Origin of the sequence: Mycobacterium pseudoshottsii JCM 15466 (genome assembly GCF_003584745.1) — a bacterium.
GTDB lineage: Bacteria > Actinomycetota > Actinomycetes > Mycobacteriales > Mycobacteriaceae > Mycobacterium > Mycobacterium marinum.
Genome location: NZ_AP018410.1, coordinates 1,555,645 through 2,017,017, shown reverse-complemented (window position 1 = coordinate 2,017,017; position 461,373 = coordinate 1,555,645). Strand labels below are relative to the sequence as shown.

Here is a 461,373-nt window from a genome sequence, read left to right as displayed (position 1 = left end):
GGCGGCGATGCCGGACTGCTTGGTGGCCCGGGCGGCAATGGCGGAGCCGGCGGCTTCAGCCACGGGGGTTTCGCCGGTGGCGGCGGATCCGGCGGCAACGCCGGGCTGCTGTTCGGCAGCGGGGCGGCGGTGGGGACGGCGGATTCGCACCCGTTGGTGTCGGCGGCGTAGGCGGGGCCGGCGGCAACGGCGGTGACGCCGGACTGCTGTTCTCGGCGGGCGGGGCCGGGGGCTTCGGCGGGTTCGGCAGCGGGACCGGAGGGGCCGGCGGCGCGGGCGGAAGCGCGAGACTGGTTGGCTTTGGCGGGGCCGGTGGCGGCGGCGGACTCGGCGGAGTCGGTGACGCGGGTGCCGGAGGGCCGGCGGCGTCGGCGGAGGGCTGCTCGGCAACGGCGGAGCCGGCGGCGAGGGCGGGGAAGGCGACGGCGCCGGCGGGGTCGGCGGCAACGCGGCGTTCATCGGGACCGGCGGCAACGGCGGCAACGGCGGAACACCCACCGGCAGCGGAGGCCACGGCGGCTCCGGCGAGCTACTGGGTCAAGACGGGCTCAACGGGTTGCCCTAGCCAGGGCACCCTGCGCTGCGGCCGCACGTAACACATCGGAAACAACCGGCAAGCAAGACAATCCGTTTATCAGCCCAGTCCTCACAACCGCACTGCGGCACTGGCAGGTTCGGCCACGACGCCCTAAAGCCATTTCACCCCAGAACTTTTCACAGCAAACCGGCGACCAACCGAGATCGCCGCGCCGCCCATCACCTGCCCCTATTACCGCCAATTCTAGGCATCCCGTTATGGAAATAGGAATCCCAAAAGCCAATTTGCGATACGGTAAATATCGCCAGGCGCGTCGACATCGATTGGGCGCAAACCGAATTCGATTCTATTTTGAGGGATAACAATGTCGTTCGTAATTGCGGTACCCGATTTTATTGGCTCGGCAGCAACAGAATTGACTGGCATCGGCTCGACACTGAGCGCCGCCAATGCCGCTGCGGCTATCCCTACAACCGAGATCCTGGCCGCCGCCGAAGACGAGATATCAACCGCAATTGCGGCGCTGTTTGCCGGTCACGCCCAGGCCTATCAAGCGGCCAGTGCCCAAGCGGCGGAGTTTGGGAACCGGTTTGTGCAGGCCCTGACCTCCGGGGCCGGCGCCTATTCCAGCGCCGAGGCCGCCAGCGCGGCGTCAATCGCCGACCCCCTCCTGGCCGCAATCAACGCCCCCGCTTTGGCCTTGACCGGACGCCCACTGATCGGCAACGGAGCCAACGGGACCCCGGGCACCGGTGCCGATGGGGCGGCTGGCTGCTCGGCAATGGCGGCGCCGGCGGCTCTGGCGCGGCGGGATCCGGGCAGAACGGCGGGGCCGGCGGCGCGGCCGGACTGTTCGGGTCCGGGGGTGCCGGCGGTACCGGCGGCAGCTCATCGACCGGCAACGGCGGCGCCGGCGGGGCCGGGGGCTTGTTGTTGGGCAACGCCGGGACCGGCGGGGCCGGCGGGTACAGCAATTTCTTAACCGGATCGGGCGGTGTCGGTGGCACCGGCGGCACCGGCGGGTTGTTTGGCGCCGGCGGGCTCGGCGGGGCCGGCGGCGCCTCAGGGATGGATACCGGTGGGGATGGTGGAGCCGGTGGAGCCGGTGGGCTGCTTGCGGGGCTATTCGGCTCCGGCGGCGGCAACGGCGGTAACGGCGGATTCGGCTCGGTCAATGGCGGAGCAGGCGGGGACGGCGGGGACGGCGGGGCGCTGGCCGGCCCGGGCGGAAGCGGCGGGTCGGGCGCATTCGGCGGCACCCTTGGCGGGGACGGCGGGGCCGGCGGCGCAGCCGGCTTGTTGTTCGGGCCGGGCGGGTCCGGCGGTGCCGGCGGAGCCACCTTTAGCGGCACCGGGGGGTTGGTGGCGCCGGCGGTCATGCGGGGTTGTTCGGTGATGGCGGGGCCGGTGCAGTCGGCGGCTTCAGCTCCGTGGACGGCGGGGCCGGCGGCGCCGGCGGCGACGCCGGCTGGTTTGGCAACGGCGGAATCGGCGGCGCCGGCGGGGCGGGCTATTTCAGCTCCGGGGGTGTCGGCGGCGGCGGTACCGGTGGGGTGCTGTTCGGCAACGGAGGTGCCGGTGGCAACGGCGGGGCCGGCGGCGCCGGCGTACTGATCGGCAACGGCGGCAACGCCGGTATCGGCGGCGCTGGTGTGACCGTCGGCGGCACCGGCGTGGGCGGGACCAGCGGGCTGCTCTTGGGTCTGGACGGCTTCAACGCGCCGGCCAGCGCTTCGCCGATACACGCCCTGCAGCAACAGGCGCTGACCGCGATCAACGGGCCGATCCAGACACTGACCGGACGGCCGCTAGTCGGCAACGGCACCCCCGCTGCGGCGGGTAGCGGTGCCGATGGAGCCGCCGGCGGCTGGCTGCTCGGCGACGGCGGCGCCGGCGGATCCGCTCCACTGTTCACGGCCGAAGACGGAGGTGCGGGCGGAGCCGCCGGGCTGTGGGGCACCGGCGGCAGCGGCGGTGCCGGTGGCACCTCGACGGGAGGCCTGGGCGGCGCCGGCGGTGAGGGCGGGGCCGGCGGATTTCTGGCGGGTACTGGCGGGGCCGGTGGCGCCGGCGGGTTCTCACCAGCGACCGGTACCGGAGCCGGAGGGGTAGGCGGGGCAGGTGGAGCCGGGGGCCTGTTCGGCGGGGGCGGGGCGGCGGGGTAGGCGGGGGCAGCCTCGCCGGGCCCGGTGGGGGCGGCGGGGCCGGCGGCGCGGGCGGGCTGCTCAGCGGCCTGGTCGGCGCCGGAGGCGGCGCCGGAGGTCACGGCGGGCCCGGGGATACCGACGGCGGCGACGGTGGCGCTGGAGGCAATGGCGGGTTGCTCGGCGGCGCCGGCGGCGCTGGCGGCACCGGCGGCTACAGCGACGATGCTCCTTCGAGCAACGGTGGAGCCGGCGGCAACGCCGGACTGCTGTTCGGCAACGGCGGGCACGGCGGGGGCGGCGGAGCCTCCCGCGGCTTTGCTGGTACCGGCGGCGCCGGCGGCAACGCCGCGTTGCTGTTCGGCAGCGGCGGATTCGGCGGGTTCGGCGGGTTCGGATCCGGCGGCGGGTCCGGAGGCAACGGCGGCAACGCAGGTCTATTCGGCAGTGGTGGTGACGGCGGAGCCGGTGGATTCGGAGTGTTCGTCGATGGCGGCTCCGGCGGATCCGGCGGTAGCGGCGGACCGCTCTTGGGCACCGGAGGCTCCGGCGGCGCCGGCGGAGAGTGCGACTTGGGCGGATTCGGGGACGGCGGGGACGGCGGGGACGGTGGCGGTGCGATGCCGATCAGCAACGGCGGCAACGGCGCTGCCGGTGCAACTGCGGGCACCGACGGCAAGGGCGGAGCCGGCGGTACCGGCGGCACCCTGCTAGGCGAAGACGGGCTCAACGGGTTGCCCTGAGCCCACACCCGCTCTCCCCCGAACCGCAGATGGTGCGCATCTGGGTCGTGTAGCAAATGATTCGCAACTATTTCTGCAAATCGATTGCATCAATGTGGTTGCAGTAGTTACCTTCTAGATACAGGGAGTCTCCGCCAACCCTAAGGGGACGCACATGGCCTGTGCTCTGTGCTGCCGGCAGCCATCGTCGCGCTTGATTCGAAAGACTATTGCACCGGACAAATCGGCACCTTGTTTCCTGACCTGCAGTAGCGCACGGCTAGAAGAGCAGTGCTCGATGCCTGCCGAACGCGTCGGCTGATACGCGTCGTCACATCGGCTTGGGTCGGCCTCAAGCCGCGGGCACCACCGCGCCGGTACCGGATTCGATGACGATCCGATCTGATAGACGTTGGTGGGGAGGCATTTCCGGCATCCCAGCCATGGATCAACGCACAATCGACACAACGATCGGACCAGCTTCTCCCCCAACCACGGGCGGAGCAATTCACTGAAGTCGACGGCCGTAATCTACCCATCCGGTCCCGGTATCGCGCTCGACATCGAAAATGGTTTCACTGAGCCATATTTCATGCTCGTATGCTGTTTTTCAATCGTGCGCCGCTGCGCGCCCAAACACGGACACCTTTACCGGGGCCGGGCTCGATTCCGAAAGAGAAGCCCATGTCATCTGCCCGAACGATACCCCAAATATGCTCCGCGGCAGCGGATAACGCCAAATACCTTGGTCCGAGGCGGTCGGTCGGTGCGGACTGCCATCCCACCAACGAAGCCACCAACGTAATCATCGCCGGTTGAGCCGTGGGTACAACCATGGACTACGCAGCGCTTCCGCCCGAAGTCAACTCGGCACGCATGTACACCGGCCCCGGCTCGGGCCCGATGCTGGCCGCCGCACTGGCCTGGGATGGCCTTTCTACCGAGTTATCCTCGGCCACAGCCGATTACAGTTCAGCATTGGCCGCCATGACGAGCGGGCCGTGGCGGGGGCCCGCATCGACCTCGATGGCCTCCGCCGCCGCCCCCTACATCGCCTGGATGGCGGGCACCGCGACACAGGCCCTGCAGGCTTCACTGCAGGCCAAGGCCGCCGCCGCGGCCTACGAAACCGCATTCGCCATGACCGTGCCACCGCCGATGATCGCGGCCAACCGCGCGCTGTCGGCCTCATTGGTCGCCACCAACCTACTCGGCCAAAACACGCCGGCCATCGCCGCCGCCGAGGCCGCCTACGGCGAGATGTGGGCCCAAGATGCGGCCGCCATGTACGGCTATGCCGCGTGCTGCGCGACGGCAACGCAGTTGACCCCGTTCGCCGACCCACCACCGACCACCAGCCCCGAGGCCGGCCTGATCGCCCAGGCCGCGACCACAAGTAGCGCCCAAAGCCAGGCATCGCTGTCGCAGGTAATGTCAACGGTGCCGACCGCCCTGCAGGGGCTGGCCTCGCCGTCAGCGTCCGGCGTGACCATCACCGATGTCGCGGGCGCGCTGGGGCTGGGTGCCCCACAACTGGACCGCATTCAAAGTTGGCTCGGTTTACAGGGCATCGACCTGACGACCCCGAGCGGGCTGCTCGCATTCTTCAACGGGACCGACGGATCGCCGCTGGGCACAGCCGTCAACGCAATAACCACGAACGCGATCGGCTCCGGCTTCTACACGCCCGGCAACTTCTTTGGCACCATGTGTGACTTCTTCGGGCTATCCAGTTTCTCGGCCATGGACGCTGCCGAGGACGCCGCCATCGCCGCCAGCAGCGGCCTCGGCGGGGCCGCACCCGGTCTCGGCGGATTCGGCGGGTTGGGCACCGCCGTGTCGGCGGGGGTGGGAAATGCGGCCTCGATCGGGTCATTGTCGGTGCCCCCGACCTGGGCGGCAACCTCGCCGGTCGGCGCCGCAGTGGCGACCTTGCCATCCGTTGCCGCCGGCGCACCCCTGACCGCACACGGCCCGGCGAGCATGCTCGGCGGGCTGCCATTGAGCGGCTTTGGCGGACGCGGTTTCAGCGAGGTCCCCCGCTACGGGTTCAAGCCGACAGTGGTCATGCACCCGCCAGCGGCGGGTTGACCGGACTCCCTGCCAATCCGGTTCACGGCCATGCTCGGCACCGGCGCGAAAGCCGTTTCATGCCTTACCACCTCAGCTGAGCGCGGTCGCTGGTACCGTTGAATCACTGTGTTTCTGCGGGGCCCCAACAAGCCGACGCGATGGCAGTCAGCCATCGCTGTGGTGGCCGGGCTTTGCCTATTCGCCGCCGTCATCGGATGCTGGGCATTGCGCTCTGGGGTGGCGGCCGCCACTCCGTCGCATCCGGCCGCAACAGCATCCGCCGCCGGCCTCAGCCGAGCCGACATCGACAAACCGTCCGTGCGCAGCACCGGGCACCAACGCTCGTCATCCACAGGTCACAGCCCCTGCAAAAGCGCTGGGTTGAAACGGGATCGGCCGCCGACGTGGTCGCGCTCGGCACCGCCGCAGTGGTGGCTATCCACACCTGCCTCACTGACCACGGCGGGCCACCCGCTCAGGGCACTGCGTGCGCGCGCCCCGCTGGCAGCTGCCGCCGGGCGGGCATATCTCAACCAGCTCTGCGTCGCTCGCTGCTGATCGGCTAGCACCAGGCTCGTTGTGCGGCCATTCCAAGGCTGACACGGAGCCGGCGAAACCTACACCCGGTCAGCAATCTCGCTGACCCGTGCGACTTGCCATGCCCTAAACGGCTCACCCAAACATGTCCAGAAGAAGTGCATGTTCTGTCGCGCCACAAACTAATTCGTCATGCCCGCGGCGACAGACACGCCAACGCACCAAGCCAGCCAGCCGGCGCAAGACCCGAGGAAATAGCAATGGACTATGCAGCTTTACCACCCGAAATCAACTCCGCTCGCATGTATGCCGGGCCAGGATCGACATCCATGCAGACCGCGGCAACAGCCTGGGACGCGTTGGCCACCGAGCTCTATTCGGCGGCCAGTTGCTATAGCTCCATCACCGCGGGACTGGCCGGCAAGTGGCAGGGCCCGGCCGCTACCGCGATGGCCCAAGCCGCCGCGCCCTACGCGGCGTGGCTCAGCACCACCGCGGCCCAGGCAGAGCTAGCCTCAGCCCAGGCAAGAGCGGCCGTCAGTGCCCACGCCGGCGCGTTCGCGGCGACAGTGCCGCCACCGGTGATCGCCGCCAACCGTGCCCATCTGGCAGCGTTGATCGCGACCAACCTACTAGGTCAGAACAGCCCGGCGATCGCGACAACCGAGGCCAACTACGAACAGATGTGGGCTCAGGATGCGGCAGCGATGTATGGCTACGCGGGTGCTTGCGCGAGCGCCACACGGCTGACGCCATTTACTTCACCGCCGCCGATCACCGACCCGGTCGGGTTGGCCAGACAAGGTGTTGCCGCCACGCAATCGACCGGCGCATCGGCGGCTGCGCCAAGCCTCGAGGCCGTACTGGCGGCATCTCAGGTGATCACAACGCTGCCCGGGACCCTGGCTGGGCTCGCCACCGCACCCATCATGACATCCCTGAATAGCGCCTTCACGTCGTTGTCAACGTCGCTTTCGAAGCTGAGCTCACTGGCCGTGCCGCTGAACTTCGCCATGTACGCGCTGAACTTTCTCGATAAGGGGATCGGATTTACCAAAGCCGCAACCGGTTCGCTCACTGCCGCGGCCACAGGTGCGGTCAAGGCGGTCGAATCCGGGGCGCAATCGCTGGGATCGGTTTCGCTGGGAATCACGGGTAGCGGTGCGGCACTGAGCGCCCCAATGGGCCGCGGCATGACGGTAGGGGCGTTGTCGGTTCCGCATTCTTGGATCACGGCGCCAGCCACAAGTGCCGTCGCCGCGAACCTGCCGAGCAGTTTGTCCTCGGTCGGCACCCTAGACAGCGGCACCGCAGGTATGCCGTTCATGCCGTTGACCGGCATGGCCGGGCGCAGCGCCAACGGCCCTGCCGCCTCCCGGTTCGAGCTGCGCTCAACGGTGGTACCCCGTTCCCCGGCCGCCGGATGACCCAAACGATGACGGGATGCTGTTGGGGCCCACGCCGCATCGGGCCCCGATCACGTGCCCGTGCTCAGTTACCCAGCTGAAAATGCCATTCCTCTAACCAATCTCAAAGGTTTCTTCCAGCCCCCAACAATGCTGGCGCTGTATGTTTGCGCCACTGTGACCTTCCCATGCGCGGCTTCTCCCCGACGATGGCAACGCGCCGTCGTCGTTGTTGTCGTCGCGGTAGGTCTTTTTGCCGCCGTCATCGCGGGCTGGGCACTGCGGTCCGGGCTTTCCGCCGCGGCACTACTGCAACCCGCAGCATGGTCGCAGGCGATCCCCGATATCGGCCACCTGCAGCTCGCTCACGGCCCACAACCCGTGAACCATAGCGATCAAGACGCTCCTCCCGCGCATCAGAAACCCTTCAGAAACGCTTGGATGACGCGGGATCGGCCGCCAAGCCGGGCCCACCTTGGGCCACTTTCGGCCTGGTCGCCGACGAGTGGTTGGGTAACCCGGGGCTAGCAATCCCAGCTGATCCACGTGCACCCGCCCGGTCCACCGGCGGCGACTGCCGCTGACCGAGATATCTTGACCGAGTTCTGCGTCGCTCGGCGCTGATCGTTCCCGACGGTTGTGCTGCAGCACAACCGGTTACAGGTGATTGCCAACCACGCGCTTTCAACGCGTCTGCGCTGGTTGCATGACGCCGTTCTTCGTTCTTCGATGCGGTAACCCCTTCGCGGGATGCCATCGAATGCCAACGATCCCGAGCACATCGATAACGGGACAACAGCGGAATCAACCCGTCCCCCAGCACTTTAGGAATTGATCATGTCTTTGCGGCCCACTCCTGCCATCCCCCGAACATTTGTCGCGCGGAAGAGGCCGAAGAGATAGCCATGGACTTCGGAAAGTTGCCACCGGAGGTCAACTCCGGCCGAGCCCGTCCGGGCTCCCTGCAGGCCACCGCGGTGGCGTTGCGCGGGTTGACCGCCGGGATGCGCCAGATTGGGGCGGAATGTAGTTCGATCGCCGCCGGGCTCACCAGCGGGTGGCGCGGGCCGGCGGCGGTGCCGGTGATGCGGGTCATTGCGCCGCACTGGGCATTGCTCACCGCCCTGGCCCGCCATGCCAGTCAGACCGCGGTTCAGGCCGAAACTGCCGCGCAAGCCTACGAACAGGCAGCAGCAAAGATGACATCGGCACAGCTGATCGCGCCCAACCGCATGATGAGAAAGTGGTTGTCGGCGAACAACTTTCTGGGCCAGGCCAGCCCGGTGATCGCCGAGCTCGAAGCCGAGTACGACCGGGTGTGGGTGCACTGCGCCGACGCCGTGCACGACTTCGCCGGCGCCCTGGCTATCTCACCGAGGTCGACGCCGTTGACCTCCCAACTCGTCGCCATCGGGTTCACGAAGCTGGCCCACCGTGGTTCGCCCGTTGCCTGCGGGACAGCCGCCATGGATAGCCTCGCGATCATGACTACCGGCACTCAGGTGGTTTCATCAATTCCGCGAGCGCTCAAGGCCCTGTCTGCGCCCTATGCGTCATTGGGTGCCGCGATCTCCCCGGCGGCTTTGTCGCTGTCAAGACTGAGTTCGGTTGTCCTACGGTCAAATCTCGCGGCCCGCACGCTACATGTCCTGGAAACGGCTACCGCCTCGGGCCTAGCACGAACCACCGTCGCAGACAGTGGCGGTAGCCAGCTTTTGGTCGACGTTGATCACGCAACGTCGATCGGAGCGTTGTCGGTGCCGCAGGCGTGGATAACAGCGATTGCCGCCAGCCCCGTCGTCTCGGTGCTACAACGCACCGGATGGATCTGCGAACCAATCGGTGACGCCGTCGGCAGTGAGCCGCCGGGGTAGCGCCCACACTAGGGCGCAGCCAGGTCGGCGGAGGCGAGTGCGGCGTCCAATCGGGAGGGCCGATCCGCTCACCCGCTCCTGCGCGACCGGGCGGCATCAACCACCGCCGAGAACAGACGCAGATCCTCCAATGACTCCTCGGGATGCCACTGCACGGCCAACACGAAGTTCTCCCCCGGCAGCTCCAGCGCCTCGACCACGCCGTCGACATCAAAGGCGCTGACCACCAAGCCTTCGCCCACCTCGGCGACGGCCTGGTGGTGGTAGCAACGCACCTGCGCGGACTCCCCGATCAAGGTCGCCAACCGGGTCCCGGGCACGGTACGCACCGGCAGCGAGGAAAACACCGCGTTGCCTGCCCGGTGTCCGTTGTGCCCGAGCACATCGGGCAGGTGCTGGTGCAGCGTCCCACCGAATGCGACGTTGAGAACTTGAGCGCCGCGGCAGATACCGAGCACCGGTAGCCCCCGTTGCAGCGCACCACGCAGTAGCGCGAACTCCCAGCTGTCCCGGATCGGTGCCGGCTCGTCGGTGGCCGGATGCGCCTGTTGGCCGTAGGCAGCGGGGTCGACATCCTTACCTCCGGTGATGACCAGGGCATCGAGGCTGTCGAGCACTCTGTTGGCAGCATCGGCATCGGCCCGCTGCGGAGGCAGCAGCACGGCGATGCCACCAGCCATGGTGACACCGTCGAAATAGCTGGCGGGCAGAAAACTTGCGCTGACATCCCAGACACCAGTCTTGGCCTGGTCCAGATATGTGGTCATCCCCACGATCGGTCCCGGTCCAGCGGCGTTCAAGACCACCCGTCCTCTCCCCATCATGCTGGAGCATCCGCATCGCCCAGCGTGGTGTCATGCCGAATATTTCAACGGAAACGGTTGTGGCACAAGACTAGACATCCCCGGCCCGCTCGCGGAAGGCCAGGTTGGCGGCACCTACCAACCGCTGGTGCGCAGCACGATCTCGGTGGCCAGCTGGGCCGTCGACTCCTGCGCGTTGCGTCGGCCCAGCAGCTCAACCACCCGATACTCGGCGTAGACCAACTGCTGGCTGTTACGGGCCGCTTCCCGCACGGCCGCCGAAGTCACCAGCACGGTGGTGGCGATCTCGACGGGCGGACACGAGTCATCGCGAACGACGCCCTCGGAATCGGCGATCGCCGGATGGCCACGGTCAATTGCGACCAAGCCGGCGAACCTGCCCAACCTCGTCGCCGCCAGTTCCCAGGCGAGTTCGGCGCCCTCCCGATCGCCGACCACCACCGCCCACTTGATACCCAGGGCATCGAGGATGCCAACCACGGATTTTGACGTCAGCCGCGGGTCGGCGCCCACCACCACCGTTCGAAGTGAGGCGGTATGCAGCCGCTCGCACACCGCGTCATACGCGGTGACGGCGCGTTGATCGGCACCAAGAATGACGACGACGACGCCATTTGCGGGACCGGCCACTGCCACTTGGACCGGGAATCCGTCGAGCGTGGTCATCATCGAGGGCACCTACGCAAGTTACCGCCAATCGACCAGAGCGTGCCACGAGTTCATCCAGTCGCAGTCCCGCGACACCTCGAGCTTCCTGCGGCTAACCACCCGGTAACGGGTCAACCGCCGACGCCACCGAGCATGGCGAGCAAACGCAAAATCGCACCGGCACGCGGACGGCTACGCGAGTTTGCGTCTGCTCGCGTGTGGAGAGCTCATGGCAACGTGAGAATCTCGGCACCGGTATCGGTGACCAGCAGCGCGTGTTCGAACTGCGCGGTCCACTTGCGGTCCTTGGTGACCACCGTCCAGTCGTCATCCCAGATCTCGTAGTCCAACGTGCCCAGGTTGATCATCGGCTCGATGGTGAATGTCATCCCGGTCTGCATGATCGTCTCCACCGCAGGCTGGTCGTAATGCAATACAACCAGCCCGTTGTGGAAGGTGGTACCGATGCCGTGGCCGGTGAAGTCGCGAACCACGTTGTAGCCAAAGCGATTTGCATACGCCTCGATCACTCGCCCGATGACCGACAACGCCCGTCCGGGTTTGACGGCGTTGATCGCCCGCATCGTCGCTTCCCGGGTGCGCTCCACCAGCAGCCGGTGCTCCTCGGAGACGTCGCCGGCCAGGAAGGTCGCGTTGGTATCGCCATGCACCCCGTCGAAGTAAGCCGTGACATCGATGTTGACGATGTCACCGTCGGCGATCACCGTCGAGTCGGGGATTCCGTGGCAGATCACCTCGTTGAGCGAGGTACAGCACGACTTGGGGAAGCCCTTGTACTCCAGCGTCGACGGGTAGGCGCCGTTGTCGACCATGTACTCGTGGGCGATCCGGTCCAGCTCGTCGGTCGTGACCCCGGGTGCGACCGCTTTGCCCGCCTCGACCAGTGCGCCGGCCGCGATCCGCCCGGCCACGCGCATCTTCTCGATGACCTCAGGCGTCTGCACCCATGGCTCGGTCCCTTCGCGGGCCGTCGGCTTGCCGACATACTCCGGGCGCGCGATCCACTTGGGCACCGAGCGCATCGGCGAGAGGACTCCGGGGGAAAGCGCGGTGCGAGCAGGCATCCCGCTAGCTTAGTCGCGCCTGGCCGGTGACTCGCACCTCACCGGGAGCGCCCGGCCCGCCGTCACATCCCGCCCCGATGGTCGCTGCCTGGACGAACCGCTGGTTACACCTGATGGCGGCGCAGCAAGGCCCGGCGCGGACCCCGGATCACCACGGAGCCGCACACCACCTGGCCCGTCACCACGACATGCGGTGTGCCTTCACCAGGGGCATCCTTGCGACGGTCGCTGGCACTGCCCACGTAAACCTCGACGTCGTCGATGGAGGCGCTGGCCCCCTCGGGCAGTCTGAGCTCGAGTGAGCCGAACCTCATGTCGAGTTCGATCACCACCACGGGTCCCGCGAAACGCGCCTTGGTCAGGTCGAGTTCGATCGAGCCCAGCCGGCGAACCAACGCCAGGCGAGTCGGGACCATCCATTCGCCATGGCGCTTCAGCGACCCGGCCCAGCCACGCAATTCGACCCGGTCAGCCGCGGATGTGACGATGGCACCCGGCCCGGGCAGGTCACAGACCAGCCCGTCCAGTTCGTTCTGGGTGCGCGCAAACGACACCCGAGACGAACGCTGCTCGAATTCATTGATGTCGATCAACCCGAGCGCCACCGCGTTGTGTAAACGGCGCATCGTGCCGTTCCTGTCGGCGTCGGAGACCCGCAACGCCACCATCTCTGCACCGGAATCCGTCATGGCCTTTTCCTGATGTCCCTCGCTAACGGCGATCATCCGCCTCTCCTGGCAACTTACCGCGGTTGCGGGATCGGTGGCGACGCCGCGGGCCCAGCCAGGCGCCCACAGCGGCTAGGTCAGGTACCCGGGCGGCATCAGCTCGAACATCATCTTGGTCATCCGCACGGCGTATTCCGAGCTGCCACCGCCGACAATCAGCGAGGCGAACGCCAGGTCACCGCGGTATCCGGCGAACCAGGAATGCGACCCGCCCGGGAATTCGGCTTCACCGGTCTTGCCGAAGACCTCGCCGCACCCGGCGATCTCTTTGGCGGTGCCGTTGGTCACCACCAGGCGCATCATGGGGCGCAGCGCGTCCACCATCTTCGGGCTGATCGGCGCGCCCTCACCCGTCACCTGCGTGGGCCGACCGACGATGAGCTGCGGAACCGGTGTCCTGCCCGCGGCCACGGTGGCCGCCACCAGCGCCATCCCGAAGGGGCTGGCCAGCACCTTGCCCTGGCCGAACCCGTCCTCGGTGCGCTCTGCCAGGTCCACCGTCGGAGGCACCGAACCGGTGACCGTGGTGAGGCCCTCCACTCGATAGTCGAGCCCGATGCCGTAGCGAATGGCCGCCTGCGTCAACCCGCGCGGGGGCATCTTGCTGCTCAGTTCCGCGAAGGTGGTGTTGCACGAACTGGCGAACGCGCGTGATAGCGGCACTACGCCGAGATCGAAGCCGCCGTAATTGGGGATCGTGCGATGGCCGATGTCGAGTTCGCCGGGGCAGCCGAGCATGGTGTTGGGGGTGGCCATATCGCGCTCGACGGCCGCACCGGCGGTAACGACCTTGAAGGTCGACCCGGGTGGATACAGGCCGGTGGTGGCAACCGGGCCGTCGGCGTCGGCGGCGGCATTCTGCGCCACCGCCAGAATCTCTCCGGTCGAAGGCTTGATCACCACGATCATCGCCTTGCCGCCCCTGGCGTCCACCGCGCGCTGCGCGGCGTTCTGCACGGCCCGATCCAACGTGATGGTGACCGACGGCGCCGGTGACGGTGCCACCTCATGCAGCACCGCCACGTCCACACCGTTCTGGTTGACGCTGACCACCCGCCAGCCCGCCTCGCCCTCCAGCTCGTCGACCACGGCTTTCTTCACCTCGGTCATGACGACTCCGGCGAAATGATCGTCGGTCGGCAACATCTCGGGCTGAGGCGTGATCACCACACCGGGCAGGTGGCCGATCGCTTCGGCGACCCGACCGCTGTCGTCAGGACGCAGGGTGACCCCCAAGTCCAGCGGGTGCGGCAACGAACTGGCCTGCTCGGCGAGCAGCTGCGGGTCGTTGAGCGTGTCGTTGAAGGGGTGCAGGGCATCAACCGCGGCGTGGGCGGTCCCGATCAGGTTGCGGCCGGCCTCGACGGCATCCAGAGCGTAGTGATACACGTAGCCCGGCACGAGCACGTCGGTGCCGCCGAGCTCGTTGACCGACGCCCGCCGGGGCAGGTCGGCGCGCAGGGAAAACGTCTGGTGCTCCCCCAGCTTGGGATGCAAGCCGGTGGATACCCAGCGGACCGCCCAGCGCCCCTCATCGCGGGCCATCTTCAACTGGCCGTCATAGGTCCACGTCCGATTCTTGGGAAGGTGCCAGGTGAAGCGGTAGACGACGGTGCCCGTGTCCTCGGCATACTTCGAGCTGAGGATCTGCGCGTCCAGGTGGGTCGCCTGCAGACCCGCCCACGCGGCGTTGAGCGCTTCCCGGGCTTCGTTGGGGTTGTCGCTGAGCTGGGCCGCGGTCGCGGTATCGCCAACGGCGAGCGCGGCGAAGAATTTCGCGGCAGCCGGCCCCGGGCCCTCGGGGCGGGGCGTGCAGCCTGGCAGCGCCATGCAGCAGACCAACAAAAGGGCTGCGCCAGCTGAGGCCAATGTTGCTCTAGTTACCATCGTTACTGATGTTAAGAACAGTGACGCCAAGGAGGGCGTAGACACACCGAGACCCAACCGTTATGTCGGATCTGGTTGACGCTACGAAGGGGTTTGGTGCAGGAGGCTGCTCAGTCGAGCAGCACTGTGGCGAAGGTGCCGACTTCCTTGAAGCCGACGCGCGTGTAGGCGGCGCGGGCGACCGTGTTGAAGTTGTTCACGTACAGGCTGGCGATGCGCCCGCTGCCGACGGTCACCGCGGCAAGCGTGGCGGTTCCCGCGGTACCCAAACCCAGGCCGCGCCGCTCCGGATGAACCCAAACCCCCTGGATCTGCCCGACGGCCGGAGACTGCGACCCCACCTCGGCCTTGAAAATCACCTCACCGTGCTCGAACCGGGCCCACGCCCGCCCGGCCGCGATGAGGCTGGCGACCCGGCGGCGATAACCCCGGCCGCCGTCTCCGAGGCGAGGATCGATGCCCACCTCACCGATGAACATGTCCACGGCGGCCACCAGGTAGGCGTCCAACTCCTCGGGTCGGACCTGGCGTACCTCCGGGTCGATCGCGCAACTGGGGTGGGTGTTGATGGCCATGAGCGGCTGGTGGTCACGCACATCGCGGGCCGGCCCCCAGGCCGACTCCAGGCGCTGCCACATCGGCAGCACCAGATCGGCCCGGCCCACCAGCGACGAACACCGCCGCGCGGTGCTCTTCGCCTCATCGGCGAACGCGTTCAAATCGATCAATTCACCGCGCAGCGGGATCAGGTTGGCGCCGGCGAAGCACAACGACTCATCCACTCCGTCGCGCGTCCACAGTTCCCCGCCAAGCGAATTGGGCTCGATTCCGTAGTCGGCCACCCGCGCGGCGACCATGCACGATTCAACCGGATTCTCGTCGAGCACTCGCCACAATGCGGCAACGTCACGCACCACAGACACCCGTCGTTCGCCGACAAGGCGCATGATGAGCGGAGCCGACATCTCAGATCTCTCTGTGGTGCGAACTGAGGCCAGACAATTCACTGCCCCCTATCAGCTTACGGTCACAATAGGCGCACCGCTTGATGTCGTGCCCGGATCCTCAGTTCCCATTTCTGCGGCGATGCGCATCGCCTCCTCGATCAGGGTCTCGACGATCTGCGCTTCGGGCACCGTCTTGATCACTTCGCCCCGCACAAAGATCTGGCCCTTGCCGTTGCCCGAGGCCACTCCCAGGTCAGCCTCACGCGCTTCACCAGGACCGTTGACGACGCACCCCATCACGGCCACCCGCAACGGAACGTCAAGACCGTCCAAGCCGGCGGTGACCTCGTTGGCCAGCGTGTAGACGTCAACCTGAGCGCGTCCGCAGGACGGACAGGACACGATCTCAAGGGACCGTGGTCGCAGATTCAGCGACTCGAGAATCTGGTTGCCGACCTTGACTTCCTCCACGGGTGGGGCCGACAACGACACCCGGATGGTGTCACCGATGCCACGGGAGAGCAGCGCACCGAAAGCGACCGCGGACTTGATGGTGCCCTGAAAGGCCGGACCGGCCTCGGTGACCCCCAGGTGCAGCGGATAGTCACATTGGGCCGCCAACTGCTCGTAGGCGGCGACCATGATCACCGGGTCGTTGTGCTTGACGCTGATTTTGATGTTGCCGAAACCATGCTCTTCGAACAACGACGCTTCCCACAGGGCAGACTCGACCAGCGCTTCGGGCGTGGCCTTGCCGTACTTCTGCATGAACCGCTTGTCCAGCGAGCCCGCGTTGACCCCGATGCGAATCGGAATGCCAACCGCCCCGGCCGCCTTGGCGACCTCCCCCACCCGGCCGTCGAACTCCTTGATGTTGCCCGGATTCACCCGCACGGCAGCGCAACCGGCATCGATGGCGGCAAAGATGTACTTCGGCTGGAAGTGGATGTCGGCGACCACCGGAATCTGGCTGTGCCGGGCTATCTCGGCCAGCGCGTCAGCGTCCTCTTGGCGGGGGCAAGCCACCCGGACGATGTCGCAGCCCGCCGCGGTCAGCTCGGCGATCTGCTGCAGCGTGGCATTGACGTCGTGGGTCTTGGTGGTGCACATCGATTGCACCGAGACCGGGTAATCGCTGCCGACTCCGACATCGCGGACCATCAGCTGACACGTGGTGCGGCGGGGCGAAAGCGTGGGCGCCGGAGGCTGCGGGATGCCCAGGCCAGTGGTCACTGTGACCCCTTCTTTCTGGTTCTTATTGGAACAACCTGATCGGGTTGACCAAGTCGGCGGTGACGGTCAACAGCATGTATCCGACCACGAAAACCAGCACCACATAGGTCGCTGGCATCAGCTTGAGATAGTTCACCGGCGCCGCGGCCACCTTGCCGCGGGCCGCGCGGATCATGTTGCGAATCTTCTCGAACACCGCGACGGCGATATGGCCGCCGTCGAACGGCAACAGGGGCAGCAGGTTGATGGCCCCGAGGATGAGATTCAACTGGGCCAGGAAGAACCAGAAGGCCACCCACAGCCCGTGGTCGACGGTGTCGCCGCCGATGATGCTGGCGCCGACCACGCTGATCGGCGTCTGCGGGTCACGCTGGCCGCCCCCGATGGCGTGGACCAGCGCGCCGACCTTGGTCGGGATGGCCACCAGCACCCTGCCCACTTCGACCGTTAGGTCACCGGTGAAGGCGAACGTGGCGGGCAGCGCCGACAGAATCCCGTATTGCGTCGGCCCGGACTGGGCCGCACCCACCCCGATAGCGCCGACAGTCGCGGGCTCGAGTTGATTGCCCTGCTCGTTGGGAACCCAGCGGCGGGTGGATTCGATGACCACGTTGGCCGTCACCGTGGTTCCGTCGCGTTCGACGACGATCGGCGCGCTGCCGTGCAGCTTGCGAATGGCCGTCGCCATCTCGTCGAAGGTGGAGACCGCGGTGTCACCGACCTTGACGACGACGTCACCGGCGCGCAGTCCGGCTAGCGCCGCGGGCCCCGGCCCGGTGCACTGCTCCAGTTTTCCTTGAGCCGTTTCCGGTGCGACACAGCCGGTTTCGCCAATGATCGCCTGGGTGGGCGGGTGCAGGTTCGGCAGCCCCCAGACCACTGCGATGCCATAGATCAGCACCAGGCAGATAACGAAGTTCATGCCAGGCCCGGCGAACAGGACCGCCACCCGCTTCCAGGTCGCCTGTTTGTACATCGCCCGGTCATGTTCGTCGGGCTCGAGATCCTCCACCGGGGTCATGCCGGCGATGTCACAGAAGCCACCCGCCGGAATGGCCTTGACCCCGTACTCGGTTTCGCCTCGGCGCGTCGACCACAAGGTGGGACCGAAGCCGACGAAATAGCGCCGCACCTTCATTCCGGTCGCACGCGCTACCCACATGTGGCCGCACTCGTGCAGCGCCACCGATATCAAGATGGCGAGTGCGAAGAGCACAATGCCGACAACGAACATCATCAGCCTCTATCGACCTTTCTCAAGCCAGTCCGGAGACCTTCTCGCATGCGCCGGCCGGGCTTGCTTTGGCGATCGCACGCTGTGCCCGCTGCCGCGCCCAACGCTGCGCGTCAAGTACGTCATCCACGTTAGCGGGTGAAACGGCCCATTGGTCGGCAGCGTGCAGCACGTCGGCGATAGTTCCCACGATGGCGGGGAAATTGATCCGGCCGGCGAGGAAGGCCGCTGCCGCTTCTTCGTTGGCCGCGTTGTACACCGCGGTCATGCACCCGCCGGTCTCGCCGGCATGGCGAGCCAGCTCGACGGCGGGAAACACCTCGTCGTCCAGCGGCTCGAACTCCCACGTCTGAGCCTGACTGAAATCGCAATAACGGGCCGCACCCGGCACCCGGCGCGGCCAGCCCAACGCCAGCGAGATCGGCAATTTCATGTCCGGGGGGCTGGCCTGGGCGATGGTCGAACCGTCGACGAAGGTGACCATGGAATGCACGATCGACTGCGGATGCACGACGACCTCGATGCGCTCGTACGGGATGCCGAACAGTAGGTGGGTTTCGATGAGCTCGAGTCCCTTGTTGACCAGTGAGGCCGAGTTCAGCGTATTCATCGGGCCCATTGACCAGGTCGGATGGGCACCGGCCTGCTCCGGGGTGACCTCCTGAAGGTCGGCCGCCGACCACCCCCGAAACGGCCCACCCGAGGCGGTCAACACTAGTTTGGCGACTTCGTCGGGGGTGCCTGCTCGCAAGCACTGAGCCAGCGCGGAATGCTCGGAGTCGACCGGCACGATCTGACCGGGTTGCGCGGCCTGCAGTACCAGTGGACCGCCGGCAACCAGCGATTCCTTGTTGGCCAAGGCCAGCCTGGCCCCGGATGCCAGCGCGGCCAGCGTCGGGCGCAGGCCCAATGCGCCGACGAGCGCGTTGAGGACGACGTCGGCCTCGGTCTCCTCCACCAGCCGGGTGACAGCGTCGGGCCCCTGGTACGCAATGTCGCCGGCCAGTTGCGCCGCCCGCTCGTCGGCGATCGCAATCTCCGTTACGCCGGTCTCGGCGCGCTGTCGCAGCAGCGTGTCCAGATTGCTGCCCCCGGCAGCCAGCCCGACGACCTCGAAACGGTCCGGATTGGCGGCGATGACTTCCAGCGCCTGGGTGCCGATCGAACCCGTGCTGCCCAGCACTAGCACGCGCAAGCGGCCGTCGGCGGACCCGTCGGTGGCAGTAGTCACTCCATCATTGTGCCCCGACCGACCCCAATGCGGCCCGGCCAGCCCGCCGCTTCGACTAGCCATCCAGGACCTCCGCAGTTTCGAATAGTGAACATGGTCACGCTTGCACTCGTCGGCTTCGTCGGAGGTCTGATCACCGGGATCTCGCCGTGCATCCTGCCGGTGCTGCCGGTGGTCTTCTTCTCCGGCGCCCACGGCGGCGCCACGGTGGCCACCACACAGACGGGGGTTAGTACGCCGGACCCGAAGGCCGCGCGTGTCCAGACACGCCCCTATCGGGTGATCGCCGGCCTGGTGCTCAGCTTCTGTCTGGTGACCCTGACGGGTTCGGCGCTGCTGTCGTTGCTGCATCTGCGCCAGGACACCATCCGCTGGGTCGCGCTGGCCGCGCTGGTGGCGATCGGCTTGGGCTTGATCTTTCCGCGACTCGAACAGTGGCTGCAGCGGCCGTTTTCCCGCATCCCGCACAACTCGATCAGTGCTGGCGGCACCGGTTTCGGGCTCGGGTTGGCGCTGGGCGTGCTCTATGTTCCCTGCGCCGGCCCGGTGCTCACCGCCATCATCCTGGCCGGCGCCACCTCGAGAATCGGGCTCAACACCGTCGTGCTCACCTGCGCATTCGCCCTCGGAACCGCCTTGCCACTGCTGTTCTTCGCCCCGGCCGGGCGCGAGACGGCAGGACGGGTGAGCGCGTTTCGTCGGCGCCAGCGCGAGATCCGGATTGGGGCCGGAGTCGTGACGATTCTGCTGGCAGTGGCCCTGGTGCTCAATCTGCCCGCGACTCTGCAACGGGCCATCCCCGACTACACCAGTGCGCTACAGGGCCTACCGGAGCAGGTGGGCGGCCCCAACCAAATCGGCACCAACCTGGGCGGCATCGGCGGTCTTGTGACTGACCAAAACGCGCAGCTCTCCAACTGCACCAACGGCGCCGCCCAACCGCAAGACTGTGGCAGCGCACCCGACATCACGGGAATCAGCGGCTGGCTCAACACCCCTGAGCACCAACCGATCCGGTTGAGTTCGCTGCGAGGCCGCGTGGTGCTGGTCGACTTCTGGGCGTATTCATGCATCAACTGCCAACGCGCCATCCCCCACGTCGTCGGCTGGTACCGGGCCTACAAAGACAGCGGCCTGGAAGTGATCGGCGTGCACACACCCGAGTACGCGTTCGAAAAGGTGCCGGAAAATGTTGCGGCCGGCGCCGCGGATCTGAACATCACCTACCCGATCGCGCTGGACAACAACTATTCGACCTGGACGAACTACCGCAACGCATACTGGCCCGCCGAGTATCTGATCGATGCCAGTGGCACCGTTCGGCACATCAAGTTCGGCGAGGGTGACTACGACGGCACGGAGAACCTGATCAGACGGCTACTCACCGACGCCAATCCGGGCGCCAAACTGCCGGCACCCGTGGACGCCGCCGACACCACACCCGCGCTGAGCCTGACCCCCGAGACATATTTCGGCGTGGGCAAAGCGGTCAACTTCGCCGGCAGCGGCTACGACCAGGGTTCGGCGACGTTCAGCTATCCGCTCGCGCTGCCCCCAGACACCTTCGCCCTGCAAGGCCCCTGGTCCCTGGACCACCAGCGGGCCACGGCCGACGGCGACGACTGCCGCATCAAGCTGAACTACCTCGCCAAGAACGTCTATCTGGTGGTCGGTGGCACCGGAACCCTCACCGTGACCGGAGCCGGCAAGTCGACGACGCTGCGGATCGGCGGGGCACCCACCTCGCATCAAATCATCGCCGGCGACCAAGTGCAGCGAACCACGATAGAAGTGCATCCCAGCAAAGGATTGCAGGTGTATTCATTCACCTACGGATGAATTATTTTTCCCACAACACCGATCCAAAACCGCTGCGGCTCCGAATAACAGTCAGAGATCCACCCGACAACAAAGGAGCCATAGGCAATGAAGTTCCACAACCCAGCAATTGCAGCAACCGGTCTCGCGGCAGCCGCTGCGGTAGGCCTGGCGGGCTGGCCACCGCTCCGAGCGCGATGGCCAGCCCGCCAGACACACTGGTCGGCCCCGGATGCAGTGCCTACGCACAGCAAGTGCCGACCGGGCCAGGGTCGGTAGCCGGCATGGCGGCCGAACCGGTCGCGGTGGCGGCGTCGAACAACCCGATGCTCACCACGCTGACCTCGGCGTTGTCCGGCAAGCTCAACCCGCAGGTGAACCTGGTCGACACCCTCAACGGCGGCCAATTCACAGTCTTCGCCCCGACCGATGCCGCGTTCGGCAAGATCGACGCCGCAACGATCGACTCGTTGAAAACCGATGCGCCGCTGCTGAAAAAGATCCTCACCTATCACGTGGTCCCCGGGCAGTTGAGTCCGTCGCAGGTGGTCGGCATCCACGGCACCGTCGAGGGCGCCTCGCTGACCGTCACCGGTTCTGGCAATGACCTACAGGTCGGTGACGCGGCCGTGGTCTGCGGCGGAGTGCAAACCGCCAACGCCGTGGTGTACATGATCGACACCGTGCTGATGCCGCCCAGCTAGCCAGCTAGGCATCACCGGCAGTGGCGACGCATTTCGCTACGGCGATTCCTCCGGACGGGTAGCACAAAGGTGATGACCCCGGTCTGCGCTTCGGGCAGATGTGCCAGAATGATCGGGTTCGATCCGAAGACGTGCAGTAGCCAATCCCATCCGGAGGAATCGCTGTGGCCAGTACTGAGGTGGAGCCTTTCACCGGCGTCGATATCGCCGAGGTGCCGTCCGCACGCTGGGGATGGAGCCGGATCAATTACCGCACCTGGCACATCACCGGCGCGTGCATCTTTGTGTTCCTGCTGGCGATGCTGCGCGGCAACCACGTCGGCCATGTCGAAGACTGGTTCCTCATCGGGTTCGCTGTACTGACGCTGGCCGTCCTGGTTCGTGACCTGTGGGGCCGCCGGCGCGGCTGGCTCCGATAGCGGTTTCCCGACCAACTCGGCGCGCGCCGCTTAGCGACGGGCCCGCCGATACCAACTAACGCTGAACGCACCGGCCACCAGCAACGTCAGCACCACCACCCACGGCCAGATACCGTGCTGGTGGACCCAGCCGGCCAACTCACCTTGGATGCGGCCGGCCGCACCGATCACCCGATCTTGGGGATCGACCAGTAGACCAGAGGTCAACCGCACCTCGTAGTAGCCGTAGTAGCCGACGTAGAGCCCAACCACCGCCAGCAACCCACCGCTGATCCGGTTGACCAGCGGCAGCACCCGCCGCAACCGGTCGGCCAGTGCCGAGCTGGCGGTCGCGGCGGCAATGGCGAGTGCGCCGACCACCATGGTCAGGCCCGCGATGTAGGCCAGGTAGATTGCCACCGCCCCCAGGATCGAACCGCCCCGCAGGCCCGCCCCGGTTACCGCGATAAACGGCCCGATGGTGCAGGACAACGAGGCGACGGCATAGCTGACGCCGTAGCCGTACATGGAACCCAAGCGGGCCGTTGGCGCCCATCGCGGACCAAACCCGCTAGGGGTCAGCGCGGCCAACTCACGCCCCGACAGCAGCCACACCCCAAGGCCGAAAAGCAGCACACCAATCAACACAGTCAGGTAGGGCAGGTATCGCTGCACCGTGGAAGCTGCCGAGATGGTCAAAGCGCCAAAGGCACCGAAGACCGTAAGGAAACCGAGCGCCATCCCGATGGTGGCGGCGATGGCTCGGCCGACCGCGCCGATCGGAGAGGCAGCCTCCCCCGACTCGCCGCCATGCTGCCCGCGCACCACCAACAGCAGGTATGCGGGCAGCATCGCGAATCCGCATGGGTTTAGCGCGGCCACCGATCCGGCGGCGAATGCCAGCGCGACCAGGGCCGAATTCATCGGGGTCGGGGAATCAGGACGTCAGCGCGGCGACCCGGTCGGCCAGTTCCTGCTGGGACATGGCCGAGGTGGGGTTGTTGACGAAGGTCGAGAAACCGTCGGCCCGATAGAACACCCAGGCCGGCTGCCAGGGCACGTTGTAGCGCGCCCAGATCGCGCCGTCGGCGTCGTTGATGTTGGTGAAGTTCAGCCCGTATTTGGAGACGAAGCCCTGCATCGCACCCACGTCCGAATGCGCGGCGATGCCGACGAATGTTACCCCGGGGTTGGCGGCCGCCACCTGGCTGGCGGCGGGGCCCTCGGCGTTGCAGAACGGGCACCACGGCGTCCAGAACCACAACACCGCCGGCTTACCCTGCAGGCTGGCCCCGTTGAAGGGCGCGCCGCCCAGCGTCGTCGCGGTGAAATCGAGACGATCGTCGGCGGCGCGGGCGCGCGGCGCGGCGATCACGCCGAGCGTCAGGACAAGCGCGACCATGCTGGCCATCAGGACCGCGGCAAACCAACGATTGCGGGGCGTAGGGCGAACAGTCATAGCAGACCTCACTTACTGGTGTTTGCCTTGATGACGTAATACCCACTGACGCGGTTCATCGCACCCGCTGCAGCTACCCGCCTTCGGCGGCCAGCTGTCCGCAGGCCCAGCCCCAATCGCCCACGCTCCAGCTACCCGCCTTCGGCGGCCAGCTGTCCGCAGGCGGCGCTGATCTCGCGGCCGCGAGTATCCCGTACGGTGCACGAAACCCCTTGTGCACGAACTCGTTTGACAAACTCCCGCTCCATCGGCTTGGGACTCGCATCCCAATCGCTGCCCGGTGTCGGGTTGAGCGGGATCAGGTTGACATGGACCAACGGACCCAGCGCGCCATGCAGTCGTTTACCCAGCAGATCAGCCCGCCAAGGTTGGTCATTGACCTCACGGATCAGCGCATACTCGACGGAGACCCGACGACCGGTCACCTCTGCGTAGTAATGCGCGGCCTCGAGAGCTTCGCTGATCTTCCACCGGTTGTTGACCGGCACCAACGTGTCGCGCAGTTCGTCGTCGGGCGCATGCAATGACAGCGCCAGCGTGACGCCGAGGCGTTCATCGGCAAGCTTGCGGATCGCGGGCGCCAAACCCACCGTCGAGACCGTCACCGATCGGGCCGAGATGCCAAAACCCGTCGGCGGCGGTTCGGTGATGCGACGCACCGCCGCCAGCACCCGGGCGTAATTGGCCAGCGGCTCCCCCATGCCCATGAACACGACATTCGACAACCGGTCACCGAACTCGTCGCGCAACGCCGCGGCCCCGGCCCGCACCTGTTCGACGATCTCTGCAGTCGACAGATTGCGGGTCAGGCCGCCCTGCCCGGTCGCGCAGAACGGACACGCCATCCCACAGCCCGCTTGCGAGGAGATGCACACCGTATTGCGCTGCGGGTAGCGCATGAGCACCGATTCGACGGTGACACCATCGGTGGCGCGCCATAGCGTCTTTCGCGTCTGGCCCGCGTCACAGGTGACCTCTCGCGCCGCGGTCAGCAGGTTCGGGAACATCGTTTCGGCGATCTGGTCACGCACCGCCGCCGGCAGGTCGGTCATCTGACGGGGATCGGCGATCAGCCGACCGTAGTACTGGTGTGCCAGCTGCTTGGCCCTGAAAGGCGGCAGGCCGAGCGCGGCCACCGCCGACGCGCGGCCCTCCGCGTCGAAATCGGCAAGGTGCCGCGGCGGCTTCCCGCGACGCGGCTCCTCAAACATCAACTCTTGGGCCATGTGCTCCAGTTTGACATCCGTGCCGCGGCCGCAGCCGGGATTGCGAACCAACCGCGGCTTTCTGCACCCTCATCGTGGTTCGACCGGCACACGGCCCACCGCGCGGGGGTCAGGGGCTTGCGGGGGCGCCGCCGGTCCCGCCGACGCCGGGCGGACCGGCGTAGCCGGGTGGAGGAGGTTGGCCTGGGCCACCGTTGTAGCCGGGAATGCGTTGTCCGTCAATGGTGCTGGTGCCGCCGCGGCCGCCGGCACCGCCGTAGCCCCCCGTAGCGCCGTTACCGGTGCCGCCGGTGCCGCCGTCCCCGCCGTAGCCGCCGACCCCGGCGGTGCCGAGGCCGCCGATACCGCCGATCCCACCGGTGCCGGAGGTGCCGGCAAAGGTGCTTCTACCGCCGGTCCCGCCTCGGCCGCCGTCGCCGCCGGTGACCCCGGCGCCACCGATCCCGCCGGTCCCGCCGTCGCCGCTGGCAGCGGCATAGTTATTGGCATCCGCGGCACCGGCCATGCCTCCGGTCCCGCCGGCGCCACCGACCCCGCCGGTGCCGTAGGTGCTGGAGCCGCCAACACCACCGGTGCCGCCGACCCCGCCGGCCCCGGAGTAGGTAAAGACGACGTTGTGATCGAGGGTGCCGCCGCTGCCACCGGCACCACCAGTCCCGCCATTGCCAGCGACGCCGCCGACTGTGTTGGAGTAGCCGCCTTCGCCGCCATCGCCGCCGGCGCCACCAACGCCGGGGACCACTTCCAGGATTGCGGCGGTTTGGCCGACCTCGCCGGCGGCGCCGCCATTCCCACCGCTGCCACCGTCGCCGCTGTTGGTACGACCGGCGCCACCGATGCCACCGGTACCACCGCGGCCCCCGTTGCCGGCCGTTGTGCTGCCGGCCGCCCCGTTACCTCCGTTACCGCCGCTGCCCCCGTCGCCACCGATGAGACCATCGCCGCCGCCACCGCCTTCTCCGCCGCCACCACCGGCGCCACCGCTGGCCGCGGAATTTGTACTGAACCCGGTGCCCCCGTTGCCGCCATTGCCGCCGTCGCCGCCGCTGCCACCGACACCGCCGACAGAACCGTAACCACCGGCACCGCCGTTACCTCCGTGGCCGCCGTCGCCGGTCGCGGTGCGGCCACCGAGCCCGTCTCCCCCGCTGCCGCCGGTGCCACCGACCCCTCGAATGCCCGCGGCGCCTCCGGCGGCTCTAGTGCCGTCGCCGTTGAGGCCGCCGGTGCCGCCGTTGCCACCGGCACCACCATCTCCTCCAGCCCGCTGGTTGTACCCGGCTTTGCCGTTGCCGCCGTCGCCGCCGTACCCCCCGGTGCCTCCTTGGCCGCCGTCGCCTCCGTGGCCGCCGGCACCATCGTGGAATCCGGTTGCATGGGCCTTTCCGCCGTTGCCGCCGTCGCCGCCGGCGCCGCCAGCAGACCCGAGACCGCCCGCACCGCCGTTCAGGCCGTTTGCGTCCACCTGCGACTCACCGTGCGCGCCCATACCACCCGCGCCACCGGTTCCCCCGTCCCGCCGTCCCGCCGTCCCGCCGTCCCCACCGTTACCGCCGAGGACTCCTCCGGCACCTCCCACGCCGCCGGCACCGCCATGCCCACCAGGACCACCGCCAGACCCGCTCAGGCTTTGGCTTCCGTCGCCGCCGGTCCCGCCGTCGCCGCCGTTACCGCCATTGCCGTAGGCCCCGCCGTTGCCGCCCCGCCCACCGGCTCCGCCGAAATCGCCCGGTGGGTTAGAGAGGTTGCCGGCGCTACCGTCGCCGCCGTCGCCGCCGTCACCGCCGTCGCCGCCGCTGGTGGGGCTGTACCCGCCTAGTCCACTCAATCCGTTGGTCGAGCCGGCACCGCCTTTACCGCCGGCACCGCCGACACCCGGGTCACCGCCATTGCCGCCGTCGCCGCCGGCGCCACCGGTTGTCGCGGCTCCGTTTCCGCCCCGGCCGCCGTCGCCGGCCAGCCCGCCGGCGCCACCGGCGCCACCGGACCCACCAGCACCGCGGGTGCCATCGGAGTAGCCGGCCGCTTGTGCGTGACCGGCTGCTCCTCCGTCGCCCCCGGCACCGCCGTCGCCCCCGGTACCGCCGTGGCCGCCGTCACCACCGCGGCCACCGTTGTGGGTGCCGTTATCCCCGGCGGCACCGGCCGCGCCGGATCCGCCGGCACCACCATCACCACCGGACCCGCCGTCGCCACCGTCGCCCCCGTGACCGGCCAGGGCCCCACCGTTGCCACCGGCCCCGCCCGCGCCGCCCACACTGCCGGCGCCGCCGTCGGTGCCTGAGCCCCCCGGAGCAATCGCGGTCAGCCCGCGTTCTCCATTGACGCCGTCACCGCCGTCGCCGCCGTGCCCGCCGTTGCCGTAGAGCCCGCCGTTACCGCCGGCACCGCCGGCACCGCCGGCGATATCGACCGCGCCTTTGCCGCCATCACCGCCGGCACCGCCGTTGCCGCCGTTAGTCGGGCTATGCCCGCCAAGGCCGGTGAGTCCGGTGGTCGAGCCGACACCGCCTTTACCGCCGACCCCGCCGGCGCCGGTGTTACCGCCGTGGCCGCCGTCCCCGCCGGCCCCACCGAACCCGACCGCGCCGTCTCCACCGCGGCCGCCGTCGCCGGCTAGCCCGCCGGACCCGCCGTCACCGCCACGGCCACCGTTGGGATCCGCGGCGCTGCCCTGATCCCCGGCACTACCCGTCGCGCCGGACCCGCCGAAACCACCATCACCGCCGGCCCCGCCGGCACCACCATCACCGCCGTGACCAGCCAGGGTTCCGCCCAGCCCGCCGGACCCGCCAGCACCACCAGCGCTGCCAGCCCCACCGCTGGTACCCGAGCCCCCCGGTGTGGTCGCGGTCGACCCCTGCGATCCGGTAACACCGTCGCCACCGGCACCGCCGTCACCGCCATCGCCATACGTTCCGCCGTCACCACCGGCCCCGCCGGTCCCACCGGCGATATCGATCGCACCCCTGCCCCCCTCGCCGCCGGCACCGCCGTTGCCGCCGCTGGTCGGGGTTGCTCCGGAAAGGCCGTGCAATCCGGTGCTCCCGCCGGTACCACCGGCACCGCCGGACCCGCCAGTACCGGAGTCGCCGCCGTGGCCACCGTCGCCGCCATCGCCGCCCAATCCGACCGCGCCATCACCACCGCGGCCGCCGTCGGTGTAGCCGGCCGCCAATGCCTGACCACCGGCGCCACCGTTACCACCGGCGCCACCGTCGTGGCCGGCGGTACCCGAGTCGCCCGCAGTGATCGCGGTCAAGCCCCGCGATCCGGCGATCCCGTTGCCGCCAGCCCCGCCCGCACCACCATTGCCGTAGAGACCGCCGTTGCCGCCAGCCCCGCCGGTTCCGCCCAGCACCGCGCTGTCCGCCCCCCGGCCTCCGGCACCGCCATTACCGCTCAGCAGGCGGGCACCTTCGCTGCCATGAGCGCCCGCGATCGAGCCGGCCCCGCCGGCGCCGCCAGCACCACCCACACCGGGGGTGCCGCCATCACCGCCGGCACCACCGGTACCGCTGCCACCACCGGCAAACGTGCCCGTGGCCCCCACACCACCATCACCGGCCAGCCCACCGGCCCCACCGGCACCGCCGGCCCCGCCGGCACCCTGGCCGCCGAAGAAGCTGATCAACCCGCCCGCACCCCCGGCGCCGCCGGTCCCCCGGCCCCGCCGGTACCCCCGTCGCCGCCGGCACCGGCCAGCCAGCCGCCCCGCCCCCCAACGCCCCCATCACCGGCACGGCCGCCATCACCACCGGTCTGGCCCGCACCCCCGGTGCTACCGCCATCACCGGCACCACCGCCACCCCCGGCCCCACCGTGGCCGATCAGCCCCGCCGCACCACCGGCCCCGCCGGTACCGCCGGCGCCACCACCGCCGACCTCACCACCCACCCCGCCGGCACCACCGTCGCCGCCGCCGCCATAGACCAGCCCGCCCTGCCCGCCGCCGCCACCGGCACCGGCACCGGCACCGCCATCGAGACCCATGCCCTGCCCGCCGGCACCGCCGGCCCCGCCCGCACCCCACAACCACGCTCGACCCGCCGCAGCACCAACACCACCGCTAAGCGCACCCACCCCGCCGGCACCACCGTCGCCGCCGCCGCCATAGACCAGCCCGCCCTGCCCGCCGCCGCCACCGGCACCGGCACCGCCATCGAGACCCATGCCCTGCCCGCCGGCACCGCCGGCCCCGCCCGCACCCCACAACCACGCTCGACCCGCCGCAGCACCAACACCACCGCTAAGCGCACCCACCCCGCCCGCACCGCCGGCCCCCGAGGCGCCGCTGAGCCCGCCCGCACCACCGGCCCCGCCTCGCCCGATCAACCCCGCCGAACCACCCGCCCCACCGCTTTGACCCACCCCGCCCGAACCCCCATTACCCCGTTACCCCACAACAAACCCCCCCGCCCCACCGGCTTGCCCCGTCCCGGCCGCCCCATCAGCGCCATCACCGATCAACGGCCGCCCCCACAACGCCACCGCCGGCCCGTTCACCGCCCCCCACACGCCCCGCTCAATCACCCCTAGCGGCGACAACGTCCCCACCGCAGCCGCCTCAGCCCCCGCAGCCCCGGCCCCCAACGCCCGCGCGAACCGCTGCTCAAACTCCGCCCACTGCCCACACACCGCCTGATACTCGCGACCAAACCCCCCAAACAACGCCGCAATCGCCACCGACACCTCATCACCGGCAGCCGCCGTCACCGACGTCGTCGCCCCCGCCGCCGCCGCATTAGCCGCACCCACCACCGACCCAATCCCGGCCACATCGGTTGCCGCCGCCGCCACCCACTCCGGAACCACACTCACAAACGACACAACACCCACCGCCCATCCACCCAAAGGCCAACAGAGTTCGACCCGGACCCAACCGGTCCAAACACGCTATATCCGCAGGTCAGCGATGCATCTGTAGAAAAATCAGATCGTCAAAAGTTGAGTAGAGATCACGACATGCCAGGCTCGCGGCAATCTCACCTCGATTACGCGAACTGCAGTTCCGTCTGCCGGGAGCGACTCGTTGCGTCTCACAATTGCGAAATGCAAATCCGCCAGAAATGAGCTCTCTGGCGGATGGAACGCATTTGGAAGGCATGGATCTACCGAAGATGCGTTACGCCTCAAGCAGCTGCCGCATCTTCTCCGAGCCGGACCCGGCTGTCACATCGGGGCTGACTGACTCTGTCAGGTCAACAGTGACATCACGATCCAGGCCGCCACCGCTGACGGCAGAACGCCGTCGAGCCGATCCATCAAACCTCCGTGGCCGGGTAGCAGCCGCCCCATGTCTTTGATGCCGAGGTCACGCTTGACTTGCGACTCCACCAAGTCACCCAGCGTGGTGGTGAGCACGAACAGCACCCCGAGCAGCGCACCCACCCAGGGGGGTTCATGCGCCAGGAATGTCGCCGTGATAGTCGTTGCAACGATCCCGCAGAACAGCGAACCGGCAAAACCTTCCCAGGACTTCTTGGGGCTGATTGTGGGGACCATCGGATGCTTACCGAAAAGCACACCCACGGTGTATCCCCCGACATCGGACGCGATGATCGCGATCATCACGCAGAACACCCATCCGGTGCCGTTAGGCGGGTAGACCAGCATCGCGGCGAAGGAACCGAATAGCACAACCCAAACGGCCAGAAAAACGGTGGTCGAGGTATCGCGCAAATAGGTTCCCGACGCGGGCACCCCGTCGCTGCCAGCACCGTCGTGCGGCAGGTTGTCCTGCATGAACAGCCGCCAGAACATGCAAACCACGATCATGGCCCCGACCCCGGCTAGCACACCGCGAACGCCGTATGGCCAGCTCAGCCAGACGGTTAGCTGTCCACCGATCAGCAGCGGAACAACCGGAATCAGATACCCGGCTTCACGTAGCCGCCGCACCACCTCGTGGGTAGCGACGACCATCGCAAACGCACAGATCGCGACCCAACCGCGCGGCGCGAACACCAACGTCGCAACCAGGAACAAACCAATGCTGAGGCCCACCGCGATGGCCGCGGGCAGGTCGCGCCCAGCTCGTGATGCTTTTTTCGGCGGCTCTTGCACCGGCTCGTCGGCCGGGGTGCCGGTGGTGGCGTCGGTGTTGGCCACGGACCTAAACGGACTCAGCTGCTGAGAGGTCGTTAGACCTCCAGCAGCTCGCCTTCCTTATGCTTGACCAGCTCATCGATCTGCGCGACGTACTGGTGGGTGCTCTTGTCGAGGTCCTTTTCCGCACGGGCGACCTCATCCTCGCCCGCCTCGCCGTCCTTGCGGATGCGGTGCAGTTCTTCCATCGCCTTGCGCCGAATGTTACGCACCGAGACCCGGGCTTCCTCGCCCTTGTGTTTGGCCTGCTTGACCAGGTCGCGCCGACGTTCCTCGGTGAGCTGCGGTACGGCCACTCGGATGATGGTGCCGTCGTTGGTGGGATTCACCCCGAGGTCGGAATTGCGAATTGCCGTCTCAATCGCATGCAACTGATTGGCTTCATACGGCTTGATGACCACCATTCGCGCCTCGGGGACATTGATGCTGGCCAGCTGAGTGATAGGGGTATGGGTGCCGTAGTAGTCGATAACAATCCGGGAGAACATTCCGGGGTTCGCGCGGCCGGTGCGGATTGTCGCCATGTCTTCACGGGCTACCGATACGGCCTTCTCCATTTTCTCTTCTGCATCGAAGAGAGCCTCATCGATCATTGCGCCGCTCCTCCTCATCGCTGCGCCCTGCATCGTCGCAAGCGCGGATCATTGAGTCTTCCTCTTAGGTGGTGACCAGCGTTCCGATTTTCTCACCAGCGACCGCACGGGCGATATTGCCATTGGTCAACAGGTTGAACACCAGAATCGGCATGCCATTGTCCATGCACAGACTGAATGCGGTGGCATCGGCGACCCGCAACCCTCGGTCGATGACCTCCCGATGACTGATCACGGCGAGCAGCTCGGCGTGCGGATTCACTCGCGGATCCTCGGCAAACACCCCGTCGACCGCTTTGGCCATCAGAACCACCTCGGCCCCGATCTCGAGTGCGCGCTGCGCCGCCGTCGTGTCCGTCGAGAAGTAAGGCAACCCCATGCCGGCGCCGAAGATCACCACTCGCCCCTTCTCCAGGTGGCGAACGGCGCGCAACGGCAGGTATGGCTCAGCCACCTGGCCCATGGTGATCGCGGTCTGAACTCGGGTAGCTATGCCCTCTTTTTCAAGAAAGTCCTGCAACGCGAGACTGTTCATGACGGTGCCGAGCATTCCCATGTAGTCCGACCGGGTCCGCTCCATACCGCGCTGCTGAAGCTGGGCGCCGCGGAAGAAGTTGCCGCCGCCGATCACGACCGCCACCTGTACGCCACCGCGCACCACTTCGGCGATCTGCCGGGCCACCTGTGCCACCACGTCGGGATCCAGGCCCACCTGACCGCCGCCGAACATTTCGCCACCCAGCTTGAGCAATACTCGCTTGTATTGCGACACCGACCCCGAAACAGGAGCTGCCGGTACGCCGTTGGCGCTTGCCGGCTCCGGCTTCGGAGCCGCCCCACCGGCGACGTCGGACTCCGTCATGAATCTCCTCGCATGAGAGTGCCATCCCGGCAACCACCCGGAACGGCCTCTCATATCCTGCCTCATCGCACTGCTCCGGGGTAGCCGGGGTGTCCGCTCATATCCAACGGCACCAAAAGCGTGCCCGGTGTCAGGTCGCGGACACCGGCGCAGCGATGTTTGAACGGCCGGGGCCCCGGGAATCCGCCATCGAGCGCGGGCCGTTGACCCCAACCGCGGCGCCCCGCTGGGGACCAAGCAGGCTTGTTGGAAAGGTGGGCCCGGTCCGGACACGGATCGGGCCCACCTACTTGTTCTGGACTGTCGTGCATGCCACCGGCACGAGGGGGCGGAATTAGTTGCGGCCGAAAAGGGGTACCCAGTGCTGCCGTGAGACATCTCCCCGGGAGATGCATGCGGACCGGGGTGGCCGGAACCCCGCGAGGGGTTGAGAGATGTTTTTTGAGAGTCCTCTTGCTCAGCAATGCCGCTGACTTCGAATCGACTCTGCCGACGTTGAAGTCGTTCGCATCGGTAATACAACACGCGCGGCTAGACGCTGCCGACCCACCGGATTGGGCCGGCCCAGATGTCGCGATGATCGACGCGCGCTCCGACCTGACAACTGCCCGCAGCGCCTGCCGACGGCTGACCGCCAACGCGCAGTCTGTTGCGGTGGTTGCAGTTGTCGCCGCGGCCGACTTCGTCGACATCGACATCGATTGGCACTTCGACGACGTCTTGCTGGCGGCGGCCGGCGCGGCCGAGCTGCGGGCCCGGCTGCGGCTGGCGGTCATGCGTCGCCGCCGGGCCCGCAAAGGCGCCCTGGAATTCGGCGACCTCGCCATTCACCCGGACAGTTGCACGGTCACCGTGGCCGGCGAAGCCTTAGGCCTGACACTCACCGAATTTCGGCTGTTCCACTTTCTCGTCCGCCACGCCGGACAAGCCTTCACCCGCACGCGGCTCATGCATGAAGTCTGGGGCTACGACTGCAACGGACGGGCCCGCACCGTCGACGTTCATGTGCGGCGACTGCGCGCCAAGCTGGGAGCAGACCACGAATCGATGGTCGATACCGTGCGGGGCGTGGGCTATATGGCGGTAACGCCACCGCCGCCCCGATGGACCGCCCGACAACCCGTACTCAGCCCGGGTTCGGGGCCAGAGCCGCAAGACATTTCGGTGCCGACCGAACAGGTCCTCGTCCGCTGATCACCCGAACAGGGGCAGAGCGCGCTTGCGCGCCAACGCGTCCATCCCGTGTTGGATGCTGTCCTCAACCTGGTGGTAGATGTCGTCGATGTACGCGTCGTCATCGGTGCGGTCGGGATCGTGGTCAAGATCGATCGCGGGCATAAACCGGGTGCGGATCTTGGCCGGCAACGGCAGCTGGGGCAGGGCAGCTGGCGCAATCCCCCATGGCAGTGAGATTGCCAGCGGGAACACCTTCAAGCGCAGCAGCCGGTCAAGTTGTAGCACCCGCGACAGACGGTCCCCACGGATCAGAACCGGCATCGCGTCCGCCCCGCCGACGGTCGCAATCGGCACGATCGGGACTCCGGCACGAATCGCCATCTTCACGAATCCCTTGCGCCCGGCCAGGTTGGCACAGTCGCGCTCGGTCCACGGACGCAATGAATCCACCTCGCCGCCCGGCCACAACGCCACGTCGCGGCCCTCGGCCAACGCCGTGGCGATCGCGTCCGGAGCGGCGGGGAGCACTCCCATAGACCGGAAGTAGCGCCCAATACCCGGAATCGCCATCAGCGCATCGTGAGCCGTACCGTGCAGCGGACGCTGCGGACCGAACCGCCGCCACCACTGCAGTCCCACCGTCCACGCATCCCAGACAAAGGGAGCACCCGAGTGAATGCCGATCAGCAGTGCCGGCGAATCCGGGATGTTTTCCCAGCCGTCGATCTCCATGCGAAACCAGTAGTCGACCAACAGATTCCAGAAAAACTTCTGCCGCTGCAGGGTGGCCTCGTCTTGGCCATCTAGGTCCCACCGCCCCGCTCGTTGCGCCACCCAACCGCTGAGTCCGCCGTCGCGGCGCTCACGCTTGTCATCCATCGCCACTCTCGCCCGCTCGGCATGGCGCTGAGCTTGTCGCCGTAGCGGTTCCGGCCAGGGGTCGGTTGCACTCGTGTCGGTTGCGCTCATGGCGAAGGAGTACCCGTTTGCCAGACCCACGACTCAGCCAATCGAACGGATTTCGGCGGCACAAACAACCCTCCCCGCGCCAGATGACGCGGGGAGGATGTCGGCTAGCGGTGCGCAATCAGACGTTACTGGTCCAGATGAGAACGTCTTGCACGCCGTCGTTGTACACAACGCCATTAGGCGGTGGGCCGGTCACATCGAAGTACAGGACGCCACTTTGGCTGTTGCCCTGCAGGATCGGTGCGGGATTGAGGCCACCGGGTGCCGGGACTTCGTTGACCACTCCGTAGGTGTCACCGTTGGCCGCGCGGGCGTTGAAGCTCGACACCAGCGGGGTGATCGTTCCGGTCACGGACCGAGCCGTGACGTCGGCCGAGTAAAGCTGTCCCTGAGGTAGGTAGCCCGCAATGGTGACATCGCTGAGCTGCAGGTTACCGACCGTGTAGGAGGTGACCATGGGCCCGTCGACGAGCCGTTCGCTGGTCCCGAAGCCTTGAATAGTCGGTGGCGCGGCCAACGCTGACGCTGCGCCGAAAACGCTTGCCGCCGCAATGGCCGCGGCCCCCACAGCCGTCTTCATGGTGGTAGCAATGAACTCCACGGTTATCCCCTCTCTCTCGTGTCGTTCAAACAGTCCGCCCCGCCATGGGGACCAACCCAGGGCTCCGGCGTTGTTGATTAGCAGGCTTGTGAGCTGGGGAATTGTGGATTGAGGAGGTCTAGGCGGCGGTTGGCGGTCAAAGCGGTGATCCGGCAGGCTTCGGCGATGTTGTCGGCGCCGTTGAGGCGGTGCAGATTGATCGCGGTGTTGCGTAGCGTTGCTAGGACCTGTGCGCCGTTTCCGGTATGTGCCCTTTGACGGTCTTCGTCGAAGGTGACGTCGCGTATCCAGTGCAGGCTGTTCTCGATTCCCCAGTGTTGACGCATCCAGGTCATGATCGCGGTAGGGCGGGCGTGCTCGAACGGCAGGCTGCAGATGGCATAGACCACCTCCACGCTGCGCTGGTCGGTGGCGGTGATCAAGCGTTCACGAGTGATCCGGATGATTTGTTTTGCGTAGGGGAAGCCGATTCCTCGTGCAGCGGTGATGATTTGCGGGGTGCGGGTCTCGACACGGCCGTGGCCGCGGGAGTCGTCGGTAGCGGCTGTGGGCACCTCGGCCCAGGGCAGCGCGGTGATACGCGCAAATATTTTGGCTTGGTTGGACTTGACGATCATCAGGTAGTGCGACTTCAAGGTGGCGCAGATCAACTTCGCGGTGACGACCTGGGTATGCATCGCATCCACGGTGACCAGCCACCGCAAGCTACCCGGCAGCAGCGTGAGCAGGGCACGTACGCAGGGAATTTCATTGCTTTTCTCGGCGACAGCGAGTTGACCGAGCACCAATCGGGCACGGTGGGCGAACACCGACACGAGATGCGTGGCTGTCGCTTTGGCGCGTAAAGCACCACGCAGCATCTTGCCGTCCAACGCGATCGGCACCAATCCACTGGGGTCGCTGCTGGCCACGTGTGCAGTGAAGTAACTGCCCATCCTGGCGTTGAGGTCGGCGGGGTCTAGCCGAGACAAAACAGCGCGGAAGGTCTTCTCACTGGGCCGCCGGAACCGGACCCCTAATTGGGCCAACACATCATCGGGAGCGGTGGCCGCCCATGCGGCAAAACCAGCATAGCCGCGCATCCCCGCGGCAGTGGCCAGAACCGCGATCGCCAACAAAGCCACCAGCGAATACCTCCGACCGCGTGGGTCCCTCAGGTCTGGCACCGAGGCCAACACATCGAGAAACTCCGATCCGATGAACTCGCTGCGCTCACCAGGACTCCAGCGGTCGAACACCTCTGGAACCGACGACACACGCAATACTGAAACGGTAGGCACGGGCAACTCCAGACCAACGACGAACAGTAACCAACTCGATCGTTCTCCAGATAGCCCGTGCCTACACTCCGGCCCCAATAGCGCGGCACCAAAGATCATCAACCCAGCTCACAAGCCTGCTAATCGACAACGCCGGAGCCCTGGTGGGCGAGGCCGTCGGGCGCGCGGTGCGCACGTCGCTGATCTTCTCGGCGTTCGTGCTGGTGATGATCTCGCTGGCGGTGTACGGGCAATCCGGCAATTTCAACTTGGCGGGATAGCACCATGGATGACCGCAAGGAAGGCCTGCACCCCGCGTGGCACACGCTGATCCTGGTGCTGCTCTTCGTTGCGGCGATGTGGGTGACCTACGCACTTTTCATGGGCTCGCTGCGGTCGGTCGTGCCGGTCACGTTGACCTCCGAGCGCTCCGGCCTGGTGATGGAGACCAACGCCAAGGTCAAATTGCGCGGCGTGCAGGTCGGGCGGGTCGCTTCGATTGTCGACGGCGGAAAGGGCGCGACGCCGGTGGCCCTCACGCTCGAGATTGATTCCGACCAGATTCGCTACATCCCGGCGAATGTCCAGGCCGAGATTCGGGCCACCACCGTGTTCGGCGCCAAGTTCGTCGATTTGATCTACCCCGAAGACCCCAGCCCGCAACGGTTGAAGGCCGGCCAGGTGCTCATGTCGCGCAGTGTGACCAGCGAGGCCAACACCGTGTTCCAGAACCTGGTGGCGGTGCTGGATCAGATCGACCCGGCCAAGCTCAATGCCGCGCTTTCCGCGCTTGCCGAGGGCCTACGCGGTCAAGGTCCGCTCATCGGACAAGCGACCACCGATGCCAACCAGGTCCTGCTCGAGCTGAATCCGCGCTACGAAACCGTGACCGCCGACCTGCGGGCCGTCAAGGACTTCAACGACACCTTCAGCGCTGCGGCGCAGGACATTCTGGACACGCTCAACGCGCTGAGCACGACCAGCACCACCATCACCAGCCACTCCACCCAGTTGGACGCATTGCTGCTGGCCACCATCGGACTTTCCAACACCGGTATCAGCCTGCTGGCACCCAATCAGGCGAACCTGATCAAAGCCATCAACGCACTCGAGCCCACGACGAACCTGCTCTACAAGTACAGCCCGGAGTACACCTGTCTGTTGGAGGGCGCAAAGTACTTGCTGGACCACGGGGGCTACGAAGCACCCGGCGGCAATGGGCGGTCACTGGTACTCGATGCGGCCCTGGCGCTCGGTGATGACCCCTACCGTTTTCCGGACAACCTGCCCATCATCGGCGCCAAGGGCGGGCCTGGCGGCAAACCGGGCTGCGGCTCGTTGCCGATCGTCGACAACAACTGGCCGGGGCGCAACCTCGTCACCAACACCGGCTTTGGCACGGGAATGGACTGGCGCCCCAACCCCGGCATCGGATTCCCGGGCTGGGCCAACTACTTCCCGGTCACCCGCGGAACGCCCGAACCACCGAGCATCCGCAACCTCTTCGGTGGACCTGCGCCAGGACCGATCCCCTATCCGGGGGCCCCGCCCTACGGCGCGGAGCTGTACGCGCCAGACGGTACCCCGCTGTGGCCGGGGCTACCGCCGGCGCCGCCACCGGGCGCCCCCAGGGAATCGGGACCCACGCCGGGCTCCGAGCCCTTCGTGGTCCCCGCGCCCGCGCAGGCACAGCCCACCCCGCTGCCGCCGGCTCCACTGCCACAGGAGGTCGCTCCGTCACCATGAACACCTGGTACCGACCTCCCCTCAGCCGGCCCTCGACCGACCTTTCGGCCGACCGCTGGGCCAACGAAGGTGACCGCGCATGAGAGCCCGGCTCATCCGTGATGCGATCCGACTGGGCACCTTCTTGCTGGTCTGCTTCTTGGGCCTCATCGGCTTGTTCGCGGTCTTCGGGCAGCTGCGCTTCGGCGAGAAAACCAGCACCTACAAAACCGAGTTCAGCAATGTGACCGGACTGGAGCAAAACGACTTCGTGCGCATCGCCGGTGTCGAGGTCGGACAAGTCAAAAAGGTTGCGATTCAGCCCGACACAACGGCGCTGGTCGAGTTCACGGCCGATAGTTCGGTGGTGCTGACCCAGGGCAGCCGGGCCGTGATCCGCTATGACGACCTGATCGGTGGCCGATACCTGGCACTCGAGGAAGGCGCCGGCAGCCCCAAACAGCTCAAGCCCGGTGACACGATTCCCATGACACACACCTCGCCCGCCCTGGACTTGGATGCGTTGATTGGCGGGTTCCGTCCGCTGCTGAAGGCGCTGGATCCCGACCAGGTCAATGCCCTGTCCGGCCAGTTGATTCGGGCGCTGCAGGGCGAAGGCGCGACGATCAACTCGTTTCTTGCCCAGACCGCCGCGTTGACGACGACGCTGGCCGATCGCGATCAGCTGATCGGGGATGTCATCATCAATCTGAACGTCGTGTTGGGTTCGCTCGGCGACCAAAACAAGCAATTCGCCAAAGCGGTCGACGCACTCGCCGAACTCATGGAAGGCCTGCAGGCCCGCAAGGAAGACATCACCAAGGGCGTGGCTTACACCAATGCCGCCGCCTCGAGCATCGCGGACCTGTTGTCGCAGGCACGCCCGCCACTGGCCAAGACCGTCCAGGAGACGGATCGCGCATCGGCAATTGTCTTGGCAGACCACGAATACTTCGACAATCTGATCAACACGCTGCCAGATGCCTATCAAGCGCTGTCGCGCCAAGGCATCTACGGTGACTTCTTCAGTTTCTATCTCTGCGATGTCGTGCTCAAGCTCAACGGCAGGGGTGGCCAGCCGGTGTACGTCAAGGTCGCCGGTCAGCCCACCGGGAGGTGCGCACCGCGGTGAAATCCTTCGCTGAACGCAACCAGATCGTCGTCGGTGCAGTGGGATTGGCGATCACCATCGGCATCGTGGTCGAATCGCTGCAGTACGACAAGCTGCCGTTCTTCCAATCCGGCAAGCAGTATTCCGCCTACTTCGCTGATGCGGGTGGGCTGACAACCGGCGTGCGCGTGCAAGTTTCGGGATTCCGGGTGGGTGAGGTCTCGTCCATCGAGTTGGACGGACCGCGGGTGCTGGTCAAGTTCACTGTCGACAAGCACATCCGCCTCGGCGACCATACCGAGGCGGCGATCAAGACGCGGGGCCTGCTGGGCACGAAGATGCTCGAGGTCATCTCCCGCGGGGACGGCCAGCTGCAGGGCACGATTCCGCTCGACCGCACCCGGTCGCCGTACCAACTACCCGACGCGCTGGGTGACCTGGCCACCACGATCAGCGGCCTGAACACCAACCAGCTATCGGACTCGCTGCGGGTACTGGCGGACACCTTTTCCGACACCCCGCCACAACTACGCGTCGCGATCGAGGGAGTGGCACGCTTCTCGCAGACCCTCGACGAGCGCGACGCGCAGCTGCGCGGTCTGCTCACCAACGCCAACAAGGCCACGACCGTGCTGGCCGAGCGCAGCAACCAAGTCGTCAGCCTGATCGCCAACACCAACGCGCTGCTGGCCGAGCTGACAACCCAACGCGCCGCCCTGGATCACATCTCCGGCAACATCGCCGCACTCGGTCAACAACTGCATGGGTTGATCGCGGAGAACGAGGCGACGATGCGACCCGCGCTCGACAAACTCAACGGCGTACTGACCATCCTGGACAACCGCAAGGAACGGCTGCAGAAGGCGATCAAGCTGCTCGACGACTACACGATGTCGCTGGGTGAATCGGTGTCCTCCGGTCCGTTCTTCAAGACCTACGTCGCCAACCTGGCGCCGGGACAATTCGTGCAGCCATTCATCGACGCGGCATTCTCCGACCTCGGCCTGGATCCCAATGTGCTGCTCCCGTCGCAACGCACCGACCCGCCGATCGGCCAGCCGGGCACACCGCCGCTGCCGTTGCCCTTCCCGCGGACGGGCCAAGGCGGCGAACCACATCTGAAGCTTCCCGACGCGATCACCGGCAACCCCGATGACCCGCAGTATCCCTACCGCGAGCCGCTGCCCGCCCCACCCCCGGGCGGGCCACCACCGGGGCCGCCCGCGCCGGCGCCTCCCGAGTTGGCTTCCATCCCGCAGCCAACGCCGTCATCGGTATTGGTGCCCGCGCCGGGCGAGGTCTCAGCACCCCAGACCGCGGGGGCCGGACGATGATCCGGCGCACCAAGACCTGGCTGGCCGTGCTGTTGGTCGGACTATTGGCCGCTGGAGTGGTGGTGCTGCTGCGAACCACCGAAGTGGTCAACCGCACCAATGTCGTCGCGTACTTCGAGAACAGCAACGGCGTCTTCACCGGGGATGAAGTTCGCATCCTTGGTGTGCCCGTCGGCAAGATCACCTCGATCGAACCGCAGCCCGAGTCGGTCAAGGTCTCATTCTGGTACGACAGCAAGTACATAGTGCCGGCGGACGCGAAAGCCGCGATCCTGTCGCCGACCCTGGTGACCTCACGGGCGATTCAGCTCACCCCCGCCTACACCGGCGGGCCCGCGATGTCCGACAACGCGGTCATTCCACGGCAGCGCACCGCCGTTCCGGTCGAGTGGGACGACGTCCGTGCGCAATTGGCGAAGCTGACCAAGGAGTTGCAGCCGACCGAGCCCGGCGGCGTCAGCCCCCTGGGGTCGGTGATCAATACCGCGGCAGACAACCTCCGCGGCGAGGGCGCCAACATCCGCGACACGGTGATCAAGTTGTCTCAGGCCTTTTCTGCCCTCGGCGACCACAGCACGGACATCTTCTCGACCGTGAAGAATCTCGCGATTCTGGTGTCGGCGCTGCAGGACAGCACCAACTTGATGCGCCAGCTGAACCAGAACCTGGCGACGGTGACCGGCCTGCTGGCCAACGACCCGAACGAGGTCGCCAACGCCGTTCGCAACCTCGGCGACACGGTCGGTGAGGTGCAGCGATTTGTGGCCGACAATCGCGAAGCGCTGGGCGCCACATCGGACAAGCTGGCGGGGGTCAGCCAGGCTTTGAACGATAGCCTCGACGACGTCAAACAGTTCCTGCACGTGGCACCCAACACCTTGCAGAACTATGTGAACATCTGGCAGCCGGCCCAGGGCGCGGTGAGTGCCGTGCCGATGCTCAACAACTTCGCCAATCCGATTTCCTTCCTGTGCGGCGCCATTCAGGCCGCATCGCGACTGGGCTATGAACAGTCCGCGAAGCTATGCGTGCAATACCTGGCACCGATAATCAAGAACCGTCAGTACAACTTCCTGCCCTTTGGCCAGAACCTCTTCGTCGGCGCCAGTGCGCGACCCAATGAGCTGACCTACAGCGAAGACTGGCTACGCCCGGATTACATTCCACCGCAAGCCATTCCGCCGCAGCAAGCACCGCCGGCCGCGGCGCCTCCGGCGCAAGCACCGCCGCCCGCCGTGGGCCTCCCGCTGCCGGCCGAAGCGCCCGCCACACCCGACCCGGCTGCCGGCCTTCGCGGGATCATGGTGCCCCAAGGGGTGGGCTCATGATGCGGGCCGGGTGGACCACGCGGATACGCATCGCGGCGGGAATCGCCGCCCTAGCGGTAGCCGTATCGGGCTGCAGTGGCTGGCGCGGCCTGAACTCGCTTCCGCTGCCAGGTGTTCAGGGCGGCGGACCCGGCTCGTTCACCATCCAGGCTCAGATGCCCGACGTCGACAACATCGAGCCGAATTCGCGCGTCCGGGTGGGTGACGTCAATGTCGGTACCGTCACCAAGATCGAGCGCCAGGGCTGGCATGCGCTGGTCACGATGAAACTCAACGGCAATGTCGAGCTGCCGGCAAATGCCACCGCCACACTCGGTCAGACCAGCTTGCTGGGGTCGCTGCATATCGAGCTGGCACCGCCTACCGACGTGCCGCCTGAGGGCAACCTACGCGAGGGCTCGTTGATCCCGTTGTCCTCATCGAAGGCATATCCGAGCACCGAACAGGCACTCGCCGCAACGGCGATGCTGCTCAATGGCGGCGGGATCGGGGACATCTACGACATCACCGAAGCCCTGAGCACCGCCTTCACCGGACGCGAGAACGACTTGCGCAGCCTGATCGAGCAGCTCGACGAGGCCATCGGACACCTCGACGACCAAAAAGGCGACATCATCGCCGCTGCCGAGAGCCTGAACAACCTGATGGCTCAGCTCGCCGCACAAAGGCCGGTACTGGACAAGGCGTTGCGGACGATTCCGGATGCACTCGCCGTGCTCAAGAACGAGCGCGAGAACCTGGCCGATGCACTCACCCAGCTGGGCAGGTTCAGCGCGCTGGCCGCCGACTCGGTCAACCAGACCAAGGACGCGCTTGTGCAAGAGCTCAAAGATCTTGGGCCGACGCTGGAGTCACTGGCCAACGCGGGTCCGGCGCTAACGCGCGCGCTGAGCTTCCTACCCACCTACCCATTTCCCAAGGAGACGCTGACCAACTGGATGCGCGGCGACTACGCCAACCTGACCCTCATCATCGATATGACGTTGAGCCGTATCGACGCCGGATTCTTCACCGGAACGCGATGGGAAGGCGACTTGACCGAGCTCGAGCTGCAGTGGGGCCGCACCATCGGGCAGATGCCCAGCCCCTACACCGTGGGTAACCCGTTGATCGTTCCGTACCGATGGGACCAGGGGCCGTGACATGCGTCTGACTCGGCAGATCTTCATCCAGATGGCGATCTTCGCCATCGTGGCCACCACCGCGCTGTTGATCATGGTCTTCGGGTACATGCGAGTGCCGGCCATGGTCGGCATCGGGCAGTACCGCGTGACCGTCGAGCTGCCCGAGGCAGGCGGCCTCTACCCGCGCAGCAACGTCACCTATCGCGGCGTCGAGGTCGGCACCGTCAAGAGCGTCCACTTGACCAACACGGGTGTGGCCGCGGTCCTGTCGCTGAACTCCGATGTCAAGATTCCCGCCGATGTGGAGGCCGAGGTGCACAGCGTGTCCTCGGTCGGCGAGCAGTACGTTCAGCTGCTTCCGCGTAGCGGCCAAGGTCCGTCGTTGAAGGACGGCGACGTGATCCCGAGTAGCCGCACCCGCGTTCCAACCGATATCAACACGATCCTGGACGAAACCAGCCGCGGCCTGCAGGCGATCCCCCGCGAGAACCTGAAGACGGTTGTCGACGAGGCGGCCGTCGCCGTCGGCGGACTGGGGCCCGAGCTTCGGCGGTTGATCACCGGGAGCAGCAAGCTGGCCATCGACGCCCGCGCGAACCTGGACGAGCTGACCCTGTTGATCGACCAGTCCAAGCCGGTGTTGGACACCCAGACCGACACCGCGGGCGCCATCCGCTCGTGGGCGTCGAATCTGGCCAGCATCACCGACCAGCTGCAGCGCCAGGACTCGTCGTTGGCCGGGTTGCTGGATCAGGGTCCCGGGGCAGCCGATGAGGTGCGCGCGCTGTTCAACCGACTACGCCCCACACTGCCGATCGTGCTGGCCAACCTGGTCAGCGTCGGCGAGGTGGCCGTCGCCTACCACCCGAGTCTCGAGCAACTGCTGGTGCTGTTTCCTCAGGGAACTGCCGTAACGCAGGCCGTCGGCGTTGCCAAGCGCAACACCATCCAGGACTACAAGGGCGACTATCTGGTCTTCAACCTGAACCTGAACCTGCCGCCGCCGTGCACCACCGGCTTCCTGCCGGCCCAGCAGCAGCGGGTACCCACCTTCGAGGACTACCCGAACCGTGCGCCGGGTGACCTGTACTGCCGAGTGCCACAGGATGCGCCCTTCAACGTCCGCGGCGCACGAAATCTGCCTTGCGTGACCGTGCCAGGAAAGCGCGCGCCGACGGCGAAGCTGTGCGAGAGCAACGAGGTCTACGTGCCGCTCAACGACGGCTACAACTGGAAGGGGGATCCGAACTCCACGCTGTCCGGGCAACCGATTCCGCAACTGCCCCCGGAGCCGCCGCTCGAACAGAGCGCCCCGCCGGGTCCGGCACCGCCAGCCCCGATTGCCGCCGCCGAGTACGACCCGGCAACCGGCACCTATATGGGCCCCGACGGACACCTGTACACGCAAGCTAATCTGGGCCAGACCGTCCCAGAGGAGCAAACATGGCAGACGATGTTGCTGCCCCCGAAGAAATGAGTGATTCCACGACTCTCGAGGAGCAACCGGAGCCTGCCGAGGTCGTTGAGCCCGAAGGCGAATCCGGCCAAGCAGGCGTGCCCGAGGCCCAGCCGCGCAACGAAGACCAAGACGAGACCGCGGACGAGACCCAGGAAGACGCCGACGCGGATCCCGAGGCGGGCGAAGACGACGCGCAAGCCAGCGACGGCGAGCAGGAGTCGCCCAAGCCAGCGCCCTCAAAGGTGCGGCTGGCGATCGTGGTGGGGCTGGCCGCGGTGGTGGCCATGGCGGCGTTGGCGAGTTGGTTCGGGTTCCACGCCTACCAATCGCATCAGGCCGACCAACAGCGCAAGCTCTATGTTCAGGTCGCCAGACAGGGCGCGATCAACCTCACCACCATCGACTGGGAGCATGTCGACGCCGATATCGAGCGCATCCTCAACTCGGCCACCGGCACTTTCTACGACGACTTCCAACGCCGATCCAAGCCGTTCATCCAGGTCGTTCAGCATTTCCAGTCGAAATCCGCGGGAACGATCACCGCCGCCGCACTGGAGTCGGAGTCCGACGACGCGGCACAGGTCCTGGTGGCGGTGAGCGTCAAGACGACGACGGCCGCAGCGCCCGAACAACGGCCTCGTGCGTGGCGCATGCGCATCACCGTGCAGCAGGTCGGCGACGAGGCCAAGGTAGCCAACGTGGAGTTCGTGCCGTAACCCGCTCAACGGGTGCGGCTCCGTCAGGGTGATGCCGCGAAGCTAGTGCATGCCCGAGGGGCGAACCGGCTGCACCCCGGTTAGCGCCGGCCCGAGGAAGCGCGCCGCCAACGCCATGAACGCCTCCGGATCGCCGGTGGCTTCGAACAATCGAGTGGCCGGCGGCGCATCGTGCGGGCGCAGTATGTCCCGCTCGGTCAGCACCCGCAGGACCTCCTTGGCGGTCTCCTCGGCGCTGGAGACCAGCGTGACGTTGTCCCCCATCACCAGTTGTATCAACCCGGACAGCAACGGATAGTGCGTGCAGCCGAGTACCAGGGTGTCGACCCCGGAACGCTGTAGCGGCTCCAGATAGCCCTCCGCCAATCCCAGCACCTGACGACCGCTCGTCACGCCCCGCTCGACGAAATCGACGAACCGTGGGCAAGCCACCGCCGTGATCTCGGTGTCGCGCGCGGCGGCAAACGCATCCTGGTAGGCGTGCGAGGTGATGGTCGCGCGGGTGCCGATCACCCCGATGCGACCGTTGCGGGTGGTGGCCACTGCACGGCGTACCGCCGGCAGGATCACTTCGACGACGGGCACGTCGTATCGCTCCCGGGCATCGCGCAGACACGCTGCCGATGCCGTGTTACAGGCAATCACCAGCGCCTTGACGCCCCGGCCGACCAGGTCGTCACCGATGGCCAGGGCATGTGCGCGAACCTCGGGGATGGTCAGCGGACCGTACGGGCCGTTGCCGGTATCGCCCACGTAGACGATGTCTTCGTCGGGCAGTTGGTCGATGATGGCCCGTGCGACCGTCAGTCCGCCGACGCCGGAATCAAAGATTCCGACGGGCGCCAGCGGCGAGCTCATGTCTTCGGGCTTGACGGCCGTTCACCGGCCTTTTTCAGCTCCCGAGCCTTGCGTTCCGGAGCGGACAAGAAATACGCCGCCACGACGCCGGCGAGCGCACCGCACAGATGGCCCTGCCAGGAGACGCCACCGCACACTCCCAGCCGCGGCAACGCGCCGAGCAGGATGCCGCCGTAGAAGAACAACACCGCCAGACCGATGATGATGTCCCACACCTTGCGGACGAACAATCCGAAGACCAACAGAAAAGCCAGCCAGCCGAAGATCAGACCCGAGGCACCGATGTGATCGGTGGGCCCGCAGCTGCTGCCGACGTTGCCGATCAGCCAAGTGCCAAACCCGCCGAGGATCCACACGATCGCGGTGGCCCAGACGAACCGGGCCAACCCGGCCAGCGTCATCAGAAAACCCAGCACCAGCAGCGGAACCGTGTTGGCCATCAGGTGCGCCCAGTTGGCGTGCAGCAGCGGCGCGAAGATGATCCGCCAGAGGCCATCGGTTTGCAGCGGTCTGATGCCGTTGAGGTCCAGGGAATGCCGAGTCAGCTGGTCGATCAATTCAACGAGATACAGCAGTGCGACAAAGGTCAGAATTGTCGCTCCGCCGGTCACCCAGCGCGGCCGCTCCTCGGGCTGCGTCGCTGGCGTGCGCGGATGTCTAGCCATACGCGCCGCTCCTCCTCGTCGCTTAGTGCCCTTGCAGAGCATTCCGGCCTCATCCAGGCTACCTGCGTAGACCCAGGTGGACAGATACTCCCACCCACCGTCGGAGCGCCGCCTGCAGCACCGCGCCGGTGGCGATGCCCGCCAAACAGCAGCGAGTCGTATCGCACCGTGGTCTGCGATTCATCCACCTGCCACGGCCGGCAGGATGGTGACCGTGTCACCGTCGGCGATCGCGGTGTCCAAGCCGCCGGAGAACCGCACGTCCTCGTCATTGACGTAGATGTTCACGAACCGGTGCAACTTGCCGTTGTCGATCAGCCGCTCAGCGATACCCGAGTAGTTCGCTTCGAGGTCGTCGATGACCGCCCCCAGGGTGTCACCGCTGGCCGTGACGCGCTTTTGGCCACCGGTCTGCGGTCGCAGGATGGTCGGGATGGACACGGTGACGCTCATGACGGCCTCTCCAGGGACAGTTCAATACCGCCCGACGACATTGACGGGTTCTTCGGTCACAGCACCAGCGATGATCCGATAGCTGCGCAACTCATCGCGGTCGGGATCGCGCGTGCAGACCAGAACATAATGCGCCGCCGGCTCGGCGGCCAGATCGATATCAGTGCGGCTCGGGTAGGCGTCGGTGGCCGTGTGCGAGTGGTAGATCACAACCGGCACCTCGCCGGCGCCTTCCATCTCTTGCCACACCGCAAGCTGTTCGCCCGAGTCGAAACGGTAGAAGGTCGGCGAGCGCTCGGCGTTGGTCATCGGAATGTGCCGGTGGGGACGGTCGGATCCCTGCGGCCCGGCCAGCACTCCGCACGCCTCGTCGGGATGATCGCGGCGCGCATGGGCGAGGATCGCATCGACCAGGTCGGCACGGACCACCAACACCTCAGCGGCTTTCTGTTCCCGATGTTTGCAACGCTCCGGGCAACACATCGCGGTAGCTCGGTATTCCGGCAACGGACTCCGCGGCAATCACACCGACCAGCACCGCCTGGGCCAGGCAATCAGCCGCGGCGGCCCCCACCGCGGTGAGAAGCCCGGTCTCGGGAGACAACGCGGCGGGAATGGCGGGATCAGGGGGTACCTGCACCGCGCCGGTGGCCAGCGCGAAAACGGTGTCCCCGTCCAACGGTGTGTGCGCGGGACGAATCGTGCGGGCCAACCCGTCCTGGGCGGCGATCGCCACCCGCTGGCAACCCGCCGGACTCAGCGCGGCATCCGTGGCGACCACCGCAATGGTGGTGTTCAGCGGCCGATCTTGGGGCGCGTCTTGCGGATCCAGCGGAGAAGGCAGCCGGGCGAGCTCATCGAGCTGATCGGCCGGTGGCCGGGTGAGACCGAACTCGCCGGAAAGTTCCGCCATCCACGGCAGGCCGGTGGCCGGATCCACGACATTGCCGACGGAGTTCACCACCACCACGGCACCGACTGTCACACCGGAGGGCAGCTTGACCGACGCGGTCCCCACGCCACCCTTGAGGACGCCGGCGCGCGCCCCCACGCCCGCGCCAACTGTCCCGACCGCCAGCGACGCAGTGGCGCCCGGGTCCTGATCGCTGACCGCCGCGTCACAGGCCAAGTAGCCGAATTCGGCGGTGGGACGCTGCCCCCACCCGCCGACGAGCAGATCGAAAATTACTGCGCCCGGAACGATCGGCACCACACCGGTGCCCATCGCCACACCGCGCTGATGTTCCTCCAACCAGCGCATGACACCGTCAGCGGCCGCCAGACCGTAGGCGCTGCCACCTGCCAATAGCACCGCGTCCACGAAGCGCACGCTGTTGACCGGGTCCAGTAAATCGGTCTCACGGGTTCCGGGCGCGCCACCGCGACAGTCGACCGCACCAACAGTTCCGGGCGGCGCCAGCACCACCGTGACACCCGATGCCCAACCGGCGCCGAGGGACGCGTCCGGATCCAGCCTTTGGTAATGCCCGACGCGGATGCCCCCGATGTCGGTGATGGAGCTCATCCAGCCGACTTCCCCATCAGGACCAGCACCAGATATTCCTGCAAAACGGTCAGCCACTGATAGACGTCGTAGTGGGCGGCCAGCGGATGGTCGGCGGGCAAGCGCTCGGGTCCGCGGGGGCCAACATCAAGCAGGACTCCCAGCGTCAGGCGCAGGTCGTTGACCGCGGCGACCCAGGCGTTGGCGCCGTCTTCCGTCAGCTCGAAGCGGCCCCCCTTCTCCGGAACCGTGTCCAATAGCTGCTGCGCGGTAGCGCGTTTGGCGTCGATGATGTCGGGCTCATGCAAGCTGCGCAACGCGGCATTGAGTGTCTCGGAGCTGTCGAGGGTCATTGGGTCGGTCTCGCCGGGTTTGTAGAAATCCGGCAGCAGCCGGCGCAGCGTCGGATCGCCCGGGCGCTGCGCATGGCCGGTCCGGATGCCGGTGATCTCCTCGAGTTCATCCGACGGCGCGGTGGATTCACGCTCATCCAACAAGCCGATCATCGCGCCGACCAAGTTTTTGAGCAGGGTCGCTTCGTGCGGAGCCAAGGACGACCGAAACCGAGGACCGTTGCGGGTTTCAACGCGCTTCCATTTGCGCACAGTGGATCCGGATACCCTCGAATCTCACCGGTCCTGCTGCATCGTCGCCCACAAACCGGCGGCGTGCAGTTTGGACACGTCGACTTCCATGGCCTCTCGGCTACCCGCTGACACCACAGCCCTACCTTCGTTGTGCACCTGCAACATCAATTTAGTGGCATGCGGTTCGCTGTAACCGAACAACTTTTGGAACACATAGGTCACATAGGTCATCAGGTTGACCGGATCGTCCCACACGATTGTCACCCACGGGCTAGCCGTGGCGTCTCGCGACGCAGGCTCCTGCTGCCCGACCGAGCCGGGCTTAGCAGGGGCTGAGGCAACAACCATAGCCCTAGGATAGCGAGCCCCTCCCGTGGATACCGACTCCCCAACCGAACCGATACGGTGGCGGTGTGAACCACTCGGTCCTGGCTGGGCTGCTGACCGACAAGTACGAGATGACCATGCTGGCGGCCGCGCTGCGCGACGGCACCGCCGAGCGCCGGACGTCCTGGGAGGTCTTCGCCCGTCGGCTGCCCGCCGGCCGCAGATACGGGGTGGTGGCCGGGACCGGCCGCCTCCTGGAACTCTTGCCCCGGTTCGGCTTCGACGACCAAGCATGCGAGTTGCTGGCTCAATTCCTGGATCCAGACACCGTGGCTTACCTGCGCGACTTCCGGTTCAGCGGCGACATCGACGGCTATGCCGAAGGCGAGCTTTACTTCCCCGGGTCCCCCGTGCTCTCGGTACACGGCAGCTTCGCCGAATGCGTGCTGCTGGAGACTCTGGTGCTGTCGATCTTGAATCACGACTCAGCGATCGCCTCGGCCGCGGCCCGGATGGTCAGTGCCGCCGGCGATCGCCCCTTGATCGAAATGGGTTCGCGACGCACCCACGAGTGCGCCGCGGTCGCTGCCGCCCGAGCCGCATACATTGCCGGGTGCACCGGCTCCTCCAATCTGGAAGCCCGGCAACTCTACGGCGTCCCCGCCGAGGGCACCGCCGCGCACGCGTTCACCATGGTGCATATCAACCAGGACCGCACACCGGCCTTGGCCGAGCTGGCCGCGTTCCGGGCCCAGATCGACGCGCTCGGGCCGGACACCACGCTGCTCGTCGATACCTATGACGTGACGACCGGGGTGGCCAACGCCGTGGCCGCCGCGGGTACGGCTCTGGGCGCGGTCCGCATCGACTCCGGCGAGCTGGGTGTACTCGCCCGGCAGGCGCGCCAGCAACTCGACGCCTTGGGGGCCACCGAAACCCAAATCATGCTCTCGGGCGATCTGGACGAGTTCTCCATCGCCGCGCTGCGCGCGGAGCCGGTCGATCGCTACGGCGTCGGCACCTCGCTGGTCACCGGCTCGGGCGCACCAACGGCGAGCATGGTTTACAAACTTGTTGAGGTCGAAGGCATTCCGGTGCAGAAGCGCAGCAGCCAGAAGGAATCCCGCGGTGGTCGCAAGGAGGCGCTGCGGCTGGCGCGACCGACGGGAACCGTCACCGAGGAGATCGTGCACCCGGCCGGTCGACCGCCGGCCACCACGGGGCTACACCGGGTGTTGACGACACCGCTGGTTCGCAGCGGAAAGCCGATGGTCACCACCGATCCAGCTACTCTCGCCGCAGCCCGAAAGCTGGTGGCGTCTGGGCTACGCAGCTTGCCTTGGGAGGGACTGAAATTGGCACCCGGCGAACCCGCCATCCCGACCCAGACCATCTCGGCCTGAGAGCCGGCTTGACCACGAGGGAGCAACCACGTCCCGTGCCCGAGTCTGCGTCCGTTCCCGAGCTGCTGGCGATTGCCGTGGCCGCAGTGGGTGGCAGCGAACGTCCCGGCCAGGTGGAGATGGCCGACGCTGTTGCGCGGTCATTCCAGTCCGGCGAGCACTTGGTTGTTCAGGCCGGCACCGGCACCGGCAAATCGCTGGCGTACCTGATTCCGGCGGTTGTGCGCGCGCTCGACGACAACGCACCCGTGGTGGTGTCTACCGCAACAATTGCGCTGCAGCGCCAGCTCGTCGATCGCGACCTACCCCGGCTGGCCGACGCACTCGCCGATGCACTCCCCCGCCAACCGCGGTTCGCGCTGCTCAAGGGGCGACGAAACTATCTATGTCTGAATAAGATCCACAGCGATGGCTCGACCAGCGATCCGGAAGCCGACGATCAGCCGCAAGAGGAACTCTTCAACCCGATGGCCGCCACCGCACTGGGCCGCGACGTGGCACGACTGACCGAATGGGCGTCCACCACCGACACCGGTGACCGCGACGACCTCAAGCCTGGGGTCGCTGAACGGTCCTGGCCCCAGGTCAGCGTCTCGGCGCGGGAATGCATCGGCGTGGCCCGCTGTCCCTACGGATCCGAGTGTTTCTCGGAACGTGCGCGCAGCCGCGCCGGTGGCGCCGACATCGTCGTCACCAACCACGCGTTGCTGGCCATCGATGCTGTCGCGGAATCGACAGTGCTGCCGGAACATTCGCTACTGGTCGTCGACGAGGCGCACGAGTTGACCGACCGGGTGACCTCGGTGGCCACCGCGGAACTGACCTCAGCCGCCCTCAGCGCGGCGACGCGGCGCATCGCGCGTCTGGTGAGTCCGGAGCTGACCCAGCGGTTGGATGCGGCATCGACCACCTTCGCCTCGGCCATTCACGACGGGACGCCCGGCCGCATCGACCACCTCGACGATGAGTTGGCGACCTACCTGACCGCGCTGCGCGATGCCGCCGCCGCGGCCCGCTCGGCGATCTCCGGCACCAGCGACGCCGCGGCCGCATCAGCGCGCGCCGAATCCGCCGCGGCGTTGGCCGACATCTCTGATACCGCGTCACGAATCCTGACCTCATTCACGCCGCCCATCCCCGACCGCACCGATGTGGTCTGGCTCGAACACGAGGAAAACCGGGGTTCGCCGCGGGCCGTACTGCGGGTAGCACCGCTGTCGGTGGCCGGGCTGCTGGCCGCCACGGTGTTCTCCCGATCGACGACGGTGTTGACCTCGGCAACGCTGACGGTGGGCGGAAGCTTCGATGCCATGGCCACGGCCTGGGGCCTGACCGAACCTAGGACCGACCCCAAAAGCGAAGCGGCCGAACAACGCACGCCGTGGCGTGGCCTCGACGTCGGATCACCGTTTCACCACGCCAAGTCGGGAATCCTCTATGTGGCCGCCCACCTCCCACCGCCCGGCCGGGAGGGAGCGGCTGCGGCCGAGCAGCTGACCGAAATCGCCGAGCTCATCACCGCGGCCGGTGGGCGCACCCTGGGCCTGTTCTCCTCGATGCGGGCGGCCCGCGCCGCAGCGGAAGCCATGCGGGAGCGGCTCTCGACACCGGTGCTGTGCCAGGGCGACGACAGCACCTCCGCACTTGTCGAGCAGTTCGCCGACGACGCCGCCACCTCGTTGTTCGGCACGTTGTCGCTGTGGCAGGGCGTCGACGTGCCCGGACCATCGTTGTCCCTGGTGCTGATCGACCGCATCCCATTTCCGCGCCCGGACGACCCGTTGCTCAGTGCCCGGCAACGGGCGGTGGCGGCCCGGGGCGGCAATGGTTTCATGGCCGTCGCGGCCAACCACGCGGCGCTGCTGCTGGCGCAGGGGGCGGGACGGCTGTTACGCCGCGTCACCGACCGGGGCGTGGTCGCAGTTCTGGACTCGCGGATGGCGACCGCCCGGTATGGGAGCTATCTGCGCGACTCGCTACCCCCGTTCTGGCAGACCACCAATGGCACCCAGGTTCGCCAGGCACTGCAGCGATTGGCCGAACTCGACGAGACCTAGCGGGTAGCGAGGGTGACCAGCCCGAGTTCGTTGCTGGCGGCCAGCATCGGATGGCGCGGAAGCACGCGCACCGTGTATCCCAGAGCACCCGCCATCGGCAGCGGGGTCGTCGTTGAGAAGACCTGGTTGCCCGCGTCGGCGTGACCGGCATAAGACATCTCGACGGTGACCGGGTCAACCAGAACATCGCCGGCGTCGACTCTGCCCAGCACCGCTTGCACCGTCACTTCATCGGGCGCCAGCCCGGCCAGTTGCACGATCGCGGTAAGAGTCAGCTTCGATCCCAGCAATGGGGTGTCGGGCAGCCCCGTGCTGTCGACGTCGGTGATCTCGATGCTGGGCCAGGCCGCTTCCACACGTCGGCGGTAGGCGGCCAACTCGCGGGCCGCCTGGTACTCGGTGCCGTCCTCGGCGGTGGCGATGGTCTTGCGCCGCGATTGTGCCGCTGGTGCGTAATACCGCTCCGTGTAGTCGCGCACCATCCGCGACGCCAGCACCTTCGGGCCAAGTGTCTGCAAGGTGTGGCGCACCATCTCGATCCAGCGCGGCGGCACCCCCCGTTCGTCGCGCTCGTAGAACTTTGGCGCCACCGAATGCTCCAGCAGGTCGTAGAGTGCGCTGGCCTCCAGGTCGTCGCGTCGTTCCGGATCGGCCACCCCATCCGCAGACGGTATTTCCCAACCATTTTCGCCGTCGTACCATTCGTCCCACCAGCCGTCGCGAATGGACAGATTCAGCCCACCGTTGAGCGCACTCTTCATTCCTGAAGTGCCACAGGCTTCCAGCGGTCGCAGCGGATTGTTCAGCCAAATGTCGCAACCCCAGTACAGGAATCGGGCCATCGACATGTCGTAGTTGGGCAGGAAAGCGATGCGGTGCCGCACCTCTGGCCGGTCGGCAAAACGCACCACTTGCTGGATCAGCGCCTTGCCGCCGTCATCGGCCGGATGCGATTTTCCGGCAACAATCAGCTGTATCGGCCGTTGCGGATCCAGCAAGAGCTTTTCCAACCGATCCGAATCACGCAACATCAACGTCAGACGCTTATACGTCGGGACTCGGCGGGCAAAACCTACGGTCAACACATCAGGATCGAATGCCGTTGGTATCCAACCCAGTTCGGCCTCGGATGCACCTCGCTCCAGCCGTGACTGCCGCAGCCGCGCCCGCACGTCCTCCACCAGCAACGATCGCAGTTGGGAACGGATCCACCACAGATGGCCGGGGTCCACCTGATTCAGTCGTAGCCACACGGCGGGCATGCTGAACGAGTCCGAGCCGGCCAGTTCGCGACCGAGTTCCAGCCACTGGGGGGCCGCCCAGGTGCGCGCGTGCACACCGTTGGTGATCGATCCGATCGGCACGTCGTCATGATCGAATCCCGGCCACAACTCGTTGAACATGGCCCGGCTCACCCTGCCGTGCAACAGCGAGACGCCATTGGCGCGCTGCGCTAGGCGCAGGCCCATGTGGGCCATGTTGAACTTGGTGGGATCGTCTTCTGCGCCCAGGGCAAGGATGCGCTCGGTGGGCACCCCGGGCAGCAACGTGGGCTCGTCATCGGCGAAATAGCGCTGCACCATCTCCACCGGGAACCGGTCGATACCGGCGGGTACGGGCGTGTGCGTGGTGAACACCGTGCTGGAGCGCACCACCGTCAACGCGGTGTCGAAGTCCAGTCCCGCGTCGGTGATCAGCTCACGGATCCGCTCGGCGCCGAGGAATCCGGCGTGCCCCTCGTTCATGTGGAACACCTCGGGGGCGGGCAGGCCCTGGATTGCGGTGAATGCCCGAATGGCCCGAATCCCGCCGATGCCGGCCAGGATCTCCTGCTTGATGCGGTGTTCCTGATCGCCACCGTAGAGCCGGTCGGTGACGCTGCGTAGGTCGTGTTCGTTTTCTGGAACATCGGAGTCGAGCAGCAGCAGCGGAACCCGACCGACCTGCGCCACCCAGATCTGGGCCCGCAGCCGAGCCGAATCCGGCAACGTCAGCTCGACCAGCACTGGGTCGCCGTTGGCGTTGGTGAGCAGGCGCAACGGCAGGCCTTGCGGGTCCAGCGATGGATAGGTTTCCTGCTGCCAGCCGTCTGCGGTCAGCGACTGCCGAAAGTAGCCGGAACGGTAATATAGACCGACCGCGATCAGCGGCAACCCCAGATCGGAGGCGGCCTTGAGGTGGTCACCAGCCAGAATCCCCAGTCCGCCGGAGTAGTTGGGCAACACCTCGGCGACGCCGAATTCCATCGAGAAGTAGGCGATGCCGGTGGGCATCGCAACGCCGTCGGCCTCCTGCTGCTGGTACCACAGCGGACGGTTGAGGTAGTCGTTGAGATCGGCGGCAAGCGCGTCGAGTCGCCCCAGGAACTCTTCGTCGAGCGCCAGTTCATCGAGCCGCGCGGGCTTGACCGCGCCCAGCACCGCCACCGGGTCGTGGCCACAGCTGGTCCACAGCGCCGGATCGATGCTCGCGAACAGGTCTTGCGTCGGCTTTTCCCACGACCACCGCAGGTTCGTCGAAAGCTGGTAGAGCGCGGCCAGACGGTCGGGCAGATGCGTGCGGACGGTAAAGCGGCGAAGGGCTTTCACGCGAATAAACATTACTGAGGATTTCTAGGTGCGCACGGCTAGAGATCGACTGCTTGGGCCCCTCCGGTGTGGTCTGACACTAGGGTGGGTATGGGGCGCTAGGAGACGAGCAGACAGCGACACACGAAGAAACCCCGGCGACATCTGCTGGTAATCGTCCGGGGTGGTGAGCCAGGAACGGAGTGATCGGTGCCCGGTCGTGTCGAGATCGATAACGTCCAGCCCGTCGTCTCATGTGGCACATACCCCGCCAAAGCGGTGATCGGTGAGGTGATTCCGGTTAGCGCGTCGGTATGGCGGGAAGGTCACGAGGCGGTGGCCGCGACGCTGGTGGTGCGCTATTTGGGAGCGTGCTATCCGCAAGTCGCGGATGTACGAAGGATCCAGGCGGCTGCGGCCGCGGAAGCGGAGCTGAGCACCAGGCCGGCCGAACAACAGCGGGTCAAGCCATTGCTGTTTCCGATGACCATGGGCGAAGAGCCCTTCGTCTTCCACGGTCAGTTCACCCCCGACAGCGTCGGGCTGTGGACGTTTCGCGTCGACGGCTGGGGTGACCCGATTCACAGCTGGCGGCACGGGCTGGTGGCCAAACTCGACGCCGGGCAGGGCGAGAGCGAGCTGTCCAACGACCTGCTGGTCGGCGCGGCGCTGCTGGAGCGCGCCGCGACCGGGGTGCCGCGCGCACAACGCTGGCCGCTGATGGAGGCCGCGGCAGCATTGCAGGCCCCGGGCGATCCGGTGACTCGCTCGGCCCTGGCGCTGACGCCCGAGATCGACGAAGTGCTCGAGCTGTATCCGCTGCGGGATCTGGTCACCCGCGGCAAGCAGCTCGGAGTCTGGGTCGATCGGCCCGTGGCGCGCTTCGGGGCCTGGTATGAGATGTTCCCCCGCTCGACCGGTGGTTGGGACGACGAGGGCAAGCCGGTGCACGGGACCTTCGCCACCGCGACGGCACAACTCCCCCGCATCGCGGGCATGGGATTCGACGTGGTCTACCTTCCGCCGATTCACCCGATCGGCAAGGTGCACCGCAAGGGCCCCAACAACAACCCCACCGCCGTACCCGGGGATGTCGGATCTCCGTGGGCGATCGGCAGCGACGAGGGTGGTCACGACGCGGTCCATCCGGACCTGGGCACCATCGACGACTTTGATGAGTTCGTGGCAACGGCGCGCGATCTGGGCATGGAGGTCGCCCTGGATCTCGCGCTGCAGTGCGCTCCGGATCACCCATGGGCGCGTGAACACCGCAACTGGTTCACGGAGTTGCCGGACGGCACCATCGCCTACGCGGAGAATCCGCCGAAGAAGTACCAGGACATCTATCCGCTCAACTTCGACAACGACCCTGCCGGGCTCTACGCCGAAGTCTTGCGGGTGGTGCAATATTGGATCGACCATGGGGTCAAGTTCTTTCGAGTTGACAACCCGCACACCAAGCCGCCCAATTTCTGGGCTTGGCTGATCGGCCAGATCAAGGCCGTCGACCCCGACGTCCTGTTCCTGTCCGAGGCGTTCACGCCGCCGGCCCGTCAGTACGGACTGGCCAAGCTCGGCTTCACCCAGTCCTACAGCTATTTCACCTGGCGGACCGCCAAGTGGGAGCTCACCGAATTCGGCAACGACATAGCCAAGCTCGCCGACTTCCGACGGCCCAACCTCTTCGTCAACACCCCCGACATCCTGCACGCCGTGCTGCAGCACCATGGCCCAGGCATGTTCGCCATCCGCGCGGTGCTGGCCGCCACCATGGGTCCCGCTTGGGGCGTGTACTCGGGCTATGAGTTGTTCGAGCACCGCGCCGTGCGCGAGGGCAGCGAGGAGTACCTGGACTCGGAGAAGTATGAACTGCGTCCTCGTGACTTCGCGGGTGCTCTCGCCGAGGGCAGATCACTGGAACCGTTCATCACACAGCTCAACGCGATTCGGCGACTGCATCCGGCACTGCAGCAGTTGCGCACGATCTACTTCCACCATGTCGACAATGACGCGTTGCTGGCCTACAGCAAGTTCGACCCGGCCACCGGCGACTGCGTTCTGGTGGTCGTGACGCTGAATGCCTTCACGCCCGAGGTGGCCACACTGTCGTTGGACATGCACGCATTGGGCATGGAGCCCTACGACCGGTTCTGGGTACGTGACGAAGTAACCGGCGAGGAATATCAGTGGGGGCAAACCAATTACATTCGCATCGATCCGGGCCGAGCGGTTGCCCACATCATCAACATGCCACTTATACCGGAACAATCTCGAATCACATTGCTACGCAGGAGGTGAGGGGCAGTGAGCAGAACCGACCAACTCGCCGGGACGCACCTGGCGCCCGAACCCAACGACTTGGCGCGCCTAGTCGCCGGTTCACACCACAATCCGCATGGCGTCCTGGGCGCCCACGAGTACGGCGACCACACTGTCATCCGTGCGTTTCGGCCGCACGCGGCAGAAGTGATCGCCATAGTCGGTGACGACCGGTTTCCGATGCAGCACATCGAGTCTGGCTTGTTCGCCGTCGCGCTGCCCTTTGTCGACCTCATCGACTACCGACTGCAAGTCAGCTATGAGAACTCGGAGCCGTTCACGGTTGCCGACGCGTACCGCTTCCTGCCCACCCTGGGCGAGGTGGACCTGCACCTGTTCGCCGAGGGCCGCCATGAGCGACTCTGGGAGGCGCTCGGCGCCCACCCCCGCTCGTTCACCACAGCCGACGGCGTGGTCCACGGGGTGTCCTTCGCGGTGTGGGCTCCCAACGCCGAGGGGGTCAGCCTGATCGGCGACTTCAACGGATGGAGCGGCAGTGAGGCTCCCATGCGGGTGTTGGGTTCCTCGGGGGTGTGGGAATTATTCTGGCCCGACTTCCCCGCCGACGGGCTCTACAAGTTCCGGGTACACGGAGCCGACGGTGTGGTCTCGGAGCGGGCCGACCCGTTCGCCTTCGGCACCGAAGTACCGCCCCAGACGGCATCGCGGGTAACCGTAAGCGACTACAGCTGGGGCGACGGCGACTGGATGACCGAGCGTGCACAACGCAATCCGGTATTCGAGCCGATGAGCACCTACGAGGTCCACCTAGGTTCGTGGCGACCCGGCCTCAGCTATCGCCAGCTCGCCACGGAGCTGACGGATTACGTTGTGGCACATAAGTTCACTCACGTAGAGCTACTCCCCGTTGCAGAGCATCCGTTCGCCGGGTCGTGGGGATACCAGGTCACGTCCTACTACGCGCCGACATCCAGGTTCGGCACCCCCGACGACTTCCAAGCCTTGGTCGATGCACTGCACCAAGCAGGCATCGGGGTCATCGTGGACTGGGTGCCCGCGCACTTCCCCAAGGATGCATGGGCCCTAGGGCGGTTCGACGGGACACCGCTCTACGAACACTCGGACCCCAAAAGGGGTGAGCAACTAGACTGGGGAACTTACGTTTTCGACTTCGGCCGGCCTGAGGTGCGCAACTTCCTGGTGGCCAACGCGTTGTACTGGATCGAGCAGTTCCACATCGATGGCCTGCGGGTGGACGCGGTGGCGTCGATGCTGTATCTGGACTACTCCCGCCCGCAGGACGGCTGGACACCGAACATCTACGGAGGGCGAGAGAACCTGGAGGCGGTGCAGTTCCTGCAGGAAATGAATGCCACAGCGCACAAGGCAGCGCCGGGCATCGTCACCATTGCCGAGGAGTCCACCTCGTGGCCCGGGGTGACTCGACCAACTAGCATTGGCGGCCTGGGCTTCTCGATGAAATGGAACATGGGCTGGATGCACGACACGCTCGACTACGTCAGCCGCGATCCCATCTATCGCAGCTACCACCATCACGAGATGACGTTCTCGATGCTGTACGCGTTCAGCGAGAACTACGTGCTGCCGCTGAGTCACGATGAGGTGGTCCACGGCAAAGGCACGTTATGGGGCCGGATGCCGGGTAGCAATCACACCAAGGCCGCCGGCTTGCGGAGCCTGCTCGCCTACCAATGGGCCCACCCCGGCAAGCAACTGCTGTTCATGGGACAGGAGTTCGGTCAGCGCGCCGAGTGGTCCGAACAGCGCGGCCTGGACTGGTTCCAACTCGACGAGAATGGCTTCTCTAATGGCGTTTTGCGCTTGGTCCGCGACATCAACGAGATCTACTGCGACCATTGCGCATTGTGGAGTCAGGACACCACCCCCGAGGGCTATTCCTGGATCGACGCCAACGACTCCGCGAACAATGTCTTGAGCTTCCTGCGGCATGGCAGCGACGGCTCGGTGATGGCCTGCATATTCAACTTCGCGGGTTCAGAACACAGCGACTATCGCCTCGGCCTGCCGATCGCCGGTCGTTGGCGTGAGGTGCTCAATACCGACGCAACGATCTACAACGGCTCAGGAGTCGGTAATTTCGGCGGCGTTGATGCCACCGCGGAGCCATGGCACGGCCGTCCGGCATCCGCGGTGCTGGTGCTGCCGCCCTCGTCGGCGCTGTGGCTGGAACCCGCCTAGCCGCGATCGACGCCGGCGCCACCGCCACCCGCCCGGCATCAGCGGGGCGGTTGATGCTGCCGGCCGTCAGTAGAGCGCGCTGGCCAGGCTGCGCCGGCCCGCGATCACCTCGGGGTCGGCAGGGTCAAAGAGCTCGAACAGCTCGATCAGCCGAGTGCGCACCCTGGCGCGTTCGTCACCGGAGGTGCGTCGTACCAACGCAACCAGACGTTCGAATGCCCCGGTGACGTCCTGACTGAGGACTTGCACGTCGGCGGCCGCAAACGCCGCATCGACATCATCCGGAGCGGCGTCGGCAACAAGGACGGCATCGGGCCGCTGAGCGGTTGCCCGCGAAAGGAAGTCGATCTGACGAATGGCCGCCTTCGCTTCGACGCTGTTTGGATTGGCGTCCAGCACCGCCTGATACGACCCTCTTGCGGCGTCGAAGTCGCCTTCCTCGAGTTCCGCGCGGGCCTGGGCCACAGTTGGATCGACTTCCTCGGCATCCTCCGAACCCGCTACACCGCTTAGCTTTCCGTCGGTCGCCGACAGCAGAGAATCCACCCAGAGGCGCAGTTGCTCGGCAGGCTGGGGCCCCTGAAAGCTCGAAATCGGCTGCGCCGCAGCCAAAGCCACCACCGTTGGCACCGCTTGCACACCGAATATCTGAGCGACTCGAGGCACCACGTCGACGTTGACCGCGGCAAGCCGCCACTTGCCCATATCGGCGGCGGCAAGGCCGGACAGCGTGTCGACCAGTTCGACGCACACATCGCTGCGCGGTGACCACAGCACCACCACAACGGGCACTTCGTCGGACCGGCCAATCACCTCGTCTTCGAAGTTGGCCTCGGTGACCTCAACCACACCAGGCTGATCCGCGGGCGCCTTGCCGGAAGCGCCGCCTGCCGCGGTGTCTTGTTGGGCTCGTTGCTTGAGACCGGAAAGATCGACCGCACCTGCCAAGGCCGGCCCGATCGGAGGTCGGGGACGCGTCACGTGATCAAGTCTGTCACGCCGCGTCGGCTACCGATCCACCCGGTCGCGGCGGTCTCACGACTGGCCAATTGAGTGCCCTGAATACGCCCACGGCGCCTGGGCCGCGGAATTATGACCAATCTCACACCACCCCTTGCCGGCTCGCATCCAGCAACCTCGGCGAGCCCTCGGGAGGGCCTATCCGGCGCGCAGAATCAGGGCGTCGCCCTGCCCTCCGCCACCACACAGCGCGGCGACCCCGTAGCCCGAACCGCGCCGTGCCAGCTCCAGCGCAACGTGCAGCGTGATGCGGACCCCCGACATACCGATCGGGTGCCCGAAGGCGATCGCACCACCGTTGACGTTGACGATCTCCGGATCGAGTCCAAGTTCCTTGGTCGAGGCCAAGGCAACGGCGGCGAATGCCTCGTTGATCTCCACCACATCGAGCTGGTCGGCCGTGATGCCCTCTTTGTCCAGGGCCTTCTTGATCGCGTTGGCCGGCTGCGACTGCAGCGTCGAGTCCGGGCCCGCCGCCACACCGTGCGCAGCGATCTCGACCAGCCAAGTCAGCCCCAATTCCTGGGCCTTTTCCTTGCTCATCACCACGACCGCGGCCGCACCGTCGGAAATCTGCGATGATGAGCCTGCGGTGACGGTGCCGTCCTTGCGAAACGCCGGCTTGAGGCCCGCCAGGGAATCGGCGGTGGTGTTGGCCCGGATTCCTTCGTCTTCGCTGAACTGCAGCGGATCGCCCTTGCGCTGAGGCACACTCACCGGCACCACTTCATCGGCGAAGACGCCATCTTTCCAGGCAGCTGCCGCTTTTTGATGCGACGCGGCCGAGTATTCGTCTTGCTGGCGCCGGGTGAAACCGTCCACGTCGTTGCGTTGCTCGGTGAGAGCGCCCATGGGCTGATCGGTGAAGGCGTCGTGCAGTCCGTCGTAGGCCATGTGGTCCAGCACGGTGACATCGCCGTATTTGTAGCCGGGCCTGCTATCCATCAGCAGATGAGGCGCCTTGGTCATGGATTCCTGACCACCGGCGACCACCACTTCGAACTCCCCGGCCCGAATGAGCTGGTCCGCCAGCGCGATGGCGTCGATGCCGGACAGACACATCTTGTTGATCGTCAGCGCGGGTACGTCCCAGCCGATGCCCGCCGCGACCGCGGCCTGCCGCGCGGGCATCTGTCCCGCGCCCGCCGTGAGCACCTGGCCCATGATCACGTACTCGACCAGTGAGGCCGGCACATTCCCCTTCTCCAAGGCTGCCTTGATGGCGATCGCGCCCAGGTCGCTCGCGCTGAAATCCTTCAGCGAACCCATCAACCGACCGATCGGTGTCCGGGCTCCAGCAACGATCACCGACGTCGTCATGACTACCTCCTAAGCGCAACGGAACGGCCGATCCGGCCAACCCGAAGAAGCAGATTCTCCGCTATGAGGTTACCGTTGTGTTATGACGACCGATCAAGTTGACGCCCGTCAGATTCTGGAAACCTCACTGGTGACCGGGCTCGATCACGTCGGCATCGCCGTCGCCGATCTAGATGCGGCCATCGAGTGGTACCACGACCACTTGGGGCTGATTCTAGTCCACGAGGAAGTCAACGACGACCAGGGAATCCGTGAGGCGATGCTGGCGGTGCCCAGCGCCCTCGAGACGACCCAAATCCAGTTGATGGCGCCGATCGACGAGTCGTCAGTGATCGCGAAGTTCCTGCAGAAGCGGGGTCCGGGCATCCAGCAGTTCGCCTGCCGGGTACGCAATCTCGAGAAACTGAGCGAGCAGCTGCGGGCTCAGGGCATCCGTTTGGTCTACGAGACCCCTCGACGGGGCACCGCGGATTCGCGGATCAACTTCATCCACCCGAAGGACGCGGGTGGCGTCCTCATCGAACTGGTGGAGCCGGCCCGCAGGGTCTAAGACCACTTACGCGTCGGACTGCGAGTTGCGCGGCTTGCCCAGCACGACGTGTGCCAGTGCCGCCGGTCGTCCGCCGCTCCCGGTAGCTCAATCGGCCATACCACCACATGTGCAGTGCCCGAACGGATTTCGTGGTCGCACCCCGGACACCGATAGGTCTTGACGGCGCGGGCCGCCGCAATTGGGCGCACTTCGTAGTCGTAGCCGTCCGGCCCTGCCTCCACCCGGCGCAACATCGGTGAGAAGGACATCGGCCGCTGCCGGCGTGGGGATCCGCGGCGCCGAGCCATCCGGCCAGTCTAATCGCGGCGCTCAGAACAGCCGGTACTCGTCACTGTCCATCCCACGCATCTTGTCGTAATCCAATGTCACACAACAGATACCCCGGTCGGTGGCCAGAGTGCGGGCCTGTGGCTTGATCTGTTGAGCCGCGAACACGCCTTTCACCGGTGCCAGCACGCTGTCACGGTTGAGCAACTCGAGATAGCGGGTGAGCTGCTCCACACCGTCGATTTCACCGCGGCGCTTGATCTCCACCGCAACCGCTCCTCCGCTTTCATCGCGGCACAACAGGTCCACCGGCCCGATCGCGGTCATGTACTCCCGCCGGACCAGCGTGTACCCCTCCCCCAGCAGCTGAACATGCTCGGCGAGCAGCACCTGCAGGTGGGCCTCCACACCGTCCTTCACCAATCCGGGATCGACCCCCAGCTCGTGGCTGGAGTCGTGCTCGATTTCTTCGACGGAGATGCGCAGCTGTTCGCCACCTTTGTTGGTCACCACCCACACCGGTGAGTCGCCGCCGGGCTCTTCGGTCAACCAGCAGGGCGGACTCATCCAGTTCAACGGCTTATAGGCACGGTCGTCGGCATGCACGCTGACCGAACCATCGGCCTTGAACAACAGCAACCTGCGCGCGGACGGCAGATGTGCGGTGAGGCGGCCAACGTAGTCGACGGTGCATTGAGCAATGACTAGACGCACCCGAATCACCTTAGAGCGTGCCCGACAAATTAGGCTGACGCCACCATGCCGTCGACGAAGACCGGCCGAGACGGGCAGCAAGAAAGGCGCCAAGAGTGGCGCCAAGAAGGGCGTTGCGCAGCGCCTGGGGCGGGTGCTCGAAAGGGTGACCCGTCAAAGCGGGCGGCTGCCGGAGACACCGGCGTACGGCTCATGGCTGCTCGGTCGGGTCTCGGAGAGCCAACAACGCCGACGGATACGCATCCAAACGATCCTGACGGTCATGGTCGTGGTCGCGAATCTGCTCGGGATCGCGGTGTCCATCCTGCTGGTGACCGTCGCAATCCCATCACCGAGCGTTTTCACCGAAGCACCGTGGTGGATCACGTTCGTGGTGGTGCCGTCCTACATCGTGGTTGCGCTGGCGCTGGGAACGTATTGGATCACCCGACGGACGGTGCTTGCCCTGCGATGGGCGATCGAGGAACGCCAGCCGACGCCGGAGGACGAGCGCAACACATTCCTGGCCGCGTGGCGAGTGGCCGTCGTCGACCTGATTCTGTGGGGATCCGGAGCGGTCCTGCTGACGACTCTGTATGGCATGGCCAACACCATGTTCATCCCACGGTTTCTGTTCGCCGTGACATTCTGCGGGGTGCTGGTCGCCACCGGCAGCTATCTGCTCACCGAGTTTGCCTTGCGTCCGGTCGCGGCTCAGGCGTTGGCGGCGGGGCCGCCGCCACGGCGATTGTCCTCGGGCATCATGGGCCGAACCATGATGGTGTGGCTGCTTGGTTCGGGAGTTCCGGTGGTCGGCATCGCCCTGGTAGCCATCTTCCAGATTGCGTTGCGCAACCTGTCGGAGACCCAGTTCGCGGTCGGGGTACTCATCGTGTCGATGGCAACGCTGATCTTCGGTTTCATCCTGATGTGGATCATGTCGTGGCTGACCGCGACACCGGTGCGCGTGGTCCGTGCGGCCCTCAATCGGGTGGCCAACGGCGACCTGCAGCGGGATCTGGTGGTCTTCGACGGGACAGAGCTCGGCGAGCTACAACGCGGTTTCAACACGATGGTCGACGGCCTGCGCGAGCGTGAACGAGTGCGCGACCTGTTTGGCCGCCACTTCGGGCGCGAGGTGGCGATCGCCGCCGAACGGGAACGGCCCAAACTCGGCGGCGAAGAACGCCACGTCGCCGTGGTCTTCATCGACATCGTCGGCTCCACCAAATTGGTCACCAGCCAGCCGCCGGCCGATGTCGTCGCGCTGCTCAACCGGTTTTTCGCCGTGGTCGTCGACGAGGTGGATCGCCATCGCGGGCTGGTCAACAAATTCGCCGGTGACGCATCGCTGGCGATCTTCGGAGCGCCCAACCACCTCGAGCGACCCGAGGATCAGGCCCTGGCCGCGGCGCGAACCATCGCCGCACGGCTGGCCAGCGAAGTACCCGAATGCCAGGCGGGCATCGGCGTGGCGGCAGGACAGGTGGTGGCCGGCAACGTCGGTTCCAAGGAGCGCTTCGAGTACACGGTGATCGGCGATCCCGTCAACGAGGCCGCCCGCCTGTGCGAGCTCGCCAAAGACCACCCGGGCCGGTTGCTGGCGTCAGGGGCCGCACTCGACGGCGCCAGCCACGACGAACGTGCGCTCTGGTCTGTCGGCAAGACCGTGACACTACGCGGCCACGACCAACCCACCCGCCTGGCCGCACCCATCTGAAACCCATGGCGCTGGCATCCCACGCCACTTCCCGACAGGGATCCCATCAGCTCGAATGTGCTGACTGGCCAGCGGAACGCGACACACGGCGTCGGGATCATCTTCGGCCGGATACCTCGCTCAAGGAATTAGGCTGGCGCCACCATGGTGTCCACAACAGCAGTGGGGCAGCGCTTACGCCGAGTATTCGTGCAGGTAATCGACCAAGGTGACCAACTAACCGAGCCGCCCGCTTACGGCTCCTGGTTACTGGGGCAGGTGTTGGAAAACCAGCGCAGCCGGCGGATACGCATCCAAGTCATTCTGACCAGCGTCATCGTATTCGCGAATTTGGTCGGAATTGGCGTCGTCCTGTTGATAGCGATCGTCGCCATTCCGGCACCGAACGTGTTCACCGACGCACCGTGGTGGGTCACGTTCGTGGTGGCGCCAGCCTACATCGTGGTTGCGCTGGTGCTGGGGACGTATTGGATTACCCGACGAACCGTTCAGACGCTGCGCTGGGCGCTCGAGGAACGTCCGCCCAGCCACGCTGATGCGCGCAGCACTTTCCGAGTGCCGCGGCAAGTCGCGCTCGCCACCGCCACCTTGTGGGGCGTCGGGGCGGTGGCGTCGACGATCCTCTACGGCCTGGCCAACCCGTTGTTCATCCCGCGCTTTCTCTTCATGGTGAGCATTTGCGGGGTTCTCGTCGCCACCGGCGCCTATCTGCTCACCGAGTTCGCACTGCGTCCGGTCGCGGCGCAGGCGCTGGAGGCGGCCCCACCGCCGCAACGCTTCGCACCGGGAATCATGGGCCGAACGATGATGGTGTGGCTGCTCGGATCGGGCGGGCCTCTCGTCGGCATCAACCTGATGGCGATCTCCGAGTTGGTGAAGGGGAGCCTGACCAAGGTCCAGTTCGCTATCGGTGTAGTCATCGTGTCGACGGGCACATTGATCTTCGGCTTCATCCTGATGTGGATCATGTCGTGGCTGACCGCGACACCGGTGCGCGTGGTCCGTGCGGCCCTCAATCGGGTGGCCAACGGCGACCTGCAGCGGGATCTGGTGGTCTTCGACGGGACAGAGCTCGGCGAGCTACAACGCGGTTTCAACACGATGGTCGACGGCCTGCGCGAGCGTGAACGAGTGCGCGACCTGTTTGGCCGCCACTTCGGGCGCGAGGTGGCGATCGCCGCCGAACGGGAACGGCCCAAACTCGGCGGCGAAGAACGCCACGTCGCCGTGGTCTTCATCGACATCGTCGGCTCCACCAAATTGGTCACCAGCCAGCCGCCGGCCGATGTCGTCGCGCTGCTCAACCGGTTTTTCGCCGTGGTCGTCGACGAGGTGGATCGCCATCGCGGGCTGGTCAACAAATTCGCCGGTGACGCATCGCTGGCGATCTTCGGAGCGCCCAACCACCTCGAGCGACCCGAGGATCAGGCCCTGGCCGCGGCGCGAACCATCGCCGCACGGCTGGCCAGCGAAGTACCCGAATGCCAGGCGGGCATCGGCGTGGCGGCAGGACAGGTGGTGGCCGGCAACGTCGGTTCCAAGGAGCGCTTCGAGTACACGGTGATCGGCGAACCCGTCAACGAGGCCGCCCGCCTGTGCGAGCTCGCCAAAGACCACCCGGGCCGGTTGCTGGCGTCAGGGGCCGCACCCGACGGCGCCAGCCACGACGAACGTGCGCTCTGGTCTGTCGGCAAGACCGTGACACTTCGCGGCCACGACCAACCCACCCGCCTGGCCGCACCCATCTGAAACCTGGCCGCGCTGGGAGTCCAGTTCCATACGACCACCCCGACTCCCTGTCCACACCGAGACGGACCCGGCGATGTGGCGAATAAATTCCTGCCTCAAACAGCCGTCAAGGAACTAGGCTTGCGCCACCATGGTCGCCACAAACACGGTAGTCCAGCGCTTGCGTCGAGCGTTGGAGAAGATTACCCAGCAGAGCGACCAGCTAACAGAAAACTATGCGTACGGCTCCCGGCTGCTCGGACAGTTGACGGAGACTCCACAACGCCGGCGAGTCCGCATCCAGCTCATGCTGACCTCATCCATCATGGTCGCGAGCCTGGTCGCGATAGGTGTCGCGTTGCTGCTGGTGTTCGTGGCCATCCCAGAGCCCAACGTCATTACCGAGGCGCCGAGATGGCTCACCTTCGGCGTCGGAGCCGGATATGACGTGACGGCATTTGTGGTCGGAAGCTTCTGGATTACCTCCAACACCGTTCGGGCCCTGCGTTGGTACATCGAGGGCCGCCCGCCCAACCGCGCCGAGAGTCGTGAAACCTTCCTGGTTCCGTCCCGAATCGCGGCTGTCCACCTGTTCTTGTGGGGACTGGGGACGTTGTTGTTCACCACCCTCTACGGCCTGATCGACATCCGCTTTATCCCGAAATATCTCTTCTCGGTCAGCTTTTGCGGAATCTTGGTGGCCACCGGCAGCTACCTACTCACCGAGTTCGCCTTGCGGCCGCTGACCGCTCAAGCTCTTGAAACAGGCCCCCCACCCCGACGGATCGTCTCGGGCATCATGGGGCGAACCATCCTGATCTGGCTGCTCGGTTCGGGCGTGCCGGTCGTGGGCATCGCTTTACTGGCGGTGTTCGAAATCGCGTTGTTGCACCTCAGCGAGGTGGAATTCGCCGTGGGCGTATTGATTGCGTCCAGTGCAACCCTGGTCTTCGGGTTGTTGCTGATCGCGATCTCGGCGTGGCTGACGGCTACCCCGGTACGGGTCGTGCGCGCCGCACTCAAGCGCGTCGAACGAGGGGACCTACGGGGAGATGTTGTGGTCTTCGATGGCAGCGAACTCGGCGAGCTGCAGAGCGGCTTCAACTCCATGGTCGAGGGGCTGCGTGAGCGCGAACGCGTCCGCGACCTTTTCGGCCGCCACGTCGGACGCGAAGTTGCCGCGGCCGCGGAACGAAAGCCGCCGCAGCTGGGCGGCGAAGAGCGTTATGTTGCGGTTGTTTTCGTCGATATCATCGGCTCGACACAACTGGTGAGCAACCGGCCAGCCACAGACGTGGTGCAGTTGCTCAACCGATTTTTCGCGGTGATCGTCGATGAGGTGGAGCGTCACCGCGGCCTGGTCAACAAATTCGAAGGTGACGCCTCCCTGGCTATCTTCGGTGCGCCAAATCCACTCGAGTGCCCCGAAGTCGCGGCATTGAGCGCCGCACGGGCCATCGCCGGGCGACTCTGCACCGAGGTGCCGGAGTGCCGGGCGGGCATCGGCGTGGCCGCAGGACAAGTGGTCGCCGGCAATGTCGGCGCCAATGAGCGGTTTGAATACACCGTGATCGATGGACCGGTGAACGAGGCGGCCCGGCTGTGTGAACTGGCCAAATCGTATTCCGCCCGCCTAGTGGCATCCTCGGAAACGGTAGCCGGCGCGACCGAAACCGAACGTGCCCATTGGAATTTGGCGGAGACGGTGACACTTCGCGGCCGCGACCGGCCGACCCGCCTGGCCATCCCCGCCAGCAGCCCACGCCCATAGCCGTCGCCGGAGACCGCTGTCAGCTCACTTTGATGTCGTTTTTCCGCCAGTCATGACGCTGCGCAGGTGTAATCCTCTAAGGGTGCACGAAGACTTCGAACGCTGCTATCGGGCGGTCCAATCCAAGGACGCCCGGTTTGACGGCTGGTTCGTGACCGCGGTGCTGACCACCCGGATCTACTGCCGGCCGAGTTGCCCCGTTCGCCCACCGTTCGCCCGCAACGTGCGGTTTCTTCCAACAGCCGCGGCAGCTCAACGTGAGGGCTTCCGGGCCTGCAAACGTTGCCGCCCTGACGCGTCACCGGGTTCGCCGGAATGGAACATGCGCGGCGACATCGTCGCCAGGGCGATGCGGTTGGTTGCCGACGGCACCGTGGACCGCGAAGGTGTCACCGGGCTTGCCGCGCGTCTGGGCTACACCACACGCCAGCTGGAACGCCTGCTGCAGGCTGAGGTCGGCGCCGGCCCCCTCGCGCTGGCCCGCGCCCAACGGATGCAGACCGCACGGGTGCTGATCGAGACCACCGATCTGCCCTTCGGCGACGTGGCGTTTGCGGCCGGGTTCTCCAGTATCCGGCAGTTCAATGACACCATCCGCCTGGTTTGCGACAGCACACCAACGGCGTTGCGTCGACACGCTGCCGCGCGGTTCGGCGCACCCGCCACCTCGCCGGGAACGGTATCCCTGCGCCTGCCGGTGCGAACCCCCTTTGCCTACCAGGGTGTCTTCGGCCACCTCGCCGCCGGGGCCGTGCCGGGTTGTGAGGAGGTCCGTGATGGTGCCTATCGACGCACGCTGCGACTGTCGTCCGGCAATGGCATCGTCACGCTGACACCCGCGCCCGACCACGTCCGGTGTCTACTGGTGCTCGACGATTTCCGCGACCTCGCGGCCGCCACGGCCAGATGCCGGCGCCTGCTCGATCTTGATGCCGACCCGGAGGCTGTTGTGGAGGCCCTCAGTGGCGACCCCGCTCTGAGCCCGGTAGTGGCCACGGCACCTGGGCAGCGCATACCCCGCACCGTGGACGAGGCAGAACTCGCCGTGCGCGCCGTGCTCGCACAACAGGTGTCGACCAAGGCTGCGCGTACCCACGCGGCCCGCCTGGTCACCGCCTACGGCCGACCCATCCACGATCAAGGCGGAACCTTGACTCATACCTTCCCGTCGGTGCAGGACCTGGCCGAAACCGACCCAATCCATCTGGCCGTCCCCAAGACCCGACAGCACACCTTGAGCATGATGGTCGACGCCATCGCCGACCGAAGGGTGAACCTGGACGCCGGATGCGACTGGACTCGGGCGCGAGAGCAGCTGCTCGATATCCCCGGAGTCGGCCCGTGGACCGCGGAAGTCATTGCCATGCGCGGGCTGGGCGACCCGGACGCGTTTCCGGTCGCAGACCTTGGCGTCCGGCTGGCCGCGAAACAGTTGGGCCTGCCCCAGCGTCAACCGGATCTACTGGACCGCAGTGCGCGCTGGCGTCCCTGGCGTTCGTATGCAACCCAACACCTTTGGACCACACTCGAGCATTCGGTAAACGATTGGCCACCACGGGAGGTTGCATGACTCACTACCGCATCATTGATAGCCCAATAGGACCGCTGACCCTGGCCGGGCATGACGGCGTGTTGACCAATCTGCGGATGGTCGACCAGACCTACGAACCTAGCCGCGTCGGGTGGGAAGTTGATGATGAGGCGTTCGCCGATGCGGTGAGCCAGCTCGACGCCTATTTCGCTGGTGAGCGTTTCGACTTCGATCTGGCGTTAGACCTGCGTGGGACCGAGTTCCAGCGACGCGTCTGGGTGGAACTGCTGACAATTCCCTACGGCGAAACCCGTTCGTATGGCGAAATTGCGGAGCGGATTGGTGCGCGGGGTGCGGCTCGTGCGGTTGGGCTGGCCAATGGCCGTAATCCGGTAGCGGTGATTGTTCCGTGCCATCGTGTGATTGGTGCCAGTGGGGGGCTTACTGGCTATGGGGGTGGCCTTGATCGGAAGCAGGCGTTGTTGGAGTTGGAGAGGGCGTGTGTGCCGGCGGATCTGACTGTGCGGGCGGATCTGACGTTATTCGATTGTTGACATGCAAAAACACCCCCAGAGTATGGGGGTGTTTTTGTGTATGTTCGGCGGTGTCCTACTTTTCCACCCGAGCTGGGCAGTATCATCGGCGCTGACAGGCTTAGCTTCCGGGTTCGGAATGGGACCGGGCGTTTCCCTGTCGCTGTGGCCGCCGTAACTCTATTTAAATTTGTACTGATGGGGGGTGTGGTGTTCTTCGACAGTAATTGTCCAAGAACATGGATATGTGGTTGCGAGGCGTTTTTGTGTTGGTAAGTTTTCGGCCGGTTAGTGCCAGTTCCCTTCACACATTACTGTGCTTCCAGGTCTGACCTATCGAACCCGTGGTCTGCGGGGGGCCTTATCCCACCAAGTGGGTGAGAAACCTGATCTTGGAGAAGGTTTCCCGCTTAGATGCTTTCAGCGGTTATCCTTTCCGAACGTGGCTATCCAGCGGTGCCCCTGGTGGGACAACTGGTGTACCAGAGGTTCGTCCGTCCCGGTCCTCTCGTACTAGGGACAGGTTTCCTCAAGTTTCTGACGCGCGCGGCGGATAGAGACCGAACTGTCTCACGACGTTCTAAACCCAGCTCGCGTGCCGCTTTAATGGGCGAACAGCCCAACCCTTGGGACCTGCTCCAGCCCCAGGATGCGACGAGCCGACATCGAGGTGCCAAACCATCCCGTCGATATGGACTCTTGGGGAAGATCAGCCTGTTATCCCCGGGGTACCTTTTATCCGTTGAGCGACACCCCTTCCACTCAGAGGTGCCGGATCACTAGTCCCGACTTTCGTCCCTGCTTGACTTGTAGGTCTCGCAGTCAAGCTCCCTTGTGCACTTACACTCGTCACCTGATTGCCGTCCAGGTTGAGGGAACCTTTGGGCGCCTCCGTTACATTTTAGGAGGCAACCGCCCCAGTTAAACTACCCGCCAGGCACTGTCCGTGAACCCGGTTCAGGGTTCGACGTTAGGTGTCCAATACGATCAGAGTGGTATTTCAACAATGACTCCGCCCCAACTGGCGTTGGAGTTTCACAGTCTCCCACCTATCCTACACAAACCGAACCGAACGCCAATACCAAGTTGTAGTGAAGGTCCCGGGGTCTTTTCGTCCTGCCGCGCGTAACGAGCATCTTTACTCGTAGTGCAATTTCGCCGAGTCTATGGTTGAGACAGTTGGGAAGTCGTTACGCCATTCGTGCAGGTCGGAACTTACCCGACAAGGAATTTCGCTACCTTAGGATGGTTATAGTTACCACCGCCGTTTACTGGGGCTTAAATTCTCCGCTTCACCCTTACGAATTAACGGGTCCTCTTAACCTTCCAGCACCGGGCAGGCGTCAGTCCGTATACATCGTCTTGCGACTTCGCACGGACCTGTGTTTTTAGTAAACAGTCGCTCCCCACTGGTTTCTGCGACCGAATCCCGCTCCCACCGCAAGGGTGTTCACGGTATTCCGGTCCCCCTTCTCCCGAAGTTACGGGGGCATTTTGCCGAGTTCCTTAACCATAGTTATCTCGTACGCCTTGGTATTCTCTACCTGACCACCTGTGTTGGTTTGGGGTACGGGCCGTGTGTGTGCTCGCTAGAGGCTTTTCTTGGCAGCAGAGGATGACCGAATTCGCCTCAATCGGCTATGCATCACCTCTCAGGATTAATGAGCGACGGATTTGCCTATCGCTCTCCCTACGGGCTTGCCCCAGTATTACCACTGACTGGTACGGCTGCCTTCCTGCGTCACCCCGTCGCTTGACTACTACCAACGAAGGTTCCACGCAGCCCCGGAACTCCACGCCCCCGAAGAGGAATGATCGATCCGGTTTTGGGTGGTTAGTACCGCTGATTCATCACGGGCGCGCACACACGGGTACGGGAATATCAACCCGTTGTCCATCGACTACGCCTGTCGGCCTCGCCTTAGGTCCCGACTCACCCTGGGCGGACTGGCCTGGCCCAGGAACCCTTGGTCTTTCGGCGGGCAAGGTTCTCACTTGCCTTATCGCTACTCATGCCTGCATTCTCACTCCCCCATCCTCCACCACCGGTTACCCGGCAGCTTCGCTGAATGAGGGACGCTCCCCTACCCAACCTTGCGGTTGTCGCGGCTTCGGCGGTGTGCTTGAGCCCCGCTACATTATCGGCGCACAATCACTTGACCAGTGAGCTATTACGCACTCTTTCAAGGGTGGCTGCTTCTAAGCCAACCTCCTGGTTGTCTCTGCGACTGCACATCCTTTTCCACTTAGCACACGCTTTGGGGCCTTAGCCGGCGATCTGGGCTGTTTCCCTCTCGACGTACGGAGCTTATCCCCCGCCGTCTCACTGCCACGCTTCACACCACGGCATTCGGAGTTTGGCTGACGTCAGTAACCTAGTAGGGCCCATCGGCCATCCAGTAGCTCTACCTCCGTGGTGAAACACGCAACGCTGCACCTAAATGCATTTCGGGGAGAACCAGCTATCACGGAGTTTGATTGGCCTTTCACCCCTACCCACAGCTCATCCCCTCAGTCTTCAACCTAAGTGGGTTCGGGCCTCCACGCGGTCTTACCCACGCTTCACCCTGGCCATGGGTAGATCACTCCGCTTCGGGTCCAGAACATGCCACTACACCCCTTACGGGGATACGCCCTATTCAGACTCGCTTTCGCTGCGGCTACCCCACTCGGGTTAACCTCGCGACATGTCCCTGACTCGCAGGCTCATTCTTCAAAAGGCACGCCATCACCCCACGAAGAGGCTCTGACGGATTGTAGGCGCACGGTTTCAGGTACTCTTTCACTCCCCTCCCGGGGTACTTTTCACCATTCCCTCACGGTACTAATCCGCTATCGGTCATCGAGTAGTATTTAGGCTTACCGGGTGGTCCCGGCAGATTCACAGCAGATTCCACGGGCCCGCTGCTACTCGGGAGTTGATACTAGGCAGGTGCCGGGTTTTCACGTACCGGGCTCTCACCGTCTACGGCAGACCATCCCAGGCCATTTCCGTTAACTGCGACACTTTCTGACTGCCTCTCAGCCAGGTAGAGCTGAGACACATCATTCCCACAACCCCGCACACACAACCCCTACCCGGTTAAACATGCGTGCGGTTTAGCCATTTTCCGCGTTCGCTCGCCACTACTTACGGAATCACAATTGTTTTCTTTTCCTACGGGTACTGAGATGTTTCACTTCCCCGCGTTCCCCCCCGCACCCTATATATTCAAGTGCGGGTAACACGACATCACTCGTGCTGGGTTTCCCCATTCGGAAATCCTCGGATCCACGCTAGGTTGACAGCTCCCCGAGGCATATCGCAGCCTCCCACGTCCTTCATCGGCTCTCGATGCCAAGGCATCCACCATGCGCCCTTAGACACTTATAAACACAAAAACCAAAGAATAAAATTGCACAACAGAACACGCCACCAAAAGGCAGCGCATCCAATTGATGCTCGCAACCACTATCCAATTCTCAAACACCACACCCCACCACCAAGATGGTGGGACAACATCCCGAAACCAACAGAGATGTTGCCTCAGGACCCAATAGTGTGTCTGGCTTGCTTGTTGTTGTGCACCCGGCTTCCGTCCACTGCAGACGAGAACCCCTCACGGCTTACACCCCATCAATTGGAGTGTTTCTCGTGGTGCTCCTTAGAAAGGAGGTGATCCAGCCGCACCTTCCGGTACGGCTACCTTGTTACGACTTCGTCCCAATCGCCGATCCCACCTTCGACAGCTCCCTCCCAAAGGGTTAGGCCACTGGCTTCGGGTGTTACCGACTTTCATGACGTGACGGGCGGTGTGTACAAGGCCCGGGAACGTATTCACCGCAGCGTTGCTGATCTGCGATTACTAGCGACTCCGACTTCACGGGGTCGAGTTGCAGACCCCGATCCGAACTGAGACCGGCTTTAAAGGATTCGCTTAACCTCGCGGCATCGCAGCCCTTTGTACCGGCCATTGTAGCATGTGTGAAGCCCTGGGCATAAGGGGCATGATGACTTGACGTCATCCCCACCTTCCTCCGAGTTGACCCCGGCAGTCTCTCACGAGTCCCCACCATTACGTGCTGGCAACATGAGACAAGGGTTGCGCTCGTTGCGGGACTTAACCCAACATCTCACGACACGAGCTGACGACAGCCATGCACCACCTGCACACAGGCCACAAGGGAACGCCTATCTCTAGACGAGTCCTGTGCATGTCAAACCCAGGTAAGGTTCTTCGCGTCGCATCGAATTAATCCACATGCTCCGCCGCTTGTGCGGGCCCCCGTCAATTCCTTTGAGTTTTAGCCTTGCGGCCGTACTCCCCAGGCGGGGTACTTAATGCGTTAGCTACGGCACGGATCCCAAGGAAGGAAACCCACACCTAGTACCCACCGTTTACGGCGTGGACTACCAGGGTATCTAATCCTGTTCGCTCCCCACGCTTTCGCTCCTCAGCGTCAGTTACTGCCCAGAGACCCGCCTTCGCCACCGGTGTTCCTCCTGATATCTGCGCATTCCACCGCTACACCAGGAATTCCAGTCTCCCCTGCAGTACTCTAGTCTGCCCGTATCGCCCGCACGCTCACAGTTAAGCCGTGAGATTTCACGAACAACGCGACAAACCACCTACGAGCTCTTTACGCCCAGTAATTCCGGACAACGCTCGCACCCTACGTATTACCGCGGCTGCTGGCACGTAGTTGGCCGGTGCTTCTTCTCCATCTACCGTCAATCCGAGAAAACCCGAACCTTCGTCGATGGTGAAAGAGGTTTACAACCCGAAGGCCGTCATCCCCCACGCGGCGTCGCTGCATCAGGCTTGCGCCCATTGTGCAATATTCCCCACTGCTGCCTCCCGTAGGAGTCTGGGCCGTATCTCAGTCCCAGTGTGGCCGGACACCCTCTCAGGCCGGCTACCCGTCGTCGCCTTGGTAGGCCGTTACCCCACCAACAAGCTGATAGGCCGCGGGCCCATCCCACACCGCAAAAGCTTTCCACCACAGGACATGAATCCCGTGGTCCTATCCGGTATTAGACCCAGTTTCCCAGGCTTATCCCGAAGTGCAGGGCAGATCGCCCACGTGTTACTCACCCGTTCGCCACTCGAGTGTCTCCGAAGAGACCTTTCCGTTCGACTTGCATGTGTTAAGCACGCCGCCAGCGTTCGTCCTGAGCCAGGATCAAACTCTCCAAACAAAAACCCCTCGATAACGAGGTGAATTCACAATCAGAGATACCTCACAAGACGCCAATCAACTGGCATCTAAACAACTGGCATCTAAACAACTGGCATCTAAAAAAACGACTACGCCCTCACACGGGAGTGATAAGGTGTAGTCAAAAAAACAACAACAAAACATAACACCAAACACACTATTGAGTTCTCAAACAACATTTCTTACTTGCACTCGCCCCTCTTCGGGGCAACCCTGCTAGCTTAATACAGATCCGGCGGAAAAGTCAAACTCGGATTTTCGATCTTCTCAGTGAAGTCCGTGCCTTCGAGCTTGGCCTTGGCTACTGTACCCGCTCAATCTCCGCTCCCAAAATCCCCAGGTACTCGACGAAAAGTGGGTAGCCACGGTCGATGTGGAACACGTCGTGAACCTCGGTATCGCCGTCAGCGACCAAGCCCGCCAACACCAAACCGGCGCCGGCGCGGATGTCGGAACACCAGACTGGAGCGCTCGACAACTGAGGCAGACCACGCACCACGGCATGGTGTCCGTCGGTGCGGGCATCCGCTCCCAGCCTGATCATCTCTTCGACGAATCGGAACCTGGCCTCGAACACGTTCTCGGTGATCATCGACGTGCCGTCGGCGATCGACGCCAGTGCGATCGCCATTGGCTGCAAATCGGTCGGAAACCCCGGAAACGGCAAGGTCGCGACATTGACAGCCTTGGGCCGCTCGTACTGCACGATGCGAAAACTGTCGTCGGTCTGCGTAACGGTGGCACCGGCGTCGTACAACTTGTGCAAAACCAGCTGCAGATGCGATGGATCGATACCCGTCACGGTGATGTCGCCACGGGTCATCGCCGCAGCGATACCCCAGGTAGCGGCGACGATGCGGTCGCCAATCACGCGGTGCTCGGTCGGGTGTAGCCGGGGAACGCCGGTAATCGTCATCGTCGGCGAGCCGGCACCCTCGATCTGCGCCCCCATCTGATTGAGCATCGTGCACAGGTCAACCACATCGGGCTCGCGCGCCGCATTGTGGATGGTCGTCACGCCCTCGGCGACCACCGCGGCCATCAAGATGTTCTCGGTAGCCCCGACCGAGGGGAATTCCAGCTGAATCTCCGCGCCGCGCAGGGTGTCTGCCTGGGCCACCACACACCCATGCTCGATATTGCACTGCGCCCCCAGTTGACGCAGGCCAGCCTGGTGCATGTCCAACGGCCGGGACCCGATCGCATCTCCGCCCGGCAGCGCAACCTTGGCCCGTTTACATCGTCCAACCAGGGGTCCGAGTACACATACGGAAGCCCGAAACTGCCGCACCGCCGCGAAGTCTGCGTCGTATTTCGGCTCGTCGGGCGAGGTAATGCGGGCCACATCTCCGTCGAGTTCGACGGTGGCGCCGAGCCCGCGCAACACCTCTGCCATCAGCGGCACATCGAGGATGTCGGGGCAGTTGGTGATTGTGCTGGTTCCCTCGGCCAGCAGCGTCGCTGCCATGAGCTTGAGCACACTGTTTTTAGCGCCCCCAACAGCGACTTCGCCTGACAACCGGTTCCCACCGGTGACCACGAATCGCTCCGCCACCCGCGTCAGTCTAGTGAAGCGCTATCAGCTTGTCAGTCAACCAGGTAAGTCATCCGGGTACCGTTTGATCATGGCGATCCATCTGACCCGTATCTACACCCGGACCGGCGACGACGGAACGACAGGATTGAGTGACTTCTCCAGGGTTTCCAAGAACGATCCGCGCCTGGTGGCCTACGCAGACTGTGACGAAGCCAACTCCGCGATCGGCGTCGCAGTCGCGATGGGCAGCCCCGATCCACAACTCGCCGACGTGTTGCGGCAGCTCCAAAACGACTTGTTCGACGCCGGCGCGGACCTGTCTACACCGCTGAAACGCTCCCAAGACCAGCCAGAGCACGCTGCGCTGCGCATCACCGAGTCCTACATCGAACGGCTCGAGGGCTGGTGTGACAAATATAACGAGACCCTGCCCGCCTTGAATTCCTTTGTGCTGCCGGGTGGTTCGCCTTTGTCCGCACTGCTGCACGTCGCCCGGACAGTCGCACGGCGGGCCGAGAGGTCAGCCTGGGCCGCTGTCGAAGCGGACCCCGAAGGCGTCAGTGCGCTGCCCGCGAAATATCTGAACCGGCTCTCGGATCTGCTGTTTATTCTGGCGCGAGCCGCCAACCCGGACGGCGACGTGCTGTGGCGACCGGGCGGCAACAGGCCCAGCGCCGGATAGATCAGAAGCTAAGCGCTCCAACAGGAACTGCCGACCGGTGCGTCGAGCAGCCACTGTTCGGGCCGCTACTCACCGCGCGAACGAGAGCCGTCAGCGGCTCCGCTTTTGGGCACGAGGCGAAGGACGAGACTCGAGCCAAGACAGAAATGCGGTCAACGCACCCTGATCGAGCGCGAGTTCGGAGCCGGGTCTGCGGTCCTGGGTGCTGTCGCGCAGTTCGAGAACCACGATCTTGTCGGTCATGATGTCGTACTCGTCGCCGCGGGGTCCCCGCCGAGCGATGATCTCGACACCTCGTCGGCTGAGCCGCCGATCCGGCCATAAGCGCAAACTCGACAAGCGGTAGAACCGCGCCTCGCCGCCGTGGTAGCGGATGACGCCGTGACGCCACCCGTGTCCTCCGATAGCCGGGATATCACGCATTATCCCGGCGGTGCCGCCCTGGCGCAGCTTCCATAACCGGTAGCTCAGGGCAAGCACCGCCATACCCAACAGGACAACCAGCACGACCATGCCAACCATGGGCGCGCTCACCAGGCTGTTAGTCGATCGCGCCGACGGCGCGCAATCTAGCGCGACCCCTGGCGGCGGTACGGGGATCGTCGGATTCGGAGTCCTGCCTGGCCACAGCCTCATCGATCTCGGACTCGAACTCCGCGGATTCAGCCAGAATGCTGACCCCGGCGTCGGTCACCGACATGAAGCCACCGTCCACTGCGATCCGCAGATCCTTGTCGCCATCGCGTTCAACGCGCACCATCGCGTCGTCGACCAACTGGGCCACCAACGGGATATGGTTCGGCAGAATTCCGATCTCACCGACGGTAGTGCGGGTGAAAAGAAACGTTCCCGCGCCCGACCAGATCTTCCGATCAACAGCAACGATCTCGACGTTCAATTCGGCCATGTCACACCACCTTTCGACTTAGCAGGAGACCAGCCACTACAGTTTGGCGCCGAGGCTCTCGGCCTTCTTAGCCAAGTCGTCGAGCCCACCGATGAGGAAGAACGCCTGCTCGGGCACGTGGTCGAACTCGCCCTTGCACAACCGGTCAAACGCTTCGATGGTCTCCTTGACCGGCACCGTCGAACCCGGCTGACCAGTGAACTGCTCGGCCGCCATCATGTTCTGGGACAGGAACCGCTCGATCCGGCGGGCCCGGTTGACCAGCTGCTTGTCCTCTTCGGACAGCTCGTCGATACCCAGAATCGCGATGATGTCCTGAAGGTCCTTGTAGCGCTGCAGGATTCGGATGACTTCCTGCGCCACCCGATAGTGCTCGTCACCAACCACACCGGGGTCCAGGATGGTCGAGCTGGATGCCAGCGGGTCCACCGCGGGGAAGATGCCCTTGGAGAACACCGCACGCGAGAGCTCGGTGGTGGCGTCCAGGTGCGCGAACGTGGTGGCCGGCGCCGGGTCGGTGTAGTCGTCAGCGGGCACATAGACGGCCTGCATCGACGTAATCGAGCGTCCCCGCGTCGAAGTGATTCGCTCCTGCAGCTCGCCCATCTCGTCAGCCAGCGTGGGCTGGTACCCCACGGCTGACGGCATGCGGCCCAGCAGTGTGGACACCTCCGAGCCGGCCTGGGTGAACCGGAAGATGTTGTCGATGAACAGCAGCACGTCCTGGCCGGCCTCATCGCGGAACCACTCCGCCATGGTCAGCGCGGACAGCGCAACCCGCATACGGGTGCCGGGCGGCTCGTCCATCTGGCCGAACACCAGCGCGGTGTCCTTGAGCACGTTGGCTTCCTGGAGCTCGACCCACAGGTCGTTGCCCTCACGGGTGCGCTCCCCCACGCCGGCGAACACCGAAGTACCACCGAAGTTGCGGGCGATACGGTTGATCATCTCCTGGATCAGCACCGTCTTGCCCACGCCGGCACCACCGAACAGCGCGATCTTGCCACCACGCACATACGGAGTCAGCAGGTCGACGACCTTCAGGCCGGTCTCCAGCATCTCGGTGCGGGGCTCGAGGTCCTCGAAGGCCGGCGGCTTGCGGTGAATCGACCAGTGCTCGAAGTCTTCTCCGTAGCCGGGTTCGTCCAAGCAGTCCCCGAGCGCGTTGAAAACGTGCCCCTTGACGCTTTCACCAACCGGAACCGAGATCGGCCGCCCCGTGTCAGTGACCTCCGTACCACGGACCAGGCCGTCGGTGGGCTGCAACGAAATCGTGCGCACCAAGCTGTCGCCGAGGTGCTGCGCCACCTCCAACGTGAGGGTCTTCGCGAGCGACCCGAAGTCGATCTTTGCGTGCAGAGCGTTGAACAGCTCGGGAACGGACCCGCGGGGGAACTCGACGTCGACGACGGGCCCGGTGACCCGCACCACGCGGCCGCTGGTCTCTGAACTTGCAGACTTGTCAGTCTTTTCGGCTGTAACAGTCATATCTTTCCGCTTCCTCGTGGGCCTGTCTAGCGAGCGTCCGCCAGCGCGTTTGCGCCACCGACGATTTCGCTAATCTCCTGGGTGATCTGGGCCTGGCGCTCCCGGTTTGCCATCAGTGTCAGCGCCTTGATCAGGTCGTCGGCGTTATCGGTCGCCGACTTCATCGCCCGCTGACGCGACGCTAGCTCCGACGCCGCGGATTCGAGCATTGCCGCATACACGCGGGTAGTCAGATACCTCGGCAAAAGAGACTCGAACAGCGTGGTCCCATCCGGTTCAAATGAGTACAGCGTCCGCGGGCCGGTTTCCTCGACATATTCCACGACCATGGGCGCCATCCGGCGGGCCTCCGTCGACTGCGACAACATCGATTTGAACTCGGTAAACACAATGTGCAGTTCGTCGACGCTCTGCTCGTTGTTGGTCTGCAGGTCCTCGCCTTCGCCAGCACCCAGCATGAACGCATCTACCAGGGTGGAAGCGATCTCCGCGGCGTTCTCGTACTTGGGCTGCTCGGAGAAACCCGTCCACGATTGGGCGATGTCCCAATTGCGGAAGGTGTAGTACGCCAACGCCTTGCGGCCCACAACATAGAGAACCGGTTGCTTGCCCTCGTCACGCAGCAGCGAGAAGAGCTCCTCGGACCGCCGGAAGACATTGGCGTTGTACGCACCGCAAAGACCGCGGTCAGACGACACCACCAAGACCCCCGCCCGCTTCGGCTGGGGATGCTCGACCAGCAACGGATGTTCCAGAGCGGCGTCGGCGGCCAAAGTGGTGAGCATCTGTGTGATCTGGTCGGCGTAAGGCCGGGCGGACTCGAGTCGAGCCTGCGCCCTGGCGATGCGCGACGTCGCGATCAGCTCCTGAGCCTTGGTGATCTTCTTGATCGATCCGGCCGAGCGGATCCGTCCACGCAGTTCGCGAAGTGTGGCAGCCATCTCATATACCTACGTGTGCTATTTCTTCTTCTGCGGCGCGGGCTTCTTGACCTTCACCGATTCTTTGCCCAGATCTTCCTCATCCATGGCCTCGACATGCTCGTCGGGGACCACCGATTCACCAGTGGACGACGCGAAGCCCTTCTTGAAGTGGTTGATCACCTTGGTCAGGGCTTCCTCGGTCTCCTCAGTGAGCTTCTGCGTGTCGCGAATGGTGCTCAGCAGGTTCTCTTCGGAGGCCCGAATGTGATCCAGCAGTTCGGTTTCGAAGCGCCGGACGTCCTCGACGGGCACCGAGTCCAGGTGACCGCCGGTACCCAGGAAGATGGAGATGACCTGCTCTTCGACCGGCATCGGCTGGTACTGCGGCTGCTTGAGCAGCTCCACCAGCCGGGCGCCGCGGTCCAGCTGCGCCTTCGACGTGGCGTCCAGGTCGGAAGCGAAAGCGGCGAAGGCTTCCAGCTCACGGTACTGCGACAGATCCAGACGGAGGCTTCCCGCCACCTCTTTCATTGCCTTGATCTGGGCCGCACCACCGACGCGGGACACCGAGACACCGACGTTGATGGCCGGGCGAACGCCCTGGTTGAACAGGTCGGTCTCGAGGAAGCACTGGCCGTCGGTGATCGAAATGACGTTGGTGGGGATGTAGGCCGAAATGTCGTTGGCCTTGGTCTCGATGATCGGAAGACCGGTCAACGAGCCGCCACCGAGTTCGTCGGACAGCTTCGCGCAGCGCTCCAGGAGCCGCGAGTGCAGATAGAACACGTCGCCCGGATATGCCTCACGGCCAGGCGGACGGCGCAGCAGCAGCGAGATCGCCCGGTATGCCTCAGCCTGCTTGGTCAGGTCGTCGAAGACGATCAGGACGTGCTTACAGTCGTACATCCAGTGCTGAGCGACAGCCGAACCAGTGTATGGGGCAAGCCATTTGAAGCCGGCGGAGTCGGACGCGGGCGCCGCGACGATGGTCGTGTAGTCCATCGCGCCGCCCTCTTCCAGGGCGCGCCGCACCGAAGCGATCGTGGTGCCCTTCTGCCCGACGGCCACGTATACGCAGCGCACCTGCTTCTTGGGATCACCGATCTCCCAGTTCTGGCGCTGGTTGAGGATGGTGTCGACGCAGACCGCGGTCTTGCCGGTCTTGCGGTCGCCGATGATCAGCTGGCGCTGACCGCGGCCGATCGGGGTCATGGCGTCGATCGCCTTGATACCGGTCTGCAGCGGCTCCTTGACGCTTTGACGCTGGACCACCGACGGCGCCTGCAGCTCGAGGGCGCGCCGCGTCTCGGCCTCGATGTCTCCGCGGCCATCAATCGGCTGACCGAGCGGGTTGATCACCCGGCCCAAGAACGCGTCGCCGACGGGAACCGACAAGACTTCGCCGGTGCGCTTGACCTGCTGGCCTTCTTCGATGTTTTCGAAGTTACCCAGGATCACCGCGCCAACACTGTGTTCGTCGAGGTTGAGGGCCACGCCGAGCACACCGCCGGGGAACTCGAGCAGCTCCTGAGTCATCACGGACGGTAAACCTTCGACGTGCGCGATACCGTCCCCGGCGTCGACAACGGTGCCGACTTCCTCCCGGGAGGTATCCGAGGTGAAGGAGCCTACGTACTCTTCGATCGCGCTCTGAATGTCATTAGCGGAGATTGTCAACTCGGCCATGGCTGCTGTCTTCCTACTTTTGGGTTGTGCTGGCTAGTTCGTGTTCAGTCGGGCTTCGTCATCAATCAGGCAACTGAGCCTCGGCAGCGGTCAAACGCGACGAGAGCGTTCCGTCGATCACTTCGTCACCCACGGCAATCGACAGACCCCCCAACAAGGTGGGATCCGTTTGAAGCTGCACAGTCACGGGGTGACCGTAGATGCGACTCAGCACCTCAGTAACGCGGGTGCGCTGTGCATCGCTGAGCTCGGCGGCCGCGCTGACTTGTGCGACAACCTCCCCGCGGCGGGCCACGGCCACCTCGGCCAGCAGCAGCGCCGCGTCCTCGGCCGGCTGACCTCGCAGGAGTTCGACCGTCTGAGACAGCAATGCGACGGCAATCGGATTGACGCTGCCCGCGCTGTCGAGGACTTTGCGCAGCAATCCAACTCGGCCCTCGGCCGGAACCACATAGTCGCCGAGCAGGATGGAAAGGCGCGGTTGCGCGTCCAAGATGCGGGAGAACCGGAACAGCTGGTCCTCGACCTCGTCGACCTGTCCGTCACGCTGGGCGACTTCCAGTAGGGCCTGCCGAGACACGTGCTCGATCGCGTCGATCAGATCCGAGCTTGCCGACCACCGCTCCGTGACGGCGGCTCGCAGGATATCCAGCGCGGGATTGCCGACCTGGCCGGATATCAGCCGCTCCAACAGCCGAATCCTGGGTGCTGCGTCTTCGGCGGGCACCGTGAGGTAGCGGGTGACGATGACTTCGCGTTGGAGAAGTTGGGCTACCGACACGAGGTCGCTGGCGAGAGCCGAAAGCGCCGCATTGTCCAGGCCCTTGGCCAAACCGGCGAACTTGTCGACCAAGCTGCCCAGCGCCCGCCGGCTGGCCCACCGCATCTTGGCCGCCACCGGACGCTCGACTTCCGCCGCTGCCGGCGCCATCGCGTCGAGCTCGTCGAGGAAGCGGTCGACCGTGGCCGCCTGCTGCCCTGGGTCGGAAACGTGGTTGCGCACCAATTCGCTTGCCTGGCGGACTGATTCGTGGCCCAGCTCCAATCGCAGCTGACGGGTCAGCTGAGTCCGGAGCAGCTCGACCTGACGAGACCCTTGGACCTTGATCCGTTCGGCTTCGACACCCGCCTGGGTCTGCATCTGCGCCGTGATGCGCTTGGCATCTTCCTTGGCCTCTGCGACGACCTGCACCGCCTCCGCCTTGGCGGCCTCCACCGCCTTACTGTGCGCGGTGGTCGACTCCGTGAGCCGCACGGCGGCGGTAGCCGCGTCTGCCAATTGCTGGCGAACCGTGTCCTGGCGCGCTGCCATCATGCGCCGCACCGGCGGCACCACGTAACGCCACACCAGAAAAACGATGGCCGCGAAACCAACCAGCTGTCCGATGAATGTCGACATGGTTTGCTACCCCGCCGCGGCTGGGGTAGTCACGTCGACACCGACGATCCGGTTGGCCAGCGTCGCCGACATCGCTCCCACGTTGGCACGCAAATCCAGTTCCACAGCGTCCCTCTCGCGCTTCAGTTGCTCGTTGGCCTGCTGCAATGTCGATGCCACTTCCTGTTCAGCGTGGGCACGCGCATCCTCGACGACCTTACGACCCTCGGCCCGGGCGTTGTCGCGATAGGACGACGCCTGTACCCGACCCTCGGCCATGGCTTTCTCGTAGTCGGCCTGGGCGGCCGCGAACTGCTCGGCCGATTTCTTGTTGTCGGCCAGCGTCTTGGCAACCATCGCGTCGCGTTCACGCAACACCTTCAGGATCGGCGGTACGACAAATGTGCCGATGACCGCAAGCACCACCAAGAAAATGGCCAGCACGAAGAAAAACGTCCCGTTGGGAACGAGGAAGTTGTTTGTGCCGCCTTCCTCTGCTGCCTGGCCCGCAGCCAGGACAATAGAGTTCACGTCATCCATTACTACCCATCACAACCATTTCAACGGTTACAGCTGCCGAATTACTTAACGGGCGTGGCGAAGACGAACAGCGCCATAAACGCCAGGTTGATAAAGTAGGCGGCCTCAACCAGACCGACGGTGATGAAGAACGGCGTGAACAGCCGTCCCTGCGCCTCAGGTTGGCGGGCAACGCCGGAGATCAGAGCGTTACCGGCGATACCGTCACCGATACCGGCGCCGATCGCGCCACCAGCCATGATCAGTCCACCGCCGATGAGGGCGCCGGCAACGATAGTGGGGTCCATTACTTTATCCTCCTTGATAACTCTGGTAGCGGTTTACCAGGTTCCAGTACTGGTATTGGGTCGGGATTTTCTAGGCAGTTTCTCGCAGTTTTAGTGGTGGTCCTCTTCTAGCTCCATCGCTTGGCTGAAGTACAAGATCGTCAGCAGCGCGAAAATGAAGGCCTGAATCGCGCCGACGAACAAGTCGAAGGACTTCCAGATCGCATTCGGCGCCCACATGATGTAGGGCGGGAAGAGCGCGATGAGCGCGACCAAAATGCCGCCGGCAAAGATATTGCCGAAAAGACGCAGCGACAGCGAGATCGGCTTGGCGATTTCTTCGACGAGGTTGATCGGCGCCAGGATTGCCACGTGCCCCTTGAGCAGCTTGATGGGGTGGCCGACAATGCCGCGACGCCAGATACCGGCCGCGTGGTAGCAGACGAAGACGAACAGCGCCAGCGCCAGCACGTAGTTGATGTCTGCGGCGGCGGGCTTGAGCAACTCGGTGGCCTGCCCGTGTTCGTCGGTGTACTGCACCGGGAGGACCGACAGCCAGTTCGAGATCAAGATGAAGACGAAGATGGTCACCGCGAGCGGCAGCACGAAGGGCGCGATCCGCATCCCGATTGCGCTTTCTATCTGGCCGCGCATCTGGATGGTGATCGCTTCGAAGAACAGCTGCACCCCACCGGGCACCGCGGTCGAGGTGACCTTCGAGCGCAGGTAGAACGCCAACGCGAGCACGATGAGCGCGGCGATCGCCGTCGACAGCACCGTGTCGGTGTTGACGGTCATGCCCAGCCAGGTCGCGGTGTGGTGCTCGCCGACCTCAATCTGGGCGGCCAGGATCGACTCAGTCATCGCTGGCGGTACTCCCTTCCGATCCCTTGAAAACGCCACTATCCGAGCCGACGGGCTGGTTCTGCGCATCGTCGGCCGCAAAGTCCCCGGTACGCAGCTTCTTCCAGACCGGCAGTGCCGTGGATGCCACCAGCAGCAGCTGGAAGAGCGCCAACCCGAACACCACGCCAAGTCCGGCCGGCCGGAAAATATACGCGATGATCAGCGCCATGATGGTAATGACCGCGACTCGAGAGGCCGAGTTGAGGGCCATCGACCTTTTCAGCGGGTGGTCCCGGCCGGTGATCGACTCCACCGAACGCCGGACCAACAGGGCGTTGAGCAAACCGAGCAGCAGCCCGATGCCAAGAAACACTCCGACCATCAGGTGACCGAAGAGTCCGGCGACCACAGTGGCAACCGCGGTGAGTCCAAGGCTGATCACCAATAGACGAACCGGACGGAAAGCAACAGAGGGAAACACCAACGGCGCGTCCTGCGCTGGTGTTGTCACTGCAGCACCTCAATCCCCGGTTAGTGGAGCGGAAACCGCCCGATCGACTGATCGGTGGCCCGCCGAGCGTATCGCAACGGTTGGGCTGGTTTCACCCAAGGGGTAGCTCCCTGTGTCCGTCGTTAACTGGCGCGGTCGGATAGGCATCCGCCGGGCCGGGGGCCGGCAACCCACGAGGTTTATTTCGGGGCTCTACCAGGACCGTACCACAAGGTAGATGCCACTACTACCGCCTGTCGTAGACGTGCCCTAGTCCGGGTCGTAGTAGTCGTCGCGACGACGCAGCAACGGGATCGCTGTCACAACCCCGGCGACGACCAGTGCGCCGAGCATCACCGCCGCGGTGTGGCGAGGGTCCACGAAGATCGTGCTGGCCGCCCCGAAGGCGACGATGCCCACCCATAGGTAGATGAGCAGCACGACCCGGCGATGCGAATGGCCGATCTGCAGCAAGCGGTGGTGAAGATGCATCTTGTCGGGGCTGAATGCGCTTCGTCCGGCGCGGGTGCGGCGCACGATTGCCAGTAACAGGTCCAGCATCGGCACGAACATCACCGCCACTACCAGCAAGAACGGCGATAGCAGGGCAAACACGTCCCGGGCCCCATAGGCGTTCTGGGAGATGGGCCCCGCGGCGGTGGTGGAGGCCGCGGCCAGCATCAACCCGACCAGCATCGAACCGGAATCGCCCATGAAGATCTTGGCTCGGTGGAAATTGTGCGGCAAGAACCCGAGACAGGCCCCTGCGAGCACCACCGAGATCACCGCCGGCGGATAGAACAGTACGTCGCCGCCATGGTCACGAAGCAACCCCACCGAGAAGGTGCAGATCGCCAAGGCCGTGATGAGGCCCAGCCCAGCCGCCAGCCCATCGAGTCCGTCGACGAAGTTCATGGCGTTGACGATGGACACGGTCAACGCGAGGGTGAGCAAAATGGACGAGGCTTGGTCCAAGACGATGGTCCCGACACCACCCAGCGGGATGTAGAGCACGCTCCAGGCGACGCCCATGGTGACCAGCACGCTAGCTGCGGTGATCTGACCGGCAAACTTCGTCAGGGCATCCAGACCCCACCTGTCATCGATCAGACCGATACCCATGATCACCGCACCCGCGACGAGCACCGCGGGCATGCCGGTCGAATAGACGAACCCGCGGGTGAGGGCGGGAAGTTGGGAGGCGAGAAAGACCGCGGCGAGCACCCCGAGGAACATCGCCAGCCCACCCATGCGAGGGGTGGGTGTCACGTGGACGTCGCGTTCGCGCGGGTAAGCGACCGCGCCCAGGCGAGTCGCCAAGACGCGAACCGGCCCGGTCGCGAAATACGTGATGATCGCTGCGGTTAACCCGACGAGCGCAAGCTCACGCAGCGGGACACCGGCGCTGCGAACCGAAAGGGCGAGCAAGCCGTCGGCAACGCTGGACACCACGAGACCCTACTTCACCAACCTGAGAACCCGAATAGCCGCGCCCGGCCGCAGCGCCCAGCGGCAGCCACCACGACGGTGCTATGCGGTCAGCGTTGTCGCGTCCACTCCGAGCACGTCAGCGATCCGCTCGGCGCTGACCGGTCCCGGACGCAGGATGCGCGGGGCCCCGGTGAGGTCGACGATCGTCGAGGCGGCCTGCTGCGCCGCGGGACCACCATCCAGGTAGACGTCGACCAGATCGCCGAACTGATTACGTGCATCCGCGACGTCGACCGCCGGCGGCTGCCCCGAGACGTTGGCGCTGGAAACCGCCATGGGGCCCACCTGGCGCAACAACTCGATGGCCACCGGGTGCAACGGCATGCGCAGCATCACGGTGCCGTGCGCGTTGCCGAGGTCCCACTGCAGGGACGGCGCTTGCACCACAACCAGGCTCAAGGCGCCCGGCCAGAATGCACGGATCAGTTCACGCGCTCCAGCGGGCATCGAGAAAACCAGCCCCTCGATGGTGTGCCAGGAGCCCACCAGCACGCCCACCGGCATATCGCGCCCGCGCCCCTTGGCCGACAGCAGCGCGTTCACCGCGGCACTGTCGAATGCGTCGGCACCGATCCCATAGACGGTGTCCGTCGGCATGACGACCAGCCGACCGGCTTTGAGCGCCCCTGCCGCAGAAGCGATCCCGTTGGAACGCTGGTCGGGGTCGGCGCAGTCGAACACCTCACTCATGGGCGCTGGCCCTCCTTCGCATTCGCTTCGCCCCGCATCCTCACCGCAGCCGTCACCGAACCAGCCTCTTGACGGCGGTCACGAACCTTGACCGTCCGGCCAGATCTTGCCGAGCCACGATGTCCTCGAAAACGCCTGCGCTTTCGATACATTCAACGGTCTGCCGCGCGGTGGTGTCGTCGTGTTCGACGGCGAACCGCCCACCGGGACGCAACCAACGGCCGGCCAGCCGTACGACGTGGGGTATCACCGCCATCCCGTTCGGCCCTCCAAACAGCGCACGATGCGGATCATGCTGTGCTACTTCAGGTTCCAGAACAGCGCCGTCGGGAATGTATGGCGGGTTGGTCACCACGAGGTCGACCTGTCCATCGAGTTCGGGCATCAGCCCCGGGGTGGTGACATCGGCTCGCACCAGTTCCACCTTGGTGCCCACGGAATTGCGGTGTGCATACTCGAGCGCAGCGGCCGAATCGTCGACGCCAAGAATCCGCGCCGTGGGCCAACGGTTGGCCAACGCGACTGCCAACGCGCCGGATCCGGTACACAGGTCAACAACGACGGGGTCTTCGGAAAGCTGTTGTGCACCAGCCCATTCCAACACTGCCTCGGTCTCTGGGCGCGGCACGAAGACACCCGGACCGACCTGCAACTCCACCGGCCCAAACTGCACCGTGCCGATGAGATGCTGCAACGGCACCCTGCGTGATCGGGCGGTCACCATGTCTTGGTACTGACCGAGAGCATCGGAATCAAGCGGATCGTCAGGCAGGTACAGCAGACCGCGGTCGGTGCCGGTCAGGTGAGCGGCCAACCATTCGGCATCACCACGTGCAGAGTCGATCCCGGCTTCGGCAAGAAGCGCCGCAGCGGAGTCGATCGCGTGGCGCAGCGAGGTCATGACTGCTGCAGCCGGGCCTGTTTGTCAGCGGCAGCCAGTGCGTCGAATAGAGCGTCCAGATCGCCATCGAGGACCTGGTCGAGGTTGTGGGACTTGTAGCCGATTCGGTGATCGGTGATCCGGTTCTCGGGGAAGTTGTAGGTGCGGATGCGTTCGCTACGGTCCACGGTTCGTATCTGGCTGGCCCGATCCGCCGAGGCGTCAGCCATCGCCCGCTCTTCGGCGATCGCCTGCAGACGAGCCCCGAGCACCCGCATGGCACGGATCTTGTTCTGCAGCTGTGAGCGTTCGTTTTGGCAGGTGACCACGATCCCGGTGGGCAGGTGGGTAATCCGCACCGCGGAGTCGGTGGTGTTGACCCCCTGGCCGCCCTTGCCCGACGACCGGTAGACGTCGATGCGCAGGTCCGACTCGTCGATCTGCACCTCGCCGACTTCCTCGGGCTCGGGGTAGACAAGTACGCCGGCCGCCGAGGTATGCACGCGACCTTGAGATTCGGTTACCGGGACCCGCTGCACCCGGTGCACCCCGCCCTCGAACTTCATCCGCGACCACACGCCGTCGGCCGTGTCGCCCTTGCTGGCGATGGCCAGCGTCGCGTCCTTGTAGCCGCCCAGATCCGAGGTGGTCTCCCCGAGCACCGTCACGGTCCAGCCGTGCCGTTCGGCATAGCGGATATACATTCTGGCCAGGTCGGCAGCGAATAGCGCCGATTCTTCGCCACCCTCGCCAGACTTGACTTCGAGCACGATGTCGTCGGCGTCATGCGGGTCCCGCGGCGCCAACATGTCGGTGAGCTGCGAGTCCAGTTCGGCGACCCGGGCCTCCAGTTCGGCGGCTTCGGCGGCAAACGACTCGTCGGTGGCCGCCAATTCGTGCGCGGTCTCCAGATCTTCGCGCGCGGCTACCAGCTTGCGGTAGGTGGCCACGATCGGCGCCAAGCGGGCAAACCGACGTCCGGCTTTGCGCGCCTCGTCGGGCCTGCTGTGCAGTTCTGGATCCGCCAACGCGCGCTCAAGGTCTGCGTGTTCGGCGAGCAGGACGTCAATCGTCTGCACCGGCGCTGCCATCTCACACCTCCTGCCAGCTCTTACCGCAAACACGAACCGACGCCCGGCCTGTGCTGCTCATGCACAGTTCGGGCGTCGGTAATCCAGCTACTTGTCGGCCGCCGCCTGGTCCTTGTCGGCTCCGGCCTTGCGCTTGCCGTAGCGACGCTCGAAGCGGGCAACCCGACCACCGCTGTCGAGGATCTTCTGCTTGCCGGTGTAGAACGGATGGCACTGCGAGCAAACCTCGGCCACGATACGGCCGCCCTGCTTGGTGCTCCGCGTCTGGAACGTGTTTCCGCACCCGCAGACCACGGTGGTCTCCTCGTAGGTGGGATGAATGTCAGATTTCATGCTGTCCTCTTCGATCGTCGGCCGCTCGTGGCCTCCGGTGCTCCCCGATGTTCAAGCGGCGGTCAGGCTTAACTCAAGAACCTGAGGCGGTTCTGGGTGGTCGAGCCTCGATTATGCCAGGTCAACCACCATCACCCCAAACACCGAGATTTGCGCGGGCATTCCCTGGCACCCGCAGCCGGTGTATTGCTCTAGTCGTTGTCCATATTCCCTGGTGTGGTCTTGGAGACCTGCACGAGGAACTCGTAGTTGTTCTTGGTCTTACGCAGCTGCGACATCAGCAGGTCGATGGCCTGGTGGGAATCCAGGCCGGACAGCACGCGACGCAGCTTGTGGACGATGGCGAACTCATCAGGTGAGAGCAGCAGCTCATCTTTACGGGTACCCGACGGGTTCACGTCGACCGCGGGGAAAACGCGCCGCTCGGCGATCTTGCGGTCCAGCTTGAGCTCGGCGTTACCGGTGCCCTTGAACTCTTCGAAGATGACGGTGTCACCGGTGGAGCCGGTCTCGACCATCGCGGTCGCGATGATGGTCAGCGAGCCGCCCTCTTCGATGTTGCGTGCCGCACCCAGGAATCGCTTGGGCGGGTACAGCGCGGTGGAGTCGACACCGCCGGAGAGAATCCGGCCCGATGCCGGCGACGCGTTGTTGTAGGCACGTCCCAACCGGGTGATGGAGTCCAGCAGCACCACGACGTCTTTGCCCTGCTCCACGAGGCGCTTGGCTCGCTCGATGGCCAGCTCCGCGACCGATGTGTGGTCGGATGGCGGACGGTCGAACGTTGAGGCGATGACCTCACCCTTGACCGAACGCGTCATGTCGGTGACCTCCTCGGGCCGCTCGTCGACGAGCACGACCATGAGGTGGCATTCCGGATTGTTCTTGGTAATGGCGTTGGCGATGTCCTGCAGGATCGTCGTCTTACCGGCCTTGGGGGGCGAGACGATCAGCGCGCGCTGGCCCTTGCCAATCGGCATGATCAGATCGATGACCCGCGTGGTCAGCCGCTCTGTGGTGGTTTCCAAGCGAAGACGCTGGTTGGGATAGAGCGGCGTCAGTTTGCCGAATTCGGGCCGCTTCTTGGCGTCCTCGACCGATCCCCCATTGACGCTGTCCAAACGCACCAGCGGGTTGAATTTTTGTCGTTGGTTAGGCTGCTCGCCTTCACGCGGAACCCGAACGGCGCCGGTGACCGCGTCGCCGCGGCGCAGGCCGTTCTTGCGCACCATGTTCATCGACACGTAGACGTCGTGCGGGCCGGCAAGGTAGCCGGAGGTACGGACAAAGGCGTAGTTGTCGAGCACGTCAAGAATGCCGGCGACCGGCTGGACGACGTCATCCTCACGCAACTCGGCGTCGGAACCGTCACCCGAGCGCTCCCCACGACGCCGGCGGTCGCGGAATCGGCGTCCTCGCCGGCCCTGCCGCCCTTCGCCATCGTCTTCGCCGCGCGATTGCTGGCCACCCGAGCCCTGCTGGCCGGCGCCTTGGTCACCGCCCGACTCCGCTGCTCCCCCGTCAGTCTTGGCGTCTTCTTGAGCCTTTTCCGGCGCCTTCTGATTGTTGTCGGCATCGCCGCCGGCGGCCCGCTTCCCGCGTTTATCTGGGCTTTCGCCAGCCGAGTCGGCGCCGTCACGTGACGACGTTCCCGAGTCACGCGAGGATCTGCGCCGCTCGCGGCGCACCGTGTCGCCGGATGAGGCGTTTTGCTCCTGTTGAGGAGCGTCTTTGGTGGCCTCGTTGACCGCTGGGGCCTCGGTACTCGCCGAGGACTTCTGTTCGCCGGAATCTGGGGTCGGCTCGGCGGCCGCGGGCGTGCCGTTGGCGCGGTCCCGAAATTCTTGGATCGCGGCGATCAGCTCGTTCTTACGCATGCCCGACGTCCCCTTGACACCAACTTGGTTGGCCAGCGCGCGCAGTTCGGGCAGCACCATGGTGGCCAGCGCGCCGGTCGGCGCAGCAGTATTGAGGTCGGAACTGTCTTTTGTCACGGAATCCGACTTCTTATCAGCGTCGGTGCTTTCGCCAGCCGTGATGAGGTCCGTATCAGTCACGGAATTCCTTTCTTTCCCCCGCTTGATTACGTCATACGAGGGTTCGTTGCATTCAGCCAAATAGCCGAGTGCGCCCAATCATCGACTCCCCAACGGTGGTCGCCAGGATCTGCGGCGAATACGGCGAACCTCGTCCCCGAGAAGAATTGGTGGTGTCCTAGCTGCAAGGCAGTATGTGTGCAGAAGCAGATGCTGCGATTGCTGGACGGCTCCGAGGATAGCCCGCTTCCTGGCCGGAAGCAAGCAAACCCCCCGCAGGTTGTCAATCAGTCGCTGAATGCCACTCCGGGCTTCCACCGGACCCTGTCACCCGCGGTCATCGCGGTAATTGTGAATCCATTTGCGGCGCCGTACTCGACCGCTTCCGGCGGCAAGTCCGGGTTGGTGGTCAACGCAATCAGCGCCGGTCCAGCCCCAGAAAGAGTCGCTGCCACTTTATGACGCCGCAACAGCTGCAAATATTCCGCCGAGGCCGGCATTGCCGAGGCACGCTGGGGCTGATGGAGGACGTCTTCGGTGGCCGCCATCAACAAATCGGGCCGTTGGGTGAGGGCAACCACGAGCAATGCGGCGCGGCTGATGTTGAATCGCGCATCGTCATGGCTGACCAAGTCAGGCAGCAGCACCCGAGTCTCCGCGGTCGAGGAGCGCACCTCGGGAATCGCCGAGAACAAGTGAATATCGGGGTGAAGATCTAGCTGCACGGCCGAGTAGTCGGCACGGTCACCGCAACGCTCAATCCAAGAAACCACCGCACCGCCGAGCACAGCGGCCGCGGCGTTGTCGGGGTGGCCTTCAAATTCCGAAGACAGCTGGATCAGCTGCTGGTCGCTCAATGGCACCCAACCAGCTTGTGAGACAAGGCCGTTGACGGCAGCGAGGCCACCAACTACCGCCGACGCGGACGACCCGAGACCACGGGAATGCGGAATATCGTTGCGGCAGCGCACAATTAGGCCAGCCGCGGAAACGCCCACGGCTCGCAGCCCGTGCTGGATGGCGCGCACAACCAAGTGTTCAGAGTTGAGCGGAACCTGGCCGGCCCCCTCGCCTTCGACCACCACTTCCAACCCGGAATCGGTTGTCTCAAGCACGATTTCGTCATAGAGACTCAATGCGAGGCCGAGACTGTCGAACCCCGGGCCGAGGTTGGCACTTGATGCCGCTACGACGGCACTCGCCACCAGACCCGAGGGCAATACCTGTGTCACCGACAGGCCTCAGCAAACTGCGCTGCGCCCGGCTGCGCCGCGCTGGCGATCACCACTACGCCAACCCCAGCTTCTCAACCACCGCGACTGGGTCAACGGGTACCGGAGACACCTTCGGCATGTCTTTGAGCGCGGTGTCGGGGTCCTTCAGGCCGTTGCCGGTGACCGTGCACACCACGGTTGACCCGCGGGCCACCCACCCGTCGTCGATGGCCTTGAGCAGACCGGCGATGCTGGCCGCCGAGGCGGGCTCGACGAACACCCCCTCGGCGCGCGCGACCAGGTGATAGGCGGCAAGGATTTCCTCATCAGTCGCCGCCAGGAAGCGCCCCTTGGACTGCTGCTGCGCCTCCACGGCCGACGTCCACGACGCCGGCGAGCCAATGCGAATCGCGGTGGCGATGGTCTCCGGGTGGTTCACCGGTTCGCCGAGAACCAACGGCGCCGCACCCGCGGCTTGGGTGCCCAACATGCGAGGCAACTTCTCGATAATGCCGTCTCGGTGATACTCGGTGTATCCCTTCCAGTACGCGGTGATGTTGCCCGCGTTACCGACTGGAAGTGCGTGCACATCCGGTGCGACGCCAAGCGCGTCGACGATCTCGAACGCCGCGGTCTTCTGGCCCTCGATACGCACCGGGTTCACGGAGTTGACCAATGAGATGGTCGGGAAGTCGGCAGCCATCTTGCGCGCCAGTTCCAGACAGTCGTCGAAGTTGCCGTCAATCTGGATGATCTTGGCCCCGTGCATGACCGCCTGAGCCAGCTTGCCCATCGCAATCTTGCCCTGCGGGATCAGCACCGCACAGGTGATTCCAGCACGGGCGGCGTAAGCCGCCGCCGACGCCGACGTGTTCCCGGTCGATGCGCACAACACGGCCTGTTGCCCACGCGCCAGCGCGTCGGTCACCGCCATGGTCATGCCCCGGTCCTTGAAGGATCCGGTGGGGTTGAGGCCCTCGACCTTGAGGTGGATCGTGCACCCGGTCTGCTTGGAGAGCCGGGGAGCCGCGATCAGCGGAGTACCGCCCTCGAGCAGGGTGACAGGAGCCCAGTCATCGGCCACCGGGAGGCGGTCCCGGTACGCCGCGATCAAACCGGGCCAGGGCTTGTGGACCGCGGTCGGCGAGGCGCTCACAGGTCGTTGCCTTCCAGTCGCAGCACGCTGGCCACATTTTCGACGACGTCCAAGTCCGCAAGCGCTTCAACGGTTTCCGAAAGTGCGGCATCGGTAGCCAGGTGGGTGACCACCACGATCCGGGCCCCGATGCGTTGGCCGTCTTGGTCCACGACCCCTTCTTGACGCACCTCGGCGATGCTTACGTCGCGCTTGGCGAACTCGGCCGCTACCGCCGACAACACACCCGCCTTATCGGCGACATTCATGCTGACGTAATAGCGCGTAGAGATGAAACCCATTGGTGCCACCGGTAGTTGAGCATATTTGGATTCGCGTGGGCCACGGCTGCCGAGGACCCGGTTGCGCGCGGCCATCACCAGGTCGCCGGTCACCGCCGAGGCGGTTGGCGCCCCACCGGCGCCCTGACCGTAGAACATCAATCGCCCAGCGGCCTCGGCCTCGACCACCACGGCATTGAACGCACCATTGACCGTGGCCAACGGGTGCGACAGCGGCACCAACGCCGGATACACCCGGGCCGAGACCCGTTGCTGACCTTCGTCAGTGGTGAGGCGCTCACAAATCGACAGCAGCTTGATGGTGCAGCCCAGAGCGCGGGCCGAGGCGAAGTCCGCGGGCGTGATCTTGGTGATGCCCTCGCGGTAGACGTCATCCGCGGTCACCCGGGTATGGAACGCGATCGAGGCCAGGATCGCAGCTTTGGCCGCGGCATCAAAGCCCTCGACATCTGCGGTGGGATCGGCTTCGGCATAGCCGAGCGCGCCCGCATCGGCCAGCGCTTTCGCGTAGTCGGCCCCGGTGCTGTCCATTTCGGACAGGATGTAGTTGGTGGTGCCGTTGACGATGCCGGCCACCCGCAACACCGTGTCGCCGGCCAGCGACTGGGTCAACGGACGGATGACGGGAATGGCGCCGGCCACCGCGGCTTCGAAATAGAGATCGACATGTGCGCTTTCGGCCGCCTGCGCCAGTTCACCAGTAGAGGTGGACAGCAACGCCTTGTTGGCGGTCACGACGGATTTGCCGTGCTCGAGCGCGGTCAGGATCGCCTTGCGTGACGGCTCCACCGGACCCATCACTTCGACGACGATGTCGACGTCCTCACGCGAAACGAGCTTCTCAATGTCGTCGGTCAGTAGGTCGATGGGTACACCGCGGTCGTCCGCAACTCGACGCACTCCGACGCCGCGCAGCACCAGTGGGGCGCCGACACGGGCCGCGAGATCATCAGCGCTTTCCTCGATGATGCGGACAACTTCACTACCAACGTTGCCCAATCCGAGCACCGCTACACCGACCGGCTTTACGTCACCGGACACGGGTTACCTCACCTCCAGACTCAAAAGATCATCAACCGTCTCGCGGCGCAGGACCAGACGCGCCTTACCCGCGCGCACCGCCACCACCGCGGGACGGCCAATCATGTTGTAACGACTCGACAGCGAATAGCAGTAGGCACCGGTCGCAGCCACGGCCACCAAGTCGCCCGGCTGCAGGTCGTCGGGCACCCACGTGTCACGCACGATGATATCGCCACTTTCGCAGTGTTTTCCGACCACGCGAGCCAGCATCGCCGGCGCATCACTGACGCGCGAGACCAACCGGACGTCGTACTGAGCGTCATAGAGCGCGGTGCGGATGTTGTCACTCATGCCGCCATCCACGCTGACGTAGCGCCGGTTCGCCGTGGCGCTCACGTCAACGTCCTTGACCGTGCCGACTTCGTACAGCGTGATGGTGCCCGGTCCGGCGATGGCACGTCCGGGCTCGACCACCAACCTGGGCGCGGGCAGGCCCACGGCCGCCGACTCATTGCTCACGATCGCGCCCAGCTTGTCGGCCAACTCCCCTACCGGCGGCGGGGCGTCGGATGACAGATACGAGATACCCAGGCCGCCGCCAAGATCGACCGTCGCAAGCTGCGCGGTCTTTTCCGAACCGAATTCAGCGACCACCTCGCGCAGCAGGCCGATGACACGGTGGGCGGCCAGTTCAAAACCATCCACATCGAAGATCTGGGAACCGATGTGGCTGTGCAGTCCGACCAGCCGCAAGTGGTCGGTCGCAAAGACCCGGCGCACCGCTGCCATCGCCGCGCCGCTGGAGATCGAGAGCCCGAACTTCTGGTCTTCGTGCGCGGTGGAGATGAACTCGTGGGTGTGCGCCTCGACCCCGACGGTGAGACGCACAAAGACGTCCTGGACGATGCCCGCCTCACCCGCGATGGCGTCGAGACGCTCGATCTCGATCATCGAGTCCAGCACGATGTGACCGACGCCGGCTTTGACCGCGGTCGTCAACTCTGCGACCGACTTGTTGTTGCCGTGCAGGGTAATCCGCTCCGGCGGAAAATTGGCGTGCAGTGCGACTGCCAACTCTCCACCGGTGGATACGTCGATCGAGAGTCCCTCTTCGTTCACCCAGCGCGCGATCTCGCTGCACAGGAAGGCCTTGGCCGCGTAGTTGACGTTGTGGCCACCGCCGAATGCCGCCGCGATCTCTTGGCACCGCGAGCGAAAGTCGTCTTCATCGATGACAAACAGCGGCGTCCCGTATTCCCGGGCCAGCTCGGTAAGCGGTACCCCGGCAATCCGGGCACAACCCTGTTCATCACGGGCTGTGTTACGCGGCCAGACATTCGGCGCCAGGTACAACAGCTCTTCGGCAGACTGCGGCCGCTGCGGGCTTTCCGGGTGGCGGCTCTCTTCGGCGTGCCGAGGGCCGGCTGGGTGGACGTTCACATTCTCTCCGGGGCAGTCACTCCGAGAATTCCCAGACCGTTGGCGATGGCTTGCCGCGTGGCCTGACACAGGGCCAAGCGCGCGGTATGCAGCTGCGTGGGCTCCTCGTCTCCCTGCGGCAAGACCCGGCAGGAATCGTAGAACCGGTGGTAGTCACCGGCCAGGTCCTCCAGGTAGCGGCACACCCGGTGCGGCTCCCGCAGTGAGGCAGCGGCCTTGAGCATCCGCGGGAAATCGCCGAGGGTGCGCAGCAGCACGCCCTCCTTCTCGTGGCTGAGCAGCTCGAGATGGTCGGTGTCCGGGATCAACCCGAGTTCGGCCGCGTTGCGGGCCAGCGCCGAGAGCCGGGCATGCGCGTACTGCACGTAGTAGACCGGGTTCTCATTCGACGCCGAGGACCACAGCGCCAGGTCGATGTCGATGGGAGTGTCCACCGAGGAGCGGATCAGGCTGTAGCGCGCCGCGTCCACGCCGATCGCCTCGACCAGATCGTCGAGGGTGATCACGGTGCCGGCGCGCTTGCTCATCCGGACCGGCTGACCGTCACGGACCAGGTTGACCATCTGTCCGATCAGCACTTCGACGGTGGCCGGATCCTCGCCGAAGGCAGCTGCGGCGGCCTTGAGCCGGGCGATGTAGCCGTGGTGATCGGCGCCGAGCATGTAGATGCACAGATCGAAGCCACGTTCCCGCTTGTCCAGGTAATACGCGAGGTCACCGGCGATATAGGCCGGCTTGCCGTCACTCTTGATCACGACACGGTCCTTGTCGTCACCAAAAGAACTGCTGCGCAACCACGTTGCGCCATCTTTTTCGTAGATGTTGCCGGTCTCACGCAGCCGCGCGACGGCCTGATCAACCCGCCCCGTGCTGTGCATCGAGTCTTCGTGGGTATAGACGTCGAAATCCGTGCCGAACTCGTGCAGGGACTCTTTGATGTGGCTGAACATCAGGTCGACGCCGATCTCACGGAACGTCTCGTGCATCTGGGCGTCGGGCAGGCTCAGCGCGTCGGGCGCCTTTTGCAGCACCCGCGCGGCGATGTCGTTGATGTAGGTACCCGCGTAGCCATCGTCGGGAGTCGGCTCACCCTTGGCGGCAGCAATCAGGGAGTTGGCGAATCGGTCGATCTGGGCGCCGTGGTCGTTGAAATAGTATTCGCGCACCACGTCGGCGCCCTGCGTGGACAGCAGCCGGCCCAGGGCGTCGCCAACCGCGGCCCAGCGGGTCCCCCCGATGTGGATGGGTCCGGTCGGGTTGGCCGAAACAAATTCCAGGTTGACCTTGTGCGCGGCCATCAGCTCGGAGTGCCCGAAGCCCGAACCGGCGTCGATGATCGCGTTGACGATCTTGGCCTGCGCCGAGGTCTCGAGGCGCAGGTTGATGAAGCCCGGTCCGGCCACCTCGGCAGAGGCGATGCCGTCGGCCTTCGTCAGCGCCTCGGCGATCCATCCGGCCAGCTCACGAGGGTTAGCACCGACCTTCTTGGCGAGTTGCAGGGCCACATTGCTGGCGTAGTCGCCGTGCTCGGGATTGCGCGGCCGCTCCACCACGACGGTCTGAGGCAGAGCAGACGTGTCGAGGGCATGTTCGCTCAACACCGCGGTAGCGGTGGTTTTGAGCAGCTCAGCCAGGTCGGCGGGGGTCACGATCGTCCATCGTATGGTCTGAGGTGCTCGCACCCCGAATCCATAGCGGTGGCAACGCAGTCACCGCGATGCGCTAGTCTGGCGGAGCTTGTTCATGCCCTATGGCGCAGCGCGAAGCAATATGCAGTCGATGCGCCCCCGTAGCTCAGGGGATAGAGCGTCTGCCTCCGGAGCAGAAGGCCGCAGGTTCGAATCCTGCCGGGGGCACCACGGGCTTAGGCAACTAGAAGCCGTTTTCGGCCGCCCGCCTAAACATCGAGCGCCCCGGCGTGCACTTCGGAATCCAATCCGTCTGGTTTCAGCAAGTGCAGCACTGGCGGAAGGCTCCAATGACGCACAACACCACCACCCCGACCGAGGCGCACACCGCGCTCAACAACGCTCTGCAGCACCGACGGCACGCGAGCCGTTGCGCCGCCCTGGTGTGCTCGGTGTCCGGCGGCTACGACTTGGCCTACCGGACGAGTACGGAGCCGTCCTCGCGGCCGCTGCGACACGCGAAAGACCGCCAACCTGCGGGAAGAGTGCTGTGGCCCGCCGCGGATGGGCAGCGTTCACCGGAGCCGCAATCGCGGGCGCGGCGTGGGTGCTGCTGCACGCTGACCCGGTCGCGTTCAACCCGGCCGTCGTCGGCTGGCCCCGCAGACTGGGCGCTACTCGGCGTTGCCGGATCAGGAGCAGGATTGATCAACTGTGCCACCAAATAGCACCACATACCTCGTCATCGCAGTCGCGGTCGTCGCCGCATGCCTAGCCGGCGCCATCGCAGGGTTCACCCGACTTCGGCCAGGCGTGCTGCACGCGCGTCGCTACGTCGCAATCATGGGTTTTGCCTGGCTTCTACTGGCTGTCAGTGCAATCGCCAACGCAATACGGGGATCGCTGTGGGGGACCGTTGGCAGCCTTGTGCTACTGGTCCTAATCCCCACAGCGGTGTACTCGAAGCTACGTAACAATTCCCCAAGCTAGAGCAGGTCACCAGCGCCAGAAGGCCATCCCGACCGGCGACCGCACCCGAGAGCACTTTGTTGCCGCAGCCGGTGCGCACCGGGCGCCACCCTGACATTCGACGACACAGAAGCCGTCTCGAGACATCAGCACGCGCCGGGCTAGATAAACACGTACGGACGCCCATTCACCAGCGAATAGAGTCCGACAAACGCAATCAGCAAGAAAAATAGGGCACTGGACGCCACCTGAGCCAACGCGGTTGCCACATACTGGCCGCCGTACCGCCACAACAGATCCCAAGCCGATTTCACGCCCGCCGACAGGCCGGACAAAGCGTTGGAGACGGCGGTTCCCGCGGCGACCACGACAAGATGCGGGTTATCGAACAAAGCCTGCAACGAGACGGCGTTGGCGGCCTCCGCGCTGGCATACCCACCGGCGCTGGCGTTCACCTGCGCGGCAAACCGATCGTGAAAAGCCACCGCTTGGCTGGCCACCTTCTGATAGTCCTCGGCATGCCCGGAGAACAGGTGCGCGATGCCGGCCGACACTTCGTCGGCGGCCGCGGGCAGCAACTCGACCGTCGAGGCGGCCGCAGCCGCATGCGCCTCGCCCAGCAACACGCCAATCTTCGCGTAATCGTTGGCCGCGGCCGCCACCAGTTCCGGGGCCACCATTACATCTGACATATCGGCCCTCCCACCCAATCGTGGTTTGATCCATCGGCCAGGGGCCAGTATCACACCAAGCCGGCAGCCCAGCAGGCCCTTGCAGCAAACTTTTCTGCCCGATGACAGGCCAGCACCTCGGACCGGGTGTGGCCCTCGACGATGACGGCAGCGACAACCAGGAGAGCATTCGACACCCACCGGCAGTCACGCAATGACCCGATTCGGATGTCTTGAGGCACGCCATTCGCACCATGCGTGGCATGACCGCCATCACCCCTGATAGTGAAATCCGTAGGGCCTGATGCAGCGAGCGGGCGACGTGCGTGATTCGATCAGGGCGCTGTGCCAGCGGCGCGCAGGCATTCGGCTCCGACAGTGCGGTCCCCACCCGCCCCGTCCGATCAGCCCATTAGTACCCCCAACGTAGGGCCTTCGGACCCTCGTTAGGCCTGACCACGGATGCGTAGCATCGGCTCATCCGCGAGGCACACCGCGCCTCTTCCCGGCTTGAGGACCCGATCATGACAACGACACCAACCGAGTCCGCCTCCCCCGTCGAAGCACCCGCGATCGACAACCTACGCACCGCCGAAATCGACGCCATTGTTGATACCGCCGCTGAGGCGGCCCGCGCCTTCCGCAAGCTTGACCAGCAGCAGGTCGACGCGATCGTCGAGGCGATGGTGCGGGCCGGGGTGCGCGCGGCCGGCGAACTGGCCGGTGTGGCGATCGAGGAGACGGGCTTCGGCGTCTTCGAGGACAAGGTTGTCAAGAACTATGTGGCCACCGAATTCCTGCACGACTATCTGCGCGGCAAGAAATCGGTGGGCGTCATCGACGAGGACGTCGAGCACAACATCGTCTATGTGGCCGAACCGATCGGGGTGGTGCTCGGCATTACCCCGGTGACCAACCCGACCTCGACGGTGTTGTTCAAGGCGATCGTGGCCGCAAAGACCCGCAACGCCATTCTTTTCCGACCGTCACCGTATGCGGTGCGCTGCTGCGAACAAAGCATCGAGATCCTGCGCACCGCGGCCGAAGCGGCCGGGATGCCTCCCGGGGCGCTGCAGGTCATCCCCGATGCCGCTCACGAGGTGACGCACTACTTGTTCAAACACCCGAAGGTCGACTTCATCTGGGTGACCGGCGGGCCAAAGATCGTCGCGTTGGCGAACTCGGCAGGAAAGCCGGGGCTCAGTGTCGGTCCTGGGAATGCGCCGATCTACATTCACAAGACCGCAGACCTCAAGGGCGCGGTGGTCGACATACTCATCTCGAAAACGTTTGACTCATCGGTCATCTGCCCGGCCGAGCAGACCTGCATCATCGACGACGAGATCTACGACGAGATGATCGCCGAGTTCGAGCGGATGGGGGCCCAGTTGCTCACCGCCGACCAGGCGAAGGCGGTGGCCGAGTTCGCGTTTGGTTGTGGCGACAAGGTCTCCCTCGATGCGGTCGGGCAGAAGGCGCCAGAACTGGCCGCCCGGGCCGGATTCAGCGTGCCTCCCACGGTGAAAGTGCTGCTGGCGCAGTTGCCGTCGGACTTGGACGAACTCGCCGCCCACCCACTGGTGCAGGAGAAGCTGATGCCGGTGCTCGGGGTGGTGCGCGCGCGCAGTGTGCAGCACGGCATCGACGCCGCCGTCTTGGTCACCGAGCACGGCGGGTTGGGCCATACCTCGGCGATCTACGCCAACGACGACGACGTCATCGAGGCATACGGGTTGGCGGTTCGCACCGGCCGCATCCTGGTCAACGCGCCAACCGCGGTCGGAGCGCTCGGCGGGGTCTACAACAATCTGACACCCACGTTCTCGCTGGGCTGTGGCACCTGGGGCGGATCGAGCACCACCGAGAACGTCAACTATCGCCAGTTGCTCAACATCAAGACGGTGTCGCGGCGGCGCACGCCGCCGCAATGGTTCCGCGTGCCGTCCAACACCTACTTCAACGAAGGGGCACTGGACAATCTGCGCGAGCTCGACTGCGAGACCGTCGTGGTGGTAACCGACGCACTGACCGAGGAGCGCTGCGTGGCAAGTTGCGCGCCCAGCACGTGCAGGTGTTCAGCGAAGTGACACCCGAGCCCGACGAGACGACCATCCGCCGCGGTGTCGCGCTCATGCAGCGGGTGCAGCCCGATCTGCTGATCGCCATCGGCGGCGGTTCGGTGCTCGACGCCGGCAAGGCGATGCGGCTGTTCTACGAGCACCCGGAGAAAAGCCTCGACGCTTTGACGATGCCCTTCCTCGACCCGCGCAAGCGGGTGGCTGACTATCCGACCGACCGTCATCGCATCCAACTCGTTGCTGTCCCAACGACATCGGGCACTGGGTCGGAAGTTTCGCCGGCGGCGGTGTTGACCGTTGGCGGGAAGAAGGAGACGCTCGTCGACTACAGCTTGGTCCCCGACCTGGCGATCGTGGACCCGGTGCTGACCTCGTCAATGCCGCAGAAGCTGACCGCGGACACCGGCATCGACGCGCTGACCCACGCGCGAGGCGATCGTGTCGATCTTCGCCTCGCCCTACACGGATGCGTTGTGCGCCCAGACGGTACGGCTGATCTTCGATGCCCTGCCCAGGGCGTACGACGATCCCGACGATCTGTCCGCCCGAACGAGCATGTCCAATGCGGCGACGCTTGCCGGCCTGGCCTTCTCGAATGCCTTCGTCGGGACCAATCATGCCCTCGCCCACGCCGTTGGTGCGAAATTCTCGGTCCCCCATGGCCGGGCGAACGGCATCTTCCTGCCGCACGTGCTGCGCTACAACGCAAGTCTGCCTACCAAGTTCATGCCCGCGCCTGGATATTCGGCGTACATCGCACCGGATAAATACGCGCAACTCGGCCAGCTGGTGTTTGGTGGCCATCTTCCCGACGACAGCCGCCAGCGATTGTTCGCAGGGGTCGACGATCTGCTGGACCGACTGGACATGCCGAGATCGCTGCGGGAATTCGGGGTTGACGAGCAGGGATTCCTGGCCGCGCTGCCGACGCTGGCGATGACCGCGTTCGAGGACCTCAGCAACCGCACCAACCCGCGGATGCCGCTGGTCAGCGAGATCACCGATTTGCTTCGGCTGGGCTACTACGGTGACACCGGCGTTGGGGAGCCGGCCCTGGCGCCGATCAAGCCCGGGGATGTTGATGGACGGTCCGTTTAGGCGGCGCCAATGATTCGTCATTGGCCACCGGTTCGCCGCGCAGGTTCAAACTCCACGAGATCTTCGGAGTCACCCGCAGATACGGCTGATCACCGGCTACCACCTCGGCGGTGCCGTACACACGCAGAAACCGGGGACTCCAGGGCTGCGTGGACACCAAATCGTCGATGACCAATGCGATCTTGTTGTTGCCGTCCAAGACGTTGTGGTGGCGCCGTGTCTTCGATGGCTCAAAGCCGCCGATGTTGATGTAGGTCCCATCGAACTCGAAACCGACCGGGACGACATCGGGTTGACCGTCATCGTCGACCGTCGCGATCCTGGCCAGCGGCTGGCTCTTCATGAATGCGACCTCATCATCACTGAAACTCATCGAAATGCCTTTCTGGACAGTGCAGAAATTACTTGGCCCGGAAAAGATCAACGGTCATGGCGCCACTAAGAGAGGCGGTTCGCGATGGTACCGTCATGGACGAACCACGGCCTGATCCGATAGGTCCTGGCTCCGCTGGTGTGCATGGGATCGGCGTCAGCGATCGCCTGGGCCTCGACCACCGAGCCGGCGCGGTAGATCAGCAATCCGTCGCCTTCGAAGTAATCGCCGCCGTCGGTCCACAACGGGCCGGCGGCAAAGAGCACGCCACGGTCTTCCAACTCCCGCAGGTAGCCGAGGTGATCCTCGATATACACTTGCACGGCGTCCAATCCCTGCGCCACCGAGGTGACCACGTAAAGCGTCAACCCAACCGGGCGGCCGAAATCCTGGATGACTTTGCGCGATTCGAGTCGGTCAGGCACGGTCGGCTCCATCTTGGCGTTCGCGCACGTCGAGGACGAAGGCGCGCACGGCCGCGCCAATCGCGTCCGGGGAGTCCTCTTGCAGGAAGTGACGGCCGGCGACCTTTACTTCGCGCTGGTTGGGCCACGAGCGCGCGAAGTCGAGCTCGCTGCCCCCTTCATGCAGGATTGCGCCCGGCTCCGCGACTATGAGAAGTTTCGGAATGTCGCTGCGCGATAAGAAGTCTGCATACTCCTGTACCATCGCCTGCACGTCAGCCGGCTCACCCTCGACCGGGATCTCACGGGCCCAGAGCAGCGTGGGGATGCGGCTCTGGGGCGTGGGGTAGGGCTTGCGATAGACGGCCATCTCCTCCTCGGTCAGCTGGCGTTGCACACCTCCAGGCACCACCTTCTCCACAAAGACGTTCTCCGCCAGAGCCATCCGCTCGCCCTGTTCGGTGCGCAGCGCCCGCATCAGGGGCTCATAGTCGGTGAAGCCCGCCCAGGTCCTGGGCTGCACGAGCGCATCCATGTAAGCGATACCGGCAATCTGCTCCGGATAGCGCAGCGCGCGGTAGAAACCCAGCGCCGAACCCCAGTCGTGCACCACCAACACCACGTTCTCGGTAATCCCGACGGCCTCGAACCACGCGTCGAGGTACCGGACATGGTCGGCGAACCGGTAGGAGAAGGTCGGAGAGGTGCCGGAGGCCCCCATGCCGATCAGGTCCGGCGCCAGGCATCGACCCACGTCGCTGAGATGCGGGATCACGTTGCGCCACAGGTAGGACGAAGTCGGGTTGCCGTGTAAGAAGACAATGGGATCGCCCTGCCCCACGTCGATATAGCTCATCGCGCTGTCGAGCACGTCGACCCGTTTCATCGGCCCGGTGACCGCTTCCCGAGGGGCTCCCCCGCTGCCCTGGCCGGCAGTCACGACTGCAGCTCCGACGACTGGGCGGGCAACACTGGAAGGTGCAACCGCGACGAGGAACGGATGGTGTTGCGGCTGCTGGTGCCGACACTGGCGTGCCGGAAGCTCATGATGGCCGGAGTTGCCGGGTCCTGGTCGTCGCTGGTGAGGATCAGCCGAATGCGGCAGCCGGCCTTGAACCGTCGAGCGTTGGCCACCAAAGGTATCCGGTAGACGACATCCTCACCGATGGGTACGGCCTCCATTTCGCGGCACGGCAGGATAGGCGCGCCGCGCCGGCTGGCCTTCTCATCGACGCGGCGCATGCTGGCCCGAAGCCACCCGGCTGTGACGTCGGATACGGTGCCGTCTCGGGCAACTTCGTGCAGCGTCGCGATCCACGCGGTGTCCATTGCGGTAGCCGCGGCAACGAGACGCAGTTCGATATCGCCGACTACATCAAGGTCCCGGGTAAGCGGCGCACTGGTCCAGGTGAGCATCGAGGGCGGATCGATCGCGCTGGCGGCGGCCCGATTCAAACCACCGCCGAGGACCAGGTACTCACGAGCGCCCGGCTCACCCTCGTCATCGCCGAGTTGCCCGTCAGCGCGCAGCGCAAATTCCCGGTAGACAACGCCGGGCGGCGGCCACGTCTCGGTGGTCCGCCATCCCTCGGCGCCGGGCAACACGTAGCGGATGGCCGGCCCGGCCAGGATCCCGGTGTCACGGCTCTTGAGCCAATGGTCAAACCACGCCAACGCCTCGAGATGAAGACTCTCCCACGGCCAGGTCAAGCCGAACTCGCCGAGCATCCCCATCCGGGTAGAGGGCCCGTCCGCCAACGCTTTCCACGCCGCGAAGGTAGACGGAAGGTGCAACGGGACGTTCTGCCAATCGCAACCCAGATATACCGGCACATCGATCCGGTCCAGCAGAGGATTGAGATCGCGTTCGTCCCACCACTCATCGCGGGTGGGATGCTCGACCGCCGCCGAGAGCCACAACTGGTCCCACGGGCGCGGATTGTGGTGAATCTTGGTCAATTGACGCAGCATGGTCAGGGCGGCTTCGCCGTTCATGGTCGCAAACTTCTGATGCAGCCGTGGGGTGTTGAGGACCCGCCGGACCAGCCCGACCAGCTTGCCCCGCCACAGCGCGTCGCTTCGTTCCGACGTAATACCCACCATCGTCAGAAACGGACTGACGAACGACGAGCTGAACAGGCCGTGGTGCACGGCAGCCTCGTAGAGGTCAGTGGTCGCCGCCACTGGGAAGATGGCCTTCAGATGCGGTGGCCGCTCCACGGCCGCCTCCAGCTGCGTCATGGCGAAGTAGCTGATGCCGATCATCCCCACGTTGCCGTCACACCAGGGCTGCGCGGCCGCCCACTCCACCAGATCGTGCATGTCACGGCGTTCGGTGGCGTCGAAGAACCCGAAGGTACCCCCCGAACCCCCGGTACCACGCACGTTCGCGATCACGTGGACATAGCCCCGAGGCACCCAGAAATCGGTGACGCCGGCCTCGATGAACCCCATCGGGGCACCGAGATCTTGGATTTGCCGCGGATACGGCGAGACGGCGATCAAGGCGGGAAAACGGCCCTGCGCATCGGGCCGGTGCACATCGGCCAGCCACACGGTGCCATCCCGCACCGGGATCGCAACATTGTTCTCCTGCATCGTGTTGCATTGCGGCTCACTAAGATTGGCGTATTCACGGCCGGTTGTCTGCGGCCCGTTGAGTTGCCGCTCACCCTTGCCCAAGCCGGATGCTTTTTCTAACCGACGAGCACTGCTCTGCACGGCCATGAGGCCTCCCGCCCTGCGGCTTTAGTTTCATCGCTCGTTGAGACTATGACCGCAGTACTTGCGGGATAATTTCAACGCAAGTGGTAACTTTGTTTGTCGTCGGCCGGCACTGCCGCGCCGTGGGCAGGGGCAGATTCACGATGGGTGGCAGACGGGTGAAGCCGGGTCCGCGCGACGAGAAGGGCGTACTCGCCGCCCAGATCCTTTCCGTAGCTCGGGATTCCTTCGCTGAAAACGGTTCGGCTGGAACCACTGTCCGCTCGGTTGCGCGGACCGCCGACGTCGACCCTTCGCTGATCTATCACTATTTCGGTTCAAAGGAAGGGCTGCTCGACGCAGCGACCACGCCACCGCAACGGTGGCTCGACACGGTCGCCGAGACATGGACCACCCCGAAGGCCGACCTGGGCCGCCGGCTCTTGCAGACCCTCCTGGATAGCTGGGCAGACGACGAGATCGGCCCGTCACTGCGGGCCATTTTGTTGACGGCTGCGCATGAGGACGCCACCCGCCTGAAGTTGCGACGCATTGTCGAGAGTTCTTTGATCGGAGTGTCGCAGCTCGACACCGACGAAGATGACCGCCTCACGCGAAGCGGGCTGATCGCCAGTCAATTGATCGGCCTGGCCATGACCCGGTACGTCTGGCAGATCGAGCCAATCGCGTCAATGAGCGATTCCGAAGTCCTCGCGGCGATAACGCCGAACCTGCAGCGCTATATCGACGGCGACCTGCATCCCACGAAGAAGTCGCCCGCCCAACGTCCTCGACGCACACGCAGACCGTGAGTCGCGCGACTAGATCAAAGCCACTTGCCCGGTAAGCACCTGGGTCACCGCCTCGATCATGGCCACAAGAAGCGTGGCGGCGACAGCGCTGAGCAAAATGAAGCCCAGCAGGGCGGGATACAGACTCTCGGGAGCCGAGGTGAGCAGTCCCATCAGCACCGTGCCGGTGACTCGGACTATCTGGGCCTCCACGGCGGTCCCGAACGAACGCACCATCGTCTTCAACCCGTCCAACAGTGAGGCCAGCGCCGCATCAATGCCGAAATACGAGGTCGCGCTCGCCGTAAGGTTCTGAACGAACTGCTCATGAAATGCGGCCGCCTGCCCGGCCAGCGTCTGATAGTCCTGGGCGTGGGCGGAGAACAGTTGCGCGATCCCCACCGACACCTCGTCGCCGGCGGCGGGCAGCACCGCAGCGGTTGGGGCCGCCGCCAGGTGCGCCGCACTCAGTGTCGAACCGATAGTCGCCAAATCCGTTGCCGCCGCGGCCATCAACTCCGGCTCTGCTATCACAAACGACATTCCGACCTCCCGGCAAACCAGACAGCCCAGCCATGGGCCGCCGATCCGTCACCGAAATCGTAGGCCGGATTTCGACCACAACGTGGGAAAATCGAATTTCACCTGACCCGCACGAACGCAAGATTGAATTTCAGTCGTATTGATGTTGCGCGTCAAAGCCCTCGGCCAACGCGGTGCGAAACGCCACCACCGCCGGGTGGGCGGTGCGTGATGTACGGGTCAACGTAAACAACTGGCGTTTCGGCGAAGCGGGCAACGGGGCAAGCCGCACCCCGCGCATCCGGTCTTGGCCGAGCAGGGCGGGCAAGATGGCAACCGCGAGCCCTGCCTGCACCATCTGCAGATGCACCAGCAGATCCACTCCGTCGAAGCGCACATCCGGTTCGAAACCGGCGGCGCGACACACGCTGCGCGCCCACCGGCCGGGCACAGTGGGTTCTGGGTCCAGGGCCCACGACGCGTATTCCAGGTCGGACAGCGTCGTCGCGTCGCTCCAGGGCCCGATCCTTGGCATCGCGAGAAACAGCTCGTCAGTTCGCAGGTCCACGCGATCCAGACTCGGGCTCGGCGGCAGCGGCCCGCCCGGATACTCCTCCCCCAGCACCACATCGAAGGTGCCGGCCAGCAGACCCGAAATCGCCCCATCAGCCTCGCGCTGCGCGACTTCGACGCGCAGGTCGGGGTAATCGCGAGCCAGCGCATCAAGCACCCTGGGCAGCAGTGAGAGCAGCAACGTCTGAAATGCCGCGACCCGCAACCGACCGGCTACCCGCCCTTGGCTGGCTGCCAGCAGGGCCTCGGCCCGCTCCAAGGTAGCGATCGCCAACCTGGTGTGCTCGACGAGCGCCTCACCCGCATCGGTCAGCCGCACGCCCCGGCCCACGGGTTCGATCAGGGCCATCCCGCATTCGCGCTCGAGCTGCGCCAGCTGCTGTGAGACCGCCGATGGACTGTATGAAAGCGCCTTCGCCACCGCGGCCAGCGTGCCCCGTCGCTGCAGTTCGTGCAGCACGACCACCCGCTGCAAATTCAACATCCGCCGACCCCATATTCATCACATTTGCTTACTAGATTAGATCAGAATCATTCGTTGGACTATTCAATCTGGGCCTGACAGGCTCATTGCATGGCGTCACGCACACCGTTGCCCGTTCTCATGATCCTGGGATCGTGCATTTCACTACAGCTGGGGCGCGGCGATCGCGACGCCGCTGCTGGCGCACTTCGGCGCCGGGCTCACCACCGGCGTGCGACTGTTGTTTGCCGCCACCTTGCTGATGGCAATCCACCGGCCCCGCGCGTTCGGCTGGGACCGACAACAGTGGAGATCAGCAGCGCTGTTTGCGGTGGCATTGGCGGGCATGAACGGCTTCTTCTTTGCCGCGATCGCCCGCATCCCGCTCGGTGTCGCAGTCACCATCGAGTTCGCTGGACCGCTGATGCTCGCGGCGGCATTCTCCCGCCGCCCACGCGACCTCGGCTGCGTGATGGCGGCCGCGGCCGCCATCGTGGTCCTCGGTTGGGACGGCTCGAAATCCGCAGCGCTGAGTCCCGATCTGGCGGGCGTAGCCTTCGCCCTCGTCGCGGCATGCTTCTGGGCGCTCTACATCTTGGCCGGCAAACGCATCACCGGTCAGCAAACGGGTCACGGAGCCCTTTCCGTCAGCAAGTTCATTGCAGCCATTGTGGTGCTGCCCTTCGGGATACCCGCCGTACCCACATTGACCGGGCAACCAGAGAAGCTGATCCCCCTGCTGGGGGTCGCGGTGCTGTCGTCGATGCTTCCGTACTCGTTGGAATTCGCGGCGATGCGCCGCTTCAGCGCCCACACATTCGGCGTGCTGCTCAGTCTCGAACCCGTGGTCGCCGGGCTCGCAGGCTGGATATTGCTGGGCCAGACGCTCAGCTGGGTCCGGGGGCTGGCGATGGTTGTGGTTGTCGCCGCATCCATCATCTGCACCCTCAGCCAGCCATCGCCCGCCTCGGAGCCATCTTCCGCGAAGGAACGGACCCCAACACGCGATCGAGCGCAAGGCAGCGCTGTGGGCCGCCCGCTCGCCCGGGTTCGCAACGGGCTTCAAACGGCACAGCGCCGCGAGCCCGTGGCCGGGCGAGAGGGTGTTCCGTCGCCTGCCGCCGAATGGCTGGACGCCGATGTATCCCTAGGAGATTCGGGGCGCTTTGGTGACAAGATCGCCCGAATAAGCCACCGCGCCAACCCAGTCGACGGCGGCCGCGGCGAGAAGGCACCCATTCGGTCGGCGGCCCAGGTTGGACCCCACTTCGGTGCAACCGGCTCAGCCACTAATCATTCGGCCACAGATGTGCCACGTTGGGCAGATGAGCACCATTCGCCTGCTACCCACGTCACGTCTCAAAGCATTCTCCGACGGCGTGTACGCCATCGTCATCACCCTGCTCGTCCTGGACCTGAAGGTGCCGGAATCCAGCAATGACCTTGGCGGGGCGCTGCTGCGGTCCTGGCCGGCCTTTCTCGCCTATCTGGTCAGCTTCGTGTTCATCGGCAGCTCGTGGCTCGCGCACACCAGATTGACCGTTGCGCTGGTGACCGCGGACGAGGTGTTCAACACGATGAACTTGTTGTTGCTGCTCCTGGTCACATTCCTGCCATTCAGCTCCGCCCTGATGTCCCACTATCTCGTCGGACCGGGGCAGCGGCTGGCGGTCGGTTTGTTCGGCGTGAACGTGACGCTGGCGACAGCGGCAAGCGCCGTCCTGGCCAGCTACGGCCGCTACAAGAGCGAGCTGTCCAGCGCGAAGGATCGCGCGACGCTGGCCGAAATTGCCCAGTCGCGTTGGATGTTCAGCGCACTGATGGGTCTATCGGTAGTGGTGGTGCTGCTGCTGCCGAGCGTGGCCGTGGCGTTTTACCTCTTGCTCTCGGCGCTGATGCTGATGCGCCCGCTGCGCATCTTGACGCTCGGCGGCCGACGGCAGGACGATACCGGCGAAAACGGTGCCTAGGCCCCGGCGTCCGGGTCACTGCCATCGCCGCCGTGAGCGGTCCTGGCTGGGCTGGTCGATGGACCCGTCATCATCGACGCGGTAGGGACATCCTCTCGCCGCAACGGCCAAAATGCCACGTTCAGACGCACCTGAATAAACTAAGCTGACGCCACCATGTTGGCCAATGAGACAGTGTGGACTAGGCGGACTCGGTGGTGAAGACGGTGACGCGTCACGACGGCTCGTTATTGGAAAGCCCGGCCTACGGTTCCTGGCTGCTCGGGGATCTGAACGAAAGCCAGCGCGACCGTCGGATCCGCATCCAAGGCATGTTGACCGCTGTCATTGCGGCCACCAACGTCATTGGAATCTGCGTCGGATTGGTACTGGCGACCGTGGCCGCGCCGGCACCACACGTGTTGTCAGACGCCCCCTTGTGGATCACCTTCGCGGTCATGCCGGCCTACGTCGTGATTGCATTTGCCCTTGGCGGCTATTGGATTACCCGGCGAACCACGCAAATGTTGCGCTGGGCAATCGAGAGACGAGAACCCAGCCCCACCGACCAGCGCAATACGCTACTGGCCCCATTTCGGTTTGCCATCTTTCATCTCCTGGTGTGGGGAACCTTCACCATCCTGCTGACCGCCCTCTACGGCATGGCCAACAGCATGTTCATCCCGAGATTCCTTTTCGCACTGAGCTTTTGCGGTCTTGGTGTCACCACCGCCAGCTATATGTTCACCGAGTTCGCGCTACGCCCGGTGGCAGCCATGGCGTTAGCGGCAGGCCCACCGCTGCTACGTTGGGCCCCGGGGATCAGGGGTCGAACGATAGTCGTCTGGCTCACCGGTTCGGGCGTACCGCTGATTGGCATGGCCCTGGTGGTGATCTTCGATGAATCACTATGGCAAATAAGCCAAGCCGAGTTTTCGATATCGGTCGTGATCGTATCGTCGGCAATGCTGGCGCTTGGCTTGCTGCTGATGTGGATCCTGTCCTGGCTCACCACGACACCGGTCAAGGTGGTGTGCGCGGCACTCAAGCGCGTCGAGATGGGCGATCTGCCGGGCGATTTGGTGGTGTTCGACGGAACCGAACTTGGCCAGCTGCAGCGCGGTTTCAACGCCATGGTCGCCGGGCTGCGCGAGCGTGAACGGGTACGCGATCTGTTCGGCAGGCACGTCGGGCGGGAAGTCGCTGCCGCTGCCGAACGCGAACGCCCCAAGCTGGGCGGGGAGGATCGCCACATCGCGGTCGTCTTCATCGATATCGTCGGCTCCACGCGGCTGGTGACCACTCAGCCTCCCGCCGAAGTGGTCAAACTACTCAACCGGTTCTTCGCGATCGTGGTCGATGAAGTGGACCGCCACCGCGGCCTGGTGAACAAGTTCCTGGGTGACGCCGCACTGGCGATCTTCGGCGCCCCGAACCGTCTCGAGCAGCCAGAAGACCAGGCGCTGGCCGCCGCGCGTGCCATCGCCCGCCGGCTGGCCGCCGAAGTTCCCGAATGCCAGGCCGGGATCGGGGTGGCGGCAGGTCAAGCCGTCGCCGGCAATGTCGGCGCCAACGAGCGGTTCGAGTACACAGCGATCGGCGAGCCGGTGAACGAGGCGGCCCGACTCTGTGAACTGGCCAAATCGTTCCCCGGCCGGCTACTGGCATCGGCGGAAACACTTGCCGGAGCCAGCGAAAGCGTCAGCGCCCAATGGTGTTTGGGCGACTCGACGCTGCTGCGTGGACTCGGCCAGCCCACGCGGTTAGCGACGCCGATCGAAACCGCCGAGCTAGACGAGTAGTCGCGCTCAGCGACCACGCCCCGATTCCAGCATTACGGGCTCATCCTGCCTGTCCACCCGATGTCTCGATCTCGACAAGAAGTTATTGAGGATTCGTAAAGACGCCGCGCTGATTCTGAGGTCAAGCCAAAGAGCTAACCAATCAAATCAGCAAAGGAGTCCAAAATGTTCACTCGCCGCTTCGCCGCCTCCCTGGCCGGAACCACCCTGACCGCTGCCAGCCTGGGCCTGGCCGCACTCGGCTTCGCCGCCACCGCCACCGCCACCGCAGGCTCAACCGACGACGCCTTCCTGGCCCAGATCCAAGCCGACGGGATCACACCGCCCAGCGCGGCACGCGCCATCAGCGACGCACACGCCGTCTGCACCGCGCTCGACGAAGGCAACTCACCCACCACGGTCATCAACGCGGTCGCCGAGTCGACCGGTCTGAGCTCCAAGGGCGCCAAGACGTTCGCGATTGACGCCGCTTCGGCATACTGCCCCGAATACGTCACCTCGAGCTAGCAACAACCACAGTGTGGGGACCCCGGACGACGGGTCCCCACATTCGTCTGCGCCGTCGACCGCAATCCCAACCTCCACCCGCCCAGCGAGCCGGCCGTCACCGTGGGCCGTGCCCCGATTCCAGACCGGGGCACTTTCGCGAAACGAACTGCCGGTGCGCCCCCTCGCTTGCGGCCATATGACTCCGGCAAACCTTCCACGTGAGCTATCGGACGGGTGCATGCTGGATCGGTGAGCGCAAATAGCCTGATCAGCCGCCGCAAAGCGATACTGGACTACCTGCAGGACACGGTCTGGGTGCTACCGCTAGTCGGCGTGGTGGCCGGCCTGGGATCCGGCGCCATCCTGTCCCTGATTCCCGTCAAGCCTGACTCACTGATCGACAAGTTGATGTTCCAGGGCACGGCCGGCGATGCCCGCGGCGTACTGATCGTGGTGTCCGCCACGATGATTACCACCACCGGAATCGTCTTCTCGCTGACGGTCCTGTCGCTGCAGATCGCATCGAGCCAATTTTCGGTGCGGTTGCTGCGCACCTTCCTGCGGGACATGCCCAACCAAATGGTGCTGGCAATCTTCGCCTGCACCTTCGCCTACAGCACCGGCGGGCTGCACACCGTCGGCCAGCACGCCGACGGGAGCGCGTTCCTTCCCAAGGTCGCGGTCACCGGGTCACTGGCGCTGGCATTCCTCAGTATCGGGGCGCTGATCTACTTCCTGCACCACCTCATGCATTCGATCCAGCTGGACACGATCATGGACAACGTCGGGCAGCGAACACTGGGGCTGATTGACGACTTGTATCCCCGCCCGGACACCCCGGATCGGCGAAGGGAAACACCGCCAACCCCTCCCGCTGAGGCGGTTGCACTGCTGGCCCCGCAATCGGGCTATCTGCAGATCGTCGACACCCACGACATTGTGGCGGCCGCGGCGGCCAGTGGGCACACGGTGCTGCTGGTCACTTTCGTCGGCGACTACGTCACCGCCGGGGGCCTGTTGGGTTGGTGCTGGCGCCGCAGCAGCCCGCCGAGCCCGGCGGGGTCGAACTTTCAGCAGGACTGCCTGCGCCACCTGCACATCGGCTACGAACGCACCCTGCAACAGGACGTTCGGTTTGGCCTGCGCCAGCTGGTTGACATCGCGCTGCGAGCCCTGTCTCCAGCGGTCAACGACCCGTACACGGCAATTCAAGTCGTGCATCACCTTTCGGCCGTGGAGTCGGTGCTGGCGTCCCGTGCGCTGCGAGACACGGTGCGCCGCGATCGCGCCGGGGAGCTGCTGCTGTGGCTGGCCAGACCGGATTTTGCCGCCTATCTGCACGTCGGATGTTCTCAGATCCGCCGCTACGGGGTGCGTGAACCGCTGGTGCTGACGGCGCTGCTACAGCTGTTGAGCGCCGTCGCCCAAAACTGCGCGGACCCCGCGCGCCGGGCCGCCGTGCAGACCCAGATCGCCCTGGTGGTGCGGGCGGCCCAACGTGAATTCGCCGACGAATCCGACCGGGCCATGGTGCTCGGCGCAGCCGCCCGGGCAACCGAGGTCGTCGACAGACCTGGGACCTTAGCGCCGCCGTCCTCCGCGTTCGGCCAAGTGGCCGCCGCTCGGGCGGCAGCGTCGACGGTCGCGCCAGCCAACGCAGCGTCGTTGGCCAGAGACCCCAGAGACCTGGGCCGCCACAGCGCGGTGCCTCCGGCCGGCCGCTCCTAGGCTGACCAACCCCCGATCGGATCAGCGGGGGATCTTGGCGCTACCCAACCGGCGCCCAGTCGCTCCACGAGTTGCCGGAGTCGAGCGCGACCAACGATGACCGGTCCACGTTGACGATCTCGCGGAAATGGTCTTGCCACCCCCACCACGCGCTGACGAAGAACACATGATCAAACCAGCTGAGCTGGTAATCGGGGGGAATCACTTCGCCCTTGTTCTCCGGGGCAAACACCGCGATGGCCAACAGCCCCAGGATGGCAGTTTTCGGTAGCTGGATCTTCCCGTCACTGGCGACCCGTAGTGCCGCACTCCCGTTCACGTACGGAGATACTTCGAACCCGGTAGCCGATTCCTCATCGTGTCCGTGCAACCAACGGTGAATCCCGTACAGGACGTCCGCGATGTCAGGGCGCATCTCGGGCGTCAGGTCCGATCTCACCGCAACCGGAAAGCGCGTATTTTCCAGGTCGAGCCCGGGGGTGGCCATCACACCGTAAATGTCGACCGCATCTCGGATCACCCGCCGAAAGCGCGTGCCGGCGCCGAGCGAGGGATAGCGCTTCCTGCTGGTGTCATCCACGGCGTTACATGCGTGAAGCATCGCCACATCCCACATTTTGCGGTCCCACTGTTCGAGCGACTGCTTGACTGATGCACCGACGGTCATGCCGAAAAGGGTATCGGCCGCCGGCAGTTACCCCGATATTGCACCCACCCCACGCCCATTACCGTGTCGCCGCTGATGGCGAATCACTGCCCACACCGATGGGCAGCGACGTCCTCACGATCCAGCGGGAAGCGCCGCTACCGGCATTTGCACCGTGCCCTGGCAGGGGCCGCCGACAATGTCGGTGTGCCAGGTGCCGCGCAGCGACCCGTCCGGCTGAGGCGCGTAATAGGCCCACGACCTCGCCGGTGCCCACACTTTGGCAGCGCCTTCACCCATGTAGCAGTCCCATTGAAAGTCGAAGCGTTCCACCCACTTGGCCCCATCCCAGAAGTAGCGGGACGGCTGGGGCAAGGTCGGATTCTTCGGGGTAGGCCCGTTGGTGGCGGTGGCAACGCACTGTTCGGCCGAACAAGCGGTGACAAAGACGTAGTCGGCGCTAAACGTTGGTTCCATCTGGCTGGCGGCCATGCTGGTGCCGGCTTTTTGTTCGGCGTAGCGCACGAGCGAGTATTTCCCGTTCCACATGGGCATGGCGGCGTGTGCCGGAGTCGACGGTGGCGCGAACATCGCGGCCGCGATGCCGCCGAGCACCCCTAACACCTGAAGGCGAAGCCTCGATCGCGCACGCATCGTGTCCATGGTGCGGCTTGCAGGACGCGGTGCGATCTCAGCGGGGACACGATCGTGTGCAACAACTACGGCCGGATGGGTGGGGCACGCACGCGACAACTCCGATCGCGTTGGCGCAACGAGGTTGCGCTGCCAGCCCGCCAGACGCCGGCGGCAGGACTATCCCCGATGCAGCAGGAACATGCCGTAGGCGGCGATCGACTGGGAGTCGACGATCCCTCCGGTGCGGATCATCTGCTCGACTTCGTCGCGCGCAAACCACGCACTGCGCATGTCCTGTTCTTCGTGCTCGCGCTCCGACTCCCCCTCGGTTATTCCGGTAGCCAGGAACACCCAACCGCGCTGGCTGGTCAGTCCCGGGGCGGTATCGAGCTGACCGAGCGACACAAACGACGCCGCTCGTAGTCCGGTCTCCTCGCGCAGTTCGCGCGCCGCCAGCTCGGCCGGCTCGACGTCGGACAAGTCGGGAGCGGTCCCTTGCGGAAACTCCCACCGCCGCGCACCGACGGGATAGCGGAACTGCTCGACCAATCGGAATCGGTTCCCGTCGTGCGCGATCACAAGCGCATAGGCCGGTTTGTCCACCACGCCGTAGATGCCGGGACTGCCGTCCGGGCGGCGAATGTCGTCCTCACGGAGCACCATCCAGCGGTTGCGGTAGATCTCCCGGGAAGCGACGGGTTCGATGAAGGGCACACAGCCAGTATCACTACCGACACTCGTGGCGCCGGCAACCGCATCGGGTGGGCCCCAGGCGGGGTCGAGGACACACCATTGTCGCCGATCCGGCGGCGCCGGCAAACCCGTTGCGCCCGTCTCTCGGCGACGGTTGCGGTTGCGCAAACCGTGCGGGCTGGTTGAAATCTGTACGGTGCGCATAAGTGAGCGCGAACAGCGAACACCAACAAAGGTGGGTGTACCTATGCCGAACGATCCCGGACCACGGCGAGACCTGTGAGCATGCGGCGTCACATCATCGTCAGCGGCGACGACGCGCTAGCGAACACCATTGTCGAGGAGCTGAACAGCGCCGGCGTCACCATCCTCAAGCTGGCCAGCGACGAGCTCAATGACGCCCAGCTCGCTCAGGCCATCGCGGTCATCTGCGCCGGCGACGACGACGCGCGAAACCTCGAAATCGCATTGTTGGCAAGAAGAGCCGACCCGCACGTACGAGTGGTGGCCCGACTGGCCAACGATGTGCTGCGTGAGGCGATGGCCGCTGACAACGGTCCGGGAGCGATCCTTGACGTTGCCGACCTTGCCGCGCCATCGGTCGTCGAGGCGTGTCTGGCCCGCACCGTGCACCCGTTCGAGGCCGCCGGCATCGAGTTCGTCGTCTGGCGCGCGGAGGCGCCGCGGGATGCGACCCTGCGCGAGATCTACGGCGATCTGGCCCCGGTGGCGGTGGTCCGGGGAAAAAACTCGCCCACCCCCGGTGAGGTGTTGACCTGCCCGGGGCGCGACCTGCGGGTCCATGCCGGCGACGAGACGGCGATGGTCGGCACCGCCGAAGACTTGGCCGCCCGCGGCATCAAGGTTCCCCGACCGACCTCGACGCGTTTTCGTCTGCTGCGGCTTCGGCAGATCTCCGATGCGGCACGCGCGCTGCGCAACGACGTCAACCCGATGTTCTTCAAGGCTTTGGCCGCGATGACGACGCTGCTGACCGTATCGACGACCTTGTTGCGCTTTGCCTACCGCCACCCTCCGGGGATGACGTGGCTCGATGCGCTGTACTTCAGCACCGAGACCATCGCGACGGTGGGCTATGGCGACTTCAGCTTCTCCCACCAGCACCCCTGGCTGCGAGTATTCAGCATTACGTTGATGTTCGCCGGTGTGACCACCACCGCCATCCTGGTCGCATTCATCGCCGACCTGCTGCTGTCGCGCCGCTTCACCCGCTCGGCGGGCCGGCGGCGGGTACGCCAGCTGCGCAACCACGTGATCGTCGTCGGACTGGGTTCATTCGGCATCCGGGTGGTCAGGGATCTGATCGCCGCCGGTTACGACGTCGCGGTCATTGAGCTCGACGAGAACAGCCGCTTTCTGGAGTCGGCGGCCGAGCTGGACGTGCCCGTCATCTTCGGCGACGCGACGCTGCCGCAAACGCTGGAATCGGCTTGCATCGCCCACGCCCGCGCGATGGCGCTACTGACGCAAGACGACATGGTCAATATCGAGACCGGGATCGTGCTGCGGGAAATGTTGGGCGCGGTGAAAGCCAATCGTCGCGATATCCCGCTTGTCCTGCGCGTCTATGACCGTGAGCTGGGAGGCGCGGTTGCCCAGCGGTTTGACTTCGAGAGCGTGCGCTCCACTGTCGAATTGGCCGCGCCTGGTTCATTGGCGCCGCGATGGGGTTGCAGGTGCTGGGCACGTTCTCGGTAGGACAAAGCTCATTCATGGTGGGCGGGATGCACGCGTCAGCGCAAAGCGAACTCGATGGTCTGTCAATGCGTGAGCTTGTCACCGGAACCCGCGTCATTGCGATCACCCGCCCCGACGAGCCGCCACAGTTACATCCGCGCCGCGACACCCGGCTGCGGGCCGGAGACACCGCCTATCTCGTCGGCCCGTATCGCGAACTGTTGGCGACGTTGCGCAAGGGACAGCCTCCCCAGCAGCCCGCCAGCGGCGATGGGCACTGGCCAGAAGTGGCGACGGTCGACAACGTTGGCCCGCTGGACCGGCCGAACTGAACCGGCTCTCACCCCGATGCGCCGGTAGCGCCGGGAGTACCGGACAGCGTTCCGCCGGCCCCGCCAACCCCGCCGTCGCCGGGCGGCGCGCTGTTGCCGCCGGGCGCCCCGGCTCCACCGTCGCCGCCGTTGCCGATCAGCCTGGCATCGCCACCGCGCCCGCCGGACCCGCCAGTGCCACCGATCGTCCCGAATCCGTTCCCGCCGGATCCGCCGGCACCGCCGCCGCCGCCGTCGCCATAGAGCCACCCTCCGGTACCACCCGCCCCGCCATCGCCGCCGGACCCACCTGGCCCCACGAAACTGCTGAGGTGTAACCCGCCGTCGCCACCAGCACCTCCCGCACCGCCGGCACCCACCAGCAGGCCGCCCGCGCCTCCGCCGCCGCCGTTGCCGCCAGCCTCACCCAAGATGCCCAACCCGGCCCCGCCGTTCCCGCCGGCGCCGCCGGCGCCCACCAGTCCGGCTGCCCCGCCGCCACCACCAGCTCCGCCGGCGCCGCCCACCCCGCCGTCCCCACCGAATCCGCCGGTCCCGCCGTCGCCATAGAGCAGCCCACCGTGGCCTCCGGCGCCGCCAGCGCCACCGGCGAAGTGCGAACTGGCAGGACCGCTTGTCGCACCCGCACCACCGGTCCCGCCAGATCCGCCGGCGCCGAGCAGCCCGGCGTCCCCGCCTGCGCCACCGGCTCCGCCGTTGCCGCCTTTGGCGAACCCGCCGTCACCACCCGTGCCGCCACTGCCGTACAACCAGCCGCCATGGCCACCATGGCCACCGGCTCCACCGGGACCGAGACCGGTGGCGGCTCCTCCGAAGCCGCCGTTGCCACCGGCACCGAACAACCAGCCCCCGTTGCCTCCGGCACCCCCGGCCGCACCGCCGCCGCCGGCGCCACCGGAGCCGCCGTTGCCGATCAGCCCGGCGTCCCCGCCGGCACCCCCGGCCACCCCGGTGTTTGTGCCCGCCGCACCGCTACCGCCGTTGCCGTACAGCAGTCCCCCAGCCCCGCCGCCTTGCCCGGGTGCCGTCCCATCGGCGCCGTCGCCGATCAGAGGACGTCCCAGTAGCGCCTGGGTGGGCGCATTGAGCACGCCAAGCAGGTCTTGCTCGAGGGTTTGCAGTGGCGAGGCGTTGGCCGCATCGGCGGCCGCATAGGCGCCGCCGGAAAGGTTCAGCGCCCGCACGAACTGGGTATGAAACGTGCTCGCCGCGGTGCTGAGCGCCTGATAGGCCTGCGCATGGCCGGCGAACAACGCCGCGATTGCCGTGGACACGTCATCTGCGCCGGCGGCCAGTATCCCCGTCGTCGGGAGCGCCGCGGCCACGTTGGCAACGCTGAGAGCCGCACCGATGCTGTCCAATTCCGTTGCCGCCAGCGCTAACTCGTCCGGTACAGCAATGAAATAAGACATTGCTAGCCTCCTGGCTGCGCCGCCGCGAGCAACAACAGCGTATCGCCGCGCACCCGCGACAGCCAGGGTCTACCTGACGTGTTCGCCGACCCAGGACTCAGGCCGCACCGAACCTCGTCACCACATCGATTGCCCGACGAAGTTGCTCGACGTCCGAGGACGTCGGGATGAGCTGGACTTCGTCGGTGCCGATCTCTTCGAACCGTCGCAGCACGGCAAGCAGCTCGTCTTCGCTGCCCGCCCAGCCCGTCGTGGGCGCCATCGCATCGACGTACTCGGCCGGGATCCAATTCATGTAGCGCCGCAGATGCCGATGCACCTGTGCGCGCGCGTCGGCCTGCGGCCCGAAAGCGAACCAGAACGACGTCGCCAGGTGCGGCTTGGGCTTGCCCGCCTGCGCCCACGCGGCCCGCGCGACGTCGAATAGCTCATTTTGCTTGGCGACGTCGAGGTCCAGGGTGGTACCCGCTAGACCGTCGGCCCAGGGTGCGGCGCTGCGCAGGGTCTTGGGCCCGATGGCGCCGACCAGCAGTGGCGGGCCTCCCGGCTGGACCGGTAGGGGTCCGACGGGCCGCACCGACTCGCTGATCTGCTCACCCGCCCACACCCGCTTCATGACTGCCACCCGCGTTGCCATTCCGCCCATCGTCTGGGTCTTGGGGTCGGCCCCGACGGCGAGGTAGTCCTCACGCCTACCTCCCACCCCGATTCCCACGGTCAACCTCCCACCGCTCAACATGTCGCCGGTGGCCAGCGCTTTGGCCAGCATGACCGGGTCATGCAACTGCGGCACAATAACGGTCGTCACCAACCGCACCCGATCGGTCCAGGCGGCCAATGCCCCGAGCAGGGTCGAGCTGTCGGGGTTGTCGAATGCGATCCGCTCGCCCCAGCACAGCGCGGAGAACGGGCCTTCGTCGACGGCACGCGCCCAGGTCTTCAGCACATTCGCGTCCAGATCGGGCTCCATTACCGGCATCGTCATAGCTATCTGCACAATCGCGATTCTGGCAGCATGGGGCGGATTGGTGTATCGAGCACATCAATCGGGCACGTCCGGCTCACCGTTACCGACATCGAGCGATCGCGGCGGTTTTACGAGAGCGTCTTCGAGTGGCCCGTGCTGATCGAGCTTCCCGCGAACGCCGACGAGGCAACACGGCGCCAGCTGGCGTTTCTGTACGGCGGGGTGATCTACGACCTCGGCGGGGCACTACTGGGGTTGCGCCCGGTCGCCAATGACAGCTTCAACGAGAATCGAGTCGGCCTGGACCACATCGCCTTCCGAGTGGGCAGCATCGACGAACTAAATAGTGCGGCAGCGCATCTGGATGATCTCGGCATTGCGCACGAGCCCGTCAAGGACATTGGTCCGTCCTACATCCTGGAGTTCCGCGATCCCGACAACATCGCTCTGGAACTCACCGCACCCAAGTAGCCGGCCGGGCGGCTTGCGAGCGTGCGCGAAATGTCAGCGTTAACGGCGTGTCGAGGTGCCGACACGCACGCTCGGCACGGACAGGGGTAACGATGGCCATCAGCTTCAACCACACCATTGTCGCGTCACACGACAAGCGAAAATCCGCGGAGTTTCTGGCAGAGCTGTTGGGTCTGCCGAGTCCAGTGACATTCGGCCCCTTCCTGGTGGTCGCGCTCGAGCACGACGCCAGCCTCGACTTCGCGGATGTGCCCGAGGACGTGGAGATTCACCCCCAGCACTATGCGTTCCTCGTCTCCGAGCAGGAATTCACTGAGATCTACGGCAAGATCTCCTCGCGCGGCTTGCCGCACTGGGCAGACCCGGGTGCCCGACGTCCCGGCGAAATCAACCACCGCGATGGGGGTCGTGGGGTGTATTTCCCCGACCCGGCCGGGCACTCGATGGAGATCCTCACCCGACCGTACGGCTCAGGCTCCTAGTCGCCGCTGCGCGCCGAGCCGTGCCGCTCGAACTCCTGCGCCCGGTAGGCGTCGGCGAGTTTCGCGACGTGTCCGGGCAGCGCCCCCGTGGCGACATCGGCCAGCGTCGTCTCTTCCAACACTGATCGCATGCTGGCGCGCAGGGCCCGCCAGACATCGGTCAGCGCCGTGGTGGGCCCGGAGTAGGGCAGGTCGCCCAGCCCGATGTCACGAACGCTGGCCAGGGGCCCGTCGATGCAGCGCAGCACGTCGGCGATGCTGATGTCGGTCCCGGGACGCGCCAGTTCATAGCCACCGTCGCGCCCGCGGTGGCTGCGTACCAGGCGGTCGGTCCGCAGGTTGGTCAGGATGTCGACGAGGAACTGCGGCGGTATGCCTTGAGCCTGCGCCAGGTCCTCGGTCTTGATCACCGTCCCGCTGTCGGCTGTCGCAAGTTGGACCATCGCGCGCACCGCATATTCCGCTTTGGCCGACATCCGCATGCTCAGGATTGTGCCATCCGCCCCCGGTTACCAGACGCGACGCCAGATGTTGCTGCAAAGAGCCGGGGAATCCGGCCCGCCGAGGCGACCGAACTAGGGCCGCAGCTCGAGCAAGTCGATGACGTCTTGCGCTTGCTGGTCGAGGCTACGTGACGGCGTGAGGCGCAGGTCAGGATGCTTCGGGCGCTGGTAGGGGCTGTCTATCCCGGTGAAATGGGTGATCTCACCCGCACGCGCCTTCGCATACAGACCTTTGGGATCGCGCCGCTCGCAGTCGGCCAGCGGGGTGTCACAGAACACCTCGACGAAGTCGAATCCGGCGTCGGTGTGCACCTTACGAGCTAACTCACGATGCTCGGCCAGCGGGCTGATCGCCGGAACCAAGACGACATGACCACAATCTGCGAGCAGCACCGCGACATGGGCCAGCCGACGCAGGTTCTCCGCGCGATCGGCCATGCTGAAGCCCAAGTCCGCGTTCAATCCGTGTCGTAGGTTGTCGCCGTCCAGGACGTACGCGGCGACGCCTTCTTCTAGCAGCTTGCGCTCGACAAGCATGGCCACCGACGACTTGCCGGCACCCGACAGGCCGGTGAGCCAGACGGTCCTGCCCCGCGGCCGCTCCGTCGTGGTGACCAGCGACTGGTGGCGCACCGTGTTCGGACTCGATGTGTGGGTCGAGACGTCGCGCAACACCATGCCCGCCGCGACCGTACCGTTGGTGTCCGGGTCAATGAGAATGAAAGAACCCGTGCTCGAGTTTCGGGTGTATTCGTCGAGCAACAGCGGCACCTGGGTACGCAGCGAAATGCGACCAAGTTCGTTGAGCTTCAGTGCAGTTGCCGTCTTGTCGCGATGCAGGGTGTTGACATCAAGCCGGTAGTCCAGCGCGGTGACCCTTGCGCGGGTGGTCCGGGTTGTGTGCTTGATGACGTAGTCACGCCCTGGCTCCAACACCCCCGAATCCGCCATCCAACACACGGTTGCGTCGAAGTCCTGCGCGACTCTGGGCTGGTTGTTGGTTCGGGCAATCATGTCGCCACGCGAGATGTCGATCTCGTCGGCCAGGCTCAGCGAGACGGCCATCGGCGGAAATGCTTCCGGCACCGGACCGTTGGGGCCATCGATCGCGATGATCCGGGTCGCCTTGCCGATCGGCAGGACAACGACCTCATCCCCTGGGCGCATCACCCCACTGGCGACGGTGCCCGCGTAGCTGCGATGGTCCTGGTGCTCCAAGGTGTGCGGCCGGATGACGTACTGAACCGGGAATCGCACGTCAACCAGGTTGCGGTCACCGGCGATGTAGACCTCTTCGAGATGGGACAGCAGTGAGGGCCCTTCGTACCACGGCGTCTGGTCCGATTTGGTCACCACGTTGTCGCCATGCAACGCCGACATCGGGATGGAGGTGACGTCTTGCACATCCAGGCGGGCGGCAAAGGCGTGGAACTCGTCGCGAATCGCCTCGAATTTTGCCTTGTCCCAACCGATCAAGTCCATTTTGTTGACGGCGAGGACAAGGTGACGAATGCCCAGCAGCGATGCCAGGAAGGCGTGCCGGCGTGATTGTTCCAGCAGGCCGTGCCGGGCATCGACCAACACGATCACCAGCTGCGCGGTGGACGCACCGGTAACCATGTTGCGGGTGTACTGGATGTGCCCTGGGGTGTCGGCGATGATGAATTTCCGCTTCGGAGTAGCGAAATAGCGGTAGGCGACATCGATGGTGATGCCCTGCTCACGCTCGGCCCGCAGGCCATCGGTGACCAGCGCGAGGTCGGTGTATTCGTGACCACGTTCCTTTGAGGTCTGTTCCACCGAGGCCCACTGGTCTTCCATCACGGCCTTGGAGTCATACAGCAGGCGCCCGATCAGCGTGGACTTACCGTCGTCGACGGAGCCGGCGGTTGCCAGGCGCAACAGCGTGGTGGATGCGGACATCAGAAATACCCCTGCCGTTTGCGGTCTTCCATTCCAGACTCGGAAATGCGGTCGTCGGCCCTGGTCGCCCCCCGCTCGGTGAGCCGCGCCACGGCGGTCTCCGCGATGACCTCCGCAACGGTTGCGGCCTCCGATTCCACACATCCGGTGCACGTCACGTCCCCGACGGTGCGGAACCTCACCGTCGCCTCGAACACCGGCTCGTCCGCGCCGGGCTGCATGTGCCGATCGACGGCCAACAGCATGCCGTCTCGCTTGAACACCTTGCGCCGATGCGCAAAGTAGATCGACGGCAGCGTGATGTGCTCGGCGCCGATGTAGGACCAGATGTCGAACTCGGTCCAGTTGGACAGCGGGAACACCCGGATGTGCTCGCCTTTGTGGTGGCGTCCGTTGTAGAGATTCCACAGCTCCGGCCGCTGCGCCTTGGGGTCCCACTGGCCGAACTCGTCGCGGAAACTGAACACCCGCTCCTTCGCGCGCGCCTTCTCCTCATCGCGGCGGGCACCCCCGAACGCCGCGTCGAACCGGTTCTCCCGGATGGCACGCAGCAGCGTCACGGTCTGCATCGGGTTGCGCGACGGGAAGGTCTCGACGACCCGGCCGGCGTCGATGTCGTCCTGCACCGATGCCACCACCAACCGCACTCCTGACGCTGCGACCAGCTCGTCGCGGGTCGCGATGACCTCGTCAAAGTTATGGCCGGTATCCACGTGCATCACCGGGAACGGCAGCCGCCCAGGACGAAACGCCTTGATGGCCAGGTGCAGCATCACGATGGAGTCCTTGCCGCCGGAAAACAGCAGCACCGGACGTTCGAACTCGGCGGCCACCTCACGAATGATGTGCATCGCCTCGGCTTCCAGCGAGCGCAGATGACTCAATTCGTACTGGCCGACGGCGGGGCCCGTTGTTACACCACTGGTGGTCATGGCTTCACCTAACATGCAGAATCAGAAACTCAATACCTTATAATTCTGGTAGGACTGACCATATTTATTGCTATTGTTACCTATGGAACCAGTCCTGCCCTGCCGCTGTCAATGAAACTATTGGGAAGCGCGCGGGCAGCTTTGGGAACTTCTTTTCCAGCCGTCGTCGATACGCCAGCATGGACGGATGTCCAATGCTTCAGGTTCGGCCGACAATGCCAGCGGTCGCGACGTCATCGCGCAGTTTCTGCCGCAGTCGCCGTTCGTCACGAAACTGGGAATCGTCGCAGATCACCTCGGTGCCGATGAGGTGCGGCTTCGGCTGCCGTGGCAGGGCTCCGGCGTTGTTGATTAGCAGGCTTGTGAGCTGGGGGATTGTGGATTGAGGAGGTCTAGGCGGCGGTTGGCGGTCAAAGCGGTGATCCGGCAGGCTTCGGCGATGTTGTCGGCGCCGTTGAGGCGGTGCAGATTGATCGCGGTGTTGCGTAGCGTTGCTAGGACCTGTGCGCCGTTTCCGGTATGTGCCCTTTGACGGTCTTCGTCGAAGGTGACGTCGCGTATCCAGTGCAGGCTGTTCTCGATTCCCCAGTGTTGACGCATCCAGGTCATGATCGCGGTAGGGCGGGCGTGCTCGAACGGCAGGCTGCAGATGGCATAGACCACCTCCACGCTGCGCTGGTCGGTGGCGGTGATCAAGCGTTCACGAGTGATCCGGATGATTTGTTTTGCGTAGGGGAAGCCGATTCCTCGTGCAGCGGTGATGATTTGCAGGGTGCGGGTCTCGACACGGCCGTGGCCGCGGGAGTCGTCGGTAGCGGCTGCGGGCACCTCGGCCCAGGGCAGCGCGGTGATACGCGCAAATATTTTGGCTTGGTTGGACTTGACGATCATCAGGTAGTGCGACTTCAAGGTGGCGCAGATCAACTTCGCGGTGACGACCTGGGTATGCATCGCATCCACGGTGACCAGCCACCGCAAGCTACCCGGCAGCAGCGTGAGCAGGGCACGTACGCAGGGAATTTCATTGCTTTTCTCGGCGACAGCGAGTTGACCGAGCACCAATCGGGCACGGTGGGCGAACACCGACACGAGATGCGTGGCTGTCGCTTTGGCGCGTAAAGCACCACGCAGCATCTTGCCGTCCAACGCGATCGGCACCAATCCACTGGGGTCGCTGCTGGCCACGTGTGCAGTGAAGTAACTGCCCATCCTGGCGTTGAGGTCGGCGGGGTCTAGCCGAGACAAAACAGCGCGGAAGGTCTTCTCACTGGGCCGCCGGAACCGGACCCCTAATTGGGCCAACACATCATCGGGAGCGGTGGCCGCCCATGTGGCAAAACCAGCATAGCCGCGCATCCCCGCGGCAGTGGCCAGAACCGCGATCGCCAACAAAGCCATCAGCGAATACCTCCGACCGCGTGGGCCCCTCGGGTCTGGCACCGAGGCCAACACATCGAGAAACTCCGATCCGATGAGCTCGCTGCGCTCACCAGGACTCCAGCAGTCGAACACCTCTGGAACCGACGACACAGGCAATACTGAAACGGTAGGCACGGGCAACTCCAGACCAACGACGAACAGTAACCAACTCGATCGTTCTCCAGATAGCCCGTGCCTACACTCCGGCCCCAATAGCGCGGCACCAAAGATCATCAACCCAGCTCACAAGCCTGCTAATCAACAACGCCGGAGCCCTGGGCTGCCGTGGGACCCGTCCAACGTCACGATCGGCGACATGGTGCACGGCGGGGCCATCGCTACCCTTGCCGACCTGACGGTCATGGCCGCCGCTTGGTGCAGCGGGCAGGCGCCGCCCGAGCTGCGCGGCGTCACGGTGTCGCTGGCGCTGGACTTCATGGCGCCGGCACGGGCCACAGACGTGATCGGGGTGGGCCGGGTGCTGCGACGTGGGCGCTCCTTGGTCAACTGCGAGGCCGAGATCGTCGACCCCGAAGGCACGCTGCTCGCCAAGGCCCTGGCGACCTACAAGGTGGGTTGATGTCGCGCTAGAGCGTGACCTCGTTGAGCTTGCCGGTGGCGACGTCGAAAACAAAGCCGCGCAATGAGACGTGCTTGGTGACAAACGGGCTGTTCTCGATGCGGCGCAGCGACTGCTTGACGTCCTCCGCCGCATCCGGGAACGCCTCGGCCGCCCACGGGGGTTTGACTCCGGTCTCGTCCTGGATTCCACGCTTGAAGTCGTCATCGGTGAAAGTGAGCATACCGCAGTCGGTGTGGTGAATCAGCACGACTTCTCGGGTCCCCAGTAGCCGCTGACTGATCGCCAATGAGCGAATGGCGTCGTCGGTGGCCACGCCCCCTGCGTTGCGAATGACGTGCGCTTCGCCTTCGTTGATGCCGAGCAGGCGATAAACGTCCAGGCGCGCATCCATGCAGGCCAAGATCGCAATGTGTTTACTCGGCGGCATCGGCAGCGGACCTTCGAAGCCACTCGCGTAATCCGCGTTGTTAGCCAGGTAGTCGTCGGTAACCGTCACGCACGTCTCCTTATATGTCCCGGCAGAAAATTTGCTACACAAAGCGAAGCCGCGCAGGAGTTTAACAACCGAATGCCCGAATTTCACCGGTGAAAATCAGCAGGATCGCAAAGCGATCGACCCACCCCCGGCGTTGCCGTACCGGCCGCCGCCCGCATCACACGAACCCGTCCCACCGAAATTGAGCGGCAACGCGTGCAGTTGCTGCAAACGCCAAAATCAGCGAGGACCGTCGACATCGGGGGCCGTCTGGTCGGCATTGTCAGCGGCGCTACACACCCGCTTCTCGCTACCCTGTCCCAATGCAACACGGTGGATGGGCATGACACGATTTCTGGCGCGCCGGTTGCTCAACTACGTTGTGCTCCTCGCGCTGGCCTCGTTCTTGACCTACTGCCTGACCTCGCTGGCCTTCTCGCCGCTGGAAAGCCTGATGCAGCGCAGCCCGCGCCCACCTCAAGCGGTGATCGACGCGAAGGCCGCCGAGCTCGGATTGAACAAGCCGATACCGGTGCGCTACGCCCACTGGGTCACCCATGCCGTTCGCGGCGACTTCGGTGTCACCATCAGCGGTCAGCCGGTCTCCGCGGAACTGGGCCGCCGCATCGGAACCAGCTTGCGGCTGCTGCTCATCGGATCGGTAGTCGGCACCGCGCTCGGCGTGGCGATCGGCGCATGGGGTGCCATCCGCCAATACCGGTTCAGTGACCGGGTGATCACCATGCTGGCATTGCTGGTGCTGAGCACCCCGACCTTCGTCGTGGCCAACCTGCTGATTCTGGGCGCACTGCGGGTGAATTGGGCGCTGGGATTTCAGCTGTTCGACTACACCGGCGAGACCTCACCGGGCGTGGACGGTGGAACCTGGGCAGCATTCGGTGACCGCCTGAAACATTTGGTCCTGCCATCGTTGACGCTGGCGTTGGGCGCCGCGGCGGGCTACAGCCGATACCAGCGCAATGCGATGCTCGACGTGCTGGGCCAGGACTTCATTCGCACCGCCCGCGCCAAGGGCCTCACCCGCCGGCGCGCGCTCATCAAACATGGGCTGCGAACCGCACTGATTCCGATGGCAACGCTGTTCGCCTACGGGGTTGCCGGACTGGTCACCGGCGCGGTGTTTGTCGAAAAGATCTTCGGCTGGCACGGCATGGGTGAATGGGCGGTCCGGGGCATCGCGACCCAGGACACCAACATCGTCGCAGCGATCACGGTGTTCTCCGGGGCCGTGGTCTTGCTGGCCGGCCTGCTCTCCGACATCTTCTATGCGGCGCTCGACCCGAGGGTCCGGGTTTCATGACCGATCAAGCCACGCAAGTCGAGTTCACCTCACGCCGCACGCTGGTGCTGCGCCGGTTCCTGCGTAACCGGGCCGCGGTGGCATCGCTGGCGGTGCTGGTGGTGCTGTTCGTGGGGTGCTATGCGCTGCCCTCGGTGCTGCCCTACTCCTACGAGGACCTCGATTTCGACGCGCTGCTACAGCCACCGAGCACCCGTCATTGGCTGGGCACCAATGCGCTAGGTCAGGACTTGCTCGCGCAGACGTTGCGGGGCATGCAGAAATCCATGCTCATCGGCGTCTTTGTGGCGGTGATCTCCACCGGAATCGCCGCCACCGTCGGTGCCGTCTCCGGCTATTTCGGCGGGTGGCGAGACCGAGCCCTGATGTGGTTGGTGGACCTGCTGTTGGTGGTGCCCAGCTTCATCCTGATTGCGATCGTCACTCCGCGTACCAAGAACTCGACCAACATGATGTTCCTGGTGCTGCTGCTGGCCGGATTCGGCTGGATGATCAGCTCCCGCATGGTGCGTGGCATGACCATGAGCCTGCGCGAGCGCGAGTTCATCAGAGCGGCAAGGTATATGGGCGTTTCCAGCCGGCGGATCATCACCGGCCACGTGATACCCAATGTGGCGTCGATTCTGATCATCGACGCGGCACTCAATGTCGCGGCCGCCATCCTGGCCGAAACAGGCTTGAGCTTCCTCGGTTTCGGCATCCAGCCACCGGACGTGTCGTTGGGCACCCTGATCGCCGATGGCACCCAGTCGGCAACCACGTTCCCGTGGGTGTTCCTGTTCCCGGCCGGGGTCCTGGTGTTGATTCTGGTCTGCGCCAACCTGACCGGTGATGGCTTGCGCGACGCACTGGACCCGGCCAGCAAGACGCTGCGAAGTGGTGACCGATGAACCCGCTGCTCGAGGTGACCGATCTGGCCGTCACCTTCCCCACCGAGAACGATCCGGTCACCGCCGTGCGCGGCATCAGCTACCAGGTAGCCCCCGGCGAAGTGGTCGCGATGGTGGGCGAATCCGGATCGGGCAAGTCCGCGGCGGCCATGGCCGTAGTCGGTCTGCTACCCGAGTACGCCAAGGTCCGTGGCTCGGTCCGGTTGCAGGGCACCGAGCTACTGGGGCTGGCCGACGACGCGATGTCGCGGTTCCGCGGCAAGGTGATCGGCACCGTGTTCCAGGATCCGATGTCCGCTTTGACCCCGGTCTACACCGTCGGCGATCAAATCGCCGAAACCATCGAGATACATCAGCCCACTTTCAGCAGGAAGGCGGCGCGGCGGCGTGCGGTGGAGCTGCTTGAACTGGTTGGTATCGCACAACCCGAGCGACGCGCCCGCGCGTTTCCGCATGAGCTTTCCGGCGGTGAACGCCAACGGGTAGTCATCGCCATCGCCATCGCCAACGATCCCGATCTGTTGATCTGTGACGAACCCACCACCGCTCTGGACGTGACCGTGCAGGCCCAGATCCTCGACGTGCTCAAGACGGCTCGGGATGTGACCGGGGCCGGAGTGCTCATCATCACCCACGACCTGGGTGTGGTTGCCGAGTTCGCCGATCGAGCGCTGGTCATGTACGCCGGGCGAGTTGTGGAAAAGGCTACGGTCAACGACCTCTACCACAATCGCCGAATGCCTTACACCATCGGACTATTGGGTTCAGTCCCCAGGCTCGATGCCCCGCAGGACACCCGATTGGTGCCAATCCCGGGTGCCCCTCCGTCGCTCGCCGGCCTCGATCGGGGCTGCCCGTTCGCACCCCGCTGTCCCTTGGTCATCGATGAATGCCGCTCCGACGAACCCGAGTTGATCGAGGTCGGCCAGAATCACCGGGCTGCCTGCATTCGCACCGATCAGGTGAACGGGCGCAGCGCCGCCGACATCTATGGCGTGCAGACCGAGGCCACCGAGCCGGCGCCCGCCGACTCATCGGTGGTCGTCCGGGTCAGCGACCTGGTCAAGACATATCCGCTGACCAAGGGCGTGCTGCTGCGGCGATCGATCGGCGAGGTGCGCGCGGTCGACGGCGTGAGTTTCGAACTCCGCCAGGGCCACACGTTGGGCATCGTGGGTGAGTCTGGATCAGGAAAATCCACTACCTTGCATCAGATTTTGGAGCTCGCCGCGCCACAATCGGGATCGATCGAAGTTCTGGGCACCGATGTCACCACTTTGACCGCGTCGAGTCGCAGAGCGCTGCGACGCGATATCCAGGTGGTCTTTCAAGATCCGGTCGCCTCACTGGACCCGCGGCTGCCGATCTCCGATTTGTTGGCCGAACCACTGCAAGCCAACGGCTTCAACAAGACCGATACCCAGGACCGGGTTGCCGAACTGCTTGACATCGTCGGGCTGCGTCGTAGCGATGCCAGCCGCTATCCCGCCGAATTCTCCGGCGGACAGAAGCAACGGGTCGGTATCGCACGAGCGCTGGCGCTGCAACCCAAGATTCTGGCGCTCGACGAACCGGTGTCCGCCCTCGACGTCTCGATCCAGGCCGGAATCATCAACCTGCTCCTGGACCTGCAAGCGCGGTTCAAACTGTCGTACCTGTTTGTCTCCCATGACCTCTCAGTGGTCAAACACCTCGCCCATTCCGTGGTCGTCATGTTTGCCGGCAGCATCGTCGAGCAGGGCAACAGCCAGGAGGTTTTCGGCAATCCGCAACACGAGTACACACAGCGTCTGCTGGGCGCGGTGCCACAACCGATTCCGGGCAATGCTGACTAACGCAGATCGGCATGACGGCGTCCAGCCCGGGCCTGGCGCGAGGTCGCGGCGGCCGACTCGCCCCTGGGCACGGCGTCGAATCCGGTGTGCCGGTGCCGCATTGCTCACCGTGACGCTCCTGCTTGCCGGCTGTTCGGCCAGCACCCAACTCCCCGCCGCGACCAGCGGGTCCACCGCGGTCGGCAGCAGCAGCGATATCAACCCGCAAGATCCCGCCACCCTCGAAGACGGTGGTGACCTGAGGCTCTCGCTCACCGACTTCCCACCCAATTTCAATATCTTGCATATCGACGGCAACTCGGCGGAGGTTGCGGCGATGGTCAAAGCCACTCTGCCGCGGGCCTTCATCATCGGTCCAGACGGTTCGACGACGGTCGACCACGACTACTTCACCAGCGTCGAACTCACCAAGACCAACCCGCAAGTGATCACCTACACCATCAATCCCAAAGCATTCTGGTCTGATGGCACGCCGATCACCTGGCGTGACATCGCGAGTCAGATCCACGCGACCAGCGGCGCGGACAACAGATTCGAAATCGCCTCGAGCGGGGGCTCCGACCGTGTCGCGTCAGTGACCCCGGGAGTCGATGATCGTCAAGCCATGGTGACGTTTGCCAAACCCTACGCGGAGTGGCGTGGGATGTTTGCCGGCAACGGGATGCTGCTGCCCAGCAGCATGACCGCCACGCCCGAGGCGTTCAACAAGGGACAACTCACCGGACCCGGCCCCTCCGCAGGCCCGTTCATCGTCACCTCACTGGACCGCAGCGCACAGCGAATCGTATTGACTCGCAACCCTAAATGGTGGGGAAAGAAGCCGCGCCTGGACAGCATCACCTACCTGGTTCTCGATGACGCCGCGCGGATACCTGCCCTGCAGAACTTCACCATCGACGCGACCGGGATCGGTTCACTCGATCAACTCACCATCGCCGAGCGCACCAAGGGGATCTCGATCCGGCGCGCGCCGGCTCCCAGTTGGAGCCATTTCACCCTCAACGGTGCCCCGGGAGCGGTCCTCGCCGACCCGGCGCTGCGGTTGGCCGTCTGCAAGGGGATCGACCGCCGGACGATAGCCAAAGTGGCACTATACGGCCTGACCAATGATCCGGCGCCGTTGAACAATCATGTTTTCGTCGCCGGGCAGGAGGGCTATCAGGACAACAGCAGTCCCTACGATCCGGAGCAGGCCAAGCGGGAGCTCGACGCCCTGGGCTGGAAGCTCAACGGCAAGTTCCGGGAGAAAGACGGCCATCAGCTCGTCGTCCGCTTGCTGTTCTACGAAGCTCAGAGCAGTCGCCAATTCGCGCAGGTCGCTCAGTACAGCCTGGCCCAGATCGGCGTCAAACTCGAACTGCAATCGAGGTCGGGCAGTGGCTTTTTCAGTAACTACGTCAATGTCGGGGCCTTCGACATTGCGCTGTTCGGCTGGGTCGGCGACGCTTTCCCCCTCTCCTCGCTCACCCAGATCTACATGTCCGACGGGGAAAGCAACTTTGGGAAGATCGGCAGCCCACAGATCGATGCGGCGATCGAGCGGACGCTGCAGGAGCTGGATCCGGCCAAGGCCCTCGCGCTGGCCAATGAGGTGGATAAGCTCATCTGGGCCGAGGGGTTCAGCCTGCCATTGACCCAATCACCGGGAACGATTGCCGTCCTCAGCACGCTGGCAAATTTTGGCGCCAGGGGCCTCGCCGATCTGGATTACACCGCGATCGGATTCATGCGGAGCTGACCCGGCGATGCAGCAGCGGCGCCGGTAGCGCGTGCTCCGCCATAGCCGCCAGTTCGATCGCTTTCCACAAGGCGCGGATCGGCAGCCGCGCCGGCATTGCGTCCAGCTCCGCCCCTCGACCGGTGAGCGCTCCGAACTCCCCCCGACATACCGCCCCGGCAATGGCCAGGGCCGCGGGCTCACGGAAGTCAAGGGCGCTGTGCGCCATGGTCGGTAGCTCTATCAGCACCGCGTTGGGCAGCAATGATGCGATATGTTCGGCGACCATGGCCGGGGTAGTGAGATCGTGCCCGCCCGAAACAACCACGGTTGGCCAGCCGAATCTGGGCATCTCGGCCACCAAGTCGTACGGCTCGGACTCGAACTGATCTGTCGCCGCAATAGTTTCGCGAATCGCCTGAGCGGGATCGAGCGGTAGGCCGTCGGGCTCGGCCGCGTAGTCCAGTTCGCGGAACGCGATGCGACCGACCAGGTCCATCTCGTAGCGGTACGGCACCTTGCGTGCATACATGGCAGAGAACCGGAAAAGCACGTGCCACAAGATCATCCGGCCGCACAGCAGGAGATCCAATTGGCGTTCCAGAAGCCGCGCTCCGCCGTACCCGTAAACCGCCGCTGCGACCTTGGATGCGCGGGCCGTCATCACCCCGGCATCGACCAGCTGCCGAACCTTGGCCGCCAGCGCAGCGGTCTCCGGGCTATCCCCGTCGAGTAGCCGCCTACGAATGGTCTCGCGCGCAAGCGCAATGTCATCGCGAGACAGCAACGGCGAATCGAGAATCATCGACCGTACCCGGGCCGGGTGACGGACGCCGACTCCAGCGGCAATGTAGGTGCCGTATGACGTGCCGTAGATGACAGCCGAGTCGACATGGGCGTCATCGAGCACCGCGGCAATATCGTCGACGACCTGATCGATTGTGAAAGCTTCTGGCGGTAGGTCGGCTCCGGAGTCATCGTGGCGCGACATCCCCACTCCGCGGTGCTCGATCATGATGACATCCAGACCGGCAGCGGCGGCACGCCGGCGCAACCCCTTGTACACCAGCATCGACGCCACTCCCGGCCCGCCCGGGATGATGACCAGCGGATGCGCCGACTTTCGGCCGGCGCGCACGTAGTACAGATCAAACTCGCTGTCGTTGCCCGGCGACACCGGCCGGCGCACCGGCCGCACACCCGGCATTCCCGCGAGTTTCTCGTGCGCCCGGCGCCGTTTGTCGCTCATCGTCATCGGCGTCGGCCCATCATGGGCAGTATTCTGCCCAGACGGGCTGTCGTCGGCAGCTCAAGGGGCCGCCGGTTGGGCCCCTAGAGCCCGGCTCAATTGCGGATCAGGTCGGCAGCCTTGGCGCCTATCAGCACCGATGGGGCATGAGTGTGTCCACGCACCGTGCTCGGCATCACCGACGCGTCGGCGACGCGCAGGCCGTCGACCCCGCGCACCCGTAACTGCGAATCCACCACGCTCGCCTCGTCGCTGCCCATCCGACAGGTACCCAAGGGGTGATACAGGGTGTGCGAACAGGTGGTGAGGGCCAACTCGAGGGTTGCTTCATCGAGCTCGCTGCTGTTGTGCGGCCGCGCCACCGGCCCCAGCAGGCCGCGGAGCGCGGGCGCCTGGGCGATACGTGCGCAGATCCGCAGGCCTTCCATCATCGCGACACGGTCCACACCGCCGGGGTCGGACAGGTAGCGGGCTTCGATGATCGGCTTGGCATGGGGATCGGCAGACCGAAGCGTGATCTGACCCCGGCTCTGTGGGGCAACCAAGATCGGCCCGAAAACCACGCCGTGGCCCGGCGGGTGCGCGGGCAGTCCTTCGTCGTAGAACGGTGCCGGCGCGAAGATCAGCTCCAGGTCGGGTAGGTCCAGACCCGGCCGGCTGCGGACGAATCCGTATGCTTCGCCGACGTTGGAGGTCAGCATGCCCCGGCGCCGCAACAGATAGTTGATCAGCCGCATGGGCTTTTCGGCGGCGGCCAGACTGTCCCCGGCAACGTCGAAGCCCAGCGGCGTGATGAGGTGGTCCAGTAGATTCTGGCCCACTTCTGGCGCGTGGTAGACGGTTTCGATTCCGTGATCGGCGAGATGACTACGGTCTCCGATGCCCGAGAGCATCAGCAGCTGCGGGCTGTTGACCGCGCCGCCGCAGAGCACGACCTCCCGGCGGGCATGCACCGTGCAGTGTTGCCCCTCGCGCTGGTACTCGACGCCAGTCGCCCGGGTACCGTGGATGACGATTCGGGTCGCCGTCGCACCGGTGAGGATGCTCAGGTTCCTGCGCCCCATCGCCGGTCTGAGATACGCGTCGACGGTGCTCCACCGGGAGCCGCGGCGCTGAGTGACGATCGTTTCGCAAAAACCTTCCGGCTCTGCGGAATTCGGCTGCACCGGCGGGAACCCACAGTCGCGTGTGGCGGCCAGCCAGGCCGCAGTCAGCGGACTCGGACTCCGTTGACGGGAGATCTGTAGCGGACCCGTCACACCGCTGTCGTCACCATTGACGAAGTGCCAGGCGGCAGTGACGTCTTCAATCTGGCGGAAGTAGCCGAGCAGCTCGCCGTAGGACCAGTGCGAGCCGGCGAGCCGAGCCCATTCGTCATAGTCGGCGGCAAAGCCGCGCACCCACATCATCGCGTTCATCGAGGACGAGCCGCCGAGCACCTTGCCCCGGGGCCAGTAGATCTCGCGCCCGCCCAGCTGCGGCTCCGGTTCGGTCGTGTAATCCCAGTCGACTTCGCTGCGGAACAGCTTGGGAAACGCCGCCGGAATCCCGATGAAGCGATTCTTGTCGCTCGGCCCGGCCTCGAGCGCCACCACCGAGGTGCCCGAATCGGCGCTAAGCCGATTGACCACCGCCGCCCCAGCTGAGCCCGTACCGACCACTACGTAATCGCACTCAATGTCCACCGCTCATCCCCGTTTTGGGATCAGTGTATGACGCGGGGCGGCCCGATCACTAAAGATTCAGATCGATCCGGTGCGCGCCGGCGACACCGTCGTATCGGTCAGGGCTGCACGTCAGCACGATCACCTGACCATGGGTTCCCACGGTATCGAACACTCCCCCCATCTTGGCCAGGCGGTCTGGATCGGTGAATCCCAGCGCATCGTCTACCACCACCGGAACGGTGTCCTCCTTGGCCACCAGCGCCGCGCCCGCAAACCGGGCCAATATGCCGAGCTGCTCTTTGGCGCCGCCGGACAACGACTCGTAAGGCACCGTGACATCGTCGAGAGTCCGGCTGCGGATCCGTAGATCGCTAGCGACATCGACCTCGAACGTGGGCCCGAACACCGGGCGCCCGAGTCGCTGTAGCTCCATTCGATAGGGCTCGACGTAGCGCTGCCGGGTGGTATCGCGATGCCGTGTCATCACCGATCGCAACAGCTGGGCGGCTCTGGCGCGGCGTCCGATGCGGGCGTGCTGACTAGCGGCATGCTCACGTTCGGTCTCTGCCGCATCAAGCTTGCTCTGCCGACCTTCGCTGCCGAACACCGAGAGTTCGACGCTGATGTCGCGCAGCGCGGCGACAACGGCATCGTGGCGCTCATCCAGTGACTGCGCGATCTCGGCGGCTTCCCGTGCTTCGGCGGCTACCGCCTCGGGCTCGGCCGCGTCCAGCACTTCGGTCAGTTCGGCGAGTCGACGCTGCGACGCCTGCAGCACGTGCAGATCGGCATCGGCCGCCGACGCGAGGTCGGCATCGCTAACCGCGGCCCGCGCGGTGGCCAGCCGCGAGGTGGCCGCTTCGACTTCGGCCCGCCCGTTTTCCAGCCTGCTCTGCAAAACCGTGGCCGAAGTAGAGGTTTCGGCGAGACGCCGGCTTGCCGCGAGAGCGAGCTTGCGCTGATCCTCGCACTGCTTGCCGGCCGTTATCCGGGCGGCCTCGGCCGCCTCGAGTTCGGCACGGGCAGCCGTGGCATCGGTCGCAAACAGATCGGGCTCAGCGGGCTGGCTGGCCTGCAGCTGTGCAAGCCGGCAGCGGAGTTGGTCTACCTGCTCGTCACCACACAGCCCGGCCAGGGTGGCGTTCAACTGGTCGCGGCGCCCCAACAGTTCGCGGCGGCGCTGTTCGACCGATCGGGCCTCCGCCAAGGTTGCCACGCCGCCCGCGGCCAATGCCACCGCAAGTTCTTCTTGTGCTGCAACATATTTGGCCTGCGCCTCCAGCGCGGTCGCCCCCTGGGTGATCCGCGCCGTCAGGACCCCGGGGACCTCGACCTCCGCGGGGCCGGTGGCCGTCATCGACCAACTCGAACCCGCCGACAACTGCACCCGTTGACCGCCAACCACCAGCTCGATATCGGCGGCCGCAGTGAACTCCACCGCCGCGGAAATCAACGCGAGTTGCCCGTCCACCCGATCCACGCTCGCCGCAGCGGATTCGATTCGTTTCAGCAGCGCCTCGGTAAGTGTCACCTCGGATAGCTGGGCGCAGACCCGGTCATGGTCACACTGGACCTCTCCGATCCTGGCCAGTCGGGCGCTCAACCGTTGCGCCTGTTCGCGGTCGGCGATCTGGTCGAGAGAGCGCCGGGCGGCTTCGGCACGGCGTTGAACCGCCGTCAGGCTAGCCGTGGCTTCCTCGACCGCGACGTCGCACCGCTGCGCATCGGCGCTCGCCATCGCCCGCTGGTCGGCGGCGTGCTGCGCATCGATTTGCAGGGCCTCGAGCGCCTTGGCGCGACTGTCGATTTCCTCGCACAGGGCACGCCGTTCAGCATGAGCGGCCGCCGAAGCCGAGCTGGTTGCGGCCTTCGCAGCGGTGACGAGCTTGGCCTCATGCGCTTCTGCCTTCAGCCCCGCGACCTTGTCGGCGGCCTGCCGCGCAGCCGCCAGCCGGGAACCGGCTGCAGCCAACTTCGGCGCCAATTCGGCTGCCTGCCTAGTTAGTTCACCATGGCGACTGATGCGCTCGTCGACCTCGGATACCGCCGCGGCGCACTCCGCTACCGCAGTCTCGGCTCCGCTCAGCCGAGCGAGGGTTGCCGCCCATTCGCCGGTGGGACGTCCGGTTGGGGTGAAGTAGCGCGAATACTCGGCATCGATGCGTTCAATCAGCACTGGCTCGGCACCCGAGAGCGCCACGTCGGTGGCCGAATGGGCGGCGGCAATATCGAGCGCGCGGGAAAGCGCATCACAGCTGGACAGATCCACCGCCGTGGTCGACGCGGCCTGCAGCACCCGCTGGGCACGCCACAACTCGGTGTCCACCGTCTCCGCCAAGATCGCCCGGACCCGCTCATGGGCTTCGTCGCCGGTCAACTGTTCGCGACGAGGCGCCAGCACCGTCAGCTGTGTTTCACACTTCTTGTGAAAACGCTTCCGGTAGACGAAACGGTAAGGACCACTGCTTATTTCGGCAGTGACCTCGGATCCGACGTCGGCATTGGTCGGTTTGACCTGCTTGATTTCCTTTTTCGCCGAGCGATCCTTGAATTCCAGTAGGAGATCCAAAGCCTCGATCATCGAGGACTTTCCAATCTCGTTGGCGCCGCACACAACCACCACACCGTGGTCTGGAAACTCGATCTCCCGATGCGCGATCCCGCGGTAGTTGGTCAGTACCAGCCGGTGCAACTTCATGCCGCGCCCCGATCTGTGAGCCGCAGCAGCAGAGCCAACGCCGCCTGAGCATCGACTGCGGATCCGTCGGCACCCGAACGAGCGGTTGCGACCAACTCGTCAACGGCGGCCGCAGCGAAACCGCCGATGCCGAGGTCGCTGAACTCACCATCCGCCGGAATCACGGCCAGGTCGGTGTGGCGTTCCCACAGGCCCAGCCAGGCGAACAACCGCGCATACCTGTCCAGGCACGCATCCAGCGCGGCACGGTCGGTGACGGTCAACGAACCGGTCAGGGCCAACCGCACCACGGTGCGGTCCTTGTCGGTCATCAGATCCAGATTCAGATCGAGGTCGGCAATGTCACGGCTGGTGTCCACTTCCCGGCGCAGCGTGACAAACCGCCAGCAGCCGACCCGCCTGGCTGTCACCGAGACCGGGCGGCACGGGTCGGTTTCGTCAATGTCGACGACGAGGACGTGGCCGGGGTCAGATTCGACGTCGTCGAAGTTGGTGACTTCCGGCGATCCCGAGTACCACACCCTGCCGCTGCCACCAACCTGAGTCAGCGAATGCTTGTCCCCGAGCGCCACATAATGCAACATTCCTCGCGCCACCGAGTCCTCGAGCCCAGCGAGCCGGATCAGCGAGGGCTTGCCGGGATCCGGGTCCAGCGCATCGATTCCCCCGTGGGCGACCAGCACTCGGGTGCCAGCCCCTTCGGACAGTCCCGCCAACACGTCGGCGACAAGATCGGTGGTGGGAGCCTTGGACCGCCACGGAGCGGCGACAAGCTCCACTCCCGGACGCACTTGGTGACTACCGCAGCGATCGAGAACGACAACGTTGTCCGGACATTCAGTACGAAACAGTGCGCCGGTGTATACCGAAGAAGCGTCCAGCGGGTCGTGATTGCCCGGAAGCAGGTAGACCGGAACACCGATGGCGCGCATGGCCTCCAAGGACTGGCTGATGACCTGGGGCGTGAGCTGATTGTGTTCGAAGACGTCACCGGCCACAACCACGAACTCGGCACCCACCTCGGCAGCCAGCGCCCCCAGACCGGCCACCGCATCGCGGCGCGCCGCCGAATAGCGCGGCTGCGCGTCACCGGCGAGAAAGTGGCGGGTCATGCCCAGCTGCCAGTCGGCGGTGTGCAGGAATCGCATCCTGGTGACCTCCTAGCGAAAAAGCGTGTCTATCAGGGCAACGCGAGTGTAGGTCTGGGCACCGACAAGACGCGGGACCTCGCCCGGCAGGTTCGGCTCGCAAGCGGTCGGCACGGGATCGAGGACCCACGCCGCCCGCCGTAGTCGAACATCCATTCGCATCGCGGGCAGCGCAGAGCGGGTCGCCATCTGGTGCGCGGCGAAGTGCGCACGGTGTTCGCCACCGAGCTGATGATTCGCACGCGCGTCGGTGCCGCCAACCCGGTTGGCCTTAGGGTGGGCCGAATGAGTGACCGGCACACGCTGTTGTTGATGCGGCATGCGAAATCCCAATATCCGCCTGGTGTGGCTGACCATGAGCGACCGTTGGCACCGCGCGGGCGTCGCGAGGCCGGATTGGCCGGAGACTGGCTGCGCGGCAATGCGCCAGCCGTCGACGAGGTGTTGTGCTCCACCGCGATCCGTACCCAAGAGACGCTGGCACGCAGCGGTATCGATGCACCGGTGCACTATTCCCGGCGGCTCTATGGCGCCGTGCCCGGCACGCTGATCGGCGAGATCAACCGGATTGGCGAGGACGTCGCGACCCTGCTCGTCGTCGGGCATGAGCCAACGATGTCCGAGGTGGCACTGGGCCTCGCCGGCGCCACCGGCACCGACGCTGCCGCCGCCGAACGGCTCTCGGCGAAATTCCCGACGTCGGCGATTGCGGTGCTGCAGGTGGCCGGCCGCTGGGAAGATCTCGAACTCGGTGGCGCTGCCCTCATCACGTTCCACGTGCCGCGCTAGCGAACCGTCGCCCGACGCGGACACCCGGGGGTAGCACCCATCCCCGGGTGTCCCGCCAGTCAGGAGTTGGTGGCCAGCGTCAGCTCCATCAGCTTGATGGCCTGCGAGCAGGCATCGATACCGGGGGCCTGAGGATTGACCCACCAGCCGACAACTCCGGCGGCGTCGCTTGCCACGCCGCATGCGCCGTTGGGGTCATTGGGTCGCATCACAATCGAGTCGACGCCCTGAATGGTGCGACTCTCGACCTGATACTTCAGTCCCTCGGCCACCTTGCGTTCGTTGCTCAAGCTGCCCTGCTCGAACCAGTACCGGGTGATGTCGATCAGCCCGGCCGGGTTGGCCGCCCGCCAGCGGCAGATCGCGCCGACGAACGTGCTCTGAATGTCGAGCGGATCGGCGCCCACCGTCTTGGCCAGGATGTCGGTGGTCAGCACTTCACATTCTTTGAGCAGGTTGGGGTACTGCTGCTCGGAATTGTTGTTGCGTGGGACCCCACCCCCGCCCGCTTTGATGGCGTTGCCCGAAATCGACCTCGAGCAGCCGGTTATCGACACCAGCACCGCCAGCAGCACGGCCGCCGCGCGCAGGCCTGCACCATTACCGCGCCGAGATCCACGACGCATCCCACCGCTCATTTCGAGTTCGCAATCGACTGACGAGTGAGTTCCCTGGCGACGTCACACGGCAGCGGGAATGGCTTCTGGTTGAAGCTCACCGACCATTCGATGAAGTCGTCCTGGAACTGGATCCCTACCTCACACAACGAGTCGCCCAGGGTGGGCTCGTTGCCGATGGCGATGAAGCCGCTGTGGCCGTCGATGTTGATGTCCTCGACACTCGCGCGGGAGAGCTCCTCGGTCTTGCGCTCACGACCGATTGGACTGCCGCGGTACCAGGAGAAGGAGAAGTGCGGGCCCATGATGCCGCCGCCCGCCAACCACTGGCACCCCACCGAGTTCTGAGCCGTGTTGATCAGGCCACTGATCCTGGTCAACTGTGTCACTGTCTGGTCGCTGACACCGCCGCACTGCGGAAAGAACGGTCCGTGACGGCCCTCGGAGCTGCCCGGGGTCGACGAAGCCGTCGCACCGGGATTGTTGTCACCGGAATTGGAGCACCCTGCAACTGCGGGACTCAGAGCCATCAATGCCGCCGCAGCCAGGGCCAGCGTCGTCAAATTACGCCGCACCGCTTACCTCTCTACTGCTGGTCACAGCATGCACTGTAGCCGCAGCCCCGCGGGTCAACCACCGACACGCCACCTGATCAGGCATTTCGTCCTGGCCGATGCGGCCGGCCCCAGCACCGGGCCGACACGGTATGCGACAGTTACCCCATGCTCCTGGCACTGCTGCGCCAGTACATCCGGCCGTACCGTCGGCTGGTCGCCGCGCTGATGGCGCTGCAGCTGATCAGCACCCTGGCCTCGCTGTACCTGCCCACGGTCAACGCCGCGATCATCGATGACGGAGTCGCCAAGGGCGATACCAACACCATCATCCGGCTGGGTGTGGTGATGCTCGGCGTGACCGGACTACAGGTGCTGTGCGCGGTGGGTGCCGTCTACTTCGGAGCCCGCACCAGGACCGGCTTCGGCCGCGACCTGCGCGCCGCGATGTTCGAGCATGTGATCACCTTTTCCGAACGCGAGACGGCCAGATTCGGCGCGTCGACGCTGTTGACCCGCAGCACCAACGACGTCCGCCAGATTGTGTTCCTGGTGCAGACGACTGCCACCGTGCTGGTGGCCGCGCCGATAATGAGCATCGGCGGCATCATCATGGCGGTTCATCAAGAGGCCGCGCTGACCTGGCTGCTGCTGGTCAGCGTTCCGATCTTGGCGCTGGCGAACTACTGGATCATGACCCACATGCTGCCGTTGTTTCGCAGCATGCAGGCGTTGATCGACGGCATCAACCGGGTGCTGCGCGACCAGCTGTCCGGCGTCCGGGTGGTTCGCGCGTTCACTCGGGAGCCCTTCGAGCGGGACAGGTTCGCCCAGGCGAACACCGCGTTGGCGAGCACCGCGTTGCGGGCCGGCAATTGGCAGGCGCTGATGCTGCCGGTGACCACGCTGACGATCAACGTGTCCAGCGTCGCGGTGATCTGGTTCGGTGGCCTGCTGATCGACCAAGGCCGGATGCAGGTCGGCTCGCTGAGCGCATTTCTGTCGTACTTCGCCCAGATTCTGATGGCGGTGCTGATGGCAACGATGACCTTGGTGGTGCTGCCGCGAGCCGCCGTGTGCGCGGAGCGCATCACCGAGGTGCTCTCGACTCCCGCCGCACTGAACAACCCGCAACACCCCAGATTCCCCGCTGCCGGCATCACCGGCGCGGTCCGGTTGGAAAACATCACCTTCAGCTATCCCGGCGCCGACTGCCCGGTGCTGCAAGACATCTCCTTGTCGGCACCGCCGGGAGCCACCACCGCGATTGTCGGCAGCACCGGTTCGGGCAAGTCGACGCTGATATCGCTGATCTGCCGGCTCTACGACGTTACCGGCGGCACCGTGCTGCTGGACGGGATTGATGTCCGCGACTACCAGACCGAGCGGTTGTGGGCGGCGATCGGGCTGGTGCCCCAGCGCGGTTACCTGTTCTCCGGCACCGTCGCCGACAACCTGCGCTACGGCAAATCCGACGCAACCGACGAAGAGATGTGGGAGGCGCTGCGGGTCGCGGCCGCAGAGGAATTCGTCCGGGCGCACGGCCTGCAGATGCGTGTCGCGCAGGGCGGGATCAACTTCTCCGGTGGGCAGCGTCAACGACTCGCGATCGCCCGGGCGATCATCGGCCGACCCGCGGTCTATCTGTTCGACGACGCATTCTCCGCCCTTGATGTGCACACCGATGCGCAGGTCCGCGCATCGCTGCGAGAACTTGCCACAAAGTCGACCATTATTATTGTCACACAACGCGTTTCGACTGCCGCACAGGCCGATCAAGTGATCGTGATCGACGATGGCAGAGTTGTCGGGGCGGGCACTCACGATTCCCTGCTGATCGATTGCCCCACCTATGCCGAATTTGCCGTCTCGCAGTCGGTGACCGCCGACATCAGGGGCGTCTCGTGACCGCGGCACTCAACCAGCGACCCCGAGGCGGCGCCCCGGCGCCAACCCGATCGCGCGACTTCTGGGGTTCGGCGACGCGGCTGGTGAAACGGCTCGCCCCACAACGACGGCGCAGTCTTGCGGTGATCGCCCTGGGCATCGTCGGCACCGCGATCGGGGTGGCCGTTCCCCGAATCCTCGGCCACGCCACCGATCTGCTGTTCAACGGCGTGATCGGACGCCAGTTGCCCGCCGGAATCACCAAGGCGCAAGCGATTGCCGGCGCCCGGGCCCGCGGTGACAATACCTTCGCCGAACTGTTGTCGGGAATGAAGGTAACCCCCGGCCAAGGCGTGGACTTCGGTGCGGTGGTACGAACCCTCGCACTGGCGTTGGCCCTGTATCTCATTGCTTCCCTGCTAATTTGGGGGCAAGCCCGGTTGCTCAACGTCACCGTGCAGCGCACCGTGGCAGCGTTGCGCGCCGACGTCGAGCACAAGCTGCACCGGCTGCCACTGTCCTACTTCGACGGACGTCAGCGTGGCGAACTGCTGAGCCGGGTCACCAACGACATCGACAACATTCAGTCGTCGCTATCGATGACGATCAGCCAGCTGGTGACCGCGATCCTGACCGTGGTCGCGGTGCTGTCGATGATGGTGTGGATCTCGCCGCTGCTGGCACTGATCACCCTGCTGGCCGTGCCGTTGTCGTTGCTGGTGACGCGAGCGATCACCCGACGTTCACAACGGCTGTTCGTTGCGCATTGGACCAGTACCGGACGCCTCAACGCACACATCGAAGAGACCTACAGCGGCTTCACGGTCGTCAAGACCTTCGGCCACCAGGCCGCAGCACGCGAGCAGTTTCACAACCTCAACGATGACGTCTACCAGGCCAGTTTCGGCGCCCAACTGCTCTCTGGCCTGGTGCAGCCGGCGACCACGTTCATTGGCAACCTGGGCTATGTAGCGGTCGCGGTGATGGGGGGCCTGCAGGTGGCCACCGGTCAAATCACATTGGGCAGCGTGCAGGCGTTCATTCAATATGTCCGGCAATTCAACACACCGGTGTCGCAGGTGGCGGCCATGTACAACAGCCTGCAGTCCGGTGTGGCCAGCGCAGAGCGGGTGTTCGAGCTGCTCGACGAACCCGAAGAAGCCGCCGACCCCGCGTCGGCGCTGCAACCGCCGGTCAGCCGGACCGGCCGCGCCCCGACCCTGACCGGTCGCGTGGAGTTCGAGCGGGTGAACTTTGCCTATCACCCGGGCCATCCGGTGATCCACGACTTGTCACTGGTGGCCGAACCGGGCAGCACGGTGGCGATCGTCGGACCGACAGGTGCCGGCAAGACCACGCTGGTCAACCTGCTGATGCGGTTCTATGAGGTCGATTCCGGCCTCATCCTGGTCGACGGAATCGACATCACCACGGTGAGCCGGCGGTCACTGCGGTCGCACATCGGCATGGTGCTCCAGGACACCTGGTTGTTCGACGGGACGATCTCGGAGAACATCGCTTACGGGCGTCCGGAGGCCAGCCCGGACGACATCATCCAAGCCGCCAAAGCGGCCTACGTCGACCGGTTCGTCCACATGCTGCCGGCCGGCTATCAGACCCGGATCAGCGGAGACGGCAGCAACATCAGCGCCGGCGAGAAGCAACTGATCACCATCGCCCGCGCATTTCTTGCCCGCCCGCAGTTGTTAATCCTGGACGAGGCCACCAGTTCGGTCGACACCCGCACCGAGCTGCTCATCGCACGGGCAACCGCCGAACTTCGCCGGGATCGAACCAGCTTCATCATCGCCCATCGCCTTTCGACGATTCGTGACGCCGACCAGATTCTGGTGGTGCAGGCGGGCCAGATCGTCGAACACGGCACCCACGCGGAGCTGCTGGCCAACCGGGGCGCCTACTACGCCATGACGCGGGCCTAGAACGATTCTGGCGATGCAGCCCCGCTGGCGGTGGTGGCGCCAAAGCGCGCGGTAACCGTACCGGGTCAGCCCGCTGCGCCGTCGGCGCCGGTACCGCCCTGCACGCCGTTATGGCCGCTGATGCCGTTGTAGGTTGTCCCGACGCCTGGATCGCCACCCACGCCACCGTCGCCACCGACAGCGCCGGCGCCGCCCGCACCGCCAGTCCCACCGATGCCGTTGGTACCCGAGTGACCGATCAACCACCCGCCAGTGCCACCGGCACCGCCGGTGCCGAACCCTCCGCCGGAGCCGCCGTCGCCCCCGGTTCCGCCGTCCGTGGCATCGCCGCCAGAGCCGCCGGCCCCGGTGCCAGACGAACTGCCGTCACCGCCAACTCCGCCATTCCCACCGGTACCACCGACTCCGCCGTCGCCACCCGCACCGCCGTCGCCGCCATTTCCGAACAGCAGCCCGCCGGCACCGCCGCTGCCGCCAACCCCGCCAACCCCGCCGGTCCCGCCGTCGCCGCCGGTGCCCGCAATGCCGCCGTCGCCGCCAATATTGGCGTCGGCCACGCCACCGTCAGTCGAGCCGGCGGAACCACCAACCCCGCCGGTCCCCCGGCGCCCCCGGTGGCGCCGATGCCGCCGGTGCCCCCGGTGCCCCCGGTGCCCCCGGTACCGCCGATGCCGCCGTCGCCGACCAATATCCCGCCACGACCACCGTTACCCCCGCCGCCGCCGCCGGTCCCGCCGGTGCCACCGGAAGCGCCGCTGGCCCCATTGCCGCCGGTCCCGCCAATACCCGCATAGGCGCTGCCGCTGGAAGTGACGGCAGGCCCGCCCAGTCCTCCATCGCCGCCCGAAGCTCCAGGAGCCCCGCCGTTGCCGCCGGTCCCGCCGAAACCTCCATAGGCGTCACCGCTGCCGTCATTGATGGCGAACCCGCCGACCCCACCGGTGCCTCCGGTCACCCCCGAGCCCCCATCGGCACCGCTGCCACCGTTACCGCCGTTGGCATCGCCAATCGAGGTTGTAACGTTGTTGCCCCACGCGCCGGGGCCTGCTGTGTCGTTAGAGGTGTTCACGCCGTCCGCGCCGGCCAGGCCGGTGCCGCCTTGCCCGCCGCTGCCGCCGTTGCCGAACAGGTAGGCGTTGCCACCGTTGCCCCCTTGCCCGGGGTCGCCGCCACCGATACCCGCCGCGGCCGCACCACCCTGCCCGCCCGCACCGCCGTCGCCGTAGAGCCACCCACCGTTGCCGCCTGCACCCCCGGCCGCACCGCTACCGCCGATCCCACCGGCCCCGCCCTGGCCGAACAGCCAGCCACCGTTGCCACCGGCACCCCGGCCGCGCCAAGCCCCCCCGGCCCCACCTGTTCCGCCGGCGCCGATCAACCCCGCGCTTCCACCGGTACCGCCGATCTGGCCGAACGCTCCGGAGCCGCCGTCGCCCCCATTGCCGTACAAGATCCCGCCGTCGCCTCCACTCTGTCCAGTCCCCGCCACCCCATCGTCGCCGTTGCCGATCAACGGGCGCCCCAACAGCGCCTGGGCGGGCGCATTGACCACGTCGAGCACTGCCTGCAACGGCGAGGCGTTGGCGACCTCCGCGCTTGCATACTTCCCCGCAGCCGCGTCAAGGGCGGTTACCAACTGGTCGTGAAACGCCGCCACTTGGGCGCCGAGCGCTTGATAGGCCTGGGCATGTCCGGAAAACACTGCGGCGACCGCCGCCGACACCTCATCGGCACCCGCGGCCAGCGCGCCCATGGTCGGCACCGCGGCGGCGACGTTAGCCTGACTGATCGCCGAGCCGATGCTTGCTAGATCCCTGCCCGCCACCGCCAATACCTCTGGCGAGACGACGACAAACGACATCACAACCCTCCCACCTGCTCGTGTTCACCCCAGCAGCCACGCTGTCTTCTTCGCACGATGCGTCGAGGCGAATCGTACCGTCTTCCTACGCAACATATGTCGCATTTTGGTTAACTTGTCATCGCTACACAAAAGGTGAAAAGCATTCACGTTCAGCAACATTGGCCACGAAAGCCATCCAGGCTGTGACCAGCAGATACTTCGCACTCCAACCGCTAAACTCGAAAACCACTCGCATTGCGCCACACTGACCGCCAACCGCAGTCGACACCGTAGACAGCCCAATTTCGCCGCCTAGCCATCAAACGCGAAAATTGCTCGCATAGAGCCACACTGACGTCCACTATCGTCCACGCCGAAGCCAGACTAACTGTGCCGAGCACCGCAACTTTCACGGTCGGACACAACGCCTACCACCAGAATTCGGTTGCTCTCCTTGCTTATAGATCCATCAGGGCATTTGCCGGGAGGAACCACGCAGGAGCGGCCGCGAAATCGTGATCCAGGTCAACGGTGCAGCGCTACAGCCCAATGCCGGCAACGGGAGCGGCATATGGCCAATGGCGCGGATCGAGCTCGCGCGGGCTAGCCACGATGCCGGCGCGCAGCCGCCGCGACGCCACCACTGGAGTGCGCCAAGAAGTTGTTGAGAATCCTTGGAGCGGCCGGCCCGATGCTGGGGTCATCCAGCCAGGGAAACCAGAGCAAAGGACCTCAGCAATGTTCTCAACCCGCATCACCGCAGCCGTCACCACCGCAATCGGCGCAGCCGCCGTCGGGCTAGCCATCGCGACCGCAGGCAGCGCTGCGGCCAGCACCGACGACGCCGCCTTCATCTCACAGATGGAGTCGGTCGGGGTCACCTTCTCCTCACCTCAGGCGGCCGACCGGGAAGGTCACCAGGTCTGCCAGGAATTGGCCAGCGGCAAGACGGGCACCGACATCGCCGAGGAAATCCTCAGCCAGACCGACCTGACCTCCAAGCAAGCGGCCTACTTCGTGGTCTACGCCATCAAGGACTACTGCCCGCAGTACGCCAGCCAGCTCGCCTAGCCCTTCGCCAACCACGCGGGGATCCCGGCCCGGGATCCCCGCTTCGGCCTGCTATCGGCGAGTTCAATTATGCAACAGTGCTTTTCAAACCAATCTCAGTGTGCCGATCATCGCCAAGGCGGGTTGGCGGACGGGCGCCAAGAACTTGCCAAGAACTTATTTAGAATCCGCCAAGGCGCCGGCCTCAAGGTGAAATCACCAACGGAAAATCACCGACAGAGGATCGCCACCATGTTCTCACCGCGCATCACCGCAGCCATCACCACCGCAATCGGCCTCGCCATCGCCGGCGCCGGCGCCGCGAACGCCAGCACCGGTGACGAGACCTTCATCGCCCAGATGAAGGGAGTCGGCGTCACCTTCTCCTCAACTCAGTCGGCCGTGCGCCAGGGCCACCAGGTCTGCCAGGAATTGGCCAACGGAAAGACGGGCACCGACATCGCCGAGGAGATCCTCAGCCAGACCAACCTGACCACCAAGCAAGCGGCCTACTTCGTCGTGGACGCTACCAAGGTCTACTGCCCCGAATACGCCAGCCAGCTGACCTAGGACCAACCGACCGGGCGTGCGGGGATCCTGATTTCCGGATCCCCGCATCCGTCGTTTCCGGTCCGAAAGCGGAGCTTGGGGACTTGCCGGCGGATCCGCAATCCCAGTGCCCGCAAGGATCTGCACCCAAAACTTTCACACCCACTCGGGCCCTTCGAGTTCGGTGATGGATTGTTGACTGTGCCGCTCACAGATTGCTAAGCAGGACAATGCCGTGGGCCAACATAAGGAGAATTCCGATGAAGCATCCGCCTCGTTCCGTTGTCGCCACCGCCGTCACACTGGCAGTCGTGCTCGCGATCGGGGGCTGCTCGAGCAACGGTGGTTCCGGCGGACCCGGGACGGCCACCGGCACCACCGTCACCACCAGTAGCGCCGAGGCGGCCACCATCCTCAAGCAGGCCGCCGAGGCCATGCGCAAGGTCACCGGAATGCATGTGAACCTCACGGTGGACGGCGACGTGCCGAACTTGCGCGTGACCAAGCTCGAGGGCGACATTTCCAACTCACCGCAGACCGTGGCCACCGGAAGCGCGACGATGCTCGTCGGCAACAAACAAGAGGACGCGAAGTTCGTCTATGTCGACGGTCATCTGTATTCGGACCTGGGACAGCCCGGCACATATACCGATTTCGGTGACGGGGCATCCATCTACAACGTTTCGGTGTTGCTTGACCCCAACCAGGGGTTGGCCAACCTGCTGGCCAACCTCAAGGAAGCATCCGTCACCGGCAGCGAGCAGGTGAACGGTGTAGCCACCACCAAGATCACCGGGAACTCGGCCGCGGACGACATCGCCACGCTTGCCGGCTCGCGGCTTACCTCCGCGGACGTCACCACGGTGCCCACCACCGTCTGGATAGCTACCGACGGGTCCTCTCACCTGGTGCAGATCAAGATCCTGCCGACCCCGGCCACATCGGTGACGCTGACCATGTCCGACTGGGGCAAGCAGGTCACCGCAACCAAGCCGGTCTAGCCATTGTCGTGAGCGCAGTTCATCGCAGTTCATCGCAAGCCGTTGAAACCGCCGGAGCACCGGCACTTGGAAAGGACTCACCAATGACGACGATCTCCCGTCGGCGGCGGTTAGCGGTGGCCGTCGCCAGTGTGGCTACCGCCACGGCAACTACCCTGACGCTCGCACCCGTCGCTGATGCCGCCGACCAATACGGCGCGATCGCCTACTCCGGCGACGGCTCCTGGGGACGAGCGTCGCACTACCCGACCCGAGCGGCCGCCGAAGCAACCGCCGTCAAACTATGTGGCTACTCCGACTGCAAAGTGCTCACCACCTTCACCGCCTGTGGGGCGGTGGCTGCCGACGGCAAGACTTTCGAAGGCGGTGTCGGGCCCACCCTGAGCGCCGCGATGAAAGACGCGCTGAGCAAGCTCGGGGGCGGCTACATCGACACCTGGGCATGCAACTGAACCTGCCCGACCCATGCGATGACCACCGTCGACCGGCGGGCAGCAGATCACCCCAAGAATTCGTGGAGATAACAAAAAGGCCTACATAAGAACCTTTTCTCAACGCCCACTCCGCACCCGCGGAACTGAGAAAAGGACAGACGATGAAGATCAACAAGATCGCCACCGCCCTCAAGACAGCCACCTTCGCGATCGCCGCCGGTGCCGTTGCACTGGGACTGGCCAGCCCGGCCGGTGCAGCGTCCGGCACGATGTACGGCGACCCAGCGGCTGCCGCCAAGTACTGGCGCTACCAGAAATACGACGACTGCCTCATCATGGCCGTCGCCGACGTGGTCGGTCAGGTGACCGGCAAGGAGCCCTCGGAGCAGGCCATAATCAAGGTGGCCCAGACGACCCCCAGCGCCGTGCACCCCGGGTCGATCTACACCAAGCCGGCCGACACCAAGAACCCGAACTCGGGCCAGGGCACCAGCCAGGCCGACATCGCGACGTTGCTGGCGCACTACGGCATCGACGCTGTTCTTACCGACCTGGACAACGCCCCGAGCAACGGAGTCCTCACCGGCATGGAGGCCCTCGAGCACCACCTGGGCAACGGTCGCGCGGTGATCGTCAGTGTCAACGCCGAAATGATCTGGGGCGTGACCATCGACAACAAGGACGAGGCCGGCAACCCGGTTTCTGACCACGCGGTGGTCGTGACCGTTGTCGACACCGCCAACGGGGTCGTGCACCTCAACGACAGCGGCAGCGACGAGGGGCGCGACGAGCAGGTCCCGATGGCCCTGTTCATGCAGGCATGGGCCACCAGCCAAGACTTCATGGCCGTGACCACCCAAGCCAGCAATTGACCATCGATCACCACCGCGGGCGGCCCACCCGGTGCACACGCACCGGACCGGCCGCCCGCACGGGCATGTTCGCAAGCACACCAAGACAATTCGCATGCAATACCAGTGATCGTCTTGGCAGCGCGGGCATTTCAACGGCCATCGTGGTAACCATCTGCGGCCAGAACCAACGGCCGACACCGATGCCGGACGGCCCCGACACCTCGCCGACGTGCCGGGATCCCCGGTTCTCACCGCATCGGCGAACTTGGTACCACAATAACCAGTAACGACAAACCAGTAATGACACCCGACTGCTAGGGATGCGAACGCGAGTGAAGCCGCGGAGGACCCGGAATGGCTGGTAGCGCAATGGTGGACAAACGTCTCGAATTCGGTCTACTCGGACCGTTGGAGATGACTATCGACGGCGAGCTGGTGCCGCTGGGCACACCCAAGCAGCGCGCGGTTCTGGCCATGCTGGTGATCAACCGCAACCGGCCGGTCGGGGTCGACTCACTGATCACCGCCCTGTGGGAGGAGTGGCCGCCGGCGGGGGCGCGGGCCAGCATTCACTCCTACGTGTCCAATCTGCGCAAGCTTCTCAGCGGCACCGGGATCGATCCACGGGCCATGCTGGCCGCCGCCCCGCCGGGCTACCGGCTCAGCATCCCGGATAGCACGTGCGATCTGGGGAGGTTCATCGCCGAGAAGACCGCCGGCGTGCATGCGGCCGCAGCCGGCAAATTCGAGCAGGCCAGCCAGCACTTGTCGAGGGAGTTGGCCCAATGGCGTGGACCCGTACTCGACGACCTGCGAGACTTTCAGTTCGTCGACGCGTTCGCCACCGCACTGGTCGAGGATAAGATCCTTGCCCATACCGCGAAGGCGGAAGCCGAAATCGCCTGCGGCCGGGCGGCCGCGGTGATCACCGAACTTGAAGCGCTGACCGCCGAGCATCCCTACCGCGAGCCGCTGTGGACGCAGTTGATCACCGCCTACTACCTCACCGATCGCCAATCCGACGCACTAGGTGCCTATCGCCGGGTAAAGACGACCCTCGCCGAAGACCTCGGCATCGATCCCGGCCCGACCCTGCGGGCCCTCAATGAACGAATCCTGCGTCAGGAACCACTCGACGCCAAGATGAACGCCAAGTCCACCGCCGTTGGCACAGTCACGGTGCTCGACCAGCGCACAATGGTGTCGGGCCAGCAGGCCGTCGCCTACTTGCACACCATCGCGTCGGGTCACGACTACCCGATTCGGACCGCGGCAACCCGAATCGGGCGGCTCAGCGACAACGACATCGTCCTGGACAGCGCGAACGTCAGCCGCCACCACGCCGTCATCATCGACACCGGAACCAACTACATCATCAACGACCTACGGTCATCCAACGGAGTGCATGTACAGCACCAGCGGATCAGCGGCGCCGTCACGCTCAACGATGGCGACCACATCCGTATCTGCGACCACGAATTCACCTTCCAGCTCACCGCGCGAAACCCCCGGTGAGCCAGCTCATCCAACCGGGTTGTTTAGCAATGCTTTTCGGCGCGCAACGCTTGCTCGACGGGCTGGCCTGCGACGCAATCCGAGATCGCGACAAGGCTTTTGGCCAAAGCCATCTCCGTCTCCGCGGCCGTTCCGGCCGGCCGCACCAGCCCGGCTGCCCCACTGACGCCGTCCCACCTTTTGACCGCGACCGGTCGGCACCCGCGAACCCGGGCGATGTGGCCTTTCATGCGAGCCGACTAGCGAGGGCTTACCGTCAATGGTTGCTGGGCCGGTGATTGGACTCGGGACGACACGTCGGGCCTGTTGATAAAGTCGCCAGGATTCGGGTTGGGTTGAGGAGGTCAGCGATGGGCGAGGCGCCAGACTCGCGTGTGGGGTCGATGTTCGGCCCTTACCACCTCAAACGGCTCCTGGGCCGGGGTGGCATGGGCGAGGTCTACGAGGCCGAGCACACCGTCAAAGAGTGGACAGTGGCGGTCAAGCTGATGACCACCGAATTCAGCAAAGACCCGGTGTTTCGCGAGCGGATGAAACGCGAAGCGCGCATCGCCGGACGTTTGCAGGAACCCCACGTGGTGCCGATCCACGACTACGGCGAAATCGACGGGCAGATGTTCCTGGAGATGCGCCTGATCGAGGGCACCGACCTGGACAGCATCCTCAAGCGCTTCGGCCCCCTGACCCCGCCACGTGCGGTGGCCATCATCACCCAGATCGCCTCGGCGCTGGACGCCGCGCACGCCGACGGGGTCATGCACCGCGATGTCAAACCGCCCAACATCCTGATCACCCGCGACGATTTCGCCTACCTGGTCGACTTCGGGATCGCCAGCGCCACCGGCGACGAGAAACTGACCCAGTTGGGCACCGCGGTGGGCACCTGGAAATACATGGCGCCCGAGCGGTTCGCCAACGAAGAGGTCACCTACCGCGCCGACATCTATGCGCTGGCATGTGTGCTGTTCGAGTGCCTTACCGGATCCCCGCCCTACCGGTCAGACAGCGCAGGCACGCTGGTCACCGCCCACTTGATGGATCCTGTCCCGCAAGTAAGCACGGTGCGCCCGGGGATCCCCAAGGCCTTCGACGCGGTAATCGCCCGCGGCATGGCAAAAAAGCCCGAAGAACGCTATGCGAGCGCCGGGGATCTAGCCCGCGCCGCCCATGACGCACTCAGCAACCCCGATCAGGACCACGCGGCCGACATCCTGCGGCGCAGTCGGGAATCCACGCTGCCCGGCACCGCCGCGATCACCCCCCAACCGCCGACCATGCCCGCCGTCACCCCGCCACCGGCCATGCCGTATGCCGATCCGGCCAGTTCGGGGCCGTTGCCTCAGTCCGCACCGACCGGGCAGCCCGGGTGGGCGCCCGCGAGCGGTCCCATCCCGGCCGCACACCAACCGGCCCAAGTCCCGCAGTACTACCAAAGCGGCAGCTGGGCAAGCACGCCGCCAGGCACGCCACCGCAACAACCCGTCGGGCCGACGCCGTGGAACCAGCCACCACCCAAACGCAATCCCTGGCCGATCGTTGCCGGCGTTGCCGCACTGGTGTTTGTCCTCATCGTTGGCGGGATCGGCGTCTGGCTGGTGACCAATTCCGACTCCACCCCCAAAGCGGGCCCCGGCACTACGGGCAGCACCACCACTACTTCCCCCAAACCGGAGACCACCAGCCCCGAGACGACGACCACCCCGGCCGGTGACCCTCAGGCCCGGTTGCTGAGTTACCTGCCGTCGGGCTACGCCAGTGGTGTCTGCACCGCAACCACGCCCAAACCCAACAGCGTTTGGACGGGGGCGGTGGCGATGTACAACTGTGGGCAGAACACCAACGATGGCGGACCAAGTCGCGCTGTTTATGGGCTGTTCCCGAGTCTGGAAGCACTCAAGCAGGCCTTCAACGACGACATTGCCGCGGTGGATCTGGACAATTGTCCGGGCGAGGGCCCGTCTCCCGACGGGTGGCACTATGACCGGACACCGGACGTGACGGCCGGAATGATCGCCTGCGGGACCTACAAGAACCACCCGAACGTGATCTGGAGCAACGACGACAAGCTGATGCTCAGCGACGCCTTCGGAGACCCGGCCACCCTCGACGAACTCCACACCTGGTGGGCGAAGTACGGGTGAACCACTCCTCGCCGGTGCGCCGATCGGCGCTGCGGTCGCCGGGTGGCGTTCCGGAACAGACGGCCGTGCCCCACTAGTGGGGCAGGCGACCGCCGAGCATCCTCGTGGCTTGCGCCGCGGCGCTTAGCACGTCGGCGAGCGACCCTTGGGCCCGCTGCGGGGCAGCCGGAAGCTGGGTCCGCTGATCATCGAACACCGGCGCGGACAGTCCGGCGGCACCTTCGTCACGCTTACCGGCGGTAAACGAGAAACCGCTCCGGCAGGTCTGCCAGGTTCGCCGCCAGTCGGTGCACGGTAGACGCGGGAAAGCCGGTGCGAGAATGGATTTCGGCGAGAGTCAGTGCCGGCTCGGCAGGGGTCAATGCATCGAGAACCCCGCGGACCTTCGACCTATACTCCCGCCGCAGAAACCCGGTGACCGTAGCAGCCAAGCGCTGTCTCGCGGAATGCGACCGCCGACGAAGGCAGACATCTGTCCGCGATCCACCCGATCGCGATGGGCCTGACCAGTTGCGCATCATCAATCGCGATTTCGATGATGTCAGCGGGCCTTGCCGTCGCCTGCGGCAGCACCCCGACCCCGAGATTCGCTCCGATCAAGCCACGCAGCGTCCCGACGTCGGTCCCTTCGAACGCCGGGGTCGGATCTATGCCGTGGCGGGCGCACGCCGCATCAACGATGCGACGCAAAGTGTGGTCACGGTCGAGCACCACGAACGGATAGGCGGCCAGTTCAGGAAATCTGATCAGCCGGCGACCGGCGAGTGGATGATCGGTGCTGACCACCGCATAAAGTTGCTGAGTGAATAGCGTCTGCCAGGCTATCTCGCCGTAGCCTTCGAAGGCGGCCGGAAAACTCAAGCTCACATCGGTAACACCGCTGACCAGGTCGCTGAGCACACCTTGACCGGAACGTTGATGCAGTTCGAACCGCGCCTGCGGAAACCGGCTGTGATGCAAGCGAATCAGATGCGGCACCGTCTGCATCCCCAGGGAGTGAAGAAAGCCCAGTGCTACCGTCCCGCCGCTGACACCGGCGAGCTCACGCACGTTGTCGATTGCCGAAGAGACGCTGCGTTGGGCCAGCCGGCTGCCCACCAGTAGAGCCTGTCCATATCGATTGAGCTCGTTGGTGCGGCCTCGCCGGGTGAACAGTTGCACGCCGATCTCAGCCTCGAGCAGCGTGATGGCACGACTCACCGCAGACTGCGACACCAAGAGCTGCTCGGAGGCGCCCCGAAGCGTGCCGCATTCCGCAACGGCCTGAAAGTAGCGCAATTGATAGAGCTCCACCGGCCCAGGATACTTGCGCAAAACTGAACAGTTCTTCGAAACCTTGCGCTAGACGCAAACCTGGTTGGTTCCTAGCGTGGTCGTAGACCCCGAGGAGACCACAAGATGAAACCCATTCCGCGCAGTTTGTTGTTCACACCGGCAACCAAAACCCAGCACTACCTGGCCGCGGCAGCGGTGCATGCCGAGGCACTCATCCTCGATCTCGAGGACTCGGTGGCCCCCCGCGACAAGGCGCAGGCTCGCCGGGACGCGCTGAATTTTCTTTGCACCACAACGCCGGCCAAGACGATGGCGGCCATCCGGGTCAATGCACCCGATACCCTGGATGGCTGGCGGGACCTCACCGCGTTGCTCGACTCTGCGGCCGACCCAGATTTTCTGATGCTCCCAAAGGTGCAGTCCGCGGCCGAGATCGGCCTGGTCAAACGCCTGCTTCGGCAGTCACAGAAGACAACTCGACTCATCGCGACCGCCGAAACCGCTGTTGTGGCGGCAAATCCGGACTGCGCGCTCGACCCGCGCCTGGTCGACGCAGTCATCTTCGGCAGCGCCGACATGGCAGCCGACCTAGGCGCAGAACCGTCCGCCGCCATTGTGCGACATGCTCGCAGCACCATCCTCAGCCACGCCGCCGCCGCAAAGATACCGGTCATCGATGCCCCGTTCTTCGACATCGACGACATACCCGGACTGCGCCAGGCCGTCCGCGAGGCCGTCGCAGAAGGATTCGCCGGGAAGGCGGCAATCCATCCCGATCACGTAGCGCTCATCAATTCCGGATTTCTTCCCGGTCAATCCGAAATCAATTGGGCACGCGAGGTATTGAAGTCTGCTCACGCAGGCGCCGGGTCCGTTGGCGGTCGAATGGTGGACGAGGCGATGGCCCGCCGCGCGCGCGGCATCCTTGCCAGAGCTCAGGGTGTGAACGAGGAGGAACCATGCATGAGCTGATTTCGGCCTATCGGGAAGTCGCGCCCGGCGTGTACCGGGAAACCGCGGGCTTGTACTACGATGATTTCGTCGTCGGCGACACTTTCGAGCATCGACCAGGCCGAACGATCACCGACACCGACAACATCTGGATGACCCTGCTGACCATGAATACCCAGCCCGTGCATTTCGATGCACGCTATGCGGCAGCTACCGAGTGGCAGAAGATGCTTGTCGATTCCACGTTGACCATCGCGATGCTGACGGGGATGAGTGTTCGGACCGTCAGCGCCAAGGTAGTTGCCAATCTGGGGTGGGACAACGTTCGCGCCTGCCACCCCGTTTTCGCAGGCGACACGCTTTACGCCAGCTCCACCGTGCTCGCCAAACGCGAGTCGAAAAGTCGTCCGAGCCAAGGCATTGTGTCGGTTCAAACCCAAGGGACCAACCAGGACGGAGTCGTCGTGATGACCTTTGAACGCACCATGCTGATCTACAAACGTGCCGGTTCACCCGCGGGTGAGGCGAACTACTGATGGAAAATTGCGTAGCAGTCAAGGACCACGCCGCCCTATACCGCGCCAAGCTAGCCGATCCCGACACCGCCATACTGGCGGTCACCTCTGGATCGGCGGTGGCAGTCGGCCAAGCCGCCTGCCAGCCACCAGCGCTGCTCCAGGCTCTCGCGGCCCGCGCCGAACGCCGCGAGATCGATCGCGTCCGGCTCTTCTACTACCACGCCGAGCGGCCGATGGCCGATACCGTACTGCGTTACGAATTGATGGGGCGGTTCCTGCCCAACTCGATGTTCCTGCAAGCCGCCGAGCGAGACTTGATCGCCCATGGCGAACACGACGGACGCAAAGTTGTGCAGTTCATTCCGAATTCGTTCAGCAATGCGGTACGGCTATTCACCGAAACCATCTCTGTCGATACAACTATCGTGACGGTCTCCCCGATGGATGAGCAAGGCTACTTCACGTTCGGAACCAACAACGACTACACCAGTTCGGTGGCACGGCAGGCCCGCCACCTCATCGTCGAGGTGAACCCCAACATGCCACGAGTCTTCGGACACTCGATGCTGCACGTCGATGAGGTCGACGCCATCGTCGAAAACGACGCCCCCTTACCCGAGCTGCCGCAACGCCCCATCAGCGAGCTCGATCGGGTCATCGCAACCCATGTTGCCGCGCTAGTGCCCGAGCAAGCCTGCCTGCAGATCGGCGTGGGTGGACTGCCTCAAGCGGTATGCGAACAGCTAAGAGACCGTAGCGATCTTGGTATCCACTCCGAGGTATTCACCCCTGCGCTGGCCGACCTGGTGCGCCGAGGAGTTGTCACCGGGCGACACAAGGCGATCAATCGGGGCGCAGCCGTCTTCACTTTCGCACTCGGCGATCGCAAGACCTACGAATTCATGGACAACAACCCCAAGTTGGAGAGCTACCCCGTCGACTATGTCAACGATCCTGCGGTGATCGCCCGCAACGACAACGTTGTCTCGGTGAACTCGACGATCGAGATGGACCTAACCGGCGCGTGCAACTCCGAGCATGTCAATGGGCACCAGTTCACCGGCGCGGGCGGTCAACTGGACTTCGTGCGTGGTGCCTATGCCTCGCGCGGGGGCAAGTCGATCATCGCATTCGCATCGACCACCCGCGGCGGGACGATCAGCAAGATCGTTCCGCGACTTTCCGGACCCGTAACCACGCCGCGCAACGAAACACACTATGTGGCTACCGAGTTCGGAACCGTCAATCTGAAGGGCCTGTCGAGTTCCGCCCGCGCCGAGGCGCTGATCGGGCTCGCGCATCCCGACTACCGACCGTGGCTAGCCGAGTGCGCACAACACATGCACCTCATCTAGAAGGGAACCTTGCACCGATGATGAACAACGACAGCCCGGACAGTCAGCTTGATGAGGACGAGGCGATGCTGGTGGCTACTGTGCGGGCCTTCATCGACCGCGACGTGCGGCCCAGCGTGCGCGAGGTCGAACACGCCAACACCTACCCGCAGGCCTGGATCGAGCAGATGAAACGCATCGGCATCTACGGCCTGGCCATCGGGGAAGCCTACGGCGGATCGCCGGTGTCGATGCCGTGCTACGTCCAGGTCACCCAGGAGCTGGCCCGCGGATGGATGAGCCTGGCCGGCGCCATGGGCGGACACACCGTGGTGGCCAAACTGCTGATGCTCTTTGGCACCGACGAACAAAAATCCACCTACCTGCCAGCCATGGCCACCGGCGAGCTGCGCGCCACCATGGCCCTGACCGAACCCGGCGGCGGTTCCGACCTCCAAAACATGTCCACCACCGCGATGGCTGACGGACCCGACCAGCTGCTGATCACCGGCGCCAAGACCTGGATCAGCAACGCCCGCCGCAGCGGGCTGATCGCCCTGCTGTGCAAGACCGATCCCCACGCCACACCCCGCCACCACGGCATCTCGATCGTGCTCGTGGAACCGGGCCCCGGCCTGAAGATCTCAGCCGACCTGCCCAAACTGGGATACAAGGGCGTGGAAGCCTGCGAACTGTCCTTCGACAACTACCGGGCACCGACCTCCGCGATATTGGGAGGCCAACCCGGTCAAGGGTTTTCACAGATGATGAAAGGACTCGAAACCGGCCGCATCCAGGTCGCCGCCCGCGCCCTGGGCGTGGCCAGCGCAGCACTCGACGACGCCCTGGCCTACGCCCAGCAACGCCACAGCTTCGGCCAACCGATCTGGAAACACCAAGCCATCGGAAACTACTTGGCCGACATGGCAACCAAACTCACCGCCGCCCGCCAACTCACCCACTACGCCGCCCAACGCTACGACAGCGGCCAGCGATGCGACATGGAGGCCGGCATGGCCAAACTCTTCGCCTCCGAAACCGCCATGGAAATCGCGCTCAACGCCGTCCGAATCCACGGCGGCTACGGCTATTCCACCGAATACGACGTCGAACGCTACTTCCGCGACGCACCCCTGATGATCGTCGGCGAAGGCACCAACGAAATCCAGCGCAACGTGATCGCCAGACAACTGATAGCCCGCGGCGGAATCTAACCGCCGCCGGGCGTCGTCAGCGGCCCGTTGTTCATCGCGCCCAGTGTTGGGCTTCCCGAGGTGAGTCGACCAGCACGGCGTCGAGTCCGACCTTCTTGGCGAGCTGGTAGTCGTCGGCAGTCTTGACGGCGAAGCCCATGACGTTCATCGGGGATCCCGACTTGAAGCACTCGACGGCGGCCGGGTCCCATAGCTGCGCGTCTACCTTTGAGGTCCCAACACCCAACGTGAATTCTTCGGTGATCGTGATGCTCCGGTGCAACTCAAAGCCGGCCCACTTGCCAGGATCCGGCGCTGGGTCACAGTGATGGTTCAGCGCCATGTCGAGAAGTCGCTGGCGGGTGATGTCACGGCTTTCGGCGACTCGCAGATGCTGCTGAGCCGCTGCCTCGGTGATGGTCGCATCGGTGGAGTAGACGGTCGCCCGTTCCGCCGCACCGGTCTGGTTCAGCACCCGCGCGACCGCCGATACCACCGGCTGTGCGGGAGTCTGCTTGAGATCCAGAAACAGCGCGATATCGGGCGGGACCGCGGAGATTGCCTGTTCGAGCGTGGGTATCGGCGTAGGCCGCTGCCGGTAGGGATAGCCGTCGACGCCCGGCTCGGTGAAATTCCAGCCCGCGTTGAGCTGCTGTAACTGCCCGGCGGTCTTGGAATTCACTGGTCCCGCTCCGTCGGTCAACGTCGCCAGATCACTCGGCCGGTACAACACCGCCACCCCATCCTCGCTGGCCTGCACGGTCAGCCACACACCGTCGACACCGGATGAAACCGCGTTCGTTATCGCTAGCAGGGTGTTTTCCGGGAAGTCGGCCGCGCCCGCGCGATGGGCGATGATCATCGGCCCGGAAGCCGCAGTGGACGGCGCCGCCCCTGCCACGCAGCAAGCGCCTCCCAGCACGGCAACCGCCGCGACCGCACCCAAAATTGCCGATCTCATTCGTCGATTCCCTTCACGAGTCCCCGCCCTACAGCGCCACACCGCTGCGCAGCGAGGGTCAACCATGCGCGGTCATTGTGACCAAAGTAACTGCCCGACAGCGCATCTGCCCGGACCGGACTGCTCTTCGAGCCATACCCTAGCTGCCGGATGGAAACGGTGACACGGTCCGCTCCCGCAATGGGTTTGGGTTCAGTGCTGGGATCGCAGTGCGATGCGTGTTTGGGTTTGGGCCACCCCTGCGGCGGCTTTCAGCCTCCGCAGGAGGCGATCTAGGTCGGCGGTATCGCGAACCCGGATGTGCAGGAGGTAGTCATAAGGCCCGGTTACGTGGACAGCGTCGCTGATGGCGGGGTCCTTGGCCGCCCATGCCAGAAACTGGTCGCCGTCCTGTTCTGATCGAAGACGCACGTCGACGAATGCCTCGATTCCTCAGCTCGGAGCCTTTTCTGCGGCGAGCACTGCCCGGTAGCCGAGGATGACGCCGGTGGTCTCTAGCCGTCGGACTCTTGCCCCGACGGCGTTCGTGCTCAGTCCGATGGCGCGCCCCATGGCACTGAAAGATGCTCTGCCATCCTGGGCCAAGATGTCGACAATTTCACTGTCAATGTCGTCCATACTGAGAATTTACTGGCTGAGCTGAGACATTTGTCATCGCAAGGTTGGACTCGGCGCGATAGTGGGTAGCCATGTCAGCTGTTGCGGGGATTGCCTCGGCGTTCGGAGTCGGACTGGCCGCCGGGCTTGGCGTCGCGGTGCCGTTAGGCGCGATTGGCGTGCTGCTGCTGCGAGAGGGAGTCGAGCGAGGAGTTCGTCGCGCCGCGGTGGCGGCGGCCGCGGTGTCGTGTGTCGATGTGATGTATTGCGCCGCAGCGATGCTGGTCGGACGTTTTGCGGGGCCGGCGGTCGAAGGCTTGGGCTCCTGGCCCGAAGTCATCGGCGCACTCCTGCTGGTTGTGGTGGCCGCGGCGGGAATCGCACGAGGGTTGCGGCGTTGCGAGCCGGCGACTCAGCACTGGCAATCACCGCGCTCTAGCGATCGATTCGCGTTCTTTTTTGGCCTGACCGCGATCAACCCCGTGACGTTGGTCTATTTCACCGCGATAGCCGCCACGCTGGAACAGTCGCTGGGGGGCAGCGCCGCGATCGCCGTTGTCACCGGCGTCGGGCTGGCGTCACTGCTGTGGCAGTTGTTGCTGGTCTGGATCGGTGCGGTCGTTGGCGCTGGTAGCACTGCCCGCACCCGGCGCCTGACCATCCTGGTTGATAACGTCGTCGTCGGCGCCCTCGGGGTAGTCATGCTGGCCCCCGCGGCCCGGTGATGCCTCACCGGCCGGCGCCACACGGACAAACCGACCGACGATGTCCACTGATGTCCACGGACGAATCGTCAAACGCCAGTGAGCCGTTGGTCCGGCCCGCCATCAGCGTCCAGGTAGTTCGACAGTTCGACGAGGTTATTGTCGGGGTCGCGCACATACACACTGATGATCGGCCCACAGGCGCCGGTTCGCTGTACCGGCCCGTCCACGATCGGCACTCCCGCCGCGTGCAGTTGCGCCGCGACCGCGTCCATCGGATCCTCCACGATCAGACAGAGATCGGCGCTTCCGGGGGTGGGACGCTGGGCTTTCGGCTCGAACTCGGCGCCCCGCTGGTGCAGGTTGATCTTCGACCAGCCAAATCGCAGCGCTCTACGCCCGCCGCCAAACGTTTCCTGCTCCATGGCCAGCACCCGCGTGTAAAACCTGATGGTGGCGTCGATGTCGGCAACCGTGAGCACTAGGTGGTCGAGGCGGTGAATCTTCATGGCTTCCCTATCCGTCTGTGCCGACTGTTACTCGGCGGGCCCCGAGGGGGGACGGGACACGGCGCACGGAGCACGGCTGGCGGCGCGGTGCGGGTGCGATGTGACGGCCCAACTCGAGGGCGCGCCTAGCACCCGGTGCAACGCCGACGATGTCGCCCGCAATCGGCCCTGTCGACCACATTGGGTAATGCAACCCACAGTATGGCAACGGACTCCTCCGGCCACCCGCCCGTCTGGCCGGCATGTCCGGCACGCTCCCGGCATCGTTTGGGCACCGGGTAGCCCGCAGAGGCCGCGAACTCACCCGCCAGCGAGCCACGTCCGGCCCGGAGCAAAGCTGCACCCCAACCCTTTTCGGCACGACGACGCGGCGCAGCGGCGACAGCCCGGATGGGTTTGCTGCATTCATATCATTCACGCATACATCGCTAGCAGCTCTCAGGATCTGTGTCCCATGGCAACATTTGCCTGCGAGTCACGCCGCACCGCCCAATGTGATCTTGATCGCTGATCTTCTTGCCAGCAGCGACGGTAACTGCACCTGGGTGAAACCCAGGCCTCGCGCGAGGCCCGCAAGGCCGGGACTCCATTGCGGTCCAGCACGTCGCAAACCCGTCTCACCATGCAGAACTGCCGCAATGGCTTGGTAGCAAACCGCCACGGATATCGGGCACCTCGGCACGTCCACTCCAAAGCCTTTCGAGTTTCCGGTTGCTCGCGGAGCCCGCTAAACGCGAACCACAGCTGCGGCAATTCGCAATGGTATTCGCCGCGATAATTCGCGACATTTATACACCAGAGATCGATAATAGTTAATAGTTCGATGCCGTTAATAGTGTGCCGCGAAGCTCTGTCGACCCAAATACCGAGACGGACGTCAGCCGCGGACACTTTCCCCATCCCCAAAGGTATTGCGGACCATTTCGGCATCGGCCGAGTCGCCCAGCGCACGCGACGCCCGGGTAACTGGGACGATCGTACAGCGCAACTCCGCCACCGGCCGCTAGCGTGACGCCGAGGCGGCTCGGCCGAGGACGCTTCCCCAGGCCGATGCGCCGGCCCCACGAACGCACGCTGGCCGTGAAGCCGCCGCGAGAAGCGGCCCCACCAGCGCCTAAATCAACTCTATAGCAACATATCTCGCACGCGCGACGCCCGTATCTGATGCATCGACTCGAGGCGGATACCGATTCCGATACGCCCGCCAATGCCCCGCGGAGCGGTTGCCAGCGCCCGGGTCCAGCAACCCGACACGACACTCAGCAAAGTCACAGCAAAGCACCTGGCAACCGAAGCCCATCGAGTCAATCACCAAGCCGAGGACGACGCCAGCTTCAGGATCGTCAACAAAAAAATCGTTGACATCTGCCGGAATCAGGATTACCAAGAAAGGCCAAGCCTGTAATTCAATCCGCGCATGCGGTGTGCGCGGAATCGACAACCGTTGGGCAGGTAGTAGCCATGAGCAGAGCCTTCATCATCGATCCCACGATTAGCGCGATCAACGGTTTGCACGCTCTCCTTGGGATTGGATTGCCCGAAGACGGCGGCATCATCGACTCCGCACTGTCGTTCTTTGGCAAAACCCTAGATGACCTAGGGTCGGCGTTCCCCGGCGATGGTTGGCTGGGTTCGGCCGCCGATCACTACTCCGGCAAGAACCGCAAGCACGTCAATTTCTTCAAAGAGCTGGCGGAGCTGGATCGTGAGCTTCAGAAGCTGATCGCCGATCAGGCCAGCGCGGTCAAGACAACGCGCGAGATCCTCGAGGACGCGAAGAAAGGCCTCGAGTTCGTCCGTCCGGTCGCCGTGGGCCTGACCTACATCCCGATTGTCGGGTGGGCCATGTCGGCCGCGTTCCAGGCACCGGTGTGCGCGGCGGCGATGGCCGTCGTCGGCGGAGCGCTTGCCTATCTGGTCGTGAAAACCCTGATCAACTCGATGAAGTTGGTCAGCCTGCTGGCCCAACTCGCCAAGTTGTTGGCGGAGGCCGTGGCGGACGTCGTTTCGGACGTGGTCGACATCATCAAGGGCATCCTCGAAGAGGTGTGGGAATTCTTGACCCACCCGTTCGAATTCCTCAAGGACCTGCTGAACAAGCTCGTCTCCTGGGCTTCCTCACTGCTGTCGCAATGGGGATCAAAACTGCAGTCCTTCTTTGGCGGCATCCCCGGCTTGAGCGGTATGGGCGGCGGCTTGTCCCAATTGACCAGCTTCTTCAGCTCAGCCGGGGCAGCCGGTTCGGCCGGGTCGGTCGGCGCGGCGGATTCGGCCAGCCTGGTCAGCTCGGCCGGCTTGCCCGGCGGGCTCGGCCTTGGCGGCGGGTCCGGCTTCGGCTCCATGCCCAACGTGGCCCAGCTGCGTTCGGCCGCGACACGCCAGGATCCGCGTCTGACCAGCGAGGGCCCAACCCGAGTCTCCAGCGAACCGGTCGGCGAACATGCGCAAGCGGCTTCCGCGCAGGGGGGCCAGGGCATGGGCGGGATGCATCCCGCGTCGGCCGGATCGAAAGGCGCGACCAGCAAGAAGTACTCGGAAGGCGCCGCGGCGGGCACCGAAGATGCCGAACGCGCGCCAGTTGAAGTTGGGGTGGGTGCCGCTGCGCGGATCGCGGAGCGACGCGCCGGCTAGCCCCACCTGACCAGCCGAATCGACCGCGCAAAGCAACGCTAGACGGAAGGGATACCACCAATGACGGAGAACCTGAAAGTGCAGCCCGAGCTCCTCGGTGTGCTGGCGTCGCACCACGACAATGCGGCGGCCAGCGCCACCTCCGGGACCGAAGTCACCTCTGGGCTAAGCGAATCGGTGACGGTCACTCACGGTTCGTACTGCTCGCAGTTCAACACCACGTTGAAGATGTATGAAAGTACCCGTTCCGCCCTTGGCTCCTCGCTCAATAGCGCCGGTATCGACCTCGCCAAGAATTTGCGTACGGCGGCACGCGCATACACCGAGGCCGACGACACGTGGAGCAAGGCGCTCGGATCGTTATTCAGCTGAACAGCTTCGGTGCGTGCGTCGCGCTGCGGCGTACGCACGGGGCAGCTTTTCGATTTGGCCGACGCGTGCGCGCGAAGCCAACTTTGCCATGCTCGACACCAAGGTCAGAAGGGACGCGGTGGTGAACTTGCCCGGAAACGACTTCGACAGCGATGATTTCGATGCCGTAGATCTCTGGGACCCAGACGGAAAGCAGCGGTGGACAGCCGACCCGATTGTCGGCTTCGCCGGGGCAGGGGCCCAGGACAGCGAAGCCAGCGCGGATGACTCCCCCGCACCACAGGAGCAACCGGAAGAAGACGAGATCGCAGTATTCACCGTAACGAATCCTCAAGGAAGCGTAGCGGTTTCGGCGTTGATGGACGGCCGGACCGAAGATATAGAGCTGTCGAAGAAGGTGGCACGGATGAGCGAGTCGCAGCTCGCCTCCGAGATCCTGGTGCTGGCAGACTTGGCTCGCCAGAAGGCGCAGGCGGCGCAATATGCCTTCATCCTCAACAAGCTCACGCACGCCGCGGACGGAGATCAACAACGCGTCCAACAGTTGCAGGACTTCGTTGGCAACACGTGGAGCTTGCCATCGCCGGAGGAAGCGGCCGCCGCGGAGGCTGAGGTGTTCGCGACCCGCTACGGCGACGACCGCTCCGCCCACGACAGCGCCAGCGAGCAATGTGGTTTCGCCTGACCAACGAGGTTGACCGCCGCAACGGGTGCGTACCCGCTCGCTGACCCGCGCACGGCGAACTCGAGCCCGCATGGTTGCCCCGACCGAGTAGCCACCACGACCCGACACAATCCTGACACCCGTTTCCTGGGTCCAACGTTGATAGTGTCGGCTGGGTCGCGGTTGGTTTGGAGGGTCAACGATGAGCGAGGCGCCCAGTGCGCGCGCAGGGTCGATGTTCGGCCCCTACCGCCTCATCCGCCCTCTGGGCCGTGGCGGGATGGGTCAGGTCTACGAGGCCGAGCACACCGTCAAAGGGTGGGCCGTCGCGGTCAAGTTGATGCCGGATACCTTCAGCAGCGATCCGGTGTTTCGGGAGCGCATGAAGCGCGAAGCCCGCATCACCGGCCGGTTGCAGGAACCCCACGTGGTGCCGATCCACGACTACGGCGAAATCGATGGACAGATGTTCCTGGAGATGCGCCTGATCGAGGGCACCAACCTGGACAGTTTGCTCAAGCGCTTCGGCCCCCTGACCCCGCCACGCGCGGTAGCGATCATCACCCAGATCGCCTCGGCACTGGACGCCGCGCATGCCGGCGAGGTGATGCACCGCGATGTCAAACCGCCCAACATCCTGATCACCCGCGACGATTTCGCCTATCTGGTCGACTTCGGCATCGCCAACGCGGCCACCGACGAGAAACTCACCCAGATGGGCACCGCGGTAGGCACCTGGAAATACATGGCCCCCGAACGGTTTACCAATGACAGGTTCACCCACCACGCCGACATCTACGCGCTGGCATGCGTGTTGCACGAATCCCTGACCGGGTCTGCGCCCTACCAGTCCAACAACGCCGGGTTGTTGATCAGCGCCCACATGATGGAGCCCATCCCCAAGCCCAGCGCGGTCCACCCGGAAATCCCCAAGGCCTTCGATGCGGTGATCGCGCGCGGCATGGCCAAGAAACCCGCAGACCGCTACGCCAGCGCCGGGGACCTGGCCCCCGCCGCCCACCAGGCGCTCAGCACCCCCGATCAGAACCAGGCAGAGACCATATTGCGGCGCAGCCAGCAATCCACCCTGCCAGGCCAGGTCGTCGAGCAACCTACCCTCGAACACCGGCGGGAGCCCCGTTGCGGGCCGGCCAACCCCCAGCACAGCTCTGGCCCAATGCCCGCCTACAGCTCCGAACCGATCCCCAGGTCGGGGCCCTCAGGGCCGACCCACCCGCCGTCGGGTCCCATCGGCCAGCCGGCCTGGTCCCCCGGCGCGCATCCCGCTGCCCCGGCACACTCCCCCGTTGCGCCCCCGCCCTGGGATGGCGGCATGTCCCCCGGCGCGGCGCCACGCGCGCTGGCGCCGCAACAGCTTGGCGGTACGCCGGTATGGAATCCAGGTGTCCCACAGCGGCCGCCGCGTGCTCGCAATCCCTGGGCGATTGTCTCCGGCGTCGCCGTAGCAATCCTGGTCATGATCCTCGTCGCGATCGCCATCTGGGCGGCCACCCACGATGACAACCCGCAACCAACCGGACAACGAACCACCTCCACCACGGCACGAACCACAACCGGCAGCACGGCCACAACCACACCCGCACCGTCGACCACATCGCGGCGCCCCGACGCCCAAACCCGCTTGATGGGCCTGCCGCCGTCGGGCTACCCCGCGGGTGCGTGCACGCCCGAGACGCGGCCGATGCCGGGCGCAGTGGCATCGGTGAAGTGCAAGAAGAACACCGATGCCGACGGGCCTACCGTGGCCGCCTACGGGCTGTACGCCAACCTTTCGGCGCTCAAGAACGCATTCACCGCGTTCATCGGAACCTTTTCGATCCTCACCTGCCCCGATGGAAAGGCGTCACCAGGAACGTGGTGGCACACGCAGGACCCCAACACCGTCCTCGGCCAGGTCGCCTGCGGCATCTACAAGGGTGCCGAACCGCAGGTGATGTGGAGCAACGAGCGAACGCTGGTATTCGCACTCGTCGCCGCAAAACCGCCCGGACCCAACCTCGACCAGCTCTACGACTGGTGGTCCTCACACTCATGAACAACCACGACAATCGGAGCTGGGTAGACGCACCGGAGGCGATGCATGCACGACAGGATCGGTGACGCGACGACGAATCCGCCCCGCCTGGAACTCCGGGCCGCCGGACGCACCTGGCATGCCACACCAAACCGGGCCTGGACCATCGGTCGGGCCGCCGAAGCCGATATCCGCCTGGACAATCCACGGGTCTCGCGACTGCACGCGGTCCTCGAGCCGACGCCGGCGGGATGGGTGCTGGTCAACCGCAGCCGCAACGGATCGTTCGTCGGCGGCACGCCGGTGCAGCGCGTGCCGATCCACCAGCCCGTCACGGTGCTGCTGGGGTCCGCGTCTTCCGGACAGGCGATCGAGCTCCACCCCGCGATCCAGGCGCCCGAGGCGCAGCCCGGGCGCAACGTCGCCGCTGCGCCAGACCCGCTGGACGGAACGACAGTCGCCCGGGCGCCGACCACGGTGCACGCCATCGACCAGCTCGTCGTCACGATCGGCCGCGGAGCGGACAACAACGTGTTGTTGAACGACCTGCTGGTGTCTCGGCGCCATGCCGTGTTGCGGCGCTCCGGTGACCAATGGGAGCTGGTCGACAACCACAGCGCCAACGGGACCTACGTCAACGGCAACCGCATTACCCGCGCGCTGATCGGGCCCAACGACATTGTCGGCATCGGGCACCAGCTGATGCACCTCTCCGGTGACCGGTTGGTGGAGTACGTCGACACCGGCGACGTCTCCTATGAAGCGTCCAACCTGCGGGTGGTAACCAAGAAGGGTCGGGTGTTGCTGTCCGACGTGAGCTTCGTGCTGCCACAGCGCAGCCTGTTGGCCGTGGTGGGGCCAAGTGGCGCGGGCAAATCCACGCTGCTGGGCGCCCTAACCGGATTCCACCCGGCGACCAGCGGCACAGTGCGATACGACGAACGCGACCTCTACGACAACTACGCGGAGCTGCGACACCGCATCGGATTCGTTCCCCAAGACGACATCCTGCACATCCCACTGACGGTGCGGCGGGCGCTGAATTATGCGGCGCAACTTAGGTTTCCCCAAGACGTCTCCGCTGAGGAGCGCCGACAGCGCATCGAAGAAGTCCTGGCCGAGCTCGGGCTCACGACGCAGGCCGACCAGCGCATCGACAGCCTGTCGGGGGGCCAGCGCAAGCGCACCAGCGTCGCACTGGAGTTGCTGACCAAACCGTCGCTGCTGTTTCTGGACGAGCCCACCTCAGGGCTGGATCCCGGCTATGAGAAGTCGGTCATGCAGACCCTGCGCTCCCTAGCCGATGATGGTCGCTCCGTGGTGGTGGTCACCCATAACATCGCCCATCTCAACATGTGCGACCGGTTGCTGATCCTGGCTCCTGGCGGACGTCTGGCCTATTTCGGTCCGCCGCAGCAAGCCTTGAGCTACTTCAACTGCACAGACTTCGCCGACCTTTTCACCCTTCTCGAGCAGGACAAAGCCACCGACTGGACGGCCCGGTTCAATGCCTCACCCCTGCGCGCGGCGCTGACCCCGCACCCGGCCCAACGCCCGGCGCACCCCGCCGCCGCGCGCACCACCAAGCCGGTCGCACAGCAAAGCGCGTTCGCGCAATTCGCGATCCTGTGCCGGCGATACGTGGCGGTCATCGCTGCCGACCGTCAGTATGCGGTGTTCCTGCTGGTCCTGCCGTTGCTGCTGAGCCTGTTCGCCCATGCCGTGCCCGGCAAGGCCGGGCTCTCGCTGGCCAAGGCGATCGAGCTGCGGTCGACCCAGCCCGCGCAGTTGCTGGTGTTGCTGATCATCGGCGGCGCGCTCATGGGCTGCGCCGCGTCGATCCGCGAAATCGTCAAGGAGCAGGCAATATATCGCCGCGAACATGGCATCGGCATGTCCGGCGGCGCCTACCTGGCCTCCAAGCTGGTTGTCCTCACCGCGCTGACCACCGCGCAGGGCCTGATCCTCGGGTTCCTGGGCCCGGCGTTTCTACCCGCGCCCGACCAGTCCATCGTCATGCCCTGGCCGACGGTCGAAGTGGCCGTGGCGGTCGTCGCGGTCACCGTCGTGTCGATGATGATCGGCCTGCTGATTTCGGCGATGATCGGCAACGCCGATCGGGGCATGCCGCTGCTGGTGCTCGTGGTGATGGCCCAGCTGGTGCTGTGCGGCGGAATGTTCGGCGTCAAGGGCCGGATCCCGCTGGAGCAGTTGGCGTGGCTGTCGCCGTCGCGCTGGGCCTACGCGATGGCCGCTTCCACCGTCGACCTCAACGACCTGCGTCGCGCCGCGGGCGGCGACCAGGATCCGTTGTGGGATTACAAGGTCAGCAGCTGGCTGATCGCGGCCGGCGCGTGTGTGGTGCAGGCGGCGGTACTGGTGACCCTGATCGCCTGGCGACTCAGGCAGCTCGATCCGCAACGAAAAGCCCGCAGGTGAAACCGGGCTGTCTCAGACGTGCTTCACGACGAATGGGACTGCGCACACGGCCAGCGGCCCGCACGACAGTTGCAGCGACAACAGCCGATACCCGACGTTGTAGACAACGTATGACCAACCGCGCCCGCCAATGCCACCCCACCGCAGCGACAGCATCGTCTTTCCTTCCAATAGCGGGTCCGCCGACAGGGTCGGCGGGGTTCGGCGTTCGGGAAAGCATGTGCCGCAGCGCTTGCCGCATTATTGACGGATCCTTGCCGGCCCATCGGTCAGCCGAGGCCAGGGATTTTGGGCGCGGCGCTGCCCGTCTTGCGCGGGTCGAACGGTCGCCGCTCGCCGCCGGCGGCTTCCCCCTTGGTGATTTGCGAGTGACGCCGCCGTTCCCAGGAAATTGGTAGGGTCGCGACATTGCGAGTTGATTGGGAGGATCAACGATGAGCGACGCGCAGGGCTCGCGAGTGGGGTCCACGTTCGGGCCCTACCGCCTGACGCGGCTGCTGGGCCGTGGCGGGATGGGCGAAGTCTACGAGGCCGAGCACACCGTCAAAGAGTGGACCGTCGCGGTCAAGTTGATGTCGGAAACCTTCAGCAAGGACCCGGTGTTTCGGGAGCGCATGAAGCGCGAAGCCCGCATCACCGGCCGGTTGCAGGAACCTCACGTGGTGCCGATCCACGACTACGGCGAAATCGACGGGCAGATGTACCTGGAGATGCGCCTGATCGAGGGCACCGATCTGGACAATTTGCTCAAGCGCTTTGGCCCCCTGACCCCGCCACGCGCGGTAGCGATCATCACCCAGGTTGCCTCCGCGCTGGACGCGGCCCACGCCGCGGGCGTGATGCATCGCGATGTGAAACCGCAAAACATCCTGGTTACCCGCGAGGATTTTGCCTACCTGGTCGACTTCGGCATCGCCAGCGCCACCACCGACGAGAAGCTGACCCAACTGGGCACCGCGGTGGGAACCTGGAAATACATGGCGCCTGAACGGTTTTCCAACGACGAAGTCACCTACCGCGCCGACATCTATGCTTTGGCGTGCGTGCTGCACGAGTGCTTGACCGGGAGCCCGCCCTATCGCGCCGACAGCGCCAGCATGCTGGTCACCGCGCACATGATGGATCCCATCCCGCAGCCCAGCACCGTCCGCGCCGGCATCCCCAAGGCCTTCGACACGGTGATCGCGCGCGGCATGGCTAAACAGCCCGGGGACCGTTACGCCAGCGCGGGGGATCTGGCGCTGGCCGCCCACGAGGCGCTGAACAACCCCGATCAGGATCACGCCGCCGACATCCTGCGCCGGAGCCAGGAAGCAACCCTGCCCGGCCCTCCCGACCCCGCCGCTCCCCCGACCATGCCGGCCACCGCGGCCACTCCTCCGGCGCGGCCCGGCCCGGCGGCCACCCCGCCGCGACCTGCGCCCACGCCGCAACAACCGCCCTACTACCCGGCCGCCGCAGCTCCGGCTGCCGGCTCGCCCCCTTCAGGCCCCTCGGCGGTCGCCGGGCCGCCCCGCGGCGTGGCGCCGTCCGGACCCGCGGGGACCGTCCGGGCCGATACCCCGGCCCCCGGCCCCCGGCGGCCGGCCAGCCCGGCTGGCAGCAGGCGAGCGGCCCCATCCCCGCGAGCCAGCCCACCCCCAGCCCGCCGTACTACCAGGGAGCCGGTTGGGGCGGAGCACCGCCGCCCGGCCAACCCGCCGGCCCATCGACCTGGAATCAGGGCCCGCAGGGTCCGGGACCGCGCGGCCGCAACCCATGGCCGATCGTGGCCGCCGTGGCGATCGTGCTGGTTCTCATCGTCGGTGGAATTGGTGTCTGGATGATCACCCAACCGCCCAAGCCCTCGCCGCCGCCCAAACCGATAGCCGAGGACCGGCTGAGCTCTCTGCTGCTGAGCCCCGCCGAAGTCAACTCCGTGATGGGGGCATCCAATATCCAACCCGGTAAACCCATCACCTCGATGGATGCGTCACCGGTGACGCTGTCGCTGCCGGAATGCCAAGGCGCCCTGTATACCAGCCAAGACCCGGTCTACTCGGGCACCGGATACACGGCTATCAGCGGCCTGGTGGCCTCGGAACCCGGCGACAACAACGACCACTAGGTCAATCAGGCCGTGGTGTCGTTTCCCTCGGCCGCCAAAGCCAGCTCGTTTGTGGAGACCATGGCGGGCAAGTGGAAGAACTGTGCCGGTAAGACGGTGACGGTGACGAACAAATCCAAGACCTACCGATGGACGTTCGCCCAGGTTGTTGGTAGCCCGCCTCGGATCACCATGCTCGAAACCCAGGAAGGCGCCGAAGGCTGGGAGTGCCAGCGCGCGATGAGCGTGGCCAACAACGTGATCGTCGACATCAACTCGTGCGGCTACCACATCACCGACCAGGGCGGTGCACTCGCCGACAAGATCGTCGACAAGATCCACAAGGAAACCAAGTACTGAGCTTTGGGCGGTCAGGCCTGCAGATCAGGCCCCTGCGCGCGCAGGTCATCGACCGCTGACATCGCGGTCCGCAGCTTGTCCAGCCACTCCTCGGTGTGCTCACCGACCAGCTTGACCGACCACGCGAGAGCATCGGCGCGGGACCGGGCGACGCCGGCGTCGACAAGCGTGTCCAACACCTGGCGTTCCGGCTGCTTCAGGCGCGTCATCACCGGAACCGCGATGTGGGTGAACAGGATTCGCTCCGTGCCGGCGTCGGAGACAACGTCGACGCCCCAGGACACCTTGCGCGCGTAGCGCTCCTGTGCCTCGTCGGCGATATTCATCCGTTCGGCCCGGGTCTCTTCGCGGAATCGCGAGGCTCGCCCTTCTGAATGCGCCTTGCTCTGCTCCGATCCGGAATTCTCGGGTGCCCCCAACGTGCCGATCACAGTGATCTCCTCCCGGTCCACAACGACGGCGGGGGCGCCCTCGAACCAGTCCTCCGGAAGCCGTCCAGCAAACCAATCGGCGGCATCGCTGGCGTCAGGTTGTTGGGCTTGCTGCCAGCCGCCGGAGCGCCCGTGCCGGCGCCCGTGCATGTGATGATGTGCTTTCATGATTATATGATTATATGATTATATAGTTACAAGTGAAAGCAATCGTTGTTCGCCGGCGGCGAACCCCCAACGGACCACCGCCGCCTCGCAAATGTTGCACCCAACAGCACAAAAACCGTTGCTATCAGCGGTTCATGGTTGTATTTTTGTTAGCGAAGCAGACCCGGAACAGACCGAACTCAAGTGCCGGAGAATGGGGTGGAATCCGGCCGCGTAAGCGCCGCGTAAGACGGACCAAACGCCCCCGGGAGTCGCTCCGGGCCTGCCCATATGACGTCGAGTCAACCTCAGCCCACCGCTAACGGCCCTCTGTTGCGGTGTCGGCCGCAAGGTCCGCAAGGTTTCGCCGGACCCGGAACAGCTTGGTTTCGTTCTTGATTCCCTTCAGACGCCGCGGCCCGGCAAATGACCACTCGAATCCAGCACCGGCGGCCGTGTCACGAACGGCGTCACACACCGAATCCGCGGCCAGCACCGTGCCGGGTCTCGCGACCCCGGTGATCCGGCTCGCCGCGTTCACCGGGCTGCCGAACCAGTCGCCGGCCCGGCTCACCGCCCGACCACACGCAACCCCGGCCCGCAGCCGAGGGAAGGCATCGTCGGTGTCGACGACCTCGACCAGATTCAGCACCGTGTCCAACAGCGGCGCCGGATCCGGACAGACCAGCATCACGGCGTCGCCGATCGTCTTGATGAACCGCACCGGCGGGGCGGTCAGTTCCCGAGCCAGATCGGCCAGCCGGCCGGCGAGCTGGCCCAACTCCTCGGCCGATACCACCTCACCCAGCTTGGTGAAGCCGACCAGGTCGGCGAAAGCGACGCTGACCTCACGTGCACCTGGCAACGGCTTGCCGGCCGCCCGCTCACCGGCGTTGACGGCTTCGGTCTCCATCATGTGCCGCAGCTGCATGAACAGCATCTCCTGGATCATCGGCCCCAGCAATGGCGCGATCTGACTCACCAGCGCCTTCGACCCCTTCGCGATGTCCAGTTCGGTGGCTCCCGGGTGCATGATCGCCTCCAACGCCGTGTAGCGCATGACTTCGGCCGCGCGGGAGAGGCCCTCGGCGAGCACGCGCACCACAAGCACGATCTGATCTGGGTTCAGCCCCAACTCAATGAACCGCTGCGTGTATGCGGCGGCTTCGCCGTCTGCGCGCATGTAGACGACGGCGTCCGGGTCATCCACTCTCGCCAAGCCGACCGCACGCTGTACGCGCTGCAGCAGATCCAGGTCGATGCCGTAGGTTTCGCTGATCTCGCGGCTGGACACGTAGGTGCCGTCATCGCCGATGACGTGGCGAGTGGCCAGCAGCAGCGGCGGGTTGGTCGTGCGGATCTCAGCTGCGGTGATGCCCTGGCCGAACAGCCAGTCGATCAGCTCGGCACGTTCCGCGCGGGCGGCACCCTCGAGTCCTTCGAGTAGATCGTCGGTGTTCTGGCCGGCCGGCTCGGGTGCCCGGTCCACGCAGTCCTCCACGACGTCAACGTATAACGCCGCGACGCCACCGGGCGCGCTGATGCCCGCCCCGCGGCACGACACCGCCCCGGGGCCGGCCGGCGGCGGTAACATCCGATCATGCCGTTGCCCCCCGGCTCCGCTTTTGCCGGATACACCATCGTGGGATTGCTCGGCTCCGGCGCAATGGGCGAGGTATACCTTGCGCAACACCCCCGATTACCCCGCCGTGATGCGCTAAAGGTGCTGCCCCCCGACGTATCCGCGGACACCGCGTTCCGCGAGCGATTCCAGCGCGAAGCGGATCTGGCCGCCACCCTGTTCCACCCACACATCGTCGGCGTGCACGACCGCGGCGAGTTCAACGGCCAGCTGTGGATCTCGATGGATTACATCGAGGGAACGGACGCCGCCGCGCTAATCCGCAGCCAGTATCCGGCCGGCATGCCCGTCGCCGAGGTGGTCGCCGTCGTGACCGCCGTGGCCGGAGCGCTCGATTACGCCCACCAGCGCGGCTTGCTGCATCGCGATGTCAAACCCGCCAATATCCTGCTCACCGGGCCGGACAACGCCGGGGGGCCGCGAATCTTCTTGGCGGACTTCGGGATAGCCCGCCAGCTTGACGACATCAGCGGAATCACCGCAACAAACCTGACGGTAGGCACGGCCGCGTACGCTGCGCCCGAGCAGTTGACGGGCGCCGACGTCGACGGCCGCGCCGACCAGTACGCGCTGGCCGCCACCGCATTTCACCTTCTCACGGGGGCCCCGCCATACCAGCATGCCAATTCGGTCGCGGTGATCAGCCAGCATCTCACCGCACCACCACCGGCGTTGGGCGATCGGCGCCCCGAGCTTGCGCCGTTGGACCGAGTGTTCGCCGCCGCGCTGGCCAAACAGCCCAACGAACGCTATTGGCGATGCGCCGATTTTGCCCAGGCGCTATCTCAAGTCGCGTCACCCCAGGGCGCGGCCGCAGCGGTTTCGCCGTCGGATCCCACCTTGCCCGCCGCCATCTCCGTGCCTCCCGAATACGCTGCCGCCACCCAAGCCGCCCCCGCACCGATGCCGTGGTACCCGACGGCGCCGGCACCGGCGCGGCCACGGCGCCAGGTCAGCACGATTGTGGTTCCAGTGGTTGTGGCCCTGCTGCTGGTATCTGCCGTCGCGTTCGCCGTCACCCAGGTGTTACGGCCGGACCCGCGGCAGACAACCGCGGCCCCGGCCGAGGCGCCCCAGTGGCAGCCCTACGTCGACCATGCCAAACAGTTCGCGATCTCCTTGACGAGCGTCAACCCGCAGACCATCGATGCCGACATCCAACGCATCCTGGACGGGTCAACCGGAGCATTTCACAGCGATTTTGCCGACAAGAGCGCCCAATTCAAGCAGTCAATAGTGGACGCGGGCTCGGCGACCCAAGGCAAGGCCACCGGCGCAGGCCTGGAGTCCATCAGCGGCACCACCGCCCACGTAGTTGTGTCGGTGACCTCGAACATCACCAAAAGTACCGGCGTACAACAAGAGCCACGGCAGTGGAGGTTGCGAATCCAGATCGAGAAGATCGACGACGCCTATCTGGCGTCGCGGGTGGAGTTCGTCACGTGACCCAGCATGGAGCACCGCGGGCCGCCTGGTGGGTGGTCGTCCTCGCGCTCACCGCCGCGACGATGATGGCCGCAGCACTGGGCGGCTGGCAGATGCTGGCCAAGAACCGGCAATTGCCGCCCGTCGCCGGCCCAGCACTGGTCGCCGACCAACCCGCGGCCCGAGAAGCCGTCCTGAAGGTCGCCAAAACCAATGTGGCCAAGATCCTGACGTACACACCTCAGAACGTGGAAAAGGTCGCGAGCGCCGCCGAACGGCTGTTGACCGGCGAATTCCTGTCCTATTACCGGCAATTCACCGGCCAGACAGTGGTCCCCACGGCCCGGCGCGAGGGCATCAGCACCACTGCGACCGTGAGCGGTGCCGGAGTCGAGTCCCTGACCAGCCAGCGGGCCTCGATCTTGGCGTTCGTCGACCAATCCACCACCACTCGGGACCAACCGTCTCCGAAAAGGGCTACCAGCTCCGTTCGGGTCGGCCTGACCAAGGTGCAGGGCACCTGGCTGATCGACTCCTTCAAACCGACCTAACCGCACCCCGCTGTCACGACACCGGAGGTCGCCGATCGGCCCACGGTCGGGCGGCTTCGATCTGCGCGGACAACGACAGCAGTGTCGCCTCGTCGTAGGGCTTGCCCACCAGCTGTATCGAGATCGGCATGCCGTCGTCGTCGAAGTCCCACGGGACGACGGCGGCGGGCTGGCCGGTCAGATTCCAGACCTGCAGATACGGAACCCGCTGCGCTACCAGAAGCAGCGTCGACACCGCGCCCCGGCGCTGGTAGGCGCCGATTCGGGACGGACCGTTGGCAGTGCCGGGAGTGATGACGACGTCGACGTCGTCGAAAATCGACTGGATCCGTTTGTTCAGCGCGGCCTCGGCGGCTCGCAGGGCCGCCATCCGGCGGTCCGAGAAGAACGAACCCATCCGCGCGATGGCACGGGTGCGCGCTTCGAGACGATGCGGGTGGGCCAGCGCGTCCGCGTCGTCGCTGATACCGCGAAGGTAGCGGGGCAGGTAATTGGCGTAGAGGGCGGCCGGATAGTCGGGGTCGCGGTTGATCACCTCATGGCCCAGCTCACGCAACAACCCACCGGCCCGATACACGGCCGCCACCTCGGCCTGGCCGACCCGGACCGGAAGCGGCGTAGGAATCTTTGTGCTCAGGGCAATTCGCAGTCGGCCGGGCTCGCGCTGAGCAGCGTCGGCAAACTCGGCGTCGGGACCCGGCACTGTTGTCGTCGCGTCCAGCAGCAGCGCAGCGTCGAGCACCGAACGCGCTATCGGCCCGTTCACGCTCAATCCGTACCAGGCACCGTCGTGGGGCTCTAGCGAGATCCGATCCCGCTGGGTCTTCAAACCGAACACACCACACCAGGTCGACGGGATGCGGATTGATCCGCCGCCATCGGATCCGAAGGCCACCGGCGCCAGTCCCGCGGCGACCGCGGCGGCGCTGCCCCCGCTGCTGCCCCCAGGTGTGCGAGCGGGGTTCCACGGATTGCGGGTGGCCCCGAAGGTCAGCGACTCGGTGTAGGGCATCATCATCAGCTCGGGCACATTGGTCTTGCCGATGATGACCGCACCCGCTGCCCGCAACCGCCGCACCATTTCCGCGTCGGAGCCCGCCGGCGCGCCATGCCCGCGCTGCCGTAGGTCGTCACCTCACCGGCGACGTCGACGTCGTCTTTGATCGCGATCGGAACACCGAGCAGCGGAAGCCTTTCCCCGGCGTCGAGGCGCTGTTGGGCGACCTCGGCCTCCTCGCGCGCGGCGTCGTAGCGCACCACCCGGTAGGCCCGCAGCTCGCTGTCGAGGCGTTCGATCCGTTCCAGGTAGACCTCGAGCAGCATGGGCGCGGTGACTTCACCGTCAGCGAGCATCCGGGCCTGGGCGGCTGCTCCGGCGAAGGCAAGATCGGACGGGTCCACTGCCGCAGCGTATCCCGCTGCACCAACCGGCAAATCGGCCATCCCCGACCGGCTCGGCGGGGGCCAGGCCCGGCCCCCGCCACCGGAGCAGTACCGTGGCGACATGTCCTGCGTGTTCTGCGCGATCGCTGCCGGCGAAGCTCCGGCCATCCGGATCTACGAAGACGACAACTGTCTGGCCATCCTGGACATTCGGCCGTTCACCCGCGGACACACCCTGGTGCTGCCCAAGAAACACACCGTGGATCTGACCGACACTCCGCCGGAAACCCTGGCTCAGATGGCCACCATCGGACAGCGGATCGCAAAGGCGGCCCGGGCCACCGAGCTGGCCGATGCAACCAATATCGGCATCAATGACGGCAGTGCGGCGTTCCAGACGGTGTTCCACATCCATCTGCACGTGCTACCGCGGCGCGACGGGGGCAAGCTATCGGTCGCCAAGGGCCTACTGTTGCGCCGCGACAACGATCGGGAAGCCACCGGCCGAATCCTGCGCGACGCGCTGGCCCGCATCGAGGCCAGTCAGTAAGACTGGCCTCATGAGCAATCTCACGCCGTTCGAGCAATACGTGGGCATCCCCATCCTGCGTCTGCACGACACGATCTACCGCAAGACCAACGGCCGAATCGGCCATCGCATCCCGGGTGTGCCGCCCAGCCTGCTGCTGCACACCGTCGGCGCCAAGACCGGCCAGGCGCGCACCACGTCGCTGACGTATGCGCGTGACGGCGACTCGTATTTGATCGTCGCCTCCAACGGCGGTGACGAGCGCTATCCGGGCTGGTACCACAACCTGCGTAAGCGTCCCGATTGTGAAATCAACGTCGGCCCGAAACGAATCGCGGTGACCGCGCGGCGGGTCACCCCCGACGATGCGGACTACCAGCGGATGTGGCAGCTGGTCAACAAGAACAACGCCAACCGCTATGACAGCTACCAGCGGCGGACGTCACGGCCCATCCCCATCTTCGCGTTGACACCGGCGGCGTAGGGCTGCGGCTAGAACAGTTCCTTGGCCAGTAGCTCACACGTCGCCACCCGCGCCGGTGCCGTGGCCGGGTCGGTGCCGCGATGCGCGGAGGCAACGGGGTGGACCATGACCTCATCAACACCGAACCGCTGACCCAGAGCGCGCACCTGCTCGGCGGCCTCCTCAGGTGAGCCGACGACAGCCCGCTCGAGTCCGCTGTCCACGATGCGTTGCTGCTCGGGGGTCAACCTGGCGTCCTGGGCTTCTTCGACGAGCTGCACGGCCCCGAGCGGCTGGCCGGTGCGCAGCCGCGCCATCATGTGCAGATTGGGCATCATCAATGCGGTCGCTTCCTCGCGGGTATCGGCCACCGCGGCATTGACGGTCAGGAAGGTCACCGGCCGGGCTGCCAGCGCACTGGGGACGAAGCGGGATCGGTACAACTCGAGCGCCTCTTCGGTGCCCTTGCCGGAGAAGTGATGCGCGAACACGTAGGGCAGCCCCTTTGCCGCGGCCAGCCGCGCCGAATACATCGATGACCCCAATAACCACAGTCGCGGCTGGGTGAGCGCCGCCGACGTGGCCTTGAGGATGTAGTCACCGGATTGCAGCGGTACGCGCACGCCCCGCGCACTCATCAGTGCGACCACATCGTCGAGGTAGTCGGGAAAACTCTCGATATCGCGTTCCTGTTGCGCCGGTGAGCGGCCACCGCGCAGAGCGTAGGACGTGACCGGGTCCGAGCCGGGTGCGCGGCCGATGCCCAGATCGATACGACCGGGGGCGGCCGCCTCCAGCAGAGCGAACTGCTCGGCCACCGCCAGCGGCGCGTGGTTGGGCAGCATCACCCCGCCCGATCCCAGGCGCAGGTGCGTGGTCTGCGCGGCCAAGTAGGCGATCAGGACCGGCGGGCTGGTGGCGCCCACCGATGCCATGTTGTGGTGCTCGGCAACCCAGTAGCGTGTAAAGCCGAGGCGCTCGGCAGTCTGTGCCAGCGACACGGTGGCTGCCAGCGCATCCCGGGTCGACTGATCGGTGCGCACCGGGACGAGATCGAGAACGGAAAGACGCACGCTGCCCACAACGCCTACGGCAGCCCGAACCTTCCCACCGATCCGATCAGCCCTGCCGGTAGTCCTCGAGCTCCAACGAGTTGACGATGCGTTCGAACGCTTCCTCGGGTATCGGCTCTCCGCCGGGGATGTTGTCGGTGACCAGCCATTGATTGCGCTCGACGAAGCCGCTGAATTCGGCATGGTAGTTCGCGAAACCGCGCTGGTAGTCGTTTCCGGCGGCGGCCAGCTCACCGGCCAGGATGTAGGCGCCCAACACGGCGACACTGGTCCCTTGGCCCGACAGCGGCGAGCAGCAATAGGCGGCGTCGCCGACGAGCGCCACCCTGCCCTTCGCCCAGCTATCCATGACGATCTGGGCCATTTCATCGAAGTAGAAGTCCGGTGCGCTGCGCATGTAGTGGAGCAGCTGCGCACGTACCCAGCCGTCCTCGATCATCCGCCGTTCCAGCTCGGCGAATTGAGCCTCGGTATCGCGTTAGTCGATCTGCAGCTCGGTGTCCATGAAGCCCAGCGCCGCGCGAGCCTCGGAGTTGTCGCGGGCGCTGTAGACCCCGGCCATGGTGTTGTCGCCGTAGTGCCACTTCTGCCAGTAGTCCAATTCCAGGAAGTTGGGCACGGTGAAGATCGCCGCGTAGGTGCCCAACCGCTTGATGAACTGCTCCTCCTGGCCGAACACCTTGCGGCGCACATTCGAATGCAGACCGTCGGCTCCGATCAGGAAGTCGAAGGTGCGGGTGCCGGACCGGACGAAGGTCACCTCGACGGCCGCGCCGTCATCCTGCAATGTGGCAATGCTGTCGTCGAAGATGAACTCGGTCGTCGATTGGATTGTGCCGTAGAGCAATTCGATGAGATCGTCCCGCAGCAGCTCGATGTTGGGGCTGTCGATGGGACCGCCGGTGGGGGTCGACTCGGTATCCCGGGAGAGCTCGTTTCCGCCCCGGTCGACCACCGAAGCTCCCCGGATGCCGGTCTTTCGGTCCCGGGCGGCGTCCAATATCCCCATCCGATCCAGCACAGTCAGCGCCGGGCCTCGGACGTCAATCGCTTGGCCGCCAGGCCGCAGCCCAGGGTGGCGCTCCACGATTGTGGCCGAGTAGCCTTGTTGTTCAAGCCAATATGCCGTCGTCAAGCCAGCCACGCTGGCTCCGGAAATCAGAACTTTTTGCACCCCGACCATTTTCTACCCAATCCCGCCAAGTTTCTTGGCATCGCGGAACACGTCATCGAGCATCGCCGGAGTCAACCTACCCGTGAACATGTTCTGTTGGCTCGGGTGGTAGCACCCGAGCAACTGCACACCCGACCCCAGCTCAGCCACGACACCGTGGCCGAAGCGGGGCCTGGGGGCACCCAGCGACCCAGGCAATCCCAGCGCGATCTTCCACGCAAATCCGCCCAGCGCAACGATCACGCGGACATCGTGGGACACCAGCCGCCATTCGGCGTCGAGCCAGGGCGCGCAGGTCTTTCGTTCGGCCGGTGTCGGGGCATTGGCCGGGGGTGCGCAACGCACCGGTGCGACGATGCGGATCCGTTCGGCCCGCAAGCCGTCGGCGGCGTCGACGCTGGTCGGTTGGCTGACCAGGCCGGCACGGTGCAACGCCGCGTACAGCTGATCACCGGACCGGTCGCCGGTGAACATCCGCCCGGTCCGGTTGGCGCCGTGAGCGGCAGGCGCCAGGCCCACGATCAACAGCCATGGCCGCTCCGATCCCCAGCCCGGCACCGGGCGTCCCCAATACGGTTGGTCGGCGAAGGCGCGCCGTTTGGCCACCGCGACCTCTTCACGCCAGGTCACCAGTCGTGGGCAGGCCCGGCACACACTTATCGCAGCGTCGAGTTCGGCGATCGAGCCCGCCCGGCCGGCCAGTTCGGCGACACGCGCCGCCTCGGCCGCGACCGGGGTCTGCGATGACGCCGGATCCCCCGGCCAGCCGGTGCCGGGACGAACCGGCGACCCGAACGGCTGGCCCGTCCTCGGATGGGTAAGCACACGATCATCCTGCATGGCGCCATCGGTCGCCGCGATAATTCGGTGGCTCCGATGGTGGATCGCCGCTAGATTCAGCCGCGATATCCATGAGAAACAGCACCGCGATATCCATGAGAAACAGCAGCCGAGGCCCGGCATTCCTGATCCTTTTCGCCACCTTGGCGGCCTGCGCCGGCAATGGCATTTCGATAGTCGCGTTCCCGTGGCTGGTGCTCGAGCGCGAAGGCAGCTCGGGGCAAGCGTCCATCGTGGCCGGAGCGATCACCCTGCCGCTGCTGTTCTCCACGTTGGTCGCCGGCACCGCCGTCGATTACTTCGGACGCCGGCCGGTATCCATGGTTTCCGACGCCCTGTCCGGGTCGGCCGTGGCCATCGTTCCGTTGATCGCGTGGGCGTTTGGCGACGACGCGGTCAGCGTCGCGGTGCTGGCAGCGCTGGGCGCCTGCTCGGCCACCTTCGATCCGGCCGGGATCACCGCCCGGCAGTCGATGCTGCCCGAGGCCGCCGCCCGTGCGGGGTGGTCACTGGATCGGATCAACAGCAGCTACGAGGCGATCCTCAACCTCGCGTTTGTCGTGGGCCCCGGGATCGGCGGCCTGATGATCGCCACCGTCGGCGGGATTACCACGATGTGGATCACCGCCGGGGCATTCGGGTTGTCCCTCCTCGCCATTGGCGCGTTGCGGCTCGAGGGAGCGGGCAGACCGCACCACGAGACACGACCCGACGGGCTGGTTTCCGGCGTCACGCAGGGACTGCGTTTTGTGTGGAACCTGCGGGTGTTGCGGGCGCTGGCGCTGATCGACCTCACCGTGACGGCACTGTATCTGCCGATGGAAAGCGTGCTGTTCCCGACGTACTTCAGCGACCGCCAACAGCCCGCACAGCTGGGTTCGGTCCTGGTGGCGCTGTCGCTGGGCAGCCTGGTCGGCGCGCTGGGCTACGGGATGCTGTCGAACTACGTGTCGCGGCGAACGATCATGCTGACCGCGGTGCTGACCCTGGGTGCCGCGACAACCGGCATCGCGCTGCTGCCCCCGTTACCGGTCATCCTGGTGTTGTGCGCACTGATCGGCGTGGTCTATGGCCCCATCCAACCGATCTACAACTACGTGATGCAGACCAGGGCGCCGCACTATCTCCGTGGCCGGGTGGTCGGCGTGATGACGTCGCTGGCTTATGCCGCCGGCCCGTTGGGCTTGCTGCTGGCGGGTCCGGTGGCGGACGCGGCCGGGCTGAAGGTGGCTTTCTTCGCCTTGGCACTGCCCATCGCCATCACCAGGCTGATGTGTATCCGACCGCCGTCGCTGCGCGAATTGGATCACGCGCCCACCCAGGACATCAGCGAGACATCGCTGCTGTAGCCGCGCTCGCTGACCCCGCGGGCCGCAGGCCCCGTAGGATCGGGCCGTGAGTGCCTCGTGAACGCGGATGTGCTGGCCAGCCTGATCGCCGGCTTGCCCGACGGCATGGTGGTCACCGATCCCACCGTCACCGAGGGCTACCGACAGGACCGTGCCCTTGACCCGTCGGCGGGCAAGCCGCTGGCCGTGGTCCGGCCACGATGCACCGAAGAGGTGCAGACCATCCTGCGGTGGGCCGGCGCGAACCGCGTTGCCATGGTGACCCGCGGAGCCGGTTCCGGGTTGTCGGGCGGGGCCACCGCCCTGGACGGCGGAATCGTGCTGTCCACCGAGAAGATGCGCGATATCACGATCGACCCGGTCACCCGCACCGCGGTCTGTCAGCCCGGCCTGTTCAACGCCGAGGTGAAGAAGGCCGCCGCCGAACACGGACTGTGGTATCCGCCGGATCCGTCGTCGTTCGAAATCTGCAGCATCGGGGGCAACATCGCCACCAATGCGGGCGGATTGTGCTGTGTGAAGTACGGCGTCACCACTGACTACGTGCTGGGCATGCAGGTCGTGCTCGCCGATGGCACCGCGGTGCGGTTGGGCGGTCCGCGGCTCAAGGATGTCGCCGGGCTGAGCCTGACAAAACTGTTCGTCGGCAGCGAGGGCACCCTGGGCGTCATCACGGAGGTGACGCTGCGCCTGCTTCCCGCGCAAAACGCGGCCGCCGTCGTGGTGGCCAGCTTCGCGTCGGTGGAATCCGCGGTGGACGCGGTGCTCGGTGTTTCCGCGCGGATTCGTCCCTCGATGCTCGAATTCATGGATTCGGTGGCGATCAACGCGGTAGAGGACACGCTGCGCATGGACCTGGATCGCGGTGCCGCGGCGATGTTGGTGGCCAGCTCCGACGAGCGCGGACAGGCCGGCCGCGACGATGCCGAACTGATGGCCGCGGTATTTGCCGAACATGGTGCAACAGAAGTGTTTTCCACTACCGACCCCGACGAGGGCGAGGCGTTCGTCGCGGCCCGCCGCTTCTGCATCCCGGCGGTAGAGGCCAAGGGATCCCTGTTGCTCGAAGATGTCGGCGTGCCGCTACCCAATCTGGGCAAGCTGGTCACCGGAATCGCCCGGATCGCGCAGGAGCGCGACCTGATGATCTCGGTGATCGCGCATGCGGGTGACGGCAATACGCACCCCTTGCTCGTCTACGACCCCTCCGACGCCGCCATGGCCGAACGCGCACAGCTCGCCTATGGCGAAATCATGGATCTTGCGGTCGGCCTGGGCGGAACGATCACGGGCGAACACGGCGTGGGCCGGTTGAAGCGGCCGTGGCTGGAAGGCTATCTCGGGCCCGACGTGATGGACCTCAACCGCCGCATCAAACAGGCGTTGGACCCCCTGGACATCCTCAACCCCGGTAGCGGGATCTAGATCTCTGCGTTCTGCACTCGGCACTCGACGCGGGTGCGGGCGCTCGACGCGGGTGCGGCATCGAGTGTGCCGTCACGGCCTTGAGCGTGCGCTCAGGTCGGGAATCTCGGGCAGGTTGCGCCCGGACTGCACGGTGGAAGCCAAGGATGCACACCGGCTATGCGCAGGTGTTGACATCTATACAACTCTGTCGTACCAATAAGACATGTCAGTGGATGTGTCTCACCGCGCGCCTGTTGCGTTCCAGTTGGCCACCGCCGCAACCTGGCCGGATCCCTGGCCGATGTACCGGGCGCTGCGAGACCAGGATCCGGTGCACCACGTCATCCCGACCCACCAGCCCGACCAGGACTACTACGTGCTGTCGCGCCACGCCGACGTGTGGGCAGCGGCCCGCGACCACCAGACCTTCTCCTCGGCGCAGGGCTTGACCGTCAACTATGGCGATCTGGAAATGATTGGGCTGCAAGATAACCCGCCCATGGCCATGCAGGATCCACCAGCCCATACCGAGTTCCGGAAGTTGGTGTCACGCGGTTTCACCCCGCGCCAGGTCGAAGCGGTGGAGCCCAAGGTGCGCGATTTCGTCGTCGAGCGAATCGAGCGGCTGCGCGCCCAGGGGGGCGGCGACATCGTCACCGACCTGTTCAAGCCCTTGCCGTCGATGGTGGTCGCACACTATCTCGGGGTACCCGAACAGGACCGGGCACAGTTCGATGGGTGGACCCAGGCCATCGTCGCGGCCAACACCGCCGAGGGCGGCATCGCGGGCGCGTTGGCCACGGCCGGCGATGCGGTCGGGTCGATGATGGCCTACTTCACCTCGCTGATCGAGCGCCGCCGCGCCAAACCCGAGGACGACACGATTTCTCACCTGGTGGCCGCCGGAGTCGGCGCGGACGGCGACATCGCGGGCACGCTGTCGATCCTGGCGTTCACATTCACCATGATCACCGGCGGCAATGACACCGTTACCGGAATGCTCGGCGGCTCCATGCCCTTGCTCCACCGGCGACCCGACCAACGCCGGCTTCTGACCGACAATCCAGAGCTCATCACCGATGCGGTCGAGGAACTGCTGCGGCTCACCTCGCCGGTGCAGGGCCTGGCCCGCACCGTCACCCACGACGTGACGATCGGGAATGTCACCATCCCCGCCGGTCGCCGAGCGCTGCTGCTCTACGGTTCGGCCAACCGGGATGAGCGCCAATACGGTCCTGATGCCGGCGAACTCGATGTACGGCGCTGCCCGCGCAACATCCTGACGTTCAGCCATGGCGCGCACCACTGCCTGGGCGCGGCCGCGGCCCGGATGCAGTCCCGGGTCGCGCTGACCGAACTATTGGCGCGCTGCCCGGACTTCGAGGTCGACGAGTCACGCATCGTGTGGTCCGGCGGCAGCTACGTCCGGCGCCCGCTGTCGCTGCCGTTTGAAGTGAGGTCTTGATGAGCCGAACCGACTGGCTGGCAGCGCACCGCAGCGAGGTCGCCGCCGACTGGCTGGCAGCGCACCGCAGCGAGGTCGCCGCCGACCGGATACTCGACGCCGCCGAGCGGCTCTATACCAAGCACGACCCGGCTTCGATCGGGATGAACGAAATCGCCAGGGCGGCAGGCTGTTCCCGGGCCACCCTGTATCGATACTTCGAGAGTCGTGAGGCGCTCAGAACCGCCTACGTGCACCGCGAGACGCTCCGGCTGGGGCGCGAGATCATGCAGCAGATCGGCGACATCGATGATCCACGCGATCAGCTGATCACCAGCATCACCGCCACCTTGCGAATGGTCCGCCAGCGGCCGGCCCTGGCGGCGTGGTTCGCCTCCACCCGACCACCGATCGGCGGTGAGTTGGCCGGACAATCCGAGGTGATCGCGGGACTGGCCGCCGCATTCCTGCAGTCTTTGGGCCCCGAAGCCCCCGCCGCGGTGGAGCGCCGGGCTCGTTGGACCGTGCGGGTGATCGTCTCGCTGTTGATGTTCCCCGGCCAGGACGAAGCCGACGAGCGGGCGATGCTCGAGGAATTCGTCGCTCCGGTTGTAACACCGTTTCCCACCCGCCGTTAGGCCACCAACGCCCATGATCTGGGCATGCCCCCGGTGGCCGGCGTACGCCTGGGCCGTCCCGACGAGGGAATCGGGGACCGAGTTGTCCATCGGGTGACAGTCGGCCAAGTCTCTTGGGCGAGAACAGAGCCGCGCCGCCAGTGGCTGATCGGACTGATCCGCGAAGTGCACGTCGCCTTCCGTGGCACGTGTCGGTCCTGATGACCCAGGCTGGCATCTGCGGCCTGCCTGACCCGGTGCGCCTCAACGGCTGCAGGGATTGGCCACCGCCGATGATCTGGTCAACCGCAAGTTCCACCGGCTTCGGCCAAATGAGTTGTGGGTTAACGACATCACCCAACCCTGCACCTGAGAAGGAGGGCTGTTCTGCTGTGCAGTCCTCAACGCCTTCAGCTGCAACGAAACTCGACCTGTGGGATGGCTGGGAAGTGCCTGATAGCGGCGCTGGGCCGCTGGGAGTGAGGTTATCTTGCCGAAACGCCTGGGGGCGATGAGAACTTGATGGGAGACGGGCGATGGCGTATTTGACGGTATTCCCTGACATGTTGGCGGGCGCGGCAGGTGATTTGGTCGGTATCGGCTCACAACTGGCGGCGGCGAACACCGCGACTATTGGCCCTACCACCACGGTGCTGGCTGCTGGTGCTGACGAGGTGTCAGCGGCGATCGCGGCGGTGTTTTCTGGTCATGGGCAGGCCTATCAGGTGCTGAGCGCCCAGGTCGCGGCGTTTCATCAGCGGTTCGTAGAGGCGCTAAACGCTGGAGCGCAGTCCTACGTCGGAGCCGAAGCGGCCAATGCCACGCCACTGCAGACCCTGGAGCAAGACGCACTGGGCATCATCAATGCACCGACTGGGGCTCTGGTGGGCCGCCCGCTGATTGGAAACGGCGCCAATGACACCGCGGCGAACCCCAACGGTGGTGACGGTGGCCTGTTATATGGCAACGGCGGTAACGGGTTCGCGCAGACCGGGAACAACAATGTCGCTGGCGGCGATGGCGGTAATGCCGGGCTGATCGGCAACGGCGGAGCCGGCGGTGGCGGCGGGACGGCCTTCGCTGGCGGCAATGGCGGTCACGGTGGCCTGCTGTACGGCAACGGCGGGGCCGGTGGGATCGGCGGGGACGGGACCGGCAACGGTTTCGGCAGTCTTAGTGGCGGCGGTAACGGCGGCAGTGGCGGCGGCGCTGGACTGTGGGGCGTCGGTGGCGCCGGTGGCAATGGCGGCGCCGGTGGAAGCCCCACAGTCCCCGGGCACGCCGGCGGCAACGGCGGCAACGGCGGCATCGGCGGCGCAGGCGGTGTGTTCGGCAACGGCGGAGCCGGCGGTATCGGAGGTACCGGAGGTACCGGAGGTACCGGCGGCAACGGCGGTATCGGCGGCAACGGCGCTGCTGGAGGCGAGGGAAGGTTGTGGGGGACGGCGGCGTCGGCGGGAATGGTGCGGTCGGCGGTAACAGTGGTGGCGGGTTCGGTGTCATGAACGACGGTGGCTCTGGCGGCCATGGCGGCGACGCCCGCCTGTTCGGGAACGGGGGCAACGGCGGGGCAGGCGCGGTCGGGGGTGCCGGCGGCAACGGCGCCGATGGCGGCATCGGCGGTCAGTTCTTTGGCAACGGCGGTGATGGTGGGGCCGGAGGCATTGGCACTGCGGGACTAGCCGGGTCCGGGGGTACGGGTGGCAGCGCCGTGGGTCTGGTGGGCAACGGTGGGACCGGAGGGGCCGGAGGCCTTGGTCCCATCGGTGGGTCCGGCGGCAACGGCGGCGGCGGTGGCGTAATTGGCAACGGCGGCAACGGCGGTGCGGGTGGCGCGGCGAGCGCCACTGTGGGAACACCCGCGCCAGGCGTCGGCGGGAATGGCGGTGCAGCAGGGCTTTTCGGAGATGGCGGTAACGGCGGGGCCGGGGCTCCTGGCTTGTCTGGGCTCGGCGGGGCCGGCGGCAGGGGCGGATACCTGATTGGAAGCGGGGGTAACGGCGGTGCCGGTGGCGGGGATGGCGGCTACTTGTCCGGAAATGGCGGCAACGGCGGCGACGGCGTCATTGTTGGAAATGGATCGGCTGGCGGCGCGGGCGGCAACGCACTCGGGTTGTTTGGCCACGGTGGCGCAGGTGGAGCCGGTGGCTATGACGTCACCACCCAGGCGGGTTTGACCGGCGGGAATGGCGGAGTCGGCGGCAAGTTGATCGGGGACGGTGGTCTCGGCGGCGACGGCGGCATTGGTCTGGCCGGCACCGGAGGCAACGGCGGCAACGGTGGTGATGCTGTTGGTGTCATCGGCAACGGTGGGGTGGGCGGGGCCGGCGGAGTCGGTGCTTTCGGCAGCGGTGGCACTGGCGGCAACGGCGGCGCAGGCGGTGCAGTCGGTAACGGCGGTGCTGGTGGCGACGCCGGTAGCAGCGGTAACTTGAGTCCGGCTGGCGGCGGTAAGGGCGGCAACGCAAAACTGGTGGGCAACGGCGGTGATGGCGGAGCTGGCGTCTTTGGCGGGCTCGGCGGCGACGGCGGCACGGGTGGTCAGCTTTTCGGCAATATGGGCTTGAACGGACCCGCGTAGCCTGACAAGACACACCTACGGTCGTTCGTTGGCCGTTGCCCATCCTTGTCGCATCAGCAGCGCTGGCGCTTGTTGGTCCGTCCTTTTCCCGAGCTACCAGCCAGAGTTCAATGATCGTGATCATTTGCCTGCGGCCACACCGGTCGACGAAAGCTACGAAGCCGCCGCACGCCACTTCTCACCGAACCGGCTCAATCCCGACATTCTGACGGCCGCAACGATCCGCACCAACACCAGATCACGAAACATGCTGTCGCCCTTGGCTACTGACTCGAATTCCAGAGGCCGATCGCCCTCCCCCACCATGCGCTCGTCTGCGACGACGGGATCTGCAACGCGCCTGCCCCCAGAATGACCGGACACAGTCACCGGCACGGAACAGCCTGTCAACATATTTCGTCCAAATCGCTGACGAACTCACCTAGCGGCGAGATCTTGTGACTGATCGGCCACCGTCAGGCGGCCGTCAGAAGTGCAATATCGTCACGGAGGTGCAAGACGACATGTCAGCGGTATACCGGAAGCCGTTCCCGCTCAGCGCATCTCACATTGCATCTGCGCCCGGGAGCCGGATAGCCGACGATCAGGCAGCCGGAAAATGCGGCCACTCAATTGGGTCCGTACGGTAAGGATTAGCGATGACCTATCCCATGTTTCCTCCGGAAATCAATTCGGCGCTCATCGAGGCCGGCCCGGGATCGGCGCCAATGCTGGGAGCGGCGGCGGCGTGGTGCGGGTTAGCCAGCGAGTTGCGCGCGGCGGCGGAGTCCTTCGCATCGATCACGTCAGACCTGGCCAGCGGGGCATGGCAAGGCCCCGCTGCGACCGCGATGACACAGGCTGCCGCACCGTATGCCGCGTGGCTTTGCACCGCGGCCGCCCAGTCCGAGAGCGCTGCCAGTCAGGCGGGCGCGGTGGCGACGGCATTCGAGGCGGCCCGTACCGCCATAGTGTCCCCGGTCATCATCAACGCCAATCGCGCGCTAACCGCCCTGCTGGCCAATACGAACTTCTTCGGTTTGAACTTTCCCGCGATCGCGGCCGCCGAAGGTCTTTATGAGGAGATGTGGGCCCAGGATGTCGCGGTGATGAGCGGCTACCACGCCACCGTGTCGGAGATATGGTCACAGCTGTCGCAGTGGCCCCCGCTTCAGCAACTGCTGCGCCTGCTGCCCGGTTGCAAAGCGCCGTCTTCGTCGGGCGGTTCCCCGTCGCCGACACCGAACCCCAACCCTGATCCATCACCCACACCTGACCCGACGCCGACACCGACACCTGACCCGACCCCGACACCCACGCCCGAGCCGACCCCAGCGCCCGCACCCGAGCCCGCGCCTGAACCGACACCGGTCGAACCTGCGCCGGTGACGGTGCTACCCACGATGTAGTCGGCAGTGCTTGACGTTGCGCCGGTGATCCGCTGACCCACCAGACCCGCCACTTGATTTCGGGTGAGCTGGCCCGCCGTCGCGATGGGTCTACTCGGACCTGACCCGGGTAAAGCGGTGTAGCACCCAGGCCAGCGGGATCGTGATGACCATGGTGGCGATGAACAGGTTCAGCATGGAGCCGGTGTACACCCGGTACCGGACCACGCAGACCATCGCGAATTCCATCGTCACCAGGTGGACCAGGAAGATCTCATAGGAGATTTCACCGAGCCAGACCATCGGCCGGCTGGCCAGCAGTTGGGAATACCAGCCCTGATCCCCCAGGGCCAATGGCGCTACGGCCAGCGTGGCGATCACGGTATAGAAGCAGGCTTTGACCACGGCTTCGGTCAGCGCCGCGGGCGACGTGGTGGGGGCACCCGCGATCGGCGTGGCGACGATGAAATAGCAGATGGTGGCCAACGGTAGCGCCGCGAGTGCATAGCATTGCACCTTCATCGCCTGTAGGACCGTCAGCAACATGCCGCCCAAGAACCAGGCGAGATAGCTGGGCAACCACAGGCGAGCTCCGTCGGGAAACAACGAAACGGTGTGTATCAGCACCAGCCAGCCCGGGGTGATGGTGGCCATCGCGAGCAACGCACCGACCACCAACTTCGGCTGCCAGCGGCGTCGGCTGATCACCACCAGCAGCAGGTAGGCCAGGAACGGGAGCAATACGTAGAAGGAGGCCTCCACCGCCAGGCTCCACATTTGGGTCAATCCCTGATGCAGGTATGAACCCAGGTACCCGTCGGTGTAGATCTGGGTCAGCGTGAGGTTGCGCACCAACCCCATCCAGCTGTGTCCGGGGTTCGGTCCGGCGATGCGGTAGTGGTAGATCACGTAGGCGATCAGCACGACGACCACATAGGCAGGCATGATGCGGCGCACCCGGTGTGCCGTGTAGCGGCGCAATGAAGGCGGAGGAGCGCCGGTGACCGCGGAGTGCACCCACGGGCGGAACAGCAGGAAGCCGGATAGCACGAAGAAGATCGGCACGCCGATCTCCATCCGGGCCGACACCAGGCCCCAGTAGCCATGGGTGTACTTGCCGGTGGTGTAAGCCGCGTGGGTGGCGACCACCAGCAGTGCGGCGACCGCACGGATTCCGGTCAGCGACGCAACCCGATCCACGTGCGAGATCTGCTCGAGTCCGCCTTGGGCGTCGGTGGCTTCGGGCAGGGTCATCCGAGGCGTTTCCGCCGAGGTTTGCCACCATCGTTGCGGCGCGCCTTGTACGCCTTATCGGCGGGGCGGTCGGGGCGAAGGTTGATCAACACACCCGAAATCCTGGTTTGTTCGAGCTTTTTCAGTGTTTCGCGGGGCAGTTTGACCGGCAGCTCCACCAGCGAGAAATCCGGCCCGATAGTGATGTGGCCGAAGTCGCTGCGGTGCAACCCGCCCTCGTTGGCGATGGCGCCGACGATCGCGCCCGGACCGACTTTGTGCCGTTTGCCAACCGAGATGCGATACGTGCTGAAGGCGCCGCCGCTTCTGCGCCTCTCCGGACGTTCCTTGCGCTCATTGCGGGGATGGCGCTCGCGCTGATCTGGTGGCGGATCGGGCGCCAGCAGGAATTCCTCGCCGTCGCGCGACTGCAATGCCAGCGCCGCAGCGATGTCAGCCATCGGGACGTTGTGCTCGCGCTCGTAGTCCTCGACCAGCCTGCGGAACAACTCGATGCCCGTATTGCTCAGCGCGTGGGTGATGGAATCGGCAAACTTCGCCACCCGCTGGGCGTTGACGTCTTCCACGGTGGGCAACTCGGCCTCGGTCAGTGTTTGCCGAGTGGCCTTTTCGATCAGTTTGAGCAGGTGTCGCTCCCGCGGGGAGACAAACAACAATGCCGCACCCGAACGCCCGGCCCGACCGGTGCGCCCAATTCGGTGCACGTAGGACTCGGTGTCGTGCGGGATGTCGTAGTTGAGCACATGCGATATCCGCTCGACGTCCAGCCCGCGCGCGGCCACGTCAGTGGCGACCAGGATGTCGATGCCGCCGTCGCGCAGCGCCGTGATGGTTCGCTCGCGCTGTCCCTGCGGAATATCGCCGTTGATGGCCGCCGCGGAAAACCCTCGTGCCCGCAGCTTCTCGGCAACCTCCTCGGTGGCCTGTTTGGTGCGGACAAACACGATCATCGCCTCAAACGGCTCGACCTCGAGCACCCGGGTAAGCGCATCCATCCTGCGCGGACCGGCCACCTGGATATACCGCTGCGAAATATTTTCGGCGGTAGCGGTTTTCGCTTCGGATTTGACTTCCAGCGGATCGTGCAGATATCTAGTGGTGATTTTTCGGATTGCCGGCGGCATGGTCGCCGAGAACAATGCGACCTGCTTGTATTCCGGGGTTTCGGACAGGATGCGTTCAACGTCTTCGGCGAAGCCCATGGTGAGCATCTCGTCTGCCTCGTCGAGCACCAAGTAGTCCACCCGGGACAGATCAAGCGTTCGTCGTTCCAGGTGGTCGATGACCCTCCCGGGTGTCCCCACCACAACCTGCGCGCCGCGCCGCAGACCGGCCAGTTGTATGGCATACGACGACCCGCCATAAACCGGAAGCACGTTGAGGCGCGATAGATGGGCGCCGTACCGACTAAACGCCTCAGCCACCTGAAGGGCCAGCTCGCGGGTGGGGGCCAGCACGAGCGCCTGGGTTGCGGTGCTGGTGGTGTCGATTTTCGACAGAATCGGGATCGCGAACGCCGCCGTCTTGCCGGTGCCGGTCTGCGCCAGCCCCACCACGTCGGAACCCGCCATCAGCGCGGGGATGGTCGCAGCCTGAATCCCCGTCGGGGACTCGTAACCGACGTCGGCGATTGCTCGCATGACCGACGGATGAATCTGTAGGTCGGCGAAGGTGGCAGGGGGTACCGCAGGCGGGTTTTCGGGGTTGGCCATCAAGGCATGGAGTTTAGTGGGGATCGCAAGCCCGGCGACGCCGGGCGCCACGGGTCACCACCATCAACTCCCGCGGGGATCGCAAGCCCGGCGACGCCGGGCGCCGCGGGTCGCCACCAGAAGAGGGTGATCGCGCGGCCACGCCTGCCACACCTGAGGGCCCCGCGACGGTACGGTGCGCGGTGTGAAGTCGCTCCCGTGCCCAGTCGCGCCGCTTACCGGCGCGCTCGCATTGGTTGCCGCGACACTGACCGGTTGCGGCTCGGGAGACTCGATCGTCGCCAAGACTCCAGAAGCCAGAACCACCACCTCAGCCGTCAATTCCAACGAACCGAATGCGGCCGACCCACCCCCGGCGGCCGCCGAGCCCCCGAGCAGCCCCTCGCCGGCCGACCCCTGCGCCGTCAACCTCGCCTCGCCCACCATCGCAAAGGTTGTTTCCGAATTACCCCGCGATCCGCGCAGTGAGCAGCCCTGGAATCCCGAACCGCTGGCGGGCAACTACAACGAGTGTGCCCAGCTGTCGGCGGTAGTCATCAGGGCCAACACCAACGGCGATAATCCGACCACCAGAGCGGTGCTGTTCCACCAAGGCAAATTCATCCCGCAGGGCGTGCCCGATACCTACGGGTTCAACGGGATTGACACCTCGCAGTGCACCGGTGACACGGTTGCGTTGACGTACGCCACCGGCATCAGCGGGTTGGGCAGCGTCGTGAAGTTCCGATGGAATGGCAACGGCGTCGAGCTGATCAGCAATAAGACCGGGTAACCAAACCGGCCGCACCCCTGAGCGCTAAGCCGCCGAGACCGATGCAGATCGGTCTCGACCGGCCCTCATTAGAGTGGCTGCTGTGTTCGTCGCCGGCGACGTCGTCGTCTACAGCGCCTCGGATCTTGCTGCCGCCGCGCGGTGCGAATTCGCGTTCCTGCGCCATTTTGACTCGAAATTGGGCCGGGGTCCCGCCATCTCCGCCGAGGACGATCTGCTGGCGCGCACCACCGAGCTCGGGAATGAACATGAAAGACGCACACTCGACCGGCTGCGCGACCAGTTCGGTGAGATCGCGGTCATCGGCCATCCGGCATACACCCTGGCTGGGCTGACAGCCGCCGCTGAGGCCACCCAACGCGCCATCGCCGACCGCGCGCCCGTGGTGTATCAAGCCGCGATGTTCGACGGCCGCTTCGTCGGGTTTGCCGATTTCCTGATTCGCGACCGCGAACGCTATCGGATCACCGACACCAAGCTGGCGCGCTCACCTAAGGTCACCGCGCTGATGCAGCTGGGGGCCTACACCGATGCCCTGACCGGCGCGGGTGTACCGGTGGCCCCGGAGGCCGACCTGGAACTCGGGGACGGCACGGTGGTGCATTTCCGGGTCAGCGATCTGATCCCGGTCTACCGGGCCCAGCGTGCCGAGCTGCAGCGGCTGCTCGACGAGCGCTACGCCGCGGACACCGCGGTGTGCTGGGACGACCACGGTGTGCGGGCATGTTTCCGCTGTGAGCTCTGCATGGAGGAGCTGCGTCGTCGCGATGATCTGCTGCTGGTCGCGGGGATGCGGGTCAGCCAGCGAGAAAAGCTGCTGGACGCCGGCATCACCACAATCGGCGGGCTGGCAAGCCACACCGGTGCGGTGCCCGAACTCTCAGCGAACGCCCTAGCCAAACTTGCCGCGCAAGCCAAAGTTCAAGTGCAGCAACGCGATACCGGTACACCGCAGTATGAGATCAGCGACCCGCAGCCGTTGGCGCTGCTACCCGAACCAAATCCTGGCGATCTGTTCTTCGACTTTGAGGGCGATCCGCTGTGGACGGCGGACGGCCACGAGTGGGGCCTGGAGTACCTGTTCGGGGTGTTGGAAGCGGGAAAGAAGGGAGCCTTCCGCCCACTGTGGGCGCATGATCGCAGGGACGAACGCAAGGCGCTCACCGACTTTCTGGCTTTGGTGGCCAAACGTCGCAAGCGTCACCCCAACATGCACATCTATCACTACGCGCCGTATGAGAAGACGGCGCTGCTTCGGCTTGCCGGCCGCTACGGAGTCGGCGAGGACGCCATCGATGATCTGCTCCGAAACGGAGTGTTGGTTGACCTATACCCTGTGGTGCGCAAGAGCTTTCGGGTTGGCGCAGAGTCGGTCAGTTTGAAGGCGCTCGAGCCGCTGTACATGGGGGCACAGCTACGTTCCGGCGAGGTCACCACCGCCACTGACTCGATCACTTCCTACGCCCGCTACAGCCAACTGCGTGCCGACGGGCGGTTGGATGAGGCCGCGACCGTGCTCAAGGAGATCGAAGACTACAACCACTATGACTGCCGCTCCACCCGCGAATTGCGGGACTGGCTGCTGATCCGCGCTTGGGAGGCCGGAGTCACACCGATCGGGGTGCAACCCGTTCCTAGGCGGGACGCGATCGAAGACCACGACGAACTGGCGGCAACGTTGTCGGATTTCGCCGGCGACGCAGCGTCCGGCAACCGCACCGCCGAACAGACGGCGGTCGCACTGCTGGCTGCCGCCCGCGGCTATCACCGCCGGGAAGACAAGCCGTTCTGGTGGTCTCACTTCGACCGGCTGAACTATCCCATCGTCGAATGGTCGGTCAGCACAGACGTTTTCATTGTCGATCACGCCTCGGTCACCGTCACATGGCATACGCCTGCGCGAGCTCGCAAACCACAGCGGCGAGTCCGATTGACCGGAGAGCTCGCACGTGGAGATCTCAAGACCAGCGTGTTTGCGCTCTACCAACCCCCGGCTCCGCCCAGCATGACCGCCGACCCCGACCTGCGAGCCGCAGGCCACGCCGAGATTGTGGAACTCGACGATCCGAGTCTGCCCACCGACGTGGTCATCCTTGAACGGACCGGCGCAGACGGCGCGACCTTTCAGCAGCTGCCGTTCGCACTGACCCCCGGGCCACCGGTACCGACCAGGGCGTTGCGCGATTCCATCGAAGCCACCGCCGCGGCCGCGGCCGCTGAGTTACCGCGGCTCCCCCGCACCGCGTTGATCGACGTGCTGCTGCGATGCCCGCCACGCACCCGCAGCGCGGCGCCACTACCGCGTAGCGGCGATACGGTCGCCGACATCACCGCCGCGGTGCTGGACCTGGATTCGTCCTACCTGGCGGTGCACGGGCCGCCGGGCACCGGCAAGACCCACACCGCCGCGCGGGTGATCGGGCGACTGGTGCAAGAACATTGCTGGCGCGTGGGCGTGGTCGCGCAATCGCACGCCACCGTGGAAAACCTGCTGGACTGCGTGATTGATGCCGGGCTCGACCCGGCACGAATAGCCAAGAAGCGTTACGACCACGGCGCACCCCGCTGGCAGGAGATCGACGGCAACCACTACGCGGCCTTCATCGCCGACCACCCAGGATGCGTCGTCGGCGGTACGGCCTGGGATTTTGCCAACGGCAATCGGGTGCCTCCGGGCAGTCTGGATCTGCTGGTGGTGGATGAAGCCGGCCAGTTCTGCTTGGCCAATACCGTCGCCGTGGCACCGGCGGCGGCGAACTTGTTGCTGCTGGGAGACCCGCAGCAGCTACCGCAGGTCAGTGAGGGCAAACATCCCGAACCCGTCGATGTCTCAGCACTGGAATGGCTGGTTGACGGCCAGCGCACACTACCCGAGGAGCGGGGATACTTTCTGGATCGCTCGTTCCGCATGCATCCCGCGGTCTGCCATGCCGTCTCGATGCTGTCCTACGCGGGCAAGCTGCATTCCCACACCGAGCGCACCACCGCGCGTCGGCTCAGCGCAAGCCCGCCCGGCGTCCACGTGCTTGCCGTCGAGCACCAGGGCAATTCGATCGAGAGCGCCGAGGAAGCCGAGGCGATCCTGGCCCAGATCCAGCGGCTACTCGGCTCGCCCTGGACCGACGAACACGGCACCCGCCCCCTGGCCACCCGCGACCTGCTGGTGCTGGCACCGTACAACGCCCAGGTGGCCCTGATCCGGCAGCGACTGCTGTCCGCCGGCCTGAATGGGGTTCGGGTCGGCACCGTCGACAAGTTCCAGGGCGCGCAGGCCCCCGTCGTCTTCGTCTCGATGACGGCCTAATCTGTGGACGACGTTCCCCGCGGAATCTCGTTTCTGCTCAACAGGAATCGCCTCAACGTCGCCATCAGTCGGGCGCAGTATGCCGCGGTGATCGTGCGCTCCGAGCTGCTGACCCGGTATCTGCCCGGCACACCGGCCGGCCTGGTGGATTTGGGCGCATTTCTGGCTCTGACCGAACCAGGCTGAGAACGCGCTCAGGGCAACGAGTGCCCGGACCCGGCGGCGTCGTCCTGGTCGGGGGCCGGCAAGAAGTCGGCGACCGGACGAAATCGGCGCCTGGCATCGACCCGGGCGCCATTGTGTTCGATCGGGGCAGCGTGACCATCGGCGGCATCGTCGCGCCACTTTTCGAACCTGGCCGAGTGTGGTTGTTGCCCGCGGCCGGCCACCGCTGGCCCATTCCCGCTCGCCCCGCTGAGGGGACGTCGGATTTCGGTGTGCCGGTGTGTCCCGACGGCAGGCTCCGGCCGCAGGACGAACTCGACATAGTCGTCTTGCTCGCCAAAGTCGTCTTGCTCGCCATAGTCGCCATAGCCATAGTCGCCGCGGTCGACATGGTCGTCATCGGCGTGGCTGGCCCGATCGTGCGCGCGCACCAGCGCCGTGCGCGAGCGGACCAGGAACAGGGCGGCAATGATGCCGAACACGGCGATGAATGCGGGCAGCAGCATCGATTGCGACATCGCCGCCGAGAACGGCGTGCACACCACCTCAGGCAGTTGCAGCCCACCGTCGCCGCCGCTGAATCCGCGGTCTGCGTCGAACCCCGGCGGCATCTCGGCGGTGATCCGCCACGTCATGAACGCAGCCATGCTGGCGCTGCCCAGTACCGCCCCGAGCTTGCGGGTGGCGTTGTAGACACCCGAGCCCGCACCGGCCAGATGCGCCGGCAGATTGCGAGTCGCGGTGGCGGCCAACGGAGACCAGACGAACGCCATCCCGGCACCCATCGCGGCAAACGGCAGCACCAGCCGCCAGACTGGCGTTTCGGGCACCATTTCGATCGAAAGCCAGGTCATCGAGATCGCCAGCGCGGAGAAACCGAATCCCAGCACGGGCAGCGGATGCGACCGATCCACCAGCATTCCGACCACCGGTGCGAGCACACCGCTGGCGAGCGCCACCGGAGCTATCAGCACCGCCGCCCGAGCCGGCGACAGCCCACACACCGACTGCGCATAAAACGTCAGCGGCAACATCGGCGCCGTCGTCGCGAATGCGGTGATCCCTACCCCGATGTTGCACAGGCTGAACTCCCAGTCCCGAAAGATCGCCAGCGAGATCAACGGCGCCCGATGGTTGAGCGCCTGCCAGTAGACGAACATCGCCATGAACCCCACACCGGCGACCAGCACCGCCCAGATCCACGGCGCCCAGTCCGCGGCCTGACCTTCCTGAAGCCCGAAAACCAGCAAGAACATGCCCGCCCCGGACAACCCGACTCCGATCAGATCGAAGCGCTGCGCGTGCACGGGCAGATCCGGGACCAGCAAATAGGCCACCACCAGGCCGGCCAGGCCGATGGGGATGTTGACGAAGAAAATCCACTCCCAGCCCAGACCGCTGACCAGGACCCCACCAATCAGCGGCCCGACCAGGCTGGCGACGCCGGCCGCGGCTCCCCACAGGCCCAGGGCGGCGCCGCGGCGGGTTGCCGGGAAGATGCGGGTGATGGTCGACAAGGTCTGCGGCGTCAGCAGCCCGGCACCGATGCCTTGCACCGTCCGAGCGGCGATCAGCATGGCGGCGGTGCCGGCCAGGCCACACCACATCGATGCGGCGGTGAACACCGACAAGCCGATCAGGTAGAGGTTCTTGGGACCGAACCGGTCGCCGAGCCGGCCCGCCACCAGCAACACCACCGCATAACCCAGCAGGTAGGCGCTGGTCACCCAGACGACGTCGGCATAGCCGATATGCAGCTCAGCCATGATGGTCGGGTTGGCGATCGAGACGATGGTCGAGTCCAACATGATCATGAAGAAGCCGATCATCATCGCCGACAGCGCGTTCCACGGGTTCCCCGAGTAGCCCTTGTCGAGCACTCGACTGGTCACCGCGGTCATGTACGCACCTCGTTTCGGCTCCTGACGGTTGGTCTGAGGTCGCCCAGGAGTCCAGCGTGCATTATTCCGGGTGTGCCAAGGGGCCGTTCGGTCGCCCAGGGGCCGCCAAATCATTGCCGCGGGCGACTCTTGCCCGGTCCGTTACTTCAGTCGGTCTGCAATTCGCGCGCCGGGCGCTAGCCTGAAGGGAAGTCGTTCTCTAGAGAGGCAACATGAGCGCCCGACGAACAAGACAGTCCGAGCCGGCCGCGCAGCCGACCGGGATCATGGGCCGGCCCAAAGCGTCAACGCGGGCATTGGCGCAGGTCATCGAGCGGAGTTCGCACATACAGAGCCCGGCGGCGGAGGCATATGTGGCCCGACTGCGTCGCGCCCATCCGGCGGCCAGCCCGGCCGAGATTGTCAGCAAGATCGAGAAGCGGTTCCTGGCTGTGGTCACCGCCAGTGGAGCCGCCGTGGGCGCGGCAGCGACGTTGCCCGGGATCGGGACCCTGGCCGCGTTGTCTGCGGCCGCCGGAGAGACGGCGGTATTCCTCGAGGCCACCGCGCTGTTGGTACTCGCGCTGGCGTCGGTCTACGATAATCCGCTCGATCACCGGGAACGGCGGCGCGCGCTGGTCTTGGCGGTGCTGGTCGGCGACAACAGCAAGAATGCGGTGGCCGAGGTGATCGGGTCCGGCCGCACGAGCGGGGTCTGGGTATCGGAATCGATGGCCTCGCTGCCGCTGCCGGCCATATCGAAGTTGAACACGCGAATGTTCAAGTACTTCGTCAAGCGTTTCGCGCTCAAGCGTGGCGTGCTGTTGTTCGGCAAACTGCTGCCCGCCGGCATCGGGGCGATCATCGGCGCGATCGGCAATCGCTTGGTCGGCAGGAAGCTGGTCCGCAATGCCCGCTCGGCGTTCGGCGCCCCGCCGGCACGCTGGCCGGTGACCCTGCATGTACTGCCCAACGTTCGTGATGCCAGCTAGCGCTGCTTGACTGGTCTCTCTGGCGAATCGTCAGCAAAGCGTTAGCCTTTATGGGGCGAGACGTTCCGAACCGCCGGGGATGTGAAGCGCCCCGCCAATCCGGGGCTGGAAGAAGTCGCAGGCGTCGCGCGTTGGCGCTTGCAGGACGTTTAGAACAAGGAATTGAGGCGAACAGCGGCCGTGGCCAACATAAGTTCACCATTCGGACAAAACGAATGGCTGGTCGAGGAGATGTACCGCAAGTTCCGCGACGACCCTTCGTCGGTCGATCCAAGCTGGCACGAGTTCCTGGTTGACTACAACCCCGAGTCGACTCAGGAAGCGACGGAACCCGCCGTGGAAAAGCCCGCCGTAGCCCCGGCGAAGCCCGCCGCCGCTCCGGCGAAGCCCGCGCCCGCACCGGCGCCCGCCAAACCCGCCGCCGGCCCGCCCGCGGCGGGTAACGGCTCGCCCGCCGCGGCACCCAGCGCCAAGCCAGCCGCGGCTCCAGCAAAGGCTCCCGCACCGCCACCCGCCGAGGGCGACGAGATGCAGGTGCTGCGCGGCGCCGCCGCGGCGGTGGTGAAGAACATGTCCGCATCGCTGGACGTGCCGACCGCAACCAGCGTCCGCGCGGTGCCGGCCAAACTGTTGATTGACAACCGGATCGTCATCAACAACCAGCTCAAGCGCAATCGCGGCGGCAAGATCTCGTTCACGCACCTGCTGGGCTACGCCCTGGTGCAGGCGGTCAAAAAGTTCCCCAACATGAACCGGCATTACCTCGATGTCGACGGCAAGCCAAACGCGGTCACGCCGGCGCACACCAATCTGGGCCTGGCTATCGACCTGCAGGGCAAAGACGGCAAACGCGCGTTGGTGGTGGCCGGGATCAAGCGGTGCGAGACCATGCGGTTCGCGCAGTTCGTCACCGCCTACGAGGACATCGTGCGCCGGGCCCGCGACGGCAAACTGACCGCCGAAGACTTTTCCGGCGTGACGATTTCGCTGACCAACCCCGGAACCATCGGCACCGTGCATTCGGTGCCGCGGCTGATGGCCGGTCAGGGCGCCATCATCGGTGTCGGCGCCATGGAATACCCGGCCGAGTTCCAAGGGGCCAGCGAGGAGCGCATCGCCGAACTCGGTATCGGCAAGCTGATCACTTTGACCTCGACGTATGACCACCGCATCATCCAGGGTGCGGAATCCGGCGACTTCTTGCGCACCATCCACCAGATGCTGCTCGCCGACGAGTTCTGGGACGAGATCTTCCGCGAGTTGAGCATTCCCTACTTGCCGGTGCGCTGGCGCCCCGACAACCCGGACTCGATCGTCGACAAGAACGCCCGGATCATCGAGCTGATTGCCGCCTACCGCAACCGCGGTCACCTGATGGCCGACATCGATCCGCTTCGCCTGGACAAGACCCGCTTCCGCAGTCACCCCGACCTGGACGTGTGCACCCACGGGCTGACGCTGTGGGATCTGGACCGATCGTTCAAGGTCGGCGGCTGCTTTGCCGGACCGCAGAACATGAAGCTGCGCGACGTGTTGTCGATCCTGCGCGACGCCTACTGCCGTCATGTCGGCGTCGAGTACACACACATCCTCGAACCCGAACAGCAGCAGTGGCTGCAGCAACGCGTCGAGGCCAAGCATGTCAAACCGACTGTGGCCCAACAGAAATACGTGCTGAGCAAGCTGAACGCCGCCGAGGCTTTCGAAACGTTCCTGCAGACCAAGTACGTGGGCCAGAAGCGTTTCTCACTCGAGGGCGCCGAGAGTGTCATCCCGATGATGGACGCCGCGATCGACCAGTGCGCCGAGTACGGCCTGGACGAAGTGGTCATCGGCATGCCGCACCGCGGCCGGCTCAACGTGCTGGCCAACATCGTCGGCAAGCCGTACTCGCAGATTTTCAGCGAGTTCGAGGGCAATCTGAACCCGTCGCAGGCGCACGGCTCCGGCGATGTGAAGTATCACCTCGGTGCCACTGGCGTCTATCTACAGATGTTCGGAGACAACGACATTCAGGTGTCGTTGACCGCCAACCCGTCACACCTGGAAGCCGTGGACCCGGTGCTCGAGGGTCTGGTCCGGGCCAAGCAGGACCTGCTCGAACATGGCGAGACCGACACCGAGAATCAACGCGCTTTCTCGGTGGTGCCGATGATGCTGCACGGCGACGCCGCCTTCGCCGGACAGGGCGTGGTCGCCGAGACACTGAACCTGGCGAATCTGCCTGGTTACCGTGTTGGCGGCACCATCCACATCATCGTCAACAACCAGATCGGCTTCACCACCGCGCCCGAGTACTCGCGGTCCACCGAATATTGCACCGACGTCGCCAAGACAATCGGGGCACCGATCTTCCACGTCAACGGCGATGACCCCGAGGCATGCGTGTGGGTGGCCCGGCTGGCGGTGGACTTCCGGCAGCGGTTCAACAAAGACGTCATCATCGACATGCTGTGCTACCGCCGGCGCGGACACAACGAGGGCGATGACCCGTCGATGACCAACCCGCGGATGTACGACGTCGTCGACACCAAACGAGGGGTCCGCAAGAGCTACACCGAAGCCCTGATCGGCCGTGGCGACATCTCGATCAAGGAAGCCGAGGACGCGCTGCGCGACTACCAGGGCCAGCTGGAGCAGGTGTTCAACGAGGTCCGCGAGCTCGAGAAGCACGGTGCCCAACCCAGCGAATCCGTCGAATCCGACCAGATGATTCCGGCGGGGCTGGCCACCGCGGTGGACAAATCGCTGCTGGCCCGCATCGGCGACGCGTTCCTGGCCGTGCCGGACGGGTTCACTACCCATCCACGGGTCCAGCCGGTGCTGGAAAAGCGCCGGGAAATGGCCTACGAAGGCAAGATCGACTGGGCCTTCGCCGAATTGCTGGCGCTTGGTTCGCTGGTCGCCGAAGGCAAGCTGGTGCGGTTCTCCGGGCAGGACACCCGGCGCGGCACCTTCTCGCAGCGTCATTCGGTGATCATCGACCGCCACACCCGCGAGGAATTCACCCCCCTGCAGCTGCTGACCACCAACAAGGACGGCAGCCCGACCGGCGGCAAGTTCCTGGTTTATGACTCACCGCTGTCGGAGTACGCGGCGGTGGGCTTCGAGTACGGCTACACGGTGGGCAACCCCGACGCCGTCGTGCTGTGGGAAGCGCAGTTCGGCGACTTCGTCAACGGCGCGCAATCGATCATCGACGAGTTCATCAGCTCCGGCGAGGCCAAGTGGGGCCAGCTGTCGAACGTGGTGCTGCTGCTACCGCACGGGCACGAGGGGCAAGGCCCCGACCACACCTCCGGGCGCATCGAACGCTTCCTGCAGTTATGGGCGGAGGGCTCGATGACCATCGCGATGCCGTCGACTCCGTCGAACTACTTCCACCTGCTGCGCAGGCATGCTCTCGACGGGATTCAGCGCCCGCTGATCGTCTTCACGCCCAAGTCGATGCTGCGCAACAAGGCCGCGGTCAGTGACATCAAGGACTTCACCGAGATCAAGTTCCGCTCGGTGCTCGAGGAACTCACCTACGAGGACGGCGTCGGCGACCGCAACTTGGTGAACCGAATCCTGCTGACCAGCGGCAAGATCTACTACGAGATGGTGGCCCGCAAGGCCAAGGACAAGCGTGAGGACGTGGCGATCGTGCGGGTCGAGCAACTCGCTCCACTGCCCAGGCGCCGGCTGCGCGAAACGCTGGACCGCTACCCCAACGCCAAGGAGTTCTTCTGGGTGCAGGAGGAGCCGGCCAACCAGGGGGCGTGGCCACGGTTCGGCCTGGAGCTGCCCGAGCTGCTGCCCGAAAAGCTGAGCGGCGTCAAGCGCATTTCCCGCCGGGCCATGTCGGCACCGTCATCAGGTTCGTCGAAGGTGCACGCCGTCGAACAGCAGGAGATCCTGGACACCGCGTTCGGCTGAGGACATGCCGCCCGCGACCTGCCCACCATGGGCTGGACGTGCTCCCGGCGTCAGGAGTCCGGCTGAGGGCCGGCTCCCGTTCTCACCCCTACTAACGAGGACCGCCGGTACCGGTTAACCTCGATCACAAGTGGGCTGACGCGAGGAAGGGTGTTCATGGAGGGCTTCGCCGGGAAAGTCGCCGTCGTTACCGGGGCGGGATCGGGTATCGGGCGGGCGCTCGCGATCGAGTTGGCCCGGTCCGGTGCCAAGCTAGCGATCAGCGACGTCGACACCGAAGGATTGGCGCAGACCGAGAAGCTGGTGACGGCGCTCGGCGCTGAGGTCAAGACCGATCGACTCGACGTGACCGAGCGTGAGGCATTCTTGGCCTACGCGGACGCGGTCAACGAGCACTTCGGCAAGGTCAACCAGATCTACAACAACGCCGGCATCGGCCACACCGGCGATGTCGAGGTCTGCGCGTTCGAGGACATCGATCGGGTGATGGACGTCGACTTCGGCGGCGTGCTCAACGGCACCAAGGCGTTCCTGCCCTATCTGATCGCCTCAGGAGACGGCCACGTCATCAACGTTTCGAGCGTGTTCGGGTTGTTCTCAGTTTCTGGACAGGCCGCCTACAACGCGGCCAAGTTCGCGGTGCGCGGCTTCACCGAGGCGCTGCGCCAGGAGATGATCCTGGCCGGCCATCCGGTCGGGGTCACCACCGTGCACCCGGGCGGCATCAAGACAGCGATCGCCCGCAACGCCACCGCCGCCGAGGGACTGGATTCCGACGAACTGGCCAAGATGTTCGACAAGCGGGTGGCCCGCACCAGTCCGGAACGAGCCGCCAAGATAATCCTGGGGGCGGTCCGCAAGAACAAGGCCCGCGTGCTGGTCGGCCCGGACGCCAAAGCCCTGGACATCGTGGTGCGTCTGACCGGTTCTGGATATCAGCGGCTGTTCATGCCGGTGCTGGGCCGGCTGGTGCCGGCCTCGCACCGCTGAGGTCTGCGGGCCCCGCGCTTAGGACGGTGAAACCGCTCAACGCCCCAGCGGATGCTCGCCCAGCCAACCGGCGGCCACCGCCTGCGGGTCCGCACCCCCGGCAACCTGGCGGCGCATGTCCACCAGCGCCGCGGTGTCCAGCACACCGCCCACCTCGTTGACCGCCAGCAGCTGACGTTCGTTGAGCGCGTTGCGCCGATACAGCGGCACCACGTTCTCGGCCCTGATCAGCGCGGGCTTGCCGTCGGTCAGCATGACCAGGCCGGCGGGAACAGCGGGGTTGGCGGTGCTGGTCCATGCGGCGGTCAGCCGTCCGTCGCGCAGCCGGGCGAACATCGCGGCACCGTCGGGAAATTCACCCGCCGCGGGCAGCCGGCACGGGCCCACCATCGCCGGGGTGGCGCCGCCGCCGACCTTCCCGACCACCAGCCCGTCGCAGTGGCGCGCCAGCACGGACAGTTCGCTGCTCCCCCACCCGTCGGCGGTGGCTTGGGTGATCATCAGTGCGGGTTTGTCTTCGGCGGCGGTGGCGTAGTCACCAGCGGCAATGCCTTCCGGCAGCGCCGAGACCATGGCCCGGTAGACCTCTTTGTCAGAAAGCGCCGTGGCGCTTGGCTGTAGCGCCCGCAAGACCTCACCGGTGAAGGCGGGGACCACGGTAAAGTCACCGGAGTCCAATTTCGCCATCGGGTCGGCGGCGGTTGCGGCCCGCGCCGGGAATCCGTATGACCGCAGGGCCGCGACGTAGATGTCGGCCAGCAGCGTCGACTCGGAGTCGGCCGTGGCTCCGACCACCAGCTCCGCGGCGCCGCGACGGTCGCCACTCCCACAACCGGCGACCACAAGCGCCGCCGTCAGCAGCAGCGCGGCCAGCCTGCCGATTTTCACACCCGGGCGCCTCAGACGTCGGAAGCGATCGCCACTGCGGCGGCGACGGCTTCCCCGACCCGGGGATCCAACGGACTCGGAACGATCTTGTCGACCGCGAGATCGTCACTGACAACCGAGAAGATCGCCTCGGCGGCGGCAACCATCATCCGTTGGGTGATCCGGCGCGCACCGGCATCGAGCGCGCCACGAAACACCCCGGGGAACGCCAGGACGTTGTTGATCTGGTTGGGGTAGTCGCTGCGGCCGGTAGCCACCACCGTCGCATACGTGGCGGCAATATCGGGATGTATCTCCGGGTCCGGGTTAGACAGCGCGAAGACGATGCCGCCGGGAGCCATCGTGGCAATCAGTTCTTCGGGAATCAGGCCGCCCGACACCCCGAGGAACACATCGGCCCCGTCGAGCGCTTCGGCCATACCGCCGGTGAGGCCACGGGGGTTGCTGCGCCGGGCCAGGTCGAGTTTCACGCTGTTCATGTCGCCGCGCGAGGTGTGCAGAATGCCGCGCGAGTCGAGCACGGTGATGTCGAAGACCCCCATGGCAAGCAGCAGGTTGGTACACGCGACGCCGGCGGCTCCGGCGCCGGAAACCACCGCCCGCAGCGAGGTCATGTCTCGGCCAAGCAGCTTGCTGGCACCCATCAGCGCGGCCAGCACGACGATCGCAGTGCCGTGCTGGTCATCGTGCATGACGGGGCAATCCAGCGCCTCGATGACCCGGCGTTCGATCTCGAAGCAGCGCGGTGCGGAGATGTCCTCGAGGTTGACCGCGCCGAAAGTGGGCCGCAACCGCACCAGGGTTTCAACGATCTCGTCGGGATCCTTGGTGTCCAGCACGATCGGGATCGCGTTCAAGCCACCATAGGCCTGGAACAGCGCGGCCTTACCTTCCATTACTGGCAGCGCTGCGGCCGGCCCGATGTCGCCGAGACCCAGGACCGCGCTACCGTCGCTCACGACGGCAATCAGCCGGTTGGCCCAGGTGTAGCGGGCGGCCAGAGCCGGATCGGCGGCAATCGCCCGACTGACCTGCGCCACCCCCGGGGTGTAGGCGATCGACAATGCGCGCTGGGTGTCCAGCGGCGACATGAGCGCTACCGAAAGCTTGCCGTCTACGTGGGCCCGGAAGATCTCGTCGTTGTCGATGACAACCTGCGGGCTCAGTGAGGACGGGCTACTCAGGGCTTTCGCTGGTTTCAGCGCTGAAGTCGCGGTATCTGGCACCGCCCTAGGGTACTGGCCGCATAGACGAAACTATCCACTGGCCACGTTATGCCTGATCAGAGATCGATAGTCGGGAGAGCCGGCGCGCGGGGCCGAAACGGCAACACCGGCCACGTCGGGTGATGCCTACCCCGTCATGGCCGGTGCTGCGCGAAGAACTAGATCAGGCCGAGCTCGGTGACCGCCTTGCGCTCGTCGGCCAGTTCAGCGGTCGTCTTGTCGATGCGACCGCGGGAGAATTCGTCGATCTCCAGGCCCTTGACGATGCTCCAGTTGCCGTCCTTGGTGGTGACCGGGAACGAGGAGATCAGGCCCTCGGGCACACCGTAGGAACCGTCGGAGAGGACAGCCATCGAGACCCAGTCGTCGGCGGGGGTGCCGAGCAACCAGGAACGGGCTGCGTCGACGGTCGCCGACGCGGCCGAAGCGGCCGAGGATGCGCCGCGCGCGTCGATGATCGCCGCACCACGCTTGGCGACGGTCGGGATGAAGTACTCCTCGATCCACGCCTGGTCATTGACCACCTCGGCCGCGTTCTTGCCCTTGACTTCGGCGTGGAAAAGGTCGGGGTACTGGGTGGCCGAGTGGTTGCCCCAGATGGTCATCTTCTTGATGTCGGTGACCGCGACACCGGTCTTGGCGGCCAGCTGCGAGATCGCGCGGTTGTGGTCCAGGCGGGTCAGCGCCGAGAACCGCTCCCGGGGGATGTCGGGGGCGTTGGTCATCGCGATCAGGGCGTTGGTGTTGGCCGGGTTACCGGTCACTCCCACGCGGATGTCGTCCGCGGCGACCTCGTTGAGCGCCTTACCCTGAGCGGTGAAGATCGCGCCGTTGGCCTCGAGCAGGTCGCTGCGCTCCATGCCCGGACCGCGCGGACGCGCGCCGACGAGCAGGGCCAGATTCGCACCGTCGAAAATCTTGTTCGCGTCCGAGCCGATCTCCACGCCGGACAGCAGCGGGAACGCACAGTCGTCAAGTTCCATCACGACGCCCTCGAGCGCCTTGAGCGCCGGCTCGATCTCGAGCAGGCGGAGCTCGATCGAACGATCCGGGCCCAGCAGCGAGCCGCTGGCCAGGCGGAACAACAGGCTGTAGCCGATCTGGCCGGCGGCACCGGTGACGGCAACCTTGAGGGGACTTGCGCTCACGTCGGGGTACTCCTTATGGAGAAGTCTGCATATTGGGGTTTGGGTTTCGGGTCGAAACTAGCGCACCCGCACCGACCCGGAGTATCCAGACCCATGCCGATACCTCCGGTCCCACGTTGACGTGCCGAAACGGCGTAGCATGGAGCACCGCCCGGTCAAACCTGCACTGCGATCGGAGGTGACATGTTCCAGGGATTTGACGCGCTGCCCGAATCGCTTAGGACCGTCGCACGACCTCGACCACAACAGACTGATGCCGAGCCCGCGCCGCGGGCCCAGACATTGGTCGACTGTGGCGTCTACGTCGAAGGTCGGCGAATACCCGGCAAGTATGAGTACGCCGATGCCTTGAACGAGGTGCGCGAGATCGAACTGGCGGGCCAGGAAGCATTCGTCTGGATTGGGCTGCACGAGCCCGACGAGAAACAGATGCAAGACGTGGCCGATGTTTTCGGTTTGCACCCGCTGGCGGTCGAGGACGCCGTGCACGCCCACCAGCGGCCCAAGCTGGAACGCTATGACGAGACGCTGTTCCTGGTCTTGAAGACCGTGAACTACGTTCCGCACGAATCGGTGGTGCTGGCCCGCGAGATCGTCGAGACCGGCGAAATCATGATCTTCGTCGGGAAGGATTTTGTGATCACCGTGCGCCACGGTGAACACGGCGGCCTGTCGGAAGTGCGCAAACGAATGGACGCTGACCCCGAACATCTGAAGCTGGGGCCCTTCGTGGTGATGCACGCCATCGCCGACTACGTCGTCGACCACTACTTGTCGGTCACGTCTTTGATGGAAACCGACATCGACAGCATCGAGGTAGTGGCCTTCCAGCCGGGCCGCAAACTCGACGTAGAACCGATCTACCTACTAAAACGCGAAGTGGTGGAACTGCGCCGGTGCGTGCACCCGCTGTCGGTCGCCTTCGGGCGCATGCAGACCGACAACAAAGATCTGATCTCCAAAGAGGTCCGGCGCTATCTGCGCGACGTCGCCGACCACCAGACCGAGGCCGCCGAGCAAGTTTCCAGCTACGACGAGATGCTCAACTCGCTGGTGCAGGCCGCACTGGCACGGGTCGGCATGCAGCAGAACATGGACATGCGCAAGATCTCGGCCTACGCGGGCATTGTCGCGGTGCCCACCATGATCGCCGGCATCTACGGGATGAACTTCCATTTCATGCCAGAGCTGGATGCATGGTGGGGCTACCCCGCGGTGATCGGCACCATGGCCATCATCTGTCTGATCCTCTACCGCAGCTTCCGGCACCGAAACTGGCTGTGAACGCCCAGTTGACCGACGAGTGAGCCACCGGCAGCGCAGCCGAATGCGGCGATGACCCGTGCGGCCGATGCCATAGTCGTTTGCGTTCGAGGATCGGCAGCACGCCCTCACCGAACCAGTAGGCCTCTTCCAGATGCGGATATCCGGACAAGATGAAGTGGCTGATTCCGAGCCGGGCGTACTCGATGATGCGTTCGGCGACCTCTTGGTGCGAGCCGACCAGGGCCGTCCCGGCTCCCCCACGCACCAATCCCACACCGGCCCAGAGGTTGGGCGCGATCTCGAGTTGATCGGGGACGCCCCCATGTAGCTCGGCCATCCGTCGCTGTCCCTCGGACTCACTGCGCGCCAGATTGGCCTGCATCCGTTCGATGTCGGCGGGATCGATTCCGGCCAGCAGCCGGTCTGCCACTCGCCACGCCTCTTCGGCGGTATCTCGGGTGATCACATGGATGCGCAGTCCGTACGACAGCGCCCGACCATGGTCGGCGGCCAGACCCCGGATCCAATCGATCTTCTTGCCTACCGCGCTGAGGGGCTCACCCCAGGTGAGATAGGTGTCGGCGTAGCGGGCCGCCACTGCCCCGGCGCTTTCCGACGAGCCGCCGAAGAACACGGGCGGCGGCGGGTCGGGCAGGCGCCCCAACTGAGCCTGGTGCACGTGGATGTGCTCGCCTTCGAAGGTGACCGGTTGACCGGAAGCCCAGAGTTGGCGAACCACGTGCAGGAACTCCCCGGTGCGGCGGTAGCGCTGTTGCTTGTCCAGGAAGTCGCCGTAAGCGCGCTGCTCGTGTGCCTCCCCGCCGGTGACGACATTGAGCAGCAGCCGTCCCCCCGACTGCTGCTGAAAGGTCGTGGCCATCTGCGCGGCCAAGGTCGGGCTGACCAGTCCGGGCCGCAGTGCTACCAGGAATTTCAACGTTTCGGTGGCCCCAACCAGCATCGCCGTGGTCAACCAGGCGTCCTCGCACCACAATCCGGCCGGCGTCAGGACCGCCTCGAAACCGTTGCTCTCCGCCGCGGCCGCAATCTGATTCAAATACCGCAGGGTCGCAGGCCGATTGCCCGACATCGGCAGACCATGCCCGCCGGCGACAAGCCCGCGTGAATCGCCGTAGGTGGGCAGGAACCAATGAAATGACAGTGCCATGTACCTAGTTCTCCTAACTTCGATCGACCCATGCTGGCTTAGCCAGCCGGCGTCGTCACGATTTCAAATCTGTACGGATGCAATCCGAATGGGCGTCAGCGATGCCGCCGGCACGGGATATTCGGCACGGTTTGCTCGACCCGGCGCATCGGGTTGTCTGAGATGCCAAGCCCTGCGGCCGGTAACGCCGGCGCCGCGCCCGCGCCGACATCAGGGTGGATCACTTCGTCTGGCACGCCGGTTACCCGCATCTTTGCGCACAGGCAGGCATCGGCACGTCCGGTTGGAACGCCCGCGCCGCGACGGTCGCGTTCCTGGCGACCGCAACCCGGCGCCGGCGACGGACCTCGTAGGTGGCCAGAATGAGCACCAGGGTTACCCCGCTCATCAGGAACTGTGACCGGGTGGCCGACAACGCCGCCATCGCCAGGATCACGCTGGCCATCAGGGCGATGGTGGCGTAACTCAACCACGGGAAAAGCCACATCTTCAGCCGCAACCCCCCGGGGTCTTCACGTTCGGCGCGGCGGCGCAGGATCACCTGCGAGATCGCGATGATCAGGTAGACGAAAAGCGCTACCGCACCGTAGGAGTTGACCAAGAACTCGAATACCACATCGCCCCAGACGTAGGTCGCAACGACCGACGCATAGCCGACGGTGGTACCCAAGATGATCGCTCGCCGCGGCACGCCGCTGCGGGAAAGCTTGGTGAAAAACCGTGGTCCGTCACCGTGGATGGTCAGGGCGAACGCCATCCGCGAAGTGGTGTACAACGCCGAATTCAGGCAGGACAGGACCGCAGTCAGAACGATCGCGTTCATGACCGTGGTAACCCCGGGAATGCCGATGACCGCGAGCGCGGACGCATACGGGCTCACCCCAACGCTTTTGGTGTTCCACGGCACCACGGCGACTACGACCAATATGGATCCGACATAGAAGGCGATGATGCGCGCGACGATCGATTTCATCGCTCGCGAAACCGCGCGCTCCGGCTCGGCGGACTCCGCGGCGGCCACCGTGACGATCTCGGCACCGGTATAGAACGCGACGCACGGCACCACGGCGGCCAGCACCGCGCCCCAACCCAGTGGCGCGAAACCACCGAAGTCGACCAGCTTGCCCAATCCGGGTGTGGCAGAGGGCCATAATCCCATGGTCCACAACAACCCCAGACCCAGAAAGACAACTACCGCGATCACCTTGATGGACGAGAACCAATATTCGAATTCGCCAAAAGACCTGGCCGACACCAGATTCGTTGCGGTCAACGCCAACAGCAAGCCAAGGCTGAGCACCCATAGCGGAATCTGCGGCACCCACAGTTGCAGGATGCGCCCGCCCGCGACGGTTTCCACCGCGACCACGACAACGAAGAAGTACCAGTACATCCAGCCGGTCACGAAGCCCCCGCGCGGGCCTAACGCTTGGCGCGCATAGACGTAGAAGGACCCGACCACAGGCTGAGACGCCGCCATCTCGGCCAGCATCCGCATGATCAACATCGTGATCAGACCGGCGATGAGGAAGGAGATGACCGCCGCGGGTCCGGTGCCGGCAATCACCACCCCGCTTCCGACGAACAAGCCCGCTCCGATGACCCCACCCAGTGCTATCAAGCTCAGATGACGCTGGCGCAGGCCCTTGCCCAACGCGATCTCGTGCTCGGTATCCGCACCTGCCATGTTGCCTCCATCGGATCCCCTGCGCACGGAACGAATCCACGCGGCCAGGTTTTGAGGAAAGCTGTCAAGATTGGCCGGGCTAGACAACCCATCGGCTCATGTCGCGCGAAACTCCGCGACCGCCGGACCTGCCGGCCAGGCGCCCGGGTGCTGGCGTTTTGGCAGCTCAGCGCGGGTCAGGGCCCGTTGACCCGCGTCGGGCATCGCCGACCCGCGGCAGCCTCCTGTGGCGGATCTAACTGCTGATCAGCGCCGAATTCCGGGTCCGCGCCCGGCAGGGTCAGCCGGGTTGGGCGGCCTTGCGGTGCGGGTCCAGCACATCCACCCCATCGTTGCGCCACGCCTGGCGCATGGCCTCAGCGCCCTTGAGCCGCACCCAGGCCGCCTCGGTCGCGGTGATGGGCGTCGCGCAGAGAAACTGCACCGGGTCGCGCGGTTGCTGCTGCGGCAGATCCGGGATGTCGCTGCGGCCCAGCAAGACCGCGGTGAAAGCGACCCGCTCCGATGGGCGTGCCCACAACGGGGTGCCGAGATCGATCAACGCGTCCGCGACCAGCACCACGCCGTCGACCGCGGGGGTCGCAGCCAGTATCGCGATGCTGCGCGCCAGACCGCTGGCCGGCTCCGGATTGCGCAGGCTCAGCACAACTTCGGCGCGTGGTCCACGGTGGGGATCGGCGACCAGCTGGGTCGGATCGTTCATCGACTGACGCGAACACCCTAGCGACACATAGTGGACCAATCCGCTCGCCGCGGAGCGGAGCCGAAGTACCTCGATCGGATCAGCGCCCAGAAACGTCACACTCGCCGTGTCGGGCTCGGACTCGAAGTAGCCGTGCAGGTGAGTGCGCACCTGGTCCAGAATCTGGGTCACTGGACCGCAGCGATCGGGTTGGTCAGGTTGGCACCCGTGTCGGCATCGAAAACGGTGAGCCTGGTGGTGTCGAATGCCAACTCGATCGGCCTCCCCAAGGTCGCTCTGGATTCGGCAGAAACCCGTGCCACGAAACGATTTTCGATCACTTCCGAGTCTCCCTCCAGGCCTGCCAGCTCGTCGAGCTGAGCCGAGTGCACATCACAACCCGCGGTCGAAAAGTACACGTACTTGTCCGAGCCCAGTGACTCCACCAAGTCCGTGTTGACCTCGAAAGTCAGCGCCCGAATACGTTGGTAGGCATCGATCAATGCGGCGTCTTGGATCTGCTCGGGCCGGATTCCGACGATGATGTTCGCGGGTCGAGGATGCTGGGCAATCACTTGCTGGACTTGCGGATCCAAGTTCACCTCGCCAAATGGCAGGGTCAGCCCCGTCGGCGTCAGAACCGCTGGGAAGAAATTCATGGCCGGTGAGCCGATGAACCCGGCTACGAACAGATTGGCCGGCCGTTCGTACAGCTCTTGGGGAGTGCCGATCTGTTGTGCCGCGCCGGCGTGCATGACCACAACCCGATCGCCCAATGTCATGGCCTCGGTCTGATCATGGGTGACATAGACCGTGGTGGTGCCCAGCCGCTTCTGCAGCCGGGCGATCTCCCCACGCATCTGGACCCGCAACTTGGCATCCAGGTTCGACAGCGGTTCGTCCATCAGGAACGCCTTGGGATGGCGCACGATTGCCCTGCCCATGGCGACGCGCTGGCGCTGGCCGCCGGACAGCTGCGACGGTTTGCGATCGAGAAAGCTGGTCAGATCGAGGATCTTCGCCGTCTCTTCCACTTTCTGCGCAATCGCCGCCTTCTTCATCTTGGCCAGCGTGAGGGGAAAGGCGATGTTTTGTCGCACCGTCATATGCGGATACAGCGCATAAGACTGAAAAACCATGGCGATGTCGCGGTCCTTGGGCGCCTTCTCGTTGACCCGCTCGCCGCCGATCCGCAGTTCCCCCGAAGAGATATCCTCAAGGCCGGCAATCATGTTCAGCGTCGTGGTCTTACCGCAGCCGGAAGGTCCTACCAGGATCAGGAATTCGCCATCGGAGATGGTGATGTTGAGGTCTCTTACCGCCGTGTGGCCGTCGGGGTAGCTCTTGTTGACGTGCTCGAGCACTATCTCGGCCATTGCGCTACCCCTTCACAGCGCCAGAGGTCAACCCGGCGACAATCCGTCGTTGGAAGATCAGTACGAAGACGATAATCGGCACCGTGATCACCATCGCGCCCGCCGCGATCGATCCGGTCGGTTCCTCGAATTGAGAGCTACCGGCGAAATTGGCGATCGCAACCGGTGCGGTGATCGATGCTTTGGTCGCGGTCAGCGACAGCGCCAGCAGCAGATCGTTCCAGGCGAAGATGAACACCAGAATCGCGGCCGTCACCAGCCCGGGCGCGGCCAGCGGCACAATCACCTTACGAAACGCCTGATACGATGTCGCCCCGTCCATTTGCGCGGCCTTCTCCAGGTCCCATGGAATCTCCCGGAAGAACGCCGACAGCGTGTAAATGGCCAGCGGCAGTGCGAAAGTGATGTAGGGCAGGATCAGTCCGGGCCAGGTGTCAAACAGCCCGATCCGGCGTTCGATGTTAAACAACGGGGTCACCAGCGAGATCGCCGGAAACATGGTGATCAGCAGTGTGACCCCGACGAGCAGTCGTTTGCCCGGAAAATCGAGCCGCGCGACGGCATAGGCCGCCATGGCACCGAGCAGCACCGCTATCACGGTGGTGGTCAATCCGATCCCGATCGAGTTGATCAGCGCCGAGCTGAACAGGTCTCCGCCGAAGACGCCGCGATAGTTGTCGAGGGTGACCGACGACGGAATCAGTCTGCCGTCCTTGACCGTTGATGTCGGCTTGAGCGACAGGCTCAAGATCCACAGCACCGGGAGCAGGGCGTAGACCACGACCATGGTGTCGATGGCCACCCAGAACGTTCGCCGCCCGCTACCCGTCGACACGGTCCCAGTCTCAGCGCGCATCGGTGACACCACCTGGCGCAGAATGGAATTGATGGGCGCCGAACAGCGTGATGAAGACAACCGCAATGAGAGTGACACAACCGAAGATCAACACGCTGATCGCCGAGCCGAGGCCCACATTGAATCCCTTGAACAGGTTGTCGTAGCCCAGAATCGATACCGACGCGGTGTCGTTGTCGCCCCCGGTCAGCACGTAGATGTTGTCGAAAATCCGGAAAGCGTCCAGGGTGCGGAACAACAGCGCCACCAGCACAGCCGGTTTGATGAGCGGCAGAATGATCTTGGTCAGTCGTCGCCAGGCTCCCGCACCGTCGACCTGCGCCGCCTGCAAAAGGTCTTCGGGAACCATGGCCAACCCGGCCAGAAGCAGCAGCGACATGAACGGCGTGGTCTTCCATACCTCGGCGATCACGACGATGCCCAGCGACGGAATCTGCTGGGTCAGTGGCGCAATCCCCTGCGGCAGCAAGTTCGCCAGATAGCCGGTGCCCGGCGTCCACGCGTAGTACCAGCTGTATGACGCGACCACCGTGACGATTCCGTAGGGAACCAGCACCGCCGTACGCACCAATCCTTTGGCCACCAGGCTGCGGTGCATCACCAGCGCCAGAGCCAGGCCCAGCACGAATTCGCACGCTACCGAGACCACCGTGATGGCGGCGGTCACCGCAAGAGCCGTCCACCAATAGCGGTCGACCAAGATGGTCTGGTAATTGCCCAAGCCGATGAACCGGGTTTCGTTCGGGGTGGCCAAGTTGTTGCGCTGCAGACTCAGCCACATCGCGTAGCCGATGGGATAGCCGATCACCAGCAGCATCAATATCGTCGCGGACGCCACCAGGGCGAACGCCAGGCGCCGTTCCGCACGGCGTCCCCTGGAGCGCAGGAAGGCGGTCACGGAAGCAGGCCCTTGCCGTCAATGGCCTGCTGGACCTGCGCGGCGAGCTTGTCGGCCGTCCGTTCCGGGTCGATCTCGGTGACCGGACTCAGTTCCGCCGACAACCGCAGCGACACGGCCTGATAGACCGGCGTCGCGGGCCGCACTGCGGCCTCGGTGAGCTGCTGACGAATGATCCGGTACATCGGATACTTCGCCTGAAACTGTGGATCGGCGTACAAAGACGTCCGCACCGCCGGCAGACCGCCTTCGATGGCGAGACGTTTCTGGCTCTGCGGGTCACGCAAGCACCTGACGGCTTCGAACGCTTCCGCTTTGTGGCGACTCGTGCTGGCCACCGCCAGGTTCAGCCCGCCGATGGTCACCCTGGCCGGCTGTCCCGGTAATACCGCGGGATAGGGCGCAAAGCCAAACACCTTCTGGCTGGCCAGATATGCGATGCGGAACTGCTCGTCGGTAGGCGCAAACGTCCCGACGTCGTTGATGCTGCCGGCCAGTTCGGGAAGCCGGTCAAGCGGCAGGAATGGCACGCCCCCCTTCACCGCGTTCTCGAGCATCGAGGCGAACACATAGGGCCAGTTGAGCTCGAGGGCCGCCTTACCCTGTTCGAAAGCCAACCGGGCCGTTCCCGCCTCGGCGCGCGTGATCGACGGGTCGGCTCCGGGCGCCGTCGCCACCGATTTGAGGACCCGCAGGGCCGCAACGGTTGCGGCGCGATGCGCGGGGGTATCGGTCAGGGTGACCCGGGTGCCGTCGTCGGAAAGCACTTGGCCACCAACGCTGCTCAGCACGGTGTTGAACCAGACCATCAAACCCTCGCCCTGGTTGGCCTGCACCGCGATCCAGGTTGGCTGACCGGCCGCACGCAGCCGACCCGCTTCCGCCACCACCGCGTTCCAGGTCTCCGGCGGTTGAGCAACCAAATCTGGTCTATACCAGAGTAATTGGGTATTGGTGGTGACCGGAGCGGCGTATAGCCGATGCTTCCAGGTGGCGGTCTTCAATGGACCCGGCAAGGTATCGATCGTCGCGTCCGTCTCGGCGAGTCCCGCCGGATCCTCCGACAGCGGCAGCGCCCACCCCGCTTCGGCGAACTCCGCGGTCCACATCACGTCCAAGCCCATCACGTCGAGGGTGCGGTCGTTTCCGGCCAGCCGCCGAGCGAGTTGCAGCCGCTGCTCATCGGGAGATCTGGGCAAGCCGACGTACGCGATGGTGTACCTGCCGGCGGCTCGTTCGCTACAGCGCTGCGCGACCGCGGCGAACGTGGTCGCATCGGCGGACGGCGTGTAGAAGCCGATTACCAGGCCACTGTTGCCGGACCGGCAGGCAGGCAGCGCCAACAGCGCCGATGCGATGGTCAGCGCCGCCAACACGGCCGTGCCCGGCGGCCACACCCGCCCGCGATGGCTGCGCGGTTGACCTGCGCGCATCCGGCGGGTATCAGATTGCCAGGCGGGCCAGCAGATCTCGCGCCTTCTCAGCATTCTGCGGATCGCAGAGCACGTCATAGCGGCCGGCCACCAATTGCATGGTGGAGCTGAAGTCTCTGGTCCCGCGCACCATTGCGTACGGAACCGCTGAGGTAATCAAGCCGAAGAACACCCCGGCAACCAAGCCGGTGACCAGAGCACCCCATGGGTTGGGACTGAAGAAACCGAGTACCAGGCCGATGAACAGACCCAGCCACGCTCCGCTGAGCACCCCACCGCCGAGCACCTTGGGCCAAGTCAGCCGACCGGTGACCCGCTCCACCTGCATGAGATCGACGCCGACGATCGTCACTTGGTGGACCGGGAAGTCCTGTTCAGACAGATAGTCGACCGCGCGTTGCGCCTCGGCATAGGTGGGATAGGACCCCACCGGCCAGCCCTTTGGCGGGGTGGGCAATCCAGGCACACCGCGCCGGCCCGCAGCGCCGGCGGGCCACGTTGAGCCGGGAACCTGTCCGGGCTGGAAGGGGCTAGTCATCGGTCCTCATTGGTCCTCATTGGTTCTTGTCGGTCCTTATCGGTCCGTATTAGTCCTCATTTTTGTATGCCTTGGCCATCGTTTCACCTTCGGGATGTCCGTGCACGCATCGCGTGACCCCGAGTAACCGGTAAACCGCCTGGACCTGGCGCATCATGCCTGGATAGGGCCCCGGGCCGGCCGCGCGGGAGGTCGCTTGACGGACACAACCCACGGCGTACATATAGGTTAGGTTGTCACCATGACAGCACCCGGCGGCTCCTTCGACGAGGGTGCCCACGACGGCGCTGCCTCACCCCCACCCGGTGAGCAGCCTTCCGAACAACCCTTTTCCCCACCGCCCGACGCCCCCTGGGCTGCCCCGGAAGCGGCATCACCAGCCGACGACTACCCAGCGCCGTCCTATCCGCCGCCCGCCTACCCGCCGGAGCCGGTCGGACCGGGCGGATACCCACCCGACTACGCGACCGGGTACCCACCCCCGCCCGGCTACCCACCGCCCGGGTACCCGCCCTACGGCGCAGCCGCGGGCGAGTACGGGGGCACCCCGTACCCTCCGCCCCCGCCGCCCCCCGCGCCCCCGCGCCCATGGCGGCACCTTACGGCGCGCCGCCACCCAACTACCCGCCGCCGTCCTACCCCGGCGGGTACTACCCGCCACCGGATCCGATGGCGGGTTATGGACCGGCGCTGCCCGGCATGAACACCATGGCGATCGTCGCGCTGGTGTCCTCGTTGGTCGGTGTGTTCTGCTGCATCGGCTCGGTCGTGGCGATCGTGGTCGGCACCATCGCAATCAACCAGATCAAGCAAACCCGCGAAGATGGCTACGGCCTGGCGGTGGCCGGCATCGTGATCGCGGTCGCGACGCTGTTGATCTACCTGGTAGTCGGAATCTTCAGCATTCCCTCTCACTAGCGGTTCATCGGCGCGACAGCGGTCAACTAGCGACACGTTCGCGGCAATCGGCAACCCGGCTCGGTACCCCGCCGAGGGGGGGCTGCCTACGCTTTCCACCATGGGATCGGTCAAGAGGGTGTACGTGGCACGGCTTTCACGAATGATGGTGCTGGGGCCATTCGGGGAAACCTTCGGGCGGGTCCGCGACGTCGTCATCAGCATCAGCATCGTGCGCCAGCAACCGCGAGTGCTGGGGCTGGTCGTCGATTTGGCCACCCGTCGCAGCATCTTCATACCGATGCTGCGGGTTGCCGCAATTGAGCCGAACGCGGTGACACTGAGCACCGCGAGCGTGTCGCTGCGCCACTTCGAGCAGCAGCCGGGCGAAGTGCTGGCGATTGGCCAGGTGCTTGACACGCCGGTGCGGGTGAACGACCCCGACCTGCCGGAGCTGGCCAACGCCGACATCGTGATCACCGACCTGGGGATCGAGCAAACCCGAACACGCGACTGGATGGTCACCAGAGTCGCCGTCCGCAGCCCGCGACGGCTGGGACGCCGCGGGCCGCTACACGTCGTCGACTGGCAGAACGTGCGCGGGCTGACTCCATCGGCCCTAGCGATGCCCGATCAGGACGTGGCTCAGCTGCTCGACCAGTTCGAGGGGCGGCGGGCGGTCGACGTCGCCGACGCCATCCGCGGGCTTCCGTCGAAGCGCCGCTACGAGGTGTTCAAGGCTCTCGACGACGAGCGGTTGGCCGACATCTTGCAGGAGCTGCCCGAGCTGGATCAGGCCGAGGTGCTCTCCCAGCTGGGTACCGAGCGCGCCGCAGATGTGCTCGAGGAGATGGATCCCGACGACGCCGCGGACCTGCTCGGTGTGCTGAATCCAACCGATGCCGAGGTCTTGCTGACTCGGATGGACCCCGACGACTCCGATTCGGTGCGCCGCCTGCTGCAGCACTCTCCCGACACCGCGGGTGGGCTGATGACCTCGAATCCGGTGGTGCTGACCCCAGACACCTCGGTTGCCGAGGCGCTGGCCCGGGTGCGTGATCCGGACCTGACCCCAGCGTTGTCATCCATGGTTTTCGTGGCGCGCCCGCCCACGGCGACGCCCACCGGCCACTACGTGGGCTACGTGCATCTGCAGCGACTACCGCGCGAACCACCGGCCGAGCTGGTCGGCGGAATCGTGGATACCGACCTACTGACCCTGACACCAGAGACCCCCTTGGCCGACGTGACCCGCTACTTCGCCGCCTACAACCTGGTGTGCGGGCCTGTGGTCGACGACCAGAACCACCTGTTGGGAGCCGTCACGGTCGACGACCTGCTCGACCACTTGCTGCCCCATGACTGGCGGGTGGACGTCCAGCAGCTCGACCCCGCCGGCAGACCTGCCAGATCCGGAGGAGCCTTGTGAGCAAGACCCCAGCGGCACGACGGCTGTACACCCCTCGGACATCACGCGCCTTTGCACCGCGACTGGATCCCGAGGCGGTCGGGCGAACGACCGAGTCCATCACACGCTTCTTCGGAACCGGGCGCTACCTGCTGGTGCAGACGCTGATCGTGGTGATCTGGATATCGCTGAACCTGTTCGCGGTCAAGCTGCGCTGGGATCCGTACCCTTTCATCCTGCTGAATCTGGCTTTCTCCACTCAGGCCTCCTATGCGGCACCGCTGATTCTGCTGGCCCAGAACCGGCAGGAGAACCGCGACCGTGTCCTGCTCGACGGTGATCGCCGCCGCGCCGCGCAGACCAAGGCCGACACCGAGTATCTGGCCCGCGAGCTGGCCGCCTTGCGCCTGGCCATCGGCGCGGTACCGACTCGGGATTACCTGCGCCACGAGCTGGAGAGTCTGCGGGACCTGGTCGCGGAACTGCAGTCGGACCAACCCGATACGGAAACCAACGGGACTGAGCGGCGGGCCAAGAAAACCTACTGAGATCCGAGTACCCCATTGCGCCACTCGCGTCACAGGAGTTATGTATGGTGATCTAGTTCACGAAGTTATCGATATGTAAGTTTCCCGACGCCATACATAAACATCGAGGACGGTCGAGGTGCGCATAGGGGGCCGCTGGGTTGCTCACCCGGCCGTCGCATCGGTGCGGCAACGAGCACTCCGTGCCAAAACGCCGGTATTCGGCATCGCCATGATCACCCCATTGGTATTCGCGGGCGCGGTCGGCGCCACGGCTCCCGCGTCATACGGGAAGACACCGGCCGTTCGGGCTGTCATCACGCCGGTGGCGGCGGTGGCACCGTCGCCCGCCATCGACCTGTCCGGCCCGAGCATCGTCGCCGTCGAGCGCCCTCCGACCAACTTCCACATCGCTGCGGGCACCACCGCGGCCCCACCGCCGGCGAGAGTCGTGAATGCCCCCGGAGCCCTGGGCATTCCCATCATGGCGCTGACCGCCTATCGAAATGCCGAGCAGAAAATGGCCACCGCCGCTCCGGCCTGTGGCATCAGCTGGAACCTGCTGGCCGGCATCGGCCGCATCGAATCGATGCACGCCAACGGCGGGGCCGTTGACGAACGCGGCACCGCGGTGAACCCGATCTATGGGCCCGCCCTGGATGGCACCCTGCCCGGCAACGAAGTGATCATCCAAAGCAAGGTCGGCAACCGGGTCACCTACGCCCGGGCAATGGGCCCAATGCAGTTCCTGCCCGGCACCTGGGCGCGCTATGCCTCCGACGGCGACAGCGACGGGGTGCCCGACCCACAAAACATCTTCGACTCCACGCTGGCCGCCGCCCGGTACCTGTGCAGCGGCGGGCTGAACCTACGGGATCCAGGTCAGGTCATGGCCGCAATCTTGCGGTACAACAACTCGATGCCCTACGCGCAAAACGTGCTGGGCTGGGCCGCGGCGTACGCCACCGGCGTGCTGCCCGCCGACCTGCCGCCGATTACCGCGCCGCCCCCACCGATTGGCGACGCTCACCTGGAGCATCCGGAAGGCCTCGGCCCGAATTTGCCGTTGAACGCCAACGGCTTGGGGCCCGCCCAGGGCTCCGGCGTTGTTGATTAGCAGGCTTGTGAGCTGGGTTGATGATCTTTGGTGCCGCGCTATTGGGGCCGGAGTGTAGGCACGGGCTATCTGGAGAACGATCGAGTTGGTTACTGTTCGTCGTTGGTCTGGAGTTGCCCGTGCCTACCGTTTCAGTATTGCCTGTGTCGTCGGTTCCAGAGGTGTTCGACTGCTGGAGTCCTGGTGAGCGCAGCGAGCTCATCGGATCGGAGTTTCTCGATGTGTTGGCCTCGGTGCCAGACCCGAGGGACCCACGCGGTCGGAGGTATTCGCTGGTGGCTTTGTTGGCGATCGCGGTTCTGGCCACTGCCGCGGGGATGCGCGGCTATGCTGGTTTTGCCACATGGGCGGCCACCGCTCCCGATGATGTGTTGGCCCAATTAGGGGTCCGGTTCCGGCGGCCCAGTGAGAAGACCTTCCGCGCTGTTTTGTCTCGGCTAGACCCCGCCGACCTCAACGCCAGGATGGGCAGTTACTTCACTGCACACGTGGCCAGCAGCGACCCCAGTGGATTGGTGCCGATCGCGTTGGACGGCAAGATGCTGCGTGGTGCTTTACGCGCCAAAGCGACAGCCACGCATCTCGTGTCGGTGTTCGCCCACCGTGCCCGATTGGTGCTCGGTCAACTCGCTGTCGCCGAGAAAAGCAATGAAATTCCCTGCGTACGTGCCCTGCTCACGCTGCTGCCGGGTAGCTTGCGGTGGCTGGTCACCGTGGATGCGATGCATACCCAGGTCGTCACCGCGAAGTTGATCTGCGCCACCTTGAAGTCGCACTACCTGATGATCGTCAAGTCCAACCAAGCCAAAATACTTGCGCGTATCACCGCGCTGCCCTGGGCCGAGGTGCCCACAGCCGCTACCGACGACTCCCGCGGCCACGGCCGTGTCGAGACCCGCACCCCGCAAATCATCACCGCTGCACGAGGAATCGGCTTCCCCTACGCAAAACAAATCATCCGGATCACTCGTGAACGCTTGATCACCGCCACCGACCAGCGCAGCGTGGAGGTGGTCTATGCCATCTGCAGCCTGCCCTTCGAGCACGCCCGCCCTACCGCGATCATGACCTGGATGCGTCAACACTGGGGAATCGAGAACAGCCTGCACTGGATACGCGACGTCACCTTCGACGAAGACCGTCAAAGGGCACATACCGGAAACGGCGCACAGGTCCTAGCAACGCTACGCAACACCGCGATCAATCTGCACCGCCTCAACGGCGCCGACAACATCGCCGAAGCCTGCCGGATCACCGCTTTGACCGCCAACCGCCGCCTAGACCTCCTCAATCCACAATCCCCCAGCTCACAAGCCTGCTAATCAACAACGCCGGAGCCCTGGGGGCCCGCCGACCCGCTCTCCCACATGCCGTTGATCGACTTTGCCCCGCCGCAGATGCCGGCGCCTCCCCCGCCGATGTTCCCGTGGATGCAGCCCACGCCGCAGCCGTTGGCGCCACAGCCCGGGTGCACCCTGATCTGCGTCACCAACCCGCCCGAGGCGGTCCCGCCACCCGCTCCGATGCCGTTCGGACTCATGCCGCCACCGCCTGCCCCCGCCGCGCCGCCACCGCCAGATCCACTGGCTCCACTGGGCGCTCCCCCGGTCGGCGGTCCGCCGGCGGCTCCCGCACCCGCACCGGCTGGCCCGCCGGTACCCGGTGGTCCGGCACCGGCCGGCCCGGCACCTGCACCCGCTGGCCCGGCACCGGCACCCGGCGCACCGGCGCCGGCTGGGCCTGCTCCCACCCCCACACCCAGCGGGCCGGCTCCCGGCGAACCGGTACTCACCCCGGTCCACTGACCACTTGGCTGGCCGCAGGGCCGTAGCCCAGCCGCAGCCGCATAGACTCGGCAGTGATGTCCGGAACCCCAGATAACGCCGCCGATCAGTCCTCGACAACCCAAGCTATCCGGGCCGCACTGGCCAAGGTGGTTGATCCCGAGCTGCGCCGCCCCATCACCGAACTCGGAATGGTCAAGAGCGTCGAGGTCGCCCCCGACGGCGCGGTGCACGTCGAGATCTACCTCACCACCGGTGCGTGTCCGAAAAAGACCGAAATCAGCGAGCGCGTCACCCAAGCGGTGGCCGACGTGCCCGGTACCGGGGACGTGCGGGTCAGTTTGGATGTGATGAGCGACGAGCAGCGCACCGAGTTGCGCAAGCTGCTACGCGGGGACGCGCGCGAACCGGTCATCCCGTTCGCCCAACCCAGCTCATTGACGCGGGTATATGCGGTCGCCTCGGGCAAGGGCGGCGTGGGGAAGTCCACCGTCACCGTCAACCTGGCGGCCGCAATGGCCGCCCGCGGCCTGTCGGTGGGCGTCCTCGATGCCGATATCCACGGCCACTCCATTCCGCGGATGATGGGCACCACCGACCGGCCCACCCAGGTCGAGTCGATGATCCTGCCGCCCATCGCCCATGAGGTGCGGGTGATCTCGATCGCCCAGTTCACCCAGGAAAACACGCCGGTGGTGTGGCGGGGACCGATGCTGCACCGGGCCCTGCAGCAGTTCCTGGCCGACGTGTACTGGGGCGACCTGGATGTGCTGCTGCTCGATCTGCCGCCCGGTACGGGCGATATCGCCATTTCGGTGGCTCAGCTGATCCCCAATGCTGAGATCCTGGTCATCACGACGCCGCAGCTGGCCGCTGCCGAGGTGGCCGAACGCGCCGGCAGCATCGCGCTACAAACCCGCCAGCGGATTGTCGGCGTGGTGGAGAACATGTCTGGACTGACGCTGCCCGATGGCACCACGATGCACGTATTCGGTGAGGGCGGTGGCCGGCAAGTGGCAGAAAGGCTGACCCGCGCGGTCGGCGCCGACGTGCCGCTGCTCGGACAGATCCCGCTGGACCCGGCACTGGTGGACGCCGGGGATTCGGGAATGCCGATGGTGCTGCGCGCACCCGACTCCGCGGTGGGCAAGGAGCTGCTCAGCATCGCCGACAGCCTGGCCTCGCGACGCCGTGGGCTGACCGGCATGTCGCTGGGATTGGACCCGAAGCGGCGCTGAGCGCTCGCTTACGGTCTAGGTTGCGTCGGAATCAAACGGCGGGCGAACCGGCTCATCCGGCGCCTCCTGGGCGGATGCCACCGCATCCACGGCCGGAGTTGCAGACGCCGCCTTGTCGAAGTTCCCGGTGAAGATCGAGTCGTCGCCGTCGAGCAGGTGTTTGGTCAGCGCCGCACGCGGCGTCATCCCCCGCAGCTTCTGTAACTCGCCGAGCTGCCCGCGCAGATCATCGAACTCAGGCCCCATGTCGTCGCGGAGTTGGCTGGTGACCCCGCTGAGATAGTCACGCGCCTGACGCAACGCGCCCGAACTCCAGCGGATGGCGCCCGGGAGCCGTTCCGGCCCAAGCACGACCAGCCCGACCACGACGAGCACGAGCATTTCCCCCCAGCCGATGTTGGCGAACACTAGCTGGAATCGGGGTCGGGTTTGACGGTCAGCGTGACATGGCGACCATCGCGGACGACCTCCACCGGGGCGTCTTGCCCGATGGTCAGCTGACGCACGGCGACGACGAATTCATCGGAGTCGGCAACACTGCGGTTGCCGATCTTTACGATCACGTCGTTTTCCAGGATTCCGGCCTTCTGCGCGGGGCTTCCGGCCTTCACGTTGGCCACCTGCGCACCCGAGGCAATCGCGTTGCTCACCGAGCGCGTCGAGATCCCGATCGTCGGGTGCACGATCTTCCCGTCTTTGATCAGGGTTTCGGCGACGAACTTCATCTCATTGACCGGGATTGCGAAACCCAGCCCGCTGGCACTGTCCGACAGCGACTTGCCGGCGGTATTGATGCCGATCACCTGGGAGTCCATGTCGATCAGCGGACCGCCGGAGTTGCCGTGGTTGATCGAGGCATCGGTCTGGATGGCGTCGATGACCGTGTCGGTGTCGGAGCCCTCCCCCGACAGCGGGACCGGGCGATGCAGCGCACTGACAATGCCTTCGGTCACCGTGCTGCGCAAGCCCAGCGGCGCACCGACCGCCAGCACCTCATCGCCAACCCGGACCTTGTCGGAATTGCCGAGGCGGGCCACGGTCAGATTGTCGACGTTGTCGACCTTGAGTACCGCCAGGTCGGTCTTGGGGTCGCGGCCCACCAGGCTGGCCGGCACCTCCTTGCCGTCGTTGAACACCACGGTCGTCTTGAACTGGCTGGGGTTGTTGGCGGCCTCGGAGATCACGTGGTTGTTGGTGACGATGTAGCCACGCCCATCGACGATGACACCGGAACCCTGCATGCCCTCCTGGTCGCTCTTGGTCTCGATAGTTACCACCGAGTCGGCGACCGCGGCCGCCACCTTGGTGAACCGGCCCGCCGGCTCTTGGGCGTTGCCGTTGGTGGACAAGGTCACCTTCGACGTTGTGAACGCCTCGACGACTTCGGCCGTCTTGCGGCCGATGACACCGCCGAGCGCCCCAATCACCAGCGCGATCACGGCCAGCACAATCAGCGCCAGGTAGGAAACCTGGCCGCCGAACAACACGTCACGAACGCCGAGCTTGCCGGTTCGGCCCAGCGCGCCCTGCGGTAACGGCGCGGCTACCGCGGGGGTACCCAATGCTGCCGCAGCACCCGGATCGCGCCATGGGTCATCAGCCTCGTCCGCCTGGCCACCGTCTTTCTCGGCATCCAAGGCGCCGGCGTCGATGGGGTGGCGCTGCAGCGAGTCGGCACCGCCGACGGGACGGCTGAAGGCCTCCTCCAATACCGGGTCCGCCGGTTGATCGTGGGGCTCGTACTCGGACTGGTCGCGATACCGCTGCGGGCGCACCCGCTCGGCCACAAACGATCCCTGGACCCCCGATGGACGCCCGAACGTTTGCCATGCCGCGGAATCGACTGGTGGCCGGGAGATGGGACGGGGCGCCAGGCGGGGGCCGCCGTCTTGGCCACTGTTGTTGCCTTGGTCGGAGGTCACGTGATCCTCTTCTACATCCTCAATTGAGCGTTCGAGACGGGAGTCAACACGAGCCGTCCTATTGGCACGGCGTTGTCGGTGTCCACCCTAGTATCCATGGATCCCGGCTAGTCGGCATGAACCCGCACGCAGCAACTCCCGGGCAGTGCGTATCGGCGCGCAGCTGCCAAGCTAGCGCCGCTTCCGCTGATCACGGGCCTGGCGCTCGGCGAACGAGTCGGCGAGCCCGGTGGTGTCCTCGGGGGCGCCCTCCGAAGGATGATGCGGAATCTCCGACAGTATTCCCAGCAGCGCGGTTGGGATGCGGATGGGGTGGGAGTCACGCAGCGCCGCCCGCGCCCGGGTGTGGTCCTCTACCTCGGCCGCGCATTGCGGACACATCGACAAATGATGCGCGGCCCGCAGGTGTGCGTTCATCCGCAGCTCACCGTCGACAAACGCCGCAATCGCCTCGATGGACAGGTGCTCGGTAGAGCGGAAGCGACGAGGCGCACCTACCGGCGCATCGCTTTGAGAAGCGAACTGAGCAGGAAGCCAGGAGAACGCGCGCCGAAACACATGCCCCCGGTCGGCCATCACCAGCTCCTTCCCGCCATCGATATGTCGAATGTAGCGCGGTCCGGTGCCTGATAACCATTATTGGCCAGTAGAACCCCAGGATTTGGGATCAGTTGGCAACCATGCGGAAGCCAAACCGATGGTTCGACGCACGTTCGACGAGCTATCGGGCGGTACCGACAAGCCTCGGGCTCAGTTCGCTGTGTTCGGGATGCGCGGCGAGGTAGTCACGCAACGCCTGCCGTCCGCGGTGAATCCGGCTACGCACGGTGCCCAGCTTCACGCCCAGGGTGGCGCCGATTTCCTCGTAGGACAGACCTTCGATGTCACACAGGACGACCGCGGCGCGGAACTCCGGCGGCAGTGAATCGAGCGCCGCCTGCAAGTCGGGTCCCAGCCGTGAGTCGTGGTAGATCTGCTCGGGGTTGGGGTCGTCGGCAGGCACCCGGTCGTAGTCCTCGGGCAACGCTTCCATCCGGATGCGCGACCGGCGGCGGACCATGTCGAGAAAGAGGTTGGTAGTGATGCGGTGCAACCAGCCCTCGAAGGTGCCCGGCTGGTAGTTCTGGACGGACCGGAACACCCTGATGAACGTTTCCTGAGTGAGATCCTCAGCGTCCTGTTGATTGCCCGACAGGCGAGAGGCCAGCCGGTACACCCGGTCGGCGTGCTGGCGCACCAACTCATCCCACGACGGCATCGCAGCCTTGTCACCGGTCGCATCGAATACCGCGGTGCCCAGCAACCCATCAGAGGTTTCGGCCCACTCGTCGTCGCGGACCAGTTGGGGGTGAGACATGGTCGTGGTGCTCAAGGTGGTGATGGTGTGTTCCTCCGGCTTTTCCCTGCCATCAGACATCGGCAGTTCGTCACCGGCGGCAACGCGCAGTTGCCATTCTGTATTCCCGAGCCCGCGTCCTCCACGTTCCATGCCGTTACCGTCGCGTACCGGCGTATGGGCGGCATATGAGCAAACTGAGGTTTAGCTGAGAAACCAATTCGTTACCTGCGTTATCCTGCAACTATACACTCGTTATGAAGCTCGATTGCATCGTCAGCCTTGGGCGTGTCGGCTTGCGCGATGTCGCGACGCCACTCCTGGCAACGGGCGCGCCTGCCCGACTGCGTCGCCAATCCGACATACGCTGCGGGCATGCATGGCACCGATAGCAGCTCAGACACCCCAGGCCAGCCGGCCCCGAGTCGAGCCGAATTGCTGTCTGCCCACGCTGAGGGATCGATCTCGGAAGACACGATCCTCAAGACCGCCCGGGACCGGGCTGTCGACATCGGCGTTGGGGCGGTAACACCCGCGGTCGGCGCGCTCTTGAGCATGCTGGCCAAGCTCAGTGGCGGCAAGGCGGTGGCGGAAGTAGGCACCGGCGCCGGTGTCAGCGGCTTGTGGTTGCTATCCGGCATGAGCGATGACGGGGTGTTGACCACGATCGACATCGAGCCCGAGCATCTGCGGGTCGCCAAGCAGGCGTTCACCGAAGCCGGTATCGGACCCTCGCGCACCCGGCTCATCAGCGGCCGCGCTCAAGAGGTGCTGACGCGACTCGCCGATGACTCTTATGACCTGGTGTTCGTTGACGCCGACCCGATCGATCAGCCCGACTATGTGGTCGAGGGCGTGCGGTTGCTGCGCTCCGGCGGGGTGATCGTGGTGCATCGGGCCGCTCTTGGCGGCCGGGCCGGCGATCCGGCCGCGCGCGACGCCGAGGTGACCGCGGTACGGGAGGCGGCACGCCTGATCGCCGAGGATGAACGGCTCACCCCGGCGCTGGTGCCGCTGGGTGACGGTGTGCTGGCCGCGGTCCGCGACTAGTTGAGGCGGGCTTGCGGATCTCGCCGTGAGCGCGGCGATCGACGGTCGCACCGACTAGGACGTCACGAGCGGCCGAAGAAGCCCGACTGGTAGTCGCCCGCGTTGAATCCGCCCGAGTTGTAGTGGCCCGAATTGCCGAAGCCCGAGCTATTGCTGCCCTGGTTGCCCACGCCCGTGTTGTGGTCACCCGAGTTGAAAAGACCGGTGTTGTAGTAGCCGGTGCTGGCCAAGCCCACGACGTGGTCCCCGGAGCTCAGCCAGCCGACGTGTAGGCCGCCGTCGCCGTAGTTGAAGAAGCCGGTGTCGGTGCCACCGGCGCTGGAATTGAAGAAACCCACGTTGTATCCACCGCCGCCTGAGTTTCCGACACCGGAGCTGTACCCCCGGCCGACGAGTTGATCAGGCCCGAGTTGTAGCTACCGGAGTTGAAGAAGCCGGAGTTTCCGGTTCCCGAGTTACCGAAGCCGGAATTGCCGCTGTGGGTGCCTGTGCCGCCCACACCCGTGTTGACGTTGCCCGTGTTCCACAGACCGGTATTACTGTCGCCCGCATTGAAAAGTCCGGTGTTGGCGTAGCCGGCATTGAAGAAGCCAGTGTTGCCGGCCTGTCCGATGGTTCCGGCCCCAGTCACCGGGTTTGCGTCGTTGCCCCCGACGTTGAAAGCGCCCGTGTTGCCGATACCCGCGTTGGCCCAACCCACGTTGGCGAAGACCGCGTTGAACATGCCTACGTTGTGGTTGCCCGCGTTGAAAAAGCCGATGTCATGACCGAAGAGCGCGGAGGTGCCGCCGCCGGAGTTGAAGCCGCCCAGATTGCCGTTCCCCGAGTTCGCCAAGCCGAGGTTGGCGTTGCCCGCATTGAATAGGCCGTCGTTGACACTGCCCGCGTTCCACCAGCCGGTATTGGTGCTGCCGGTGTTGCCGATGCCGGTGTTGAGGCTGCCCGAGTTCACTGCGCCCCAGTTGGTGCTGCCCGTGTTGGCAAGGCCCCAGTTGTCAGAGCCCGAGTTGAAAAAGCCACTGTTACCGGCGCCCGAATTGAACAAGCCAGTGTTGCCGGCGCCGGAGTTCCAGCCCCCGAAACCGATTTGGTTGTCCCCGGTCAGCCCGATACCGATATTGCCGTCGCCCGTGTTCGCCAGGCCGATGTTGCCGTTGCCGGTGTTGCCGAGACCGATGTTGAAGCTGCCGTCGTTCCCGAACCCGAGATTCCAGCCGGCGCCGTTGGCGTTGAACCCGCCGATACCGATCTGATTGTCGCCGGAAAGCCCGATACCGATGTTGTTGTTGCCGACGTTGCCGATGCCGAGATTGACACCCGACAGACCCGGCAGGTTTTGCAGCACTGTTTGCCACGGCGCCAGCGCTGCCGCTGAGGCCGAAACCCCCGCGTGGTAGCCGGACATCGCAGCCACGTCCTGCGCCCACATCTGCCCGTACTGGGCTTCGACCGCCGCGATCGCCGGCGCATTGAAGCCGAACAGATTCGAGCGCACCAGCGACACGAACTGAGATCGGTTTTGTCCCACCGCGACTGGATGAATCATCGCCGCCCAGGCGGCCTCGAATGTCGACGCCACGGTCTTGGCCTGACCAGCCGCGGACTGGGCGCGGGCCGCCGCCACCGATAGCCAAGCCGAATACGGGGCCGCGGCGGCGGTCATCGCAGCTGCCGCCGGCCCCTGCCAGGATCCGCCGACGAGGCCCGATGTCACCGACCCAAAAGAGTCGGCGGCCGAACTCAGTTCCGCCGCCAGCCCATCCCAGGCGGCCGCGGCCTGCAGCATCGGGCCGGATCCCGCCCCGGCAAAGATTCGCGCCGAGTTGATCTCCGGCGGCAATATCGAAAAGTTCACCGCTCCCCCGAACTTCGTAGACCGGCCTTCGCCGATATTGGCGATATCAAGATCGGTAACGCGAGTTACCGTACCCCGCTCGGGGCGAGCTTTGGCCGCGTTTGATCAAAGTTCACCAGCCGCATTCGGGCTATTGCGACGCCGGCGATTTCCACCAGGTAGCCAGTCCTTGACGATGCCCTGAACGTAGGTTTAGTGTATTGAACATGCGTTCAGTCGACTTGACTGCGGCGGCGCGCATCAGGGATGCGGCGATCGAGCAGTTCGGTCAGCACGGCTTCGGTGTCAGCCTGCGCGCCATCGCCGAAGGTGCGGGAGTGAGCGCGGCGCTGGTCATCCACCACTTCGGCTCCAAGGAGGGCCTGCGCAAGGCCTGTGACAACTACGTCGCCGAAGAGATCCGCAGCGAGAAGTTGACGGCGATGCAGTCCAACGACCCGGCCACCTGGCTCGGCCAACTTGCCCAAGTCGAGTCATACGCACCGCTGATGGCCTACCTGGTACGCAGCATGCAGTCCGGCAGCGAGCTGGCCATGATGCTGTGGCAGCAGATGATCGACAACGCCGAGGAATACCTTGCGGAGGGCGTTCGAGCCGGCACCATCAAAGCCAGCCGCGACCCGAAAGCCAGGGCGAAGTTTCTGGCCATCACCGGGGCTGGGGGGTTTCTGCTGTATCTGCAAATGCACCAGACGCCAACCGATTTGCGTGCGGTATTGCGTGACTACGCGCGGGACATGCTGCTGCCATCGCTCGAGATCTATACCGAAGGCCTGATGGCCGACAGCACCATGTACGACGCCTTCCTCGCGCAGGACAACCAAGGAGAATCTCATGGCCACTGACATCGGCTCGACACCCATCGAGATCCGGGGTCTAACCAAGAACTTCGGTTCGTTGCGCGCACTCGATGAACTGGACTTGACGGTGCGCGAGGGAGAGGTTCACGGCTTCTTGGGCCCCAACGGCGCCGGGAAGTCGACGACCATCCGCATCCTGCTGGGCCTGGTGAAGGCGGATAGCGGAAGTGTGCGCCTGTTGGGCGGCAATCCGTGGACCGACGCAGTCGAGCTGCATCGCCAGATCGCCTACGTGCCCGGTGATGTCACACTGTGGCCGTCGCTGACCGGCGGCGAGATCATTGATCTGCTCGCCCGGATGCGCGGAGGTATCGATCAAGATCGTCGTGCGGAGTTGATCGAGCGCTTCGGCCTGGACCCGCACAAGAAGTCCCGAACGTACTCGAAGGGCAACCGGCAGAAGGTTTCGCTGATCTCCGCCTTTTCCTCACGGGCCCGGCTGCTGTTGTTGGACGAACCCTCCAGCGGCTTGGACCCATTGATGGAAAACGTGTTTCAGCAGTGCGTCGACGAAGCGCGCGGCAGGGGGGTGACGGTGCTGCTGTCCAGCCACATCCTGGCCGAAACCGAGGCGCTGTGTGAGCGGATAACCATCATCCGGGCCGGAAGAACCGTGGAGAGCGGTTCGCTGGCCTCCATGCGCCACCTCAGCCGCACCTCGATCAAGGCTGAAATGATCGGCGATCCAGGAGATCTCACCAGGATCCAAGGAGTCGAAGACGTCACCGTCGACGGCAACACGCTACATGTCCAGGTCGACAGCGAGAGCCTGGGCGAGCTGGTGCGGGTACTGGGCGAAGCCGGCGTACGCAGTCTCGTCAGCCAGCCACCGACTCTGGAAGAGCTGTTTCTGCGTCACTACAGCGTTGGCCCCGATGGCGAGGCCCAACACCGCAGCGGCACCGGAGTCGCAGCGCGATGAGCACCACGGTCCTGGACCGGCCAAGCCGGCCCGCACATCGCGGACCGCAACGCGCATCGGGGCTCGCCGGGACGCTCCGGCTATTGCGCCTGTACCTGCGCCGCGACCGAGTTGGGTTGCCGCTGCGGGTGATGCTGCTGTCGGTGCCGCTGGCCACGGTCTACGTCGGCAGTATTCAAGCGGTCTACCCCGACCAGGCGGCCCGCGCCGTCGCCGCGGCCGCCATCATGGCCAGCCCCGCCCAGCGCGCGCTCTACGGCCCCGTCTACAACGACAGCCTCGGTGCCGTCGGGGTCTGGAAAGCCGGGATGTTCCACACCCTGATCGCGGTGGCCGTCATCCTCACGATGATTCGTCACACCCGAGCCGACGAAGAAACCGGCCGTGCCGAACTGGTCGAGTCCACCGCGGTGGGCCGGTATGCGAATCTCACTGCCGCACTGCTGCTGTCGTTCGGCGCGTCGGTCGCCACCGGTGCGATCGGCGCGGCGGGCCTACTCACCACCGACGTGCCCGCGGCCGGGTCACTGGCGTTCGGTGCCGCCCTGGCCGCCTCCGGGCTGGTCTTCACCTCCGTTGCCGCGGTTTGCGCACAGCTGTCGCCAAGTGCCCGGTCCTGCCGCAGTGCCGCGTTCGCCGTGCTGGGCACCGCATTCACCTTGCGGGCGATCGGTGATGCCGGTTCCGGCGCGCTGTCCTGGTTCTCCCCGCTGGGGTGGTCCCTGCTGGTCAGACCCTATGCAGGTGAGCGGTGGTGGGTGTTGCTGTTGCCCTTGGCGACAACGGCGGCGCTGACCGTGCTGGCCTATCGGCTGCGCGCCGGCCGCGACGTCGGCGCCGGGCTCATCGCCGAGCGCGCCGGCGCCGGAGCCGCCGCGCCCATGCTGAGCAACACGTTCGGGCTGGCCTGGCGGCTCGACCGCGGCGCACTGCTGCTGTGGACCATCGGGCTGTGCCTGTACGGCCTGGTGATGGGCAGCGTGGTGCACGGAATCGGCGATCAACTGGGCGACAACACCGCGGTGCGTGAGATCGTCACCCGGATGGGTGGCACCGCTGCGCTCGAGGAAGCCTTCGTCACGCTGGCCTTCACCCTCGTCGGCATGGTTGCCGCCGCATTTACCATTTCGCTGACCCTGCGCTTGCATCAGGAAGAGACCGGCCAGCGCGCCGAGCCGCTGCTGGCCGGATCGGTTTCCCGGACGCGTTGGCTATCAAGCCATCTGGTGATGGCACTGGCCGGGTCGGCCGTGGCCACCGTGCTCTCCGGTTTGGTCGCCGGAATCGCCTATGGCATCGCGGCAGGCGATGTCGGCGCCAAACTAGCGACCGTTGTCGGCGCCGCTGCGGTACAGCTTCCCGCCGTGTGGCTGCTGGCGGCGGTAGCCGTTGGGCTATTCAGTCTGGCTCCACGATTCACGCCGGTCGTGTGGGGCGTGCTGATCGGATTCGTCGCACTGTACCTACTTGGTTCACTCGCGGGAGTTCCACAGTGGCTGCTCGACCTGGAGCCGTTCGCCCACGTTCCGCGAATCGGCCGTGATTTCACCGCCGTACCGCTGCTGTGGCTGCTGGCCATCGATATCACGCTGATCTTGCTGGGCGCCCTGGCTTTGCGGCGGCGCGATCTACGTTGCTGAAATAACGGCCGACCTGACTGGGAGCAAGATGAAAACCGTTGTTCGAGTGGCGCTGTCATCAATCGTCGGCCTGGTCGCGTTCGGCCTCATCGTGTTCATCCCGGCCGGCACATTCGACTATTGGCAGGCCTGGGTCTTCATGGCAGTCTTCGCCGTCGCAACGTTGGTACCCAGCATCTACCTGGGACGAACGAATCCCGCTGCGCTGCAGCGACGTATGCACGCCGGACCTCGAGCGGAAAGTCGAGGTATCCAAAAGGTCATCATCACGGCGGCATTTGTTGCGCTGTTCGCGATGGTGGCGCTCAGCGCGCTCGACCATCGATTCGGCTGGTCGTCGGTCCCGACGGCGGTGTGCCTGATCGGCGACCTGCTGATCGCGACCGGGCTAGGGATCGCGATGCTGGTGGTCATCCAGAACGGCTATGCGGCGGCGACCATCACCGTCGAATCCGATCAAAAGGTGGTATCCACCGGCCTCTACAGCCTGGTGCGACACCCAATGTATGTCGGGAATGTGATCCTGATGCTGGGCATACCCCTGGCACTGGGTTCCTACTGGGGTCTGGTGATTGTCCCGCCGAGCGTGCTGGTTCTGGCCTTTCGCATCCTCGACGAGGAGAGCGCACTGGTTGACCAACTGGACGGGTATCGCGACTACATGCAACAGGTGCGGTATCGATTACTGCCGCGGGTGTGGTAGCGAACTGGGATCAGCGCCAGGAAAGCCGCTTGCCTGCCGACAGCGCCTAACGGGCACACCCCTCCCCCAGCACGCAACGACGTTGACGAAGCACCCACCCACACCCGGCGCAGCGGATATGAGTCTGGCGGAATCACCAGACCACCGTTGCGGGTCGCGCTACGTTGTTGCTCGTAGCTGGTCCGTTGCGGACCGTTCGGTGGAGGTCAACGATGTCGTACCTGGTGGCGGTGCCCGAGATGTTGGCCTCGGCGGCGTTGGATCTAGACAACATCGGTTCGACGATCACCGCGGCCAATGCGGCGGCAGCGGCGCCGACCACTGCGGTGCTGGCGGCCGGGGCCGACGAGATATCCGCGGCGGTCGCGGCGCTATTCACCGGGCACGCGCAGGCCTACCAATGGCTGGGTGCCCAGGCCGGGGCTTTTCATTCCCAGTTCATCCAGGCCTTGACCGGATCGGGAAGCGCGTATGCGGCCGCCGAAGCGGCCAACGCCTCGCCATTGCAGACCGCGGCACAGGAGCTGCTTGCGGTGATCAATACGCCCACCCAGACGTTGTTAGGGCGCCCGCTGATCGGCAACGGCGCTGACGGGGCCCCCGGACAAGCCGGCGGGGATGGCGGCCTGCTCTACGGCAACGGCGGCAACGGCGGCACCAGCACCACCGCCGGCGTCGCCGGCGGGGACGGCGGGGCGGCCGGGTTGATCGGCAACGGCGGTGCCGGCGGTGGCGGCGGGGCCGGCGCCCTCGGCGGCAACGGCGGGGCCGGCGGCTGGCTCTTCGGCCAAGGTGGCGCCGGTGGCAATGGCGGCACCGCGACTCTGGCCGGAGGGGCCGGTGGGGCGGGCGGCGTCGGTGGCAGTGCGGGCCTCTGGGGAACCGGCGGGGCCGGCGGCAACGGCGGCTTTGGTGCGCTCAACCTGGCCGGCGACGGAGGGGCCGGCGCGGGTGGCGGTGACGGCGGTCGCGGTGGATGGCTGTACGGCAACGGCGGTGTCGGTGGCACCGGCGGAACCGGCGGGATCGGATTACAAGGTGCCAGTGGCGGCGACGGAGGGGCCGGCGGCGGCGCCGGTGTGTGGGGTACCGGTGGCGTCGGCGGAAACGGCGGCACCGGTGGCATCGGTCTGGATGGCGTTGCCGGCCATATCGGCGGCGGCAATGCCGGCAACGCAGGCAATGGCGGCACCGGCGGCAGTGGCGGGTTGCTGATCGGCAACGGCGGTGACGGTGGCCACGGCGGCACCGGCGGTGGCGGCGGTCGCGGTATCAACGGCGCCGACGGCGGCCACGGAGGCGATGGCGGCAACGGCGGCCACGGAGGCGATGGCGGCAACGGCGGCCACGGAGGCGATGGCGGCAACGGCGGCGCCGCCGGTAGCGCAGGGCTGCTGTTCGGCGATGGCGGTACCGGTGGACACGGCGGCGCCGGCTTCGGCGGGGGCAATGGCAGCGGCAACCCCATAGGCGGCCAGGGCGGCAATGCTGGTGTCGCAGGTAATGGCGGCGCCGGGGGCAGTGCGGCGATGCTCTTTGGCAACGGAGGGGCTGGTGGGAACGGTGGCTCCGGCGGCGACGGCGGCCACGGCGGCAACTCCGCCCTTTCTGTGCCCGGCAGCATTGGCGGCGACGCCGGTGCCGGCGGCACCGGAGGTTCCGCCGGGAAGTCCGGGCTGTTGTTCGGCGCCGGCGGAGCCGGCGGGCAGGGTGGCGGTGGCGGCACCGGCGGAGACGGCGGTGACTGTGCCGGCGCCAACATCGGCGGAGACGGCGGTGCCGGGGGCGCCGGCGGCCTGGGCGGCAACGGCACCGACGGTGGCTGGCTATACGGCAACGGCGGCGGCGGCGCAGGCGGGCAAGGCGGCGACGGAGGGCACGGTGGTAGCCCCGTCGGATTCGACGGCAAGTCAGGAGTCGGCGGCGACGGGGGCGACGGCGGCAACGCCCGAATCATCGGCAACGGTGGCAACGGCGGAAACGGTGGCAACGGCGGCGTGGGCAGTACCGACGGCGATGGCGGGCAGGGTGGCGCAGCAGGGCTGTTGTTCGGCCAACCCGGTTCTATGGGGACCTAGCCACCAGTTCCCTCGGCGAGCAGACACAAAATCGCCCATTTTCGCCACGGCCAATGCGATTTTGTGTCTGCTCGCGGTGGTGAGCCGCCGGGCAGCGGGAACTTTGCCGGCACGCCGGAAGCCGGGGAATCGATGAAGTCCGGGTGAACCAGCAGCGGGTGGGACCAGGTCGGGATACGTTGTTTTCACCGTTTTCACCGTTTTCACCGAAGGTTCGACCACGACCCAGGGGGGCCGGTCAGCAATGTCGTTTTTGGTAACCGCGCCAGAGATTTTGGCGGCGGCAGCAACAGACTTGGACGGTATCGGCGCAGCGATCGGCGCTGCCAACGCCGCGGCTGCGGCTCCCACTACCGCGGTGCTGGCCGCCGGTGCCGACGAGATATCGGCCGCGATGGCGTCGCTGTTCACCGCTCATGCGCAGGCCTATCAGGGGCTCAGCGTTCAGGTGGGGGCGTTTCATAACCAGTTCGTGCAAGCGTTGACCGGCGCGGGGGGCGCCTACGCGGCCGCCGAGGCGGCGAACGTCTCGCCGTTGCAGGCGGCGGCGCAAGACATGCTGACGGCGATCCGTGCCCCCGCCCAGGCGTTGCTGGGGCGCCCGCTGATCGGCAACGGTGCCGACGGGGCCCCCGGACAAGCCGGCGGGGATGGCGGATTGCTCTACGGCAACGGCGGTAACGGCGGCACCAGCACCACCGCGGGCGTGGCCGGCGGCGCCGGCGGGTCCGCGGGACTGATCGGCAACGGCGGAGCCGGTGGCGGCGGCGGGGCCGGCGCCGTCGGCGGCAACGGCGGGGCCGGCGGGTGGCTCTTCGGCAATGGCGGGGCCGGTGGAGCCGACGGCGCGACACCGGGCATCGGTGGGGGCGGTGGGGCAGGCGGGGCCGGTGGGATCGGTGGGGCCGCCGGATTGTTCGGCAACGGCGGGGCAGGCGGTGTCGGCGGCGACGGAGGACTCAACTACTACGGCGACGGAGGTGTGGCCGGGGCCGGCGGCGACGGAGGCCGCGGCGGGTGGCTGCACGGCGACGGCGGTGACGGTGGCGCCGGGGGTGACGGCGGACGGGGCCTGCCCGGCGGTGACGGAGGACGCGGTGGCGCCGGGGGCTGCACCGGGTTATGGGGCTCCGGAGGCGCCGGCGGACAGGGCGGTACGGGCGGCACCGGCCTCGACGGCAACGCCCCCTTCGCCGACGGCCAGCATCCGGTGATTCTTGACGGCGGCCACGGCGGCACCGGTGGCAACGGCGGCGCTGCCGGCAACGGCGGGTTGCTGTTCGGCAACGGCGGCAACGGCGGGCTGGGCGGCATGGGCGGCGGCGGCGGCAACGGTCTCCCCTCGACAGGAGTCGGCGGAGATGGCGGCGACGGCGGCAATGGCGGCACCGCCGGCAACGGGGGCTGGCTGATTGGCAACGGCGGGACCGGAGGCCAGGGCGGAGCCGGTTTCGCCGGCGGGACGGGAGCCGACAATGTCTCGGCCGGAAGACCCGGCGGGGCCGGCGGCACCGGCGGCATCGGTGCCGGTGGCGGCAACGCCGGGCTCATCGGCATTGGCGGCAACGGCGGCAATGGCGGCATGGGCGGAGCTGGCGGCGACAGCGGCTACGGCGACCAAACGGGCGGCCAAGGCGGAAATGACGGCATGGGCGGAGCTGGCGGCGCCGCCGGCAACGGCGGCCTACTGCTTGGCAGCGGCAGCCGCGGCGGCGACGGCGGCGACGGCGGCAACGGCGGCTGGCTTTACGGAGACGGCGGGGCCGGCGGTGCTGGCGGCAATGGCGGTTTCGGTGGATCAGGCGTTCAGAACGGCGCCGGCGGAACCGGCGCACCCCCCGGTGCCGACGGACACAGCGGCGCCGATGGGTTGTTGTCCGCGGCGCTGGGGGCCTGAGCCAGCAGATCCGCGTCGCGAGCAGACGCAAAATCGCCCTGTTGAGTTCGAAAAGGCGCGATTTTGTGTCTGCTCGCGCGGGAAAGGTGACCTAGATCCAGACGCCCTTGCCCACGGCCACCACGCCGCCGGCGCTGCTCGCGAACCTTTCCCGGTCCTTGTCCAAGTCCACGCCGACCATCTCGCCGGGCCCGACGACGACGTTCTTGTCCAGGATCGCGTGCCGCACCACCGCGCCGCGGCCAACCCGCGCGCCCGGCATGATCACACTGCCCTCCACGATCGCGCCGTCCTCGACCACGACGTTGGACGACAACACCGAATTGCGTACCGAGGCGGCCGAAATGATGCTGCCCGCACCCACCACCGACTCCTGCGCAGAGCCGCCGTTGACGAACTTCGCGGGCGCCAGGTTCTCCGACTCGCCGCGGATCGGCCAGCGCTTGTTGTACAGGTTGAACACCGGATGCACCGACACCAGGTCCATATGCGCGTCGTAGAAAGCGTCCAGGGTCCCGACGTCACGCCAATATGCCCGGTCGCGGTCGGTAGCGCCCGGTACTTCGTTGTTGGAAAAGTCGTAGACCGCCGCCATCCCGTCGGCGACCAGTCTCGGGATGATGTCCCCACCCATGTCGTGGTCGGAATGGTCGTCGTCGGCGTCGGCCCGAATCGCATCGATCAGCACCTTGGTAGTGAAGACATAATTGCCCATCGAGACGAACGTGCTGGTGGGGTCGTTGGGTGTGCCGGGCGGCTCCAGCGGCTTCTCCACGAAATCGCGGATGGTCCCCGCATCGTCAGCGTCGATACAGCCGAACGCGCTCGCATCAGCACGCGGCACCCGGATACCGGCCACCGTGACCCCGGCCCCGCTGTCGATGTGAAACCGAACCATCTGTTCGGGATCCATCCGGTAAACGTGATCGGCCCCGAAAACCACTATGCAGTCCGGATCTTCGTCGTAGATCAGATTGAGTGACTGGTAGATCGCGTCGGCGGAGCCGGTGTACCAGCGCGGACCGAGTCGCTGCTGAGCCGGAACCGGGGTGATGTATTCACCGGCCAAACCCGACAACCGCCAGTTCTGCGATATGTGCCGGTCCAGCGAGTGCGACTTGTATTGGGTGAGAACACAGATCCGCAAATACCGAGCATTGACCAGGTTGGAGAGCACGAAATCGATCAGTCGGTAGGCGCCGCCGAAGGGAACCGCGGGCTTGGCGCGGTCGGCAGTCAGCGGATAAAGCCGCTTGCCCTCACCGCCGGCCAAGACGATGCCAAGCACGTGTGGTGCTTCCCTCATGGCCTCAAACCTAACGGCACCCGCGAAGCGCTGCCAGCGGATCCCCGGCCTGTGCCCGTTCTGTCCGGCTGTCCGTCAGGCCAATTGACCACTTCGACGGGTATGAATCCAGCCGATTAGGCGCATTTTGTCGCTCTTTCCCGCAAAGCCGCCGACCGCGGGTCGGCCCGAGGTGCGAGCGGTGCGGCCACCGCACTACGGTGCCGGGTATGCGGGTGGCGATGTTGACTCGGGAGTACCCACCGGAGGTCTATGGCGGAGCTGGGGTACATGTCACCGAGCTGGTGGCTCGATTACAGCGCCTGTGCACCGTCGACGTGCATTGCATGGGCGCACCCCGCCCCGACGCGTCGGCCCATCAGCCCGATCCGCGGCTGGCGAACGCCAACCCGGCACTGGCCACATTGTCCGCGGATCTGGTGATGGCCAATGCCGCCGACGCAGCCAGCGTGGTGCACTCACATACCTGTACACCGGCCTGGCGGGGCATCTGGCCGCCCTGCTCTACGGCATTCCGCACGTCTTGACCGCCCACTCGCTCGAACCGATGCGGCCCTGGAAAACCGAGCAGCTCGGCGGCGGCTATCAGATCTCGTCCTGGGTGGAAAAGACCGCCGTCCTGGCCGCCGACGCGGTAATCGCGGTCAGCTCCGGAATGCGTGATGACGTCCTGCACCTGTACCCCGGGCTGGATCCAGGGATGGTGCATGTCGTCCGCAACGGCATCGACACCGAAGTGTGGTTTCCGGCCGGACCGGTTGGTACCGCTTCGGTGCTCGCCGAACTCGGGGTCGACCCGAACCGCCCCATTGTGGCGTTCGTCGGGCGGATCACCCGGCAAAAGGGCGTACCGCACTTGCTGGCAGCGGCACACCAGTTCAGCCCGGACGTCCAGTTGGTGCTGTGCGCGGGTGCTCCCGACACCCCGGAAATCGCCAATGAAGTGCAGTCCGCGGTGGCTCAACTGGCCAGCACTCGTAGCGGAGTGTTCTGGATCCGCGACATCCTGCCCGTGCAGAAGCTTCGCGAAATACTTTCGGCCGCAACAGTTTTTGTTTGCGCATCGATATACGAGCCATTGGGCATCGTGAACCTCGAAGCAATGGCCTGCGCGACCGCGGTGGTGGCCTCCGATGTCGGCGGCATCCCCGAGGTGGTCGCCGACGGAATCACCGGCACGCTGGCGCATTACGCGGCCGACGACCCCGCCGGTTATCAATCCAGGCTGGCACAGGCGGTAAATGCACTGGTCGCGGACCCAGCCAAAGCCGAACGCTACGGCCAAGCCGGACGGCAGCGTTGTATCGAGGAATTCTCCTGGACACAGATTGCCGAGCAGACGCTGGATATCTATCGAAAAGTGTGCCGATAGGGCACACTTTTCGCGATCTGAGCTAGCTCGTCACACCCTTGAGCTCGTCACCCAGCGCCGCGGCTTCATCGGGTGTCAGCTCGACGACCAACCGGCCACCTCCCTCAAGTGGCACCCGCATCACGATGCCGCGCCCCTCTTTTGTTGCCTCCAGAGGACCGTCGCCGGTCCGGGGCTTCATCGCCGCCATCGAGTGCTCCCTCCAGATTCGAGCTGGCCTGCCGTGGCAGACCTGGCCGGCGCCGAGCATGCCCCATGAATGGATTTCCAGCCATACCCGACATTGAACTGCCAAATCACCCCCCATTGTTCCCTATCCAGGTCACAAGGTGCACAAGACCCGACTTGTGGCGTCACCGGACTATCGGCGGGACCCAGCAACCACGGAGGTGATCGTCGACCATTCCGGTCGCCTGCATCAGCGCATATGCGGTGGTGGGGCCCACAAACCGGAACCCGCGGCGTTTCAACTCGCGCGCCATCGCTTTCGATTCGGCAGTGGCCGAGGGTATTTCAGCCAGTGTGGCGGGCCGCGGCCGCGCCGGGGGCGCGAACGACCACAACAACTCCGACAGGTCTTGCTCCGATCCGAGGCCGATCACGGCGCGCGCGTTGGAAATCGTGGCCTCAATTTTTGCCCGGTTGCGCACAATCCCCTCGTCAGCGAGCAGCCGCTGCACGTCGGCGTCGGTGTAGCCGGCCACCTTCTCAATGTCGAATCCGCAGAACGCCCGCCGGAAATTCTCCCGCTTGCGCAAGATGATCAACCACGACAGGCCGCTCTGGAAGGCCTCCAGGCTCATCCGTTCAAACAGCGCGACCTGGCCATATAGCGGGCGTCCCCACTCCTGGTCGTGATAGTCGCGGTAGGTCTGCGCGTCGGGTCCCGGACGAATCTCGGCCCAGTCACAGCGCCGCAGGCCATCGTTCACGTGGAATCGGCTCCATTCGAAACCGCGGGTTGGCTGCCCGGCACGTCGCTGTCTTCGGGCCCGGCCGGACTTTCGCTGGTCGACGAGGTGTGCACCGCGGCGAGCTGCTCGCGTAATTCCTCCAGCTCACGCCCCAATCGATCCAGCACCCAGTCGACCTCGCTGGTCTTGTAGCCGCGCAGCACCTGGGTGAACTTGACCGCGTCGACGTCGGCGCGAGTAACGCCATAGGCGGGCAGCACGGTCGAGGTCGTCGCCCTGGGCAGCGGCGGCAGCTGCTCACCACGCCCGAACAGCAGGCTTGCCACGCCGAACAACACGACCGCCACCAAGACAAGTACCACCAGGTACAGCAACACCAACGCCACGCCGTCGATCTTGCCCTACCGGACCGACAGGTCAGCGTAGGCCGGGGCTCACCGGGGGCGGAGCACACTCATGGGGGGCCGGTCGGCCAGCGACACCGGCGAGGTGCATTCGGTGTAGCCGTCGCCCTCCGCGAAGAACTGGGTCAACCCCACCCCAGAATCGGGGATCCCGCACCGGGACAGCAGCGTGGCGATGACCTGGCGACTCATCACACCCAGCTCGGCCAGGGGCCGGTTACGGTGCGCCCGCACACCCAGGTTGACCTGCGCGATCGCGTCCAGCCCCAGCCGGTCGAAGGTGTCGACCAACAGGCCGATTTCCACCCCGTATCCCGGAGCGAAGGGCAGCGACGTCAACAGCTCGCGGCTGGCCGCATACTCACCGCTCAGCGGCTGCAATACACAGCCCAGCTCGGGTCGCAGCGCCGCCAACAGGGGCCGCGCCACCAGTTCGGTGACGCGCCCGCCGCCGGTAGCGCCCGCGGCGCCGCTAGCGTCACCGACACTGAGCGGGCGTCGGTAAAAGCTCTTGACCAGGTGGATCCCCTCGCCGGTGAGCAGCGGGCCGACCAGCCACGGCACGAACATCGGGTTGGGGTTGACCAGATCCGAGTCGATGAATACCACGATGTCGCCGCTGGTGGCCGCCAACGAGCGCCACAGCGCCTCGCCCTTACCGGGCTGGGGCGGCACCTCCGGCAACGCCTGTTCGCGGCTCACCACTCGAGCCCCGGCGGCAATCGCTCGGATCTCGGTGTCGTCGGTAGAGCCGGAATCGAGCACGATCAGTTCGTCGACCAAGCCATCCACCAGCGGTGAGATGCTGTCGATCACCGATTGGATGGTTTCTTCCTCATCGAGAGCCGGCAGCACCACCGAGATCGAGCGCCCGGCCTTGGCCTCGACCAATTCGTCGATCTTCCAGCGCGGACGGTTCCAGCTGCGGTCGCATAACCAGGTGTCCCCCGGCCGGGCCGGGATGAGGACTCCCTCACTGGTGAGGCCCCCGGTGACCAGATCCGATGCGGTCATGCGAGTCCCCTCACCGTGCGTGTCGGCGGGCGGGTCCCCTGGATCGACGCCACCATTTCCAGGACCCGGCGGGTCGCTGCGACCTCATGCACCCGAAACATGCGCGCACCGGCGGCCGCCGCCAATGCGGTGGCCGCCAGCGTTCCCTCGAGCCGTTCGGTCAGATCCACGCCCAGAGTCTCTCCGACAAAGTCCTTGTTGCTCAACGCCATGAGTACCGGCCACCCGGTCTTAACAAGATCGGCCACGTGCCGCAACAGCAGCAACCCGTGCCAGGTGTTCTTGCCGAAATCGTGAGCCGGGTCGATCAACACGCGGTCGCGGGCAACTCCGGCCGCAACCGCCCGCTCGGCGGCCGCTGTGACCTCGCGAATCACGTCGTCCACCACGCCGCGGGTAGTCGTACCGTAACTCACCCGGAAGGGACGCGTGCGTGGTCGCGCTCCCCCGGTGTGCGCGCATACCAGGCCCGCACCGAATTCGGCGGCCACCTCCACTATCGCGGGGTCAACCCCGGCCCAGGTGTCGTTGATCAGGTCCGCACCTGCCGCACAGGCCCGCCGGGCCACCTCCGAGCGCCAGGTGTCGACGCTGATCACCTGCTCGGGGTAGGCGTCACGGAGCCACTCGACAAACGGCACCAACCGACCGATCTCGGTGTCGGGGTCGACGTCCTGGCCGGGCCCGGCCTTGACACCTCCGACGTCGATGACGTCGGCGCCTTCGGCGACCGCTCGATGTACCGCGTCGCGAGCGGCCGCGTCAGAAAAGGTCGCGCCCTTGTCATAGAACGAGTCCGGGGTGCGGTTCACGATCGCCATGATCAGCGGGCGGTCCCCTGCCACCGGGCGGCCACACAGCGTTGCCTGCACGCCTACATAGTGCCTGGTGCACGAAGAGCCATCGAGCCTGCGTCCACGGCTAGCCGCGGTCTGGCCCGGCCTCGGCGCGCCGAATCACGCTAGCCCTGGGGCCGCTTACCTGCCGCTACCTCGTCGGGATACGCGTCGTAATAGGGCACGTAGCCCTCGCTGCGGCCGGCCAATACGTACAGCGGATCATCGACGTCGGCGCCGTAGGCCTGCTCGCGCAGCTCAACCTTGCGGCTCTTGAACGTCGTGGTGTGCGCCATCGCCTGCACCAGCCGCACGAACAGCGGCAGTGCGTAGGCGGGCAGCTGATCGTAGACGGCGCGGGCCAGGGACTGACCGTCGAACTCGGCGCCGTCGCGTAGCTTGACCGCAGCCATCCCGGCGCGACCTCCGGTGTTGGGCACCTCAACCCCGTAGACCGTGCACTCCTCGACGGAGGGGTCAGACACCAGCGCCGCCTCCACCTGAGTGGTGGCCACGTTCTCGCCCTTCCAACGGAAGGTGTCACCCAGCCGGTCGACAAACGCCGCGTGCCCCATCCCCTGCGGGCTCATCACGTCACCGGTGTTGAACCAGCAGTCTCCCTTCCGGAAGGCATCACGGACCAGCTTTTTCTCACTGGCGGCCGGGTCGGTGTAGCCGTCGAACGGCTGCAGCCTGTTGACCCGGCTCAGCAACAGTCCGGGTTCACCAGCAGGCACCCGACGGACCCGGCCGGACTCGTCGCGCAGCGGGGCGCCGGTGTCCGGGTCGTAGGCCACGTAGGCCAGCGGCATCGGCGAGATCCCGGTGCTTTTGGGCACGTTGAAGATGTTGATGAAGGCCGAGTTGCCCTCGCTGGCGGCATAGAACTCACACACCCGGTCAATGTCGAACCGTTTGGTGAACTCACCCCAGATCTCGGGCCGCAACCCGTTGCCGGCGATCACCCGCACCTTGTGCTTGCGATCGGTCGGTTTGGTCGGCTGGTTGAGTAGGTAGCGGCAGACCTCGCCGATGTAGATGAAGGCGGTGGCGTTGCTGGCGATCACCTCGTCCCAGAAGCGCGACGCCGAGAACGACTTGCCCAGCGCCAACGTCGCCCCGGAATTGATCACCGAGGACACCGCCACCGTGAGCGCGTTGTTGTGATACAGCGGCAGACAGCTGTAGAGCGTGTCGGAGCTCTTCAGCCGTAGTCCCAGCCCACCGAAGACCGCCAGGGCCCGAAGCCACCGGTGGTGGGTCATCACACTGGCTTTGGGGAATCCGGTGGTGCCCGACGTGAAGATGTAAAACGCCGTGTCCTGAGCCTGCACGGCCGACGCCGACGCCGGGTTGTTGGCCGGGGCGGTCGCGGCGAAGCGCTCCAGGTCTTCGATGGTGACCACCTCACCGGCCGCGCCACCGCTTTCGCTGACGGCGCTGACCAGATCGGACTCCGCCACCAGCACCTTGGCATCGAGCAGTCCCAGACTGTGCGCCAGCACCTCGCCGCGCTGGTGGTAGTTGAGCATGCCGGCGATAGCGCCACACTTGACGACAGCCAGCATCGCCACCACCGTGTTGGGCGAGTTGCGCAGCATGATTCCCACGACGTCGCCGGGGCCGACGCCACGCGCGGCCAGCACCGCCGCATAGCGGTTGGCGGTCGCGTTGGCTTCGCCGTAGGTCATCTGTTGGTCGCCGAACTTCAAGAAAACCCGGTCCCCGAAGCGAGCGGCCCGGTCCTGGAACACGGTGCCGATCGACGCCTTGGACTTGGGCCGGGGCAACAGGCCGGTCACCGCCCCCCGCATGATCGACGGCGCGTCGATCAGTAGACCGGGCACCCGCGCAGCGACGTCGGTGAGCTTGACTCGCGTGCGGACATGACTTTGGCGATCGGACAACCTGATCCCTCGATTCGTTCTCAGAGTTCGGCGGCCAGCCTAATCGGGAGCGAATGGTCATCAATAGGCCTCAGCCGGGTGCGCACGCCTGCAACGCGTCATCGAGGTTATCCACCACGATCAACCGCTCCATCGCTGTCCGCGAGACGTAGCCGGTATCGGCCAATTCGGACAGCCAGGCGCGCAGCCCATCGAAGTGGCCCCAGGGATCCAGCACGACGATGCTCTTGTCGTGCATGCCCAGGTATCCCTCGGTCCACACGTCCAACAGCTCGTCGAGGGTCCCGACGCCGCCCGGCAGGGTGATGAACGCGTTTGCGCGGTCCTCCATGACCTGCTTGCGCTCCCACATCGTTTCGGTGACGACCAACTCGTCGGCGTCATGGTCAGCCAACTCGCGATGCACCAGCATCTTGGGAATCACTCCGACCGTCCAGCCGCCGTGCGCCCGCGCCGCCGAGGAGACCGCCCCCATCGCCGAAACGTGGCCCCCGCCCCACACCAACGTCCAGCCCCGGGCGGCGATCGCCGCACCGACGGCGGCGGCGAGCTCCAACAACTCAGGATGTGTCGGCGCGGCTGCACAGTACACCGCCACTGTCCAACGGCCGGGTTCGTCGCTTTTCGCGGTCACATACCGTAACGTAGACCAGCGTCCCCCACCCCGGACAACTTTGGGCCCTATCGCCACGCGCACCCTTGACGCCATAAACTCCGGGCAATGCCAATTCGATGGAACGTCCCCCAACACGCGGCAGCCTTGGAGCAGTTGGACGTTGCGTTGAGCGACCTGGCGCGCCCCGGCGCCGTCATCCTCGGACCTGACGGCGTCGGAAAATCCACCCTGGCGCGATTGGCCGCCGAGCACTTCGCCCAACGGCACCCGGCCACCGTCATCCGCTGGGTAACCGGAACCCCGACCGAACGCACGGTCCCGTTCGGCGCCTTCAGCCACTTGGTGGAGATCGCCGAGCTGGGCAAGCCGGCCGCGTTGTTGCGAGCGGCCCGAGCGTCGTTGGGCCGCAAGGTGCGCCAGGGCGAGCTCCTTCTCATCGTCGACGATGCCCACGATCTGGACATCCTGTCGGCCACGCTGCTGTACCAGCTGGCGCTGGCCGGCGCGGCCCGGATGATCGTCACCGCCCGCGCCGAGGTCGCGCCCGAAGCCATCGCGGCCCTGTGGACCGACAACCTGCTGGATCGGATCGATGTCGCACCGCCGGACGGCAAGACCAAGCAATCCGAGCCCGCCGACGTCGACGAGTTCATCGCCGAGCTGCCCGCGCCGGCCCGAGCGGTGCTGGACTATCTCACCGTCGAGGAGCCGTTGTCGCTGGCCGATCTCACCGTGCTGGCCGGAGAGGGGGCGGTGCAGCAGGCAGTGGAGTTGGGCGCGGCGGAAACCCGCGTGCGCGGAGAACCCGACGAGCCTGCGGTGGTCTACACGGCACATCCTTTGTTCGCCAAACGAGCTCGCGTCGCTTTGGGCGACGACGGTGCGCGACAACGCCGCACCGAATTGGTGACCCTGCTGTCTCAGCACCCCAACGAGCACCTCAGCGATCGGCTCCGGCTGGCGTCGCTGGCTTTGGACACCGACGCTTTGCAGCCGGTGGATGACGTCGTCGAGTCCGCCGAGCAGGCCTTACGGCTCGGCGATCTGACACTGGCCGAGCGGTTGGCCCAGGCCGCGCTGGATCGTTCGGGGGGACTTCAGGCCCGACTGGTGCTGGGCCAGGCGCTGGCCTGGCGTGGCCGCGGCCGAGAGGCCGGCCAGGTACTCACCGCCGTGGACCCCGGCCAGCTGAGCGAGGCGGAGCTGATGGCCTGGGCGGTGCCGCAGGCGGCGAATCAGTTCTGGATGCTCGGCGAGCCGGAGCGGGCCACCGCCTTCCTGCAAACGACGCGCAACCGAGTCACCGATCTGACCGCGCGCACCACCCTCGATGCATTGACGGCAACCTTTGCCATGAACTCCGGAAACGTGCCGCGGGCCATCACGCTGGCCACCGAGGTGCTCGCCGAACCTTCGGCCGACGACACAGCGATCGCTTGGGCGGCCAGCGCCGCCGCATTGGCCTCGGCCCGGATGGGCCGCTTCGCCGACGTCCCGCAGCTGGCGCAACGAGCTTCGGAGGCCGAACATCCCGGTTTGCTGCGGTTCACCGTGGGACTGGCCCAGATCACCACACTGCTGATGGCGGGCGAGGTGGCCCAGGCGCAGGAGCTGGCCCAGCGATTCACCGACTTCGCCGAGCTGCAACAACCGGGCCGCGCCATCGGCGAGGTGTTGCTCGCGCACGTGCTGATCGTCAAGGGGGAATTCGGCGCTGCGGCTGCGATGCTCGAGCCCGCCGCGGCCGAACTCGAACGCACCGGCTATTCCTGGGGCCCGCTGTCGCTGATGTTGTTGGCGACGGCCATCGCCCAGCAAGGCAACATCGCCGAGACAGCGAAAGCGTTGCGGCGAGCTGAAACTCGGCACGGAACGAAGTCTGCGTTGTTTGCCCCCGAGCTGAGCCTGGCCCGCGCCTGGGCCAAGGCGACCGTCCGGGACCAAGCCGGTGCCCTGTTCGATACTCGCGAGGCGGCAAGGGCAGCTGAGCGGGGCAAGCAGTCGGCGGTGGCGTTGTGCGTGTGGCATGACGCGGTCCGGCTTGGCGACACTCGCGCGCTAGCTCCGGTAACCAGGCTGGCCGCCGAGATCGATTGCAAGGTAGGCAATATCGTTGTTCGGCATGCCCGCGCGCTGGCCGACAACGACGCTGGGGCGCTGGCGTCGGTGGCCGATGAGTTGGCCGCGATCGGCATGCACGCCGCGGCGGCCGACGCCGCCGCGCAGGCCGAGCGTGCCGGCGGCCGATAGCGGCACGGTGGACGCGGCTTCGATGGGCTAGGTGCTCAGGTAGCGGCGCAACGTGTCCGCCACAGTGGTGATCGTGGCGACCGGCACTCGCTCGTCGCGGCAATGCGCCAGATTGGGGTCCCCGGGGCCGTAATTGACCGCGGGGATGCCCAGAGCCGCGAAGCGGGACACATCCGTCCAGCCGTATTTCGCTCGGACCTGCCCACCGGCAGCCTCAACCAGTGCTTTGGCGGCGGGTTGCGCCAGACCCGGCAGCGCGCCCGCCGCCGCGTCGGTCTGCTCGATCTGCACGTCGAGCCCGTCGAATACCTCACGCACGTGCTGCAGGGCGGCCGGAACCGACCGGTCGGGGGCAAAGCGATAGTTGACCGTTACCGAAGCCGCGTCCGGAATCACGTTGCCCGCCACGCCACCGTCCACGCGTACCGCCGACAAACCCTCTCGGTATGTGCAACCGTCGATGTCGACGCTGCGCGCCGGGTAGCGCGCCAGCCGGTCCAGCACGGCACTGAGCTTGTGGATTGCGTTGTCCCCCAACCAAGAACGCGCCGAGTGCACGCGGGTCCCGGTCGCGCTGATGACCACTCGTAACGTGCCCTGGCAACCGGCTTCTATGTAGCCCGACGTGGGCTCTCCCAGGATGGCGACATCTGCGGACAGCCACTCCGGGAGCTCCCGCTCGATGCGCCCCAAACCGTTTGCCGCCGCCTCGATTTCCTCACAGTCGTAGAACACCAGCGTCAGGTCGTGCACCGGTTCGGCCACCGTGGCCGCCAGATGCAGAAACACCGCGTCACCGGACTTCATATCGGCCGCGCCACAGCCGTGCAGCTGCCCGTCGGCGCGACGGCTGGGCAAGTTGTCGGCCACCGGCACGGTGTCCAAATGTCCGGCCAGCAGCACCCGCGAGGGCCGGTTCAGCCGGGTCCGGGCAAGCACCGCGTTGCCGTTGCGGATGATCTCGAAGCCCGATGTCTGCGCACGCAACGCCGCCTCTACCTCATCAGCGATGCACGCCTCATCCCGAGATTCGCTGGGGATGTCGATCAGTGCAGCGGTCAGGTCGATCGGGTCCCCGCGCAAGTCCAGCACGAACCAAGCCTAGTGGGTCCGCCGTCGCGCCGAGCAGACGCAGAGTCGCACGCGGCGGCCGCGCCGGCGTGCGACTCTGCGTCTGCTCGCGGGCGTCAGCACATCTAGTAGCGTGTCGAGGCGTGACTGGAGCAGCAGGCATCGGACTGGCAACCCTGGCTTCCGACGGATCGATCCTGGACACCTGGTTTCCCGCGCCGGAGTTGACCGAGTCAGGTACCAGTGCGACATCACGCCTGGCGTTGTCCGACGTTCCCGCGGAGCTGGCCGCATTGGTAGGCGGCGACGACGACCGCGGCACCGAGGTGGTGGCGGTCCGGACCGTCATCGGCTCGCTAGACGATGTCGCCGCCGACGCGTACGACGCCTACCTTCGCCTGCACCTGTTGTCGCATCGTCTGGTGGCGCCGCACGGGCTGAACGCCGGCGGCTTGTTCGGCGTATTGACCAATGTCGTGTGGACTAATCGCGGACCATGCGCAATCGAAGGTTTCGAGGCAGTGCGGGCACGGTTGCGCCGCCACGGAGCGGTGACGGTCTACGGCGTGGACAAGTTTCCCCGGATGGTCGACTACGTGATGCCCAGCGGCGTGCGCATCGCCGATGCCGACCGGGTGCGACTGGGCGCCCACCTGGCGCCGGGCACCACCGTGATGCATGAGGGTTTCGTCAACTACAACGCCGGAACCCTGGGCGCCTCCATGGTCGAGGGCCGAATCTCCGCGGGCGTGGTGGTCGGCGACGGCTCCGATATCGGCGGTGGGGCCTCGATCATGGGCACGCTCTCCGGTGGGGGGACCCAAATCATTTCCATGGGCAAGCGCTGCCTGCTCGGCGCCAACGCCGGGCTGGGCATCTCCCTGGGCGACGACTGTGTGGTGGAAGCCGGCTTGTACGTCACGGCCGGCACCAAGGTCACCACACCCGATGGCATCACCGTCAGGGCACGCGAACTGTCCGGCAGCAGCAACCTGCTGTTCCGCCGCAACTCGGTGACGGGCGCGGTCGAGGTGGTGGCCCGCGACGGTCAGGGCATCGCACTCAACGAGGTTCTGCACGCCAATTAGTGGGGCCGCATGGGCCGGTAGGCGCATGCCGTTGCGGTGCGCGGTTGCGCACCATCACCACAGGTCCGGCTCGCGATAGAGGTTGGCGGGATCGAATTCCACCGCCCCGCGGGCAGCTTCACCGACGGCGTCGAGGATCTGGTGCAACTGCTCGACTCCGTCGGCACCGACACGCTGTTGGATCGCCCGGTCGAGTGCGGCAGCCGCACGCTGACGCGCGGCCAAGTACTCCATCGCCTTTGGCGTCAGCTCCACGACCTTCTCACGCTGGTCCGTCGGCGACGGGGCGGTCTGCACGTAGCCGCGATCGCGCAGCTCGGCGACGAGCTTGCTGGCCGCCTGGCGGCTGACGCCGAACTGCCTGCCCATCTGCGATATCGTCATAGGTCCCGGCAGCGCATAAAGGGCGAACACATAGTTCATGGAGAAGCGCCGCCGCTCGAAACCCGCGGCCTCCATGTCGGTGTCAACCCGATGAACGTAGCTCCACCACGCAATCCGCAGCGCCTGGCAGAGCGGTGTTTGCGGCGACCGGTAGCCATTTCCGTCAGCCATGGTTGACAATCTAGCCGATTGGCTCTAGTCTTCAAATTGTCAACCATAGATGACAGTTAGGTGGTGAGGATTCCACAACCTGGCATGCAACGACCGGCTCTCCCGGCCACCCATGTCAACAAGCCCGAGTTCTTCAGCGTCGACAGCGCGAGCTTTGTTGGGGAAGCCCCTGCCACCCAGAAAGGAAAGTGAAATGTCAAAGATTCGCACCTTGTCGGCAGGTGTTCTGTGTGCAGTTGGCTTAGCGCTGACGGGAGCCGTGGTGGCACCCGCAGTGGCGTTCGCGGACCCGGGCCCAGGCCCCGCTCCGCACCCGGGCCCAGCGGCCCCCGTCCACCCGGGGCCGGCCGCCGCGCCCCATCCAGGTCCGGGCGCCCCGGGAGACCCGATGCATCCGGAACCGGGAGTTCCGATGCATCCCGTCCCTCCCCCCACTCACCCGATCTACCACTACGGCGATGACATGACCCACCCGGTCTGGTCTGTCACGCACCCGGTCTGGGCGCTGGCCCCCTAATTGCCGCCTAGTCGGCATCGATGTTCTGCCCCGGTCACTGCTAGCCCCAGTGGCCGGGGCAGAACCTTTTGCCGCGAATGGTGAAGACGTTGGCGGGCTTGCTAATCAGCGTCAATTCCGATTCCGGACACCTCCCCCGCCGGTGAAATGACCCCGTACGGTATCATGACGTTCCAACCTCCACTCGAACTGGCGCCGGCCGACCATCATGGGGCGCTCGGATCCACCGAACTGCTTACCCTGCAGGCGAATTCATTGAAGTGGAGACCGGCGCCCGGCGGGCCCGCGATCCCGTGGTCCACGCCAAGGTCCGGGTTGTGTTTGGCAACGGCCCGTCCCGCCGCGCCGCCGGGACGGGCGCCGCAACTAGGCGGCGGTCAGTGGGGCGCCGGCGGTCTCGGGGAGCAGATAGGTGCACAGCAGGCTGGCGGCCACCAGTGCGGTCACCATCAGGCCGACCGCGGAGCTGCCATAGCTGGCCAGCAGGGTACCGGCGATCAATGGCGGCGCGGCGCCCCCAACGATGCCCGCCACGTTGAGCGCCAGGGCCGTGCCGGTGTAGCGGTAGCGGGTAGCGAACAGTTCCGGGATAAGCGAGGCTGCAGGCCCAAATCCACTGGCGGCCACGGCATACAGCCCCAGCAGCGCCACCGTGAACCCGACGGTATCGCCAGAGCCGATCAGCGGCATTACCAGCGGCGACCAGAAAAGGCCCACTGCCCAGCCGACCAGCATGACGCGCCGGCGCCCGAAGCGATCGCACAGAATGGCAGAAAGTGCGACAAAACCGATGCAGACCAGCCCGCCCAGCACACCGATCAGCAAGACGAGGTTTCGCGAATACCCCAGGTGCAGTTGCGCGTAGGAAGGCAGGAAGGTGCTGGCCAGATACAGGCACCCGAAGGCCGCCAGCATGGCGCCCGCGGCCAGCACTATCTCACGGCGTTGCCGGCACAACACCGCCGCCAGCGGTGCCCGCGCGGCGGCGGTTGATTCCTGATCATCGGCCTGCGCCATCGCACGAGCGAATACCGGGGTCTCGTTGATCTCCAAGCGGACGTACAGGGCGAAGGCGATCAGTAGCGCGCTCAACAGAAAAGGGACACGCCAGCCCCACTGCAGAAACGCCGAACTGCTCTCTCCGATGGTGTAGTTCACCCCGAGAAAGGTCAGACCGCTCACCACAAGCGCAACACCGCCACCGAGCACGGTGAACATGCCGTAGTACCCGCGCTTGTGCGCTGGCGCGGACTCGATACTCAGCAGCGCCGAACCAGCCCATTCGCCGCCGACGGCAAAACCCTGAAGCAACCGTAAGGCGACCAGGATCAGCGGGGCGGACACCCCGATGGTTGCCGTGCTGGGCACCACCCCCACCGTCACCGTCGATAGGGCCATGATCAAAAGGGTGGCAACGAGAGTCTTCTTACGCCCCAGCCGGTCCCCAAAATGCCCGAAGACGGCCGCGCCGAGCGGCCGGGACAGAAACGCCGTGGCAAAAGTCCCCATCGATGCGATGGTCGCCAGGGCTGGACTGAGACCGGGGTAGAAGACCGCCGGAAAGACCAGCGCCGCAGCCGTGCCGTAAATGCAGAAGTCGTAGTACTCGACTGTTGAACCGACGACACAGGCGAGGGCGACCCGACTCATGGGTGTTGCTCCCGAGCTGGGGTCACCGGTCCCGCCGCCGGCCGTCGCGAGGCCAGCTGCATCCACAGTTGCGTACACAGCGACAACGATATGCCGCGACTAGGGGCTTAATCCGTTCTCACGCCGTGAGTTTACTGCCAACATGCTGGACGGTATGCGCCCGCGCCACCAGCTCGCGCCGCAGCTCGTCACGCATCCCGACCCGAAATGCCCTACCCTCCTTGTTAATTAGCTGCGCTCACCAAGATTCGAATCCCGGTCGATCAGCGGGTGTGCTCGCGCCCGATTCCACACCCGGGCGTCCGCCAACCGGCGGCTCGAGCCGCACCAAGCGCCACCCGCAAACTTCCCGACCCTCCGGAATTCCGTTGCCCCCTAGCCTGTTACGACTCGAATCCAAATGACGCGGGCGAGTCCGCCACCACACCGTCGGCGACACCCGACGCCGCATGATTCGCCGACCGACCAACCCACCTGTCAATCACAGTTGACAATGATGGAAAACGGTCTTATTCTCAGATTGTCAACCACATATGACGATCATCGGGTTCGCGGTGACCTCAACACGGCGATGCAGCCATTGGGCCCGAGTTCTTCGGTGTCGACAACACGGGCTCCGTTGAGCCAAACACCCCAGCCCGGAAAGGAGTGGGAAATGTTGAGAATTCGCACCCTGTCGGCGGGTGTCCTGTGCGCCCTGGGCCTCTCTTTTGCAGGGGTACTGGTGGGACCGGCCATCGCCTCCGCTGCCCCCGGGAACCTGGGGCCGATACACCCCGGCGGAGGACAAATCCACCCCGGCGCGAGTCTCGTGCACCCGGGCGAGGGCCCGCTGTGTCCCGGCGAAGGCCCGCTGCACCCGGGCGAAGGCCCGCTACGCCCTGGCGAAGGCCCGTGGCGACTGGGTGAAGGCCCCTGGCGCGAAGGCGAAGGACCCTGGCGCGAAGGCGAAGGCCAGTGGCGCGAGTTGTCGCCGCAGAACCACCCGATCTACCACTACGGCAATGACGTGACCCACCCCGTTTGGTCTGCCGCCCACCCGGTCTGGGCGCTTGCCCCCTAGTCCTTTGATCTAACTGGCACACTGCCCCCGGCCATCGCTTAATGGCCGGGGGCAGACCCCGTTGGCCGGCCGGGTGACCATCCCGACATAGGCCGCCAAGTCGGCAGGGCCGCAATGTTCGCCGGCAGCCGGCACATCACGAACCCGCCATCGGCACTATCCCGCGGCTGGAGGGCATGTTATCACATAGGCCTTGGGCGTGACTCGCAGCACACCGCTAACGCCGTTGCCCCCGTTGCCGGCCAGCTGCCCAAATGGCATGCCGGGCAGCGGGGCCCCGTGAGCGCCCTCAACAGCACCGGTTACCGGCGAGATCGGCAACGCCCGGGCCGCCGGGACAACCGACTGGTTTGCTTCGGCCCATGCCTGCGGCACCTTCAGTCCGCCAACCGACAGCGCCAGGCCTACGCCGCCCTGTGGCGCCCAACCCCCGATCCCCGCGGGACCTCCCCCGCCAACCATCGACACCGCGTTCCTAGCCGCGTGTTCGACCGCGGTTTCGGCAGCCTTGCTAGCCGAAGGAATGAAACCCTTGACGCTATCGCCCATGGTCTTGAAGATCGATGCGCCTGAGTTCGCCATCGACAAGTGGGTGTTTTCCATCCCCACGATGGTGCTGAGGTTCGACAAGGAAAAGCTCGAAGTAACGCTTTGAAGCAGCGACTTCGGTGCGGTCGCGGTCGACGCCCCTTGCGGAGCAGGCGCGGCGAGCTGTTGCAGGGCTTGGGGAACGTTGGACATCAGCTGGCCGGCCGCGGCGGAATCGATGGCCTGACCGACGGCGGCGGTCTGGTTGACGAGCCCACCAGCGTTGGCAACTTCCGGAGCCTCTTCAAACGGCGTCAGCGTCTCGGCTAGCATCGCGGCCGAACCCGCGTAGCCATACATCGCGGCGGCGTCCTGGGCCCACATCTCGCCGTACTCAGCCTCGGTAGTCGCGATCGCCGGGGTGTTCTGGCCGAAGATATTGGTTGCGATCAGCGTGACCAATTGAAGGCGGTTTTCGAGGATCAACGCCGGGGGCACCGTGGCCGCGAACGCGGACTCGTAGGCCACCGCCGCTCCCCTGGCCTGGTTGGCCGCGAGTTCGGCCTGCGTGGCGGTGGCACCGAGCCACGCGACATATGGCGCGGCGGCGGCCCCCATCAAACTTGCCGACGCGCCCACCCACTGCCCAAACGCCAGCCCCCAGATCACCGATTGGCAGGAGGACGCGGCGCTGTACAGATCGACGGCCACGCTGTCCCACGCCTCAGCGGCGACCAGGATCGAGCCCGAACCCGCGCCGGCGTACATCTTGGCGGAATTGATCTCCGGTGGTAGCGAACCGAAATCCATCAATGTCTGTCCCTCTCCTCGAATGTCGTCAGGTCAGGTCTATTGAGATGCCACGGCGTTGGCGGTTTCGGTGCTCAGGTACGAGGCGGCACTGGTCGCCAACGTGGCCGCGAAATGCTCGTGAATCGCGGCCGCCTTCGCGCTCACCATCTGGTACATCGCCGCATGCGTCGCAAACTGCGTCGCAAGCAGTTCGGAAACCTCATCGGCGGCCGGCGGCAACACCCCGGTCATTGGAGCGGCGGCGGCATTCCCGGCGCTCAATGCCGCTCCGATAGACCCCAAGGTGCCTGCCGCCGCAGCCAACGCTTCGGGTCGAGCCGTAACAGAAGACACGTGCTTACCTCCTCGTGGAGCCGGGTGTTGGCCCGGCGGTACGGGTTATCGCTGAGCCGGCGTTGGCTCCCGTCCTCCGCCACTGGATGGGGGTTGGCGGTAACGAACTGACGACAATGCTTGCCAACTTGCGGCGCCCGGAATAGGTACATTCCCCCCGAACAGTGCGGACCGAAGGTGCACAATGCACCCGCCCGTCGGGCCCGAGGTGAATTGTTCTCAATTCACCGTTGCGCGCGGTGCAAATTGCACACAGCTATCGAGTGGAAGGTCACACCAGGGGTTCGGCCGGCGCAACGAGGTTGCGCACCACGCAGGGGTCTATCAGGTCGACGAACAAGAATTCGGGGGTGTACCGGGCTGCCCCGTTGGCCACTAGCCCGCGGCGACGGCGGGGTCTACCAGCGCTCGCCAGGCGCCGCGATTGCAGCAACAGCCCACCCAGCAAAAGGAATTACGTCCCAGACGCTCAACTCAAACGCCAGGGCTCCGGCGTTGTTGATTAGCAGGCTTGTGAGCTGGGGGATTGTGGATTGAGGAGGTCTAGGCGGCGGTTGGCGGTCAAAGCGGTGATCCGGCAGGCTTCGGCGATGTTGTCGGCGCCGTTGAGGCGGTGCAGATTGATCGCGGTGTTGCGTAGCGTTGCTAGGACCTGTGCGCCGTTTCCGGTATGTGCCCTTTGACGGTCTTCGTCGAAGGTGACGTCGCGTATCCAGTGCAGGCTGTTCTCGATTCCCCAGTGTTGACGCATCCAGGTCATGATCGCGGTAGGGCGGGCGTGCTCGAACGGCAGGCTGCAGATGGCATAGACCACCTCCACGCTGCGCTGGTCGGTGGCGGTGATCAAGCGTTCACGAGTGATCCGGATGATTTGTTTTGCGTAGGGGAAGCCGATTCCTCGTGCAGCGGTGATGATTTGCAGGGTGCGGGTCTCGACACGGCCGTGGCCGCGGGAGTCGTCGGTAGCGGCTGCGGGCACCTCGGCCCAGGGCAGCGCGGTGATACGCGCAAATATTTTGGCTTGGTTGGACTTGACGATCATCAGGTAGTGCGACTTCAAGGTGGCGCAGATCAACTTCGCGGTGACGACCTGGGTATGCATCGCATCCACGGTGACCAGCCACCGCAAGCTACCCGGCAGCAGCGTGAGCAGGGCACGTGCGCAGGGAATTTCATTGCTTTTCTCGGCGACAGCGAGTTGACCGAGCACCAATCGGGCACGGTGGGCGAACACCGACACGAGATGCGTGGCTGTCGCTTTGGCGCGTAAAGCACCACGCAGCATCTTGCCGTCCAACGCGATCGGCACCAATCCACTGGGGTCGCTGCTGGCCACGTGTGCAGTGAAGTAACTGCCCATCCTGGCGTTGAGGTCGGCGGGGTCTAGCCGAGACAAAACAGCGCGGAAGGTCTTCTCACTGGGCCGCCGGAACCGGACCCCTAATTGGGCCAACACATCATCGGGAGCGGTGGCCGCCCATGTGGCAAAACCAGCATAGCCGCGCATCCCCGCGGCAGTGGCCAGAACCGCGATCGCCAACAAAGCCACCAGCGAATACCTCCGACCGCGTGGGTCCCTCGGGTCTGGCACCGAGGCCAACACATCGAGAAACTCCGATCCGATGAGCTCGCTGCGCTCACCAGGACTCCAGCAGTCGAACACCTCTGGAACCGACGACACAGGCAATACTGAAACGGTAGGCACGGGCAACTCCAGACCAACGACGAACAGTAACCAACTCGATCGTTCTCCAGATAGCCCGTGCCTACACTCCGGCCCCAATAGCGCGGCACCAAAGATCATCAACCCAGCTCACAAGCCTGCTAATCAACAACGCCGGAGCCCTGCTTCGGCGATGTTGTCGGCGCCGTTGAGGCGGTGCAGATTGATCGCGGTGTTGCGTAGCGTTGCTAGGACCTGTGCGCCGTTTCCGGTATGTGCCCTTTGACGGTCTTCGTCGAAGGTGACGTCGCGTATCCAGTGCAGGCTGTTCTCGATTCCCCAGTGTTGACGCATCCAGGTCATGATCGCGGTAGGGCGGGCGTGCTCGAACGGCAGGCTGCAAATGGCATAGACCACCTCCACGCTGCGCTGGTCGGTGGCGGTGATCAAGCGTTCACGAGTGATCCGGATGATTTGTTTTGCGTAGGGGAAGCCGATTCCTCGTGCAGCGGTGATGATTTGCGGGGTGCGGGTCTCGACACGGCCGTGGCCGCGGGAGTCGTCGGTAGCGGCTGCGGGCACCTCGGCCCAGGGCAGCGCGGTGATACGCGCAAATATTTTGGCTTGGTTGGACTTGACGATCATCAGGTAGTGCGACTTCAAGGTGGCGCAGATCAACTTCGCGGTGACGACCTGGGTATGCATCGCATCCACGGTGACCAGCCACCGCAAGCTACCCGGCAGCAGCGTGAGCAGGGCACGTACGCAGGGAATTTCATTGCTTTTCTCGGCGACAGCGAGTTGACCGAGCACCAATCGGGCACGGTGGGCGAACACCGACACGAGATGCGTGGCTGTCGCTTTGGCGCGTAAAGCACCACGCAGCATCTTGCCGTCCAACGCGATCGGCACCAATCCACTGGGGTCGCTGCTGGCCACGTGTGCAGTGAAGTAACTGCCCATCCTGGCGTTGAGGTCGGCGGGGTCTAGCCGAGACAAAACAGCGCGGAAGGTCTTCTCACTGGGCCGCCGGAACCGGACCCCTAATTGGGCCAACACATCATCGGGAGCGGTGGCCGCCCATGTGGCAAAACCAGCATAGCCGCGCATCCCCGCGGCAGTGGCCAGAACCGCGATCGCCAACAAAGCCATCAGCGAATACCTCCGACCGCGTGGGCCCCTCGGGTCTGGCACCGAGGCCAACACATCGAGAAACTCCGATCCGATGAGCTCGCTGCGCTCACCAGGACTCCAGCAGTCGAACACCTCTGGAACCGACGACACAGGCAATACTGAAACGGTAGGCACGGGCAACTCCAGACCAACGACGAACAGTAACCAACTCGATCGTTCTCCAGATAGCCCGTGCCTACACTCCGGCCCCAATAGCGCGGCACCAAAGATCATCAACCCAGCTCACAAGCCTGCTAATCAACAACGCCGGAGCCCTGGCAATTCCCCGGCCACCGCCTCCGGCCGCAACGGCACCACGGTGTCCTCGGCAGCTGTCTGTTCGGCACCATCTTGTTGATCCTGCGTTGGCGCCGACCGCTTCGATTCCGTTCCGGCCGGCGAAGAACGCAGCGGCGACGCGGGAATTCCGGTAGTACCGGTGGCCCGCGTTGCCTGAGGCTTCGATCCCGGTGCGGCCGCCGCGGCAATGCCGGGATCCGCCGTCGGCAAAACCGCCATTTGCGGTACCGGCGCTTCGACTTCCTCCGGCGCCGGAGCCGCTGCCTCGGGTTCTGGAGCCGCGGGGGCGGTCTCTCGGACCGGCGGGCCGGCGTTCACCGGCCCGGATTGACCACCACCGGCCGCCATCGCGGCGCGGGCGGCAGCCATGCCAGCGATCGGCATGGCCATGGCTCCCATCCCGGGAGTCGCCGCGCCGGCACTGGCGGCCATTCCGCCACCGCCACCGCCGACACCGCTACTCGCGCCATCGACGGCACCGCCCGGGGCCCCCATGGCACCGGAATCTGCGCCGCCCCCACCACTGGCGTAACCGCCCGCACCAACCAAACCGGCACCTCCGGCACCGCCACCAGCAACAACGCTGGAGCTGGCGTCACCACCAGCATTGGCGCCGGCGGTGTCGCTGCCCGCACCCGCGCCACCTTGGCTCCCAGGGCTCCCAGCGGCGCCGCCCACCATCCCGGACCCGCCGGCAAAGCCACTACCGGCACCGGCACCGCCCGCCAGGCCGGAGGCAAGCCCCGGCAAGCCCTTCAGCACGGATTGCCACGGCACCACTTACGCCGCCACCGCCGACACCCCGGAGTAGTACCCGGACATCGCCGCAACGTCGGCGGCCCACATCTCTTCGTAGATGGACTCGGCAGCCGCTATCGCCGGTGCGTTCTGACCGAACAGATTCGACATCACCAGCTGCACGAATGCATTGCGGTTGGCCGATATCGATGTCGGAAGCACCGTTGCGGCCTGCGCCGCCTCGAACATGCTTGCCACGGCCCGGGCGTTGCCCGCCGCTCCAGCCGATTGCGCCGCGGCCGCGGCCAACCAGCCCGCGTACGGCGCCGCCGCCGAGGCCATCGCCATCGCCGCCGAACCCTGCCAGGCCTGACCCGCCAACCCTGCGGTCACCGAAGCAAACGATTGCGCCGCGGTGCTCAGCTCCTCGGCAAGCCCCTGCCAGGCCGCGGCCGCCTCCAGCATCGGCGCTGTGCCAGCACCAATAAACATTCGCTGAGAATTGATCTCCGGTGGCAGCACAAAGAAACTCACGGCATCAATCCTCCCAGATCGCGGGGCAGTATTGCACTGCCTTTCGCGAACTCCCCAGCGACAACCCGCCAGCAGCAAACATTAGCAACAAGTGGTGCCAGTTATCCGACGGTTTACCTGACTTTCATAGGAATCCGCACCGGCACTCGACGGCAACCAGCTACGTCAATCGGCGGCAATCGCCGATGCCGCGACCCCGCGCTGACCCTGGCCGCTCATCACCGTGACCAGCAAGCCAGGCGCGACGCGGCCGCGCATCCTGGGGATGTCCACCAGGTTGACCCCCCGGCAGGTAGCCCCGCCGAAGCGCGACTATGTTGAAGGTCACTGTGACGGCCCACACGCCCGGTCCGTCACAGCAGCCCAGTCAGCCGCCCGGCCGCCGTGCTGGCGGCCCGTACGACGGATCATGGAGCGACTTGAACGCTTACATACCCATCCTGGTACTGGCGACGCTCGCCGCCGGCTTCGCCGTGGTCTCGGTTGTGATCGCAAGCCTGGTCGGACCGACCCGCTTCAACCGGTCGAAACTTGCCGCCTACGAATGCGGAATCGAACCCACCGAGGCGCAAGCCGGGGCCAGCGGCCGCGGAACAGCGAGCGGGCAGCGGTTCCCGATGAAGTATTACCTGACCGCAATGTTGTTTATCGTCTTCGACATCGAAATCGTGTTCCTCTATCCATGGGCAGTCAGCTTCGATGTACTGGGGACGTTTGCTCTAGTTGAGATGGCGATATTCATGCTCACGGTGTTCGTGGCGTACGCATACGTGTGGCGCCGCGGGGGCCTGACGTGGGATTGAGGTAGGTCGTGGGACTGGAAGAACAGCTACCCGGCGGAATCCTGTTGTCGACAGTCGAGAAAGTAGCGGGCTATGTCCGCAAGAACTCACTGTGGCCGGCAACGTTCGGGCTGGCATGCTGCGCAATCGAGATGATGGCAACCGCGGGGCCGAGGTTCGACATCGCCCGGTTTGGGATGGAGCGGTTTTCGGCGACGCCACGCCAAGCGGACCTGATGATTGTGGCGGGGCGGGTCAGCCAGAAGATGGCGCCGGTGCTGCGCCAGATCTACGACCAGATGGCCGAGCCGAAATGGGTTCTGGCCATGGGCGTGTGCGCATCGTCGGGCGGGATGTTCAACAACTACGCGATCGTGCAAGGCGTGGACCACGTTGTTCCGGTCGACATCTACCTGCCCGGCTGTCCACCCCGTCCGGAAATGCTGTTGCACGCAATCCTCAAGCTGCACGAGAAGATTCAGGAAATGCCGCTGGGCGTCAACCGGGAACGCGCCATCGCCGAAGCCGAAGAGGCGGCGATGTTGGCCAGGCCCACTATCGAGATGCGTGGATTGCTGCGATGAGCTCGCCAGACCAGAACCCATCAGACGCAGCGGGCCAAACCGGCTCCTCCAATGAAGAAGTGGTCGACGTGCGTCGCGGCATGTTCGGCGTCAAAGGCACCGGCGACACCTCCGGATACGGGCGACTGGTGCGCGAGATCGTGCTGCCGGGTAGTAGCCCCCGCCCGTACGGCTTCTACTTCGACGAGATCGCCGATCGCCTGGCCGAGGCGCTGAACCGCGACGGCGTCGAATTCGAGGATGCCATAGAGAAAGTCGTGGTCTATCGCAACGAGTTGACCCTGCACGTTCGCCGCGAGGCCCTACTGCGAGTCGCACAGTCCCTCCGCGACGAGCCGGAATTGCGCTTTGAGCTGTGCCTGGGAGTCAACGGGGTGCACTACCCGCATGAGACCGGCCGCGAACTACACGCGGTTTACCCGCTGCAATCGATCACCCACAACCGTCGCCTGCGGCTGGAAGTGTCTGCCCCCGACAGCGATCCGCATATCCCGTCGCTATACGCCGTCTACCCGACCAACGATTGGCACGAGCGCGAGACATACGACTTCTTCGGCATCATCTTCGACGGGCATCCCTCGCTGACGCGAATCGAGATGCCTGACGACTGGCAGGGGCACCCACAGCGCAAGGACTATCCACTCGGCGGCATCCCGGTCGAATACAAGGGCGCGCAGATACCCCCGCCCGACGAGCGAAGGGGTTACAACTGATGACGAAACAAGAAGAGAAATGACCGACACCGAAACCGTGCTGGTCGCGGGCGGACAGGACTGGAACGAGATCGTCGAGGCCGCCCGCGGCGCCGACCCCGGGGAACGCATCGTCGTCAACATGGGGCCCCAGCACCCTTCCACCCATGGGGTGCTTCGGCTGATCCTCGAGATCGAGGGTGAAACCGTCACCGAGGTCCGGTGCGGAATCGGCTACCTGCACACCGGAATCGAGAAGAACCTCGAATACCGGTACTGGACTCAGGGCGTCACCTTCGTGACCCGGATGGACTACCTGTCGCCGTTCTTCAACGAGACCGCCTACTGTCTGGGTGTCGAGAAACTCCTGGGCATCACCGACGAGATTCCCGAGCGGGTCAACGTCATCCGGGTGATGATGATGGAGCTCAACCGGATCTCCTCGCACTTGGTCGCATTGGCCACCGGCGGCATGGAATTGGGTGCCATGACACCGATGTTCGTCGGTTTCCGGGCCCGCGAGATCATTCTCAGCCTGTTCGAGTCGATCACCGGCCTGCGGATGAACAGCGCCTACATCCGGCCCGGCGGTGTGGCACAGAACCTGCCACCGGATGGGCCTACCGAGATCGCCAAAGCCATTGCAGATCTTCGCCAGCCGCTGCGCGAGATGGGGGATCTGCTCAACGAAAACGCCATCTGGAAGGCGCGCACCCAGGACGTCGGCTACCTGGATCTGGCCGGATGCATGGCCCTGGGCATCACCGGCCCGATCCTGCGATCCACGGGGCTGCCCCACGATCTGCGCAAGAGCGAGCCCTATTGCGGCTATGAGAACTACGAGTTCGACGTGATCACCGCTGACGGTTGCGATGCCTACGGCCGCTACATGATTCGTGTCAAAGAGATGTGGGAATCGATCAAGATCGTCGAGCAGTGTCTGGACAGGCTGCGGCCCGGGCCGACCATGATCGAGGACCGCAAACTGGCGTGGCCGGCCGATTTGAAGATGGGGCCCGACGGCATGGGCAACTCACCCGAACACATCGCCAAGATCATGGGTAGTTCGATGGAAGCCCTGATCCACCACTTCAAGCTGGTCACCGAGGGGATCCGGGTGCCGGCCGGTCAGGTGTATGTGGCCGTGGAATCACCGCGCGGCGAGCTCGGCGTGCACATGGTCAGCGATGGCGGCACCCGCCCCTACCGCGTGCACTACCGCGACCCCTCATTCACCAACCTGCAAGCGGTTGCAGCAATGTCCGAAGGCGGGATGGTTGCCGACTTGATTACCGCGGTCGCCAGCATCGATCCCGTGATGGGAGGGGTGGATCGGTGAACGCGCCACAGAGTCAGCCGGTATTCGTCCGGCTCGGACCGCCACCCGAGGAGCCCAACCAATTCACGGTTGAGGGCGCCCCGCAGGCCTACCCGCCGGATGCGCTGGCACGGCTGGAGATCGAAGCCAAGGAGATCATCGGCCGCTATCCCGACCAGCGCTCCGCGCTGCTGCCGTTGCTGCACCTGGTGCAGGGCGAGGACTCCTACCTGACCCCCGCGGGCCTGCAGTTCTGCGCAAATCAGTTGGGCCTGACCGGAGCCGAGGTTTCGGCGGTGGCCAGCTTCTACACCATGTATCGCCGTGGGCCGACCGGCGAATACCTGGTCGGCGTCTGCACCAACACCCTGTGCGCGGTGATGGGCGGCGACGCAATCTTTGAGACCCTCAAAGACCACCTCGGCGTCGGCAACGACGAGACCACCTCCGATGGCTCGGTCACCTTGGGGCACATCGAATGCAACGCGGCCTGCGACTACGCGCCGGTGGTGATGGTCAACTGGGAATTCTTTGACAACCAGACACCGGAATCGGCGCGCGAACTCGTTGACTCGCTGCGCTCGGGCGAACCGATCGCGCCTACCCGGGGCGCTCCGCTGTGCGGCTTCCGCCAGACATCGCGCATTCTGGCCGGCTTGCCCGACACCCGGCCCGACCAGGGCCAGGGCGGTGCGGGTGCCGCGACATTAGCCGGACTGCGGGTGGCGCAAGACAACGACATGCAGGCACCGCCGGCACCTGGAGGGCAGTGATGACTTCCCAGGCAACACCTTTGACGCCGGTCATCAGTCGTTACTGGGACGACCCCGAGTCGTGGACGCTGGCCACCTACCGTCGCCACGACGGGTACCGGGCGTTGGAGAAGGCCCTGGCCATGGGGCCCGACGCGGTGATCGGAACGGTGAAGGACTCGGGTCTGCGCGGACGCGGCGGCGCCGGCTTCTCCACCGGCACCAAGTGGTCGTTCATTCCGCAGGGCGATGCCGGTCCCGCGGCCAAGCCCCACTATTTGGTGGTCAACGCCGACGAGTCCGAACCCGGCACGTGCAAAGACATTCCGCTGATGCTGGCCACACCGCACGTGCTCGTCGAGGGCGTCATCATCGCCGCCTACGCGATCCGGGCCAGCCACGCGTTCATCTACGTGCGTGGCGAGGTGCTGCCGGTGTTGCGCCGCCTGCAGAACGCGGTGGCCGAGGCATACGCCGCGGGCCTGTTGGGCCGCAACATCAATGGCTCCGGATTCGATCTGGAACTGGTGGTCCACGCCGGCGCGGGTGCCTACATCTGCGGCGAGGAGACCGCGCTGCTGGATTCGCTCGAGGGCCGGCGCGGTCAGCCACGCCTGCGGCCCCCCTTCCCCGCGGTTGCCGGGCTCTACGGCTGCCCGACGGTGATCAACAACGTCGAAACGATCGCCAGCGTCCCGTCCATCATCCTCAACGGCGTCGACTGGTTCCGCTCGATGGGCAGCGAGAAGTCGCCCGGCTTCACCCTGTATTCGCTGTCCGGCCATGTCACCCGGCCCGGACAGTACGAGGCCCCGCTGGGGATTACCCTGCGCGAATTGCTCGACTACGCCGGCGGGATACGGGCCGGGCACCAACTGAAGTTCTGGACGCCGGGCGGATCGTCGACCCCATTGCTCACCGACGAGCACCTCGATGTGCCGCTGGACTACGAGGGCGTCGGCGGCGTGGGGTCCATGCTGGGCACCAAAGCGTTGGAGATCTTCGACGAGACCACCTGTGTGGTCCGTGCGGTGCGGCGCTGGACCGAGTTCTACAAGCACGAATCATGCGGCAAATGCACCCCGTGCCGAGAAGGCACGTTCTGGCTGGACAAGATCTACGCGCGCCTCGAAACGGGCAAGGGCACCCGCGAGGATATCGACAAGTTGCTCGACATCTCGGATTCCATCTTGGGAAAGTCGTTCTGCGCCCTGGGTGACGGAGCTGCCAGCCCGGCGATGTCCTCGATCAAGCACTTCCAAGACGAGTACATCGCCCACGTCGAACAGGGCGGTTGCCCCTTCGATCCCCGGGACTCCATGCTCACAGCAGGCCGGAATACCGCGAAAGGGACTGGGCCACAATGACAAGTGCGGCCAATACCAAGACCGGCGACGGGGTGAGCCAGCCGGAGCTGGTGACGCTGACTATCGACGGTGCCGAAATCAGCGTTCCCAAAGGAACTTTGGTTATTCGGGCCGCCGAGCTCATGGGTATACAGATCCCACGGTTCTGTGATCACCCGCTGCTCGAGCCGGTCGGCGCGTGTCGGCAATGCCTGGTCGAGGTGGAGGGGCAGCGCAAGCCGTTGGCGTCGTGCACCACCGTCGCCACCGACGACATGGTGGTTCGCACCCAGCTCACGTCCGAGGCCGCCGACAAGGCACAGCACGGCGTGATGGAATTGCTGCTGATCAACCACCCCTTGGACTGCCCGATGTGCGACAAGGGTGGTGAATGCCCGCTGCAGAACCAGGCCATGTCCAACGGGCAGCCCGAGTCGCGGTTCACCGACGTCAAGCGCACCTTCGCCAAGCCGATCAACATCTCCGCGCAGGTGTTGCTGGACCGCGAACGCTGCATCCTGTGCGCCCGGTGCACCCGGTTCTCCAACCAGATTGCCGGGGACCCGTTCATCGACATGCAGGAGCGCGGCGCCCTGCAGCAAGTCGGCATCTATGCCGACGAACCGTTCGACTCCTACTTCTCGGGCAACACCGTGCAGATCTGCCCGGTGGGTGCGCTGACCGGGACCGCCTACCGGTTCCGGGCGCGCCCATTCGATCTGGTCTCGAGCCCCAGCGTCTGCGAGCACTGCGCATCGGGGTGTGCGCAACGCACCGACCATCGCCGCGGCGAAGTGCTGCGCCGGCTCGCCGGTGATGACCCTGAAGTCAACGAAGAGTGGAACTGCGACAAGGGCCGCTGGGCGTTCACCTACGCGACCCAGCCGGACGTCATCACCACTCCCCTGATCCGCGACACCGACGGCAACCTGGTCCCGGCATCGTGGTCGCACGCCATCGTGGCAGCGGCCCGGGGCCTGCAGGAAGCCCGCGGCCGCACCGGTGTGCTGGTCGGCGGCCGGGCCACCTGGGAGGATGCCTACGCCTACGCCAAGTTCGCGCGAATCACCCTGGACAGCAATGACATCGACTTCCGGGCCCGGCCGCACTCGGCCGAGGAGGCCGACTTCCTGGCCGCACGTATCGCGGGACGGCCGGTAACCGTCAGCTACGCCGACCTGGAATCCGCGCCGGTGGTGTTGCTGGTCGGGTTCGAGCCGGAAGACGAGTCGCCGATCGTGTTCTTGCGGCTGCGTAAGGCGGCGCGCAAAAACGGTCTTCCCGTTTACGCTCTCGCCCCGTTCGCCACCCGCGGCCTGCAGAAGATGTCGGGCCGGCTGATCAAGACCACTCCCGGCGCCGAGCCCGCGGCGCTGGACGCCCTGGCCACCGGCGAGCTAGGTGACCTGCTGGCGACGCCGGGCGCGGTCATCATGGTCGGCGAGCGCATGGCCACGGTGCCCGGTGGATTGTCCGCCGCGGCACGGTTGGCCGACAGCACCGGCGCCCGGCTGGCCTGGGTACCACGGCGGGCCGGGGAACGTGGCGCGCTGGAAGCCGGCGCGCTGCCCACGCTGCTGCCCGGCGGCCGTCCGCTGGCCGATGACACCGCCCGCTCGCAGGTTCGTGCGGCGTGGCACGTTTCCGACTTGCCGACCGCCCCTGGACGTGACGCGGCCGGCATCCTGGCCGCCGCCACCGACGGGGACCTGGACGCCCTCCTGGTGGGAGGCTTGGAGCCCGACGACTTCGCGGACCCTGACGCGGTGCTGGCCGCGCTGGACGCCGCCGGGTTCGTGGTCAGCCTGGAACTGCGGCACAGCCCCGTCACCGAGCGCGCCGACGTGGTGTTCCCGGTCGCGCCGACCACGCAGAAGTCCGGAGCGTTCGTCAACTGGGAGGGCCGCTACCGGGAATTCGAACCGTCGCTGCGGGGCAGCACCCAGCAAGCCGGCCAGTCAGATCACCGGGTCCTCGACGCGCTGGCCGATGAGATGGGCGTCTATCTAGGGATGTCGTCGGTCGAGTCGGCGCGCGAAGAGCTCGCGGCGCTGGGCAACTGGGATGGCAAGCACGCCGCCAGCCCCCATGTCACTGCCGCCGGTGCGGCCCAACCCGCGGCGGGTGAGGCCATCCTGACGGGCTGGCGGATGCTGCTCGACGCGGGGCGGTTGCAGGACGGCGAACCCCATCTGTCCGGCACCGCACGCCCACCGGTGGTGCGTCTGGCGGCAGAAACTGCCGCCGAGATCGGCGCCGCCGACGGCGACGCGGTGACCGTCAGCTCGTCACGTGGCTCGATCACCTTGCCGCTGAACATCACTGACATGCCCGAACGGGTGGTGTGGCTGCCCCTCAACTCGCCTGGTTCGGCGGTGTATCGCCAGCTGGGCGCGGGGATCGGCAGCGTCGTACGAATCGGCGCCGGCTCATGGCCCGCACCAGCGACGATGCAGAGCGAAGCGATGAACAGGAGTGGCGCCCATGACCGATTTCGGACATGACGTCTGGTGGCTGGTCGTCGCCAAGGCGATCGCCATCTTCGTGTTTCTCATGCTGACGGTGCTGGTGGCGATCTTGGCCGAACGCAAGTTGCTGGGCCGGATGCAATTGCGCCCCGGCCCAAACCGGGTGGGGCCCAAGGGCTCGCTGCAAAGCCTGGCCGACGGAATCAAGCTGGCGCTCAAAGAGAGCATCACCCCCGGCGGCATCGATCGATTCGTTTACTTTGTCGCCCCGATCATCTCGGTGATTCCCGCGTTCACCGCGTTCGCGTTCATCCCGTTCGGTCCGGTGGTGTCGGTGTTCGGGCATCGCACGCCGCTGCAGTTGACCGATCTGCCGGTGGCGGTGCTGTTCATCCTGGGCCTGTCGGCGATCGGGGTGTACGGCATCGTGCTCGGCGGCTGGGCATCCGGATCCACCTACCCGCTGCTGGGTGGGGTGCGTTCGACCGCACAGGTCATCTCCTACGAGGTGGCCATGGGGCTGTCGTTCGCGGCCGTGTTCCTCTATGCCGGCAGCATGTCGACCTCGCAGATCATCGCCGCACAGGATCGCGTCTGGTACATCTTCCTGCTGCTACCGTCGTTCGTGATCTACCTCATCTCGATGGTGGGCGAGACCAACCGGGCCCCCTTCGACCTGCCCGAGGCCGAGGGTGAGCTGGTGGCCGGTTTCCACACCGAGTACTCGTCGCTGAAGTTCGCGATGTTCATGCTCGCCGAATACGTCAACATGACAACGGTTTCGGCGCTGGCGGCCACGTTGTTCCTGGGCGGCTGGCACGCGCCATGGCCGTTGAACCTGTGGCACGGGGCCAACGCGGGCTGGTGGCCGGTGCTTTGGTTCACCGCCAAGGTGTGGGGATTTTTGTTCATGTACTTCTGGCTGCGCGCCACGCTCCCTCGGCTGCGCTACGACCAGTTCATGGCGCTGGGCTGGAAGCTGCTGATTCCCGTCTCGCTGGTGTGGGTGCTGATCGCGGCGGTGATCCGGACCCTGCGCAACCAGGGCTACCAATACTGGACACCGGCGCTGGTGGTCAGCAGCATCGTCGTGGCCGCAATCCTGGTGATGTCGCTACGAAAACCGTTCAGCACGCCCAACGCCGTGACAAAGGCCCGGCGGCGCGGCAAACAGCCGGCCGCCGGCCCCGACGAGCAAGGCGCCTTGGAACCGCTGTTCCCGACGCCGCCGCTGCCCATGAAGCCGCTGGCTCAGCCAGTTGGTGCGAGCAAGGAGAACGCCCGTGGCTAAATTCCTGGACTCCATTGCCGGATTCGGCGTGACCTTCGGGTCGATGTTCAAAAAGACGGTCACCGAGGAGTACCCGGAGAAGCCGGGTCCGGTAGCTCCCCGGTATCACGGCCGCCATCAGCTCAACCGCTACCCCGACGGCCTGGAGAAATGTATCGGTTGCGAGTTGTGCGCCTGGGCCTGCCCGGCTGACGCGATCTACGTCGAGGGCGCGGACAACACCGACGAGCAACGGTTTTCCCCGGGTGAACGCTACGGCCGGGTGTATCAGATCAACTACCTGCGCTGCATCGGTTGCGGTCTGTGCATCGAGGCTTGTCCGACCCGGGCGCTGACCATGACCAATGACTACGAGTTGGCCGACGACAACCGTGCCGACCTGATCTATGAGAAGGACCGGCTGCTGGCCCCGCTGCAGCCCGAGATGACCGCGCCGCCGCATCCCAGGGCTGCCGGCGCCACCGACAAGGACTACTACCTGGGCAACGTGACCGCCGAAGGCTTGCGCGAAACACAGAAAACCGGAGAGTCGCGGTGACTTCGACCCTGGCTTCCAGTCTGGCCGCGGACACCATCACCGTTACCTCGACCGGTGAGGCGGTGACCTTCTGGATTCTGGGTGCGCTGGCGCTGGTCGGCGCGCTCGGGGTGGTGATGGCCGTCAATGCCGTGTACTCGGCGATGTTCTTGGCGATGACGATAATCATTTTGGCCGTGTTCTACATGATCCAGGACGCGCTGTTCCTGGGGGTGGTCCAGGTCGTCGTCTACACCGGCGCGGTGATGATGCTGTTCTTGTTCGTGCTGATGCTCATCGGTGTGGACTCCGCGGAGTCGCTCAAAGAGACGCTGCGCGGGCAGCGGGTCGCCGCGCTGGTGATCGGGGTCGGATTCGGTGTCCTGTTGATCGCCGCCATCGGCAATGTGGCGGCCGGAGGCTTCGCGGGGTTGACGGCCGCCAACGCCAACGGCAACGTCGAGGGCTTGGCGGCGCTAATCTTCTCGCGCTACCTGTGGGCCTTCGAGTTGACCAGCGCACTGCTGATCACCGCGGCCATCGGCGCGATGGCGCTGGCCCACCGGGAGCGCTTCGAGCGCCGCAAGTCCCAACGCGAACTCTCCCAGGAGCGCTTCCGCCCCGGCGGTCACCCCACACCGCTGCCGAACCCCGGCGTCTACGCACGCCACAACGCGGTCGATGTGGCCGCGCTGCTGCCCGACGGCTCCTACTCCGAGTTGTCGGTCCCGGGGATCCTGCAGACCCGCGGGGCGGATGGACTCCAGACGCCTTCGCCCGAGGCCATCACAGGTGGTGCGTCATGAATCCCGCCAACTATCTGTATCTTTCGGCGCTGCTGTTCACCATTGGCGCCTCCGGGGTGTTGTTGCGCCGCAATGCGATAGTCATGTTCATGTGTGTCGAGCTGATGCTCAACGCCGTCAACCTCGCGTTTGTCACGTTCGCCCGAATGCACGGGCATCTGGACGGACAAATGATCGCGTTCTTCACGATGGTGGTCGCAGCCTGCGAAGTCGTCGTCGGTCTGGCCATCATCATGACGATTTTCCGTACCCGCAAATCGGCGTCGGTCGACGACGCGAACCTACTCAAAGGCTGATAGCGCCACAGTGACGAACTTTCTGGGGACTCAACACACCTGGCTGCTGGTGGCGCTGCCGCTGGCGGGTGCCGCGATCTTGCTGTTCGGCGGTAGGCGGACCGACGCGTGGGGACACTGGTTGGGTTGTGCGGCGGCCCTTGCCTCATTCGGCGTTGGCGCGACCATGCTCGCCGACCTCGTGGGGCGCTCCGCCGACGATCGGCTCATCCACCAAACGGTCTTCACCTGGATGCCGGTGAGCCAGCTGCAGGTGGACTTCGGACTGCAAATCGATCAGCTGTCCATTTGCTTCGTGCTGCTGATCACCGGAGTCGGATCGCTGATCCACATCTACTCGGTCGCCTACATGGCCGAAGACCCCGATCGCCGTAGGTTCTTCGGCTACCTCAACCTGTTCTTGGCCTCGATGCTGCTGCTGGTGGTCGCCGACAACTACGTGTTGCTCTACGTCGGGTGGGAAGGCGTGGGCCTGGCGTCCTACCTGCTGATCGGCTTCTGGTACCACAAGCCGTCGGCCGCCACGGCGGCCAAGAAGGCGTTCGTGATGAACCGGGTTGGCGACGCCGGGCTGGCTTTGGGCATGTTCGTCATGTTCAGCACCTTCGGCACGCTGTCCTACGCCGGGGTCTTTGCCGGTGCGCCGGCCGCCAGCCGGGGAGCGCTGACCGCGATGGGTTTGCTGCTGCTGCTGGGGGCGTGCGCCAAGTCCGCCCAGGTGCCGCTGCAGGCCTGGTTGGGCGACGCGATGGAGGGCCCCACCCCGGTATCCGCCCTGATCCACGCCGCCACCATGGTGACCGCCGGGGTGTACCTGATCGTGCGGTCCAACCCGCTCTACAACCTGGCGCCGGACGCACAGCTGGCCGTGGTCGTGGTGGGTACCGTCACGCTGCTGCTGGGGGCGGTCATCGGGTGCGCCAAGGACGACATCAAACGCGCGCTGGCCGCCTCAACGATGAGCCAGGTCGGCTACATGGTGCTGGCCGCCGGCCTGGGCCCGGCCGGCTACGCGTTCGCGATCATGCACCTGCTCACCCACGGTTTCTTCAAGGCCGGACTGTTCCTGGGATCCGGATCGGTCATCCACGCGATGCATGAGGAACAGGACATGCGCCGGTACGGGGGGCTGCGCGCCGCCCTGCCCGTCACCTTCGTCACCTTCGGGCTGGGCTACCTGGCGATCATCGGTGTGCCACCCTTCGCGGGCTTCTTCTCCAAGGACGCGATCATCGAGGCAGCGCTGGGCGCCGGCGACACCCGCGGCTATGTGCTCGGCGGCGCGGCCCTGCTGGGAGCGGGGGTCACCGCGTTCTACATGACCCGGGTGATGCTGATGACCTTCTTCGGTGAGAAGCGGTGGGCGCCGGGAGCCCACCCGCACGAGGCTCCGGCCCTGATGACCTGGCCGATGATCCTGCTGGCCTTCGGCTCCGTCTTCTCCGGTGGTCTGCTGGCGATGGGCGGCACGCTGCAGCGTTGGCTCGAGCCCGTCGTCGGAGCCCATGAGGAAGCCACCCATGCGCTCCCGACCTGGGTCAGCACCACGGTGGCGCTCGGTGTCGTCGCCGTCGGTATCGCGGTCGCCTACCGGATGTACGGCACCGCTGCCATCCCCCGGGTGGCCCCCGTCCGGGTTTCGGTGCTGACGACGGCCGCGCGCGCCGACATGTATGCCGATGCCTTCAACGAGGAGGTGTTCATGCGCCCTGGCGCGCAACTGACCGACGCGGTGGTCGAGGTCGACAACGCGGGTGTGGACGGCTCGGTCAACGCTTTGGCCGGATTGGTGAGCATGACGTCGAATCGGTTGCGACGAATGCAAACCGGCTTCGCCCGCAACTACGCGTTGTCGATGCTGGCCGGTGCAGTCCTGGTGGCCGCGGTGCTCTTGGCGGTGCAGCTGTGGTGAACTCACACGTACCGTGGCTGACGCTGCTGTGGCTGGTCCCGCTGGCCGCTTCGGTGCTCATCATCATGCTGCCCCCGGGGCTGCGCCAGCTCGCCAAGTGGACCGGCCTGATCGCCAGCGTCGTGACGCTGGCGGTGTCGGTTGTCGTCGCTACCGGGTTCAAGCCGAGCGGCGAGCACTACCAGTTCGTCGAAAACCGTTCCTGGATCCCGGCGTTCGGCGCCAGCTACACGCTCGGGGTGGATGGCATCGCGGTGGTGCTGGTGCTGCTGACCACGGTGCTGATCCCGCTGCTGCAGATCGCCGGCTGGAATGACGGCGGCGAACGCACCAGGGGTGTGCACGCCTACGTCGCGTTGACGCTGGCCATCGAGTCGATGGTGCTGATCTCGGTGGTCGCGCTGGACGTCTTGCTGTTCTACGTGTTCTTCGAGGCCATGCTCATTCCGATGTACTTCCTCATCGGGGTTTTCGGGCAGGGCCGCGCGCGCTCCGGGGCCGCGGTGAAGTTCCTGCTGTACAACCTGTTCGGCGGGCTGATCATGCTGGCAGCGGTCATCGGGCTCTATGTGGTGACCGCCCAAAACGGGTCTGGAACTTTCGACTTCCGCGACATCGTGGCCGGCGTGCAGGGCGGGCATTACGGCGAACATCCGGCGGTCTTCAAAGCCTTGTTCCTCGGATTCATGTTTGCGTTCGCCATCAAGGCCCCGCTGTGGCCCTTCCACCGCTGGTTGCCCGATGCGGCGGTGGAGTCCACGCCGGCGACCGCGGTGCTGATGATGGCGGTGATGGACAAGGTCGGCACGTTCGGCATGCTGCGCTATTGCCTGCAGCTGTTCCCGGACGCCTCAACCTATTTCCGCCCGTTGATCGTGACGCTGGCCATCATCGGCGTGATCTACGGCGCAGTCGTGGCGATCGGTCAGACCGACATCATGCGACTGATCGCCTACACGTCGATCTCGCACTTCGGGTTCATCATCGCGGGGATCTTCGTGATGACCACCCAGGGCCAGAGCGGTTCGACGCTGTACATGCTCAACCACGGACTGTCGACGGCCGCGGTCTTCCTGATCGCCGGCTTCCTGATCTCGCGCCACGGCAGCCGGGCGATCGCCGACTACGGCGGTGTGCAGAAGGTGGCTCCGGTGCTGGCCGGCACCTTCCTGGTTTCGGCCATGGCCACCCTGTCCTTGCCCGGCCTGGCCCCATTCATCAGTGAATTCCTGGTCCTGCTTGGCACTTTCAACCGCTACTGGCTGGCCGCAGCCTTTGGCGTCACCGCGCTGGTGCTTTCCGCCATCTACATGTTGTGGCTGTACCAACGCGTGATGACCGGACCGCTGGCCAAGGACAACGAGCGCATCGGTGACCTGGTGCCACGCGAAATGATCGTGGTCGCGCCGCTGATCGCGATGCTGCTGATCCTCGGGGTCTATCCCAAACCCGTGCTCGATGTCATCAACCCGGCGGTCGAGCACACCATGAGCACCATCGGCCAGCACGATCCCGCGCCCAAGGTGCCACACCCGGCTTCGGGCGTGAGCGCCCCCCGGACAGCCGAAGGACCACACGAATGATTTTGCCCAGCCCAAGCATCGAATACTTCCTGCTGTGTCCGATGCTCATCGTTTTCGGCATCGCCGTCGTCGGCGTGCTGGCCGAGGCGTTCCTGCCGCGCCGGCTGCGATACGGCGCGCAGGTGACACTGGCCCTGAGCGGGTTGGTGGCCGCATTCGTCGCGGTCATCGTGGTGGCCCGGTCGATTCCGGTGACTGGCCGCCGCGCCGTGCTCGGGTCGATGGCAGTGGATCGGCCAACGCTGTTCTTGCAGGGCACGGTGTTGCTGGTGGCGGTGATGGCGGTCATCTTCATCGCTGAACGCAGCGCCCACCGGGTGGCCGCCCAGACCAAGACGGCGGTCGCCGCGGGCAGCGGCGGACTCGACTCCTTCACGCCGCAGGCTTCGGCCGTGCCCGGCAGCGACGCCGAACGCGAGGCGCAACGTGCGGGGGCAGCGCAAACCGAAATCTTCCCGCTGCTCACGCTTTCCGTCGGCGGCATGATGGTATTTCCCGCGGCCAACGACCTGTTGACCATGTTTGTCGCGCTCGAAGTGCTCTCCCTGCCGCTGTATCTGATGTGCGGACTGGCGCGACACCGCCGGTTGCTGTCGCAGGAATCGGCGCTGAAGTACTTCCTGCTGGGCGCGTTCTCTTCGGCATTCTTTCTCTATGGTGTCGCGTTGCTCTATGGCGCTACCGGCTCGCTGACCCTGACCGGTATCCGGGATTCGCTGGCGGCACGCAGCGATATGTCCATGGCCTTGGTGGGCGTCGGTCTGCTGTCGGTCGGTCTGCTGTTCAAGGTTGGCGCCGTCCCCTTCCACTCGTGGATTCCCGATGTGTACCAAGGCGCACCCACGCCGATCACCGGGTTCATGGCGGCGGCCACCAAGGTTGCCGCTTTCGGCGCCCTACTTCGGGTGGTCTACGTGGCGCTGCCCCCGCTGCACGATCAGTGGCGGCCGGTGCTGTGGGCGATTTCGATATTGACCATGGCGGTTGGCACCATCACCGCGGTGAACCAGACCAATGTCAAACGGATGCTTGCCTATTCGTCGGTCGCACACGTCGGCTTCATCCTGACCGGCGTGATCGCCGACAACTCGGCGGGTCTGTCGGCGACGCTGTTCTACCTGGTTGCCTACAGCTTCAGCACGGTGGGCGCATTCGCCATCGTCGGCTTGGTCCGCGACGCGGACGGGGTCGAGGACGCCAACCTGTCCCATTGGGCGGGGCTGGGTCAGCGCTCCCCGATTGTGGGCGTGATGCTGTCGATGTTCCTGCTGGCCTTCGCCGGCATCCCGCTGACGAGCGGGTTCATCAGCAAGTTCTCCGTGTTCAAGGCCGCCGCCGAGGGCGGTGCGGCTCCGTTGGTGGTCATCGGTGTCATCTCCAGCGGAGTGGCCGCCTACTTCTACGTCCGGGTGATCGTGTTGATGTTCTTCACCGAAGAGTCCAGCGACACACCGCAAGTGGTGGCGCCCGGCATCTTGAGCAAGGCGGCGATCGCGGTTTGTGCGGCGGTCACTGTGCTGCTGGGGATCCTGCCGCAACCGGTGCTCGACCTCGCCAACCAGGCCGCCCACTTGCTGCACTGAACCAGCTGTGGGGTGACCCGGCTGGTGACTCACGGGGGTAATCGCCCCTACCAGCGGGCTAGAGGTGGAAGAACCCCGACTGGTTGTCCATGGTGTTGAAGAAGCCCGAAGTGAAGGCTCCTGAGCTGAAGACGCCCGAGGTGAACGAAATGGTGATGAACGGCGCCACGTACACATAACCGTTGTCACCGGAGTTTGCGATACCGATGTTCAGAAAGCCGTTGTTGAACAGCCCCCTGTTGAGGCCGCCCCCGGAGTTACCGATGCCCGCGGTGCCGGGGCCCATGTTGAAAAAGCCCGATGTCCCCTGGTTGAAATGAATGAGGATCGGCGGCGCCCGCGGCGGAAGCGTCTTGGTGGTTTCGTACTGGGCGTTTTGGATACCGGAGGTATCGACACCGGAGTTGTTGAAGCCGGAGAGTCCGGCACCGGTATTGCCGAAGCCCGAGTTCGGGCCAGCCTGGGTGGCGGAGCTCGCGATGGACGTGTTCAGGTTGCCCGAATTGAACAGACCGGTATTGATGTCCCCCGAATTCCCCCATCCGGTGTTGGTGCTGCCCGAGTTGAAGTCACCGGTGTTGACGTCGCCAGCGTTGAAGCTGCCGGTGTTCGACAGGCCCGAGTTTCCGAAGCCGAAGTTGCCGCCGCCACCGTTGCCGAAACCGAAATTGCCGCCTCCCGCGTTCCAGGCGCCGAAGTTGGCGGCACCAGCGTTCTGAACGCCCGTATTGACGCTGCCGGAATTTTCGAATCCCGTGTTGGTATCACCGGAGTTCAAGAAGCCGTAGTTACCGTTGCCCGAGTTGAAGAAGCCCACGTTGTGGTCACCAGAGTTGAAGAACCCGATGTTGTTGCTTCCCGAGTTGCCAAAACCCGTGTTGGCGAGTCCGGTGTTCAACGCGCCAATGCCCATCTGGTTGTCGCCGGTGAGCCCAAAGCCAATGTTGTTGTTACCGGTGTTGGCAAACCCCACGTTGCCATCTCCGAGATTGGCGAAACCAAAGTTGTTGCTGCCAAGGTTGGCAAAGCCGCGGTTGGTGTCGCCGATATTTCCGCTGCCGATGTTACTGCTGCCGGTATTACCGTTGCCGAAGTTGTGACTGCCGAGGTTGCCACTGCCGACATTACTGTCACTGCCGACCGATGAGAGCACCCCGTTTCCGCTACCCAGATTCGAATTGCCGTAGTTGCCGCTGCCCAGGTTTCCGTCGCCGTAGTTGCCACTGCCGACGTTGGAGCCGCCGGTGTTTCCGCTCCCGAGGTTGAGGTTGCCGATGTTGCCGCTGCCCAGGTTGTTATCCCCGGTGTTGCCGTTGCCCAGGTTGAAGTCGCCAATATTGCCCAGCCCCAGGTTGAAAGCGGGAATTGCCGATGCGGCGGCCTGTAGCTGAGCTACCCCCGGTAGGCCCGAGATCCATTGCTGTAGCCCCGCCTCCCAGGACGGCAATGCTGCCGCTTCCGCCGACGCCCCACCGTGATAGCCCACCATCGCCGCCACATCCGCGGCCCACATCTGCTCATAGGCGCCTTCGGTCGCAGCGATCGCCGGCGCATTCTGCCCAAACAGATTCGACATCACCAACTGCACAAACACATTGCGATTGGCCGCCACCGCCACCGGATGCACCATCGCCGAGCGCGATCCCTCAAAAACCTCGGCAACCGCCCTGGCCTGGGCCGAAGCCCCCACCGCACGCGCCGCCGCCGCGCTCAACCAACCCGTATAGGGCGCCGCCGCAGCCGCCGCACCCTGCCAGACCTGACCGGCCAGCCCCGAAGTCACCGACTCAAACGACCGCGCCGCGGTCCCCAATTCCTCAGCCAGCCCACCCCAGGCCACCGCGGCATCCAGCATCGGCGCAGCCCCAGCACCGGCAAACATTCGCACCGAATTGATCTCCGGCGGCAGCAGCAAGAAGCTCATCACTCAGTCCTTCCGTGAACCACACCAAGCGTCTGTCCGCGGCGGTTCGCCATGACACGTGGCCATGCGCTCCGCTCGACCAGTAGCAATAGACTGTAGGCAAAACTTGCCGCTTTGCCAGCGATTCTGTCAAATTCCGTCGGTTTCTGGGCAATTGCACGAGAAATTGCTCGAATTCGGCTGCCGATCGTGCACACAATTCCAGAATGCTATTTCAATTTATCGCGCGCATTGGCACGGCCCCCGAAATATCCCGCCCCGCATGGCCGGCCCGACGTTGTGGCGGCGGCCGTCGATGCACCGGCTCCTACCAAACCGCCCCGCCACCCTCACCGCGGCACCAAGCGACATGGGCATGGGCATGGGCATGGGCACTCATGGGCACTGCAGCTTCACCAGTGCGGGCTTCCCGAGACCCACGCTAGCTGAGTGGAAATCCCCGGCATTGCGGTTGCCCACGCTTCTAGAACCCGCGTTGTTATCGCCGGAATTCTCATAGCCCGCATTCTCCGCGCCACCGTTGCTTAAGCCGGGTCGCCATCTCCCGGTTTGAAGAAGCCCACATTTGGATCTCCGGAGTGGAAAATGCAATATTGCTGTTACCCGGATTACCGAAACCCATATTTCTGCCGCCGGTGTTCAGTTAACCAATAAAATTCAAGGGCCAATGTTTTCGCCGCCGAGGTTCCATTCGCCAGTGTTTGCCCGAGCCGGCGTTGACGGTGGGCAACGTGAACAGCGCCCGCTTCGACCGTGTGCACGGCCACGCGCCTCATGAGCAACCGACTAGGCAGCGCAGATTGCTGGGCGCCACCAGGCGTGACCAATGGCTGGCGCGGAGCCGCCGGACGGATCTTCCGATACGGGAGCCCCTAGGACTGCCCGAAGAAGCCCGCCGTGTTGTCGGTTTCGTTGAACGCTCCTGATGAGCTATCACCCGAGTTGGCAAGGCCGGAGCTGCCGTCGCCGGAGTGCCCGAAGCCCGAACTACCCGAACCCGTCACATTGAAGCCCGTGTTGAACGAGCCGGTATTCCCGACTCCGGTGTTGAATCCGGTCCCGGCATTGTTGAAGCCGACCTGATACTCACCCGTGTTCCCGAAGCCCGAACCGACGCTGAAGAAGCCCGTGTTCATGTTCTGGAAGCCGGATACGCCGCCGCCGAACATCGCATCGTTGGTGTTATTGAAGCCGGACACGTTGTCGCCGGTGTTCCCGAAGCCTGACTGGGTGGCACCGGCTGGGGTGTCGGCGCTGCCCACGGTGGTGTTGAAATCACCCGAGTTGAGGAAGCCGGTGTTGACGCTGCCGGCGTTGCCGCCGCCAGTGTTGAGGTCACCCGAGTTGAAGAATCCCGTGTTCCCACCGATGAACGTGGCTGAGCCCCCGGAATTGAAGAAACCGGTGTTGCTGTAGCCGGCGTTACCGGAGCCCATGTTGGAACCACCGGCATTGCTATCACCCACATTGCTGGAGCCCGCGTTGTTGAAACCGAGGTTGTTGGCGCCCGCGTTACCGAAACCGGTGTTGAGCCCGCCTGAATTCCAGAAGCCGGAGTTCACGCCGCCGGAGTTGCCAAAACCGGTGTTGCCGTCCCCGGAGTTGAACACCCCGACGTTGCCGCTGCCGGAGTTGAAGAATCCGATGTTGTTGTCACCGGAGTTGCCGAAACCGAAATTCCCGGTGCCCGCGTTCAACGAACCGATGCCAGGGCTCCGGCGTTGTTGATTAGCAGGCTTGTGAGCTGGGTTGATGATCTTTGGTGCCGCGCTATTGGGGCCGGAGTGTAGGCACGGGCTATCTGGAGAACGATCGAGTTGGTTACTGTTCGTCGTTGGTCTGGAGTTGCCCGTGCCTACCGTTTCAGTATTGCCTGTGTCGTCGGTTCCAGAGGTGTTCGACCGCTGGAGTCCTGGTGAGCGCAGCGAGCTCATCGGATCGGAGTTTCTCGATGTGTTGGCCTCGGTGCCAGACCCGAGGGACCCACGCGGTCGGAGGTATTCGCTGATGGCTTTGTTGGCGATCGCGGTTCTGGCCCAGGGCTCCGGCGTTGTTGATTAGCAGGCTTGTGAGCTGGGTTGATGATCTTTGGTGCCGCGCTATTGGGGCCGGAGTGTAGGCACGGGCTATCTGGAGAACGATCGAGTTGGTTACTGTTCGTCGTTGGTCTGGAGTTGCCCGTGCCTACCGTTTCAGTATTGCGTGTGTCGTCGGTTCCAGAGGTGTTCGACCGCTGGAGTCCTGGTGAGCGCAGCGAGCTCATCGGATCGGAGTTTCTCGATGTGTTGGCCTCGGTGCCAGACCCGAGGGACCCACGCGGTCGGAGGTATTCGCTGATGGCTTTGTTGGCGATCGCGGTTCTGGCCACTGCCGCGGGGATGCGCGGCTATGCTGGCTTTGCCACATGGGCGGCCACCGCTCCCGATGATGTGTTGGCCCAATTAGGGGTCCGGTTCCGGCGGCCCAGTGAGAAGACCTTCCGCGCTGTTTTGTCTCGGCTAGACCCCGCCGACCTCAACGCCAGGATGGGCAGTTACTTCACTGCACACGTGGCCAGCAGCGACCCCAGTGGATTGGTGCCGATCGCGTTGGACGGCAAGATGCTGCGTGGTGCTTTACGCGCCAAAGCGACAGCCACGCATCTCGTGTCGGTGTTCGCCCACCGTGCCCGATTGGTGCTCGGTCAACTCGCTGTCGCCGAGAAAAGCAATGAAATTCCCTGCGTACGTGCCCTGCTCACGCTGCTGCCGGGTAGCTTGCGGTGGCTGGTCACCGTGGATGCGATGCATACCCAGGTCGTCACCGCGAAGTTGATCTGCGCCACCTTGAAGTCGCACTACCTGATGATCGTCAAGTCCAACCAAGCCAAAATACTTGCGCGTATCACCGCGCTGCCCTGGGCCGAGGTGCCCACAGCCGCTACCGACGACTCCCGCGGCCACGGCCGTGTCGAGACCCGCACCCCGCAAATCATCACCGCTGCACGAGGAATCGGCTTCCCCTACGCAAAACAAATCATCCGGATCACTCGTGAACGCTTGATCACCGCCACCGACCAGCGCAGCGTGGAGGTGGTCTATGCCATCTGCAGCCTGCCGTTCGAGCACGCCCGCCCTACCGCGATCATGACCTGGATGCGTCAACACTGGGGAATCGAGAACAGCCTGCACTGGATACGCGACGTCACCTTCGACGAAGACCGTCAAAGGGCACATACCGGAAACGGCGCACAGGTCCTAGCAGCGCTACGCAACACCGCGATCAATCTGCACCGCCTCAACGGCGCCGACAACATCGCCGAAGCCTGCCGGATCACCGCTTTGACCGCCAACCGCCGCCTAGACCTCCTCAATCCACAATCCCCCAGCTCACAAGCCTGCTAATCAACAACGCCGGAGCCCTGGGTTCTGGCCACTGCCGCGGGGATGCGCGGCTATGCTGGTTTTGCCACATGGGCGGCCACCGCTCCCGATGATGTGTTGGCCCAATTAGGGGTCCGGTTCCGGCGGCCCAGTGAGAAGACCTTCCGCGCTGTTTTGTCTCGGCTAGACCCCGCCGACCTCAACGCCAGGATGGGCAGTTACTTCACTGCACACGTGGCCAGCAGCAACCCCAGTGGATTGGTGCCGATCGCGTTGGACGGCAAGATGCTGCGTGGTGCTTTACGCGCCAAAGCGACAGCCACGCATCTCGTGTCGGTGTTCGCCCACCGTGCCCGATTGGTGCTCGGTCAACTCGCTGTCGCCGAGAAAAGCAATGAAATTCCCTGCGCACGTGCCCTGCTCACGCTGCTGCCGGGTAGCTTGCGGTGGCTGGTCACCGTGGATGCGATGCATACCCAGGTCGTCACCGCGAAGTTGATCTGCGCCACCTTGAAGTCGCACTACCTGATGATCGTCAAGTCCAACCAAGCCAAAATACTTGCGCGTATCACCGCGCTGCCCTGGGCCGAGGTGCCCACAGCCGCTACCGACGACTCCCGCGGCCACGGCCGTGTCGAGACCCGCACCCTGCAAATCATCACCGCTGCACGAGGAATCGGCTTCCCCTACGCAAAACAAATCATCCGGATCACTCGTGAACGCTTGATCACCGCCACCGACCAGCGCAGCGTGGAGGTGGTCTATGCCATCTGCAGCCTGCCGTTCGAGCACGCCCGCCCTACCGCGATCATGACCTGGATGCGTCAACACTGGGGAATCGAGAACAGCCTGCACTGGATACGCGACGTCACCTTCGACGAAGACCGTCAAAGGGCACATACCGGAAACGGCGCACAGGTCCTAGCAACGCTACGCAACACCGCGATCAATCTGCACCGCCTCAACGGCGCCGACAACATCGCCGAAGCCTGCCGGATCACCGCTTTGACCGCCAACCGCCGCCTAGACCTCCTCAATCCACAATTCCCCAGCTCACAAGCCTGCTAATCAACAACGCCGGAGCCCTGGAACCGATGCCGACCTGGTTATCTCCGCTGAGACCGAAACCGATGTTGTTGTTACCCACGTTGCCGAATCCGAAGTTGTTATTTCCGATATTCGCCAACCCGATGTTGGACAAACCGATGTTGGCGCTGCCGAGGTTGAAGGCACCGAGGTTTGCGTCACCGATGTTGTTCCCGGTGCTGAACGACACGGGGTCCATGCCGTTGGCGTTGCCGAAGTTTCCGCTCCCGAAGTTGCCGAGACCGAAGTTTCCGTTCCCCAAGTTTCCGCCGCCGAAGTTGAGGTTGCCGTTGTTGCCGCTACCGAAGTTGGTATTGCCGATGTTGCCATTGCCCAGGTTGGCGAAACCAAAGTTCCCACCACCGAGGTTGAGGTTGCCGATGTTGCCGCCGCCCAGGTTCAGATTTCCGAAGTTTCCGCTGCCCAGGTTGAACGAGCCGTTGTTTCCGCCGCCGAGATTCCACTGGCCCGAGTTGCCCAGGCCAGTGTTGACGGTAGGCAAGTTGAACAACGCTGCCGCGGGCGCCGCCGCCGCTTGACCTATGCCGGGCAACCCCGACAACGCCTGCTGCCACGACGGCAGCCCCGACGCGGCAGCCGAGGCGCCACCGTGATACCCGACCATCGCGGCCACGTCCGCGGCCCACATCTCCTCATACGTGCCTTCGGTCGCCGCGATCGCCGGCGCGTTCTGACCGAACAGATTCGACATCACCAACTGCACAAACACGTTGCGATTGGCCGCCACCGCCAGCGGATGCACCATCGCCGACCGTGCCGCCTCAAACGCAGACGCCACCATCTTGGCCTGCCCGGCCGCCCCCGCCGCCCGGGCCGCCGCACTCAACCAACTGGAGTAGGGCGCCGCGACCGCCGCCATCGCCTTGGCCGCCGCGCCCTGCCACGCCTGACCCGTCAATCCTGAGGTCACCGATGCAAACGACTCCGCCGCCATCCCCAACTCTGCCGACAGCCCATCCCAGGCCACCGCTGCCTCCAACATCGGCGCGGACCCCGCGCCAGCGAAGATTCGCAATGAATTGATCTCCGGAGGCAACACTGCAAAGCTCATCAGCCCATCCCTTTCTCGAAGTCGCTACAGACCGCGGCCCCGCACCCGGACACGTCCACATCTGGCCCTGCTCAGACGGTCGGCCCCTGGACCCGGCCTGTAGAACAGGACTCTAGGAAAATCGGAGTCCGATATCCGGGGTTTCGCGAAATTTCTTTTACGTGCCGGAAATACGCCAGTCCGCGCCGGCCCGCAATCCTCGCCGGCGCCGCAAAAACGTTCAGTGCAGAAACGGACGGGTGGCCAATACATAGATTGCCAGCACCGCCAACGGCGCCGCCAATGGCAACCACGGCACCTGCAGCGGAAATGCGGTGGCCGCCAGGCCTGCGAACGCAAATCCAAGGGCGGCAACGATAGTCGGCCAGGTAGCCATCGCGACGCCGGCGGGAGCCCCGGCCGCGTGCCGGCTCACCAGGTAGGCCACGGCGCAAAGGCCACACAGTGCGGCAAGCAATTGCGGCGGCGCCGACAACACCAGCGCCAGCACCGTCAGCAATACCGCAACCGTTGCCGCCGTACGCACCAAGATTCCCGCTACCAAGGCAATGACGGCTCCGGCCAGAGCGACGATTACCGGCCCCTGAGCTCCGGCACCGGCGGCGCCCACCATGAGCAGCCCGAATACCGGGGACAGGACTCGACTGCCGGTTCCGGCCACCGATCCCATGTCAGACGCTCCCCCGCAGCCGTCCGCGGATCCGACGGCGGCGATCGGGCAACGCCCCCATCGACTGCTCGAGTGCACGGTTTCCCGGCCAGTCGAGTACGTCGACGCCCACCGTTGCCATGTCCCGATACATCCCGGCACGCTGCAGCGCCCACATCCGGACCACGAGCGGGTCCTGCTCCCCCTCGAAAGGAGCGCCGTCGAGTACGTCCACGGCAACCACGACATGGCCCCGCTTACGCAAGTCGATCAGCGCCAGCGCGAATTCGGTGTCCAGCAACGTGGAGAACGCGATGACAATGGCCCCGGTCGGAACGGCGGCACGCGGAGCGAGTGTCCCGGTCGTCTTCTCGAACCGGTCGCCGCTACCGAGCACGGTGTCGAGCACCCGATAGAACTGACGTTGGCCGATGTCGGCTCCCATCCACCGCGGGCGATTGCCGCCCAGCGCGATGATCCCGGCCCGATCACCATTGCGCAGGGCGGTCTGAACCACCTGAGCCGCCCCGCGCGCTACTCGCTCGGTGGCTTCGCTGGCCGGGCCCGGCGGCTGCCGGTAAGTGTCGATCAGCACGATGACGTCGGCGGCTCGGTCGGTCAACCGCTGCGTCACATGCAAACGTCCGCGCCGCGCGCTGACCGCCCAGTTCACCGCCCGCAGCTGGTCCCCCCGGAACATAGGGGCGAATGTCGGCGTATTCGACGCCTGGGCCGATGTACCGGGTGAGGTGGGCACCCAACCGGTCGAGCAGCTCGGTCTGCGGAATGGCCGTCGGCTGCGGCGGTGTGAGCGGAAAGACGACCACCTGGGCGGCCTCGACCGTCCCATCGCCTATCAACAGCCCGCCGCGCGCGACGACATCGACGCGCGCCTCGATGGGATAGCGGCCCCACCGCTGTGTCACCACCTCAACGCTTTTTGCCTGGCGTGAACTCGACGCGTCGATGTCGAGCTGCATGCCGGCCGGCGCCCGGACGGTGACCAGGACCGCCTCGCTTCCCTCCCCGGCCGCCGAATCCACTGTTGCCCAAACCTTCACGCCCACCCGCTCGTCTTCAAAGCAACGCTGCAGATCGGGCTCGGCGTGCACATGAACGGTCGGGACCGGCCGCTGCCAGTAGATCGAGCACAGCACGCCGAGCAGTGGCGCCGCGAACGCGATCAGTTGCCACCGGCCGGCAATGAGGGCGGCGGCCAGGGCCACTCCGGCGCACGTGGCGACGGCCAGCGTCAGTGGCGAAGCACGCCAGCGCAACTCGACATCACGAGTTTGGATCACATCGCGCCGTCGCTCATCGGCTTCCCGCATTGGTGCGCGGAACGGGCAAGCGCCGCAACAGTTCTGCGATGACATCGGCTCCCTGGATCTTGCGCACCCACGTTTCCGGACGCAAGGTGATCCGGTGCGCGATTGACGCGGTAGCCAGCGCTTTGACGTCTTCGGGGATCACGTAGTCGCGCCCGAGTAGCAGCGCCCGGGCGCGGGAGAGCTGGACCAGGTCGAGTTCGGCCCGAGGGCTGGCACCGACGGCGACCTGCGGATGGTTGCGGGTCGCGGTGGCCAACGACACCACGTACTGCAAGACATCGTCGTGAACGGTCACCTGCTCGACCGATTCCCGCATGGCCAACAGGTCGTGCAGGTCCACCACCTGGTTCACCGTCGCCTCGGCTGACCCGCGTTCGAGCCGGCGCCGCAGCATCGCCGTCTCATCCTGTTCGGAGAGGTAGCGCAGTTCGAGCCGGATGGCGAACCGGTCCAGCTGCGCCTCCGGCAGTGGATAGGTGCCCTCGTACTCGATCGGGTTGTCCGTGGCCAACACGATGAACGGCATGGGCAACTTGTGCGTTTGGCCGTCGATACTGACCTGTCCTTCGGCCATCGCCTCCAGCAGCGCCGCCTGGGTCTTGGGCGGCGTGCGATTGATCTCGTCGGCCATCAGCAGGTTGGTGAAGATCGGCCCCGCCCGAAACTCGAAGCGACCCGATTGCATGTCGTAGATGGTGGAGCCGAGCAGGTCTGCCGGCAGCAGATCGGGAGTGAACTGCACCCGTTTGAACTCCAGCCCCAACGCGGCGGCAAACGAGCGCGCGATCAACGTCTTACCCAGGCCGGGGAGGTCTTCGATGAGAACGTGGCCCCGAGCCAGTACCGCGGTGAGTATCAGGGTCAGTGCCGCGCGTTTGCCGACCACGACGCGTTCGATCTCATCGATCACCGCCTCGCAGGCAGCGGTCGTCAGCGCGGCCGGCATGGTCATGTTCGGCTCACATCCGCTCCCGCTTCAACTCCCGATGCCAAGGGCCTGTCACACCTGCTCCAACCGCTGCAGTATCGCTTCGAGGGTCGCACGACCGGGACCGGCCTGGCGATCCCCGGTGCGCGCGACATTGTTCGGATTGACCCACTCCCACAGGTCCTCCCCGAACAGCATGCGCCCGGTGGCGTGAAATGCCGCCGGATCTTTGGCTTGCCGCTGCCCGGTCGCGATTTCGTATCGTCGCGCGAGCATCGGACGCAGATGCCGGTCCCAGTCCGCCCGGGTGGATTCCGACCTACGGATCGTGGTCTCGGTACCCGACAGCCAGCGACGCAGTCCGTCGCCCACGTCATCGGGGTCCGTCTCCGCCGGCGGCGCCATTGCGTGCCCCACCACTCGACGAATGTTGAGCAGCACCAGGGCGACGGCCACCCCCGAGGCCGCCAGGACCAGTCGGTGGTCACGCACGGCCAGCGTCAGCAGCTCCACCGCGACAATGAGCAAAACGCCCAGCACAATAAGCCTTTTCACATTTCATCGCCTCGGCCGGTCGAGGCACCCACGGGCGCCGCGAGTTCGTCGAGCACTAGCCGCAGAACGCGCACCGCCAACTCGCGGTGGCCCTCGTTCATGACATGCGTGCTGAACCGCGCTTCAGCGAACAGGTTCACCAGCTGTACGGCGTTATCGGCCTGCAGCGCATGATGTTGCACTGCGCGCGCCAACACCTCGGTTGGGGTGTCGAAGTCGCGCGGCGCGGCCGCGGGGACATTGGCCAGTTCGCGTTCCATGGCCGCATAGCAGGCGATGATCGCCTCGCGTGGATCGCGCTCGAGGTCGGCCATCTCGGCCAGTCCGACTTTGGCCGCCCGCACCAGCAGTTGCGAACGTTGCGGCGGCTCCGGGGATTCGCCGGCAACGTCGGTGTGGGTATTGGAGGTCTCGGCACGCCATCGGCGCCGCCACAGAACCGCCACCGCAGCCAGGATGGTCAGGAGCAACGGCGCTGTTGCTGCGAGCAGAATTTCGAGGGTATTGATGTTGTCGTCGGAAGGCTGTTGTGGTTGTTGCGGCCTGGGCGCACCGTCGCCGGTCGGCGCCGGCACGCCGGGATCGGAAGCGGGCGCCGACGGCGCGACTTCGTCCGGGGTAAACAGGCGCGACAGCAGCAGCGTGAGCAGCAGATAGGCGGCAATCACCGCGAGTCCGATCAGCAACACCCGCCAACTGGTTCGTCGGTGTCCGCCGCCAAGCATTTGGGCGAGGTCCCCCGCACTGGGCGCCACTGCGCGCGGATCCCGCAGCCGCGCAATGATGGCGAATGCCATCAAAGCGACACTGCCGCTCAAGACCGCTATGACGAATACCAGCGCCGGACGGCTGGTAGCCGGTTCGGTGTGAGAGGTGCCATCGTCGTCCGGGAGATAGCCGCGCAGGGCAGCGGCAACCAGAATCAGCAACACGATCAGCGCAACAACGCGTCCCGTCGGCTTGTCAATTCCGGGCATCGGCACACACCTGCCTGCCGCCATCTGCGGCATGGTATTTGTTCATAGTTGCACGTCAGGAGTCCGCGCCGCCAGGAACACGCACACTATCGCTGGCCGCCTCGGCGCCCTGGGCGCTAGTCGCGCCCGAACGCCCGAAAGCTACCGTCGAGGACTTCGTGATGGCCGATGGTGCGCCCGGTAACCAGGTCGGCGTCCACCGACGCCAGCACCACGGCCGCCCGCGCGAATTCCTCCGCCGAAGCGGTGTCATCGAATTCGCGTGCGTAATAGGACAGCCCCGGGGTCGGAATCGGCTTCGAAGGCGCCAGCGCGTTCACCGCTATGTGGTGGTCGGCGAGATCGAAAGCCGCACATTGGGTCAGGTGTTCGAGCGCGGCTTTGGAGCCGCCGTATCCGGGCAGGACGCCGCCGCTGCGGTCAGAATAGGGCCCGTCGCCGGGTAGCCGGGATGCCACCGAAGTGATGTTGATGATCGAGCCGGCCCCCGCCGCGATCATGTCGGGGCAGCTCAGTTGCATCAACTCGTATGCGGCAAAAACCGAAGTCTCGAAGTGCCGGCGGTACGCCGCCAACGGGACGCTGACGAATCCGGGCCAGCCCGGCTTGCCGACCGCGGCTCTGCTGGATTTGGCGCGCGGTGCCGCACCGGGCACCGGTGGCCGTCCGGGGGCGGTGAACGCGGCGTTGTTCACCAGAATTGTGATGGGGCCCAGGCTGTCCCGGGCCGCCGTCACCAGCGCCGCGACGTCGTCGCGGTCGGTCAGATCGGCGCGCACCTCCACCGCACGTCCCCCTGCCGCCTCGATCTGGGCGACGGTGTCACCGATGGTTCCGGGCAAGCGGCTGTCCCACACCTGCTCGGTACGCCCGGCCACGACAACGGCGGCCCCTTCGGCGGCCAAGGCAAGCGCAATGGCGCGCCCCAGCCCACGGCTGGCGCCGGTGACGATGGCCGCCCGCCCGGCGAGCGCACCCGTCACCGGGTCACACCATGCACGAGTATCGCGGTGGTCTGATCCACCCATGCCTCGTCGAGCATCTGGTCCGGATACAGCAGTACCCGCAGCATCGTGGCTCCCCCGATCAATTCGATCATCCGGTTCGGATCCACGTCGGGATGCGCCTCGCCACGGTCGACGGCCTCCTGCAGCCGGATACGCACCGTGGCGAACAACTCGGTGAAACGCGACAGCACCCGGGCGTTGAGGTCGGCGTCCGCGGTCATGTCGGCGACCAGCCCCGGCAATGCGGCTCGAACCACCGGGGTGGTGAAGACATCGCGCGTCGCCGCGACCATCATCCTGATATCTCCGGCGAAGTCGCCGGCCGGAGCCGACAGCGCGCTGGGCGTCACCGGAAACGCGGCCTCATGGACCAGCTCGGCCTTGCTCGACCACCGCCGGTACAACGCAGACTTGGTGGTGCCCGCCCGCTCCGCGACAGCAGCCAGGCTGAGGTTGGAATAGCCGATTTGCACAAGCAGTTCCATGGTCGCGCTCAAAATGGCAAAGTCGATGCGGGGATCCCGCGGCCGCCCGGCGCCGGGGGCCTTGTCAAGGGAAGAGGGGTCTGCTTTCATAACGCTACCTACCGTATCGTAATTGCCTCTTGAAGGAAGCAGCTGTGGCCAACGAAACGCCGGTCGAAGATGTAGCCCACCTACAGCGCTCCAGCCGCGACATGACGACTTTGCCGGCAGTGATGGCACGGTGGCTGGCGGGCGTGCTGCCCGGCAACGCGGCACCCGAGGTGACCGTGGAAAGCGGTGTCGACTCGACGGGGATGTCTTCGGAAACGATCATCCTGACCGCACGTTGGCACGAGAATCACCGGCCGGTGCAGCAGAAGCTGGTGGCCCGGGTGGCGCCGGCCGCCGGAGATGTGCCCGTGTTCCCCAGCTACCGACTCGACCACCAATTCGAAGTCATCAAGCTGGTGGGTGAACTCAGCGACGTCCCGGTGCCCCGAGTGCGCTGGATGGAACCCACCGGAGAAGTGCTGGGGACGCCGTTTTTTCTGATGGACTACGTCGAGGGCGTGGTACCGCCCGACGTGATGCCCTACACGTTCGGCAACAACTGGTTCGCCGATGCGCCGGCCGAGCGGCAGCGTGAGCTACAGGACGCCACCGTCGGACTGTTGGCCATGCTGCATTCAATACCGAAGCCGCAAGACACATTTGGCTTCCTGTCCGACGGGCCGTCCGGTGACACCGCGCTGCGCAGGCATTTCGACTGGGTGCGCTCGTGGTACGACTTCGCGGTACCTGGCATCGGCAACTCCGCGCTGATAGAGCGGACCTTCCAGTGGCTGCAAGAGCACTGGCCCAGCGAGGTGGCCGCACGCGAACCCGTGCTGCTTTGGGGCGACGCCCGGGTGGGCAACGTCTTGTACCGCGACTTTCGGCCCGTGGCGGTACTGGACTGGGAGATGGTCACGTTGGGACCCCGCGAACTCGATGTCGTGTGGATGATATTTGCGCACATGGTTTTTGAAGAACTTGCCGGATTGGCGACGTTGCCCGGGCTGCCCACGGTGATGCGCGAGGACGACGTACGCCGCACCTACCAGCGACTCACCGGTACCCAACTTGGTGACCTGCACTGGTTTTACGTCTATTCCGGAGTCATGTGGGCCTGCGTCTTCATGCGCACCGGGGCGCGTCGGGTGCATTTCGGTGAGGTGGAAAAGCCCGACGATGTCGAATCACTTTTCTACCACGCTGGATTGATGAAACGTCTGATCGGAGATGAGCGCTGATGCCGCAACCACTTGGCCCCCTCGACGAGTACCCGGTACATCAACTTCGCCAACCGATCGCCTGGCCCGGCTCCTCCGACCGCAATTTCTACGACCGCTCCTACTTCAACGCCCATGACCGCACCGGAAACATCTTTGTGATCAGCGGTATCGGCTACTACCCCAACCTCGGCGTCAAGGACGCGTTCCTGCTGATCAGGCGCGGGGATACCCAAACCGCGGTGCACCTTTCGGACGCGATCGATCAGGACCGGCTGCACCAGCATGTCAACGGCTACCGGATCGACGTGATAGAGCCGCTGCGCAAGCTGCGCCTGGTGCTGAACGAAACCGAAGGCGTGTCAGCCGATCTCACCTGGGAGGGGTTGTTCGACGTCGTTGCGGAGCAGCCGCATCTGCTGCGGTCCGGCAACCGGGTGACCCTGGATGCGCAGCGCTTCGCCCAGCTCGGCACCTGGAGCGGCCAAATCCAGGTCGACGGGCAGCAGATCGACGTCGACCCGGCGACCTGGATCGGTAGTCGGGACCGATCGTGGGGCATCCGGCCGGTCGGCGAGCCCGAGCCGGCTGGGCGACCCGCGGACCCGCCGTTTGAGGGCATGCGGTGGCTGTATGTCCCCATGGCGTTCGACGACTTCGCGATCGTGCTGATCATTCAAGAGGAGCCCAGCGGATTCCGCTCGCTCAATGACTGCACCCGGATCTGGCGTGATGGCCGCGTCGAACAGCTGGGCTGGCCGCGGGTCAAGATTCACTACCGCTCGGGCACCCGCATCCCGACCGGGGCAACCATCGACGCCACCAGACCCGATGGCACGCCGGTGCACTTCGATGTGGAATCCAAGCTGGCGGTTCCGATTCATGTCGGCGGTGGCTACGGCGGCGATTCGGACTGGCTGCACGGCATGTGGAAGGGCGAGAAGTTCGTCGAGCGGCTGACCTACGGCATGACCGATCCGGCGATCATCGCGCGGTCCGGCTTCGGCGTCATCGACCACGTGGGCCGCGCGGTATGCCGTGACGGCGACACGGATCCGGTGGAAGGCTGGGGCCTCTACGAGCACGGGGCGCTGGGACGCCACGACCCGTCGGGATTCTCCGACTGGCTCACGGTTGCGCCCTGACCGCACCGCGCGTTGCTCGACGCCCGGCGTACGCGATCAGAGCGCCAAGAACCTGGTATTTCACACCGCATCCGCAGTAGGCTCCAGTTTGCCGAGCGTATCGATGGAGATCCGAGCCGCAGCCCGGGTGTAACGACCCAGCGGAGGTGTGACATGACGCTTGTTGACGTGGTGCCCGGCATGGTGCAGGCCGCAGCAAACGATCTGGCAGGCCTGAATACGACCCTCAATGCGGCCAATGCGGCCGCCGCTACCCAGATAACAACGGTCGTGGCCGCGGCCCAAGACGAGGTGTCGGCGGCGATCGCGGCGCAGTTTTCCGGCCATGGCCTGGCCTACCAGCAACTCAGTACCCAGGTGGGGGTCTTTTCCGACCAGTTCGTGGCGGCCCTGAGCGCCAGCGCCAGCGGCTATTCCGCCGCGGAAGCGGCCAACACCGGCCCGCTGCAGCAGCTGTTGACCCTCATCAACGCGCCGTTGCTGGCGGCCACGGGACGCCCGCTGATCGGCAACGGCGCCAACGGGGCCCCGGGGACCGGAGCCAACGGTGGCGATGGCGGCTGGTTGCTCGGTGACGGCGGGATCGGCGGCTCGGGGACACCGGGCACCGTCGCCAACCCGACCGGCGGGGTCGGCGGGGTTGGCGGGGCGGCGGGACTCTTGGGCTCGGGAGGCGCCGGCGGAGCCGGCGGGAGCTCGGCGTTCGGCGACGGAGGTGCCGGCGGAGTCGGCGGAGCCGGCGGATGGTTGTCGGGTAACGCCGGGGCCGGCGGGGCCGGCGGGCCCGGCTTGTTCGGCTTCAACGGCGGCGCCGGTGGGGCCGGCGGGGCCGGCGGGGCCGGCGGATACTCATCGACCGCGGATGGCGGCGTCGGCGGGGCCGGCGGCGCCGGCGGGCTGTGGGGCGGCGGAGGGATCGGCGGGACTGGCGGCTTCGGCGCGTTGAACGGCGCGGCCGGTGGTGTTGGCGGAGCCGGCGGGCTGCTGGGTGGGCTGGTCGGAGCCGGCGGCGGTGACGGTGGGGCCGGTGGTTACGGCCTTACCGGTGCTGGTGGCGCCGGCGGGGCCGGCGGCAATTCCGGGCTGCTCAGCGGCCCGGGTGGTTCCGGCGGAACGGGCGGAGCGGGCGCCGTCGCCGACGGCGCTGTCGGTGGGGCCGGCGGCAGCGCCGGGTTGCTGTTCGGCAGCGGCCGGATCGGCGGCGACGGCGGGTTCGGCAGCAACACCGGCGGTGCCGGTGGGGCCGGCGGCAATGCCGGGTTGTTGTTCTCCAGCGCCGGGGCCGGTGGCTTCGGCGGATTCGGTGTCGCCAACGGCGGCGGTTCCGGCGGGGCCGGCGGCAATGCCGGCTTGCTCGGTTGCGGTGGAGCCGGCGGGGCCGGCGGGCTCGGTATCGCCGGAACCGGCGGCTCCGGCGGGGCCGGCGGCACCGGCGGCACCGGCGGCACCGGCGGCACCGGCGGCACCGGCGGAATACTCTGGGTACCGGCGGGGCCGGCGGTTCCGGCGCAGAATCGTTGGGTGTCGGCGATAGCGGCGGGGCCGGTGGCATGGGCGGTAACGCCGTGCTGATCGGCACCGGCGGCAACGGCGGCAACGGCGGTGTGGGCGCCGGCACCGGCACTCGCGGTGCCGGCGGCTCCGGTGGGCTGCTGCTCGGCCAAGACGGAAGCGACGGCCTGCCCTAGCCGATGCACCCGCCCCGAATCCATCAGGGCCCCGAAGCGCTTGACAGACAACCCAATTGGTTCAGCGCAGCTCGTCGATGATCGCAGCGAGCGTGCGAAGCCCAATGGGTGCGGCCTGATACAGGCACACGGTGTCAGAGATCCCATCCACCCGATCGCGGATGTGCGCCGCAACGTCGGCGGGTGTGCCGCAGGCCGCCAAGGTGTGCATCATGGTGTCGTCGATCAGCGCGCCCATTTCCTGCCAGCGCCCCTGCTTGGACAGGGCATTGAGTTCGGGCTGCAAGCCTTCCCAGCCGTGCGCCGCCAGCACCGGCCGGTAGGCGGGGGTAGACCCGTAGAAGGCCAGCAGCCGTCGGGTGCCCGCGGCGGCTTGTTCCCGGTCGGCCTCGGTGTCGCCGGCCGACACAATGATCTCCGGAATTATCGTGAATTCGCCGGCCTGACGCCCGCCGGCACGCAGCCCCTCGTGTACCGCCGGCATCGTGTTGGCATGCAGAAAACGCTTGGAGCCAAACGGCATTACCAGCAGACCGTCGGCATGCTGGGCGACGGCCCGGGTCAGCCTGGGCCCGAGCGCACCGACGTATATCGGGGACGGGCCGAAGGGAATTGGGCCGGGGTTGAAAGTCGGTGTCATCAGCGTGTGCCGGTAGAACTGTCCGCGAAAGTTCAACCGGTCACCGCAATTCCAGGCAGCAAAGATTGCCCGCAAGGCAGCGATCAGCTCGGTCATCCGGGCCACCGGGTGGTCGAACGCGGCGCCGAACCGATCCTCGATCTGGGCGCGCACCTGGGTGCCAAGGCCCAGGATGAATCGGCCGCCGCTGAGCAGCTGGTGGCCATAGGCCTGATGGGCCAGGTGTATCGGATTGCGTGGAAAAGCGATCGCCACGTTGGTCATCAGATCCAGGCCGCCTACCGTGGCGGCGAGGGTCAGTGGAGCGAATACGTCGTGTGGGCCCTCAAAGGTGGCTACCCCACTCGCACCGGCGTCCCGCAGCTCCCGCGCCCGCTCGGCGGCGTCGGCTAACCCGTACAACGCGGTGAAGACCCTCAACGCACCTGCCTGTCGACAATGTGGGCAGCGCCGCCGCCCGCCGGAATTTCGGGCAATCGAAATTTAGCGTACGGATGGGCTGAGATGCTGTTCACTGGAGGGCGTGACAAACCCATCGTGGATTGTCGACGTGGTGATAGTGGGCGCCGGCTTTGCCGGTCTGGCCGCAGCCCGCGACCTGGCGCGTCAAGGTCATGATGTGCTGGTACTAGAAGGTCGCGATCGCGTTGGCGGCCGCTCTTTCACCGGCTCCATCGCCGGATTGCCGGCGGATATGGGCGGCTCGTTCGTTGGCCCCACCCAGGACGCAGTCCTGGCGCTGGCCGCCGAGTTGGGTGTTCCCACCGTTCCGACCTTCCACGACGGCAAGAACGTGATCCGCTGGCGCGGCGGGGTCCGCCCCTACAGCGGCACCATTCCCAGACTTTCGCTGACGGGGCTGCTCGACATCGCGCGGCTACGCTGGCAATTCGAGAGGCTTGCCCGCAGCATCCCGATATCGGCTCCCTGGGCTGCGAACCGGGCCGCCGACCTCGACGGTGTCTCGCTGCGGCAATGGCTGAGATCGGTTCGCGCTTCTGCGTCCTCACACGACCTGATGGCGATCATGACCCGGGTGACCTGGGGGTGCGAGCCCGACGACGTGTCCATGCTGCACGCGGCCCGCTACGTGCGGGCCGCCGGCGGGCTGGACCGGTTGCTCGATGTGGAAAACGGGGCCCAGCAGGAGCTCATCCCCGGCGGCACCCAGCAGATCGCCGAACTGGCCGCGGCCGAACTGGGCACCCATGTCGTGCTGGACGCACCCGTTCGTCGCATCGACCGACACGGTGCCGGTGTGACCGTCACCTCCGATCAAGGCCAGGCCGAGGCGGGCTTTGTCATTGTCGCGATTCCGCCCGCGCATCGCGCCGCCATCGAGTTCAACCCCCCGCTGCCCACCGGGTACCAGGAACTCGCCGACAACTGGCCGCAGGGCCGGTTGAGCAAGGCCTACGCGGCGTATTCGACGCCATTTTGGCGCATCAACGGCTTCACCGGGCAGTCGTTGTCAGACATGGGCCCCGTTTTCATCATCTTCGACGCCAGTCCGCACGACGACGGTCCCGGCATTCTGATGGGCTTCGTCGACGCCCGTGAATTCGACTCGCTATCTGCCGACCAGCGTCGCGACCGGACGCTGCGCTGTTTCGCCTCGCTGTTCGGAGATGACGAGCTCGAGCCCCTCGACTACGCCGATTACTGCTGGGGCACAGAACAATTCGCGCCAGGCGGACCCACCGCCGCGGTACCGCCAGGGTCGTGGACCAGATACGGCCAGTTATTGCGAAAACCGGTCGGGCCGATTCACTGGGCCGGTACCGAGACCGCGGACGAATGGACCGGCTACTTCGACGGGGCGGTCAGGTCGGGCCAACGCGCTGCCGCGGAGGTCGCCGCCCTGCTATGAGCTGATGCGGGCCCGGGAGCGGCCGCCGACCGAATCGACGAGTGTCCGCAAGTGCCGGTTCACCTCGTGGTGCTGTTCCAGCATCGAGCAATGCCCGCCCGGCAATTCGACCAAATCGAAGACGTTGGGCGCAGTGCTTGCGATCTTGCGGGTCTGGCTGATCGGCGTGAGCCGATCACGCTCACTTCCGATCACCAGCGTCGGTACCGTCAAACCGTCCAGACTGATGTGGCGCGATCCGACCTCGCCGACCAGCATCCGCGCGCAGCCGCCACGGCCCGCCGCCGACGTCTGCGCGAACAGTTCGTAGAGCAGGCGTGCCGCGGTTGGATGGGCGTCGGCCCCGACCGCCATCATCGCGATCAAGTACTGGGTGGGAATCCGGACTGCGCTCGGGAGCGGAAACCCGCCGAACGCGTTGATCAGACCCCGGCCGGCAAAGTCTCGAGCCGCCGACAATTCCCGCGGCACCGACAGCATTCTGATCTTGCGCAGCAAGTCGCCGGTGGCGGTGTTGATCAATGCGACGGCGTCGGCACGCCGATGCACCTTGTGCCGGTAGCGCTCGGACCAAGCGGAGATAGCGATGCCGCCCATCGAATGTCCGGCGATCAGCGCCCGCTCGTGCGGGGCCAACGTCGCATCCAATACCGAATCCAGGTCGGAGGCAAGGTGTTCGAGGGTGTAGCCGCCGCGCCGCGGGATGCCGCTGCGCCCGTGACCACGATGATCGAATGCAATCACCCGGTAGTCGGTCGCCAGGTCGGCGATCTGGTAGGCCCAGGCCCGGATGGAGCAGACGAAACCATGCGTCAACACGATCGGGTAGCCATCGGCCGGCCCGAAGACCTGGGTGTGCAGTGCGGTGCCGTCCGCCGCGCGGACGGTAAGGCTGCGGCTCGGGGGTAGAACGTCCGGCAATGCAGCGGGCGCCTTGGTATGCGCCTTGCCGTCGGTGGCCTTCCGAGCACTCATCGCCGCTCCCCCTTCAACGCGGCCCCGTTGCCGCCTTCTGGATGGGCGAAAGTTTACATGAGCGCAATGTGCCGCCGATCACAATCCCCGAACACGGTCCGATAACGACCCCCGGGCCGCGGACCAGCCGCGATCGGGTGAAATATGAGACGCTGACGACGTGTCCCGGGTACCCCGCAGGAAATTCTTGGCGGCGACAGCGGGCCTGAGCTGCGGCGCCGCTGCCGAGTTGGGCGCCGGATGCGCGTCGGATCACGCAGCCCGGCCGAGCGCCCCCGCAACGCCGGCGGATAAGATGGATACGCGGTCGATTCTGGTCATCGGCGCCGGGATGGCCGGGCTGGGCGCCGCGCGTGCACTTGCCGATGCCGGATGGCCGGTGCGGCTGATCGAGGCCCGCGATCGGGTCGGCGGCCGGGTCAATACCGTCCGGGACTGGGGCGTGCCGCTGGAAATGGGCGCCTCCTGGATCCACGGCACGACCGACAATCCGCTCGTCGAGCTGGCCGGCCAAGTCGAGGCACGGCTTGCGCCAACCGACTATGACACCCCGGCCAAGCTGGCGGTTGACCCGCGCCTCGAGCCGATCAGCTACGACGACGACACCTGGCGACGGCTGGTGGCCCAAGCTCGCCGCGATGTCGACGACGGGAGTCTGGCCGCGGCGCTGGACGCTCAGGCCCCCCGTGACGACCTGTCCGACCGGGAGCGCGCCGAGTTGGCCTACTACGTCAACACCGTGATCGAAGACGAGTACGCCGCGGACGCGGATCAGCTCTCCGCGACGACTTACGACCAGGGCACGTATTCGAGCGGGCCGCAGGTCGTTATCACCAGCGGCTACGACGCATTGCCGCGGCGCCTCGCCGACAGGCTGCCGATCGTCTTCGGCACGAAGGTCGATTCCATTGTGCACAAGGATGACTCGGTGTTGGTGCGGGCGGCGGGCCGAACCTTCCAGGGGCCCGCGGCAATAGTCACCGCCCCACTGGGCGTCCTGAAAGCCGGCGCCATCACCTTTGATCCTCCCCTGCCCGATGACCACCGTCGCGCCATAGTCGCGTTGGGATTTGGAGTCCTGTCCAAGAGCTACTTCCGGTTCGACAGACGCACCTGGGATGCCGACAACGCCTTCTACCAGTTCCTCGGCCCCCCGGGCAGCATGTGGTCACAGTGGCTTACCCTGCCGGCCGCCGCGGGCCCAATTGTGCTGGCCTTCAACGCCGGCCGTCGTGGCCGGCACGTGGAGTCCTGCTCCCCCAGTGAGTTGATGTCTGGCGCGCTACCGGTCGCCCGGCAGCTGTTCGGCAAAGACATCGCCCCCGCCGAGGTCCGATCGTCGGGTTGGAGCACCGATCCCCTTGCCCTCGGCTCGTATTCCTTTCACGCACCGGGATCCGGCCTCGACGATCGCCGCCAGCTGTAGGAACCGATCAGCGATCGGCTCTACCTGGCCGGTGAGGCCGTGGGGGTCGACAATCCCGCCACCGTGCACGGAGCGCTGATCAGCGGCCGATCCGCGGCCGCCGAGTTGATGCGCCAGCTGCAGTGACGACGCCGCGCTAGGCCCAAAACCTGGCGCTTTCAGCGGGTTTCGCGTCAACCATGTGGAGTTCTGCGATCTGTCCGCGCACGACCCGCAATAAGTGGGCCGCGTAGTTGTGCAGGTCTTGGAGCTGGTCACTGTCGCCTTTACGGGCACGGACCTCGACCATGACCAGGACACGATCGGTATCGACGGGCTGGGGCGGCTGGGTCAACTCGACCCGGAACTGCGCCGCATCCAGATCCATTGCCTCGATGCGGCGCAGGTAGTCTTCGCGTCCGTTGACGACGTCCGCACCGCCATCGGCGTTGGTGATGTGCGCAATCAGGTCGGCGGCGAGCAGATGTCGCATCGCGCCAAAGTCCGCCGCCGAGAACGCCGCAATGAAGTCCCGGGCGACCGCCGCAGGTTCAGGCCTCATCCACCACCGCCCGATCGGTGGTCGCTGGCGCGCGCATCAGGCCGTCGCGGTGCTACCGGACAGGGCCGATCAGTAGTCTTCGAGCGCGGCCACATTGCGCCAACTCGGCCATGTTGTCTCCCAGATTCGGTGGATGCGGCCGTCTCGGTATGCGGCGATGAGTATGACTTCGATTCGCGTCGGCTTTTCCCCGGGCCGCGATGTGGTGATCCACACGCGTCCGGCGACCCGGTCGGGGGCTTGCACCCACGCGTCCTCGTCGTATTCGATCGCGTAGCTGATGGCGCTCGCATAGATCTTGCGGTGCCCCTCGCTGAACTCGGCGAATTCCTGGCGCAGCCCGTCGGAATACATCACGAAGTCAGGGTCGTAGTAATGCCCGATCAACTCGGCGTTCTTGGCAACGACCATCTTCTCGAACATCTCACGAAGCAGCGCAATCGACACCCCGTGATCCTAGCCAGGCTAGGGTGGGCTTACGACGGCGGCGCCACGTCAGGCCGCCGGCAGTCCCTCGGCTCGGCCGCGATCGAGGTTGCGGAAGCCCGCGCACGCCTGCTTGGCGCCCAGGATGAATGGCAGCGACTTCAGCTCGAACTTGAACATCTCCGAAAACCGGCTCACGAAACCGCGTTCGGGCACCACGGGACGCACCTCGGCGGTGGCCAGATCGATGTAGTACGTCGGCGTTTGACCAATGCCTTCGAAATCGTGGGTCAGCGGCATCGAGAGCCCGCGTATCGACTCATCAAGGCATTCCGCAACGGACTCTGTCATCAGCACGTACTCCGACACCGGCACCGAGTTTTTCAGCATCCGGTGCACCAGGATGACGTCGACCCCGGCCAATTCAAGTCGGCGCTTGACCTTTTGCTCGGCAACCTCGCCCTCGTGCGCGACGAACTTCAGCGACAGATCATCGATCTGTGCGCAGCTCTTGCAGTCGCAGGAGATGTCCTTCTTGATCCGTTCCCGTCGTTCCATAAAAGCTTGCCGCATGGCCGCGATACGTTCACAAACAACGACTTTCGCGTCTCCGCCGGGGGCCCAGAAGAATGCCGCGTCCCCCTCCAGCTTGGCCAGCTTGAGGCCTTTGCCGGCGTCGATGACCGCCTCGAGCAGTTCGGCGACCGCCCACTGCGCGTGGGCCAGGTGCATCCGGTTCCAATTCATGTAATTGGTGTATCCGCCGATGTCGGAGATGGCGAGCACAGCGCGACGAATGGCCATGAACTCCGGAGTCTAGTGACTCAATCCCGGTCGAGGTAGGGGCACTGGCAATCGGGTGATAACGGCGCCGTCACGACGCCTTGCCGTATCGGTGAACCAATTGGTCCTCGCCACAGGTGCTCACGTGCTGCAGACTCCGCTCGTCGCTGCCGAAAAATGTCCAGCGCTGCGGACTTCGCTGCGGTTCGCTGATCAGCTTGACCAGGAATGGAAGATGTTCGTCGTCCATGGTGCCGATGGTGTCACCGATCCGAATCTCGGATGGATGAACCTGTGGTGCATCACACCTGTCCTGCATGGCCATAACACCCATCCTTTTCTCACTGCGCGCCAAAGGTGACGCGTTGCCGATACGGTCGCTCGGATTGGGCGGACCGGAGTTTGTGGTACCCGCACGTAAGCTCGCCGACGCCCCGGGGTTCGGGCGGATTGATCAATCGGGAATCGCTGGAGCAGCGGGGTCAGGTTCGCAATCGGGCGGATGTTGCCCACCCAAGGCGCTCTGTGCACGCGCGGCCCGCACCACGTCGTCGCTGGTCCGGAATTCCTGGGTTTCGCGTTCGATGGGCATGATGGGCAGCCGCGCGGCACTGCGCAGGATCATCTTCGCCAGGGCGACCGAGGTTCGGCACGGTACGACCAGCAGGTTTGCCGAGGCCCGGCTACCCGTGATCATCATCAGCCGCTGGCGCCCGGCGGGCCGAGCGGGTTCACCACTTCTGAGCGGGTTCAGCGCGTCGAGATCCGGTGAGCCGTCCAGCGAAGACCAGTTGACGCTGATCTCGATGATCTTGCCCAGGCGCGAGGACAGGGCGTCGACCAACTCGGGCAGCTCCTGGGATATCGAGGCTGTACGTGGCCACCATGCCCCGTCAAGGACCGCACCCAGATCGATCGCCACGGCAACCCGCACCGGACTAGCCAAGCGCCGAGCAGCCGCAGTTGCGCTCATGGCGTCAACAACATCGCGCCGGCGACAGCACGCTTTGTGCCGTCAAGACCTTGGCGCCCAATTTGCCGCGGCGAGATTGGCGGCGCAGGAACGGGTACCGCCTCCCGTTGGCCCGGCCAAGACAATTGGCGATCCATCCGCGATCCCTTCGCTTCGGGTAGACCCGGCACACGCATGTGAGGATCGACAAACAAAACCACGCACGGCCTGGCGTCTCAGTTATGAACAAGCACTCCGGTCAGCCCTGGCCAATGGATTCATGACCGACGTTACACCGTCGCCAGCTGCCACGGCGCCGGATCCCGTATTGATTGACATCGTCCGGCGCCCCGGCGGGCAGCCGCTCGCGGCCCAACGTCTCTATCGGGCGAACTTCAGCGTGCGTTGGGCCGGACCCACATATTCGCTGAGCGGACGGATCAACTCGTTGGACGCGGTCTGTTCCATGATGTGTGCGGTCCACCCGGTAATACGGCTCATCACGAAGATCGGGGTAAAGGAGCCGATATCGAATCCCATCAAGTGGTAGGCGGGACCGGTGGGAAAGTCCAGATTCGGCCTGATTCCCGTGGCGGCCAGCATCTCCCGCTCCAAGACCTGGTAGATGTCCAGCCACCGCTGGCCATCACGCACGGCAGCCACCCGGTCGAGGGCCCGTTTCATGGTCGGGACCCGGGAATCGCCGTTGCGATACACCCGATGGCCAAAGCCCATCACCTTTTCCTTGCGAGCCAGCTTGCGCCGCAACCATTCCGATGCCTGGTCCGCCGAACCGATCTCGAGCATGTCGCGCATCACCGCTTCGTTTGCCCCGCCGTGCAGCGTCCCCTTGAGCGCACCGATCGCCGCCGCTACCGCGCTGTAGATGTCGGATTGGGTGGAGGTGACGACCCGGGCGGCGAACGTGGAAGCGTTGAAGCTGTGTTCGGCGTAGAGCACCAGGGATTGCTCGAAGGCATCCACAACCGCGCTCTCGGGGACATCGCCGAAGCACATGTGCAAGAAGTTCTGCGCGTAACTCATGTGGCTGTGGGGCGCGATGGGTGCCAAGCCGCGCCGACGCCGCATATCGGCCGCAACGATGGTGGGCAGTACCGCAAACATCCGCAGCGACTTGGCGTAGTTGGACCTCGGGCTGCTGTCGTCCTCGTCGGGGTCTTCGGCCCCCAGGTAGCTGATCAATGTCCGCACCACGTCCATCGGGTGGCAGGTATCGGGCAGTTTCGCCAACAGCGACAACATGGATCGGTTCAACCGGCGGGCGGCGCGCTCGCGCTGCATGAACAATGCCAGCTGCTGGTCGTCGGGAAGCTCGCCGTGCCACAACAAGTAGGCCACCTGCTCGAAGCTGCAGTGCGCGGCGAGGTCCTCAACCGGATACCCGCGATAGGTGAGCGAGTTGGTCTCGGCAACAACCTTGGAGATGGCGGTGTTGTCGACCACGACGCCGGCCAGGCCCTTACAGATTCGAGGTGTGTCGTCGAGGGTGCTCATGGCCGATCTCCTTGGCGGACGAAGTTGTAGATGCTGGAGTCGAACTGCTGGTAGTCGGCGTAGCGCAGTAGCTCGTAGAGCCGGCTACGCTGCTGCATGCGGTTCAGAAGTCCGGATTGGGTTCCCGCATCGGCGATTTCGCGAAGACCGGCCTCGACAGCGTACATGGCTAGTCGCAGGGTGGTCACCGGATAGATCACCACGTTGTAGCCGATCCCGCGGAGCTCATCGGCGCTCAGCAGCCCAGACTTTCCGAACTCGGTCATGTTGGCCAGCAACGGTGTATCCACCGCCGCGCGAAACTGTTCGAACTCCGCGGGGGTGCGCAGCGCCTCGGTGAAGATCAGGTCGGCGCCCGCGTCGGCGTAGGCCTTGGCCCGATCGATCGCAGCGGAGGGCCCTTCGACCGCCGCGGCGTCGGTGCGAGCGCAGACGATGAAATTGGGGTCGCGCCGCGCCGATACCGCGGCCCGCAGCCGACTGACCATCACGCCGACGGGCACCACCGCCTTGCCGTCCAGGTGCCCACACCGCTTGGGGTTGACTTGATCTTCCAGGTGGCAGCCGGCCAGCCCGGCATCTTCGAGCACGGCCACCGTGCGGGCCGCGCTCATCGGTTCACCGAAACCGGTGTCGGCATCGATGAAAGTGGGCAGCTCGCTGGCGGCCGCGATCTGCGCTCCCCGCGCGCTGACCTCGGTCAGGGTGGTCAAGCCGATGTCGGGCAACCCCAGGTCGGCCGAGAGCGCAGCACCGGATACGTACACCCCGTCGAAGCCGATCTCGGCGACCAATCGGGCCACGAGCGGCGAATAGGCTCCCGGGAATCGCAGCAGCCGGCCACTTTCCAGCGCAGCGCGAAACCCGGTGCGCTTCTCGGTCGCCGACACCGCGGTGCCCAACACCGTTTTCATCACAAGATCCCGGGCGGAATCGTCGGGGACCGGTCCAGCACCCCCGCATCGGCGATCGGGTTGAGCCCACCCAGCGAGCCCGCCGGCAGGCTCGACAGGCCCTCGACCGTCGAGAGGAACCGTCGCTGCTCGGTTTCACCGATCACCCCGTCGGACAGGCCGAGGAACTTGGCCACGTACTGCTTGCGCTCAAAAGGACGGGCCCCCAGCGGATGAGCGTCCGCGACGGCCAGCTCGTCGACGATCACCTGGCCAGTGTTGAGGGTGATTTCCGCGCGCGCACCGAATGCCTTTTCCGCCGGATCGGCGCTGTGGTAGCGCCGGGTCCACTCCGGATCTTCGACCGTGGAGATCTTGTGCCACAGCGCCACCGTGTCCGGTCGGTGCGCCCGCTGCGGCGAGTAGGAGCGCACGTGATGCCAGCTGCCGTCCTGCAGGGCGACCGCAAAGATGTACATCACCGAGTGGTCGAGGGTCTCCCGCGAGGCATCCGGGTCGAACTTCTGCGGGTCGTTGGAGCCGGTGCCTATCACCACGTGCGTGTGATGGCTGGTGTGCAGCACGATGGTCTCGATCTGGTCTGAGTCACCGATGCGCCCGCGCATCCGCCGGGCCAGATCGATGAGGGCCTGGCTCTGATATTCGGCCGAATGCTCTTTGGTGTAGCTGTCCAGAATGGCCCGCTTTGGTTCACCGCGGCCGGGCAGTGCGACGTGGTAGGTGTGCTCGGGGCCCGACAGTAGCCAGGCGATCACGCCGTCCTCGCCCTCCCAGATCGGCGCCGGCGCCCCTTCCCCACGCATCGCGCGGTCAACCGCTTCGATGGCGACCTTGCCCGCCCAGGCGGGTGCGAACGCCTTCCAGCTGGAGATCAATCCCTTGCGCGACTGCCGGGTGGACGTCGTCAGGTGCAGGGCCTGGCCGACCGCGGAGTAGATGGTGTCGGGGTCCAGCCCGAGCATGGTGCCCAGACCGGCCGCCACCGATGGGCCCAGGTGTGCCACGTGGTCGACCTTGTGCTCGTGCAAGCAGATTCCGCGGACCAGGGCCATCTGGATCTCGTAGCCGGTGGCGATGCCTCGGATCAGGTCGGTGCCATCCAGGCCGAGGTGCTGGGCGACGGCGACCAAGGGTGCGATGTTGTCGCCCGGGTGGGAGTATTCGGCAGCCAGAAAGGTGTCATGAAAATCCAACTCGCGCACCGCGACTCCGTTGGCCCAGGCCGCCCACTCCGGCGCATGGTTCCCAGTGATGCCGAAAACCTTTGCGCCCCTGTCTGACCGCGGATACGCCCGTGCCTGCGCCCGGGCCACGGCCACCGGGCGGCGGGTGAGCGAAGCTGCCGACACCGCAGCGTTGTCGATGATCCGGTTGATCACCATCGCCTCGGTTTCGGCGGGCACCGCGACCGGGTCCGCCGCCACCTCGGCGATCTGGTACGCCAGGTGTTCGCGGCGTGGGAAGTCCTCGGCGCTGCGCCTGGTTCGAACGTCGTGCATCCGCATAAACCGCACAGTACGCAGCCACACATTCGGGGTAAATGCCCTATAAGGGCGTAATTTTGTGTCCTCACCGGCGCGATTTTGCAAATCTTGTGAAAGGCGGTACGCGTAGGGTGTCACACGTGCCAAAGACCTTCGCCGGGGCGCGGCTGAGGCGACTCCGCGAGGACCACGGGCTGACCCAGGTGGCGCTGGCACGCGCGCTGGGCCTGTCGACCAGCTACGTCAATCAGCTGGAAAACGACCAGCGCCCGATCACGGTCTCGGTGCTGCTCGCTCTTGCCGAACGTTTCGACTTGCCGACCCACTATTTCGCGCCGGACTCCGATGCACGGCTGGTCTCGGACTTGCGTGAGGTCTTCGCCGAGGGGCCCGCCACCCCGGCGCAGATCGAGGAACTGGTGGCCCGGATGCCCGCGGTGGGACAGACGCTGGTCAACCTGCATCGACGGCTCTACGACGCCACCGCCGAGCTCGAAGCGCTGCACAGCCGCGCCACCGCCGACGTTTCGGCGGTGTCCGGGCAGCCGATGCCCTTCGAAGAAGTCCGCGACTTCTTCTATGACCGAAAGAACTACATCGGCGAGTTGGACATCGCCGCGGAGCAGATGTTCGGCCGCCGCGGCCTGCACCTCGGGGGGCTTGACGCGCAATTGGCGCGGCTACTCGGCGACAACCTCGGCATCACCGTGGTGCTCGACGATGGGCAGTCGCTAAACCCCAACTCCAAGCGCATGTTTCAGCCAGAGTCCAAGACGCTCTACCTGGCCCGCTGGCTCAACCGCGGCCAGCGCGCCTTTCAGCTGGCCACTCAGATCGCGCTGCTGACCCAGGCCGACCTGATCACCGGCATCATCGCCGGTGACGATCAGCTCAGCGATGAGGCGCGGAGGGTGGCCCGCATCGGTCTGGCCAACTACTTCGCCGGAGCGTTGCTGCTGCCCTACCGGCCGTTTCTGGACGCGGCCGCAAGCACGCGCTATGACATCGATCAACTGGCGCGCCGATTCGAGGTCGGCTTCGAGACCATCTGTCACCGGCTGTCCACCCTGCAGCGCCCCAACGCCCGCGGGGTCCCGTTCATCTTCGTCCGCACCGACAGTGCCGGAAACATCTCCAAGCGCCAATCCGCCACGGCATTTCACTTCTCCCGAGTCGGCGGGAACTGTCCGCTGTGGGTGATTCACCAAGCGTTCGCCCGGCCCGGTCAGTTCCTGACCCAGGTGGCCCAGATGCCCGATGAGCGAACCTATTTCTGGATCGCCCGAACCACCACCGCCGAGCCCAGCCGCTACCTCGGACCCGGGAAGAGCTTTGCCATCGGCCTGGGATGCGACCTGGCCCACGCCGACAAGCTGATCTACTCCGTCGGGGTCGACCTGACCGACACCGAGGCGATCGCCGCCATCGGCGCGGGCTGCAAGATCTGCGATCGCCCCTCCTGCCCGCAACGCGCCTTCCCCTACCTGGGCCGCCCGGTGCGGGTAGATCCGCACACCAGCACCGATCTGCCTTATCCGCCGGCGATCAGCACAGAGCGCTAGGGCGCCCTCTCGGCTAAGGCGACGAACGTTGGGCCCCAGCGCAAGTGGCCTCAGCCGCCGGTGGCGGCGCGCACCGCTTCGACGACGGCGCTGATGTCACGTTCGCGGTTTTCCGGCGCGAGTGGCCAGTGGGTCATCCTCAGCTCGGTGACGCCCGCGTCCCGCAGCATTTTTGCCCGCTCGGCCACGTCGGCCAGGTCGGGTCGGCCATCCGCATCAGCTTTGACCCGCAGCGCGCCCGCTACGCCGAAACCGTTCGGGTCGCCACCGGCATGTGCCACCGCCGCGCGCATCCGCGCGATTCCCGCGGCGACATCGCGCGCGTCGGGACCCCAGGGAATCCAGCCCGCTCCGAAGCGCGCCAGCCGGCGGGCGACCGCCCGGTTGACCGTCCCACTCACCCAGATCGGCACTCCCCCCGGCTGCGCGGGCTTGGGCATCTGATGGATCCGCTCGAAATTCAGCCCCGCAGACTCAAAGCTGACCTCGTTCTCCCGCCACAAGCGCTGACACACTTCCAGGGTCTGATCCAGGACCGCCCCGCGGCGGTCGAAGTCGACACCAGCGGCCTCGTATTCCTCGCGCTGCCAGCCCACGCCCACACCGATGTCGATGCGCCCACCTGACAGCACATCCATGGTGGCCAGGGTTTTCGCCAACACCGCCGCGGGCCGCAGCGCGGCGAGCAGGATGTTGGTGCCCAACCGGATTCGTTCGGTGCGAGCGGCAAGATAAGTCAGCGTGGTCAGCGGCTCCAACCAGTGGCCGTCCGGGCCGGTGGGCTGGCGGCCACCGGCGGTTCCCCCCGTCGCGGGATTTGCGTAGGCGTCCATGTGCGCGCCGAACGCGATGTGCTCGGAAACCAGCACTCGATCAAACCCAAAGCCCTCGAGAAGTTGGGCCCAGTCGGTCAGGTGTTCCCAGCTCGGTGGCGGCTCGGCCGAAAATGAGGGGATCCCCATCGACAGTTGCACCGAGGTCATGCCCCGCCTTCGGTGATCGACACGGGACGGTCCTCGGTGGCATCGATGGCGACGGTGCGGTGCGAGATCCGCCACGCCCCGTCGCCGCCGAGCAGATACCGGTCCAGGTAGCGGATGTACATCACGTGGTTACGCCAGGCACCTTGCTTCTCACTGAAATGGTTGGCGGTGCAATAGACTTCGCCGCTGGCCGTCTTCCCTTCGATGACGTAGAGGCTTTGCGCCACCAGGTGTACGGTGCGCGGGAAGCGCGCCACGATGGTGATGATCCCCGCTAGCTCGCTGTGACCGGTGAGCAGTGCGGGTTCGCGTCCGGGGCGGTGGATTCGCATCGTCGCATCGGGGGTGAACACCTCGATGAGGGCAGCACTGTCTCGGTGATCGACCGCTGCCGCGTATCGGCGGGACAGCGCTTCGAGCTCGGGACTGGAAATTGCCGTCGAGATATCCATCTGCATGCCAAAGCCAACCGGGAAAGGGACGCCGTCGACAATACCGGCCAGGCCTGCGGGCCGTGGCGGACTCCGCAACAGTCGCGCCGGAGTGGCCGCATCGGCCGGCGGATCAGCGCAACTGGATGGTCACCTGCTCGATCGTGGCGTTGAACACGAAGGTGCCTTCGTAGGTGTCTGCGGCCGGGGTTCCGCAGTCCATGCCGATGTCGACGCCCTCGTCGGCGCTGAAGCCCAGCGGCACGGTCCGTTCGATGCGAGATTGCCCGACGTCGCGTCCGTTGAGCAGCAGTCTGACCAGTCCCCCTTTGCCCAGACCGCCGCCGTCGTAGTCGAATTCCATCGCCACGGTGGCTTTGCCGGCGGGCAGGGCCTCGGTGGCCGCGACGGTGGTGTAGGTCGACCCGAAATAGTTGTAGGTGAACTTGGGGATCCCGTGCTGCACATACAGCGACAAGCCGGCGAAGTATCCCCCGGCCGCCAGCAGCACCCCTTCGACCGTGCTGCCGCCGGGGGTGTCGATGACTGCGGTGATCGAATACGACCGATTGAAGGCGCTGCGAATGATGTCTTCGGGGATGCGGGTGGCGCCTTGGCGGAATGAGATCGAGGTCCGCGATCCCAAGATCGTGGGCCGGGGCTCCAGCGCGCGGGCGAGGCGGCCCCGGTCATCGAGCGGAAAGACGTTGTTCTTCACGCCTTCGGCGTCAAACAGCGCCTTGAGTTGCTCGAGCTTGTCGGGGAATTGCGCCGAAAGGTCCACGGCCTGGCTGTAGTCGCGGGACAGGTCATAGAGCTCCCAGCGATCGTCGGAGAACGCGGGCAGCGCCCCCGGTCGCCACAGGATGCGACCGTGGTAGGTGCAGGCCATCCAGTCCTCGTGGTAGATCCCGCGCAGACCGCCGATCTCGAAGTATTGGGTGCGGCGACGATCGGCGGCCTCCGCGTCGTCGAACGTGTACATCAGGCTGATCCCGTCGTGGGGCTTTTGCGCCACCCCGTTGACGATCTCGGGTGCGGGGATACCCGCGGCCTCCAAGATGGTGGGTGCGATGTCCACGACGTGGTGAAACTGCGAACGCAGCCCGCCGCGGTCGGTGATCCGCGCGGGCCAGCTCACGATCATCGGGTTGCGGGTGCCGCCGAAATGGCTGGCGAACTGCTTGGTGAACTGAAACGGCGTGCACATGGCCCAGGCGAATCCGACCGGATACTCGTTGCTGGCCCTCGGCCCGCCGATCTCGTCCATCTTCGACAGCACCACATCGACGTCCTCCTGGAGTCCGTTGAGGGTGACCATTTCGTTGAAGACGCCACCGAGCCCGCCCCCGGGGGCGGCGCCGTTGTCACCGATGATGTAGATGAACAGCGTGTTGTCCCATACGTCAATCTCTTTGAGGGCGTCCATGATTCGCCCGACCTCATGGTCGGTGTGGGCCAGAAACCCGGCATACACCTCCATCAGTCGCGATGCGATGCGCTGGCGCTGCTCGGGCAGCGAGTCCCACGCGGGAAGCGACTCGTGGCGCTCGGTCAGCTCGGCATCGGCGGGAATCACCCCCAACCGCTTCTGCCGGGCGAAGATCTCCTCGCGCAGCACGTCCCAGCCCTGGTCGAAGCGGCCCCGGAACGGATCGCTCCACTCCGGCGCCACATGGTGGGGCGCGTGGGTCGCGCCGGGCGCCCAGTAGGCAAAGAATGGCCGGTCCGGCGCCATGGCCCGCTGCCGGTGGACCCACTCGATCATGCGATCGGCGAGATCGGTGCTCAGGTGATAGTCCTCGGCGTCTTCGGGTCGTTCGATCGGCGTGGTGCCGTGATACAGACCCGGGTTGTACTGGTGGGCTTCACCCCCCATGAATCCGTAGAACTCTTCGAAGCCCATCCCAGTGGGCCACCGATCGAACGGTCCGGCCGCGCTGACTTCCCATACCGGAGTGTTGTGCCATTTACCGAAAGCCGCTGTGCTGTAGCCGTTCTGTCGCAACGTCTCGGCTACGGTCGCCGCCGATTTCGGGATGATGCAGTTGTAGCCGTCGTAGCCGGTGGCAAACTCGGTGATGGTTCCGGTGTTGACGACGTGGTGGTTGCGGCCGGTCAGCAACGCGGCCCGGGTGGGCGAACACAGCGCCGTGGTGTGGAAACGGTTGTACCGCAGCCCTTCCTGGGCCAACGCGTCACCGGCCGGGGTTTCAACCGGCCCACCAAATGTTGCGGTGGCGCCGAAGCCGACGTCGTCGAGCAGCACGATCACCACGTTCGGCGCCCCCTGCGGGGGCCGGATGGGGGTGATGGTCGCCATCTTCGACTCGGCGACCGTCTTGCCGGAATGGCCGCCGGTCGGTGTATCCGGCAGCGGTAGTCGGGTTCGGTCCAGGTTTTCGCCCGGGTCATGCGCGGTCGCGTCATGCGCCATCGCGGCCCTCCACTTCACCCTCGATCGAGCTGATGACCTACGCGCCACTCACGCCCGCCGGCGCTCTTGGAACATGCCGTCGGCGGGCTTGGGCAATTGTAGGTAGTGGCCGCGCCGCTGCGGGGTCAGGCGCGCTCGCCGGCGCGAATGCACCGGGGTCACGCTCGCAGAACGCATGAAGATGGCCCCCGGAGTCTCTCCGAGGGCCATCTTCGCTGGTAGCGGGGACCGAATTTCGAACCTGCGGCCGCTGGGCTAGCGGCCAGAGGTTGTCGAATGTTCGCCTGGTCTCATTTGCTATCTGACATCGAGCAGGTCCACCACGAAGATCAGCGACTCGCCGGGCTTGATGACGCCTCCGGCGCCACGGTCGCCGTAAGCGAGGTGGGCGGGGATATGCAGCTGTCGGCGGCCGCCGACCTTCATGCCCTGCACGCCTTGATCCCAACCCTGGATGACCTGGCCGACGCCGAGTTTGAACATCAACGGGTCACCGCGGTTGTAGGAAGCGTCGAACTCCTCGCCGGTGGAGTGGGCCACCCCGACGTAGTGCACGACCAGCGTCTTGCCGGAGGTAGCCTCCGCACCGTCACCCTCCACGACGTCGGTGATGACCAGGTCGGTGGGCGGCTCCCCGCCGGGAAAGTCGATCTCAGGCTTCTTTGCAGTCATGCCCACCACACTGGCAGATGGTCGCCGGTGGACTTGCCGGCGGGTGCCGTCGCGAGTTGCTCTGGCGCGGGAAGACGCGTGGTTGCACTCGCTCAATATGTAAACAAGCTGATCAAACGCATCGGCTGCGGCTTCACCAGCTACCGCATCCGAGCACTTCTACGCCGGCAAAACCAACCGGCCCGTCCTCACATCCATCGTCGTCCGATGGACGCCAATGAAAATGGCCCCCGGAGTCTCCTCCGAGGGCCATTTCCGCTGGTAGCGGGGACAGGATTCGAACCTGCGACCTCTGGGTTATGAGCCCAGCGAGCTACCGAGCTGCTCCACCCCGCGTTGGTGAATGCAAGGTTACCGAACACGTACGGGGCTCTCCAAATCGCACGCTCAGCGGCCCGCGCGGCCCGAAAACGCCTGGAAACGCGGCGCCGTCGGCGCCCGACACCGAACAAACAATCCGGCCCGCGGCAAGACGACCCAACAGCGGCGCTCAACTGGACGTTTTGGGCACTACCGCCCGCGGAGGCATCGCCAGCGACGGCTTCGCGGGCATACTGTGACGGCGTGCACATCGATGTGATGACGATCCCGCAACCATTGGCTCAGATCGGCGATCTGGCCCGTCGCACCCAGGCCGCGGGGTTCTCCGGTCTACTGTTCACCGAAACCGGCCGCACGGCCTATCTCAACGCCGCTATCGCCTCACAGGCCGCGCCCGGCCTGGAGCTGTCCACCGGCGTGGCGGTGGCCTTTCCCCGCAGTCCGTTCGTCACCGCGGCCACGGCCTGGGAGCTGCAGGAGGCGACGGGCGGAAAGTTCCGGCTCGGTCTGGGCACCCAGGTACGCACCCACGTGGTGCGGCGCTACGGCATGGCTTTTGAACGCCCCGGCCCGCGCCTGCGCGATTACGTGCTCGCCGTCAAGGCGTGTTTCTCCGCCTTCCGCACGGGGACGCTGGACCACCATGGCGAGTTCTACGATCTCGACTTCATCACCCCCCAATGGAGCGCGGGCCCCATCGATGCCCCCGACCCCAAAGTCGATATCGCAGCGGTGAATCCGTGGATGCTGCGGATGGCGGGCGAGGTGGCCGACGGGGTACACATCCATCCGCTCGGCGAGCTTGGCTACCTCACCCGCCATGTCGTGCCCAACGTCGCCAAGGGCGCCGCGAAAGCCGGGCGCTCACCGGCGGACATCGCCGTCATCCTGCCGGTGATGACCATCGTCGGCGACAGCGACGAGGAGCGTGCGATCGAACGCGAGTCGGTGCGCGCCAGCATGGCCTTCTACGGAAGCACGCCCAATTACGCGTTCATCTGGGACGAGGCCGGGTTCGAGGGGACCACCGCGCGGATTCGGGAAAAGCAGAAAGCCGGGGATTTCCCCGCCATGATGGCCCAGATCTCCGATGAGCACATCGATGCCTTTGCCACCGAGTCCAGCTGGGATGGGCTGGCCGATGCGCTGACCGACAAATACGGGGGCATCGCCACCCGCCTGGTGATGTACAACGCCCTGGGCGACCCTGGGCGATTCGAGCGCTACGGCGAAGTGGCCCGCCGCATGCACGGGTAACGACAACCACCACGTCGGCCACGGCCAGCACCAGCGTGCGCAAAATGCCGGCCCAAGCGGCGTGTCAGTGCACAGACACGCACGCTCGCGGCGGCAAGGGCGACAAGAGCAACAAGGGCGACAAGGGCAAGCCCCAGCCCGCCCCTACTGGGTGTTGTTGAACTTCGTGATCGCGTCGTCCAACCGTTGCAGCGCTGCCCCGTAGGCGGCGAAGTCGCCCTTCTTCTGCGCATCACGCGCCGCGCCGATGGCCGACTGAATCTCTTTCATGGCCGCGGCCTTGGCCGGTGACAGCGTCACCGACGCCTCGGGAGCCGGCGGCACCGCTGTGGGCGGTGATGGCGGCGTTCCCGGTAGCGCCTCCGGCGAGGGCGCGTTGTTGGGCGGAACATTGGCGGGTGCTCCGCCCTCGGTGGGCTGGATTCCGGTGGCGGCATCACCGGCACCCGGCCCGAACAGCCCGTTGAGCGCATCGCGCACGGTGGGGCCGTAGCCGATCTTGTCGTTGTACATCATCGCCACCCGGATCAGGCGCGGGTACGAAGAGGCCGCGTCGCTGGCACCCGGGGATGCATACACCGGTTCGACGTAGAGCAGCCCGCCCTGGCCCACCGGAAGAGTCAGCAAGTTGCCCCAGCGGATGCGGTTCTGGTTATCTCGCCCGATCACACCCAGGTCCTGGGACACCGCCGGATCGGTGGTGATCGCGTTATTGGCCAGTTTGGGACCGTTGACCTGCCCCGGGATGGTCAATACGGTGATCTTTCCGTACGTCGCGGGATCCGAGCTGGCGCTGATATAGGCGGCCAGATAGTCGCGCTTGAACCTGTTCATCGCGCTGATCAGCTGATATGACGCCGAATTGTCATTCTTCGCAATGTTTTTCGCGACGATGTAGTACGGCGGCTGATAGCTGCTGGCGGTCGGGTTCGGGTCCAGCGGCACGTCCCAGAAATCCGAGGTGGAGAAGAAGGTCACCGGGTCATTGACGTGGTACTTGGCCAGCAGCATGCGCTGCACCTTGAACAGGTCTTCGGGGTAGCGCAGGTGTGCGGCGAGCTCCGGGCTGATGTCACCCTTGGGCTTGACCGTCCCGGGGAAGACCTGCATCCAGGCTTTGAGCACCGGATCCTGCTCGTCCTGCTGGTACAGCGTGACGGTGCCGTCGTAGGCGTCGACGGTGGCCTTCACCGAGTTGCGGATGTAGGAGACCTGCTTGTCCGGGAGCAGCCGGTTGAAGGCGACCTCGTTGGAGTCCGCGGTCGCCGACGACAGCGAGGTCAGCTGCGAGTACGGGTAGTTTTCCAAGGTGGTGTAGCCGTCGAGGATCCAAACCATCCGCTTGTTGACGATCGCCGGGTAGACCGCGCTGTCGGTGGTCAGCCACGGCGCCACCGCCTCCACCCGCTGCGCGGGATCACGGTTGAACAGGATCTTGCTGTTGGAGCCGATCACGTTGGAGAACAGGAAGTTACGCTCGGCGAACTTGGCCGCGAACACGGTGCGGGAGATCCAGCTGCCGACCGACACTCCCCCGCTACCGGTGTAGGTGTAGTTCTTGGTGTCCGCACTGGTCTCGTAGTCGTATTCCCGGTCGGCACCGGTCTTGCCCACGATCGCGTAGTCGGCGGGGGTGTTGGAGATGACCGGCCCGTAGTAGATCCGCGGCTGATCCAGCGGCGCCGGACCGTCGGACACGACGGTGCCGTTGGCGCCCACGACGTTGACCAGGAACTCGGGGTAACCGCCGTTTTGGTTCGGGTCGTTGGCGATGCCCCGAACGGTGTTGGCCGGCGAGGCGATGAATCCGTTGCCGTGGGTGTACACGGTGTGCCGGTTGATCCAGTCCCGCTGGTTGTCGATCAGCCGGTCCGGGTTGAGTTCGCGCGCCGCGACCACGTAGTCACGCAGGTTGTTGTTGCGGTCGAAGTAGCGGTCGATCGACAACTGGTCGGGGAAATAGTAGAAGTTCTTGCCCTGCTGGAACTGGGTGAATGCCGGGCTGACGATCGTCGGGTCGAGCAGCCGGATGTTGGAGGTGGTGGCGCGGTCGGCGGCGACCTGCTGTGCGGTCGCTTCGCCGTCGCCGGTGTAGTTGCGATACGTCACCACATTTGAGGTCAGCCCATAGGCTTGCCGCGTCGCCGTGATACTTCGGCTGATGTACTCGCTTTCCTTCTGCGCCGCATTGGGTTTGACGCTGATCTGCTCGACGATCATCGGCCAGGCGGCGCCGACGATCAGCGACGAGAGCAGCAACAGCACCAAACCGATGGCGGGAATCCGCAAGTCGCGCAGAACGATCGCCGAGAACACCGCCGCCGCGCAGATGACGGCGATGGCCATCAGAATCAGCTTCGCCGGCAACACGGCATTGATGTCGGTGTATCCGGCGCCGGTGAACGGTTTGCCGCCGCGGGTGTGTGACAGCAGCTCATAGCGGTCCAACCAGTAGGCGACCGCTTTGAGCAGCACCAGCACCCCGACCAGGCTGACCAACTGAATGCGCGCCGAGCGGCTCAGGGCGCCGCTGCGGCCGGTCAACCGGATGCCGCCGAACAGGTAGTGCGACACCACGTTGGCCACGAACGCCAGGAAGATCGCGACAAACAAGTAGCTGAGCAGCAGCCGGTAGAAGGGCAACTCGAAGGCGTAGAAGCCGAGGTCCTTGCCGAACTGCGGGTCGGTGATCCCGAAGTCACCGCCATGCAAGAACAGCTGGATCCGAACCCAGTAGCTCTGGGCGACAATGCCGGCCAACAGGCCGATCGCCGCCGGAATCCCGATCCCGAACAGCCGCAGCCGAGCCAGCACGACGGTGCGATAGCGCGCCACCGGATCGTTGTCGTTGTTCGGCACGAAAACCGGGCGGGTGCGGTAGGCCAGCGCCAGCCCGGCGAAGACAATGCCGCCGACCAGCACTCCTGCCACCAGAAAAACCAGGAATCGGGTGACCAGCACGGTGGTGAACACCGAGCGATAGCCAAGCTCGCCGAACCACAGCCAGTCCACGTATGCGTCGATCAGACGCGGACCCGCCAACAACAGGGCGATCACACCCAAAGCGATCAAGATCAAAACCCGGCTGCGCCGAGTCAGCTTCGGCATCCTTGCGGTGGGCCGCATCCCCACTAGCTACGCTCCCTGCTCGGTTTGGCTGGCGCCGTTTTGAAGGCCGTCGTTCCACGAGACGTTTCCCGACCGGCTGCTAGAGATTTGTCTAGACGGTCACAACTCTACGCATCCCCTGGTGCTAGCAACTCGGCGTCGCTGTCCCCGAGGTCATGGCGTGCAATGCGTCCACCGCTTGGCCCAGCGTTTCGACCTTCACCAACCGAAGGCCGCTGGGCGTATCGGAGGCCGCCTCGTAGCAGTTTTTGGCCGGCACCAGGAATACCGAGGCGCCGGCGGCCCGGGCCGCCGCCATCTTGTGGGTGATGCCGCCGATGGGGCCGACCTTGCCGTCGGCGGTGATCGTTCCGGTGCCGGCCACAAAGGTCGAACCGACCAGATCGCCGGTGGTCAGTTTGTCCACCACGGCGAGACTGAACATCAACCCGGCCGAGGGGCCGCCCACGTTGGCGAGGTGGAAATCGACCACGAACGGCGCCCACGGCGCATCGAGCACCGCGACGCCCATGAAGCCGTAGTCGCGATCCTTGTTGGTGCCCAGCGTGATCTGCGCGACGCCGGGCGCCTCGTTCTTCCGGCGGAAGTCGATCACCACGACGTCGCCGGGCTTGGTGTCCTTCAAGATCGAGGTGAACTGCTCGACATTGGCCACCGCGGTGCCGTTGACCGCGTCGATGGCATCACCGGCCTTCAACTTGCCCGCGGACGGACCGGGCTCGCTCACGGTGGCCACCGTCACCGCGTCGGGGTACTTCAGGTACTCCAGGGCCGCGTACTCGGCGCTTTCCTCGGAGTTCTTGAAATCCGCACTGTTGGCGTTGTCGACCTCTTCGCGCGACTTACCCGGCGGATACACCAGGTCGCGCGGCACCAGCTGCTCTTGCCCGGACAACCACAGGGTCAGGGCCTCACCCAGGCTCAGCCCATCGCGTTGAGACACGGTCGTCATATTGAGGTGACCCGTTGTCGGGTGCGTTTGGGTACCTTCGATCTGGACAACCTGCTTGCCGTCGACCTCGCCGAGGGTGTCGAAGGTGGGGCCGGGGCCCAGTGACACAAACGGCACCGTCACCACCGCTAGCAGCACCCCGAACACCACAATCGGTACCAGCGCCACCATCAACGTCAATATCCGCCTGTTCACGCCGCATACACTAGACGGCCTTAGCAGGTGCCGGTTCAGCTACAAGCATGACCGTGCCTCGCGCTTTCTGTTCCCCCGGTGAGTACCGTTGGGGTTATGGCTGACCTGCCTTTCGGCTTCTCCTCCGGAGACGACCCCCGCGACGATCGATCTGGGCGCGACAAGCCCGGTAACAACGATCCCGAGTCTGGGTCGGACGCCAACCCGCTGGGCGCGTTCGGCATCGGCGGGGATTTCGGCATGGCCGATCTGGGCCAGATCTTCACCCGCCTGGGCGAAATGTTCGGCGGCGTCGGCAGCGCCATGACCTCGGGCCAGAGCTCGGGCCCGGTCAACTACCAGTTGGCCCGGCAAGTCGCCGCCAGCTCGATCGGCTTCATCGCGCCCATCCCCGACGCGACCAACTCCGCCATCTCCGACGCGGTGCACCTGGCTGAGACCTGGCTCAACGGGGCGACCTCGCTGCCCGCCGGCACCGCCAAGGCGGTGGGCTGGGGCCCCACCGACTGGGTCGACAACACCATGGACGTCTGGAAGCGGCTGTGCGATCCCATGGCCCAGCAGATCTCGTCGGTGTGGGCATCCTCGCTGCCGGAGGAAGCCAAGAGCATGGCCGGACCGCTGCTGTCGATGATGTCGCAGATGCGCGGCATGGCGTTCGGTTCGCAGCTGGGCCCGGCGTTGGGCCGGCTGTCCCGTGAGGTGCTGACCTCCACCGACATCGGTCTGCCGTTGGGCCCCAAGGGCGTGGCGGCGATCCTTCCCGAGGCCGTCGAATCGTTTGCCTCCGGCCTCGAACAGCCGCGCAGCGAGATCATGACCTTCCTGGCCGCCCGGGAGGCGGCGCATCATCGTCTGTTCAGCCATGTTCCCTGGCTGTCCAGCCAGTTGCTGGGCGCGGTCGAGGCCTACGCGGCGGGCATGAAGATCGACATGAGCGGCATCGAGGAGCTGGCCCGCGACTTCAACCCGGCCACGCTGGGCGATCCGGTGGCCATGGAGCAGTTGTTGAGCCAAGGGGTGTTCGAGCCGCAGGCAACCCCGGCGCAGACCCAGGCGCTCGAGCGTCTGGAAACACTGCTGGCCCTGATCGAAGGCTGGGTCCAGACCGTGGTGACCGATGCACTCGGTGACCGGATTCCGGGCACCGCCGCGCTCAGCGAGACACTTCGTCGCCGCCGGGCCAGTGGCGGGCCCGCCGAGCAGACCTTCACGACACTGGTCGGTTTGGAACTTCGGCCCCGCAAACTGCGCGAGGCCGCGGCCCTATGGGACCGGCTGACTCAGGGCGCCGGTATCGACGCGCGCGACGCGGTCTGGCAGCACCCCGACCTGCTGCCCTCCATCGAGGACCTCGATGACCCGGCGGCGTTCATCGATCGGACCATCGGGGGCGACACCTCCGGTATCGACGAGGCACTGTCCGACCTGAAAGCCGAGCTCGACCGCGACATGCGCAACCGGGAGGACCCGGGCGCCGGTCCTGTGGATAACTGAGCGGGGTCTGCCCGGCCGGCCTGGCACAGTCTCGGGTCATGCCCGCCTTGTACTCGCTGGATCCGGCGATGCCGGTGCTGCTGCGTCCCGACGGTGCGGTGCAGGTGGGCTGGGATCCGCAACGGGCCGTGCTGATCCGCCCGCCAGAGGGGCTGACGACGACGGCGGTCGCCGAACTGCTGCGGTCCATGCGATCACCGATACCGATCACCGAACTGCAACGCCACGCCACCGGCCGCGGATGGGTGCCCGGTGACGTGGCCAACCTGGTCAGCCAACTGGTCGGTGCCGGCGTCGCGACCCGCCGGCACCGGGATCGGACCGGCCGAACGGCGTCAATCCGGATCCACGGCCGCGGGCCGTTGTCCGACCTGCTGGTGCAGGCGCTGCGTTGCTCGGGGGCACGAATCGGCCAAAGCAGTCAGCCACACGCGGCGGTCACCCGCAGCGCCGTGGATCTGGTGGTGTTGTCCGACAACCTGGTGGCCGAGCCGCGCCTGGTGCGCGACCTGCAAAGGGAGGGCATCGCGCACCTGCCGGTTCGGGTTCGCGACGGCACCGGGCTGGTCGGACCGTTGGTGATTCCCGGCGTGACCAGCTGCCTGCGGTGCGCCGACTTACACCGCAGCGACCGCGACCCGGCCTGGCCGGCCATCGCGGCGCAGCTTCGTGACACCGTGGGGGTGGCCGATCGGGCCACCGTGCTGGCGACGGCGGCGCTGGCGCTGCGCCAAATCAACGGTGTGATCGCCGCGGTCCGAGATCAGGAAAACCCGTCCGATCCGCCGTCGGCGCTGAATGCCACGTTGGAATTCGACCTCCAGGCGGGCTCCGTCGTGGCGCGGTATTGGGCCAGGCACCCGTTGTGCTCGTGCTGACGCCGGCCCCGCGGGCCCGCTAGCCCAGGCGACCCTGCTCGGGAACGTTGGTGGAGATCGCCGCGTACGCCCTGGCCAAGTCGTCCAGTACGCCCTCGGTCAAGGTGCAATCTTTGCGGTGCTTGTCCAACGTTTCGATGATCGCCCTGAACAGGGCATCTGCGGCCTCGTGCTGCGTCTGTTTTGCTGACATGGCTTCTCGGGGTCCACCCTCCGGACGTGGGTTTCGATGAGTCACACCATTGCGACCTGCAAGAGATTACATATGCGCTGCTGATCGCGCCGGTCTCGACGCAACGTCAGCGCTGGGACGGCCGCACCAATTGCGATTGAATCAATTGAAATCAGTTGTAGCCAGATCAATACCCTGCGCACAGGTCCGTAATGGATGATGGGGGTGTGTCGGACATCAAACGCGGCCGGGCCGCGCGCAACGCAAAGCTGGCCAGCATTCCGGTCGGCTTTGCTGGCAGGGCAGCGCTAGGGGTCGGCAAGCGACTGGCCGGCAAGTCAAAAGATGAGGTCAACGCCGAGCTGATGGAGAAGGCGGCCAACCAGCTCTTCACGGTCTTGGGTGAGCTCAAGGGCGGAGCGATGAAAGTCGGACAGGCGTTGTCCGTGATGGAAGCGGCCATTCCCGAGCAATTTGGCGAACCGTACCGCGAGGCACTGACCAAGCTACAAAAAGACGCACCACCGTTGCCGGCGGCCAAGGTGCATCGAGTGCTGGACGCGCAGCTAGGCACCAAATGGCGCGATCGATTCGGCTCGTTCGACGACACCCCGGTCGCTTCGGCGAGCATCGGCCAGGTGCACAAGGCGATCTGGTCGGATGGCCGGGAAGTGGCGGTCAAGATCCAATACCCCGGCGCCGATGAGGCGTTGAAGGCCGATCTGAAGACGATGCAGCGAATGGTCGGTGTCTTCAAGCAACTCTCGCCGGGTGCCGACGTGCAGGGCGTCGTCGACGAGCTGATCGAGCGGACCGAAATGGAGCTCGACTACCGGCTCGAAGCCGATAACCAGCGTGCCTTCGCCAAGGCCTACGCGGGTCACCCACGCTTCCTGGTACCGCACATCGTGGCCAGTGCGCCAAAGGTGGTGATCCAGGAGTGGATCGACGGCGTGCCGATGTCGCAGATCATCCGCAACGGGACCCAGCAGGAGCGCGACCTCATGGGCACGCTGCTGCTCGAGCTCACCTTCGACGCGCCGCGGCGGCTGGAGATGCTGCACGGCGATGCGCACCCGGGAAACTTCATGCTGCTGCCAGACGGGCGGATGGGCGTCATCGACTTCGGCGCGGTGGCGCCGATGCCCGGCGGCTACCCCATCGAGCTCGGGATGACCATTCGGTTGGCTCGTGACAAGAACTATGACCTGCTGTTGCCGACGATGGAGAAAGCCGGGCTCATCCAGCGGGGGCAACAGGTCTCGGTGCGAGAGATCGACGAGATGCTGCGCCAGTACGTCGAACCCATCCAAGTCGAGGTCTTCCACTACACGCGTAGGTGGCTACAGCGGATGACCGTGAGCCAGATTGACCGCTCGGTCGCGCAGATCAAAGCGGCTCGGCAAATGGATCTACCGCCCAAGCTGGCCATTCCGATGCGTGTGATCGCGTCGGTGGCCGCCATTTTGTGCCAGCTGGATGCGCATGTGCCGATCAAGGCGCTGTCCGAAGAGCTGATCCCCGGTTTTGCCGAGCCCGATACCGCCGCTGTCTGAGCGGGCGCCCGGGCCGCGGGATCCGGGTTCCGCGTAAGGATCGCCAGGGTGCGGCCATCGAGAATCGGTGCGATGGCCGCGCCCCGGCGATTCGGGCGGTTACTAGGCGGCAACCTTGGGCGGACGCCCGCGCGGGCGCTTGCGGTTCACTATCGAGCCACGCTCGAAGATCTCGCCACCCCATACTCCCCACGGCTCGGCGCGTTCAAGCGCAGCGGCCAAGCACTGGGGGCGAATCGGGCAGCTCGCGCAGAGTTCCTTGGCCTGCTCGAGATCGGCCGGGGTCTCGGCGAACCACAAGTCCGGATTACCGACATGACAGGGCAACACCGGCAGCGTCTGTCTAGGGACGGCCAGTGCCGACATGTCCATGCTCACCTGCTTCCTGGTCTAGGGGCTTTCGTTCGAAGTGATCCGGACCAGGCGGCGGGCGGTTGACCCAAAAAAAAATTGGCCACGGATCCTGGTGACTGAGGTCCGTGGCCACTTGGGCGGAAATCGGGCTTTACGTAGTGCCTACGTTGGGCTCCGATCCACGGACGAGTCAGTCGCGGCGGCGACGCGGTGCTTACCCGCTGCCGCCGGGATGGCGGTGCGGGCGGCATGACGGGCGGCCGGGTACCACACGGCGGCAGCCACGCCTACACCGAACGTATTCATGTTCATCATCGTGGCCGCCTCCTTTCGTGTTGCTCGCCGCCGTGCCAGCGTTCAGCGCCGGCACCTATAAGCCTGTTAGAGGTTAAACGGTCGCGACCGAACATCACAACCGATTTTTTGACCAGCGGTTTTGCCGCTTACCGTGCTTGGCGCACCAGCTCGAGCACATCGGCCCCGTACTGCTCCAGCTTTCGGGCGCCAATGCCTGGTATCGCGATCAGGGATGCATCATCGGCGGGAAGCAGCTCGGCGATCGCGATGAGCGTGTTGTCGGTGAAGACGACGTAGGCGGGCACGTTCTGTTCCTTGGCGGTGTTGAGCCGCCAGGACTTGAGCTGCAGCAGCAATTCCTCATTGACGTCGCCGGCACACGTTTCGCACCGGCGCAGCATCACGGCCGCCGGCGTGGTCAGCTCCTTGTTGCAGATCCGGCAGCGCACTGGGCCGCGGTTGCGCCGGTTCTTGGCCGGCCCCGGATCGGCACGTGTCTGCGGCGCAATGCCGTTGAGAAAGCGCGACGGCTTGCGGCCCTGACGCCCGCCCGGAGACCGGGTCAGCGCCCAGGTCAGCGCCAAATGCACTCGGGCCCTGGTGACTCCGACATAAAGCAGCCGGCGTTCCTCTTCGACCTGTTCACTCTCGGGGCCATGCGCCAACGCGTGCGAGATCGGCAGCGTGCCGTCGGCCAAGCCGACGAGGAACACCGCGTCCCACTCCAGACCCTTGGCCGCGTGCAGTGAGGCGAGGGTGACACCCTGCACCACCGGTGGATGGCGTGCGTCGGCGCGCGCTCGAAGCTCGGCGAGCAATCCGGCAAGCTGCAGGTGCGGTCGCTGCGCCACCTCGTCGTCGACTAGTTGCGCCAATGCGCTCAGCGCCTCCCAGCGCTCCCGGGCCCGGGTCCCGGCGGGTTCTTCGGCGGTCAGCCCGAGGGGTTCTAGGACCGTGCGGACCACATCGGGCAACGCTGCCTCGATATCGCGCTCCGCCGCACGCTGCAGGGCCACCATCGCCTGCTTGACCTCTTGGCGGTTGAAGAATCCCTCGCCGCCACGCACCTGGTAGGCGATACCGGCCTCGGTCAAGGCTTCTTCGTAGACCTCGGACTGCGCGTTGACGCGGTAGAGGATGGCGATCTCGGATGCGGGCGTTCCGGATTGGATCAGCCGGGCGATCGACGCCGCCACCGCGGTGGCTTCGGCGACCTCGTCGGGATATTCATCAAACGACGGAGCCGGGCCGGGCTCGCGCTGGCCGGTCAGCTGCAGCCGGCTACCGGCAACCCGGCCGCGGGCCGCCGCGATCACCCGGTTGGCCAACGAGACCACCTGCGGAGTGGACCGGTAGTCGCGCTCCAGACGCACCAGGGTGGCGTCGGGAAATCGGCGGGAAAAGTCGAGCAGGAATCGAGGCGATGCCCCGGTGAACGAATAGATGGTCTGGTTGGCGTCACCGACGACTGTCAGGTCGTCGCGATCTCCCAACCAGGCCAACAGGACTCGTTGCTGCAGCGGAGTGACATCCTGGTATTCGTCGACGACAAAGCAGCGGTACCGGTCCCGGAATTCCTGGGCCACCGCGGCGTCGTTTTCGATGGCGGCCGCGGTATGCAGCAGCAGATCGTCGAAATCGAGCAGGGTGAGGCTCTCATCGCGCACCTTGAGTGACTCGTATTCGGCGTAGACGGCCGCGATCTGCGCGGCGTCCAGCGGAGTATCTCGGGATGCGGCGGCCACCGCCGCCGGGTATTGCTCGGGGGTGATCAGCGATGCCTTGGCCCACTCGATCTCGCCGGCCAGGTCGCGCACGTTATCACTGCTGGCGTTGAGCCTGGCACGGCCGGCCGCGCGGGCAACGACGGCAAACTTGCTGTCCAATAGCTGCCAGCCGATATCGCCGACGACGCGCGGCCAGAAGTATCGCAGCTGGCGGTGGGCGGCCGCGTGAAACGTCAGCGCCTGGACGGCACCGACACCGGCGCTTGTCTGTGCCGCGGCATCCAGCCCTCGCAACCGGGCGCGCATCTCCCCCGCCGCCCGCTGAGTGAATGTCACCGCGAGTACCTGCCCGGCGGCGACGTGGCCGCTAGCGACCAACTGAGCGATCCGATGCGTGATGGTGCGCGTCTTGCCGGTTCCGGCCCCGGCGAGCACGCAGACGGGTCCGCGGGGCGCGAGCACGGCTTCGCGTTGCTCGTCGTCCAGCCCGGCGGTCAGTGGCTGAGCGAGCGTCGGCATGGTCTCCATCTTGACAGTGCGGGCTGACAATCCGGGGGCCCCGCCACGCCGCCAGACGCGGCCGGCACCCTGCCGGACGCCTCTACCCTAAGCCGTCCGCCGCTGATCAGCCCTGCCGCGCGCAGCCCCCGATCACCGGGCTACGTTTACGTCCCATGACCAATGCTGCGCTCACCATCTACACAACTTCATGGTGTGGTTATTGTCTTCGGCTCAAGACGGCCCTAAAAGCCGAAGGAATCGCCTACGATGAGATCGACATTGAACGCGAACCTGCCGCAGGGGATTTCGTAGGCTCGGTCAACGGGGGCAACCGGACCGTTCCGACAGTGAAGTTCGCAGACGGCTCGACGCGGACTAACCCCAGCGCCCGGGAGGTCAAGAAAAAAAATGGCCGACATTGGCGGCTAGCTAATTGGGGACCGCGCACTCACGGCGCGTTTCCGACACAGCTTGTCGCCCAATGCATGGGTGCCCGACAAAGAATGCAGCCGCCCGTACCATGGCCATTATGTCGTCGAGTACCGGTGACTCGCCGGTACAGCAACGCCAACTCCGACCGCGGACAGCAGTCCGCAGAAAACGGCTATCAACGATGAGGCCAGACGGCTCAACCCGAACGACAGCGATGCGTTTCGCAGGCTGGCGCAAGTGGCAGATGGTCTTTCGTGCCGCGTCTAGCCGTCGCAACAGGTCGGCTTTCATCGTCTGCATTGCGGTGTTGGCGATTTCAGCCTGCTCGCATCAGAGCACCACAGCCAAGCCCAGCACCACCACTTCTACACCTCCCAGCGGCGCCGACGCATTGATCATCAGCGTCGAAGAAGTGCGTCGCATTGCTAACTACGAAGAACTGACCGCACACGCGCACGCAGACTTGCGCCATCCACCGCCGGGTGACCTGAGCGCGCCGGGCCCCTGCCGGGCGGCCGGAACCAGTGACCTCACCTTTGCCAATGGATGGCTGGAATTTCGTAGCGCGGGCTACAGCGGGGTCACCGACGACATCCATCCCGGCGGAAAGGCCTTGATTGACTCGGTCAGTCAGGCGGTAGCCATCTACCCGGACAAGCACGCCGCTCGCAATGCACTCGATCAGCTCGAAACGTCCCTGACGACGTGTGTGGCAATGCACGACCCCAATTACGATTTCGATGTGGACAAGTCGGATCCCACCACGCTGAGGATCACCGACGCGGGATGGAGCCACCTGTATCGGGCCAAGAATTCGGTTCTAATATCCGTTGGCGTATTGGGCATCGAACCCGCCGAGCGGATCGCGAATGCGGTGCTCGAAGCCATTTGTGATCCAGGGCTCCGGCGTTGTTGATTAGCAGGCTTGTGAGCTGGGGAATTGTGGATTGAGGAGGTCTAGGCGGCGGTTGGCGGTCAAAGCGGTGATCCGGCAGGCTTCGGCGATGTTGTCGGCGCCGTTGAGGCGGTGCAGATTGATCGCGGTGTTGCGTAGCGTTGCTAGGACCTGTGCGCCGTTTCCGGTATGTGCCCTTTGACGGTCTTCGTCGAAGGTGACGTCGCGTATCCAGTGCAGGCTGTTCTCGATTCCCCAGTGTTGACGCATCCAGGTCATGATCGCGGTAGGGCGGGCGTGCTCGAACGGCAGGCTGCAGATGGCATAGACCACCTCCACGCTGCGCTGGTCGGTGGCGGTGATCAAGCGTTCACGAGTGATCCGGATGATTTGTTTTGCGTAGGGGAAGCCGATTCCTCGTGCAGCGGTGATGATTTGCAGGGTGCGGGTCTCGACACGGCCGTGGCCGCGGGAGTCGTCGGTAGCGGCTGTGGGCACCTCGGCCCAGGGCAGCGCGGTGATACGCGCAAGTATTTTGGCTTGGTTGGACTTGACGATCATCAGGTAGTGCGACTTCAAGGTGGCGCAGATCAACTTCGCGGTGACGACCTGGGTATGCATCGCATCCACGGTGACCAGCCACCGCAAGCTACCCGGCAGCAGCGTGAGCAGGGCACGTACGCAGGGAATTTCATTGCTTTTCTCGGCGACAGCGAGTTGACCGAGCACCAATCGGGCACGGTGGGCGAACACCGACACGAGATGCGTGGCTGTCGCTTTGGCGCGTAAAGCACCACGCAGCATCTTGCCGTCCAACGCGATCGGCACCAATCCACTGGGGTCGCTGCTGGCCACGTGTGCAGTGAAGTAACTGCCCATCCTGGCGTTGAGGTCGGCGGGGTCTAGCCGAGACAAAACAGCGCGGAAGGTCTTCTCACTGGGCCGCCGGAACCGGACCCCTAATTGGGCCAACACATCATCGGGAGCGGTGGCCGCCCATGTGGCAAAACCAGCATAGCCGCGCATCCCCGCGGCAGTGGCCAGAACCGCGATCGCCAACAAAGCCATCAGCGAATACCTCCGACCGCGTGGGCCCCTCGGGTCTGGCACCGAGGCCAACACATCGAGAAACTCCGATCCGATGAGCTCGCTGCGCTCACCAGGACTCCAGCGGTCGAACACCTCTGGAACCGGCGACACAGGCAATACTGAAACGGTAGGCACGGGCAACTCCAGACCAACGACGAACAGTAACCAACTCGATCGTTCTCCAGATAGCCCGTGCCTACACTCCGGCCCCAATAGCGCGGCACCAAAGATCATCAACCCAGCTCACAAGCCTGCTAATCAACAACGCCGGAGCCCTGATTTGTGATCGAGTCAAATAGCGCTTAGTCGCGCGCTGCCGCCCAAGATTCAATGATCACGCGGGCGATCGAAATCGATCCCGGCAGCAGCAATTTTGAGTCCGATGCACTCGTCCAATCACCAACCGCAAGGGCGGCTCGCACCTCATCGCGGGTAAACCAGGCCGCCTCGGCGATCTCGCCGTCATTAAAGGAAAAGTCTTCATCTGGGTCACCCACCGCATGGAAACCGACCATCAGCGAGCGCGGTAAGGGCCAGGGCTGGCTGCCCAGATAACGCACATCGCGCACCGTCAGACCGATTTCCTCACGAATCTCCCGGGCGACACAGACTTCGAACGATTCGCCGGCCTCCACAAACCCGGCCAGCAGCGAGAACATCCGGTGCGGCCAGATTGCCTGGCGGGCCAGCACCACCCGGTCGCCGCCATCGTGCACCAAGCAGATCACCGCGGGGTCGATGCGCGGGAACTCCTCGTGGCCGGTCAGGGAGTTCACTCGCGACCAGCCGGCCCTGGCCGGTTTGGTCGGACTGCCGTCGACTGGGCTGAACCGCGAACCGTCGTGCCAGTTCAATAAGGCCATGGCAGATGCCACCAGCTGGCTGCTGGTGTCATCGATGATGCTGCCGAGTTTGCGCAGGTCGGCCACCTCGGACTGAGCTCCAGGATCCTCGGGAGCTTCCAGCGCGGCTCGGACTGCCCAGACATGGCGACCGCCCTCGAGACAGCCCAAAAACACCGCCTCCGGCGGCGGCTTCTCGGCGAAATCGGCGGCCGGGCTGAGCACCACCCGGCCGTCGGCCATCAATACCCGATTACGAGAATCCACCCTCATCAGCGCCGCATCGGCCCACCCCGCGGCCGCCGCTTCGACGTCGGTTCGCAAGTGGTCGGCCCGGTCTGCGCCGATGCGGGACAACAACGGAACCTCGCGCAGCTGGAAGTCCACGCTAGCTCTCACCCCCCTGGCGACCCGGCTGCGCCGAGCTTACGATCGCCACGCCGCCACCTTGGTGGCGACCCGCTGCCCCCGGCTGCGCCGCGCTTGCGATCGCCACGCCGCCACCTTGGTGGCGACCCGCTGCCCCCGGCTGCGCCGCGCTTGCGATCGCCACTAGTGCCCCGTGTTGCGGATGTAGAGCAGGCGGTCGTTGGCCTCAATGGCGTCCACTTCGGGGGCGCCGATGCGCAGCAACTGGCCGCCACGAACGACACCGAGCACGATGTCGCGCAAATGACGCGGAGATCCACCGATCTCGCTTTGTTCCACCTCGCGTTCGGCGATGGCCAGCCCGGCATCCGGAGTGAGCAGATCTTCGATCATCTGGACGACACTGGGTGTGGTGGTGGCCAGCCCCAGCAGCCGGCCGGCGGTTTCGGAAGAAACCACCACCGAGTCGGCTCCCGACTGCTCGAGTAGGTGCTGGTTCTCAGCCTCTCGGATGGATGCCACGATCTGCGACTTGGGCGAAATCTCGCGAGCCGTCAACGTGACCAGCGCCGCGGTGTCATCGCGACTGGCGGCCACGATGATCGAGGCCGCGTGCTGTGCACCGGCCAACCGCAGCACATCGGATTTGGTGGCGTCACCGTGCACGGTGACCAACCCGGCCGCGGCGGCGCGGTCGAGGGCGCCCCGGTCGGTGTCGACAACAACGATCTCACCGGGAACGGCCTCGTCGCCGAGCATTGCGCTGATTGCCGTCTTGCCCTTGGTGCCATAGCCGATGACCACGGTGTGGTTACGCACTCTGCTCCTCCAACGCTGGATCTTCAGTGCCTGACGCGACGTTTCGGTGACAACCTCGAGCGTCGTCCCGACCAGCAAGATCAGAAACGCAATCCTCAGCGGTGTGATGATCAGGACGTTCGCCGCGCGCGCCAGTTCGGAAATCGGTGTGATGTCGCCATACCCGGTGGTCGACAGGGTCACCGCCGAGTAATACAGGCAGTCCAAGAAGGACAGTTCATCACCCTGCGAATCGTGATACCCATCGCGATCCAGATAGACCGTGATGGCACCCGCCAGCAGCGCCGCCAAGGCGATCGTCACCCTGCGCGTAATGATGCGAGCAGGACTGGCCTGCCCTTGAGGAATACGCAGCACGCCGACAAGCGCGTAACTGGGCTGAGCGGTCAGTCTCTCGTCGAGACGCCTCAGCCGCCGCCAACTACCTTTCGCCACGGAAATCCGTCATCGGCTAACCCCAATGCACGACACAGGCACGAGAAACATGTAACCACGATTAGCAACTGCAAGGCGGATCGGAGTCGGCGAGCAACTCGGCCAACGCCATCCCATCAGGCAGCTCATCGGGGATGACGGTGACTCCGGTGCGCACATAGTGAAAGGCGGTACGCACCGACGATTCGGGGCATCCGCGCAGGGCAGCCCACGCCATCCGGTACACAGCCAGCTGAACGGCGGCTTGCCGCATGGCTTCGGGCCCACGCGGCGGCTCACCGGTCTTCCAGTCGACGACGGTTGCGCCGCCATCGGGGTCTTCGAATACCGCGTCGATGCGGCCCCTCACCACGGTGTCGCCGACCGGCATTTCGAATGGCACCTCGACGGCGATCGGCGTGCGCGCCGCCCAAGGAGATCCGGCGAAGGCCTCCTGCAACGGCGCAAGATCCTCGACTTGGCCCACATCGGAGTCGGCAGCACCCGGGAGGTCCCCCAAGTCGAACAGCAGCTCCTCGCCGTAGAACTGCTGTACCCATGTGTGAAAGGCATTGCCCAGCTGGGCATGCGGATCCGGCCGAGTCGGTAAGCGATGCACCAACCGTTGCCTGGCCCCCACCGGGTCGCGGGCCAGCTCGACGAGCCCGCTCACCGACAACTGGTTCGGCAACGCTCGCGTCGGCGGCCCCACGGCACGCGCCCGCTCGGCCAACAGCGCATCGACGTCGGCTGTCCAGCCCTCGATATCGGCGACCGCGGCACCGCCAGCGGGGGCCTCGACACCGGCATCGGCAGAGATCGCCTCCGCGACCAACCTGGCCCCACGTTCGACATCGCCGCGCCGCGTGGCCAACGGATCAGTTGGCCAAACCGCTTCGACAACGTCGTCCAGCAGCGGGTTCCGTTCACCAGCGACCGGTGCCCGATCCCACTGATCCACCGTCCCGCAGGGATCGCCGGCCGCGGCCGACCGCTCGATGATGTCCTTGAGTTCACACAAGAAGTCCGATGGTCCGCGCGGCTTCAGCCCGGTGGCCCCCCAGTGGTGACCCGATACCAGCACGGTGTCCTCGGCCCGGGTAACGCCGACGTAGAGCAACCGGCGCTCCTCATCGACGCGCCGCTGATCTAGCTGCTCCCGATGCGCGGAAATGTTGTCCGACAACTGCTTTCGGTTTGTCACCGCCGAGGTATCTAGCACCGGGATGCCCAGCGCGCCCACCGACGCCCGGTCCCCCCGAAGCAGCGGCGGTAACTCGCCCGGATCGGTGAGCCAACTGCTTCGCGACGCGGTCGACGGGAAAACACCTGCCGATAGATGTGCCACCGCCGCCACCTGCCATTCCAGGCCCTTCGCGGCATGCACGGTGAGCACTTGAACTCGGTCCCGTGCCACCGTCAACTGGGCCGGCGGTAACCCGTTCTCTACCTCCGCCGCGACATCGAGATAGGCGAGCAGACCGTCCACCGATGCCTTGGTTGACAGGGCGCTACCAGCCGAGATGGCGGCCCGCTCGGCGTAGTCGGCGACCACGTCGGCAAACGCATCGAGGTGCTCGGCACCGACCCATGCCCCCGAAGCCGTCGCCGCGGCACGGACATCGCAATCCAGCCCAAGCACGCGTCGTACCTCGGCGACAAAATCCGGCAGCCAATGACCAAGATGCCCACGCAGGGCGTTCAATTCCGCTGCCAGCGCACCGATGCGCTCGTAGCCCGCCGACGAGTACCAGTCGGCGGGGCCCGGGTCGCAGATGGCATCGGCCAGACACGCCGTATCGGTGTCCGGACCCGCCGCCGCCGCGACGGCGCCGGGAGAGACCGATGCGCCCACCTGAGGACCGCCCACCAACGCGACCGCCCGTCGCCAAAGTGCGGCGACGTCGCTGCCGCCCAACCGCCAGCGCGGACCGGTCAACACTCGCATCGCCGCGACCCCGGCCGTCGGGTCACCCACCAGTCGCAGCATCGCTACCAGGTCGGCCACCTCCGGAATGGACAACAGGCCGGCCAGCCCGACAACCTCAACCGGGATTCCCCGCGCAACCAGTGCATCGGCGATGGGTGCGGCGTCGGCGTTGCGGCGCACCAGCACCGCTGCCGTCGGCGGGCTAACCCCGTCGGCCGCCGCGCGCTGATAGTGACCCTGCAATTGGTCTGCGATCCAGTCCCGTTCGGCCTGCACATCGGCGAGTAGCGCACAACGAACCGTCCCGGCCGGCGCATCCGGGCGCGAACGCAGTGCATGTACGGCCACCGACCGCCGGCGGGGCTCCGCCGAGATCGCGTTTGCCAGGTGCAGTGCGCGCGGCGGGTTGCGCCAGCTGGTCCGCAGCTCCAGAACCGGTGCCGGGGCACCGTCGGACAGCGCGAAATCCGTGCTGAACCGGGGCAAGTTCGTCGCCGAGGCACCACGCCAGCCGTAGATCGACTGAATCGGATCACCGACTGCCGTCAACGCCAACCCGTCATCGACGCCGCCACCAAACAGTGCCGACAGCGCGATGCGCTGGGAGTGTCCGGTGTCCTGGTACTCGTCGAGCAACACGACGCGGTACCGGCTGCGCAGCTCCCCGCCGACCTGCGGGCACGTCGCTGCCAGCCGTGCGGCGGCGGCCATCTGCATTCCGAAGTCCATCACCTTGGCGGCGCGCATCCGCTCATGCAACGCGTCGAGCAAGGGCACCAGCTCGGCCCGCTCGGTCTGGGTGGCCAGCATCCGCAACAGCCACTGATTCGGGCCGCTATCGCGCTGGTTTGGGCCCGCCGGCAGGGCGTGCACGAGTCGTTCCAGCTCGATGTGGGTATCGCGAAGCTGCCGGGTGTCAACCAGGTGCTCGGCGAGCTGGCCCCACAGCCGCAGCACCGTGGCGGTGACCGCCGCCGGGGTCTTCTGGGTGCACAGCTCACCGCGATATCCGTTGACGACCTCGAACGCCAGCTGCCACAGCTCTGTCTCGCTGAGCAACCGGGTGTCGGGCTCGATGGGCAGCAACAAGCCGTGGTCACGCAGCAGTGAGCCGGCAAATGCGTGATAAGTGCTGACCGTGGGCGCACCCGCTGCTTCGCCGACGGCGACACCCACGGTGGTACCTGCCAATCGGGCCAGCCGCGACCGGACACGGCGCAGCAATTGGCCGGCAGCCTTGCGGGTGAACGTCAAGCCCAACACCTGGCCTGGTTCGGCGTAGCCGTTGGCGACCAGCCAAACCACCCGGGCGGCCATCGTCTCGGTCTTGCCCGCTCCCGCGCCCGCGATGACAACCAACGGACCCGGAGGGGCGGCGATAACGGCGGCCTGCTCGTCGGTGGGCGGGAAAATTCCTAGCGCACTTGCTATCTCATCCGGGCTGTAGCGCGGGTTCATCGCGGCGACCGGTCGGTGTGGGCCGGACACGACGGCCGGATCGGGCAGTGCGAGCAGCCATCGTTGCGCCGAGCGATGAAGTGCGGCCCGGCCGCTGCCTCGGCAACCTGACGGACCAGATTGCGCCACTGGTCACGAGCGGCCGGCGTCAGTGGATCCTGATCCCGTTGGGCGGCACCGGCGGCCGCGCTCTTGCCCGGATAGACCAGTCGCGCACCACCGGGCTCGGCACCGGCCTCCACCATCCCCTCGGCCACCGCAAGCTGATACATGGCCAGCTGGGCATTTTGCTGTGCGTCGTCCTTGCTGACTGGTGTCTTTGCGGTCTTGATATCGACGATCACCAATCGCCCCGCACCGTCGCGCTCGAGCCGATCGACCCGTCCCCGCAGACGAATTGCGCCGCCGTCGTCGCGGGCCGCGTCCAGGACTCCATCGATGTCGATCTCGACTCCCACTTCGGTCAGTTCACTGCGCGTCTGGCCCCGCCACTCGACAAACGCCTGGATCATCGCTCGGTGCCGGGCAAGCTCGTTGCTCGAAAACCAATCCGCCTCGAACGGCAGGAGCTTCCACACCCGGGCCAGCTCGGCCAGCAGTTGCTCTTCACTTGCGCCCGGCTCGGCGATCAGCGCATGCAGCACCGAACCGATGGTGGCTCGCAGGTCACGCGGGTTGGTCCCACCATGACGTTCGGCCAGCCAACGCAGCGGACAGTCGTTGAGGGTCTGCAGGGTGGAGGGCGTCAGCGTGACAACATCGCCGGCGCCGTAGAGCGCAGCAGTCGTGCTCACCGGGATCAGCCCGTGCCATCCCGCGGGATCGGCCCCCGCCACGCCGGCCTTGGCCAACCGAGCCAATTGTGTTGCTGCACATTGCCGGGCAGCGTCGTCAACCGCGCCGTCCGGCGCGCACACCACGCCGCGCAATCTGCCCACCACCGCCGCGGCCGACAGCACGCGCGGCGCCGAAACCGGCGGCGCTGCGACGGCTTGGCTGTCCCCGTTGGCCCACTGCGCGATCTCGAAGAAGAATTCCGACGGAAGCGCGGCCTGCTGGCCACCCCCGCTCGTGTCGCCGTCGACGGCAGTCACCAGTAGTTGCCGCCGCGCCCGGCCCATTGCCGCCAGCAACAGCCGGCGTTCCTCGGCCAGTAGCGGTGCCCGCGCCGAGGCATTGCCGCTGACGCCGTCGAGTTCATCAAGCAGGCGCTGCGTGGCCAGCACTCCCCCGCGCGGAATCGTGTTGGGCCACAAGCCGTCCTGCAATCCGGCGATGACCACCAGGTCCCATTCATGACCGAGCGCCGCGTGCGCGCTGAGCACCCGGACCTGCTCGTTCTGTGCTACCGGCTCCTCGCTGACTCGAGGCAACTGCAGGGCCGCAACGTGCTCGAGGAGTCCGCTCAGTGATGCGCCCGACGTGCGCGAGACGTACTGGTCGGTGATGTCGAACAAGGCCGTTACCGCTTCAAGGTTGCGGGTCGCCTGGACACCGGCCGGGCCGCCGCGATCGATGGCTGCGAGCCAGCGATTCTGCAGACCCGACCGATGCCATGCGGCCCACAGGATGTAGCGCGGGTCTTGGCCCGCACGGTGGCATCGCGTTGCCGCGGCCAGCACGGCACGCACCCGCCGTAGCGGCCCAAACTGTGGCCCTGGCGGCTGGTTTGACCCCGCTGACCCGACTGCAGGGCGCCCATCCTCGGACAACGTCGCAACCAGCAAGTCCCCGAAATCCTCTGGCGAACGACCGGCGACGGCGCGCCGCAGGGTGCGGCGCAGCTGCCGCAGCGTGACGGGGTCCACGCGGCCGATGGGTCCGGTGATCAGTGCCAGCGCCTGATCGGCGTTGAGCCCTTCGGCGGTCGCAGCCAGAACCGTAAGCAGCGCGCCTACCGCGGGTTCCTCGGCCAGTGACCCCCCGATCGGGGGTATCGACACCGGAACACCCGCGGCCGCCAGTGCCCGCGGCAGCCGCGCGGCGACCCGGGGTACCGACCTGACGATCACCGCCATCTGCGACCACGGAACTCCGTCGACCAGATGTGCCCGTCGCAGCGCGGCGGCGATCGCCGCCGCCTCCGCATGCGCCGTGGCGGCCAGGCGCACGGTGACCGACCCGTCCTCGGTTCCGGTGCCATCGATGTGGCGACCGGCACTGCCGCCCGGCAGCCGGCGGGCGATGCCGCTGACGGCGCGCGCCACGGCGGGGGCACAGCGATGCGACATCGTCAAGGTCACCGCCGGACCGCCGTCCAGCGGGCCGCCCAGCAATCCGGCGGGCTCACCGCCGCGAAAACCGAACACCGCCTGGTTGGGGTCGCCAGCGATCAAGGCGAACTCGGCACCGGCCGCCAGCACCTCAACCAGCCTTGCCGCCTGCGGATCGAGTTGCTGAGCGTCGTCAACCAGCAAGAACCGCAGCCGCGCACGTTCGGCGGCCAGCAATTCGGGATCGCTGGCGAAGGCCTCCAGTGCGCTCCCGACCAGTTCGGCGGCACCCAATGCCGGTGCGGTGGCTTGTAGCGTCGCCGTCCCGACCGCCGCGCGCAACAACATCACCTGCTCGTACTGTCGGGCGAATCGGCCGGCAGCGGCCCATTCGGGGCGTCCGCTGCGACGGCCCAGCCGCTCCAACTCCATTGGGTCTACCCCGCGTTCGGCGCAGCGTGCCAGGAGGTTTCGGAGCTCGGTCGCGAATCCCGCGGTCGTCAGGGCGGGCAGCAGGTGTCGCGGCCAGGCCGACCTGGCGCTCGGTCCGTCTTCGAGGTCCCCGGCAAGCAGTTCCCGAATGATGGCGTCCTGTTCGGCGCTGGTCAGCAGCCGCGGCGGCGCATCGCCGGTGCGTTCGGCCGCCCGCCGCAGCACTGCGTAGGCGTAACTGTGCACGCTACGCACCAACGGCTCACGGACCGCGGCGCGGCCGCTCCCGGTGGTGTGTGAGCGCAGTAGCGCCGTGGTCAACGAGCTGCGCGCCCGCATCCCCATCCGGCCGGAACCGGTAAGCAGCAGAACCGATTCCGGATCGGCACCCGCGGCGATATGAGCGATTGCCGCCTGTACCAGCAAGGCGCTCTTCCCGGTGCCGGGACCACCCAGGACCCGCACCAGTCCCCGTGACCCCGGCGTCAGCAGCTCCCGCGCCTCGGCACCCCAGCTCAGTGACATGACGGCATGCAATCACAGGGGTCTGACAAGGTTGGCCCGGCTGATGGCGGCCAAGGCGCCAGATCGGACCAAATTCGCTAGTGCATAGGTGGTTTCAGGTACAAAGCTGACCGCGGTGCGGCCAAGCCGACTCGGCAGGGCTCGGCTAGCGCCGCTCGAACGCCGCCTGCAGCAGCCCCGCGTCGAACCCGCTCGGCGCCTGGCCGGAAACGGCGTACTGGTAAACCGCAACGCGGAAGATCTGGCCCAGCGCACTCGAGATCAACGAGACGACAATGATGCAGGCGACCGCGATCGCCACCACGGCGGCAGCCAGCACCGGCTGATTGACCGCAAGTAGCGCGACGGCACCCCCCACGCCGGTGAGCACGATCATGATGCTGACCAGCCAGATGATCACCGTGATGGCGGCGGCCCCGGTTGCGCTTTCACCCCACCGCGCCTTGACGACGGTCGCCGAACGTTTCAGGGATTCGATCGGCCCGCTGCCCTCGAGCGCCACGACTGGGATCACGAAAAACGTTGCGATGGCCCAAGCGGCTCCGGTCAGCCAGACCGCGATCTTGCCCAACAACGGCATCCGTTCTTCAAGGGCCCGCAGGATCAGCCCAACCGTGGTGGCCACCAGAGTCCAACCCAGGATCGGGCCGATGCGGTGCATGGCGGCCCTGACCCCATCGCTGACCTTGGTGTCCTCACCGCGCATGGAACGCGCCGCGCAAGCGGCCAGTGCCACGTTGAAGAAGATAGCGATGAAAGTGGACACGTACGCCGTTGCCAAGCCGGCAATGTAGAAGACCGGGTCATGCTCGTCGATGTATTGGCCGTCAAACACTCCCCGCAGGATCAGCGTGGGCGCCCAGATGGCGACCACGGCCAGGAACGCGAAAAGCGTGGAAAGAAGTGGGAACAGCATCAGCGACAGGTCGCCTTTGAGGATCCGCCAGCTCTGCCCGGTCAGCGCCCAACCGCGCTTGATGCAGTCCATTGCTGCTCCCGGTGGATTTCGGCCCGCTCCACGCCGTCAGACGCGAAAAGTTCGCTGGCGCGCACTGTGAACGGCTATCGTAGCCCGCGGCAACAGCAACGGCGACGGGCATCAGGTCAGGCCGATTAAGCTGGCTTGATGCCGGATGTCTACGGCAGGAGTATCGATCATGAACAATGCCGACAACAATGCCGAAGTAGTAGGTACACCCGATCCCGTGCCTGAAGGTGATGCCGCCGAACAGAGCATTCCGGCCGGTTACGACGAAGAGCCGGGGTTGGACACCGAGTACCTGAGCGACGCCGGGGACCGCGATGCCAACGAAGCCGATGTGATCGATCAGGCCTACATCGTCGCGACCTCCGACGACGACTTGGGCGCTGACCGCTGATCGGTGTTTTTGCCGCGCACCTCCCTCGAGGGGCGACTCGTGCTCGACCTGGCACCATCGACACGTGAGCACCGACCTGCACGTGCACCGCTATGGCCCCGAGGAACCCGTGCGGGTGCTGACCATCCATGGCGTCACCGAGCATGGGCAATCCTGGGAATACCTGGCCGGCTACTTGCCCGAAGTCAGCATCGCCGCACCGGATTTGCTGGGCCACGGCAGATCGTCGTGGGCCGCGCCCTGGAGCATCGATGCCAACGTTTCGGCATTGGCCGCATTGCTCAAGGACCAAGCCGACGGGCCGGTAGTGGTGGTGGGGCACTCCTTTGGCGGGGCGGTGGCGCTGCAACTGGCCGCGGCGCATCCGGACCTGGTCGCAGCGCTGATACTGCTGGATCCCGCGATCGGTTTGGATGGTTCACGGGTGCGCGAGGTGGTCGACGCCATGGTGGCCTTCCCCGACTACACCGACCCGGCCGAGGCGCGAATGGAGCGGGCATACGGCGCGTGGGCGGACGTGGATCCCGCGGTGCTCGACGCCGAACTCGACGAGCACCTCATCACCCTGCCGAACGGGCGGTACAGCTGGCGAATCAGCCTGCCCGCCATGGTGTGCTACTGGAGTGAGCTCGCCCGCGACGCCCCGCTGCCTCCCCCGGGAATCGCGACCACGCTGGTGCGGGCGGTGCGTGCCGATCCGCAGTACGTCAGCGACGAACTCATCGCGGCCCTGCGGGGACGGCTGGGAGCCGACTTCGCCCTGCGGGAATTCGAGTGCGGACACATGGTTCCCCAGGCCAAACCCACTGAAGTCGCCACACTGATCCGCGAACAGCTGAAAACACCCTGACCATGGCCCCCGTCACCGACGAGCAGGTCGAGCGGGTCCGCCGGCTGGTCGCAGCGATTCCGTCGGGCAGGGTAGCCACCTATGGTGATATCGCCTCTGCCGCCGGGCTTTCCAGCCCCCGCATCGCCGGCTGGATCATGCGTACCGACTCGGTCGATCTGCCGTGGCACCGGGTGATCACTGCCTCCGGGCGTCCGGCCCGGCACCTGACCAGCCGCCAACTCGAGCTGCTGCGCGCCGAAGGGGTGCTCAGCGTGGACGGCAAGATCGCGCTGGATCAGGTGCGTTACGAATTCCCGCCCAGTTGCTAGAGCAACATCCGGATCAGCCCAGCGGTGCGGGCCAGACCCGGAAATGCCTCACTGGTAGAGCGGGGATGCAGCGCATGCACAGCCAGACGGAACATCAAGGCACGCAATAGCATTTGCGGCCATTCCGGCAGAGCACCCCACCGTTCGATGAGTCCGTCGTCGGCATCGCCCCAGGCCAGCGCGTCGATGACAACCACTCCGGCGGCCCAGGACGCGGGCCGCCAATACGGTGTGATGTCGGTGATCCCCGGCGGAGCCGTTCCGGCGAACAGCACGGTGCCGTAGAGGTCCCCATGCACCACCTGATTGGGGCTGCGCGTCGGTTTGCGAAGCGTCGCGAGGTGATTGACGAGTTCGATCGACTGCTCTGCGTCCTCGGTCATCTGGGTCGGGCGGGCCCCCGGCGGGATCGATTGCAGGGGTCGCTCCTGCCACGCGGCGCGGTCGGCGACGATGAAAACGTCGACCGCCGCCCACGGCGTGGCGGGCCCCTGGGTCAAAAACCGCGGCCGTTCCAGCTTGCTGGTGGCCTCGTGCAGTCGCACCGCCGCCGAAACGACCTCATCGTGGCGCGGCTCCGGTGTTCCGGCCACGAATGTATCTGCCCGCCAGCCGGAAACCACGTACCGCCCGTCGGTGGAACGGACCGGTCGGGCCAGGCGCACGCCGTCGACGAAGAGGGTCTCGCGTACCCGGGCCGACCAGGCCGCCCGGGCATTCTCTGCCACCATCGACAACACGACTTCACCGCACCGCCAGCCGCCTTCCCAGCTGGCGCCCAAAGAGGCGGGCTCCACACCGGTCAAACCAACTGCCGCCAACACGTGCTCGGGCGGTGGCTCGACACTCACGGCAGTCAGCCTAGTGGAGGCCCCGCGGGGCGCTGGGCCTGTATCCGGCTTAGAAGACATCCGGCTTAGTACATCACCATGTCGGGCTGCATCTGATTGGCCCAGGCCACGATCCCGCCCTGCAGGTGGACCGCATCGGCGAAACCGGCCTTCTTCAACGCGGCCAACGCCTCGGCCGACCGCACGCCGGTTTTGCAGTACAGCACCGTGGTGCGGTCTTGGGGCAGCTTCGCCAGGCCCTCACCGGTGCTGATCAACGACTTGGGGATCAGTTGAGCTCCGTCGATGTGCACGATGTCCCACTCCACTTGCTCGCGCACGTCGATCAGGGCCAGCTTCTTGCCGGAGTCGATCATCGCGCGCAGTTCTTGCGGGGTGATGGTGGAGTCGCTGGCGGCCCTGGCGACGTCGTCGGAGACCACGCCACAGAACTGCTCGTAGTCGATCAGCGCGGTGATCTTCGGCGTCGCCGGATCCTTGCGAATCCTGATCGTGCGGTAGGTCATCTCCAACGCGTCATAGATCATCAGCCGGCCCAGCAGTGTCTCTCCGATCCCGGTGATCAGCTTCACCGCCTCAGTGCCCATCACCGACGCGATGGAGGCGCAGATGATGCCCAGCACCCCGCCTTCGGCACATGAAGGCACCATTCCCGGCGGCGGCGGTTCGGGGTAGAGGTCTCGGTAATTGAGCCCCAGCCCGCCCGGGGCGTCCTCCCAGAACACCGATACCTGGCCCTCAAACCGGTAGATGGAACCCCACACATAGGGTTTTCCGGCCAGTACCGCGGCATCGTTGACCAGATAGCGGGTGGCGAAGTTGTCGGTGCCATCGATGATCAGGTCGTAGTGGCCAAACAGGTCGACCGCATTGTCGGATTCCAGCCGGAACTCGTGCAACCGGACCTCGATCAGGGGGTTGATCGCGACGATCGAGTCACGCGCCGACTGGGCTTTGGAGCGCCCGACGTCGGCGACGCCGTGAATGATCTGGCGCTGCAGGTTCGACTCGTCGACGACGTCGAAGTCGACGATGCCGATGGTGCCCACACCCGCGGCAGCCAGGTACAACAACGTGGGCGAACCCAGCCCTCCGGCACCGATCACCAGGACCCGCGCGTTCTTGAGTCGCTTCTGCCCGTCAACGCCCAGATCGGGGATGATCAGGTGGCGACTGTAGCGGGCCACCTCTTCGCGGCTCAGCGTTGCGGCGGGCGCAACCAGGGGCGGCAATGCTGTCGTGGACACCGAACATCTCCTCGGCAATCATGGCGGTTCAACGCCGATACACGTTGCCCAACCAATCACAGCAGGTACGCGGGTAGGCGGCAACGATGCGCAACAGTGTTCAACAGCCAAACTGTCGGCGCAATTTCGGCACGCGGATCGGCGCCGAAGGACGGTGACGCCCCGCCGCTCTCAGGCGATCGGGTAGGGCCAGGGATTGAAATGACAGGTCTTGCCATCTGCCTTGACGAATTCGGGATCGAACGGCGCGGCCTCGTCATCCGACGTCGAGAAGGTCTGCTGCATCATCACCGGGGCCAGGCCGCCCGGCTTCTCGCAGGCCTCGTGCCGCAGGTACCCGATGGCGTGACCGACCTCGTGATTGATCACGTACTGCCGGTAGGAACCGATATCGCCCTCGAACGGTACGGCGCCGCGCACCCAGCGGGCTTCGTTGATGAAGACCCTGGCCTGCCGGTCCGGGCCGTAGGACGGGTTGTAGCAGGATGTTTCCAGCGGGAATTCGTAGCCACATCCTTCGCGCACCGTGGCCGGGGACACCAGCGAAATGCGGAAGTCGGGCTTTCCGGTATCAATCCGCATGAACGCAAATTGCGGATCGTGCGTCCACCCCTTGGGATTGGCCAGCGTCTGGTCAATCATCTGGGCGAACGCATCGTCGCCGCCGTACATCGTCGGGTCCAGGCCGTTCTCGACTTCGACGGTGTACTTGAACACCTTGCCGGTGCCCTGCCCCACCTGCGGTGTCGTACCCGGAACCACCCGCCAAGTCTTGTCCCCCGCCTGGGTATAGGGACCGCCCGCCGGCAGCGTGCCGGCGGGCAGATTCGCGTCGAATGTGGCCAGACCACGTGGCGGCGTGTCGATGATGGAAGTGCCGACCGAACCAATGTTGGGCGTGTCATGAACGGCCTCGGCCGCCGCCGGCTTCGGCGACGTGGTCCCGGTGACCGTCTGATAGCCGACGACCACGGTGAGCACCATCAGAACGGGTAAGGCATAAGCCCGCCACCCGTAGGTCGACACAAAGCGCCCCAGCCAGCTTTGTTTGCGCCACTGGCGCGGCCGGTCCCGGTCGACGCGGGCCCGCCCGGCCGCCTGGCCGAGGGGATCACGTTGGGCCCGTAAGGGCTCTCGCCACTCATCACGCAGCACAGGTACCTGACCGGAGCTGCGCGACGGGCGCGGATGCGTCATTCTCCCAGGATGGCACAGCCATCGCTGAGTAGACCCCTGGCACGCCCGAATGGACCGTCCGACTACTATCCACCGGCACCGATAGCGTCCAGTAAGGATCGACCCGGCGGCGCGGGTAGTAATGTCGTTGCGACAAACAGTGCGGCCGCGGGGTTGGCAAGTGGCCGACAAGCAGATGAGGACCGATGAGCGATCTCGCCAAGGCGGCGCAGCACCGCGCCGTCAGATCAGCCGACCGCGTGCGGTCGACTGAGGGCGCGACCCCCAAAGCGCGCGGTAACCGACTGCCCCGAGACGAGCGACGCGGCCAGCTGCTCATCGTCGCCAGCGACGTTTTCGTCGATCGCGGCTACCACGCCGCCGGCATGGACGAGATCGCCGAACGGGCGGGCGTCAGTAAACCTGTTCTTTACCAACACTTTTCGAGCAAGCTCGAACTCTATCTGGCGGTATTGAATCGGCACGTGGACAAGCTGGTGGCCGGGGTACAGCAAGCTCTGCGCACGACCACCGACAACCGGGGACGGCTGTATGCCGCGGTTCAGGCGTTCTTCGACTTCATCGAGCACGACAGCCAGGGTTACCGGCTGATCTTCGAAAACGACTACGTCACCGAACCCGAGGTCGCCGCGCAAGTGCGGGTTGCCACCGAATCCTGCATCGACGCGGTGTTCGCCCTGATCAGCGCCGATTCCGGGCTGGACCCGCACCGAGCGCGGATGATCGCGGTAGCCCTGGTCAGCATGAGCGTCGACTGCGCCCGATACTGGCTGGACTCCGACAGGCCGATCTCCAAGTCGGATGCCATCGAAGGCACCGTGCAGTTCGCCTGGGGCGGACTGTCGCACGTGCCGCTGGCTCGGTCTTAGCTGCGCGCCGCTTCCGCACCGACCCCGAAGCCAACCCGACGGGCGTCGGCCACTCCGATCTCGACATAGGCGATCTTGGCGGCGGCGACCAAGAACCGACGGCCCCGCTCGTCGTCCAAGCTCAACAGGCCCGAGTCATCACGCAGCGCTGCGCTGACGAGTTCTTCGACCTCGCCGGGCGTCTGCGCGCTGCCGAACACCAGCTCGCGCGGACTGTCCGTGATTCCGATCTTGACCTCCACGGGGGCCCCTTCCGTTGCTACTCCGTCGTCGACGTATCAGCAGCAGGCTAGTAGACGCGTTCGAGGCGCCGCACATCGGCCTGTCGGCCCGTACCAGCAGGTCACGGCTAGCAGATTGGTTCATCACAATTGGGTCTAACCTGGCCCGACACGCCATCGCAGCCCTGAAGCGGCACCGTCGCGTAGATACCATCGGCCCCATCAGCAACTCAGCTCACACCCAGTACGACACCGTCCGGGACGTCGAGGACTACCCGGACGATGAGAGCTATGGCGGCTACAGCGACTACGGCTACCAAGACAGCCAAGACGACCAAGACGAATACCCAGACAGCTATGCGGACCTCGCCTGGCCGGCGGATCGCCGGTGGCGCCCCGTCGCCGCGGTGCTGGGCGTCGTGGTGGCCCTGGGCGCCATCACGACCGCGCTCGTGATCAATAGTGGCGACAGCGCGACCACCAAGGGCAAGGTTGGCGTTCCGACGCCGCGGACAGTCATCTCTACGACACCGCGCACCACTGCGCCATCAGCGCCACCGCGGACGGCTCCCTATCCCAGCGCCAGCACCAGCACCAGGCCAGACCCCGGCACCTCCGCGTCCCAACTCCCCCCGGAAACCTTCACAACGGTGACACCACCGGGCGCAGCGCCGACGTGGCCACCCACCGCCGTGGCGCCGCTGCCGGGCATGCAGCCGCTACCCGCCGAACCCCCCTCGGCCGCGCTGAATCCGCGCACCGTCATCTATCGCGTGACCGGAACCAAGCAGCTCCTGGACATGGTGAACATCGTCTACACCGACGCACGCGGCTTCCCCGTCACCGAGTTCAATGTGGCCCTGCCCTGGACCAAGATGGTGGTCTTGAACCCGGGCGTGCAGACCGAGTCGGTGGTCGCGACCAGCATCTACGGCCGTTTGAACTGCGCGATTGTCAACGCGCAGGGACAGCTGGTGGTGGCATCCACCAACACGTCGATCATCGCGACGTGCACCCGCTAGCGCCGAGGGCAGTCAGCCGAGGCCGAGCTCACTCATCCGCTTGTCATGCGTCTGCTGCAGACGTTCGAAAAACGTGCCGAGCTGGCTGAGACCACCGGTACCGGCGACCACCAGGTCGACCAGCTCGTCGTGGTCGGCCAGCAGGAACTGGGCCTGCGTGATGGCCTCGCCCAACAGACGACGTGACCACAGCGCCAGCCGACTGCGCTGTTTCCCGCTGGTTGTCACCGCGGCACGCACCTCGGCGATAACGAACTGAGAGTGGCCGGTCTCGGCCAACGCCGCCCGGACCACGTCCGCAACTTCATCGGGCAGCCCGCCCGCGATCTGCAGGTAGAGATCGGCGGCCAGTGCGTCACCCACATAGGTCTTCACCAAGGCTTCCAGCCACGTACTCGGCGTGGTCAGCCGGTGGTAATTCTCCAGCGGCGAGACGTACTTGGACATGGCCGGCACCACATCGACACCGCGCCGTTCCAGCGCGTCCCGCAACAGCTCGTAATGCCCCATCTCAGCCGACGCAATGCTCGCCATCGAAATACGTCCCCGCAGGTCCGGGGCCATCCGCGCCTCGTCGGTCAGCCGGTAGAAGGCGGCCACCTCGCCATAGGCCAGCAATGCGAACAACTCGTTGACGCCGGGGTGATCCGCCGATAGCTGTGGCCCGGTCGAATCGGCCACCTGATCGGCGGATGAGGGCGAAGTCATGGCAACACTCTAGTCGGCGAGAACGACGGAAAGCCGGTGGCCGTGAGCCGACCAGCTATGATGAAGGTTAGGTAGCGGCCGTATGTTTGTGCTGCCGCTACCAGTGCAATGTGCGTGCACGTAGCTGGCCCCGCCCAGACGAGCGGTGGGCCGGCGACTCGGCGACGTATCGGAGTCGGAAACTCGTGCGCGCGATGAACCGCGATTGAGATGACCGACCAATAAATACCGATACTGTCACCGAAAGGCTCTTCACTCCCGTATGACTGCGCTGAAAAGCACAACCGAAACAACCCCAAAAACATTTGCTGAACTTGGAGTTCGCGACGAAATAGTACGCGCACTGGGCGAACGGGACATCGAGTGTCCTTTCGCCATCCAAGAACTCACCCTGCCGCTGGCACTGGCCGGAGACGATCTGATCGGCCAGGCCCGCACGGGCATGGGCAAGACCTTCGCGTTCGGCGTGCCGCTGCTGCAGCGGGTCAGCTCCGGAACCGGCGTGCGACCGCTGACCGGCGCCCCCCGCGCCTTGGTCGTGGTCCCCACTCGCGAGCTGTGCTTGCAGGTCACCGAGGACCTGGCGGTGGCCGCCAAGTACCTCACCGCCACCACCGAGACCGGCGACCAGCGCCCGCTGTCGGTGGTCTCGATCTATGGCGGACGCGCCTACGAGCCGCAGATCGAGGCCCTGCGGGCCGGCGCTGACGTCGTGGTCGGCACCCCCGGCCGGCTGCTCGACCTGAGCCAGCAGGGCCATCTACAGCTGGGCGGATTGTCCGTGCTGGTCCTCGACGAAGCGGACGAGATGCTCGACTTGGGCTTCCTGCCCGATATCGAGCGCATCCTGCGCCAGATTCCCGCGGACCGGCAGTCGATGCTGTTCTCGGCGACCATGCCAGACCCGATCATCACGCTGGCGCGGACCTTCATGATCCAGCCCACCCACATCCGGGCCGAGGCGCCGCACTCGCTGGCGGTGCACGACACCACCGAGCAGTTCGTCTACCGCGCCCACGCCCTGGACAAGGTCGAGCTGGTCACCCGGGTGCTGCAGGCTCGGGAGCGGGGCGCGACGATGATCTTCACCCGCACCAAGCGCACCGCGCAGAAGGTTGCCGACGAGCTGAACGAGCGCGGTTTCGCGGTGGGCGCCGTGCACGGTGACCTCGGACAGGTGGCCCGCGAGAAGGCCCTCAAGTCCTTCCGCAGCGGCAGCGTCAACGTGCTGGTGGCCACCGATGTCGCCGCGCGCGGTATCGACATCGACGACGTCACCCACGTCATCAACTACCAGTGCCCCGAGGACGAGAAGATGTACGTCCACCGCATCGGGCGCACCGGCCGGGCCGGCCGCACCGGCGTCGCCGTCACGCTGGTGGATTGGGATGAACTGCCCCGCTGGACGATGATCGACAAGGCATTGGGCCTGGGCTCACCCGACCCGGCCGAGACGTACTCCAGCTCGCCGCATCTCTACACCGAGCTGTCGATCCCGACCGATGCCGCTGGCACCGTCGGCCCGCCGAGCAAGTCCGGGTCCAAGCCCCGTACGACGGAAAAACAGGACGACCAGCAGGGCGAGAAGTCGGGGCGTGCGCGCTCGGACGCTGGGCGCCGGCGGCGCACCCGCGGCGGCAAGCCGGTCACCGGACATCCCGCCACCACGCCGGTGGCCAGTGGCGAGACGGCCACCGAGACGGGGTCGGGTTTCGGTGCGAGCTCTCCGTCCGGCAACGCCGGGGCCACCCGGCGCCGTCGCCGCCGCCGCAAGCCGGCCGGCGTCCAAGACAACGCCGCCGCATCGGCTAACTGAACCTGCACCCACGCATGGTGAAGCCGGAACGGCGCACCAGGGGTGACATCCTGGCCGCCGCAGCGATCGTGGTGGTCATCGCGCTCGTCACGTTGCTGATCTGGTGGACCAGTGATGCGCGGGCGACCGTCAGCCGGCCGGCCGCCGCTCCGGCACCCAACCCGAGCCCCGCCCGGGAGGTGCCGGGCACGCTCAAGCAGCTCTGGACGGCTAACAGCCCGGCCACCCGCGTGCCGGTGGTGGCGGGCGGGACCGTGGCCACCGGCGCGGGACGCCTGGTGGAAGGGCGGAACCCGACCACCGGTGAGACGCTGTGGAGCTACTCGCGCGACACCGACCTGTGCGGCGTGAGCTGGGTGTATCGCTATGCCGTCGCGGTGTACCGCGATGATCGTGGTTGCGGCCAGGTGAGCACCATCGACGGATCGACCGGTCGTCGCGGCCCCGCCCGCAGCAGCTACGCGGACCCAAAGGTGCGGCTGTCCTCCGATGGCACCACGGTGCTGTCGGCCGGCAGCACCCGCCTGGAACTGTGGCGGTCCGACATGGTTCGGATGCTGTCCTACGGCGAGACCGACGCTCGGGTGAAACCGGCAAACCGGGGCCTGCACTCCGGATGCACGCTGGAGTCGGCCGCGGCGAGCTCTTCGGCGGTCTCGGTGCTCGAAGCCTGCCAGGACCAGGCGGACCTGCGGCTGGTGCTGCTGCGCCCCGGCAAGGAAGAAGACGAACCCGAGCAACGGATCGTGCCCGAGCCCGGGATTCGCGCCGGGTCGGGCGCACGCGTGCTGATCGTCTCGCAGAACAACACCGCGGTGTACCTTCCATCGCCGCAACCCCACGTCGAGGTGATCGACGAAACCGGAACCACCACGGCAAGCACCCTGCTGCCCAAACCCCCGTCACCGGCGGCCGTGGTGTCTCAGACCGGCAACCTGGTGACCTGGTGGACCGGCGATGCGTTGCTGGTCTTCAACACCGGAAAATTGACCCAGCGGTACACCATCGCCGCCGGTGACACGGCCGCGCCCCTGGGCCCGGGGGTGATGATGGCCGGCCAGCTGCTGGTACCGGTCACCGGCGCCTTGGGTGTCTACGACCCGGTCAGCGGCGCCAGCATTCGCTACATCCCGGTGGACCGACAGCCGAACACCTCGGCGGTGATCACGGTCGTGGTGGGTTCCACGGTGATCGAGCAACGCGGCGACGCCGTGGTGGCGCTCGGCTGAGTGTCGGGGTGCCCGGGCGCGGCTAGGGCTCGACCGTGAAGGCGGGCAGGGGCTTGCCGGTCTTCCAGTGTTTGAGCAGTGCCTGCGCCAGCTCGCGATAGGCCAGCGCGCCCTTGTTCTTGCGTCCGGCCAGCACCGACGAACCCGACGCGGTGGCTTCGGCGAATCGCACGGTGCGTGGGATCGGTGGCGCCAGCACCGCCAGGCTGTACCGATCGGCGACGTCAAGCAGCACGTCGCGGGTGTGGGTGGTACGCGGGTCGTACAGCGTCGGCAAGGCGCCCAGCAACCGTAGGTCTGGATTGGTGATCTGCTGCACGTCGGAGACCGTGCGCAGGAACTGTCCCACGCCGCGGTGCGCCAGCGTCTCGCATTGCAGCGGGACGATGACCTCGTCGGCGGCCGTCAACCCGTTGAGCGTGAGCACACCCAGCGACGGCGGGCAGTCGATGATGACGACGTCGAACTCGTCCGACAATTTGGCCAGCGCCCGTTTGAGCGCGTACTCACGACCGGCCCGCATCAACAACATCGCCTCGGCGCCGGCCAAGTCGATGTTGGCCGGCAGCAGCGTCATTCCCTCCAGCGTCGTCACCAACGCGGCGCTCGGCTCGACTTCCCCGAGCAACACCTCATGCACGGACACCGTCAGTTTGTCGGGGTCGTGGCCCAGCGAGAAGGTCAAGCACCCCTGCGGATCCAAATCGACCAGCAGCACCCGCCGTCCCTTGTCCACCATTGCCGCGCCGAGGGAGGCCACCGTCGTCGTCTTGGCCACTCCGCCCTTCTGGTTGGCCACCGCCAGTACCCGGATCTCTGTCACAGTGTCATCCTGGCATGTACTCGTCAGTCTGGCTGGGGCGATGGGTCCGGCATGTCGTCCGGCACAATCGTTCGGCATGGGCGTGCACAACCACCGACTCCTGCTGCTCCGCCACGGCGACACCGAATGGTCGAAATCGGGCAAGCACACGGGTCGAACCGACATCGAGCTGACCGAAACCGGCCGCGCGCAAGCGGAGCTGGCTGGGCGGGCGCTCAACGAGCTCGAACTCGACAATCCGCTGGTGATCAGCAGTCCCCGCAAGCGAACCCTGGCCACCGCCGAGTTGGCCGGGCTGACCGTCGATACGGTCTCCGAACTGGTCGCCGAGTGGGATTACGGTTCCTACGAAGGCCTGACCACGCCGCAGATCCGCGAATTCGAGCCGAATTGGCTGGTCTGGACGCACGGATGCCCCGGCGGGGAATCCGTGCAGCAGGTCACTGAGCGCGCCGACCGGGCCATCGCACTTGCGCTGGAACACATGACTTCACGTGATGTGGTGTTCGCCAGCCACAGCCACTTCTCCCGGTCGGTGACAACGCGTTGGGTCGAATTGGCATTGGTCGAAGGCAGCCGGTTCTACATGCCCACCGCTTCCATCGCCATTTGCGGATTCGAGCACGGGGTGCGTCAGCTGAGCGCGCTCGGATTGAAAGGGTTTTCGGACAGTTGAGAGCCAGCGAACCGCCGTTCGCACTGTGCGGGCCCCGGGGAAATCTGATTGCCGAAGGGGTGCGTACCAGTTACTCCGCAATTGCGGCGGCCCAGGCCGCACTGCGCTCAGGATCAGCACCAATGTTGTTGGGCGCGTTGCCTTTCGACGTAAGCCAACCAGCGGCGCTGATGGTGCCGACGTCGGTGCGACGCGAGACGGGGCTGCCCGACTGGCCCACCGAAGCGCCGCCCAGGGTGCGCATCAGCGCCGCGGTGCCGCCACTTGCCGAACACCGCGCCCGGATCACCCGCGCGCGAGATCAGCTGACCGCACCGCAGGGCTTGCTGCACAAGGTGGTGCTGGCGCGGGCCCTGCAGTTGACCGCGGAGACCGCTCTGGACCCTCGAGTCGTCCTGCGCAGGCTGATGGCGGCCGACCCCACGTCCTACGGCTATCTGGTCGACCTGACCGCGGCTGGAGACTGCTACACCGGAGCGGCCCTGGTGGGCGCCAGCCCCGAGCTGCTGGTCGCCCGATTCGGCGATCAGGTCACCTGCCAACCCTTCGCCGGCTCCGCGCCACGCTCCGCGGATCCGGAGATCGACGCCGCCAACGCGACGGCGTTGGCCGGTTCGGCCAAGAACCGACACGAGCATCAACTGGTGATCGACACCATGCGCGAGACGCTGGAGCCGCTCTGCGACGAGCTGAAAATCGCACCGGAGCCCGAACTGACCGGTACCGCCGCGGTCTGGCATCTGTGCACTCCAGTCATTGGTAAACTGCGCGATACCGCAACTACGGCAATCGATCTGGCATTGGCACTGCACCCCACCCCCGCGGTGGGCGGTGTGCCGACGAACGCCGCCAGCGAGCTCATCGCCTCGCTGGAGGGCGACCGCGGTTTCTACGCGGGAACAGTCGGCTGGTGCGACGCGGGCGGTGACGGCTACTGGGTGGTGTCCATTCGCTGCGCACAGTTGTCAGCCGACCGGCGCACCGCGCTGGCGCACGCCGGTGGCGGCATTGTCGCCGAATCCAATCCCGATGACGAAGTCGACGAGACCACAACGAAATTCGCCACAATATTAAGCGCTCTAGGAGTCAAACAATGACCGAGAACATCCGCCGGGCCAAGCCGGAAGACACCGCTGAAATTACCGCCATGATCCGCGAGCTCGCCGAGTTCGAGCGCGCCGCCGACCAATGCACGGTCAGCGAAAAGCAGATATTCACAGCACTTTTCGGAGCTCTGCCGACGGTGCGGGGACACATCGTCGAGATCGACGGTCAGATCGCGGCGATGGCGCTGTGGTTTCTGAACTTCTCCACCTGGGACGGCGCCGCCGGGATCTACTTGGAAGACCTTTACGTGCGGCCGCAATTCCGCCGGCGTGGGCTGGCCCGAAGGCTGCTGGCGACGCTGGCCGCCGAATGCCTGGACAACGGTTACACGCGGCTGTCCTGGGCGGTGCTGAACTGGAACTCCAATGCCATTGCGGTCTACGACGCCGTCGGCGGGCAGCCGCAGAACGAATGGACCACCTACCGGCTGTCTGGCCCGGATTTGGTGGCACTGGCCGGACCCCGCTGATCCCCGGCGCCGGCCCAGCGCAGCGATGGGGGGCTGAACAGCAGCAGCAACACGGTCAGTGCCACGGCCCCCAGCGGAATGCCGAACACCGGCTGGTGCGAATCAGCGGTCAGATACCAGGCAACCGGCAACAGCAGTAGCTGGGTGACCACGGCCAGCCCCCGACCCCAGCGCCTACCGGCCACCAGAGCACATCCAGCGGCCAGCACCGCGGCACCGATGAGGACAAACCACACCGCGGTGCCCAGGCCGTTGACCAGGCGCTGATCGGCCCCTGCGAGCCCGCGCACTGCCAACACCGCCGCCACGATCAGCCCTGCGGTCCCCTGCACCGCCACGACCACTCCAGCGCCGCGGATGGGGGTCGGGGCTGGCACAGTCACAGCCTCAGCGTAGTCGTGGGGCCACGCCGAGGCGCACTCACGGCGCCGGGGCGTCCGATGGCGCGGCTAACCCGAAACAGACGACACCGACGCAGCAGGTTTACACGGCCTAGGCTCATGCCTCATGCGCGCCGTGTTGATCGTCAACCCAACCGCCACCTCCATCACACCGGCGGATCGCGAACTGGTGGTCAACGCGCTCAAGGGCCGCCTGGATCTCGACATCGAACACACCAAACATCGTGGCCACGCCACCGAGCTGGGCGAAGCGGCCGCCGCCGCCGGCGTGGACCTGGTGGTTGTGCACGGCGGCGACGGCACGGTAAGCGGAGTGATCAACGGAGTCCTGGGCCGCCCCGGCTCAACCCCGACCGGCCCGCTGCCGGCCATCGCGGTCATTCCCGGCGGCTCGGCAAACGTCCTGGCCAGGTCGCTCGGGATCTCGCACGGCCCCGTTGCCGCCACCAACCAGCTGCTTCAGCTGCTCGATGACTACCGCCGCCGCCCGCAGTGGCGTCGAATCGGACTGATCGACTGCGGCGAGCGCTGGGCCGCCTTCAACACCGGCATGGGCGTGGACGCCGAGGTGGTCGCCGCGGTAGAAGCCGAGCGCGACGGCGGCAGGAAAGTCACCCCCTGGCGCTATGTCCGCGCGACGGTGCCCGCCATGCTGTCCAACGCCGGCCGCGAACCCGCACTCAAGCTGGAGATTCCGGGCCGTGAACCGGTCACGGAGGTGAGCTTTGTCTTCGTGTCCAACGCCAGTCCCTGGACCTTCGTGGGCAACCGGCCGGTGTGGACCAATCCGGGCTGCACCTTCGAAACGGGCCTCGGAGTGTTTGCCATGAGGAACATGAAGACGATCCCGACGCTGCGGCTGCTGCGGCAGATGTTGGCCAAACGACCGAAGTTCGACAGCAAACGCCTCGTCCGCGACGACGATGTCCCAAGCCTGCGTGTTACCAGCACAGCCGCGCCGGTCGCCTGTCAGTTCGACGGGGACTACCTTGGGGTGCGCCAAACCATGACGTTCAGGGCCGTTCCGGAAGCGGTGGCGGTGGTCGCCCCTCCCCCCAAAAATCCCTGCTGAGCTGGGAAAAACCAAGTCGTGACAAGGTTGCGACAGCCAATCTACCCTCAACCGACGGGGCAGTGTAGTACAACTACATAAGGGCTTTGGTAAGAGATCACCAAAGTGAGATAGCCCACGCGCTCACGTAACACTATTGACATCTGCGAAGCCTGTGAAACGATCAAAAGGTTGCATGCGAAGACATGTAGGGCTACAGAAACCTTTTCTTGTGCACATCGTTAACCGCCAAGGAAAAATCGGCTGTGCGCATTGCTGCGCACTTAGTGAGGAGTAGTGACTAATGGATTGGCGCCACAAGGCGGTCTGCCGTGACGAAGATCCGGAGCTGTTCTTCCCGGTTGGGAACAGCGGTCCGGCAATCGCGCAGATCGCTGACGCGAAACTGGTCTGTAATCGGTGCCCTGTGACCACCGATTGCCTCAGCTGGGCCCTGAACACGGGCCAGGACTCGGGCGTCTGGGGCGGTATGAGCGAAGACGAGCGACGCGCCCTAAAGCGCCGCAACGCACGGACCAAGGCCCGCAGCGGAGTCTGACAACTCGGTACGCAACAATACGGCCCCGACAACGCGTCGGGGCCGTATTGTTGCGCGCTGCATTAGGCCAGCAGCCGGCCCCGGCGACCGATTGGCACTCGAAGCACCACGTCGGTACCTCGCCCGGGCGCTTCTCGCATCCCCAGCGAGCCATCCAGCTCCGCTGACACCAGGGTGCGCACAATCTGCAGGCCCAGGCTGTCGGACTTCTCCAAGCTGAAACCGGAGGGAAGGCCACGTCCATCGTCGTGCACCACAACATCGAGCCAGCGCGCCGAGCGCTCGGCCCGAATGGTCACCGCCCCCTGAGCCGCGTGATCAAATGCATGCTCGATCGCGTTCTGAACCAACTCGGTGATCACCATGATCAGGGCGGTCGCGCGATCGGAGTCCAGCACGCCGAGGTCACCGACGCGGTTGATCCGGATCGGCCTATCCACTGACGCCACATCGTTCATGATCGGCAAGATCCGGTCGATGACCTCATCGAGGTTGACCTGCTCATCGACGGACATCGACAGCGCGTCGTGCACCAACGCGATCGACGAAACCCGGCGCACCGACTCGATCAGCGCCTCTCGCCCCTCGGCATTGGTGGTGCGTCGGGCCTGCAACCGCAGTAACGCAGCAACGGTCTGCAGGTTGTTTTTCACCCTGTGGTGAATTTCGCGGATTGTCGCGTCCTTGGAGATCAGGGCCCGGTCCCGGCGCTTCACCTCGGTGACGTCACGAATGAGAATGGCGGCTCCGGCGCTGACACCGCCCACCACCAAGGGCAAAGTACGCAGCAGTACCGTCGCGCCTCCGGCGTCGACCTCCATCCGCATACTTCTGCCACCGACCAGCAGATCTCGGACGTGCTCAGCCACTTCTTCGGCCTCAAACGGATCCGAAATCAGCGGCCGGGTCACTTCGATCAGCTCGTGGCCCTCCAACTCGGTGGTCAAACCCATCCGGTGGTAGGCCGACAACGCGTTGGGGCTGGCGTAGATGGCGACACCGTCGACATCGAGGCGGATGAAGCCGTCACCGGCCCGCGGCGTCGAACGCGACATGGCGACGTCACCGACATCGGGGAAGGTGCCCTCGGCCAACATCTGCAGCAGGTCGGTGGCGCAGTCGCGGTAGGCGCTCTCCAAGTGTCCGGACGCGCGTTCGGCGGCGACCGCGGTTTGATGCTGCGTCAACACCGCGACCACCTGATCGCCGTAGCGCACCGGGGAGGCCTCGATGCTCGGCCTAGGCAGCTGGCCCAAGTGTTGTTGGTCGGCATCGCTGTCACGCCGGGCGCTACCGGAGGCGAACGTCTCGGCGACCAGCGGCAGCCGATCGGCTTCGACGACGCTGCCCACCGCGTCGGTCTGCAGAACCGTCGGCGCTGTGTTGGGCCGGCATTGCGCCACACAGACCAGGGCGCCATCGTCTCGGGCAACCCACATCAGGTAGTCGGCAAAGGACAAGTCGGCGAGCAGTTGCCACTCCCCCACCACCGCATGCAGGTGGTCCACCGCATTGCCGGGCAGCATCGTGTTTTCGGCCAGCAAATTACCGAGAGTGGACATCAACAGGCTCCAGAGTCGCTCCCGGACGCGGGGTTTTTGGGTTCAAGGGCTAACTGATCACCGCGATGAGGTCGCCGGCCTGGATAACGTCACCCACGGCCACACTCACTTTGCTCACGGTGCCGCCGATTTCAGCCAGGACCGGGATCTCCATCTTCATCGACTCCAGCAGCACGACTATGTCGCCTTTGCCGATCTGGTCACCTTCACTGACAACGACTTCGAGCACGCTGGCCACGATCTCGGCACGAACATCCTCGGACATCTTCACCCCACTCGGTTCGGCCATTGCACATGCCGGCTGCTGGTCTATCGGCTCATGTATATCGAACCATAAGGCCACCCGGGGTCGCGGCGCGCGGGCTAGTGCGGTGGCACTGACTCCCGCGTGAGACACTTGCGACAACCCGGGCGGAACCTGGCCACCCTGCATCGACCAACTACGGAGGTTCATCATGGCCAAGCGTGGCCGTAAGAAGCGCGACCGCAAGCACAGCAAGGCCAACCACGGCAAGCGGCCAAACGCCTAGCTCAGCGGCATAACCGCCCGCCCGCCCAGCCAAGCAAGCCGAAGGCTACCCGCCCCGCGGCCAGCCCGCTGAGCGGGCGGTTTTGTCGATCGCTCGTTACTCGCCGCCCCGGATGATGGTGGTGCGGCTGATCTGTAGGCGTACCCGCTCCCGCAGCCCCTCCGGGGCCTTCTCGCCCTGACACTTGGTGGCAATCAGTAGCTTGATCCGCTCCTCGAGCCCGTAATGCTTCAGGCATCCGGGGCATGCCTCGAGGTGCTTGCGCAGCTTCTGGCGCGTTTCCGGGGTGCACTCGCCATCAAGCAAGGTCCACACCTCGGCGATCACCTCCGCACAGCCAAAGTAGCCGTGCGAATCCTCATTGTCCGGCAACGAGTCGGGTGAGCCGGGAACTTCGCTCATGAAGACACCTCCTGGTGGGCCTGCTCACCGCGGACGAAGCCACGTTCCTTGGCCACATCCGCCAACAGGGTGCGCAGCTGCCGTCTGCCCCGGTGTAGCCGCGACATCACAGTCCCGATCGGCGTGTCCATGATCTCGGCGATCTCCTTGTAGGGAAAACCCTCCACGTCGGCGTAGTAGACCGCCATCCGGAATTCTTCCGGCAATGCCTGCAGCGCCTCTTTTATCTCAGTGTCCGGCAACGCCTCGAGGGCCTCGACCTCGGCCGAACGCAGCCCGGTCGAGGAATGCTCGGCGTTGGATGCCAGCTGCCAATCGGTGATCTCGTCGGTGGGATATTCCGCGGGCTGTCGCTGCTTCTTGCGATAGCTGTTGATGTAGGTATTGGTCAGAATCCGGTACAGCCACGCTTTGAGATTGGTGCCCTCCCGGAAAGAACGAAAACCCGCGTAGGCCTTGACCATGGTCTCCTGCAGCAGATCCTCGGCATCGGCCGGATTGCGCGTCATCCGCAGCGCGCCGCCGTACAGCTGGTCCAACAGGGGAATCGCGTCGCGCTCGAAGCGCGCAGTCAGCTGCTCGTCAGTCTCCTCAGGCGGCTCCGGGTCGGGCGCCTCAGCCAGGGTCACACCATCGATGTCGGCCATCTTGATAAACACGGTCCCTTCGGTCGAGGTGCCACCGGACAGCGTCGCTACCGACGCCGGACTCGCAGGGAAGCGCCCCAACCGCTCCTCGCCCAGCAGGCTCGTCGAGGTCGACACCAAGCTCCCTCCTCCCAATCTAAAGGCCACGACTGACAATGTCCGCGTCAGTCCGCCCTTTCCTTCGGCTCCCTCATCCCACCAACGCCCACGGTTGATGAGACCGCAATCAATCAACGGCATTTTCTCGCCCGCTATTTCCCGACCGATCCGCGATCCCGCAAACCTCGCTGATCCAGGGTGGCGTTAGTGTGACGCCATGTCCCTTAACGGCAAGACCATGTTCATCTCCGGCGCCAGCCGCGGTATCGGCCTGGCGATCGCCAAGCGGGCCGCACAAGACGGTGCGAACATCGCACTGATCGCCAAGACCGCCGAACCCCACCCGAAGCTTCCGGGCACCGTATACACGGCAGCCAAAGAGCTCGAGGAAGCCGGCGGTCAGGCACTGCCGATCGTCGGGGACGTCCGCGACCCGGACTCCGTCAGCGCCGCCGTTGCCAAGACGGTGGAACAGTTCGGCGGCATCGACATCTGCGTCAACAATGCCTCCGCCATCAACCTCGAGTCCATCACCGAAGTGCCGATGAAGCGGTTCGACCTGATGAACGGCATCCAGGTGCGCGGCACCTATGCGGTGTCGCAGGCGTGCATCCCGCACCTGAAGGGCCGGGAAAACCCGCACATCTTGACGCTTTCTCCGCCGGTGCAGCTGGACAAGAAGTGGCTGAAGCCGACCGCATACATGATGGCCAAGTTCGGTATGACGCTGTGCGCGTTGGGAATCGCCGAGGAGATGCGCGACGAGGGCATCGCCTCGAACACGCTGTGGCCCCGCACCCTGGTGGCAACCGCCGCGGTGCAGAACCTGCTCGGCGGCGACGAGGCGATGGGACGGGCCCGCAAACCCGATGTCTATGCCGATGCGGCCTACGTCATCCTCAACAAGAACTCCCGCGAGTACACCGGCAACTCGGCGCTGTGCGAGGACGTGCTGCTCGAGTCGGGAGTGAGCGACCTCTCGATCTACAACTGCGTGCCCGGGGCCAAGCTGGGCGTGGACCTGTGGGTGGAAGAGGTCAACCCGCCGGGGTACACGCAGCCCTGAGGTGCACCAGCGTGGCCAGGGCCGCAACACCGGGGGTCGCCGCGCTCATCAAAGCCGGTGTGACACACGAACTCTTGCACTTCGAGGCTGTCACGGACCTCTCGGACCGCACAGATATCGCGCCCGAGCAGGTGTTCAAGACTCTGGTCATCGCGCTACCCGGCGAGTTTGCGGTCGCGGTCGTGCCGGTGCCGTCGCGGTTGTCGTTGAAGGCCGCCGCCTCGGCGTTGGGGGCGGCCAAGGCCAGCATGGCCGAGCCCGCCGACGCCGAACGGACAACCGGATACGTGGTCGGCGGCATCTCGCCGTTTGGTCAGCGTAGGAAACTTCGGACGGTGGTAGACAGCTCGGCCCTCACGTGGGACCGGGTGCTGTGCAGCGCCGGGAAGCGGCATTGGGACGTCGCGGTCCCTCCGGCGGATCTGGTCAGATTGACCGACGCGCTCACCGCCGACATCCGGGCCTAGCGCACGAACCGCGCGGTGCCGTCCGTCATCCGCAGGCCGCGAGCTTCGGGTTCAGGGCGGCGTGCAGCAGCCCGCTGAGGTGTTTCCAGTACAGCCAGTCGGCGATGGCGGCCCGCGAATCGGCCGGTTCGGCGAGGGAATGCGCCTGGTCGAGGGCGAACCGTTGCGCGTGTTCGGCAAAGGTCAGAAACGCCCGCAGATGCGCCGCCTCGCGGTCGACGGCGTTGCTGGCCATCGGCTTCATCACTTCGAGCCACAACATCGGGCGGCGATCCCCCGGCGGTGGGGCAGCTAGCTGAACTGAGGACCCCAGGTCGGGCAACCGCAGGTTGAAGGTGGCTGCCAGTCTTTCCGCCGTAGCGGCCACCGCCTCGGAATTCATTGTCTCCGAGGTGGCGCGAGTAGCGCGTCCATCCGCGTGCGCAGGGTCAACCGCCGACGCCGGCGGCAGCAGATCGGTCAAACCGGCATCGCTGGTGTCCGCCAGCCATTGCGCGGCTTCGGGATTGACCACCTGCAGCCGGGGCCGGCCGGTCATCTTTCCGCTGGCCGGGATGTCTCCTGGGTCCAGGACAATTCTGGCCACGCCCGGGTCGGAATCGGCGAACTGTTGCTCGGTGGCGATTACCGCTCGCAGTGTCTTGCCCTGACATGCCGCCCAGCGCTGCACGGCCCGCACTGGTCGAGTGGCCCAGCAGGCCCGCTCGGTGGCGGAAATGGCCTCATCCGCACTGGCCATCTGCACCGGCTCGGGCAACTGCACCCCATCGGGAATGTAGGCCAGCCCGTAGCTGTTGGCCACCACGATGGTGGCGTCGGTGGTCACCGCGGTCACCCAGAAGAATCCGAGATCGCCTTGCCCGCCACCGCCCGGTGCATTCAATGCCGCGGCAATGCGGCGCGCCAGTTGCAGCGGATCGGCCCCATTGCGACGGGCCGCGTCAGCGGTGGACGCCTCGGCGATGGCGTCGCGTTCGGCACGCGCCGCCGACACCGGGATGAGCGGCTCCATTACCGCCCCGGCATTGACCGCGGCGGTGCGATCGGTGGCATCCAGGCCGATGGTCGGCCCGGTCTTTGCGGCGGCCCGGGTGGTCGCCGCCGCCGGCCTGATGGGCGCACTTGAAGGCTTCTGCCCCACGGGTGCGGCCGCTCCGGCTCGCGGACCCGCGGCGGCACCGGCCGGCCCCGCCGAAGCGTGCTCGGTGGCCTTGTCCTGCTCACGCAGGGGCTCCGAAGGCTGCGACGGTGCCGGCGCCGGCGGGTTGCCACGCCCGCCGGCACCTGGCGCGGACCGGGCCGCCGCGGCCCTCAACACCGGGCCCTGTGCCCCGCCATCGGCGGCAGCCGGTGCCGGCGACGCGGGCCCGGCAACGGATCCGGGAACAGGATGCGCCGGCGACGAAGGCATCATCGGTGGGCCCACCGATGACATTGCCGCCGGTGCGGGCGGGATCCACCCCGGCTCGGCGGCACCGGGTGTTGACTGCTCGGCTTCCGGAACTATCACCGGGGTGACCGGCACCGGTTGTGCAGGCGCCGGCGGCGCCGGTTCTTGCTCGATCGGCTGCCCGGTCTGAACGTCACGGCGCTGCGGGGGTGCGGCCGGTGGCGGTGTCCGCTGGTTGAGCAAGTCTTCCAGCGCATTACGCGGGGGGGTCCACGTCCTGCTCGCGAGAATCTGCTCGGTGGTGTCGGCGACCACGGCGACATTGGCCCCGTGCGTAGCGACGACCAAGCTTTCGATCGCAATGGCTCGCTCGGCGGCGGTGAGGCCGGGTTCGTTCTGCAGAACGAGGATCTGTTGGTGTGCGACCTCCGCGTTTGTATCAATGGCCAACTTGGCTTGCACAACCAAACCGGCAACATATTTGTGCCACGTAATCGCGGTGGCAAGGTCGTTCTGCAGGGTCATCAGGTGACCGATATTGGTGCCGAGTTCGCCGTTGGCGGCATCGGCGACACCACCCGACCAGACACCGTCGTCGAAAACTTGAGTCCGACGCTGTTGGCAACTCTCCAGCACTTCGGTGACTTGCCGCAAGACTTGCGTAAATTCCTGCGCCCGTTCATAAAAGGCGTCCTCATCGATCTCTGGCCATCCGCCCGGCTCCAATAGCTGGTCGAAATACCCACCCGTCGGCCTTAGCATGCTCATCGTTATTCCCCACAATATTCGACACGACATATCAATCCGTACCTGCCGGCAACTTCGCCGCGGCCGCTGGCATCGTCAGCCCTGACCCGCTGATCGACGCTTGGGTCGGCCTTGCGGCAATCAGCGATTTGCCGGATGACACACGCCGACACCCGAACAGACGTTGTTCGTTACGTGATGCCCAGCCCCTTCTGGAGCTCACTGGAAATTCCGGCAAGCGACTCGAAGAACTGCTGCTGGCGGGCCTCGATGCCCGCGGACGCGACGGCATCCGCATCTTGGAGCGCCTCGTTGATTCGCTGCTCGACGGCTTCAGCGCCCAGCCGTAGCAGACCTTCTTCGATATGCAGGTCGGTGAGCCACTGGCGTCCGTTCAGAGTCACGTCGACGGTCTTGGCTTCGTCGGTTCCGGCGAAGGATCCGCTGTTGGTCCGGTGCATCTGGTCTTCAAACGCGGACTGGAACTGCTGCGCCTGGCGCAATGCCTCAGCCACCTGCGGGTGCATCTGGGTGCCCATTTGGAGTCCTTACTGTTGGAGCCGGCCTTGCTGTCGGGCCCGGCTTTGCTATCGGGGGCGGCACTCGCGTCGGGCCGGCGACCTCGGCGGCGGATTTACGTGGGCGTTTGCCGATGAGGCCCTCGGTCCACGGCCGCTCTTCGGTGTAGAGCAACTCGTCCCCCGGCTCCGCGCGCTTGCCCTTACCGGTCTGCCCCGGGGCCTGTCCGGCGCCGGGGGCTCCCATGGGCGCCATGCCCGCACCGCCCGACCCCATCGCGGCCCCCGGCGCGGCGCCAGCCCCCAACAGATCGCGGCCACCGTGCTGCGATGAGATGGAGTCCGGTCCTATGGGAGGCCGCATCGACGCAGCTCCAGCTCCTCCGAACGAGGCCGGTTTGAGTTTCGGCGCCCCCGCCGAAAGACCCGTCCCGCCGCCGCGACCGGCAAAGGAATCGGCCAAGGTATTGCCCGGCAGCTGGGGGCTGCCGGCGAACGGCACGACGGGCATGTCAGTGGGGTTGGGCAGGGCCTCGTCCACTGGCCAGTCATCAGCCGGGGCGGGCACCGGATCGGGCCCGGGCGGCACCACGATCTGCTCGGGCGGCTTGGCCTGCGCGGGCGGATCGATTTTGACCTCATTGGCTTTGGGAGGCTTGGTTGGCTGCACGGGCGGCAATGGAAAATTCGCCGCCCGTTCGTATTCCGCCAGCTCCTCATCCGATGTTTGCTGCAGCACCGCATAGATCGCAAGGATCTGGTTCCGCATATTCGTGACATCAGCCTTGGGGACGCTGCAGTACAGGTCGTCGAGGTCTCTCAGATCCGCGAAGCGAACCGTCTTTCCCTGGAACTGGATATGGCTGGCATGAAGCTGGCGTTGCGCGGCCGCAACCGTTTGGGCCTGACTCGCCATGGTGCTACACAAGTCCGCCATCTGCCGCAGCCACGCGATCTGCCTGTCAAAATGGTCCTCGACGGCCGCCGCCGCTTCACCGTCCCAACGCTGAAAGGGTCCGAAGCGGTCGGTGGCCTCCAGCAGCTTCAGCCGATAGTCCAGCCACGTCCTCGCGAAGTTTTCGAATGAATTGCCGTTGTCGGCCCACTCGATGGTCAATGCCCTGACCTTGAGATCTGCGTAGCCGTCAAGGCGGTGATCAGCTGCCATTGTGGAGACCCCGGCGTCGTCGAATGCCTCCGTTTCCGGCTCCGCGCCTGCGGGGCCGGGGGTCGCCGCCGACACCGAGGCGCTGCCCGTGTCGAGGTCGGCCGCAGCGTGCTCGTCGACTTCCTCGTAGGCCTTGGCCGCGTTCCTCAACGACTGCGCCAGCCGCGCCCGCTCCGTGTCGAAATAGCCCAGATACTTGCGCATTTCTCCGGCGGAGCGCGCAAGCTCTGCGGCAGCTTCCTTAGCCGGTGCGAAGTCGCACGGGGGCTGGGGATCTTCCGTCGGCAGTCCGGGTATCGGAGCCTCCAGCCGGACCGCTCTGGCCAAGAGCTCCTCGCCTTCCACGGCGAGCACCTGTGCTAGCGTCACGCGAATCCTCCTCCTAGGGGCTATTGAAAATCCTGAAATTCACCGTCAGTGGCTGATAGACGCTGATAGACAATGAATTCAGTGTTCGAGCTGCAGAACGGGTCCGTCTTCGGCGGGTTCGGGCGCGGTCCCCGGGCCCTGCTGGGCCATCGACGCAACCCCCTGCAGCTGCCCCATGATCTGGTTGACCAGGTTCGCGTACTGAGAAGCGTGTCCCGATAGCGTCGCGGCCTGCCCCGGCAGCGAACCCATCTGGGCCATGGTGGGCAAGGTGAACCTCGATGCGATCGGTATCTCGGGTTCAGCCGCCAAGCCATATCCGAGGGCCGCACTGCCCGCCATCAAGGCGTTGCCGCGAGCGGCATACTCGGACGTCGTTGCGGCGGAACGGAATTGGAACTGGCCCAATTGTTTTCCGAGCGACTGGTCGGCTTCCGCATAGATCGCGGCGGCGGCGACGAAATTGGACCCCGTCTTCGTCAGGGCGGAGTTGACGACGGGCAACGAGTCGGCCACCGGCGACTCGATAATCGGCAAGATTGCGTTGATGGCTGCCGACGCGGAATCCAGTCCGGTCGCAACGATCGGCGGCGGGGGCGTCGGCAAAGTCAGCTCCGCCAAATCGATTCCAGCAATCTTCAGGCGGGAAGAATCGATGACCAGCTCCTTAGCCATGTCCAATCCCCTTACATGTGTTGCTATTTGAGCTAAGGCGGCCCGCGGCCGCCGCACCTGTCTTCGTGGGGTGGGCCACAAAACGCCTGAATCCGCACCTAGCGCAGGCGTTGAGGCCCTGGGATCACCGTCGATCCGGTCAGAGTTACGAATCTCGCGATCGTCGGCTCGGGTTGCATCCGCTACACGGCCGAGGCGTCGAAATCTGCAGCAGTTCCTCAGCTATCGGTATCGGGTGGAGAAAACCTCTGCTTGTTTTGCGGTGGCCTGTTCTTCGGACATCAAACCCATGGTGTTCTCCATGAAGTCACGCAATACCTCGCGCTCGTCAGTGCCCATCTCCGCCAAGGGTTCCCACTCGGAATAGCTTCCCAACATATAGCTGTGTTGGGCCGCCAACCCGTTTTGTCGAGCCAGGGCCGCGATTACCAGTACCTCCTCGGCGAGCTCGGCTTCACTCATGCTGGTCACCTTTGCCGACAGAGTGACTCGATGGATCCGGCCGTCCATCAGCGCCGACACCGACACCGTCCCAGGGGGGTTGACGACCGTGAACAGCGGGGCGCCATTCGAGTCGACGCCTTCCTCGGCACCCGCCGTCTCGGCGGCACCGTGGGGCTCTTCGATCTGCAATGGGGCGGTGTCGGGCTCGGTGTCTTCGTCTTCGACCTCGCCAGGCATGAACTGATCCATCGCATCGATGTCCGGTACTGGGTGTGTCGGGTCATCGGTGGCAAAGCCATCCAGGGCATCCGACTCCGCGCCGCCTTCGCAAACCTCCTCGGCGACAAAGAAATCCAGGGCGTCGAGATCATCGTGGTCGTGGTAGAGCGACATGGTGTCCCTTCTTTCTGCATCTGAAGCGCTAATGGTCGACCCCGGCGCGGTAACCATGCCCACCAGCGGGTTCCGACCCGATCAGCGCTCAATGATCTGTTTGTCGAGGCTTTCGCCGGCCTGCTCGTCGACTCCCTGGTATGCGCTGCTGGCGGTGCGTAGCTTGGCGGCGAGCTTGCTAGAAGTCGTGTTCATGCTGTTGGCCGCCGCGCGGCGGGCAGCCTCGGCATTGGCAAATGAGGTGTTGGAGGCTCCACTGATCACACCGTGAGACACCCAGACCTCATTCTTGAGATTCGTGGACGCGGCACCCGCAGATGCTGCAGTGGCCGCCGCTTGGGTCTGTGTGGCGGCCAGTGTCTGTAGGTATTGCGGTGTGACAACCAAGTTCGCCATGGATCTATCTCCTCGTCATATCGTTTCTGTGCGCTATCGCATCGGCCTGCAGCGGCTTCGACTCGACGGCGAGCGTCACACGACCTGCTGCGCAAAGATCGGCTGCTGCGCCGGTGGGGTGTCAGCAGCGGCCGCTTCGATCGGTGCACGCCCGGCAGCTGCGCCGGCCGAGTCCGCCCCGGCGCCCTCGACATCTTCAACAGTGGTGGCCTCGGCCTGCGCGGTGTCCTCGGCGGGAGCAGTCCCCTTGCCCTGTTGGGCCATCGATGCGACCTGCTGGACCTGTCCCATCGCCTGGTTGGCCAGGTTCGCGTGCTGAGAGACATGCCCCGAGAACTTTGCGCCTTGCCCCGAAATCGCCATCAGTTGGGCCAGGGTGGGCATGGTGAACGCCGACGTCGCCGACGGCGCATCTTCGAGCGGCACAGCCTCATCGGCGGCAGCGCTGTAGAACGCGGATTCGTCCGCGGCGCCGCTGGCGCGGCCGAGCGACCCGGCCGCCTCAGCTGTGAACGCCGTGCCCGACGCCGCAAAGCTCGAGATCGCCGACTCGGCCGACGCGGGCATATTGGCCGCCACCGGCATACTCGGGTCCGCTCCTTGGTACGGATCCCAGGGCTCCGGCGTTGTTGATTAGCAGGCTTGTGAGCTGGGGAATTGTGGATTGAGGAGGTCTAGGCGGCGGTTGGCGGTCAAAGCGGTGATCCGGCAGGCTTCGGCGATGTTGTCGGCGCCGTTGAGGCGGTGCAGATTGATCGCGGTGTTGCGTAGCGTTGCTAGGACCTGTGCGCCGTTTCCGGTATGTGCCCTTTGACGGTCTTCGTCGAAGGTGACGTCGCGTATCCAGTGCAGGCTGTTCTCGATTCCCCAGTGTTGACGCATCCAGGTCATGATCGCGGTAGGGCGGGCGTGCTCGAACGGCAGGCTGCAGATGGCATAGACCACCTCCACGCTGCGCTGGTCGGTGGCGGTGATCAAGCGTTCACGAGTGATCCGGATGATTTGTTTTGCGTAGGGGAAGCCGATTCCTCGTGCAGCGGTGATGATTTGCAGGGTGCGGGTCTCGACACGGCCGTGGCCGCGGGAGTCGTCGGTAGCGGCTGCGGGCACCTCGGCCCAGGGCAGCGCGGTGATACGCGCAAGTATTTTGGCTTGGTTGGACTTGACGATCATCAGGTAGTGCGACTTCAAGGTGGCGCAGATCAACTTCGCGGTGACGACCTGGGTATGCATCGCATCCACGGTGACCAGCCACCGCAAGCTACCCGGCAGCAGCGTGAGCAGGGCACGTACGCAGGGAATTTCATTGCTTTTCTCGGCGACAGCGAGTTGACCGAGCACCAATCGGGCACGGTGGGCGAACACCGACACGAGATGCGTGGCTGTCGCTTTGGCGCGTAAAGCACCACGCAGCATCTTGCCGTCCAACGCGATCGGCACCAATCCACTGGGGTCGCTGCTGGCCACGTGTGCAGTGAAGTAACTGCCCATCCTGGCGTTGAGGTCGGCGGGGTCTAGCCGAGACAAAACAGCGCGGAAGGTCTTCTCACTGGGCCTCCGGAACCGGACCCCTAATTGGGCCAACACATCATCGGGAGCGGTGGCCGCCCATGTGGCAAAACCAGCATAGCCGCGCATCCCCGCGGCAGTGGCCAGAACCGCGATCGCCAACAAAGCCATCAGCGAATACCTCCGACCGCGTGGGCCCCTCGGGTCTGGCACCGAGGCCAACACATCGAGAAACTCCGATCCGATGAGCTCGCTGCGCTCACCAGGACTCCAGCAGTCGAACACCTCTGGAACCGACGACACAGGCAATACTGAAACGGTAGGCACGGGCAACTCCAGACCAACGACGAACAGTAACCAACTCGATCGTTCTCCAGATAGCCCGTGCCTACACTCCGGCCCCAATAGCGCGGCACCAAAGATCATCAACCCAGCTCACAAGCCTGCTAATCAACAACGCCGGAGCCCTGGTACGGATCCGGAGTCAAATCTTGGTAATTGGCGGTCAAGACGTCCGCCTTCTTGGAGTTCTCAACCGAATAGGTGAGCACGGTGGAAAGCAGGCCCATGGCGATGGCGATGCCAAGCCCACTCACCGTGAATCCGAAAGACCAGGCCATGGCTGGGCCGGCCGGTACCGCAAACATCAAGGCCATCTCAACCGCGAAAGCCGCCAGAAGTAGGTTCTTGAGAATCGCAATCCCCAGGCGCCCATGGGTCACCCATTCGGCCTGATCTTTTACCAGGGCCGCGAACTTGACGTCGAGCTCGGCGAGCACTTGTCCGCGATTCTGCAGTGCCGTGTTCTGGCTGGCATAGGCATAGGATGCCGAGCCCTGCCAACTGTTATCCGGAAGGGCCGACCCCAACTGTGCCTGAGCCTTGGCGAACTGCGTCGAGCCGACCAGGAGTTCATCTCCTTCGGCTGGCGGCCCGAACCCCATCAACGTCTCCAACACTTCGACGATGTTGATCGTCCAGAGGATGGCACTGGCCCCTTGCGCCGCTTTTGAACTGGCAAGACTGGTCAACTGAGAGTGACCTACGCGCTTCGCCAGCGCCTGCGGCACCCAAGTTTGTCCGAAAACAGCGGTCAGCCCGTCCGAGGCCATGCCGGTCGCACTCGCCGCGAGATATTCAGGGTTAGTGAACTTTGGATCATTAACTCCGACGAATTGTTGACCAAAACTGCCGAGGTTGACGATGGTCCTAACCGCAGCGGCGATTAGTCCTGCAGGCATAGAGATGTCCTTACTGTTCGTTCTTGGCGATTCGGCGCCGTACGGGTGCCCCCGCGGGGCGACCCACTTCCATCACATCGTCGTGAGGCAACGCGGCGAACTGAATTGGCTTCGCACGCGCCGCCACACGCGCGGCCCGCCGGCCGACGCGGCTGGTGATCCAATTGCCCTCGCCAGGAATGGTTCACACACGAACCGAACGTGGCTCGAGACGGCAAATCCAGTGCGAGGTGTCCGGGCAACGTACGTTGTCGCGCCAGACGTCGGCAGGCTCCCCCGACCGCGTGCCACTGGGCGCAGCTGGCTGCGGCATGGGTGAATACCGGGCGACCGGTTGGGATTCGGCGCGGACATCACTGCTGGGATTGATATTCCAGTGTCCGAGCACCGCGCGGTGCGGCAACAACGCGAGGGCGCCAGGCATCATCGGGGCAACCTCGCCGGGACGCGGACACGGCTGGCCAAAGCCCATGGATGAACACCACCGGTGTCCACGTACACGGCATTCGCTGCTCCTTGCCCTAGTCCCGCTTCATGGCGGTGACATGCCAAGGGTTGCACCTGGCGAACCGGGCGGCATCGGTCAGATGACTCAATTGCGTGAGGTAATCGGAATCAGCCGATACGGCTGCGCACCAACGGTGCGTTGCGATAGACGCAGCTTTGCACCGATCTACTCGTTTGTCAGGCGTTTTGCCACAAGTGCGGCCCGTCATGGTCGGCAACCGCACCGCGTTCGGGCCGCTTGGAGACGTCGGTGGTTGCGCTGGCCGGCGGATGGAATCAATCAGATTTGATCGGGTGCCGCATGGATGGCGTCGAGGGCGTCATGCAATCCGGCCCGGTTTGTGACCCCCAGTTTGGGGAACAACCGATACAGATGTGCACCGACGGTGCGCGGCGACAGGCATAGCCGTGCGGCTATCTCCTTGTTCGACAGGCCTTTGGCGGCCAATTCGGCCACCAGACGTTCCTGCGCGGTGAGCGGAGCGGGACCCACCGCGGCCGAGTGGCGTACCGCGGTACCCGCGGCACGCAGTTCATTGCGCGCCCGCTGGGTCCACGGTTCGGCGCCCAGACCGGCAAAGATCTCCGCGGCTGCACGAAGCACAACGCGGGCGTTGCGATAGCGGCGCAGCCGGCGGAGGCGCATTCCGTACGCCAGCCGAATACGGGCGTGCTCGAATGGAAATGAAGCGACCGCCGGATGGCCAAGTACCTTCTCGAACAACGCTGGAGCCCGCTCGTCCGAGGCACACAAGGCCTCCGCAGCACCGGTTGCGATGGCCAGTCGCGGCGGGGCGTCGGCGAATTGCAGGCGCTTGGCCGCCCGAACGTGCCGGCGCGCCTCGTTGAGTCGATCCGTATGAACCGCAGCCTCGACGAGATCGAACAGGGTGCGGGTGGCGTGCAACGCGAACGGCGGGAACTCCCCCGGCGCCGTGATCGCGGTGGCCTGCAGGTAGGCCGATTCGTAGTCGCCTTCGGCAAAGCTACACAGGATCGCGATCTGCGCGACGGCCCCGGTGAGGAAGCCGACCCGCCGCGGCTCGGCCCATACCCGCACTTGGGCGGCGAGCTCACGGGCCCGCACCACATCGCCGCGGCAGGCCGATATGACACCCAAATAACCTCTGAGCTGATAGCCAAACAGCTCGTAGTGGTGCTGACTACACAACGCCACGCCGCGCTGACTGGTATCGACCGCCTCGGCCCACTGACCGCTGGCCAGCTGATAGGCCGTGACCAACGCGAGCGTCGCAAGCGCAATGGTGGCCGCGCCGCCCTCGATTTCGCGGTCAGCCAGCGGAACCAGTACCGAACGAAAGTCGTCGATCAGGTCCACGTAATAGCCGGCCAGGGCAACGCGCATCACATCCCATGGCTCCAGCTCCGCCAACCGATCCAGTTGCTCCTTCAGCCGCTGCGTCACGGTGCGGCCGCGGCGGGCCGCATCGGCCCAGGCGTCGCGGTAGATGACGCTCAGCTCGCCCAGCCGGTCGGCTAGCGAGTCGACCAGGCCATCGGTGATCTGCCACAGCGCGGGGTCCGCGGCAAACATGCTGACCGCGAGCAACAGGTTGACCATCCGGGTCAGGGTTTCGCCGTCGAGGTCATCGGCCGATTGCAGCCGCTCAACCAGGCGACGATGTGTCGCGGTGACATCTCCATAGCGGTATAGCGAAATGAAAGACGAGATCAACAGCGCACTTGCCGACGCGCCGCCACCCAAACCCGCATCGGCCAGAAGTCGCTCGGCCTCGTCGAGTTGCGCCGCCTGCAACGCAACAAAGGCCGCGCTGGCCAGCAACTGTTCGCGACGCCGTGGTCGGTCGCTCAATTCACCCGCGCGCCGCAGCAACTCGATCGCCTGACAGGCATCGCCGCGGCGGATCGTCAGCTCGGCCGCCGCGGCGAGGGTATCGACAACCGCCGGATCGGGATCGACGGTGGCATGAGCGAGATAGGCGGCCCGGCGCACCACGTCATCGGGATACAGGTCGGCCAACTGCGCGTAGGCATGGCGCCGCTGCCCGGCGGTTGAGGTCTGGATCACTGCCGCACGGGCCAATGGATGCCGGAAGACCAGCTCACCGCGGTCGACCACCAGCACGCCGTGTTCGATGGCGGCGTCGACTCCCTGCATCACATACCGCGTTCGCGGCGGCGCCGATGCCACGCCACCCGTCGCGGCCCCATCCAGTGCGCCGCGCAGCAGTTGCGCCTTGACCGACTCGTCGAGTTTGTTCAGCCGATCACCGAAGATGGCCACCAGTCGCTGAGTCAGCGGCAACGGCGCGTCAGGCGCCCAGCTGTTCTCCAACGCGCACCGCGACAGCTCGGCCAGCGCCAACGGATTTCCGGCGGCCTGCTCGAGCACCCCAACGCGCGCGGAGTGCGGCAGGTCGACGTCGAGTTGATCCAGAAACCGCTCGGCCTGCTCCGGGCCGAGCGGAGCCAGCACCATCTGCGGCCATCCCCCGTCCGCCAACGCATTGGGGACCTCATTACGGCACGCAGCCAGAAACCGCACCGCCGCACCGTCGAGCCGCCGTCCGGCCATCGCGATGACCCGTGCGCTGACGTCGTCGAACCAATGTGCGTCATCGATAACCACCAGCAGCGGCGTCACCTCACTCGCCAACGCCAACAGGTTGAGCAAGGCAAAGGTCAGCGCGGTAACTGTCGGAACCCGGTCGGGTACCACACCCAGCACCGCCGCCAAGGTGCGCTGATCATCGGCGCCCAGTTGGGCGATGAACTCCCGCAGCGGGTAAACGAGCTGGCTCAGCCCGGCCAGCACGAAGGCCGCCTCGGCTTCTACCCCGCTGCACCGCAGCACCCGCCTGCCCGGTACCGCAGCCCGCTCCGACAATGCTTGGACCAGCATGGACTTGCCGACACCGGAGTCGCCTCGCAACGCCAGGCAACCGTCAGCGGTCCCACCGTTAACAAACGACTCCAGCGCGGCTAGTTCATCGACCCTTTCGATAAGACGACAACCACCCAAGTCCACAAAGTCATTTCAGCAACCAAAGACCGATGATCCGCGAGTACGGCAGCGACTTGCCAGTGAACTGACAGCTACCTGCCAGCAAGCGCGCGCATCGGGCCAGGTGGAGCGGCCCGCGTGACCGCCCAGGACTGGCAGCTTCCGTCAGCCCTGGACAGGACTGCGGCCGGGCGGATGGCCGAAAGCGGCCGCCGGAGAGTTCGCAGGCAGGTCCGCAAACTCTGCGTCGCGTTCGATCACCGGGTAGGGCCGCTACCCGATCACCCGGACCGGCACCCAATTCGGCAAAGACCGACTGTAAGTCATTACAGCGCAAGGTAATACGCTCCGGATGGCGATCTATTGATGCGACGAGGTTGGCGCTCAGGGCGGGCACGGGCCCTTTTCAGGATTGGCCGGGCGCGCTGACCATGGTGGTGCCGCCGATGGGTTTGGGTTCGTCTCCAGACAACAAGTCTGGACCCAAAGTTGGTCGCTTGACGACATCGCAGCGCGCTCGGACTGCAATTAACTTACGTACCGAGCGCAACGGTGCGCATTCGAATAACCCACAGCCACAAACTAATTCCGCCCCACTGCGTCCTAGATCGGTGGCGCGGAGAAATGTGAGTAGATCATGACCGTCATCCTGCCGTACCTGACCATCGCCGGAATGCTTGCTCTTGTCTTGTTCCCGCTGATCGTGCCGGCTTTGATCACGCTGGTGCACACCGTCACCGACCCGGGCTCGCGGGCAGCCCGGTACCTGCGTCGCACCCGGTCTCAGGGGCTGGCCGTTCCCGAGGCCGGATAGCGCGGCCCGGCCGTCCTGGCCTACTTCGACTGCAAGACCGAGCCGCCGTACCAGTGACACACCAGCAGCGCGAGTTCGACATCAAGGCGGTCGCTACCGATCGCCCGGCCACGCCGGGCGACGGCGCGGCCGACGCGATACTTCACCGTGTTGAAATGCATGTTGAGCCGCTGCGCGGCGAGCTTGTAGCTCGACCCGCACGCCAGGTAGACGCGCAGGGTATCGCGCAGCCGCGCGTCGCTATCTCCGTCGCGCGCCAGCTCGCCCAGGACTTGGGCCACCCACTCTCGGGTGCCGGCCAGGTCACCACCAAAACGCGCCACCACCGACAACCCGGGTTCACCGGCGCTGATCATCAGCGGCGGGCGGCGATCGCACAGGATCCCAACGCTGCGAGCTTCGGCCGCCTCCCGGTGCGATCGGCGAAAGCCGTCCACCCCACTGGCCGGTGTTCCGATCGCCACGTTCGGTGAATCCGGGCGAGACCGTACGAAGTCAGCGACCGCCGCCACGGCGCGCTCCGGCGCCGCCCGGTACGGCAGCCACCCCCATCCGCAGCTCGGGTCAGCGGCCACGAACAACGGGCTGGCGTCGACTCCGGCGGCTTCGCCCAGTTCCCGCAGGAAGCGTTGCAGCCTGGGCAGTTCGTCGACTTCCGAGCCTTGGTCGGGATACCACATGACAAGGGCGAGATGGTGCCATCGCAGCGGATGACGCACCGAAGTGATCGCCGCGTCGGCGTCGATCTCCTTGTCTGCGGCCAGGATCTCGCGCACCCGCACGCCACGAAGACTGTTCTGGTTTTCCAGCCAGCATTCGCGCTCGTCTTCGTAGACGACGACCTGCTGCGACATCCAATCGATGTACTCGAACATCGCGACACTGATCGCTTCGATAACCGGCACCCGCATCGACTCCGGGATGTCGGTGGCCCGCAACTCGTCGAAGATCAGCTCGTTCATCAGGCGCTGACCCAGCCGATACGCCCGCACCAACGCGTTGCCCGGCACGCCATGCTGCGCCAGTCGGCGCGCGTACTCCAATGCCGTGGTGGGCGCCTCGACTCGCTCGACGGCGATGTCGTAGCGCAGCGCATGCAGCATCGTGTCCACGTTGGCCTCGATGCTGGTGCCCAGCAATTCCTCGATGCGAAGGTCGCCGCCGAGTTCGGGAATGGTGCGCTCCAACGAGCGCCGAATGTGGGAAGCCACCTCGCCCAACCGGTCGTGCAGTCGCACGGCGACAGCGGCGACGTAACGGCTCACCCCGACCTCACCATCGAGGTGCGGATTCTCCACGTCCTCGACGTTAGCCCTTGCCGTCACGTTTCGGTGCCAGCAAGACGGTCCCGGATTCGCGCAGCTACGTATCCGACGAATTCGGGTAGGTGTAGAAACCTTCGCCGGTCTTGACACCGAGCTTGCCCGCGTCAACGTAGGACCGCAGCAAGTCCCGCACGTTTGTCGGCAGGTACGGAAACTCGTCGGCATAGTGGTTTTCGATGTCGAGCACGACGTCCAGACCGACCTGGTCCATCAGCTGGAACGGCCCGGCCGGTACCCGCCAATTGACCTTGAACATCCCGTCGACGTCCTCTGGGCGGGCCACTCCCTCGGCGACCACGGCCAGCGACTCACGTTTGATGGCGGCCCAGACCCGATTGAAGATGAAGCCGGTGCACTCCCGACGCGCCTCGAAAGGATGCACGCCGAATTCGGGCAAAGCGGTCAGCAGGGTATCCAGGAGACCACGTTCGGTCTCGCCGTCGGACATCAGGTCCAGCGCATTGAACTGAGGCGGCATGTAGAAATGCGTGTTGCACAACCGGGTCTTGTCGCGCACGTTGTCGGCCATCAGCCGGGACGGGAAGGACGACGAGTTGGTCGCGAAGATGGTGTCCGGCGGCGCCGCCTGATCGATCTGGCCCCACAGCGCAGTCTTGATCTCCAGCTTCTCGGGAACGGACTCGACCGCCAGCCATGCACCCTCTAGTGCGGTCGCCAGGCAATCCGTGGCCGTGACACTACCGACTTCACCGAAACCTCTGTCCTGCAGCAGCTTCGGCAGATTGTCTGCCACATACTGCGTGGGCCCGCTGTTCGGCGCGGCGCGCATAGATTCGCACGGTCCCGCCACGGCTGGCGAACATCAACGCGATACGGCGCCCCAAAGTGCCCGCGCCGATCACCGCCACCGGGCGGCTACGGATGTCTGCAAAGGTGTACGTGTATGCGCCAGTCACACCCGCATGCTAGGTCCGCGCGGGATGCTCGGGCGGTGTCGCGAAAGCACAAAGATCGACAGCTTGTTGTCTTGCCGAGACAGCCCGTACCGACGCGCTAGAGCAGCGTGATCTGTCCGGGCTGCGGCTTGGCCGGCTCCAGCAGCTCCGGCCCGTTATTGCGCACGCTGTTGACCAGCGTGGACACCTCACGAAACGCCATGTCGCGCACATCGGGCGGATGGGACAACAGCGCCGGGTCCAGCGGTGCATCCGGGTTGAGCCAGGCGTCCCAGTCGCCTTCGGACAGCATCAGCGGCATCCGGTCGTGGATCCCGGCCAGTTCGCCCGCGGCATCGGTGGTGATGATCGTGGCGCTCAACAACGGGGCGGCCGCGTTATTCGGCTTCCACACCGACCACAGCCCGGCCATGCACACCGTGTTGCCGTCAGCGCGATGGATGAAGAAGGGCGTCTTGGCAACCTTCTTGCTCCCTGCGCCGCCGAGAACGTCGGGGTTGGCCCGCCATTCGTACCAGCCGTCCATCGGCACCAGACAACGCTTGTGCTGCGCAGCGCCACGAAACGCCGGCGACGTGGCGACCGTCTCCGCGCGGGCGTTGATCAGCAGCGGCCCCTTGCCCTCCGGTGCACCCTGAGGCCCCGGTTTGGCCCACGACGGCACAAATCCCCAGCGCATCATCCGGACGCGGCGAGTCGGCTCGTCATCGGGCTCGCTGTGGCGGGTCACGACGGTGGCGATCATGTCGGTTGGGGCCACGTTGTAGTTGGGGGCGAAGCCATCGGAGGCCGCGCCGCTGGCTTCGTCGATGGCGTTGATCTTCTCGGCCAGCAAGGCCGGATCGGTGGTGACCGCAAACCGTCCACACATGACTCCCATGGTGCCTGGTATCCACGACACCCGCCGACACGGCAGGATGAAGCGGTGAGCAGCATCGAGCCATGGCCAGCCCCATTCGCACCGACACCCGTGCACGCGACCGTGACCGTCCCGGGCTCGAAGTCGCAGACCAACCGGACGCTGGTGCTTGCGGCGCTGGCCGCGGCACAGGGCCAAGGCTCCTCGACCATCACCGGCGCGCTGCGCAGCCGCGATACCGATCTGATGATCGAGGCGTTGCAGACGTTGGGCTTGCGGGTCGACGGGACTGGTTCCGAGCTGACGGTCAGTGGCCGCATCCGGCCCGGCCCCGAGGCCCGGGTCGACTGCGGCCTGGCCGGCACGGTGTTGCGGTTCGTTCCCCCGCTGGCGGCGCTGAGCGCCGCCCCGATCACCTTCGATGGGGATGAGCAGGCCCGGGCCCGCCCCATCGCACCGCTGCTGGATGCGCTGCGCGGCCTGGGTGTGCCCGTCGATGGTGCCGGCCTTCCGTTCCGGGTTGAAGGCACCGGGTCGGTCGCGGGCGGCACGGTGGCCATCGATGCATCCGCGTCGTCACAGTTCGTCTCCGGCCTACTGCTGTCCGGCGCGTCGTTCACCGATGGCCTAACGGTGCAACACACCGGTTCGGAGCTGCCGTCCGCACCGCACATCGCGATGACGGTGCAGATGCTGCGCCAAGCCGGCGTCGATGTCGACGACTCGATACCCAACCGCTGGCTGGTCCGGCCCGGCGCCCTCAGGCCTCGGCATTGGGACGTCGAGCCGGATCTGACCAATGCGGTCGCATTTCTGGCGGCGGCCGTGGTCACCGGCGGGACGGTGACCATCACCGGCTGGCCGGCGGACAGCGTGCAACCCGCCAAGAACATTCTCGACATTCTGCAGACACTGAATTCCACGGTCCGACATATTGATTCATGCCTTCAGGTGCAGGGTCCGCAGACCTACCGCGGATTCGACGTCGACCTGCGCGATGTCGGCGAACTCACCCCATCGGTGGCGGCGCTGGCGGCGCTGGCGAGCCCCGGATCGGTGTCCCGGCTGGCTGGCATCGCGCATCTGCGCGGCCACGAGACCGATCGGCTGGCCGCCTTGAGCACCGAAATCAACCGCCTCGGCGGCAACTGCGAACAAACCTCCGACGGTCTGGTGATCACCGCTACGCCGCTGCGTCCGGGCAGCTGGCGCGCCTACGCCGATCATCGGATGGCGATGGCCGGCGCGATCGTCGGGCTCCGGGTGGCCGGGGTCGAGGTGGACGACATCGGGGCTACCAGCAAGACGTTGCCGGAGTTCCCACAGCTGTGGACCGAGATGGTCGAGGGGTCCAGCGGTTGAGGCCAAGCGACTACGACGAATCCGACGTCAAGATCCGTTCGGGTCGCGGCTCACGTCCGCGTACCAAGACCCGTCCGGAACACGCTGACGCCGAAGCCGCCATGGTGGTCGCCGTTGACCGCGGCCGCTGGGGATGCGTGCTCGGCGGGGACCCGCTGCGTCGGGTCACCGCGATGCGGGCCCGCGAGCTCGGACGCACCCCGATCGTGGTCGGCGACGACGTCGACCTGGTCGGGGATCTGTCCGGACGCCCCGACACCCTGGCCCGCATCGTGCGCAGGGGGCCACGCCGAACGGTGCTGCGTCGCACCGCCGATGACACCGACCCCACCGAACGGGTCGTGGTCGCCAACGCGGATCAGTTGTTGATGGTGGTGGCGTTGGCCGACCCGCCACCGCGCAGCGGATTGGTGGACCGGGCCTTGATCGCCGCCTACACGGGCGGTCTGACCCCCATACTCTGCCTGACCAAGACCGACCTGGCCCCGCCCGAACCTTTCGCCGAGCAGTTCCTCGAACTGGACCTTCAGGTGGTTGCGGCGGGCCGCGACGATCCGCTCCTCGCGGTGGCCGACCTACTCGACGGCAAGACGACCGTACTGCTCGGGCATTCCGGCGTCGGCAAGTCGACTCTGGTGAATCGCCTGGTCCCTGAGGCCGATCGGGCCGTCGGCGAGGTCACCGAGATCGGCAGGGGCCGGCACACGTCGACGCAGTCGGTCGCGCTGCCTCTCGAGACGGACGGGCAGGGCGGCGGGTGGGTGATCGACACTCCCGGAATCCGCTCGTTCGGCTTGGCCCACATCCAGCCAGACGACGTGCTGCTGGCCTTTACCGACCTGGCCGAGGCGATCGGCGATTGCCCGCGCGGCTGCGGGCACATGGGGCCGCCGGCCGATCCCGAATGCGTACTGGACAGTCTGTCCGGAACCGCGGTGCGCCGCGTGGCAGCGGCCCGCCGGCTGCTGACCGCCCTCAGGGAGACCTGACCAACCGCATAGCGAGTTCGTCGGCGGGCACCAAGTGCCCTTTGGCACATCGAATTTCAACCTGCGCCTGCGCCCCACAGCCCAGGTGGGTCAGTTGCAGGCAATCGCCGCCGGGCAGGTGACGCTTGCCCCACTGAAACAGGGAAAAGACCACCGGCATGAAATCAAGCCCGGCCTCGGTGAGCACATACTCATCGCGGCTGCGCTGCCCCGGCTCGCGATACGGCCGCCGCGCCAGCAGTTTGAGGCTGACCAATTCGGCCAGCCGCGCCGAGGTCGCGGCCTTGGTGATACCCACCCGGCGGGCGAAGTCATCAAAACGGGTGGTGCCGTAGTAGGCCTCCCGCAGGATCAGCATCGCGGATTTGGTACCGACGACGGCCATGGTCTTCTCAATCGGACACTCGCCCACCGCCGACCAGCCATCACGGTCGGCCAGTGGGCCCTCAAGCATTGTCACGAAGATCACCCTCCGCTCCAGGTTGCGTTGAGTATACCCAGCTGTTATAGCTGAGTATAGTTACCAATACTCAGCTTAAGGAGGTGCCATGTCCCAGAGTCGCGACGCCGTCATCGTCGGCGCCGTCCGCACCCCCATCGGCAAGGGCAAGGCCAACGGCGCACTGCACCAGGTACTACCCGCCGACCTGCTGGCGCATAGCCTGCGCGAACTGGCGGCCCGAACCGGCGTCGACCCGGTACAAGTCGACGATGTGATCGCCGGCGCGGTGACCCAGGTCGGCGATCAGGCGGTCAACATCGCGCGCAATGCGCTGCTGGGTGCCGGATTCCCGGAATCGGTTCCCGGGGTCACCATCGACCGGCAATGCGGCAGCAGCCAGCAGGCCATCAGCTTTGCCGCCCAGGGCGTGCTGGCCGGTGCTTACGATCTGGTGATCGCCGGCGGCGTTGAATCGATGAGCCGCGTCCCGATGGGCACCTCGGTGCTGCCCGGAAGCAACCCGTTCGGCGCGGACATGAACAACCGCTACCCCGACGGGCTGGTCCCCCAGGGCATCAGCGCCGAGCTGATTGCGGCACGGTGGGGCTTGTCGCGCACCCAACTCGACGAGTTCTCCGCAGCCAGCCATGACAAGGCCGCCCGCGCCACCAAGGACGGACTCTTCGACAACGAGCTGATCCCGATCGCCGGGCTCACCCACGACGAGATCATCCGCCCCTGCGCCACCGTCGATACGCTCGCCGCGCTGCGGCCGGCGTTCTACAGCGATGCGATCAAAGAGCGCTTCCCGCAGATCAACTGGTCGATCACCCCGGGTAACTCGTCACCGTTGTCCGACGGCAGCGCCGCGATCATGATCACCAGCAGCGACGTCGCCCGGAAGCTGGGCCTGCGCCCGTTGGCGCGCATTCACACCACCACGATGGTGGGTTCGGATCCGCTCTACATGCTGACCGGGGTCATCGCGGCCACCGAAAAGGCGCTACGCCGCGCCGGGTTGGCCCTGCGCGACATCGACCTGTTCGAGGTCAACGAGGCCTTCGCCCCGGTCGTGCTGGCCTGGGCGAAGGACACCGGGGCGGATCTGGCCAAGACCAACGTCAACGGCGGCGCAATCGCCATCGGCCACCCGTTGGGCGCCAGCGGTGCGCGCATCATGACCACGCTGGTCAACGCTTTGGAGCAGCGCGGTGGCCGCTACGGCCTGCAGACCATGTGCGAGGGCGGCGGCATGGCCAACGCGACCATCATCGAGCGACTGGGGTAGCCGCAGCGCGCGCCGACGGCCGCCGCCACCGCCGAGGCTAGGCCGCCAGACCGTCGGTGCCGCCGGCCTTCTTGGCCTTGCCGGGCTTGGCGCGCCGCCAGGCGCGTACCGCGGTTATCGCGGCCTTGAGGCCGCGACGACGGCCGGTCATCGGATCGGTTCCCGCGAAGCCCGCCTCCAGACCGGCGAACATGCGCTCGCTGCGGGTCTCCGGAGCGTCGTCGGCGTTGTCGCGCAGGTACTTGTTCGGCAGCGAGAGCTTGGCGAGCGTGCGCCATGTCTTGGCGTACTGCAGCGGGAATGAGCCTGTGGTGTAAGGCAAGTCGTACTTATCGCAGATCTCGCGCACCCGCACCGAAACCTCGGCCAGCCGATTGCTCGGCAAGTCCGGATAGAGATGGTGCTCGATTTGATGACTGAGGCTGCCGCTCATGAAGCGCATCGCCGTTCCAGCATTGAAATTGGCGCTTCCCAACATCTGCCGCAGGTACCACTGGCCCTGGGTCTCGTCTACCAAATCAGTCTTGGTGAATTTCTCTGCGCCGTCCGGGAAATGCCCACAGAAAATAACGGCGTTGGACCAGACGTTGCGGATCACATTGGCAAACGCGTTGGCGGTCAAGGTAGACCGGTAGGTCGCGGCAGGCGACACCGACGTCAACGCCGGGAAGGCCACATAGTCTTTGACCGCCTGACGACCGGCCTTACCCGAGAACTCCCGTAGCCTGAATTTGGCAGCTTCGCGCTCTGTCCCATCTTTGAAGAGGTCGCGAGCCTCCAAGTGCCGCAACGCGATTCCCCATTCGAACCCGATCGCAAGCAGAGCATTGATGGCCAGGTTGAAGGCGTCTCGCCGCCGCCACCCTTGATCCCGGGTCACCCGCAGCATGCCGTAGCCGACATCGTGATCCATGTCGAGAATGTTGGTGTACTTGTGGTGCACCACGTTGTGGGTATACCGCCAGTGCTTCGACGTCGAGGCCATGTCCCACTCCCACGTCGAGGAGTGCACCTCGGGATCATTCATCCAATCCCATTGGCCATGCATGACGTTGTGACCGATCTCCATGTTCTCGATGATCTTGGCCACGCTGAGCGTCACCGCACCTACCCACCACGCCGAGCGACGCGAGCTGGCCGCCAGCACCAACCGGCCACCGACCTCCAGCGCCCGCTGTGCGGCGATGGTTCGGTAGATGTAGCGGGCATCGCGTTCACCGCGCGATTCTTCAATGTCGCGGCGGATGTCATCGAGTTCAGTGCTCAGGTTTTCGATATCGCCGTCCGTCAGATGCGCGAACACGTCGACGTCGGTTATCGCCACCTCTCACCTTCCTGCCCCGTAGCCATCAGCCACGACAATGCTAATCTTCGACCCCGTAGGTTACCTACGGGTAACTGGATCATGTCTCGCCCGCGAGCACCTGATGCGATCCGGGCGCGGGCCCGGTTACCGACCGCTTTGCGGCATGGCCGCGGTGGCCATCCGCGCCGCGACACCAATCTCGCGTCAGCAACGAACTGGCTGCCCCCGCAGCGGGATGCTATCAGCTAGGCCGCCAGATCGTTTGCGCCACTGTCCCTTACCTCCGGGACACGCTTGCCGCGCCGACGGCCCCGCACGGCGGCAATCGCACTCTTGAGGCCACGGCGCCGGCCGATCCGCGGATCGGCTCCCGCGAAGCCCGGCTCCAGGTCCGCGAACATCCGCTCACTGCGGGTCTCCGGAGCATCGTCGGCGTTGTCACGCAGGTACTTGTTCGGCAGCGACAGCTTGGCCAGGGTCCGCCAAGTCTTGCCGTACTGCACCAGGAACGAGCCTGTGGTGTAGGGCAAGTCGTACTTGTCGCAGATCTCGCGCACCCGCACCGAAACCTCGGCCAGCCGGTTGCTCGGCAAATCTGGATAGAGGTGGTGCTCGATTTGATGACACAGGTTGCCACTCATGAACCGCAGCGCGGGCCCGGCTTCGAAGTTGGCGCTACCCAGCATCTGCCGCAGGTACCACTGCCCCTTGGTCTCGCCCACCATGTCAGTCTTGGTGAATTTCTCTGCGCCATCCGGGAAGTGCCCACAGAAAATGACGGCGTTGGTCCACACGTTGCGGAGCACGTTGGCCGTGACGTTGGCGGTCAGGGTGGACCGGTATGTCGCGCCGGGCGACACCGACGTCAACGCCGGGAACGCCACGTAGTCCTTGAACACCTGGCGACCGGCCTTGCGGGAAAACTCGCGCACCCGGGTCTTGGCGGTGTCGCGGTCCAGCCGCCCCTTGAGGAGCTTGCCGATCTCCAAATGCTGCAACGCGACTCCCCATTCGAAGCCGAGCGCCAGCAAGGTGTTCCACACCAAGTTGAAAATGTTGTAGCGCTTCCAGCGCTGATCGCGGGTGACGCGAAGCATGCCGTAGCCGACATCGTCGTCCATGCCCAAGATGTTGGTGTACTTGTGGTGCACGAAGTTGTGGGTGTAGCGCCAATGCTTGGACGCGCCGGTGATGTCCCACTCCCACGACGAGGAGTGAATCTCCGGATCGTTCATCCAGTCCCATTGGCCGTGCATGACATTGTGGCCAATCTCCATGTTCTCGACGATCTTGGCCACCCCGAGGGTCAATGCCCCCGCCCACCACGCCGAACGGCGCGAGCTGGCGGCCAGCATCAGGCGGCCACTCACCTCCAACGCGCGCTGCGCCGCGATGGTGCGGCGGATATAGCGGGCGTCGCGCTCACCGCGAGAGTCTTCAATGTCTTGTCGTATGGCATCGAGCTCAATCGCCAGATTCTCGATATCGGCGTCCGTCAGATGCGCGAATACGTCGACGTCGGTAATCGCCATCGTCTTCTCCCTGCGTCGTACGGTCCCAAATCTGCTACGAACCTACGCAATCGTAACCTACGACTCCGTAAGTTACCAGTGGGTAGCTTTAGACGTCGATCACACAATCGCCGGACGCTGCCGTGACACAGGTCTGCACCCGGCTCCCGGGATCGTGCTCCTGGCCCGTGCGCAGGTCACGGACGTGCCCCTGCACCAGATCGACCACACACGACTGGCAGATACCCATCCGGCAACCGAACGGCATTTGCACACCGGCGCGCTCGCCGGCATCCATCACCGAGGTCGCCGCGTCGACGTCGACACTGCGCCCACTGCGGGCGAACGTGACCGTCCCACCGGCGCCCGCGGGGGCCGCCTTGGACACCGCGAACCGCTCCAAGTGCAGTCGGTCGCCGATCCCGGCCGCGGACCACACCTTTTCCGCCTGGTTGAGCATGCTCTCGGGCCCACACGCCCAGGTCTGTCGCTCACGCCAATCCGGCACCTGCTCGCCGATCCGGGAAAGATCGAGACGACCCTGGGAGCGCGTCGCGCGCACCGAAAGCCGGTAGCCCGGGTGCTGGGCGGCCACCCCGGCAAGCTCATCACCAAACATCACGTCCGCTTCGGTAGGCACCGAATGCAGGTGGGTGATGTCAGTGATCTGGTTGCGGCGCAGCAGCGTTCGCAGCATCGACATCACCGGCGTGATCCCCGACCCGGCGGTGAGAAACAGAATCGACGGCGGGGCGGGGTCGGGCAAAACGAAATTGCCCTGGGGTGCGACCAGTCGCACGATGGTCCCCGGCGCGACACCGGCCACCAAATGCGTGGACAGGAAGCCTTCGGGCATCGCCTTGACAGTGATCGTCACCGTCCGCGCCGACCCCGGCCCGGACTTCCCGCCAACCGGGCTCGACGTCAGTGAATACGATCGCCACCGCCAACGCCCATCCACCAGCAGCCCGATCCCGATGTACTGGCCCGGCTGATAGTCGAAGCTAAAGCCCCAGCCGGGTTTGATGACCAGCGTGGCGGAATCCTCGGTCTCCCGGCGAACCTCGAGAATGCGGCCGCGCAATTCGCGCGCCGACCACAATGGGTTGGCCAGCTGAAGGTAGTCATCGGGCAACAGCGGCGTGGTGATACGTGAGGCGATCTTGCGCAGCGCGTGCCAGCCCGGGTGTTTGTCCGCACCGACGATGCTCGGCCGCTTGGTATCGATGATCTGGGCGCTCAGTGCCGCGTTCTTCTTGACCATAAAAAGCTCCTGCTCGCGGCGTGGAGTCGGTAGCCGCCCGGGTTTGGGCGGCAGCACGCCCTTGCGATAAAGCTACGGTAGCGTAGGTTACAGTTGCGTAGCTAGACCCCGGCGGTGCTGATTACCTCACATCCGCGGGGTTACAGCAGGTCGAGCAGGAACGGCAATTCCTGGTTCGCGTACCACGCCAGGTCGTGATCCTGCGCGTCGCCGACGACCAAGTCGGCGTCCTCGTCACCGAGGTCGGCGGCATCTATGACGGCGATGGCCGCGCTGACGGCCGGTTCGGCGGCAACGTTGTCGACATAGGCGGCGACCACCTGATCCATGGCAATCGGAGCGCTCAGCCGGACGACGGCATCGTCGAGATCCGGCCGGTAGATGGCGTCGTCCACCTCCGCGGTAAGCACCGCCCGCCGCGGCGGCAGCTTCTCGTCCTCATCGTTTGCCAGCAGCCGCAGCGACGCCAGCGCGGCCTCTTGAAGTGCCACTTCGGCCAGCTCATCGTCGTCGCCTTGCGCGTAGGCCTCACGCAACGTCGGAGTCACCGCGAACACCGTGCCATTGACCGGCCACAACGAGCCATCAGCCACCAGTTGCTGCAACATGGCCAGCGTCGCGGGCACATAGACCTGGATCATCGGCCGACCACCTGTTGGCACGGTTGTCTGCACCAGCACCGGCCCGCCGCATTTGGGATCGTCATTCAGCGCCCGATCAACGTCGACGCGTAGTCCTCGACATACTTGGACAATTCGCGTGGTGGACGCTTGTAGTTGCCGGTGACGATCGGCTGGTCGGGCAGATTGACCTTGGGCATCTCCACCGGGCGGTAGTCGATCGTCGACAACAGATGCGCCATCATGTTCAGCCGCGCATGCTTCTTGATATCGGATTCGACGACGTACCACGGGCTCACCGGGGTATCGGTGTGGACCATCATCTCGTCCTTGGCACGCGAATAGTCCTCCCACCGATAGACCGATTCCAGGTCCATGGGGCTGAGTTTCCACTGCCGGACCGCGTCGGTCTGGCGCGCCTTGAACCGGTGCAACTGTTCCTCATCGGAGACCGAGAACCAATACTTGCGCAGCAAGATCCCATCATCGATGAGCATCTGTTCGAAGATCGGCGTCTGCCGCAGGAACAGTGCATGTTCTTGGGGCGTACAGAATCCCATCACCTTCTCGATACCGGCGCGGTTGTACCAGGACCGATCGAAGAAAACGATTTCCCCTTTCGCGGGCAGATGGGCGATATAGCGCTGGTAGTACCACTGCCCGCGTTCCCGATCGTTGGGCACCGGCAACGCGGCAACGTAGGCGTGTCGTGGGCTGAGGTACTCGGTGATCCGTTTGATCGCGCCACCCTTGCCGGCGGCATCTCGACCTTCGAAGATGACCACCACACGCGCGCCCGCGTGCCGAACCCACTCCTGCAGCCTCACGAATTCGGTTTGTAGCCGGAATAATTCGGCTTCGTAGACGCCTTTGGAAATCTTGTGTCTGCCGGCCCCGGCTGACTTCTTCTTCTTTTTCTTCGCCTTCGCCGGCGCGCCGTCATTCGTCGCGGTGCTCACATCAACGAATGCTATCTCTAAGCAGCACCTTTGCCCCGGCGACTACCGAGAAGCTTCCAGCAGCTCCTCGAGCGATTGAGCCAGCAGCGCCGGCAGCAGCTCGACGTCGCTCATCGCGTCGCGGTCGGCGTTGATGCCGAAGTAGAGCATGCCGTTGTAGGAGGTCACGCTGATGGCCAGGGCCTGATTGTGCAGTAGCGGCGGCACCGCATAGGCCTCCAACAACTTGGCGCCGGCCACATACATCTGCGACTGGGCTCCGGGGGCATTGGTAGTCAACAAGTTGAACGTCCGCTTGGAAAAGCTGGGAAAACTGGTGGCGACCCGGATACCCATCGCGTGCAGGGTGGGCGGCGCAAAGCCGGACAGCGTGACGATGGTGCGGGCATCGACCAGGCTGGCCGCCGTCGGGTTCGATTCGGTGGCGTGAGCGACTTGCGACAGCCGCACCACGGCGTTGCGCTCCCCCACCGGCAGGTCGATCAGGAACGGCGTCACCTGGCTGATCTGCTGACCGGGCCCGGACGAGTCGAGTTGGTCCTCCACATAGACCGACAGCGGCACCATCGCACGCACCGTTGCCGTCTGGGAAACCGTCTCACCGCGCGACATCAGCCAGTTGCCCAGGGCGCCGGCTATCACGGCCAGCACCACGTCGTGGACGTCGCAGTCGTAGCGGGCCCGCACCGTCCGGTAGTCCTCCAGGCGTACGCTGGCAGCCGTCAACCTTCGATTCCGCGAAACGGGCGCATTGAGCGGACTGCTGGGGGCGGTGCCGCGCGCGACGTTACGCGCGACATCGAGGATCCGACGGCCGGCGTTGACGAGCTGACTCTGATTGGTCGCCAACCCGGCGATCGCCGATCCGACCGCCTGCAACTGCGCGCCGGGTCCCACCACCCAATCGCCGATGGCCCCCATCACCAACCTGGTGTTGCCCGGATCGCGCTCGGGAATCCAGATGTCTTCCGGGAACGGCGGTGGGCGCTGGGTCCGGTCAGCGATGACGTGTCCGAGCGACAGCGCTGTCACCCCATTGATCAAGGCCTGGTGCGTCTTGGTGTAGAGGGCGACGCGACCCTTTTCCAGCCCCTCGATGAGATACATCTCCCACAGCGGGCGCGACTTGTCCAAGGGCCGCGCGGCCAGCCGCGCAATCAGCTCATGCAGTTGCTCGTCACTGCCCGGCGACGGCAGCGCCGACCGCCTGACGTGATAGGTGATGTCGAAGTCCGGATCGTCGATCCACACCGGCCGGGCCATGCCGATCCGCACCTCACGGACCTTCTGCCGGTAGCGCGGGATCTGAGCCAACCGCTGCTCGACCGTGGCCAGCAGCGCCTCATAGCTCAACCCAGCACGCGGACGGCGCAGGATCATCAGCGACCCGACGTACATCGGGGTAGCGGTGTTCTCCAACCGATAGAAAGACGCATCGGTGTTGGACAACCGGGTCACCATTACGGCCCTGTCCTCCTTGTCGACTGGTTGCGTCAACCGATGTGGGTCACCGTAACCGCTGGTGTGGCCACCTGCGGGCGCGGGTACGCGCCGCCGTCATTTGTGCGATGATGGCCCGCAGTTTGTCTGCCACTCTCCAGCGGGCACTCGCACCCGATCTTTGGGTCGGTTGTTGGTTTGCGCCATTACGAGTTGGAGAGTGCCACTTGAGTATTGGTCCTGATGCCGCCGCGCCCCGTCGGGCGGCCTTCGCCGTCATCCCGGTAGTCGAATACGAACCTGCGAGCCGCACCGTCGAGCGGTGCCGGCCCTCGTCGCACGCACCGGCGCGGCCACGCCTTGCCCGCACCGGCGGTCCCGCCCGCGGCGAACAGCCAGCCGCCACAGCGACCGATGCCATGTCCGCGCCGATGCGCCAGGCGGCCGCGTTCACCGACGCGGCACTGCGCCGCGTTCTGGAGGTCATCGACCGCCGCCGTCCGGCGGGGCAGCTCCGGTCGCTGCTGACGCCCGGCCTGGTCGATTCGGTGCTGTCGGCCAGTCAATCGATGGCCGGGCGCAACGGCACCGCTGCGCTGCGCCGGCTCGGGCTTCAGCCCGTCGCGTGCGCTGGCCGTGACACCGCGGCCGAGGTTTTTGGAACCTACAGCCGCGCAGACCGGATTCACGCGATCGCCTGCCGGGTGGAGCGGGTCGCCGCGTTGGGCACACCGCGCTGGGTGGTCGTCGCCCTGCATATCGGTTGAGTGCCACCCGAGACCGGTCAGGCGGTGGTTGCCACCGGCCCGCCGGTATAGCGGGCTAGCACCGGTCCGGCGACCGCCATGATGAAGACATACGCGGTCGCCAACGCCGCTACGGCGGGGATCGACGCGCCGACCAGTCCGATGATGATCAATGAGAACTCGCCTCTGGCGATGAGGGCGGTACCCGCACGCAGCTGTCCGCGGCGGGTCACTCCGTCGCGTCGAGCGGCGAACATTCCGGTGAGCACCTTGGTTGCCGCGGTGACGACGGCCAGCAAGATGGCCACCGGGAGCGCCGGAATCAACTCTTTGGGGGCGACCGACAGGCCGATGCCCAGGAAGAAGATCGCCGCGAACAGATCGCGCAGCGGCCCCAGCACCCTGCGGGCCCGCTCAGCGGTCTCGCCGGTGAGGGTCAGGCCCACCAGGAACGCGCCCACCGCCGCCGAGGCGTGCAACGTCTCGGCCAGCGCCGCAACCATCAGGGTGATGCCCAATACCCGCAGCAACAACTGCTCCGAATCCGGGTGCGCGAACAGCCGGCCGAAGTGATGGCCCCAGTAGAAGGACGCCGCAAAGGCCCCGAGCAGGGCTGCGATCGCGGCCAGCGTTCCACCGAGCGCATGGAGCCCATCGCCGTGCAGGGCCAGCACCGTGAACAAGGGCAGATAGCCGGCCATGGCGAAGTCTTCGAGCACCAGCACCGACAACACCGCCGGTGTTTCGCGGTTACCGAGCCGGCGCAGGTCTTCCAGCAGCCGCGCCACCACGCCCGACGACGAGATGTAGGTGACCCCGGCCAGCGCGAGGATCGCCACACCGTCCAACCCCAGCAGCCAGCCGGCCACCGCCCCTGGCGTGGCATTGAGGACGATATCGACCATGGCAGAGGGCATGTGGTGGCGCAGACTGCTGGCAAATTCGGTCGCGGAGAACTCGAGACCCAACGTCAGCAGCAGCAGCACAATGCCGATGGGCGCGCCGGTGGCGACGAAATCGTCGGCGGCGGCCACCGGCAGGACGCCGCCCTTGCCCAACGAGAGGCCGGCTAGCAGATAGACCGGGATCGGGGACAACGCGAATCTGCGCGCGATGGCACCAAGCAGGGCAAGCGTTGTCAGGAGTGCGCCGACCTCAAAAAGCAGCGCCCTCGAAACCTCCACCGATTCAGCCCTTGTCGACGATCTGCTCGACTCCGGCAATGCCCTCTTCGGTACCGATCACGATAAGGACGTCGCGCTCGCGCAACAGCTCCGCCGGGTTCGGCGATGCGACCACCTCTTGGCCACGCACGATTGCCACGATCGACGCGCCGGTGCGGGTGCGGGCATGGGTCTCCCCGAGCGGCCGGTCAACGAACGGGCTCTGTGGCGCGATGATGATGTGGCCCGCCTCGAGCCCGGGCACCTCACGGGTCAGCTCGGTGAACCGCTCGGCGATCCGTGGTGCACCCAGGATCTGAGCCAACGCATCAGCCTCTTCATCGGTCAGGCAGAAGACCGGCCGCGCCGCATCCGGGTCGTTGGCGGCGTATACGACGACCTCGAAATCGCCGGTGCGCCGGGCAATAATGCCGATCCGCTCGCCTTTCTGGCTAGTGAACTCGTAGCGGAGACCGACGCCAGGCAGCAGCACCTCCTTGACATCCATACCCCAATACTTAACGAAATGCCGTCAAGATCATAGTGGCAACGACCAAACTCATAGCCGGCGGCCGGACATCGGGCTGCCCGCGCGGCACCGGCCGGGTGGCCGAAAATCAGTGCTGACCAACCGTTTTACCCGAGCCGCGGTGCGGTACCGGCAGCAACATCGGTACCGAGCGCTGGTAATCGCGGTACTGATCCCCCAGCGCGGCCACCAAGTCGCGCTCTTCCAGGGGCAGGGCGACCAATACGTAGGCCGTTGTAACAATGGCAAACAGCAAATGCCCCGCCGTCATTGTGGGCGTTGCCCAGAACGCGATGATAAAGCCCAGCATGAGCGAATGGCGCACCACCCGGTAGAAGAAATTGACGCGAAAATTTATTTCGGTATAGGGCTTTTCACGCCAGGCCAGATACACCTGGCGCAGACCGAGCAGGTCGAAATGGCTGACCATGAACGACGAGGCAAACACGACCACCCACCCCAGCCCGAACAGCCCCCACAGCACCACCCGGGCGGGCGGATACTGCACGTCCCAGATGACGGCCGGCATCGTGCGCCACTGCCAGAACAGCAGCAGCAGTATCGCGCTTGCCAGCAATACGTAGGTGCTGCGCTCAACCGTCTTCGGCACAAATCGCGTCCACCAACGTTTGAAACCCGGTCGCGCCATAACGCTGTGCTGAATACCGAACAGGCCCAGCAGCGCCACGTTGACCAGCACCGTCAACCATATGGGACCGTCGATTCCGTGATCGATGTTGCGCGGCACCACAATTGCACCTACGAAGCCGATAGCGTACAAAGTGGCAACCAAAAACAACAGGTAGCCCGCCGCTCCATACCCGATGATCAGATAACGCTTCATTACTCGATTGTGCTCCCCGCAGTAGCAATTGCACCCACAATTTCCGGTGTCGCCGCCTAACGCCGCTGATTCAGCAGCGCCATGATCTGCGGCATCGACTCTCGGGCGGCGGCACGTCCCGCTTCGCGAGCGGCATCGATCTGGTGGAATTCCAGCAGCCCAACGGCGGAAGTGTCGGGACGGATCACGACCTGCGCGAGGCCCAACGCGACATCGGCCCCGCGCTGGCTGCCGATCGTCATGGTGCGGATCAAGGTGTCGCCGATTCCGGGCACCCGGGGCGGGCCGTCGGGCTGCAGCGGGGCGCCAGGCACCTCGCCTGAGGCCAGACTCACCGCGATCAACGGGCCGTCCGACGTTGCCAGGGTGGACACGGGCAGGTTGTCCAGCACGCCACCATCCACATGCAACCGACCCTGGTAGACCTGCGGCGGATAGATTCCAGGCAACCGTAGCGAACATCCAACCACATCAACGAGCCTGCCCCGGCGGTGCACGACGGGTTGCCGAGCAATCAGATCCACGCTGACACAACGGAATTCCTTCGGAAGCTCTTCCACCAGCCGATCTCCGAACGCAGCTTCGAGCAGCGTCAGGGTCCGCCGGCCACGAACCAGCCCCTTGATCGGTACCGCGTAGTCACGCAGCGGATTGTTCCGAATGAAGTACTCGTAGGCGTACTCGTCCGCGGTGGCGGCGTCCAAGCCGCTGGCTCCCAGCGACGCGATGACCGCCCCCATGCTGGTACCAGCGAAGCGGTCGATCGCGACCCCGGCCTGCTCCAGCTCTTCGAGTATTCCGAGGTGGGCAAAGCCCCGCGCACCGCCGCCGCCGAGGACCAGCCCGATCGATCGGCCGGCCAGGCGCGCGGCAAGTGGTCGCAGGTCCTGAACCACGCGCCGGTAGTGCACCGCGTGCACCGATCGCGGCGTGATCAGCTCCTCCCAGCTGCGCCGTTGTTCGCGGCTGGCGGTCGGCCCGGCCAGGACGAGGTCCGCACCCTGGGCTCGTGCCGGCAGTGCGGCCGCGCCCGGGTCCGGATCCCCGGTCACCAGCACGATCCGATCCGCGACCCGCAGGCAGAAATCGCGCCAGTCCGTATCCTGGGCGCCAGCGTGCAGGAGCACCTTGTCGGCACCGCGCTCGGCGCGGTCCAGACCGTCGATGTCGACCCGGCCGGGATCCACCACCCGCAGCTGCTTCGATAAGGCCGTCAGCAGTCCAGCCGCGACCGACTGCACGGGGGCGTTGGCCCCTACCCCGACAACCGACACCACCACCCCGGGCGAGGTGGTGTGAACGGCGGGCGGTGGCGCCTCGCGCAGCCGGGTGGCCAGCACCCTGACCAGCGCCGCCAGCACGCCACGGTTGGCGATCTGATCGAACTGGGCCTTGGTGAGCCGAACCAGCCTGGAGTCACGCAACGCCCGCACCGATGCGGAGCGGGGCACGTCGATCAGCAGCCCAAGCTCGCCGAGGACCTCACCGCGGCCCAGCTCCTTGATCACGATGTCCCCGTGTAGCACCTGCACGCGGCCCCTGCGGATCACGTAGAGCGAGTCGGACGCGTCGCCGGCAAGAAACAGATACGAACCCGCCTGCAGTTCAACTTCTTCGACTCGATCGACGAGTTCGGCCAGGGCGGCCGCATCCAGCCCGGCGAACAGTGGCAGATTTCCCAGCAGGTCCGCCTCATCGGTGGCCCGGTTGGCGATCAGTGCCGCCGCCGGCTCCGTCGTGGTGGGCGCCGCGCGCGCCGCGGCCGCCGGCTCGGGTTCGAGCTCCTGACCGGGCTTGCTGTTGGTGCGGCCCAACAACACCGCGGCGATCGCCACCACGACAAAGCAGATCGCCGCCATCGCCCATCCCCGCCGCAGCGCGTCTGCGGCGGCACCATGCTCGGGCTTGCCGATCAGGATCACCAGGGCCGCCACGCCGATCACCGCGCCGAGCTGACGCGTCGTGCTGACCACCGCCGAGGTGGTGGCATAGCTGCCGCCCTTTGCCACCCCGGTGAGGGCGGCGCTGCTGAGCGCCGGCAATGTCGCACCGACACCGATACCTTGCAGCAGTTGGCCCGGCAACCACCTGCGCAGGAAATCCGGTTCGGTGCCGACCCGCTGTAGGTACCAGAACAGGCTCCCGGCCCAGACGAGAGCACCGAGGGTGACGATGAGCCGGTGCCCGTGGCGGTCGGCGACCCGGCCGAGCAGCGCGGCTACCACCGCCGCGACCAGCGCGGCCGGCGCGATCGCGAACCCCGCCTTCAGCAGCGAGTAGCCCCACACGTAGTTCAGATACAGCACGTGGGTCAGTACGTAGCAGTAGAAGCCGGCCGCGGCGACCAGCGTGAGCACGTTGCCCACCACGAACGGCCGGCTGCGCAGATACGCCGGCTCGACCAGCGGCACCGGCGCGGCCATCGAACTCAGCACGAAGCCGACCAGGGTGATCGCGCTGGCCGCGAACACGGCCAGGGTGGGCACGCTCACCCAGCCCCAATCCGGGCCCTTGACCAGTGCCAGGGTAAGCAGCCCCAGCGCCCCGGCCAGCAGCGTCGCACCACGCAGGTCGGGTTTGCGCCGGCGCCCCGCGGCGCGGCTTTCGACCAGCGCCCGACTGGGTGCCAGCACCGCGACGACGCCCAGGGGAATGTTGACCAGAAACACCCATCGCCAGCTTGCCCAGTCGACCAGCATGCCGCCGATGGGCGGGCCCAAACCGGACGCGATGGTGAATATCACCACTCCGAACGTGAATGTTCTTCTGCGGCCCAGCAAATCGGCCATCCGGCCCGCAGCGACCAGGAAAGCGGCGAAGACGATGTTGTAGGCGTTGAGGATCCAGGACAGACTGCCGAGATCATAGGAGGGGAACGATTTCTGGATATCGGGGAACGCGATGTTCACGATCGTCGAGTCCAGGAAGGCTAGGAAGGCGCCAAATGCGGCCACCAGCAGAACCGCCGCCGACGAGGGCTGCCGGCGGTGGGTCAGATTGGCGAACCCCTTGCGCGCATGACCGGCCAGATGGGTTCGCGCGGGCGTCGCACCGGGGCGTTTGCTGTGACGGGAGGTGACCTTCTCGAACGAAGAAATCGACACACCGCTCATCGTGCAAGCTCCTGTTGGCGACACTGCGCAGCTGGTGAGGGTGCCTACTATAGCCGATCACCAATGCCGCGGGTAGCTAGCACATCAGCGCTTTTTGACCGACTTCGGCGGCTTGGCGCCGCGGCCCTGCCGACGCGCGGCCTCACGTCGCTCACGCCGGCTGCCACCCGCGGGTACTCCGGCCGGGGTCTTGGCCGCGCCACCACCATTGCGCTGCACCTGCGCCGAGCCGTCCTCGGACGGTCCGGAATATGTCAGAGCGGGCGACTCGTCCTCAATCCCCTTGGCGCGCAACCTACTCGGCGCTTCTTCGCGCGCCGCCGCAGTCTTGCGGCCAGCGCCCCCCTCCTGGGCCGCGGCCGCGGCCGCGGTGGCAAATTCGGCCAGGTCTTCGGGCTCGGCGACGGGAGCGACCTCAACCTGCGGGGCCGGGACCGCCTCGACACTGACGTTGAACAGGAATCCGACCGATTCCTCTTTCATGCCGTCGAGCATGGCCATGAACATGTCGTAGCCTTCGCGCTGGTACTCGACCAGCGGATCGCGCTGCGCCATCGCGCGCAGGCCGATGCCCTCCTTGAGGTAGTCCATCTCGTAGAGGTGCTCACGCCACTTGCGGTCGATGACATTGAGCAACACGTTGCGTTCCAGCTGGCGCATCGCGCCCTCGCCGGCCAGCTCCTCGAGCTCGGCTTCTCGTGCCGCATAGGCCTGGTCCGCGTCTTGCAGCAGGGCTTCGAGCAGTTCATCACGAGTCAGGTCGTCGCGATCGGAGTCTTGGTCGCGCCGCATCAAGGTGTCGGTTTTGATGCCCACCGGGTACAGCGTCTTCAGCGCCGTCCACAGCGCGTCGAGGTCCCAGTCCTCGGCGTAGCCTTCGACGGTCGCACCGTCAACGTAGGCGGTGATGACGTCGGTGAGCATGTCCTTGGCCTGCTGCTGCAAATTCTCGCCCTCGAGAATGCGGCGGCGCTCGGCGTAGATGACCTTGCGCTGCTGGTTCATCACCTCGTCGTACTTGAGGACGTTCTTGCGCACCTCGAAGTTCTGCTGCTCGACCTGGGTCTGGGCGCTCTTGATGGCCCGGGTGACCATCTTGGCTTCGATCGGGACATCGTCGGGCAGGTTCAGCCGGGTCAGCAGCGACTCCAGCGCGGCGCCGTTGAACCGGCGCATGAGCTCGTCGCCCAACGACAAGTAGAAGCGCGACTCCCCGGGGTCACCCTGGCGGCCGGAACGGCCGCGCAGCTGGTTGTCGATGCGCCGCGACTCGTGACGTTCGGTGCCCAGCACGTACAGGCCGCCGGCCTCGATCACCTCGGTGGCCTCGTCGCCGGCCTCCTCCTTGACCTTGGGCAGTTCTTGGTGCCAGGCCTGCTCATACTCGTCGGGGGTCTCCACCGGATCCAGACCGTTGTCGCGCAGCCGCTTGTCGGTCAGAAAGTCGACGTTTCCGCCCAGCACGATGTCGGTACCGCGGCCGGCCATGTTGGTGGCGACCGTGATCGCTCCGCGCCGGCCCGCCTCGGCGATGATGCCGGCCTCCTGCTCGTGGTACTTGGCGTTGAGCACGTTGTGCGGGATGCGCCGTTTGGTGAACTGCCGGGACAGGTACTCCGAGCGCTCCACGCTGGTGGTGCTGATCAGCACCGGTTGGCCCTTTTCGTAGCGCTCGGCGACATCGTCGACCACCGCGATGTACTTGGCTTCCTCGGTCTTGTAGATGAGGTCCGACTGGTCTTCGCGGACCATCGGCCTGTTGGTCGGGATGGGGACCACACCCAGCTTGTAGATCTCGTGCAGCTCGGCCGCCTCGGTCTGGGCGGTACCGGTCATGCCGGCAAGCTTGTTGTAGAGGCGGAAGTAGTTCTGCAGCGTGATGGTCGCCAGCGTCTGGTTCTCGGCCTTGATCTCGACGTGCTCCTTGGCCTCGATCGCCTGGTGCATGCCTTCGTTGTAGCGCCGGCCGATCAGCACCCGGCCGGTGAACTCGTCGACGATGAGCACTTCACCGTTGCGGACGATGTAGTCCTTGTCGCGGTTGAACAGCTCCTTGGCCTTCAGGGCGTTGTTGAGGTAGCTGACCAACGGCGAGTTGGCGGCCTCGTAGAGGTTGTCGATGCCGAGCTGGTCTTCGACGAACTCCACCCCGAGCTCATGCACCCCGACGGTGCGTTTACGCAGGTCGGCCTCGTAATGGGTGTCTTTTTCCATCAGCGGTGCGAGCCGGGCGAACTCGGTGTACCAGTTCGAGCTGCCGTCGGCGGGACCGGAGATGATCAGCGGGGTGCGGGCCTCGTCGATCAGGATGGAGTCGACCTCGTCGACAATGGCGAAGTTGTGCCCGCGCTGGACGCAGTCGTCGAGCGTGTGGGCCATGTTGTCGCGCAGATAGTCGAAGCCGAACTCGTTGTTGGTCCCATAGGTGATGTCGGCGTTGTAGGCGACACGACGTTCCTCCGGCGTCATCTGGGCCAGGATCACGCCCACGTCCAGCCCCAGGAAGCGGTGCACCCGGCCCATCCACTCGCTGTCACGTTTGGCCAGATAGTCGTTGACGGTGACGATGTGCACGCCCTTGCCGCCGATGCCGTTGAGGTAGGCCGGCAACACCGAGGTCAGGGTCTTGCCCTCACCGGTCTTCATCTCGGCGACGTTGCCCAGGTGCAACGCGGCCGCACCCATCAACTGGACCTCGAACGGGCGCTGGTCGAGCACTCGCCATGCGGCTTCGCGCGCCACCGCGAAGGCTTCAGGCAGCAACTCGTCGAGGCTCTCGCCTTCGGCGTGCCGCTTCTTGAATTCGTCGGTCTTGGCCCTCAGTTCGGCGTCGGTGAGCTTCTCGACGTCTCCGGACAATGATTCGACATAGTCAGCGACCTTTTTGAGGCGCTTGACCATGCGACCTTCACCAACGCGCAGCAACTTCGACAGCACAGCAATGTCCCTTGTGGGTAGGAGTCTTCTTCGGTTAGGCGACTCCCATCGTAGGTGACGACGCGGTAATGGCCGGTGATCGTCAGTCGAGCCCGGTCACGACAGTCGGATCAACCCGTAGTCATAGCCGTGCCGGCGGTACACCACGGTTGGCCGCTCGGTCTCCTGGTCGAAGAACAAGAAGAAGTCGTGTCCGACGAGTTCCATCTCGTAGAGCGCATCATCGACCGACATCGGCTTGGCCGGGTGTTCCTTGGTGCGCACGACCCGCCCGGGCTGGTGGTCCAACACCGCCCCATCATGTTCGTGCGGCTCGGCCGGCTCCGCGGCGAAAGCCATTTCGGGCGCTGTCGCCGTCGCGGTCGCCTCGGCTACCGAAACCGGGGTCTTGTCGCCGTAGTGAACCTTGCGCCGGTCCTTGGTGCGCCGCAGCCGGCTCTCAACCTTGACCACCGCAGATTCCAGGGCGGCGTAGAAGCTGTCGGCGCAGGCCTCGCCGCGCACAACCGGCCCCCGGCCGCGCGCGGTGATCTCCACCCGCTGACAAGACTTGCGCTGGCGACGGTTGCGTTCGTGGTCGAGTTCGACGTCGAACAGGTAGATGGTTCGGTCGAACCGCTCCAAGCGGGAGAGTTTCTGCGAAGCGTAGGTACGGAAGTGGTCGGGAATCTCGACGTTGCGGCCTTTGAAGACGATCTCGGCGGTCGCTTGCGGTTCCTCCGGTTGACCGGATTGTGCCGGCGCCTGGTCCAGAACCTGGTCGGAATCCACAGTTAGCCTTGTCATTCGTGACAACTCGTTTCTCTTTTCACGTCGCACGCGCCCTGCGTGCCCGGCTTTCTGATACGCGCCGACGGGGGTTGGAGCGGTTTGGAGCAAGCACCGCCGCAGGCTGCCCGCCGGAGCAAGATGTCGAGTAGCTCACCTCCTACCGCGGGTATTGCTGGAACCTAGGAGAATCGACCGTGAGTCTTCTCATTGAGTCTGAAATCTGCTCTCGACGTTAGCTGGTGTTTGCCCTACCGTGCCACCTAATTGGCACACGTGTTGTGTGTTCTTCACCGTCTCTTGGCAGATTCATCGGGTTGCGCGGATGCGTTGACATTCACGGCTTTCGATTCGCCCCATCACGCCGCCGCGATGGTCAGCACGGCGGCCACCCGAACCCCGGCGGCCCGCAGCACCCGAACCGACTCCCGCACCGTCGCCCCGGTCGTCACGACGTCGTCGACGACGACGATTTCGGTGCCCAGTCGCTGTCCCTTCAGCATCAGCACGCGGCCCGCGGCGTTGCGTTCCCGGGCCGAGCTACCCAGGCCCACCGAGTCGCGAGCCAGTGCTCTCATCCGCAGCGCCTGGACTACGGCGATGTCAGGGTGAGCCGCCACCGCCGCGTCCGCGATCCGGGTGATGGGGTCCCCGCCCCGGCGCCGCGCCGCGGCACGCCTGGTCGGTGCGGGCACGAGCGTCAGCGGGGTGCCGACGATGCCCCAGCACAGCAGCCGATGGACACCGACGGCCAGCGCCCGGGCCAACGGCGCCACGAGGTCGCCGCGACCGCGTTCCTTCAGGGCCAGGATCGCGTGGCGCCGCGCACCCGCGTAGCGACCCAACGCGAACACCGGCACCTGCGGGTCGGCCCGGGGGCTGACCACATGCGGGCGGGTGGCGGCCACCGCGAGCTCGGTGGCGCAGGCAGCGCACCACCGCGTCGATGGGGCTCCGCAGCCGCCGCATTCCAGCGGCAAGACGAGGTCGAGCACGAAAGAAGTGTCGCCGCTCGGGGTGACATCCGAGGCCGGCGTTCAGTCCGAGCCGCGCAACGGGGAGGGCCAACTGGAGCTGAGCGCTCCCTGGCTCAGCCGGGTGATCAGGTCCTCTAGGCGCCGCAGCGGCAACTCCATGCGCCACTCGGGCAGCAGCGCAGACAGCTGCAGTGCATCCAGTCCGAGGTTGACGTGGGTGATCAGCAATCCGTGCGGCAGTGGCGGCAGCGGTACCTGGTAGGCGGGCATCCGGGCCGGCAAAGACCAGCGTCGGCGTCCGGTCATCACGGCGCGGGGTCGCAGCCACAGCGTCGTCCCCACCACGTCGGCGTCCACCTCCAGTCCGCCCCACTCGGGCCGGCGCGACCAGCGCAGTCGGGCGGTCCCATCCTCGGACAGCTCGCTGCGCAGCTGCGGATCCACCTGCTGCAGCACCTCGTCGAAGATCGCCGCCGGCAGCACCGAGGACAACTCGACCGGTGCCGCCACCACCATCGGTGGTACCCCCGGGCGGATGTGCACGTTGCGCAGGACCGCGACCGCGCTCTGCAGCCGCTGCTCATCCCAGCTGACATCCCGGGCGGCCACCCGGACCTCGCCGAGCTGCCCGACGGCAAGGCCCTGCGGGTCCAGCACGGAGTCCAACTCGGTGACGGTGAGCACCACGTCCTGGTCGCCCATGCGCACGGTGACTTCCTTGCCGACAAGCAGTTGCTGCAGCGTCATGAACAGCGTCCGGTATGGCATGGCGACGGCCTGGGCGGCTCCCGCGCTCACCGACTGCAAACCGGTTGATGACCATAGCGAGCCCAGCATTTCCAGCGCGCGGAACGGATCATCCCAACGCAGGAAAGGAACTTTGGGCGACATCGGAAAGCGACTCCTCACTACGAGGGTAGTTGGCCCGCCCGGCCCGGCGCAGCCCAGCGGTTATCCCGGCAACACCGGCGCCGCCCCGGCCACCATCAGGCCGGGCACTTCCGCCCAGCTCTGTTGGCCTTCGGCGGATGAGGCCGAGTACATCATCACCCCTTGCGGTCCGGCGACGTACACCGTCGAGGGGTTGGCCGCGATGGCGAACAGCGGAATCTGCAGACCGCGCGCCGGCGCATCGGAATTCACTCCGTCCAGGTTCACATACGACACCGGATGGCCGACGTCGTTACGGGTCACCACGATGTCATCGCCGGTTCGCCAGGACAACGAGACCACCGAGGTACCAAGCCCAAAACCCAGCCGCCGCGGGTAGGTCAGGGCGAACTGGCCGGCCTGGGTCTGCTCGACGCTGGACAGAATCACCCGCCCGTCAATCACCATCGCCGCGCGGGTGCCGTCCCGGGAGAGCTGCAGATCGGTGATCGCCCCGGGGAAGCGACTGGACACCGCGGTGGAGTCGACGGGAATCCGGGCCGGCTGTCCGGACGCAGGTTCTTGGATCGCGCGCAGCACATTGTTGGTGTCGACCACCACCCAGACCGCGTCGTCGAGCGACCAGCTGGGCCGCGACAGATTGTGGCCGTCGGCGGCTTGCACCGCCTCGGCGCCGAGCTCACCGATCCACAGTGAGGCGGCCACGTCGGGGGCGCCGCGCCGCAGCGTCACCACCGAGGCCACCAGGCGACCGGTGCGTGACAACGCCGCACCGGTCTGGTCCCCCATCCGACCGAAGGCTCCCCCGACGGTGGTGATCCGCTGTCCGTCCAGCGCCACGAGTGACCCCCCCACCAGGGCGTGCAGTCCCGCCCCGGCTCCGTCGGCTACCCCCGGGTCGGTGGCGGCGACATCGGAGGTGGTCCACCCTTCGGCGAACCGGTCATCCAGCGGGGCACCGTCGGCGTTGATCACATAGGGCCCTCGGATGTCCGCTCGGGCCAACGTCCAAATGATCTGCGCGGCCAGCAATTGCCGGCTGTGCGGATCGGTGGTGGACAGCTTCTCCAGGTCGATGCGCGCGCCACCGTATCCCTTGCCGATGCCGCTCTTGCCGCCATCGGCCCGCGTCACCGGACCGCGCAGCCGCAACGGCGGCGCCAGCAGGTTGCGCACCGAATGCGCCATCTCCGGACGTGGGCCGGTCAGCAGCTTGGACACCAGCTCGGTGGCCAGCTGGTCATGGTCGGACACGGCAACATAGCGTGGGTCGGGAACCACCGTCTTGCCGGTCGGGTCCGCGAAATACAGCGTGTTGCGCTTGTAGGTGGATTGGAATTGCTGCCAGTCCAGGAAGACTCCGTTGGGCAGCCGATCGATGCGCCAGCCGCCGGAGGTCTTGACCAACTCGATCGGCCCCGGGTCGGGTAACTCGCCTTCGGCGGTCTCGAAGACTCCCATATCGGACAGTGAGCCCAGGATGTCTGCCCGCATGGTCGCCGAAACCCGTTCGGCGCCACGGGTTTCCACGAAGACCACGTGGTCGATCAGCAGGGCGCTACCGGCATCGTCCCACGCGTTGGAGGCCGACTGGGTGAGGAACTGCCGCGCCGCCAGATGCCGGTTGGCCGGATCGGCCGTGGCTTTGAGGAATTCCCGCAGCAGCACGTCAGGATCCATGCCCGGGATCGGCTTGGGCAGATTCGACGGCGCCGGACGCTCCACGGTGCCGATGGCTTGTGGAGCTGATGAACTCGGCACGCTCGCGCAGCCACCGAGCAGCACAGCCGCGAACACCAGGGCAAATACCGACCGAACCATCGTCGGAAACTCCCGCATCAGCCGCTCCACTCCGCGTGCTCACGGGGGCGCAGGCGGTCGGTGTGCTCCAGCGCATTCGGTTGCGCCGCCGGTTGCGGGATCGGCTTCATGGGCAGCGGGCTGGTAGTGACCTTGTGGCCCCGAACCAGCGGCAAGGTCAGCCGGAAGCAGGCACCCTGGCCGGGTTCGCCCCAGGCTTCCAGCCGGCCCTGGTGCAGCCGCGCGTCCTCGACGCTGATGGCCAGACCCAGCCCGGTGCCGCCGGACCGGCGCACCCGGGACGGATCCGCCCGCCAGAAGCGGCTGAACACCAACTTCTCCTCGCCGGGCCGCAGTCCCACGCCGTAGTCGCGGACGGTGACCGCGACGGTATCTTCGTCGGCGCCCATCCGAATCCGCACCGGCTTGTGCTCGGCGTGATCGATGGCGTTGGCAATCAGATTGCGCAGTATCCGTTCCACCCGGCGCGCATCGACCTCGGCGATCACCTCGCTGTCCGGCATCTCCACCAACAACTCGATGCCGGCCTCCTCGGCCAGGTGACCCACGTTGCCGAGCGCGCTGTTGACGGTGGTGCGCAGGTCGACCGCCTCAACCGACAGCTCGGCCACACCGGCGTCGTGGCGCGAGATCTCGAGGAGGTCGTTGAGCAAGGACTCGAACCGGTCCAGTTCGTTGACCATCAACTCGGTGGAGCGCCGCAGCGTCGGATCCAGGTCGGCGCTGTGGTCATAGATCAGGTCGGCGGCCATCCGGACCGTGGTCAGCGGGGTGCGCAGCTCATGACTGACATCGGAGGTGAACCGACGCTGCAGGTTGCCGAACTCCTCGAGCTGGGTGATCTGACGAGACAGGCTTTCGGCCATGTCGTTGAACGACAGCGCCAACCGCGCCATGTCATCCTCACCACGCACCGGCATCCGTTCGGACAGGTGTCCCTCGGCGAAGCGCTCGGCGATCCGCGATGCGGACCGGACCGGGACCACGACTTGACGCGAGACCAGCAACGCGATACCGGCCAGCAGGACCAGCAGTACCAGGCTGCCGGTGGCCATCGTGCCGCGCACCAGCGTGATCGTGGCCTGCTCATTGGCCAGCGGAAAGATCAGGTACAGCTCGAGATTGGCCACCCGCGACGACGTCGGGGTGCCGACGATGAGCGCCGGCCCGGAGAAGCCATCGGTATGCACGGTGGCGTACTGATATGCGGCCTGCCCCGCCTTGACGAAGCCGCGCAATGCGCTGGGCACCTGGTCGACAGGGCCGGCCGCGGAGGCAGCGCGCGGACCGTCACCCGGCACCATCAGCACCGCATCAAACGCACCGGCCTGACCGGCACCCGAGGCCGGATCGGTCTTCGAGGTCAAAGTGTTGCGGGCAAGCTGAAGACTGCTGTCCAGCGAGCGGGTCTCCTCGCCGTTGACTATTCCGCTAACGGTGTTGCGGGCCCGCTCGATCTGGTCGATGGCGGCTTTGACCTTGATATCGAGCACGCGGTTGGTGACCTGACTGGTCAGCACGAAGCCCAGCGCCATGACGACAGCCAGCGAAAGCCCCAGCGTCAGCGCCACCACGCGCAGTTGCAGCGACCGACGCCACGCAACGCCAACGGCTCGGCTCAACGCGCTCAACCCGCGCGTCATCGGACCGGAACGCCCCCAGCGACCCCGCATGCGCCGTCGCGAGCCCCAGATCACTGGCACCGATCCTCAGCATCGCCGCGCTCTGCATCGTCGCCGGTGCAGATCACGGAGGTCCGGCCTTGTAACCCACTCCTCGAACGGTCAATACCACGGTCGGGTTCTCAGGGTCTTTCTCAACCTTGGCCCGCAGACGCTGGACATGCACGTTCACCAGGCGGGTATCCGCCGGGTGCCGGTACCCCCACACCTGTTCGAGCAGCACATCACGAGTAAACACCTGGCGCGGTTTGCGTGCCAACGCAACGAGCAGGTCGAACTCCAGCGGCGTGAGCGAGATCTGCTCGCCGTTGCGGGTGACCTTGTGCGCCGGCACGTCGATGTCGACGTCGGCGATGGACAGCATCTCGGCGGGCTCGTCGTCGTTGCGGCGCAGCCGCGCCCGCACCCGGGCCACCAGCTCCTTGGGCTTGAACGGCTTCATGATGTAGTCGTCAGCGCCAGACTCCAGGCCGAGAACCACATCGACGGTGTCGGTCTTGGCGGTCAGCATCACGATCGGCACCCCGGAATCGGCGCGCAGCACCCGGCACACGTCGATCCCGTTCATCCCGGGCAACATCAAATCCAACAGCACCAAGTCCGGGCGCAACTCGCGCACCGCAGTCAGGGCCTGAGTACCGTCGCCGATGACCGCGGTATCGAAACCCTCCCCACGCAACACAATGGTGAGCATCTCCGCCAACGAAGCGTCGTCGTCGACAACCAGAATCCTTTGCCTCATGGTGTCCATGGTGGCACCAGATTGGGACAAAACTGGCGCACCACACGGGCGTTTCGCGCTTGATTAGGGCAAATACCCCTCAATTTCCCCCCTCTGGGGCCGTCGGCGACATCAATGTCGCCGCCAGAGCCCCCGGATCGACGTCCGCGTCGACAACCAGCCACCGACCACCCCAGCCCGCGGCGGCCAGCTCGGCGTACACCGAGCCGGTGCGCTGCTGCAGCCCATCGTCGCGTTCGTAGCTGTCGCGGGGCCGGCCCGGGTCGCTGCGGGCCCGCCCACGCGACCTCTCGTCGGCCAGCTCGACAGGCACCGCGAGCAGTACCTGCCAGTCCGGTTCGGGCAGCCCGAACCGCTCATACTCCATCCGCCCCACCCAGGCCACAGCTTCCCCCGCCGAGTCCTGATGCAGGCGCGCCGCGCTGTAGGCGGCGTTGGACGCCACGTAGCGGTCCAGAATCACCACCTCGTAGGCCACACACAAGCCGTGGATCTCGTCGACCGCGGCGGCGCGGTCCAGCGCGAACAGGGACGCCATCGCGAACACCGAGGACGCGAGATCGCCGTGCTCGCCGTGTAGCGCCTCGGCCGCGATATCGGCCGCGACCGAGTTTCCGTAGCGCGGGAAGGCCAGCGTGGCCACCGATCTTCCGGCGGCTTCGAACTCCTTGCGCAGACCCTCGGACAAAGTTCGCTTGCCCGCGCCGTCAACGCCTTCGATCGCGATCAGCACGGCATCAGCCTATTGCGCGCCGTGCGGCACTTCTGCGGAGCATGTCGGTGCCCATCCGCACGGTCAGTGAATCGGCCCTGACTTGACGTTCTGGGCGTTGAACGAGCCTGATACCTGGTTACCCAGGTTCCCGAACCCCGAATTGAAGGTCTCCAACAACCCCGGGGTGAAGGTGCCCGCATTGAAGAAGCCGGAGATGAACGTCCCGGAACTGTTGACGAAGCCCGACATGAAGCCGGGGTTGATGCCCTCGGGGCCGGTGTTGCGAAAGCCCGAACTAAACCAGGGCTCCGGCGTTGTTGATTAGCAGGCTTGTGAGCTGGGTTGATGATCTTTGGTGCCGCGCTATTGGGGCCGGAGTGTAGGCACGGGCTATCTGGAGAACGATCGAGTTGGTTACTGTTCGTCGTTGGTCTGGAGTTGCCCGTGCCTACCGTTTCAGTATTGCCTGTGTCGTCGGTTCCAGAGGTGTTCGACCGCTGGAGTCCTGGTGAGCGCAGCGAGCTCATCGGATCGGAGTTTCTCGATGTGTTGGCCTCGGTGCCAGACCCGAGGGACCCACGCGGTCGGAGGTATTCGCTGATGGCTTTGTTGGCGATCGCGGTTCTGGCCACTGCCGCGGGGATGCGCGGCTATGCTGGTTTTGCCACATGGGCGGCCACCGCTCCCGATGATGTGTTGGCCCAATTAGGGGTCCGGTTCCGGCGGCCCAGTGAGAAGACCTTCCGCGCTGTTTTGTCTCGGCTAGACCCCGCCGACCTCAACGCCAGGATGGGCAGTTACTTCACTGCACACGTGGCCAGCAGCGACCCCAGTGGATTGGTGCCGATCGCGTTGGACGGCAAGATGCTGCGTGGTGCTTTACGCGCCAAAGCGACAGCCACGCATCTCGTGTCGGTGTTCGCCCACCGTGCCCGATTGGTGCTCGGTCAACTCGCTGTCGCCGAGAAAAGCAATGAAATTCCCTGCGCACGTGCCCTGCTCACGCTGCTGCCGGGTAGCTTGCGGTGGCTGGTCACCGTGGATGCGATGCATACCCAGGTCGTCACCGCGAAGTTGATCTGCGCCACCTTGAAGTCGCACTACCTGATGATCGTCAAGTCCAACCAAGCCAAAATATTTGCGCGTATCACCGCGCTGCCCTGGGCCGAGGTGCCCACAGCCGCTACCGACGACTCCCGCGGCCACGGCCGTGTCGAGACCCGCACCCTGCAAATCATCACCGCTGCACGAGGAATCGGCTTCCCCTACGCAAAACAAATCATCCGGATCACTCGTGAACGCTTGATCACCGCCACCGACCAGCGCAGCGTGGAGGTGGTCTATGCCATCTGCAGCCTGCCGTTCGAGCACGCCCGCCCTACCGCGATCATGACCTGGATGCGTCAACACTGGGGAATCGAGAACAGCCTGCACTGGATACGCGACGTCACCTTCGACGAAGACCGTCAAAGGGCACATACCGGAAACGGCGCACAGGTCCTAGCAACGCTACGCAACACCGCGATCAATCTGCACCGCCTCAACGGCGCCGACAACATCGCCGAAGCCTGCCGGATCACCGCTTTGACCGCCAACCGCCGCCTAGACCTCCTCAATCCACAATTCCCCAGCTCACAAGCCTGCTAATCAACAACGCCGGAGCCCTGCGAACTAAACGAACCGGCATTCAGGAAACCGGATCCGAAGTTTCCGTGGTTCTCGAAGCCCGAAGAGCTCACGGTGCCGCCCTTTATGTTGTCGCCGGAATCGAAGCCCGAGTTACCGACGCCCTGGTTAAAGGCGCCCGATTGGTTGACGCCCCCTTTACCGAATGGGCCATCGAAATCATTGGAGAAGCCCGAGTTCACCACCGGCTGATCAAAGGGACTGAACGCGCCGGTATTGAGGTTGCCCGCATTGAGGATGCCGGTATTCGTGCCGCCGGAATTTGCGTAGCCCGTATTGATGCTGCCCGAGTTCCAGTCGCCGGTGTTGGTGCTGCCGCCGTTGAAGCTACCGAAGTTGGCGGTGCCGGCGTTGAAGAAGCCGGTGTTGGTGTCACCGGAGTTGAACAGGCCGGTGTTGGTGTCATTGAACAGGCCGGTGCTGGTGTCACCGGAGTTGAACAGGCCCGTGTTGGTGTGACCCGCGTTGAAGTAGCCGGTGTTGGTGGAACCCGAGTTTCCCCAGCCGGTGGTTAGTGTCCCCGAGCTCCCGACACCCGAATTGAACTCCCCCGAGGTGAAAAATTCCGTGCTCAGCGGCCCAACTCCCAAGCCCGAGTTCGCGATGCCGATGTTCTTGTCGCCGGAGTTGAAGAAACCGACATTGTCGTTGCCGGAGTTGAACAGGCCGATATTTCCGTGGCCACTGTTGAGCGCACCGAAGTTGATGCCGATCTGGTTGTTGCCGGTCAGCCCGATACCAATGTTGTTGCTGCCGTTGTTTCCGAAGCCGAGGTTATGGCTACCCAGGTTCCCCAGGGCTCCGGCGTTGTTGATTAGCAGGCTTGTGAGCTGGGTTGATGATCTTTGGTGCCGCGCTATTGGGGCCGGAGTGTAGGCACGGGCTATCTGGAGAACGATCGAGTTGGTTACTGTTCGTCGTTGGTCTGGAGTTGCCCGTGCCTACCGTTTCAGTATTGCCTGTGTCGTCGGTTCCAGAGGTGTTCGACTGCTGGAGTCCTGGTGAGCGCAGCGAGCTCATCGGATCGGAGTTTCTCGATGTGTTGGCCTCGGTGCCAGACCCGAGGGGCCCACGCGGTCGGAGGTATTCGCTGATGGCTTTGTTGGCGATCGCGGTTCTGGCCACTGCCGCGGGGATGCGCGGCTATGCTGGTTTTGCCACATGGGCGGCCACCGCTCCCGATGATGTGTTGGCCCAATTAGGGGTCCGGTTCCGGCGGCCCAGTGAGAAGACCTTCCGCGCTGTTTTGTCTCGGCTAGACCCCGCCGACCTCAACGCCAGGATGGGCAGTTACTTCACTGCACACGTGGCCAGCAGCGACCCCAGTGGATTGGTGCCGATCGCGTTGGACGGCAAGATGCTGCGTGGTGCTTTACGCGCCAAAGCGACAGCCACGCATCTCGTGTCGGTGTTCGCCCACCGTGCCCGATTGGTGCTCGGTCAACTCGCTGTCGCCGAGAAAAGCAATGAAATTCCCTGCGTACGTGCCCTGCTCACGCTGCTGCCGGGTAGCTTGCGGTGGCTGGTCACCGTGGATGCGATGCATACCCAGGTCGTCACCGCGAAGTTGATCTGCGCCACCTTGAAGTCGCACTACCTGATGATCGTCAAGTCCAACCAAGCCAAAATATTTGCGCGTATCACCGCGCTGCCCTGGGCCGAGGTGCCCGCAGCCGCTACCGACGACTCCCGCGGCCACGGCCGTGTCGAGACCCGCACCCTGCAAATCATCACCGCTGCACGAGGAATCGGCTTCCCCTACGCAAAACAAATCATCCGGATCACTCGTGAACGCTTGATCACCGCCACCGACCAGCGCAGCGTGGAGGTGGTCTATGCCATCTGCAGCCTGCCGTTCGAGCACGCCCGCCCTACCGCGATCATGACCTGGATGCGTCAACACTGGGGAATCGAGAACAGCCTGCACTGGATACGCGACGTCACCTTCGACGAAGACCGTCAAAGGGCACATACCGGAAACGGCGCACAGGTCCTAGCAACGCTACGCAACACCGCGATCAATCTGCACCGCCTCAACGGCGCCGACAACATCGCCGAAGCCTGCCGGATCACCGCTTTGACCGCCAACCGCCGCCTAGACCTCCTCAATCCACAATTCCCCAGCTCACAAGCCTGCTAATCAACAACGCCGGAGCCCTGCCAAACCCCCCAAACACCGCCGCAATCGCCACCGACACCTCATCACCGGCAGCCGCCGTCACCGACGTCGTCGCCCCCGCCGCCGCCGCATTAGCCGCACCCACCACCGACCCAATCCCGGCCGCATCGGTTGCCGCGGCCGCCACCCACTCCGGAACCACACTCACAAACGACACAACACCCACCGCCCATCCACCCAAAGGCAAAGACCCGACCCGGACCCAACCGGTCCAAACACGCTATATTCGCAGGTCAGCGATGTATCCGTAGAAAAATCAGGTTGTCGAAAGTTGAGTAGCACCGCTCCCGCACGCCGCCCACCAGCGTCTTAGCCACCCCAACCCAAACTGCACAAACAACCACCGGCAACCACCAAACCCGTCTCAACACCGAGACAGACCCACAAACACCCCAACCATCACCCGCGCCCCGGTCCCACCACACCCCAACTCATGCACTCGGGTGTCTGGGGTTGCGGTCTTCGATGATGTCGCCACTCGGATCAGCGGCCGCCTATGGGGGCTTCGGGGGAACGGGCAGTCCCGCGGTGGCCGTCATGGCGATCGCCGCTACCGACACTTGGGTCGCGCGTCCGCTCACGACCGCCTAACGGTCGAAGCCACAACAGCGCGATTGCAGCGGGCACTTGCCGTACCCGCCAAAAGCGGAAGCCACGCGGGCAGCGGTGCAGCTACCAGCGTGGCTTCCGTTGAGTGTCAGTAGCGGTAGTGGTCGGGCTTGTAGGGGCCTTCGACGTCCACGCCGAGGTATTCGGCCTGGTCCTTGGTGAGCTTGGTCAGGCGACCGCCAAGGGCTTCGACGTGGATGCGCGCCACCTTCTCGTCGAGGTGCTTGGGCAGCCGGTAGACCTCGTTGTCGTATTCGTCGTTCTTGGTCCACAGCTCGATCTGGGCGATCGTCTGGTTGGCGAAGCTGTTGCTCATCACGAAGGAGGGGTGCCCGGTGGCGTTGCCCAGGTTCAGCAGACGGCCCTCGGACAGCACGATGATCGAGCGACCGGTGTCGCCGAAGGTCCACAGATCGACCTGCGGCTTGATGTTGGTACGCGTGGCTCCGGAACGCTCCAGGCCGGCCATGTCGATCTCGTTGTCGAAGTGGCCGATGTTGCCCAGGATCGAATGATCCTTCATCGCCTTGATGTGCTCGAGCATGATGATGTCTTTGTTACCGGTCGATGTGACGACGATGTCGGCGTCGCCGATGGCGTCCTCGACGGTAACCACGTCGAAGCCCTCCATCATGGCCTGCAACGCGTTGATCGGGTCGATCTCGGTGACCGAGACGCGGGCACCCTGGCCCTTCATCGCCTCCGCACAACCCTTGCCGACGTCACCGTAACCACAGATCAACACCTTCTTGCCACCGATCAGCGCATCGGTGCCGCGGTTGATGCCGTCGATCAACGAGTGCCGGGTGCCGTACTTGTTGTCGAACTTGGACTTGGTGACCGAGTCGTTGACGTTGATCGCCGGGAAGGCCAGATCCCCGGCCGCGGCGAATTGGTAAAGCCGCAGCACGCCGGTGGTGGTCTCCTCGGTGACGCCCTTGACCGACTCCGCGATCTTGGTCCACTTGCCCTTGTCGGTCTCGAAGCGGCTGCGCAGCAGGCCCAGGAAGACCTTCCACTCGGCCGAGTCGTCTTCCTCGGCCGGAGGCACCACACCGGCCTTCTCGTACTGCATCCCGCGCAGCACCAGCATGGTGGCATCGCCACCGTCGTCGAGGATCATGTTCGCCGGCTTGTCCGAGTCGGGCCACGTCAGCATCTGCTCGGCGCACCACCAGTACTCTTCAAGCGATTCGCCCTTCCAGGCGAACACCGGGACGCCCTTGGGCTCCTCGGGGGTGCCATGCGGGCCGACGACAACGGCGGCCGCCGCATGGTCTTGGGTCGAGAAGATGTTGCATGACGCCCAACGAACTTCGGCGCCTAGCGCGGTGAGGGTTTCAATCAACACCGCGGTCTGGACGGTCATGTGCAGCGAACCCGAGATACGGGCACCTTTGAGAGGTTGCACCTCGGCGTACTCGCGGCGCAGCGACATCAGGCCGGGCATCTCGTGCTCAGCGATCCGCAGTTCTTTGCGCCCGAAATCCGCTAGCGACAAATCGGCAATCTTGAAATCGATGCCGTTCTTCGTGTCGGCAGATAGCGAAGTTTCGGTAGTCGTCATACGGGTTACATCCTTACCTAGGGGACCTATGAAAAACTGAGCAGACTACTCTGGCTATAAATGCTCTCGCGCCACTGTATCCCTCGGCCCCCAAGCCGCGCAGGTCAGGGGACGTTAATCACACCATGACGCTCGGCGAACGGGGTCATCAGCCTAGCCAGATCCGCCGCCACATTGTGGTCGGCCTCCGGCGGCATCGACACATAACTCAACGACAGACGTACGATCGCCCGCGCCATCACATTGGCGTCGTCGTCGCTGGTCGTCACCCAGGTCTGGGTGAAGGCCGTCGCCAGTCGAGCCGAGGCACGCGTGATGATCGGCGCGCTGTCGGTGGTGATGAGCTGTAGCAGGTCGGGCTTGGCCACCCCGGTCAGCAGCGAGATCACCAGCGGGTCGGCCGCCGACTCACCGAAGAATGACCGAAAGCCCTGCAGGAACGCCTCGTAGATGTTGCCGACGTTGGCGTCCAGGGCGGCATGCACCTTGTCGACCAGGCGGTCGGCCAGACGCAATGCGTAGCCCTGCGCAAGGCCTTGCCGCGAGCCGAACTCGTTGTAGATGGTCTGGCGGCTGATGCCCGCGGACCGGGCAACGTCGGACAAGGTGATCGCCGACCAGTCGCGGGTCAACAGCAGATCACGCATGGCATCCAGGACCGAATCACGCAGCAGGACGCGGGAGGCTTCGGCGTAGGGAACGCGCTTCACAGGGCCGACGATATCTCTTTTGGCGAAGGAGTTGGTGTCGATCACGGTCGAGCCACCTCCACCATCACGAAGTCCGCCTTTGCCGCACCGCAGTCGGGGCAACTCCAGTCCTCCGGGATGTCGTCCCATCTGGTGCCGGGTGCGATACCGTCTTCCGGCCAGCCCAGCGCTTCGTCGTACTCGAAGCCGCATTGGACGCACTGATACAACTTGTAGTCACTCACTTACTTGCCTCCCATCCTTTCGAAATCAACTTTCTCGCGCACTGAGCAGTCCGGACAGCACCAGTCGTCGGGAATCTGGTCCCACCGGGTGCCGGCCGGAAAACCTTCCCGCGGATCGCCTTTGCCCTCGCCATAGGTGTAATCGCAGACGGGACACCGGTAGGCGGTCATCACCCGATGCCTTGGTGCGAAGCCCCGTAGCGGGCCAGCATCTTGTCCCGCACCCGGGGGTGCAGGTTGACCTTGGTGATGTCACCGCCGTAGTGCTCGAGCACACGGTGGTCCATCACTTTGCGCCACAGCGGCGGGAAGTAGGTGAGCGAGATCATCGACGCGTACCCGCTGGGCAGGTTGGGAGCGCCGTCCATGCTGCGCAGCGTTTGGTACCGACGGGTGGGGTTGGCGTGGTGGTCGCTGTGTCGCTGCAGGTGGTAGAGGAACAGGTTGGTGACGATGTGGTCGGAGTTCCAGCTGTGCACCGGCGCGCAACGCTCATAACGGCCGTTGGAGGTCGGCTGCCGCAGCAGCCCGTAGTGCTCGAGGTAGTTGACCGCTTCCAGCAGGCAGAAGCCGAACACCGCCTGGATGATCACGAAGGGAATCAGCCCCAGCCCGAAGACCGCGATCAGCACGCCCCACAGCAGCACTGACATCGCCCAGGCGTTGAGCACGTCGTTGGACGGATAGGTCTTGGGGTTCCAGGGGCTGCACCCCTGCCGGCGCAGCCGTTGTGCCTCCAGCCCGATCGCCGAACGGAGGCTGCCGAAAACGGTGCGGGGCAGAAATTCCCAGAAGGTCTCCCCGAAGCGCGCCGATGCCGGGTCTTCCGGTGTGGAGACGCGCACGTGGTGGCCCCGGTTGTGCTCGATGTAGAAGTGGCCGTAGCCGGTCTGCGCCAGGGTGATCTTGGACAGCCAGCGTTCCAGCGAATCCTTCTTGTGCCCCATCTCGTGGGCGGTGTTGATGCCGACGCCGCCGAGAACCCCGACCGACAACGCCACACCGATCTTCCCCAACCAGTTCAAGCCGCCGTCAAAACCAAGCCAGCCGAGGTCCGAGGCGGTGAACAGGTAGGCCCCCAGCACCACGCTGAGGTACTGGAACGGGATGTAGATGTAGGTGCAGTAGCGGTAGTACTTGTCGTTTTCCAGCCGCTCCATCACCTCGTCCGGCGGGTTCTGCCCGTCAGGCCCGAACCCCAGGTCGAGCAGCGGCAGCAGGATGTAGACGAGCATGGGGCCCACCCACAGGGGCACCTGGGCGGCGAGGTGCCAGCCAAAGTGATTCAGCCCCCAGACGATCGGCAAGACCACGAACAGCGCGGTGGGGGCGATGAGCCCCATGAGCCAGAGATAGCGCTTCTTGTCTCGCCATTCGGTTTCCGGCGCATCAGGTATGTCGGACCTGAACTGTGTGGTCATATGCCAAACCTCCTCGTGAGTCACACCACGTAGGTTTGGACAATACGCACCTATTCGTCGGCCGTCTAGACACAGCTACCTATTTTGTCCAGTTAATTATCAAACGATCATTATTTGTCCATCGCGGCTTCGGCCAGCTGCCGACGACCCACCATCGAGTGCTTGCGCCCGTACCCGACGTAGATCACGGTGCCCACCAACAACCAGACGCCGAATCGGATCCATGTCAGGGCCGTCAGGTTCAGCATCAACCAAAGGCACGCGCAGAGCGAGGCGATGGGCAGCACTGGCACCCAGGGCGCGCGGAACCCACGCTCCAGGTCAGGCCGTTTCTTGCGCAATACGATCACGCCGGCCGAAACGAGGACGAACGCAAACAGCGTGCCGACGTTGACCATCTCTTCAAGCTTGGTGATCGGGAACACCGATGCCGTCGCACCCACCACCACCGCCACCAGCACGGTGATCCGAACCGGGGTGCCGCGTGCCCCGGTCTTGGCCAACTGGCGCGGCAACAGTCCGTCGCGCGCCATCGCGAACAACACCCGGCACTGCCCCAACATCAGCACCATCACCACGGTGGTCAATCCGGCCAGCGCACCCACCGAGATGATGCCGCTGGCCCAATACACACCGTTGGCCTTGAATGCCGTGGCCAAGTTCGCGTGTCCGCCGCCGGAGACCGTGCGTAGCTGGGTATAGGAGACCATTCCGGACAATACGATCGAAACGGCCACGTACAGCAGGGTGACAACACCGAGCGACACCAGAATTCCCCGCGGGACATCGCGTTGGGGATGTTTGGTCTCCTCTGCCATGGTGGCCACGATGTCGAAACCGATGAACGCGAAGAAGACGATCGAGGCCCCGGCCAACACGCCATACCAGCCGTAATGACTGCCCGGAGCACCGGTCAGCAGTGACAGCAAAGACTGATCGGCGCCTCTGCCCTCTGGCCCGGCCTCGGGTTCAGGAATGAACGGCGAATAGTTGGCGGCCTTGACGTAGAACGCCCCGACCACCACGACCAAGATCACGACCGCCACCTTGATGGTGGTGACCACGGCGGAAAACCTCGAGGACAATTTGGTGCCGTAGGCAACCAGCAGCGACACGATGGAAACGATCAGCAACGCACCCCAGTCGAGGCGTATCGATCCGAAATCGGCGGTGCCACCGGAGAATCCGAATACGGTGCCGAGGTAGCTGGACCAGCCCTTGGCGACCACCGCCGCGCCGATGGCCAATTCCAGCACCAGGTTCCAGCCGATCACCCACGCCAAAAACTCACCGAAAGTGGCGTAGGAGAACGTATAAGCGCTCCCCGCCACCGGCAGCGTCGAGGCGAATTCGGCATAGCACAGGGCCGCCAGCGCGCAGGTGCCCGCGGCGATCAGAAACGATATCCAGATGGCCGGGCCGGTGATGTCACCCGCGGTCGACGCCGTAACCGTGAAAATACCCGCCCCGATCACCACCGAGACACCAAAGACCACCAAATCACGCCAGGTGAGGTCCTTGCGCAGCCGTGTCTCCGGCTCGTCGGTGTCGGCGATTGACTGTTCTACCGACTTCGTGCGCAAACGACCGGCCATCAATTTGTCCCTCTCATCAACGGATGTGAACGCACAGTACTGGGTACGCTTCCGGGATGGGCGCGAGCGTAGAGAAGCGCGCCGTAAATCCCGCCGAACACGCGACCGTAATCGGCGCCAGTATCGGTGGTTTGTGCGCCGCGCCGGTGCTATCCGATTTCTATTCCAAGGTCATTGTCTGCGAACGCGACGACTTACCGAGCACGCCATCCGGGCGCGGCACGGTTCCTCAGGACCAGCACCTACACCTGCTGATGGTCCGCGGCGCGGCGGAGTTGGACACCCTGTTTCCGGGACTGCTGACCGACCTGGTGGCCGCGGGGGTGCCCATGCTCGACAACCGTCCGGATTGCATCTATCTCGGTGCCGCGGGCCATGTCCTGGGCACCGGCGCAAAGCTGCGCAAGCAATACACCGCCTATCTGCCGAGCCGGCCGCACCTGGAATGGCAGCTGCGACGACGGGTGCTTGCCCTCGGCAACGTCGAAATCCGGCAGCGCAAGGTTCGTGAGCCGCACTTCGATCCGGTACGCCAGCGGGTTACCGGACTGCTGCTCGATGACCACGACGGCGATCCAGAACTGATCGCCAGCGGCCTGGTAATCGACGCGGCCGGACGCGGCACCCGGTTGCCGGTGTGGTTGACCCAATGGGGATATCAGCGCCCACCGGAGGAAACCGTGGACATCGGCATCAACTACGCCAGCCAGCGGCTCCGTATCCCGGACGGCCTGATGCGGGAAAGGATCGTGGTCACCGGTGTCGGCCCAGGACAATCACTGGGGTTGGGCATGTTGTGCAACGAGGACGGCAGCTGGATCTTGACGACCTTCGGGGTGGCCAAGGTCAAGCCGCCCTCGACGTTCGGCGAGATGCGCGAACTCGCCTACCGGCTGCTCCCCAGCAGATTCGTTGCCGCGCTGGCGGCGGCCGGACCCATCGGCGAACCGGTGTTTCACGCATTTCCGGCCAGCAGATGGCGCCGCTACGACAAGCTGAGCCGCTTCCCGGCCGGAATCGTGGCGTTGGGGGATGCGGTGGCCAGCTTCAACCCCACCTTCGGGCAGGGCATGACCATGGCGTCGCTGCAAGCCGGTCATCTGCGCCGGGCCCTGCAATCCCACCCCGCCGAACCGGCGAACGAATTCAACCGGGCGACCGCCAAGACCATCCGACCGGTGTGGACGATGAACGCACTCACCGACCTTTGCTTCCAACACGCCGAGGGACGGATGCCGCGGTGGTACCGGCCGGTCGGGGGGCTCTACGACCAATTCCTCGGTGCCGCCGAAACCGATCCCGTTCTCGCCGAATGGTTCTTGCGCCGGATCTCGCTGCTCGACAGTCTCTACATGGTGCCGTCGCCACTGATCATCGGCCGCGCCGTCGCACACAACGCGCGGATGTGGCTTCGGCAGCGCCGGCCGAAACCACCGGCCACATGACGGTAGTAACGGCATGGCAATGGGTACCCTGCGCAGATGAGGGGGACCTTGAGCACTTCGAATAACCATGCGCTGGTCATCGGGGCAAGCATCGCGGGGCTCTGCGCGGCACGGGTGCTCTCGGATTTTTTCCACCGAGTGACTCTCATCGAGCGCGACGAGTTACCTAGCGTGCCACACGGTCGTGCGACCGTTCCGCAGGACCGCCACCTGCACATGTTGATGGCCCGTGGGGCAAACGAATTCGAGAACCTGTTCCCCGGCCTGCTGACCGACATGGTGGCCGCGGGCGTGCCCATGTTGGAGAACCGGCCGGACTGCATCTACTTCGCCGCCGCGGGCCACGCCCTGGGCACGGGTCACACCCTGCGCAAAGAATTCACCGCCTACGTACCCAGTCGGCCACATCTGGAGTGGCAGCTGCGCCGGCGAGTGCTCGAACTCGACAACATCGAAATCGTGCGGGGACTTGTCATCGAGCCCCGTTTCGAACCGACGACCCAGACAGTGAGCGGGGTGCTGGTCGCACCCCCCGACGACGACGATGGTGCTGAGCCACAGTTTCTGGCCGCCGACCTCGTGGTCGACGCGGCAGGCCGGGGTACCCGCCTACCGGTTTGGTTGAGCAAGTGGGGGTATCAGCGCCCCGCCGAACAAAGCATGGACATCGGCATCAACTACGCGAGTCAACAGCTACGCATCCCCGACGGCCTGATCCAGGAAAAAGTGGTGGTAGCCGGTGTCGCACATGACCGCTCGCTTGGGCTTGGGATGCTGTGCTACGAGGACGGCACCTGGGTCATGACCACCTTCGGAGTCGCCGGCGCCAAGCCACCGCCGACCTTCGGCGAGATGCGCGCGCTCGCCGAGCGGCTGCTCCCGGCCCGATTCAACGCCGCGCTGGCACAGTCCGAACCCATCGGGGCCCCGATGTTTCACGCCTTCCCCGCCAGCAAGTGGCGCCGCTACGACAAACTGGACCGCTTCCCGGCCGGGATAGTGCCGTTCGGTGACGCGGTGGCCAGTTTCAATCCCACTTTCGGGCAGGGCATGACGATGACATCGCTACAAGCCGGTCATCTGCGCCGCGCGCTGCAATCCCCGCACGGTGACCTGGCCACCCAACTGAATCGGGCCACCGCCAAAACGACCTACCCGGTGTGGACGATGAACGCTATCGGCGACATCAGCTTCCACCATGGCCTCACGCAGTCGCCACCGGCCTGGTGGCGGCCGGCCGGGGCCCTGTTCGATCAGTTCCTCGGGGCCGCCGAAACCGATCCCGTTCTCGCCGAATGGTTTCTGCGCAGGTTCTCATTGCTGGACAGCCTCTACATCGTCCCGCCACCGCGGCTGATCGGTCGCACCATCGCCCACAATGTAGGACTGTGGTTGCGCGAACGCCGGCAATCGGCCAGCAGCCGCGGCCGAACCCTCACAGCCCCACGGTCGCCCTGAACAGCTTGGTGGGCTCCTGGGCAAGCAACCGGATCGGGCCGTCGTCAGCCGCCACCCAAGCGGCATTACCGTGTTCGAGCGTCAGCGACTGAGACTTCCCATGCACCACCGTGGAACCCTCGGTGCACAACAAGATCTGCGGTCCCTCGTGGCTCGAGGATGCGTCGATCTCATGGCCGAGGTAGTCGCCGTCGAGCACCAGCAGCGCGACGGCGAACTCGTCGGTCGGGGTCTCATACACCAGTTCCGGGCCTTCCCGGCGAACCGGCGGCCGCAGGTCGGAAGCGGCAGTCGGAGCGAAGTCGAGCACCCGCAGCAGTTCCGGGACATCCACGTGCTTCGGAGTCAGTCCGCCGCGTAATACGTTGTCGGAGTTGGCCATTACCTCAAGCGCAAAACCGCGAAGGTACGCATGCAGATTGCCGGCCGACAAGAAGATGGCCTCCCCGGGTGCCAGGCTGATGCGGTTGAGCAGCAACGCCGCCAGCACTCCGGCGTCACCGGGATAACGCTCACCGAGTTCGAGCACCGTCTTGGCTTCGGCAACGAATTCTGTCGCGCCGGAGCTGACGTAGTGGATGGCGCCGTCGAGCACGGCCGGCACCAGCACGTCGATGTCGGGCTGGGGAGCGGTGATCCAAGTGGTGAACAGGGCACGCAGGCCATCGGCGTCGGACTGGTCAAAGAGCAAGTCGATAAACGGGTCGAGGTCCGACACCGCCAGCGCCTGCAGGAGTTCGCGGGTACGGGCCGCTTGACGGAATCCGGCCAACGCCTCAAAGGGCTGCAACGCCACCAGCAGTTCCGGCTTGTGGCTGGTGTCGCGGTAGTTGCGCACGGGTGAGGACACCGGGATGCCCATTCGTTCCTCACGCAGATATCCCTCGACGGCTTGCTCGGCACTCGGGTGGGCCTGCAGCGACAGCGGTTCGTCGGCGGCCAGCACCTTGACCAGAAACGGGAGCACGTCACCGAACCGGGCTCGTGCGCCGGGCCCAAGCTGTCCCTCCGGATCTGCGGACAGCGTCTCGAGCAGCGAGCTCTCGCCGCCATCGGTTTCCAGCCAGGCCGGGTCTCCGGGGTGCGCGCCGAACCAGAGTTCGGCCTCAGGATGAGCGGCCGGTACCGGCCGACCGGTGAACTCGGCGATGGCGGTGCGCGATCCCCACGCGTATGTCCGTAACGCTCCGCGTAGTAGTTCCACCTTCTACCTATCCCCGCACGAGTCGCAAATACACCGCAGCCATCTCCAGGCGAACGGCCAATACTGCCAGTTGTTGTTCGGCACGGGGTTCGGCGGTCGGAGCCGGCGCACGGTCCGAGCCGGCGGGCCCGCCGGGTCCCCCTGGAACCTGCGCCGCATCCTCGGCCGCAATCAGGTCGATGTTGTCGAGCCCGGCGACCCGCGCGCCGACCACCGTGCGCTCGGCGGCCAGCGTCAGTGCCAGCACTCGCATCTGCTCCGGCCGCGGGCCGTCTATCTCCTCGTCGTGGAACAACGCGTCCACACCGTCGTCGTACCCGGAAGCCGCCCCGGCACGCAGCGCGACAACCGCGTCGGCCAGCCAGGTGGCAGCGGTGACCTGGTGCGCGATCCTCAGCAGCACGGAACTGCCGTGGCGGGCCAGGGCCAATGTCGCGGCACCATCGGCGGCCAGCACAATCCGGCGACCGGAGATGCGCGCGGCAAGTGCCTTGGCCGGGTTGGTGAATACCTCGCGACCGGCGCTGTTGCACAACGTCTCGGCGTCCAGGTCGTCGGCCAGCGCCGCCAGGTCGATGCGCAGCTTGGGATCCACGGTGCGCAGCACGGCCAGCCCCGCGGCCAGGTAGCGGCACAGCCCGAATTCGTCGGGAACCGACAACCGCGGTGCCAGCACCGCGGCCCGACCCGCCGCGCAATCGCGCAGTGGCCCCTCGTTGGGGGCCGCGACCACAACCCGCGCACCTCGACGCACTCCCATCGCGGCCGCTCCCACCAGCGCGGGATCTCCGGGGTCGTCGCCGGCGACGACCATCACGTCGAGCGGGCCCACCCACGGCGGCGCCTCAGTGGCGATCGTGATCGGCTCACCAACCGTCGCCCCCAGCGTTGCGGCGAGCATGTCCCCGGCGGTCTGGGCGGTGCCCCGGCCGGCCACCCAGATAACCGTACGTGGTCGGTCATCGATGTTCAGTGAGTCCAGTTCGCCTTCGTCGGACGCGGCAGCGATGGCGCGCACCTGCGCGCCGGCCGTCGATGCGGCCCGCAACAGGCCGTCTCGATCAGCAGCAATCAGGCCATCGGCATCTTCCAGATCGATCGCCTGGGTGGCCTTCACGGTCCCGCCTCTCCCCGGGGTGACTGGGCAGCGATTTCCGCGCTGACCTGTTGGACCACCGCGTCGACATCCTCGGCGCTGCGGGCTTCCACATTGAGCCGCAGCAGCGGCTCGGTGTTGGAGCTGCGCAGGTTGAACCAGCTGTCGTCACCCAAATCCACCGTCACCCCATCCAGGTGGTCGATGGACACAATCCTGCTACCAAATGACTTCAAGACGCCCTCGACACACGCCGGCGCGTCAGCCACGGTGAAATTGATCTCGCCCGAGGATGCATAGCGCTGATAGTCGGCGGTCAACTCCGACAATGGTCGGCTCTGCTCACCGAGGGTCGCCAGCACGTACAGCGCGGCCAGCATTCCCGAGTCGGCGCCCCAGAAGTCGCGGAAGTAGTAGTGCGCCGAATGCTCCCCGCCGAATATCGCGCCGGTGTCGGCCATCAGGGCCTTGATGTAGGAGTGGCCGACCCGCGAACGCAGCGGCGTGCCGCCGCGCTCGACGACCAGCTCGGGCACCGCGCGCGAGGTGATCACGTTGTGGATCACGGTGGCGCCGATCTCCCGACTGAGCTCGCGCGCCGCCACCAGGCTGGTCACCGTCGATGGAGAGACCGGCTCCCCACGCTCGTCCACCACGAAGCAGCGGTCGGCATCCCCGTCGAAGGCCAGCCCGATGTCGGCACCGGTTGCCACCACGAACTTCTGCAGGTCCAGCAGATTCGCCGGGTCCAGCGGGTTGGCTTCATGGTTGGGGAAGGTGCCGTCGAGCTCAAAATACAACGGCAACAGCGTGACCGAATCGATCGCACCGAGCACGGCCGGCGCGGTGTGCCCGGCCATCCCGTTACCGGCGTCCACGGCCACGCGCAGCGGTCGTAGATCCGCGGTGTTGACCAGCGAGCGCAGAAACACCCCGTAGTCCCCGAGCACATCCTTGTCGGCGATTGTTCCGGCGGTCTCGGCCACGGCGATCGCCACCGGATTGACCAGGTCCTCGCGAATGGCGTTGAGCCCGGTGTCCGCACCGACCGGCTTGGCGCCGGCCCGGCACAGCTTGATGCCGTTGTAGGCCGCCGGGTTGTGGCTGGCAGTGAACATCGCGCCCGGACAATCGAGCTGCCCGGCGGCGAAATACAGCTGGTCGGTGGATGCCAGACCGATGCGCACCACGTCGAGGCCTTGCGCGACCACCCCACTGGCGAAGGCCGCGGCCAGCGCCGGCGAGCTGTCGCGCATGTCGTAGCCAATCACCACCTGCCGCGCCCCCTCGCCGCGCATCAACCGCGCGAACGCGGCGCCGATATCGGCGCACAGGGCTTCGGTGATCTCTTCGCCTACCAGCCCTCGGACGTCATAAGCCTTGATGACACGATTGATAACCGCGGCGGGCCAAGACATGGCGGGGGCTCCTGACGACCTAGATTGGTTGGACTCTTGGCCGCCAGCCTATCGGCCCGCCGAATCAGCCGGGGACCCGAACGGTGTCGAGTTGCCGGGGCCGCCGACAGCGACCGACCGGGGCTGGGCCGAAGTCGGGCCCAGAACTAATCGGAGGGGTCGGGCAACACCCTCAGGTGTCCACGGCGCCGGCCGGAGCGATGTTCGGGTGAAGCCAGCACGCCACCGCTCGGCGCGGTGGCATGCGCTCCGGCATGACGCATCACCTGGTCAGAGAATCCGTTGTGTGCCGCACCTGTTGCACCCGCGCAGGATGCATCCGCGGTTGGGCCCTGTTCGCGCACGGCGTCAGCGAGCGCGACCAGGTCATCCTCATCCGGGTGGGTAGGCAGTGGGCCCGCATGGCGCACGAGTTCCCACCCGCGCGGGGCGGTAATTCGGCCAGCGTGACCAACACACAAGTCCCAGGAGTGTGGTTCCCGCGCGGTAGCGAGCGGACCTATTACCGCAGTCGAGTCCGAGTAGACGAACGTCAACGTGGCCACTGCATAGTGCGGACACCCGGGCCGGCAGCAGCGACGGGGTACGTTCACGAGGCAAAGGCTATCGTGCGGAAACGCCGCCGAAGGGGCGGACACGCGCATCCGCTCTAGCCACGATGTCCAACCGTTACCATCGGCGCGTGAGCGATTACCGCGGCTTCGAGCGAAGCGGTCGGCCCAGCGGCAGGCCCGCGTCGCGCCGAGCCAGACGCCGGGGTCGCGATTTGCGCGGCCCGCTGCTGCCGCCCACGGTGCCCGGCTGGCGCAGCCGCGCCGAGCGCTTCGACATGGCGGTGCTGAAGGCATACGAACCCATCGAGCGTCGTTGGCAAGATCGGTTGTCCGAACTGGACATCGCGGTCGACGAGATCCCCCGCATCGCAGCCAAGGATCCGCACAGTGTGCAGTGGCCGCCCGAAGTGATCGCCGACGGCCCCATTGCGCTTGCCCGGCTGATTCCGGCAGGAGTGGACGTCCGCGGCAACTCCACGCGGGCGCGAATTGTCTTGTTCCGCAAGCCAATAGAGCGACGGGCTAAAGACACCATCGAGCTTGGCGAACTACTGCATGAGATCTTGGTGGCCCAGGTGGCCATTCATTTGGACGTTGAACCCTCGGTCATCGATCCGACCATCGGCGACGACTAGATCGACGGTTGGCCCAGTCGCATCCGCAGTGGATCAGATCTGGACCCTATCCGACTCAGCTCTGATCAGATGATGCCGCGCTTGAGGCGGCGGCGTTCGCGCTCGGACAGGCCGCCCCAGATGCCGAAGCGTTCGTCGTGGGCCAGTGCGTACTCCAGGCACTCGTGCCGCACCTCGCAGCCCAGACAAATCTTCTTGGCCTCCCGGGTGGAGCCACCCTTCTCCGGGAAGAAAGCCTCGGGATCGGTTTGCGCGCAAAGGGCGCGGTCCTGCCACTGGTCGGCGGGCGGGTCTACCGGCTCCGGCAGCGGTTCAGGCTCGAATGCGGCAGACGCATCGGGAACCAAACTCAAATGCGGCCGGGCAATTTCCATCGGCGACACCGTCACCGAACCGGCCGTGGTGTGCGGTGTGCCTCCCATTACGCCCCGAAGGTGCTCATAGGGCATGCCTCCGCCTCCTCACCTAATAGATAATGAATGGTTTCCCACTGTTTTGATGTACAGCCAACCCAATTCGAACTAGTGATCGAATCTCGGTCTGCGACACCGAAACCGGCCGGCCAACCGGGAAATGACACTGACGTGATTAGACACGGGTTGGGCAGCCTGGTCAAGCACTACGGCGCATTTCCATATCATCTCGTGATGAAAATTCGGCGTTTCTGTTTCAGTTGCGGTCCGGGCGTGTCGAATGGAACTCGTCACAGTACTTGCCGAAAGTCCTTCCTGGCTCGGTCACGGGTCGGTCACGATGTGCGCCGACAGACTACCCGCCCGACTAATCCCGCGTACCTGACCCCGCCCGACCCTGCCTTAGCCAACAGGTACTGTCCTGCGTTGTGAAGCTCACCGTTCTCGTCGGCGGAGTGGGCGGCGCCCGCTTCCTACTCGGGGCGCAGCGTCTGCTCGGCCTGGGCCAGTTTGCCACACCCGACGACAACGCGCGCCACGAACTGACCGCAGTGGTCAACATCGGCGATGACGCCTGGATCCACGGGCTGCGCATCTGCCCAGACCTGGACACCTGCATGTACACCCTCGGCGGCGGCGTGGACCCCCAGCGCGGCTGGGGCCATCGAGACGAAACCTGGCATGCCAAAGAGGAACTCGCACGTTACGGCGTCCAGCCCGACTGGTTCCAGCTGGGTGATCGAGACCTGGCAACCCATTTGGTGCGCACCCAGATGCTGCGGGCCGGCTACCCGCTGGCACAGATCACCACGGCACTGTGCGATCGCTGGCAACCGGGCGCGACGTTGCTACCGGTGAGCAACGATCGTTGCGAGACACACGTTGTGGTCACCGATCCGACCGACCAGCAGCAGCGGGCGATCCATTTCCAGGAATGGTGGGTGCGCTATCGCGCCGAACTGCCAACACATAGCTTTGCCTTCATCGGCACCGAAATAGCTAGCGCCACAACAGAAGTCACGGCAGCGATTGCCGATGCAGATGTCATCATGCTGGCGCCGTCGAACCCGGTGGTCAGCATCGGGGCCATCCTTGCGGTTCCCGGCATCCGCGCCGCGCTGCGGGCCACCCGCGCCCCGATCATCGGCTACTCCCCCATCATCGCCGGAAAGCCGGTGCGCGGCATGGCCGATGCCTGCCTTTCGGTGATCGGTGTGGACACCACCGCGGAGGCGGTCGGCCGGCACTACGGCGCCCGCGCCGCCACCGGTGTACTCGACTACTGGCTGGTCGCCGAGGGCGATCAGGCCGAAATCGACTCGGTCACGGTGCGATCGATACCGCTGCTAATGAGTGACCCGGAAGCGACGGCACAGATGGTGCGGGCCGGTCTCGAGCTTGCAGGCGTGACGGTGTGAGCGGTCCTGCGCTACCGCCAACGGGCGAACACGGCACGGCATCGGCCATCGAGATCTTGCCGGTCGAGGGCCTGCCCGAATTCCGCCCCGGTGATGAGCTCAGCGCGGCCATCGCCACGGCCGCACCGTGGTTGCGCGACGGCGACGTAGTCGTGGTCACCAGCAAAGTGGTGTCCAAGTGCGAGGGCCGGTTGGTGACCGCACCTGCCGATGAAGAAGCCCGAGATCAGCTGCGCCGCAAGTTGGTCGACGACGAAGCGGTGCGGGTACTCGCACGCAAGGGCCGCACCCTGATCACCGAGAGCCGGCTCGGACTGGTCCAGGCTGCCGCCGGCGTGGACGGCTCCAACGTAGATCGATCTGAATTGGCATTGCTGCCAGTCGATCCCGACGCCAGTGCGGCGGCTCTGCGGACCGGCCTGCGGGAGCGGCTCGGTGTCACCGTCGCCGTGGTCATCACCGACACCATGGGCCGCGCCTGGCGCAACGGCCAGATCGACGCCGCGGTCGGCGCCGCCGGCGTCTCGGTACTGCACAACTATTCGGGCGCCACCGACCGGCATGGCAACGAGTTGATTGTCACCGAGATCGCGGTCGGCGACGAAATCGCCGCCGCGGCGGATCTGGTCAAGGGCAAACTGACCGCGATGCCAGTGGCCGTGGTGCGCGGGCTGCCGGTGCGCGACGACGGCTCAACCGCCCGGAATCTGGTGCGGCCGGGCGAGGAAGACTTGTTCTGGCTGGGCACCGCCGAAGCCATCGAGCTGGGCCACCAACAAGCCCAACTGATGCGCCGGTCGATCCGGCAGTTCGCCGACGAGCCGGTCCCTCCGCAGCTGCTGGAGGCCGCCGTCGCAGAGGCGCTTACCGCTCCGGCGCCACACCACACCCGCCCGGTGCGGTTCGTCTGGCTGCAATCCCATGCCACCCGAATTGCGCTGCTCGACGCCATGAAAGACAAGTGGCGCCACGACCTCGCCGGCGACGGCAGGTCGGCTGATTCGATCGAACGCCGAGTCACGCGCGGTCAGATTCTCTACGATGCGCCCGAGGTCGTGATTCCGATGCTGGTCCCCGACGGCGCGCACACCTACCCCGACGGGGCCCGCACCCAAGCCGAGCACACCATGTTCACCGTCGCGGTGGGAGCGGCCGTGCAGGCCCTGCTGGTGGCTTTGGCGGTGCGCGGGCTGGGCAGTTGCTGGATCGGCTCCACGATCTTTGCCGCCGACCTGGTACGCGCACAGTTGCAGCTGCCTGCCGACTGGGAGCCATTGGGCGCCATCGCGATCGGCTACGCGCAGCAGCCGGCCGAGTTACGCGACCCGGTGCACCCCGGGGACCTGCTGATCCGCAAGTGAGCCGACGGCTGCGACGATACTTGGAGCTATGAAGACGTTCGCGGGCAAGACCGCCGCGTCTGCCGACAAGGTCCGCGGCGGCTACTACACCCCGGCGCCGGTAGCCCGATTTCTGGCGCGCTGGGTCGGCCGGGCCGGGACGAAGATCCTGGAGCCATCGTGCGGCGACGGCCGGATCCTGGCCGAGCTGGCCGCGGCCAGTGGCAGCGCCCGGGGTGTGGAGCTCATCGCAGACGAAGCGGCCAAGGCTCGACGGTTCGCGCCCGTCGACAATACGAACCTGTTCACCTGGCTGGACGAGTCAGCGACCGGCCGCTGGGACGGGGTGGCCGGCAACCCGCCCTACATCAGGTTCGGAAACTGGCCGGCCGACCAACGAGACCCGGCTTTGGAACTCATGCGACAGGTCGGACTGAACCCCACCAAATTGACCAACGCATGGGTACCGTTCGTTGTGGCGAGCACCATCGTGGTGCGCGACGGCGGACGAGTGGGTCTGGTGCTACCCGCCGAACTGCTTCAGGTCGGCTACGCCGGTCAATTACGCGAATTCTTGCTGAACCGGTTCCGGGAAATCACCTTGGTGACCTTCGACCGGTTGGTATTCGACGGAGTCTTGCAGGAAGTTGTTTTGTTCTGTGGTGTCGTCGGCAGTGACGCCGCGCAGATCCGCACGGTCAACCTCGGCGACGCCGACGCGCTTGCGACCGCTGATCTTGAAGTCGAGCCCGCGGCCGCGCTGCGTCACGAAAATGAGAAGTGGACAAAATACTTTCTTGACCCCCGTCAAATTCAGACAATGCGCGCGCTCAAACAATGCGATGCGATGATCCGGCTGGGCGCGGTGGCCGATGTGAATGTGGGCATCGTGACGGGCCGCAACAGCTTCTTCACTTTCACCGACACCGTGGCCCGCCAATTGGGGCTGGCGGCACATTGCGTGCCGCTGGTTTCGCGCAGCGCGCAGTTGCGTGGTCTGGTCTACGACCCGGACTGCCGGGCAAGCGATATCGCCGCCGATCATCGGACCTGGTTGCTCGACGCTCCCGCCGATCCGGCCGACCCAGCGCTGATCGCGCACATCGACGCCGGCGAGGCGGCTGGTGTCCACCTGGGCTACAAGTGCTCGATCCGCAAGCCGTGGTGGAGCACACCGTCGCTGTGGGTCCCAGATTTGTTCATGCTGCGCCAAATCCATCGGACGCCGCGTCTGAGCGTCAATTCCGCGGCGGCAACCAGCACCGACACGGTGCATCGGGTCCGGATCAAGACGGCAGGGCCCCGGGTCGACCCGACGGCCCTGGCCGTGGCGTTCCACAACAGCGTGACGTTCGCCTTCGCCGAGATCATGGGCCGCAGTTACGGAGGAGGCATATTGGAACTGGAACCCCGTGAGGCCGAGCTACTTCCGATTCCCCCGCCCACCCGTGCGGGTGCCGAGCTGGCCACCGATGTGGACCTGCTGCTCAAGGCCGATGAGATCGACAAGGCGCTGGACCTGGTGGACCGACATGTGCTGATCGGCGAACTGGGCATGGCTCCAGACGCCGTGGCGCGATGCCGCTCGGCCTGGATGACGCTGCGTGATCGCCGGATCAAACGGGGATCACGATGAAGGTTGCCCCCGTCGGTGTTCGAGAGTCCGCGATCGCGATGCTGTCGCAGTGGCGGGCCCCTGACCCGGCCCAGGACTCGCTACGTCATGCCGTGCTGGCCTTCCTGCACGCCCGCGCCGATGCGTGTCTGCGCGAGTGCGAAGCCGGTCATATCACCGCGTCGACGCTGGTGCTCGACGAGCGTGGCCACGTGCTGCTCACCCTGCATCCGCGGCTGGGCCGTTGGGTGCAGCTGGGCGGGCACTGCGAGGACGACCATGACATCGTCGCCGCGGCATTGCGGGAAGCGACCGAAGAATCCGGCATCGACAACCTGCTCATCGACCCCGAATTGGTGGCCGTGCATGTCCACCCGGTGACCTGTTCACTGGGCGTGCCGACACGTCATCTCGACCTGCAGTTCGTGGCGCGTGCGCCGGCCGGGGCGCAAATAACGGTCAGCGAGGAATCCGACGATCTGCAGTGGTGGCCGCCGGATGCGTTGCCGCCGGGCACCGATCACGCGCTGCGATACCTGGTCGACCGCGCGGCACAGAGGGCCTGACACCGACCGCAGCCTGGGCGGCCGGCGATCACACGTCCGACGAGTAGCGGATGCCGCCGTCGGGAATGGAGACGCCGGGCCAGACGCGGGCACCGCGCAGCAACTCGCAGCGCGCGCCGATGTCGGCGCCATCGCCGATCACGCCGTCGCGGACCAGCGCACGGGGGCCGATGCGCGCACCGAAGCCGATGATCGATCGTTCGATCACACTGCCCGCTTCGACCTTGACGCCGTCGAAGATGACGGCGCCGTCCAGCCGGACACCGGGTCCGATCTCGGCGCCTCGGCCCACCACGGTGCCGCCGATCAGTACCGCGCCGGGAGCAATCGCCGCGCCGTCGTGTACCAGTTGTTCGCCACGCTGGCCCTGTAGCGCCGGGGAAGGCGCGATCCCGCGCACCAGATCCGCCGAGCCGCGCACGAAGTCCTCCGGCGTGCCCATGTCCCGCCAGTAGGTGGCATCGACGTAGCCGTAGATCTTGATGTCGGGGTCGGACAGCAGCGAGGGGAACACCTCGCGTTCCACCGATACCTCACGGCCCCGGGGAATCCGGTCGATGATCTCGCGCTTGAAGACATAGCAGCCGGCGTTGATCTGGTCGGTGGGCGGATCCTGTGTCTTTTCCAAGAACGCCGTGACCCGGCCGTCCTCGGTGGGCACGCAGCCGAATGCCCGGGGGTCGCCCACCCGCACCAGGTGCAGGGTGACGTCGGCCTGGTTCTGGTGGTGATAGTCGAGCAGCTGGCCCAAATCCGCACCGGAGAGCACGTCGCCGTTGAACACCATCACGGTGTCGTGGTGCAGCTTGCCGGCGACGTTGACGATGCCGCCACCGGTCCCCAACGGCTTGTCTTCGGTGACATAGTCGATCTGCAGGCCCAGCTTGGATCCGTCGCCGAACTCGGCCTCGAACACCCCGGCCTGATACGACGTGCTCAACACCACGTGTTCGATCCCCGCCGCGGCGATGCGCGAGAGCAGGTGGGTGAGAAACGGCAGCCCAGCCGTGGGCAGCATGGGCTTGGGTGCGGACAAGGTGAGCGGGCGCAGCCTGGTGCCCTTACCGCCAACCAGGACCACCGCGTCGACGCCGTTGGTTGCCAAGTCAGTGCCGCCCTTCTACCAGCTTTCGGCGCGAACTGCGCACCATCAGACGGGAGCGTACCGCCAGCGATCCCCGCAAAGTCCAGCGCAATGGGGCCCGCCACCAGCCGGCATGGCGATCCGCCAGGAAAATGTAGGTGCTTCGGTGGTGTGCCGCCAGGTGATTGGCCGGATCGCGTCCGGTGGAGTGGCCTTTGTGGTGCAGCACTTCCGCCGACGGCACATAGACGCTGAGCCAGCCGGCCTGGCCCAGCCGGTCGCCGAGGTCCACGTCTTCCATATACATGAAGTAGCGCTCGTCGAAACCGCCGATCTGGCGGAACGCGGAGCGGCGCACCAACAGGCACGAACCCGATAGCCAGCCCACCGGCCGTTCGCTGGGCTCGAGGTGTTCCTGGCGATAGGCCTTGGTCCAGGGATTGCGGGGCCATACCGGCCCGAGCACCGCGTGCATACCGCCGCGGACCAGGCTGGGCAGATGGCGCGCCGAGGGGTACACCGATCCATCGGGATCGCGGATCAGCGGGCCCAACGCCCCGGCCTGGGGCCAGCGCTCGACGGCCTCGAGCAGCGCGTCGATGCTGCCCGGACCCCACTGCACGTCCGGGTTGGCCACGATCAGCCAGTCGTCTGACTCCGGTTGTTCGGTGAGCTGGGCGACGGCCCGGTTCACCGCGGTGCCGTACCCGAGGTTGGCCCCGGTGTGGAAGATCCGCACGTTGGGGTAGCGCTCGACGGCCGCCTGAGGTGTTCCGTCGGTGGAGCCGTTGTCGGCCAGCAGCACACTCACCGGACGGTCGGTGGCCAGCGACAAAGACGCCAAGAAGCGCTCCACGTGGGGGCCCGGCGAGTAGGTCACCGCCACGACCGGCAGGACGTCAGTCACTCGTCGAGGGTACCGGTCGACCGGCCAACGCCCGGTCCGAAGCCGCGGCCAACGCGGCGACCAGGGCACTGCGCCACGGACGCAGCGGAGTCAGGCCTGCTGCGGCCCACTGCCGCCCGCCCAGCGCGGAGTAGCCCGGCCGCACCGCCGGCCGGGGGAACTGTGCGGTGCTGACCGGGCGCACCCGCTGCGGATCGGTGCCGCATTCCTCGAACACCGCGCGGGCCAACCCGAACCGCGAGACCGCGCCCCCGTTGGCGGCGTGCAGCAGGCGCCCGCGCACGCCGGCATCGGCCACCTCCAGCAGCGCGGCCGCCAAGTCAGCGACATAGGTCGGTGACCCGGTTTGGTCGTCCACCACATCCACCGGGCCCTCTCCAGCGGCCAGTCGGCGCATGATGGCGACGAAATCGCTGCCCGTCCCGCCGGTATAGACCCAGGCCGACCGCACCACGACGGCATCGGGCAGGGCCGCCAGCACCGCCCGCTCACCGGCGAACTTGCTGCGCGCGTACACGCCCTGTGGCGCCGTTTTGTCGCCGGGCTCGTAGGGTTGCGGCTGCGCCCCGTCGGGCAGATCAGCGTGATCACCATCGAATACGTAGTCGGTGGAGACGTGAATCAACGCCGCACCGGCGCGCGCACAGGCCTTGGCGAGATTTTCCGGGCCGGTGGCGTTGACGGCGTAGGCGCGAGCCTCGTCACTTTCCGCGCTGTCGACGTCGGTGTAGGCCGCGCAGTTGATCACGACATCACCGGTTCCGATGATCTCCTCGGTGGCCGCAGCGTCGGTGATGTCCCATTCCGATGACGTTTTTGCCAACACATCACGGCCCGCACGCACCGCCTGGGCAGCCAAAACACCGCCGAGCTGCCCCGCTGCGCCGGTGATAACCAGCCTCTCCGACCTGCCAACCATGCGTTCGAGTCTGGCACGCCGGAGCGGGCTAACAGGAAAGCGGCTGTTACACAAGTAACCTACAGTGATGCCTGTGCAACGTGTGGTTCGTGCGGTCGCTACCGCATTGGCCGTCGTGGTCGTCCTGGGCACCGGTTTGGCGTGGACCAACGTCCGGTCCTTCGAAGGCGGCATCTTCCACATGTCCGCACCCTCGCTGGGACACGGCGCCAACGACGGAGCGATCGACATTCTGTTGGTCGGCCTCGACAGCCGTACCGATGCCCACGGCAACCCGCTGACGCCCGAGGAATTGGCGACCCTGCGGGCCGGCGACGAGGAAGCCACCAACACCGACACGATCATCCTGGTCCGGATCCCCAACAACGGGAGGTCGGCCACCGCGATATCGATCCCGCGCGATTCCTATGTCCAGGCCCCCGGCCTGGGCAAGACCAAGATCAACGGCGTCTACGGCCAGACCAGGGAGACCAAGCGGGCCGGCCTGGTCCAGGCCGGCGCGTCGGCGGCGGAAGCCGCGGCCGCGGGTACCGAGGCCGGGCGTGAGGCGCTGATCAAGACCGTTGCCGACCTCACCGGTGTCACCGTCGATCACTACGCCGAGATCAGCCTGCTGGGTTTCGCGTTGATCACCGATGCGCTCGGTGGCGTCGATGTCTGCCTCAACGGGCCCGTCTACGAATCGCTTTCGGGAGCGGATTTTCCGGCCGGGCGACAGAAACTCACCGGTCCGCAGGCACTGGCCTTCGTGCGTCAGCGCCACGAGCTGCCCCGAGGCGACCTGGACCGGGTGGTGCGTCAGCAAGCGGTGATGGCCTCACTGGCCCACCGGGTCATCTCCGGCAAGACACTGTCCAGCCCGACGACGGTGCGGCGCCTGGAGCAGGCCGTGCAGCGCTCGGTGGTGCTGTCTTCCGGCTGGAACATCATTGACTTCGTCCAACAGCTACAACAGCTGACCGGCGGCAACGTCGCCTTCGCCACCATCCCGGTGCTCGACGGGTCCGGCTGGAGTGACGACGGCATGCAAAGCGTGGTCCGCGTCGACCCGCACCAGGTTGCCGACTGGGTCGGCAGCCTGCTCAACGAGCAGAACGAAGGCAAGACCGCGGAACTCGCGTACGCGCCCGCCAAGACCACCGCCGACGTGGTCAACGACACCGACATCAACGGACTGGCGGCAGCGGTGTCAGACGTGTTGAGCGCAAAAGGGTTTACCACCGGTTCGGTCGGCAACAACGAGGCCGGCCATGTCAAGCTCAGCCAGGTTCGCGCCGCCACCACCGACGATCTGGGAGCACAGCAGGTCGCCAAGGAACTGGGCGGCCTACCGGTGGTCGCCGACACGTCGATACCGAGCGGATCCGTTCGGGTGGTGCTGTCCAACGACTACAGCGGCCCGGGCTCCGGGCTGGGCGGCGCGATGGCTCCCGCGCATGCGTCCAACCCCGGGTACTCCGACACCGCTCCCCCGCCGTCGCCGATCCTGACCGCCGGATCAGATCAGCCGGAGTGCATCAACTGAGCACGCTCAGCGCGGCGATCCTCGACCCGATGCTGCGGGCCGATCCCGTCGGCCCCCGAATCACCTATTACGACGATGCCACCGGCGAGCACATCGAACTGTCGGCGGTGACACTGGCCAACTGGGCCGCCAAGACCGCCAACCTGCTGCGCGACGAACTGGCCGCCGGGCCGCAAAGCCGGGTCGCGATTCTGCTGCCGGCCCATTGGCAGACCGCTGCGGTGCTGTTCGGGGTGTGGCGGATCGGGGCCGAAGTGGTGCTCGACGGTGCGGCCGACGTCGCGCTGTGCACCGCGGGGCGCCTCGATGAAGCCGACAGTGCCGTGCAGGACGCGGCCGGCGAGGTGGCGGTGCTGTCACTGGACCCGTTCGGCCGCCCCGCTCCCGACCTACCGGTGGGCGTCACCGACTACGCGACCTCGGTGCGGGTGCACGGCGACCAGATCAGTCCCGAACGGCTGCCCGGACCGGCGCTGGCCGGCCGATCGGTCGAACAAGTGCTGCGAGAGTGCGCCGAGTCGGCGGCGGCGCGGCACCTGACGGCGGCCGACCGGGTGCTGTCCACCGGTACCTGGACCAGCCCCGGTGAGTTGGTGGATCACCTGCTGGCAATTCTGTCCGTGGGCGCGTCGTTGGTGCAGCTAGCCAACCCCGATCCGGCGGCCATGCAGCGCCGGATCGAGATGGAAAAGGTGTCGCGCGTCTTGTGATCCGGCGCGTGATCAGCGCCGCACTCGGCACGCCCAATACATGTTGATATCGCGATATTTAGATGTTAGCGTCGAAGGCCCAAGGCGAGAACACGACGGAAGGTAGGTTCAGGTAATGGTGGCGTACGGATTGTTCGCGAAGCTAGGCACACTCGTGGTCCACGGTGTGGTCGGGGCGGCAGCCTATGACGTGGTCCGCAAGGCCGCGAAGAAGGCACCACTGCGCCAGACCGCGGTGTCGGCAGCGGAGCTGAGCTTGCGCGGAACCCGCAAGGCCGAAGAGGCCGCGGAGTCGGCCCGGCTCAAGATTTCCGACGTGATGTCCGAGGCCCGCGAACGCATTGGCGAAGAGGCGCCCACCCCCGCCGTCGGCGCGCACGACCACGACCACTGATCCGGCGACATGACCCTAGCGATCGTTAAAGAGGTCCCAGCAGGTGCGGACGGTGACGACACCACCGACCTGGTCGTACTTTCCGACGCGGCCGGACGCATGCGCGTCCGGGCGGACTGGGTACGCGGCAATTCCCGGCGCGCGGTAGCCGTCGAAGAGGCCGTCGCCAAGCAGGACGGGGTACGGGTCGTCCACGCCTACCCGCGCACCGGGTCGGTCGTGGTGTGGTACTCACCGCGACGTTGTGATCGCGCCGCGGTACTGGAAGCGATCGGCGGCGCCAAGCACGTTGCCGCCGAACTGATCCCGGCGCGCGCACCCCACTCGACCGAGATCCGCAACACCGATGTGCTGCGCATGGTGATCGGTGGAGCGGCACTGGCCCTGCTGGGCGTTCGCCGGTATGTGTTCGCGCGCCCACCACTGCTGGGGCCGAGCGGGAGGATGGTGGCCACCGGTGTCACCATCTTCACCGGCTATCCCTTCCTGCGCGGCGCCCTGCGCTCCTTGCGCTCCGGCAAGGCCGGCACCGACGCGCTGGTCTCGGCGGCCACGATCGCCAGCCTCATCCTGCGGGAAAACGTCGTCGCGCTCACCGTGCTGTGGCTGCTCAATATCGGTGAGTACCTGCAGGATCTGACCCTGCGCCGGACCCGGCGCGCCATCTCGGAGCTACTGCGCGGCAACCAGGACACCGCCTGGATCCGGCTGACCGACGGCCCCGAAGCAGGAACCGAGGTCCAGGTACCGATCGACAGTGTGCAGATCGGCGACGAGGTCGTCGTGCACGATCACGTTGCCATCCCGGTCGACGGTGAAGTGGTCGACGGTGAGGCCATCGTCAACCAGTCGGCGATCACCGGGGAAAACCTGCTGGTCAGCGTCGTGGCCGGCGCGACCGTGCACGCCGGATCCGTCGTGGTACGCGGGCGCCTGGTGGTGCGTGCGCAGGCGGTCGGCAACCAGACCACGATCGGGCGGATCATCACCAGGGTCGAAGAAGCCCAGAACGACCGGGCACCGATTCAAACGGTGGGCGAGAACTTCTCTCGCCGCTTCGTGCCCACCTCGTTCATCGTCTCGGCCATCACCTTGTTGGTCACCGGGGATGTCCGGCGCGCGATGACGATGCTGTTGATCGCGTGCCCATGCGCGGTAGGCCTGTCCACCCCGACCGCGATCAGCGCCGCCATCGGCAACGGCGCCCGGCGCGGCATCCTGATCAAGGGCGGATCGCACCTCGAGCAGGCCGGCCGGGTCGACGCAATCGTGTTCGACAAGACCGGAACGCTCACCGTGGGACGTCCGGTGGTCACCAACATTATTGCGATGCACAAGGATTGGGAGCCCGAGCAGGTTCTGGCCTACGCCGCCAGCTCGGAAATCCACTCCCGTCACCCACTGGCCGAGGCGGTGATCCGTTCGACCGAGGAACGCCGCATCAGCATCCCGCCGCACGAGGAGTGCGAGGTCCTGGTGGGTCTGGGCATGCGAACCTGGGCCGACGGCCGGACCCTGCTGCTCGGCAGCCCATCGCTGCTCGAGTCGGAGCAGGTCAAGGTATCCAAGAAGGCATCGGAATGGGTCGGCAAGCTGCGGCAACAGGCCGAAACACCGCTGCTGCTCGCCGTGGACGGCACGCTGGTCGGGCTGATCAGCCTGCGCGACGAAGTGCGGCCCGAGGCCGCCGAGGTGCTGACCAAGTTGCGGGACAACGGAGTTCGCCGGATCGTCATGCTCACCGGGGATCACCCCGACATCGCCAAAGTCGTCGCCGAAGAGCTGGGGATCGACGAATGGCGCGCCGAGGTGATGCCCGAGGACAAGCTCGAAGTGGTGCGGGACCTGCAGGACGAGGGCTACGTGGTCGGCATGGTCGGTGACGGCATCAACGATGCCCCGGCACTGGCCGCCGCCGATATCGGAATCGCGATGGGCCTGGCCGGAACCGACGTCGCCGTGGAGACCGCCGATGTGGCGCTGGCCAACGACGATCTGCATCGGCTGCTCGACGTCCGCGATCTCGGTGGGCGGGCAGTCGACGTGATCCGGCAGAACTACGGTATGTCGATCGCCGTCAATGCCGCCGGTCTGCTGATCGGTGCGGGCGGTGCGCTCTCACCGGTGCTGGCCGCGATCCTGCACAACGCGTCCTCAGTGGCGGTGGTAGCCAACAGCTCCCGGCTGATCCGGTACCGCCTGGAGTGAGGCCTCGATGCTCGAGTAGGGCCTCGGATCGGCGAGGCCTTACTCAGCAGCCGCAGTCCTGGCCGCGCCAGGCTCTGACACCCTGCCAGACGGCTATGCCGGCGATGACGAGCCCGATCCCCGGGTCGATCCACCAACCGCCGGGCCAGGCCGCGGTGATCGCAAGCCAAAGCAACACCCCGGCGGCTTGGCCCGCGCACAGATAATTCTGGGTGCCTTCACCTTCGGTGGCCCCGGACTGCAAGAGCACACCCAGCTTGTGATTGGCCCGGCCGAGGATGGGCATGACGACCAAAGCGAAGGCCGTCAACCCGATTCCGATCACCGAGGTGCCAACCTCGTGCTTGTCGGTGAGGTGGCGAATGGATTCCGCGGCAACCAGCGGCGCAACCAACCAGAAAGACACGGCGACGCCACGTTGGGCGCGGCGCTCGGCGGTCTCCGACAACGTGCGGGAACCGGTGAACCGCCACAACACCATTGCGCTGGCCAGCCCTTCGGATGCGCCACCGAGGGCCCATCCGGTCAATGCGACGGACCCGACGGCAACGCCCTCCCACACCCCGACAGCACCCTCGGTGACCAATACGGCCAAGCTGATCCAGGCCAGTCGGCGCGCCCATCGAACGCCCTGTTGCCAGGCCGCATCGCCGGAGTGCCCGGTATGCGCAGCTGTTGTGGACACATCGCAGCAGGCGTCGCCGGCCAAGTCACCTACCTTGCCGACCGAACTGGAAGTGTTCATCAGGCGATGGTAGGTCAAGTTTCTGTGCCCCTCGGACAGGTTGGCGCGCGGCGCGGTTGAGCTGGGCGGTAGTAATTCTCAGGCTGGGGCGTTGTCGCCGGAGCTGGTGACCGGCACCCGCAACCGTGCCGGCCGGTCCGCTCCCCAGTGCAGGGTGCAGCGCGCCGGCGGGCTGGGCGCGTACAGGGCGGGAAAACTTCCGTAGAGCGGATTGCGCGGGGCAAGCTGGCGACCGGCGATGACCAGCCGGATGCGATCGTCGTGGTGAAAGGCGGTTGCTGATGGGCCCAATGCGAGTTCGACGGGAACAACCTCACCCGGCGACAGCGGCTGGGAGTGTGCGAAAGTGTGCACCGGCTCGTACGGCGTCGACTGCTCGACATCGAGTTCTCGCAGCGATACGCGTTGCCACCCGGTGGTGATCCGGTCCCGGCCGTAACCGTAGGACCCTTCAAACGAAACCCATTTGTTGCCAACCCATTTCTCAACGCCGGCAAACAACGCGACATCGTCGGCGCCCTCGACTGACACCCACAGCGCCAAACTCATCGGACCGGTGAGCTCGAGATCTGCCACCACGGGAAGGGTGAATGCCGCTGCGCGCCTGCGAGTGTGGAAGGTGACCGATCCCTCGGCTGCCGAGGGCTCATGGTCCAACACACCGTCGTCGGCCAGGTAGAGGTCGCGCCAGTCGGTGTTTTCCAGTGGCCATTGCCGCTCGGCGCGAGTCTCCGCGATGACGTCGCCCCGCTCGCGCACCTCGAGCCGAACCCGGGGCGGTTTGGGCACATCAAAGTGTTTGAGATAGCGGTCGAAGAAGGCGAGCTGGGCCTGGCGGGCCTCGGGGCTGTAGAAGGTCGTCCACTTGCCGCCCCGGTGGGTGTAGGCGAACTTGTCTTCGGCACCGACCTTTTCGAATGCCCGAAAAGAACCGCGCCCATGCAGGTTGTTATCCGAAAAGCTGGCGCAGACCAGCATCGGGACCTCGATCCGGCCGAGGTCGGGTACCAGGGACTGCCACCACTGATCACGCAGCGGGTGCACCCGGCGCTGCGCGCCGATGTCCTCGGTCACCCGCATCACATGCTTGGTGCCGGTCTGCCAGACTCGCGAGAAGCCCTTTTCCGCCACTCCCCCGGGGTTGAACATGTCCCGGTACGCATCGGTGAACCCCTCCCAGGGGCAAATCGCCTTGAGGCTCGGCGGTCTTAACGCGGCGGCCTTGAACTGTGCCATCGCCAGGTAGGACACGCCCGCCATGCCGACGCCGCCACTGGACCAAGGCGCGGCGCCGGCCCACTCGATCAGGTCGTAGACGTCCTCGGCTTCTTGGTCGGACATCAACGCCCCGGCGCCATCGGATGTCCCGGCGCCGTGGATGTCGGCGTTGACAACGGCATAGCCATGGGCCAGCCACCAGACCGGATCGGGCGCCTCCCAGCTGGTCTCGCTCGAGATCTCCACCTGGCCGGGCTGGCGCAGGATCCTGAACTGCGGATTGATGCCCCAGCCCCACCATCTGCGCTTGGGCAGCCGGTCCTTGCCGTAGGGATGGGCCGCCAGGATGACGGGAAACGGCCCCGAACCGGGGGGCCGGTAGACGTTGACCCGCAGCACCACGCCATCGCGCATCCGAACCGAAACGTCGCGGTCCACCACCAGGTCCGGCGGCGCCGCCGACACCGTCACCGGCGGCCGCAGGATTGCCCGTACCCGAGCCGCCGCGTAGCGGACAACCCCGGCCCGCCGCCATGGACGGTCGTAGATTGGATTTCGCGTCGGCACGATAACTCCTGTTCACGCACACACTTGAGTGGCACTCAATCCTGATTGAGTTACAATCTAGCACGCTGAAGTATGCTGACTTCGATGGAAAGAAAGCGGCAGCGAAATACAACCCGGGTACGCGAAGCGGGGGCCGCGTCGCGCGCGCAGACCCGTCACCTGCTGCTCACGGCCGCCGCCGAAGAATTCGCTCGTGTCGGATACGTCGCCTCGACGGTCAGCCGGATCGCCGAGGGAGCCGGGGTGACCGTGCAAACGCTCTACCTCGCCTGGGGCGGCAAACGCGCGCTGCTCCGCGGCTATCTCGAGAGCACCCTCGCCCCCGACGCCGCGCCATCGGGACAGCACTTTGCCGCTCAACTTCAACCCGATAGCCCCGCCGGGACCCTGGCCCAGGTTTCGGCATTAGTCTGCGACGCGGCACGGCGCTCGGCGATAGCGTGGCGCGCCTACCGCGACGGATCCGGCGTCGACAGCGCCATCGCAGCGGAGTGGCATCAGATCCAGATGCTGCGCCGGGAAACGATGCGGGCACTGCTGGTGACCATTCCCGACGACGCCCTGCGATTGCCCCGTCAAGACGCGGTGGATACCGCCTGGGCCATCACCAGTCCAGCCAGCCACGAGATCATGGTTACCCACGGCGGGTTCACCTTGCAGCGCTTTGAAGCCTGGCTCACCACCACCTTGCAAAACGCCATCCTGCGCGATCCGGAGGGCAGCGGGTGAGCCACGTCGTGCCGCGCCGCCCCGGCGGCTCGTCAACCGGGCTGAGCAGTGGCCGATCTTGATGTCCCACTTGACAGCTTGAGTTTTCGGGGCGAACGTCACGATGTCGCGACTCGTCCAACCGAGCGCGCCGAGCCGGTCGCCTGGTGACACGCGCCGCAGGGAAGGATTTGCCGATGCCCGAGGGCAACCCCGCCAAACCACTCGATGGGTTTCGGGTGCTCGATTTCACCCAGAACGTTGCCGGGCCGCTGGCCGGACAGGTCCTGGCCGACCTGGGCGCCGAGGTGATCAAGGTTGAGGCCCCCGGCGGTGAGGCGGCGCGGCACATCACCGCCGTGCTGCCGCACCGCCCGCCGCTAGCGACCTATTTCCTACCGAACAACAGGGGCAAGAAGTCGGTGTCGGTGGATCTGTCCACCGACACGGCTCGCCGGCAGATCCTGCGGCTCGCCGACACCGCCGACGTGGTGCTGGAGGGGTTTCGGCCCGGCGTGATGGAGCGAATGGGCCTTGGCCCCGAGGACCTGCGCGCCCGCAACCCCAAACTGATCTATGCCCGGTTGTCGGCATTCGGCGGCAACGGCCCGCACGGCACTCGACCGGGCGTCGATCTGATAGTCGCCGCCGAGGCGGGAATGACCACCGGAATGCCCACCCCCGACGGCAAGCCACAGATCATCCCGTTTCAGTTGGTCGATAATGCCAGCGGGCATGTGCTGGCCCAGGCGGTCCTGGCCGCGCTGCTCAACCGCGAGCGGCACGGGGTGGCCGACACCGTCCGGGTGGCGATGTACGACGTCGCGGTGGGGCTGCAGGCCAACCAGCTCACCATGCACCTCAATCGTCCCAGTTCGGACGCGCCGAAAAGGCCCGAGCAGACACCCGCGGGCGCGCGCCGCAAACGGGTTGCCTTTGCGACCCAGCCATCGGATGCCTTCCGCGCCGCCGACGGCTACCTGCTGATCAGCGCCTACGTGCCCAAGCACTGACAGCGGCTGTGCGAGATCATCGGCCAGCCCGATCTCCTCGACGACGAGCGCTTCATCGACCAACGCGCGCGGGCGATCAACTACGCGGAATTGACCGAAGAACTGGAATCGACCCTGGCCGCCAAGACCGCCGCGCAATGGGTCGAACTGCTGCACGAAGGCGGGTTGATGGCCTGCCTGGCCTACACCTGGAAACAGGTCGTCACAACGCCGTTGTTCGCCGAGAACGAGCTGGCATTGCAGGTCGGCAGTGGCGATGACGCCGTCACGGTGATCCGGACGCCCGCGCGCTACTCGAGCTTTAGCGCGGTGCTCGCCGATCCCCCGCCGGCCACCGGCGAGCACAACGAAACACTTCTGGGCGAATCCTAATTCGCGGTCAGCACCGGAAACTTTCTTGTGAGTTGTCAATGAATCAGTGCGGGGGTTTGCCGCACGGGCCGGTGAAGCGTGGAGGATTTTGGATATAAAACCTGCAGACTCATAGATTTGCTGCGCACAAATATGAACTGCCTCACACGCACCTACGACGCTCGGCGGACACTTGATTTGACAGACCACATTCCAGCCGGTGTCGAAGGGGTGTCAGGTCTCGATTGCCGGCCCGCCCGGGATGACCTCTTTGACCGGCTTTGAGGAGTCAACAAATGACCACCGCAGTCAAGAACTCCGCCGAGGCACCCGAATCTCGATCCCAGTGGATGCGGGCCAACTTGCGCCATGACTTCCCCGCGTCGCTCGTCGTCTTCCTGGTAGCGCTGCCCCTGTCGCTGGGGATCGCCATTGCCTCCGGTGCTCCGTTGATGGCCGGTTTGATTGCCGCGGTGGTGGGTGGCATTGTCGCCGGACTGCTCGGCGGGTCGTCGGTTCAGGTGAGCGGCCCGGCCGCCGGCCTCACCGTGGTGGTCGCCGGATTGATCGAACAGGTCGGTTGGCAGATGTTGTGCCTGATGACCCTCGGCGCGGGCGTCCTGCAGATCATTTTCGGGCTGAGCCGGATGGCGCGCGCCGCGCTGGCCATTGCACCGGTGGTGGTGCACGCCATGCTGGCCGGCATCGGCGTGACCATCGTGCTGCAACAGATCCATGTCCTGATGGGCGGCTCGGCGCACAGCTCGGCGTGGCGCAACATTGCGGCGTTGCCCAACGGCATCCTTCATCACGAGCTACACGAAGTGATCGTCGGCGGAACGGTGATCGCAATATTGTTGGTGTGGTCACGGTTGCCCGCCATGGTGCGGATGGTTCCGGGCCCCCTGGTGGCCATCGCCGGAGCCACCGCACTGTCGTTGATGGTGAATCTAGATGTGGAGCGCATCAACCTTTCGGGCAACTTCTTCGAGGCCATCTCGCTGCCCCGGCTGCCCGAGCTGACCCCCGACGGTCAGCCCTGGAGCAATGACATCAGCATCATCGCCGTCGGCGTGTTGACCATCGCCCTGATCGCCAGCGTCGAATCGCTGCTGTGCGCGGTCGGTGTGGACAAGTTGCACCATGGCCCGCGGACCAACTTCAACAGGGAAATGCTCGGGCAGGGCAGCGCCAACGTCCTCTCCGGGCTGCTCGGCGGTCTTCCCGTCATCGGCGTCATCGTGCGCAGTTCGGCCAATGTGGCAGCCGGAGCCCGCACCCGCACCTCAGCGGTGCTGCACGGGGTGTGGATCTTGCTGTTCGCCTCGCTGTTCACCGGCCTGGTGGAACTCATCCCCAAAGCGGCGCTCGCCGGGCTCCTGATTGTGGTCGGCGCCCAGCTCATCCAGCTGGCACACATCCAGATTGCGTGGCGGACCGGCAATTTTGCGATCTACGTCATCACCATCCTGGGCGTCATATTCCTCAACCTGCTCGAGGGCGTGGTCATTGGACTCGGTGTTGCGATCGCCTTCTTGTTGATCAGGGTCATCCGCGCCCCGATCGAGGCCAGGCTGGTGAGCGAAGAGGCGAAGCGCTGGCGGGTCGACATCGATGGCACGTTGAGTTTCCTGCTCTTGCCGCGGCTGACCAACGTGCTCTCCGAGCTGCCAGAGGGCAGCGACATCACGCTGAACCTGAATGCCGACTACATCGACCACTCCGTCTCCGAAGCCATTTCCGACTGGAAGACCGCTCACGAAGCAACCGGCGGCGAAGTCACCATCATCGAGACGTCGCCGGCCAACCTGGTCAGCGCGCACACCAGTCCGCCGAAACGCCACTTCATGTCTCGAGCGCTGCGGGAACCCTGGACATCGAGGCGCGACAGCCATCCCGATGCCGAACCCTCGATTCGGCACGGTGTCGAGGAATACCATCGCAACGGCATCGGCACGCTGCACCACCATGTGCGGGAACTGATGGATCCGGCCAACCCGGACACGGTCTTTCTCACCTGCGCCGACTCCCGGATCCTGCCCGACGTCATCACGGCCAGCAAACCGGGCGACCTGTATATCGTCCGCAACGTCGGCAACCTGGTACCGATCGATCCAACCGAACGCTCGGTGGATGCCGCCCTGGACTTCGCGGTCAACCAACTCGGTGTGAGTTCGGTTGTCGTATGCGGACACTCGTCGTGCCGGTCAATGCAGGCGTTGCTGGACAACGGCGCGAGTGACGTCGACCGCCCGATGAACCACTGGCTTGAACACGCACACGATAGTTTGGCCGCGTTCCGATACGGTCATCCGGCACGGGCGAGCGCGGCGTCCGTCGGGTTCGGCGAACTCGACCAGCTAGCTGTGGTCAATGTGGCGGTTCAGCTGGAAAGGCTTGCGCACAACCAGGTCTTGGCTCCCGCGATAGCCTCCGGTGCGATACAGATCGTCGGTATGTTCTTCGATTTCTCGACCGTCCACGTACACGAGGTCGACCAACTCGGGATCGTGGCGTCCAACCAGCCTGTCGGAAAACCTTGAGCCGCCGCGCTACTCAGCTTTGCGGAAGCCGAACCACCTGAAGAAAGAACTCGTCGATCTGCCGGACGGCGGTCATGAATTGGTCGAGATCGACCGGCTTGGTGACGTAGGCGTTCGCATGCAGGTTGTAGCTACGCAGAATGTCCTCCTCGGCCGAGGACGTGGTCAGTACCACCACCGGGATACGACAAAGCTCGGAGTCGGACTTGATCTTCTCCAGCAACTGCCGACCGTCGTACTTCGGTAGGTTCAAGTCGAGCAGGATCAGATCGGGCCGGCGCGCCTGCTGGTACTTGCCCCGCTGATAAAGGTAATCCAGCCCCTCCTCGCTATCGTGGGCGACGTGCAGCCGGTTGTTGACCTTGTTGTGCTCGAACGCCTCCCGGGTGATGAGTTCATCCCCGGGATCGTCTTCGATGAGCAGGATGTCAATGGGTCGACCCGGTGCTGTCATTCGGCTATCCCTTCGGCAGGTTCGAGGTGTTCTGGGTCCGCGGTCGCGGGCGCGGCGACGGGCAAGGTGAACTGGAAGCGAGTCCCATCGGTGTACGAGGAGTCAATCCACACCGTGCCGCCGTGGTGCTCGACGATCTTTCGGCACAGCGCAAGGCCCAAACCGGTTCCGCCGTAGGAATCGCAACCATGCAGGCGCTGGAAGATGATGAAGACCTTGTCGGCGAACTCCTGCGCAATGCCGATACCGTTGTCCGACACGCTCAACAGCCACAGGCCCTGGTGATCTCCCGTGCCGAGCTGGCAATCGATGACCACCCGGGGCGGCAGGTCTTCGCGCCGGAATTTGACCGCGTTGCCAATCAGGTTCTGCCACAACATCGTCAGCAGGGTCGGATCTCCAACAACCGGTGGGAAGCCGTGCTCGAGGCGCACGATCTCGGCGTCTGATTCCTCGATGGCCGCGCCGAGATTGGCCACGGCAGCATCGAGGGTCGCGCCGAGTTCGACCTCGACGCTGGTGGCACCCAGCCGGCCGACCCGGGAGAAACTGAGCAGGTCGTTGATCAGGACCTGCATGCGTTTGGCGCCGTCGACCGCGAAGCCGATGTACTCGATGCCGCGTTCGTCGAGCTGATCCGCATAACGCCGCTCCAGTAACTGGCAGAATGCGGCGACCTTGCGCAGCGGCTCCTTCAGATCGTGGGACGCGACGTAGGCGAACTGCTCGAGCTCGGCATTGGACCGTCGCAATTCCTCTGCCTGTTCGTCCAATTGAGCTCGGGCGCAACGTGAGGTGTCGAGCTCTTCGACCATTCGCTGGCGCATGTTCTCGACGTCGATCGCGATACCCCGGATGTCTCTGGGCCAGCGCGGCGCAACGATGCCTTCGCCGAAGTTGCCTTCGGTGACCCGGCGGCAGGCCGCAGCCAGCGCGGCCAGCGGAATGGTGACCGCACGCCTGGTCAGGATTCCCAGTAGCGCTGCCGTCGCGAAGAACAACAGCACCATTGCGGCCAGCACCCGGTCACGCCAGTCGTCCATTCGTTGCAGGCGCTCGGCGGCCTGCGCGCGGGCGGCACCCAGATGCCGGTTTTGGTCCTCGAAAAGGGTTCGTAGCTGGTCGAACTGGGCCTTACCGATCGCGGTTGCCGCGCCGTTGAGCATGACCGGAGCATTCGAGTTGACCTGTGCGATGAGCGGCTCGGCGTAGCTGGCCCGCCACGCGCGCGCCGCCTTCTCGATCGCGTCCAGGTCGGCAAGCAGGTCACCCCGGCGCCCCAGTAGTCGCCGGATATTTTGGGCCGCAGCCTCTTCGGTGCGCCGGCCGTCGTAATAGGGGCTGAGGAACTGGCTGTCGGAGGAAATCACATAGCCTCTGATCCCCGATTCCTGGTCGCGCAAGGCCGACTGCAGCTGGAAAGCCGCGACCCGTGCGGGCTCGATGTTGTCGCCGAGTTCCCGCGATACACCGTCGGTGCGATTGAGCAGGACCGCGCCGGCGACGGTGCCGGCGAGCACCATCACGCCCATGATCGACAGCACCAGGGCTTGCCATCCCCGCACCGTGAGCGCGATACGGCGCCGCGTGCGGGGCCGGATGGGCGGTTCCGGAGTCATGCAGGCGTGCGTTCCACTCGCAGCACCGCTATGTCGTCGGTGAGCCCGCCGAGTGATTGAGCGCGTTGCTGCGCACCGTCGATGAGTGCGTCGACGAACGCCGGACCCGACAAGCCAGCGTGTGAACGGGCCAGCGACAGCAGCCCATGCTCGCCCAGCCGTTCCCGACGGTGCCCCGAATACCCCTCGAAGAGCCCGTCGGTGAGCAGCAGTAGCCCGTGGTCCACCGGCAGCTCCACCTCATGCTGGCACCAGTTGCCCAAATTCAGCCCCAGCGCCGGCCCGGCCGGCGGCTCGAGCCAGTGCACGGTGCCACCGCCGTGCAGCAGCATCCCGGGATGTCCGGCACGGATCACCTGGATGTGAGCGCCGTCGGCCGAGCCGGCGGGCTGGGGCGGAATGGCCAGGCTGAGCACCGTCGCAAAGATCCCCTCGCCGGTGCGTTCGGCGCGCAGCACCCGGTCGAGCTGGCGCATCAGCTCGCCGCCGTGCACGCCGGCCAGCGTCAGGGCCCGAAACGCGATGCGCAGCGCCGCGCCCAGCGCGGCCTCATTGGGGCCGTGCCCCGCGACGTCACCGATCAACACGTGGACCACCCGGTCGGCCGTTTGCACGACGTCATAGAAGTCGCCGCACAGCAACGCGTCTTCGCGGCTGGGCCGGTACCGGGCGACGATGTCGACTCCCGGCGAGTCGAGCAGCAGCGGCGAGGGCAGCAGGCCGCGTTCCAGCAGCGCATTCTCGCGGGCTCGGAGCTGGGTTGCGTGCAGGTCGGCGGCGATCAGCTCGGCACGTTTGCGCTCAATCGCGTACAGCATCGCGCGCCGCAGCATCTCCGGATCGACGCGACCCTTGACCAGATAGTCCTGTGCACCGGCGGCGACCGCCGTCGCGCCGAAGTACTCGTCGTTCAGCCCGGTCAGCACCACCACCGGGACGGTGGCATCGCGGTTGGCGATGCGGTCCAGCGCGTCGATGCCGCTGGCGTCGGGAAGGTTGAGGTCCAACAGCACGCAATCGGGCCGGGCCGCGCTCAATTCGCGCTCGGCGTGAGCCATCGAGCGCGCCCACACCACCTGGATGTCGACGGCCGCGTCCGCGATCAGCTCCTCGACCAGCATTGCGTCGGCCCGATCGTCCTCGACCAGCAGCAGCGACAACGTCTGCCACTGAGCCCGCTGGCCGGTGCTGGGACCAAGCCCCGCAGTCAGATCATGCTCATGTGGTACGCGCACAGGTAACCACGTCCTCTACCTCACACCCCCTGGCCGCGGATAACCCGTTTGCTCGAGTCAGACGAAGGCCGACGATACTCGGCGCGCCAGCTTATTTCGGCCACCTGCCTGCCCACCCGATTGATTGGCGGTGCCGTGACCTTGACTGTACTGGCGGATCGGATGCGATGAAGCGAATCTGCGGTTCGGTACCTCAGCGCAGCAATGCCCGCGACATCACGACGCGCTGAATCTGGTTGGTGCCCTCGTAGATCTGGGTGATCTTGGCGTCGCGCATCATCCGCTCGACCGGGAAGTCAACCGTGTATCCGGCGCCACCGAACAGCTGCACCGCGTCGGTGGTGACCTCCATCGCCACGTCGGAGGCCAGGCACTTCGACGCGGCGGAGATGAATCCGAGGTTGGATTCGCCACGCTCGGCGCGCGCGGCGGCGGAGTAGACCATCAGCCGCGCGGACTCCACCTTCATCGCCATGTCGGCGAGCATGAACTGCACCGCCTGAAAATCGCTGATCGACTTCCCAAACTGCTTGCGGTCCTTGGTGTAGGCGATTGCGGCATCCAGGGCGCCCTGAGCGATGCCCACCGCTTGGGCACCGATGGTCGGGCGGGTGTGGTCCAGCGTCGCCAGGGCGGTCTTGAAGCCGGTGCCGGGCTCCCCGATCATCCGGTCGCCGGGAACCCGACAGTTCTCGAAGTACAACTCCGTGGTCGGTGAGCCCTTGATCCCCAGCTTGCGCTCCTTGGGGCCCACGACGAAGCCTTCGTCGTCCTTGTGCACCATGAACGCCGATATCCCGTTGGCACCTTTTTCGGGGTCGGTCACGGCCATCACCGTGTACCAGGAGGACTTGCCGCCGTTGGTGATCCAGCACTTGGTGCCGTTGAGAATCCAGTCGTCACCGTCGGCCTTGGCCCGGGTGCGCATCGCTCCGGCGTCCGAACCGGCCTCGCGCTCGCTGAGCGCGTAGGAGGCCATCGCGGCGCCATCGGCGAGCGACGGCAACACCTGCTTCTTCAGATCGTCGGAACCGCGCAGGATCAGGCCCATGGTGCCCAACTTGTTGACCGCCGGGATCAACGAGGCTGAGGCGTCGACGCGAGCGACCTCCTCGATGACGATGCAGGCCGCCACCGAGTCGGCCCCCTGGCCGCCGTACTCCTCGGGGACGTGCACCGCATTGAACCCGGAAGCGTTGAGCGCATCAAGGGCCTCCTGCGGAAACCGGGAATTCTCATCCACGTCCGCGGCGTGCGGCGCGATCTCCTTTTCCGCCAGCGCGCGTATCGCCGCCCGCAACTCCTGGTGTTCCTCCGGAAGCTGGAACAAATCAAAAGACGGGTTTCCGGCCCAACCAGCCATCTTGCGAGCCCTCCTAGTCGGCTTCTAGTCGCGGGTTAACTTACCCGCAAGTTTCTGAAGTTCCGCATCCTTGGCCTGCAAGGTCTGCGCCAGCTGGTCTTGGAAAGCGGCGATCCGCGCGCGCAGCGCAGGATCGGATGATCCCAGCATCCGCACCGCCAGCAGGCCGGCATTGCGGGCGCCTCCGATGGACACGGTAGCCACCGGCACCCCGGCCGGCATCTGAACGATCGACAACAGCGAGTCCAGTCCGTCGAGGCGGGCCAGCGGCACCGGCACCCCGATCACCGGCAGCGGGGTGGCCGAGGCCACCATTCCGGGTAGGTGCGCGGCTCCGCCGGCGCCGGCGATGATCACCTCGATGCCACGACCGGCCGCGTCGCGCGCGTAGTCGAACATCACCTGCGGGGTGCGATGCGCCGAGACCACGCGCACCTCCATCGCGATGTCGAATTCGGCCAGCGCCTTGGCGGCGTCAGCCATTACCGACCAGTCACTGTCGCTGCCCATGATCACCGCGACCCGGGGCTGTTCAGCCATGGGGATCCCATCCGTCCGTCCACTGTCCGTGTGACAACCAGTGTGCCGCCAGCTCGGCCCGCTCTCGCAGCCCGGCAACGGCCGCCGGGTCGAAACCGAGGAAATTGATATGTCCCACCTTGCGGCCGGGACGCTCGTCCTTGCCGTAGAGGTGCACCCGGGCATCGGGCATCCGGGCGAAAAGGTGGTGCAGGCGCTCGTCCAGGCTCATCGCCGGTTGCGCGGCCGCCCCCAACACGTTGGTCATCACGGTCACCGGCGCGATCGCCTCGGTATCGCCGAGCGGGTAGTCCAACACCGCGCGTAAGTGCTGCTCGAACTGGCTGGTGCGCGATCCGTCCATGGTCCAGTGCCCGGAATTGTGCGGCCGCATCGCGAGCTCGTTGACCACCAAAGCGCCGTCGGTGGTCTCGAAGAGTTCCACGGCGAGCACCCCGACCACGCCCAGTTCGGCGGCCAACCGCAGCGCCAGCTGTTGCGCATCGGCGCCAGCTTGCGCGGACAGCGCCGGCGCGGGCGCGATCACCGCGACGCAGATGCCGTCCTGCTGCACCGTCTCGACCACCGGCCACGCCGCCCCCTGACCGAACGGCGAGCGTGCCACCAGCGCCGAGAGCTCTCGACGCAACTGGACCCGCTCCTCGACCAGCACCGGAACACCCCCGGCCAGGTAGCCGCTGGCGATGTCGCGGGCATCGGCCAGATCGCGCGCCATCTGCACACCGCGGCCGTCGTAACCGCCCCGGACCGCCTTGACCACCAGCGGCGCGTCCAGCTCGCGGGCAAACGCGTCCAGCTCACCGAGTTCCTCGAGCTGGTGGATGCCCAGGTAGCGCGGCACCGGGACGTCGAGTGCCTGCAGCCGCCGGCGCATCACCAGCTTGTCCTGCGCATGCACCAGAGCCTGTGGCGGCGGCACCAGCACGACTCCCTCGGCCACCAGCTTGTCCAGCAGCTCGGCGGGAACGTGCTCGTGGTCGAAGGTCACCACGTCGGCTCCGGCCGCGATGCGGCGCAGGTCGTCCAGATCGGTGTGCGATCCGATCACCACATTGGGTGTCACCTGCGCCGCCGGGTCATCGGCGGAGTTAACCAACACACGCAGGTTCTGACCCAGGGCGATAGCGGCCTGATGGGTCATCCGGGCGAGCTGGCCACCACCGACCATGGCAACCTGGGGGGTGCGAGAACTTGGCACGGCCATCATGGTGTCATGGCCCATGACCGGCGTGTTTGGCGGCTGCAACACCAAATCGTTATGTATCATTTTGCGTCTATGTTCGTGTCAATCCGTACACTGACTTGTTGTGTCCTTTGCCGATGCCACAATCGCGCGCCTTCCCAGGGTGGTTCAGCCCTTTGCGCAGCGTCATCATGAACTGATCAAATTTGCCATCGTCGGCGGCACTACTTTTATCATCGACTCGGCAATTTTCTACACGCTGAAGTTGACGATTCTGGAACCCAAGCCGGTGACGGCCAAGGTGATCGCCGGAATCGTCGCTGTCATCGCGTCCTATGTGCTCAACCGGGAATGGAGCTTCCGCGACCGTGGCGGCCGGGAGCGCCACCACGAGGCGCTGCTGTTCTTCGCGTTCAGCGGCGTGGGTGTGCTGCTGAGCATGGCCCCGCTGTGGTTCTCCAGCTATGTCTTGCAGTTACGGGTGCCGATGGTCTCGCTGACCGTGGAGAACCTGGCCGACTTTGTCTCGGCCTACATCATCGGAAATCTGCTGCAGATGGCCTTCCGGTTCTGGGCGTTCCGCCGCTGGGTGTTCCCCGACGAGTTCGCACGCAACCCGGACAAGGCGCTGGAGTCGGCACTGACCGCGGGCGGTATCGCCGAAGTCTTCGAAGACGAGATCGAGGGCGGCAACGTCACCCTGCTGCGCTCCTGGCGCAACAAGTCCGCCAGGGCCAACCGCTCAGATGCGCGATCGGCCGCTCAGCTGGGGGCTTCCTCGGAGCCCAGGGTGTCGAAAACCTCGTGATAGAGCAGCGCGTGCACTTCTCGCAGGCGCGGAATGTTGTAGAACTCCAACGGATCCTGTGACGCCGATTCGATAATCAGCGTCCCGGTGCGAAGCATTCGCTCGAATATCCGGTCCCGGAATTCCACGCTGTTGATCCGGGCCAACGGGATGTCGATCCCGCTGCGGGTCAGCACGCCCTGGCGATACATCACCCGGCGGTTGGTGACCACGAAATGTGTGGTCAGCCAGCTCAGGAACGGCCATAGTGTGAGCCAGCCGACAATCACCAGCCAGATCCCCCAGATGACGCCATGGATGATGTTCTTGGCCAGCTGCTGCCATTGCGTCGAGTTGACGAACCCCGAACCCAGCGCGGCCAGCCCGGTGATCAGGATCAACACCACGACCGGCCAGACCAGCCGGGTCCAGTGCGGGTGACGATGCAGGACGACCTGCTCGCCTGCGGCCATGGCATTGTCCGGATAGCCCATGGTGGCGACCCTATCCCCCGTTGGCTGCTGTTTGCTGAAGTTGGACGGATGGCCGCGCCGCACTAGCGCAGATGCACCACGTCACCCGCGGCGACCACGACCGTCTCGCCGGACTTGCCCGCCTCGTCGGGCGTAGTCTGCAGGCGCAATCGCCCCTGCTCATCAATGTCGCGGGCGATCCCGACGATCTCGCGCCCGCCGGGGAGTTGCGCACGCACGCGCGAACCGATGGTCAGACTGCGGGCCCGGTAGTCCGCCAATAGCCGCGCGTGAGCGCGTCTGAACTCATCGATCCGCGCCGCAAGCTCGCGCAACAGCCGGGCAGCCAGTTCGTTGCGATCCGGTGCCGGCACCCCGAGGTCCAGCAGCGAGGTCGCTGCGGGCCCCGCAATTTCGTCGGGCGCCTGGGTGACATTGAGCCCGATGCCGATCACCGCGTAGGGCATCGCCACCTCGGCGAGAATGCCCGCCAGCTTGCCCAGCGATCCGGGCAGACCGGCCAGCACATCGTTGGGCCACTTCAAACCCGCTTGCGCCGCCGTGCCGTCAAGCAACGGGGTCACCGTGTCCACCACGGCCAACCCGGTGGCCAGCGACAGCCAGCCCCAGGTGGCGGTGGGGACGCCGTCCACCCGCACCCCGACCGACATGGTGATCTGCGCTCGCGCCGTGGCCGACCAGCCGCGCCCCAGCCGCCCCCGTCCGGCCGTCTGGTGTTCGGCGATCAGCACCGCCCCTTCGATATCGGCCCCGGCAGCGGCCCGGGCCAGCAGATCGGCGTTGGTGGAGCCGGTCTCATCGACGACGTCGAGCTGGCGCCATCCCGAGTCGATCGCCTCACTACGCAGCTTGCTGGCGTCCAACGGCAACCTGAGCTGATCGCGGTCCGTCACGGCACAAGCCTAGAGAACGCCGGGCCGGCCGTGGGAGATCAATTGTCGGACGGTTCGCCGCGGCGCACATCGGCAATCCCCGCGCGACCGTCGGGTGCTCAGGCACGCCCGGGCCAACCGATGCGGGTGCGGCCGATACCATCAACTCCCATGACCAGCGTTACCGACCACACTGCTGAGCCCGCTGCCGAGCACGCCATCGATATCCACACCACCGCGGGCAAGCTCGCAGAGCTACACAAGCGCCGCGCCGAGTCGCTGCATCCGGTCGGCGAGGGCGCCATCGAGAAGGTGCACGCCAAAGGCAAGCTGACCGCACGCGAACGGATCTATGCGCTGCTCGACGAGGACTCGTTCGTGGAGCTGGACGCGCTGGCAAAGCACCGCAGCACCAACTTCGGCCTGGAGAGCAACCGCCCGGTCGGCGACGGTGTGGTCACCGGCTACGGCACCATCGACGGCCGCGACGTGTGCATCTTCAGCCAGGACGCCACCGTGTTCGGCGGCAGCCTGGGTGAGGTGTACGGCGAGAAGATCGTCAAGGTTCAGGAATTGGCGGTCAAGACCGGACGACCGTTGATCGGCATCAATGACGGCGCCGGCGCGCGCATCCAGGAAGGTGTCGTCTCCCTGGGCCTGTACAGCCGGATCTTCCGCAACAACATCCTGGCCTCGGGCGTCATCCCGCAGATCTCGCTGATCATGGGAGCCGCCGCGGGCGGGCACGTCTACTCCCCGGCACTGACCGACTTCGTGGTCATGGTCGACCAGACCAGTCAGATGTTCATCACCGGACCCGACGTCATCAAGACCGTCACCGGCGAGTACGTCACCATGGAGGAGCTCGGCGGTGCCCACACCCACATGGTCAAGTCGGGTACCGCCCACTATGTCGCGTCCGGCGAGCAGGACGCCTTCGAATATGTGCGCGAGCTGCTGAGCTATCTGCCGCCCAACAACGCCACCGACGCACCGCGCTACCCCGCTCCCGCCCCCGAGGGGCCCATCGAGGAGAACCTCACCGACGAGGACCTGGAGCTGGACACGCTGATCCCGGACTCGCCCAACCAGCCCTACGACATGCATGAGGTCATTACCCGGATCCTCGATGAGGACGAGTTCCTCGAGATCCAGGCCGGCTATGCGCAGAACATCGTGGTCGGGTTCGGGCGCATCGAGGGCCGGCCGGTGGGCATCGTCGCCAACCAGCCGACCCACTTCGCCGGCTGCCTGGACATCGATGCCTCCGAGAAAGCGGCCCGCTTCGTGCGGACCTGCGACTGCTTCAACATCCCGATCGTGATGCTGGTGGACGTTCCGGGCTTCCTGCCCGGAACCGGCCAGGAGTACAACGGCATCATCCGCCGCGGCGCCAAGCTGCTCTACGCCTACGGCGAGGCCACCGTCCCGAAGGTCACCGTCATCACCCGCAAGGCCTACGGCGGCGCGTACTGCGTGATGGGTTCCAAAGACATGGGCTGCGACGTCAACCTGGCCTGGCCGACAGCGCAGATCGCGGTGATGGGCGCGTCCGGGGCGGTCGGCTTCGTGTATCGCCAGCAGCTCAAGGAAGCGGCCGAGGCCGGCAAGGATGTCGACGCGCTCCTGCTGCAGCTGCAGCAGGAGTACGAGGACACCCTGGTCAATCCCTACATCGCCGCCGAACGCGGGTACGTCGACGCGGTGATCCCGCCGTCGTACACCCGCGGGTACATCGGAACCGCGTTGCGTCTGCTGGAACGCAAGATCGCCCAGCAGCCCCCCAAGAAGCATGGGAACATCCCCCTGTGAGCGACGTGAACAACGGCAACCAGCCGATCGATCAACAGCCCGAGACCAGCGACGCCACCGAGGCCAGCGAGGGCGGCGAGGGTACGGTGACCGCGCCGGCGCATGACCCGCTGGAACCGCACATCCACGTGCTCAAGGGAGCGCCGACCGAACAGGAGCTCGCGGCGCTGGTCGCGGTGCTGGGCAGCCTGCGCAGCGCAGCCCCGGCCGCAGCGCCCGAGCCATCCCGGTGGGGGTTGCCGGTAGACAGATTGCGCTACCCCGTCTTCAGTTGGCAGCGCATCACGTTGCAGGAAATGACGCACATGCGGCGATGACCCGACTGGTACTGGGCTCGGCCTCATCGGGTCGGCTCAAGGTGCTTCAGCAGGCTGGCGTTGATCCGCTGGTGGTGGTCTCCGGAGTCGACGAGGACGCCATCATGGCCGGGCTGGGTCCGGCCGCAACACCGGCGGATGTGGTGCGTGTGCTGGCACGCGCAAAGGCCGAACAGGTAGCAACCACCCTGACCGGGCAGCAGGCTTCCGTCGCCGCGGACTGCCTTGTCATCGGCTGCGATTCGATGCTCTACATTGACGGCCGGCTGTGCGGAAAGCCCGAGACCGTCGACGACGCCCGGCAATTGTGGCGCTCGATGGCCGGTCGCTGCGGGCACCTGTACACCGGGCACAGCGTCGTACGGTTGACCGAGCAACGCGTCACGCACCGCGACGACGAGACCTCGACCACCACGGTCCACTTCGCGGCCCCCTCGGACGACGACCTGGAGGCCTATCTGGCCACCGGGGAGTCGTTGAAGGTGGCCGGCGGGTTCACCCTGGACGGCTTGGGCGGCTGGTTCATCACCGGCGTCGAGGGCGATCCGTCCGCCGTGGTGGGAATTGGGCTGCCGCTGACGCGGGACCTGATCAGCCGCGCCGGTATATCCATAGCCGCACTTTGGGCGTCGAATCCGCTCCCCTGATGCTGCTTGACCTGATAGTGCGATGGGTAGGCTGACACCGTGCCGTTGCCCCCAGACCCAAATCCCACCCTGTCGGCCTACGCCCACCCCGAACGCCTGGTGACCGCCGACTGGCTGTCCGCACACATGGGCGTTCCCGGCCTGGCAATCGTGGAGTCCGACGAAGATGTCCTGCTCTACGACATCGGCCACATCCCGGGCGCCGTCAAGATCGACTAGCATACCGACCTCAACGATCCGCGCGTGCGCGACTACATCAACGGTGCGCAATTTGCCGAGTTGATGGACCGCAAGGGCATCAGCCGCGATGACACCGTGGTGATCTACGGCGACAAGAGCAACTGGTGGGCGGCCTACGCCCTGTGGGTGTTCACCCTGTTCGGCCACCCCGACGTGCGCTTGCTCAACGGGGGCCGCGACCTGTGGATCGCAGAGGGCCGGGACACCTCGCTGACCGTGCCCGCCAAGACCTCCGCGGGCTATCCGATCGTGGAGCGAAACGACGCCCCCATCCGGGCCTACAAGGACGACGTGCTGGCCACATTGGGCACCCAGCCGCTGATCGACGTGCGCTCCCCCGACGAGTACACCGGCAAGCGCACGCATATGCCCGACTACCCGGAGGAAGGCGTGTTGCGGGGCGGCCACATCCCCACGCGCAGTCCATTCCGTGGGCCAAGGCGGTCGACGAGAGCGGGCGGTTCCGCGGCCGCGCCGAGCTCGACGAGCTTTACGGCTTCCTGGACCCCGATGACAAGACCATCGTGTACTGCCGCATCGGCGAGCGCTCCAGCCACACCTGGTTCGTGCTCACCCATCTGTTGGGCAAGCCCGGGGTGCGCAACTACGACGGATCCTGGACCGAGTGGGGCAATACCGTGCGGGTGCCGATCGTCGGGGGCGAGAGCCCCGGATCCGCCGATGGACTTGCGTCGCCGCGATGAGCATGCCCGCTCCGCTGGCGGAGGTGGTGTCCGACTTTGGCGAAGTCCAGGGCCAGGACAAGCTCGCCTTGCTGTTGGAATTCGCCAACGAGCTACCGCCGCTGCCGTCCGACCTCGCCGAGGCCGCCATGGAGCCCGTGCCCGAGTGCCAGTCCCCCCTGTTCCTGCATGTCGACGCGCAAGACCCGGACCGGGTGCGGCTGTACTTCAGCGCCCCGGCGCAGGCGCCGACCACCCGTGGCTTTGCCGCGATCCTGGCCGCCGGCCTCGACGAGCAACCCGCATCCGAGATCTTGGCCGTGCCTGAGGACTTCTACAGCGAACTGGGCCTGGCGGATCTGATCAGCCCGTTACGGCTGCGCGGGATGTCGGCGATGCTCGCCCGAATCAAGCGGCGGCTGCGCGAGACCTTGTGAAAGGGGAACCGCGTGACCGAGCTTCCGGCGCGCCGCTTAAACTTCCCCGGACAAGACTTGTAAGAAATTCTCTTAAAGACGAAGAGACTTCCAGCCCTACAGGAGGCGCAGTGGCCAGTCACGCCAGCTCCAGGATCTCCAAGGTTCTCGTGGCCAATCGCGGCGAGATCGCAGTCCGAGTGATCCGGGCGGCCCGGGACGCGGGCCTGGCCAGCGTGGCGGTCTACGCCGAACCCGACGCCGAGGCCCCGCACGTCAGCCTGGCTGACGAGGCGTTCGCCCTGGGCGGCCAGACTTCCGCCGAGTCCTACCTGGACTTTGAGAAGCTCCTCGACGCGGCGGCGAAGTCCGGAGCCAACGCGATCCACCCCGGCTACGGCTTCCTGTCGGAGAACGCCGACTTCGCCCAGGCCGTGATCGACGCCGGCCTGATCTGGATCGGTCCCAGCCCGCAGTCCATCCGCGACCTCGGCGACAAGGTCACCGCCCGCCACATCGCCGCCCGCGCCAAGGCGCCCCTGGTGCCCGGCACTCCCGACCCGGTCAAGAACGCCGAAGAAGTGGTCGCCTTCGCCCAGGAGTACGGGCTGCCGATCGCCATCAAGGCGGCCTTCGGTGGCGGCGGGCGCGGCATGAAGGTCGCCCGCACCATGGAAGAGATTCCCGAGCTCTACGAGTCGGCGGTGCGCGAGGCCACCGCGGCATTCGGCCGCGGCGAGTGCTTTGTCGAGCGCTACCTGGACAAGCCGCGCCACGTCGAGGCGCAGGTGATCGCCGACCAGCACGGCAACGTCGTGGTCGCCGGTACCCGCGACTGCTCGCTGCAGCGCCGCTACCAGAAGCTGGTCGAAGAGGCTCCGGCGCCGTTCCTCTCCGACGCCCAGCGCAAGGAGATCCACGAGTCGGCCAAGCGGATCTGCAAAGAGGCCCACTACTACGGCGCCGGCACGGTCGAATACCTGGTCGGCCAGGACGGCCTGATCTCCTTCCTGGAGGTCAACACCCGTCTTCAGGTCGAACACCCGGTCACCGAGGAGACCGCGGGGATCGACCTGGTCCGCGAGCAGTTCCGCATCGCCAACGGCGAGAAGCTGGACCTGACCGAAGACCCCACCCCGCGGGGACACGCAATCGAGTTCCGGATCAACGGCGAGGACGCCGGCCGCGGCTTCCTACCGGCTCCCGGTCCGGTCACCAAGTTCCACCCGCCGGCCGGTCCTGGCGTGCGGATGGACTCCGGCGTGGAGACCGGCTCGGTGATCGGCGGCCAATTCGACTCGATGCTGGCCAAGCTGATCGTGTACGGCGCCAACCGCACCGAGGCGCTGAAGCGAGCTCGACGCGCTCTGGCCGAGTTCCAGGTCGAGGGCCTGGCCACCGTCATCCCGTTCCACCGCGCGGTGGTCTCCGACCCGGCATTCATCGGCGACGAGCACGGTTTCTCGGTGCACACGCGCTGGATCGAGACGGAATGGAACAACACGATCGAACCGTTCACCGCCGGTGAACCGCTCGACGACGAAGACTTCCGCCCACGCCAAACCGTGGTCGTCGAAATCGATGGTCGCCGGGTCGAGGTCTCGCTGCCCGCCGATCTGGCGATGTCCAACGGCTCCGGCGCCGATGCGGGTGTCATCCGGCGCAAGCCCAAGCCGCGCAAGCGCGGTGCCCACACCGGTGCCGCCGCCTCCGGCGACGCCGTGACTGCGCCGATGCAGGGCACCGTGGTGAAGGTGGCGGTCGAAGAAGGCCAGGAGGTCGTCGTCGGCGAGCTCGTCGTGGTCCTCGAGGCGATGAAGATGGAGAACCCGGTCACCGCTCACAAAGACGGTGTCATCACCGGGCTTGCGGTCGAGGCCGGCGCGGCCATCACCCAGGGAACGGTGCTCGCCGAGATCAAGTAGGGCCGCCCCCGGCCACAGATTTCACCCGGTGCCCGCCGGCGTCAGCGTCGACGCCAGCGAATGCACGGTGGCACCGTCGAGGAGTTCGGCAAGGGGCGGATCGCACTTGAATTCGGTGGCGATGTGCTCACCGATGACCAAAGCGTCGATGGAGTCGCCGCCGCAATCGCGCACCGAATCCGTACCGACCACGGGATGGCCCAGAACCCGCTCCCAGATCCGCTCCAGCTGCCTGCGGGTGACTTCCTGGGGGTTGGCCGCCACGTGTGGCGCCACCAGACCCGTCGGGCGAAGGAAGTTCAACTCCGTCTCGTGCCGAAACACCGGAAGTCGAGCTGATCCACCATCGGCGATGGCTTCGATGGCATCCAGATAGGCGGCGACAATCGCGTCGAACTGTTCGTCGGAAACCAGCCGCGGATCGTATTCGATGCCGATGCCGAGGGCACCGTACTCGCGGGCGAATATGGTGACCAACGGCAGATTGGTGTGGGCGATCATCTTGCGCCGCAAGGTTCTCGAATCCCTGGCACCCGCGGAAACCGGTGTGCGCTCACTGGCACCGGCCTTGTCGAAGCTGACGAAGTTAAACGCCGTCTCGAACAATCCGCCGATGCCGATGTCACGCCGGATTGCCCGCAACGGCACCC

The 461,373-nt window shown here is 65.6% G+C and carries 371 protein-coding genes, 2 tRNA genes, 3 rRNA genes and 35 pseudogenes (2 of these 411 cut by a window edge); 173 read left to right on the top strand and 238 right to left on the bottom strand.

Annotated elements, in window-relative coordinates; genetic code table 11:
* From MPSD_RS30195 to MPSD_RS09085, 5 genes and pseudogenes are all read left to right on the top strand, one after another.
* A pseudogene (locus MPSD_RS30195) lies at positions 1-565 on the top strand (PE family protein) (it extends 2,018 nt beyond the left edge of the window).
* Positions 566-902: 337 nt separating this feature from the next.
* Positions 903-3,425, top strand: a pseudogene (locus MPSD_RS30720) (PE family protein).
* A gap of 813 nt (positions 3,426-4,238) precedes the next feature.
* The gene (locus MPSD_RS09105) at positions 4,239-5,495 is read left to right on the top strand and encodes a PPE family protein (RefSeq protein ID WP_015355224.1); all 1,257 of its coding nucleotides are present in this window, start codon (positions 4,239-4,241) and stop codon (positions 5,493-5,495) included.
* A 779-nt stretch (positions 5,496-6,274) separates the two neighbouring features.
* Positions 6,275-7,441 (top strand): PPE family protein, encoded by a 1,167-nt coding sequence (locus MPSD_RS09095; RefSeq protein WP_020788091.1) that lies wholly within the window; start codon positions 6,275-6,277, stop codon positions 7,439-7,441.
* Positions 7,442-8,325: 884 nt separating this feature from the next.
* Positions 8,326-9,294 (top strand): PPE family protein, encoded by a 969-nt coding sequence (locus MPSD_RS09085; protein ID WP_015355222.1) that lies wholly within the window; start codon positions 8,326-8,328, stop codon positions 9,292-9,294.
* Between the two features lie 68 nt (positions 9,295-9,362).
* On the opposite strand, the gene MPSD_RS09080 is transcribed toward MPSD_RS09085, so the two are convergent.
* From MPSD_RS09080 to dxr, 9 genes are all read right to left on the bottom strand, one after another.
* Complete coding sequence (locus MPSD_RS09080) at positions 9,363-10,118, bottom strand: gamma-glutamyl-gamma-aminobutyrate hydrolase family protein (RefSeq protein ID WP_015355221.1); 756 nt, start codon at positions 10,116-10,118, stop codon at positions 9,363-9,365.
* 114 nt (positions 10,119-10,232) lie between these two features.
* Entirely contained in the window at positions 10,233-10,787 is a 555-nt protein-coding gene (locus tag MPSD_RS09075) for an alpha/beta hydrolase (RefSeq protein WP_015355220.1), read from the bottom strand.
* Positions 10,788-10,993: 206 nt separating this feature from the next.
* Entirely contained in the window at positions 10,994-11,851 is an 858-nt protein-coding gene (gene map / locus MPSD_RS09070) for a type I methionyl aminopeptidase (protein ID WP_036426768.1), read from the bottom strand.
* Between the two features lie 104 nt (positions 11,852-11,955).
* Entirely contained in the window at positions 11,956-12,540 is a 585-nt protein-coding gene (locus tag MPSD_RS09065; RefSeq protein ID WP_036427447.1) for a DUF1707 SHOCT-like domain-containing protein, read from the bottom strand.
* A gap of 111 nt (positions 12,541-12,651) precedes the next feature.
* Positions 12,652-14,466, bottom strand: a complete 1,815-nt coding sequence (locus MPSD_RS09060) for a penicillin-binding transpeptidase domain-containing protein (protein ID WP_086085524.1) — start codon at positions 14,464-14,466, stop codon at positions 12,652-12,654.
* A gap of 110 nt (positions 14,467-14,576) precedes the next feature.
* A complete protein-coding gene (locus tag MPSD_RS09055) occupies positions 14,577-15,431 on the bottom strand; it encodes a GNAT family N-acetyltransferase (protein ID WP_036426770.1) in 855 nt (284 codons plus the stop codon).
* A 51-nt stretch (positions 15,432-15,482) separates the two neighbouring features.
* On the bottom strand, positions 15,483-16,646 hold the full coding sequence (gene ispG, locus MPSD_RS09050; protein ID WP_020788097.1) for a flavodoxin-dependent (E)-4-hydroxy-3-methylbut-2-enyl-diphosphate synthase: 1,164 nt from the start codon (positions 16,644-16,646) through the stop codon (positions 15,483-15,485).
* A 22-nt stretch (positions 16,647-16,668) separates the two neighbouring features.
* Complete coding sequence (locus MPSD_RS09045; RefSeq protein ID WP_086085523.1) at positions 16,669-17,883, bottom strand: M50 family metallopeptidase; 1,215 nt, start codon at positions 17,881-17,883, stop codon at positions 16,669-16,671.
* A 19-nt stretch (positions 17,884-17,902) separates the two neighbouring features.
* Complete coding sequence (gene dxr / locus MPSD_RS09040) at positions 17,903-19,111, bottom strand: 1-deoxy-D-xylulose-5-phosphate reductoisomerase (RefSeq protein WP_036426774.1); 1,209 nt, start codon at positions 19,109-19,111, stop codon at positions 17,903-17,905.
* A 93-nt stretch (positions 19,112-19,204) separates the two neighbouring features.
* On the opposite strand from dxr, the gene MPSD_RS09035 reads away from it, so the two are divergent.
* The 3 genes from MPSD_RS09035 to MPSD_RS09025 all read left to right on the top strand — a co-directional run bounded on the left by MPSD_RS09035 (position 19,205) and on the right by MPSD_RS09025 (position 22,052).
* Positions 19,205-20,950, top strand: a complete 1,746-nt coding sequence (locus tag MPSD_RS09035; RefSeq protein WP_086085525.1) for a cytochrome c biogenesis protein DipZ — start codon at positions 19,205-19,207, stop codon at positions 20,948-20,950.
* 32 nt (positions 20,951-20,982) lie between these two features.
* A complete protein-coding gene (locus MPSD_RS09030; RefSeq protein ID WP_372509680.1) occupies positions 20,983-21,633 on the top strand; it encodes a fasciclin domain-containing protein in 651 nt (216 codons plus the stop codon).
* Positions 21,634-21,797: 164 nt separating this feature from the next.
* A complete protein-coding gene (locus tag MPSD_RS09025) occupies positions 21,798-22,052 on the top strand; it encodes a DUF2631 domain-containing protein (RefSeq protein ID WP_015355213.1) in 255 nt (84 codons plus the stop codon).
* Positions 22,053-22,082: 30 nt separating this feature from the next.
* Here the strand turns inward: MPSD_RS09025 and MPSD_RS09020 are convergent, their stop codons facing one another.
* The 7 genes and pseudogenes from MPSD_RS09020 to pyrH all read right to left on the bottom strand — a co-directional run bounded on the left by MPSD_RS09020 (position 22,083) and on the right by pyrH (position 32,279).
* A complete protein-coding gene (locus MPSD_RS09020; protein WP_015355212.1) occupies positions 22,083-22,955 on the bottom strand; it encodes a cytochrome c biogenesis CcdA family protein in 873 nt (290 codons plus the stop codon).
* A gap of 13 nt (positions 22,956-22,968) precedes the next feature.
* Positions 22,969-23,490 carry a disulfide bond-forming protein DsbE gene (dsbE, locus tag MPSD_RS09015; protein ID WP_036426776.1) on the bottom strand — a complete coding sequence of 174 codons (522 nt, stop codon included), beginning with the start codon at positions 23,488-23,490 and terminating at the stop codon, positions 22,969-22,971.
* Positions 23,491-23,621: 131 nt separating this feature from the next.
* Positions 23,622-24,716: a dual-specificity RNA methyltransferase RlmN gene (gene rlmN / locus MPSD_RS09010; protein WP_020788104.1), complete on the bottom strand. Its 1,095-nt coding sequence runs from the start codon at positions 24,714-24,716 to the stop codon at positions 23,622-23,624.
* Between the two features lie 109 nt (positions 24,717-24,825).
* Positions 24,826-29,546: pseudogene (locus MPSD_RS09005) on the bottom strand (PE family protein).
* 366 nt (positions 29,547-29,912) lie between these two features.
* Positions 29,913-30,827 carry a phosphatidate cytidylyltransferase gene (locus MPSD_RS09000; RefSeq protein WP_020788107.1) on the bottom strand — a complete coding sequence of 305 codons (915 nt, stop codon included), beginning with the start codon at positions 30,825-30,827 and terminating at the stop codon, positions 29,913-29,915.
* Between the two features lie 32 nt (positions 30,828-30,859).
* On the bottom strand, positions 30,860-31,417 hold the full coding sequence (frr, locus tag MPSD_RS08995; RefSeq protein WP_012393625.1) for a ribosome recycling factor: 558 nt from the start codon (positions 31,415-31,417) through the stop codon (positions 30,860-30,862).
* A 64-nt stretch (positions 31,418-31,481) separates the two neighbouring features.
* On the bottom strand, positions 31,482-32,279 hold the full coding sequence (pyrH, locus tag MPSD_RS08990) for a UMP kinase (RefSeq protein ID WP_015355202.1): 798 nt from the start codon (positions 32,277-32,279) through the stop codon (positions 31,482-31,484).
* Between the two features lie 441 nt (positions 32,280-32,720).
* Here pyrH and MPSD_RS08985 point away from each other — a divergent pair, with 441 nt between their 5' ends.
* On the top strand, positions 32,721-33,473 hold the full coding sequence (locus MPSD_RS08985; protein ID WP_036426778.1) for a winged helix-turn-helix domain-containing protein: 753 nt from the start codon (positions 32,721-32,723) through the stop codon (positions 33,471-33,473).
* Here the strand turns inward: MPSD_RS08985 and MPSD_RS08980 are convergent, their stop codons facing one another.
* From MPSD_RS08980 to MPSD_RS08970, 3 genes are all read right to left on the bottom strand, one after another.
* Positions 33,474-34,334: a lysophospholipid acyltransferase family protein gene (locus MPSD_RS08980; RefSeq protein WP_020788109.1), complete on the bottom strand. Its 861-nt coding sequence runs from the start codon at positions 34,332-34,334 to the stop codon at positions 33,474-33,476. It lies immediately after the preceding gene.
* Positions 34,335-34,542: 208 nt separating this feature from the next.
* A complete protein-coding gene (locus MPSD_RS08975; protein WP_015355198.1) occupies positions 34,543-35,025 on the bottom strand; it encodes an MPT63 family protein in 483 nt (160 codons plus the stop codon).
* Positions 35,026-35,102: 77 nt separating this feature from the next.
* Positions 35,103-36,305: an ISAs1-like element IS2404/ISMul1 family transposase gene (locus MPSD_RS08970; RefSeq protein ID WP_420811889.1), complete on the bottom strand. Its 1,203-nt coding sequence runs from the start codon at positions 36,303-36,305 to the stop codon at positions 35,103-35,105.
* Positions 36,306-36,448: 143 nt separating this feature from the next.
* Between MPSD_RS08970 and MPSD_RS08960 the strand changes: the two are divergent.
* The 8 genes and pseudogenes from MPSD_RS08960 to MPSD_RS08925 form a co-directional block, all read left to right on the top strand.
* Positions 36,449-36,565 (top strand): annotated as a pseudogene (locus tag MPSD_RS08960) (ABC transporter permease); the annotation flags it as partial.
* A 4-nt stretch (positions 36,566-36,569) separates the two neighbouring features.
* Positions 36,570-38,030: an MCE family protein gene (locus tag MPSD_RS08955; RefSeq protein WP_086085595.1), complete on the top strand. Its 1,461-nt coding sequence runs from the start codon at positions 36,570-36,572 to the stop codon at positions 38,028-38,030.
* Between the two features lie 79 nt (positions 38,031-38,109).
* On the top strand, positions 38,110-39,141 hold the full coding sequence (locus MPSD_RS08950; protein WP_020788113.1) for an MCE family protein: 1,032 nt from the start codon (positions 38,110-38,112) through the stop codon (positions 39,139-39,141).
* Positions 39,138-40,454, top strand: coding sequence for an MCE family protein (locus tag MPSD_RS08945; RefSeq protein ID WP_086085597.1), 1,317 nt, complete (start codon positions 39,138-39,140; stop codon positions 40,452-40,454). Before MPSD_RS08950 ends, MPSD_RS08945 begins: the two co-directional genes overlap by 4 nt.
* Positions 40,451-41,782 (top strand): MCE family protein, encoded by a 1,332-nt coding sequence (locus MPSD_RS08940; protein WP_036426781.1) that lies wholly within the window; start codon positions 40,451-40,453, stop codon positions 41,780-41,782. Before MPSD_RS08945 ends, MPSD_RS08940 begins: the two co-directional genes overlap by 4 nt.
* Entirely contained in the window at positions 41,779-42,924 is a 1,146-nt protein-coding gene (locus tag MPSD_RS08935) for a virulence factor Mce family protein (RefSeq protein ID WP_020788116.1), read from the top strand. The genes MPSD_RS08940 and MPSD_RS08935 overlap by 4 nt, the downstream gene beginning before the upstream one ends.
* Before the next feature lies 1 nt (position 42,925).
* On the top strand, positions 42,926-44,383 hold the full coding sequence (locus MPSD_RS08930; RefSeq protein ID WP_020788117.1) for an MCE family protein: 1,458 nt from the start codon (positions 42,926-42,928) through the stop codon (positions 44,381-44,383).
* Positions 44,350-45,081, top strand: coding sequence for a hypothetical protein (locus MPSD_RS08925; RefSeq protein ID WP_020788118.1), 732 nt, complete (start codon positions 44,350-44,352; stop codon positions 45,079-45,081). The genes MPSD_RS08930 and MPSD_RS08925 overlap by 34 nt, the downstream gene beginning before the upstream one ends.
* Before the next feature lie 42 nt (positions 45,082-45,123).
* On the opposite strand, the gene murI is transcribed toward MPSD_RS08925, so the two are convergent.
* The 7 genes from murI to clpS form a co-directional block, all read right to left on the bottom strand.
* Positions 45,124-45,939, bottom strand: a complete 816-nt coding sequence (murI, locus tag MPSD_RS08920) for a glutamate racemase (RefSeq protein ID WP_011741600.1) — start codon at positions 45,937-45,939, stop codon at positions 45,124-45,126.
* Entirely contained in the window at positions 45,936-46,646 is a 711-nt protein-coding gene (locus MPSD_RS08915; RefSeq protein ID WP_086085594.1) for a rhomboid family intramembrane serine protease, read from the bottom strand. The genes murI and MPSD_RS08915 overlap by 4 nt, the downstream gene beginning before the upstream one ends.
* 138 nt (positions 46,647-46,784) lie before the next feature.
* Entirely contained in the window at positions 46,785-47,057 is a 273-nt protein-coding gene (locus MPSD_RS08910) for a MoaD/ThiS family protein (protein ID WP_012395650.1), read from the bottom strand.
* Between the two features lie 21 nt (positions 47,058-47,078).
* Complete coding sequence (locus MPSD_RS08905; protein WP_086085593.1) at positions 47,079-47,540, bottom strand: M67 family metallopeptidase; 462 nt, start codon at positions 47,538-47,540, stop codon at positions 47,079-47,081.
* A complete protein-coding gene (locus tag MPSD_RS08900; RefSeq protein ID WP_020788121.1) occupies positions 47,494-48,582 on the bottom strand; it encodes a P1 family peptidase in 1,089 nt (362 codons plus the stop codon). The genes MPSD_RS08905 and MPSD_RS08900 overlap by 47 nt, the downstream gene beginning before the upstream one ends.
* Entirely contained in the window at positions 48,579-49,166 is a 588-nt protein-coding gene (gene aosR, locus MPSD_RS08895) for an oxidative stress transcriptional regulator AosR (RefSeq protein ID WP_011741604.1), read from the bottom strand. The genes MPSD_RS08900 and aosR overlap by 4 nt, the downstream gene beginning before the upstream one ends.
* A 24-nt stretch (positions 49,167-49,190) precedes the next feature.
* Positions 49,191-49,496, bottom strand: coding sequence for an ATP-dependent Clp protease adapter ClpS (gene clpS, locus MPSD_RS08890; RefSeq protein ID WP_086085592.1), 306 nt, complete (start codon positions 49,494-49,496; stop codon positions 49,191-49,193).
* A gap of 110 nt (positions 49,497-49,606) precedes the next feature.
* Between clpS and MPSD_RS08885 the strand changes: the two genes are divergently transcribed.
* Positions 49,607-50,878 (top strand): nicotinate phosphoribosyltransferase, encoded by a 1,272-nt coding sequence (locus MPSD_RS08885; protein ID WP_232022870.1) that lies wholly within the window; start codon positions 49,607-49,609, stop codon positions 50,876-50,878.
* Between the two features lie 35 nt (positions 50,879-50,913).
* Positions 50,914-52,935, top strand: a complete 2,022-nt coding sequence (locus MPSD_RS08880) for an ATP-dependent DNA helicase (protein ID WP_020788124.1) — start codon at positions 50,914-50,916, stop codon at positions 52,933-52,935.
* On the opposite strand, the gene MPSD_RS08875 is transcribed toward MPSD_RS08880, so the two are convergent.
* Entirely contained in the window at positions 52,932-55,523 is a 2,592-nt protein-coding gene (locus MPSD_RS08875) for a glycosyltransferase family 1 protein (RefSeq protein ID WP_020788125.1), read from the bottom strand. The two genes, MPSD_RS08880 and MPSD_RS08875, sit on opposite strands and share 4 nt — an antisense overlap.
* Before the next feature lie 189 nt (positions 55,524-55,712).
* On the opposite strand from MPSD_RS08875, the gene MPSD_RS08870 reads away from it, so the two are divergent.
* Positions 55,713-57,800, top strand: coding sequence for an alpha-1,4-glucan--maltose-1-phosphate maltosyltransferase (locus MPSD_RS08870; protein ID WP_086085590.1), 2,088 nt, complete (start codon positions 55,713-55,715; stop codon positions 57,798-57,800).
* Between the two features lie 6 nt (positions 57,801-57,806).
* Entirely contained in the window at positions 57,807-60,002 is a 2,196-nt protein-coding gene (gene glgB, locus MPSD_RS08865; RefSeq protein WP_020788127.1) for a 1,4-alpha-glucan branching protein GlgB, read from the top strand.
* Positions 60,003-60,068: 66 nt separating this feature from the next.
* Here the strand turns inward: glgB and MPSD_RS08860 are convergent, their stop codons facing one another.
* Complete coding sequence (locus tag MPSD_RS08860) at positions 60,069-60,983, bottom strand: tetratricopeptide repeat protein (RefSeq protein ID WP_036426786.1); 915 nt, start codon at positions 60,981-60,983, stop codon at positions 60,069-60,071.
* A 177-nt stretch (positions 60,984-61,160) separates the two neighbouring features.
* The gene (locus MPSD_RS08855) at positions 61,161-62,342 is read right to left on the bottom strand and encodes an acetyl-CoA C-acetyltransferase (protein WP_086085589.1); all 1,182 of its coding nucleotides are present in this window, start codon (positions 62,340-62,342) and stop codon (positions 61,161-61,163) included.
* 82 nt (positions 62,343-62,424) lie between these two features.
* On the opposite strand from MPSD_RS08855, the gene mce reads away from it, so the two are divergent.
* Entirely contained in the window at positions 62,425-62,892 is a 468-nt protein-coding gene (mce, locus tag MPSD_RS08850) for a methylmalonyl-CoA epimerase (RefSeq protein ID WP_020788130.1), read from the top strand.
* Here mce and MPSD_RS08845 read toward each other — a convergent pair.
* Positions 62,889-63,182: a hypothetical protein gene (locus tag MPSD_RS08845; RefSeq protein ID WP_081652186.1), complete on the bottom strand. Its 294-nt coding sequence runs from the start codon at positions 63,180-63,182 to the stop codon at positions 62,889-62,891. The two genes, mce and MPSD_RS08845, sit on opposite strands and share 4 nt — an antisense overlap.
* Before the next feature lie 22 nt (positions 63,183-63,204).
* Complete coding sequence (gene nucS / locus MPSD_RS08840; protein ID WP_020788132.1) at positions 63,205-63,876, bottom strand: endonuclease NucS; 672 nt, start codon at positions 63,874-63,876, stop codon at positions 63,205-63,207.
* 124 nt (positions 63,877-64,000) lie between these two features.
* Here nucS and MPSD_RS08835 point away from each other — a divergent pair, with 124 nt between their 5' ends.
* The 5 genes from MPSD_RS08835 to MPSD_RS08815 all read left to right on the top strand — a co-directional run bounded on the left by MPSD_RS08835 (position 64,001) and on the right by MPSD_RS08815 (position 71,159).
* Positions 64,001-65,575, top strand: a complete 1,575-nt coding sequence (locus tag MPSD_RS08835; RefSeq protein ID WP_119571758.1) for an adenylate/guanylate cyclase domain-containing protein — start codon at positions 64,001-64,003, stop codon at positions 65,573-65,575.
* Between the two features lie 144 nt (positions 65,576-65,719).
* The gene (locus tag MPSD_RS08830) at positions 65,720-67,324 is read left to right on the top strand and encodes an adenylate/guanylate cyclase domain-containing protein (protein ID WP_119571718.1); all 1,605 of its coding nucleotides are present in this window, start codon (positions 65,720-65,722) and stop codon (positions 67,322-67,324) included.
* A 130-nt stretch (positions 67,325-67,454) separates the two neighbouring features.
* The gene (locus MPSD_RS08825) at positions 67,455-69,074 is read left to right on the top strand and encodes an adenylate/guanylate cyclase domain-containing protein (protein ID WP_086085108.1); all 1,620 of its coding nucleotides are present in this window, start codon (positions 67,455-67,457) and stop codon (positions 69,072-69,074) included.
* Positions 69,075-69,156: 82 nt separating this feature from the next.
* A complete protein-coding gene (locus MPSD_RS08820; RefSeq protein ID WP_020788137.1) occupies positions 69,157-70,644 on the top strand; it encodes a DNA-3-methyladenine glycosylase 2 family protein in 1,488 nt (495 codons plus the stop codon).
* Positions 70,641-71,159 (top strand): methylated-DNA--[protein]-cysteine S-methyltransferase, encoded by a 519-nt coding sequence (locus MPSD_RS08815; RefSeq protein WP_020788138.1) that lies wholly within the window; start codon positions 70,641-70,643, stop codon positions 71,157-71,159. Before MPSD_RS08820 ends, MPSD_RS08815 begins: the two co-directional genes overlap by 4 nt.
* Before the next feature lie 42 nt (positions 71,160-71,201).
* Here the strand turns inward: MPSD_RS08815 and rrf are convergent.
* The 4 genes from rrf to murA form a co-directional block, all read right to left on the bottom strand.
* Positions 71,202-71,315 (bottom strand): 5S ribosomal RNA (rrf, locus tag MPSD_RS08810).
* Positions 71,316-71,406: 91 nt separating this feature from the next.
* Positions 71,407-74,511, bottom strand: a 23S ribosomal RNA gene (locus tag MPSD_RS08805).
* A 275-nt stretch (positions 74,512-74,786) separates the two neighbouring features.
* Positions 74,787-76,317, bottom strand: a 16S ribosomal RNA gene (locus MPSD_RS08800).
* Together the 16S, 23S and 5S rRNA genes form the textbook arrangement of a ribosomal RNA operon.
* Before the next feature lie 321 nt (positions 76,318-76,638).
* Positions 76,639-77,892, bottom strand: coding sequence for a UDP-N-acetylglucosamine 1-carboxyvinyltransferase (gene murA, locus MPSD_RS08795; RefSeq protein ID WP_012395668.1), 1,254 nt, complete (start codon positions 77,890-77,892; stop codon positions 76,639-76,641).
* Between the two features lie 70 nt (positions 77,893-77,962).
* On the opposite strand from murA, the gene MPSD_RS08790 reads away from it, so the two are divergent.
* Positions 77,963-78,556, top strand: a complete 594-nt coding sequence (locus tag MPSD_RS08790) for a cob(I)yrinic acid a,c-diamide adenosyltransferase (protein WP_020788139.1) — start codon at positions 77,963-77,965, stop codon at positions 78,554-78,556.
* A gap of 90 nt (positions 78,557-78,646) precedes the next feature.
* On the opposite strand, the gene MPSD_RS08785 is transcribed toward MPSD_RS08790, so the two are convergent.
* From MPSD_RS08785 to argS, 21 genes are all read right to left on the bottom strand, one after another.
* Positions 78,647-79,090: a DUF2550 domain-containing protein gene (locus tag MPSD_RS08785; RefSeq protein ID WP_086085109.1), complete on the bottom strand. Its 444-nt coding sequence runs from the start codon at positions 79,088-79,090 to the stop codon at positions 78,647-78,649.
* Positions 79,091-79,097: 7 nt separating this feature from the next.
* Positions 79,098-79,463 (bottom strand): F0F1 ATP synthase subunit epsilon, encoded by a 366-nt coding sequence (locus tag MPSD_RS08780; protein ID WP_012395670.1) that lies wholly within the window; start codon positions 79,461-79,463, stop codon positions 79,098-79,100.
* Between the two features lie 36 nt (positions 79,464-79,499).
* Entirely contained in the window at positions 79,500-80,951 is a 1,452-nt protein-coding gene (gene atpD / locus MPSD_RS08775; RefSeq protein WP_011741624.1) for a F0F1 ATP synthase subunit beta, read from the bottom strand.
* Between the two features lie 26 nt (positions 80,952-80,977).
* Complete coding sequence (locus tag MPSD_RS08770) at positions 80,978-81,892, bottom strand: F0F1 ATP synthase subunit gamma (protein ID WP_086085110.1); 915 nt, start codon at positions 81,890-81,892, stop codon at positions 80,978-80,980.
* 18 nt (positions 81,893-81,910) lie between these two features.
* Positions 81,911-83,560 carry a F0F1 ATP synthase subunit alpha gene (gene atpA / locus MPSD_RS08765; RefSeq protein ID WP_020788142.1) on the bottom strand — a complete coding sequence of 550 codons (1,650 nt, stop codon included), beginning with the start codon at positions 83,558-83,560 and terminating at the stop codon, positions 81,911-81,913.
* 61 nt (positions 83,561-83,621) lie between these two features.
* Positions 83,622-84,959: a F0F1 ATP synthase subunit B/delta gene (locus MPSD_RS08760; protein ID WP_020788143.1), complete on the bottom strand. Its 1,338-nt coding sequence runs from the start codon at positions 84,957-84,959 to the stop codon at positions 83,622-83,624.
* Between the two features lie 6 nt (positions 84,960-84,965).
* On the bottom strand, positions 84,966-85,478 hold the full coding sequence (locus MPSD_RS08755; RefSeq protein ID WP_020788144.1) for a F0F1 ATP synthase subunit B: 513 nt from the start codon (positions 85,476-85,478) through the stop codon (positions 84,966-84,968).
* A gap of 41 nt (positions 85,479-85,519) precedes the next feature.
* Positions 85,520-85,765 carry a F0F1 ATP synthase subunit C gene (locus MPSD_RS08750; protein ID WP_020788145.1) on the bottom strand — a complete coding sequence of 82 codons (246 nt, stop codon included), beginning with the start codon at positions 85,763-85,765 and terminating at the stop codon, positions 85,520-85,522.
* Between the two features lie 90 nt (positions 85,766-85,855).
* Positions 85,856-86,608 carry a F0F1 ATP synthase subunit A gene (gene atpB / locus MPSD_RS08745; RefSeq protein WP_020788146.1) on the bottom strand — a complete coding sequence of 251 codons (753 nt, stop codon included), beginning with the start codon at positions 86,606-86,608 and terminating at the stop codon, positions 85,856-85,858.
* A complete protein-coding gene (locus tag MPSD_RS08740; protein ID WP_020788147.1) occupies positions 86,601-87,101 on the bottom strand; it encodes an ATP synthase subunit I in 501 nt (166 codons plus the stop codon). Before MPSD_RS08740 ends, atpB begins: the two co-directional genes overlap by 8 nt.
* Positions 87,102-87,350: 249 nt before the next feature.
* Positions 87,351-88,532 carry a UDP-N-acetylglucosamine--decaprenyl-phosphate N-acetylglucosaminephosphotransferase gene (rfe, locus tag MPSD_RS08735; RefSeq protein WP_011741632.1) on the bottom strand — a complete coding sequence of 394 codons (1,182 nt, stop codon included), beginning with the start codon at positions 88,530-88,532 and terminating at the stop codon, positions 87,351-87,353.
* A gap of 78 nt (positions 88,533-88,610) precedes the next feature.
* A complete protein-coding gene (locus tag MPSD_RS08730) occupies positions 88,611-89,261 on the bottom strand; it encodes an L-threonylcarbamoyladenylate synthase (RefSeq protein WP_011741633.1) in 651 nt (216 codons plus the stop codon).
* A 52-nt stretch (positions 89,262-89,313) separates the two neighbouring features.
* On the bottom strand, positions 89,314-90,162 hold the full coding sequence (gene prmC, locus MPSD_RS08725; protein WP_086085111.1) for a peptide chain release factor N(5)-glutamine methyltransferase: 849 nt from the start codon (positions 90,160-90,162) through the stop codon (positions 89,314-89,316).
* A complete protein-coding gene (prfA, locus tag MPSD_RS08720) occupies positions 90,159-91,232 on the bottom strand; it encodes a peptide chain release factor 1 (RefSeq protein ID WP_020788150.1) in 1,074 nt (357 codons plus the stop codon). Before prfA ends, prmC begins: the two co-directional genes overlap by 4 nt.
* Before the next feature lie 87 nt (positions 91,233-91,319).
* Positions 91,320-91,565 (bottom strand): 50S ribosomal protein L31, encoded by a 246-nt coding sequence (gene rpmE / locus MPSD_RS08715; protein WP_011741636.1) that lies wholly within the window; start codon positions 91,563-91,565, stop codon positions 91,320-91,322.
* 191 nt (positions 91,566-91,756) lie between these two features.
* Positions 91,757-93,622 (bottom strand): transcription termination factor Rho, encoded by a 1,866-nt coding sequence (rho, locus tag MPSD_RS08710; RefSeq protein WP_015356703.1) that lies wholly within the window; start codon positions 93,620-93,622, stop codon positions 91,757-91,759.
* 266 nt (positions 93,623-93,888) lie between these two features.
* Positions 93,889-94,833: a homoserine kinase gene (thrB, locus tag MPSD_RS08700; RefSeq protein ID WP_015356704.1), complete on the bottom strand. Its 945-nt coding sequence runs from the start codon at positions 94,831-94,833 to the stop codon at positions 93,889-93,891.
* Positions 94,834-94,888: 55 nt separating this feature from the next.
* Positions 94,889-95,971 (bottom strand): threonine synthase, encoded by a 1,083-nt coding sequence (gene thrC / locus MPSD_RS08695; protein WP_012395683.1) that lies wholly within the window; start codon positions 95,969-95,971, stop codon positions 94,889-94,891.
* On the bottom strand, positions 95,968-97,293 hold the full coding sequence (locus MPSD_RS08690) for a homoserine dehydrogenase (RefSeq protein WP_012395684.1): 1,326 nt from the start codon (positions 97,291-97,293) through the stop codon (positions 95,968-95,970). The genes thrC and MPSD_RS08690 overlap by 4 nt, the downstream gene beginning before the upstream one ends.
* 3 nt (positions 97,294-97,296) lie before the next feature.
* On the bottom strand, positions 97,297-98,631 hold the full coding sequence (gene lysA / locus MPSD_RS08685; protein WP_223161975.1) for a diaminopimelate decarboxylase: 1,335 nt from the start codon (positions 98,629-98,631) through the stop codon (positions 97,297-97,299).
* Between the two features lie 80 nt (positions 98,632-98,711).
* A complete protein-coding gene (gene argS / locus MPSD_RS08680; RefSeq protein WP_015356707.1) occupies positions 98,712-100,364 on the bottom strand; it encodes an arginine--tRNA ligase in 1,653 nt (550 codons plus the stop codon).
* A gap of 134 nt (positions 100,365-100,498) precedes the next feature.
* Here argS and MPSD_RS08675 point away from each other — a divergent pair.
* A tRNA-Arg gene (locus MPSD_RS08675) sits at positions 100,499-100,574 on the top strand.
* Positions 100,575-101,473: 899 nt separating this feature from the next.
* Here the strand turns inward: MPSD_RS08675 and MPSD_RS08660 are convergent.
* On the bottom strand, positions 101,474-102,004 hold the full coding sequence (locus MPSD_RS08660; RefSeq protein ID WP_020788154.1) for a PE family protein: 531 nt from the start codon (positions 102,002-102,004) through the stop codon (positions 101,474-101,476).
* A 503-nt stretch (positions 102,005-102,507) separates the two neighbouring features.
* On the opposite strand from MPSD_RS08660, the pseudogene adhE reads away from it, so the two are divergent.
* Positions 102,508-105,159: pseudogene (adhE, locus tag MPSD_RS08655) on the top strand (bifunctional acetaldehyde-CoA/alcohol dehydrogenase).
* Here the strand turns inward: adhE and MPSD_RS08650 are convergent.
* From MPSD_RS08650 to MPSD_RS08635, 4 genes are all read right to left on the bottom strand, one after another.
* The gene (locus MPSD_RS08650; protein WP_015356710.1) at positions 105,125-105,532 is read right to left on the bottom strand and encodes a PPOX class F420-dependent oxidoreductase; all 408 of its coding nucleotides are present in this window, start codon (positions 105,530-105,532) and stop codon (positions 105,125-105,127) included. The pseudogene adhE and the gene MPSD_RS08650 sit on opposite strands and share 35 nt — an antisense overlap.
* A gap of 65 nt (positions 105,533-105,597) precedes the next feature.
* Positions 105,598-105,957 carry a YciI family protein gene (locus MPSD_RS08645; RefSeq protein WP_020788158.1) on the bottom strand — a complete coding sequence of 120 codons (360 nt, stop codon included), beginning with the start codon at positions 105,955-105,957 and terminating at the stop codon, positions 105,598-105,600.
* On the bottom strand, positions 105,950-106,822 hold the full coding sequence (locus MPSD_RS08640) for a haloalkane dehalogenase (RefSeq protein ID WP_174524071.1): 873 nt from the start codon (positions 106,820-106,822) through the stop codon (positions 105,950-105,952). The genes MPSD_RS08645 and MPSD_RS08640 overlap by 8 nt, the downstream gene beginning before the upstream one ends.
* Positions 106,823-106,872: 50 nt before the next feature.
* Complete coding sequence (locus MPSD_RS08635) at positions 106,873-108,663, bottom strand: CocE/NonD family hydrolase (protein ID WP_086085114.1); 1,791 nt, start codon at positions 108,661-108,663, stop codon at positions 106,873-106,875.
* 140 nt (positions 108,664-108,803) lie between these two features.
* Between MPSD_RS08635 and MPSD_RS08630 the strand changes: the two genes are divergently transcribed.
* Positions 108,804-109,451, top strand: a complete 648-nt coding sequence (locus MPSD_RS08630) for a TetR/AcrR family transcriptional regulator (protein WP_086085115.1) — start codon at positions 108,804-108,806, stop codon at positions 109,449-109,451.
* A 9-nt stretch (positions 109,452-109,460) separates the two neighbouring features.
* On the opposite strand, the gene MPSD_RS30410 is transcribed toward MPSD_RS08630, so the two are convergent.
* The 3 genes from MPSD_RS30410 to MPSD_RS29085 all read right to left on the bottom strand — a co-directional run bounded on the left by MPSD_RS30410 (position 109,461) and on the right by MPSD_RS29085 (position 111,480).
* A complete protein-coding gene (locus tag MPSD_RS30410) occupies positions 109,461-109,973 on the bottom strand; it encodes a PE family protein (protein ID WP_011741651.1) in 513 nt (170 codons plus the stop codon).
* A 130-nt stretch (positions 109,974-110,103) separates the two neighbouring features.
* Positions 110,104-111,009: a LysR family transcriptional regulator gene (locus MPSD_RS08620; RefSeq protein ID WP_086085116.1), complete on the bottom strand. Its 906-nt coding sequence runs from the start codon at positions 111,007-111,009 to the stop codon at positions 110,104-110,106.
* Positions 111,010-111,153: 144 nt separating this feature from the next.
* Positions 111,154-111,480, bottom strand: a complete 327-nt coding sequence (locus MPSD_RS29085) for a hypothetical protein (protein WP_015356715.1) — start codon at positions 111,478-111,480, stop codon at positions 111,154-111,156.
* Between MPSD_RS29085 and MPSD_RS08615 the strand changes: the two genes are divergently transcribed.
* From MPSD_RS08615 to MPSD_RS08595, 5 genes are all read left to right on the top strand, one after another.
* Positions 111,461-112,429 carry an EamA family transporter gene (locus tag MPSD_RS08615; protein ID WP_232022791.1) on the top strand — a complete coding sequence of 323 codons (969 nt, stop codon included), beginning with the start codon at positions 111,461-111,463 and terminating at the stop codon, positions 112,427-112,429. The genes MPSD_RS29085 and MPSD_RS08615 overlap by 20 nt on opposite strands.
* Complete coding sequence (locus MPSD_RS08610) at positions 112,368-112,958, top strand: TMEM175 family protein (RefSeq protein ID WP_231395648.1); 591 nt, start codon at positions 112,368-112,370, stop codon at positions 112,956-112,958. Before MPSD_RS08615 ends, MPSD_RS08610 begins: the two co-directional genes overlap by 62 nt.
* A 194-nt stretch (positions 112,959-113,152) precedes the next feature.
* The gene (locus MPSD_RS08605) at positions 113,153-114,739 is read left to right on the top strand and encodes an adenylate/guanylate cyclase domain-containing protein (RefSeq protein WP_086085117.1); all 1,587 of its coding nucleotides are present in this window, start codon (positions 113,153-113,155) and stop codon (positions 114,737-114,739) included.
* A 165-nt stretch (positions 114,740-114,904) separates the two neighbouring features.
* The gene (locus MPSD_RS08600) at positions 114,905-115,246 is read left to right on the top strand and encodes a DUF732 domain-containing protein (RefSeq protein WP_011741656.1); all 342 of its coding nucleotides are present in this window, start codon (positions 114,905-114,907) and stop codon (positions 115,244-115,246) included.
* Between the two features lie 207 nt (positions 115,247-115,453).
* The gene (locus tag MPSD_RS08595) at positions 115,454-116,956 is read left to right on the top strand and encodes a DUF2254 domain-containing protein (RefSeq protein ID WP_372509646.1); all 1,503 of its coding nucleotides are present in this window, start codon (positions 115,454-115,456) and stop codon (positions 116,954-116,956) included.
* Between the two features lie 40 nt (positions 116,957-116,996).
* Here the strand turns inward: MPSD_RS08595 and MPSD_RS08590 are convergent, their stop codons facing one another.
* From MPSD_RS08590 to MPSD_RS08580, 3 genes are all read right to left on the bottom strand, one after another.
* A complete protein-coding gene (locus tag MPSD_RS08590; protein WP_020788165.1) occupies positions 116,997-117,623 on the bottom strand; it encodes a hypothetical protein in 627 nt (208 codons plus the stop codon).
* Positions 117,624-117,737: 114 nt separating this feature from the next.
* On the bottom strand, positions 117,738-118,265 hold the full coding sequence (locus MPSD_RS08585) for an Rv2253 family sensor-like surface protein (protein WP_012395704.1): 528 nt from the start codon (positions 118,263-118,265) through the stop codon (positions 117,738-117,740).
* 150 nt (positions 118,266-118,415) lie between these two features.
* Positions 118,416-118,952 (bottom strand): NUDIX domain-containing protein, encoded by a 537-nt coding sequence (locus MPSD_RS08580; RefSeq protein ID WP_020788166.1) that lies wholly within the window; start codon positions 118,950-118,952, stop codon positions 118,416-118,418.
* Between the two features lie 264 nt (positions 118,953-119,216).
* Between MPSD_RS08580 and MPSD_RS08575 the strand changes: the two are divergent.
* Positions 119,217-120,961, top strand: a pseudogene (locus tag MPSD_RS08575) (NAD-binding protein).
* Between the two features lie 11 nt (positions 120,962-120,972).
* On the opposite strand, the pseudogene MPSD_RS08570 reads toward MPSD_RS08575, so the two are convergent.
* Together MPSD_RS08570 and MPSD_RS08565 are read right to left on the bottom strand one after the other, a co-directional pair.
* Positions 120,973-122,373, bottom strand: a pseudogene (locus MPSD_RS08570) (PE family protein); the annotation flags it as partial.
* Between the two features lie 97 nt (positions 122,374-122,470).
* Positions 122,471-123,358: an LLM class flavin-dependent oxidoreductase gene (locus tag MPSD_RS08565; RefSeq protein ID WP_086085120.1), complete on the bottom strand. Its 888-nt coding sequence runs from the start codon at positions 123,356-123,358 to the stop codon at positions 122,471-122,473.
* 39 nt (positions 123,359-123,397) lie between these two features.
* Here MPSD_RS08565 and MPSD_RS08560 point away from each other — a divergent pair, with 39 nt between their 5' ends.
* Positions 123,398-123,811 carry a VOC family protein gene (locus MPSD_RS08560; RefSeq protein WP_012395709.1) on the top strand — a complete coding sequence of 138 codons (414 nt, stop codon included), beginning with the start codon at positions 123,398-123,400 and terminating at the stop codon, positions 123,809-123,811.
* A gap of 92 nt (positions 123,812-123,903) precedes the next feature.
* Positions 123,904-124,293: a VOC family protein gene (locus MPSD_RS08555; RefSeq protein WP_011741660.1), complete on the top strand. Its 390-nt coding sequence runs from the start codon at positions 123,904-123,906 to the stop codon at positions 124,291-124,293.
* On the opposite strand, the gene MPSD_RS08550 is transcribed toward MPSD_RS08555, so the two are convergent.
* The 3 genes and pseudogenes from MPSD_RS08550 to cysD all read right to left on the bottom strand — a co-directional run bounded on the left by MPSD_RS08550 (position 124,290) and on the right by cysD (position 127,713).
* Complete coding sequence (locus MPSD_RS08550) at positions 124,290-124,775, bottom strand: Rrf2 family transcriptional regulator (RefSeq protein WP_012395710.1); 486 nt, start codon at positions 124,773-124,775, stop codon at positions 124,290-124,292. The genes MPSD_RS08555 and MPSD_RS08550 overlap by 4 nt on opposite strands.
* A gap of 93 nt (positions 124,776-124,868) precedes the next feature.
* Positions 124,869-126,719, bottom strand: coding sequence for an adenylyl-sulfate kinase (cysC, locus tag MPSD_RS08545; RefSeq protein ID WP_020788172.1), 1,851 nt, complete (start codon positions 126,717-126,719; stop codon positions 124,869-124,871).
* Positions 126,719-127,713 (bottom strand): annotated as a pseudogene (cysD, locus tag MPSD_RS08540) (sulfate adenylyltransferase subunit CysD). Before cysD ends, cysC begins: the two are co-directional and overlap by 1 nt.
* Before the next feature lie 125 nt (positions 127,714-127,838).
* On the opposite strand from cysD, the pseudogene MPSD_RS08535 reads away from it, so the two are divergent.
* Positions 127,839-127,997: pseudogene (locus MPSD_RS08535) on the top strand (PaaI family thioesterase); the annotation flags it as partial.
* Between the two features lie 5 nt (positions 127,998-128,002).
* Here MPSD_RS08535 and MPSD_RS08530 read toward each other — a convergent pair.
* Entirely contained in the window at positions 128,003-129,205 is a 1,203-nt protein-coding gene (locus MPSD_RS08530) for an ISAs1-like element IS2404/ISMul1 family transposase (RefSeq protein WP_420811888.1), read from the bottom strand.
* Between the two features lie 145 nt (positions 129,206-129,350).
* On the opposite strand from MPSD_RS08530, the pseudogene MPSD_RS08520 reads away from it, so the two are divergent.
* Positions 129,351-129,650, top strand: a pseudogene (locus tag MPSD_RS08520) (PaaI family thioesterase); the annotation flags it as partial.
* Between the two features lie 7 nt (positions 129,651-129,657).
* Here the strand turns inward: MPSD_RS08520 and MPSD_RS08515 are convergent.
* Entirely contained in the window at positions 129,658-130,149 is a 492-nt protein-coding gene (locus MPSD_RS08515) for a beta-class carbonic anhydrase (protein ID WP_011741665.1), read from the bottom strand.
* A 322-nt stretch (positions 130,150-130,471) separates the two neighbouring features.
* Between MPSD_RS08515 and MPSD_RS08510 the strand changes: the two genes are divergently transcribed.
* The 4 genes from MPSD_RS08510 to MPSD_RS08495 all read left to right on the top strand — a co-directional run bounded on the left by MPSD_RS08510 (position 130,472) and on the right by MPSD_RS08495 (position 135,912).
* Positions 130,472-131,449, top strand: a complete 978-nt coding sequence (locus tag MPSD_RS08510; protein WP_012395714.1) for an ABC transporter permease — start codon at positions 130,472-130,474, stop codon at positions 131,447-131,449.
* Positions 131,446-132,339 (top strand): ABC transporter permease, encoded by an 894-nt coding sequence (locus tag MPSD_RS08505; RefSeq protein ID WP_011741667.1) that lies wholly within the window; start codon positions 131,446-131,448, stop codon positions 132,337-132,339. The genes MPSD_RS08510 and MPSD_RS08505 overlap by 4 nt, the downstream gene beginning before the upstream one ends.
* Positions 132,336-134,174 carry a dipeptide ABC transporter ATP-binding protein gene (locus MPSD_RS08500; RefSeq protein ID WP_086085515.1) on the top strand — a complete coding sequence of 613 codons (1,839 nt, stop codon included), beginning with the start codon at positions 132,336-132,338 and terminating at the stop codon, positions 134,172-134,174. Before MPSD_RS08505 ends, MPSD_RS08500 begins: the two co-directional genes overlap by 4 nt.
* 100 nt (positions 134,175-134,274) lie before the next feature.
* The gene (locus tag MPSD_RS08495) at positions 134,275-135,912 is read left to right on the top strand and encodes an ABC transporter family substrate-binding protein (protein WP_020788178.1); all 1,638 of its coding nucleotides are present in this window, start codon (positions 134,275-134,277) and stop codon (positions 135,910-135,912) included.
* Here the strand turns inward: MPSD_RS08495 and MPSD_RS08490 are convergent.
* The 4 genes from MPSD_RS08490 to MPSD_RS08475 form a co-directional block, all read right to left on the bottom strand.
* The gene (locus MPSD_RS08490; protein WP_020788179.1) at positions 135,899-137,146 is read right to left on the bottom strand and encodes an alpha/beta hydrolase; all 1,248 of its coding nucleotides are present in this window, start codon (positions 137,144-137,146) and stop codon (positions 135,899-135,901) included. The two genes, MPSD_RS08495 and MPSD_RS08490, sit on opposite strands and share 14 nt — an antisense overlap.
* Positions 137,147-137,235: 89 nt before the next feature.
* Entirely contained in the window at positions 137,236-138,825 is a 1,590-nt protein-coding gene (locus MPSD_RS08485; protein WP_036426795.1) for a GMC family oxidoreductase, read from the bottom strand.
* A gap of 49 nt (positions 138,826-138,874) precedes the next feature.
* The gene (locus tag MPSD_RS08480) at positions 138,875-141,505 is read right to left on the bottom strand and encodes an AAA family ATPase (RefSeq protein WP_086085516.1); all 2,631 of its coding nucleotides are present in this window, start codon (positions 141,503-141,505) and stop codon (positions 138,875-138,877) included.
* Entirely contained in the window at positions 141,502-142,653 is a 1,152-nt protein-coding gene (locus tag MPSD_RS08475) for a metallophosphoesterase family protein (protein WP_020788182.1), read from the bottom strand. The genes MPSD_RS08480 and MPSD_RS08475 overlap by 4 nt, the downstream gene beginning before the upstream one ends.
* A 285-nt stretch (positions 142,654-142,938) precedes the next feature.
* Here MPSD_RS08475 and MPSD_RS08470 point away from each other — a divergent pair, with 285 nt between their 5' ends.
* Positions 142,939-143,442, top strand: coding sequence for a SixA phosphatase family protein (locus MPSD_RS08470; protein WP_036427462.1), 504 nt, complete (start codon positions 142,939-142,941; stop codon positions 143,440-143,442).
* Between the two features lie 59 nt (positions 143,443-143,501).
* On the opposite strand, the gene MPSD_RS08465 is transcribed toward MPSD_RS08470, so the two are convergent.
* Together MPSD_RS08465 and MPSD_RS08460 are read right to left on the bottom strand one after the other, a co-directional pair.
* Complete coding sequence (locus MPSD_RS08465; RefSeq protein WP_020788185.1) at positions 143,502-144,080, bottom strand: DUF3558 domain-containing protein; 579 nt, start codon at positions 144,078-144,080, stop codon at positions 143,502-143,504.
* Complete coding sequence (locus MPSD_RS08460) at positions 144,077-144,589, bottom strand: DUF3558 domain-containing protein (RefSeq protein WP_223161945.1); 513 nt, start codon at positions 144,587-144,589, stop codon at positions 144,077-144,079. The genes MPSD_RS08465 and MPSD_RS08460 overlap by 4 nt, the downstream gene beginning before the upstream one ends.
* A 192-nt stretch (positions 144,590-144,781) precedes the next feature.
* Between MPSD_RS08460 and MPSD_RS08455 the strand changes: the two genes are divergently transcribed.
* The gene (locus MPSD_RS08455; RefSeq protein WP_020788186.1) at positions 144,782-146,521 is read left to right on the top strand and encodes an ABC transporter ATP-binding protein; all 1,740 of its coding nucleotides are present in this window, start codon (positions 144,782-144,784) and stop codon (positions 146,519-146,521) included.
* Positions 146,518-148,440, top strand: a complete 1,923-nt coding sequence (locus MPSD_RS08450; protein ID WP_086085518.1) for an ABC transporter ATP-binding protein — start codon at positions 146,518-146,520, stop codon at positions 148,438-148,440. The genes MPSD_RS08455 and MPSD_RS08450 overlap by 4 nt, the downstream gene beginning before the upstream one ends.
* Positions 148,441-148,505: 65 nt before the next feature.
* On the opposite strand, the gene MPSD_RS30705 is transcribed toward MPSD_RS08450, so the two are convergent.
* Together MPSD_RS30705 and MPSD_RS08445 are read right to left on the bottom strand one after the other, a co-directional pair.
* Positions 148,506-148,682 (bottom strand): hypothetical protein, encoded by a 177-nt coding sequence (locus tag MPSD_RS30705; RefSeq protein ID WP_238559420.1) that lies wholly within the window; start codon positions 148,680-148,682, stop codon positions 148,506-148,508.
* Positions 148,679-150,301 (bottom strand): PE family protein, encoded by a 1,623-nt coding sequence (locus MPSD_RS08445; RefSeq protein WP_420811845.1) that lies wholly within the window; start codon positions 150,299-150,301, stop codon positions 148,679-148,681. Before MPSD_RS08445 ends, MPSD_RS30705 begins: the two co-directional genes overlap by 4 nt.
* A gap of 720 nt (positions 150,302-151,021) precedes the next feature.
* On the opposite strand from MPSD_RS08445, the gene MPSD_RS08440 reads away from it, so the two are divergent.
* From MPSD_RS08440 to MPSD_RS08400, 7 genes are all read left to right on the top strand, one after another.
* On the top strand, positions 151,022-151,354 hold the full coding sequence (locus tag MPSD_RS08440; protein WP_020788190.1) for a DUF732 domain-containing protein: 333 nt from the start codon (positions 151,022-151,024) through the stop codon (positions 151,352-151,354).
* Between the two features lie 231 nt (positions 151,355-151,585).
* On the top strand, positions 151,586-151,903 hold the full coding sequence (locus tag MPSD_RS08435; RefSeq protein WP_020788191.1) for a DUF732 domain-containing protein: 318 nt from the start codon (positions 151,586-151,588) through the stop codon (positions 151,901-151,903).
* A 239-nt stretch (positions 151,904-152,142) separates the two neighbouring features.
* Positions 152,143-152,883 (top strand): LppX_LprAFG lipoprotein, encoded by a 741-nt coding sequence (locus MPSD_RS08430; protein WP_015356739.1) that lies wholly within the window; start codon positions 152,143-152,145, stop codon positions 152,881-152,883.
* Between the two features lie 83 nt (positions 152,884-152,966).
* Complete coding sequence (locus MPSD_RS08425; RefSeq protein WP_015356740.1) at positions 152,967-153,335, top strand: DUF4189 domain-containing protein; 369 nt, start codon at positions 152,967-152,969, stop codon at positions 153,333-153,335.
* A 143-nt stretch (positions 153,336-153,478) separates the two neighbouring features.
* Positions 153,479-154,189 carry a C39 family peptidase gene (locus MPSD_RS08420; protein WP_020788192.1) on the top strand — a complete coding sequence of 237 codons (711 nt, stop codon included), beginning with the start codon at positions 153,479-153,481 and terminating at the stop codon, positions 154,187-154,189.
* 336 nt (positions 154,190-154,525) lie between these two features.
* Entirely contained in the window at positions 154,526-155,686 is a 1,161-nt protein-coding gene (embR, locus tag MPSD_RS08410; protein ID WP_086085520.1) for an ATPase/transcriptional regulator EmbR, read from the top strand.
* Between the two features lie 350 nt (positions 155,687-156,036).
* Positions 156,037-157,827: a serine/threonine-protein kinase gene (locus MPSD_RS08400; RefSeq protein ID WP_020788196.1), complete on the top strand. Its 1,791-nt coding sequence runs from the start codon at positions 156,037-156,039 to the stop codon at positions 157,825-157,827.
* 230 nt (positions 157,828-158,057) lie between these two features.
* On the opposite strand, the gene MPSD_RS08395 is transcribed toward MPSD_RS08400, so the two are convergent.
* Together MPSD_RS08395 and MPSD_RS08390 are read right to left on the bottom strand one after the other, a co-directional pair.
* A complete protein-coding gene (locus MPSD_RS08395) occupies positions 158,058-158,189 on the bottom strand; it encodes a helix-turn-helix domain-containing protein (protein WP_020788198.1) in 132 nt (43 codons plus the stop codon).
* A gap of 28 nt (positions 158,190-158,217) precedes the next feature.
* On the bottom strand, positions 158,218-159,120 hold the full coding sequence (locus MPSD_RS08390) for a LysR family transcriptional regulator (protein WP_020788199.1): 903 nt from the start codon (positions 159,118-159,120) through the stop codon (positions 158,218-158,220).
* A gap of 105 nt (positions 159,121-159,225) precedes the next feature.
* Between MPSD_RS08390 and MPSD_RS08385 the strand changes: the two genes are divergently transcribed.
* From MPSD_RS08385 to MPSD_RS08370, 4 genes are read left to right on the top strand one after another with little or no spacing between them, the layout of a single operon-like run.
* The gene (locus tag MPSD_RS08385) at positions 159,226-160,074 is read left to right on the top strand and encodes an aldolase/citrate lyase family protein (protein ID WP_020788200.1); all 849 of its coding nucleotides are present in this window, start codon (positions 159,226-159,228) and stop codon (positions 160,072-160,074) included.
* The gene (locus MPSD_RS08380; RefSeq protein ID WP_015356746.1) at positions 160,062-160,589 is read left to right on the top strand and encodes a MaoC/PaaZ C-terminal domain-containing protein; all 528 of its coding nucleotides are present in this window, start codon (positions 160,062-160,064) and stop codon (positions 160,587-160,589) included. Before MPSD_RS08385 ends, MPSD_RS08380 begins: the two co-directional genes overlap by 13 nt.
* Positions 160,589-161,926 (top strand): acetyl-CoA hydrolase/transferase family protein, encoded by a 1,338-nt coding sequence (locus MPSD_RS08375; RefSeq protein ID WP_015356747.1) that lies wholly within the window; start codon positions 160,589-160,591, stop codon positions 161,924-161,926. The genes MPSD_RS08380 and MPSD_RS08375 overlap by 1 nt, the downstream gene beginning before the upstream one ends.
* 17 nt (positions 161,927-161,943) lie before the next feature.
* On the top strand, positions 161,944-163,119 hold the full coding sequence (locus tag MPSD_RS08370) for an acyl-CoA dehydrogenase family protein (RefSeq protein WP_119571717.1): 1,176 nt from the start codon (positions 161,944-161,946) through the stop codon (positions 163,117-163,119).
* A 31-nt stretch (positions 163,120-163,150) separates the two neighbouring features.
* Here the strand turns inward: MPSD_RS08370 and MPSD_RS08365 are convergent, their stop codons facing one another.
* The 3 genes from MPSD_RS08365 to MPSD_RS08355 form a co-directional block, all read right to left on the bottom strand.
* Positions 163,151-164,059 carry a glycerophosphodiester phosphodiesterase family protein gene (locus tag MPSD_RS08365; protein ID WP_020788201.1) on the bottom strand — a complete coding sequence of 303 codons (909 nt, stop codon included), beginning with the start codon at positions 164,057-164,059 and terminating at the stop codon, positions 163,151-163,153.
* A gap of 192 nt (positions 164,060-164,251) precedes the next feature.
* A complete protein-coding gene (locus tag MPSD_RS08360; protein WP_020788202.1) occupies positions 164,252-164,470 on the bottom strand; it encodes an Lrp/AsnC ligand binding domain-containing protein in 219 nt (72 codons plus the stop codon).
* A 21-nt stretch (positions 164,471-164,491) separates the two neighbouring features.
* Positions 164,492-164,677, bottom strand: a complete 186-nt coding sequence (locus MPSD_RS08355) for an Lrp/AsnC family transcriptional regulator (protein WP_020788203.1) — start codon at positions 164,675-164,677, stop codon at positions 164,492-164,494.
* A 71-nt stretch (positions 164,678-164,748) separates the two neighbouring features.
* On the opposite strand from MPSD_RS08355, the gene MPSD_RS08350 reads away from it, so the two are divergent.
* Complete coding sequence (locus MPSD_RS08350; protein WP_020788204.1) at positions 164,749-165,381, top strand: hypothetical protein; 633 nt, start codon at positions 164,749-164,751, stop codon at positions 165,379-165,381.
* Between the two features lie 68 nt (positions 165,382-165,449).
* Here MPSD_RS08350 and MPSD_RS08345 read toward each other — a convergent pair whose 3' ends face one another.
* Positions 165,450-165,869 (bottom strand): VOC family protein, encoded by a 420-nt coding sequence (locus tag MPSD_RS08345; protein ID WP_086085095.1) that lies wholly within the window; start codon positions 165,867-165,869, stop codon positions 165,450-165,452.
* Positions 165,870-167,330: 1,461 nt separating this feature from the next.
* Here MPSD_RS08345 and MPSD_RS08335 point away from each other — a divergent pair.
* The 5 genes from MPSD_RS08335 to MPSD_RS08315 all read left to right on the top strand — a co-directional run bounded on the left by MPSD_RS08335 (position 167,331) and on the right by MPSD_RS08315 (position 174,010).
* Complete coding sequence (locus tag MPSD_RS08335) at positions 167,331-168,500, top strand: EspA/EspE family type VII secretion system effector (RefSeq protein WP_086085097.1); 1,170 nt, start codon at positions 167,331-167,333, stop codon at positions 168,498-168,500.
* A gap of 60 nt (positions 168,501-168,560) precedes the next feature.
* Positions 168,561-168,872 (top strand): ESX-1 secretion-associated protein, encoded by a 312-nt coding sequence (locus MPSD_RS08330; protein WP_015356752.1) that lies wholly within the window; start codon positions 168,561-168,563, stop codon positions 168,870-168,872.
* A 121-nt stretch (positions 168,873-168,993) separates the two neighbouring features.
* A complete protein-coding gene (locus tag MPSD_RS08325; RefSeq protein WP_172607302.1) occupies positions 168,994-169,557 on the top strand; it encodes a secretion protein EspD in 564 nt (187 codons plus the stop codon).
* 181 nt (positions 169,558-169,738) lie between these two features.
* Complete coding sequence (locus MPSD_RS08320; protein ID WP_086085098.1) at positions 169,739-171,592, top strand: serine/threonine-protein kinase; 1,854 nt, start codon at positions 169,739-169,741, stop codon at positions 171,590-171,592.
* Between the two features lie 45 nt (positions 171,593-171,637).
* The gene (locus tag MPSD_RS08315) at positions 171,638-174,010 is read left to right on the top strand and encodes an FHA domain-containing protein (RefSeq protein ID WP_020788211.1); all 2,373 of its coding nucleotides are present in this window, start codon (positions 171,638-171,640) and stop codon (positions 174,008-174,010) included.
* A gap of 12 nt (positions 174,011-174,022) precedes the next feature.
* On the opposite strand, the gene MPSD_RS28065 is transcribed toward MPSD_RS08315, so the two are convergent.
* On the bottom strand, positions 174,023-174,166 hold the full coding sequence (locus MPSD_RS28065; protein ID WP_015356755.1) for a hypothetical protein: 144 nt from the start codon (positions 174,164-174,166) through the stop codon (positions 174,023-174,025).
* Positions 174,167-174,444: 278 nt separating this feature from the next.
* On the opposite strand from MPSD_RS28065, the pseudogene MPSD_RS08305 reads away from it, so the two are divergent.
* Positions 174,445-176,456 (top strand): annotated as a pseudogene (locus MPSD_RS08305) (serine/threonine-protein kinase PknH/PknJ).
* An 11-nt stretch (positions 176,457-176,467) separates the two neighbouring features.
* Here MPSD_RS08305 and MPSD_RS08300 read toward each other — a convergent pair.
* Together MPSD_RS08300 and MPSD_RS08295 are read right to left on the bottom strand one after the other, a co-directional pair.
* Positions 176,468-177,055 carry a hypothetical protein gene (locus tag MPSD_RS08300; RefSeq protein ID WP_036426801.1) on the bottom strand — a complete coding sequence of 196 codons (588 nt, stop codon included), beginning with the start codon at positions 177,053-177,055 and terminating at the stop codon, positions 176,468-176,470.
* Between the two features lie 298 nt (positions 177,056-177,353).
* The gene (locus MPSD_RS08295) at positions 177,354-178,535 is read right to left on the bottom strand and encodes an adenylate/guanylate cyclase domain-containing protein (protein WP_372509734.1); all 1,182 of its coding nucleotides are present in this window, start codon (positions 178,533-178,535) and stop codon (positions 177,354-177,356) included.
* A gap of 99 nt (positions 178,536-178,634) precedes the next feature.
* Here MPSD_RS08295 and MPSD_RS08290 point away from each other — a divergent pair, with 99 nt between their 5' ends.
* Both MPSD_RS08290 and MPSD_RS08285 read left to right on the top strand, forming a co-directional pair.
* Positions 178,635-180,122: a serine/threonine-protein kinase gene (locus tag MPSD_RS08290; RefSeq protein ID WP_020788216.1), complete on the top strand. Its 1,488-nt coding sequence runs from the start codon at positions 178,635-178,637 to the stop codon at positions 180,120-180,122.
* Entirely contained in the window at positions 180,119-180,652 is a 534-nt protein-coding gene (locus MPSD_RS08285; protein ID WP_020788217.1) for a hypothetical protein, read from the top strand. Before MPSD_RS08290 ends, MPSD_RS08285 begins: the two co-directional genes overlap by 4 nt.
* A 13-nt stretch (positions 180,653-180,665) precedes the next feature.
* Here the strand turns inward: MPSD_RS08285 and MPSD_RS08280 are convergent.
* Positions 180,666-182,053 (bottom strand): annotated as a pseudogene (locus MPSD_RS08280) (amidase).
* 103 nt (positions 182,054-182,156) lie between these two features.
* On the opposite strand from MPSD_RS08280, the gene MPSD_RS08275 reads away from it, so the two are divergent.
* A complete protein-coding gene (locus MPSD_RS08275; RefSeq protein ID WP_036426803.1) occupies positions 182,157-182,585 on the top strand; it encodes an HIT family protein in 429 nt (142 codons plus the stop codon).
* A gap of 10 nt (positions 182,586-182,595) precedes the next feature.
* Positions 182,596-183,048 carry a nitroreductase family deazaflavin-dependent oxidoreductase gene (locus MPSD_RS08270; RefSeq protein WP_012395751.1) on the top strand — a complete coding sequence of 151 codons (453 nt, stop codon included), beginning with the start codon at positions 182,596-182,598 and terminating at the stop codon, positions 183,046-183,048.
* Positions 183,049-183,056: 8 nt separating this feature from the next.
* Here the strand turns inward: MPSD_RS08270 and MPSD_RS08265 are convergent, their stop codons facing one another.
* From MPSD_RS08265 to MPSD_RS08255, 3 genes and pseudogenes are all read right to left on the bottom strand, one after another.
* Positions 183,057-184,100, bottom strand: coding sequence for an LLM class flavin-dependent oxidoreductase (locus MPSD_RS08265; RefSeq protein WP_020788221.1), 1,044 nt, complete (start codon positions 184,098-184,100; stop codon positions 183,057-183,059).
* A 46-nt stretch (positions 184,101-184,146) separates the two neighbouring features.
* Positions 184,147-185,283, bottom strand: a pseudogene (locus tag MPSD_RS08260) (FAD-binding protein).
* A 3-nt stretch (positions 185,284-185,286) separates the two neighbouring features.
* A complete protein-coding gene (locus MPSD_RS08255) occupies positions 185,287-186,114 on the bottom strand; it encodes a uracil-DNA glycosylase (protein ID WP_036426805.1) in 828 nt (275 codons plus the stop codon).
* A gap of 95 nt (positions 186,115-186,209) precedes the next feature.
* Here MPSD_RS08255 and tap point away from each other — a divergent pair, with 95 nt between their 5' ends.
* From tap to MPSD_RS08220, 7 genes and pseudogenes are all read left to right on the top strand, one after another.
* Entirely contained in the window at positions 186,210-187,463 is a 1,254-nt protein-coding gene (gene tap / locus MPSD_RS08250) for a multidrug efflux MFS transporter Tap (RefSeq protein WP_086085106.1), read from the top strand.
* Between the two features lie 57 nt (positions 187,464-187,520).
* A complete protein-coding gene (locus MPSD_RS08245; RefSeq protein WP_020788225.1) occupies positions 187,521-188,888 on the top strand; it encodes an FAD-binding oxidoreductase in 1,368 nt (455 codons plus the stop codon).
* A gap of 205 nt (positions 188,889-189,093) precedes the next feature.
* Positions 189,094-190,335, top strand: coding sequence for a cytochrome P450 (locus MPSD_RS08240; RefSeq protein ID WP_086085099.1), 1,242 nt, complete (start codon positions 189,094-189,096; stop codon positions 190,333-190,335).
* Positions 190,335-190,952 carry a TetR/AcrR family transcriptional regulator gene (locus MPSD_RS08235; RefSeq protein WP_086085100.1) on the top strand — a complete coding sequence of 206 codons (618 nt, stop codon included), beginning with the start codon at positions 190,335-190,337 and terminating at the stop codon, positions 190,950-190,952. Before MPSD_RS08240 ends, MPSD_RS08235 begins: the two co-directional genes overlap by 1 nt.
* A 123-nt stretch (positions 190,953-191,075) precedes the next feature.
* A pseudogene (locus MPSD_RS08230) lies at positions 191,076-191,373 on the top strand (IS3-like element ISAar24 family transposase); the annotation flags it as partial.
* A gap of 94 nt (positions 191,374-191,467) precedes the next feature.
* A pseudogene (locus MPSD_RS30175) lies at positions 191,468-193,512 on the top strand (PE family protein).
* A 638-nt stretch (positions 193,513-194,150) separates the two neighbouring features.
* The gene (locus tag MPSD_RS08220; RefSeq protein ID WP_011742058.1) at positions 194,151-194,900 is read left to right on the top strand and encodes a PPE family protein; all 750 of its coding nucleotides are present in this window, start codon (positions 194,151-194,153) and stop codon (positions 194,898-194,900) included.
* 90 nt (positions 194,901-194,990) lie between these two features.
* Here MPSD_RS08220 and MPSD_RS08215 read toward each other — a convergent pair whose 3' ends face one another.
* Both MPSD_RS08215 and MPSD_RS08210 read right to left on the bottom strand, forming a co-directional pair.
* Positions 194,991-196,133, bottom strand: a complete 1,143-nt coding sequence (locus MPSD_RS08215) for an acyltransferase family protein (RefSeq protein ID WP_020788230.1) — start codon at positions 196,131-196,133, stop codon at positions 194,991-194,993.
* Positions 196,130-197,845 (bottom strand): DEAD/DEAH box helicase, encoded by a 1,716-nt coding sequence (locus MPSD_RS08210; protein ID WP_036426810.1) that lies wholly within the window; start codon positions 197,843-197,845, stop codon positions 196,130-196,132. Before MPSD_RS08210 ends, MPSD_RS08215 begins: the two co-directional genes overlap by 4 nt.
* A 175-nt stretch (positions 197,846-198,020) precedes the next feature.
* On the opposite strand from MPSD_RS08210, the gene MPSD_RS08205 reads away from it, so the two are divergent.
* Positions 198,021-198,617 (top strand): LppP/LprE family lipoprotein, encoded by a 597-nt coding sequence (locus MPSD_RS08205; RefSeq protein ID WP_015356769.1) that lies wholly within the window; start codon positions 198,021-198,023, stop codon positions 198,615-198,617.
* Positions 198,618-198,699: 82 nt separating this feature from the next.
* Positions 198,700-202,107: pseudogene (locus tag MPSD_RS08200) on the top strand (TM0106 family RecB-like putative nuclease).
* 8 nt (positions 202,108-202,115) lie between these two features.
* On the opposite strand, the gene MPSD_RS08195 reads toward MPSD_RS08200, so the two are convergent.
* Entirely contained in the window at positions 202,116-203,987 is a 1,872-nt protein-coding gene (locus MPSD_RS08195) for an MFS transporter (RefSeq protein ID WP_020788236.1), read from the bottom strand.
* A gap of 212 nt (positions 203,988-204,199) precedes the next feature.
* Between MPSD_RS08195 and MPSD_RS08190 the strand changes: the two genes are divergently transcribed.
* The 3 genes from MPSD_RS08190 to MPSD_RS08180 all read left to right on the top strand — a co-directional run bounded on the left by MPSD_RS08190 (position 204,200) and on the right by MPSD_RS08180 (position 209,866).
* Positions 204,200-204,958 (top strand): hypothetical protein, encoded by a 759-nt coding sequence (locus tag MPSD_RS08190; RefSeq protein ID WP_015356771.1) that lies wholly within the window; start codon positions 204,200-204,202, stop codon positions 204,956-204,958.
* 180 nt (positions 204,959-205,138) lie between these two features.
* Positions 205,139-208,876 (top strand): multifunctional oxoglutarate decarboxylase/oxoglutarate dehydrogenase thiamine pyrophosphate-binding subunit/dihydrolipoyllysine-residue succinyltransferase subunit, encoded by a 3,738-nt coding sequence (locus MPSD_RS08185; RefSeq protein ID WP_119571716.1) that lies wholly within the window; start codon positions 205,139-205,141, stop codon positions 208,874-208,876.
* Between the two features lie 156 nt (positions 208,877-209,032).
* Positions 209,033-209,866: an SDR family NAD(P)-dependent oxidoreductase gene (locus tag MPSD_RS08180; RefSeq protein WP_020788238.1), complete on the top strand. Its 834-nt coding sequence runs from the start codon at positions 209,033-209,035 to the stop codon at positions 209,864-209,866.
* Between the two features lie 36 nt (positions 209,867-209,902).
* Here MPSD_RS08180 and MPSD_RS08175 read toward each other — a convergent pair whose 3' ends face one another.
* The 3 genes from MPSD_RS08175 to MPSD_RS08165 form a co-directional block, all read right to left on the bottom strand.
* The gene (locus tag MPSD_RS08175; RefSeq protein ID WP_020788239.1) at positions 209,903-210,754 is read right to left on the bottom strand and encodes a glycine betaine ABC transporter substrate-binding protein; all 852 of its coding nucleotides are present in this window, start codon (positions 210,752-210,754) and stop codon (positions 209,903-209,905) included.
* Between the two features lie 11 nt (positions 210,755-210,765).
* Positions 210,766-211,938, bottom strand: a complete 1,173-nt coding sequence (locus MPSD_RS08170; RefSeq protein ID WP_086085107.1) for an NAD(P)-dependent malic enzyme — start codon at positions 211,936-211,938, stop codon at positions 210,766-210,768.
* Between the two features lie 200 nt (positions 211,939-212,138).
* Positions 212,139-213,128 carry a malate dehydrogenase gene (locus MPSD_RS08165; RefSeq protein ID WP_020788241.1) on the bottom strand — a complete coding sequence of 330 codons (990 nt, stop codon included), beginning with the start codon at positions 213,126-213,128 and terminating at the stop codon, positions 212,139-212,141.
* Between the two features lie 183 nt (positions 213,129-213,311).
* Between MPSD_RS08165 and corA the strand changes: the two genes are divergently transcribed.
* Complete coding sequence (gene corA, locus MPSD_RS08160; RefSeq protein WP_020788242.1) at positions 213,312-214,412, top strand: magnesium/cobalt transporter CorA; 1,101 nt, start codon at positions 213,312-213,314, stop codon at positions 214,410-214,412.
* Here corA and MPSD_RS08155 read toward each other — a convergent pair.
* The 8 genes from MPSD_RS08155 to MPSD_RS08120 all read right to left on the bottom strand — a co-directional run bounded on the left by MPSD_RS08155 (position 214,363) and on the right by MPSD_RS08120 (position 223,032).
* Complete coding sequence (locus MPSD_RS08155; protein WP_086085102.1) at positions 214,363-215,562, bottom strand: LLM class flavin-dependent oxidoreductase; 1,200 nt, start codon at positions 215,560-215,562, stop codon at positions 214,363-214,365. The genes corA and MPSD_RS08155 overlap by 50 nt on opposite strands.
* A 241-nt stretch (positions 215,563-215,803) precedes the next feature.
* Positions 215,804-217,249, bottom strand: a complete 1,446-nt coding sequence (locus tag MPSD_RS08150) for an amino acid permease (RefSeq protein ID WP_086085103.1) — start codon at positions 217,247-217,249, stop codon at positions 215,804-215,806.
* Between the two features lie 280 nt (positions 217,250-217,529).
* Positions 217,530-218,123: a suppressor of fused domain protein gene (locus tag MPSD_RS08145; protein ID WP_020788244.1), complete on the bottom strand. Its 594-nt coding sequence runs from the start codon at positions 218,121-218,123 to the stop codon at positions 217,530-217,532.
* Entirely contained in the window at positions 218,120-219,307 is a 1,188-nt protein-coding gene (locus MPSD_RS08140) for an ABC transporter ATP-binding protein (protein WP_086085104.1), read from the bottom strand. The genes MPSD_RS08145 and MPSD_RS08140 overlap by 4 nt, the downstream gene beginning before the upstream one ends.
* A gap of 4 nt (positions 219,308-219,311) precedes the next feature.
* The gene (locus tag MPSD_RS08135) at positions 219,312-220,163 is read right to left on the bottom strand and encodes a carbohydrate ABC transporter permease (protein ID WP_036426815.1); all 852 of its coding nucleotides are present in this window, start codon (positions 220,161-220,163) and stop codon (positions 219,312-219,314) included.
* On the bottom strand, positions 220,153-221,061 hold the full coding sequence (locus tag MPSD_RS08130) for a carbohydrate ABC transporter permease (protein WP_020788247.1): 909 nt from the start codon (positions 221,059-221,061) through the stop codon (positions 220,153-220,155). The genes MPSD_RS08135 and MPSD_RS08130 overlap by 11 nt, the downstream gene beginning before the upstream one ends.
* Positions 221,058-222,494 carry an ABC transporter substrate-binding protein gene (locus tag MPSD_RS08125; protein ID WP_020788248.1) on the bottom strand — a complete coding sequence of 479 codons (1,437 nt, stop codon included), beginning with the start codon at positions 222,492-222,494 and terminating at the stop codon, positions 221,058-221,060. Before MPSD_RS08125 ends, MPSD_RS08130 begins: the two co-directional genes overlap by 4 nt.
* A 10-nt stretch (positions 222,495-222,504) precedes the next feature.
* Positions 222,505-223,032: a YflT domain-containing protein gene (locus tag MPSD_RS08120; protein ID WP_086085105.1), complete on the bottom strand. Its 528-nt coding sequence runs from the start codon at positions 223,030-223,032 to the stop codon at positions 222,505-222,507.
* Positions 223,033-223,273: 241 nt separating this feature from the next.
* Between MPSD_RS08120 and MPSD_RS29070 the strand changes: the two are divergent.
* From MPSD_RS29070 to MPSD_RS08075, 7 genes and pseudogenes are all read left to right on the top strand, one after another.
* Positions 223,274-223,950 (top strand): annotated as a pseudogene (locus tag MPSD_RS29070) (DUF4190 domain-containing protein).
* 100 nt (positions 223,951-224,050) lie between these two features.
* Positions 224,051-225,358 (top strand): magnesium transporter MgtE N-terminal domain-containing protein, encoded by a 1,308-nt coding sequence (locus MPSD_RS08105; protein WP_036426821.1) that lies wholly within the window; start codon positions 224,051-224,053, stop codon positions 225,356-225,358.
* Positions 225,355-225,885, top strand: a complete 531-nt coding sequence (locus MPSD_RS08100; RefSeq protein ID WP_020788252.1) for a DUF1003 domain-containing protein — start codon at positions 225,355-225,357, stop codon at positions 225,883-225,885. Before MPSD_RS08105 ends, MPSD_RS08100 begins: the two co-directional genes overlap by 4 nt.
* A gap of 118 nt (positions 225,886-226,003) precedes the next feature.
* Positions 226,004-226,978: pseudogene (locus tag MPSD_RS08095) on the top strand (lytic transglycosylase domain-containing protein); the annotation flags it as partial.
* Between the two features lie 122 nt (positions 226,979-227,100).
* Positions 227,101-228,303, top strand: a complete 1,203-nt coding sequence (locus tag MPSD_RS08085; protein WP_420811887.1) for an ISAs1-like element IS2404/ISMul1 family transposase — start codon at positions 227,101-227,103, stop codon at positions 228,301-228,303.
* Positions 228,304-228,336: 33 nt separating this feature from the next.
* Positions 228,337-228,786: pseudogene (locus MPSD_RS30520) on the top strand (lytic transglycosylase domain-containing protein); the annotation flags it as partial.
* Positions 228,787-228,842: 56 nt separating this feature from the next.
* The gene (locus tag MPSD_RS08075; RefSeq protein ID WP_012395785.1) at positions 228,843-230,003 is read left to right on the top strand and encodes an Mrp/NBP35 family ATP-binding protein; all 1,161 of its coding nucleotides are present in this window, start codon (positions 228,843-228,845) and stop codon (positions 230,001-230,003) included.
* A 15-nt stretch (positions 230,004-230,018) separates the two neighbouring features.
* Here MPSD_RS08075 and tatB read toward each other — a convergent pair whose 3' ends face one another.
* From tatB to sigE, 4 genes are all read right to left on the bottom strand, one after another.
* A complete protein-coding gene (tatB, locus tag MPSD_RS08070) occupies positions 230,019-230,411 on the bottom strand; it encodes a Sec-independent protein translocase protein TatB (protein WP_011742078.1) in 393 nt (130 codons plus the stop codon).
* The gene (gene htrA / locus MPSD_RS08065) at positions 230,411-231,925 is read right to left on the bottom strand and encodes a serine protease HtrA (RefSeq protein ID WP_036426825.1); all 1,515 of its coding nucleotides are present in this window, start codon (positions 231,923-231,925) and stop codon (positions 230,411-230,413) included. Before htrA ends, tatB begins: the two co-directional genes overlap by 1 nt.
* Positions 231,926-232,096: 171 nt before the next feature.
* The gene (gene rseA, locus MPSD_RS08060; protein WP_036426827.1) at positions 232,097-232,501 is read right to left on the bottom strand and encodes an anti-sigma E factor RseA; all 405 of its coding nucleotides are present in this window, start codon (positions 232,499-232,501) and stop codon (positions 232,097-232,099) included.
* 145 nt (positions 232,502-232,646) lie between these two features.
* The gene (sigE, locus tag MPSD_RS08055; protein ID WP_020788257.1) at positions 232,647-233,414 is read right to left on the bottom strand and encodes an RNA polymerase sigma factor SigE; all 768 of its coding nucleotides are present in this window, start codon (positions 233,412-233,414) and stop codon (positions 232,647-232,649) included.
* A gap of 222 nt (positions 233,415-233,636) precedes the next feature.
* Here sigE and MPSD_RS08050 point away from each other — a divergent pair, with 222 nt between their 5' ends.
* Positions 233,637-234,311: an O-methyltransferase gene (locus MPSD_RS08050; protein ID WP_012395789.1), complete on the top strand. Its 675-nt coding sequence runs from the start codon at positions 233,637-233,639 to the stop codon at positions 234,309-234,311.
* A 62-nt stretch (positions 234,312-234,373) separates the two neighbouring features.
* Here the strand turns inward: MPSD_RS08050 and MPSD_RS30700 are convergent, their stop codons facing one another.
* On the bottom strand, positions 234,374-234,649 hold the full coding sequence (locus MPSD_RS30700; protein ID WP_232022788.1) for a pentapeptide repeat-containing protein: 276 nt from the start codon (positions 234,647-234,649) through the stop codon (positions 234,374-234,376).
* Positions 234,565-236,166, bottom strand: a complete 1,602-nt coding sequence (locus MPSD_RS08045) for a PPE family protein (RefSeq protein ID WP_020788259.1) — start codon at positions 236,164-236,166, stop codon at positions 234,565-234,567. Before MPSD_RS08045 ends, MPSD_RS30700 begins: the two co-directional genes overlap by 85 nt.
* 206 nt (positions 236,167-236,372) lie before the next feature.
* On the opposite strand from MPSD_RS08045, the gene MPSD_RS08040 reads away from it, so the two are divergent.
* From MPSD_RS08040 to MPSD_RS08015, 6 genes are all read left to right on the top strand, one after another.
* Entirely contained in the window at positions 236,373-237,011 is a 639-nt protein-coding gene (locus tag MPSD_RS08040; RefSeq protein WP_020788260.1) for a TetR/AcrR family transcriptional regulator, read from the top strand.
* Entirely contained in the window at positions 237,001-237,948 is a 948-nt protein-coding gene (locus MPSD_RS08035) for an ABC transporter ATP-binding protein (RefSeq protein ID WP_015356788.1), read from the top strand. Before MPSD_RS08040 ends, MPSD_RS08035 begins: the two co-directional genes overlap by 11 nt.
* A complete protein-coding gene (locus MPSD_RS08030) occupies positions 237,945-239,588 on the top strand; it encodes an ABC transporter permease (protein ID WP_020788262.1) in 1,644 nt (547 codons plus the stop codon). The genes MPSD_RS08035 and MPSD_RS08030 overlap by 4 nt, the downstream gene beginning before the upstream one ends.
* A gap of 28 nt (positions 239,589-239,616) precedes the next feature.
* Positions 239,617-240,291 (top strand): methyltransferase family protein, encoded by a 675-nt coding sequence (locus MPSD_RS08025; protein WP_012395794.1) that lies wholly within the window; start codon positions 239,617-239,619, stop codon positions 240,289-240,291.
* Positions 240,292-240,503: 212 nt separating this feature from the next.
* Positions 240,504-242,369 carry a PE family protein gene (locus tag MPSD_RS08020; RefSeq protein ID WP_119571714.1) on the top strand — a complete coding sequence of 622 codons (1,866 nt, stop codon included), beginning with the start codon at positions 240,504-240,506 and terminating at the stop codon, positions 242,367-242,369.
* A 244-nt stretch (positions 242,370-242,613) separates the two neighbouring features.
* The gene (locus MPSD_RS08015) at positions 242,614-244,266 is read left to right on the top strand and encodes a PE family protein (RefSeq protein WP_086085483.1); all 1,653 of its coding nucleotides are present in this window, start codon (positions 242,614-242,616) and stop codon (positions 244,264-244,266) included.
* Positions 244,267-244,357: 91 nt separating this feature from the next.
* Here the strand turns inward: MPSD_RS08015 and glgC are convergent, their stop codons facing one another.
* Positions 244,358-245,572: a glucose-1-phosphate adenylyltransferase gene (gene glgC, locus MPSD_RS08010; protein WP_086085482.1), complete on the bottom strand. Its 1,215-nt coding sequence runs from the start codon at positions 245,570-245,572 to the stop codon at positions 244,358-244,360.
* 209 nt (positions 245,573-245,781) lie between these two features.
* Between glgC and glgA the strand changes: the two are divergent.
* Positions 245,782-246,944 (top strand): annotated as a pseudogene (gene glgA, locus MPSD_RS08005) (glycogen synthase).
* Between the two features lie 22 nt (positions 246,945-246,966).
* Here the strand turns inward: glgA and MPSD_RS08000 are convergent.
* The 7 genes from MPSD_RS08000 to MPSD_RS07970 form a co-directional block, all read right to left on the bottom strand.
* A complete protein-coding gene (locus MPSD_RS08000) occupies positions 246,967-247,134 on the bottom strand; it encodes a DUF3117 domain-containing protein (RefSeq protein WP_003406247.1) in 168 nt (55 codons plus the stop codon).
* 163 nt (positions 247,135-247,297) lie between these two features.
* Entirely contained in the window at positions 247,298-247,876 is a 579-nt protein-coding gene (locus MPSD_RS07995; protein ID WP_011739206.1) for a DNA-3-methyladenine glycosylase I, read from the bottom strand.
* Complete coding sequence (locus tag MPSD_RS07990) at positions 247,873-248,244, bottom strand: DivIVA domain-containing protein (RefSeq protein WP_020788268.1); 372 nt, start codon at positions 248,242-248,244, stop codon at positions 247,873-247,875. Before MPSD_RS07990 ends, MPSD_RS07995 begins: the two co-directional genes overlap by 4 nt.
* A gap of 48 nt (positions 248,245-248,292) precedes the next feature.
* Positions 248,293-249,276: a glucosyl-3-phosphoglycerate synthase gene (locus MPSD_RS07985; RefSeq protein WP_020788269.1), complete on the bottom strand. Its 984-nt coding sequence runs from the start codon at positions 249,274-249,276 to the stop codon at positions 248,293-248,295.
* Positions 249,273-250,097, bottom strand: coding sequence for a dihydropteroate synthase (gene folP / locus MPSD_RS07980; protein ID WP_223161203.1), 825 nt, complete (start codon positions 250,095-250,097; stop codon positions 249,273-249,275). Before folP ends, MPSD_RS07985 begins: the two co-directional genes overlap by 4 nt.
* A 140-nt stretch (positions 250,098-250,237) precedes the next feature.
* Positions 250,238-252,019, bottom strand: coding sequence for a long-chain-acyl-CoA synthetase FadD6 (fadD6, locus tag MPSD_RS07975; RefSeq protein WP_015356793.1), 1,782 nt, complete (start codon positions 252,017-252,019; stop codon positions 250,238-250,240).
* A gap of 70 nt (positions 252,020-252,089) precedes the next feature.
* Positions 252,090-252,653 (bottom strand): TIGR00730 family Rossman fold protein, encoded by a 564-nt coding sequence (locus tag MPSD_RS07970; protein WP_011739201.1) that lies wholly within the window; start codon positions 252,651-252,653, stop codon positions 252,090-252,092.
* Positions 252,654-252,740: 87 nt separating this feature from the next.
* Here MPSD_RS07970 and MPSD_RS07965 point away from each other — a divergent pair, with 87 nt between their 5' ends.
* Positions 252,741-254,885, top strand: a complete 2,145-nt coding sequence (locus MPSD_RS07965; protein ID WP_020788270.1) for an AAA family ATPase — start codon at positions 252,741-252,743, stop codon at positions 254,883-254,885.
* Positions 254,886-254,912: 27 nt separating this feature from the next.
* Here MPSD_RS07965 and dapE read toward each other — a convergent pair whose 3' ends face one another.
* Entirely contained in the window at positions 254,913-255,977 is a 1,065-nt protein-coding gene (dapE, locus tag MPSD_RS07960; RefSeq protein WP_086085481.1) for a succinyl-diaminopimelate desuccinylase, read from the bottom strand.
* 122 nt (positions 255,978-256,099) lie between these two features.
* Between dapE and dapD the strand changes: the two genes are divergently transcribed.
* Positions 256,100-257,044: a 2,3,4,5-tetrahydropyridine-2,6-dicarboxylate N-succinyltransferase gene (gene dapD, locus MPSD_RS07955; RefSeq protein ID WP_020788272.1), complete on the top strand. Its 945-nt coding sequence runs from the start codon at positions 256,100-256,102 to the stop codon at positions 257,042-257,044.
* Between the two features lie 54 nt (positions 257,045-257,098).
* Here the strand turns inward: dapD and MPSD_RS07950 are convergent, their stop codons facing one another.
* Both MPSD_RS07950 and MPSD_RS07940 read right to left on the bottom strand, forming a co-directional pair.
* Positions 257,099-257,503, bottom strand: a complete 405-nt coding sequence (locus MPSD_RS07950; RefSeq protein ID WP_232022787.1) for a MarR family winged helix-turn-helix transcriptional regulator — start codon at positions 257,501-257,503, stop codon at positions 257,099-257,101.
* A 979-nt stretch (positions 257,504-258,482) separates the two neighbouring features.
* Positions 258,483-259,766, bottom strand: a complete 1,284-nt coding sequence (locus tag MPSD_RS07940; RefSeq protein WP_020788275.1) for an MFS transporter — start codon at positions 259,764-259,766, stop codon at positions 258,483-258,485.
* Between the two features lie 655 nt (positions 259,767-260,421).
* Between MPSD_RS07940 and MPSD_RS29055 the strand changes: the two genes are divergently transcribed.
* Positions 260,422-260,829, top strand: coding sequence for a hypothetical protein (locus tag MPSD_RS29055; RefSeq protein WP_223161204.1), 408 nt, complete (start codon positions 260,422-260,424; stop codon positions 260,827-260,829).
* 156 nt (positions 260,830-260,985) lie between these two features.
* Here the strand turns inward: MPSD_RS29055 and MPSD_RS07930 are convergent, their stop codons facing one another.
* The 5 genes and pseudogenes from MPSD_RS07930 to MPSD_RS30515 form a co-directional block, all read right to left on the bottom strand.
* Positions 260,986-262,167 carry a PPE family protein gene (locus MPSD_RS07930; RefSeq protein ID WP_086085479.1) on the bottom strand — a complete coding sequence of 394 codons (1,182 nt, stop codon included), beginning with the start codon at positions 262,165-262,167 and terminating at the stop codon, positions 260,986-260,988.
* Between the two features lie 39 nt (positions 262,168-262,206).
* Positions 262,207-262,503, bottom strand: a complete 297-nt coding sequence (locus MPSD_RS07925) for a PE family protein (protein ID WP_015356803.1) — start codon at positions 262,501-262,503, stop codon at positions 262,207-262,209.
* A 502-nt stretch (positions 262,504-263,005) separates the two neighbouring features.
* Positions 263,006-264,208 carry an ISAs1-like element IS2404/ISMul1 family transposase gene (locus MPSD_RS07920; RefSeq protein ID WP_420811886.1) on the bottom strand — a complete coding sequence of 401 codons (1,203 nt, stop codon included), beginning with the start codon at positions 264,206-264,208 and terminating at the stop codon, positions 263,006-263,008.
* Positions 264,209-264,331: 123 nt separating this feature from the next.
* Positions 264,332-265,474: an ISAs1 family transposase gene (locus tag MPSD_RS07910; RefSeq protein ID WP_420811885.1), complete on the bottom strand. Its 1,143-nt coding sequence runs from the start codon at positions 265,472-265,474 to the stop codon at positions 264,332-264,334.
* 123 nt (positions 265,475-265,597) lie between these two features.
* Positions 265,598-266,911, bottom strand: a pseudogene (locus MPSD_RS30515) (PPE family protein).
* A 419-nt stretch (positions 266,912-267,330) separates the two neighbouring features.
* Between MPSD_RS30515 and MPSD_RS07895 the strand changes: the two are divergent.
* The 14 genes and pseudogenes from MPSD_RS07895 (at position 267,331) to nuoN (ending at position 282,841) form a co-directional block, all read left to right on the top strand.
* Positions 267,331-267,714 carry an NADH-quinone oxidoreductase subunit A gene (locus MPSD_RS07895; protein ID WP_020788282.1) on the top strand — a complete coding sequence of 128 codons (384 nt, stop codon included), beginning with the start codon at positions 267,331-267,333 and terminating at the stop codon, positions 267,712-267,714.
* A gap of 8 nt (positions 267,715-267,722) precedes the next feature.
* Positions 267,723-268,277, top strand: a complete 555-nt coding sequence (locus MPSD_RS07890) for a NuoB/complex I 20 kDa subunit family protein (protein WP_011740423.1) — start codon at positions 267,723-267,725, stop codon at positions 268,275-268,277.
* On the top strand, positions 268,274-268,990 hold the full coding sequence (locus MPSD_RS07885; protein WP_012393325.1) for an NADH-quinone oxidoreductase subunit C: 717 nt from the start codon (positions 268,274-268,276) through the stop codon (positions 268,988-268,990). Before MPSD_RS07890 ends, MPSD_RS07885 begins: the two co-directional genes overlap by 4 nt.
* Positions 268,991-269,009: 19 nt before the next feature.
* Entirely contained in the window at positions 269,010-270,308 is a 1,299-nt protein-coding gene (nuoD, locus tag MPSD_RS07880) for an NADH dehydrogenase (quinone) subunit D (protein ID WP_020788283.1), read from the top strand.
* On the top strand, positions 270,305-271,060 hold the full coding sequence (nuoE, locus tag MPSD_RS07875) for an NADH-quinone oxidoreductase subunit NuoE (RefSeq protein WP_011740426.1): 756 nt from the start codon (positions 270,305-270,307) through the stop codon (positions 271,058-271,060). Before nuoD ends, nuoE begins: the two co-directional genes overlap by 4 nt.
* Positions 271,060-272,406: an NADH-quinone oxidoreductase subunit NuoF gene (nuoF, locus tag MPSD_RS07870; protein ID WP_020788284.1), complete on the top strand. Its 1,347-nt coding sequence runs from the start codon at positions 271,060-271,062 to the stop codon at positions 272,404-272,406. Before nuoE ends, nuoF begins: the two co-directional genes overlap by 1 nt.
* Positions 272,403-274,889, top strand: a complete 2,487-nt coding sequence (locus MPSD_RS07865) for an NADH-quinone oxidoreductase subunit G (RefSeq protein WP_086085715.1) — start codon at positions 272,403-272,405, stop codon at positions 274,887-274,889. Before nuoF ends, MPSD_RS07865 begins: the two co-directional genes overlap by 4 nt.
* Entirely contained in the window at positions 274,870-276,144 is a 1,275-nt protein-coding gene (gene nuoH, locus MPSD_RS07860; protein WP_011740429.1) for an NADH-quinone oxidoreductase subunit NuoH, read from the top strand. The genes MPSD_RS07865 and nuoH overlap by 20 nt, the downstream gene beginning before the upstream one ends.
* Positions 276,119-276,682, top strand: a pseudogene (gene nuoI / locus MPSD_RS07855) (NADH-quinone oxidoreductase subunit NuoI); the annotation flags it as partial. The gene nuoH and the pseudogene nuoI, both read left to right, overlap by 26 nt.
* 8 nt (positions 276,683-276,690) lie before the next feature.
* Entirely contained in the window at positions 276,691-277,467 is a 777-nt protein-coding gene (locus tag MPSD_RS07850; protein WP_086085717.1) for an NADH-quinone oxidoreductase subunit J, read from the top strand.
* Complete coding sequence (nuoK, locus tag MPSD_RS07845; RefSeq protein ID WP_011740432.1) at positions 277,464-277,763, top strand: NADH-quinone oxidoreductase subunit NuoK; 300 nt, start codon at positions 277,464-277,466, stop codon at positions 277,761-277,763. Before MPSD_RS07850 ends, nuoK begins: the two co-directional genes overlap by 4 nt.
* Before the next feature lie 10 nt (positions 277,764-277,773).
* Positions 277,774-279,675: an NADH-quinone oxidoreductase subunit L gene (gene nuoL, locus MPSD_RS07840; RefSeq protein WP_020788287.1), complete on the top strand. Its 1,902-nt coding sequence runs from the start codon at positions 277,774-277,776 to the stop codon at positions 279,673-279,675.
* Positions 279,672-281,258, top strand: coding sequence for an NADH-quinone oxidoreductase subunit M (locus tag MPSD_RS07835; RefSeq protein WP_036427472.1), 1,587 nt, complete (start codon positions 279,672-279,674; stop codon positions 281,256-281,258). Before nuoL ends, MPSD_RS07835 begins: the two co-directional genes overlap by 4 nt.
* Entirely contained in the window at positions 281,255-282,841 is a 1,587-nt protein-coding gene (gene nuoN / locus MPSD_RS07830; protein ID WP_020788289.1) for an NADH-quinone oxidoreductase subunit NuoN, read from the top strand. The genes MPSD_RS07835 and nuoN overlap by 4 nt, the downstream gene beginning before the upstream one ends.
* Positions 282,842-282,899: 58 nt before the next feature.
* On the opposite strand, the gene MPSD_RS07825 is transcribed toward nuoN, so the two are convergent.
* Together MPSD_RS07825 and MPSD_RS07820 are read right to left on the bottom strand one after the other, a co-directional pair.
* Positions 282,900-284,765 carry a PPE family protein gene (locus tag MPSD_RS07825; protein ID WP_174524129.1) on the bottom strand — a complete coding sequence of 622 codons (1,866 nt, stop codon included), beginning with the start codon at positions 284,763-284,765 and terminating at the stop codon, positions 282,900-282,902.
* 872 nt (positions 284,766-285,637) lie between these two features.
* Positions 285,638-286,474 (bottom strand): annotated as a pseudogene (locus tag MPSD_RS07820) (hypothetical protein); the annotation flags it as partial.
* A gap of 43 nt (positions 286,475-286,517) precedes the next feature.
* Here MPSD_RS07820 and MPSD_RS07815 point away from each other — a divergent pair.
* The 3 genes and pseudogenes from MPSD_RS07815 to MPSD_RS07805 form a co-directional block, all read left to right on the top strand.
* Positions 286,518-286,826, top strand: coding sequence for a transposase family protein (locus tag MPSD_RS07815; protein WP_119571757.1), 309 nt, complete (start codon positions 286,518-286,520; stop codon positions 286,824-286,826).
* A 119-nt stretch (positions 286,827-286,945) separates the two neighbouring features.
* On the top strand, positions 286,946-288,148 hold the full coding sequence (locus MPSD_RS07810; protein ID WP_420811884.1) for an ISAs1-like element IS2404/ISMul1 family transposase: 1,203 nt from the start codon (positions 286,946-286,948) through the stop codon (positions 288,146-288,148).
* Positions 288,149-288,169: 21 nt separating this feature from the next.
* Positions 288,170-289,195 (top strand): annotated as a pseudogene (locus MPSD_RS07805) (ISAs1-like element IS2404/ISMul1 family transposase); the annotation flags it as partial.
* 19 nt (positions 289,196-289,214) lie between these two features.
* On the opposite strand, the pseudogene MPSD_RS07800 reads toward MPSD_RS07805, so the two are convergent.
* The 8 genes and pseudogenes from MPSD_RS07800 to MPSD_RS07765 form a co-directional block, all read right to left on the bottom strand.
* Positions 289,215-290,285 (bottom strand): annotated as a pseudogene (locus MPSD_RS07800) (PPE family protein); the annotation flags it as partial.
* A 220-nt stretch (positions 290,286-290,505) separates the two neighbouring features.
* Complete coding sequence (locus tag MPSD_RS07795; RefSeq protein WP_020788293.1) at positions 290,506-290,955, bottom strand: hypothetical protein; 450 nt, start codon at positions 290,953-290,955, stop codon at positions 290,506-290,508.
* A gap of 1 nt (position 290,956) precedes the next feature.
* Positions 290,957-292,235, bottom strand: a pseudogene (locus tag MPSD_RS07790) (DUF58 domain-containing protein).
* 13 nt (positions 292,236-292,248) lie between these two features.
* Positions 292,249-293,217 carry an AAA family ATPase gene (locus tag MPSD_RS07785; protein ID WP_020788296.1) on the bottom strand — a complete coding sequence of 323 codons (969 nt, stop codon included), beginning with the start codon at positions 293,215-293,217 and terminating at the stop codon, positions 292,249-292,251.
* Positions 293,218-293,265: 48 nt separating this feature from the next.
* On the bottom strand, positions 293,266-293,748 hold the full coding sequence (locus MPSD_RS07780) for a hypothetical protein (protein WP_015354925.1): 483 nt from the start codon (positions 293,746-293,748) through the stop codon (positions 293,266-293,268).
* Positions 293,745-294,725, bottom strand: a complete 981-nt coding sequence (locus MPSD_RS07775) for a DUF4129 domain-containing protein (RefSeq protein WP_015354924.1) — start codon at positions 294,723-294,725, stop codon at positions 293,745-293,747. Before MPSD_RS07775 ends, MPSD_RS07780 begins: the two co-directional genes overlap by 4 nt.
* 116 nt (positions 294,726-294,841) lie before the next feature.
* Entirely contained in the window at positions 294,842-295,708 is an 867-nt protein-coding gene (locus MPSD_RS07770) for an SDR family NAD(P)-dependent oxidoreductase (protein ID WP_020788298.1), read from the bottom strand.
* Complete coding sequence (locus MPSD_RS07765) at positions 295,705-296,307, bottom strand: TetR/AcrR family transcriptional regulator (RefSeq protein ID WP_012393258.1); 603 nt, start codon at positions 296,305-296,307, stop codon at positions 295,705-295,707. The genes MPSD_RS07770 and MPSD_RS07765 overlap by 4 nt, the downstream gene beginning before the upstream one ends.
* 101 nt (positions 296,308-296,408) lie before the next feature.
* On the opposite strand from MPSD_RS07765, the gene MPSD_RS07760 reads away from it, so the two are divergent.
* The 3 genes and pseudogenes from MPSD_RS07760 to MPSD_RS07750 all read left to right on the top strand — a co-directional run bounded on the left by MPSD_RS07760 (position 296,409) and on the right by MPSD_RS07750 (position 300,300).
* Positions 296,409-297,488 carry a phosphotransferase family protein gene (locus tag MPSD_RS07760; protein ID WP_223161842.1) on the top strand — a complete coding sequence of 360 codons (1,080 nt, stop codon included), beginning with the start codon at positions 296,409-296,411 and terminating at the stop codon, positions 297,486-297,488.
* Complete coding sequence (locus MPSD_RS07755; protein ID WP_020788301.1) at positions 297,488-298,612, top strand: Rv3169 family protein; 1,125 nt, start codon at positions 297,488-297,490, stop codon at positions 298,610-298,612. Before MPSD_RS07760 ends, MPSD_RS07755 begins: the two co-directional genes overlap by 1 nt.
* Positions 298,613-298,765: 153 nt before the next feature.
* Positions 298,766-300,300: pseudogene (locus MPSD_RS07750) on the top strand (PE family protein).
* Between the two features lie 61 nt (positions 300,301-300,361).
* Here MPSD_RS07750 and MPSD_RS07745 read toward each other — a convergent pair.
* Entirely contained in the window at positions 300,362-301,360 is a 999-nt protein-coding gene (locus MPSD_RS07745) for a TIGR03617 family F420-dependent LLM class oxidoreductase (protein WP_020788303.1), read from the bottom strand.
* Positions 301,361-301,463: 103 nt separating this feature from the next.
* Here MPSD_RS07745 and MPSD_RS07740 point away from each other — a divergent pair, with 103 nt between their 5' ends.
* Positions 301,464-302,810 carry a flavin monoamine oxidase family protein gene (locus MPSD_RS07740; RefSeq protein WP_020788304.1) on the top strand — a complete coding sequence of 449 codons (1,347 nt, stop codon included), beginning with the start codon at positions 301,464-301,466 and terminating at the stop codon, positions 302,808-302,810.
* Here MPSD_RS07740 and MPSD_RS07735 read toward each other — a convergent pair.
* Positions 302,805-303,785 carry an alpha/beta fold hydrolase gene (locus tag MPSD_RS07735; protein WP_012393253.1) on the bottom strand — a complete coding sequence of 327 codons (981 nt, stop codon included), beginning with the start codon at positions 303,783-303,785 and terminating at the stop codon, positions 302,805-302,807. The genes MPSD_RS07740 and MPSD_RS07735 overlap by 6 nt on opposite strands.
* A gap of 295 nt (positions 303,786-304,080) precedes the next feature.
* Here MPSD_RS07735 and MPSD_RS07730 point away from each other — a divergent pair.
* Positions 304,081-305,337: pseudogene (locus tag MPSD_RS07730) on the top strand (flavin monoamine oxidase family protein).
* Positions 305,338-305,347: 10 nt separating this feature from the next.
* Here MPSD_RS07730 and MPSD_RS07725 read toward each other — a convergent pair.
* From MPSD_RS07725 to prpD, 8 genes are all read right to left on the bottom strand, one after another.
* Complete coding sequence (locus MPSD_RS07725) at positions 305,348-305,752, bottom strand: nuclear transport factor 2 family protein (RefSeq protein ID WP_011740450.1); 405 nt, start codon at positions 305,750-305,752, stop codon at positions 305,348-305,350.
* 69 nt (positions 305,753-305,821) lie between these two features.
* The gene (locus MPSD_RS07720; protein WP_012393251.1) at positions 305,822-306,199 is read right to left on the bottom strand and encodes a nuclear transport factor 2 family protein; all 378 of its coding nucleotides are present in this window, start codon (positions 306,197-306,199) and stop codon (positions 305,822-305,824) included.
* 48 nt (positions 306,200-306,247) lie between these two features.
* On the bottom strand, positions 306,248-306,982 hold the full coding sequence (locus MPSD_RS07715) for a DUF2652 domain-containing protein (RefSeq protein ID WP_020788306.1): 735 nt from the start codon (positions 306,980-306,982) through the stop codon (positions 306,248-306,250).
* A 70-nt stretch (positions 306,983-307,052) separates the two neighbouring features.
* Positions 307,053-307,286, bottom strand: a complete 234-nt coding sequence (locus MPSD_RS07710; RefSeq protein WP_086085403.1) for a hypothetical protein — start codon at positions 307,284-307,286, stop codon at positions 307,053-307,055.
* 129 nt (positions 307,287-307,415) lie between these two features.
* Complete coding sequence (locus MPSD_RS07705; protein WP_223162077.1) at positions 307,416-307,934, bottom strand: DUF5994 family protein; 519 nt, start codon at positions 307,932-307,934, stop codon at positions 307,416-307,418.
* A 360-nt stretch (positions 307,935-308,294) separates the two neighbouring features.
* On the bottom strand, positions 308,295-309,428 hold the full coding sequence (locus MPSD_RS07700; RefSeq protein WP_020788309.1) for a bifunctional 2-methylcitrate synthase/citrate synthase: 1,134 nt from the start codon (positions 309,426-309,428) through the stop codon (positions 308,295-308,297).
* On the bottom strand, positions 309,425-310,342 hold the full coding sequence (gene prpB / locus MPSD_RS07695; RefSeq protein ID WP_015354914.1) for a methylisocitrate lyase: 918 nt from the start codon (positions 310,340-310,342) through the stop codon (positions 309,425-309,427). Before prpB ends, MPSD_RS07700 begins: the two co-directional genes overlap by 4 nt.
* Positions 310,342-311,847, bottom strand: coding sequence for a 2-methylcitrate dehydratase PrpD (prpD, locus tag MPSD_RS07690; protein WP_036426841.1), 1,506 nt, complete (start codon positions 311,845-311,847; stop codon positions 310,342-310,344). Before prpD ends, prpB begins: the two co-directional genes overlap by 1 nt.
* A 110-nt stretch (positions 311,848-311,957) precedes the next feature.
* Between prpD and MPSD_RS07685 the strand changes: the two genes are divergently transcribed.
* A complete protein-coding gene (locus tag MPSD_RS07685) occupies positions 311,958-313,388 on the top strand; it encodes a short-chain fatty acyl-CoA regulator family protein (protein ID WP_086085402.1) in 1,431 nt (476 codons plus the stop codon).
* A gap of 50 nt (positions 313,389-313,438) precedes the next feature.
* Here the strand turns inward: MPSD_RS07685 and MPSD_RS07680 are convergent, their stop codons facing one another.
* The 5 genes from MPSD_RS07680 to MPSD_RS07660 all read right to left on the bottom strand — a co-directional run bounded on the left by MPSD_RS07680 (position 313,439) and on the right by MPSD_RS07660 (position 318,247).
* Positions 313,439-314,371 (bottom strand): TIGR03619 family F420-dependent LLM class oxidoreductase, encoded by a 933-nt coding sequence (locus MPSD_RS07680; protein WP_020788311.1) that lies wholly within the window; start codon positions 314,369-314,371, stop codon positions 313,439-313,441.
* Positions 314,368-314,823: a nuclear transport factor 2 family protein gene (locus MPSD_RS07675; RefSeq protein WP_231991308.1), complete on the bottom strand. Its 456-nt coding sequence runs from the start codon at positions 314,821-314,823 to the stop codon at positions 314,368-314,370. The genes MPSD_RS07680 and MPSD_RS07675 overlap by 4 nt, the downstream gene beginning before the upstream one ends.
* Positions 314,824-314,935: 112 nt before the next feature.
* A complete protein-coding gene (locus tag MPSD_RS07670) occupies positions 314,936-317,239 on the bottom strand; it encodes an arylsulfatase (RefSeq protein ID WP_020788313.1) in 2,304 nt (767 codons plus the stop codon).
* Positions 317,240-317,536: 297 nt separating this feature from the next.
* Positions 317,537-317,911 (bottom strand): FKBP-type peptidyl-prolyl cis-trans isomerase, encoded by a 375-nt coding sequence (locus tag MPSD_RS07665; RefSeq protein WP_015354909.1) that lies wholly within the window; start codon positions 317,909-317,911, stop codon positions 317,537-317,539.
* A gap of 259 nt (positions 317,912-318,170) precedes the next feature.
* Positions 318,171-318,247: transfer RNA gene (locus tag MPSD_RS07660), tRNA-Met, on the bottom strand.
* A 228-nt stretch (positions 318,248-318,475) separates the two neighbouring features.
* On the opposite strand from MPSD_RS07660, the gene MPSD_RS07655 reads away from it, so the two are divergent.
* Entirely contained in the window at positions 318,476-319,489 is a 1,014-nt protein-coding gene (locus MPSD_RS07655; RefSeq protein WP_020788316.1) for a TIGR03617 family F420-dependent LLM class oxidoreductase, read from the top strand.
* Positions 319,490-319,633: 144 nt separating this feature from the next.
* Here MPSD_RS07655 and MPSD_RS07650 read toward each other — a convergent pair whose 3' ends face one another.
* On the bottom strand, positions 319,634-322,621 hold the full coding sequence (locus MPSD_RS07650) for a UPF0182 family protein (RefSeq protein WP_020788317.1): 2,988 nt from the start codon (positions 322,619-322,621) through the stop codon (positions 319,634-319,636).
* A gap of 121 nt (positions 322,622-322,742) precedes the next feature.
* Positions 322,743-323,765, bottom strand: coding sequence for a YlbL family protein (locus MPSD_RS07645; protein WP_011740464.1), 1,023 nt, complete (start codon positions 323,763-323,765; stop codon positions 322,743-322,745).
* A 78-nt stretch (positions 323,766-323,843) separates the two neighbouring features.
* Between MPSD_RS07645 and MPSD_RS07640 the strand changes: the two genes are divergently transcribed.
* Together MPSD_RS07640 and MPSD_RS07635 are read left to right on the top strand one after the other, a co-directional pair.
* Positions 323,844-325,262, top strand: a complete 1,419-nt coding sequence (locus tag MPSD_RS07640; RefSeq protein ID WP_086085401.1) for a zinc-dependent metalloprotease — start codon at positions 323,844-323,846, stop codon at positions 325,260-325,262.
* Between the two features lie 38 nt (positions 325,263-325,300).
* The gene (locus MPSD_RS07635) at positions 325,301-326,140 is read left to right on the top strand and encodes a TOMM precursor leader peptide-binding protein (protein ID WP_015354904.1); all 840 of its coding nucleotides are present in this window, start codon (positions 325,301-325,303) and stop codon (positions 326,138-326,140) included.
* A 19-nt stretch (positions 326,141-326,159) separates the two neighbouring features.
* Here the strand turns inward: MPSD_RS07635 and MPSD_RS07630 are convergent, their stop codons facing one another.
* Positions 326,160-326,333: a hypothetical protein gene (locus MPSD_RS07630; RefSeq protein WP_012393233.1), complete on the bottom strand. Its 174-nt coding sequence runs from the start codon at positions 326,331-326,333 to the stop codon at positions 326,160-326,162.
* A gap of 191 nt (positions 326,334-326,524) precedes the next feature.
* Here MPSD_RS07630 and MPSD_RS07625 point away from each other — a divergent pair, with 191 nt between their 5' ends.
* Positions 326,525-327,868: a macrolide-binding ATPase MABP-1 gene (locus MPSD_RS07625; protein ID WP_012393232.1), complete on the top strand. Its 1,344-nt coding sequence runs from the start codon at positions 326,525-326,527 to the stop codon at positions 327,866-327,868.
* A gap of 102 nt (positions 327,869-327,970) precedes the next feature.
* On the opposite strand, the gene MPSD_RS07620 is transcribed toward MPSD_RS07625, so the two are convergent.
* Positions 327,971-328,234: a WhiB family transcriptional regulator gene (locus tag MPSD_RS07620; RefSeq protein WP_036427475.1), complete on the bottom strand. Its 264-nt coding sequence runs from the start codon at positions 328,232-328,234 to the stop codon at positions 327,971-327,973.
* 431 nt (positions 328,235-328,665) lie between these two features.
* On the bottom strand, positions 328,666-330,765 hold the full coding sequence (locus MPSD_RS07615; RefSeq protein ID WP_174524101.1) for an ATP-dependent DNA helicase UvrD2: 2,100 nt from the start codon (positions 330,763-330,765) through the stop codon (positions 328,666-328,668).
* A 155-nt stretch (positions 330,766-330,920) separates the two neighbouring features.
* Here MPSD_RS07615 and mrx1 point away from each other — a divergent pair.
* Both mrx1 and MPSD_RS07605 read left to right on the top strand, forming a co-directional pair.
* Positions 330,921-331,154, top strand: a pseudogene (gene mrx1 / locus MPSD_RS07610) (mycoredoxin Mrx1); the annotation flags it as partial.
* Positions 331,155-331,423: 269 nt separating this feature from the next.
* Positions 331,424-332,095, top strand: coding sequence for a sensor domain-containing protein (locus MPSD_RS07605; protein ID WP_232022783.1), 672 nt, complete (start codon positions 331,424-331,426; stop codon positions 332,093-332,095).
* Here the strand turns inward: MPSD_RS07605 and MPSD_RS07600 are convergent, their stop codons facing one another.
* From MPSD_RS07600 to MPSD_RS07565, 6 genes are all read right to left on the bottom strand, one after another.
* Positions 332,096-333,298: an ISAs1-like element IS2404/ISMul1 family transposase gene (locus MPSD_RS07600; RefSeq protein WP_420811883.1), complete on the bottom strand. Its 1,203-nt coding sequence runs from the start codon at positions 333,296-333,298 to the stop codon at positions 332,096-332,098.
* 167 nt (positions 333,299-333,465) lie between these two features.
* Positions 333,466-334,404, bottom strand: a complete 939-nt coding sequence (nudC, locus tag MPSD_RS07590) for an NAD(+) diphosphatase (RefSeq protein ID WP_174524105.1) — start codon at positions 334,402-334,404, stop codon at positions 333,466-333,468.
* A 153-nt stretch (positions 334,405-334,557) separates the two neighbouring features.
* On the bottom strand, positions 334,558-335,628 hold the full coding sequence (locus MPSD_RS07580) for a potassium channel family protein (RefSeq protein WP_012393226.1): 1,071 nt from the start codon (positions 335,626-335,628) through the stop codon (positions 334,558-334,560).
* 61 nt (positions 335,629-335,689) lie between these two features.
* Positions 335,690-338,995: an ATP-dependent helicase gene (locus tag MPSD_RS07575; protein WP_086085443.1), complete on the bottom strand. Its 3,306-nt coding sequence runs from the start codon at positions 338,993-338,995 to the stop codon at positions 335,690-335,692.
* Positions 338,992-342,165, bottom strand: coding sequence for a PD-(D/E)XK nuclease family protein (locus tag MPSD_RS07570; RefSeq protein ID WP_086085440.1), 3,174 nt, complete (start codon positions 342,163-342,165; stop codon positions 338,992-338,994). The genes MPSD_RS07575 and MPSD_RS07570 overlap by 4 nt, the downstream gene beginning before the upstream one ends.
* Before the next feature lie 145 nt (positions 342,166-342,310).
* A complete protein-coding gene (locus MPSD_RS07565; RefSeq protein WP_086085439.1) occupies positions 342,311-343,153 on the bottom strand; it encodes a DUF6159 family protein in 843 nt (280 codons plus the stop codon).
* A gap of 169 nt (positions 343,154-343,322) precedes the next feature.
* Between MPSD_RS07565 and MPSD_RS07560 the strand changes: the two genes are divergently transcribed.
* From MPSD_RS07560 to MPSD_RS07550, 3 genes are all read left to right on the top strand, one after another.
* Complete coding sequence (locus tag MPSD_RS07560) at positions 343,323-343,544, top strand: hypothetical protein (protein WP_012393222.1); 222 nt, start codon at positions 343,323-343,325, stop codon at positions 343,542-343,544.
* A gap of 64 nt (positions 343,545-343,608) precedes the next feature.
* Positions 343,609-344,394, top strand: a complete 786-nt coding sequence (locus MPSD_RS07555) for an alpha/beta fold hydrolase (protein ID WP_106407440.1) — start codon at positions 343,609-343,611, stop codon at positions 344,392-344,394.
* A gap of 2 nt (positions 344,395-344,396) precedes the next feature.
* Positions 344,397-344,705: an MGMT family protein gene (locus MPSD_RS07550; RefSeq protein ID WP_015354894.1), complete on the top strand. Its 309-nt coding sequence runs from the start codon at positions 344,397-344,399 to the stop codon at positions 344,703-344,705.
* Here the strand turns inward: MPSD_RS07550 and MPSD_RS07545 are convergent.
* The 3 genes from MPSD_RS07545 to MPSD_RS07535 form a co-directional block, all read right to left on the bottom strand.
* Positions 344,702-345,556: a TIGR02569 family protein gene (locus tag MPSD_RS07545; RefSeq protein ID WP_165601473.1), complete on the bottom strand. Its 855-nt coding sequence runs from the start codon at positions 345,554-345,556 to the stop codon at positions 344,702-344,704. The genes MPSD_RS07550 and MPSD_RS07545 overlap by 4 nt on opposite strands.
* A 65-nt stretch (positions 345,557-345,621) precedes the next feature.
* Positions 345,622-346,803, bottom strand: a complete 1,182-nt coding sequence (gene moeZ / locus MPSD_RS07540) for an adenylyltransferase/sulfurtransferase MoeZ (protein WP_012393218.1) — start codon at positions 346,801-346,803, stop codon at positions 345,622-345,624.
* Between the two features lie 171 nt (positions 346,804-346,974).
* Positions 346,975-348,000, bottom strand: a complete 1,026-nt coding sequence (locus MPSD_RS07535) for a DUF3152 domain-containing protein (protein WP_051153717.1) — start codon at positions 347,998-348,000, stop codon at positions 346,975-346,977.
* 185 nt (positions 348,001-348,185) lie between these two features.
* On the opposite strand from MPSD_RS07535, the gene MPSD_RS07530 reads away from it, so the two are divergent.
* Positions 348,186-348,869, top strand: a complete 684-nt coding sequence (locus MPSD_RS07530; RefSeq protein ID WP_011740487.1) for an HTH-type transcriptional activator FasR — start codon at positions 348,186-348,188, stop codon at positions 348,867-348,869.
* Here the strand turns inward: MPSD_RS07530 and MPSD_RS07525 are convergent.
* Positions 348,866-349,111 (bottom strand): DUF3107 domain-containing protein, encoded by a 246-nt coding sequence (locus MPSD_RS07525; RefSeq protein WP_012393216.1) that lies wholly within the window; start codon positions 349,109-349,111, stop codon positions 348,866-348,868. The genes MPSD_RS07530 and MPSD_RS07525 overlap by 4 nt on opposite strands.
* 14 nt (positions 349,112-349,125) lie before the next feature.
* Between MPSD_RS07525 and MPSD_RS07520 the strand changes: the two genes are divergently transcribed.
* A complete protein-coding gene (locus MPSD_RS07520) occupies positions 349,126-350,112 on the top strand; it encodes an MmpS family transport accessory protein (protein ID WP_020788331.1) in 987 nt (328 codons plus the stop codon).
* A 12-nt stretch (positions 350,113-350,124) separates the two neighbouring features.
* On the opposite strand, the gene MPSD_RS07515 is transcribed toward MPSD_RS07520, so the two are convergent.
* Entirely contained in the window at positions 350,125-350,820 is a 696-nt protein-coding gene (locus MPSD_RS07515) for a ferritin-like fold-containing protein (protein WP_012393214.1), read from the bottom strand.
* Positions 350,821-351,082: 262 nt separating this feature from the next.
* Between MPSD_RS07515 and MPSD_RS07510 the strand changes: the two genes are divergently transcribed.
* Complete coding sequence (locus MPSD_RS07510; protein WP_020788332.1) at positions 351,083-352,636, top strand: DEAD/DEAH box helicase; 1,554 nt, start codon at positions 351,083-351,085, stop codon at positions 352,634-352,636.
* A gap of 14 nt (positions 352,637-352,650) precedes the next feature.
* Positions 352,651-353,865 (top strand): Rv3212 family protein, encoded by a 1,215-nt coding sequence (locus MPSD_RS07505; RefSeq protein ID WP_020788333.1) that lies wholly within the window; start codon positions 352,651-352,653, stop codon positions 353,863-353,865.
* Positions 353,866-353,887: 22 nt separating this feature from the next.
* Here MPSD_RS07505 and MPSD_RS07500 read toward each other — a convergent pair whose 3' ends face one another.
* Positions 353,888-354,688, bottom strand: coding sequence for a ParA family protein (locus MPSD_RS07500; protein WP_020788334.1), 801 nt, complete (start codon positions 354,686-354,688; stop codon positions 353,888-353,890).
* A gap of 76 nt (positions 354,689-354,764) precedes the next feature.
* Here MPSD_RS07500 and MPSD_RS07495 point away from each other — a divergent pair, with 76 nt between their 5' ends.
* The 3 genes from MPSD_RS07495 to MPSD_RS07485 are packed head-to-tail and all read left to right on the top strand — an operon-like array spanning position 354,765 to position 356,940.
* Entirely contained in the window at positions 354,765-355,364 is a 600-nt protein-coding gene (locus MPSD_RS07495) for an acid phosphatase (RefSeq protein ID WP_015354888.1), read from the top strand.
* The gene (locus MPSD_RS07490) at positions 355,361-356,461 is read left to right on the top strand and encodes an isochorismate synthase (RefSeq protein ID WP_086085437.1); all 1,101 of its coding nucleotides are present in this window, start codon (positions 355,361-355,363) and stop codon (positions 356,459-356,461) included. The genes MPSD_RS07495 and MPSD_RS07490 overlap by 4 nt, the downstream gene beginning before the upstream one ends.
* Positions 356,458-356,940: a GNAT family N-acetyltransferase gene (locus MPSD_RS07485; protein ID WP_011740496.1), complete on the top strand. Its 483-nt coding sequence runs from the start codon at positions 356,458-356,460 to the stop codon at positions 356,938-356,940. Before MPSD_RS07490 ends, MPSD_RS07485 begins: the two co-directional genes overlap by 4 nt.
* Here MPSD_RS07485 and MPSD_RS07480 read toward each other — a convergent pair.
* A complete protein-coding gene (locus tag MPSD_RS07480) occupies positions 356,892-357,323 on the bottom strand; it encodes a hypothetical protein (RefSeq protein ID WP_036426849.1) in 432 nt (143 codons plus the stop codon). The genes MPSD_RS07485 and MPSD_RS07480 overlap by 49 nt on opposite strands.
* Before the next feature lie 124 nt (positions 357,324-357,447).
* Between MPSD_RS07480 and MPSD_RS07475 the strand changes: the two genes are divergently transcribed.
* Together MPSD_RS07475 and whiB1 are read left to right on the top strand one after the other, a co-directional pair.
* Entirely contained in the window at positions 357,448-358,413 is a 966-nt protein-coding gene (locus MPSD_RS07475; RefSeq protein WP_020727247.1) for a diacylglycerol/lipid kinase family protein, read from the top strand.
* Between the two features lie 283 nt (positions 358,414-358,696).
* On the top strand, positions 358,697-358,951 hold the full coding sequence (gene whiB1 / locus MPSD_RS07470; RefSeq protein ID WP_012393205.1) for a transcriptional regulator WhiB1: 255 nt from the start codon (positions 358,697-358,699) through the stop codon (positions 358,949-358,951).
* 62 nt (positions 358,952-359,013) lie between these two features.
* Here the strand turns inward: whiB1 and MPSD_RS07465 are convergent, their stop codons facing one another.
* The gene (locus tag MPSD_RS07465; protein ID WP_020788339.1) at positions 359,014-360,513 is read right to left on the bottom strand and encodes a sensor histidine kinase; all 1,500 of its coding nucleotides are present in this window, start codon (positions 360,511-360,513) and stop codon (positions 359,014-359,016) included.
* 49 nt (positions 360,514-360,562) lie between these two features.
* Positions 360,563-360,778, bottom strand: coding sequence for a biotin/lipoyl-binding carrier protein (locus MPSD_RS07460; RefSeq protein WP_012393203.1), 216 nt, complete (start codon positions 360,776-360,778; stop codon positions 360,563-360,565).
* A 190-nt stretch (positions 360,779-360,968) separates the two neighbouring features.
* Between MPSD_RS07460 and MPSD_RS30695 the strand changes: the two genes are divergently transcribed.
* Complete coding sequence (locus tag MPSD_RS30695) at positions 360,969-361,043, top strand: 50S ribosomal protein bL37 (protein ID WP_011728008.1); 75 nt, start codon at positions 360,969-360,971, stop codon at positions 361,041-361,043.
* Positions 361,044-361,139: 96 nt separating this feature from the next.
* Here MPSD_RS30695 and rsrA read toward each other — a convergent pair whose 3' ends face one another.
* Together rsrA and MPSD_RS07445 are read right to left on the bottom strand one after the other, a co-directional pair.
* Positions 361,140-361,445 carry a mycothiol system anti-sigma-R factor gene (gene rsrA, locus MPSD_RS07450; RefSeq protein ID WP_011740502.1) on the bottom strand — a complete coding sequence of 102 codons (306 nt, stop codon included), beginning with the start codon at positions 361,443-361,445 and terminating at the stop codon, positions 361,140-361,142.
* Positions 361,442-362,092, bottom strand: a complete 651-nt coding sequence (locus MPSD_RS07445; protein WP_161628269.1) for a sigma-70 family RNA polymerase sigma factor — start codon at positions 362,090-362,092, stop codon at positions 361,442-361,444. Before MPSD_RS07445 ends, rsrA begins: the two co-directional genes overlap by 4 nt.
* Positions 362,093-362,408: 316 nt before the next feature.
* On the opposite strand from MPSD_RS07445, the gene MPSD_RS07440 reads away from it, so the two are divergent.
* Both MPSD_RS07440 and MPSD_RS07435 read left to right on the top strand, forming a co-directional pair.
* Positions 362,409-363,257, top strand: coding sequence for an SDR family oxidoreductase (locus tag MPSD_RS07440; protein ID WP_015354883.1), 849 nt, complete (start codon positions 362,409-362,411; stop codon positions 363,255-363,257).
* Positions 363,258-363,268: 11 nt separating this feature from the next.
* The gene (locus tag MPSD_RS07435; protein ID WP_015354882.1) at positions 363,269-363,724 is read left to right on the top strand and encodes a YbaK/EbsC family protein; all 456 of its coding nucleotides are present in this window, start codon (positions 363,269-363,271) and stop codon (positions 363,722-363,724) included.
* 25 nt (positions 363,725-363,749) lie between these two features.
* On the opposite strand, the gene MPSD_RS07430 is transcribed toward MPSD_RS07435, so the two are convergent.
* From MPSD_RS07430 to MPSD_RS07380, 10 genes are all read right to left on the bottom strand, one after another.
* Complete coding sequence (locus MPSD_RS07430) at positions 363,750-365,882, bottom strand: hypothetical protein (RefSeq protein WP_119571712.1); 2,133 nt, start codon at positions 365,880-365,882, stop codon at positions 363,750-363,752.
* A gap of 170 nt (positions 365,883-366,052) precedes the next feature.
* Positions 366,053-366,400, bottom strand: a complete 348-nt coding sequence (locus tag MPSD_RS07425) for a YbaB/EbfC family nucleoid-associated protein (protein ID WP_020788342.1) — start codon at positions 366,398-366,400, stop codon at positions 366,053-366,055.
* The gene (gene espB, locus MPSD_RS07420) at positions 366,369-367,916 is read right to left on the bottom strand and encodes an EspB family ESX-1 secretion system-associated protein (protein ID WP_232022781.1); all 1,548 of its coding nucleotides are present in this window, start codon (positions 367,914-367,916) and stop codon (positions 366,369-366,371) included. The genes MPSD_RS07425 and espB overlap by 32 nt, the downstream gene beginning before the upstream one ends.
* Before the next feature lie 78 nt (positions 367,917-367,994).
* Positions 367,995-368,591: a hypothetical protein gene (locus MPSD_RS07415; protein WP_086085436.1), complete on the bottom strand. Its 597-nt coding sequence runs from the start codon at positions 368,589-368,591 to the stop codon at positions 367,995-367,997.
* Between the two features lie 222 nt (positions 368,592-368,813).
* Positions 368,814-369,428 carry a hypothetical protein gene (locus MPSD_RS07410; RefSeq protein ID WP_086085435.1) on the bottom strand — a complete coding sequence of 205 codons (615 nt, stop codon included), beginning with the start codon at positions 369,426-369,428 and terminating at the stop codon, positions 368,814-368,816.
* An 81-nt stretch (positions 369,429-369,509) separates the two neighbouring features.
* The gene (locus MPSD_RS07405) at positions 369,510-369,824 is read right to left on the bottom strand and encodes an ESX-1 secretion-associated protein (protein WP_012393193.1); all 315 of its coding nucleotides are present in this window, start codon (positions 369,822-369,824) and stop codon (positions 369,510-369,512) included.
* Between the two features lie 75 nt (positions 369,825-369,899).
* Positions 369,900-370,409: a hypothetical protein gene (locus tag MPSD_RS07400; protein ID WP_020788345.1), complete on the bottom strand. Its 510-nt coding sequence runs from the start codon at positions 370,407-370,409 to the stop codon at positions 369,900-369,902.
* A gap of 48 nt (positions 370,410-370,457) precedes the next feature.
* A complete protein-coding gene (locus MPSD_RS07395) occupies positions 370,458-371,660 on the bottom strand; it encodes an ISAs1-like element IS2404/ISMul1 family transposase (protein ID WP_420811882.1) in 1,203 nt (400 codons plus the stop codon).
* A gap of 119 nt (positions 371,661-371,779) precedes the next feature.
* The gene (locus MPSD_RS07385; protein ID WP_232022779.1) at positions 371,780-372,574 is read right to left on the bottom strand and encodes an EspA/EspE family type VII secretion system effector; all 795 of its coding nucleotides are present in this window, start codon (positions 372,572-372,574) and stop codon (positions 371,780-371,782) included.
* A gap of 787 nt (positions 372,575-373,361) precedes the next feature.
* Entirely contained in the window at positions 373,362-376,091 is a 2,730-nt protein-coding gene (locus MPSD_RS07380; RefSeq protein WP_086085444.1) for a helix-turn-helix transcriptional regulator, read from the bottom strand.
* A gap of 613 nt (positions 376,092-376,704) precedes the next feature.
* Here MPSD_RS07380 and MPSD_RS28055 point away from each other — a divergent pair.
* Positions 376,705-376,881 carry a hypothetical protein gene (locus MPSD_RS28055; RefSeq protein WP_015354875.1) on the top strand — a complete coding sequence of 59 codons (177 nt, stop codon included), beginning with the start codon at positions 376,705-376,707 and terminating at the stop codon, positions 376,879-376,881.
* A 20-nt stretch (positions 376,882-376,901) separates the two neighbouring features.
* On the opposite strand, the gene MPSD_RS07375 is transcribed toward MPSD_RS28055, so the two are convergent.
* The 3 genes and pseudogenes from MPSD_RS07375 to MPSD_RS07360 form a co-directional block, all read right to left on the bottom strand.
* Complete coding sequence (locus MPSD_RS07375; protein WP_020788348.1) at positions 376,902-378,179, bottom strand: PucR family transcriptional regulator; 1,278 nt, start codon at positions 378,177-378,179, stop codon at positions 376,902-376,904.
* Between the two features lie 64 nt (positions 378,180-378,243).
* Positions 378,244-379,123: pseudogene (locus tag MPSD_RS07370) on the bottom strand (3-hydroxyacyl-CoA dehydrogenase family protein).
* 97 nt (positions 379,124-379,220) lie between these two features.
* The gene (locus MPSD_RS07360; protein ID WP_188069154.1) at positions 379,221-379,994 is read right to left on the bottom strand and encodes an SOS response-associated peptidase; all 774 of its coding nucleotides are present in this window, start codon (positions 379,992-379,994) and stop codon (positions 379,221-379,223) included.
* A 63-nt stretch (positions 379,995-380,057) separates the two neighbouring features.
* Here MPSD_RS07360 and aroA point away from each other — a divergent pair, with 63 nt between their 5' ends.
* A complete protein-coding gene (gene aroA / locus MPSD_RS07355) occupies positions 380,058-381,344 on the top strand; it encodes a 3-phosphoshikimate 1-carboxyvinyltransferase (RefSeq protein ID WP_086085452.1) in 1,287 nt (428 codons plus the stop codon).
* Entirely contained in the window at positions 381,341-382,333 is a 993-nt protein-coding gene (gene rsgA, locus MPSD_RS07350; RefSeq protein ID WP_020788351.1) for a ribosome small subunit-dependent GTPase A, read from the top strand. Before aroA ends, rsgA begins: the two co-directional genes overlap by 4 nt.
* Here rsgA and MPSD_RS07345 read toward each other — a convergent pair.
* Positions 382,320-382,793: a winged helix-turn-helix transcriptional regulator gene (locus MPSD_RS07345; protein WP_086085453.1), complete on the bottom strand. Its 474-nt coding sequence runs from the start codon at positions 382,791-382,793 to the stop codon at positions 382,320-382,322. The genes rsgA and MPSD_RS07345 overlap by 14 nt on opposite strands.
* An 88-nt stretch (positions 382,794-382,881) precedes the next feature.
* Here MPSD_RS07345 and MPSD_RS07340 point away from each other — a divergent pair, with 88 nt between their 5' ends.
* Positions 382,882-384,063 carry a thiolase family protein gene (locus MPSD_RS07340; RefSeq protein WP_020788353.1) on the top strand — a complete coding sequence of 394 codons (1,182 nt, stop codon included), beginning with the start codon at positions 382,882-382,884 and terminating at the stop codon, positions 384,061-384,063.
* A 37-nt stretch (positions 384,064-384,100) separates the two neighbouring features.
* On the opposite strand, the gene MPSD_RS07335 is transcribed toward MPSD_RS07340, so the two are convergent.
* The 6 genes from MPSD_RS07335 to MPSD_RS28540 form a co-directional block, all read right to left on the bottom strand.
* The gene (locus MPSD_RS07335) at positions 384,101-385,387 is read right to left on the bottom strand and encodes a fatty acid desaturase family protein (RefSeq protein WP_015354868.1); all 1,287 of its coding nucleotides are present in this window, start codon (positions 385,385-385,387) and stop codon (positions 384,101-384,103) included.
* 227 nt (positions 385,388-385,614) lie between these two features.
* A complete protein-coding gene (locus tag MPSD_RS07330; protein ID WP_086085446.1) occupies positions 385,615-386,901 on the bottom strand; it encodes a fatty acid desaturase family protein in 1,287 nt (428 codons plus the stop codon).
* An 88-nt stretch (positions 386,902-386,989) separates the two neighbouring features.
* Entirely contained in the window at positions 386,990-388,144 is a 1,155-nt protein-coding gene (locus tag MPSD_RS07325; protein WP_020788355.1) for a ferredoxin reductase, read from the bottom strand.
* A 140-nt stretch (positions 388,145-388,284) separates the two neighbouring features.
* Entirely contained in the window at positions 388,285-388,785 is a 501-nt protein-coding gene (locus MPSD_RS07320; RefSeq protein ID WP_012393180.1) for a DUF6912 family protein, read from the bottom strand.
* 65 nt (positions 388,786-388,850) lie between these two features.
* Positions 388,851-389,723, bottom strand: a complete 873-nt coding sequence (gene ppk2, locus MPSD_RS07315) for a polyphosphate kinase 2 (protein ID WP_086085447.1) — start codon at positions 389,721-389,723, stop codon at positions 388,851-388,853.
* Positions 389,724-389,765: 42 nt separating this feature from the next.
* The gene (locus MPSD_RS28540) at positions 389,766-391,184 is read right to left on the bottom strand and encodes a WS/DGAT/MGAT family O-acyltransferase (protein ID WP_086085448.1); all 1,419 of its coding nucleotides are present in this window, start codon (positions 391,182-391,184) and stop codon (positions 389,766-389,768) included.
* Between the two features lie 206 nt (positions 391,185-391,390).
* Here MPSD_RS28540 and MPSD_RS07305 point away from each other — a divergent pair, with 206 nt between their 5' ends.
* On the top strand, positions 391,391-391,930 hold the full coding sequence (locus MPSD_RS07305) for an Rv3235 family protein (RefSeq protein ID WP_020727266.1): 540 nt from the start codon (positions 391,391-391,393) through the stop codon (positions 391,928-391,930).
* A gap of 17 nt (positions 391,931-391,947) precedes the next feature.
* On the opposite strand, the gene MPSD_RS07300 is transcribed toward MPSD_RS07305, so the two are convergent.
* The 13 genes from MPSD_RS07300 to MPSD_RS07240 form a co-directional block, all read right to left on the bottom strand.
* Positions 391,948-393,093, bottom strand: coding sequence for a cation:proton antiporter (locus tag MPSD_RS07300; RefSeq protein WP_020788359.1), 1,146 nt, complete (start codon positions 393,091-393,093; stop codon positions 391,948-391,950).
* A 4-nt stretch (positions 393,094-393,097) separates the two neighbouring features.
* On the bottom strand, positions 393,098-393,580 hold the full coding sequence (locus MPSD_RS07295; RefSeq protein WP_012393175.1) for a cation:proton antiporter regulatory subunit: 483 nt from the start codon (positions 393,578-393,580) through the stop codon (positions 393,098-393,100).
* A gap of 109 nt (positions 393,581-393,689) precedes the next feature.
* The gene (gene mddA / locus MPSD_RS07290; protein WP_015354863.1) at positions 393,690-394,445 is read right to left on the bottom strand and encodes a methanethiol S-methyltransferase; all 756 of its coding nucleotides are present in this window, start codon (positions 394,443-394,445) and stop codon (positions 393,690-393,692) included.
* 56 nt (positions 394,446-394,501) lie between these two features.
* The gene (locus tag MPSD_RS07285; RefSeq protein WP_232022778.1) at positions 394,502-397,558 is read right to left on the bottom strand and encodes an MFS transporter; all 3,057 of its coding nucleotides are present in this window, start codon (positions 397,556-397,558) and stop codon (positions 394,502-394,504) included.
* A gap of 84 nt (positions 397,559-397,642) precedes the next feature.
* Positions 397,643-400,495: a preprotein translocase subunit SecA gene (gene secA, locus MPSD_RS07280; protein WP_020788361.1), complete on the bottom strand. Its 2,853-nt coding sequence runs from the start codon at positions 400,493-400,495 to the stop codon at positions 397,643-397,645.
* A gap of 96 nt (positions 400,496-400,591) precedes the next feature.
* Entirely contained in the window at positions 400,592-401,281 is a 690-nt protein-coding gene (hpf, locus tag MPSD_RS07275) for a ribosome hibernation-promoting factor, HPF/YfiA family (protein WP_036426856.1), read from the bottom strand.
* A gap of 341 nt (positions 401,282-401,622) precedes the next feature.
* Complete coding sequence (locus MPSD_RS07270) at positions 401,623-402,258, bottom strand: ComF family protein (protein WP_086085449.1); 636 nt, start codon at positions 402,256-402,258, stop codon at positions 401,623-401,625.
* Positions 402,259-402,300: 42 nt separating this feature from the next.
* A complete protein-coding gene (locus tag MPSD_RS07265; protein WP_086085450.1) occupies positions 402,301-403,131 on the bottom strand; it encodes a hypothetical protein in 831 nt (276 codons plus the stop codon).
* A 60-nt stretch (positions 403,132-403,191) separates the two neighbouring features.
* Entirely contained in the window at positions 403,192-404,952 is a 1,761-nt protein-coding gene (gene lpqB, locus MPSD_RS07260) for an MtrAB system accessory lipoprotein LpqB (RefSeq protein ID WP_086085455.1), read from the bottom strand.
* A 17-nt stretch (positions 404,953-404,969) separates the two neighbouring features.
* Positions 404,970-406,649 (bottom strand): MtrAB system histidine kinase MtrB, encoded by a 1,680-nt coding sequence (mtrB, locus tag MPSD_RS07255; protein ID WP_012393168.1) that lies wholly within the window; start codon positions 406,647-406,649, stop codon positions 404,970-404,972.
* A 49-nt stretch (positions 406,650-406,698) separates the two neighbouring features.
* On the bottom strand, positions 406,699-407,385 hold the full coding sequence (gene mtrA, locus MPSD_RS07250; protein ID WP_015354856.1) for a two-component system response regulator MtrA: 687 nt from the start codon (positions 407,383-407,385) through the stop codon (positions 406,699-406,701).
* 70 nt (positions 407,386-407,455) lie between these two features.
* Complete coding sequence (locus MPSD_RS07245) at positions 407,456-408,109, bottom strand: dTMP kinase (protein ID WP_086085451.1); 654 nt, start codon at positions 408,107-408,109, stop codon at positions 407,456-407,458.
* A gap of 63 nt (positions 408,110-408,172) precedes the next feature.
* Positions 408,173-408,340, bottom strand: a complete 168-nt coding sequence (locus MPSD_RS07240; protein ID WP_020788369.1) for a hypothetical protein — start codon at positions 408,338-408,340, stop codon at positions 408,173-408,175.
* A gap of 195 nt (positions 408,341-408,535) precedes the next feature.
* On the opposite strand from MPSD_RS07240, the gene MPSD_RS07235 reads away from it, so the two are divergent.
* A complete protein-coding gene (locus MPSD_RS07235; protein WP_420811881.1) occupies positions 408,536-409,738 on the top strand; it encodes an ISAs1-like element IS2404/ISMul1 family transposase in 1,203 nt (400 codons plus the stop codon).
* Here MPSD_RS07235 and MPSD_RS29035 read toward each other — a convergent pair.
* Positions 409,735-410,571, bottom strand: a pseudogene (locus MPSD_RS29035) (PPE family protein); the annotation flags it as partial. The gene MPSD_RS07235 and the pseudogene MPSD_RS29035 overlap by 4 nt on opposite strands.
* Positions 410,572-410,714: 143 nt before the next feature.
* Here MPSD_RS29035 and MPSD_RS07225 point away from each other — a divergent pair.
* The gene (locus MPSD_RS07225; RefSeq protein ID WP_420811880.1) at positions 410,715-411,917 is read left to right on the top strand and encodes an ISAs1-like element IS2404/ISMul1 family transposase; all 1,203 of its coding nucleotides are present in this window, start codon (positions 410,715-410,717) and stop codon (positions 411,915-411,917) included.
* A 16-nt stretch (positions 411,918-411,933) separates the two neighbouring features.
* Here MPSD_RS07225 and MPSD_RS07220 read toward each other — a convergent pair.
* The 7 genes and pseudogenes from MPSD_RS07220 to MPSD_RS07190 form a co-directional block, all read right to left on the bottom strand.
* Positions 411,934-412,113, bottom strand: a pseudogene (locus MPSD_RS07220) (PE domain-containing protein); the annotation flags it as partial.
* Between the two features lie 540 nt (positions 412,114-412,653).
* A complete protein-coding gene (gene ahcY, locus MPSD_RS07215) occupies positions 412,654-414,132 on the bottom strand; it encodes an adenosylhomocysteinase (RefSeq protein ID WP_012393163.1) in 1,479 nt (492 codons plus the stop codon).
* 104 nt (positions 414,133-414,236) lie between these two features.
* Positions 414,237-414,842 carry a TetR family transcriptional regulator AlkX gene (alkX, locus tag MPSD_RS07210; RefSeq protein WP_036427480.1) on the bottom strand — a complete coding sequence of 202 codons (606 nt, stop codon included), beginning with the start codon at positions 414,840-414,842 and terminating at the stop codon, positions 414,237-414,239.
* Between the two features lie 41 nt (positions 414,843-414,883).
* Entirely contained in the window at positions 414,884-415,066 is a 183-nt protein-coding gene (locus MPSD_RS07205) for a rubredoxin (RefSeq protein WP_011740541.1), read from the bottom strand.
* Positions 415,067-415,237, bottom strand: a complete 171-nt coding sequence (locus MPSD_RS07200) for a rubredoxin (protein ID WP_020788371.1) — start codon at positions 415,235-415,237, stop codon at positions 415,067-415,069.
* Positions 415,237-416,487 carry an alkane 1-monooxygenase gene (locus MPSD_RS07195; RefSeq protein WP_086084694.1) on the bottom strand — a complete coding sequence of 417 codons (1,251 nt, stop codon included), beginning with the start codon at positions 416,485-416,487 and terminating at the stop codon, positions 415,237-415,239. The genes MPSD_RS07200 and MPSD_RS07195 overlap by 1 nt, the downstream gene beginning before the upstream one ends.
* A gap of 110 nt (positions 416,488-416,597) precedes the next feature.
* Positions 416,598-418,082, bottom strand: a complete 1,485-nt coding sequence (locus tag MPSD_RS07190) for an APC family permease (protein ID WP_012393160.1) — start codon at positions 418,080-418,082, stop codon at positions 416,598-416,600.
* A 56-nt stretch (positions 418,083-418,138) separates the two neighbouring features.
* Here MPSD_RS07190 and MPSD_RS07185 point away from each other — a divergent pair, with 56 nt between their 5' ends.
* Together MPSD_RS07185 and MPSD_RS07180 are read left to right on the top strand one after the other, a co-directional pair.
* A complete protein-coding gene (locus MPSD_RS07185; protein WP_020788373.1) occupies positions 418,139-419,527 on the top strand; it encodes an FAD-dependent oxidoreductase in 1,389 nt (462 codons plus the stop codon).
* A 72-nt stretch (positions 419,528-419,599) separates the two neighbouring features.
* Positions 419,600-420,985, top strand: coding sequence for an FAD-dependent oxidoreductase (locus tag MPSD_RS07180; protein WP_086084697.1), 1,386 nt, complete (start codon positions 419,600-419,602; stop codon positions 420,983-420,985).
* On the opposite strand, the gene manA is transcribed toward MPSD_RS07180, so the two are convergent.
* The 4 genes from manA to MPSD_RS07160 all read right to left on the bottom strand — a co-directional run bounded on the left by manA (position 420,963) and on the right by MPSD_RS07160 (position 425,296).
* Complete coding sequence (gene manA / locus MPSD_RS07175; protein WP_020788375.1) at positions 420,963-422,189, bottom strand: mannose-6-phosphate isomerase, class I; 1,227 nt, start codon at positions 422,187-422,189, stop codon at positions 420,963-420,965. The two genes, MPSD_RS07180 and manA, sit on opposite strands and share 23 nt — an antisense overlap.
* A gap of 7 nt (positions 422,190-422,196) precedes the next feature.
* The gene (locus MPSD_RS07170; protein ID WP_086084693.1) at positions 422,197-423,306 is read right to left on the bottom strand and encodes a TobH protein; all 1,110 of its coding nucleotides are present in this window, start codon (positions 423,304-423,306) and stop codon (positions 422,197-422,199) included.
* Positions 423,303-424,703 (bottom strand): phosphomannomutase/phosphoglucomutase, encoded by a 1,401-nt coding sequence (locus MPSD_RS07165; protein ID WP_086084692.1) that lies wholly within the window; start codon positions 424,701-424,703, stop codon positions 423,303-423,305. Before MPSD_RS07165 ends, MPSD_RS07170 begins: the two co-directional genes overlap by 4 nt.
* 146 nt (positions 424,704-424,849) lie before the next feature.
* Positions 424,850-425,296: a DUF3499 domain-containing protein gene (locus tag MPSD_RS07160; protein ID WP_181005660.1), complete on the bottom strand. Its 447-nt coding sequence runs from the start codon at positions 425,294-425,296 to the stop codon at positions 424,850-424,852.
* Between the two features lie 173 nt (positions 425,297-425,469).
* On the opposite strand from MPSD_RS07160, the gene MPSD_RS07155 reads away from it, so the two are divergent.
* A complete protein-coding gene (locus tag MPSD_RS07155; protein ID WP_020788378.1) occupies positions 425,470-425,892 on the top strand; it encodes a metallopeptidase family protein in 423 nt (140 codons plus the stop codon).
* Between the two features lie 65 nt (positions 425,893-425,957).
* On the opposite strand, the gene MPSD_RS07150 is transcribed toward MPSD_RS07155, so the two are convergent.
* The gene (locus MPSD_RS07150) at positions 425,958-426,314 is read right to left on the bottom strand and encodes a WhiB family transcriptional regulator (protein ID WP_020788379.1); all 357 of its coding nucleotides are present in this window, start codon (positions 426,312-426,314) and stop codon (positions 425,958-425,960) included.
* Between the two features lie 419 nt (positions 426,315-426,733).
* On the opposite strand from MPSD_RS07150, the gene cofD reads away from it, so the two are divergent.
* The 4 genes from cofD to MPSD_RS07125 are packed head-to-tail and all read left to right on the top strand — an operon-like array spanning position 426,734 to position 431,244.
* A complete protein-coding gene (cofD, locus tag MPSD_RS07140) occupies positions 426,734-427,723 on the top strand; it encodes a 2-phospho-L-lactate transferase (protein WP_086084691.1) in 990 nt (329 codons plus the stop codon).
* Positions 427,720-429,084, top strand: a complete 1,365-nt coding sequence (locus MPSD_RS07135) for a coenzyme F420-0:L-glutamate ligase (RefSeq protein WP_020788381.1) — start codon at positions 427,720-427,722, stop codon at positions 429,082-429,084. The genes cofD and MPSD_RS07135 overlap by 4 nt, the downstream gene beginning before the upstream one ends.
* A 28-nt stretch (positions 429,085-429,112) precedes the next feature.
* Complete coding sequence (locus tag MPSD_RS07130; protein WP_020788382.1) at positions 429,113-430,699, top strand: Eco57I restriction-modification methylase domain-containing protein; 1,587 nt, start codon at positions 429,113-429,115, stop codon at positions 430,697-430,699.
* Complete coding sequence (locus tag MPSD_RS07125) at positions 430,696-431,244, top strand: NUDIX hydrolase (protein ID WP_012393149.1); 549 nt, start codon at positions 430,696-430,698, stop codon at positions 431,242-431,244. Before MPSD_RS07130 ends, MPSD_RS07125 begins: the two co-directional genes overlap by 4 nt.
* A gap of 28 nt (positions 431,245-431,272) precedes the next feature.
* On the opposite strand, the gene manB is transcribed toward MPSD_RS07125, so the two are convergent.
* The 3 genes from manB to rfbD are packed head-to-tail and all read right to left on the bottom strand — an operon-like array spanning position 431,273 to position 434,154.
* Positions 431,273-432,349, bottom strand: coding sequence for a mannose-1-phosphate guanylyltransferase (manB, locus tag MPSD_RS07120; RefSeq protein ID WP_011740556.1), 1,077 nt, complete (start codon positions 432,347-432,349; stop codon positions 431,273-431,275).
* Between the two features lies 1 nt (position 432,350).
* The gene (locus tag MPSD_RS07115) at positions 432,351-433,235 is read right to left on the bottom strand and encodes a glycosyltransferase family 2 protein (RefSeq protein ID WP_086084690.1); all 885 of its coding nucleotides are present in this window, start codon (positions 433,233-433,235) and stop codon (positions 432,351-432,353) included.
* Positions 433,228-434,154 (bottom strand): dTDP-4-dehydrorhamnose reductase, encoded by a 927-nt coding sequence (gene rfbD, locus MPSD_RS07110; RefSeq protein ID WP_012393147.1) that lies wholly within the window; start codon positions 434,152-434,154, stop codon positions 433,228-433,230. Before rfbD ends, MPSD_RS07115 begins: the two co-directional genes overlap by 8 nt.
* A gap of 67 nt (positions 434,155-434,221) precedes the next feature.
* Here rfbD and MPSD_RS07105 point away from each other — a divergent pair, with 67 nt between their 5' ends.
* The 4 genes from MPSD_RS07105 to ctpC all read left to right on the top strand — a co-directional run bounded on the left by MPSD_RS07105 (position 434,222) and on the right by ctpC (position 438,991).
* On the top strand, positions 434,222-435,679 hold the full coding sequence (locus MPSD_RS07105; protein WP_086084689.1) for an LCP family protein: 1,458 nt from the start codon (positions 434,222-434,224) through the stop codon (positions 435,677-435,679).
* Positions 435,667-436,389 carry a TIGR03089 family protein gene (locus MPSD_RS07100; protein WP_020788386.1) on the top strand — a complete coding sequence of 241 codons (723 nt, stop codon included), beginning with the start codon at positions 435,667-435,669 and terminating at the stop codon, positions 436,387-436,389. The genes MPSD_RS07105 and MPSD_RS07100 overlap by 13 nt, the downstream gene beginning before the upstream one ends.
* 115 nt (positions 436,390-436,504) lie before the next feature.
* Positions 436,505-436,783, top strand: a complete 279-nt coding sequence (locus tag MPSD_RS07095) for a DUF1490 family protein (RefSeq protein ID WP_011740561.1) — start codon at positions 436,505-436,507, stop codon at positions 436,781-436,783.
* 9 nt (positions 436,784-436,792) lie between these two features.
* Positions 436,793-438,991: a manganese-exporting P-type ATPase CtpC gene (gene ctpC / locus MPSD_RS07090; protein WP_015354837.1), complete on the top strand. Its 2,199-nt coding sequence runs from the start codon at positions 436,793-436,795 to the stop codon at positions 438,989-438,991.
* Positions 438,992-439,034: 43 nt separating this feature from the next.
* Here ctpC and MPSD_RS07085 read toward each other — a convergent pair whose 3' ends face one another.
* Both MPSD_RS07085 and MPSD_RS07080 read right to left on the bottom strand, forming a co-directional pair.
* Complete coding sequence (locus MPSD_RS07085; protein ID WP_020788388.1) at positions 439,035-439,736, bottom strand: cation diffusion facilitator family transporter; 702 nt, start codon at positions 439,734-439,736, stop codon at positions 439,035-439,037.
* A 78-nt stretch (positions 439,737-439,814) separates the two neighbouring features.
* A complete protein-coding gene (locus tag MPSD_RS07080; RefSeq protein WP_020788389.1) occupies positions 439,815-441,521 on the bottom strand; it encodes a CocE/NonD family hydrolase in 1,707 nt (568 codons plus the stop codon).
* Between the two features lie 84 nt (positions 441,522-441,605).
* Here MPSD_RS07080 and MPSD_RS07075 point away from each other — a divergent pair, with 84 nt between their 5' ends.
* The 3 genes and pseudogenes from MPSD_RS07075 to MPSD_RS07065 all read left to right on the top strand — a co-directional run bounded on the left by MPSD_RS07075 (position 441,606) and on the right by MPSD_RS07065 (position 446,136).
* Positions 441,606-442,250, top strand: coding sequence for a TetR/AcrR family transcriptional regulator (locus MPSD_RS07075; RefSeq protein ID WP_232022774.1), 645 nt, complete (start codon positions 441,606-441,608; stop codon positions 442,248-442,250).
* A 176-nt stretch (positions 442,251-442,426) separates the two neighbouring features.
* A pseudogene (locus MPSD_RS07070) lies at positions 442,427-443,614 on the top strand (CoA transferase).
* Positions 443,615-443,889: 275 nt separating this feature from the next.
* The gene (locus MPSD_RS07065) at positions 443,890-446,136 is read left to right on the top strand and encodes a SulP family inorganic anion transporter (RefSeq protein WP_020788393.1); all 2,247 of its coding nucleotides are present in this window, start codon (positions 443,890-443,892) and stop codon (positions 446,134-446,136) included.
* 13 nt (positions 446,137-446,149) lie between these two features.
* On the opposite strand, the gene MPSD_RS07060 is transcribed toward MPSD_RS07065, so the two are convergent.
* The 6 genes from MPSD_RS07060 to MPSD_RS07035 all read right to left on the bottom strand — a co-directional run bounded on the left by MPSD_RS07060 (position 446,150) and on the right by MPSD_RS07035 (position 452,554).
* Positions 446,150-446,590 carry a response regulator gene (locus tag MPSD_RS07060; protein ID WP_020788394.1) on the bottom strand — a complete coding sequence of 147 codons (441 nt, stop codon included), beginning with the start codon at positions 446,588-446,590 and terminating at the stop codon, positions 446,150-446,152.
* Positions 446,587-448,209: a sensor histidine kinase gene (locus MPSD_RS07055; protein ID WP_036426863.1), complete on the bottom strand. Its 1,623-nt coding sequence runs from the start codon at positions 448,207-448,209 to the stop codon at positions 446,587-446,589. Before MPSD_RS07055 ends, MPSD_RS07060 begins: the two co-directional genes overlap by 4 nt.
* Positions 448,206-449,444: a PP2C family protein-serine/threonine phosphatase gene (locus MPSD_RS07050; protein ID WP_020727291.1), complete on the bottom strand. Its 1,239-nt coding sequence runs from the start codon at positions 449,442-449,444 to the stop codon at positions 448,206-448,208. The genes MPSD_RS07055 and MPSD_RS07050 overlap by 4 nt, the downstream gene beginning before the upstream one ends.
* A 193-nt stretch (positions 449,445-449,637) precedes the next feature.
* Positions 449,638-450,807 (bottom strand): acyl-CoA dehydrogenase, encoded by a 1,170-nt coding sequence (locus MPSD_RS07045; RefSeq protein WP_012393135.1) that lies wholly within the window; start codon positions 450,805-450,807, stop codon positions 449,638-449,640.
* Positions 450,808-450,831: 24 nt separating this feature from the next.
* Positions 450,832-451,347 carry a 5-(carboxyamino)imidazole ribonucleotide mutase gene (purE, locus tag MPSD_RS07040; protein ID WP_086084688.1) on the bottom strand — a complete coding sequence of 172 codons (516 nt, stop codon included), beginning with the start codon at positions 451,345-451,347 and terminating at the stop codon, positions 450,832-450,834.
* Positions 451,340-452,554, bottom strand: coding sequence for a 5-(carboxyamino)imidazole ribonucleotide synthase (locus MPSD_RS07035; protein ID WP_161628272.1), 1,215 nt, complete (start codon positions 452,552-452,554; stop codon positions 451,340-451,342). Before MPSD_RS07035 ends, purE begins: the two co-directional genes overlap by 8 nt.
* A gap of 100 nt (positions 452,555-452,654) precedes the next feature.
* Between MPSD_RS07035 and MPSD_RS07030 the strand changes: the two genes are divergently transcribed.
* Positions 452,655-453,338 carry a GtrA family protein gene (locus tag MPSD_RS07030; RefSeq protein ID WP_011740572.1) on the top strand — a complete coding sequence of 228 codons (684 nt, stop codon included), beginning with the start codon at positions 452,655-452,657 and terminating at the stop codon, positions 453,336-453,338.
* On the opposite strand, the gene MPSD_RS07025 is transcribed toward MPSD_RS07030, so the two are convergent.
* Both MPSD_RS07025 and MPSD_RS07020 read right to left on the bottom strand, forming a co-directional pair.
* A complete protein-coding gene (locus MPSD_RS07025) occupies positions 453,293-453,811 on the bottom strand; it encodes a PH domain-containing protein (protein ID WP_012393132.1) in 519 nt (172 codons plus the stop codon). The two genes, MPSD_RS07030 and MPSD_RS07025, sit on opposite strands and share 46 nt — an antisense overlap.
* A 62-nt stretch (positions 453,812-453,873) precedes the next feature.
* On the bottom strand, positions 453,874-454,704 hold the full coding sequence (locus MPSD_RS07020) for a biotin--[acetyl-CoA-carboxylase] ligase (RefSeq protein ID WP_020788397.1): 831 nt from the start codon (positions 454,702-454,704) through the stop codon (positions 453,874-453,876).
* A gap of 150 nt (positions 454,705-454,854) precedes the next feature.
* Between MPSD_RS07020 and MPSD_RS07015 the strand changes: the two genes are divergently transcribed.
* From MPSD_RS07015 to MPSD_RS06990, 6 genes and pseudogenes are all read left to right on the top strand, one after another.
* Positions 454,855-456,495, top strand: a complete 1,641-nt coding sequence (locus MPSD_RS07015; protein ID WP_020788398.1) for an acyl-CoA carboxylase subunit beta — start codon at positions 454,855-454,857, stop codon at positions 456,493-456,495.
* Positions 456,496-456,602: 107 nt separating this feature from the next.
* Positions 456,603-456,812: pseudogene (locus MPSD_RS07010) on the top strand (acyl-CoA carboxylase subunit epsilon); the annotation flags it as partial.
* Entirely contained in the window at positions 456,809-457,459 is a 651-nt protein-coding gene (locus MPSD_RS07005; protein WP_011740577.1) for a Maf family protein, read from the top strand. The pseudogene MPSD_RS07010 and the gene MPSD_RS07005, both read left to right, overlap by 4 nt.
* A gap of 39 nt (positions 457,460-457,498) precedes the next feature.
* Positions 457,499-458,403: pseudogene (locus MPSD_RS07000) on the top strand (sulfurtransferase).
* Positions 458,400-458,819, top strand: a complete 420-nt coding sequence (locus MPSD_RS06995; protein WP_020788401.1) for a SufE family protein — start codon at positions 458,400-458,402, stop codon at positions 458,817-458,819. Before MPSD_RS07000 ends, MPSD_RS06995 begins: the two are co-directional and overlap by 4 nt.
* A 110-nt stretch (positions 458,820-458,929) precedes the next feature.
* The gene (locus MPSD_RS06990; protein WP_036426865.1) at positions 458,930-460,723 is read left to right on the top strand and encodes an acetyl/propionyl/methylcrotonyl-CoA carboxylase subunit alpha; all 1,794 of its coding nucleotides are present in this window, start codon (positions 458,930-458,932) and stop codon (positions 460,721-460,723) included.
* Positions 460,724-460,744: 21 nt separating this feature from the next.
* Here the strand turns inward: MPSD_RS06990 and MPSD_RS06985 are convergent, their stop codons facing one another.
* Positions 460,745-461,373, bottom strand: the 3' portion of a protein-coding gene (locus MPSD_RS06985; RefSeq protein ID WP_119571710.1) for a non-ribosomal peptide synthetase. 8,764 nt of this gene lie beyond the right edge of the window; the window shows 629 of its 9,393 coding nt (coding positions 8,765-9,393); the start codon falls outside the window, past its right edge; the stop codon is at positions 460,745-460,747.

Coding starts and splice junctions, on each gene's coding strand:
- MPSD_RS09105 (WP_015355224.1), top strand. CDS start 4,239: ATGGACTACGCAGCGCTTCCGCCCGAAGTCAACTCGGCACGCATGTAC.
- MPSD_RS09095 (WP_020788091.1), top strand. CDS start 6,275: ATGGACTATGCAGCTTTACCACCCGAAATCAACTCCGCTCGCATGTAT.
- MPSD_RS09085 (WP_015355222.1), top strand. CDS start 8,326: ATGGACTTCGGAAAGTTGCCACCGGAGGTCAACTCCGGCCGAGCCCGT.
- MPSD_RS09080 (WP_015355221.1), bottom strand. CDS start 10,118: ATGATGGGGAGAGGACGGGTGGTCTTGAACGCCGCTGGACCGGGACCG.
- MPSD_RS09075 (WP_015355220.1), bottom strand. CDS start 10,787: ATGATGACCACGCTCGACGGATTCCCGGTCCAAGTGGCAGTGGCCGGT.
- map (WP_036426768.1), bottom strand. CDS start 11,851: ATGCCTGCTCGCACCGCGCTTTCCCCCGGAGTCCTCTCGCCGATGCGC.
- MPSD_RS09065 (WP_036427447.1), bottom strand. CDS start 12,540: ATGACGGATTCCGGTGCAGAGATGGTGGCGTTGCGGGTCTCCGACGCC.
- MPSD_RS09060 (WP_086085524.1), bottom strand. CDS start 14,466: ATGGTAACTAGAGCAACATTGGCCTCAGCTGGCGCAGCCCTTTTGTTG.
- MPSD_RS09055 (WP_036426770.1), bottom strand. CDS start 15,431: ATGTCGGCTCCGCTCATCATGCGCCTTGTCGGCGAACGACGGGTGTCT.
- MPSD_RS09045 (WP_086085523.1), bottom strand. CDS start 17,883: ATGATGTTCGTTGTCGGCATTGTGCTCTTCGCACTCGCCATCTTGATA.
- MPSD_RS09035 (WP_086085525.1), top strand. CDS start 19,205: ATGGTCACGCTTGCACTCGTCGGCTTCGTCGGAGGTCTGATCACCGGG.
- MPSD_RS09020 (WP_015355212.1), bottom strand. CDS start 22,955: ATGAATTCGGCCCTGGTCGCGCTGGCATTCGCCGCCGGATCGGTGGCC.
- dsbE (WP_036426776.1), bottom strand. CDS start 23,490: ATGACTGTTCGCCCTACGCCCCGCAATCGTTGGTTTGCCGCGGTCCTG.
- rlmN (WP_020788104.1), bottom strand. CDS start 24,716: ATGGCCCAAGAGTTGATGTTTGAGGAGCCGCGTCGCGGGAAGCCGCCG.
- frr (WP_012393625.1), bottom strand. CDS start 31,417: ATGATCGATGAGGCTCTCTTCGATGCAGAAGAGAAAATGGAGAAGGCC.
- pyrH (WP_015355202.1), bottom strand. CDS start 32,279: ATGACGGAGTCCGACGTCGCCGGTGGGGCGGCTCCGAAGCCGGAGCCG.
- MPSD_RS08980 (WP_020788109.1), bottom strand. CDS start 34,334: ATGGATGACAAGCGTGAGCGCCGCGACGGCGGACTCAGCGGTTGGGTG.
- MPSD_RS08955 (WP_086085595.1), top strand. CDS start 36,570: ATGGATGACCGCAAGGAAGGCCTGCACCCCGCGTGGCACACGCTGATC.
- MPSD_RS08950 (WP_020788113.1), top strand. CDS start 38,110: ATGAGAGCCCGGCTCATCCGTGATGCGATCCGACTGGGCACCTTCTTG.
- MPSD_RS08940 (WP_036426781.1), top strand. CDS start 40,451: ATGATCCGGCGCACCAAGACCTGGCTGGCCGTGCTGTTGGTCGGACTA.
- MPSD_RS08935 (WP_020788116.1), top strand. CDS start 41,779: ATGATGCGGGCCGGGTGGACCACGCGGATACGCATCGCGGCGGGAATC.
- MPSD_RS08930 (WP_020788117.1), top strand. CDS start 42,926: ATGCGTCTGACTCGGCAGATCTTCATCCAGATGGCGATCTTCGCCATC.
- MPSD_RS08925 (WP_020788118.1), top strand. CDS start 44,350: ATGGCAGACGATGTTGCTGCCCCCGAAGAAATGAGTGATTCCACGACT.
- murI (WP_011741600.1), bottom strand. CDS start 45,939: ATGAGCTCGCCGCTGGCGCCCGTCGGAATCTTTGATTCCGGCGTCGGC.
- MPSD_RS08915 (WP_086085594.1), bottom strand. CDS start 46,646: ATGCTCTGCAAGGGCACTAAGCGACGAGGAGGAGCGGCGCGTATGGCT.
- MPSD_RS08910 (WP_012395650.1), bottom strand. CDS start 47,057: ATGAGCGTCACCGTGTCCATCCCGACCATCCTGCGACCGCAGACCGGT.
- MPSD_RS08905 (WP_086085593.1), bottom strand. CDS start 47,540: ATGTGTTGCCCGGAGCGTTGCAAACATCGGGAACAGAAAGCCGCTGAG.
- MPSD_RS08900 (WP_020788121.1), bottom strand. CDS start 48,582: ATGAGCTCCATCACCGACATCGGGGGCATCCGCGTCGGGCATTACCAA.
- clpS (WP_086085592.1), bottom strand. CDS start 49,496: ATGGTTGTTGCCTCAGCCCCTGCTAAGCCCGGCTCGGTCGGGCAGCAG.
- MPSD_RS08885 (WP_232022870.1), top strand. CDS start 49,607: ATGACCATGCTGGCGGCCGCGCTGCGCGACGGCACCGCCGAGCGCCGG.
- MPSD_RS08855 (WP_086085589.1), bottom strand. CDS start 62,342: ATGACGACGTCGGTGATCGTTGCTGGAGCCCGGACACCGATCGGTCGG.
- mce (WP_020788130.1), top strand. CDS start 62,425: ATGACGACCGATCAAGTTGACGCCCGTCAGATTCTGGAAACCTCACTG.
- MPSD_RS08845 (WP_081652186.1), bottom strand. CDS start 63,182: ATGGCTCGGCGCCGCGGATCCCCACGCCGGCAGCGGCCGATGTCCTTC.
- MPSD_RS08830 (WP_119571718.1), top strand. CDS start 65,720: ATGGTGTCCACAACAGCAGTGGGGCAGCGCTTACGCCGAGTATTCGTG.
- MPSD_RS08825 (WP_086085108.1), top strand. CDS start 67,455: ATGGTCGCCACAAACACGGTAGTCCAGCGCTTGCGTCGAGCGTTGGAG.
- MPSD_RS08815 (WP_020788138.1), top strand. CDS start 70,641: ATGACTCACTACCGCATCATTGATAGCCCAATAGGACCGCTGACCCTG.
- MPSD_RS08790 (WP_020788139.1), top strand. CDS start 77,963: ATGGCGATCCATCTGACCCGTATCTACACCCGGACCGGCGACGACGGA.
- MPSD_RS08780 (WP_012395670.1), bottom strand. CDS start 79,463: ATGGCCGAATTGAACGTCGAGATCGTTGCTGTTGATCGGAAGATCTGG.
- atpD (WP_011741624.1), bottom strand. CDS start 80,951: ATGACTGTTACAGCCGAAAAGACTGACAAGTCTGCAAGTTCAGAGACC.
- MPSD_RS08770 (WP_086085110.1), bottom strand. CDS start 81,892: ATGGCTGCCACACTTCGCGAACTGCGTGGACGGATCCGCTCGGCCGGA.
- atpA (WP_020788142.1), bottom strand. CDS start 83,560: ATGGCCGAGTTGACAATCTCCGCTAATGACATTCAGAGCGCGATCGAA.
- MPSD_RS08760 (WP_020788143.1), bottom strand. CDS start 84,959: ATGTCGACATTCATCGGACAGCTGGTTGGTTTCGCGGCCATCGTTTTT.
- MPSD_RS08755 (WP_020788144.1), bottom strand. CDS start 85,478: ATGGATGACGTGAACTCTATTGTCCTGGCTGCGGGCCAGGCAGCAGAG.
- MPSD_RS08750 (WP_020788145.1), bottom strand. CDS start 85,765: ATGGACCCCACTATCGTTGCCGGCGCCCTCATCGGCGGTGGACTGATC.
- atpB (WP_020788146.1), bottom strand. CDS start 86,608: ATGACTGAGTCGATCCTGGCCGCCCAGATTGAGGTCGGCGAGCACCAC.
- MPSD_RS08730 (WP_011741633.1), bottom strand. CDS start 89,261: ATGAGTGAGGTGTTCGACTGCGCCGACCCCGACCAGCGTTCCAACGGG.
- prmC (WP_086085111.1), bottom strand. CDS start 90,162: ATGACCTCGCTGCGCCACGCGATCGACTCCGCTGCGGCGCTTCTTGCC.
- prfA (WP_020788150.1), bottom strand. CDS start 91,232: ATGGCAGCGCCGGTGCAGACGATTGACGTCCTGCTCGCCGAACACGCA.
- rpmE (WP_011741636.1), bottom strand. CDS start 91,565: ATGAAATCTGACATTCATCCCACCTACGAGGAGACCACCGTGGTCTGC.
- MPSD_RS08660 (WP_020788154.1), bottom strand. CDS start 102,004: ATGTCAGATGTAATGGTGGCCCCGGAACTGGTGGCGGCCGCGGCCAAC.
- MPSD_RS08650 (WP_015356710.1), bottom strand. CDS start 105,532: ATGAGTTTCAGTGATGATGAGGTCGCATTCATGAAGAGCCAGCCGCTG.
- MPSD_RS08640 (WP_174524071.1), bottom strand. CDS start 106,822: ATGAAACGGGTCGACGTGCTCGACAGCGCGATGAGCTATATCGACGTG.
- MPSD_RS08635 (WP_086085114.1), bottom strand. CDS start 108,663: ATGGCCGTGCAGAGCAGTGCTCGTCGGTTAGAAAAAGCATCCGGCTTG.
- MPSD_RS08630 (WP_086085115.1), top strand. CDS start 108,804: ATGGGTGGCAGACGGGTGAAGCCGGGTCCGCGCGACGAGAAGGGCGTA.
- MPSD_RS30410 (WP_011741651.1), bottom strand. CDS start 109,973: ATGTCGTTTGTGATAGCAGAGCCGGAGTTGATGGCCGCGGCGGCAACG.
- MPSD_RS08620 (WP_086085116.1), bottom strand. CDS start 111,009: ATGTTGAATTTGCAGCGGGTGGTCGTGCTGCACGAACTGCAGCGACGG.
- MPSD_RS08615 (WP_232022791.1), top strand. CDS start 111,461: ATGGCGGCCGCGGCCGCCATCGTGGTCCTCGGTTGGGACGGCTCGAAA.
- MPSD_RS29085 (WP_015356715.1), bottom strand. CDS start 111,480: ATGGCGGCCGCGGCCGCCATCACGCAGCCGAGGTCGCGTGGGCGGCGG.
- MPSD_RS08600 (WP_011741656.1), top strand. CDS start 114,905: ATGTTCACTCGCCGCTTCGCCGCCTCCCTGGCCGGAACCACCCTGACC.
- MPSD_RS08590 (WP_020788165.1), bottom strand. CDS start 117,623: ATGACCGTCGGTGCATCAGTCAAGCAGTCGCTCGAACAGTGGGACCGC.
- MPSD_RS08585 (WP_012395704.1), bottom strand. CDS start 118,265: ATGGACACGATGCGTGCGCGATCGAGGCTTCGCCTTCAGGTGTTAGGG.
- MPSD_RS08565 (WP_086085120.1), bottom strand. CDS start 123,358: ATGACGATGCCGGTAATGGAGCCCGATCTGGACGCGAATGTGCTGAAG.
- MPSD_RS08555 (WP_011741660.1), top strand. CDS start 123,904: ATGGCCATCAGCTTCAACCACACCATTGTCGCGTCACACGACAAGCGA.
- MPSD_RS08550 (WP_012395710.1), bottom strand. CDS start 124,775: ATGCGGATGTCGGCCAAAGCGGAATATGCGGTGCGCGCGATGGTCCAA.
- cysC (WP_020788172.1), bottom strand. CDS start 126,719: ATGTCCGCATCCACCACGCTGTTGCGCCTGGCAACCGCCGGCTCCGTC.
- MPSD_RS08510 (WP_012395714.1), top strand. CDS start 130,472: ATGACACGATTTCTGGCGCGCCGGTTGCTCAACTACGTTGTGCTCCTC.
- MPSD_RS08505 (WP_011741667.1), top strand. CDS start 131,446: ATGACCGATCAAGCCACGCAAGTCGAGTTCACCTCACGCCGCACGCTG.
- MPSD_RS08500 (WP_086085515.1), top strand. CDS start 132,336: ATGAACCCGCTGCTCGAGGTGACCGATCTGGCCGTCACCTTCCCCACC.
- MPSD_RS08490 (WP_020788179.1), bottom strand. CDS start 137,146: ATGACGATGAGCGACAAACGGCGCCGGGCGCACGAGAAACTCGCGGGA.
- MPSD_RS08480 (WP_086085516.1), bottom strand. CDS start 141,505: ATGAAGTTGCACCGGCTGGTACTGACCAACTACCGCGGGATCGCGCAT.
- MPSD_RS08475 (WP_020788182.1), bottom strand. CDS start 142,653: ATGCGATTCCTGCACACCGCCGACTGGCAGCTGGGCATGACCCGCCAC.
- MPSD_RS08470 (WP_036427462.1), top strand. CDS start 142,939: ATGAGTGACCGGCACACGCTGTTGTTGATGCGGCATGCGAAATCCCAA.
- MPSD_RS08465 (WP_020788185.1), bottom strand. CDS start 144,080: ATGAGCGGTGGGATGCGTCGTGGATCTCGGCGCGGTAATGGTGCAGGC.
- MPSD_RS08460 (WP_223161945.1), bottom strand. CDS start 144,589: ATGGCTCTGAGTCCCGCAGTTGCAGGGTGCTCCAATTCCGGTGACAAC.
- MPSD_RS08455 (WP_020788186.1), top strand. CDS start 144,782: ATGCTCCTGGCACTGCTGCGCCAGTACATCCGGCCGTACCGTCGGCTG.
- MPSD_RS08445 (WP_420811845.1), bottom strand. CDS start 150,301: ATGTCGTTTGTCGTCGTCTCGCCAGAGGTATTGGCGGTGGCGGGCAGG.
- MPSD_RS08440 (WP_020788190.1), top strand. CDS start 151,022: ATGTTCTCAACCCGCATCACCGCAGCCGTCACCACCGCAATCGGCGCA.
- MPSD_RS08435 (WP_020788191.1), top strand. CDS start 151,586: ATGTTCTCACCGCGCATCACCGCAGCCATCACCACCGCAATCGGCCTC.
- MPSD_RS08430 (WP_015356739.1), top strand. CDS start 152,143: ATGAAGCATCCGCCTCGTTCCGTTGTCGCCACCGCCGTCACACTGGCA.
- MPSD_RS08425 (WP_015356740.1), top strand. CDS start 152,967: ATGACGACGATCTCCCGTCGGCGGCGGTTAGCGGTGGCCGTCGCCAGT.
- MPSD_RS08420 (WP_020788192.1), top strand. CDS start 153,479: ATGAAGATCAACAAGATCGCCACCGCCCTCAAGACAGCCACCTTCGCG.
- embR (WP_086085520.1), top strand. CDS start 154,526: ATGGCTGGTAGCGCAATGGTGGACAAACGTCTCGAATTCGGTCTACTC.
- MPSD_RS08400 (WP_020788196.1), top strand. CDS start 156,037: ATGGGCGAGGCGCCAGACTCGCGTGTGGGGTCGATGTTCGGCCCTTAC.
- MPSD_RS08385 (WP_020788200.1), top strand. CDS start 159,226: ATGAAACCCATTCCGCGCAGTTTGTTGTTCACACCGGCAACCAAAACC.
- MPSD_RS08380 (WP_015356746.1), top strand. CDS start 160,062: ATGCATGAGCTGATTTCGGCCTATCGGGAAGTCGCGCCCGGCGTGTAC.
- MPSD_RS08375 (WP_015356747.1), top strand. CDS start 160,589: ATGGAAAATTGCGTAGCAGTCAAGGACCACGCCGCCCTATACCGCGCC.
- MPSD_RS08370 (WP_119571717.1), top strand. CDS start 161,944: ATGATGAACAACGACAGCCCGGACAGTCAGCTTGATGAGGACGAGGCG.
- MPSD_RS08365 (WP_020788201.1), bottom strand. CDS start 164,059: ATGAGATCGGCAATTTTGGGTGCGGTCGCGGCGGTTGCCGTGCTGGGA.
- MPSD_RS08355 (WP_020788203.1), bottom strand. CDS start 164,677: ATGGACGACATTGACAGTGAAATTGTCGACATCTTGGCCCAGGATGGC.
- MPSD_RS08350 (WP_020788204.1), top strand. CDS start 164,749: ATGTCAGCTGTTGCGGGGATTGCCTCGGCGTTCGGAGTCGGACTGGCC.
- MPSD_RS08345 (WP_086085095.1), bottom strand. CDS start 165,869: ATGAAGATTCACCGCCTCGACCACCTAGTGCTCACGGTTGCCGACATC.
- MPSD_RS08335 (WP_086085097.1), top strand. CDS start 167,331: ATGAGCAGAGCCTTCATCATCGATCCCACGATTAGCGCGATCAACGGT.
- MPSD_RS08330 (WP_015356752.1), top strand. CDS start 168,561: ATGACGGAGAACCTGAAAGTGCAGCCCGAGCTCCTCGGTGTGCTGGCG.
- MPSD_RS08320 (WP_086085098.1), top strand. CDS start 169,739: ATGAGCGAGGCGCCCAGTGCGCGCGCAGGGTCGATGTTCGGCCCCTAC.
- MPSD_RS08315 (WP_020788211.1), top strand. CDS start 171,638: ATGCACGACAGGATCGGTGACGCGACGACGAATCCGCCCCGCCTGGAA.
- MPSD_RS28065 (WP_015356755.1), bottom strand. CDS start 174,166: ATGCTGTCGCTGCGGTGGGGTGGCATTGGCGGGCGCGGTTGGTCATAC.
- MPSD_RS08300 (WP_036426801.1), bottom strand. CDS start 177,055: ATGAAAGCACATCATCACATGCACGGGCGCCGGCACGGGCGCTCCGGC.
- MPSD_RS08290 (WP_020788216.1), top strand. CDS start 178,635: ATGCCGTTGCCCCCCGGCTCCGCTTTTGCCGGATACACCATCGTGGGA.
- MPSD_RS08275 (WP_036426803.1), top strand. CDS start 182,157: ATGTCCTGCGTGTTCTGCGCGATCGCTGCCGGCGAAGCTCCGGCCATC.
- MPSD_RS08270 (WP_012395751.1), top strand. CDS start 182,596: ATGAGCAATCTCACGCCGTTCGAGCAATACGTGGGCATCCCCATCCTG.
- MPSD_RS08255 (WP_036426805.1), bottom strand. CDS start 186,114: ATGCAGGATGATCGTGTGCTTACCCATCCGAGGACGGGCCAGCCGTTC.
- tap (WP_086085106.1), top strand. CDS start 186,210: ATGAGAAACAGCAGCCGAGGCCCGGCATTCCTGATCCTTTTCGCCACC.
- MPSD_RS08240 (WP_086085099.1), top strand. CDS start 189,094: ATGTCAGTGGATGTGTCTCACCGCGCGCCTGTTGCGTTCCAGTTGGCC.
- MPSD_RS08235 (WP_086085100.1), top strand. CDS start 190,335: ATGAGCCGAACCGACTGGCTGGCAGCGCACCGCAGCGAGGTCGCCGCC.
- MPSD_RS08220 (WP_011742058.1), top strand. CDS start 194,151: ATGACCTATCCCATGTTTCCTCCGGAAATCAATTCGGCGCTCATCGAG.
- MPSD_RS08215 (WP_020788230.1), bottom strand. CDS start 196,133: ATGACCCTGCCCGAAGCCACCGACGCCCAAGGCGGACTCGAGCAGATC.
- MPSD_RS08210 (WP_036426810.1), bottom strand. CDS start 197,845: ATGGCCAACCCCGAAAACCCGCCTGCGGTACCCCCTGCCACCTTCGCC.
- MPSD_RS08195 (WP_020788236.1), bottom strand. CDS start 203,987: ATGACCGCGGTGACCAGTCGAGTGCTCGACAAGGGCTACTCGGGGAAC.
- MPSD_RS08190 (WP_015356771.1), top strand. CDS start 204,200: ATGAGCGCCCGACGAACAAGACAGTCCGAGCCGGCCGCGCAGCCGACC.
- MPSD_RS08180 (WP_020788238.1), top strand. CDS start 209,033: ATGGAGGGCTTCGCCGGGAAAGTCGCCGTCGTTACCGGGGCGGGATCG.
- corA (WP_020788242.1), top strand. CDS start 213,312: ATGTTCCAGGGATTTGACGCGCTGCCCGAATCGCTTAGGACCGTCGCA.
- MPSD_RS08155 (WP_086085102.1), bottom strand. CDS start 215,562: ATGGCACTGTCATTTCATTGGTTCCTGCCCACCTACGGCGATTCACGC.
- MPSD_RS08150 (WP_086085103.1), bottom strand. CDS start 217,249: ATGGCAGGTGCGGATACCGAGCACGAGATCGCGTTGGGCAAGGGCCTG.
- MPSD_RS08140 (WP_086085104.1), bottom strand. CDS start 219,307: ATGGCCGAGATAGTGCTCGAGCACGTCAACAAGAGCTACCCCGACGGC.
- MPSD_RS08135 (WP_036426815.1), bottom strand. CDS start 220,163: ATGCGCGCTGAGACTGGGACCGTGTCGACGGGTAGCGGGCGGCGAACG.
- MPSD_RS08125 (WP_020788248.1), bottom strand. CDS start 222,494: ATGCGCGCAGGTCAACCGCGCAGCCATCGCGGGCGGGTGTGGCCGCCG.
- MPSD_RS08120 (WP_086085105.1), bottom strand. CDS start 223,032: ATGACTAGCCCCTTCCAGCCCGGACAGGTTCCCGGCTCAACGTGGCCC.
- MPSD_RS08105 (WP_036426821.1), top strand. CDS start 224,051: ATGGGATCGGTCAAGAGGGTGTACGTGGCACGGCTTTCACGAATGATG.
- MPSD_RS08075 (WP_012395785.1), top strand. CDS start 228,843: ATGTCCGGAACCCCAGATAACGCCGCCGATCAGTCCTCGACAACCCAA.
- rseA (WP_036426827.1), bottom strand. CDS start 232,501: ATGGCCGACCGGGGGCATGTGTTTCGGCGCGCGTTCTCCTGGCTTCCT.
- sigE (WP_020788257.1), bottom strand. CDS start 233,414: ATGGAACGTGGAGGACGCGGGCTCGGGAATACAGAATGGCAACTGCGC.
- MPSD_RS08050 (WP_012395789.1), top strand. CDS start 233,637: ATGCATGGCACCGATAGCAGCTCAGACACCCCAGGCCAGCCGGCCCCG.
- MPSD_RS08040 (WP_020788260.1), top strand. CDS start 236,373: ATGCGTTCAGTCGACTTGACTGCGGCGGCGCGCATCAGGGATGCGGCG.
- MPSD_RS08035 (WP_015356788.1), top strand. CDS start 237,001: ATGGCCACTGACATCGGCTCGACACCCATCGAGATCCGGGGTCTAACC.
- MPSD_RS08030 (WP_020788262.1), top strand. CDS start 237,945: ATGAGCACCACGGTCCTGGACCGGCCAAGCCGGCCCGCACATCGCGGA.
- MPSD_RS08025 (WP_012395794.1), top strand. CDS start 239,617: ATGAAAACCGTTGTTCGAGTGGCGCTGTCATCAATCGTCGGCCTGGTC.
- MPSD_RS08020 (WP_119571714.1), top strand. CDS start 240,504: ATGTCGTACCTGGTGGCGGTGCCCGAGATGTTGGCCTCGGCGGCGTTG.
- MPSD_RS08015 (WP_086085483.1), top strand. CDS start 242,614: ATGTCGTTTTTGGTAACCGCGCCAGAGATTTTGGCGGCGGCAGCAACA.
- glgC (WP_086085482.1), bottom strand. CDS start 245,572: ATGAGGGAAGCACCACACGTGCTTGGCATCGTCTTGGCCGGCGGTGAG.
- MPSD_RS08000 (WP_003406247.1), bottom strand. CDS start 247,134: ATGGCGGCGATGAAGCCCCGGACCGGCGACGGTCCTCTGGAGGCAACA.
- MPSD_RS07985 (WP_020788269.1), bottom strand. CDS start 249,276: ATGACCGCATCGGATCTGGTCACCGGGGGCCTCACCAGTGAGGGAGTC.
- folP (WP_223161203.1), bottom strand. CDS start 250,097: ATGGCGATCGTGAACCGCACCCCGGACTCGTTCTATGACAAGGGCGCG.
- MPSD_RS07965 (WP_020788270.1), top strand. CDS start 252,741: ATGCCAATTCGATGGAACGTCCCCCAACACGCGGCAGCCTTGGAGCAG.
- MPSD_RS07950 (WP_232022787.1), bottom strand. CDS start 257,503: ATGGAGGCCGCGGGTTTCGAGCGGCGGCGCTTCTCCATGAACTATGTG.
- MPSD_RS07940 (WP_020788275.1), bottom strand. CDS start 259,766: ATGAGTCGGGTCGCCCTCGCCTGTGTCGTCGGTTCAACAGTCGAGTAC.
- MPSD_RS29055 (WP_223161204.1), top strand. CDS start 260,422: ATGTTGAGAATTCGCACCCTGTCGGCGGGTGTCCTGTGCGCCCTGGGC.
- MPSD_RS07930 (WP_086085479.1), bottom strand. CDS start 262,167: ATGGATTTCGGTTCGCTACCACCGGAGATCAATTCCGCCAAGATGTAC.
- MPSD_RS07885 (WP_012393325.1), top strand. CDS start 268,274: ATGAGCTCGCCAGACCAGAACCCATCAGACGCAGCGGGCCAAACCGGC.
- nuoD (WP_020788283.1), top strand. CDS start 269,010: ATGACCGACACCGAAACCGTGCTGGTCGCGGGCGGACAGGACTGGAAC.
- nuoF (WP_020788284.1), top strand. CDS start 271,060: ATGACTTCCCAGGCAACACCTTTGACGCCGGTCATCAGTCGTTACTGG.
- MPSD_RS07865 (WP_086085715.1), top strand. CDS start 272,403: ATGACAAGTGCGGCCAATACCAAGACCGGCGACGGGGTGAGCCAGCCG.
- nuoH (WP_011740429.1), top strand. CDS start 274,870: ATGACCGATTTCGGACATGACGTCTGGTGGCTGGTCGTCGCCAAGGCG.
- nuoK (WP_011740432.1), top strand. CDS start 277,464: ATGAATCCCGCCAACTATCTGTATCTTTCGGCGCTGCTGTTCACCATT.
- nuoN (WP_020788289.1), top strand. CDS start 281,255: ATGATTTTGCCCAGCCCAAGCATCGAATACTTCCTGCTGTGTCCGATG.
- MPSD_RS07825 (WP_174524129.1), bottom strand. CDS start 284,765: ATGAGCTTCTTGCTGCTGCCGCCGGAGATCAATTCGGTGCGAATGTTT.
- MPSD_RS07815 (WP_119571757.1), top strand. CDS start 286,518: ATGATCTTTGGTGCCGCGCTATTGGGGCCGGAGTGTAGGCACGGGCTA.
- MPSD_RS07795 (WP_020788293.1), bottom strand. CDS start 290,955: ATGGGATCGGTGGCCGGAACCGGCAGTCGAGTCCTGTCCCCGGTATTC.
- MPSD_RS07785 (WP_020788296.1), bottom strand. CDS start 293,217: ATGACCATGCCGGCCGCGCTGACGACCGCTGCCTGCGAGGCGGTGATC.
- MPSD_RS07775 (WP_015354924.1), bottom strand. CDS start 294,725: ATGCCCGGAATTGACAAGCCGACGGGACGCGTTGTTGCGCTGATCGTG.
- MPSD_RS07765 (WP_012393258.1), bottom strand. CDS start 296,307: ATGAAAGCAGACCCCTCTTCCCTTGACAAGGCCCCCGGCGCCGGGCGG.
- MPSD_RS07760 (WP_223161842.1), top strand. CDS start 296,409: ATGACGACTTTGCCGGCAGTGATGGCACGGTGGCTGGCGGGCGTGCTG.
- MPSD_RS07755 (WP_020788301.1), top strand. CDS start 297,488: ATGCCGCAACCACTTGGCCCCCTCGACGAGTACCCGGTACATCAACTT.
- MPSD_RS07735 (WP_012393253.1), bottom strand. CDS start 303,785: ATGAGTGCTCGGAAGGCCACCGACGGCAAGGCGCATACCAAGGCGCCC.
- MPSD_RS07725 (WP_011740450.1), bottom strand. CDS start 305,752: ATGAGGCCTGAACCTGCGGCGGTCGCCCGGGACTTCATTGCGGCGTTC.
- MPSD_RS07715 (WP_020788306.1), bottom strand. CDS start 306,982: ATGGCCATTCGTCGCGCTGTGCTCGCCATCTCCGACATCGGCGGATAC.
- MPSD_RS07710 (WP_086085403.1), bottom strand. CDS start 307,286: ATGGCCATGCAGGACAGGTGTGATGCACCACAGGTTCATCCATCCGAG.
- MPSD_RS07705 (WP_223162077.1), bottom strand. CDS start 307,934: ATGAGCGCAACTGCGGCTGCTCGGCGCTTGGCTAGTCCGGTGCGGGTT.
- MPSD_RS07700 (WP_020788309.1), bottom strand. CDS start 309,428: ATGAGCACCCTCGACGACACACCTCGAATCTGTAAGGGCCTGGCCGGC.
- prpB (WP_015354914.1), bottom strand. CDS start 310,342: ATGAAAACGGTGTTGGGCACCGCGGTGTCGGCGACCGAGAAGCGCACC.
- prpD (WP_036426841.1), bottom strand. CDS start 311,847: ATGCGGATGCACGACGTTCGAACCAGGCGCAGCGCCGAGGACTTCCCA.
- MPSD_RS07680 (WP_020788311.1), bottom strand. CDS start 314,371: ATGACCTCGGTGCAACTGTCGATGGGGATCCCCTCATTTTCGGCCGAG.
- MPSD_RS07675 (WP_231991308.1), bottom strand. CDS start 314,823: ATGGATATCTCGACGGCAATTTCCAGTCCCGAGCTCGAAGCGCTGTCC.
- MPSD_RS07670 (WP_020788313.1), bottom strand. CDS start 317,239: ATGGCGCATGACGCGACCGCGCATGACCCGGGCGAAAACCTGGACCGA.
- MPSD_RS07665 (WP_015354909.1), bottom strand. CDS start 317,911: ATGACTGCAAAGAAGCCTGAGATCGACTTTCCCGGCGGGGAGCCGCCC.
- MPSD_RS07635 (WP_015354904.1), top strand. CDS start 325,301: ATGCCCGCCTTGTACTCGCTGGATCCGGCGATGCCGGTGCTGCTGCGT.
- MPSD_RS07630 (WP_012393233.1), bottom strand. CDS start 326,333: ATGTCAGCAAAACAGACGCAGCACGAGGCCGCAGATGCCCTGTTCAGG.
- MPSD_RS07625 (WP_012393232.1), top strand. CDS start 326,525: ATGGATGATGGGGGTGTGTCGGACATCAAACGCGGCCGGGCCGCGCGC.
- MPSD_RS07620 (WP_036427475.1), bottom strand. CDS start 328,234: ATGTCGGCACTGGCCGTCCCTAGACAGACGCTGCCGGTGTTGCCCTGT.
- MPSD_RS07615 (WP_174524101.1), bottom strand. CDS start 330,765: ATGCCGACGCTCGCTCAGCCACTGACCGCCGGGCTGGACGACGAGCAA.
- MPSD_RS07605 (WP_232022783.1), top strand. CDS start 331,424: ATGGTCTTTCGTGCCGCGTCTAGCCGTCGCAACAGGTCGGCTTTCATC.
- MPSD_RS07575 (WP_086085443.1), bottom strand. CDS start 338,995: ATGAACCCGCGCTACAGCCCGGATGAGATAGCAAGTGCGCTAGGAATT.
- MPSD_RS07570 (WP_086085440.1), bottom strand. CDS start 342,165: ATGTCACTGAGCTGGGGTGCCGAGGCGCGGGAGCTGCTGACGCCGGGG.
- MPSD_RS07565 (WP_086085439.1), bottom strand. CDS start 343,153: ATGGACTGCATCAAGCGCGGTTGGGCGCTGACCGGGCAGAGCTGGCGG.
- MPSD_RS07560 (WP_012393222.1), top strand. CDS start 343,323: ATGAACAATGCCGACAACAATGCCGAAGTAGTAGGTACACCCGATCCC.
- MPSD_RS07550 (WP_015354894.1), top strand. CDS start 344,397: ATGGCCCCCGTCACCGACGAGCAGGTCGAGCGGGTCCGCCGGCTGGTC.
- MPSD_RS07535 (WP_051153717.1), bottom strand. CDS start 348,000: ATGACGCATCCGCGCCCGTCGCGCAGCTCCGGTCAGGTACCTGTGCTG.
- MPSD_RS07530 (WP_011740487.1), top strand. CDS start 348,186: ATGAGCGATCTCGCCAAGGCGGCGCAGCACCGCGCCGTCAGATCAGCC.
- MPSD_RS07515 (WP_012393214.1), bottom strand. CDS start 350,820: ATGACTTCGCCCTCATCCGCCGATCAGGTGGCCGATTCGACCGGGCCA.
- MPSD_RS07510 (WP_020788332.1), top strand. CDS start 351,083: ATGACTGCGCTGAAAAGCACAACCGAAACAACCCCAAAAACATTTGCT.
- MPSD_RS07505 (WP_020788333.1), top strand. CDS start 352,651: ATGGTGAAGCCGGAACGGCGCACCAGGGGTGACATCCTGGCCGCCGCA.
- MPSD_RS07495 (WP_015354888.1), top strand. CDS start 354,765: ATGGGCGTGCACAACCACCGACTCCTGCTGCTCCGCCACGGCGACACC.
- MPSD_RS07485 (WP_011740496.1), top strand. CDS start 356,458: ATGACCGAGAACATCCGCCGGGCCAAGCCGGAAGACACCGCTGAAATT.
- MPSD_RS07475 (WP_020727247.1), top strand. CDS start 357,448: ATGCGCGCCGTGTTGATCGTCAACCCAACCGCCACCTCCATCACACCG.
- whiB1 (WP_012393205.1), top strand. CDS start 358,697: ATGGATTGGCGCCACAAGGCGGTCTGCCGTGACGAAGATCCGGAGCTG.
- MPSD_RS07465 (WP_020788339.1), bottom strand. CDS start 360,513: ATGTCCACTCTCGGTAATTTGCTGGCCGAAAACACGATGCTGCCCGGC.
- MPSD_RS07460 (WP_012393203.1), bottom strand. CDS start 360,778: ATGTCCGAGGATGTTCGTGCCGAGATCGTGGCCAGCGTGCTCGAAGTC.
- rsrA (WP_011740502.1), bottom strand. CDS start 361,445: ATGAGCGAAGTTCCCGGCTCACCCGACTCGTTGCCGGACAATGAGGAT.
- MPSD_RS07445 (WP_161628269.1), bottom strand. CDS start 362,092: ATGGCCGACATCGATGGTGTGACCCTGGCTGAGGCGCCCGACCCGGAG.
- MPSD_RS07440 (WP_015354883.1), top strand. CDS start 362,409: ATGTCCCTTAACGGCAAGACCATGTTCATCTCCGGCGCCAGCCGCGGT.
- MPSD_RS07430 (WP_119571712.1), bottom strand. CDS start 365,882: ATGAGCATGCTAAGGCCGACGGGTGGGTATTTCGACCAGCTATTGGAG.
- MPSD_RS07425 (WP_020788342.1), bottom strand. CDS start 366,400: ATGGGCACCCAGATGCACCCGCAGGTGGCTGAGGCATTGCGCCAGGCG.
- MPSD_RS07415 (WP_086085436.1), bottom strand. CDS start 368,591: ATGGCTAAGGAGCTGGTCATCGATTCTTCCCGCCTGAAGATTGCTGGA.
- MPSD_RS07410 (WP_086085435.1), bottom strand. CDS start 369,428: ATGTCGCTCTACCACGACCACGATGATCTCGACGCCCTGGATTTCTTT.
- MPSD_RS07405 (WP_012393193.1), bottom strand. CDS start 369,824: ATGGCGAACTTGGTTGTCACACCGCAATACCTACAGACACTGGCCGCC.
- MPSD_RS07400 (WP_020788345.1), bottom strand. CDS start 370,409: ATGCCGGTGGCGGCCAATATGCCCGCGTCGGCCGAGTCGGCGATCTCG.
- MPSD_RS07385 (WP_232022779.1), bottom strand. CDS start 372,574: ATGCCTGCAGGACTAATCGCCGCTGCGGTTAGGACCATCGTCAACCTC.
- MPSD_RS28055 (WP_015354875.1), top strand. CDS start 376,705: ATGACCGTCATCCTGCCGTACCTGACCATCGCCGGAATGCTTGCTCTT.
- MPSD_RS07360 (WP_188069154.1), bottom strand. CDS start 379,994: ATGTGTGGACGGTTTGCGGTCACCACCGATCCGGCCTTGCTGGCCGAG.
- MPSD_RS07340 (WP_020788353.1), top strand. CDS start 382,882: ATGTCCCAGAGTCGCGACGCCGTCATCGTCGGCGCCGTCCGCACCCCC.
- MPSD_RS07330 (WP_086085446.1), bottom strand. CDS start 386,901: ATGGCGATTACCGACGTCGACGTATTCGCGCATCTGACGGACGCCGAT.
- MPSD_RS07325 (WP_020788355.1), bottom strand. CDS start 388,144: ATGGTCAAGAAGAACGCGGCACTGAGCGCCCAGATCATCGATACCAAG.
- MPSD_RS07320 (WP_012393180.1), bottom strand. CDS start 388,785: ATGATCCAGGTCTATGTGCCCGCGACGCTGGCCATGTTGCAGCAACTG.
- MPSD_RS28540 (WP_086085448.1), bottom strand. CDS start 391,184: ATGGTGACCCGGTTGTCCAACACCGATGCGTCTTTCTATCGGTTGGAG.
- MPSD_RS07295 (WP_012393175.1), bottom strand. CDS start 393,580: ATGGATGTCAAGGAGGTGCTGCTGCCTGGCGTCGGTCTCCGCTACGAG.
- mddA (WP_015354863.1), bottom strand. CDS start 394,445: ATGAAGCGTTATCTGATCATCGGGTATGGAGCGGCGGGCTACCTGTTG.
- MPSD_RS07285 (WP_232022778.1), bottom strand. CDS start 397,558: ATGAGCGGTGTGTCGATTTCTTCGTTCGAGAAGGTCACCTCCCGTCAC.
- hpf (WP_036426856.1), bottom strand. CDS start 401,281: ATGACAAGGCTAACTGTGGATTCCGACCAGGTTCTGGACCAGGCGCCG.
- MPSD_RS07265 (WP_086085450.1), bottom strand. CDS start 403,131: ATGTCGCCCAAAGTTCCTTTCCTGCGTTGGGATGATCCGTTCCGCGCG.
- lpqB (WP_086085455.1), bottom strand. CDS start 404,952: ATGGTTCGGTCGGTATTTGCCCTGGTGTTCGCGGCTGTGCTGCTCGGT.
- mtrA (WP_015354856.1), bottom strand. CDS start 407,385: ATGGACACCATGAGGCAAAGGATTCTGGTTGTCGACGACGACGCTTCG.
- MPSD_RS07240 (WP_020788369.1), bottom strand. CDS start 408,340: ATGTCGGGCTTCGTCAACAGTTCCGGGACGTTCATCTCCGGCTTCTTC.
- ahcY (WP_012393163.1), bottom strand. CDS start 414,132: ATGACGACTACCGAAACTTCGCTATCTGCCGACACGAAGAACGGCATC.
- MPSD_RS07200 (WP_020788371.1), bottom strand. CDS start 415,237: ATGACCGCCTACCGGTGTCCCGTCTGCGATTACACCTATGGCGAGGGC.
- MPSD_RS07195 (WP_086084694.1), bottom strand. CDS start 416,487: ATGACCACACAGTTCAGGTCCGACATACCTGATGCGCCGGAAACCGAA.
- MPSD_RS07190 (WP_012393160.1), bottom strand. CDS start 418,082: ATGGCCGGTCGTTTGCGCACGAAGTCGGTAGAACAGTCAATCGCCGAC.
- MPSD_RS07185 (WP_020788373.1), top strand. CDS start 418,139: ATGGGCGCGAGCGTAGAGAAGCGCGCCGTAAATCCCGCCGAACACGCG.
- MPSD_RS07165 (WP_086084692.1), bottom strand. CDS start 424,703: ATGTCTTGGCCCGCCGCGGTTATCAATCGTGTCATCAAGGCTTATGAC.
- MPSD_RS07150 (WP_020788379.1), bottom strand. CDS start 426,314: ATGGGAGGCACACCGCACACCACGGCCGGTTCGGTGACGGTGTCGCCG.
- MPSD_RS07130 (WP_020788382.1), top strand. CDS start 429,113: ATGAAGACGTTCGCGGGCAAGACCGCCGCGTCTGCCGACAAGGTCCGC.
- MPSD_RS07125 (WP_012393149.1), top strand. CDS start 430,696: ATGAAGGTTGCCCCCGTCGGTGTTCGAGAGTCCGCGATCGCGATGCTG.
- rfbD (WP_012393147.1), bottom strand. CDS start 434,154: ATGGTTGGCAGGTCGGAGAGGCTGGTTATCACCGGCGCAGCGGGGCAG.
- MPSD_RS07105 (WP_086084689.1), top strand. CDS start 434,222: ATGCCTGTGCAACGTGTGGTTCGTGCGGTCGCTACCGCATTGGCCGTC.
- MPSD_RS07095 (WP_011740561.1), top strand. CDS start 436,505: ATGGTGGCGTACGGATTGTTCGCGAAGCTAGGCACACTCGTGGTCCAC.
- ctpC (WP_015354837.1), top strand. CDS start 436,793: ATGACCCTAGCGATCGTTAAAGAGGTCCCAGCAGGTGCGGACGGTGAC.
- MPSD_RS07085 (WP_020788388.1), bottom strand. CDS start 439,736: ATGAACACTTCCAGTTCGGTCGGCAAGGTAGGTGACTTGGCCGGCGAC.
- MPSD_RS07075 (WP_232022774.1), top strand. CDS start 441,606: ATGGAAAGAAAGCGGCAGCGAAATACAACCCGGGTACGCGAAGCGGGG.
- MPSD_RS07065 (WP_020788393.1), top strand. CDS start 443,890: ATGACCACCGCAGTCAAGAACTCCGCCGAGGCACCCGAATCTCGATCC.
- MPSD_RS07060 (WP_020788394.1), bottom strand. CDS start 446,590: ATGACAGCACCGGGTCGACCCATTGACATCCTGCTCATCGAAGACGAT.
- MPSD_RS07055 (WP_036426863.1), bottom strand. CDS start 448,209: ATGACTCCGGAACCGCCCATCCGGCCCCGCACGCGGCGCCGTATCGCG.
- MPSD_RS07045 (WP_012393135.1), bottom strand. CDS start 450,807: ATGGCTGGTTGGGCCGGAAACCCGTCTTTTGATTTGTTCCAGCTTCCG.
- purE (WP_086084688.1), bottom strand. CDS start 451,347: ATGGCTGAACAGCCCCGGGTCGCGGTGATCATGGGCAGCGACAGTGAC.
- MPSD_RS07035 (WP_161628272.1), bottom strand. CDS start 452,554: ATGATGGCCGTGCCAAGTTCTCGCACCCCCCAGGTTGCCATGGTCGGT.
- MPSD_RS07025 (WP_012393132.1), bottom strand. CDS start 453,811: ATGGGCTATCCGGACAATGCCATGGCCGCAGGCGAGCAGGTCGTCCTG.
- MPSD_RS07015 (WP_020788398.1), top strand. CDS start 454,855: ATGACCAGCGTTACCGACCACACTGCTGAGCCCGCTGCCGAGCACGCC.
- MPSD_RS07005 (WP_011740577.1), top strand. CDS start 456,809: ATGACCCGACTGGTACTGGGCTCGGCCTCATCGGGTCGGCTCAAGGTG.
- MPSD_RS06995 (WP_020788401.1), top strand. CDS start 458,400: ATGAGCATGCCCGCTCCGCTGGCGGAGGTGGTGTCCGACTTTGGCGAA.